425 protein-coding genes, 8 tRNA genes, 5 pseudogenes and 1 riboswitch (1 of these 439 running past the window's edge) are annotated in these 458202 nt (G+C 59.6%); of the genes and pseudogenes, 205 read left to right on the plus strand and 233 right to left on the minus strand.

The genetic code is table 11. The annotated features are described in order from the left end of the window. Both sbmA and EL18_RS09075 read right to left on the minus strand, forming a co-directional pair. Nucleotides 1-192, minus strand: partial view of a peptide antibiotic transporter SbmA gene (gene sbmA / locus EL18_RS09070; protein ID WP_051913938.1) — the start only. It extends 1080 nt beyond the left edge of the window; the window shows 192 of its 1272 coding nt (coding positions 1-192); it begins with the start codon at nt 190-192; the stop codon falls past the left edge of the window. 171 nt (nt 193-363) lie between these two features. Next, nucleotides 364-1944, minus strand: a complete 1581-nt coding sequence (locus EL18_RS09075; protein WP_036482081.1) for a BCCT family transporter — start codon at nt 1942-1944, stop codon at nt 364-366. A gap of 420 nt (nt 1945-2364) precedes the next feature. Here EL18_RS09075 and EL18_RS09080 point away from each other — a divergent pair, with 420 nt between their 5' ends. Next, the gene (locus tag EL18_RS09080) at nt 2365-2631 is read left to right on the plus strand and encodes a YMGG-like glycine zipper-containing protein (RefSeq protein WP_036482084.1); all 267 of its coding nucleotides are present in this window, start codon (nt 2365-2367) and stop codon (nt 2629-2631) included. 86 nt (nt 2632-2717) lie between these two features. Here the strand turns inward: EL18_RS09080 and EL18_RS09085 are convergent, their stop codons facing one another. The 4 genes from EL18_RS09085 to EL18_RS09100 all read right to left on the minus strand — a co-directional run bounded on the left by EL18_RS09085 (nt 2718) and on the right by EL18_RS09100 (nt 7181). After that, nucleotides 2718-4250, minus strand: coding sequence for a UxaA family hydrolase (locus EL18_RS09085; RefSeq protein ID WP_036482086.1), 1533 nt, complete (start codon nt 4248-4250; stop codon nt 2718-2720). Nucleotides 4251-4295: 45 nt separating this feature from the next. Next, nucleotides 4296-5576 (minus strand): TRAP transporter large permease, encoded by a 1281-nt coding sequence (locus EL18_RS09090; RefSeq protein WP_036482089.1) that lies wholly within the window; start codon nt 5574-5576, stop codon nt 4296-4298. Between the two features lie 10 nt (nt 5577-5586). Continuing rightward, entirely contained in the window at nt 5587-6135 is a 549-nt protein-coding gene (locus tag EL18_RS09095) for a TRAP transporter small permease (RefSeq protein WP_244444539.1), read from the minus strand. A gap of 65 nt (nt 6136-6200) precedes the next feature. After that, nucleotides 6201-7181 (minus strand): sialic acid TRAP transporter substrate-binding protein SiaP, encoded by a 981-nt coding sequence (locus EL18_RS09100; RefSeq protein ID WP_036482091.1) that lies wholly within the window; start codon nt 7179-7181, stop codon nt 6201-6203. A gap of 253 nt (nt 7182-7434) precedes the next feature. On the opposite strand from EL18_RS09100, the gene EL18_RS09105 reads away from it, so the two are divergent. Both EL18_RS09105 and EL18_RS09110 read left to right on the plus strand, forming a co-directional pair. Beyond that, nucleotides 7435-8118 carry a GntR family transcriptional regulator gene (locus EL18_RS09105; RefSeq protein WP_051913942.1) on the plus strand — a complete coding sequence of 228 codons (684 nt, stop codon included), beginning with the start codon at nt 7435-7437 and terminating at the stop codon, nt 8116-8118. 74 nt (nt 8119-8192) lie between these two features. After that, complete coding sequence (locus EL18_RS09110; RefSeq protein ID WP_036482094.1) at nt 8193-8564, plus strand: hypothetical protein; 372 nt, start codon at nt 8193-8195, stop codon at nt 8562-8564. 9 nt (nt 8565-8573) lie between these two features. Here EL18_RS09110 and EL18_RS09115 read toward each other — a convergent pair whose 3' ends face one another. The 8 genes from EL18_RS09115 to katA form a co-directional block, all read right to left on the minus strand. After that, nucleotides 8574-9719: a PQQ-dependent sugar dehydrogenase gene (locus EL18_RS09115; RefSeq protein WP_036482096.1), complete on the minus strand. Its 1146-nt coding sequence runs from the start codon at nt 9717-9719 to the stop codon at nt 8574-8576. 156 nt (nt 9720-9875) lie between these two features. Then, entirely contained in the window at nt 9876-10655 is a 780-nt protein-coding gene (locus tag EL18_RS09120) for a crotonase/enoyl-CoA hydratase family protein (protein ID WP_036482099.1), read from the minus strand. 228 nt (nt 10656-10883) lie between these two features. Then, nucleotides 10884-12446, minus strand: coding sequence for a glutamine-hydrolyzing GMP synthase (gene guaA / locus EL18_RS09125; protein ID WP_036482101.1), 1563 nt, complete (start codon nt 12444-12446; stop codon nt 10884-10886). A gap of 40 nt (nt 12447-12486) precedes the next feature. After that, the gene (locus tag EL18_RS09130; RefSeq protein ID WP_036482102.1) at nt 12487-13143 is read right to left on the minus strand and encodes a 5'-methylthioadenosine/S-adenosylhomocysteine nucleosidase; all 657 of its coding nucleotides are present in this window, start codon (nt 13141-13143) and stop codon (nt 12487-12489) included. A 4-nt stretch (nt 13144-13147) separates the two neighbouring features. Then, entirely contained in the window at nt 13148-13606 is a 459-nt protein-coding gene (locus tag EL18_RS09135; RefSeq protein WP_036482105.1) for a PaaI family thioesterase, read from the minus strand. 68 nt (nt 13607-13674) lie between these two features. Beyond that, a complete protein-coding gene (locus EL18_RS09140) occupies nt 13675-14139 on the minus strand; it encodes a TspO/MBR family protein (RefSeq protein ID WP_036482106.1) in 465 nt (154 codons plus the stop codon). Between the two features lie 151 nt (nt 14140-14290). Beyond that, nucleotides 14291-15571, minus strand: coding sequence for an RsmB/NOP family class I SAM-dependent RNA methyltransferase (locus tag EL18_RS09145; protein ID WP_036482108.1), 1281 nt, complete (start codon nt 15569-15571; stop codon nt 14291-14293). Between the two features lie 146 nt (nt 15572-15717). Next, nucleotides 15718-17220, minus strand: coding sequence for a catalase KatA (gene katA, locus EL18_RS09150; protein WP_036482110.1), 1503 nt, complete (start codon nt 17218-17220; stop codon nt 15718-15720). A gap of 141 nt (nt 17221-17361) precedes the next feature. Here katA and EL18_RS09155 point away from each other — a divergent pair, with 141 nt between their 5' ends. Further along, nucleotides 17362-18330: a hydrogen peroxide-inducible genes activator gene (locus EL18_RS09155; RefSeq protein WP_081871130.1), complete on the plus strand. Its 969-nt coding sequence runs from the start codon at nt 17362-17364 to the stop codon at nt 18328-18330. Here the strand turns inward: EL18_RS09155 and EL18_RS09160 are convergent. After that, nucleotides 18262-18675 (minus strand): MAPEG family protein, encoded by a 414-nt coding sequence (locus EL18_RS09160; protein ID WP_036484371.1) that lies wholly within the window; start codon nt 18673-18675, stop codon nt 18262-18264. The two genes, EL18_RS09155 and EL18_RS09160, sit on opposite strands and share 69 nt — an antisense overlap. A gap of 76 nt (nt 18676-18751) precedes the next feature. Continuing rightward, nucleotides 18752-20254, minus strand: coding sequence for an IMP dehydrogenase (gene guaB, locus EL18_RS09165; protein WP_036482112.1), 1503 nt, complete (start codon nt 20252-20254; stop codon nt 18752-18754). A gap of 246 nt (nt 20255-20500) precedes the next feature. On the opposite strand from guaB, the gene EL18_RS09170 reads away from it, so the two are divergent. Beyond that, complete coding sequence (locus tag EL18_RS09170; protein ID WP_036484374.1) at nt 20501-21916, plus strand: DHA2 family efflux MFS transporter permease subunit; 1416 nt, start codon at nt 20501-20503, stop codon at nt 21914-21916. A 6-nt stretch (nt 21917-21922) separates the two neighbouring features. Here the strand turns inward: EL18_RS09170 and EL18_RS09175 are convergent, their stop codons facing one another. The 3 genes from EL18_RS09175 to EL18_RS09185 are packed head-to-tail and all read right to left on the minus strand — an operon-like array spanning nt 21923 to nt 24908. Next, a complete protein-coding gene (locus tag EL18_RS09175; RefSeq protein WP_051913946.1) occupies nt 21923-22906 on the minus strand; it encodes a glycosyl transferase family 90 in 984 nt (327 codons plus the stop codon). 23 nt (nt 22907-22929) lie between these two features. Beyond that, nucleotides 22930-23661 (minus strand): RlmE family RNA methyltransferase, encoded by a 732-nt coding sequence (locus tag EL18_RS09180; RefSeq protein WP_036484381.1) that lies wholly within the window; start codon nt 23659-23661, stop codon nt 22930-22932. After that, nucleotides 23658-24908, minus strand: a complete 1251-nt coding sequence (locus EL18_RS09185; RefSeq protein WP_081871220.1) for a Ppx/GppA phosphatase family protein — start codon at nt 24906-24908, stop codon at nt 23658-23660. Before EL18_RS09185 ends, EL18_RS09180 begins: the two co-directional genes overlap by 4 nt. Nucleotides 24909-25220: 312 nt before the next feature. Here EL18_RS09185 and EL18_RS09190 point away from each other — a divergent pair. Continuing rightward, nucleotides 25221-25294 (plus strand) — tRNA-Gln (locus EL18_RS09190). A gap of 159 nt (nt 25295-25453) precedes the next feature. Continuing rightward, a pseudogene (locus EL18_RS18330) lies at nt 25454-25561 on the plus strand (DUF6538 domain-containing protein); the annotation flags it as partial. 3 nt (nt 25562-25564) lie between these two features. Here EL18_RS18330 and EL18_RS17945 read toward each other — a convergent pair. Further along, on the minus strand, nt 25565-25999 hold the full coding sequence (locus EL18_RS17945; protein WP_161781981.1) for a hypothetical protein: 435 nt from the start codon (nt 25997-25999) through the stop codon (nt 25565-25567). 18 nt (nt 26000-26017) lie between these two features. Between EL18_RS17945 and EL18_RS17950 the strand changes: the two genes are divergently transcribed. The 9 genes from EL18_RS17950 to EL18_RS17550 all read left to right on the plus strand — a co-directional run bounded on the left by EL18_RS17950 (nt 26018) and on the right by EL18_RS17550 (nt 39495). Continuing rightward, nucleotides 26018-27667, plus strand: a complete 1650-nt coding sequence (locus EL18_RS17950; protein WP_161781982.1) for a site-specific integrase — start codon at nt 26018-26020, stop codon at nt 27665-27667. Nucleotides 27668-27830: 163 nt separating this feature from the next. Next, nucleotides 27831-29246 (plus strand): mannose-1-phosphate guanylyltransferase/mannose-6-phosphate isomerase, encoded by a 1416-nt coding sequence (locus EL18_RS09200; RefSeq protein ID WP_036482116.1) that lies wholly within the window; start codon nt 27831-27833, stop codon nt 29244-29246. Between the two features lie 19 nt (nt 29247-29265). Then, nucleotides 29266-30255: a GDP-mannose 4,6-dehydratase gene (gmd, locus tag EL18_RS09205; protein WP_036484386.1), complete on the plus strand. Its 990-nt coding sequence runs from the start codon at nt 29266-29268 to the stop codon at nt 30253-30255. Between the two features lie 17 nt (nt 30256-30272). Then, on the plus strand, nt 30273-31244 hold the full coding sequence (locus tag EL18_RS17540; RefSeq protein WP_244444540.1) for an NAD-dependent epimerase/dehydratase family protein: 972 nt from the start codon (nt 30273-30275) through the stop codon (nt 31242-31244). After that, on the plus strand, nt 31244-32029 hold the full coding sequence (locus EL18_RS09210; protein WP_036482118.1) for an ABC transporter permease: 786 nt from the start codon (nt 31244-31246) through the stop codon (nt 32027-32029). Before EL18_RS17540 ends, EL18_RS09210 begins: the two co-directional genes overlap by 1 nt. Before the next feature lie 119 nt (nt 32030-32148). Further along, nucleotides 32149-33267: an ABC transporter ATP-binding protein gene (locus tag EL18_RS09215; RefSeq protein WP_244444541.1), complete on the plus strand. Its 1119-nt coding sequence runs from the start codon at nt 32149-32151 to the stop codon at nt 33265-33267. Continuing rightward, on the plus strand, nt 33267-34526 hold the full coding sequence (locus tag EL18_RS17545; RefSeq protein ID WP_161781983.1) for an FkbM family methyltransferase: 1260 nt from the start codon (nt 33267-33269) through the stop codon (nt 34524-34526). Before EL18_RS09215 ends, EL18_RS17545 begins: the two co-directional genes overlap by 1 nt. 9 nt (nt 34527-34535) lie before the next feature. Next, the gene (locus tag EL18_RS09220; RefSeq protein ID WP_036482123.1) at nt 34536-38282 is read left to right on the plus strand and encodes a glycosyltransferase; all 3747 of its coding nucleotides are present in this window, start codon (nt 34536-34538) and stop codon (nt 38280-38282) included. 28 nt (nt 38283-38310) lie between these two features. Beyond that, the gene (locus EL18_RS17550) at nt 38311-39495 is read left to right on the plus strand and encodes a glycosyltransferase (RefSeq protein ID WP_244444587.1); all 1185 of its coding nucleotides are present in this window, start codon (nt 38311-38313) and stop codon (nt 39493-39495) included. Here EL18_RS17550 and EL18_RS17555 read toward each other — a convergent pair. Beyond that, nucleotides 39443-39734 (minus strand): annotated as a pseudogene (locus EL18_RS17555) (IS110 family transposase); the annotation flags it as partial. The gene EL18_RS17550 and the pseudogene EL18_RS17555 overlap by 53 nt on opposite strands. 67 nt (nt 39735-39801) lie before the next feature. Here EL18_RS17555 and EL18_RS18385 point away from each other — a divergent pair. From EL18_RS18385 to EL18_RS18395, 3 genes and pseudogenes are all read left to right on the plus strand, one after another. After that, the gene (locus EL18_RS18385) at nt 39802-40068 is read left to right on the plus strand and encodes a transposase (protein ID WP_036482126.1); all 267 of its coding nucleotides are present in this window, start codon (nt 39802-39804) and stop codon (nt 40066-40068) included. Between the two features lie 23 nt (nt 40069-40091). After that, nucleotides 40092-40556: an IS3 family transposase gene (locus tag EL18_RS18390; protein WP_425277137.1), complete on the plus strand. Its 465-nt coding sequence runs from the start codon at nt 40092-40094 to the stop codon at nt 40554-40556. Between the two features lie 138 nt (nt 40557-40694). Next, nucleotides 40695-40912, plus strand: a pseudogene (locus EL18_RS18395) (integrase core domain-containing protein). A gap of 219 nt (nt 40913-41131) precedes the next feature. Here the strand turns inward: EL18_RS18395 and EL18_RS17565 are convergent. The 5 genes from EL18_RS17565 to EL18_RS09255 form a co-directional block, all read right to left on the minus strand. Next, nucleotides 41132-42241, minus strand: coding sequence for a glycosyltransferase (locus tag EL18_RS17565; protein WP_036482129.1), 1110 nt, complete (start codon nt 42239-42241; stop codon nt 41132-41134). 311 nt (nt 42242-42552) lie between these two features. Then, nucleotides 42553-44979, minus strand: coding sequence for an AAA family ATPase (locus EL18_RS17305; protein ID WP_161781984.1), 2427 nt, complete (start codon nt 44977-44979; stop codon nt 42553-42555). Next, entirely contained in the window at nt 44976-45296 is a 321-nt protein-coding gene (locus tag EL18_RS17955; RefSeq protein WP_036482132.1) for a hypothetical protein, read from the minus strand. The genes EL18_RS17305 and EL18_RS17955 overlap by 4 nt, the downstream gene beginning before the upstream one ends. 81 nt (nt 45297-45377) lie before the next feature. Next, the gene (locus tag EL18_RS09250; RefSeq protein ID WP_051913952.1) at nt 45378-46301 is read right to left on the minus strand and encodes a hypothetical protein; all 924 of its coding nucleotides are present in this window, start codon (nt 46299-46301) and stop codon (nt 45378-45380) included. Nucleotides 46302-46823: 522 nt separating this feature from the next. Next, entirely contained in the window at nt 46824-48068 is a 1245-nt protein-coding gene (locus EL18_RS09255; protein WP_244444542.1) for an outer membrane protein, read from the minus strand. A 197-nt stretch (nt 48069-48265) separates the two neighbouring features. Between EL18_RS09255 and EL18_RS17960 the strand changes: the two genes are divergently transcribed. Genes EL18_RS17960 through EL18_RS09265 form a run of 3 tightly spaced genes read left to right on the plus strand, consistent with a single transcriptional unit; the run spans nt 48266 to nt 49500 of the window. Further along, nucleotides 48266-48439 carry a hypothetical protein gene (locus tag EL18_RS17960; protein WP_161781985.1) on the plus strand — a complete coding sequence of 58 codons (174 nt, stop codon included), beginning with the start codon at nt 48266-48268 and terminating at the stop codon, nt 48437-48439. 60 nt (nt 48440-48499) lie between these two features. Continuing rightward, nucleotides 48500-48760 carry a hypothetical protein gene (locus EL18_RS09260; RefSeq protein WP_036482135.1) on the plus strand — a complete coding sequence of 87 codons (261 nt, stop codon included), beginning with the start codon at nt 48500-48502 and terminating at the stop codon, nt 48758-48760. Nucleotides 48761-48768: 8 nt separating this feature from the next. Continuing rightward, a complete protein-coding gene (locus EL18_RS09265; RefSeq protein ID WP_036482137.1) occupies nt 48769-49500 on the plus strand; it encodes an SOS response-associated peptidase in 732 nt (243 codons plus the stop codon). Nucleotides 49501-49673: 173 nt separating this feature from the next. Here EL18_RS09265 and EL18_RS09270 read toward each other — a convergent pair whose 3' ends face one another. Then, the gene (locus tag EL18_RS09270; RefSeq protein ID WP_036482139.1) at nt 49674-50036 is read right to left on the minus strand and encodes a hypothetical protein; all 363 of its coding nucleotides are present in this window, start codon (nt 50034-50036) and stop codon (nt 49674-49676) included. Between the two features lie 774 nt (nt 50037-50810). Between EL18_RS09270 and EL18_RS09275 the strand changes: the two genes are divergently transcribed. Continuing rightward, on the plus strand, nt 50811-52232 hold the full coding sequence (locus tag EL18_RS09275) for an ATP-binding protein (protein WP_036482142.1): 1422 nt from the start codon (nt 50811-50813) through the stop codon (nt 52230-52232). A gap of 204 nt (nt 52233-52436) precedes the next feature. Here the strand turns inward: EL18_RS09275 and EL18_RS09280 are convergent, their stop codons facing one another. Next, a complete protein-coding gene (locus EL18_RS09280) occupies nt 52437-53075 on the minus strand; it encodes a cysteine hydrolase family protein (RefSeq protein ID WP_081871134.1) in 639 nt (212 codons plus the stop codon). 89 nt (nt 53076-53164) lie between these two features. Then, complete coding sequence (locus EL18_RS09285) at nt 53165-54307, minus strand: ABC transporter substrate-binding protein (protein WP_161781986.1); 1143 nt, start codon at nt 54305-54307, stop codon at nt 53165-53167. A 181-nt stretch (nt 54308-54488) separates the two neighbouring features. Here EL18_RS09285 and EL18_RS09290 point away from each other — a divergent pair, with 181 nt between their 5' ends. After that, nucleotides 54489-55367 carry a MurR/RpiR family transcriptional regulator gene (locus tag EL18_RS09290; RefSeq protein ID WP_036482145.1) on the plus strand — a complete coding sequence of 293 codons (879 nt, stop codon included), beginning with the start codon at nt 54489-54491 and terminating at the stop codon, nt 55365-55367. A 15-nt stretch (nt 55368-55382) separates the two neighbouring features. Next, the gene (locus EL18_RS09295; RefSeq protein WP_036482148.1) at nt 55383-56699 is read left to right on the plus strand and encodes a glutamine synthetase family protein; all 1317 of its coding nucleotides are present in this window, start codon (nt 55383-55385) and stop codon (nt 56697-56699) included. Nucleotides 56700-56775: 76 nt separating this feature from the next. Here the strand turns inward: EL18_RS09295 and EL18_RS09300 are convergent, their stop codons facing one another. Genes EL18_RS09300 through EL18_RS09320 form a run of 5 tightly spaced genes read right to left on the minus strand, consistent with a single transcriptional unit; the run spans nt 56776 to nt 60998 of the window. Further along, nucleotides 56776-57414, minus strand: a complete 639-nt coding sequence (locus EL18_RS09300; protein ID WP_051913959.1) for a cysteine hydrolase family protein — start codon at nt 57412-57414, stop codon at nt 56776-56778. Then, entirely contained in the window at nt 57411-58457 is a 1047-nt protein-coding gene (locus EL18_RS09305; protein ID WP_051913961.1) for a branched-chain amino acid ABC transporter permease, read from the minus strand. The genes EL18_RS09300 and EL18_RS09305 overlap by 4 nt, the downstream gene beginning before the upstream one ends. Then, nucleotides 58458-59348, minus strand: a complete 891-nt coding sequence (locus EL18_RS09310; protein WP_036482150.1) for a branched-chain amino acid ABC transporter permease — start codon at nt 59346-59348, stop codon at nt 58458-58460. Beyond that, complete coding sequence (locus EL18_RS09315; protein WP_036482152.1) at nt 59345-60067, minus strand: ABC transporter ATP-binding protein; 723 nt, start codon at nt 60065-60067, stop codon at nt 59345-59347. The genes EL18_RS09310 and EL18_RS09315 overlap by 4 nt, the downstream gene beginning before the upstream one ends. After that, a complete protein-coding gene (locus EL18_RS09320; RefSeq protein WP_244444544.1) occupies nt 60060-60998 on the minus strand; it encodes an ABC transporter ATP-binding protein in 939 nt (312 codons plus the stop codon). Before EL18_RS09320 ends, EL18_RS09315 begins: the two co-directional genes overlap by 8 nt. Between EL18_RS09320 and EL18_RS09325 the strand changes: the two genes are divergently transcribed. Continuing rightward, nucleotides 60977-61756 carry an N-formylglutamate amidohydrolase gene (locus EL18_RS09325; RefSeq protein WP_036482154.1) on the plus strand — a complete coding sequence of 260 codons (780 nt, stop codon included), beginning with the start codon at nt 60977-60979 and terminating at the stop codon, nt 61754-61756. The two genes, EL18_RS09320 and EL18_RS09325, sit on opposite strands and share 22 nt — an antisense overlap. Before the next feature lie 187 nt (nt 61757-61943). Then, on the plus strand, nt 61944-63020 hold the full coding sequence (locus tag EL18_RS09330; RefSeq protein WP_081871138.1) for a glycosyltransferase family 4 protein: 1077 nt from the start codon (nt 61944-61946) through the stop codon (nt 63018-63020). Here EL18_RS09330 and EL18_RS09335 read toward each other — a convergent pair. The 10 genes and pseudogenes from EL18_RS09335 to EL18_RS09380 all read right to left on the minus strand — a co-directional run bounded on the left by EL18_RS09335 (nt 62993) and on the right by EL18_RS09380 (nt 77911). Then, entirely contained in the window at nt 62993-64090 is a 1098-nt protein-coding gene (locus EL18_RS09335; protein WP_036482160.1) for a glycosyltransferase family 4 protein, read from the minus strand. The genes EL18_RS09330 and EL18_RS09335 overlap by 28 nt on opposite strands. Nucleotides 64091-64563: 473 nt before the next feature. After that, on the minus strand, nt 64564-66048 hold the full coding sequence (gene cysG, locus EL18_RS09340) for a siroheme synthase CysG (protein ID WP_051913963.1): 1485 nt from the start codon (nt 66046-66048) through the stop codon (nt 64564-64566). Next, a complete protein-coding gene (locus EL18_RS09345; RefSeq protein ID WP_036482170.1) occupies nt 66020-68695 on the minus strand; it encodes a nitrate reductase in 2676 nt (891 codons plus the stop codon). Before EL18_RS09345 ends, cysG begins: the two co-directional genes overlap by 29 nt. After that, complete coding sequence (nirD, locus tag EL18_RS09350) at nt 68692-69024, minus strand: nitrite reductase small subunit NirD (protein WP_036482180.1); 333 nt, start codon at nt 69022-69024, stop codon at nt 68692-68694. The genes EL18_RS09345 and nirD overlap by 4 nt, the downstream gene beginning before the upstream one ends. After that, nucleotides 69021-71474, minus strand: a pseudogene (gene nirB, locus EL18_RS09355) (nitrite reductase large subunit NirB). The gene nirD and the pseudogene nirB overlap by 4 nt, the downstream one beginning before the upstream one ends. A 4-nt stretch (nt 71475-71478) precedes the next feature. Next, nucleotides 71479-73239 (minus strand): ABC transporter ATP-binding protein, encoded by a 1761-nt coding sequence (locus tag EL18_RS09360; protein ID WP_036482183.1) that lies wholly within the window; start codon nt 73237-73239, stop codon nt 71479-71481. A gap of 10 nt (nt 73240-73249) precedes the next feature. Then, a complete protein-coding gene (locus tag EL18_RS09365; protein ID WP_036482186.1) occupies nt 73250-74317 on the minus strand; it encodes an ABC transporter permease in 1068 nt (355 codons plus the stop codon). Between the two features lie 74 nt (nt 74318-74391). Further along, nucleotides 74392-75765: a CmpA/NrtA family ABC transporter substrate-binding protein gene (locus tag EL18_RS09370; protein ID WP_036482189.1), complete on the minus strand. Its 1374-nt coding sequence runs from the start codon at nt 75763-75765 to the stop codon at nt 74392-74394. A 331-nt stretch (nt 75766-76096) separates the two neighbouring features. Continuing rightward, a complete protein-coding gene (locus EL18_RS09375) occupies nt 76097-77311 on the minus strand; it encodes a CmpA/NrtA family ABC transporter substrate-binding protein (RefSeq protein ID WP_036482192.1) in 1215 nt (404 codons plus the stop codon). Continuing rightward, a complete protein-coding gene (locus tag EL18_RS09380; protein WP_036482195.1) occupies nt 77312-77911 on the minus strand; it encodes an ANTAR domain-containing response regulator in 600 nt (199 codons plus the stop codon). It abuts the gene before it with no gap. 277 nt (nt 77912-78188) lie between these two features. Here EL18_RS09380 and EL18_RS09385 point away from each other — a divergent pair, with 277 nt between their 5' ends. Next, nucleotides 78189-78848, plus strand: coding sequence for a TetR/AcrR family transcriptional regulator (locus EL18_RS09385; protein WP_051914191.1), 660 nt, complete (start codon nt 78189-78191; stop codon nt 78846-78848). On the opposite strand, the gene EL18_RS09390 is transcribed toward EL18_RS09385, so the two are convergent. From EL18_RS09390 to EL18_RS09410, 5 genes are all read right to left on the minus strand, one after another. Next, the gene (locus EL18_RS09390) at nt 78838-79518 is read right to left on the minus strand and encodes a TetR/AcrR family transcriptional regulator (RefSeq protein WP_036482197.1); all 681 of its coding nucleotides are present in this window, start codon (nt 79516-79518) and stop codon (nt 78838-78840) included. The genes EL18_RS09385 and EL18_RS09390 overlap by 11 nt on opposite strands. Further along, a complete protein-coding gene (locus EL18_RS09395; RefSeq protein ID WP_036482200.1) occupies nt 79481-81001 on the minus strand; it encodes a tripartite tricarboxylate transporter permease in 1521 nt (506 codons plus the stop codon). Before EL18_RS09395 ends, EL18_RS09390 begins: the two co-directional genes overlap by 38 nt. Before the next feature lie 15 nt (nt 81002-81016). Next, nucleotides 81017-81550, minus strand: coding sequence for a tripartite tricarboxylate transporter TctB family protein (locus EL18_RS09400; RefSeq protein WP_036482202.1), 534 nt, complete (start codon nt 81548-81550; stop codon nt 81017-81019). A gap of 75 nt (nt 81551-81625) precedes the next feature. Further along, nucleotides 81626-82654, minus strand: coding sequence for a Bug family tripartite tricarboxylate transporter substrate binding protein (locus EL18_RS09405; protein ID WP_051913965.1), 1029 nt, complete (start codon nt 82652-82654; stop codon nt 81626-81628). A gap of 121 nt (nt 82655-82775) precedes the next feature. Further along, complete coding sequence (locus tag EL18_RS09410) at nt 82776-83615, minus strand: sugar phosphate isomerase/epimerase family protein (protein ID WP_036482205.1); 840 nt, start codon at nt 83613-83615, stop codon at nt 82776-82778. Between the two features lie 151 nt (nt 83616-83766). Between EL18_RS09410 and EL18_RS09415 the strand changes: the two genes are divergently transcribed. The 4 genes from EL18_RS09415 to EL18_RS09430 are packed head-to-tail and all read left to right on the plus strand — an operon-like array spanning nt 83767 to nt 88361. Beyond that, on the plus strand, nt 83767-84891 hold the full coding sequence (locus tag EL18_RS09415) for a Gfo/Idh/MocA family protein (protein WP_036482208.1): 1125 nt from the start codon (nt 83767-83769) through the stop codon (nt 84889-84891). A 13-nt stretch (nt 84892-84904) separates the two neighbouring features. After that, complete coding sequence (locus tag EL18_RS09420; RefSeq protein ID WP_036482211.1) at nt 84905-86071, plus strand: dihydrodipicolinate synthase family protein; 1167 nt, start codon at nt 84905-84907, stop codon at nt 86069-86071. 32 nt (nt 86072-86103) lie between these two features. Then, nucleotides 86104-87537: an enolase C-terminal domain-like protein gene (locus tag EL18_RS09425; RefSeq protein ID WP_036482214.1), complete on the plus strand. Its 1434-nt coding sequence runs from the start codon at nt 86104-86106 to the stop codon at nt 87535-87537. Further along, the gene (locus tag EL18_RS09430) at nt 87534-88361 is read left to right on the plus strand and encodes a sugar phosphate isomerase/epimerase family protein (protein ID WP_036482217.1); all 828 of its coding nucleotides are present in this window, start codon (nt 87534-87536) and stop codon (nt 88359-88361) included. Before EL18_RS09425 ends, EL18_RS09430 begins: the two co-directional genes overlap by 4 nt. Nucleotides 88362-88382: 21 nt before the next feature. Here EL18_RS09430 and EL18_RS09435 read toward each other — a convergent pair whose 3' ends face one another. Together EL18_RS09435 and EL18_RS09440 are read right to left on the minus strand one after the other, a co-directional pair. Continuing rightward, nucleotides 88383-90338, minus strand: a complete 1956-nt coding sequence (locus tag EL18_RS09435) for a putative bifunctional diguanylate cyclase/phosphodiesterase (protein WP_036482220.1) — start codon at nt 90336-90338, stop codon at nt 88383-88385. Nucleotides 90339-90388: 50 nt separating this feature from the next. Beyond that, nucleotides 90389-90910, minus strand: coding sequence for a putative pterin-binding protein (locus EL18_RS09440; RefSeq protein ID WP_081871139.1), 522 nt, complete (start codon nt 90908-90910; stop codon nt 90389-90391). Between the two features lie 224 nt (nt 90911-91134). Here EL18_RS09440 and EL18_RS09445 point away from each other — a divergent pair, with 224 nt between their 5' ends. Further along, nucleotides 91135-91833: an FkbM family methyltransferase gene (locus EL18_RS09445; RefSeq protein WP_425277138.1), complete on the plus strand. Its 699-nt coding sequence runs from the start codon at nt 91135-91137 to the stop codon at nt 91831-91833. 19 nt (nt 91834-91852) lie between these two features. Here the strand turns inward: EL18_RS09445 and EL18_RS09450 are convergent, their stop codons facing one another. The 3 genes from EL18_RS09450 to EL18_RS17315 all read right to left on the minus strand — a co-directional run bounded on the left by EL18_RS09450 (nt 91853) and on the right by EL18_RS17315 (nt 94491). After that, entirely contained in the window at nt 91853-92779 is a 927-nt protein-coding gene (locus EL18_RS09450; protein ID WP_036482226.1) for a sugar kinase, read from the minus strand. A gap of 153 nt (nt 92780-92932) precedes the next feature. After that, a complete protein-coding gene (locus EL18_RS17310; RefSeq protein WP_051913969.1) occupies nt 92933-93718 on the minus strand; it encodes a glutathione S-transferase family protein in 786 nt (261 codons plus the stop codon). Nucleotides 93719-93804: 86 nt separating this feature from the next. Next, the gene (locus EL18_RS17315; protein ID WP_051913971.1) at nt 93805-94491 is read right to left on the minus strand and encodes a TetR/AcrR family transcriptional regulator; all 687 of its coding nucleotides are present in this window, start codon (nt 94489-94491) and stop codon (nt 93805-93807) included. A 173-nt stretch (nt 94492-94664) separates the two neighbouring features. Here EL18_RS17315 and purU point away from each other — a divergent pair, with 173 nt between their 5' ends. Continuing rightward, nucleotides 94665-95519 carry a formyltetrahydrofolate deformylase gene (purU, locus tag EL18_RS09465; protein ID WP_051913975.1) on the plus strand — a complete coding sequence of 285 codons (855 nt, stop codon included), beginning with the start codon at nt 94665-94667 and terminating at the stop codon, nt 95517-95519. A gap of 9 nt (nt 95520-95528) precedes the next feature. Here the strand turns inward: purU and EL18_RS09470 are convergent, their stop codons facing one another. From EL18_RS09470 to EL18_RS09525, 12 genes are all read right to left on the minus strand, one after another. Continuing rightward, nucleotides 95529-96536: an aldose epimerase family protein gene (locus EL18_RS09470; RefSeq protein WP_244444545.1), complete on the minus strand. Its 1008-nt coding sequence runs from the start codon at nt 96534-96536 to the stop codon at nt 95529-95531. Between the two features lie 81 nt (nt 96537-96617). Beyond that, nucleotides 96618-97808: a Gfo/Idh/MocA family protein gene (locus tag EL18_RS09475; RefSeq protein ID WP_036482232.1), complete on the minus strand. Its 1191-nt coding sequence runs from the start codon at nt 97806-97808 to the stop codon at nt 96618-96620. A 1-nt stretch (nt 97809) separates the two neighbouring features. Then, a complete protein-coding gene (locus EL18_RS09480) occupies nt 97810-98874 on the minus strand; it encodes a sugar phosphate isomerase/epimerase family protein (RefSeq protein ID WP_036482235.1) in 1065 nt (354 codons plus the stop codon). A 19-nt stretch (nt 98875-98893) separates the two neighbouring features. Continuing rightward, entirely contained in the window at nt 98894-99721 is an 828-nt protein-coding gene (locus EL18_RS09485) for a TolB family protein (RefSeq protein WP_036482238.1), read from the minus strand. After that, complete coding sequence (locus EL18_RS09490; RefSeq protein WP_036482241.1) at nt 99718-101328, minus strand: glycoside hydrolase family 43 protein; 1611 nt, start codon at nt 101326-101328, stop codon at nt 99718-99720. Before EL18_RS09490 ends, EL18_RS09485 begins: the two co-directional genes overlap by 4 nt. Beyond that, nucleotides 101325-102371, minus strand: a complete 1047-nt coding sequence (gene mgrA / locus EL18_RS09495; protein WP_036482244.1) for an L-glyceraldehyde 3-phosphate reductase — start codon at nt 102369-102371, stop codon at nt 101325-101327. The genes EL18_RS09490 and mgrA overlap by 4 nt, the downstream gene beginning before the upstream one ends. Continuing rightward, the gene (locus EL18_RS09500) at nt 102368-103519 is read right to left on the minus strand and encodes a Gfo/Idh/MocA family protein (protein ID WP_036482247.1); all 1152 of its coding nucleotides are present in this window, start codon (nt 103517-103519) and stop codon (nt 102368-102370) included. Before EL18_RS09500 ends, mgrA begins: the two co-directional genes overlap by 4 nt. Nucleotides 103520-103529: 10 nt before the next feature. Then, on the minus strand, nt 103530-104279 hold the full coding sequence (locus EL18_RS09505) for a sugar phosphate isomerase/epimerase family protein (RefSeq protein ID WP_036484430.1): 750 nt from the start codon (nt 104277-104279) through the stop codon (nt 103530-103532). Between the two features lie 69 nt (nt 104280-104348). Next, nucleotides 104349-105437, minus strand: a complete 1089-nt coding sequence (locus EL18_RS09510; protein ID WP_036482250.1) for an ABC transporter ATP-binding protein — start codon at nt 105435-105437, stop codon at nt 104349-104351. A gap of 3 nt (nt 105438-105440) precedes the next feature. Next, nucleotides 105441-106382 carry a carbohydrate ABC transporter permease gene (locus tag EL18_RS09515; protein WP_036482253.1) on the minus strand — a complete coding sequence of 314 codons (942 nt, stop codon included), beginning with the start codon at nt 106380-106382 and terminating at the stop codon, nt 105441-105443. Then, nucleotides 106375-107271 (minus strand): carbohydrate ABC transporter permease, encoded by an 897-nt coding sequence (locus tag EL18_RS09520; RefSeq protein ID WP_036482256.1) that lies wholly within the window; start codon nt 107269-107271, stop codon nt 106375-106377. Before EL18_RS09520 ends, EL18_RS09515 begins: the two co-directional genes overlap by 8 nt. An 80-nt stretch (nt 107272-107351) precedes the next feature. Beyond that, nucleotides 107352-108587, minus strand: a complete 1236-nt coding sequence (locus tag EL18_RS09525; RefSeq protein WP_036482258.1) for an ABC transporter substrate-binding protein — start codon at nt 108585-108587, stop codon at nt 107352-107354. A 153-nt stretch (nt 108588-108740) separates the two neighbouring features. On the opposite strand from EL18_RS09525, the gene EL18_RS09530 reads away from it, so the two are divergent. Then, a complete protein-coding gene (locus tag EL18_RS09530) occupies nt 108741-109802 on the plus strand; it encodes a LacI family DNA-binding transcriptional regulator (RefSeq protein WP_200875512.1) in 1062 nt (353 codons plus the stop codon). Between the two features lie 35 nt (nt 109803-109837). On the opposite strand, the gene EL18_RS09535 is transcribed toward EL18_RS09530, so the two are convergent. From EL18_RS09535 to EL18_RS09550, 4 genes are all read right to left on the minus strand, one after another. Then, on the minus strand, nt 109838-110263 hold the full coding sequence (locus EL18_RS09535; protein ID WP_036482260.1) for a universal stress protein: 426 nt from the start codon (nt 110261-110263) through the stop codon (nt 109838-109840). 11 nt (nt 110264-110274) lie between these two features. Continuing rightward, complete coding sequence (locus EL18_RS09540) at nt 110275-112950, minus strand: TRAP transporter permease (protein WP_036482261.1); 2676 nt, start codon at nt 112948-112950, stop codon at nt 110275-110277. A gap of 101 nt (nt 112951-113051) precedes the next feature. Continuing rightward, nucleotides 113052-114029: a TAXI family TRAP transporter solute-binding subunit gene (locus tag EL18_RS09545; protein WP_036482262.1), complete on the minus strand. Its 978-nt coding sequence runs from the start codon at nt 114027-114029 to the stop codon at nt 113052-113054. 219 nt (nt 114030-114248) lie between these two features. Next, nucleotides 114249-115589, minus strand: a complete 1341-nt coding sequence (locus EL18_RS09550) for an aspartate aminotransferase family protein (protein WP_036482265.1) — start codon at nt 115587-115589, stop codon at nt 114249-114251. 117 nt (nt 115590-115706) lie between these two features. On the opposite strand from EL18_RS09550, the gene EL18_RS09555 reads away from it, so the two are divergent. Continuing rightward, entirely contained in the window at nt 115707-116576 is an 870-nt protein-coding gene (locus EL18_RS09555) for a beta-keto acid cleavage family enzyme (protein WP_051914195.1), read from the plus strand. Nucleotides 116577-116658: 82 nt separating this feature from the next. Here EL18_RS09555 and EL18_RS09560 read toward each other — a convergent pair whose 3' ends face one another. Beyond that, on the minus strand, nt 116659-124743 hold the full coding sequence (locus EL18_RS09560; RefSeq protein WP_036482268.1) for an Ig-like domain repeat protein: 8085 nt from the start codon (nt 124741-124743) through the stop codon (nt 116659-116661). A 236-nt stretch (nt 124744-124979) separates the two neighbouring features. Here EL18_RS09560 and EL18_RS09565 point away from each other — a divergent pair, with 236 nt between their 5' ends. Continuing rightward, nucleotides 124980-125315: a protein tyrosine phosphatase family protein gene (locus EL18_RS09565; RefSeq protein WP_036484446.1), complete on the plus strand. Its 336-nt coding sequence runs from the start codon at nt 124980-124982 to the stop codon at nt 125313-125315. 15 nt (nt 125316-125330) lie between these two features. Here the strand turns inward: EL18_RS09565 and EL18_RS09570 are convergent, their stop codons facing one another. Next, nucleotides 125331-125816 (minus strand): Lrp/AsnC family transcriptional regulator, encoded by a 486-nt coding sequence (locus tag EL18_RS09570; protein ID WP_200875513.1) that lies wholly within the window; start codon nt 125814-125816, stop codon nt 125331-125333. A gap of 108 nt (nt 125817-125924) precedes the next feature. Between EL18_RS09570 and hppD the strand changes: the two genes are divergently transcribed. Then, on the plus strand, nt 125925-127037 hold the full coding sequence (gene hppD, locus EL18_RS09575) for a 4-hydroxyphenylpyruvate dioxygenase (RefSeq protein ID WP_036482274.1): 1113 nt from the start codon (nt 125925-125927) through the stop codon (nt 127035-127037). On the opposite strand, the gene EL18_RS09580 is transcribed toward hppD, so the two are convergent. The 4 genes from EL18_RS09580 to hmgA all read right to left on the minus strand — a co-directional run bounded on the left by EL18_RS09580 (nt 127038) and on the right by hmgA (nt 130172). After that, the gene (locus tag EL18_RS09580; RefSeq protein ID WP_036482276.1) at nt 127038-127373 is read right to left on the minus strand and encodes a hypothetical protein; all 336 of its coding nucleotides are present in this window, start codon (nt 127371-127373) and stop codon (nt 127038-127040) included. A gap of 31 nt (nt 127374-127404) precedes the next feature. After that, a complete protein-coding gene (locus EL18_RS09585) occupies nt 127405-127722 on the minus strand; it encodes a hypothetical protein (protein ID WP_161781987.1) in 318 nt (105 codons plus the stop codon). Nucleotides 127723-127754: 32 nt separating this feature from the next. Beyond that, nucleotides 127755-128765 carry a fumarylacetoacetate hydrolase family protein gene (locus EL18_RS09590; RefSeq protein ID WP_036482280.1) on the minus strand — a complete coding sequence of 337 codons (1011 nt, stop codon included), beginning with the start codon at nt 128763-128765 and terminating at the stop codon, nt 127755-127757. A gap of 93 nt (nt 128766-128858) precedes the next feature. Further along, nucleotides 128859-130172: a homogentisate 1,2-dioxygenase gene (hmgA, locus tag EL18_RS09595; RefSeq protein ID WP_036482282.1), complete on the minus strand. Its 1314-nt coding sequence runs from the start codon at nt 130170-130172 to the stop codon at nt 128859-128861. Between the two features lie 74 nt (nt 130173-130246). Here hmgA and EL18_RS09600 point away from each other — a divergent pair, with 74 nt between their 5' ends. Continuing rightward, nucleotides 130247-130696, plus strand: coding sequence for a MarR family winged helix-turn-helix transcriptional regulator (locus EL18_RS09600; protein ID WP_036482284.1), 450 nt, complete (start codon nt 130247-130249; stop codon nt 130694-130696). Here EL18_RS09600 and EL18_RS09605 read toward each other — a convergent pair. From EL18_RS09605 to EL18_RS09620, 4 genes are all read right to left on the minus strand, one after another. Beyond that, the gene (locus EL18_RS09605; protein WP_036482286.1) at nt 130693-131205 is read right to left on the minus strand and encodes an HPP family protein; all 513 of its coding nucleotides are present in this window, start codon (nt 131203-131205) and stop codon (nt 130693-130695) included. The two genes, EL18_RS09600 and EL18_RS09605, sit on opposite strands and share 4 nt — an antisense overlap. A gap of 132 nt (nt 131206-131337) precedes the next feature. Beyond that, nucleotides 131338-132375 (minus strand): L-threonine 3-dehydrogenase, encoded by a 1038-nt coding sequence (gene tdh / locus EL18_RS09610; RefSeq protein ID WP_036482289.1) that lies wholly within the window; start codon nt 132373-132375, stop codon nt 131338-131340. 202 nt (nt 132376-132577) lie between these two features. Next, nucleotides 132578-133765: a glycine C-acetyltransferase gene (locus tag EL18_RS09615; RefSeq protein WP_036482291.1), complete on the minus strand. Its 1188-nt coding sequence runs from the start codon at nt 133763-133765 to the stop codon at nt 132578-132580. 546 nt (nt 133766-134311) lie between these two features. Continuing rightward, on the minus strand, nt 134312-135523 hold the full coding sequence (locus EL18_RS09620; protein WP_036484452.1) for an acyl-CoA dehydrogenase: 1212 nt from the start codon (nt 135521-135523) through the stop codon (nt 134312-134314). Between the two features lie 561 nt (nt 135524-136084). Here EL18_RS09620 and EL18_RS09625 point away from each other — a divergent pair. From EL18_RS09625 to EL18_RS09640, 4 genes are all read left to right on the plus strand, one after another. Next, nucleotides 136085-137746, plus strand: a complete 1662-nt coding sequence (locus EL18_RS09625) for a patatin-like phospholipase family protein (RefSeq protein WP_036482294.1) — start codon at nt 136085-136087, stop codon at nt 137744-137746. A gap of 41 nt (nt 137747-137787) precedes the next feature. After that, entirely contained in the window at nt 137788-137985 is a 198-nt protein-coding gene (locus tag EL18_RS09630) for a hypothetical protein (protein ID WP_036482297.1), read from the plus strand. Between the two features lie 1131 nt (nt 137986-139116). Then, nucleotides 139117-140979 (plus strand): DNA mismatch repair endonuclease MutL, encoded by a 1863-nt coding sequence (gene mutL, locus EL18_RS09635; RefSeq protein WP_036482299.1) that lies wholly within the window; start codon nt 139117-139119, stop codon nt 140977-140979. A gap of 61 nt (nt 140980-141040) precedes the next feature. Next, complete coding sequence (locus EL18_RS09640; RefSeq protein ID WP_036482302.1) at nt 141041-141271, plus strand: DUF2093 domain-containing protein; 231 nt, start codon at nt 141041-141043, stop codon at nt 141269-141271. A 9-nt stretch (nt 141272-141280) separates the two neighbouring features. On the opposite strand, the gene lpxK is transcribed toward EL18_RS09640, so the two are convergent. The 6 genes from lpxK to EL18_RS09670 form a co-directional block, all read right to left on the minus strand. Then, a complete protein-coding gene (lpxK, locus tag EL18_RS09645; protein ID WP_036482305.1) occupies nt 141281-142321 on the minus strand; it encodes a tetraacyldisaccharide 4'-kinase in 1041 nt (346 codons plus the stop codon). After that, nucleotides 142318-143643: a lipid IV(A) 3-deoxy-D-manno-octulosonic acid transferase gene (gene waaA / locus EL18_RS09650; RefSeq protein WP_036482307.1), complete on the minus strand. Its 1326-nt coding sequence runs from the start codon at nt 143641-143643 to the stop codon at nt 142318-142320. Before waaA ends, lpxK begins: the two co-directional genes overlap by 4 nt. Beyond that, nucleotides 143640-144392, minus strand: a complete 753-nt coding sequence (locus EL18_RS09655) for a lysophospholipid acyltransferase family protein (RefSeq protein ID WP_244444546.1) — start codon at nt 144390-144392, stop codon at nt 143640-143642. Before EL18_RS09655 ends, waaA begins: the two co-directional genes overlap by 4 nt. 39 nt (nt 144393-144431) lie before the next feature. Beyond that, nucleotides 144432-144683 (minus strand): DUF4170 domain-containing protein, encoded by a 252-nt coding sequence (locus tag EL18_RS09660; protein WP_036484456.1) that lies wholly within the window; start codon nt 144681-144683, stop codon nt 144432-144434. Nucleotides 144684-144802: 119 nt separating this feature from the next. After that, complete coding sequence (locus tag EL18_RS09665; protein ID WP_036482312.1) at nt 144803-145603, minus strand: 3'(2'),5'-bisphosphate nucleotidase CysQ; 801 nt, start codon at nt 145601-145603, stop codon at nt 144803-144805. Then, nucleotides 145590-146933, minus strand: a complete 1344-nt coding sequence (locus EL18_RS09670) for a TldD/PmbA family protein (protein ID WP_036482315.1) — start codon at nt 146931-146933, stop codon at nt 145590-145592. The genes EL18_RS09665 and EL18_RS09670 overlap by 14 nt, the downstream gene beginning before the upstream one ends. Nucleotides 146934-147129: 196 nt before the next feature. Between EL18_RS09670 and EL18_RS09680 the strand changes: the two genes are divergently transcribed. Next, nucleotides 147130-148947, plus strand: coding sequence for a monovalent cation:proton antiporter-2 (CPA2) family protein (locus EL18_RS09680; RefSeq protein WP_036482320.1), 1818 nt, complete (start codon nt 147130-147132; stop codon nt 148945-148947). On the opposite strand, the gene EL18_RS09685 is transcribed toward EL18_RS09680, so the two are convergent. The 3 genes from EL18_RS09685 to EL18_RS09695 all read right to left on the minus strand — a co-directional run bounded on the left by EL18_RS09685 (nt 148948) and on the right by EL18_RS09695 (nt 152009). Further along, the gene (locus EL18_RS09685) at nt 148948-149808 is read right to left on the minus strand and encodes a patatin-like phospholipase family protein (RefSeq protein WP_036482323.1); all 861 of its coding nucleotides are present in this window, start codon (nt 149806-149808) and stop codon (nt 148948-148950) included. A gap of 80 nt (nt 149809-149888) precedes the next feature. After that, entirely contained in the window at nt 149889-150443 is a 555-nt protein-coding gene (gene rsmD / locus EL18_RS09690) for a 16S rRNA (guanine(966)-N(2))-methyltransferase RsmD (RefSeq protein WP_036482326.1), read from the minus strand. A 24-nt stretch (nt 150444-150467) separates the two neighbouring features. Beyond that, nucleotides 150468-152009, minus strand: a complete 1542-nt coding sequence (locus tag EL18_RS09695) for a pseudouridine synthase (protein ID WP_081871141.1) — start codon at nt 152007-152009, stop codon at nt 150468-150470. Between the two features lie 98 nt (nt 152010-152107). Here EL18_RS09695 and EL18_RS09700 point away from each other — a divergent pair, with 98 nt between their 5' ends. Beyond that, a complete protein-coding gene (locus EL18_RS09700; RefSeq protein WP_036482328.1) occupies nt 152108-152539 on the plus strand; it encodes a nucleoside deaminase in 432 nt (143 codons plus the stop codon). A 19-nt stretch (nt 152540-152558) separates the two neighbouring features. On the opposite strand, the gene EL18_RS09705 is transcribed toward EL18_RS09700, so the two are convergent. The 4 genes from EL18_RS09705 to EL18_RS09720 all read right to left on the minus strand — a co-directional run bounded on the left by EL18_RS09705 (nt 152559) and on the right by EL18_RS09720 (nt 158356). Continuing rightward, nucleotides 152559-153248 (minus strand): hypothetical protein, encoded by a 690-nt coding sequence (locus EL18_RS09705; protein ID WP_341872059.1) that lies wholly within the window; start codon nt 153246-153248, stop codon nt 152559-152561. Between the two features lie 112 nt (nt 153249-153360). After that, nucleotides 153361-156273 carry an isoleucine--tRNA ligase gene (ileS, locus tag EL18_RS09710; RefSeq protein WP_152553044.1) on the minus strand — a complete coding sequence of 971 codons (2913 nt, stop codon included), beginning with the start codon at nt 156271-156273 and terminating at the stop codon, nt 153361-153363. 210 nt (nt 156274-156483) lie between these two features. Next, nucleotides 156484-157488 carry a bifunctional riboflavin kinase/FAD synthetase gene (locus EL18_RS09715; RefSeq protein ID WP_051913979.1) on the minus strand — a complete coding sequence of 335 codons (1005 nt, stop codon included), beginning with the start codon at nt 157486-157488 and terminating at the stop codon, nt 156484-156486. A gap of 7 nt (nt 157489-157495) precedes the next feature. Beyond that, a complete protein-coding gene (locus tag EL18_RS09720) occupies nt 157496-158356 on the minus strand; it encodes a TIGR01459 family HAD-type hydrolase (protein WP_200875514.1) in 861 nt (286 codons plus the stop codon). A gap of 217 nt (nt 158357-158573) precedes the next feature. Between EL18_RS09720 and EL18_RS09725 the strand changes: the two genes are divergently transcribed. From EL18_RS09725 to hisG, 4 genes are all read left to right on the plus strand, one after another. Continuing rightward, nucleotides 158574-160388 (plus strand): pilus assembly protein TadG-related protein, encoded by a 1815-nt coding sequence (locus EL18_RS09725; RefSeq protein WP_036482331.1) that lies wholly within the window; start codon nt 158574-158576, stop codon nt 160386-160388. Nucleotides 160389-160499: 111 nt separating this feature from the next. After that, nucleotides 160500-161975: a histidine--tRNA ligase gene (hisS, locus tag EL18_RS09730; protein ID WP_036482334.1), complete on the plus strand. Its 1476-nt coding sequence runs from the start codon at nt 160500-160502 to the stop codon at nt 161973-161975. Between the two features lie 189 nt (nt 161976-162164). Further along, nucleotides 162165-163286: an ATP phosphoribosyltransferase regulatory subunit gene (locus EL18_RS09735; RefSeq protein ID WP_036482337.1), complete on the plus strand. Its 1122-nt coding sequence runs from the start codon at nt 162165-162167 to the stop codon at nt 163284-163286. Next, on the plus strand, nt 163283-163981 hold the full coding sequence (hisG, locus tag EL18_RS09740) for an ATP phosphoribosyltransferase (RefSeq protein WP_036482340.1): 699 nt from the start codon (nt 163283-163285) through the stop codon (nt 163979-163981). The genes EL18_RS09735 and hisG overlap by 4 nt, the downstream gene beginning before the upstream one ends. Here the strand turns inward: hisG and EL18_RS09745 are convergent. From EL18_RS09745 to EL18_RS09755, 3 genes are all read right to left on the minus strand, one after another. Further along, nucleotides 163971-165740 carry a TRAP transporter permease gene (locus tag EL18_RS09745; RefSeq protein ID WP_036482343.1) on the minus strand — a complete coding sequence of 590 codons (1770 nt, stop codon included), beginning with the start codon at nt 165738-165740 and terminating at the stop codon, nt 163971-163973. The genes hisG and EL18_RS09745 overlap by 11 nt on opposite strands. An 82-nt stretch (nt 165741-165822) precedes the next feature. Further along, complete coding sequence (locus EL18_RS09750; RefSeq protein ID WP_036482346.1) at nt 165823-166785, minus strand: TAXI family TRAP transporter solute-binding subunit; 963 nt, start codon at nt 166783-166785, stop codon at nt 165823-165825. Between the two features lie 89 nt (nt 166786-166874). Continuing rightward, nucleotides 166875-168119 carry a DNA recombination protein RmuC gene (locus EL18_RS09755; protein ID WP_036482349.1) on the minus strand — a complete coding sequence of 415 codons (1245 nt, stop codon included), beginning with the start codon at nt 168117-168119 and terminating at the stop codon, nt 166875-166877. Nucleotides 168120-168219: 100 nt separating this feature from the next. On the opposite strand from EL18_RS09755, the gene def reads away from it, so the two are divergent. Genes def through truA form a run of 4 tightly spaced genes read left to right on the plus strand, consistent with a single transcriptional unit; the run spans nt 168220 to nt 170959 of the window. Beyond that, nucleotides 168220-168750, plus strand: coding sequence for a peptide deformylase (def, locus tag EL18_RS09760; protein ID WP_036484475.1), 531 nt, complete (start codon nt 168220-168222; stop codon nt 168748-168750). Nucleotides 168751-168777: 27 nt separating this feature from the next. Beyond that, nucleotides 168778-169713 carry a methionyl-tRNA formyltransferase gene (fmt, locus tag EL18_RS09765; RefSeq protein ID WP_036482351.1) on the plus strand — a complete coding sequence of 312 codons (936 nt, stop codon included), beginning with the start codon at nt 168778-168780 and terminating at the stop codon, nt 169711-169713. Next, complete coding sequence (locus EL18_RS09770; protein ID WP_036482354.1) at nt 169710-170213, plus strand: GNAT family N-acetyltransferase; 504 nt, start codon at nt 169710-169712, stop codon at nt 170211-170213. Before fmt ends, EL18_RS09770 begins: the two co-directional genes overlap by 4 nt. Before the next feature lie 2 nt (nt 170214-170215). Further along, entirely contained in the window at nt 170216-170959 is a 744-nt protein-coding gene (gene truA / locus EL18_RS09775; RefSeq protein ID WP_036482357.1) for a tRNA pseudouridine(38-40) synthase TruA, read from the plus strand. Between the two features lies 1 nt (nt 170960). Here truA and EL18_RS09780 read toward each other — a convergent pair whose 3' ends face one another. The 4 genes from EL18_RS09780 to dapD form a co-directional block, all read right to left on the minus strand. Further along, nucleotides 170961-171545, minus strand: coding sequence for a hypothetical protein (locus EL18_RS09780; protein ID WP_036482360.1), 585 nt, complete (start codon nt 171543-171545; stop codon nt 170961-170963). Between the two features lie 2 nt (nt 171546-171547). Then, nucleotides 171548-172735 (minus strand): succinyl-diaminopimelate desuccinylase, encoded by a 1188-nt coding sequence (dapE, locus tag EL18_RS09785; RefSeq protein WP_036482363.1) that lies wholly within the window; start codon nt 172733-172735, stop codon nt 171548-171550. 78 nt (nt 172736-172813) lie between these two features. Continuing rightward, entirely contained in the window at nt 172814-173182 is a 369-nt protein-coding gene (locus EL18_RS09790) for a DUF805 domain-containing protein (RefSeq protein ID WP_036482365.1), read from the minus strand. 29 nt (nt 173183-173211) lie between these two features. Then, nucleotides 173212-174066 carry a 2,3,4,5-tetrahydropyridine-2,6-dicarboxylate N-succinyltransferase gene (gene dapD / locus EL18_RS09795; RefSeq protein ID WP_036482367.1) on the minus strand — a complete coding sequence of 285 codons (855 nt, stop codon included), beginning with the start codon at nt 174064-174066 and terminating at the stop codon, nt 173212-173214. Nucleotides 174067-174198: 132 nt separating this feature from the next. Here dapD and EL18_RS09800 point away from each other — a divergent pair, with 132 nt between their 5' ends. From EL18_RS09800 to EL18_RS09815, 4 genes are all read left to right on the plus strand, one after another. Then, on the plus strand, nt 174199-175059 hold the full coding sequence (locus EL18_RS09800; RefSeq protein WP_051913981.1) for an LOG family protein: 861 nt from the start codon (nt 174199-174201) through the stop codon (nt 175057-175059). A 63-nt stretch (nt 175060-175122) separates the two neighbouring features. Then, nucleotides 175123-175509: a hypothetical protein gene (locus EL18_RS09805; RefSeq protein WP_051913982.1), complete on the plus strand. Its 387-nt coding sequence runs from the start codon at nt 175123-175125 to the stop codon at nt 175507-175509. A gap of 59 nt (nt 175510-175568) precedes the next feature. Further along, nucleotides 175569-176546, plus strand: a complete 978-nt coding sequence (locus EL18_RS09810) for a DUF1775 domain-containing protein (RefSeq protein WP_036484483.1) — start codon at nt 175569-175571, stop codon at nt 176544-176546. Nucleotides 176547-176636: 90 nt separating this feature from the next. After that, nucleotides 176637-176876, plus strand: coding sequence for a hypothetical protein (locus tag EL18_RS09815; protein ID WP_036482369.1), 240 nt, complete (start codon nt 176637-176639; stop codon nt 176874-176876). 35 nt (nt 176877-176911) lie between these two features. On the opposite strand, the gene EL18_RS09820 is transcribed toward EL18_RS09815, so the two are convergent. Continuing rightward, nucleotides 176912-177634, minus strand: a complete 723-nt coding sequence (locus tag EL18_RS09820; protein WP_036482372.1) for a pyrimidine 5'-nucleotidase — start codon at nt 177632-177634, stop codon at nt 176912-176914. 107 nt (nt 177635-177741) lie between these two features. On the opposite strand from EL18_RS09820, the gene EL18_RS09825 reads away from it, so the two are divergent. Together EL18_RS09825 and EL18_RS09830 are read left to right on the plus strand one after the other, a co-directional pair. Continuing rightward, nucleotides 177742-178500 carry a GGDEF domain-containing protein gene (locus EL18_RS09825; RefSeq protein ID WP_036482375.1) on the plus strand — a complete coding sequence of 253 codons (759 nt, stop codon included), beginning with the start codon at nt 177742-177744 and terminating at the stop codon, nt 178498-178500. 101 nt (nt 178501-178601) lie between these two features. Continuing rightward, nucleotides 178602-179504, plus strand: a complete 903-nt coding sequence (locus tag EL18_RS09830; RefSeq protein WP_036482378.1) for a DMT family transporter — start codon at nt 178602-178604, stop codon at nt 179502-179504. A gap of 2 nt (nt 179505-179506) precedes the next feature. Here EL18_RS09830 and argB read toward each other — a convergent pair whose 3' ends face one another. Further along, nucleotides 179507-180400: an acetylglutamate kinase gene (gene argB / locus EL18_RS09835; protein ID WP_036482381.1), complete on the minus strand. Its 894-nt coding sequence runs from the start codon at nt 180398-180400 to the stop codon at nt 179507-179509. Nucleotides 180401-180535: 135 nt separating this feature from the next. Here argB and EL18_RS09840 point away from each other — a divergent pair, with 135 nt between their 5' ends. From EL18_RS09840 to msrB, 4 genes are all read left to right on the plus strand, one after another. Then, the gene (locus EL18_RS09840) at nt 180536-181075 is read left to right on the plus strand and encodes a sigma-70 family RNA polymerase sigma factor (protein WP_036482384.1); all 540 of its coding nucleotides are present in this window, start codon (nt 180536-180538) and stop codon (nt 181073-181075) included. Next, nucleotides 181072-181803 carry an anti-sigma factor gene (locus EL18_RS09845; protein WP_051913984.1) on the plus strand — a complete coding sequence of 244 codons (732 nt, stop codon included), beginning with the start codon at nt 181072-181074 and terminating at the stop codon, nt 181801-181803. The genes EL18_RS09840 and EL18_RS09845 overlap by 4 nt, the downstream gene beginning before the upstream one ends. Before the next feature lie 140 nt (nt 181804-181943). Then, on the plus strand, nt 181944-182504 hold the full coding sequence (locus tag EL18_RS09850; RefSeq protein ID WP_036482390.1) for a fasciclin domain-containing protein: 561 nt from the start codon (nt 181944-181946) through the stop codon (nt 182502-182504). Between the two features lie 123 nt (nt 182505-182627). Continuing rightward, complete coding sequence (gene msrB, locus EL18_RS09855) at nt 182628-183134, plus strand: peptide-methionine (R)-S-oxide reductase MsrB (RefSeq protein ID WP_036482393.1); 507 nt, start codon at nt 182628-182630, stop codon at nt 183132-183134. A 73-nt stretch (nt 183135-183207) separates the two neighbouring features. On the opposite strand, the gene EL18_RS09860 is transcribed toward msrB, so the two are convergent. The 3 genes from EL18_RS09860 to EL18_RS09870 all read right to left on the minus strand — a co-directional run bounded on the left by EL18_RS09860 (nt 183208) and on the right by EL18_RS09870 (nt 185839). Next, nucleotides 183208-183846 (minus strand): CatB-related O-acetyltransferase, encoded by a 639-nt coding sequence (locus EL18_RS09860; RefSeq protein WP_036482396.1) that lies wholly within the window; start codon nt 183844-183846, stop codon nt 183208-183210. Nucleotides 183847-184034: 188 nt separating this feature from the next. Beyond that, on the minus strand, nt 184035-184655 hold the full coding sequence (gene yihA, locus EL18_RS09865) for a ribosome biogenesis GTP-binding protein YihA/YsxC (protein ID WP_036484486.1): 621 nt from the start codon (nt 184653-184655) through the stop codon (nt 184035-184037). 164 nt (nt 184656-184819) lie between these two features. Continuing rightward, the gene (locus tag EL18_RS09870) at nt 184820-185839 is read right to left on the minus strand and encodes an NAD-dependent epimerase/dehydratase family protein (RefSeq protein WP_036482399.1); all 1020 of its coding nucleotides are present in this window, start codon (nt 185837-185839) and stop codon (nt 184820-184822) included. 61 nt (nt 185840-185900) lie between these two features. On the opposite strand from EL18_RS09870, the gene EL18_RS17320 reads away from it, so the two are divergent. Both EL18_RS17320 and EL18_RS17325 read left to right on the plus strand, forming a co-directional pair. Next, complete coding sequence (locus EL18_RS17320; protein WP_051913986.1) at nt 185901-186494, plus strand: TetR/AcrR family transcriptional regulator; 594 nt, start codon at nt 185901-185903, stop codon at nt 186492-186494. A 98-nt stretch (nt 186495-186592) separates the two neighbouring features. Continuing rightward, the gene (locus EL18_RS17325; RefSeq protein ID WP_051913987.1) at nt 186593-187315 is read left to right on the plus strand and encodes a helix-turn-helix transcriptional regulator; all 723 of its coding nucleotides are present in this window, start codon (nt 186593-186595) and stop codon (nt 187313-187315) included. A gap of 69 nt (nt 187316-187384) precedes the next feature. Here EL18_RS17325 and yidC read toward each other — a convergent pair whose 3' ends face one another. From yidC to EL18_RS09920, 8 genes are all read right to left on the minus strand, one after another. Beyond that, nucleotides 187385-189217 (minus strand): membrane protein insertase YidC, encoded by a 1833-nt coding sequence (yidC, locus tag EL18_RS09885; RefSeq protein ID WP_036482402.1) that lies wholly within the window; start codon nt 189215-189217, stop codon nt 187385-187387. Continuing rightward, a complete protein-coding gene (rnpA, locus tag EL18_RS09890) occupies nt 189207-189581 on the minus strand; it encodes a ribonuclease P protein component (protein WP_036482404.1) in 375 nt (124 codons plus the stop codon). The genes yidC and rnpA overlap by 11 nt, the downstream gene beginning before the upstream one ends. Nucleotides 189582-189604: 23 nt before the next feature. Continuing rightward, nucleotides 189605-189739, minus strand: coding sequence for a 50S ribosomal protein L34 (gene rpmH / locus EL18_RS09895; RefSeq protein ID WP_036482406.1), 135 nt, complete (start codon nt 189737-189739; stop codon nt 189605-189607). Nucleotides 189740-189922: 183 nt separating this feature from the next. After that, entirely contained in the window at nt 189923-190555 is a 633-nt protein-coding gene (locus EL18_RS09900; RefSeq protein WP_036482408.1) for an FMN-binding negative transcriptional regulator, read from the minus strand. A gap of 110 nt (nt 190556-190665) precedes the next feature. Then, on the minus strand, nt 190666-191598 hold the full coding sequence (locus EL18_RS09905; protein ID WP_036482410.1) for a DUF937 domain-containing protein: 933 nt from the start codon (nt 191596-191598) through the stop codon (nt 190666-190668). Between the two features lie 128 nt (nt 191599-191726). After that, the gene (locus EL18_RS09910; RefSeq protein ID WP_036482412.1) at nt 191727-193100 is read right to left on the minus strand and encodes a glutamate--cysteine ligase; all 1374 of its coding nucleotides are present in this window, start codon (nt 193098-193100) and stop codon (nt 191727-191729) included. Nucleotides 193101-193184: 84 nt separating this feature from the next. After that, nucleotides 193185-193925, minus strand: a complete 741-nt coding sequence (locus EL18_RS09915; protein WP_036482414.1) for a 16S rRNA (uracil(1498)-N(3))-methyltransferase — start codon at nt 193923-193925, stop codon at nt 193185-193187. Nucleotides 193926-193955: 30 nt separating this feature from the next. Next, nucleotides 193956-194597 carry a hypothetical protein gene (locus EL18_RS09920; protein ID WP_036484495.1) on the minus strand — a complete coding sequence of 214 codons (642 nt, stop codon included), beginning with the start codon at nt 194595-194597 and terminating at the stop codon, nt 193956-193958. Between the two features lie 213 nt (nt 194598-194810). Between EL18_RS09920 and EL18_RS17965 the strand changes: the two genes are divergently transcribed. Next, a complete protein-coding gene (locus EL18_RS17965; protein ID WP_161781988.1) occupies nt 194811-194951 on the plus strand; it encodes a hypothetical protein in 141 nt (46 codons plus the stop codon). A gap of 55 nt (nt 194952-195006) precedes the next feature. Here the strand turns inward: EL18_RS17965 and EL18_RS09925 are convergent, their stop codons facing one another. Genes EL18_RS09925 through EL18_RS09945 form a run of 5 tightly spaced genes read right to left on the minus strand, consistent with a single transcriptional unit; the run spans nt 195007 to nt 199457 of the window. Continuing rightward, complete coding sequence (locus EL18_RS09925; RefSeq protein WP_036482417.1) at nt 195007-195756, minus strand: metallophosphoesterase; 750 nt, start codon at nt 195754-195756, stop codon at nt 195007-195009. After that, a complete protein-coding gene (locus EL18_RS09930; protein WP_036482420.1) occupies nt 195746-196420 on the minus strand; it encodes a LutC/YkgG family protein in 675 nt (224 codons plus the stop codon). Before EL18_RS09930 ends, EL18_RS09925 begins: the two co-directional genes overlap by 11 nt. After that, nucleotides 196417-197853, minus strand: a complete 1437-nt coding sequence (locus tag EL18_RS09935; RefSeq protein WP_036482422.1) for a LutB/LldF family L-lactate oxidation iron-sulfur protein — start codon at nt 197851-197853, stop codon at nt 196417-196419. Before EL18_RS09935 ends, EL18_RS09930 begins: the two co-directional genes overlap by 4 nt. Continuing rightward, nucleotides 197853-198617: a (Fe-S)-binding protein gene (locus EL18_RS09940; RefSeq protein ID WP_036482425.1), complete on the minus strand. Its 765-nt coding sequence runs from the start codon at nt 198615-198617 to the stop codon at nt 197853-197855. The genes EL18_RS09935 and EL18_RS09940 overlap by 1 nt, the downstream gene beginning before the upstream one ends. 24 nt (nt 198618-198641) lie before the next feature. Further along, on the minus strand, nt 198642-199457 hold the full coding sequence (locus EL18_RS09945; RefSeq protein ID WP_036482428.1) for a FadR/GntR family transcriptional regulator: 816 nt from the start codon (nt 199455-199457) through the stop codon (nt 198642-198644). A gap of 169 nt (nt 199458-199626) precedes the next feature. Here EL18_RS09945 and EL18_RS09950 point away from each other — a divergent pair, with 169 nt between their 5' ends. Genes EL18_RS09950 through glcF form a run of 6 tightly spaced genes read left to right on the plus strand, consistent with a single transcriptional unit; the run spans nt 199627 to nt 204788 of the window. Then, a complete protein-coding gene (locus EL18_RS09950; protein WP_036482430.1) occupies nt 199627-201123 on the plus strand; it encodes an FAD-linked oxidase C-terminal domain-containing protein in 1497 nt (498 codons plus the stop codon). Nucleotides 201124-201183: 60 nt separating this feature from the next. Further along, a complete protein-coding gene (locus EL18_RS09955) occupies nt 201184-201435 on the plus strand; it encodes an AbrB/MazE/SpoVT family DNA-binding domain-containing protein (RefSeq protein WP_036482433.1) in 252 nt (83 codons plus the stop codon). Beyond that, entirely contained in the window at nt 201432-201839 is a 408-nt protein-coding gene (locus EL18_RS09960; protein ID WP_036482436.1) for a type II toxin-antitoxin system VapC family toxin, read from the plus strand. The genes EL18_RS09955 and EL18_RS09960 overlap by 4 nt, the downstream gene beginning before the upstream one ends. Continuing rightward, entirely contained in the window at nt 201836-203089 is a 1254-nt protein-coding gene (locus tag EL18_RS09965) for an FAD-binding protein (RefSeq protein WP_036482439.1), read from the plus strand. Before EL18_RS09960 ends, EL18_RS09965 begins: the two co-directional genes overlap by 4 nt. Then, on the plus strand, nt 203086-203481 hold the full coding sequence (locus EL18_RS09970; RefSeq protein WP_036482442.1) for a DUF4870 family protein: 396 nt from the start codon (nt 203086-203088) through the stop codon (nt 203479-203481). Before EL18_RS09965 ends, EL18_RS09970 begins: the two co-directional genes overlap by 4 nt. Before the next feature lie 5 nt (nt 203482-203486). Next, a complete protein-coding gene (glcF, locus tag EL18_RS09975) occupies nt 203487-204788 on the plus strand; it encodes a glycolate oxidase subunit GlcF (protein WP_036482444.1) in 1302 nt (433 codons plus the stop codon). Nucleotides 204789-204882: 94 nt separating this feature from the next. On the opposite strand, the gene EL18_RS09980 is transcribed toward glcF, so the two are convergent. Continuing rightward, on the minus strand, nt 204883-205671 hold the full coding sequence (locus tag EL18_RS09980; protein ID WP_036484498.1) for a L,D-transpeptidase: 789 nt from the start codon (nt 205669-205671) through the stop codon (nt 204883-204885). Nucleotides 205672-205900: 229 nt separating this feature from the next. Here EL18_RS09980 and EL18_RS09985 point away from each other — a divergent pair, with 229 nt between their 5' ends. The 12 genes from EL18_RS09985 (at nt 205901) to EL18_RS10040 (ending at nt 216924) form a co-directional block, all read left to right on the plus strand. Beyond that, on the plus strand, nt 205901-206542 hold the full coding sequence (locus EL18_RS09985) for a DNA-3-methyladenine glycosylase I (protein ID WP_036482446.1): 642 nt from the start codon (nt 205901-205903) through the stop codon (nt 206540-206542). Nucleotides 206543-206918: 376 nt separating this feature from the next. Next, a complete protein-coding gene (gene groES, locus EL18_RS09990; protein WP_036482449.1) occupies nt 206919-207215 on the plus strand; it encodes a co-chaperone GroES in 297 nt (98 codons plus the stop codon). 61 nt (nt 207216-207276) lie between these two features. Continuing rightward, entirely contained in the window at nt 207277-208920 is a 1644-nt protein-coding gene (gene groL / locus EL18_RS09995) for a chaperonin GroEL (RefSeq protein WP_036482452.1), read from the plus strand. 542 nt (nt 208921-209462) lie between these two features. Beyond that, nucleotides 209463-209720 (plus strand): hypothetical protein, encoded by a 258-nt coding sequence (locus EL18_RS10000; protein ID WP_036482454.1) that lies wholly within the window; start codon nt 209463-209465, stop codon nt 209718-209720. 94 nt (nt 209721-209814) lie between these two features. Continuing rightward, nucleotides 209815-210060 carry a hypothetical protein gene (locus EL18_RS10005; RefSeq protein WP_036482456.1) on the plus strand — a complete coding sequence of 82 codons (246 nt, stop codon included), beginning with the start codon at nt 209815-209817 and terminating at the stop codon, nt 210058-210060. A 243-nt stretch (nt 210061-210303) separates the two neighbouring features. After that, nucleotides 210304-211695, plus strand: coding sequence for a class II fumarate hydratase (gene fumC / locus EL18_RS10010; RefSeq protein WP_036482459.1), 1392 nt, complete (start codon nt 210304-210306; stop codon nt 211693-211695). Between the two features lie 327 nt (nt 211696-212022). After that, the gene (locus EL18_RS10015) at nt 212023-212400 is read left to right on the plus strand and encodes a DoxX family protein (protein WP_051913989.1); all 378 of its coding nucleotides are present in this window, start codon (nt 212023-212025) and stop codon (nt 212398-212400) included. Between the two features lie 210 nt (nt 212401-212610). Then, complete coding sequence (locus tag EL18_RS10020; protein ID WP_341872060.1) at nt 212611-213363, plus strand: TVP38/TMEM64 family protein; 753 nt, start codon at nt 212611-212613, stop codon at nt 213361-213363. Then, nucleotides 213363-214793, plus strand: coding sequence for a dihydrolipoyl dehydrogenase family protein (locus EL18_RS10025; RefSeq protein ID WP_036482462.1), 1431 nt, complete (start codon nt 213363-213365; stop codon nt 214791-214793). Before EL18_RS10020 ends, EL18_RS10025 begins: the two co-directional genes overlap by 1 nt. Nucleotides 214794-214841: 48 nt before the next feature. Beyond that, nucleotides 214842-216326, plus strand: a complete 1485-nt coding sequence (locus EL18_RS10030; protein ID WP_051913991.1) for an ATP-binding protein — start codon at nt 214842-214844, stop codon at nt 216324-216326. Nucleotides 216327-216473: 147 nt separating this feature from the next. Continuing rightward, nucleotides 216474-216550 (plus strand) — tRNA-Arg (locus EL18_RS10035). Between the two features lie 116 nt (nt 216551-216666). After that, the gene (locus EL18_RS10040) at nt 216667-216924 is read left to right on the plus strand and encodes a hypothetical protein (RefSeq protein ID WP_152552986.1); all 258 of its coding nucleotides are present in this window, start codon (nt 216667-216669) and stop codon (nt 216922-216924) included. Nucleotides 216925-217012: 88 nt separating this feature from the next. Here the strand turns inward: EL18_RS10040 and EL18_RS10045 are convergent, their stop codons facing one another. The 5 genes from EL18_RS10045 to EL18_RS17800 all read right to left on the minus strand — a co-directional run bounded on the left by EL18_RS10045 (nt 217013) and on the right by EL18_RS17800 (nt 223602). After that, entirely contained in the window at nt 217013-218215 is a 1203-nt protein-coding gene (locus EL18_RS10045) for a beta-barrel domain-containing protein (RefSeq protein ID WP_036482467.1), read from the minus strand. Next, entirely contained in the window at nt 218208-220385 is a 2178-nt protein-coding gene (locus EL18_RS10050) for a type I secretion system permease/ATPase (protein ID WP_051913993.1), read from the minus strand. Before EL18_RS10050 ends, EL18_RS10045 begins: the two co-directional genes overlap by 8 nt. Beyond that, nucleotides 220382-221797, minus strand: a complete 1416-nt coding sequence (locus tag EL18_RS10055; protein ID WP_161781989.1) for a TolC family protein — start codon at nt 221795-221797, stop codon at nt 220382-220384. The genes EL18_RS10050 and EL18_RS10055 overlap by 4 nt, the downstream gene beginning before the upstream one ends. An 806-nt stretch (nt 221798-222603) precedes the next feature. After that, entirely contained in the window at nt 222604-223395 is a 792-nt protein-coding gene (locus EL18_RS10060) for a glycosyltransferase family 2 protein (RefSeq protein ID WP_036484512.1), read from the minus strand. A gap of 132 nt (nt 223396-223527) precedes the next feature. Continuing rightward, nucleotides 223528-223602, minus strand: a tRNA-OTHER gene (locus EL18_RS17800). A gap of 49 nt (nt 223603-223651) precedes the next feature. On the opposite strand from EL18_RS17800, the gene EL18_RS18400 reads away from it, so the two are divergent. The 5 genes from EL18_RS18400 (at nt 223652) to EL18_RS17810 (ending at nt 224794) form a co-directional block, all read left to right on the plus strand. After that, nucleotides 223652-223852, plus strand: coding sequence for a DUF551 domain-containing protein (locus EL18_RS18400; RefSeq protein WP_425277152.1), 201 nt, complete (start codon nt 223652-223654; stop codon nt 223850-223852). Nucleotides 223853-223937: 85 nt separating this feature from the next. Further along, entirely contained in the window at nt 223938-224147 is a 210-nt protein-coding gene (locus tag EL18_RS17805; protein WP_152552987.1) for a hypothetical protein, read from the plus strand. A gap of 111 nt (nt 224148-224258) precedes the next feature. Continuing rightward, entirely contained in the window at nt 224259-224384 is a 126-nt protein-coding gene (locus tag EL18_RS18405; protein WP_425277153.1) for a DUF551 domain-containing protein, read from the plus strand. Next, the gene (locus EL18_RS17970) at nt 224377-224550 is read left to right on the plus strand and encodes a hypothetical protein (RefSeq protein ID WP_161781990.1); all 174 of its coding nucleotides are present in this window, start codon (nt 224377-224379) and stop codon (nt 224548-224550) included. Before EL18_RS18405 ends, EL18_RS17970 begins: the two co-directional genes overlap by 8 nt. 37 nt (nt 224551-224587) lie before the next feature. After that, on the plus strand, nt 224588-224794 hold the full coding sequence (locus EL18_RS17810) for a hypothetical protein (protein WP_152552988.1): 207 nt from the start codon (nt 224588-224590) through the stop codon (nt 224792-224794). Between the two features lie 92 nt (nt 224795-224886). Here the strand turns inward: EL18_RS17810 and EL18_RS10070 are convergent, their stop codons facing one another. The 4 genes from EL18_RS10070 to EL18_RS10085 all read right to left on the minus strand — a co-directional run bounded on the left by EL18_RS10070 (nt 224887) and on the right by EL18_RS10085 (nt 226779). Next, on the minus strand, nt 224887-225171 hold the full coding sequence (locus EL18_RS10070; RefSeq protein WP_036482476.1) for a hypothetical protein: 285 nt from the start codon (nt 225169-225171) through the stop codon (nt 224887-224889). Further along, nucleotides 225155-225616, minus strand: coding sequence for a hypothetical protein (locus EL18_RS10075; RefSeq protein WP_036482479.1), 462 nt, complete (start codon nt 225614-225616; stop codon nt 225155-225157). Before EL18_RS10075 ends, EL18_RS10070 begins: the two co-directional genes overlap by 17 nt. A 129-nt stretch (nt 225617-225745) precedes the next feature. Continuing rightward, nucleotides 225746-225994 (minus strand): hypothetical protein, encoded by a 249-nt coding sequence (locus EL18_RS10080; RefSeq protein ID WP_051913997.1) that lies wholly within the window; start codon nt 225992-225994, stop codon nt 225746-225748. Further along, entirely contained in the window at nt 225994-226779 is a 786-nt protein-coding gene (locus tag EL18_RS10085) for a glycoside hydrolase family 108 protein (protein ID WP_036482482.1), read from the minus strand. The genes EL18_RS10080 and EL18_RS10085 overlap by 1 nt, the downstream gene beginning before the upstream one ends. A gap of 259 nt (nt 226780-227038) precedes the next feature. Between EL18_RS10085 and EL18_RS10090 the strand changes: the two genes are divergently transcribed. Further along, nucleotides 227039-227932 (plus strand): FkbM family methyltransferase, encoded by an 894-nt coding sequence (locus tag EL18_RS10090; RefSeq protein ID WP_051913999.1) that lies wholly within the window; start codon nt 227039-227041, stop codon nt 227930-227932. On the opposite strand, the gene EL18_RS10095 is transcribed toward EL18_RS10090, so the two are convergent. Next, nucleotides 227927-230251, minus strand: coding sequence for a hypothetical protein (locus tag EL18_RS10095; protein ID WP_152552989.1), 2325 nt, complete (start codon nt 230249-230251; stop codon nt 227927-227929). The two genes, EL18_RS10090 and EL18_RS10095, sit on opposite strands and share 6 nt — an antisense overlap. A gap of 92 nt (nt 230252-230343) precedes the next feature. Between EL18_RS10095 and EL18_RS10100 the strand changes: the two genes are divergently transcribed. Beyond that, the gene (locus tag EL18_RS10100) at nt 230344-230640 is read left to right on the plus strand and encodes a hypothetical protein (RefSeq protein WP_036482487.1); all 297 of its coding nucleotides are present in this window, start codon (nt 230344-230346) and stop codon (nt 230638-230640) included. Nucleotides 230641-230842: 202 nt separating this feature from the next. Here EL18_RS10100 and EL18_RS18195 read toward each other — a convergent pair whose 3' ends face one another. From EL18_RS18195 to EL18_RS18205, 32 genes are all read right to left on the minus strand, one after another. Next, the gene (locus EL18_RS18195) at nt 230843-235000 is read right to left on the minus strand and encodes a hypothetical protein (protein ID WP_244444547.1); all 4158 of its coding nucleotides are present in this window, start codon (nt 234998-235000) and stop codon (nt 230843-230845) included. Then, nucleotides 235000-237621 carry a hypothetical protein gene (locus EL18_RS18200; protein ID WP_244444548.1) on the minus strand — a complete coding sequence of 874 codons (2622 nt, stop codon included), beginning with the start codon at nt 237619-237621 and terminating at the stop codon, nt 235000-235002. The genes EL18_RS18195 and EL18_RS18200 overlap by 1 nt, the downstream gene beginning before the upstream one ends. Before the next feature lie 9 nt (nt 237622-237630). Continuing rightward, on the minus strand, nt 237631-238110 hold the full coding sequence (locus EL18_RS17330) for a hypothetical protein (RefSeq protein WP_051914001.1): 480 nt from the start codon (nt 238108-238110) through the stop codon (nt 237631-237633). Between the two features lie 2 nt (nt 238111-238112). Then, entirely contained in the window at nt 238113-240587 is a 2475-nt protein-coding gene (locus EL18_RS10125; protein ID WP_036482493.1) for a phage tail protein, read from the minus strand. Beyond that, nucleotides 240584-241159 carry a phage connector family protein gene (locus EL18_RS17335; RefSeq protein WP_051914003.1) on the minus strand — a complete coding sequence of 192 codons (576 nt, stop codon included), beginning with the start codon at nt 241157-241159 and terminating at the stop codon, nt 240584-240586. Before EL18_RS17335 ends, EL18_RS10125 begins: the two co-directional genes overlap by 4 nt. A gap of 1 nt (nt 241160) precedes the next feature. Further along, complete coding sequence (locus EL18_RS10135; RefSeq protein WP_036482495.1) at nt 241161-241496, minus strand: putative Ig domain-containing protein; 336 nt, start codon at nt 241494-241496, stop codon at nt 241161-241163. Next, nucleotides 241496-241780, minus strand: coding sequence for a hypothetical protein (locus EL18_RS10140; RefSeq protein WP_036482497.1), 285 nt, complete (start codon nt 241778-241780; stop codon nt 241496-241498). Before EL18_RS10140 ends, EL18_RS10135 begins: the two co-directional genes overlap by 1 nt. Before the next feature lie 51 nt (nt 241781-241831). Further along, on the minus strand, nt 241832-242842 hold the full coding sequence (locus tag EL18_RS10145; protein WP_036482501.1) for a major capsid protein: 1011 nt from the start codon (nt 242840-242842) through the stop codon (nt 241832-241834). A 34-nt stretch (nt 242843-242876) separates the two neighbouring features. Then, nucleotides 242877-243752 carry a hypothetical protein gene (locus tag EL18_RS10150; RefSeq protein ID WP_036482504.1) on the minus strand — a complete coding sequence of 292 codons (876 nt, stop codon included), beginning with the start codon at nt 243750-243752 and terminating at the stop codon, nt 242877-242879. Beyond that, on the minus strand, nt 243752-244075 hold the full coding sequence (locus tag EL18_RS10155; RefSeq protein WP_036482507.1) for a Bbp19 family protein: 324 nt from the start codon (nt 244073-244075) through the stop codon (nt 243752-243754). The genes EL18_RS10150 and EL18_RS10155 overlap by 1 nt, the downstream gene beginning before the upstream one ends. Then, the gene (locus EL18_RS10160; RefSeq protein ID WP_036482510.1) at nt 244072-245775 is read right to left on the minus strand and encodes a portal protein; all 1704 of its coding nucleotides are present in this window, start codon (nt 245773-245775) and stop codon (nt 244072-244074) included. The genes EL18_RS10155 and EL18_RS10160 overlap by 4 nt, the downstream gene beginning before the upstream one ends. Beyond that, nucleotides 245775-245978: a hypothetical protein gene (locus EL18_RS10165; RefSeq protein WP_036482513.1), complete on the minus strand. Its 204-nt coding sequence runs from the start codon at nt 245976-245978 to the stop codon at nt 245775-245777. The genes EL18_RS10160 and EL18_RS10165 overlap by 1 nt, the downstream gene beginning before the upstream one ends. Nucleotides 245979-245980: 2 nt before the next feature. Further along, nucleotides 245981-246250 (minus strand): hypothetical protein, encoded by a 270-nt coding sequence (locus EL18_RS10170; RefSeq protein ID WP_152552990.1) that lies wholly within the window; start codon nt 246248-246250, stop codon nt 245981-245983. After that, on the minus strand, nt 246231-246737 hold the full coding sequence (locus tag EL18_RS10175) for a hypothetical protein (protein WP_036482519.1): 507 nt from the start codon (nt 246735-246737) through the stop codon (nt 246231-246233). The genes EL18_RS10170 and EL18_RS10175 overlap by 20 nt, the downstream gene beginning before the upstream one ends. Further along, the gene (locus EL18_RS10180) at nt 246734-248212 is read right to left on the minus strand and encodes a terminase family protein (protein WP_152552991.1); all 1479 of its coding nucleotides are present in this window, start codon (nt 248210-248212) and stop codon (nt 246734-246736) included. The genes EL18_RS10175 and EL18_RS10180 overlap by 4 nt, the downstream gene beginning before the upstream one ends. Before the next feature lie 79 nt (nt 248213-248291). Further along, nucleotides 248292-248777 carry a terminase small subunit-like protein gene (locus EL18_RS17340; RefSeq protein WP_341872061.1) on the minus strand — a complete coding sequence of 162 codons (486 nt, stop codon included), beginning with the start codon at nt 248775-248777 and terminating at the stop codon, nt 248292-248294. A gap of 221 nt (nt 248778-248998) precedes the next feature. Continuing rightward, nucleotides 248999-249274 carry a hypothetical protein gene (locus EL18_RS10190; RefSeq protein WP_036482522.1) on the minus strand — a complete coding sequence of 92 codons (276 nt, stop codon included), beginning with the start codon at nt 249272-249274 and terminating at the stop codon, nt 248999-249001. Nucleotides 249275-249491: 217 nt separating this feature from the next. Next, entirely contained in the window at nt 249492-249686 is a 195-nt protein-coding gene (locus EL18_RS10200) for a hypothetical protein (RefSeq protein WP_036482527.1), read from the minus strand. A gap of 677 nt (nt 249687-250363) precedes the next feature. Then, on the minus strand, nt 250364-250594 hold the full coding sequence (locus EL18_RS18120) for a hypothetical protein (RefSeq protein ID WP_036482530.1): 231 nt from the start codon (nt 250592-250594) through the stop codon (nt 250364-250366). Beyond that, nucleotides 250591-251139: a hypothetical protein gene (locus EL18_RS10210; RefSeq protein WP_036482532.1), complete on the minus strand. Its 549-nt coding sequence runs from the start codon at nt 251137-251139 to the stop codon at nt 250591-250593. Before EL18_RS10210 ends, EL18_RS18120 begins: the two co-directional genes overlap by 4 nt. 140 nt (nt 251140-251279) lie before the next feature. Next, complete coding sequence (locus EL18_RS10215) at nt 251280-251819, minus strand: hypothetical protein (RefSeq protein WP_036482541.1); 540 nt, start codon at nt 251817-251819, stop codon at nt 251280-251282. Between the two features lie 445 nt (nt 251820-252264). Then, the gene (locus EL18_RS10225) at nt 252265-252645 is read right to left on the minus strand and encodes a hypothetical protein (RefSeq protein WP_161781991.1); all 381 of its coding nucleotides are present in this window, start codon (nt 252643-252645) and stop codon (nt 252265-252267) included. After that, nucleotides 252566-252925 (minus strand): hypothetical protein, encoded by a 360-nt coding sequence (locus EL18_RS10230; protein WP_036482550.1) that lies wholly within the window; start codon nt 252923-252925, stop codon nt 252566-252568. Before EL18_RS10230 ends, EL18_RS10225 begins: the two co-directional genes overlap by 80 nt. After that, the gene (locus EL18_RS10235) at nt 252922-253197 is read right to left on the minus strand and encodes a hypothetical protein (protein WP_036482554.1); all 276 of its coding nucleotides are present in this window, start codon (nt 253195-253197) and stop codon (nt 252922-252924) included. The genes EL18_RS10230 and EL18_RS10235 overlap by 4 nt, the downstream gene beginning before the upstream one ends. Beyond that, nucleotides 253194-253391 carry a hypothetical protein gene (locus tag EL18_RS10240; protein WP_036482558.1) on the minus strand — a complete coding sequence of 66 codons (198 nt, stop codon included), beginning with the start codon at nt 253389-253391 and terminating at the stop codon, nt 253194-253196. The genes EL18_RS10235 and EL18_RS10240 overlap by 4 nt, the downstream gene beginning before the upstream one ends. Then, nucleotides 253388-253756, minus strand: coding sequence for a RusA family crossover junction endodeoxyribonuclease (locus EL18_RS17345; RefSeq protein ID WP_152552995.1), 369 nt, complete (start codon nt 253754-253756; stop codon nt 253388-253390). Before EL18_RS17345 ends, EL18_RS10240 begins: the two co-directional genes overlap by 4 nt. A gap of 139 nt (nt 253757-253895) precedes the next feature. Continuing rightward, nucleotides 253896-254138: a hypothetical protein gene (locus EL18_RS10250; protein WP_036482561.1), complete on the minus strand. Its 243-nt coding sequence runs from the start codon at nt 254136-254138 to the stop codon at nt 253896-253898. Between the two features lie 18 nt (nt 254139-254156). After that, nucleotides 254157-254573: a hypothetical protein gene (locus EL18_RS10255; protein ID WP_036482564.1), complete on the minus strand. Its 417-nt coding sequence runs from the start codon at nt 254571-254573 to the stop codon at nt 254157-254159. A 484-nt stretch (nt 254574-255057) separates the two neighbouring features. Continuing rightward, nucleotides 255058-255354, minus strand: a complete 297-nt coding sequence (locus tag EL18_RS10265) for a hypothetical protein (RefSeq protein WP_036482570.1) — start codon at nt 255352-255354, stop codon at nt 255058-255060. 291 nt (nt 255355-255645) lie between these two features. After that, nucleotides 255646-255999 (minus strand): hypothetical protein, encoded by a 354-nt coding sequence (locus tag EL18_RS10270; protein WP_036482573.1) that lies wholly within the window; start codon nt 255997-255999, stop codon nt 255646-255648. Nucleotides 256000-256084: 85 nt separating this feature from the next. Further along, nucleotides 256085-256561, minus strand: a complete 477-nt coding sequence (locus EL18_RS10275) for a hypothetical protein (protein WP_036482577.1) — start codon at nt 256559-256561, stop codon at nt 256085-256087. Next, nucleotides 256558-256902: a helix-turn-helix domain-containing protein gene (locus EL18_RS18205; protein WP_244444549.1), complete on the minus strand. Its 345-nt coding sequence runs from the start codon at nt 256900-256902 to the stop codon at nt 256558-256560. The genes EL18_RS10275 and EL18_RS18205 overlap by 4 nt, the downstream gene beginning before the upstream one ends. Here EL18_RS18205 and EL18_RS18210 point away from each other — a divergent pair. Continuing rightward, nucleotides 256858-256962 (plus strand): annotated as a pseudogene (locus tag EL18_RS18210) (helix-turn-helix transcriptional regulator); the annotation flags it as partial. The gene EL18_RS18205 and the pseudogene EL18_RS18210 sit on opposite strands and share 45 nt — an antisense overlap. Nucleotides 256963-257109: 147 nt before the next feature. Beyond that, the gene (locus EL18_RS18215) at nt 257110-257469 is read left to right on the plus strand and encodes a S24/S26 family peptidase (protein WP_051914015.1); all 360 of its coding nucleotides are present in this window, start codon (nt 257110-257112) and stop codon (nt 257467-257469) included. An 18-nt stretch (nt 257470-257487) separates the two neighbouring features. Here the strand turns inward: EL18_RS18215 and EL18_RS10295 are convergent, their stop codons facing one another. After that, nucleotides 257488-257961: a helix-turn-helix domain-containing protein gene (locus EL18_RS10295; RefSeq protein WP_036482581.1), complete on the minus strand. Its 474-nt coding sequence runs from the start codon at nt 257959-257961 to the stop codon at nt 257488-257490. Between the two features lie 84 nt (nt 257962-258045). Between EL18_RS10295 and EL18_RS10300 the strand changes: the two genes are divergently transcribed. The 14 genes from EL18_RS10300 to EL18_RS10370 all read left to right on the plus strand — a co-directional run bounded on the left by EL18_RS10300 (nt 258046) and on the right by EL18_RS10370 (nt 265486). Beyond that, nucleotides 258046-258240, plus strand: coding sequence for a hypothetical protein (locus tag EL18_RS10300; protein ID WP_036482584.1), 195 nt, complete (start codon nt 258046-258048; stop codon nt 258238-258240). A 262-nt stretch (nt 258241-258502) separates the two neighbouring features. After that, a complete protein-coding gene (locus EL18_RS10305; RefSeq protein ID WP_036482587.1) occupies nt 258503-258907 on the plus strand; it encodes a hypothetical protein in 405 nt (134 codons plus the stop codon). Next, the gene (locus EL18_RS10310; protein WP_036482590.1) at nt 258907-259245 is read left to right on the plus strand and encodes a hypothetical protein; all 339 of its coding nucleotides are present in this window, start codon (nt 258907-258909) and stop codon (nt 259243-259245) included. The genes EL18_RS10305 and EL18_RS10310 overlap by 1 nt, the downstream gene beginning before the upstream one ends. Before the next feature lie 741 nt (nt 259246-259986). Next, the gene (locus EL18_RS17975) at nt 259987-260163 is read left to right on the plus strand and encodes a hypothetical protein (RefSeq protein WP_161781992.1); all 177 of its coding nucleotides are present in this window, start codon (nt 259987-259989) and stop codon (nt 260161-260163) included. Beyond that, the gene (locus tag EL18_RS10325; RefSeq protein ID WP_036482599.1) at nt 260160-260663 is read left to right on the plus strand and encodes a siphovirus Gp157 family protein; all 504 of its coding nucleotides are present in this window, start codon (nt 260160-260162) and stop codon (nt 260661-260663) included. The genes EL18_RS17975 and EL18_RS10325 overlap by 4 nt, the downstream gene beginning before the upstream one ends. Before the next feature lie 27 nt (nt 260664-260690). Further along, a complete protein-coding gene (locus EL18_RS10330; protein WP_036482602.1) occupies nt 260691-261362 on the plus strand; it encodes a phage replication initiation protein, NGO0469 family in 672 nt (223 codons plus the stop codon). A gap of 140 nt (nt 261363-261502) precedes the next feature. Next, nucleotides 261503-261784 (plus strand): hypothetical protein, encoded by a 282-nt coding sequence (locus EL18_RS17590; RefSeq protein ID WP_200875515.1) that lies wholly within the window; start codon nt 261503-261505, stop codon nt 261782-261784. After that, a complete protein-coding gene (locus EL18_RS10340; protein WP_036482605.1) occupies nt 261781-262380 on the plus strand; it encodes a hypothetical protein in 600 nt (199 codons plus the stop codon). Before EL18_RS17590 ends, EL18_RS10340 begins: the two co-directional genes overlap by 4 nt. After that, nucleotides 262377-262649: a hypothetical protein gene (locus EL18_RS10345; protein WP_036482608.1), complete on the plus strand. Its 273-nt coding sequence runs from the start codon at nt 262377-262379 to the stop codon at nt 262647-262649. The genes EL18_RS10340 and EL18_RS10345 overlap by 4 nt, the downstream gene beginning before the upstream one ends. Continuing rightward, nucleotides 262642-262995 (plus strand): HNH endonuclease, encoded by a 354-nt coding sequence (locus EL18_RS10350; protein ID WP_051914018.1) that lies wholly within the window; start codon nt 262642-262644, stop codon nt 262993-262995. Before EL18_RS10345 ends, EL18_RS10350 begins: the two co-directional genes overlap by 8 nt. Continuing rightward, entirely contained in the window at nt 262992-263624 is a 633-nt protein-coding gene (locus EL18_RS10355; protein ID WP_036482610.1) for a hypothetical protein, read from the plus strand. The genes EL18_RS10350 and EL18_RS10355 overlap by 4 nt, the downstream gene beginning before the upstream one ends. Next, nucleotides 263621-264010, plus strand: a complete 390-nt coding sequence (locus EL18_RS10360; RefSeq protein WP_036482613.1) for a hypothetical protein — start codon at nt 263621-263623, stop codon at nt 264008-264010. The genes EL18_RS10355 and EL18_RS10360 overlap by 4 nt, the downstream gene beginning before the upstream one ends. Continuing rightward, nucleotides 264010-264270 carry a hypothetical protein gene (locus EL18_RS10365; RefSeq protein WP_036482614.1) on the plus strand — a complete coding sequence of 87 codons (261 nt, stop codon included), beginning with the start codon at nt 264010-264012 and terminating at the stop codon, nt 264268-264270. The genes EL18_RS10360 and EL18_RS10365 overlap by 1 nt, the downstream gene beginning before the upstream one ends. Nucleotides 264271-264646: 376 nt before the next feature. Beyond that, nucleotides 264647-265486: a site-specific integrase gene (locus EL18_RS10370; RefSeq protein WP_244444550.1), complete on the plus strand. Its 840-nt coding sequence runs from the start codon at nt 264647-264649 to the stop codon at nt 265484-265486. Nucleotides 265487-265602: 116 nt separating this feature from the next. Here the strand turns inward: EL18_RS10370 and EL18_RS10375 are convergent. Beyond that, nucleotides 265603-265677, minus strand: a tRNA-Thr gene (locus tag EL18_RS10375). A gap of 137 nt (nt 265678-265814) precedes the next feature. Here EL18_RS10375 and EL18_RS10380 point away from each other — a divergent pair. The 10 genes from EL18_RS10380 (at nt 265815) to EL18_RS10425 (ending at nt 272565) form a co-directional block, all read left to right on the plus strand. Continuing rightward, nucleotides 265815-266009: a hypothetical protein gene (locus EL18_RS10380; protein WP_036482617.1), complete on the plus strand. Its 195-nt coding sequence runs from the start codon at nt 265815-265817 to the stop codon at nt 266007-266009. Between the two features lie 110 nt (nt 266010-266119). Next, the gene (gene murA, locus EL18_RS10385) at nt 266120-267409 is read left to right on the plus strand and encodes a UDP-N-acetylglucosamine 1-carboxyvinyltransferase (RefSeq protein WP_036482619.1); all 1290 of its coding nucleotides are present in this window, start codon (nt 266120-266122) and stop codon (nt 267407-267409) included. A gap of 73 nt (nt 267410-267482) precedes the next feature. Continuing rightward, entirely contained in the window at nt 267483-267923 is a 441-nt protein-coding gene (locus EL18_RS10390; protein ID WP_036482621.1) for a DUF2948 family protein, read from the plus strand. Nucleotides 267924-267927: 4 nt separating this feature from the next. Further along, nucleotides 267928-269226, plus strand: a complete 1299-nt coding sequence (hisD, locus tag EL18_RS10395; protein WP_036482624.1) for a histidinol dehydrogenase — start codon at nt 267928-267930, stop codon at nt 269224-269226. An 11-nt stretch (nt 269227-269237) separates the two neighbouring features. Next, nucleotides 269238-269723, plus strand: coding sequence for a UPF0262 family protein (locus tag EL18_RS10400; protein ID WP_036482627.1), 486 nt, complete (start codon nt 269238-269240; stop codon nt 269721-269723). 5 nt (nt 269724-269728) lie between these two features. Beyond that, entirely contained in the window at nt 269729-270247 is a 519-nt protein-coding gene (locus tag EL18_RS10405; RefSeq protein ID WP_081871151.1) for an arsenate-mycothiol transferase ArsC, read from the plus strand. A 134-nt stretch (nt 270248-270381) separates the two neighbouring features. Further along, nucleotides 270382-270600 carry a translation initiation factor IF-1 gene (gene infA / locus EL18_RS10410; RefSeq protein ID WP_036482630.1) on the plus strand — a complete coding sequence of 73 codons (219 nt, stop codon included), beginning with the start codon at nt 270382-270384 and terminating at the stop codon, nt 270598-270600. A 22-nt stretch (nt 270601-270622) separates the two neighbouring features. Then, the gene (locus EL18_RS10415; RefSeq protein ID WP_036482632.1) at nt 270623-271270 is read left to right on the plus strand and encodes a Maf-like protein; all 648 of its coding nucleotides are present in this window, start codon (nt 270623-270625) and stop codon (nt 271268-271270) included. A 64-nt stretch (nt 271271-271334) separates the two neighbouring features. Next, the gene (gene yacG, locus EL18_RS10420; RefSeq protein WP_036482634.1) at nt 271335-271523 is read left to right on the plus strand and encodes a DNA gyrase inhibitor YacG; all 189 of its coding nucleotides are present in this window, start codon (nt 271335-271337) and stop codon (nt 271521-271523) included. Nucleotides 271524-271749: 226 nt separating this feature from the next. Continuing rightward, entirely contained in the window at nt 271750-272565 is an 816-nt protein-coding gene (locus tag EL18_RS10425; RefSeq protein ID WP_036482637.1) for a hypothetical protein, read from the plus strand. 113 nt (nt 272566-272678) lie between these two features. Here the strand turns inward: EL18_RS10425 and EL18_RS10430 are convergent, their stop codons facing one another. Next, a complete protein-coding gene (locus EL18_RS10430) occupies nt 272679-272948 on the minus strand; it encodes a YjiS-like domain-containing protein (RefSeq protein WP_081871152.1) in 270 nt (89 codons plus the stop codon). 146 nt (nt 272949-273094) lie between these two features. Here EL18_RS10430 and EL18_RS10435 point away from each other — a divergent pair, with 146 nt between their 5' ends. Both EL18_RS10435 and xseA read left to right on the plus strand, forming a co-directional pair. After that, on the plus strand, nt 273095-274054 hold the full coding sequence (locus EL18_RS10435) for a LysR substrate-binding domain-containing protein (RefSeq protein WP_036484550.1): 960 nt from the start codon (nt 273095-273097) through the stop codon (nt 274052-274054). A gap of 46 nt (nt 274055-274100) precedes the next feature. Beyond that, nucleotides 274101-275792, plus strand: coding sequence for an exodeoxyribonuclease VII large subunit (gene xseA, locus EL18_RS10440; protein WP_036482642.1), 1692 nt, complete (start codon nt 274101-274103; stop codon nt 275790-275792). A 5-nt stretch (nt 275793-275797) separates the two neighbouring features. Here the strand turns inward: xseA and EL18_RS10445 are convergent, their stop codons facing one another. Continuing rightward, on the minus strand, nt 275798-276346 hold the full coding sequence (locus EL18_RS10445; RefSeq protein ID WP_244444551.1) for a DUF421 domain-containing protein: 549 nt from the start codon (nt 276344-276346) through the stop codon (nt 275798-275800). Between the two features lie 280 nt (nt 276347-276626). On the opposite strand from EL18_RS10445, the gene EL18_RS10450 reads away from it, so the two are divergent. After that, on the plus strand, nt 276627-277796 hold the full coding sequence (locus EL18_RS10450; protein ID WP_036482645.1) for an efflux RND transporter periplasmic adaptor subunit: 1170 nt from the start codon (nt 276627-276629) through the stop codon (nt 277794-277796). After that, nucleotides 277793-280951, plus strand: a complete 3159-nt coding sequence (locus EL18_RS10455) for an efflux RND transporter permease subunit (protein ID WP_036482647.1) — start codon at nt 277793-277795, stop codon at nt 280949-280951. The genes EL18_RS10450 and EL18_RS10455 overlap by 4 nt, the downstream gene beginning before the upstream one ends. A gap of 17 nt (nt 280952-280968) precedes the next feature. Here EL18_RS10455 and EL18_RS10460 read toward each other — a convergent pair. After that, nucleotides 280969-281045: transfer RNA gene (locus EL18_RS10460), tRNA-His, on the minus strand. 515 nt (nt 281046-281560) lie between these two features. Here EL18_RS10460 and EL18_RS10465 point away from each other — a divergent pair. The 3 genes from EL18_RS10465 to EL18_RS10475 all read left to right on the plus strand — a co-directional run bounded on the left by EL18_RS10465 (nt 281561) and on the right by EL18_RS10475 (nt 288780). Beyond that, a complete protein-coding gene (locus EL18_RS10465; RefSeq protein WP_036482650.1) occupies nt 281561-285790 on the plus strand; it encodes a PAS domain S-box protein in 4230 nt (1409 codons plus the stop codon). 170 nt (nt 285791-285960) lie between these two features. Beyond that, nucleotides 285961-287010: a Fe(3+) ABC transporter substrate-binding protein gene (locus tag EL18_RS10470; protein WP_425277139.1), complete on the plus strand. Its 1050-nt coding sequence runs from the start codon at nt 285961-285963 to the stop codon at nt 287008-287010. 75 nt (nt 287011-287085) lie between these two features. Further along, entirely contained in the window at nt 287086-288780 is a 1695-nt protein-coding gene (locus EL18_RS10475) for an ABC transporter permease (protein ID WP_036482653.1), read from the plus strand. Nucleotides 288781-289024: 244 nt separating this feature from the next. On the opposite strand, the gene EL18_RS10480 is transcribed toward EL18_RS10475, so the two are convergent. Next, nucleotides 289025-290983 carry an acetoacetate--CoA ligase gene (locus EL18_RS10480; protein ID WP_036482655.1) on the minus strand — a complete coding sequence of 653 codons (1959 nt, stop codon included), beginning with the start codon at nt 290981-290983 and terminating at the stop codon, nt 289025-289027. A 282-nt stretch (nt 290984-291265) separates the two neighbouring features. Here EL18_RS10480 and EL18_RS10485 point away from each other — a divergent pair, with 282 nt between their 5' ends. Further along, nucleotides 291266-293086: an AsmA family protein gene (locus EL18_RS10485; protein WP_036482657.1), complete on the plus strand. Its 1821-nt coding sequence runs from the start codon at nt 291266-291268 to the stop codon at nt 293084-293086. A gap of 41 nt (nt 293087-293127) precedes the next feature. Here the strand turns inward: EL18_RS10485 and EL18_RS10490 are convergent, their stop codons facing one another. The 5 genes from EL18_RS10490 to EL18_RS10510 form a co-directional block, all read right to left on the minus strand. Next, nucleotides 293128-293940 (minus strand): ABC transporter permease, encoded by an 813-nt coding sequence (locus EL18_RS10490; RefSeq protein WP_036482659.1) that lies wholly within the window; start codon nt 293938-293940, stop codon nt 293128-293130. A 2-nt stretch (nt 293941-293942) separates the two neighbouring features. After that, nucleotides 293943-294854 carry an ABC transporter permease subunit gene (locus tag EL18_RS10495; protein ID WP_036482660.1) on the minus strand — a complete coding sequence of 304 codons (912 nt, stop codon included), beginning with the start codon at nt 294852-294854 and terminating at the stop codon, nt 293943-293945. Nucleotides 294855-294857: 3 nt separating this feature from the next. Beyond that, nucleotides 294858-295994, minus strand: coding sequence for an ABC transporter ATP-binding protein (locus EL18_RS10500; RefSeq protein WP_036482661.1), 1137 nt, complete (start codon nt 295992-295994; stop codon nt 294858-294860). Between the two features lie 63 nt (nt 295995-296057). Beyond that, nucleotides 296058-297152: a polyamine ABC transporter substrate-binding protein gene (locus EL18_RS10505; protein WP_036482663.1), complete on the minus strand. Its 1095-nt coding sequence runs from the start codon at nt 297150-297152 to the stop codon at nt 296058-296060. Between the two features lie 123 nt (nt 297153-297275). Further along, nucleotides 297276-298736 carry a glutamine synthetase family protein gene (locus tag EL18_RS10510; protein ID WP_341872062.1) on the minus strand — a complete coding sequence of 487 codons (1461 nt, stop codon included), beginning with the start codon at nt 298734-298736 and terminating at the stop codon, nt 297276-297278. A 161-nt stretch (nt 298737-298897) separates the two neighbouring features. Between EL18_RS10510 and EL18_RS10515 the strand changes: the two genes are divergently transcribed. Beyond that, the gene (locus EL18_RS10515; RefSeq protein ID WP_036482665.1) at nt 298898-299875 is read left to right on the plus strand and encodes an NADPH:quinone reductase; all 978 of its coding nucleotides are present in this window, start codon (nt 298898-298900) and stop codon (nt 299873-299875) included. A 208-nt stretch (nt 299876-300083) separates the two neighbouring features. Continuing rightward, on the plus strand, nt 300084-300950 hold the full coding sequence (locus tag EL18_RS10520) for a LysR family transcriptional regulator (protein ID WP_036482668.1): 867 nt from the start codon (nt 300084-300086) through the stop codon (nt 300948-300950). Between the two features lie 2 nt (nt 300951-300952). Here EL18_RS10520 and EL18_RS10525 read toward each other — a convergent pair whose 3' ends face one another. Next, nucleotides 300953-302380: a helix-turn-helix domain-containing protein gene (locus EL18_RS10525; RefSeq protein WP_036482671.1), complete on the minus strand. Its 1428-nt coding sequence runs from the start codon at nt 302378-302380 to the stop codon at nt 300953-300955. 214 nt (nt 302381-302594) lie between these two features. Here EL18_RS10525 and aceA point away from each other — a divergent pair, with 214 nt between their 5' ends. From aceA to EL18_RS10555, 6 genes are all read left to right on the plus strand, one after another. After that, nucleotides 302595-303881: an isocitrate lyase gene (gene aceA / locus EL18_RS10530; RefSeq protein WP_036482673.1), complete on the plus strand. Its 1287-nt coding sequence runs from the start codon at nt 302595-302597 to the stop codon at nt 303879-303881. Between the two features lie 28 nt (nt 303882-303909). Next, nucleotides 303910-304158, plus strand: coding sequence for an SMc00767 family acetate metabolism repressor (locus tag EL18_RS10535; RefSeq protein ID WP_036482675.1), 249 nt, complete (start codon nt 303910-303912; stop codon nt 304156-304158). A gap of 239 nt (nt 304159-304397) precedes the next feature. After that, a complete protein-coding gene (locus EL18_RS10540) occupies nt 304398-304793 on the plus strand; it encodes a PleD family two-component system response regulator (RefSeq protein ID WP_051914021.1) in 396 nt (131 codons plus the stop codon). Nucleotides 304794-304862: 69 nt separating this feature from the next. Then, the gene (locus EL18_RS10545; RefSeq protein WP_036482678.1) at nt 304863-306296 is read left to right on the plus strand and encodes a glutamine synthetase family protein; all 1434 of its coding nucleotides are present in this window, start codon (nt 304863-304865) and stop codon (nt 306294-306296) included. Between the two features lie 158 nt (nt 306297-306454). After that, entirely contained in the window at nt 306455-307741 is a 1287-nt protein-coding gene (locus tag EL18_RS10550; RefSeq protein ID WP_036484565.1) for an NAD(P)/FAD-dependent oxidoreductase, read from the plus strand. A gap of 125 nt (nt 307742-307866) precedes the next feature. Further along, entirely contained in the window at nt 307867-309327 is a 1461-nt protein-coding gene (locus EL18_RS10555) for an NCS1 family nucleobase:cation symporter-1 (RefSeq protein ID WP_036482679.1), read from the plus strand. A gap of 82 nt (nt 309328-309409) precedes the next feature. Here the strand turns inward: EL18_RS10555 and EL18_RS17815 are convergent, their stop codons facing one another. The 4 genes from EL18_RS17815 to EL18_RS10570 all read right to left on the minus strand — a co-directional run bounded on the left by EL18_RS17815 (nt 309410) and on the right by EL18_RS10570 (nt 313922). After that, complete coding sequence (locus tag EL18_RS17815; RefSeq protein WP_152552997.1) at nt 309410-309760, minus strand: hypothetical protein; 351 nt, start codon at nt 309758-309760, stop codon at nt 309410-309412. Between the two features lie 90 nt (nt 309761-309850). Beyond that, nucleotides 309851-311623 (minus strand): SLC13 family permease, encoded by a 1773-nt coding sequence (locus EL18_RS10560; RefSeq protein WP_036482681.1) that lies wholly within the window; start codon nt 311621-311623, stop codon nt 309851-309853. Nucleotides 311624-311672: 49 nt separating this feature from the next. Further along, complete coding sequence (locus EL18_RS10565) at nt 311673-312422, minus strand: SDR family oxidoreductase (protein WP_036482683.1); 750 nt, start codon at nt 312420-312422, stop codon at nt 311673-311675. A gap of 24 nt (nt 312423-312446) precedes the next feature. After that, nucleotides 312447-313922, minus strand: coding sequence for an aldehyde dehydrogenase family protein (locus tag EL18_RS10570; protein WP_036482684.1), 1476 nt, complete (start codon nt 313920-313922; stop codon nt 312447-312449). 181 nt (nt 313923-314103) lie between these two features. Here EL18_RS10570 and zwf point away from each other — a divergent pair, with 181 nt between their 5' ends. From zwf to EL18_RS10590, 4 genes are all read left to right on the plus strand, one after another. Further along, the gene (gene zwf, locus EL18_RS10575; protein ID WP_036482685.1) at nt 314104-315576 is read left to right on the plus strand and encodes a glucose-6-phosphate dehydrogenase; all 1473 of its coding nucleotides are present in this window, start codon (nt 314104-314106) and stop codon (nt 315574-315576) included. 2 nt (nt 315577-315578) lie between these two features. Further along, entirely contained in the window at nt 315579-316295 is a 717-nt protein-coding gene (gene pgl, locus EL18_RS10580; protein ID WP_036482687.1) for a 6-phosphogluconolactonase, read from the plus strand. Further along, the gene (gene edd / locus EL18_RS10585) at nt 316292-318106 is read left to right on the plus strand and encodes a phosphogluconate dehydratase (protein ID WP_036482688.1); all 1815 of its coding nucleotides are present in this window, start codon (nt 316292-316294) and stop codon (nt 318104-318106) included. Before pgl ends, edd begins: the two co-directional genes overlap by 4 nt. A gap of 84 nt (nt 318107-318190) precedes the next feature. Continuing rightward, the gene (locus EL18_RS10590) at nt 318191-319486 is read left to right on the plus strand and encodes a DUF2254 domain-containing protein (RefSeq protein WP_081871155.1); all 1296 of its coding nucleotides are present in this window, start codon (nt 318191-318193) and stop codon (nt 319484-319486) included. Nucleotides 319487-319501: 15 nt separating this feature from the next. Here EL18_RS10590 and EL18_RS10595 read toward each other — a convergent pair whose 3' ends face one another. The 3 genes from EL18_RS10595 to EL18_RS10605 all read right to left on the minus strand — a co-directional run bounded on the left by EL18_RS10595 (nt 319502) and on the right by EL18_RS10605 (nt 323575). Further along, nucleotides 319502-320470 (minus strand): GlxA family transcriptional regulator, encoded by a 969-nt coding sequence (locus tag EL18_RS10595; protein WP_036482689.1) that lies wholly within the window; start codon nt 320468-320470, stop codon nt 319502-319504. A gap of 38 nt (nt 320471-320508) precedes the next feature. Beyond that, nucleotides 320509-321405, minus strand: a complete 897-nt coding sequence (folD, locus tag EL18_RS10600; RefSeq protein ID WP_036482692.1) for a bifunctional methylenetetrahydrofolate dehydrogenase/methenyltetrahydrofolate cyclohydrolase FolD — start codon at nt 321403-321405, stop codon at nt 320509-320511. A 139-nt stretch (nt 321406-321544) separates the two neighbouring features. After that, a complete protein-coding gene (locus EL18_RS10605) occupies nt 321545-323575 on the minus strand; it encodes a GumC family protein (RefSeq protein WP_051914023.1) in 2031 nt (676 codons plus the stop codon). A gap of 187 nt (nt 323576-323762) precedes the next feature. On the opposite strand from EL18_RS10605, the gene EL18_RS10610 reads away from it, so the two are divergent. Beyond that, nucleotides 323763-325001: a lipopolysaccharide biosynthesis protein gene (locus tag EL18_RS10610; RefSeq protein ID WP_425277154.1), complete on the plus strand. Its 1239-nt coding sequence runs from the start codon at nt 323763-323765 to the stop codon at nt 324999-325001. Between the two features lie 8 nt (nt 325002-325009). Here EL18_RS10610 and EL18_RS10615 read toward each other — a convergent pair whose 3' ends face one another. The 3 genes from EL18_RS10615 to EL18_RS10625 are packed head-to-tail and all read right to left on the minus strand — an operon-like array spanning nt 325010 to nt 327845. Further along, nucleotides 325010-325888, minus strand: coding sequence for a DUF6492 family protein (locus EL18_RS10615; protein WP_036482696.1), 879 nt, complete (start codon nt 325886-325888; stop codon nt 325010-325012). Then, nucleotides 325885-326673 (minus strand): WecB/TagA/CpsF family glycosyltransferase, encoded by a 789-nt coding sequence (locus tag EL18_RS10620; protein ID WP_036482699.1) that lies wholly within the window; start codon nt 326671-326673, stop codon nt 325885-325887. The genes EL18_RS10615 and EL18_RS10620 overlap by 4 nt, the downstream gene beginning before the upstream one ends. Continuing rightward, nucleotides 326670-327845, minus strand: coding sequence for a glycosyltransferase (locus EL18_RS10625; RefSeq protein WP_036482702.1), 1176 nt, complete (start codon nt 327843-327845; stop codon nt 326670-326672). Before EL18_RS10625 ends, EL18_RS10620 begins: the two co-directional genes overlap by 4 nt. 173 nt (nt 327846-328018) lie before the next feature. Between EL18_RS10625 and EL18_RS10630 the strand changes: the two genes are divergently transcribed. The 7 genes from EL18_RS10630 to EL18_RS10660 all read left to right on the plus strand — a co-directional run bounded on the left by EL18_RS10630 (nt 328019) and on the right by EL18_RS10660 (nt 334151). Continuing rightward, complete coding sequence (locus tag EL18_RS10630; RefSeq protein ID WP_036482706.1) at nt 328019-329011, plus strand: glycosyltransferase family 2 protein; 993 nt, start codon at nt 328019-328021, stop codon at nt 329009-329011. Beyond that, nucleotides 328980-330281 carry an O-antigen ligase family protein gene (locus EL18_RS10635; protein WP_036482709.1) on the plus strand — a complete coding sequence of 434 codons (1302 nt, stop codon included), beginning with the start codon at nt 328980-328982 and terminating at the stop codon, nt 330279-330281. Before EL18_RS10630 ends, EL18_RS10635 begins: the two co-directional genes overlap by 32 nt. Nucleotides 330282-330350: 69 nt before the next feature. Continuing rightward, the gene (proC, locus tag EL18_RS10640; protein WP_036482711.1) at nt 330351-331151 is read left to right on the plus strand and encodes a pyrroline-5-carboxylate reductase; all 801 of its coding nucleotides are present in this window, start codon (nt 330351-330353) and stop codon (nt 331149-331151) included. A 127-nt stretch (nt 331152-331278) separates the two neighbouring features. Next, the gene (locus tag EL18_RS10645) at nt 331279-332295 is read left to right on the plus strand and encodes an ABC transporter substrate-binding protein (RefSeq protein ID WP_036482714.1); all 1017 of its coding nucleotides are present in this window, start codon (nt 331279-331281) and stop codon (nt 332293-332295) included. Between the two features lie 52 nt (nt 332296-332347). Next, nucleotides 332348-333115, plus strand: coding sequence for an ABC transporter ATP-binding protein (locus EL18_RS10650; protein ID WP_036482723.1), 768 nt, complete (start codon nt 332348-332350; stop codon nt 333113-333115). Continuing rightward, nucleotides 333108-333941, plus strand: coding sequence for an ABC transporter permease (locus tag EL18_RS10655; protein ID WP_036482726.1), 834 nt, complete (start codon nt 333108-333110; stop codon nt 333939-333941). The genes EL18_RS10650 and EL18_RS10655 overlap by 8 nt, the downstream gene beginning before the upstream one ends. A 134-nt stretch (nt 333942-334075) precedes the next feature. Further along, nucleotides 334076-334151: transfer RNA gene (locus tag EL18_RS10660), tRNA-Phe, on the plus strand. A 44-nt stretch (nt 334152-334195) separates the two neighbouring features. Here EL18_RS10660 and EL18_RS10665 read toward each other — a convergent pair. From EL18_RS10665 to EL18_RS10690, 6 genes are read right to left on the minus strand one after another with little or no spacing between them, the layout of a single operon-like run. After that, complete coding sequence (locus tag EL18_RS10665) at nt 334196-334744, minus strand: GNAT family N-acetyltransferase (protein WP_036482728.1); 549 nt, start codon at nt 334742-334744, stop codon at nt 334196-334198. Continuing rightward, the gene (locus EL18_RS10670; protein ID WP_036482730.1) at nt 334741-335049 is read right to left on the minus strand and encodes a type II toxin-antitoxin system TacA family antitoxin; all 309 of its coding nucleotides are present in this window, start codon (nt 335047-335049) and stop codon (nt 334741-334743) included. Before EL18_RS10670 ends, EL18_RS10665 begins: the two co-directional genes overlap by 4 nt. 60 nt (nt 335050-335109) lie before the next feature. Beyond that, nucleotides 335110-336213 carry a Gfo/Idh/MocA family protein gene (locus EL18_RS10675; protein ID WP_036482732.1) on the minus strand — a complete coding sequence of 368 codons (1104 nt, stop codon included), beginning with the start codon at nt 336211-336213 and terminating at the stop codon, nt 335110-335112. Next, nucleotides 336210-337604, minus strand: a complete 1395-nt coding sequence (locus EL18_RS10680) for an L-fucose/L-arabinose isomerase family protein (RefSeq protein WP_036482748.1) — start codon at nt 337602-337604, stop codon at nt 336210-336212. Before EL18_RS10680 ends, EL18_RS10675 begins: the two co-directional genes overlap by 4 nt. Continuing rightward, entirely contained in the window at nt 337597-338631 is a 1035-nt protein-coding gene (locus EL18_RS10685) for a tagatose 1,6-diphosphate aldolase (RefSeq protein ID WP_036482750.1), read from the minus strand. The genes EL18_RS10680 and EL18_RS10685 overlap by 8 nt, the downstream gene beginning before the upstream one ends. 41 nt (nt 338632-338672) lie before the next feature. Beyond that, nucleotides 338673-339578: a PfkB family carbohydrate kinase gene (locus tag EL18_RS10690; protein WP_036482752.1), complete on the minus strand. Its 906-nt coding sequence runs from the start codon at nt 339576-339578 to the stop codon at nt 338673-338675. A 166-nt stretch (nt 339579-339744) separates the two neighbouring features. Between EL18_RS10690 and EL18_RS10695 the strand changes: the two genes are divergently transcribed. The 6 genes from EL18_RS10695 to dctP all read left to right on the plus strand — a co-directional run bounded on the left by EL18_RS10695 (nt 339745) and on the right by dctP (nt 345439). Further along, nucleotides 339745-340512, plus strand: a complete 768-nt coding sequence (locus EL18_RS10695; protein ID WP_051914031.1) for a GntR family transcriptional regulator — start codon at nt 339745-339747, stop codon at nt 340510-340512. Between the two features lie 89 nt (nt 340513-340601). After that, the gene (locus EL18_RS10700) at nt 340602-341453 is read left to right on the plus strand and encodes a sugar phosphate isomerase family (protein WP_051914032.1); all 852 of its coding nucleotides are present in this window, start codon (nt 340602-340604) and stop codon (nt 341451-341453) included. After that, complete coding sequence (locus EL18_RS17360; protein ID WP_051914034.1) at nt 341454-342311, plus strand: ChbG/HpnK family deacetylase; 858 nt, start codon at nt 341454-341456, stop codon at nt 342309-342311. Beyond that, nucleotides 342299-342943 (plus strand): TRAP transporter small permease, encoded by a 645-nt coding sequence (locus EL18_RS10710; RefSeq protein WP_036482754.1) that lies wholly within the window; start codon nt 342299-342301, stop codon nt 342941-342943. The genes EL18_RS17360 and EL18_RS10710 overlap by 13 nt, the downstream gene beginning before the upstream one ends. Before the next feature lie 4 nt (nt 342944-342947). After that, complete coding sequence (locus EL18_RS10715) at nt 342948-344309, plus strand: TRAP transporter large permease (protein ID WP_036482756.1); 1362 nt, start codon at nt 342948-342950, stop codon at nt 344307-344309. A gap of 68 nt (nt 344310-344377) precedes the next feature. Further along, the gene (gene dctP / locus EL18_RS10720) at nt 344378-345439 is read left to right on the plus strand and encodes a TRAP transporter substrate-binding protein DctP (protein WP_036482759.1); all 1062 of its coding nucleotides are present in this window, start codon (nt 344378-344380) and stop codon (nt 345437-345439) included. 80 nt (nt 345440-345519) lie between these two features. Here the strand turns inward: dctP and EL18_RS10725 are convergent, their stop codons facing one another. The 8 genes from EL18_RS10725 to EL18_RS10760 form a co-directional block, all read right to left on the minus strand. Beyond that, nucleotides 345520-346518, minus strand: a complete 999-nt coding sequence (locus tag EL18_RS10725; protein ID WP_200875516.1) for a YeiH family protein — start codon at nt 346516-346518, stop codon at nt 345520-345522. 11 nt (nt 346519-346529) lie between these two features. Beyond that, entirely contained in the window at nt 346530-347531 is a 1002-nt protein-coding gene (locus EL18_RS10730) for an Ldh family oxidoreductase (protein ID WP_081871156.1), read from the minus strand. A 5-nt stretch (nt 347532-347536) separates the two neighbouring features. Beyond that, complete coding sequence (locus EL18_RS10735) at nt 347537-348469, minus strand: hydroxyacid dehydrogenase (RefSeq protein ID WP_036482767.1); 933 nt, start codon at nt 348467-348469, stop codon at nt 347537-347539. A gap of 21 nt (nt 348470-348490) precedes the next feature. Further along, nucleotides 348491-348964, minus strand: a complete 474-nt coding sequence (locus EL18_RS18065; RefSeq protein WP_036482768.1) for a tripartite tricarboxylate transporter TctB family protein — start codon at nt 348962-348964, stop codon at nt 348491-348493. After that, entirely contained in the window at nt 348954-350480 is a 1527-nt protein-coding gene (locus EL18_RS10745) for a tripartite tricarboxylate transporter permease (protein ID WP_244444552.1), read from the minus strand. The genes EL18_RS18065 and EL18_RS10745 overlap by 11 nt, the downstream gene beginning before the upstream one ends. A gap of 63 nt (nt 350481-350543) precedes the next feature. Further along, the gene (locus tag EL18_RS10750; RefSeq protein ID WP_036482771.1) at nt 350544-351491 is read right to left on the minus strand and encodes a tripartite tricarboxylate transporter substrate binding protein; all 948 of its coding nucleotides are present in this window, start codon (nt 351489-351491) and stop codon (nt 350544-350546) included. Between the two features lie 100 nt (nt 351492-351591). After that, a complete protein-coding gene (locus tag EL18_RS10755) occupies nt 351592-352773 on the minus strand; it encodes a UxaA family hydrolase (protein ID WP_036482774.1) in 1182 nt (393 codons plus the stop codon). A gap of 18 nt (nt 352774-352791) precedes the next feature. Then, the gene (locus tag EL18_RS10760; RefSeq protein WP_036482776.1) at nt 352792-353079 is read right to left on the minus strand and encodes a UxaA family hydrolase; all 288 of its coding nucleotides are present in this window, start codon (nt 353077-353079) and stop codon (nt 352792-352794) included. A gap of 149 nt (nt 353080-353228) precedes the next feature. Between EL18_RS10760 and EL18_RS10765 the strand changes: the two genes are divergently transcribed. Then, the gene (locus EL18_RS10765) at nt 353229-353936 is read left to right on the plus strand and encodes a GntR family transcriptional regulator (RefSeq protein ID WP_036482779.1); all 708 of its coding nucleotides are present in this window, start codon (nt 353229-353231) and stop codon (nt 353934-353936) included. A gap of 3 nt (nt 353937-353939) precedes the next feature. On the opposite strand, the gene EL18_RS10770 is transcribed toward EL18_RS10765, so the two are convergent. After that, nucleotides 353940-354404, minus strand: coding sequence for an Lrp/AsnC family transcriptional regulator (locus tag EL18_RS10770; protein ID WP_036482782.1), 465 nt, complete (start codon nt 354402-354404; stop codon nt 353940-353942). Between the two features lie 109 nt (nt 354405-354513). On the opposite strand from EL18_RS10770, the gene EL18_RS10775 reads away from it, so the two are divergent. The 10 genes from EL18_RS10775 (at nt 354514) to EL18_RS10820 (ending at nt 365295) form a co-directional block, all read left to right on the plus strand. Next, nucleotides 354514-355977: an aminotransferase class V-fold PLP-dependent enzyme gene (locus EL18_RS10775; protein WP_036482784.1), complete on the plus strand. Its 1464-nt coding sequence runs from the start codon at nt 354514-354516 to the stop codon at nt 355975-355977. Nucleotides 355978-356005: 28 nt separating this feature from the next. Beyond that, nucleotides 356006-357361, plus strand: a complete 1356-nt coding sequence (locus EL18_RS10780) for an MFS transporter (RefSeq protein WP_036482787.1) — start codon at nt 356006-356008, stop codon at nt 357359-357361. Nucleotides 357362-357441: 80 nt separating this feature from the next. Next, entirely contained in the window at nt 357442-358941 is a 1500-nt protein-coding gene (locus tag EL18_RS10785; protein ID WP_051914036.1) for an NAD(P)-binding domain-containing protein, read from the plus strand. Nucleotide 358942: 1 nt separating this feature from the next. After that, nucleotides 358943-359449: a CMD domain-containing protein gene (locus EL18_RS10790; protein ID WP_051914038.1), complete on the plus strand. Its 507-nt coding sequence runs from the start codon at nt 358943-358945 to the stop codon at nt 359447-359449. Continuing rightward, complete coding sequence (locus tag EL18_RS10795) at nt 359446-360027, plus strand: peroxidase-related enzyme (protein ID WP_036482789.1); 582 nt, start codon at nt 359446-359448, stop codon at nt 360025-360027. The genes EL18_RS10790 and EL18_RS10795 overlap by 4 nt, the downstream gene beginning before the upstream one ends. 24 nt (nt 360028-360051) lie before the next feature. Then, nucleotides 360052-361158 carry an NAD/NADP octopine/nopaline dehydrogenase family protein gene (locus EL18_RS10800; RefSeq protein ID WP_036482792.1) on the plus strand — a complete coding sequence of 369 codons (1107 nt, stop codon included), beginning with the start codon at nt 360052-360054 and terminating at the stop codon, nt 361156-361158. Nucleotides 361159-361227: 69 nt separating this feature from the next. Then, a complete protein-coding gene (locus tag EL18_RS10805) occupies nt 361228-362337 on the plus strand; it encodes an ABC transporter substrate-binding protein (RefSeq protein WP_036482795.1) in 1110 nt (369 codons plus the stop codon). A 108-nt stretch (nt 362338-362445) separates the two neighbouring features. Next, a complete protein-coding gene (locus tag EL18_RS10810) occupies nt 362446-363432 on the plus strand; it encodes an ABC transporter permease (protein ID WP_051914040.1) in 987 nt (328 codons plus the stop codon). Further along, entirely contained in the window at nt 363429-364214 is a 786-nt protein-coding gene (locus EL18_RS10815; protein WP_036482797.1) for an ABC transporter permease, read from the plus strand. Before EL18_RS10810 ends, EL18_RS10815 begins: the two co-directional genes overlap by 4 nt. A gap of 1 nt (nt 364215) precedes the next feature. After that, the gene (locus EL18_RS10820; protein ID WP_036482800.1) at nt 364216-365295 is read left to right on the plus strand and encodes an ABC transporter ATP-binding protein; all 1080 of its coding nucleotides are present in this window, start codon (nt 364216-364218) and stop codon (nt 365293-365295) included. A gap of 46 nt (nt 365296-365341) precedes the next feature. On the opposite strand, the gene EL18_RS10825 is transcribed toward EL18_RS10820, so the two are convergent. From EL18_RS10825 to EL18_RS10835, 3 genes are read right to left on the minus strand one after another with little or no spacing between them, the layout of a single operon-like run. Next, the gene (locus tag EL18_RS10825; protein ID WP_036482802.1) at nt 365342-366514 is read right to left on the minus strand and encodes an osmoprotectant NAGGN system M42 family peptidase; all 1173 of its coding nucleotides are present in this window, start codon (nt 366512-366514) and stop codon (nt 365342-365344) included. A 3-nt stretch (nt 366515-366517) separates the two neighbouring features. After that, nucleotides 366518-368326 (minus strand): N-acetylglutaminylglutamine synthetase, encoded by a 1809-nt coding sequence (ngg, locus tag EL18_RS10830; RefSeq protein ID WP_036484585.1) that lies wholly within the window; start codon nt 368324-368326, stop codon nt 366518-366520. Beyond that, nucleotides 368326-370104, minus strand: a complete 1779-nt coding sequence (locus EL18_RS10835) for an N-acetylglutaminylglutamine amidotransferase (protein WP_036482805.1) — start codon at nt 370102-370104, stop codon at nt 368326-368328. The genes ngg and EL18_RS10835 overlap by 1 nt, the downstream gene beginning before the upstream one ends. 278 nt (nt 370105-370382) lie before the next feature. Between EL18_RS10835 and hemA the strand changes: the two genes are divergently transcribed. Further along, the gene (gene hemA, locus EL18_RS10840) at nt 370383-371660 is read left to right on the plus strand and encodes a 5-aminolevulinate synthase (RefSeq protein ID WP_036482808.1); all 1278 of its coding nucleotides are present in this window, start codon (nt 370383-370385) and stop codon (nt 371658-371660) included. Here the strand turns inward: hemA and EL18_RS10845 are convergent. After that, the gene (locus EL18_RS10845) at nt 371657-372823 is read right to left on the minus strand and encodes a pyridoxal phosphate-dependent aminotransferase (RefSeq protein ID WP_036482811.1); all 1167 of its coding nucleotides are present in this window, start codon (nt 372821-372823) and stop codon (nt 371657-371659) included. The two genes, hemA and EL18_RS10845, sit on opposite strands and share 4 nt — an antisense overlap. Before the next feature lie 16 nt (nt 372824-372839). Beyond that, nucleotides 372840-373268 (minus strand): large conductance mechanosensitive channel protein MscL, encoded by a 429-nt coding sequence (gene mscL, locus EL18_RS10850; protein ID WP_036482814.1) that lies wholly within the window; start codon nt 373266-373268, stop codon nt 372840-372842. Nucleotides 373269-373416: 148 nt separating this feature from the next. Here mscL and EL18_RS10855 point away from each other — a divergent pair, with 148 nt between their 5' ends. After that, nucleotides 373417-376899 (plus strand): hybrid sensor histidine kinase/response regulator, encoded by a 3483-nt coding sequence (locus EL18_RS10855; protein WP_036482816.1) that lies wholly within the window; start codon nt 373417-373419, stop codon nt 376897-376899. A 1-nt stretch (nt 376900) separates the two neighbouring features. Here the strand turns inward: EL18_RS10855 and EL18_RS10860 are convergent, their stop codons facing one another. After that, complete coding sequence (locus tag EL18_RS10860; protein ID WP_036482819.1) at nt 376901-377557, minus strand: response regulator transcription factor; 657 nt, start codon at nt 377555-377557, stop codon at nt 376901-376903. Nucleotides 377558-377763: 206 nt separating this feature from the next. On the opposite strand from EL18_RS10860, the gene EL18_RS10865 reads away from it, so the two are divergent. Further along, entirely contained in the window at nt 377764-378597 is an 834-nt protein-coding gene (locus EL18_RS10865) for a thioesterase family protein (RefSeq protein WP_036482823.1), read from the plus strand. 11 nt (nt 378598-378608) lie between these two features. On the opposite strand, the gene EL18_RS10870 is transcribed toward EL18_RS10865, so the two are convergent. Next, nucleotides 378609-379067, minus strand: a complete 459-nt coding sequence (locus EL18_RS10870) for a hypothetical protein (RefSeq protein ID WP_244444553.1) — start codon at nt 379065-379067, stop codon at nt 378609-378611. Nucleotides 379068-379182: 115 nt separating this feature from the next. Between EL18_RS10870 and EL18_RS10875 the strand changes: the two genes are divergently transcribed. Then, the gene (locus EL18_RS10875; protein ID WP_036484586.1) at nt 379183-379530 is read left to right on the plus strand and encodes a DUF952 domain-containing protein; all 348 of its coding nucleotides are present in this window, start codon (nt 379183-379185) and stop codon (nt 379528-379530) included. Continuing rightward, on the plus strand, nt 379527-380621 hold the full coding sequence (locus tag EL18_RS10880) for a quinone-dependent dihydroorotate dehydrogenase (RefSeq protein ID WP_036482828.1): 1095 nt from the start codon (nt 379527-379529) through the stop codon (nt 380619-380621). The genes EL18_RS10875 and EL18_RS10880 overlap by 4 nt, the downstream gene beginning before the upstream one ends. Before the next feature lie 3 nt (nt 380622-380624). Here EL18_RS10880 and EL18_RS10885 read toward each other — a convergent pair whose 3' ends face one another. Together EL18_RS10885 and EL18_RS10890 are read right to left on the minus strand one after the other, a co-directional pair. After that, nucleotides 380625-381926 (minus strand): MATE family efflux transporter, encoded by a 1302-nt coding sequence (locus EL18_RS10885; RefSeq protein ID WP_051914045.1) that lies wholly within the window; start codon nt 381924-381926, stop codon nt 380625-380627. Between the two features lie 125 nt (nt 381927-382051). Continuing rightward, nucleotides 382052-382315 carry a DUF6460 domain-containing protein gene (locus tag EL18_RS10890; RefSeq protein WP_036482839.1) on the minus strand — a complete coding sequence of 88 codons (264 nt, stop codon included), beginning with the start codon at nt 382313-382315 and terminating at the stop codon, nt 382052-382054. Nucleotides 382316-382519: 204 nt separating this feature from the next. Here EL18_RS10890 and EL18_RS10895 point away from each other — a divergent pair, with 204 nt between their 5' ends. The 3 genes from EL18_RS10895 to EL18_RS10905 all read left to right on the plus strand — a co-directional run bounded on the left by EL18_RS10895 (nt 382520) and on the right by EL18_RS10905 (nt 384470). Continuing rightward, nucleotides 382520-383137 (plus strand): 2-hydroxychromene-2-carboxylate isomerase, encoded by a 618-nt coding sequence (locus EL18_RS10895; protein WP_036482841.1) that lies wholly within the window; start codon nt 382520-382522, stop codon nt 383135-383137. Between the two features lie 101 nt (nt 383138-383238). After that, entirely contained in the window at nt 383239-383892 is a 654-nt protein-coding gene (locus EL18_RS10900) for a S24 family peptidase (protein ID WP_036482844.1), read from the plus strand. Then, entirely contained in the window at nt 383859-384470 is a 612-nt protein-coding gene (locus tag EL18_RS10905; RefSeq protein WP_051914047.1) for a thermonuclease family protein, read from the plus strand. Before EL18_RS10900 ends, EL18_RS10905 begins: the two co-directional genes overlap by 34 nt. A 31-nt stretch (nt 384471-384501) precedes the next feature. Here EL18_RS10905 and EL18_RS10910 read toward each other — a convergent pair whose 3' ends face one another. Then, nucleotides 384502-386154, minus strand: coding sequence for a lysine--tRNA ligase (locus EL18_RS10910; RefSeq protein WP_036482846.1), 1653 nt, complete (start codon nt 386152-386154; stop codon nt 384502-384504). A gap of 142 nt (nt 386155-386296) precedes the next feature. On the opposite strand from EL18_RS10910, the gene EL18_RS10915 reads away from it, so the two are divergent. Both EL18_RS10915 and EL18_RS10920 read left to right on the plus strand, forming a co-directional pair. Further along, on the plus strand, nt 386297-386713 hold the full coding sequence (locus EL18_RS10915) for a tellurite resistance TerB family protein (RefSeq protein ID WP_036482847.1): 417 nt from the start codon (nt 386297-386299) through the stop codon (nt 386711-386713). A 55-nt stretch (nt 386714-386768) separates the two neighbouring features. Continuing rightward, nucleotides 386769-387599, plus strand: a complete 831-nt coding sequence (locus EL18_RS10920) for a sterol desaturase family protein (protein ID WP_036482848.1) — start codon at nt 386769-386771, stop codon at nt 387597-387599. Nucleotides 387600-387604: 5 nt separating this feature from the next. On the opposite strand, the gene EL18_RS10925 is transcribed toward EL18_RS10920, so the two are convergent. Beyond that, nucleotides 387605-388432 (minus strand): transporter substrate-binding domain-containing protein, encoded by an 828-nt coding sequence (locus tag EL18_RS10925; protein ID WP_341872063.1) that lies wholly within the window; start codon nt 388430-388432, stop codon nt 387605-387607. 308 nt (nt 388433-388740) lie between these two features. Between EL18_RS10925 and EL18_RS10930 the strand changes: the two genes are divergently transcribed. Then, complete coding sequence (locus tag EL18_RS10930; protein ID WP_244444554.1) at nt 388741-390741, plus strand: glycosyltransferase; 2001 nt, start codon at nt 388741-388743, stop codon at nt 390739-390741. On the opposite strand, the gene ppk2 is transcribed toward EL18_RS10930, so the two are convergent. Further along, the gene (gene ppk2 / locus EL18_RS10935) at nt 390663-391553 is read right to left on the minus strand and encodes a polyphosphate kinase 2 (protein ID WP_036482851.1); all 891 of its coding nucleotides are present in this window, start codon (nt 391551-391553) and stop codon (nt 390663-390665) included. The two genes, EL18_RS10930 and ppk2, sit on opposite strands and share 79 nt — an antisense overlap. Nucleotides 391554-391661: 108 nt before the next feature. Here ppk2 and phoR point away from each other — a divergent pair, with 108 nt between their 5' ends. Together phoR and phoU are read left to right on the plus strand one after the other, a co-directional pair. After that, entirely contained in the window at nt 391662-392948 is a 1287-nt protein-coding gene (gene phoR, locus EL18_RS10940; RefSeq protein ID WP_036482860.1) for a phosphate regulon sensor histidine kinase PhoR, read from the plus strand. Nucleotides 392949-393045: 97 nt separating this feature from the next. Continuing rightward, complete coding sequence (gene phoU, locus EL18_RS10945; protein WP_036482863.1) at nt 393046-393774, plus strand: phosphate signaling complex protein PhoU; 729 nt, start codon at nt 393046-393048, stop codon at nt 393772-393774. 149 nt (nt 393775-393923) lie between these two features. Here the strand turns inward: phoU and EL18_RS10950 are convergent, their stop codons facing one another. After that, a complete protein-coding gene (locus EL18_RS10950) occupies nt 393924-394457 on the minus strand; it encodes a GcrA family cell cycle regulator (RefSeq protein ID WP_036482866.1) in 534 nt (177 codons plus the stop codon). Nucleotides 394458-394840: 383 nt separating this feature from the next. Here EL18_RS10950 and EL18_RS10955 point away from each other — a divergent pair, with 383 nt between their 5' ends. Genes EL18_RS10955 through EL18_RS10965 form a run of 3 tightly spaced genes read left to right on the plus strand, consistent with a single transcriptional unit; the run spans nt 394841 to nt 398003 of the window. Next, the gene (locus tag EL18_RS10955) at nt 394841-396034 is read left to right on the plus strand and encodes an aspartate aminotransferase family protein (RefSeq protein WP_036482869.1); all 1194 of its coding nucleotides are present in this window, start codon (nt 394841-394843) and stop codon (nt 396032-396034) included. Nucleotides 396035-396039: 5 nt separating this feature from the next. Next, the gene (gene argF / locus EL18_RS10960; protein WP_036482871.1) at nt 396040-396957 is read left to right on the plus strand and encodes an ornithine carbamoyltransferase; all 918 of its coding nucleotides are present in this window, start codon (nt 396040-396042) and stop codon (nt 396955-396957) included. Between the two features lie 59 nt (nt 396958-397016). Beyond that, a complete protein-coding gene (locus EL18_RS10965; RefSeq protein ID WP_036482873.1) occupies nt 397017-398003 on the plus strand; it encodes an Hsp33 family molecular chaperone in 987 nt (328 codons plus the stop codon). Nucleotides 398004-398045: 42 nt separating this feature from the next. On the opposite strand, the gene apaG is transcribed toward EL18_RS10965, so the two are convergent. Next, nucleotides 398046-398438 carry a Co2+/Mg2+ efflux protein ApaG gene (apaG, locus tag EL18_RS10970; RefSeq protein WP_036482876.1) on the minus strand — a complete coding sequence of 131 codons (393 nt, stop codon included), beginning with the start codon at nt 398436-398438 and terminating at the stop codon, nt 398046-398048. Nucleotides 398439-398568: 130 nt separating this feature from the next. Here apaG and EL18_RS10975 point away from each other — a divergent pair, with 130 nt between their 5' ends. Further along, a complete protein-coding gene (locus tag EL18_RS10975) occupies nt 398569-399174 on the plus strand; it encodes a CDP-alcohol phosphatidyltransferase family protein (protein WP_036482878.1) in 606 nt (201 codons plus the stop codon). A 2-nt stretch (nt 399175-399176) separates the two neighbouring features. On the opposite strand, the gene EL18_RS10980 is transcribed toward EL18_RS10975, so the two are convergent. Further along, entirely contained in the window at nt 399177-400367 is a 1191-nt protein-coding gene (locus EL18_RS10980; protein WP_036482880.1) for an O-succinylhomoserine sulfhydrylase, read from the minus strand. Between the two features lie 48 nt (nt 400368-400415). Next, a riboswitch (SAM riboswitch) is annotated at nt 400416-400493 on the minus strand. Between the two features lie 82 nt (nt 400494-400575). Here EL18_RS10980 and EL18_RS10985 point away from each other — a divergent pair. After that, nucleotides 400576-401667: a 2'-deoxycytidine 5'-triphosphate deaminase gene (locus tag EL18_RS10985; protein WP_036482882.1), complete on the plus strand. Its 1092-nt coding sequence runs from the start codon at nt 400576-400578 to the stop codon at nt 401665-401667. Here EL18_RS10985 and EL18_RS10990 read toward each other — a convergent pair. After that, nucleotides 401664-402452, minus strand: a complete 789-nt coding sequence (locus EL18_RS10990; protein ID WP_036482885.1) for an ion transporter — start codon at nt 402450-402452, stop codon at nt 401664-401666. The two genes, EL18_RS10985 and EL18_RS10990, sit on opposite strands and share 4 nt — an antisense overlap. 134 nt (nt 402453-402586) lie before the next feature. Here EL18_RS10990 and EL18_RS10995 point away from each other — a divergent pair. Together EL18_RS10995 and EL18_RS11000 are read left to right on the plus strand one after the other, a co-directional pair. Then, nucleotides 402587-402660: transfer RNA gene (locus tag EL18_RS10995), tRNA-Gly, on the plus strand. Between the two features lie 195 nt (nt 402661-402855). Further along, a complete protein-coding gene (locus EL18_RS11000) occupies nt 402856-404790 on the plus strand; it encodes a TonB-dependent receptor domain-containing protein (protein ID WP_051914050.1) in 1935 nt (644 codons plus the stop codon). A gap of 71 nt (nt 404791-404861) precedes the next feature. Here the strand turns inward: EL18_RS11000 and EL18_RS11005 are convergent, their stop codons facing one another. The 7 genes from EL18_RS11005 to EL18_RS11035 form a co-directional block, all read right to left on the minus strand. Next, nucleotides 404862-405650, minus strand: coding sequence for a MipA/OmpV family protein (locus tag EL18_RS11005; protein ID WP_036484594.1), 789 nt, complete (start codon nt 405648-405650; stop codon nt 404862-404864). 225 nt (nt 405651-405875) lie between these two features. After that, nucleotides 405876-406436, minus strand: coding sequence for a thioesterase family protein (locus EL18_RS11010; protein ID WP_036482888.1), 561 nt, complete (start codon nt 406434-406436; stop codon nt 405876-405878). Nucleotides 406437-406672: 236 nt separating this feature from the next. After that, nucleotides 406673-408895 carry a 3-hydroxyacyl-CoA dehydrogenase NAD-binding domain-containing protein gene (locus EL18_RS11015; RefSeq protein WP_036482891.1) on the minus strand — a complete coding sequence of 741 codons (2223 nt, stop codon included), beginning with the start codon at nt 408893-408895 and terminating at the stop codon, nt 406673-406675. 21 nt (nt 408896-408916) lie between these two features. Next, complete coding sequence (locus EL18_RS11020; RefSeq protein WP_036482894.1) at nt 408917-410125, minus strand: acetyl-CoA C-acetyltransferase; 1209 nt, start codon at nt 410123-410125, stop codon at nt 408917-408919. A 48-nt stretch (nt 410126-410173) separates the two neighbouring features. After that, nucleotides 410174-411346 carry an acyl-CoA dehydrogenase family protein gene (locus EL18_RS11025; protein WP_152552998.1) on the minus strand — a complete coding sequence of 391 codons (1173 nt, stop codon included), beginning with the start codon at nt 411344-411346 and terminating at the stop codon, nt 410174-410176. Nucleotides 411347-411410: 64 nt separating this feature from the next. Then, nucleotides 411411-413204 carry an acyl-CoA dehydrogenase C-terminal domain-containing protein gene (locus EL18_RS11030; protein ID WP_036482898.1) on the minus strand — a complete coding sequence of 598 codons (1794 nt, stop codon included), beginning with the start codon at nt 413202-413204 and terminating at the stop codon, nt 411411-411413. 175 nt (nt 413205-413379) lie between these two features. Next, entirely contained in the window at nt 413380-413853 is a 474-nt protein-coding gene (locus tag EL18_RS11035) for a MerR family transcriptional regulator (protein ID WP_036482901.1), read from the minus strand. Between the two features lie 420 nt (nt 413854-414273). Here EL18_RS11035 and EL18_RS11040 point away from each other — a divergent pair, with 420 nt between their 5' ends. The 3 genes from EL18_RS11040 to EL18_RS11050 all read left to right on the plus strand — a co-directional run bounded on the left by EL18_RS11040 (nt 414274) and on the right by EL18_RS11050 (nt 419905). Then, the gene (locus tag EL18_RS11040) at nt 414274-418041 is read left to right on the plus strand and encodes a peptidoglycan-binding protein (RefSeq protein ID WP_036482904.1); all 3768 of its coding nucleotides are present in this window, start codon (nt 414274-414276) and stop codon (nt 418039-418041) included. A gap of 159 nt (nt 418042-418200) precedes the next feature. Next, nucleotides 418201-419121 (plus strand): sulfite exporter TauE/SafE family protein, encoded by a 921-nt coding sequence (locus tag EL18_RS11045; RefSeq protein WP_036482906.1) that lies wholly within the window; start codon nt 418201-418203, stop codon nt 419119-419121. Nucleotide 419122: 1 nt separating this feature from the next. After that, nucleotides 419123-419905 carry a TIGR02186 family protein gene (locus EL18_RS11050; protein ID WP_036482915.1) on the plus strand — a complete coding sequence of 261 codons (783 nt, stop codon included), beginning with the start codon at nt 419123-419125 and terminating at the stop codon, nt 419903-419905. On the opposite strand, the gene pdeM is transcribed toward EL18_RS11050, so the two are convergent. Genes pdeM through EL18_RS11065 form a run of 3 tightly spaced genes read right to left on the minus strand, consistent with a single transcriptional unit; the run spans nt 419906 to nt 424156 of the window. Then, entirely contained in the window at nt 419906-420604 is a 699-nt protein-coding gene (pdeM, locus tag EL18_RS11055; protein WP_036482923.1) for a ligase-associated DNA damage response endonuclease PdeM, read from the minus strand. Then, on the minus strand, nt 420601-423120 hold the full coding sequence (locus EL18_RS11060) for a ligase-associated DNA damage response DEXH box helicase (RefSeq protein WP_081871157.1): 2520 nt from the start codon (nt 423118-423120) through the stop codon (nt 420601-420603). The genes pdeM and EL18_RS11060 overlap by 4 nt, the downstream gene beginning before the upstream one ends. Before the next feature lie 55 nt (nt 423121-423175). Beyond that, complete coding sequence (locus EL18_RS11065) at nt 423176-424156, minus strand: methyltransferase (RefSeq protein WP_051914209.1); 981 nt, start codon at nt 424154-424156, stop codon at nt 423176-423178. Nucleotides 424157-424258: 102 nt separating this feature from the next. Here EL18_RS11065 and EL18_RS11070 point away from each other — a divergent pair, with 102 nt between their 5' ends. Then, a complete protein-coding gene (locus EL18_RS11070) occupies nt 424259-425266 on the plus strand; it encodes a ligase-associated DNA damage response exonuclease (protein ID WP_036484601.1) in 1008 nt (335 codons plus the stop codon). Then, nucleotides 425266-426855, plus strand: coding sequence for a cisplatin damage response ATP-dependent DNA ligase (locus EL18_RS11075; RefSeq protein WP_036484604.1), 1590 nt, complete (start codon nt 425266-425268; stop codon nt 426853-426855). Before EL18_RS11070 ends, EL18_RS11075 begins: the two co-directional genes overlap by 1 nt. 3 nt (nt 426856-426858) lie before the next feature. Here EL18_RS11075 and EL18_RS11080 read toward each other — a convergent pair whose 3' ends face one another. Further along, complete coding sequence (locus tag EL18_RS11080; protein ID WP_036482926.1) at nt 426859-428043, minus strand: hypothetical protein; 1185 nt, start codon at nt 428041-428043, stop codon at nt 426859-426861. A gap of 226 nt (nt 428044-428269) precedes the next feature. Between EL18_RS11080 and dgcN the strand changes: the two genes are divergently transcribed. Together dgcN and EL18_RS11090 are read left to right on the plus strand one after the other, a co-directional pair. Further along, entirely contained in the window at nt 428270-429265 is a 996-nt protein-coding gene (gene dgcN, locus EL18_RS11085) for an N-acetyltransferase DgcN (protein ID WP_036482931.1), read from the plus strand. Between the two features lie 108 nt (nt 429266-429373). Continuing rightward, a complete protein-coding gene (locus EL18_RS11090; RefSeq protein ID WP_036482939.1) occupies nt 429374-429577 on the plus strand; it encodes a hypothetical protein in 204 nt (67 codons plus the stop codon). Between the two features lie 127 nt (nt 429578-429704). Here EL18_RS11090 and EL18_RS11095 read toward each other — a convergent pair whose 3' ends face one another. From EL18_RS11095 to EL18_RS11105, 3 genes are all read right to left on the minus strand, one after another. After that, nucleotides 429705-430502, minus strand: a complete 798-nt coding sequence (locus EL18_RS11095; RefSeq protein ID WP_036482942.1) for an FAD binding domain-containing protein — start codon at nt 430500-430502, stop codon at nt 429705-429707. An 86-nt stretch (nt 430503-430588) separates the two neighbouring features. After that, nucleotides 430589-432937 (minus strand): xanthine dehydrogenase family protein molybdopterin-binding subunit, encoded by a 2349-nt coding sequence (locus EL18_RS11100; protein ID WP_036482945.1) that lies wholly within the window; start codon nt 432935-432937, stop codon nt 430589-430591. A 123-nt stretch (nt 432938-433060) separates the two neighbouring features. Further along, nucleotides 433061-433546: a (2Fe-2S)-binding protein gene (locus EL18_RS11105; RefSeq protein WP_036482948.1), complete on the minus strand. Its 486-nt coding sequence runs from the start codon at nt 433544-433546 to the stop codon at nt 433061-433063. A gap of 201 nt (nt 433547-433747) precedes the next feature. Here EL18_RS11105 and EL18_RS11110 point away from each other — a divergent pair. Beyond that, nucleotides 433748-433823, plus strand: a tRNA-Thr gene (locus tag EL18_RS11110). 38 nt (nt 433824-433861) lie between these two features. Here the strand turns inward: EL18_RS11110 and EL18_RS11115 are convergent. Further along, nucleotides 433862-434455 (minus strand): TetR/AcrR family transcriptional regulator, encoded by a 594-nt coding sequence (locus tag EL18_RS11115; protein ID WP_036482951.1) that lies wholly within the window; start codon nt 434453-434455, stop codon nt 433862-433864. A 169-nt stretch (nt 434456-434624) separates the two neighbouring features. Here EL18_RS11115 and EL18_RS11120 point away from each other — a divergent pair, with 169 nt between their 5' ends. From EL18_RS11120 to EL18_RS11160, 9 genes are all read left to right on the plus strand, one after another. Further along, complete coding sequence (locus tag EL18_RS11120) at nt 434625-435188, plus strand: carboxymuconolactone decarboxylase family protein (RefSeq protein ID WP_036482954.1); 564 nt, start codon at nt 434625-434627, stop codon at nt 435186-435188. 482 nt (nt 435189-435670) lie between these two features. Continuing rightward, nucleotides 435671-437260, plus strand: coding sequence for a peptide ABC transporter substrate-binding protein (locus EL18_RS11125; RefSeq protein ID WP_081871158.1), 1590 nt, complete (start codon nt 435671-435673; stop codon nt 437258-437260). A 161-nt stretch (nt 437261-437421) separates the two neighbouring features. Beyond that, a complete protein-coding gene (gene oppB / locus EL18_RS11130) occupies nt 437422-438345 on the plus strand; it encodes an oligopeptide ABC transporter permease OppB (RefSeq protein WP_036484606.1) in 924 nt (307 codons plus the stop codon). Then, nucleotides 438338-439477 carry an ABC transporter permease gene (locus EL18_RS11135; protein WP_036482961.1) on the plus strand — a complete coding sequence of 380 codons (1140 nt, stop codon included), beginning with the start codon at nt 438338-438340 and terminating at the stop codon, nt 439475-439477. The genes oppB and EL18_RS11135 overlap by 8 nt, the downstream gene beginning before the upstream one ends. A 13-nt stretch (nt 439478-439490) precedes the next feature. Then, entirely contained in the window at nt 439491-441116 is a 1626-nt protein-coding gene (locus EL18_RS11140; RefSeq protein WP_036484608.1) for an ABC transporter ATP-binding protein, read from the plus strand. 484 nt (nt 441117-441600) lie between these two features. Then, complete coding sequence (locus tag EL18_RS11145) at nt 441601-442617, plus strand: TRAP transporter substrate-binding protein (RefSeq protein ID WP_036482963.1); 1017 nt, start codon at nt 441601-441603, stop codon at nt 442615-442617. A 68-nt stretch (nt 442618-442685) separates the two neighbouring features. Further along, a complete protein-coding gene (locus EL18_RS11150; protein ID WP_051914211.1) occupies nt 442686-443315 on the plus strand; it encodes a TRAP transporter small permease in 630 nt (209 codons plus the stop codon). A 9-nt stretch (nt 443316-443324) separates the two neighbouring features. Further along, a complete protein-coding gene (locus tag EL18_RS11155; protein ID WP_036482965.1) occupies nt 443325-444608 on the plus strand; it encodes a TRAP transporter large permease in 1284 nt (427 codons plus the stop codon). 11 nt (nt 444609-444619) lie between these two features. Beyond that, a complete protein-coding gene (locus tag EL18_RS11160; protein ID WP_036482968.1) occupies nt 444620-445057 on the plus strand; it encodes a universal stress protein in 438 nt (145 codons plus the stop codon). 76 nt (nt 445058-445133) lie between these two features. Here EL18_RS11160 and EL18_RS11165 read toward each other — a convergent pair whose 3' ends face one another. After that, nucleotides 445134-447179, minus strand: coding sequence for a long-chain-fatty-acid--CoA ligase (locus EL18_RS11165; protein WP_036482971.1), 2046 nt, complete (start codon nt 447177-447179; stop codon nt 445134-445136). 173 nt (nt 447180-447352) lie between these two features. Beyond that, the gene (locus EL18_RS11170; RefSeq protein ID WP_036482973.1) at nt 447353-447904 is read right to left on the minus strand and encodes a DUF924 family protein; all 552 of its coding nucleotides are present in this window, start codon (nt 447902-447904) and stop codon (nt 447353-447355) included. A gap of 196 nt (nt 447905-448100) precedes the next feature. Between EL18_RS11170 and EL18_RS11175 the strand changes: the two genes are divergently transcribed. The 5 genes from EL18_RS11175 to EL18_RS11195 all read left to right on the plus strand — a co-directional run bounded on the left by EL18_RS11175 (nt 448101) and on the right by EL18_RS11195 (nt 453388). Beyond that, a complete protein-coding gene (locus tag EL18_RS11175; protein WP_036482976.1) occupies nt 448101-449696 on the plus strand; it encodes an ABC transporter substrate-binding protein in 1596 nt (531 codons plus the stop codon). 62 nt (nt 449697-449758) lie between these two features. Next, complete coding sequence (locus EL18_RS11180) at nt 449759-450763, plus strand: ABC transporter permease subunit (RefSeq protein ID WP_036482980.1); 1005 nt, start codon at nt 449759-449761, stop codon at nt 450761-450763. A gap of 3 nt (nt 450764-450766) precedes the next feature. Continuing rightward, the gene (locus tag EL18_RS11185) at nt 450767-451696 is read left to right on the plus strand and encodes an ABC transporter permease subunit (protein ID WP_244444555.1); all 930 of its coding nucleotides are present in this window, start codon (nt 450767-450769) and stop codon (nt 451694-451696) included. A 1-nt stretch (nt 451697) separates the two neighbouring features. Continuing rightward, nucleotides 451698-452561, plus strand: coding sequence for an ABC transporter ATP-binding protein (locus EL18_RS11190; RefSeq protein ID WP_051914052.1), 864 nt, complete (start codon nt 451698-451700; stop codon nt 452559-452561). After that, nucleotides 452561-453388: a dipeptide ABC transporter ATP-binding protein gene (locus tag EL18_RS11195; RefSeq protein WP_036482983.1), complete on the plus strand. Its 828-nt coding sequence runs from the start codon at nt 452561-452563 to the stop codon at nt 453386-453388. Before EL18_RS11190 ends, EL18_RS11195 begins: the two co-directional genes overlap by 1 nt. Nucleotides 453389-453564: 176 nt before the next feature. On the opposite strand, the gene pgi is transcribed toward EL18_RS11195, so the two are convergent. Further along, complete coding sequence (gene pgi, locus EL18_RS11200; protein WP_036482986.1) at nt 453565-455202, minus strand: glucose-6-phosphate isomerase; 1638 nt, start codon at nt 455200-455202, stop codon at nt 453565-453567. 160 nt (nt 455203-455362) lie between these two features. Between pgi and pdxR the strand changes: the two genes are divergently transcribed. Then, nucleotides 455363-456856, plus strand: coding sequence for a MocR-like pyridoxine biosynthesis transcription factor PdxR (pdxR, locus tag EL18_RS11205; RefSeq protein WP_036482991.1), 1494 nt, complete (start codon nt 455363-455365; stop codon nt 456854-456856). Here the strand turns inward: pdxR and chrA are convergent. Then, entirely contained in the window at nt 456853-458061 is a 1209-nt protein-coding gene (chrA, locus tag EL18_RS11210; RefSeq protein WP_036484618.1) for a chromate efflux transporter, read from the minus strand. The genes pdxR and chrA overlap by 4 nt on opposite strands. Nucleotides 458062-458202 lie beyond the last annotated feature (141 nt).

The raw sequence follows: 458202 nt of genomic DNA on the forward strand, positions 1-458202 counted from the left end.
GAACCAGAGAAATGGCGGTGTCACGAAAACGCCAACGCCGATGACCGGCTCCGCACCCGGCGCTTCAACCGGCAGCCCCAGATAGCCACCATAGTCCATCCCTCCCGCATACCAGCCGAAAATCGCCAGCAGGCTCCAGATGACGGCGGAGGGGAAGAAGAAACGGGGCGAAGGAAAGAAGGATCTGAACATCGGGTTCTTGTCGCTCGTGACCTGTTGATGCAGCACTCCCCTTCGGGTCGCATATTCCAGCGTTCACAACAACTGAACATTTCGAAAGGTTAGGCACCTGCCCGCGCAAAAAGATTGGGCCCCGCCGTTGCCGGCAGGGCCCATCTTCATCAGCTCAGCTTTGCCTGGCTTCTAGCGTTCCTCGGTGATCAGCGCCTTCCAGGCCGCGTAGACCATGAGGACGAGCAGGATCGCGAAGGGGAAGCCGGTTGCGATTGCGCCGGCCTGCAGGGCTGCCAGCCCACCGCCGAGCAGCAGGACGATGGCAACGAGACCTTCAAAGATGGCCCAGAAGACACGCTGCGCGACCGGAGCGTCAATCTTGCCACCTGCGGTGATCGTGTCGATGACCAGCGAACCGGAATCCGACGAGGTCACGAAGAAGACGATCACGAGCACGATGCCGATCAGCGAGGTGATCGATGCAAGCGGCAACTCGGCCAGCATGGCGAAGAGCGAAAGCTCCGGCACATAATCGACGACCGTCTGCTGCACGCCTTCATAGCCCTGGCCCAGGAACTGCTCCATGGCAGTGCCGCCAAAGGTGGACATCCAGAGGATCGAGACCAGTGTCGGGATGATCAGCACGCAGGTGATGAATTCACGCACGGTGCGGCCCTTGGAAACGCGGGCAATGAACATGCCGACAAATGGCGACCAGGAAATCCACCAGGCCCAGTAGAAGGTGGTCCAGCCATGCATGAAGTCTTCGTCTTCACGGCCGATCCAGTTCGACAGTTCGGGGAGATGAAGGACGTATTCGACCGTGTTGTTGAAGAAGCCGGAGAGGATCGCGACCGTCGGGCCAAGCACGATGACGAAGAGGAGAAGCAGCACGGCGAGCACCATGTTGATCTCCGACAGGCGCTTCACGCCTGCATCCAGTCCCGCAACAACGGAAATGAGTGCCACGCCGGTGATGCCCAGAATGAGAAGCACCTTCATCGTGTCGGTGTTTGGAACACCATAGAGCTCATTGAGGCCTGCAAGCGCCTGTGAAGCGCCGAAGCCGAGCGATGTGGCCAGACCGAACAGCGTGGCGAAAACCGCCATGATGTCGATGACATGACCGATCCAGCCGCGAACGCGCTCGCCGAAGATCGGGTAGAATGCGGAGCGAACCGAAAGCGGAAGACCCTTGTTGTAGGCTGCCAGGGACAGGGATAGTGCGACCAGCGCATAGATCGCCCAGGGGTGCAGACCCCAATGGAAGATCGTCGCAGCCATGCCCATTTCCCGAGCCTCGGCAACCGCGCCTTCCACGACAGCGCCGTCCACCACAGGCGGCGCGACGCCGAGCGGCGGGTTGTTGAAGTGGTACATCGGCTCGAGTACGCCGAAGAACATGAGGCCAATGCCCATGCCCGCGGCGAAAAGCATCGCGAACCAGCCGGCATAGGAGAATTCCGCGACCGCATCCTTGCCGCCCAGGCGCACCTTGCCGAGCGGCGAAACCGCAACAACCAAGCAGAAGATGACGAACAGATTGGCCGAGGCCATGAAGACCCAGTCGAAGGTCGAGGTAAGCCAGACGCGCAGATCGCCAAGTGCCGGACCGGCAGCTTCGCGGAAGATCAGCGTCAGGATCACGAATGCGACGATCAGGATCGCCGAAATGGGAAAGACCGGATTATGAACGTCGAGACCCAGGATGCGGACATTGTCCTGCCCCGGCTCAAGTCCATGATCCTCCTGTACGGATTCACTAGACATCAAGTACTCCATCTATTTTTCATCCGGCAGGCAGTTGTCGCGGAATTGCGACATGCCGGTCGTAGGATGTTTGCCGTCAAGACGCGGCTGAAACCCCGCTGGGGGCGTCATCCTGCAAGTTGAGGGCCTTTCCTGTCGCAAAAGCGACAGCAGTTAAACCCCTGAATTAGCGCGTGATGACGCTTTTTGAACATTTTTAGGGAAAATTTCTGCCATTATTGCCGTTCAAGCATCTTCCGTGGCGGTGCGTCCGCCACTTTCCTTGGGAGGGGCATCTCTGCTGCAATACTGCGGAAATCGGTAGGTAGCGCCAGCACGGGTGGACGGATGTGAGCTCCGAAGGCTAGTCTGGAGCGGCATCTGGAACTTTTAGACCCGTGGCGAATTGTCCCGCTTGCAACGCCTTGTTTGGAGAGACACATGAAAAAGTTACTGCTTCTGGTACCCTTTGCCCTGGCTCTTGGAGCGTGCACGCCGACCCAGCAGGGTGCTGCCATCGGTGGCGCGAGCGGTGCCGCCATCGGTTCACTCGTTGCTGGCGACAAGGTTGAAGGCGCCATTGTCGGCGGTGCCGTCGGCACGATTGCCGGTGCCCTGATCGGCCGTAGCCAGGAAGGTTCCAACCAGTGTATCTATCGCGACGAATATGGTCGCCGTTACACGGCCGCTTGCCCGAGCGGATACTGAGGGTCAGCCAGTTCCAAGCTGGTTACAAGAAAAAGCCGGAGCGTCACCGCCCCGGCTTTTTTCATGTCTCGGTGCTGCGGAACTCGCTACATCGTCGCGCCAATCTGCCATGGCACGAATTCCGCGTCGCCGTAGCCGAGCTTTTCCGAGCAGGTGCGCTTGCCCGACGCGACCGCCAGAACTTCCTCGAAGATCTGCCGCCCCTTCTCCTCCAGACTGACGCCGTCGAGGATGTCGCCGCAATTGATGTCCATGTCACCGCTCATGCGTTCATACATGGCACTGTTGGTCGCAAGCTTGATGGAAGGTGACGGCTTGTTGCCGTAGGCAGAGCCGCGTCCTGTCGTGAAGCACACGACATTGCATCCGCCTGCCACCTGGCCGGTGATCGAAACCGGGTCATAGCCGGGCGTGTCCATGAAGACGAAACCTTTCTCCTTCACCTGTTCGGCATATTCATAGACGGCGTTGAGCGGCGTGGATCCGCCTTTGGCCGCCGCACCAAGAGACTTTTCAAGAATGGTGGTCAGACCACCCAGCTTGTTGCCCGGCGACGGGTTGTTGTTCATCTCGTTGCGGTTGCGCGCGGTGTAGTCCTCCCACCAGCGGATGCGCTCGATCAGCTTCTCGCCCACTTCTGGCGTGACGGCGCGGCGCGTCAGAAGATGCTCCGCACCATAGATTTCCGGCGTCTCGGCGAGAACCGCAGTGCCGCCATTGCGAACGAGCATATCGGCGGCGAGGCCCAGTGCGGGATTGGCGGTGATGCCCGAATACCCGTCAGAGCCGCCGCATTGCAGGGCCAGCGTGATATGGGATGCGGGCACTTCCTCGCGCTTGAGCGCGCCGACTGCAGGCAGCATCTGGCGTATATATTCCAGCCCCTGCTCGATGGTCTTGGCGGTACCGCCAGTGTCCTGGATAGTCATGGTGCGGAAAAGGTCGTTTTCCTCGATACCATAGGTCTCCTTCATGCGGCCGATCTGGAAGACCTCGCAGCCAAGACCGACGAGGAGCACGCCCCCGAGATTGGGATGGCCGGCATAGCCCCACTGCGTGCGCCGCAGCATGTCGAAACCCTCGCCCTGGTCTGCCAGGCCGCAGCCTGTTCCATGGGTGAAGGCCACGACGCCGTCGATACCCGGATAGTCGTCCAGCATGCCCGAATTGTTGGCCGCCTGCGCAATGAAGCGGGCGACGGAAGCCGAGCAATTCACGCTGGTGAGGATGCCGATATAGTTGCGCGTGCCGACCTTGCCGTTGGCACGGCGATACCCCATGAAGGTCGCCTGTTCTTCTTCGGGCAGGATATTGATCGGTCGCACATCCTCGCTGAAGCGGTAGTCGCGCTCGAACTCACCCATGGCCAGATTGTGTTCGTGTACCCATTCGCCAGGCGCTATGGGACCTTTCGCAAAGCCGATGATCTGACCGAACTTGCGCACCGCTTCGCCGTCGGCGATTGGCTGCACCGCGAATTTGTGGCCGAAGGGAATGCGTGCATTCGTGCTGACGCCCTCGGCGATCACCGTGCCCGCGTCGAGCTTGCGGCTGGCCACTGCAACATTGTCTTCCTGCGAGAGGCGCAGGAAGGGCGGGCGGTCTGTGTGGTTGGTCATTCTTAATTCTCCGGCGGGGGAGTTCTCCTCCCCCGCCATGGTTGGTCAACGATAGATAAGGGTGGGCAGCCACATGGTGACGGCCGGGATGAAGGTCACCGCCAGCAAGACGAGGAACAGCGGCACCAGGAATGGCAGGGTGGCCGACATGCAGCGCTCGAACGGTACTTTCGAGACGCGGGAGAGCACGTAGAGCACCATACCCACAGGCGGTGTGAGCAAGCCGATCATCAGATTGAGCACGAGGATCACACCGAAATGCACCGGATCGACCCCCATCTGCATCGCGATCGGCAAGAGCACCGGCACCAGAATGGTAATTGCCGCCACCGTTTCCATGAAGCAACCGACGACCAGAAGGATCAGGTTGATAAGCAGGAGCACGATGATCGGGTTTTCCGAAACCGTCAGGATCAGCGATGCGAAATGCTCCGGCACGCGGTTCGATGTCAGGATCCAGGCGAAGATCGAGGCAGCTGCCACGATGAAGAGCACCACTGCGGTCGTCTCGATCGTATCCATGGAAACCCGCAGGAAACGTTTCCAGGGCAGTGAACGGTAGACGAAAAGGCCCAGAAACATCGCCCATGCACAGGCGGCGATTGCAGCTTCGGTCGGTGTGAATGCACCTGTCAGAATACCGCCCACGATGATGATCGGCGTGAGAAGCGACAGGAAGGCGCGCTTGAAGGTGTAGTAGAGAATGCTGATGCGGAATGCCTGATCACGCGGATAATTACGCTTGCGGGCATACCACGCCACCATCACCATGAGCGAGACTGCCATCAGCAGGCCCGGCACGAGGCCGGCAGCGAATAGCTGACCGATGGAAGCACCTGCAACCACGCCATAGATCACCATTGGCAGCGAGGGCGGAATGATGGGCCCGATGGTCGAGGAAGCGGCCGTTATGCCCACGGCGAAGCCAGGTTCGTATTTGGCGTCGCGCATGGCCTTGATCTCGATGGCACCGAGACCGCCTGCATCGGCAACGGCAGCACCCGACATGCCCGCAAAGATCACCGACGCGCCGATATTCACATGGCCCAGACCGCCACGCATCCAGCCGACAAGGGCCTTGGCAAAGTCGAAGATGCGCTCGGTAATGCCGGCCGTGTTCATGAGATTGCCGGCGAGAATGAAGAAGGGAACCGCCAGAAGCGGGAAGGAATCGACGCCGTTGACCATGCGGTGGATCACCACGACGTCGGGAATGCGTCCATCCAGAAAGATGAAGACGGCGGAAGATGCCGCGAGCGAGATGCCGACGGGTACGCCAAGCACGATCATCGCGAACAGCAGGACAAAAAGCAGGGTAAGCAGCATGGGATTGTCTCTATAGGTTCGCGGTGGAAACGGCGTAGTTTTCAGGATCTATCAGCCTGCTCGTGCCGGTACGCATGTGCCGCCACATGACCCGCGTCTGATAGAGCGCCATCGCGAGAAAGCAGAAGGCGACAATCCAGTAGACAACGGATTTCGGCACGTCGATGGACACCATCTTCTGCTGGGTCTTGCCGGCCATTTCCGTGCAAAGCCAGGCCGTCACGGCGTAAAAGACAAGCGAGACAGCATCAACCGATAGCTGCAGCCCCTGCCGCACGCGTCTTGGAAAATAACGATAGGCAAGTTCGACCGCGATGTGGCTTTCTTTGCGCACGGCCATGACCGCACCGAAGAAGGTGACGCCGATAAGCAGGAAGCGCGCGATCTCCTCGGTCCAGCCGAGGGAATTGTTCAGCACATAGCGGGTAAAGAACTGGAGGAAGACCACCAAGGCCAGGCTCCAGAACAAGATGAAGACCACGCCGTCGTCATACTGGATGTCCGACAGGTCTTCCTCGGGCAGAACTTCCTCGCCCGGCGCAGCAGAATTGTTGTCCATTGAAGTCATTCCGTTGGGTTGCCGCGTGCCGGGAGACCGGCACGCGGCTGTTGTGGAGCTAAGGCCTATTCGATCGCCTGAAGGCGGTCATAGGTCTCCTGATCCCAGGTTGCGTCCTCACCCATGTGAAGCTTCATCGTGGCTTCGCGGAATGGCGTGCGATCGACTTCGTTCACCGTCACACCCTCGTCGCGGAACCACTGGACGAGTTCCTTTTCCGCCTTGATGATCTCGTTGGTGGCGCATTCGGCCGTGTTGTCCAGCACACCTTCCAGTGCCTGCTGGTCGGCCTCATCCATGGCACCCCAGGCCGGTCCGCCAACGATCGTCAGAAGCGCATCCGTGATGTGGCCGGTCAGGTTGATGTTCGACTGAACTTCGTAGAACTTCTTGGCCTGAATGGTCGGCAGCGGGTTCTCCTGTGCGTCCACGGTGCCCTGCTGGAGAGCCAGATAGACTTCTGCAAAGGCGATCGGGGTCGGGTTGGCGCCCACGGCCTTCGGGAACATCATGTAAAGCGGTGCATTGGGCACGCGGATCTTCAGGCCATTCATGTCTTCCGGACCGTTGAGCGGCTTGTTCGAAGTCGCATGACGCTCGCCGTAATAGGTCAGCGAGGTGATGTGATTGCCGGTTGCCTCTTCATAGCCCGCTGAAAGTTCGGCAAAGAGGTCCGAATTGCGGAACTTGTCCCAGTGATCGTAGTCGCGGAACATGTAGGGCGCGCCGCCGATGGCGATCGGGCCATAGGCGCGGCCGGCGAAGAGCTGGCCGGTATAGATGATGTCGACGGTGCCGAGACCGAGACCTTCATTGATGTCGACTTCCTTGCCGAGCGAAGATGCAGGGAAGACTTCGATGGAATAGCGACCGTCGGTGGCTTCCTTCAGCTTGTCGGACGCGGCAACAGCGCAGGTGTGATAGGGCTCGCTCGATTCATAGACATGCGCCCATTTCAGGACCGTTTCGGCCTGTGCAGGCACTGCCAGAAGCGAGGCGCTTGCAAGCGCAGCCGCACCGAATGCGTAAAGCAGGGATGATTTCACGTGTACTTCCTCCCGATGTGATCAAGGCATGCGCGGCTGCCAGCCACACCTTACCTTTCCCGATTAGCCGCGCCTGTCCGGTCCGCCTCTGGCAGGACATTCGCGGCAGTTCTTAGCAAGATTTCCACCCCCACCCTCAAATCACGACCTCCTCGTGATGTGAGGCAAGAAAGGGGGCTTCCCCTTGCGGAACAAACCGTACTAACATGTTAGCATGAGATCAAGCGGCAAATCACCGATTTCGGGCACTGCAATGACAACACCACTCAAGCGCGGAGGCGCTACCGAACGCGTTGCCGAGGAGTTGCGTCAGGCAATCGTCACCCTGGAACTGCGCCCCGGCCAGGTTCTGGACAAGGCGGAGCTGACAGCGCGGTTCGGTGTTTCCCGCTTTCCCGTGGCGGAAGCTCTCAACCGGCTGAAGCTGGAAGGCCTTGTGGATATACGACCGCAGTCCGGCTCCAGCGTGGCGCTGGTGCGGTTGAAGGATGTTCAGGAAAATCTCTTCATGCGCCGGGCACTCGAAGCCGAGATCGCGGAAGCGGTAGCAGAACGCGCGGACAATCAGCTGCTTGCAGAACTCAAGCGCAACATGCGGTACCAGAAAGCTGCAGTGGAAGCGGAGGATCGCGTCGGCTTTCATGAGTTGGATGTGGCTTTTCACGAGCTGATGGTCAGCATGCTTGACTATCCCCGGCTGCGCCAATCCATTGAAAGCCTGCGGCTGTCGCTCGACCGGGTGCGCCGGCTGCTCTCATCGCCGCGCCGCCATGCACTGACCTATAACGAACATGTCGAGATACTGCGCGCCCTCGAGGCCCATGACGGCGTTGCAGCACGCGCGGCCATGACGGCGCATATCGACGCGGTGCTTGAGGAACTGCAGCGGTTCCACCAGGAAAACCCGAATGTTTTTTCGGACCTTCAGGACCACTAGGTCACAGCGACGGGAAAGGGGAACTGAGGCATGACCCGCGCCGTTTCCTCCTGAAAGTTCAGGAGTGAAGCACCATGAGTGACATACTGTTCGATATTCACAAAGGCATGCGGGTGGAAGATGCGCATGGCCACGAGATCGGGACCGTCGAATGGGTCCATCTGTCGGACGAAACACCCAGCACCCCCACAGCAGACGCCGGGGGCACCGAACCGCTGTCAAATGAACGCAAGTCCAGTTTTGTCGATCTCATTCTCGACGCGTTCCGCACTGATGAAATCCCGCAGGTTCTGCATGACCGCATGTTGCGGGAGGGCTTCATCCGTCTTGATGCGGACGGCATGTTCGCGGCCGATCGCTATGTGCTGGCCGAGCAGGTTGCGTCCGTGTCAGGCGATTGCGTGAAGCTGAATGTGGAGCGGGACGCGCTCATCAAGGAACGCTGACCCGTACCGTCAACGGCCCTGGCTCGGCGTAAGGCGGATGACTGCACCGCCCTGCCCATCGGTGAGTGCGAAGAGCGTGCCACCGGCATCGAACAGGACGTCGCGAATGCGCGCCCCCATCTCGATGCGCTCCTCGCCCCTGATCATGCTGCCCTGCAGATCAAGGCGCGTGATGGCCTGCGACGACAATCCGGCGAGCAGCAGGTCTCCCTCCCATGCCTCCAGTGGACCGCCGGGTACGAACGCGATCCCGGAAGGGGAAATGACCGGGTTCCAGCTATATGCCGCCTGTTTCAGTTCGGGCTTGCTGGAGGGATCTGGGATGGACCGCCCGGAATAGTGCCTGCCTGTGCTGACCAGCGGCCAGCCATAATTGGCTCCAGCCTCAGGAATATTAACCTCATCACCTCCACGAGGGCCGAACTCGGAGATCCACAAGGCACCAGAGGCAGGATGGATTGCCGCTCCCTGTATGTTGCGGTGACCATAGGACCAGACTTCCGGAGCACCTTCGTTGCCGCCGGCAAAGGGGTTGTCTCCGGGCACGGAGCCGTCGTCATTCAGGCGCACCACCGTGCCCAGATGATTGGCGGGGTTTTGCGCCTCGTCCATGTGGTTGAAACGATCAGCAAGTGTAACGAACAGCTTCCCGTCAGGCGAAAAGGCGAGCCGCGAGCCGAAATGATTGCCACCCGATACCGCGGGCTCCTGCTGAAAGATGACCTCGAAATTCTCAAGCCTGTTGCCGTCATCGCTCAGTCGTCCACGCCCGGCGGCTGTTGCAGCACCTCCCTCGCGCGGCTGGGCAAATGTGAGATAGACGAGACGGTTGTCGGAGAATTGGGGATGCAGTTCCACATCAAGCAAACCGCCCTGCCCCCGCGCAAAGACTTCCGGCGTCCCCTCCACCAGCGTGGCATCACCGGTGGAAGGGTCGATGCGCTGCAGCGTACCGGTGCGCTCGGTCACCAGCATCGCGCCATCGGGCAGGAAGGTCGCACCCCATGGTGACGACAGACCCTCAGCCACTGTCTCCACGACCAGCGTGTAGTCTTCGGCCTCAACCTGTTGAGGAAGCGCCTGCGCCATGAGTGGCGAAACCAAAGCTGCAAGGGCAGAAGTCGTGAAAGTCCAGTGCAAGATGGTGGGACGCATAAGCGGCTCCTCTGGCCATGTGGAATATGGGCTGACACGGGCATCCGAGCCCCTGCCTCACCCAGCATAACCCATGCTGGGTGGCACATGTTCCCAATATGTCAGCCTTGGAAAGGCTTGCAGCCAGCCTTTGCACCGATCGGACTTGCCGAGGCGCTATTTGGGCTCCAGGCGCCTGGCCTTTCGCTTGAGGAAATTGTCGAGACCTTCAGCCACTTCAGGACCGCTTTGCACGATGCCTGCCATCAGGCTCTCCGCGAAAAGCCCGTCGGTGGTCGACATGTCGTTGATCCTGCCGATGGCTGTGACAATCGCGTAATTGGACAGCGGTGCATGCCTGGCGGCGCTCTGCGCAATCTCCATTGCGCGCTCGAAGCTCTTGCCCTCGTCCGAGATCTCGTGGCACAGGCCAAGCTCATATCCGCGCTTCGCGTCGAGGGTTCTGGCGGCCAGCATCATGTCGACCATCCGGTCGGGACCGATGATGCGGCCCACACGCACCGTTGCTCCGCCACCCGTGAAGATCGCTCTTTGTCCTTCCGGCAGTGCGAAGAAAGCGTTCGGTTCGGCCACGCGGGAATGGCAGGCAGCAGCCAGTTCGAGACCGCCACCGACAACCGCGCCCTGCATGGCTGCGATCACGGGCGTTCCACCATATTGGATCTGGTCGAATGCCCAATGCCACTTCTGGCACATGCGCATGAATTGCGCAGGCGTGCGGCGCAGGCGGGCATGTTCATCGAGATCGAGGCCCGCGCAAAAGTGATCGCCAGAGCCACGCAGAACGATGGTCTTTGCTTCTTCCGGCGGGTCGGCAAAGAAACGGCCGATCTCCACCACCATCTCCTCGCTGATGGCATTGCGCCGTTCGGGACGGGAGAGCGTGACCACCGCCACCGGGCCGTCCATCTCCACTTCCAGATATTTCAATTCCATGACGCTCTCCCCTCTCCACCGCCAGCCGGACGAAACTTCCGCTGGCGATGATTCTCATACTGGCGACACGTTAGCCGCTCGGCATGGGGAAGGAAGCCGGAACCGACCGAAATGGGGCAGACGACGGATGAAGCCCGTTTTGCATGGATGCGCGAGCGCTGCGGCCCCGGAACAGCAGATGCCACGATATGAGGTCTCAGACAGCCACAATGGCAGCTGCCTTGCCCCTTATTCCCACTCGATGGTGCCGGGAGGCTTGGACGTCACGTCATAGACGACGCGGTTGATGCCCTTTACCTCGTTGATAATGCGGGTCGCCGCACGGCCGAGAAACTCCATATCGTAGTGATAGAAATCCGCGGTCATGCCATCGACCGAAGTCACCGCGCGCAGGGCGCAGACGAATTCGTATGTTCTGCCATCACCCATGACGCCGACCGTCTGAACGGGCAGCAGCACCGCGAAGGCCTGCCAGATCGCGTCGTAGAGGCCGGCCTTGCGTATCTCGTCGAGATAGATCGCATCGGCGGCACGCAGAATGTCGAGCTTCTCGCGCGTCACGCCGCCCGGGCAGCGGATGGCAAGGCCCGGTCCAGGGAACGGATGGCGTCCGACAAAGCTGTCGGGAAGGCCGAGTTCCTTGCCGAGAATGCGAACCTCGTCCTTGAAGAGCTCACGCAGCGGCTCGACAAGCTTCATGTTCATGCGCTCGGGCAGACCGCCCACATTGTGGTGCGACTTGATCGTGACCGATGGTCCGCCAGTGAAGGAAACGCTTTCGATGACGTCGGGATATAGCGTGCCCTGAACAAGAAAATCCGCGCCGCCAAGTTTCCTGGCTTCTTCCTCGAAGACTTCGATGAACAGGCGACCAATCGTCTTGCGCTTCTTTTCGGGATCCGCCTCGCCTTCAAGCTGACCGATGAACTTGTCGGATGCGTCTACCAGGATGAGCGGCAGATTGTAGTGCTCGCGGAACATCTGGACGACTTCCGCAGCCTCGTTCTTCCGCATCAGTCCATGATCGACAAGGATGCAGGTGAGCTGATCGCCAACGGCCTCATGGGTCAGAAGTGCTGCAACGGAAGAATCAACGCCACCGGAAAGCGCACAGATGACCTTGCCGTCGCCAACCTGATCGCGGATTGCCTGTACGGCCTGTTCGCGATAGGCGGCCATGGTCCAGTCGCCCTTCAGGCCCGCAATCTTGTGCACGAAGTTGGCGAGCAGCTTGCCGCCGTCCGGCGTATGGACCACTTCCGGATGGAACTGGACAGCGTAATATTTACGCTCCTCGTCGGCGATGGCCGCAAATGGTGCGCCTGACGATGTTGCCACGACCTTGAAGCCCGGCGGGAGCGCTGCGACACGGTCGCCGTGGCTCATCCAGACCTGGTGGCGGGTACCAGCCGCCCAGACGCCGTCGAACAGCGCGCAATCTTCCTGCACATCGAGGAAGGCGCGGCCATATTCGCGGTGATCGCTGCTTTCAACCTTGCCGCCAAGCTGGGCGCACATGGTCTGTTCGCCATAGCAGATGCCAAGGACGGGAAGGCCGGAGTCGAAAATGGCCTGCGGGGCGCGGGGGCTGCCGATATCGACCGTGGAGGCCGGGCTGCCCGACAGGATGACCGCCTTCGGCTTGAGCCGATGGAAGGCATCTTCCGCGTTCTGGAAAGGTGCGATTTCGGAATAGACCCCGGCTTCGCGCACACGGCGCGCGATCAGCTGCGTGACCTGGCTGCCGAAGTCGATGATGAGAACTGTGTCTGGATGGCTGAGCGTCGTCATGGCGAGGCTTTAGAAACTTATGGCCGAAAGCGCAACGGGCTTAGGCTTCATAATCGCGTTCTTCACGAAGTTTGTGCGTTTCGAGATAGGATGACAGTGTATCCACGCATCCTGCAAGCTTGCCATCGATGATGTCGAGATACTCGGTCCAGTCACTTACGTGCTGCAATTCCGCCGCCCCATCGGAGATACCGCGCAGGGCAACAAGTGGAACATCGAACTGCTGGCAGGCACGCAGAACCGCGTAGGTCTCCATATCCACCATCTGCGCATCGATAGTGTCATATGCACTCCCGCTCACGATATTCGCACCGGTGGAAAGCGTGGCGGTGGGAATCGCGGGAAGCTGCAGAGGCAAGGCAAGCGCCGCCGGAAGGTCGAGGAAGGGCGTGATACCCTTCGGGAAGCCCAAGGGTGAAGCATCCATGTCACGATAGGAAACGGTGGAGGCCTGATAGATCCCGGTCTGTTCAAGTTCGCGGCTTCCTGCAGAGCCCAGCGACACGACAAGATGGGGCAAGCGCCCCGCGATCTTCGATGTCACCAAGGCGGCTCCAACGGAGACACCTGCTTCTACCGGTCCCACGCCGGTCATGAGCGGCGTGAAGCGAGATCGCAGTTGCGGGCCGTATTCGGCCTCCGCGGCCATGACGAAGAGCACATCATGACCGGCAAGCGATGTGAGCGGCACATGCATCGGCCTAGCCCTCGATCCCCTGACGTCCGACAATGGTCATCATGGTGCCGGTCATGGTGGCGATCAGGCGCGCATTGTCCTCGGCATCATAAGCGTATGCCTGCCCGTCGGCGACGATGATTGTTCGCCCCGGTTTCGTGACACTGCCGCGGAAAAGGAAACGCTCCCCACGCCCCGGCGCGAGGAGATTGACCTTGAACTCGATCGTCAGGACGCCCGCATCCGCAGGCATCAGCGAATAGGCCGCATAGCCGCAGGCGGAATCCAGGGCCATGGAGATGGCGCCCGCGTGCAGAAAGCCATGCTGCTGCGTGAAATCCGCATTGTGCGGCATCTCGATCTCGACGGTGCCGGGCGTGACCCTCGTGAGTTCCGCGCCCAGCGTTTTCATGGCTTTCTGACGCTCGAAGCTTGCTCGAACCCGTGCCTCGAAATCCGCATCTGCCATCGGTTGACCCGACATTCATTCCCCTCCGGTTTGGAAGGTTTTATTGCAGATGCCACTTCCGCTGGCAACGCGGCACCGGCTGCTCAGGCAAAGGGATTAAGCGCCCATATGCCCGTGTTCAGGGCCAGGGCATAGGCCACCCAAAGCGCGTAGGGAATGAACAGCAGCGAAGCCGGGCGCGCCGTCGTCCAGGTGCGGGAAGCAAAGGTCACGACCGAGGCGAGCAGCGCGAGGATCACGATCAGGGCCGCACCTACCAGGTGTCCGGCGAAAAAGAGGGGTGACCACAGGAAGTTCAAGAGCAGCTGGAACATCCACAAACGAAAGGCATAGGCGTCGGGCTGCTCTATCTTCACATACCACCCTGCCACGGCGATCATGACATAAAGGGTCGTCCAAACCGGTGCGAAGATCCAGTTCGGCGGTGTGAAGGGTGGCTTGTCCAGTGAGCTGTACCATTCACCTGGACGCGTTGCGTAGCCGATAGCCAAACCGGCGAGCAGAACTGCCAGTACAAATAGAATGAGTGCGGCCCAACGTCCCTTCATATGCGCCTACTCCAAAGTTTCACATTCATGCGCCAGATCGGCAGCCGACCCGCGCGCCCTGTTGCCGTGCCCTACATGATTGTCGGTTGTAGCCTTACACACGAATTACAGATCGCCTGCCTCGAACTCCGCGCCATCAAACCTGTTCCGTTCAATCACGTTTAAATGAGGTGAGGTGGAAGCCATCGGTACCGGTGGAGGCCGGCGTCAGCATCACCCCGCCAGCGTCGAGATATGCAGGCACAGGTGCAGAAAAACACTGGGCCCAGAGTGCGGTATGATCCTGCCGTGAAAATGCCTCGTTGCGCTTCAGAAAAGCGTCTGCCTGATCCTGATTTTCCTCTCGGAAAACCGAACAGGTGATGTAGACGAGCCGACCGCCCGGACGCACGAAGGACGCGGCATTGTCCAGTATTTCCGCCTGCTCTGCCATGCGCGCCTCAAGCTGCTGCCGGGTCAGACGCCATTTGGCATCCGGGCGGCGCCTCCAGGTGCCAGAACCGGTGCAAGGCGCATCGACGAGTACGAGATCCATCTGCCCGATTTGACGTTCCAGCCCGTCCAGGCGCGAGACGACCTGCACATTGCGGCTTCCTGCGCGCTTCAACCTGTCAAAGATGGGTGCAAGGCGCTGCTTGTCCGCGTCAAAGGCGAAAACCTGTCCCTTGTTCTCCATCCGTGCGGAAAGGGCCAATGTCTTGCCGCCAGCGCCCGCGCAGAAATCCAGGACTTGCTGACCGGCATCCGCCCCTGCCAGTTCCGCGACAATCTGCGAACCCTCATCCTGCACCTCGAACCATCCCTTGCGGTAGGCAGGTTCTGCCTGAACATTGGGATGGCGCCCATTGCCCGAAATGGGAGGAACGCGCACGCCGTGAGGAGCGATGGGGGAAGAGGCAGCGTGTGTGTGGGCAAGTGCCTTCAGCACCTTTTCTCTTGTCGCCTTGAGGGTGTTGACCCGCATGTCCAGTGGCGGACGGGCAGAAAGTGCCTCGCCCTCTTCGGCCCAGTTCTCGCCGAAACTCGCAATGAGGCTTTCCTCGCACCAAAGCGGGAAATTGGCGCGTTCGGCCTGCGGCATGGGCTGCGCAAGACGTTGGGTGACGGTCGCCGTCTCCCCGCTGTCCAGCGGAGCGGGAGCGAAGTTGTCGCCCTCCAGCTCAGCCGCCAGCGCGTCGGGTATTGTCGATGTTTCCAGGAAATAGGCGCCGAGCACCAGGGTGCGCGGTGTTTCCGTGTCGAACAGCCAGGCTGCCGAGCGACGGCGGCGCAAGGCATCATAGACGAGATTGCCGATTGCCGCACGGTCGCCTGAGCCGGCGAAACGATGCGACAAACCCCAGTCGCGCATCGCATCTGCTGCGGGGCGATGACGTGTTTCGATATCCTGGATGATTTCAATGGCTGCGGACAGCCTGCCGCCTAGGCGCATGATAAGCCCTTGTCTCGGTTAACCCGTCTTGGCGCTTTGCCTAGACTCCATGACCGGCCAACGCAAGGGGCAGGCCACCCAGGCCGCGAAAGACAAAAAGGGCGCGGATTGCTCCGCGCCCTTTGATCCCAGCGGCCTGAGCGCCTTTACTCGGCAGCTTCCTGCGGCGTCTTGCCCGTTACCGGAATTGCATTGGCCTCATAGCCATGCTGCTCCTTGAGAGCCTGACGCACGCCTGCGCCATAGTCCTCATGCACCTTGTCGAAATGAGCGAGCTGGCGCTCGATGATTTCGCCCGGCACACCGGCCATCGCGGCTGCGATATTGTTGAACAGGCGGTTCTTCTGACCGTCGTCGAACAGGTTGAAGAGTGCCCGCGGCTGCGAGTAATCGTCATTGCCCACACGGTGGTTGTAGCGGTCCGCATCGCCCGAGATCTTCAGCGGCGGCTCCTTGGCTGCCGGCTGCTCGACGGCACCGCCGAAGGAGTTCGGCTCGTAGTAGGCATCCACATTACCCGTCTTCTGGCCAAAGAAGTTCATCTGGCCGTCCTTGTGATAGTGGTGGTACGGGCAACGCGGCGCATTGACCGGCAGGGCCTCGTAATGCGTGCCAAGGCGGTAGCGATGTGCGTCCGCATAGGAGAACACGCGCGCCTGCAGCATCTTGTCCGGCGAGAAGCCGATGCCCGGAACCACGTTGGATGGCGAGAAGGCAGCCTGCTCGATCTCGGCGAAGTAGTTTTCCGGATTGCGGTTCAGCTCAAGCTCGCCAATATCGATCGGCGGATAGTCCGCATGTGGCCATACCTTGGTCAGGTCGAACGGATTGTAAGGTGTCTTTTCCGCGTCCAGCTCAGGCATGATCTGAACCTGCACCTTCCACTTCGGGAACTCGCCATTCTCGATCGTGTTGAAGAGCGCTTCCTGATAGCTCTCGCGGGTCTTGCCGACCACGCTTTCGGCCTCTTCATTGGTGAGGGTCTTGTGACCCTGCACGGTCTTGAAGTGGAACTTCACCCAGAAGCGCTCACCGGCATCATTCCAGAAGGAATAGGTGTGCGAACCGTAGCCATTCATGAACATCGGCGCGACCGGCAGTCCGCGGTCCGACATGAGGATCGTCACCTGATGCAGGCTTTCAGGCGAAAGCGACCAGAAGTCCCACATTGCGGTGGGCGAGCGGAGATTCGTCTTTGGATGACGCTTCTGCGTGTGGATGAAGTCAGGGAACTTGTAGGGATCACGCACGAAGAAGACCGGCGTGTTGTTGCCGACCAGATCCCAGTTGCCTTCCGGCGTGTAGAACTTGATCGCGAAACCGCGAACGTCGCGCTCGGCGTCGGCAGCACCCTGCTCACCGGCAACGGTGGAGAAGCGCAGGAGAAGCGGGGTTTCGGAACCCGGCTGCAGCGCCTTTGCCTTGGTGTATTTCGAGATGTCGCCCGTGATCTTCAGCGTGCCATAGGCGCCCCAGCCCTTGGCGTGCACGACGCGCTCTGGAATACGCTCGCGGTTCTGGTGCGCCAGCTTTTCGATAAGCTGATAGTCCTGCAGCAGGACAGGACCGCGCTCACCAGCCGTCATGGTGTTCTGATTGTCGGGAATAGGTGCACCCGCAGTGGTGGTTAAGGTGGGTCTATCAGCCATGATACCTTCCTCGTTAAACAGTGCCCGCGCCGAACCAACGCGAGGAAAATTGATGTCCTGAAAATTTGGAACAACTCTAAAATACCGATCCAAGCGATAATTTCTAATTGTCTTTCCTGCTTGTGACGATAATTATAAATTATGATCCGATTAACGCTTCGACAGATGCAATACTTTGCGGCACTCGCCGACACGCTCCATTTCGGGCGTGCGGCTGAGAATGCGGGTGTCACGCAACCCGCCCTCTCCTCCCAGATTGCGGAAATGGAACAGCAATTGGGAGTGCGACTTTTCGAGCGGGGGTCCGGACGCGTGATCCTCACGGATGATGCCCAGCGCATCAAACCGCGGATCGAGCGAATCCTGGCCGAAGTGAGGGAACTGGAACAGTCTGCCCGCAGGCGCGAAGCCGTGCTGGAGGGCCGCTTTCGGCTCGGCCTCATTCCAACGGTTGCTCCCTATCTATTGCCCATCCTGCTTCCGGCCTTGAAAACCCGCTTTCCCGATCTGCGCCTGGAAGTGCGCGAGGCGGTCACGCAAACACTGGTGGACGAACTCAACAGCGGCAGCCTCGACGGTATCGTCATCGCTGAACCCATGGCGTTGGCATCACTGGTTCAGGCGGATCTGTTCGAGGACACTTTCCTGCTAGCCGTGCCGCAAGGTGAAGCCGCGCGCCTGTCGCCACCGATCATGGAAGAGGAAATGGCGCTGGAACGGCTTATGCTGCTTGAGGAAGGGCATTGCCTGCGCAGCCAGGCGCTCGACATCTGTCGGCGCATGAAAACCACGGTAAGCACGGATTTCGGCGCAACCAGTCTGGCCACATTGCTGCAGTTGGTCAGCAACGGTCTGGGTGTCACGCTTATCCCGGAGATCGCCCGACCGGCCGCCGAAGCAATGGCCGGGATCGCGGTTCTGCCCTTTGCACCGCCCCGGCCTTACCGAATGCTCAATCTCGCCTGGCGCAAATCGAGCGGCCGGCAAGGCGATTTCGATGCGCTTGCCGAACTGCTCCGGTCCCTCAGGCCGGTCGGCGCGTCAACTGACGATCTGCACGGCAAGAACGATCCACATGATCGCCAGAACCAGAAAGCCCAGCCCGAATAGTTTCTGGCGATGCCCGATGCGACCGCCTCGAATATGGACAACGGCGTGTGCGTAACGGCTTGCGATAAATATCCAGGCCAGTGTGACCGCCAGCCCCGTTGCTCCACCCGTGACCGCCAGCGCCAGGCACACGGCGTGAAACAACACCGGCAGTTCGAACTGGTTGGCCAGATTGTTGCGTACGAAGATGCTCTCCGAAGGCTCGTTCTGGTTCTCACGGAATTGCGCGACTGTCGCGTTGCCCGCCTTGACCGCAGCTGTTCTGCGCAACAGCACCAGCACATAGACGATATAGACAAGCAGCACATGGGCAATCATGGGCCAGATGATGGCGGTCTGCGTCATGGACATTATCTCCCTCGATAAAGGACCTGGTCATGCAAAAAAGGGGCTTCGATAAGCCCCAATTTGCAATGCCATGTCAGGATGCGCCCGGATAGTTCGGGCTTTCGCGGGTAATTGTCACATCATGAGGATGACTTTCGCGCAGTCCCGCATTTGAAATGCGTACGAAGGTCGCCTTCTTCTGGAACTCTTCGAGTGTCGGCGCACCGACGTAACCCATTGCCGCCTTCAGACCGCCGGTAAGCTGGTGGAGCACATTTCCCGTTGGTCCCTTGTAAGGCACCTGTCCCTCGATACCTTCGGGCACGAGCTTCAGCGTGTCGCGAACCTCTGCCTGGAAATAGCGGTCTGCGGAGCCGCGCGCCATTGCGCCGACAGAGCCCATGCCGCGATAGGCCTTGAAGGAGCGGCCCTGGTAGAGATAGACCTCGCCCGGGCTTTCATCCGTACCGGCCAGAAGCGAACCGACCATCGCCGCTGCAGCACCTGCAGCCAGCGCCTTGGCGAGATCGCCGGAATATTTGATACCGCCATCGGCGATGATCGAAATGCCTTCCTTCTGTGCGACTTCGGCAGCCGTCATGATGGCGGAGAGCTGCGGCATGCCGACACCTGCCACGACGCGCGTGGTGCAGATGGAGCCGGGACCGATGCCGATCTTCACCGCATCGGCACCGGCATCGATAAGCGCCTTGGTGCCGTCGGCTGTCGCGACATTGCCAGCGAGGATGCGAACCGAATTCGAAAGCTTCTTGGCACGGGCGACCGCGTCGAGCACGCGCTGCGAATGGCCGTGGGCGGTGTCGATCACGAGTAGGTCGACGCCTGCATCGATCAAACGCTCGGCACGCTCGAAGCCATCCTCGCCCACGCTTGTGGCCGCTGCGGCACGAAGCCGGCCCTTGGCGTCCTTGCAGGCATTCGGATTGAGCTGCGACTTCTCGATATCCTTTACGGTTATGAGACCCACGCAGTTGTTCTGGTCATCCACCACAAGCAGCTTCTCGATGCGGTGCTGATGAAGAAGACGCTTGGCTTCCTCCTGGCTCACACCGTCACGCACCGTGATGAGGTTTTCCCGCGTCATCAGCTCCTTGACGGGCTGGTTTGGATCGGAAGCGAAACGCACATCGCGATTGGTGAGAATGCCTATCAGCCGTCCAGTCAGATGCCCGCCCTTGCCGCCATTATCCACAACCGGAATGCCGGAAATCTTGTGCGCATTCATCAGTGCGTGAGCGTCTGCCAGGGTGGCATCAGGCCCTATGGTGACCGGATTTACCACCATGCCGGATTCGAACTTCTTGACCTGGCGCACTTCCTCGGCCTGCTCGGCTGGAGAAAGATTGCGGTGGATCACACCGATGCCGCCAGCCTGCGCCATGGCAATCGCCAGCCGCGCCTCGGTGACAGTGTCCATGGCTGCGGAAAGGATCGGGATGTTGAGTTCGATATCGCCGGCAATGCGCGTGCGCACATCGGTCTGACCGGGCATGACTTCGGAATGTCCGGGCTGCAGCAGAACGTCGTCGAAAGTCAGCGCTTCCGCGCCCGTTGCAGTCTCGATTATTCTTGCCATTGCCGACCCCTTGCAGATGTACGCAGACGCACCTGTTCCACAAGAGGAACCGGCTGCCCGGTAGATGATTCCCTTTCAGGATTGGCGCTGGCTGGTACCACGTTGCAGGCGCGTTGAAAAGACACTGCCCGCTCTGCTGGCGCAACTCTCTTGGCGGAGTGCGCCCTTGCCCACAGATTGCAACAGGCGTAACTGCAGCACATCTTCATTCCGCCTGGCGCGGGAATGGAAGTCTGGAGCTTGAGTTTGAACCGCGCATTACCACTGGTGCTTGCCGTTGCGCTCTTCATGGAGCAGATGGATTCGACCGTCATCGCCACATCCCTGCCGGCCATTGCCGCAGATATCGGCACCAGCCCGGTCACTCTGAAACTTGCGCTGACCACCTATCTCGTCGCTCTTGCCATCTTCATACCCATCAGCGGCTGGATGGCAGATCGCTTTGGCGCGAAGAAGGTCTTCCGTCTTGCCATCGCCGTGTTTGTTCTGGGATCGATCGCCTGCGCCTTCGCCAATTCCCTGGTTGCCTTCGTTCTGGCGCGGTTTCTACAGGGTATGGGTGGCGCCATGATGACACCGGTGGGACGCCTTGTGCTCGTGCGCGCCACACCTCGCCACCAGTTGGTCAACGCCATGGCCTGGCTTGCGGTGCCCGCGCTCATCGGCCCAATCGCAGGCCCGCCGCTTGGCGGTTTCATCACAACCTATTTTTCCTGGCACTGGATCTTCCTGATCAATGTCCCGATCGGTCTTGCCGGCATAGCAATGGCGGGTCGGGTTCTGCCGGAAATTGAAGCGGAACAACTGAAGCGGCTCGATGCGAAGGGCTTTCTTTTATCGGGTATCGCCGCATCCGGCATTGTTTTCGGCCTTTCGGTGATCAGCCTCCCCGCGCTGCCACCGATGGTCGGGATCATCACCGTGTTGGCCGGCATCGCCGCTGTCCTGCTTTACCGCCAGCACGCCACGCGGGTGGAAAATCCGGTACTGGACCTGACGCTCTTTCGCGACCACGCCTTCCGCTCGGCCATCTTCGGTGGTTTCATCTTCCGCGTCGGCGTCGGAGCCACTCCATTTCTGTTGCCGTTGATGTTCCAGCTCGTCTTTGGCCTCAACCCGTTCCAATCGGGTATGCTGACCTTCGCCAGTGCCATCGGCGCATTGGCGATGAAGTTCGGCGCAAGCCGCATATTGCGCGTGGGCGGGTTCAGACAGGTACTGATAATTTCAGCTCTTCTCGGCAGCGTCTTCATAACCGTCAACGCAGCCTTTACGGCCCAGACGCCACACGCCGTCATCATCGCGGTTCTCATCGCCGGCGGCTTCCTGCGCTCACTCTTCTTCACCTCCACGAACGCGCTGGTCTTTGCAGAAATCGGCGATCGCGAAGCCGGTCAGGCAACGGCCATAGCCGCCGCATCCCAGCAGATCTCGATTGCACTGGGCGTGGCGGTCGGCGGCGGGGTGCTTGAGGCCACGGCATGGCTGGGCGACGGAACCATTGGCGCCAACGCCTTCACCAATGCCTTTATCGTGGTCGGGCTCGTGACGGCCTTCGCGGCGGTGCCGTTCCTGGCTCTACCGCCGGAAGCCGGCAGCAGTGTTTCAGGCCATCGGCGCGATGCGAGAACACCGGACGACGCAGCACAACCTGCCGAATAACGGGCCTCAGTCGAATATTTCGGTCGAGAATGGAGAGGGTTCGATCTGCCCGGTCCGCTCGAAATATTTCTGCAGAACCAGAAGCGAGATCAGCGCTTCGCGCCTGTCGTCGTAGAATTTCGCGACATGGGATTGCGCGTTGGCAACAATCTCCCTTGCGTCATCCCGATTTTCCTCGCACCAGGCAATACGCTCATCCAGGTCGGACAGATCATCGTTGAGCGGCACGTAGTGCACGAAGGGCTGGAGCCGCCCTTCCATGAACCATGTCTCAAAGCGCGGCTTGGGCATGAGACATATGCTGTTCGAAGCCATGATCCACTGCGTGTTCGTGGCCACATCGTTTCCTTCAACGGAAATGATGTAGCGGAACCGCATCTGCTCCTGCGGAAGCAATCGTTGCGTCGGCACGAGACCATCCCGCGGAACGCCAGCGTGCCCAATGTCATGATCGCGTCGCATGCCATGCCGCGCAATCAGTTCACGCCGGACCCGGCTGTGGGCACTGCCCCGCCAAACTGCATGCGGTGCCTTTTGCTCGAAGCTGAAGGGGTCGCGAAAAAGCTGAAAATGGCGCAGGCGATTCAGCTTCAGAAGCACTGATCGTGTATTTTCTGAACCAACGGGCCGACTTTTCACGATGCTCGGCACATCCGGGACATATGCTATGTCGCCGAAAAGCGGATGGAGCCTCAATGTCTGTTTGAATGCGCAAATATCGCGCCGCAGATCGAAATAGTAATAGCTTGCGCCGCGGGGGACGTCGTCCAAGCGCACGGCGTGCATGCCAAGCTCCGCACCTTGGGCGAGCTTGTTGTAGTAGTTTACCCGTAGGCGCAATTCTTCATCCACGCCAGTACGCGCAACTTCCGCAAACCAGCGCTCCTTGCGCATGGCCCAGATGAGATTGGGTATCAGTTCACGCGCGATTGCCGCGCCATAGAAGCCCACCCGTCGCGCGGGACTGCGCATTCTGTTGGCGATGCCCATTGACCCCCTGCCCCGTTGAAGGATCAGCTGCTGTCGTCAGCCTCATAAGCGTTTCCATCATCCGGCCTGCCCTTGAACCCCTTGGCCAGGAGATAAAGCTCCACCGATTCACTGCGTGAGGCCTGGGGCTTCACGTGGTGGACGCTCTTGAAGTTTTTCTTGAGCTGATCAAGCAGACTGTTTTCCGCACCACCCTGGAATGTCTTGGCCAGAAAATGTCCGCCTTCGCGAAGCACCGAGATCGCAAAGTCGGCAGCAGTCTCGCACAAATGCATTGTCCGGATGTGATCAGTGCGGCGATGGCCTGTCGTGGGTGCCGCCATGTCGGATATCACCAGATCAGGCTCCCCCCCCAGAGCTTCCATCAAACGTTGGGGCGCTTCGTCATCGAGAAAGTCCATCTGGAGGATGACGGCTCCCGGAACCGGGTCCATTTCGAGGTAGTCGATACCAACAACGGACGGCTTTTCAGGATCCGACCCGACGCGCTCGGCCGCCACCTGACACCAGCCACCCGGTGCCGCACCGAGATCGATGACGCGCAGCCCCGGCTTCAGGAGCTTGTGCTTGTCGTCGATCTCGGAGAGCTTGTAGGCGGCGCGTGAACGCATGCCCTCGGCCTGCGCCCGGTGCACATAGGGGTCGTTCAGGTGGCGCTCGAGCCAACGGCGGGAGGAGTTCTTCAGCCCCCGCTTCTTTTTCACCCGAGTCTTGAGCGCTCGCGCTCCCGTTACGGTTTTCCTGGTGCCGCTCATGCTGCCGACCTGTTTCGTTTCGTCCGACGCCACACGCCGTCGCGCGCCATCATTTCGTTGAGCATGCCTTCACGAAGGCCACGGTCAGCGACACGCAACCGCTCGCTTGGCCACTGCCGGCGGATCGCTTCCAAGATCGCGCAGCCGGCGAGAACAAGATCAGCGCGTTCCGCACCGATACACGGATTGGCCTTGCGCGTATCGAAGTCCCAGGACAGGAGCCGCTCGATCATCCGGTCCACGCTCTCACTGTCCATCCAGAGTCCATCCACACGGCGGCGGTCATAGCGCGGCAGATCAAGATGCACGCCCGCAAGGGTCGTGACCGTCCCGGACGTCCCAAGAAGATGGAAACGGGAAGGGTCACCCAGGTGGCTGAGGCGATCACGTCCATCGAAGCGCTCCAGCATCGCGGCAACATGAGCCACCATCTCTTCGAAACTCTCCGGCGTCACTTCGTGGCCGCCGAACTTCTCGGCCAGCGATACCACGCCCACGGGCAGCGAGGTCCAGGAGACGATATGTTCGGCCAGGCGCGGGCTGCGACGCTTCGAGGTATCGATGAGGGCAATCTCCGATGAGCCGCCGCCAATATCAAACAGCACCACGCCCTCGGTCTCACGCGAGACGAGCGAAGAGCAGCCGGAGACCGCAAGCCGCGCCTCGGTTTCCCTTGAGATCACTTCAAGCCTCAACCCCGTTTCGGATTGAACGCGCTTTATGAAAGTCTCACCATTTCCTGCCGAACGACATGCTTCCGTGGCGATGAGATGCAAACCGGCAAGCTGGCGTCCTTTCAGCTTCTGAGCGCAGATCGCCAGAGCCTCGATCGCCCGATCCATCGCGGCGTCCGACAATTCGCCGGCCAGGCTCAGGCCTTCTCCAAGCCGCACGATACGGGAGAATGCGTCCACCACGCGAAAGCGGCCGGGTTTGGTGGGGGTAGCCACTAGCAGCCGACAATTGTTGGTGCCAAGATCGAGCGCGGCATAAAGCCTGTTTTCCTCGCGCCCCTGCACGGCTCGAAGTGTCGGAGCAGGCATGGTCTTGGCTGCTCCATTGCCGGCATCGGGCTGTCCTGGGGCAATCTTGGCCTTCGTAGGCTGGCTGTCGTCGCGCACGAATACGCGCCGCCCGTTCTTGCGACGGCGCTTGCGTTTGCGTTTTCCCGGGGTTTTCGGTGCATCAGCACCCTGTGGCGTACTGGACGCACTCCCCGGAGCAGAAGCGCTGGCCGGCTTCCGCATCCTCGTATCGGCCACGCCGCCCCCGGCCAAGGCGTGATCGCGAATCAGATCCGCGACCGGTGGCGCATCGCTGTCTGCGTGCTCGTCCACCGATTGTCCTTCCGCGCCGCGCGTACCGCCTCATCGGCTCCGCTGCTGGCGCAATCTCTCTTCGTTGGGTACCAGATTAACAGCCACGACGATATTCACCAAGGGCAGCAGGTTCATTTCCCCTGCATGAACGAGCATTCTTCATTCAAAGCCGACCGGCGGGGTTGACTCAGCCACGAGGATGAATAAATAGGCGGACATATCCGGCGCCGCCGGCCCTGCTGGGGAATAGGTTAACGGTAGACCCGCGGACTCTGACTCCGTTAGTCCTGGTTCGAATCCAGGTTCCCCAGCCATTTCGCACGTCCGCAGTTTGGATTCATTGAAGAATTCGTTCTGTGCGAATCCTCCAGAGCAGTGTTTTTGCCGATTTTGCCCTCTGTGCCCAAAACTGTCGCACAGGACTGCTGCACATGGCTGTGCACGTCCTGCGCCAAGCGCACAAGGATTCGGTCATGGCAGCACGGCATCGCATCGCCAATCTCACCCGCCGCGGCAATGTCTTCTACTGGCGCGCAAGGATCCCTTCAGCCCTTGCGATCGACCAGCGTAGCCACCTCGCATTGTCACTGCGCCACGGGGATCATACAAAGGCCAAAAGCATGGTCCGGCGGCTCAACACGCTGCTGGCGGAACTGGCCGAGAATGACAGGGCGCGCATGACAAGCCGCGAACAGCTGGACGAGATTTTTCGCGCTGAGATCGAGCGCATGAATGAGAGCCTGGAGGATCTCGCCTTCGCCGCACGCCGCACGGGCTCGGCGGCGGAAGACAATCTGCGCGCCGACATCCTGGTCGGCTGGGCCTATCGCCTGATCGAGTTGTTTGGCACGGGCCGCCCGATGCGCTTCGACGCAAGCTGCCCAGCCCGTCGCGTTCTCGAACAGGCAGGTTTCGCAGAAAGCCAGATCAGCGAGATTGCCGCGACCTTCGAGCAGGAGCGGAAAGAGTGCCGCACGGCCTATTTCGAAGGCTTCCTCAAGTCTGAGATGGACGCGCATGGCCTTAAGGACACGCCATTGAACCGCGAACGGGCAACGCAGCAGATCATGCGCGCCAAGGCAGATGTGCTGCTGGGTGCGCCTGATCGCTATGGTCCTCTAAGCACGGGCAGTGATGTGGCGGCGCTGTTTGGCGAGCCGACGCAGCCGCAAACATCTTCCCTGGAAGCCGCGCCGTTGCCAGCGCCTGCTACAGCCAGCCCAACCCAGGACGAAGCGCCCGCAAGGGCCCTCCTCTCGCTGGAACAGACGCATGCGCCGCAGACGCAGGCAACAGAATCTGCGCCTTCCGTCAGCGCGCCTGCGTCACCCGCGCCGGACTTCGCCATTCCGCAGCAGCCTCAGCCCGCACAAGCACCAGCACCGGAAGTCATTGAACCCGCCACCCAAACACCGACCGCTCCTGTTATTGATGACGAAAAAGGCGTGGATCTGCCGCTGTCGCAGTTCATCACGGAATGCGATGCGCTGATGAAGAGCAACCAACATCATTGGGAGGATGCCACCGCCAAGGACGTGAAGGTCGCGGTCACCATGTTAGTGGGCGTGCTGGAGGAACAGGGCATTACCCATTCAAGCCAGATGCGACAGATCCATCTGGGCAAACTGAGGGAACATTTCGATCACATCCTGACGAATTACGGTCGCAGTCCGCGGTTGCGGTCTCTTGGCACGGCAGACCTGCGCGCTGCCTCAGCAGAAGCCGTGAAATCGCATGTGGATGCAGGCAAGGAACCGCCGAAACTGGGGCTAGGCCCGACGACAATCCGCAAGCACCTGGCCAATATCAACACTTTCCTCACCTATATCAAAGGCCGCGGCTATCACGTGCCGAACCTCACCATGGATGGGTTGCGGCCCAGGAAGCCGAAACTGAGCGATGCGCGCCGCATCACGGACAAGCCGGGGCCCGAACAGCTGCGACCGATGTTCGACATGCCGCTGTTTACGGGCTGCAAGAGTGCGACGGAGCAGGAGGTGGCGGGGCCGCATGTTTTTCACTCGGCCAACTATTTTCTGCCGATGCTCATGGTGTATCTCGGGCCTCGGCGCGCTGAGGTCGCAGGGTTAGCAGTCAAGGACATCGTCAAGACGGCTCAAGGCTGGGCGATCGACATCCGCCCGAACAAATTTCGCAGCCTCAAGAATGCGAGCTCGGCGCGGATGCTGCCAGTGCCTGATGAAGTTCTGCGGTTGAACTTCATCGACTATGTCGAAGCGATCAAGGCGCTGCGCTACGACGCGTTGTTCCCGGAGCTCTTTGCCAAAAGCCGCAGAACCGATCCGGGTGACCGCTTCTACAAGGATTTCGTCCCCAAGCTGCACCAACATCTCGGTGATGCCGAACGCTGGAACCGCGTGCTGCACGCTCTACGCCATGGATTTGCAGACACCCTGAAACAGGCGCTCGTCCACCCAAGCATCATCAGCGATATTGCGGGCCGCCTCGGAAACGACGAGACCAGCATGCGCTACACGAATCGCGCGGGGCTGAATGTGATCAAAGATGCGCTGCAGAAATATCCGAGCGTCACAAACCATTTGGAACCGCAACCGATCAGGTTGCTACCTTGGGTGGAGGCACAAGAACCGTCACCTTGGGAGGGGCGAAGCAGCGCACATCGTCTACAGGAGGCTAGAGCGAAACGGAAGCGCCCAAAACGATAGGATGTCTGCCCAGAGTGTGGAAATGCTATTCCCGACTTTTCGCAGCTTGAAATAGTAGTTGCAGTGCAGTACTGCCGCATTTGCTTGAACTTGTTTCGCGACGGTAGCCATCAAAGTCACACATCAATTTGCGTTAGCACAGTTAGCCTTTGGAGATTCTCCTATGCATATTGTTCCGGTAATCATAAGCGGCGGCGCTGGCTCGCGTTTGTGGCCTCTTTCCCGCGAGGCACATCCTAAGCCATTCATTGAACTTCCTGATGGTGGCACCTTAATTGGGCGCACTTACAAGCGCGCCGCACAGCTGAATGGTGTAAATACTGTTGTAACGGTAACCAATCGCGACCACCTGTTTCTGACCGCGGATGCATATGAAGCCAGTACAGCTCCAGAAAGAGCAAACACGTTCCTGCTCGAACCGTTCGGGCGGGATACAGCGGCTGCAGTTGCACTAGCGACAGTACATGTGGCTGAGTCTCACGGAGAGGACACACTACTCCTGATCCTTCCTGCCGATCATCTTATTGACGACGAAGGCGCGTTCGAAGAAGCCGTCCAAGAAGCCGAAAAATTTGCGTCACAGCAGCGAATTACAACCTTCGGCATCAAGCCTAAAGGGCCGGAAACAGGTTTCGGGTATATTGAATGCCACGAGCACGACGTCCAGCGGTTTGTGGAAAAGCCGGACCTCGAAACCGCGAAGCAGTATGTTGAAGGCGGAAACTTCTTCTGGAACTCGGGTATGTTTATGTTCCCCGCTGGGCTCATGCGTAATTCAATGCAGGAACTTTGCCCGGAGGTACTCTCAGCCGCTGAAGCTGCGTATCAGTCATCCAAGATAAGCACGTCGACGCTGCGAACGACACACGAGGTAGGCTCAGAAGCGTTTTCGGCTGTTCCGTCGATCTCGTTCGACTACGCAGTAATGGAGAAGGCAGCCAATGTCGCATGCGTCGCACTCGATTGCGGCTGGTCAGACATTGGATCGTGGGCAGCACTTTCGGAAGTTCATCCTTCAGATGAACGAGGCAACAGGGTCTCCGGAGAAACGATTTTCCACGAAGTAGAGAACTGCTTCGTACAAGCGGAAGATCGGCTAGTGGGCCTGGTGGGAGTGAGTGACCTTCTTGTAGTTGATACTCCAGACGCACTTCTGGTAGCTCATAAAGACAATGCCCAGGACGTTAAGCATCTCTTTCAACGGTTGAGATCAGAAGGTAGCGAAGCAGCGAAACTTCACCGAACAGCTCATCGCCCGTGGGGAACTTACACGGTTCTTGAAGAAGGGGACCGTTTCAAGATCAAGCGCATCGAAGTGAAACCAGGTGCTCGCCTGAGCCTACAGGCGCATCATCATCGTTCCGAACATTGGATCGTGGTCTCTGGAACTGCAAAGGTGGTAAACGGAGAAAACGAGATTCTTCTTTCGACAAACCAGTCCACATACATCCCTTGCGGCCACAAACATCGACTAGAAAATCCCGGCATTTTGCCATTGGTTCTGATCGAAGTGCAAAGTGGTGATTACCTAGGGGAGGATGACATCATCCGCTTCGATGATGTCTATGGACGCAACTGATCAAACTGGGTGTTTAAAAATGTCAGCCAAACGCGCGCTTATTACCGGGATCTCAGGACAGGACGGTGCCTACCTTGCCCAATTTCTGCTGAACAAAGGTTATGAAGTACACGGATTACTCCGCCGAAGCGCATCGGCAGATGTCATCGGTTCGCGGCTTAGATGGCTAGGCATTGCGGACGATGTAACGTATCACGATGGGAACCTGACCGATCTTTCGGGCCTCCTGCGAGTGATGGAGGCCGTGAAACCCGATGAGGTTTATAATTTAGCTGCACAATCCTTCGTGAAATCGTCTTGGCAGCAACCGCTCTTGACTGGTTCTGTGACTGGAATGGGCGCGGCTAACATGCTTGAGGCAGTGCGTATCGCGTGTCCAGATGCTCGCTTTTATCAAGCATCATCTTCAGAGATGTATGGACTAATCCAGGAACCAGTCCAGTCCGAGACAACACCATTTTACCCGCGTTCGCCTTATGCGGCTGCTAAACTGTACGCCCACTGGATGACAGTGAACTACAGAGAAAGCTTTGGACTACATGCCTCGAGCGGCATACTGTTCAACCATGAATCCCCTCTTCGCGGTATTGAGTTCGTGACGAGAAAAATTACTGATGGGGTTGCCCGCATCAAATTGGGACTTCAGGACAAAATTGCACTGGGCAACCTGGAAGCAAAGCGAGATTGGGGCCACGCCCGGGATTATGTACAAGCAATGTGGTTGATGCTACAGCAGGAACAGCCGGATGACTATGTGATCGCGACTGGGCGCACAGTGCCCGTGAGCGAATTCTGCAGGCTTGCGTTCGCCCACGCAGGCTTAAAAATGGAACATCACGTGGTACAAGATGAGCGGTTTATGCGCCCGGCTGAGGTTGATGTGTTGCTGGGCGATCCAAGCAAAGCAAAGCGAAAACTCGGCTGGACTCCTGAAACTACTCTAGAGATGCTCGTAGCAGAAATGGTTGATGCCGATCTTAAGCGCTTGAAGCGTCACGAGCACCTCTAGTGGTTATTGGCAGCCCCATGCGTGTCCTCATTACAGGAGCATTAGGTTTCGTGGGACACCACCTGGTTCGAACCCTTGAGGTCACCTACGGAAGCAATATTTATGTGATACCGACTGCCAAGGCACCAATATCTGATCCTTCCTTCAATTTGATCGAGACTTTAGATGTAACCTGCCGTCTGTCAGTCGACAATGCCATCAAGCGATATAATCCGACGCATATCATACATCTCGCTGGAATCGCTTCTCCGGTCGCCGCGGCAAAAAATCCAGATTTAGCATGGCAGGTGCACCTGCAAGGGACTCGCAACATTGCACACTCAATTCTCGCGAATGCACCAGAGTGTACGCTCATCAATGCTGGATCAGGACTAATATACGGTGAGAGCGCGAAGGTCGGGCACCCTCTTGACGAGACAACTGTGCCCGCCCCTCTTGACGAGTATGGCGCATCTAAGGCTGCCGCCGACCTCGCACTTGGAGCACTCGGCAATCTTGGATTACGTGTATTCCGAATGAGGCCCTTCAACCACATTGGCGCAGGACAGACTGAAGAATTTGTAGCGACAGCTTTTGCTATGCAAATTGCTCGCATTGAGGCAGGAATTCAACCGCCAATAATCGAAGTTGGCAACCTTAACGCAGAGCGAGACTTTCTTGATGTGCGAGACGTCGCTTCGGCCTATGCTAAAAGTTTGTCCCTTCCCTCAGTATCTTCACGGTCTTTAATTTATAACATCGGCTCTGGAAAAGCGTGTCGAATTGCAGACCTGTTACAGAAACTCGTTGCATTAAGTTCAGCAGACATCGATATACGCCTTGATCCGGCTCGCCAAAGACAAAGTGACGTTCCGATAATAGTTGCCAACGCCCAAAAAGCTAGAAATGAATTGAACTGGCGACCTCGATACAGCCTTGAAGAGACACTAGCTGAGGTACTCGCCGACTGCAGAAAGCGAGTAGCTACCCAGACACTAGGAAGCAAATAATGCTCTCTGCTCTATGGTCCTATCGTCATTTTGTTAGGTCTTCCATCGCTGCTGAACTCCGAGCGAGATATGCGCGGTCACGTATCGGTCTATTCTGGTCTATATTACACCCGCTCGCTCAAGCAGCTATATTTGCCTTAGTGCTCGCGCAAGTTCTCGGCGCGAAATTAAACGGGATAGACGATAAAGCAGCATATCCGATGTATTTGCTTTCGGGCATGGCCGCCTGGAGCCTTTTCAGTGAAATCCTCACACGATGCCTAAATGTCTTCATCGAGTACGCTGGCACCCTCAAGAAGATCTCTTTTCCACGTCTTTCTTTACCGCTGATAGTGTGGGGAAGCGCTCTATTGAACCATTTTTTTCTATTGCTTGCGATTTTCGTGGTATTCCTCTTTTTTGGAAAGTTCCCGTCATTTCCCTGGATAGCACTGCCCCTCGGCATCATCCTTATCTCGCTCTTCGCCTTTGGGCTTGGGATGTTGTTAGGTGTTTTAAACGTTTTTTCTAGAGATGTGGGGCAAGTCGTTACAGTTGTAATGCAATTGTGGTTCTGGATCACACCAATAGTATATCCTATAGATATCGTACCTGAACACCTTCTAATAATTTTAAAACTAAACCCTCTTGTTCCAATCGTAGAGATATACCAGGATGCAATGGTATATGGCGATTTTCCGAATTTATACTCCCTTATATATCCTGCAGCACTTTCGCTTTCCCTATTTTCACTCTCTTTTATAGTTTTTAGAAAGGCTAGCTCAGAATTGGTGGATGTGTTGTGAGCCCTAACATTCTCAGCGTCAGCAGCGTTAGCAAAAGATACACTACGTTTAGATCAAATTTTGCCCGTTTCCGATCCTGGTTCGACAAACGCGTACAGCCAGAGCAAGAGTTTTGGGCAGTGAGGGACGTTAGCTTCAACCTGCACCGAGGTGAAGGCATTGCTTTGATCGGGCAGAATGGTGCTGGAAAAAGCACATTGCTCAAGCTGATTACGGGCACAGTACGCCCGACTATGGGAACCGTCGCGACTACTGGCCACGTCAGCGCGATCCTTGAACTTGGACTTGGGTTCAACCCTGAACTGAACGGTCGAGACAACGTATATCAAGCTGGCGGCCTAATGGGCTACCCTAAAGACCAAATAACTCAACTCATACCTGAAATTGAAGACTTCGCCGAACTTGGGGATTTTTTTGACAAGCCGCTCCGCGTCTACTCATCGGGGATGCATGCTCGACTTGCCTTCTCACTAGCCACAGCAACCAGACCTGATGTGCTTATTGTGGACGAAGTCCTGTCGGTAGGCGACAGCTACTTTCAACATAAAAGCTTTGATCGTATCCGGCGCTTTAAAGACGAAGGTAGCGCCCTTCTATTTGTTTCTCATAGCATGAGCGATGTCCGCAGCTTGTGCGACAGGGTCTTGCTTCTCGATGATGGCCGCATTCTCCGTGATGGCCCAGCAGATGAAGTTGTAGATCATTATAACGCCCTGGTCGCTATGAAAGACAATGCGCGAACTAATCTAGAGCAAGCACGTAAACCCGATGGCTGGCATCAGACGAGATCTGGAACATTTGAGGCAAGTCTGAACTCCATTGAGTTATTAGACGCAGCAACGGGAAATGCTGTCTATACCGCGGCGGTGGGACAAGAACTAACCTTGAAACTAAAGGTGAAAACAAAAAAACCTATCCCACGACTAGTTTTGGGTATAATGCTGCGTGATCGCACAGGCAACCTCGTTTGGGGGACTAATACTTGGCATACCGACCAGGTTGCTTACGATATACCTAAAGATGAAGACGTTACTTTTTACGTCCATTTTCCGTGCAACCTTGGACCGGGTTCTTATTCAGTATCACCAGCGCTAACGAGCTCTGATACGCACCATGAAAACAACTATGAGTGGATAGATAATGCATTTGTCTTTGACGTGGTGAACACAAGTCGAGCGTTCTTCGGTGGAACATGTTGTCTCGATGCTAAGTTTGAAATTCAGTTAGGCGCCGTATAGTGACAGTAATCTCTCATGCGCAAAATTTTGAAGATGTAATTTTGTGGCGTGCTCTGAAGCATGTCCAAGGCGGTTTCTACATTGATATCGGCGCTCAACATCCGACAAAAGACTCAGTAAGCGCACTTTTTTACGTCAACGGCTGGCGAGGCGTTCATGTAGAACCTAATCCGGAATATGCCGACCAACTGCGGCAGGCTCGTCCGGACGAGACAATTTTGCAGATTGCCATCTCAGAAGGCGACAAAACTGCCCCTTTCTTCAGACTGGCTGGTACAGGGCTAAGTACCGCCGATCTCAGTCTCGCACAAGAATACGAACGAGCAGGCTATGATGTCCTGGTAGAAAATGTAAGATGGAGTCGGTTATCTGATATACTTGACCGCTATCATGATCGTCAGGTGCACTGGCTCAAAATCGATGTGGAAGGACTTGAAGCCAGCGTAATACGCAGTTGGCAGCCATCTCCGGTCCGTCCATGGGTGGTTGTGGTAGAAGCGATTGCACCCCGAACCCACGTGAGTACCACTCTAGACTGGGAACCTCACCTAATCGAAATGGGGTATCGCTTTGTTTATTTTGATGGTCTCAACAGGTTCTACCTGCACGAAGCTCATGAGTCTTTATCCCATCATTTTAATATCGGACCTAATATTTTTGACGACTTTTTTCTCGCCCAAGAAAATCTAGTTTGTGGTCTTCTGGCTGAACGCATAAATAGCTTAGAAGATGAAATAGAGTCTTTAAAAAGCCAAATCGATAGATACAACGAAAACGCTTGCACGCTGAATGAAAAGATCGGCACGCAAGAGACTGAAAATCTCCGCCTGAGTAACGAATGCTTGGAACTGCGTTCTCTTCTGGAGGATTCAAAAGTAGAGTTAAGCTGTATCAAAAACTCGACATCATGGCGAATAACTGCACCTGTCCGGGCATCGAAACGTGCAATTGGACCGTCCCTAGAACGTGTACGCGCCTTGCTGCCTCACAATCTAAATAACCGGCTAAGGCAAACATTGAAAGTGATGATCAGAAAGATTTACAGCCTGATCCTCACGCGGCCACGACTGGTAAGAGCTGCACTCAAGTTTATAAGATTGTTTCCACCAGCATTTGAGATGAAAGTCAGATCTATAATCTTCAGAAGCGACAGTTCCCCGGCGTTCAAAGGCGAAAGCCGTATTGACTCCCCTCCTCAACTTTCGGCTCGTGCTAAGGATTTCTATGCACAGCTAGCAAGGCAGACGAAGCGAAAGTGATATTCAGCGATGAGAATTGTAATAGATCTGCAGAGTGCTCAGTCTAGTGGGTCAAGAAACCGTGGTATAGGTAACTATTCACTCTCTCTGACGAAGGCGCTGATCGAGAACGGAGATGAGCACGATTTTCACATCGTCCTGAATGGTTCTTTCACGGAAGCTGCAATTTATCTGCGCAATTATTTCTCCGAGCTTCTTCCTAAAGAAAACGTCCACACATGGCACCCGGTCGCGCCTGCTGCTTACGTAGATAACAGCAACGACTTGAACCGTCACTTTTCTGAACTGACACGCGAAACATTTATCAACTCTTTAAAGCCAGACATCCTTCTCATAACGAGTTTCTTTGAAGGCTTCCATGACGATTCATGTATCACTATCGGAAAACTAGGAAAAACCTACCCAGTTGCAGTAGTCGTTTATGACTTTATACCGCTAATTTATAAGAATGATTATCTAGCGAATAGGAAATTTCGCGATTGGTACACTGAGAAACTGGGGTTGCTTCAAGAAGCCGATTTGTTCCTAGCTATTTCTAACTCGTCGCGGCAGGAGGCAGTTGAAATCGCGGCGCTCCCTCCGGAACGTTGCGTGACGGTATCCACGGACGCCTCAGACGTTTTTAGACCGGTCCCTACCAGTGCCAAGGCGGTACAGGAAACCTTGCGAAAGTATGGGATCAATAAAAAATTCGTATTATATACTGGCGGTATCGATTTCCGGAAAAACGTGAACGGGCTGATTGCCGCTTATTCTAAACTTACTAGTCCTGTACAGGATGAACACTGTCTTGTTCTTGTTTGTGCAGTGCGACCTGAAGACCGATCAGTGCTTGAGGCATACGCTACGCGCCACGGCGTACGTGAAGGTGACATCATTATTACGGGTTTTGTATCTGACGAGGAGCTAAATGCTCTTTACAGTTCTTGTAGCCTATTTGTCTTTCCTTCACTACATGAAGGCTTCGGTCTGCCCGCACTAGAGGCTATGCGGTGTGACGCTCCCGTAATCGGCTCGAACACTTCAAGCCTTCCGGAAGTTATTGGCATGAAGGAAGCATTGTTTGATCCACGGGATCTCAATTCGATGCGCTCCATAATTGAGAAGGCTCTCACCGATCACGATTTTCGTAAAGCTCTAATTGATAACTCTCGTGCCCAAGCGAAACTTTTCTCTTGGGATAGAACAGCGCAGGCGACTCTTGATGTTTTTAGTGGCTGCACCATCTCCCACGTCACCATAGACAGTTATGCGCGCTCTGAAGAGCACCCCAAGCCAAAGCTTGCCTACGTTTCACCCTTTCCTCCAGAGGCTTCGGGTATAGCTGATTATAGCGCAGATCTAGTCGCATCTCTTTCTGCGTTCTATGAGATTGACATAATCACCCCACAGAAAGATATATCTGACCTACCTAGCCTTCGGAATATCGCTATAAAAACTCCCGATTATCTGCTTTCGCACCCCGATCATTACGACCGTATTCTGTACCATTTCGGCAACTCCGTATTTCATCAACATATGTTTGATATGTTAAATAGAATTCCTGGCGTCGTTGTACTTCATGATTTCTTTCTTTCCGGAATTATTGCTCATATGGATAGTACCGGCTTCCGACCTAGCCTATTTGCAGAGACGCTATATTACTCACACGGGTACACAGCGGCCAAAGAGCTGTGCGAACATCAGGATCGATCGGAAGTGATATACCGGTATCCCTGCAACCTGCCCGTTCTTCAAAAAAGCACTGGCATCATCGTGCACTCGAATAGTACGAGCCTGATGCTCGATAAATGGTACCCGCTAAAGACAAAGAGATGGGCTGAAGTCCCACTGCTTCGTACACCTCCGCTAGAGCGCTGCGGTAAGACTTCAGCCAAGAGGGCTTTGGGCTTTGGGGCTTCGGACTTTTTAGTTTGTTCTTTTGGTATGATTGGTATAACTAAACAGAATCTTCGTTTATTAGATAGTTGGTTAGCCTCGAACCTTTCCATCGACCGCTCGTGTTATTTGATCTTCGTTGGTGAAAACGATCCCGGTGGGTACGGCGCCCAAATGCTTCGGAGAATCGAGGACAGTAACGTTGCAGATCGCATCATTGTTACCGGCCGTGTTAGCAAAGATGTATATCAGGGGTACTTGAATGCCTGCGATTTAGCCGTTCAACTACGAACAATGTCACGTGGAGAAACATCTGCCGCCGTACTCGATTGTCTCAACCATTCCATCCCAACGATTGTGAATGCGAATGGGAGCATGGCAGATTTGCCGACGGAAACCGTATTTAGGTTAAGTGACGAGTTTGAGAACCGTGCGCTCGTTGCTGGGCTCGAAGAACTTTATAGCAACGAGGCAGCCAGGGGGCTGTTGGGGACAAAGGGTAAAGAGTTAGTAGCGTCAGAACACGAACCTGAATACTGCGCTAAACTTTATCACACCCATATCGAAAGATTTTATGCCGAGAGTGCTCGCGATTGGCCGGGATTAATTGACCATATTGAGCACGAAGAAAGATCTTTAAGTGTTGACGAGATGATGCATATCTCGCGTGCTTGGGGGAAAACTTTTCCTGCAGATACTCGGCAAAGGCAGCTGCTAATTGATGTCTCAGAGATTGTTCAGAGGGACGTCGGTACGGGTATACAACGGGTGGTTCGCAACATACTATTTCAATTTCTAGAGCTCGCGACGCCTGAGTTCAGAATTGAACCGATATACGGCAGCCCGGAGCATGGCTACCGTTATGCGAGGGAGTTTAGTTCGAGGCTCTTTGGCATTGATAATGTTTCCCTCCGGGACGAGCCCGTAGATTACTACAATGGAGATATCTTTTTCGGATTAGACTATCAACCTCACGTACAAATATTCCACGAATCTTGGTATAAAAAACTTCAAGCGCAAGGTGTAGAAGTTTATTTCACAGTATATGACCTTCTATGCATTAACTGCCCTGAGTATTTCGTTGAGGGAGCCGATGCACTCTTCGAACGCTGGCTTAACGTTGTCGCGATGGGACACGGTGCGATCTGCATATCGGAAGCTGTGGCAAATGAACTCCGAAATTGGCTGGGGCAGAATTTTCCTCACCGCCTAGAGAATTTCCGCGTGGAGGTTGCGCATCTAGGAGCCGAACTTGATCGGGTCCAAGAAGCCTCTGAGGCATCTTCGCTGCAAGAAATAGCTCCTATTACCAACAGGTGCAAGGGCTCTACCATGTTCTTGATGGTGGGAACATTGGAACCCAGGAAGGCTCACTCTGAGGTTTTAGCCGCTTTTGATAAACTGTGGGACGAAGGTGAGGATGCTCATCTTGTCATTGTTGGTAAAGTCGGGTGGAAAACTGAGCAGCTGACCCAGATCATAAAAGCCCATCCAGAGCTCAATAAGCGGCTGCATTGGTATGATGGAATTAGTGATACTTTGCTACAAACGCTTTACCGTGAGGCAGATTGCCTCATCGCCGCGTCGAAGGGCGAGGGTTTCGGACTGCCATTGATTGAAGCAGCACGAAATGACGTCCCCATCCTTGCTAGAAATATCCCGGTATTTCGCGAGGTAGCCGGAAATAAAGCGACGTATTTTAATGCTGATAAACCTGAAGAGCTTTTTGAAGCTTTTCAGCGGTGGCTTAGGCAGTTTCGCTGTAACGAACATATCAAACCGAACGGAATGAGCTGGTTAAATTGGAGGCAGAGCGCGGAGCAATTTCTGTCAGCACTCATGAGAAACCGAAACGGCGAAAGAACCAACAGTGTTTGAACGCGTATTCAATGCGAAAGATAACGTAATGTACCCCCGTCGAGGATCAAGCTCTGAGGAAGAGACTTCTATTGATCGTAATCGTGCCGCAATATTTCACGATTATTTCTCCATAAAAGGTGGCGGCGAGAGAGTAGCTTTGTCTATTGCAAATGACTTAGGATATCACCTTTACTATGGGTATTTAACATCTTCTACGTACAGCCTGCAGGCTTTCCCAGATAATTCTCATTCTTTGAACCTGCACCCGCTAGTCCAAAGGAGAGGTTTGAGGCCGCTTACCCTCAGTTACCTTTTTCGCAGAGCGCGGCGCATTGCATCTCAGTATGAGTTACGCATATACTCGGGCGTTGCGGCTCCTTTTGCGGCACCTCCGCTTGGCTCGTCGGGGCTGAATGTCTTTTACTGTCATACACCGCCGCGGTTTCTGTATGATCAAAAAGCGCATTTCCTCAACCTTCTTCCAAACCCACTTCGCTGGATAGCGCCATGGATTCTTCGCAGGTTCGAGAAAGGTTATATTGATGCCATTAATAACATGGACATTATTATTGCGAATTCCGAAAATACTAAAATCAGACTCAGAGAATACATAGGCGTAGATAGCAGGGTTGTATACCCGCCCGTAGATACTGAACGTTTTAAATGGCAGGGACAGGGGGATTATTACGTATCAACTGCTAGATTATCGCCCCTGAAGCGCGTAGATAGAATTATAGACGCCTTCTCTGCTATGCCGGAAAAGAAATTGATTGTTGTGTCGGGCGGCGAAGAATTGGATAGGCTACGTAGTCGTGCGAAGAATTTTTCAAATATTGATGTTCTGGGATGGGTCACCGAAAGCGCTCTGGAGGACATAGTAGGAAACGCTATTGCTACTATCTATATACCTAAGGATGAAGATTTCGGCATATCGCCTCTGGAATCGATGGCAGCAGGCAAGCCAGTGATTGGAGTAGCTGAGGGAGGACTCCGTGAAACGATAATTGATGGTGAAACGGGGATCCTCTTGCCTTCATCTCCTACTAGCCGAGCTATCGTTGAAGCAGTTCGCTCGCTGAACTCTACAAGAGCTTTGCAAATGAGGCGCGCATGTGAGCAACAGGCGCAGAGATTCCAAAGAGAAAAATTTGTAGAGGCGATGTCAGGTATTATTCAAGGCCTGCAGCCAAAGTTGCGCCGCGCTCCATCAGGAATCCACGTGCCTGATTGATCAGACGGGTACGGCTGTGCACCAGGCGCTCTCTGACGCGGTGCAAAGATTGCAGATCGAGCTGTTCTTCGGACTTCACCGCGACGAATGACATGGTTGGACGTGTGGCCGCTTCTGCGATCGCCTCGGCATCTCGGTTGTCGTTCTTGTGGACCTTGAAAATAGGGATGCACGTAAAGCGGCGACATCAGTCGCGGCTCGTGGCCTTGCGCGATGCAGAAGCGTCCGATGTGATGGGCACTGACCTGCTCCCCTGAGATGTTCCCGATTTTGGGTTAGCCTGTTCCTCAACGAAAGAGACAGGCGATGGAACGGACGCGGTTCTCGGAAGAACAGATCATCCGCATTCTGAAGGAACATCAGGCGGGCATGACCCCGGCTGAACTGTGTCGCAAGCACGGCATCTCTGATGCGACGTTCTACACCTGGCGCAAGAAGTACGGCGGCATGGACGTATCGGACGCCAAGCGGTTAAAGGCGCTCGAAGAAGAGAATGCGAAGCTGAAGAAGCTTCTGGCGGAGCAGATGATGGATGTATCGACGCTCCGAGAGATGCTGACAAAAAACTTCTGACGCTCGGCTCCAGGAGGAAAGCTGTGAGTTGGGCGATCGAGATGAAGAACTATCCGCAGCGCCGTGCCTGTGCCCTAGTTGGCATTGCGCCGCGCGTCTACCGATACATGTCCAGTCGGCCGGACGATGCTGCTCTGCGAGAACGTTTGCGGGAGCTGTCATCGGAACGACGGCGATTCGGCTATCGCCGTCTACATCTGCTTTTGAAGCGGGAGGGCGTCGTGGTGAATTGGAAGAAGCTCTACCGGATTTGCAAGGAAGAGCGGTTGACGGTCCGAAAACGCGGTGGTCGCAAGCGGGCTGTGGGTACGAGAGCACCGATGGCGGTCCCGCAGGATCCGAACCAGAGATGGAGCCTCGACTTCGTGTCGGACACGTTGCTCGATGGACGCCGTTTCCGCATCCTGTGTGTCATCGACGACTTCAGCCGGGAGTGCCTGGCAACGGTGGTCGATAACTCACTCTCGGGCGAACGCGTGGCTCGTTAGCTGGATGCCATTGCAGAACGGCGCGGCTACCCCTGCATGGTTGTCAGCGACAACGGAACGGAGCTGACGTCAAAGGCCATGCTCGCCTGGCAACAGGACCGCAATGTCGAGTGGCACTACATCGCACCAGGCAAGCCGATGCAAAACGGCTTCGTTGAAAGCTTCAACGGAAGGCTTCGGGACGAATGCCTCAACGAGCACCTGTTCCGCAGCTACCGGCATGCCAGAGAATCATCGAGGAATGGAGGATCGACTACAATTTGAACCGACCACACACGAGCCTCAAAGGGCTCACCCCGCACGAGTTTGCAACCCGGTGCAAAATGGACCACAACGTGAACAGCGCTAGCCTATGAATGGGTACATTCCGGGGAGCAGGTCACTCCGTTCGTCCAGACCCACAACGCTGTAGATCGTCTTTCTAAGATCGATACCAAGAACCGCAATAACCATCAGGATGCTCCTTCTTTCCACCATCTCACCGCGACGATAGCCGCGTTTGGGGTGGGAAGGCAGTTCATCCCATTAAGTCAGTTGCACCACAGTTCAATGCAATCCAAATCTACTAATAACTCTTATGCGCGCTGCGCGGCTCGTTCACAAACCTGATGATAAACTTCAGTATAATTTTGAGCCATTACTCCAGCGTGAAAGCGCTGCAGAAACCGCCTCCGAGCGGATGTGCCCATCTTCTGGCGAAGGATGCGATCCGACAACAAGCGTCTCATTGCATCCGCCAAAGCTTTGGAGTCAGCTGGCGGAACCACGATTCCTGTCTCTCCATGCGCATTCACAAAACTAGTTCCTGTTCCTATCTCGCAGGAAATCATTGGCTTTCCTGCCCGTGCCGCTTCTACCAATGCAATGCCGAAGGCTTCTGACCGCACATGTGACGGCAGAACAAATCCAGAACATAACGTAAGAAGCGCCTCTTTCTCCATCTCTGTCACCTCACCCAAGTACACTATGTTCTCAGGCAGCGACCTTAGATCTAGTCTGAGATCTTGATTTTTACCTGCGATCACCAAAGGCAGCTTGGTTGCGCGAGCCGCTTGTAGAAGATAGTTAATCCCTTTGTAGTATCGGAGTGCACCTACGAACAGTATAAAGCCTTCGCCGACTTTTGCGCGCATAGCAGACAGTATTCCCGCAGGTACATCTTGACGCTCTGGTAATCCAATTGGAATTACTTGTGTCTGCAGTAACCGTTTTTGCAGAACGCAACTCGTCTGCCTATAAGCGGGCGAAGTCGCGACTATTGCGTCCATTCTGTCCAGAAAGGCATTCATTAGAGGATTGTACAGCCACATGTGCCGGCGCTGCCGAACGATATCCGAATGATAGGTAAGAACAGACGGCTTGCTGATTCCAGAAACCAAATGCATTATGTCGGCAATCGGCCACGGAAAATGATAATGCACAACGTCAGCGTCACTAGAGAGCGATTTGAATTTAGATAAAATAGATAAAGATATACTTGTTGAGGAAATTCTAAAGTTTTGCTTAACCTGAAATACTTTGTGATTACTAATTTTTATTGCATTTTTACTTGGATGCGCAGAAGGCGCTAGTACCTCATGATGAAAACCCCTCTTGTAAGTTGATTCTGCTAGCGTGTGAATGAAACGAGGTACTCCCGTCACGTCGTCGGGATAATAAGTTTTATACACATGCAAAATTTTCATAGCGAACGACCCTTTTCCGCCAAGTACCCGCAAGCGGCGTGCACTAGCACTGTCACAGATCTCGTTTAACGACAGCAGGAACAACTCCGCTACTACAAGGCGTTCATCTGCATCACCCTGTCGCGTCGTGGTGCGCCACAGTCACTCGCCCTGCTAGAAGACGCAAGGTCGCGCACAGTTCCACCTGCGATCGCTGCTCAGATACCGAATAGACTATTGTAGTGCGCCCTTCCTGAGGTAACTAGCATGCGAGTATCTACTGTTCCAGCACTCCATCCCAATGAAACTTGCGTTGGCTATACGTCACTTCGCTACCTCGCAGGTTCCCGCATATCATCGAGCGTTTGTGTGAGCAGATCGCCTTCAAGCGTTCCTTGTGCGATCAGCGCTTTAGCAACACGTTCAATCGCTTTAGCGTTTAGCCTCACTAGTGCAAGTGCTTCGTCATAAGCATCATCTAGACGTGCGCTGACCCGCGCTTTCAGGTCTGCGTCGTTTGCAAGAGCGTCTTCCCACCCATCCGCCGAGTGGTAGACTAACGGCTGAACCTTCCCGGCTCCGACTGACGCTTCCAGTATAAAGGAAAGCACTGTCGCTTGAGCGAGGTCGGAGTGCGGACCACCGCCTGCACCGAGTGTTGGCGCGCCGAACGTGACCTCTTCGGCCGCACGACCTGCCAAATTGCACAGGATCCGGTTCTTTAGCCCTTCCTCGTGGTGCAAAACGTCGGGATTGACTGATGAGAGGGTATAAGGCCTTCCACCCGATCCTTCAATTGTTACCAGTTTGACCTCGGCTACACCCGTCAGCGTGCGTGCCACAACATGGCCAGCCTCGTGCACTGCAAAACGGTAGCGAAGCTCATCATCCAGGACGGGCAGATGATCCCGGAGTCGCGCCTCAACGTCATCGAGCGACAGGTCACGACGCTCACGGCGTGACCTCTGACGCGCTTCTCGCACCAGCCGTTCAATGTCTGCTCCGCTCATACCACTGGCTCTCCGTGCGAGACGCAGAAGCCGCTGTTCCATGTCTACTCCCTCAATCGCGAGATGGCGCTTGAGGTGGTGCCGCAGGATGCCTAGTAGTGCCTTCGTGTCAGGCAGCGGGATCTCGATGTGTGTCTCCAAGCGGCCGGAGCGTACTAAAGCTCGATCCAGCAGCTCAGGCTGGTTGGTTGCGCCGACGATGATCACCCCTTCACGTGCGACGGCACCATCAAGAAGCTCCAGTGCCTTATTGATGAACGAATTCCAGTAGGAGCTGTCACGGTCTTTGTGCCCTCCTCTGGTGCCAAGGCCATCGATTTCGTCGATGAAGAGGACGATTGGGCTGTTCCGCTCCGCCTCCTCGAAGGTTGTGCGTACGCGCTGCAGCACCTCTCCGAGTGCGCTGGGCTCAAGCCAGGTTGAGACGGATGTTGCAAGCAGAGGCAGCTGAAGCGAATTTGCCAATGCTTTGGCAAAGGTCGTTTTGCCCGTTCCGGGTGGCCCATGGAGCAGGAGGCGCGTGATCATATCCGACCATTGGAGCTGGCCTTCGCGCCACAGAGTGAGATCCTCTTTTAGCGCCAGAGCCCACCCCGCAGCTTCGCCATAGCCAGAGAGAGCTTCTACCCGCAGCGCGTTCTCATCATCCGGAGCAGCTGGTTGAATGAGTTCACCACCTGTATCTGCAGTTCTGCCGTGCGATGAGGGAGAGTTGCGAGCACTCTTCTTGCTCTGAGAGGAGTGTTTTTCAGGTGGTTGGGCAATCTTTGCCTGAAGCCGCTTGAGGACCTCCGAGCCGCTCATGCCAGGGCGGATGCACCAGAGCAGATCGTCCAGAGACAGCATTTTGCTCTTTTCTGGACTCACTGCATCCAGCACATCCAGATCACCTGCCGCGCCGATCACATGCCGCGCAACGTCTCTCAGGAGTTCAGGCGACAGAGGCTGGCAGCTGAGCGTGAGATCAGCCGACTGCACCAGTCGCTGTGGCAGGAGATCAGGCTGATCGGCGATCGCCAGCAGAGGCAGCCCGGTAGTAGGTGCATGCTGAAGTCCCCGTGCCACGTCCCTCCTGGACATGTCATACGTCGCTTCAAGGAGGATCGTCAGTCGCGGTGAGTATGGCCGCATAACCGAAGGCGCTGACCAATCCAGACTGATACGATCGACTGGGATCATTGTGAGCGGACGCGGCAGCAGGACGGCTCGACGCAGAAGATGCGAGCAGCATCGCTCGAACCCAGGAACGGCTCCTTTCAGAACGACAACAGGTCGGGGCCGTGACAGCATGGCGTAAAGGTCCGACAGTGAATGGCCGCTGCGTACTGTGGCATCGCCAAGCATTAGGATGATCGCGATCTCTGCAGCCAGAGCAGGCTCCACTGCCTCGCGCACGGCGGCCAACAGCTGCTTCACTTGCGCTGCGTCAGCCCCCTCTTCATCGTCATCAGGCCCGATTCCCTTGTCCGTCTTTTTGCCGAAGACATGATCTTCTTCCTCCCCGTCGAAAGCACGGTTTGCGATCACCTCCAGGCGCAGCTTCCGGCGCAGGCCGCCCTTCAGGAAAGTCTCGCTCTTGCGTCCCGGCGCATAGTGCACGGGCGCGCCCTCGCCCGCGGAGACGCGCTGAAGAACTTTCAGGTTAACCGCAGCTTGCAGCGCGTGCCTGTATGTCTGATGCCGCAGACGTCGGAGCCAAAAGCGCACGAGGCGCTCGCGTGTCGGGGTGTGGGGAGAAGCCATACTCATGCCCCCTCTCCTGCGACAAGTTTCAGCTTCGGCCGATGCTGCTGGTCCGCGGTAAGCTGACCTCGCGAGGCAAGCCAATGCCATACGAGAATGGCAGTCGGATCGCCTTCGTCGACCATCTCCACGAGGCGGCACATGACCCATTGCGCCATTTGTAAATTATGATGCCGCCCAAGCCGCGCCATCCGGATCGCAGCTCCTACGGCACCCGCTGACCTGTCGCGTCTATATGCACGTTCAAAGTGCGTCCCCTCGCGCAAATCTTCCACGCTCAAGCAGATGTCTCTGGAGATTTGGGGCAACTGATGTTCGTCCATGGCAAACGCCCTCCTGCCGCAGGCGATTTCGCCCGCGCTGATGAGTTGAAGTTGGAAGTCGAAGAGCGTGCTGGTGGCGCTTCAGGCGCGACCAGCGGGATCTATCGCGCCAATGCCACGCGCGTATCCGACGCGGATCGGCGGCATCGGCTCAACGACCACCTCTGCAGCCTCTTCGCCCTCGCTTTCCGGATCTTCACCGTCAGGGACGAGATAGTCGTCCGAGCTGCTCGTATCCGGCTCCGCAGGAGCAGTGACCAGCCGCTGGCAAAGCTGTTGCATCTCGTCCTGCACACGCTCGGCAAACATGGCTCGAAGCTTAAGCATAGCCCTGCCTGCGTATGGCAGGCGCAACAGCTCACCGACTTCTCTCAGGGCGAAGACACCACGCTCCTGCGCACTTTGCTCGTCGGACCCGTCGATGATCGCGATATCGATCTCGGCGATCCCCTGCCTTCCCTGCTGGTGCAGCACATCGCCTGCGGTCAGAGCAGCCGCCATCATCTTCCGGCGCAACGTCTTTAGCTTGCTCTCCTGGTAGGAGGAGAGCGATCGCTTTACGTCGATGATGATTGCGCGGCGTGCGACCCGATCGAGGATCAGCAGGTCCGGCATGTAGCTCATCTTGTAGTGAACATCTGAGCGAAGATGGATCGCCTCAAGCGCGTCCCAATCATTACGCTCAAGCAGCTCAAGTGCTGCAGGGACGATGGGCAGTGGCTCTGAGAGCTTGACCACACGCAGATCCGGACTGAGCGAAGCAAGGCGCTCCAGCCCCTGCTCAAGCAGAATGCCTTCGTGAAAGGTCACAGCTCGAACGAAACTGTTCAGTTCAGCATAGCTGCCGAACACGTCGTCAGAGCGAGCGCTGCCAGCGCGGATGGCCTCCAGCGCCTGATCAATTAGGCCCGCAAGGATCGGCTCCAGCTCCGGAGCAACGGAAGGACTGCCAAGCGCAGCATGAGAGGTGGCGCTGCATGCGGCAGCACGATGAAAATGTGACATGGGAGGAACTCCAACAAGATCGGTCGTGCATGAACTGCAGACGATCGCCAGCGCTTCCGCACCTAAAGAGGAGCGGAATGACACGGCTTAAAGTCTGCGGTGATGATGATGAGGTGGCGTTCACCCCGAGCGGCAGCTTTCAGCTATTCGCGCGCGCTCATGCACATGATCTGGAGGGAGCAGCGCTTCCACCAGGGAAGCGAATAAGGTAGTTCTGGTCATAGCCCAATGCCTTCTACGGAAAGGTTGCGGGTCAGGCCTTCGTGGAGTGTTCGCGCACTCGCGGAGGCCGCTTTGTCTGCTCATCAATTAGAGCAAGACAGAATGTGGATCGGATTTCCCTGGATCACAAGTTGCAAGTTTGCGTTCTCGCGACTTTCGCGATCGCATGGTTAACGCCGGGCTCAGGCCATGGCGTCAGCGGCTTCAAGTATAGGCGCTGGACAACTTTCGATGTGCTGACAAAAAAAGAGCCCAGGCATCGCCCGGGCTCAATCCTCCCAGAGTTGGAGGTCGTGGTGACTACATGAGCTTGAACTTCAGACCCGCACGCACGGTGTGCGCTGACGGATCAACCTCAAAGCCAATGCCATCAAAATCTTCCGTTCCGTAGTCGGAGTAACGGTATTCCAGGTTGAAGGTGGTGCGATCGGCGACTGCCGTCTCAATGCCACCACCAACGGAGAAGCCGTTGCTATCCCAGTCGTAGAAAGTGCCAACACCGCTGACATCGACTTCAAAATGCTGGTGGCTGTAGCCGCCAAGAGCGTAGACCAGCGTTCCCGGAGACACTTTGTAGCCAAGGCGTGCAAGCACATCGAAGCCGTAGTCCGCGTCGATCGACGCGCTGAGACCCGGGGCGGAAAGATCCGTGGAGACGGAGGAGATGCGGGCGTCGGCCATGACGCCAGCAACCCAGCCGCCTGCGAACTCCATGTCATAGCCAATGGACGCTTCAGCAAAGATGCCTTCTGCGCCGATACCGTTGAAGCCAAGAGGTCCAGCGGGAACTGACAGATCATGGACGAGGCCGCCTGCACCAAGCGCTGCGCCAATGGTCAACCCATTCCAATCATAGGCGGGGGCATCGAAGCTCGTGCCGCCTGCAGCCATGCCAAATCGGTAGTTCAGCCCCGCATGAAAGGTGTGAGCGGAAGGGGTTACTTCAACAAAACCTGCCGTGTCGAAATCTTCCGATGCGTAGTGCGAGTAGCGGTACTCGGACTTCAGCGTCCAGTTCGATGCGATGACCGTCTCAACACCTGCGCCCACGACGAAGCCGCTGCTGTCCCAGTCATAGTCGATGCCTGCTACGGTGGAGGAGACATCGAAATGCTGCCAGCTATAGCCACCAAGCACGTAGGCCAGGGTTGACGGCGTCAGCAGGTAACCTGCGCGAAGACCAACATCAAAACCGTAGTCAGCGTCAACATCGATGGAGTCGGCGCCAAAGGTGAGCTCAGAACCAACATTGCCGAAGCGTCCATCGGCAAAAGCACCAATGAGGAAGCGCGGCGAGACCATGTAGTCATAGCCAAGCGTCAGCTCGCCAAAGACGCCCTCACCGCCAATGCCATTGAAGCTGGCAGGCAGTCCGGGGATCTCGGCTTCACCGACAAAGGCACCTGCGCCACCGCCGATACCAATATAGATCCCCGACCAGTTATAGCCTGCTGCAGCAGGCTCCGAAAAATCAGCTGCCATTGCAGACTGGGAAGCCAGTGCCACGCCGCCAGCGGCGAGCATCGCGATCAAGCTCGTTTTCATGCTACACCCCCAGAATTAGTAAACGAACTGTTACTAATAAGGACTTACTAATGAGTCCATAGGTAGAATATGGGTAGATGATCATGCTTCATGGTTGTAACTTTTATGCAACATATGCGCGTACTAAGACTACCGCTGCGACCATATCACAGCGGATGCTGGCCAACTAACACCCCAACAGCAAAAGAGACCTCGTCATGAGCGATGTCATTGAAGAACAAGCCACTCGCTATGCCGCTGGTGAGATGTTCCCCGGACGAACCTGGAACGACCTGAGTGAGGCAGAGCAGGCAGAGGCGCGCGAGCAGGCTCAGGAACTGCTCAGGATCCTCGGCGACCCTCCAGCACGAAAAGCAGCCAACGACAATTGACAGCAGCACATAGAGGAATAAATACCTCCATCGGTGCGGCGGCAATCACATGGAGCCGCTATGTCGAAACCAGTTCAGATCCCATTGTCCGAGGTAACGGGCCAGCCCTACTACAGCCTGCGCATGGAGGATGTCCCGGAGTGGTGGGTGATCGGTGCATCCTGCATGGCTTGCGGACGTGTGGAGGCGATCAGCCGCCGCGCGGTGCAGCGGCGTTGGCGCGGACTTCTGCTGCCGCATGTGGCACAGAAGCTGAGATGCTCTGGCTGCGGGAATAGAGATCACAACACTTTCGTCGCGCTTCGCAAGGAAGCGCGGTAGGGTGAGGCATGTGCAATCTTTACAACCTCACGACAAGCCAGCAAGCGATCCGGGAATGGTCGCGGGCAATGCGGGATGTGATAGGCAACCTGGAGCCATCACTCAACATCTATCCTGTTTATCTGGCTCCCATTGTACGCGTGGGTGCTGATAGGGAACGGGAGCTGGTGCGGATGCGGTGGGGACTACCTTCCTCATCCCAGGCTCTCTACAAAGCGGCATCGCGCCGCGCGGACAAGCTGCGCGCGAAGGGGAAGACCGTGGACTTCGATGAGCTTCTGAAGATGGAACCCGACAGCGGCACCACCAATGTCCGCAACACGAATAGCCGCCACTGGAAACGTTGGCTCACCCCGGAGCACCGCTGTCTCGTCCCTTTTACAAGCTTCGCTGAACCCGCCCCTTCGCGGAAGATTGAGGGCCAGCGCACGCCAAATGCGTGGTTTGCTCTGTCCGAGGAGCGTCCGCTCGCTTTTTTCGCTGGCATCTGCGTCCCGCAATGGACAAGCGTGCACAAGATTCGGGAGGGTCTGGTGACGGTCGACCTCTTCGGCTTCCTCACTACCGAACCCAACTCAGTGGTAGCGCAGGTGCATGAGAAAGCCATGCCCGTGATACTGACGAATACGGAGCAGACAGAGATGTGGATGCGTGCGCCATGGGACGAGGCCAAGGCCCTGCAGCGCCCGCTTCCGGATGCCGAACTTGTAGAGATCGCTGCTCCGGAAGCTACAGGCTGAGGGACGCAGAATCGCAAACGGCGTTTGCGCTTAAAACCTCTGTAGAATCGTTACCACTGCAAACGACGTTTAAGGGAGTAACGGGGGGAGAAGGATCTGAAGTGCGTCACGCCGTTTGCGATTGCACCGGGTTCGACCGCCAGCAGACGTCCGCGGTTTCAGAAGAGACAAGGCTAAACCTCATCATCACCATCTTCCACTGGAGCAGCATCTTCTTCTGCCCTCCACTTCTCTCGCAGGATATGCGTGCGATGACGAGGCTGCCAGCCCTGCTCATGCCGCTCGATGATCTCTTCGATCACCTGCTCCGTCTTCCGCTTGTCGAAGCCCTGAGCAACCAGTTCGCGCGTCACTAGATCCATGGCACGATCCAGCTTCTCGTAAGAGCCAGCCTTCACCGATTGCCTGACGATCACGTGCAGCAGCATACGGGCGATGTCATCCCTATGGGGAGAGCGCTCACGCAGCTTGCGCTCGCGCAATGCCTTCTGCCGCAGCCGCTGCTCCTCCAACCGCTGCTCGTAACTCTTAGCCATCAACCTCTCCCCTGCTGGACCGCCCGGTCGCCCAGTTCACAAACGTCGTTTGCAAGAGTAACGCCTTCTAAGGATTAAGAATCGGTTCCGCAGCGTCCTGAATCGTGTTCTCCCGATCCAGAATCCGAACATCTCAAATTTTTTCAAATTGCAGGGGACCTGACTCAATTTGCTCGCATCGTATGGAAGACGCCGGCACACCGCCACCGCTCCGGAGGACAAGTCGCGAGGGAACTGGGCCCTCTTTCACTACGATGAAGAGTTCATATCAACAGCGATAGCGATGGGTCTCGGGCTGCTCACCAGTGGTCGAGATTGAGCTGATGCCCGAGCATATGGCCATTTCCTACCATTAGCGCTGGTGAGACCGTCCACTGAAGCAGGGTCTTCTGTGCAAATGCAGAGATAAGCGCCACTGGCTCCAGCTCTTTCCGTAAGCGACATGTTCGTCCGCATATTCGGATGTGCCGCCCGCCGACGCGTCCAGCTGAAGGACCACCTTCATAGTCGGTTCAGAGCGGCGGCTCTCTCGTCAACAATAACCCAAGCAAAGATTCTTTTTCGCGGCCTCGAATCGGCTATCTTTCAAGATTTGATAGTATTATTTTAAGTATTATACCGTCTTATCATGACCTTTCCTTCGTAGGCTCTTTTGCAAACATTTGTCATCTATGATATCATTGGTTTTGTTCTTCATTGATCGCAACCCTGTCTTCGGATGAACAAATTACACTTGGACGCGCGAGAACCGCGCTTACGCGAAAGGCAAAGTGAATGAAAGCAGACGCACAGATTGTTCCGGACTCCACACTCGCAACCACAGCGGACGGCCAGAAAATTGAAGTGGATTTCCGACAGCTCATCGGCCAGCACAGCGCGTGCATCGCTCAAAGCGGCGGCGGAAAGAGCGTGCTCATGCGCAAGGCGCTCGAACTGGCTCTCGCCTCTGCATTGCCCGTCGTTGTGTTCGACGTGGCAAGCGAGTTCCTGGATCTATCGAAGGCCAGCCCCAATGGAATGTTGATCGTTGGCGGCGAACATGGCCACCCGGAGGTGACCTATAAGACTGCGATTCGGCAAATCGAGTCGATTGCCAATGGCCGCGCATCTGTCATCTTTGATATCAGCACGCTCTCCAACAGTGAGGGCTCAACCGTGGTGCGTGAGGTACTCAATGGACTTATGCGATTGCCAGGCGCACACCCGATGTTGGTCGTGCTGGATGAAGTGCATCGTTTCGCTCCAGAGCGTGGCACATCGCCGTCCAAAGATTCTGTAGCCTGGGTGGCAAAGGAAGGACGGAAAAAGGGCTACAGTCTGCTGATGGCAACACAGCGACTGCCGGATGTAGCGAAAGCCGTGGTGTCCCAGACTCGCAATAAGTTCTTCGGCCGATCCACGGATAGCAAGGATATTGATCGCGCTGCCAAAGAGCTCGGCAGGTCGGCGCGTGAACTCGCGTGCCTCGCCTCTCTGGAAGCGGGAGAGTTCGTGATCCAGGGCGCAGCCTTTGGCGGCTATCACCCGAAGGCCCGGATCCTCGCACCTATGACAGGCAGATTGGACAATACCCATGTGACGGAAAAGCTCTCCGTCCCTCCTGTACCGATCGACAGGGTGGTTGATGACATTCTCGCAAATGGAAGCAACAACAAACTTCCTCCTGCGCCTGATGAACCGCAACCGAGGGCCTGCATTACCGCACCCGATCTCTATGCGGAAGCCTCTACCTCCGACGCTGCCGGATATGAGGATCTCGTTCTTCAACTTCTTCAGGCCTCACCCGGCGGCCTTAGCAGCAAGCTGCTGGCGCTGCTCTGCGGTGCAACACCAAGAGACCGCGCACACGATACTGCGATCTTGCAGCTGATCGAACGCGGGATTATCGCGAAGGACCGGACTGACAGATTGAGGCTTGCAGACGCAGATGCATCCTCGTCGTCGGGGGCTCGAAACACCGTGTTCCTGCAGCATCAGCTTGATCGGCTGATCCGACAGCTGCCAACCGTGGAGCGGAGAGTTATACGCGCATTTCAAGCCACGGGTGGCGGCAGCCTGCAGCTGAATGAACTGCGAGACTTGACAAGGATGTCGCGTTTTCGGTCAGCGACGCTTCAGCTTCATCGTCGCGGATGGCTTGTAAAGCGGAAGGATGTGTATCGTTTCCGCCCGGACCTGGCCAAACTGCTGGGCTAGTTCCACACAGTCCCAACACCAACAGGCCCAAGCCTGGGCCTGTTGTGCTTTCGTCGCCTGAACGGTCTATCGCCTTCTCGACCCCGACGAGAAGAAAAGCCCCACCCTCCCGTGCAGCCAGATCATTGAGTGGCCGGATAGCGCGAACTGATATGAGCGGTTTGGGCTACGCGGGCCCGGCAGGAACCGCGAGACCAATGTTCCTTATTCATTGCTGAAGGATGCGATGACGTCTTCGACATCCTGCACACGGCAGTAGCCGCCAAATGCGCGCAGACCTGTCGCATGGCGCTCTTCGGTGTAGGCAGCGCAAGCGTCCTGTGCGCAGACCATGTAGTAGCCGCGATCAGCACCGTCGCGTATTGCCATATCCACGCACTGGTCGGTCACAAAGCCGACCACGATAACGTTTTCAATGCCCAGATTACGCAGGACGTAATCAATATTGGTGGAGTTGAAAACGCCTGACGAGGTCTTTGGCAGGACGATCTCGTCACCAACCGGGGCGACATCGTCGATGACCGCTGCGAGCTTCGACCCCTTTGGCACGTGGATGTTGGAAAGCTTGTGGTCCAGCGAGCGGTCGCGACCGTCCTTGGTGAGCGACTCGATCACCGTGTAGAGGACCTCAACACCCTTCGATCTGCCCGCCTCGATGAGCTTTTTCATCGCAGGCAGAGCACGGGTTTTCAGGGCACTGGCAAACTCGGGGTGAGCCTCCAGGATGGCTGGATCCAGTTCCGCATTCTGTGCATCCACGACGAGAATTGCCGTCTTCTCAGGCACCAGGTTGCGATCGCGCCCCTCATATCGGGCCAATGTGCCGCCGCTGCTGTCATTCATGTCTTGCTTGCTCCAAATCGACCATCAAGGCTTGTTCCAAAAAGAAGCAGGGCCGAAGCCCTGCTTGTACGTGTCGTTGAGCCTTTGGCTCAGTTCATTTCCGGCTTCCAGATCTCTTCGACCTCGAACTTCCCGCCCTGAACGCTGATGATGGATACAGGCTTCGGCGGCACCATGGTCTCACGCGTATAGCTGATCTCACCCGTGACCCCCTTGAACCCGCGGGTTTCGGCCAGCGCATCCTTGATTGCAGCAGGTTCCGCGGAGTCCGCGCGGCGGATGGCGTCGGCGACGAGCATGATCGCGTCATAGCCGAGAGGCGCGAAGGCGTTTTCCGGCTCGATGCCATACTCGCCCTTGTAGTCCTCGATGAACTTCGTCACTTCCGGCCGATCATCAGCACGATAGGTGTGCGTGGAGAAATAGACATCGTTGGCCAGTTCCGGCCCCGGTACGGTCGACACCAGCTCGGTATCAAAACCATCGCCGGAAACGATCGGCATGGTGATGCCCTGCTCGCGGATCTGCTTCACGGAGAGACCAGCTTCAGAGGGAATCGCGGAAATGAACACCGCATCTGGCTGAGGGTCCATCGAAGCGAGGCGAGCAATCTGCGCGGAAAAGTCGGTATCGCCCATCATGAAGGAATCGGTACCGATGATCTCGCCACCCTTCTCCTCGAAACGCTCGACGAAGAACTTGCTCAGCGCCTTGGTGAAGTCCATGGAGTTGTCGGTCCAGACGGCGACCTTGCGCGCGCCGAGATCATCGTAAGCGTAGTCTGCGATCGCGTAGGACTGGTCGTCATCCCCGAACGGGGTCATGAACATATAGTCGCCAACCCACTGCGGAAGCTCCGGGTGCGTCGCGCCTGAGGTGACGAATGGCACGCCTTCTTCCTGGAAGAGCGGTGCGCCTGCCATGACAAAGGTCGTGTCAGACTGGCCGATACCAGCGACCACACCTTCAGACAGAACGCGCTGGGCCGCCTTTGCGGTTTCCTGCTGATCCGTCTTGCCATCCGGCGCGATCAGCTCGATCTGCTTGCCGAGGAGGCCACCATCCGCGTTGAGCTGCTTTACAGCCAGCTGCGCACCTTTCAGTGACGGACCATCAAGCGAGGACATGCCGCCCGTCACGTTATAGAGCGCACCAATCTTGATATTCTCCTGCGCTTGCGCAGCGCCGAGTGTCGTGGCGACAGCCACCGATGCGGCGATCAATCGTAACATCACAGTCTCCGTTTTCTTCTTGTGTTCACCCTCTGGCGCACGAGGCATGCCCCAGTGCTACAAACAGCATGACTCTGGAAAGGGGAGGCGTCAATCGAATGATACATTTTTTCTTTATCTCGGGCATTTTGTCTGATTTCATACACGCCATGAGGGACGAAAGCCTGAGGGGCATCAGTCAATGAGTGTGCTGGAACAGCTGCGCAGGGTACTGCCCGAGCTGAGCACGCGTGAAGCGCGTGCGGCACGCCATTTGATGTCGAACTATCCGATGGCCGGGCTGACGACGGTTGCCGAGTTCGCCAAGCAGAGCGAAGTCAGCACCGCCACTGTCCTGCGCCTCGTCAAGCGCCTCGGCTTCCCCGTCTATTCCGAGTTTCAGAACGCGCTGCGCTCTCATATCGAGGAAACATTGCAATCGCCTCTGATGCGCCTTGGTGAGCGGCAGACACGCGATAGCCAGACAAGCGATACATTCTTCGCGCGCACCTGTGCCAGAATGGCGGGGCATTTCCAGACGCTCCCCGAGGTACTGCCCGAGGAGGAGTTTAATCGCGCAGCGAAGTTACTGTCGGACCGCAAGCGCGATGTGCATCTTCTCGGCGGGCGGTACTCGTCCAACATCGCGCACTATATGGGCGACCTGCTGACCGCCGTGCGCGGTCGCGTTCAGGTTATCTCTGGCCAGACGCAAAGCTGGCCGCAGCATATTCTCGATATGGGGCGCAGCAGCATCCTCGTCGTCTTCGACGTGCGCCGCTACCAGGAAGACGTCGTCGCCTTCACCCATGCCGCGGCGAAACGTGGCGCGACCGTCATCCTCCTCACCGATATCTGGCAATCGCCTGCTGCTCGATCAGCAAGCGTGGTGCTGCCTTTCCAGGTCGATGCGCCTTCCATCTTCGACGTACTCACGGTCGGGCTCGGAGTTGCTGAGGGTCTGGTGGGTGCTGTTGCCAGCATGGCCGACGAGCAAGGCCGAAAGCGCATCGAAGCCTTGGAAACGGCTCGAGCGCAGCTCACCGAAGGCTACGGGACAGGCCGTGGCGAAGAACAATGACCAATAGGGGAACTTATGGATTCTGAAGAAATCATCATGATCTGCACATCGGATCTGGCAGGTCAGGTTCGAGGGAAAGGCTTTCCAGCGAGCGATCTGGAGAGCCGCCTTGTCAAAGGGATCGGCTGGACCCCGACCAACAGCATGATCACCGCCCATGGTCCGATCGCGCCGTCCCCTTGGGGGCCATTCGGTGACACGGTTCTGAAGCCAGATCCGGACACGCGCGTGCGGGTGGATTTCGGACCCGACGCTGCGGCGATGCACTATATGATGGCGGATATCGAGAATCTGGACGGCACGGCCTGGAATGTCTGCCCGCGCAGCTTCCTGAAGCGCATGCTCGATCAGCTTGAGGAGCGCCATGGGCTGAAAATCAAGGCGGCGTTCGAACATGAGTTCATGCTGGAATCCGTCGAAGAGCGCCCCAATGGCAGCTATGCCCTGGACGCGTTTCGCAGGCAGGGAAAGTTCGCTGAAACCTATCTGGCTGCACTTAAAGAGGCCGGGCTCGAACTCGATACCTTCATGCCCGAATTCGGACCAAAGCAGTATGAGGTCACGGTTGGACCCGCGACAGGCGTGACAGCTGCCGACCAGGCCATCGCCGTGCGCGAGATCGCACGCGCTGTCGCTCAACACTTCGGCTCCCGCGCCTGCTTTACACCGATCTCGCGCCCGGATGCGGTGGGCAATGGCGTGCATATGCATTTCAGCCTGATGGATGCCAAAGACGGCTCACCCGTCAATTACGATGCGGACAATAAGGATGGCCTTTCGAGCACCGCCGCATCCTTCCTGGCAGGCGTGTTGTCACTGATGCCCGCCTTCACCGCGCTCACCGCAGCGGGAACCGTGTCCTATCTGCGCCTCACGCCAAACCGCTGGAGTGCGGCCTACAACAATCTGGGCGCACGGGATCGCGAAGCGGGCTTGCGCATCTGCCCGATATTCCCGGGCGCTGGCGCGGCAGTGGAAAAGCAATTCCACTTCGAGTACCGGGCAGCTGATGCGACCGCGAGCCCCTATCTGGTTCTTGGCGCGCTGGTGGCTGCGGGACTGCATGGCCTGGACAGCAAGCTGCCCGCCCCTGCCGTCTGCCCCGGACCGCCGCAGGATCTACCCGAGGAGGAACTCGCGAAACTGAAGGTGCGGAAGCTCCCGGGATCCCTCAAGGAGGCTCTGGACCTGCTTGAGGAAAGCGAGGTCATGCGGGACAGCATGGGCGCTGAAATGCTCAACGCCTATGTCGCGCACAAGCGCTTCGAGAACCAGATGATGAACGAGCTCTCACCTGAGGAACAATGCGAACGGTACAGACAGGCCTATTAAGCGTCGATCAGCAGCCAGGGCAAGAAAGGCTCTGGCTGCTCGCTTGATGGCAGAGAAGTGATGGAAGCACGCTGCCCTATTTGCAGCCTGATATAGCTTCAACAAGCGCTGCAGTTGTCTCGCTGCGGCAATAACCCTTGAAGGCTTTCAGCGCCGCTTCGTGGCGCGCTTTCGTATCCGTTGCGCATGCGTCCGTCGCGCAGATCATGTGGAAGCCCCGATCAGCGCCGTCCCGGATCGTGTGGTCCACGCATTGATCGGTCAGAAAGCCCGTCACGATGATCGTATCAAGGCCGATATTTCGGACGAGATACTCGAAATTCGTGGAATTGAAGAGGCTCGAAGAGGTCTTGGGGATGACCATTTCGTCCCTTTGCGGAGCGAGCTCATCGATGACCTTCGCATCCCACGACCCTTTGGGGATGAAGAAGTTGGAAAGCTTGTAGTCCAGGCTCCTGTCACGTCCGTCTTCGGTGAAGTTTTCCATCACCGTGTAGATGACTTCAACGCCAGCCTTGCGCGACGCATCTGCCAGACGCGCCATGTTCGGTATGGCCGCTGTTCGCGCTGCCTCATAGAACTCGGGGCGCGGCTGGCGGTTTTTCTCATCCATCACCCAGTTCTGCGCATCGATGATCAGCAGCCCTGTGCGCCCGGCCACCAGTGGCTGGGCGCGTGTCTCGAAGATGTCCTGCGGCCGTGGCTTCATGGTCATACCCGCTGTCCAAAGAGTTTGCGCAGTGATCTGGGTTCATTGCTGCCAAAGAGGCCCGAAGGCTTGAGATATAGAACGATGATCAGGCAGAGCGCGACGATGACTTGGCTCATACCGTATAGACCGATGCTTTCCTCAACAGGTCGCAGCGACTCCGACAGGATCGTGATGGCAGTAGCCGCCACGATTGCCCCGAAGATGCTGCCCGAGCCACCAATCACGACCATGACCACGATGTTGAAGGCCAGCAGCACGGAGTAGGTCTTCGGCGTTACCACGCTGATCAGATGAGACAGCAGCGCGCCTGCCATGGCGGCCATGATCGCGCCGATGACGAATGCAAGGATCTTCAGCCGGGAGGCGTTGATGCCGCTGCATTCCGCAGCCAGCTCATTCTCACGCACTGCCATCATCGCTCGGCCCAGGGATGAGAACTTGATCCTCCAAGTGACGAACACCACTACCACGAGGAAGGCAAAAGCCCACCAGATGTCCACGTGGCGCGGCAGGCCACTGATGCCCGAGCCACCGCGTGTGATCCCGTCCCAGTTTGTCGCAAGGCCTTGCACAACGATGATGAGTCCTAGCGTGGCTACCGCCAGATAATGGCCCTTGAGGCGGAGCACGGCACCACCAACGGCCAGCGCCACCAGGCCGCCAGCAATGCCTGCTATGAGCAGCGCGGGAAGCATGGAGAGTTCGGTCGTGGCGAGCCACTCCGGCAATGCGGGCAGCATGGAGCCCTTACGTCTGGCGGAGAAGGTCAGGATCGCCGCCACATAGGCACCAATGGTCATGAAAGCCGGATGGCCCAGAGAAAACAGACCCGTCAGTCCGTTTGTCAGGGTCAGCGACACAGCCAGCGCGGCATTAATAAACAGCAGCGCCAGCAGCGTGATTACGTAGCTGCTGAGCCCCTGCCCCGCGAGAAAAACCATCGAAGCGCCAAGCGCGATCACGCCGACAACCGCGATCGGCCCCTGCATATTCATCTTGCCGTCAGTTGAATGAGGCTGCATCTGCTCTGTCTTCACATCACTCATTCAAGCACGCTCCCCTGACTGGCGGACAAACAGACCTGAGGGGCGAACCAGCAGGATGACGATGAGAAGCAGGAACACGAAAGTATCCCGGTAGCCGGAATATTCCTGGGGCAACAGTCCGACGAAAAGTACTTCGGCGAGGCCAAGAATATAGCCCCCCATCATGGCTCCACCGATCGAACCCACACCACCGATGACGCAGGCAACGAAGGCCTTGAGGCCCGGCACAAAGCCGAGCAGCGGATCGATCTGCCCGAACTTCCCGCCCCAGAAGAGGCCCGAAACTGCGGCAAGTGCACTGCCAATGGCGAAGGCTGCAAGGATCGTGCGGTTGACCGCGACACCCATGAGCCGGGCCGCAGTCAGGTTCTCAGCAGTGGCACGCATCGCTGTGCCGAGGCGCGTGCGATAGACGATGAGGAACAGGCCTGCGATCAGCAGAAGTGTGAGAACGATGATGATGATGTCCGTCAGCGAGGCGCTAACGCCGCCGAGCTCAAGCCGCTGGCGCATATAGGCGGGAAACAGAAAGTTGCGTGGCTGTCCTGTCAGCACCATCAGAGCACTGTTCTGGATGGCGATGGAGACTGCCAGTGTCGCGATGAAGCCCGTCACCTGGCTGGAACCGCGCATCGGGCGGAAGACGACTGTCTCGATCATCATGCCAGCCATGGCACCCACCGCGAGCACGAACAGCAGGATCAATGGCCAGGGTATCCCTGCCGCAACGAGTGCGAGGGTGGAAAAGGAGCCGATCATCACCAGATCGCCATGAGCGAAATTGATCAGGCGGACAATGCCGTAGATCATCGAAAAGCCAATGGCGACCAGCGCATAAAGGCTGCCCAGCGCAAGGCCGTTGATGATCTGCTGGAAGAGATACTGGGTCATGCTGCGCCTCCGAGATAGGATTGACGCACCCGGTCATTGGCGGCCAGTTCCGCGCCACTGCCCGACAGCACGATCCGGCCGTTTTCCAGCACATGAGCGTGGTCCGCGATATCGAGTGCCATGGCCGCATTCTGTTCGATGAGCAAAATCGTCACGCCCGTTTCTTTAAGCTGTTCAATCACATCGAAGATCGTTTCCACGATTTGCGGGGCCAGGCCCAAAGACGGTTCATCCAGCAAGAGCATCTTTGGCTTGGCGAGCAGCGCGCGGCCGATTGCAAGCATCATCTGCTCTCCGCCCGACATCGAGCCTGCCGGGATGTCCGAACGTTCCGCCAGAATGGGGAAGAGGGTCAGGATACGCTCCATGTCCTTCTTCACCTGCCCCGGATCCTTTCGGGTATAGGCCCCCATCTCGAGATTTTCAGCGACAGTTAGCGATTGAAAAATCTGGCGACCTTCGGGGCAGTGAATGAGGCCGTGGCGTACGATCTTCTCGGATGAGGCGCGAGCGAGGTCGAGTTCACTGCCATCCGCCGTAAAGCGTATTTCGCCCGATTTTGGGCGCAGCAGACCAGACAGGGTGAGCAGCGTTGTCGACTTCCCCGCGCCATTTGCGCCGATCAGAGCCGTCAGCTCACCCTCACGCACCGTAAGGGAGACGTCCTTCAGCACATGCGTTGCACCGCGGACGACATTGAGGTTCCTGACCTCAAGCATGGGCTTTCCCCTTCCGCCGCGTGCCTAGATAGGCTTCGATCACAGCATCATTCTTCTGGATTTCTTTCGGTGTTCCCTCGGCAATGAGCTGACCACGGTTGAGCACCTGAACGCGCTCGCAAAGCCCCATCACCAGATGCATGTCATGTTCGACGACCAGGACGGCGATGCCAAACTCCTTGTTGATCTCGCGGATGAAGCTCACGAGTTCGGTTGTCTCGGACGGGTTCAGTCCAGCGGCTGGCTCGTCCAGCAGAAGAGCCTTCGGGCCGCCTGCGAGAGCACGGCCGATTTCCACCCGCCGCTGATCACCATAAGAGAGGTCACCTGCTCGCGATGCTGCGAATTTTCCCAAACCGATCCGCTCGAGAATATCTTCACTGACCTGCCTGAGCTGGTCTTCAGCGCGCCAGAATGAAGGCAGTTGCAGAAGGGTCGAGAATGTGGACGCGCTATAGCGCTCGTGACCGCCGCACATCACGTTCTCAAGCACGCTCAAGTCATCAAACAGACGGATGTTCTGGAAGGTTCTGGCGATCCCCTTGCGGGCCATCTCATGAGGAGCGGCACCCGTCATGTCACGGCCATTGATGGCGATGGTGCCGGAGCTGCAAGGCAAGACACCTGTCAGCAAATTGAACGCGGTTGTTTTCCCCGCACCATTGGGTCCAATCAGCCCGACAAGATCACCGCTGTTCAGCGTCAGGCTGTAGCCATCCACCGCCAGCAGCCCCCCGAATCTCTTCGAAAGCGACCGCGCTTCTATAACTGCTTTTTCATTCACGTTTTTGCGGCTCCCCTTTGCTGCCAAAGCTAACTGCGGGCGAATGTCCACGTCAACAAAAAGATACATATTGCATGAAGCGTACGATTTTGTATCATTTGGTACAAACGTTGGGAGGGATCGCCTTGACTGATTGGAACCAGACATCTCGGGAGACGAAACGCGTGCTGGCACCCCACGAGCCGCCGCCTCTTGAGGTCGTCAATGCTCAGGGCAAATCCGAATTCTTCCTCATCTGCGAGCATGCTGGAAACAGGATCCCCGAAGCGCTTGGCGACATGGGTCTGTCGGAAGAAGACCGCCAACGCCACATCGCCTGGGATATCGGCGCGCGCGCCGTAGCGCTCGAATTGTCAAAGATGCTGGACGCGCCGCTCTACATGCAGCGCTATTCGCGTCTGGTTTGCGACTGCAACCGCCGTCCGGATGTGCCGAGTTTCGCGCCGGAAAAAAGCGAAGCGACGATCGTCCCGGCCAATCAGAATTTGAGCGCGGCCGATCGCGAGGCGCGCGCCAATGAAATCTTCTGGCCCTTCCACAATGCCGTGACCGAAGCACTTGATGCCCGCAACGCAGCAGGTCGAACCACCAAACTGGTTACTGTTCACTCTTTCACGCCTGTCTTCCACGGCGAGAAGCGCCCCTGGGAAATCGGTGTGCTCTTCAATCGTGACCGCGACTTCGCTCCGCGCATCTATGAATGGCTCACCACCAACACCGACCGCGTTATCGGCTCGAATGAGCCCTACGCGGTTGGAGATGATTCCGACTATGCGATCCCGGTCCACGGCGAAAAGCGCGGAATCCCCTGCGTGGAGTTCGAAATCCGCAACGACCTGATCGCCGATCCTGCCAACGCTCCACGATGGGCTGGGTATCTGAGGGATGCAGTGACGGGGGTTTGAAAGCCGCTTCTCCCGCAGGTTTTCGGAGGCCGCATACTGTGAGGAGCTGCTGAGTAGTTGCTCCCGTCGATACCAGTGCTAAATACTTACAGAAAGATCACGGCGCAGGAGTGATGCGGGAGAAGATGCAATTAGCGCAGCGACCAGCACAGCAGCTAGCTCCGCGCATGCGTAGAGCCGCGAACAGATGAGAGTATTGCTGCTTTGCAGGGGTGGTGAAATTGCTGGCTCACAACGGCAGGTGCTTTACCTTCTCAAGGCTGCCTCCAAACTTGACATCAAGTACCTCGTTGTCGTCGACGAACCAGGTGAGATGCTGCGAGAGGTTCGCAAGACTGATACCCCAGTGATCCTTTGCAACCAGCCCCCTTGGCGTAAAGGCAGGAACATCCTTTCACGATACGTAAAGCTCAAGCAGATCCAGAAGATCGCAGGAGACTTTGCTCCGTCGATAGTTCACGCGAATGATGTCTGGCGAAACGAATATGCGATGCGTTCGGCTCGAAAACAGGGTGTACCTTGGGTGGCACATCTTCGCGGGCCACTTCAGCTTCGGGACTACGAAAAGCATAAGGTTCAGTATGCAGATGCTGTGATCTCGATCGCCGAGAGGTACAGCATCGACGCAATGAATGCGGGCATTTCTTCCGAAAAGATATTCACAGTCGGCGATGCGGTAGACACAGAAACGTTCATATCTGGTCCTGCCCCCGCTCCTCACAAGCGACCGAAGTTTATGCTTGTAGGTCGAATTGAGCCGGAGAAGCGCGTCCTAGATGCGGTGAAGGTATTTGCACAACTCCCTCCAGAAGTCGGTTCTCTGCATATTTTTGGTAGCCCAACGGATCGCTCCTACGCAGACGAGGTCGAGGAATACATTCGAGCTAACCATCTGGGTAATCGCGTCGCTCTCGAGGGACGTATTTCTCCTGACGGCATGCCTGCCGCATTGGCGGAACACGATGTTCTGCTCTCTCTCTCAGGTGGCTCTGTGATGTTCGAAGCAATGGCTAGCGAGACGGCGGTGATCTCCGTGCGAGACGATGGACTTCACTCACATCATACAATCGATGGGATGACCGCGATCTGCATTACTTGCTCAACGCCAGGGGAGATCGCCCACGAGATCCTTGCACGACAGCCTGAATGGATGAGCAAGGAGCTCAGGCTCAAAGCACGGTCCTATGTGGAGGAACAGCTTTCAGTGGATGCTATCGCAACGAAAACTCTTGCAGTCTATAGGGCTGCTTTGCGACGGTCGTAGACAGATAGGCTTTCCACTACCTCGTTTAGCCAAGCGCCCTTTATTTCCGCGAGCTCACCACCTTTCTTCAAGCTGCATTGGCGCATGTGGAGTAGGTGCTTAGCCTCGCGACCCTTCTCAAGCGCCTCGACTATTTGATCGATAGTTGGCTGCTGCGGCAGAACGATTCCAGCGCCATCACGCAGGAACTTTGCATAACCACAGTTTTCCGTGGCTATAACGGGCACGCCTGCGAGAAGAGCTTCGGCAATGACAGTCCCCGTGTTTTCTAGGCGCGCCGGATGCAACAGTAAGTCGGCGTGCTGTAATTGCGCGAGGACATCACCGTAGTCCACGATGTCAACTCTTGGATCGCAGTTCAGCGACTGAGCTAGCGACCGCATGCGCTTCGCATCCTTTGACTTCAATCCGATTACGGTGAGCTGAGCATCCGGGCACCTCGCGATAGCCCGGATCGACAAGTCCACTCCCTTGTTCTCGGCAGCAGTGGCTATGCTCAGAAGCCTGACCCGTTCGCCATTCTCCGGCTTGGATTCCTGCGCAATTCTCCGAAGTTCGTCTGCACGATCCGCGTGAATGACGGGCGACAGAATACGGAACCTCTCTTCCCGCAGATGATAAACTCTGGAGTATTCCAGTGCCTGTTGCTCTCCGAGGAAGAAAGAAAACTGGCGGGGGGACTCGAAAAGTCTCTGTGCAAGCCTCGACAATGTTGCATAGCGCGGCAGCAAGCGTTTTTGCCAGGACCACTCCTGATGAAGGTCAGCTGCGTAGTAAAAATCTGCTGGGCCGATCCTCTCAAACGTCAACACAATATCGGCCTTCCCGCTACGCTTCATGCCCTCCGCAGTTTTGGCAAGCGCGGCAAGCGCTGCATGGTTTGTGTGAGGCACTCTCTCGAGACAGATGATTGGGAGTTTTGCTGCAAGCTCCGGTGCCGCCGCACGGGTCAATATCTGGAATGGATGCCCCTCCTCCCCGAGCTTTCGAGCCACTGCCAGCGCGTCTCGCTCCTTGCCTCCAAGCTTTAGCAATTGCCCAACGACAATCAGTATCTGCAGCTTCGCCACGCGGTGCCCTCCCGAATTTCCCTATCGGATGGATATAGCTGCAATCGCCCCTAGTCGAGAAGCTCCGGTACCGACTCACGGCGGAAAGGCAACAAGCAGATGACAGCCGCACGTTCGACGAGTCACAGCGCTTTCGCTGCAGACGCGAGCATAGGAGCCTGCGTTCCATTCTCTTACGGCTTCAGAGTCTTGTCCGGGCCCCTTGACTGCAGCACAAATGTGATCCACAAAACTGCTACACAGAGTGCCGTTCGGCGCTGCCAACCCCTTGGTCTTCCAAGCGGGCGGTGGATCACGTGCGTACACTGGCTTAGAATCCAGGTGTTCCAGCCGTCATCCTCCATCTCGGTCACGCGGATTGTTTGATTGCCCGGACCGTCCGGAAGTTGAGCACGGTCGCGTGCGCAAATCCCCAGAGACAAAGCGGGCAGTCATTATCCGACCCGGCCATCGCGGCAGAGGCCATCAGGCGATCATTGACCTGCGGCGGAAACTGCCCTTGGTGTTTGGTCAAACTGTCTTGCGGCGACCGCCGCGAATACCGGGCCGATGCCGATGAGTACAGGCTCATCGTAGCCAGTGATGGCAATACCTTCGGGAAGGGAGCGAAGCGGCCCGGACCATAGTTCGAAGCCCTCGCGTGACACGGCCTTCGAGATGACCACGGGCGTGCCCGGGTCCATGCCAGCGGCAGCAAGCCTGACCGAGATTTCTGTGGCAGTGCGTCCAGCCATATAGAATATCGTGGTGGTTCGGGGATCAGCAATCCCGGCCCAGTCCATCTCTGCCGGCATTTCGCCATGACGGCTGTGACCGGTCGCGAATCGCACTGACTGCGCGTGATCCCTGTGTGTCAGGGACACACCGAGTTCGGCAGCCATCGCGAGTGCGGAGGTTATCCCCGGAACCACGCAGACCGGTATGCCTTCCGCCTCCAGCCGGGCGATTTCCTCGCCCGCACGGCCGAAAATCATCGGATCACCGCCCTTCAGCCGCACCACGTGCTTGCCGGCCCTGGCAAGCTTCACCATCATATCGTTGATGTCTTCCTGTCGGCAGCTGTCGCGGCCTCCGCGTTTCCCCACCAACATGCGCCGTGCCTCACGGCGGGCGAGTTCCAGAACGTCGCCCGAGACGAGATCGTCGAACAGGATGACGTCGGCGGCCTGAAGCGCGCGGACCGCCTTCAGTGTCAGCAGTTCCGCGTCACCCGGGCCCGCGCCGACCAGTGTTACCCTGCCGGTGCCCAAGGCCCTTTTCCGCTTCAGCGCCGCTGTGCCGGCGAACAGTTCCCTGACGGTTGTGGCGGTCGGCTGAGCGGCGAAGGCGTGATCGACGAAGGCTTCCCAGAAGACCCGGCGCTCACCGCCTGGAGCGAAGCGTTCATTGACCGCTGCGCGGATTGTCTGCGCGAGCTTTGCCCATGCTGCGACCGAGGGCGGAACCATGGTTTCTATACGGCGGCGGATCGCCTGTCCGAGGATCGGTGCTGCGCCATCGGTAGAAATCGCGATCACCGAGGGAGAACGATTGACGATCGAGCCGAACTGGAACTCACAGAAGGCAGGCTTGTCGATCACGTTGACGGCGACGCCGGCAGCGCGAGCGGTGCAGTGGAAGGCCCTTGCCTCGCCATCGGTGGCAGCATCGCAGATGGCGACCTGCATGCCTTTGAAGCTGTCACAGGCCCAGGGTTGCCGGTGCCAGACATAGGCGCCGGCGCCGTCCGCAATCAGGTCGCTGAAGCCCGGGTCGAGTTCTTCGGCAAAAACATGCACCTCGGCACCTGCGGCGGCGAGCAGTTCAGCCTTCCAGGCGGCGGCTTCCGTTCCGCCCGCAATCAGCGCCTTGCGGCCATGAAGCTTGTAGAAAACCGGCAAGGTCGCGAGCGGCCCCACGCGCTCGCGTTTCTCGTTCACGCGCCGTGCATCATTCGGCTGCAATGATCTGATGCTCATCGAGGAGACCCTTGATTTCCGATTTGCAGGAGCCGCAATTGGTACCGGCGGTGGTGGCTTTCGAGATTGCGTCGACGCTCATGCAGCCGCCGCGGATCGCCCCGAGGATTTCATTGGCACCAACATTCATGCAGGCGCAGACAATCGCGCCCTTGTCAGGCATGTCATTTGCCGGCCGTCCGGCGATCACGCGCCAGCGCGATGACAGGTTCTCGAAATCCTGCCCCAACTGGTCAGCGGCCCAACTGCGCGAGACCTCCACCGGACGCTCCGAGAGGTAGACCGCTCCGGCCAGATGCACGCCGTCGAAGGCGGCATGGCGGGTCAGTCCACTCTGCGGATCAGTAAACGACAGAAGTGCGGTACCGCTATCCAGCCCCAGAAGGTCGCAGGCGAGCACATGGCTGTCAGCCGGTGCGCCGACATGCGCGAACTCCGCACGCCAACCCTTCTGCGCTCGCGCCACCGCCCAGTAATCGAAGGTCTCGAGGGCAGGTTTCATCCGGCTGATGACGAACCCGTAAATGCTCGTCTCGAACTTTGTAAGCGTCACGGCTGTCTTCTTGAGCGCCGGCTGACCAGATACAGGATCCACCACCGGCGCGACCAGCCGATCGACGCGGGCGGAAGAGGCCCACTGGTCGGTCCAGTGCATCGGCACGAATATATTGCCCGGCTGCTGCCGCGGGGTGATCAGCGCACGCACGACAATCTCGCCGCGGTCATTGGCGACACGCACAAGACTGGCATCATCAATGCCAAGCTGCCTGGCGTCGCGGGGATTGATTTCGGCAAAGGCTTCAGCGATATGCGCGGAAAGCCTGGCGCTTTTGCCGGTTCGCGTCATCGTGTGCCAGTGATCGCGGACGCGACCGGTGTTGAGCGTAAAGCTCGCACCCGCCGCGGCAGTGTCCTTTATTGGCGGCGAAACAGACACGAAACAGGCGCGACGGTCGGCGGTGTAGTAGCCGCCCTCGGCAAAGAAGCGTGCCCTGCTGCGCGCATCGCCCTCCCCGACCGGCAACGGCCACTGGAATGGCGACAGCGCATCATAGCTTTCCCGGTTAATTTCAGCACAAGCACCAATGTCCAGGTCGCGGCTGCCATCGTTCTCGAATGCGGTCTGGGCGGCGTATTCCCGGAAAATCGCTGCCGCGTCGGTATAGTTGAAGGCCGCTTCATAGCCCATGCGCCGACCGACCTCTGCCATCTGCCACCAGTCGGCCCGCGCTTCGCCCGGAGCCGGAAGGAAGGGACGCTGGCGCGAGATGCGGCGCTCGGAATTTGTCACCGTGCCGTCCTTCTCGCCCCAACCCAGCGAGGGCAGCTTCACATGCGCATGCCGGATCGTGTCGGTCTCGGCCACAATGTCGGAAACGACAACAAAGGGGCAGGCCTCAAGCGCGGCCTCGACCGCGTCGGCGTCCGGGAGCGAGTCCACCGGGTTGGTGGCCATGATCCAGAGTGCCTTGATGCGACCTTCGCTCACAGCCTTGAACAGATCGACAGCCTTCAGTCCCGGCCGATCGGCGATCACCGGCGATTTCCAGAAGCGTTGGACCAGCGCGCGGTGCTCCGGATTTTCTATGTCCATGTGGGCTGCGAGCATGTTGGCCAGCCCGCCGACTTCACGACCGCCCATTGCGTTGGGCTGGCCGGTCACCGAAAACGGACCCGTTCCCGGTCGGCCAATGCGGCCGGTCGCAATATGGCAATTGATGATCGCGTTGACCTTGTCGGTGCCGGAGGCGGACTGGTTGACGCCCTGACTGTAGACCGTGACGACCTTTTCCGCCGCTCCCCACATTCGGTAGAACGTGTCCAGTTCTGTCGCCGTCAGCCCGGTCTGCGCCGTCAGTTCGGAAAGCCCGACCGCGCGGGCCGCGGCAAGGGCGGTCTCAAAACCGCTGGTATGTGCCTCGACATAGGCCGCATCAACGAGACCTTGATCGTGGATATGGGCGAGGAGGCCGAGGAACAGGGCGACATCGCCATCCGGAGCGATCGGCAGATGCAGGTCGGCAATGTCGGCGGTCATGGTGCGGCGCGGGTCGATGAGCACCACCTTCATGCCGGGTCGCGCTGCCTTGGCGGCGGCAATCCGCTGGTAGAGCACAGGATGGCACCAGGCGAGGTTCGATCCCGTCAGCACCACCAGATCGGCCAGTTCGAGGTCCTCGTAGGTCCCGGGAACCGTGTCACTGCCGAAGGCACGGCGGTGACCGGCAACCGAGGAAGCCATGCAAAGCCGTGAATTGGTGTCGATATTGGCCGAGCCGATGAAGCCTTTCATCAGCTTGTTGGCGACGTAATAGTCCTCCGTCAGGAGTTGACCGGAGACGTAGAATGCGACGCTGTCAGGCCCATGCTCGGCGATTGCGGAAGAGAAGCGCTTCGCGACCGTGTCGAGTGCCGCGTCCCAGGTGGCACGCTCACCCCGGATTTCCGGATAAAGCAGCCTTCCGTCCAGATCGAGTGTCTCGGCGAGTGCCGACCCCTTCGAACAAAGTCGCCCGAAATTGGCGGGGTGCTCGGGATCGCCCCTGACCGCGACAACGCCTTGTCGGTTGCTGCTTGCAACTACACCGCAGCCGACCCCGCAATAGGGGCAGGTTGTGCGCACCTCCAGGCCCGGCTCGTCCCTCATTTTTGCGTACCGAACGAGAGCAGGATGTCGTCGCCCTCGCGCTTGACGGGAAATGTTCTCGTCTGTCCTTCATCAGCGCCCTGGGCCAGCCCTGTTTCGAGACTGATCACCCAGTTGTGCAAGGGACAGGTCACGCAGCCGTCATGGATGATGCCCTGACTGAGCGGTCCGTTCCTGTGCGGGCACTTGTCCTCGAGCGCAAAGACGCGGTCATCGACGGTGCGGAACACGGCGATGCTCATTTTGGCGTTGCGGATGCATCGCGAGCCGCGCCGGGGAATGTCGTCCAGCTTGCCGATCCTGATCCAGGTCTGTGAGATCGCGTTCATTCCGCCGCCTCCAGGCCCAGTGTCGCCATCGGCTTGAATTCATGCTTGTCCTTGCCAGACACGCGCTCGGACCAAGGGTCGACCTGGGCAAATTTCTGCGAAAAGACGAAGCGGTCGTAATAGGCCTTGCGCTTGTCGGGCTGCTGCATGATCTGGCTGCGTATCTCATCAAGCCCCACGCGCTTTGCCCATTTGTAGATGCGTTCGAGATAGCGGCCCTGCTCGCGATACATCTGCGCCAGTGCCACGACATGCTCCATCACCTCCTCTTCGGTCCTCACGTGCCCGAGGATTTCGGTGCCCTTGATGTCGAGACCGGCAGCGCCGGCGAAATGGATCTCATAGCCACTGTCGACACAAATGATGCCGATGTCCTTGCAGGTGGCTTCGGCGCAGTTTCGCGGGCAGCCCGACACTGCCATCTTCAGTTTTGCCGGCGTCCATGAGCCCCACATGAACCGTTCCAGCTTGATACCAAGCCCGGTCGAATCCTGGGTGCCGAAACGACACCAGTCGGTGCCAACGCAGGTTTTCACGGTTCTCAGGCCCTTTGCGTAGGCCTGTCCGGAAACAAAGCCGGCCTTTCCAAGGTCAGCCCAAACAGCCGGCAGGTCCTCCTTGCGGATGCCGAGCAAGTCGATGCGCTGGCCGCCGGTGACCTTGACGGTCGGGATGGAAAACTTGTCGACCACATCGGCGATGGCGCGCAGTTCCAGCGAAGAGGTAACACCGCCCCACATTCGCGGGACCACCGAATAGGTGCCGTCCTTCTGGATGTTGGCGTGCACGCGCTCATTGATGAAGCGCGACTGGTAGTCATCGGCGTATTCGTCGGGCCAATCGCAAACGAGATAGTAATTGAGTGCAGGACGGCATTTGGCGCAGCCGCAGGATGTCTTCCACTCGAGTTCCTGCATGATGGCGGGTATCGACTTCAGATGCTTGGCCTTGATCAGCCTGCGCACGTCGTCATGACCGAGGTCGGTGCAGCCGCATATCGGCGTGACGGCCGCCGGATTGTAGGCTTCGCCAAGCGTGAGCACGAGCAATTGTTCGACCAGACCCGTACAGGTGCCGCAGGAGGCGGACGCCTTGGTGTGGGCGCGCACGTCGTCCAGCCCCGTCAGGCCCTAGGACATAATTGTCGAAGTGATCTTCGACTTGCAGACGCCGTTGCAACCGCAGATTTCCGCATCATCGGGCAAGGCTGCAACGGCTGCCAAAGGGTCCATCTGGGACCCTCCCTGATAGGCTTGGCCGAAAATAAGAGATTCCCGCATATCCGAGATGTCGGTCTGTTTCTTGAGATGATCAAAGAACCAGGCGCCATCGGCGGTTTCACCGTAAAGCACTGCCCCGATGATGCGGTTGTCCTTGAGCACCAGCCGCTTGTAGACGCCAGCGGCGGCGTCGCGCAGCACGATTTCCTCGCGGTCCTCTGCCTCGGCGAAATCGCCGACCGAGTAGAGATTGATGCCCGTGACCTTGAGCTTGGTCGCTGTCGAGGTCTCGACGAACCGCCTGCTCATGTCACCCGCAAGATGGGCGGCAGCCACCTCGGCCATCTGGTAGAGCGGCGCCACCAGCCCGTAGACATTGCCGTTGACTTCCACGCATTCGCCTACCGAATAGATGTCGGGATCGCTGGTCTGCATGTGGTCGGAAACGACGATGCCGCGATTGACCGACAATCCGGCCTCCTTTGCCAGCGCGACATTGGGTCGGATACCGACTGCCATCACCACCAGCGTCGCAGGGATGATGGTCCCATCCTCAAGCTCGATGCTCTCGACATGGGTTTCACCATGTATCTGCTTGGTGCTGGCCTTGGTGATGACCCTGATGCCGCGGCTTTCGAGTTCCTGCTCGAGAAGATAACCCGCAGCCGGGTCCAGCTGGCGCTCCATCAGCGTCGGCATCAAATGGATCACGGTGACATCCATGCCGCGCTCCTTGAGGCCTGCCGCAGCTTCAAGTCCGAGCAATCCGCCACCTATGACAACCGCCTTTCCGCGCGACTGCGCCGCAAGCAGCATCGCGTCGACATCGTCGAGATCGCGATAGGTCAGGACGCCGGGCAGCGTGTGACCCGGCACCGGGATGATGAAGGGAGCCGAGCCGGTGGCAATGACCAGCTTGTCGTAGGCAGCGACCTCGCCATGCTCCGAGGCAACGGTCTTGGCCTCACGATCGATCTCGACGACCTTGTGCCCCTTGTAGAGCATGACGCCGTGCTCGACGTACCAGCCGTCACCATGGATGATGATATCTTCGAAACTCTTCTCGCCAGAGAGAACCGGTGAAAGCATGATCCGGTCGTAATTCACACGCGGCTCGGCGTTGAAGATCGTAACCTGATAAGCATCCGGCGCCGCATCGAAGAGATGTTCGAGCATCCGTCCCGGTGCCATTCCATTGCCGATGACGACAAGCTTTTGTTTCTCTGTCATGAGCTTACTCCGCTGCGGTTAGGTTGGTCGCCGCGTTCTTCTGGCGGGCGATGCGTTCCGACCGTTTTCGAGAAATGGATTGCAGCTGCGCCTTTGTCGGATTGGCACCGCCTTCATAGGCTTCGAGGAATTCGAGCAGTTCTTCGCGATAGGCATAGTAGTCGGGGTGGCCAAGCAGCGCCTTGCGCGAGCGCGGACGCTCCAGGTCAACGTCCATGATGTTGCCGATCCGGGCATTGGGTCCGTTCGACATCATCACCACCCGGTCGGCCAGCAGAATGGCCTCGTCGACATCGTGGGTAACGCAAATGGCGGTGACCTGAGTACGCTTCCAGACATCCATCAGCACGTCCTGCAGCTCCCAGCGGGTCAGGCTGTCGAGCATGCCGAACGGCTCATCGAGCAGCAGCAGCTTGGGCGACAAGGCGAAAGCACGGGCGATACCCACTCGCTGCTTCATGCCGTTCGACAGATCAGAAGCCACGCGGTGCATGGAATCGAGCAGGCCGACGCGCTGCAGATAGTATTCCGCCACGTCGTTGCGTTCCGCCTGGGTCGCGTTCGGGTACACCCGGTCGACACCGAGTGCGACATTCTCATAGGCCGTCAGCCATGGCATCAGCGATGGTGCCTGAAACACCACCGCCCGGTCGGGTCCTGCCTGGGTGATGTGCTTGCCGTCGAGGATGATCGCGCCTTCGGTGATCGGGTTGAGACCCGCCACCATCGACAACACCGTCGACTTGCCGCAGCCCGAATGACCGATGAGTGTGGCGAATTCGCCCTTCTTCATCTTCATCTCGAAACCGTCGACGACGGTCAGTGGCCCCTTCGGGGTCGGGTACACCTTCTTCAGCTGGCTGAATTCAAGATATCTGTCGTCCTTCAGTGCTGTGGACGCCTCGACATAAGCCTTCGGCAGCTTTTCCTTGCCGAGTGAGATCGGCACGATGTCGGGCAGGCGGATGTCACGTTCCGCCTCGGCTCCGCGCTCGGCTCCAACTTCCATCAGATAGGTGGTGATCTCGCCGCGCAGTCGAATGAAGTCCGGGTCCGAGTTCATGTCGGCCCGATTGCGGGGCCGGGCTATGGTGACCGGAAAGTCGGGGCCAAGCGTCGCGTTCGGACCCGGCTTGAGCGGTATGATCCTGTCGGCGAGAAGAATGGCTTCATCGACATCATTGGTGATGAGGATGATGGTCTTCTTCTCTTTCTGACAGATATCGGCGAACTCGTCCTGCAACTTGGCGCGGGTGAGCGCATCGAGGGCGGAGAGCGGCTCGTCGAGCAACAGCACTTCAGGCTGCATGGCGAGCGCACGCGCAACTGCGACCCGCTGGCGCATCCCGCCCGAGAGTTCCGAAGGCTTGCGATCCCGGGCATGGCTCAGCCCCACCATGTCGATATAGGTATCGGCAATGGCGGTCCGCTCGGTGCGGGACTTCTTCTTGAAGACGCTGTCGACGGCAAGGCTGACATTGCCGGCCACCGTCAGCCACGGCATCAGTGAGTATGACTGGAACACGACACCGCGCTCAGGCCCGGGCCCGTCGATTTCCGTTCCCTTGTAGATCACTCCGCCCTCATCGGGCTCGATCAGCCCGGCGAGCAGGGAGATCAGGGTTGTCTTGCCCGAGCCGGAGAAGCCGACAATGGCGATGAACTCGCCCGCTTCCACCTTCAGGTTGATGTTGCTCAACACATCCGTGCGCTTGGCACCTTCGCCATAGGACTTGGACAGCCCGGATATTTCCAGAATGGTCATTGCGTCCCTCCTACCGGTTTGCCGAGAAGGTGAAGGCGCGCTGCAGGGCGAACATCAGCCGGTCGAGCATGAAGCCGATAATGCCAATGGTCAGAACCGCGACCATGATCTTGGCGAGTGACTGGGACGAGCCGTTTTGAAATTCATCCCAGACGAATTTGCCCAGACCGGGGTTCTGCGCCAGCATTTCAGCCGCGATCAGCACCATCCAGCCTACCCCCAGCGATAGGCGCAGTCCGGTGAAGATCAGTGGCAAGGCCGACGGCAGCACCACCCGGGTTATGGTGCGCGAGGTTGGCAATTGCAGCACGCGCCCGACATTCATCAGGTCCTTGTCGACCGAAGCCACGCCGAGTGCCGTGTTGATCAGCGTCGGCCACATCGAGCAAAGCGTGACGGTTACCGCCGAGATCAGCAGCGACTTTGGCATCCAGTCATAGGGCGTGGCATATGTGGCCGAGATGATCATGGTCACGATTGGCAGCCAGGCCAGCGGCGACACCGGCTTGAAGATCTGGATCAGCGGATTTATCGCGCCATTGAAGGTTTTCGACAGGCCCGAGCCGATTCCCAGCGGAACCGCGATCAGGGTGGCGATGCCAAAACCGAGACCAACAGTCAGCAGCGATGTGACGATCTGGTCGAGATAGGTTGGCTTGCCGGTGTAAGTGCGGAATTTCGGCTCCTTTCCGGCGGCAACCAGCTTCTCGTTGCGCTGGTCCTGGCGCTCGTAGAAAGCCGCAGCTTTCTCGCGTTCACGGGTGTGGTCGTCCCAGAGATTGCCGGCCTGTTCCCAGACTTCCACCGGACCGGGGACAGCACCAAGGGAGGTCTCCACCTTCGGGGCGAGAACGCCCCATGCAAGGAGGAAGGCCAGGATGCCCAGAAGCGGGACAAGCAACACCCGCTTGAGTTCAGCCAACTGTGCCCGCGGGCTGTCACCAGCGATCATGCGCAGGATCGGAACCAGCCATGAAAAGCCGAGTGCATCGAGCCAGCCGCTTGCTTTGCTGATGACGGAGAAGACCTTTTCGCGGCCGCTGAGGGCAATTGGTGCGGTATCGGTGGCATTTGCCATCGTTTCAGATCCTTCTGAAAAGACATTCCGGGGTGGAGTGCCCCGCAGGGCGCTCCGCATGGTTGCTGCAGGCCTCAGCCGCCTACGACTTCCTCGCCCTTGAGACCGATGGTCAGGCTGTCGAGATAGTCGTTTGGCGCCTTGCCGTCATAGGCGATGCCATCAATGATGTCGGCGGCAGGTGTAGGCGCGCGGTAGCCGTCCGTGTCCCAGGGGAAGTCGGCTTCGGCCACATGGCCTTCGTCGACCAGCATGCGGGCAGCTTTCAGATAGATGTCCGGCAGGTAGACCGACTTGGCAGTCTCGTGGAACCACTCATCCGACTTGGCCTCCGGGATCTGGCCCCAGCGGCGCATCTGGGTCAGATACCAGACCGCGTCGGAATAATAGGGATAGGTGGCGTAGTAGCGGTAGAAGACGTTGAAGTCCGGCACCGCGCGCTTGTCGCCCTTCTCGTATTCGAACGTGCCGGTCATCGAGTTGGCGATCACTTCGGCATCGGCACCTACATATTCCGAACGCGCCAGGATCTCGACGGCTTCTGCCCGGTTGGCATTGTCGTTCTCGTCAAGCCATTTTGCCGCGCGGATCAGCGCCTTCGTGAGCGCGAGCGTGGTGTTGGGATTCTCCTCGGTAAACTCCTTGGTCAGACCGAAGACCTTTTCCGGGTTGTTCTTCCAGATTTCGTAGTCGGTGATCACCGGCACGCCGATGCCCTTGAACACGGCGGCCTGGTTCCACGGTTCGCCGACGCAATAGCCGTCGATCGTGCCTGCCTCCAGCGTGGCCGGCATTTGCGGCGGAGGCGTCACCGACAGAAGCGCATCGGCGCCGATCTGGCCGGAAACATCCGATGGCGAATAGTAGCCGGGATGGATGCCGCCCGATGCAAGCCAGTAGCGCAGTTCATAATTGTGGGTGGAGACCGGGAACACCATGCCCATGTTGAACGGGCGGCCCTGCGCCTTGAACCCGTCGACAACCTTTTTCAGCGCATCGGCCTTGATCGGATGCACCGGCTTGCCGTCGGGCCCTTTTTCAAGGTGCGGCTTCATCAGCTCCCATACCTCGTTCGACACGGTGATGCCGTTGCCGTTGAGATCCATGGAAAACGGGGTGACGATGTGCGCCTTGGTGCCGAAGCCGATGGTCGCAGCAAGCGGCTGGCCCGCCAGCATATGAGCACCATCAAGCTCTCCCGTGATGACACGATCGAGCAGCACCTTCCAGTTGGCTTGCGGCTCAAGCGTGACGAACAGGCCCTCGTCCTCGAAGTAGCCCTTCTCATAGGCGATGGCCAAGGGCGCCATGTCCGTGAGCTTGATGAAACCGAATTTCAACTCGTCCTTCTCGACGTCGAGCATCTCGGCCTGGCCGGGTGTCAGCATGCTCGCGGACGCCAGGGCGAGCGTGCTTAGTGCAAGGGCGGTACGCCGTGTGAAATTCATGATCACTCCCTGTCTCCTCTGGCGGCCGTGTGTGTGACCGCGATAAAAAAAAGCCGCCAAATCGAGAGTCCCCGCGGAAGGATGCGGAAAACTTCGATTTGGCGGCGTTGCCTAGATAGATCCCTCGTTGGACCCTATGTCAGCCTTGTAAAGCTACTCCAAGCCATGCAACGGGCATGCCACTTTCAGAAAAAATTCTTTTTTCGTTTGATATCATGCACTTGCTTTTCTGCTCAATTTACGAGCAGATTTATTTTCTGCGCACATATTATGCAAATCAGATAGGGCAAAGACTAAAAAACAGCCAACCTGCCCTGTTTCACCGGACAGTTCAGTCTGCCTGACGTGCGATATAGGCATCCAGCCCGTCGGGATCGAAGATCGTTCCGTCGAAGAACCCGTCCGGGCCGAGATACAGGAATTGGGAGGAGGCACCGACAGCAGTCGTCTCCCTCAACGCCCCTTCCACCTTGGAGTTTGCAGACGGCACGGGAACGTCAATCCCGGTCAATGCAGCGCGGTAGATGTCCGGTCGGTAGCTCTTGCGCACCATTTCCGCATGTTCTGCAGAATGGCCGACATAGCCACAGCGCACCATCTGGGAATAGAACCACAAGGCATGGCTCTGCCAGGGGAAGGTTGCAGCACGGGCATGCGGCTGAAAGAAATCCCGCCCCTCATTGGGTGCAGACATTCCTAAAATGGAGCCGTCAAGCGCCGGCAGGATGAACTCGACAGGTTGGTCGAGATAGGAAGAAGAGCCAAGAAGCGACGCCAGTTCGAAGTGGTTTGCGGACTGGCCGCACCACTCGGCCGCGCGATAGAGCGCGCGCAGGAGGGCGTGAAGTGTTTCGGTATTCTCACCCGCCCAGTCTTCCCGTACCGCCAGCACCTTTTCAGGACTTGAAGCCCAGATCGAGGATTTGGTGGTGATGATCTGCCCGGCGCCCCGGGCCACACCCACCGAATTCCAGGGTTCGCCGACGCAATAGCCGTCGATCTGACCCGATGCCAGCGCATCGGCCATAAGCGACGGCGGCAGGATGACGATCTCGATATCGCGGTCGGGGTTGATCCCGGAGGCGCTGAGCCAGTAGCGCAATTCGAAGTTATGTCCGGAGAAAGGATGGACGACACCGAATTGCAGCGGTTTTTCGCCGCTTGATCTGCCTTCCGCAACGACATCGGCAAGGGCCCGTCCCGCCACTGCGGCATCCAGCCCACTAAACCCGCTGCCCTCCTGCATCCGAGCCAGCAGCGCATTGCTGACAGTGATCGCATTGCCGCCCAAACCAAGCGCCATCGGCGCGATGAGCCGCGTGTCGAAGGGCGTCAGCCCCAAATTGGCGGCGATGGGCATCGGTGCCAGAGCATGGGAAATCTCGAACTGGCCCACCGCAAGCTTGTCACGAATATTGGCCCAGGAAGTTTCGCGCACCAGATTGAGCGCGATGCCCTCGGCTTCGGCAAAGCCACGTTCCTTCGCGGCAATCAGGATGGCACTGTCGGTCAGGGGCAGAAACCCGGCACTGAGTTCCGTGATCATCTAGCTGCCCTCGTCCCCAAGCAACCGCGCCGACATGACGAGGCTTTCCGCCACATCCACGATCTTGCGGTTTCCGTTCATTGCTGCCTTGCGCAGCAGTTTGTAGGCGGTGTCTTCATCGACCCCGCGCGACTTCATGATCAGCCCTTTTGCCTGGTCGATCACCTTGCGTTGCTCGAGTGCTCCGCGGGCTTCCTCGAGTTCCCGCTCCAAACGGGAGAACGCGTTGAAGCGGCTGATCGCCATGTCGAGAATGCTCTTGACGCGCTCCTGCCGCAAACCGTCCACGACATAGGCTGAGACGCCCGCGTCAATCGCCGATTGCATGGCTTCCTTGTCGGAGCGGTCGACAAACATCGCAATCGGTCGCTTCACAGCGCGTGACAGCTGGAAGATGCTTTCGAGCATGTCCCGGTTCGGGTTCTCCAGATCAATGACGATCACATCCGGCTCATGCAGCGCAATCTTGGCCGCTATGCCGCGCATCTCGTTTATCACTGTCACCTGGTTGTGCCCGGCAGCCGCCAGCCCCGCCTCGATGATCGAAGCGCGGGTTGCGTTCTCATCAATGATCAGCACTGACGGCAGCCCTTCACCCATATGGCCACTTTGCGCAGTTCTCGAGCGCGTGCAATGCACAATTTTTCAAAATGACCGGCTTGCGAAGTTCGAAGCCGAAGGCATGCAGAGTGTCCGAACTCCCATTGGCGATGCGCTCCAGACGATCGAGGCCGCATCGGTGCGGCTTGGCTGTGCCGCAATCATGCGATCGCTTTTCCCGGCGACGCAGGTGCCCTTTTACACTTCAAAAGCGCCCGTGCATCCAATTGCCTTCTCCCTTATAACGCTCCGACGACAGTCAGCGGGAGGGCCTCGCGTGGGGCGTGAGAGGGTTTTGGAAAGCGAAAAGGGCCGGCGCAGGGCGACGCGGGATCCGGAGCGGACGCAGGCGCTGATCCTGGAGGCGGCGACGGCGGAGTTTGCCGAGAAGGGCATTGCTGGCGCGCGGGTCGACACGATTGCCGAGCGTGCGGGCACAAACAAGCGCATGCTCTACCACTATTTCGGCGACAAGACCGGGTTATATGTTGCGGTACTTGAAGCGGCCTATGCCTCCATCCGCTTGGCCGAGCGGGAGCTGGATATTGCTCACAAGCCGCCCGTTGCCGCCCTGTCGGAGCTGACACGCTTCACCTGGCATTATTTTCTCGAACATCCTGAGTTCATCAGCCTCCTGAACACGGAAAATCTGTGCAAGGCCGAGCATCTCAAGGGCTCGCAGCGCATTACGGACATGCATTCGCATTTCGTGAGCGAGTTGGAGGACGTCCTGAAGCGGGGGCGCGAGGAAGGCATCTTTCGGCCCGGCATAGACCCGGTGCATGTCTATCTGACCATTGCAGGCCTTGGATATTTCTACCTGTCGAACCGGCATACCTTGTCGGCGATATTCGGTCGTGAACTGTCCCGGGAAGAAGAACTGTCCCAATGGGAAACGCGCATGGTCGAAACGGTGCTGGCCAGCGTCAGGCTTTGATGCGCAGGTGATCGAGGACCATTTCGACGGCATGGTCTTCACGCTGCCTCACCTCGGTTTCCTGCGCCAGGTCCTTCTCGAAAATCACCGACAGGGTGGCGTTGTTCGAGAAGTAGAAATAGCCGAGTGCGGCGATGGAAATGTAAAGCTGCACCGGGTCGACATCATCGCGAAACACACCCGACCTGCGGCCACGCGTGATCAGCTTGCGCAACTGATCGACCAGGGGCGAATGAAGGCCGTGCATTTCCGGCAGGGTGCGCAGATAGCGCGCCTGCAGCAGGTTCTCGTTGGTCAGGATGGCGATGAACCAGGGGCATTGGCGGAAATGGCGAAGGGTGAAGCGGACCAAACGTTCCACCGCCTCCACCGGCTCATATTGGTCGAGTTCCAACGCCTGTTCGCCCTCACGGATCTCGCGATAGGCTTCCGACAGAACCGCGCAGTACAGCGCGTCCTTGTTGCCGAAATAATGATAGAGCATGCGCTTGTTGGTCTCGGCGCGATCGGCGATCGCATCAATGCGCGCGCCTTCCAGCCCCTTCTCGGCAAATTCTGCCCGCGCAGCGGCCAGAATGCTGCTTTGGGTGCGCGCGGCATCGCGCACCCTCGCCCGAGGCTTTCGCCGCCGTTCAGCTGGCGCCGTTCGGGCTGAAACGCTTGAAGACATTTGCCACTCCCCGATTTACCGCCGGCATGCTCATGAGAACCGTGATCATGATCACCGCGAACAGAACCGCACTGATCGGGCGGGTGAAGAAAGGCGTGACATCGCCATCTGAAATCAGCAGTCCCCTGCGCAGATTGACGTCCAGCAGATCACCCAGGATGATACCAAGAACGAGCGGTGCCATGGGATAGCGCATCTGGCGCAACACGAAGCCGATCAGGCCGAATGCCACCATCACATAGACGTCGAACATGCGCTGCGTGATGGCGAAGGAGCCGACGACGCAAAGAACATAGACGACAGGCATCAGCTTCTCGCGCGGCACCAGAAGCACGCGCACGAGCAGCTTGGTGAGCGACAGGCCATAAATGGTGATCGCAATCGTGGACAGAAGCAGTATGCCGACGATCTGATAGAGGAATTGCGGGTTTTCCTGCATCAGCATGGGGCCCGGCCTGATGCCGTGGATGAACATGGCTGCGATCAGGACGGCGGCGGATGCCGAACCGGGCAGTGCCAGTGTCAGGGTCGGGATCATGGCACCGGGGATCACGGCCGAATTGCCTGTCTCGGCTGCGACCAGACCTTCCACGGACCCCTTGCCGAACTGGTCTGCTTCCTTGCTCTTGCGCCGGGCTGCGGCGTAGGAGGCCCAGGAGCCGATGTCTTCGCCGACGCCGGGAATGATACCGGCGATGGTTCCGATAATGCCGGATCGGATGGTGGTGCGCCAATAGCGGGTAAGGTCGCTCAGGCGTGGAAGAACCCGATCGTCACTGGTGACGAGTTTCGGCGTGATCCGGTCCTTCATCACGCCCAGGATTTCGGCGAAGCCGAAAGCGCCAACCATGGCGGGGATCAGGTCGACACCACCGCCGAGGCTGGGAATGCCGAAGGTGAAACGCTGGAAAGCGTGCAGGCCTTCCATGCCGATCATGGCCACCAAGAGGCCCAGAATACCCGCGACATATCCCTTGAGCGGGTCGTCAATGGCGGTAAGGCGGCCGGAAATCAGCACACCGAACAGCGCAAGCCAGAAGAACTCATAGGAACCGAAGCGCAGGGCGAACTCCGCCAGAAGCGGGGCGATGAGCGAGAGGAATGCTATGCCCACCAATGTTCCAAGCGCGGAGGAGGTGGTGGCAATCCCCATGGCCATGCCGGCCTTGCCCGCGCGGGCCAGCGGATAGCCGTCGAGAGTGGTCGCGGCACTCGCAGGTGTGCCAGGGATGGCCAGCAGGATAGCAGAGCGGCTGCCGCCATAGATTGCGCCCACATAGAGCGCCATGAGACACAGGATCGCCTGGTCCGGCGGCATCTTGTAGGTAAGCGTGACGAGAAGAGCGACACCCATTGTTGCCGTCAGTCCCGGCAGCGCGCCGATCACGACGCCCAGCAGGCTTGCCCAGGCGAGGTTGAACAGTCCCTCGGGCGTCATGAAATGCGCGATACCGGCGCCGAGCAGTGTGAAACCTTCAAACATTTGCAATTGCTCCGGCTATGGCAGGCGAACGAGGAAGCCGTCTTCGAAAACGACCGTCACAAGACCGGCCACGATCACGGCCTGCACCAGCGCCCACAATGCGGCACGCGGGAGCGGCTTCGGATTTGTTGAGGCCCATGTCTCGAAAACGAATATGAAGCTGAAGACGAAGAGCGCGGTCGCAAGCCAGAACGGGATAAGCCCCACCAGAACCAGCGCATAAATCAGTGCGAGCGCGACGACGATCAGGAAGCGCCCGGCTTCAGGCTCCTTGAAGACGGAGAAGAAATCGGCGAATCGTGCGCCCTGGCTGTTTGCCACGGCACGCCATGCCAAAACCGCGCCGCACAGAGCCAAAGCCAATCCGAGCAGTCCAGGAACCAGACCCGGAACGGTAGCAGGGTGAATGCCGCGCACTTCCAGTCGCGGCATGATCCACGACCAATAGGCGATAGCCGATCCAAGCAGAGTGAACACAATGCCCGTCAGCAGGTCGGCACGGTTCATCCGACGTTCGACCAGTGGTTCTTCCGGTGCCATATCGCTCATCGTCGTCCCTCCCCGGACGCAGAAGCCGACATCTGCGTAGAGATGTCGGCTCCAGTTCTCAGCAGGCCCTAAGCCTTACATTTCGCTCTTGGTGTCGCAATCGATGCCAATGGTTGAGGGGTCATTGACCATGGTGCCGCGCTCTTCTGCCGAGCAGGCTTCCTCGATCACAACCGGCATGGCGCGCTTGCGTGCCTCCTCACCATAGGACGGAGCGAAGACCGCGCCGTTCTTCTCCGCATATTCGCGAAGAGCGTCGGAATTCATGACCTTCTCTTCCCAGATGCGGTTCATGGTCGTGACCACTTCCTCCGGAACGCCGTTGGGAATGAAGATGCCGAAATAATCGGCTGCGATCGGGAAGTCCGGCAGGAAATCGGTGATGGGCGGGATCGGATCGGCACCCTCGATCTGCAGCGGCTGGTCGGACAGAACAGCAAGAGCACGCAGACGGCCACCACGGATCAGTTCGGCCTGCTCGACGGCAAGCTGTGTGGTGACCATTGCCTCGCCGGATGCAGTGGCGATTGCAGCAGGTCCGCCGCCATCATAGGCAACCATGCGATATTCGAAGTCGCCCTCGTGACCCAGGCCGGCAATCGCCATGCCGCCGGACGACGTCACGCCAGCGGTGCCGACTGTAATCTCCGTACCGCGCTCCTTGAAAGCTGCCAGAAGTTCGTTGAAGTCCTTGAACTCGCTGTCTGCGGGAACGGATACGACGGGAACATTGGCGACCGACAGATAGATGTGCCAGTCGTCGATTTTCGTGTCGGGGATGAGGCCCGTCACCGTGTAAGTCGCGTTGTTGGCGATGGCATTCGCCGTCCAGGTGTAGCCATCCTTCGGTGCATTGAGCACTTCCTGCGTGCCGACAGCACCGGATGCGCCGGGCTGGTTGACGACAACGATCGGCTGGCCGAGCGCCTCGGAGATGATCGGTGCGGTGACGCGGGTCACCTGGTCGGTCGAACCGCCAGCGCCCCATGGCACGATAATGTTGATCGGACGGTCCGGCTGCCACTCCTGGGCAAGCGCCGGTGCAGCAGAAATCGCATAAGCAGATACAGCCGCAGCAAGCGCGGCTTTGGTCATGAGACCCATGTCTTCCTCCCTGAAGATATCTCTCCCCGGAACCCCTCCTTCAGGCCCCGACGATGCCTCAACTGTGCGACCAGTCGGCGCGACTGTCAAGTAAGTAACTGGTTAGTTCTTTTATTGCAGATCATGCCAGAGCGTCGAGGACACCTAGGACATAGCCGATTGCCCGGGCGGCTGACGCGCGTCCATCGGGGCGATATTCGAACGGCTCCATGGCCAATGCGCCCGTATAGCCACCCGCCTTCAAAACCCGGAGAAACGGAGGGATCGCGTCCCGTTTTGCCGGATCATCAGATTGACCGGGCCCTTGCCGGTTTATGGCGTTGAGCTGCACATGAGCGAGCCTGTTCTGGCTCAACAGATGCTGCGCGACCCTACAAAGCCCTTCGGGCTCTTCCTGGGAGGCATGGCTCACATCGAGCATCAGCTGCAGCCCTTCGCTGTCGGCCTCCTCCACGATGGACCGGGCATCTTCGATGCGGTTGATGAAGTTGCATTCCCTGCTGTTGATCGCCTCGATACAATAGGCAATCCCCGCCTTTCGTGCGTGCTCACCGGCAGCCTTGAAGTGCTGAATGGCCTGTGCGCGCTGTGCTGGGGGGTTAACATCGATACGGCGCTGTTGCGGCGATCCGTGGACCATCACTTTGGCACCAAGTGCCTCAGCCAGATCGACCAGACGCAGCAGCGAATCGCGGGTGAATGACACTGTCTCTTCATCAAGCGCGGTAATGTTGATGCCGGGCGGCGCCAAGGTGATGTAGTGGAGGCTTGTGACTTCCAGCCCTTCCCCTTCAACTGTCCTGCGAATCTCGTGCAACTCAGCCGAAGTGAGCGCCAACGGATTCTGTGCCAGCGTCATGGGGGCGATCTCGAGCCCGTCATAGCCAAGCGATTTGGCGAAAGCACATTGCTCCGCCAAAGGCATGGGCTGCAGCACCTCGTTGCAAATTGCCAGTTTCATGAAATCCCTCCCGTCACACACATCTCCTGCCCGTATCCACGCAATCAGTCAGATCATCGCTTGACAGGCAGCACAAGCATCAAATAAGTAACTGGTTAGTTACATATTGCCAAGGGAGGAAACATTGGCCACACGTCGTATAGGCATCATCATGCACGGCATTACCGGGCGCATGGGCTATAACCAGCATCTGGTGCGTTCAGTGCTTGCGATCCGCGATCAGGGCGGTGTTCAGCTCTCCAATGGCGATACGCTGCAGGTCGACCCGATCCTTGTCGGGCGCAATCTGGAAAAGGTGAAGGCGGTCGCGGAGAAACACGGCGTTGCCCGCTATTCCGACGATCTGGACGGCGCACTGGCCAATCCGGAAGACGAGATTTTCTTCGATGCAGGCGCCACGAAAATCCGCGCCGGTCTGCTTGAGAAGGCGCTGGCTGCGGGCAAGCATGTCTATTGCGAAAAGCCGACTTCGGATGATCTGGAAATCGCCATTGATATTGCCAAGAAGGCGCGCGCTTCCGGTCTCAAGCACGGCGTCGTGCAGGACAAGCTCTATCTGCCGGGCCTCATGAAGCTGAAGATGCTGCGCGACAGCGGCTTTTTCGGCGAAATCCTCTCGGTGCGCGGCGAGTTCGGCTACTGGGTCTTCGAAGGCGACTGGCAGAAGGCACAGCGTCCGTCCTGGAACTACCGCAAGGAGGATGGCGGCGGCATCATCATCGATATGCTGTGCCACTGGCGCTATGTGCTCGACCACACTTTCGCACCGGTCAAATCCGTCTCCTGCCTTGGCGCAACGCATATCCCGACGCGCGTTGACGAAAACGGGAAGACCTACAAGGCCGATGCCGACGATGCGGCCTATGCAACCTTCGAGCTGGAAGGCGGCATCATTGCGCAGGTCAATTCAAGCTGGGCAGTGCGGGTGCGCCGTGACGATCTCGTCACCTTCCAGGTGGATGGCACGCATGGCTCCGCCGTTGCCGGTCTGCACAAATGCTGGACCCAGCACCGCGTGAACACGCCAAAGCCGGTCTGGAACCCCGACCAGCCGCAGACCATGGACTTTTTCGACGACTGGGAGGAAGTGCCGGACAACTGGCCTGCCGACAACGGCTTCAAGGTTCAGTGGGAAGAGTTCCTGCGCCATGTCGCCGAAGACGCGCCCTGGGAATTCGGTCTGGAAGCGGGCGCGCGCGGTGTCCAGCTTGCCGAGCTCGGCCTCAAATCCTGGGAAGAGCGCCGCTGGCTCGATGTTCCTGAACTGAAATTCTAAGGGAGCGGCAACAATGCTGAACCTTCCCAATCCCGACGGCAGTGTTTCGGCCTACAGGCTGAAAAACACGCCGGTTCAACTGGAAAAGCGTGATGCGGCTGGTTTCAGCCGCATCGCCTATGCCGCCGCCCATGTGGTGGCCGACCCGCTTGCCAACAATGATCCTTGGGTGAACCCGGCGATCGACTGGGAGCGGACGCTGGCCTTCCGCCATCACCTCTGGGACCTTGGCCTTGGCGTGGCCGAGGCCATGGACACCGCACAGCGCGGCATGGGCCTTGGCTGGCCGGAAGCACGCGAGCTTATTGAGCGAGCGCTCAAGGAAGCCAGGTCACGTCCCGGCGCTGTGATCGCCTGCGGTGCGGGAACCGACCATCTCGCACCCGGCCCCGATGTGACGATCGACCAGATCATCGCGGCCTATGAGGAACAGATCGAGGCGGTGGAAGCCCATGGCGGACGCATCATCCTCATGGCCAGCCGCGCGCTGGCGGCAGCGGCAAAAAGTCCGGACGACTATGCCCGCGTCTATGACCGCATTCTTTCCCAGGTGAAGGAGCCGGTCATCATCCATTGGCTGGGCGAGATGTTCGATCCGGCCTTGGAAGGCTATTGGGGCGAAAACGACCATATGGCCGCCATGGATGTGGCGCTTGGCGTGATTGCGGCCAATGAAGACAAGGTCGACGGCATCAAGATTTCGCTTCTCTCCAAGGAAAAGGAAATCACGATGCGCCGCAAGCTGCCCCAGTCGGTGCGCATGTATACCGGCGATGACTTCAACTATGCGGAACTGATCTCGGGCGACGCGGAAGGCCATTCCGATGCGCTTCTGGGCATTTTCGATGCCATCGCGCCTGTCGCGTCCTCCGCGTTGGAAGCACTTGGAAAGGGTGAGGAGAAAAAGTTCTTCGACCTGCTCGACCCGACGGTGCCCCTCTCGCGTCACATCTTCAAGGCCCCTACCCGCTTCTACAAGACGGGCGTGGTGTTCCTTGCATGGCTGAACGGCCTGCAGGACCATTTCACCATGATCGGCGGCCAGGAATCGACGCGGACCACCCAGCATCTGGCGGAGTTGTTCCGCCTTGCCGATGATGCGCGTGTCCTGCTTCAACCCGACCTTGCGGTTGAGCGCATGCGTGCCCTGATGGCCGTGCGCGGTGTGGAGCAAGGCTAGGCTGCGCCAGCCGCTGAACAGGGGAGAGCAAAATGACGTCCTGCCCACGCATCCGCGTTGTTGAAGCAGAACTCTTCGAGCGGGACGTCCCTTTCCGCTTTGCCTTTCGGTTTGGTGCGGCCGAAGTGAAATCGGCGCGCCAGGCCTTTGTTCGGGTGCGGCTTGTCGACGAGGCGGGTGGCGTCGCGCGGGGTTGGTCCGCGGAGATGATGATGCCGAAATGGTTCGACAAGAACCCGGCACTGTCTCCGCAGGACAATGCCGAACAGCTTCGCCGCTCACTGCACCTTGCCATGCAGGCTTGTCTGAATGCGGGCAGCGGCACGGCGTTCGACCTGCACACAGCCGTCGAAGCAGAACTCCATGCAGCCTGCGAAAGCGAAGGCCTTGGTGGCCTGATCGCCTCTTTCGGACTGGCGCTGGTAGACAGGGCCATCATTGACGGCATCTGCCGCCATGTCGGATTGCCTGTCGAACGGGTTGTGCAGAAGAACCTGCTTGGAATTGATGCGCGCACCGCTCCTGATCTGGCCGGCTTCCCCCTGGACACTTTTCTCTCACGACGTCGGATCCACGCAGACATCGCGGTGCGGCACACGGTAGGTCTAGGTGATGCGCTGGACGCATCAGACCTTGAGCAACAACTCGATGATGGTCTGCCGCAGACATTGGCGCAGGTAATCGCCGCCTATGGTCACCGCTGGTTCAAGCTGAAAATCGGCGGAGATGTCGAAGCAGACCTGGCGCGGCTGGAACGCGTTGCCGCAATACTCGAACGCGAGCAGCCGGATTACCGCGCCACGCTTGACGGCAATGAGCAGTATCGCGACGAAGATCATGTGCTGGAGCTGTTGGACGGACTGGAGCGCAATGCACGGCTCGCAAAGCTGCGCGAACACATCGTCTTCCTCGAACAGCCGATCGCACGTGCAAGGGCGCTTGAGGCTCCCATCGGAAAACTGGCCACGCGCATATCCGTGGAAGTCGACGAGTCGGACGCTTCCATGGATGCCTTTGTGCGGGGCAAGGCGCTTGGCTATTCCGGAGTTTCCTCGAAATCCTGCAAGGGTTTCTACCGCGCATTGTTGAATCGCGCGCGGGTCGAACTCTGGAACAATGCAGCCGGGCGCAAACTGTTCTTCATGTCGGCGGAAGATTTGACCACACAGGCAGGCCTTGGCCTGCAGCAGGATCTTGCCCTGGCCGGTCTTATCGGAACCGAGCATGTGGAGCGCAACGGTCATCACTTCGTGCGCGGCATGCCAGGTGTTCCCGAAACGGAACTGCGGCAATGGGCGCAGGCGCATGGCGATCTTTATCGGCCGCTTGGCCAGAGCCTGCAGCTTGATATTCGCGACGGACGCATCTCGCTGAAAAGCGTTGGCGCGGCCACCGGGCTGGGCGCGTCCGTGGAGCCCTATTGGGCCGCAATGGAATCGATGAAACGGGAGGAAACAGCAATATGAGCCTGAAGGGCCGACTATCCATAAACCTCGCCACAACGCGCGGAAGCTGGGGCTTCAAGGACGCCGTCGAAGGCTGTCTGCGCCACGGTATCACAGCCATTGCGCCCTGGCGCGATCAGATCGCGGAGATCGGTCTTGCCGAGGCCGCACGCATCGTGAAGGAGAACGACCTTCAGGTGACAGGTCTATGTCGCGGCGGCATGTTTCCCGCGGTGGACAAGGCGGGACTGCAGGCCAATATCGACGACAACAAGCGTGCAATCGACGAAGCGGTCGCGCTCAACGCAGACTGCCTCGTTCTCGTCGTTGGCGGTCTGCCCGGCTCCTCGAAAGACATTGTCGAGGCGCGCAAGATGGTGACGGACGGGATCGCTGCCATTCTGCCTTATGCGCGCGAGAACAACATGCCGCTCGCCATCGAACCGCTGCACCCGATGTATGCCGCCGACCGCGCCTGCGTGAACACGCTGGGCCAGGCGCTGGACATCTGTGTGGAACTCGGCTCAGGCATTGGCGTCGCGATCGATGTCTATCATGTCTGGTGGGATCCGCAGCTTGAGGAGCAGATCGCGCGTGCAGGACAGATGGACGCGATCCTCGCACATCATATCTGCGACTGGCTGGTACCGACCCAGGACTTGCTTCTGGATCGCGGCATGATGGGTGACGGCGTCATCGATCTGCCGGCCATTCGCCGCATGATCGAACAGGCAGGCTTTCACGGCCCGCAGGAAGTGGAAATCTTCTCCCGGGACAACTGGTGGAAGAAGTCCGGGGACGAAGTGCTTCGGACTTGCGTGGAGCGGTTCGAAAGCGTCTGCTGATCGCGCCTGCGCGTCGCCTCATCAGGCGACGCGTTGCGTCCAGGTGCGGTTTCCGAAAAGCCGCAGCATCTCGCTTTCGGGGACCGGCTTGCTGAAGAGATAGCCTTGCGCCTCGTCACAGCCGCTATCACCCACGAGCTGCAGCTGATCCCATGTCTCGACACCTTCGGCGACTGACACGACGCCCAGCGCATCGGTCAAGCCGATGATCGCGTCGATGATGGCGCGATGGGCCGGGTTCGATTCCATGTCCGTCAGGAAGGAGCGGTCGATCTTGATCTTGTCGAAGGTGAACTTGCGCAAATAGGCAAGCGAGGAGTAGCCGGTACCAAAGTCGTCCAGCGAGACCCGGATGCCGAGTGCGCGCAGCTTGCGCAGAGCGCGATGTACGTCGGAATTCTCTTCCAGCAACAGCGTCTCGGTAACTTCCAGCTCAAGACGATGCGGCTCCAGCCCGGTTTCCCTGAGCACCTTGGTCACGGTGTCCACGATATCGGACCGCTGGAACTGCACGGCCGAAACGTTGACGGCGATATTCACCGATGACGGCAGGCGGCTGGCGGTCTTGCAGGCCTTCTTCAAGAGCCAGGCACCGAGCGAAACGATCACGCCGGTCTGCTCGGCAAGGGGGATGAATTCATCGGGCGGGACATTGCCCAAGGGCGTATGCGGCCAACGCAGCAGCACTTCCATCGTCGTGATCTTCTTCGAGTTGAGGTTCACGATCGGCTGGTAGTGCAGCGCGAAATCCTTTTCGTAATCAGCGGTACGCAGCGCAAGCTCGAGCAGACGTTTTCTTTGCAGACGCACGTCCATTTCCGGTTCGAAGAAGCGGTAGCTTCCACGCCCTGCCGCCTTTGCGCTGTACAGCGCGGAATCGGCACTGCTGAGCAGCGTGTCCCAGTCGGCCTCGTTACTTTTGGTCTGTGCAAGCCCGACGCTGACACCAATCGCCACGTCATGGCCATCGATCATGTAGGGCCAGCTGATCGATTCGATGAGTTCTTCAGCGAGGACCGAAGACGCTTCGACATCCAGGTCTTTCAGGACGACGATGAATTCGTCGCCGCCCAGACGCGCGATGATGCCCTTGTCATCGACGGATTTCTTGATGCGGCTCGCGACTTCCTGGAGCAGTGCGTCGCCCACGGGATGTCCCAGCGTGTCATTGACATGCTTGAAGTCATCGAGGTCGAGGCACATCACCGTCGTGTCCTGCGCCACGCGGTCGCCCTCGATCACGCCGTCCTCGAGAAATTCGCGCAGAAGACGACGGTTGGGCAGTCCGGTCAGAAGATCATGACGCGCCATATGGGCAAGATCGGTCGCAGCACGCTTCAGATCCTTGTTGGCGTCAGTCAAACGCGACTGCGTTTTGGCCAGGGTGCGGTTCTGAAATGCAAGCACGGCCGCCAGGGCGAGGCCGAACAGAATGAAGCCCAGCGCCGTGGCCATGAAGGTGCGGTGCACCTGGAGCAGGTCCTGCTCATATTCCGAGATTTTCACGCTGGTGAAATAGGCTGCTTCCGAAGACAGTCTGATCAGATCAGGCTCGAGCGGGGCCATGAGCGCCATGATGGCAGAGGCATGGCCCGGCTCGTCCAGATCAGCGACAAGCCCTTCCATCTCTTCAACGGCTTTGGCAACGCGCACGATCACGTCTTCGCGGAAACTCTCACCAGCCGTGAAGTCCGCGAAAAAGCCGCTTTCAAAGACATTTACCCGCCCCTTCAGGATCTCATAGCGCAGCTGAATGTCTTCGATACGCTCCTGCGTGCGCATGTTCTGGAATGCGGTGATACGCTGATAGAGGCGGATGAACTCGTTGACGCCCTGGCTGGCGCTCCAGGCCACATCGTAACGCGAGACGTGGCTGAGCGGCTTTTGCTGCTGGAATATCAGGAGCGACAGGTAACCAGCAGCGACAGCAAAGGCCAGGGTGGTCGCGATGAGACCACCCTTGAGGTACCGAAACACCGCCGAAACTCGGCTTCTGGAAGGGCCTGAGCTCTTCATCGAGTCAGCCTTCAGCGAACGACCAGGCGTGCGACTTGCCAGGCTGAGCGGGCATAATATTGCTGGCTGTGAAGGTTCTCACCATCATAGGGATAGACGATGAAGAGCGGCCCCTTGTCGCTGATCTCCATGTACTCGCCATCTCGCTTGAGCGCGAGAATGACGTCATGGTCGTAGAAGTCGCTGATCGGGATCACGGTGCTGTAGTCATTGAGTGCGCGAGCGACAAGCTCCTCGCCTTCTGAACCGACGCGTTCCAGCAAGACGCGCATCGGCACACCTTCGAAAGTGACGTCACCATCATACCAGGGCGTAGTCGTCTTTACCGTCTTTACGCCCAGCTCTTCCAGCATGGCGCGGTCAAAAACCGCTTCGCTGCCGGAATTTGTGACGGAGATCTCACCCTCGATGGTGAGAATGGTCTTGCCTTCTGGCTTGGACAGGGTCGCGTCCTGTGAATAGGCCTGACTGGCGGCAACAGCAAATAGAGCCATCGCCAGTGCTTGAACACGGCGCCCTGTTGGCAGAAACATTCCCATTTCACCGCTCCCGCTGAACGTGTTGCCGGTCAGGCCGACGACAGTATTTCCAACATCGTTGCATGGGAACGTTCACATGATGTTACCATTGCGCAGTTTGTCCCATCATCGCCCCGCAATCAGGTTCAGCTTGTCGCTTGCCGGCTCACCCAACAGGTCAAATATGCTGTAGCATGGTGGAATCAGCAGCCTGAAATTGCATGAGGGGGATGCAAGCGGTGACGCTTACTGTTCATGGCGTATTGGTTCCGATCGAACCTTCTGAAGTATCGCCGGTCATCTGGGAGGCGCTTGTCTCCGGAAGCTATGAGGCAAAGGAAGCGCGCTGGATCGCCAAATGCGTCCAGCCTGACGACCGCGTGCTGGAGCTTGGAAGTGGTGTCGGCATCGTGACGGCGCTGATCGCGCGGGTGGACAATGTGCATGTCTGGGCGTTCGAAGCCAATCCGCTGACAGCAGCGCTTGCACGCAGGGTGTTAAACGCAAATCAGATCGAGAATGTATCGCTGTCCCAGGGCGTCCTTACCGCCGGGGCGGCGCAGGAGCTGAAGTTCTATATTCGCAGCGACCTCTGGATGTCCTCGATGGACGAACAGCAGGGACCGTATTTGCGCGTCATCGAGCTTGCGTCTCAGGATATCGATGCCTTCATCGCGCGCCACGACATCAATGTCCTTGTCATGGATATCGAAGGTGCTGAGCGCGATCTGCTTTCCAAGGCCGAGTTGCCGGGCGTGGAGCGGATCTTCCTCGAGCTTCACGACCATCTCTACGGGCTGGACGGCATCCGCGATATCACGCGAGCTCTGGTTTCCAAGGGCTTTGGCTATGACCCCCGAGGCTCGAGCGGGCCATGTGTGCTGTTTTCCCGCGATGACAAGCCGCGGGTCTATCAGGAAGAGGCCGAATGGGCCTGATTGCGGGAAAGAGGCCTGCTCAGGCCGCTTCCTCTCCCAGCGCCTTCAAAACATCATCGCGCATGGGCATGGGTGCCACAGCACCAAAGCCCTGTGTTGAAAGCGCTGCGGCGGCATTGGCGTAGCGTGCAGCCTTGAACGGATCCTGAACGCGAAGATATTCCGCCAGGAAGTTGCCGTCGAAGGTGTCACCGGCACCGGTCGCATCGACTGCATTCACGCGGATGCCGGGCACCTTGCGTCGCTCATCGGGGGTGGCGATCAGGCAGCCTTCGGCACCAAGCGTCAGCGCAACCACCTTCGCGCCGTCCTTGAGATAGTGATCCGCGATCGCATCCGGATCGCTCAGACCGGTCAGTTGCTCGGCATCCTCCAGTCCCGGCAAGGCAATGTCCGTCATCGCCATCGCCGCACCCGTCATCGCGCGGGCGCGTTCAAGCGGCCAGAGCTTGAGCCGCAGATTCGTGTCGAAGGAGACAAGCGTTCCGTTTTCGCGCGCGATCGAGATGGCTTCAAGAACGGCGTCCGCTGCACTTGTGCTGATGGCCATGGAAATGCCCGACATATGCAGGATCTCCGCACCGGCGATATAATCGCGCGGCAGGTCTGCCGGCGTGACGCGGCTGGAGGCAGAACCTGCGCGCAGATATGAGAAGACATGACCGTTCTTGCCGTGGCTGACGAAATAGACGCCTGTATGGGCGTCCGACTTGCGCAACACCCGTGAGGCGTCGACATTGTTGTCCGCCCAGAGCCTGGTGATGCTGTCGCCGAATTCGTCGTCGCCCAGCGCGGTGAAGTAACCGACATCAGCGCCTGCCCGTGCGGCTGCTATCGCGCAGTTGGACGTGTCACCGCCGTGGCCGAAAAGGTAGCGTCCCGAATCGTCGACCTGGTTGAACTCGATGAGCGGCTCGCCCATGCATACGATACGCGGACTGGTCATTGACTTCTCCCTTCTGGCAAGGCGGCGGCTCCACCTTCAATTCCGCCTCTTTCAAGTCGATTTGAAGCGGAACGGCAAGCGCCAGCGGGCGATAACCGTACGATTTCGCTTGAAAAGCTGTCGCAACTAGAGATGCATCCTCACAAATGCGCGTCAGATATACATGCTTCCGGGTGCAGCACCGGGATTTCCCGGGGTCGGCGCGGGACCTATGAGCTCCGAGAGCCTGCTGCCGGGGTAGAATGCCGCGTGGTATGAGGGGCGCCTGCGCATCCTCTGGAACCATTCACGCGCATATTGGTGGGACGGATCGTCAAGGAGGTCGAGCCCTAGATCTTCAGCGCGATCAAGCGAGGGCGCCATGAACAGATCGGCCAGGGTCACGCGACCACCCATGATCCACTCACGGCCATCGGACAAAGCAAGATCAAGCTGCTGCACCGCGCAGCGCAATTCAGCCAGGGCGAATTCGATTTCCTCCGCGCGGATGGAGCGCCCACGCATCCGCGCCATGAAGGCACCGCGCGATGGCTGCAATTCTCCACGCAGAACCGTCGACGCCCGTGCAGCCTCTGCAGGTGCATTGAAGACGCGCTGCGCAGAGGGATATTGCACAGCAGGCATGACCAGATTTTCAACGAAGCGCAGCCAGCTGCGCATCCTGGCGCGTTCATCCGGACGCCATGGAACCAATGGCGGCTCCGGGAAAACCTCGTCCAGATATTCGGCAATGGAGGATGAACCTGCGATCCGGTTTGACCCGTGGACCAGGGTCGGCACCATGCTTGTTACCGGGGCCGAATAATCGAGGCTGGTGGGAAGATCATCGGACCCGGACGAAATCTGGATGTCCTGATAGTGAAGCCCCTTTTCCTCCAGAACGAGACGCACTTTCTGACTGCAGGTAGAGTGGGCACTGTTGTAAAGAACGAGTTCCATGTCTCTGCTCCGGGCATACCTGTTCCAAGTGTTGCCGCTCTTCCTCTCGCCACGCGGAACAAAGCTTGCTGGAAGCTGTTTCGCGCCTAGGTTTTCCTCGTGCCGGCAGCCTCTCGAAACCCTCCCAGAAGGAAGGCCTTCAGCTGCTGCATCAGCTTGTCCATGTTGTCGGGCGACACCTGCTCGCGCGTGACATACTGAATCCGCCCGACGCCACCAGCATCAGACACACCCAGAAGCACCGCCCCGATCATGAAGAAGTAGCGCCACGCCAGATCGGCTTCATCGAGATTCGGCACCACCTGTTTCAGCGTCCGGATGATGCGCTCGGCAAACGGGTTGAAATGCTTGGACAGAAGCTGGTTGGTGACCTCGTTGGGGGTCGTGCGGCTGTTCAGGATCAGCTTCAGCAGCAAATGACCGTATTCGCGCGTGCCGGGGCTGGCATAGGGCTCGATGAAGATATCAATCACCTCTTCGAGCGTGATCGCTTTCCCGCCCGCCTGCATGCGAGCTTCCGCCTCATCGAGAAGCATGTGGCGGCGGCTGTTGATCCTCTCCGCCATTCGGTCGAGTACGGCGAAAACCAGTTGTTCCTTCGAGCCGTAATAGTAGTTCACCGCAGCGATATTCACATCCGCTGCAGTGGTGATCTGGCGCAGCGACGCCTGCTCTATGCCGTGCTCGGCAAAAGTACGCTCTGCCGCGTCAAGAATACGGTCGCGCGGTGAAGGCTGGCTGGTGCCCGAGGGGCTGTCGCTATCAAAACCCATGATTGAAACAGTTGTTTGAATTTCCCGTTCTGTCAAGAGACGAGATGTAATGCCTTGTATTATTTTTGTATATTCATGGCTGAGTACCGGATCGAGAAGAGCCGGTTTGCGCAAATCACATTCATCTGCAAAAAGCGCGTGGGTTTCCACCATCTGCAGAAGCTGAAGCGCTCATGAAGTATTTCGATATCACCCTGTCCTGCGAAGATCGCCCCGGTATCGTTGCTGCTGTTACAGCACGACTGGCGGGTCTTGGGGCGAATATCGCGGAATCAAACCAGTTCTGGGATCGCCAGACCAATCGGTTCTTCATGCGCATCTCATTCACAGCGCCTGCTGAGGCTGCCGCTTCCGGAATCGAGGAAGAACTGGCCCCGGTCGTCTCCGAGTTCAATATGGAAACGGCGCTGATCGATCGCAGCCGCAAGCCGAAGATCGTGGCAATGGTTTCCCGCTTCGACCACGCGCTCTTGCACCTGCTCTACCAGATCCGGGTCGGTTGGCTTGATGCGGAGGTCGTCGCTATCGTTTCAAACCATGAAGATTCCCGTCGCACTGCAGAGATAGAGGGCATTCCCTATCACTACTGGCCGGTCACGAAGGCAAACAAGGCGGAGCAGGAAGCCAAGCTTCTCGATCTGGTCGAAGAGACTGGTGCCGACCTCGTCGTGCTCGCCCGCTACATGCAGGTGCTATCCGATAATCTCTCAAACAGGCTGTTCGGGCGCGTCATCAACATCCACCACTCCTTCCTGCCAAGCTTCAAGGGCGCGCGTCCCTATCAGCAGGCATTCGAGCGAGGCGTGAAGGTTATTGGCGCAACCGCGCATTACGTGACTGCCGATCTCGACGAAGGCCCGATCATCGAGCAGGAGACGGAACGGGTAACCCATGCGATGAGCGTGGAAGACCTCGTTCACACCGGCCGCGACATCGAATCACGCGTACTGGCCCGTGCGGTGAAACTGCATCTGGAAAGCCGCGTCATGCTCAATGGACGCAAGACGGTGGTCTTCGCCAAGGGCTGAGCGGATTCCTCACGCGATCTCGATCTCGCACCAGTGGCGATAAGGCGCATCGGGCGTCACGATCGTGTTCGGAAAATGCGGATTGTTCACTGCATCGGGGAATTTCTGATCCTCGAGGCAAAGCCCGGCGTGACGTCCGTAGCGCACGCCATTCAGGCCCGGCACCGGCACGTCGAGTTTTGACCCGTTATAGAGTTGCAGACCCGGCTGATCCGTGAAGAGTTTCAGGGTGAGACTGTCGTCGGGTGCGACGAGAATGACGGCGGGATCCTCTGCCGTGCGGCCGGTATCAAGCACGAGATTGTGGTCGAACTCCTGCGCGATTCCGGCTGCATCGCGCATCACGCGTGGATTGCGGAAGTCGAATTTCCTGTTTGAGACAGGCGTGATTTCGCCGGTCGGAATCAAGGTCTCGTCAACCGGCGTATAGGCATTGGCGCGCAGGAAGAGGCGATGGTCGAGAACATCGCCCCCTCCCATCAGGTTGAAATAGTTGTGCTGCACGAGATTGACGGGGGTCGCCTCGCTCGCCATCGCCTCGAACTCGATGCGCAGGCGGTTCCCGTCGAGCCGATATTCGACAACGATATCAAGGCTTCCGGGATAGCCCATCTCGCCATCCGCGCTCGTATAGGTCAGGCGAACACCGTTTTCGGCCAGCGGCTCCATGAGCCAGATCTGCTTGCCGATACCGGCACTTCCGCCATGCAGATGATTATCGCCCTGGTTCTGATCGAGCTGGTATTCGCGTCCATTGAGCGTGAACCGGCCACCGGCGACGCGGTTGGCGACACGCCCGGCGATGGCACCGAAATAGCGGCTATGGGCGGGATAGTGTTCGAATTCCTCGAAGCCCAGCACGACGGAGCGCATTCCACCTGCAACGGGCACCTGCCAGTCGCGAATGAGCGCGCCGTAGCTCAGCACTGAAATGCGCGTGCCGCTTTCGCTCTCGATGACGGCCTGAAGCACGTCCTTGCCTTCATGTTCCGCGAAGCGTGAAATTTCGACTGCCACTGCCATCCCCTCCAAATCCGGAAAGGAGATGTGCGGCAGAGCGGCGGCGGCGTCAAGCGCCGCCGCCCGTCATGCCAGACCTTAAAGACTGTCCAGTCGTGTCCAGGCGGCGTCGGCCTGCGAAGACTTCACGCATGCCTCGACGAAGCGCAGCCCGTCCACGCCATCGGAAACATCCGGCAGATGCAAACGTTCGGGCCTGCTGCCGCCACCACGCATTGCGCGAATAGCGCCTGCGGCTTCCGTATAGAGCGTGGCGAAGGCTTCGAGATAGCCTTCTGGATGGCCCGGCGGGATGCGGGTCACGCTTGCTGCCGCCTCTCCCGTTCCCGGTCCGCCGCGCGTGAGGATACGCGTTGGCTCACCGAATGGCGTGTAATGGAGATAGTTCGGGTTCTCCTGCTCCCATTCGAGCCCGCCCTTCGTGCCATAGATGCGCAGCTTCAGCCCGTTTTCGTTGCCGGGGGCGACCTGACTGACCCAGATCATACCCTTGGCGCGACGGCCATTCCTTTCGCCGTAACGCAGCATGACATGGGCGTTGTCGTCGAGCTTTCGGCCGTCCACGAAATGATCGAGGTCGGCGGCCACGCTCTCGGCTTTCAGTCCGGAGACAAAAGAGCCGAGCTGATAGGCATGGGTGCCGATATCGCCAATGGCGCCGCCTGCGCCCGACTGCTTGGGGTCGGTGCGCCAGGAAGCCTGCTTCTGTCCTTCCGCCTCTATCGGCTCGGTCAGCCAGTCCTGCGGATATTCCGCCTGTATCAGCGTGATCTCGCCGAGCACACCATCCACCACCATCTGGCGGGCCTGCCGGATCATCGGATAGCCGGAATAGTTGTGCGTGAGCACGAACAGGCACCCGCTCTTTTCCGCGATCTCGGCCAGCGTATTGGCGTCGTCCAGATTGGAAGTCATCGGCTTGTCGCAGATGACATGGATGCCCGCTTCAAGAAAGGCCTTGGCTGCGGGAAAATGCATATGGTTCGGCGTGACGATGGAGACGGCCTCGATACCATCTTCCCGCGCGCTTTCGGCCTTGGCCATTTCCTCGAAACTGCCATAGGAGCGGTCGGGCGAAAGGCCGAGTTCCGCCGCGGAAGCCTTGGCCCTCTCCCGATTGGATGAGAGCGCGCCGGCGACGAGTTGGTAATGACCGTCCAGCCGCGAGGCCATGCGGTGCACGCCGCCGATGAAGGCACCCTGCCCGCCGCCGACCATTCCAAGCCGGATGGGCGTGGTCATGTCGTCCTGTTTGCCTGCAGAGACCATGTCAGCCCTCCCCGATGCCAAGCATGGCACGCAGCTTCGCGCGGTCGGTGGAACCACCGGCGAAATCGTCGAATGCTTTTTCGGTCACGCGGATGATGTGATTTTCGATGAAGGGCGCGCCTTCTGCCGCACCGTCTTCGGGGTGCTTCAGGCAACACTCCCATTCGAGCACGGCCCAGCCGTCATAGTCATACTGCGCGAGCTTGGAGAAGATGCCGGTGAAATCGACCTGACCGTCGCCAAGAGAGCGGAAGCGGCCGGCCCGGTTCATCCAGCCCTGATAGCCGGAATAGACACCCTGTCGCCCATCCGGATTGAACTCCGCATCCTTCACATGGAAGGCCTTGATGCGCTCGTGATAGATGTCGATGAAGGCCAGATAATCGAGCTGCTGCAGCAGGAAATGCGAGGGGTCGTAATTGATCGTGCAGCGCTTGTGACCATCGAGCTTTTCGAGAAACATCTCGAATGTCGCGCCGTCAAACACGTCTTCACCCGGATGCAACTCATAGGCGACATCAACGCCTTCACTCTCGTAAGCGTCGAGAATGGGCTTCCAGCGTTTTGCAAGTTCGGTGAAGGCTTCGTCGATCAGGCCTTCGGGGCGCTGTGGCCATGGGTAGAGATAGGGGAAAGCAAGCGCGCCGGTGAAAGATACCGATACGTCCAGCCCCATATTTCGTGAAGCCTTGGCGGCGTGCAGCATCTGCTGAACCGCCCATTCCTGCCGGGCCTTCGGATTGTTGTGCACCTTCTCCGGTGCAAAACCATCAAATGGCACATCATAGGCCGGGTGAACGGCAACAAGCTGGCCAAGCAGATGTGTCGAAAGCTCGGTCACTTCCACACCGGCTTCAGCGCAGATGCCCTTCACCTCGTCGCAATAATCCTTGGAACTGGCCGCCTTTTCCAGATCAAACAACCGCCCGTCCCAGGCCGGGATCTGGATGCCGCCATAGCCGTGGCCTGCGGCCCATTTGGCAATGGATGGCAATGTGTTGAACGGCGCTTCATCGCCCGCAAACTGGGCCAGGAAGATGCCTGCCCCCTTCATGGTGCTAGCCATGATCTCCTCCTTGTTTTAATCATGTCCGCGCGTAGCGGACATAGGCGATACTTCCCGAATCCGGTGACCAGCACGGCACATTGATCGTGCCCTGCCCGCCAAAAAGAGAGATGAGTGTGCGCGGCGCGCCTCCTTCAGCCGGCATCAACCGCAGCTCGACCTCACGGTCGGCGGGATGGCCTTCTGTGCCTTCCTCGTAGGCAAGGTAAAGGACCTGTTTCCCGTCCGGAGAGGGATGGGGGAACCAGTTCACGCGCTCATCATCGGTCATTTTCTGCAGGTCCGAGCCATCGGGGCGCACGCGCCAAAGCTGCATGCCGCCCTCGCGGTCGGAGTTGAACCATATCCATTGGCCGTCGGGTGTATAATCCGGCCCATCATAGTGCCCGCCGCCTCCGACAACCTGTATTTCGTTCCCGCCATCGACCGCACATGTGCAGATCATGAATGTGCCGTCACGGACCGCCGTGTAGGCATGGCGACTGCCATCCGGCGACCAGCCATGCCACCAGGATGGCACTTCTTCGGTTACCCGCTGCGGCGTTCCGCCATCGATTGGCAGGGTGTAGATGCAGGACTTTCCAGTCTCCGTCTTGTCGGAGATGACAAGAAGCAATCCGTCGGGCGAAATGCCGTGATCATTGTTGCAGCCCGTGGCAAAGCCGGTGTCGATACGCACCGGCTGCGCATCCTCGGACAGATCGAGCCGGTAGATCAGGCCTGAGCCATTGAACACCAGAAAGCTGCCATCAGGCGACCAGTTGGGCGCTTCCACGTGATCGGGAGTCTGCCAGACCGTGCGGCTTGTCTGCGTCCCGAAGTCGTAGATTTCGAGGAAACTCTTCATGCCCCCTCTCCGGGTGCATAGGAGAATTTAGTGAAATCGGCGGGGATGGCGCTGCCGCTCGTATCAAAGGCGGCCATGCCGATGAAGGCACCGGTGAAGGAGGCATGCTCGCCCCGCCCGCCTTCGTCGGAGATAACGCTGGCATCCAGGACAGGGCCGATTGCCTGCCAATCCTCATCGCCGTTGCGGAAGTAAAACTGCAGCTCGGCCTCATTGACCTCGGCGGCCAGTTCAACCGGGCCATCCGGCAGCTTCACCGGCTTTGCCAGCGGAAATGACAGGCGCCCGTCCGGCCATTCGCCGGGGCAGCTCAGGATCGTCAGAACGCGGCCCTGATCTGCATTCCAGGTGACGCCAAGAAAGTGGAATTTGTGGCGGTTATAGTAGTGCGTGATGCCAGCCATCTGCTGGTAATTGGCTGGCGCGAATTCCAGCCGCGTTTCAGCGCGGAAGGTGAAATGCTCCTGCCTGCGCGCCACCAGCGCCTGCTCGAACCAGCTGCCAATGGATTCGCGTGCATGGAGGCGAAGCGCGCTGCCGGTCAGCGTGAAGATGCGGTCGGGTTCGGGTGTACGCAGCCACTGGAAATCGCGCGGAAGCGTGGTGTCGGTGAAGTCGTATCGAATGGGCTCGGGCCGTTGAGGCTCCGCCGCACCTTCCGGTGCAGGCACTTCGACCGAGGGCACGACACCGCCCTGTTCCAGATAAAGCCAGCCATCATCTTTCCAGACGCATTTCTGGATCGCCGTCTCCCGCCCCAGAGGCGAGCGGCGGGTGCCCGGCAGCGGGCGCGAGCACAGATGCGTGTGATAGACCTCGCCCGAAGGCGTCTCGACCATCTGGCCGTGGCCGGCACGCTGCAATGGTGCTTCGGGATCATCCTTCGCGGTGATCAGATGCGCATCGGGATGAAGCTCATATGGCCCATCGATCTGGCGCGAGCGCGCCATGGTAACCGCATGGTCGTAACCGGTGCCGCCCTCCGCAACGGTCAGATAATACCAGCCATCGCGCTTGAAGAGATGCGGGCCTTCGGTCAGACCGTGCGGACTGCCGGCGAAGATATTCTTCACCTCGCCCACCAGCTTGCCGGCTTTCGCATCATATTCTTGCAGCAGGATACCACCGAAGGCCGGATGCTTGGGATTGCCGCCAACGGATTCCGTCAGGTGGTTCCAGACCAGGTTGAGGAACCATTTGCGCCCGTCTTCATCATGAAAAAGCGAGGGGTCAAAGCCGGAAGAATTCACATAGACCGGATCGGACCAGGGGCCTTCTATTGTTGGCGACGTGACGATGTAATTGTGCGCGTCCTTGAAGTTGCCGTCGATGCGTTTCACATCGGTGTAGACCAGCCAGAACAGCCCGTCGGCGTAAGACAGGCACGGCGCCCAGATACCACCGGAATCGGGATTGCCGCGCATGTCGAGCTGGGACTTGCGCGCCAGCGGGCGTTTGGCGAGCCGCCAGTTCACCAGATCCTTCGAGTGGTGGATCTGGACACCCGGATACCACTCGAAGGTTGATGTCGCGATATAGTAGTCGTCCCCCACCCTGCAGATGGACGGATCAGGATTGAAGCCGGGCAGGATGGGGTTGACGATCATTTGCGTTTTGGACCCTTTCGTTCGGCCGACGCGGCCCACAGATTGATGTCGGCATCGCGGGCGAAGGTGTCGATCTCGGCCAGCTCAGCATCGGTGAAATCGAGATTGCCGAGTGCACCGACGCAGTCTTCCACCTGTGAGGGCTTGGATGCACCGATAAGCGCCGTGGTTACGCGGCCACCGCGCAGTGCCCAGGCCAGCGCCATCTGCGCCAGCGTCTGACCGCGCTTCTTTGCGATCTCGTTCAGGCCGCGGATATTGTTGATGTTGCGCTCGTTCAGGAACTCGTTGCGAAGCGACTTGCCCTGTGCCGCACGGCTCTCCTCCGGGATGCCGTTCAGATATTTGTCGGTCAGCATGCCCTGCGCCAGCGGCGAGAAGACGATGGAGCCGATGCCAAGATCGTCCAGCGCATCCAGAAGCCCGTCATCCTCGACCCAGCGATTGATCATGGAATAGCTCGGCTGATGGATCAGGCACGGCGTGCCAAGCTCCTTCAGAATGGCGGCTGCCTCGCGGGTGCGCTGTGCGTTGTAGGACGAGATGCCGACATAGAGCGCGCGGCCGGAACGCACGATATGGTCGAGCGCCATCATCGTCTCTTCAAGCGGCGTTTCGGGGTCGAAGCGGTGGGAGTAGAAGATGTCGACATAGTCGAGGCCCATGCGCTTCAGGCTCTGGTCGCAGCTCGCGATCAGATATTTGCGGCTGCCCCACTCGCCGTAAGGTCCAGGCCACATGTCGTAGCCGGCCTTTGACGAGATGATGAGCTGGTCGCGATAACCTGCAAAATCGGTCCGCAGGATCTCGCCGAAAGCCACCTCCGCGGAACCGGGAGGCGGGCCGTAATTGTTGGCCAGATCGAAATGGGTGATGCCCAGGTCGAATGCCTTGCGGCAGATGGCGCGCTTGTTAGCGTGGGTCGCGTCTTCTCCGAAATTGTGCCACAGGCCAAGCGAAATCGCCGGCAGCTTGAGGCCCGAACGGCCACAGCGGCGATAGACCATGTTGTCGTAGCGGTTTTCGGCGGGTTGCCAGGTCATGCGAGTTCCTTTTCTGCGAGCAGGTTCCCTGCCGCATCCACGCCGAGCGCCGCTGGGCGTTCGCATGTGGTCTGCAGCGTGACGAAGCTGCCCGTTTCACCTGATTTGAGGATGGACGTCATCACGTCGATGGCGTGAAGCGACATTTCCAGTGAACAGCGATGTGGCCGGCCCTCCAGTATGGCTTGCGCCATGTCGGCCAAACCGGCTGCGCGATAATTGGCCAGCGGACGGCCTTCTTCAAGCCCCTGATTGGGCACAGCGAAGGGGTGCGGCCAATCTGGCAGTTCATCCAGAAGATTTCCTTCCTCGGTCACCGCGAGATCGCCACCGAAGAAATTCGGGTCGGGCACATGCAAGGAGCCCTTCTCGCCATAGAGCTCCATGTTGGAATGCTTGTGGTGCCAGACATCCCAGCTTGCGCCGAGCGTGATGATCGCACCACTCTCGAATTCCAACACCGCATGAATGGTCGTCGGCGTCTCGACAGGAATTTTCTCGCCCTTGCGCGGCTCGGAAAGAATGGTGCGCTCCTTCGCCGGGATCGAAGACAGCGCACCTACCCGCCTCACCGGCCCGATGAGCTGGATAAGGTTGGTGACGTAATAGGGTCCGACATCAAGCACGGGACCGGCTCCGGGCAGGAAGAAGAAGTCCGGATTTGGATGCCAGTGCTCCATGCCGTGGCTCATCACATGGCAGGTGCCGCTGACGATCTTGCCGATCTGGCCGCTGTCGACGATGTGGCGGGCCAGCTGATGCGCGCCACCAAGGAAGGTGTCGGGTGCCGAACCAACGCGAACGCCCTTCTCCTCGGCAGCCTTTGCAAGCGCCTGCCCCTCCTCCACCGAAAGCACGAAGGGCTTTTCGGAGTAGACATGCTTGCCCGCCTCGATGGCGCGCCGCGAGATTTCGTAATGTGCGGAGGGGATGGTGAGATTGACGATGATATCGATATCATCGGATGCCAAAAGCCCGTCCACCGTCTCCTGACGCAGCTTGAACTCCTCTGCGCGCGCCTTGGCCGCTTCCGGGTTCACGTCTGCGCAGGCGCGAACCTCGATGCCGCGGAAAAGCGGCGAGAGTTTCATATAGGCCGCCGAAATATTGCCGCATCCGATGATGCCGACGCCGAGTGTCTTCGTCATGATGGGCTCCTCAATATTGCTTGGCGTTTTCGATCGAGCGGCGCGCAAAGCGCTCGTGATCATTCGGCTTGTCATGCTCCATGACGAAGAAGCGGGTGTTGGTGCGCGTGCGCACGGCATCCATGATGGCTTTCCAGTCCATGGTGCCGGTGCCGACATCGGCCCAGCCGTCTTCATCCTCGCACTCACCTTCAGGCGCTATATCCTTCACGTGAATGGCGATGATGCGATCACCGTGCTTCTCGATCCACTCGAGCGGATCGCCACCGCCGCGCACGATCCAGGCAATATCGGCTTCCCAGGGCAGATCCGGCCCGCCGCGGAACATCTCTTCCTGTGGGATGGAGCCATCGGGCAGCGCGCGAAACTCGAAATCGTGATTGTGCCAGCCAAAGGAGAGACCGCCTTCCTTCAACCTCTCGCCAGCCTTTTGCAGCCGCTCACCGAAGCGGGCGTAGCCTGCGGCATCTTGCGGGCGCTGATCGGGCGTCAGGAACGGGCAAAAGACGGCTTTCATGCCGACGGTGTTGGCGATATCCAGCACCTTTTCCGGCTCCCCCTCGATCATGTCGAGGCCGAAATGGCCGGTGGTCATTTTCAGACCCGTCGCGTCAAGCGCGGCCTTGAGAGCCGGGAGATCGGAATAGACGCCGCCATAGCCTTCAACCTGGCCATAGCCCAGCGATTTCAACAGCTTCAGCGTGTCTGCAAGCGGCGGAAACTCACGGGAAGAGTAAAGCTGGTAGGAAAAATCGATCATCATTCAACTCCGCACAGAGGCGGCCGAAAAGGGCACGCCAGTTGGTTCAATTGGATTGTCCGGAAGGCGCTAGAGCCGCGCCTCCGTGTTTGCGTCAAAGATCGAGGCGCGTGCAGGATCGAAACCGATCGGCACCACCTCGCCTTTCAAAAGCGAGGTCTGGCCGTCCACCCGGAAGCGCAATTCGTGGCCGTGAAGCCGTGACCAGACGAGCGTATCCGCGCCCATGGGCTCGATCACCTCAACGGTCGTCTCTGCCTGGTAGGGAAGTCCTTCGGCAGCACGTCCCATGAAGACATGTTCGGGGCGAATACCGAAGCTTGCCTTGCCGCCCTCGGGGCCATTTCCGGCAAATTCGTAGCGTTCCAGCGGCACTTCGAAGCCACCGGCCTTGAAATAGGGTACGCCGTTGGGATGCACTTCCCCCTCGACGAAATTGATGCTGGGCGAGCCGATGAAGCCCGCGACATATTTGTTGACCGGCTTGTTGTAGATGGTCGCCGGATCGGCCAGCTGCTGGATGGCACCGCCGCGCATGATGGCGATGCGATCGGCCAGCGTCATGGCTTCGATCTGGTCGTGGGTGACATAGATCATGGTCGTGTTCTCAAGCTGCTGATGGAGCCGCTTGATTTCCACGCGCAGTTCCGCACGCAACTTGGCATCAAGGTTCGACAGCGGTTCGTCGAAAAGGAAGACATCCACATCGCGCACCAGCGCCCGCCCGATGGCCACGCGCTGGCGCTGGCCGCCGGAAAGCTGGGCGGGCTTGCGCTTCAACAGCGGCTCGATATGCAGGATTTCGGCTGCGCGTGCGATGCGCTTGGCAATCTCGTCCTTGGGCAGACCCGCATTCTTCAGGCCGAAGGCGAGGTTTCCCTCCACCGTCATCTGCGGATAGAGCGCATAGGACTGGAACACCATGCCTATGCCGCGATCCTTGGGCTGCTCCCAGGTGACATTGCGGCCATTGATGAAGATCTGCCCGTCGGTGATGTCGAGCAGTCCGGCGATGCAGTTGAGCAAGGTGGACTTGCCGCAGCCGGACGATCCCAGAAGCACCAGAAACTCGCCCTTGCCGATCTCCAGATCGAGGTTCTGAAGAACGCTGACCTCGCCGAAGGAGAGAGACAGATCATTGATGAGTACGCTGGACATGCCCTACCCTTTCACCGCGCCTGCGGCGATGCCGCGGACGAAGAGTTTTCCGGATGCGAAATAGACGATCAGCGGCACGAGCCCCGTGATGATGGTGGCCGCCATATTGACGTTGTATTCCTTCACGCCCTGGACCGAATTGACGATATTGTTGAGCTGAACCGTCATCGGATAGAGGTCGGGCTTGGTGTAGACGACACCGAAAAGGAAGTCGTTCCAGATGCCGGTGATCTGGATGATCATGGCGACCACGAAGATCGGCAGGCTCATGGGCAGCATGATCTTGAAATAGATGCCCCAGAAACCGGCACCATCGACGCGGGCGGCCTTGAAAAGCTCCTCCGGCACGGAGGTGAAATAGTTGCGGAAGAGCAGCGTCAGGATCGGCATGCCGAAGACCGAATGCACGAGAACAAGGCCGGTAAGGCTGCCGTAAAGGCCCATTTCACGCAGGATGATGACCAGCGGATAGAGCATCACCTGATAGGGGATGAAGGCGCCGACGATCAGGATCGTGAAGAACAGGTTCGCGCCCTTGAAGCGCCAATTGGCGAGTGCGTAGCCGTTGATCGACGCAATGGCTATGGAAAGGAACACCGAGGGAACGGTGATGCGCACCGAGTTCCAGAAGCCGCGGGACAAACCTTCGCAGTTCAGCCCCGTGCAGGCTGTTGCCCAGGCCTTCACCCAAGGTTCGAAGGTGATCTCCATGGGCGGGGCAAAGATGTTGCCCATACGGATTTCCGGCATGCCCTTAAGCGACGTCACCATCATCACGTAAAGCGGCAGCAGGTAGTAGAGCGAGACGACCGCCAGCGTGCCATAGATCATGATGTTGCGACCGGAGAGCGCGCGCTTCGGGCGTGCCCCGCGGGGACCGGCCAGGTCGTGCGCGGCAGCATCAGCGCCGGCGGCCGCGATGTTCAATGCGCCGGTATTAGACATGACGCTTCCTCCCGCCGAATTCGAGATAGGCCCAGGGCACGATCACGATGATCACGGCCAGAAGCATCATGGTGGAGCCGGCAAAGCCCTGCCCGAGATTCTGCGACAGGAACATCGCGTCATAGACATATTTCGCGGGAACTTCTGACGAGATGCCGGGTCCGCCTGAGGTTTGCGCCACCACCAGGTCGTAGACCCGCACGATGCCCGAAGCGATGATGACAAGCGTGGTGATGAAGACAGGCCTCATCATCGGGATGACGATGAACAGATAGGTCTTCCACATCGGGATCCCGTCGATGCGAGCGGCTTTCCAGATGTCCTCGTCGATACCGCGAAGGCCAGCCAGCATCAGGCACATGATGAGACCCGTGGACTGCCAGAGGCCAGCGATGAGGATGCCGTAAATCACGATGTCGGGGTTATAGAGCGGATCGAATGAAAAGCTTTCAAAGCCCAGCGAACGCACTACGGCCTGGATGCCGAATTGCGGGTTGAGGATCCACTGCCACACCAGTCCCGTCACGATGAAGGACAGCGCGAAGGGATAGAGCAGGATCGTGCGGAACGTGTTTTCGAAGCGGATTTTCTGGTCGAGAAGGGCTGCCAGAACGAAGCCGATGATAAGCGAGAGAACCAGCGAGCAAATGCCGTAGATGAACAGGTTCTCGATGGAGATCAGCCATTTGTTGCTCGACCAGAGCCGCTCATACTGATCCAGACCGACAAATTTCTCGCGCGGCAGCAGGCGCGAATTGGTGAAGGAATAGACGACAGTCCAGGCTGTTCCGCCCACAAAGACGACTAGAGCAGTCAGGATCATCGGTATTGCCGCGATCTTGGCGTTCAGGTTCCTGAACAAAGTCGGCGGCCTGCGCGTCGCAGCCATGCCCGCACCTCAATGCTTGGAATTCTTGAAGACAGGAGAAGCTGGCCGGCGCGCAAGTCACGCCGGCCAAGTTCAGACGATCAGTCGGCGTTGGCGATCAGATCGGCGAAACGCTTCTGTGCATCTTCAGCGCTCATGTCCGGCGAATTGAAGAACTCGACGAACAGGTCGTTGACCTGGGTGAGCGAGTCCGCGGACATGAGCTGGTCGGGCGCCTGGATGATGTTGCCCTTGGCAAGGATGTCGAGGCCCTTGCGCATGCAGTCATTGGCAGCTTCAAGATCGACATCGCCACGCACCGGCAGCGAACCCTTCTTGAGGTTGAAGGCGACCTGGGTGTCGGGTGACATCATGACCGATGCCAGCTCAAGCTGGGCTGCAGCAACCTCTTCATCATCCACCACGGGGAAATAGAAGGCATCGCCACCGGTCTGGATGACCTCGTTCACGCCGAGGCCCGGCAGGCAGGTATAGTCCTCACCGGCTGTCTGGCCGGCCACCTGGAACTCACCCTGCGCCCAGTCGCCCATGATCTGGCCGCCGGCCTCGCCATTGATGACCATGCTGGTTGCCTGGTTCCACTCCTGGATATTCGACTTGGCCGACATTTCACGCGCCTTTGCGGCGGCCTCGAAGACCTTGGCGAGTTCTTCGCCGCCGGCGAATTCGGCGTCCTTGTCGCCAAAGATGCGGGTATAGGCATCCGGCCCGGCCAGCGCCGTCAGGAGAACCTGAAAGGCGAGCGTGGTCTGCCAGGGCTGCTGGCCCATGGCGAGCGGGATCTTGCCTGCTTCCTCAAGTGCCGGCGCGGCTGCAACGAATTCTTCCCAATTGGTCGGCACATCAACACCGGCATCCGCGAACGCCTTGTGCGAGAGCCAGAGCCACTGCTGGGAGTGGATGTTCACCGGTACGCAGTAGATCTTTCCATCAAGCGTACAGCTGTCGAGCAGGCTCGACGGCTTGACGACATCCTTCCAACCTTCCTTTTCCGCGATCTCGGTGAGGTCGCGCATCAGGCCAGCCTCAACCAGCTCCTCGGCCTGGCGGCCGTGGTTGAACTGCGTGGCACCCATGGGATCGCCGCCGGTGATGCGGCTGATCATGATCGGGCGAGCCGTACCACCGGAACCGGCGATGGCACCATCCACCCATTTGTGATCAGTCTTTTCCTCGAACGCCTTGGCGAACTCGGCCACGGCAGCAGCTTCACCGCCGGACGTCCACCAATGGGTGACCTCCACATCGGCGGCATTGACGGCGGTTGCGGCTGCAAGCATCGTGGATGCAGCCAGAAGCGACTTTACAGATTTCATTCCATCCTCCCAGAAGGGTGTGAAAACCCGAAAACACCGGCCTCCTACCGATGTAATCGATTGAAACGCCCGTTTACGCGTCTTGCAATCGATTACATGGCAGCTTGATTTGTCGTCAGGAAAGTGTCAAGCACTTTTCAGAAACAGGCGCGAATGCCGGTGTGGCCGCGCTGCAGACCAGGCAAAATCTTGGACAGAAAAACCGTAACCATTCAGGATGTTGCGCTTGCCGCGGGTGTATCCACAGCCACTGTCAGTCGCGCGATAAGCAGCCCCGAGAAAGTGTCTGACGCAACGCGCAACACGGTTTTGGAAGCCATCCGGTCCACCGGCTATCAGGTAAACGTGACTGCCAGCAATCTGCGCCGGCAGCGTACCGGTGCCATCATGGTGCTGGTTCCCGACCTTGGAAATCCGTTCTTCTCGCGCATACTTGCAGGCATCGAGAACGCCACGGCCGCGCGCGGCTATTCCGTGCTCTTCGTCGACACGAAGCAGCCCGGGATGGAGCCAGAGCGCATCGTGATGCATCTGAATGGCACGCGGGCGGACGGTTTCATCTCGCTCGACGGGGCGCTTGCAGGTGACTTTCTGTCGCGCCACCGCCCGGGCGGCGGACAACCACCCCTTGTCTTTGCCTGCGAGTGGGCCGATGGATCCGACCTGCCTCATGTCGCGATCAACAACCAGTCAGGCGCTTGTCTGGCCGTGCAGCATCTGGTTGCGCTGGGCCACCGCAGAATCGGGCATGTCGCTGGGCCGGATGGAAATGTGCTTACCACCACGCGGCTTGAAGGCACACGCAAGAGCCTGAATGCGCTTGAGCTGCCCATTCGCGATGACTGGTTCTTCCAGGGCGACTTCTCGCTCCAGTCAGGCGCTGAAGCCGCGGAGAAATGGCTGAAGCTCAAGGAACGGCCAAGTGCCGTTTTCTGCGCCAGCGACCAGATGGCATTCGGCTTCATCTCGCAGCTCAGCCTGCACGGTCTGAGCGTGCCGCAGGATGTATCCGTCGTCGGCTTCGACGACATCGACATTGCCCGTTACTACATCCCGCCGCTCACGACCATTCATCAGCCACGCCACAAGCTTGGCACGAAGGCTGCCGAATTGCTGCTTTCACAGATCGAGAAGCAAAGTCCGGCGGTTGGGGACGAAATTCTCGAGGTTGAACTCATCGTCAGAAAAAGCACGGCCGCGCCAGCAGGAAACTGACGCGGCCGGATGATCCGTAATAGAGCGCTTATCCCCTATCGGACGACCAAAACCGATATCTGTGCGTGGCGCACGACGCGGGCGGCATTGGGGCCCAGAAGATAATCTTCCGGCCCCGGCCTCTTGGCCGACAGCACGATCAGGTCGGCCTTGATCTTCTCGCTGTATTTCAGGATCTCGCGATAGATCGAGCCGTGGCCGACGATGTGGCGATGCTTCACCTCGGCCGGCACGTGCTTCTTCGTGAACTCGTGAAGAGCCGCATTCGTGGAGTCGATCGCCTTCTGCTCATGCTCCTTGGGAAAGAAGCCGCCCACGATCGACATGCCGTAATCGGGCACCACCGTCATGATGTGCAGGCGACTTCCGAAACTGCGCGCATATTCGACCGCGGTCTCCAATGCGCGCATTTCGGTTTCGGCATTTCCAAGATCTAGCGATACCAGGATGTCCTTGTACATCAGGGCTCTCCTCAAGCAGTGGCCGGACGGGGATTGCCGGCAAGGGTGCCCCCACGACGGCGTTGCAGGAAGACCACCAGGCCAAGCAGCAGAAGTGCCGGGATGTAGAAAACTTCACGCGGCATGCGCTCCGCGCTCACTTCCACGGCAGTAATCTGCACGGGCTCATCCATGTAGAAGTCCATGTTCGACAGGGTCTTGCCTGCAAGACTGTTCATGTCCATGGGCTCATCCAGAATGACAATACCGTTCTCGATGCGCACCGGCAGACCAATCGCCTGTTCGAAGCGGGCCTGCCCGTCTGTACCTGCCTCACCAAGGCCAAATGCCATGGTGCGATCTATCATCTGGTCGGGATTTTCGAAACTTGGCCCCTGGATGACGAGCCGGATCTCGCCATTGTCCGGCTCGGCTTCGACCGCCTCGAAGATCTGCTGCGGCTCGACCTGATTGTACGGGTCCTGCACCAGGTCGAGGAAGAAGCCCGGACGCAGAAGCATGAAGGTGACGAGCAGCAGAGCTGCCGATTCCCACAGACGGTTCTTCACCATGAAGAAGCCCTGGGTTGCGGCTGCGAATATGAGCATGGCCACGGTTGCCAGGCAGAATATCCAGATTGCGCCCAGCCAGCTCACATCGATCAACAACAGGTCCGTGTTGAAGACGAAGATGAAGGGCAGCAGCACCGTGCGCAACGAGTAGAAGAAGGCGGTAAAGCCCGTCTTCAGCGGATCACCGCCCGACACGGCGGCTGCCGCAAAGGAGGCGAGCCCCACCGGTGGCGTCACGTCGGCCATGATGCCGAAATAGAAGACGAACATGTGAGCCGCGATGAGCGGGATCAGCACACCGTTGGCTGCACCGAGTTGCACGATGACCGGCGCCATGAGCGAGGAGACCACGATGTAGTTTGCCGTGGTCGGCAGGCCCATGCCCAGTACCAGCGAGATAAGTGCGGTGAAGACCAGGATCAGGAAGATGTTGCCGCCGGAGAGGAACTCCACGAACTCGGCCATGACCTGCCCGATGCCCGTCAGCGTGACGGTGCCGACAATGATGCCGGCAGCAGCCGTTGCACAGGCGATGCCGATCATGTTGCGCGCACCGGTGATGAGACCTGCGACAAGGTCCTCGAAGCCTTCGCGGAAGGCAGCGACCTGTTGCGATGACTGCAGGCCGCGGAAAAGCGCCTTGAGCGGCTTCTGGGTCAGGATGATGACGATCAGGAGCAGGACTGCGTAGAAGGCGGAAAGCCCGGGCGAAGAACGCTCGATCATGAGGAACCAGACCAGCACGACGAGCGGCAGCAGGTAGTGCAGGCCGGTACGCAGCACTTCCGTGGCGATGGGCAGTTCCACCACTGGTGCGTTGGGATCATCCAGTTCGAGATCGGGCGTTTGCGCCGCGTACCACACCAGCGCCACGTAGATACCGAGCAGCGCGAGAATGAGGACCGGCGCTGAGATGCCCGGCATTACGTAACGCACGGCGGCAATCGCGTAGTAGATTGCGCCGGCGAGGATGACGATGGAGGCGATGGTGATGCCCGCACGCAGCAGTGCAACGGTTGCCGGATGCGTCTGGCGCTTCTCCAGCATCGGCATGTCGTTTTTCACGGCTTCCAGATGCACGAGATAAAGCAGGGCAATATATGAGATCACTGCAGGCAGGAAGGCATGCTTGATGACCTGCAGGTAGGAAATACCCACATATTCAACCATCAGGAATGCGGCTGCACCCATGACCGGCGGCATGATCTGGCCGTTCACCGAACTTGCCACCTCGACCGAACCCGCACGCTCCGGCTTGAAGCCGACGCGTTTCATGAGCGGGATGGTGAAGGTGCCAGTGGTCACCACATTGGCGATGGAGGAACCGGAGATCAGGCCGGTCATCATCGAGGCCAGAACCGCGGCCTTGGCGGGTCCACCGCGCAGGTGACCGAGCAGAGCGAAAGCCAGCTTGATGAAGAAATTGCCAGCCCCTGCCCGATCGAGCATCGAGCCGAACAGGACGAACAGGAAAACGAAGGCCGACGATACACCCAGCGCGACACCAAAGACACCATTGGGCGACAGCCACATCTGGTCCATGGCGCGGCTGAAGGAAGCGCCGCCCCAGCGGATGATATCGGGCACAATGGGTGACGAGCCGAAGAAGACGTATAGCAGGAAAATCACTGCAACGATGACGAGCGGCGGGCCAAGCGCGCGGCGGGTGGCCTCAAGCAGGAGAAGCATCCCCATCCCTGCCACGATCAGGTCCTGCGTGATGGGCAGGCCGGGCCGCTGGGCCAGGTCACGGTAGAAGACGAAAATGTAGAGCGCGGAACAGGCCGCCAGAATCGCCAGCACCCAATCCTGTACGGGGATGCGGTCACGCGGGCTGGACGAGAGCGCGGGGAAAGCCATGTAGGCCAGGAACAGGCCGAATGCGAGGTGAATTGCGCGCGTCTGCGCGTCGTTCAGGACAAGAGACAGACCCGTCAGGCTCGACAGCATGAAAGGCAGTGGAGAGGCGATATAGAGCTGAAAAAGCGACCAGCAAAGTGCGACGCCAGCAATGACATATCCTGCAGATCCCACCGGGCTGCGTGCGCCCGTATCGCTGGAGGCGACAAGATCCTGCAGATCGTCATTGGAGAGTGGTCCGCCGGTGCCTTCCGTGTTTTTCTGATTGTCGGCCATCTGATGTCCCCGTCAGAACTGTATCTGGTGTTTGCTCCGCCTCACCCCCTGAGGCCAGAGCGAAAAAGGGCGCCCCGAAAGGGCGCCCCAAGGTCAGGCTATCAGAGCCAGCCCTTTTCCTTGTAGTACTTCTCGGCACCCGGATGCACCGGAGCGGAGTTACCCTGGCCGACCATCTGCTCAGGCGTCAGATTTGCCAGTGCGGGATGCAGGCTCTTGAAGGAGTCGAAGTTCTCGAAAACGGACTGCACGAAGGTGTAGACAACGTCTTCCGGAACATCTGCAGAGGTGACGAGGGTCGCACCCACACCAAAGGTGTTCACGTCTTCATCCGTACCCTTGTACATGCCGCCCGGAATGGTGGCCTTGAAATAGTAAGGGTTGTTCTCGACGAGCTTGTCGACGTCTGCACCTTCAACCGAGACGATAACGCTGTCGCAGGTCGTGGTTGCTTCCTCGATGGCACCTGCCGGATGGCCAACCGTATAGGCGAATGCGTCGATATTGTTGTCGCAAAGCGCGGAAGCCTGCTCGGCGGGAGCAAGTTCAGCCGCCAGCGAGAAATCGCCATTCGTCCAGCCCTTCTCGGCGATGAGAAGGTCCATGAGTGCACGCTGGCCGGAGCCCGGATTGCCGATATTGACGCGCTTGCCCTTCAGATCGTCGAAGGCAGAGACATCAGCGTCAGCGCGTGCAACAACGGTCAGCGGCTCAGCGTGAAGCGAGAAGACCGAACGGAGGTTTTCGTGCGCGCCACCGTCGGCAAAAGCAGCTTCACCATTATAGGCGTTGTACTGCACGTCGGACTGCACGACACCAAACTCAAGGTCGCCGCCCTTGATGGCATTGACGTTGAAGACCGATCCACCCGTGGATTCGACCGAGCAGCGGATGCCGTGCTCGCGGCGGGTCTGGTTCATGAGGCGGCAGATTGCACCACCGACCGGGTAGTAGACGCCGGTCACACCACCGGTGCCAACTGACACGAAGCGCTGGTCCTGTGCCGAGGCCACGCCTGCAGAGAGCGTGCCGAACAGTGCCGCGGCGACGCCGAGACCAAGAAACCGGTTAGCTTTCATGTTTATCTCCCTATCTGACTTGCACGTCGAAGTTGGGGTTGTCCTTGAACGGACAGATTGCCGACCCTGTCAGAAACCCGCGTGCAGGGATATCTGGCCGGCGGCGGCACCCTGAAAGAAGAAAGGTGTCCCGCGGAGCGACTTTAGTCAACGCTGATCCCTTCCACGTCTCAATTTGCCGCGCTTTCTGATACGGAATAAGGTCGGCTCAAAACCGAACTAACCCGTTGAGGAAGCTGCACTTACAGCAGCCGAGAGGGCACCGTCCAGTCGACTGACGATCTCATCGGCGATTTCCCTGTTGATGATGAATGGCGGTGCCAGAAGGATATGGTCGCCACGCCTGCCGTCGATCGTTCCGCCGCCCGGATAAACCATCAGGCCGCGCGCCATCGCCTCGCGTTTGACGGCAGCATGAAGCTTGAGGGCGGGTGCGAACGGTTCCTTGGTCTCGCGATCCGAAACCAGCTCGATGCCGATGAACAGCCCACGTCCGCGAATATCGCCGATCACTGGATTCTGGCCGAAGCGCTCATGGAGCTTCTGGCGCAGATATTCACCCATATCGCGCACATTCTGCAGGAGATTATCGCGCTCCATGACCTTCTGCACGGCCAGCGCGGCTGCGCATGCCGTCGGATGACCGATATAGGTATGGCCATGCTGGAAGAAGCCCGAACCATGTGCGAAGGCGTCATGGATCTTCTGTGAGAGAAGCGCAGCGCCTATCGGCTGATAGCCGCCACCGAGCCCTTTCGCGATGGTCACGATGTCCGGCGCCACATCATCCTCTTCGCAAGCGAAAAGCGTTCCTGTGCGCCCCATTCCGCACATGACTTCGTCCAGGATCAGAAGAACTCCGTACTGATCGCAAATCTCGCGGACGCGCTTCAGATATCCTTTTACTGCCGGAACCGCACCGGCCGTTGCACCCACCACCGGTTCTGCCAGGAAAGCCATGACACTGTCTGCGCCCAGCTCGAGGATCTTTGTCTCCAGCTCATTGGCCGCGCGCAGACCGTATTCTTCCTCGCCTTCGCCCGGCTTCTGGTAGCGATAGGCATAGCAGGGGCCGATGTGGTGCGTTTCGACAAGAAGCGGCGCAAACTGCGCGCGGCGCCACTCATTGCCGCCTGCTGCCAGTGCACCAAGCGTGTTGCCGTGGTAGCTCTGACGCCGTGCAATGATCTTGCTGCGCTGCGGCTCGCCCTTCTCCACGAAATATTGCCGCGCCATCTTCAAGGCCGCCTCATTGGCTTCGGACCCGCCGGAGACGAAATAGGCATGGCTGATGCCGGAGGGTGCCTTCTCAACCAGCAGGGCCGCAAGTTCCTCCGCCGGTTCATTGGTGAAGAATCCGGTATGGGCATAGGCCATCTTCGCGGCCTGGCTGCTGATGGCTGCGATGATGTCGGGATGGCCGTGCCCCAGGCACGAAACCGCCGCGCCGCCGCAGGCATCGATGTAACGCCGTCCGTCCTGGTCGATGATCTCCACGCCCTGGCCGCCTACAGCAATGGGCAGTTTTCCACCAATCTGGCGATGAAGTATGCGCGTCATGAGCGACTCCCCAAGGCTCGGCAGAGCCCCTGATTTTCTCCCGCGTTCGACGCATTGCGCCAGCGGGCAAGCGCGAATAGACGAGTGTATCAGATGATGCAACGTGGCAACCGCCCGATGACTGATGCAGAAGGGGACAAGTCTTTGCGCCTGAACGAGAAGAAGCAGGCAGCCATCGCCGTTGCACCCAATGGCGGACGGCTGGCCAAGACCCGACACCCGGGCGTTCCGATCACACCGGAGGAACTCGCAGCCTGTGCATCGGCATGTCTGGATGCAGGTGCCGCCATGTTCCACATCCATGTGCGCGACCGGGACCAAAGGCACCTGCTTGATGCGGACGCCTATCGCGAAGCCCTCCGCGCAATTCGAGCTTCCGTCGGCGACAGATTGGTCCTTCAGATCACCACCGAGGCGCTGGGCATTTACGAGCCTGAGTTTCAAGCCGAGATCGTGCGGCAGGTTCGGCCTGAAGCAGCGTCTCTCGCGCTGCGTGAATTCGTGCCGGATGCCGGCCACGAGAAGAGCTTTGCAGATCTGCTCGCATTCATGGCGCGGGAGAAAATCACGCCCCAGATCATTCTCTACAGCCCAGAGGAGGCTGTTCACCTGCAAGCCCTGATTCAACGCGGCGTCGTGCCGTTCAATGACCTGCCGGTTCTATACGTGCTCGGTCGCTATACGCAGGGGCAACGCTCGGCGCCAATTGACCTTCTGCCATTTCTTGGCGAACGGCAGCCAGACTTTTCGAACTTCATGGTTTGCGCCTTCGGACCGCAGGAAGCAGCTTGCGTTACATCGGCGGCCTTGCTGGGCGGGCACGTGCGCGTCGGCTTCGAAAACAACACGCTGTTGCCGGATGGCAGCGTCGCCGAGAGCAATGCACAGACAACGATGGTGGTAGCCGACACGCTTGAAAGCCTCGCCATCGCAACCTGCTCCGCAGACGCGCTTCGCAGTGATTGGCAAAAACTGCTGCAGCCTTGATGAGCGTGCGGGTACCGGAACAGGGCACGCGACCTCTGTCGAGGCCGCATGCCCTGCCATTTCTGCTTCGGGAGAAAGTGGATCAGCTTATCAGGGTCTGCTGCTCCACCCAGAGCGTGGCCGATCCCGAAGTGTAGACATCATAGGTGCTGTCTCCAACCACCTGATCCGATCCCGTATCGGTGAAGCCTGCGGCATGAACCTGATCTCCGGTATTGCCGTCGATCCGCAACAGCCCGTTGTCGGACATGTCCAGCACATCCTGCTCGGTAATAGTCAGCTCATTGTTGCCCGACCCCGTTAGGTCCACGACATCGATACCCAATATGCTGAACTCGTCCAGCGCAGTCATGTCGATGTGGATACCGCCGCCTGAGAGGATCAGAGTGTCCTCGCCTTCACCACCATCAATGCGCTTGAAAGCGGTGTCTGCGACGATGAAGTGATCATCTCCACCATAGCCAAGCAATGTATCCGCTCCTCCGCCACCGGTGATCTTGTCGGAGGACGCGCCGCCGGTAATCCAGTCATCGGCATTGGTGCCCTCCAACACCATCCACTGGGAGGTGCGACTTGTGCCGTAGATGAGGTGCGCTGTTCCAGGAGTACCGCTTGGTCTGGGTGCACCTAACAGCAGATCGTCGAACCCGTCGCCATTAACATCACCCGCAGCGGTGACCGATTTGCCGGCATGTCCGGTTTTGCTTCCCGAAGCACGCCCCACGACCTTGAACCCATCCTGAGTGGACAAGTCAGTTACATCAACTGTACCCAAACCTCCGCTCTTGCCGTAGATGATGTATGCGGAACCGGTCCCTGAACCCTTCTCGTCGGAATCCGGGACACTGACAATAATGTCATCCAACCCGTCCCCGTCCACATCGCCCGCTGACGAGACTACTGCACCCAATTCGCCTTCGGCGAGCACGCCTCTGATTTCGGTGCCCTGTGCGGGTGTGAGTGTGCTCAAATCGATGCTGCTCAGACCTGCACCGCCGAAGATCACGTAGGCGCTCCCGGTATCGGTGCCATTGTGGTCGGTCCCGGGCGCACCAATGAGGAAGTCCTCAATGCCATCACCGTTAAAATCGCCGGCGCTGGATACGGATGCGCCCAGACGGTCACCCGCAGCCAGACCACTTACCTTGAAGCCGTCACTCGCAGAAAAACTTGAAAGATCAATGTCGGCCCAACCCGTGGATTTGCCATAGACGATGTAGGCAGCACCGCTTGCTGTGCCGTTGGGGTCCTGTCCGACAGCACCTATGAGGAAGTCGTTGAACCCGTCGCCGTTGACGTCACCGAGAATGGAAACAGACTCTCCCAGAGTGTCACCAGCCAGATCACCGGTAATGCGAATGCCATCTGCCGGTGAGAGCGTATTGAGAGCGATATTGGAAGACGTTCCTGCCTTGCCGAATACGAGGTAGGCTGCACCTGCATTGGCGCCTCCTCCAGCGTTTTTCGTAGCGCCAAGGAGCATGTCATCGATACCATCACCATTCACGTCGCCTGCCGATGACACCGAAGACCCGGTCTGGTTGAACCCGGAATTGGTCAAAGTGTATCCGTCGGTGGCTGGCATGCTGGATATATTGAAGTTAGTATGTCCAGCCTTTCCATAGATCACATAGGCTCGGCCAGCCTCGGAATTCGCCGTACCGTAGCGATGTGCCCCAACAAGGAGGTCGGCTAGGCCATCACCGTTCAGGTCACCGCTACCGGAGATGGAAAAGCCGAGATAGTCATACTCGCTTTCGGCGCGCACGCGGAACCCTTGATCCACAGTCAGTGCGCCAAGGTTCAGTCCATCCAGGCGTTCGCCTTCCTTCCCGTAGATCACGTAGATCGCACCCGCGTTTTGACCCACGGCATCATTGCCGTAGCCGCTCAGAACAAAATCGTCGATCCCGTCCCCATTGAAGTCGCCAATATTGCTCAAGTACCGCCCCACTAGATCATCGGCGTTCTGGCCTACAAACTGCGCGTCGTGTATCAATCCGAGGTCATCCACGCGATCGACAATCGAGATCGTGCGCGCCTCTTCAGAGTACAGGCCATTGATGCCGGTTATTCTCGCGGTGATGTCTGCGGTCATACCTCCTGTCAGGGAGGAAATATCGATCACATCGCTTTCCCAGAACCCGCTAGCGTCAGCAGCAACTGACGAAAGAGGTGCACCATCAAGAAAAAATTCTACGATGGCACCCGGGTCGGCTTGCCCGGACAACTGGAAGTCTTGCGCATGAGTGACGTAGTCGTCTGCCACTTCATAGTCGTTCGACATCGCTTCGAGCGTGAGGAATGGCGTGGTGGTATCGACAGTTACCTCGAAGGGTGTAGAATTGGCTGAGGTATTTCCCGCAATGTCTGTCTGCGCTGCAACCACCTCCCATCGTCCGTCCGCCATGGCGGTGAAATTCTCGAACTCCCACGACGTCCCGGTTGTGATGGCGACGTCGCTGAAGTTCTCGACCGCGTTGCCCAGTTCGTCATAACGGGTCAGCGTCAGGACCACCGTCGCTCCGTCTTCACAGGTACCTGCGAAGCTCGGCGTATCATCACTGGTGATAAAGTCGCCCTGCACACCTGTATCATCGGAAAAGCTGTCGATGGTCGGGGGAGCCACGACAGTGTCCACCGTCACCGGGAGGCTGTTGGAGACCGTCGAGACATTGCCTGCAATGTCGGTCTGGATCGCCGTCGCCGTCCATGTTCCGTCAGCCAGATCAGCCGGCGGGGTGAAGGACCACGAGCCGCCGGCCACCGTTGCCGTGCCCGTAATGGTGCCACCAGCACCATCATCAAGCGTGATTTCGACCAGTGCGCCGTCTTCGCCCGTACCGGTGAAGGTCGGTGTGGCGTCATTGGTGATGCCATCGGCCGGGTCAGCGCCCGTGTCATCGGTGAAGCTGTCGATAGTGGGCGGGGCCACGACAGTATCAACAGTGACGGGGAAGCTGTTCGACGGAACCGACACATTGCCGGCAATGTCAGTCTGGATCGCGGTCGCCGTCCAGGTGCCATCGGCCAGATCGGCAGGCGGGGTGAAGGTCCAGGAACCGCCGGTTACCGTTGCGGTGCCCGTGATGGTGCCGCCAGCGCCATCATCAAGCGTGATCTCGACCAGCGCGCCGTCTTCGCCCGTACCGGTGAAGGTCGGTGTCGCATCATTGGTGATGCCATCGGCCGGGTCAGCGCCCGTGTCATCGTTGAAGCTGTCGATAGTGGGTGGAATGATGGTCGTGTCCACCGTCACCGGGAGACTGTTCGACGGACCGGATACATTGCCCGCAATGTCGGTCTGGATGGCGGTCGCCGTCCAGGTGCCGTCAGCCAGATCAGCCGGCGGGGTGAAGGACCACGAACCGCCTGTCACCGTCGCGGTGCCTGTGACCGTACCACCTGCACCATCATCAAGCGTGATTTCGACCACCGCCCCCTCTTCACCCGTGCCGGTGAATGTGGGTGTGGCATCATTGGTGATGCCGTCAGCGGGATCAACGCCGGCATCATCACTGAAGCTGTCGATAGTCGGCGGGATGATGGTCGTGTCGACTGTCACCGGGAACGGAGGTGTAGACGGACCCGACACATTGCCCGCAATGTCCGTCTGAATGGCCGTCGCCGTCCAGGTGCCATCGGCCAGATCGGCAGGCGGCGTGAAGGTCCAGGTGCCGCCTGTGACCGTTGCTGTGCCCGTGACCGTGCCACCTGCATCATCGTTCAGCGTGATCTCTACCACCGCGCCTTCCTCACCGGTGCCGGTGAAGGTGGGTGTGGCATCATTTGTGATGCCGTCGGCCGGGTCCACGCCCGTATCATCGCTGAAGCTGTCGATGGTTGGCGGGATGATGGTCGTATCCACCGTTACAGGGAATGGAGGTGTCGAGGGAGCCGAGACATTGCCTGCAATGTCGGTCTGGATCGCCGTCGCCGTCCATGTGCCATCGGCCAGATCAGCCGGCGGAGTGAAACTCCACGATCCGCCTGTCACCGTTGCGGTGCCGGTTACGGTTCCGCCTGCACCATCATCAAGCGTGATCTCGACCAGAGCACCTTCCTCGCCCGTACCGGTAAAGGTCGGTGTAGCATCATTGGTGGTGCCATCGGCCGGGTCGGCGCCGGTGTCATCGGTGAAGCTGTCGATAGTGGGTGGAACGATGGTCGTGTCCACGGTCACTGGCAAACTGTTCGACGGACCCGACACATTGCCTGCAATGTCCGTCTGGACGGCCGTCGCTGTCCATGTGCCGTCAGCCAGATCCGCAGGCGGGGTGAAGGTCCACGAGCCGCCCGTCACCGTTGCCGTGCCGGTTACGGTTCCGCCTGCACCATCATCAAGGGTGATCTCGACGGTTGCGCCCTCTTCGCCGGTTCCGGAGATGGTTGGAGATGCGTCATTGGTGATGCCGTCATTCGCATCCGCGCCCGTGTCATCGGCAAAGCTGTCGATGGTCGGTGGATCGATCATGCTGTCGACCGTTACCGTCAGCGGAAGGGATGGCGGTGAAACGGGATTTCCCGCGACGTCCTGCTGCGTGGCTGTGACGACATAGGTTCCGTCCGGCAGCACTGTTGCGGAGTGATCGAGCGTCCAGTTGCCATTGGCATCCGCTGTGCAGGTGCCGATGATATCCACGCCGGTATAGACCGTAACTGTCGCGCCGGGTTCGGCCGTGCCGGAGAATATCAGCGTGTTGTCGCTGGTCACGCCATCTCCCACCACGCCCGTATCATCGGCGAAACTGTCGACGGTGGGAGGCTGGGATGGCAAGGGCGTCAGTCCGCCGCCATTCGTATCCACCGTCACGTCCAAAGGCAGCGAGGGGGCAGATGGCGGATTGCCCGCGACGTCCTGCTGCGTGGCCGTGACCTGATGCTCGCCGTCACCGAGGATCGTGCCTGTGTGATCGAAGGTCCAGGTGCCATTGACATCGGCGACAACACTTCCTGCCTCGACCCCGTCGATGGAAACGGTCACGATCGCCCCGGCCTCTGCGGTCCCCGAGAACATCAGGGTCGCATCATTGGTGATGCCGTCGCCTTCGACACCGCTGTCATCGGCGAAGGTGTCCACCGTCGGCGGTGCCGAAGGAGCAGGTGTTGCCCCGCCGCCATTGGTGTCGACGGTCACACTCATCGGGTTGGACGCAGCCGATGGCGGATTGCCGGCCATGTCCTGCTGTGTCGCGGTGACAACGTAATCCCCGTCAGGCAGGACCTGGGCGCTGTTGTCGAAGCTCCAGCTGCCATCTGTCCCCACCGTCGTCGTGCCGATCGGTTGGCCGTCGATATGGACCGTCACAACCGAACCTGCCTTGCCTGTGCCCGAGAAAACGAGTGTCGCGTCGTTGGTGATGCCGTCGCCCACCACGCCCGTATCGTCCGCGAAGCTGTCAACGGTCGGGGGCGCGGATGGCTGAGGCGTGGCTCCGCCGCCATTGGTGTCTATCGTGAGATCAAGGGGCGCAGAGGGCGCCGAAGCCGGATTGCCGGCTGCATCACCCTGTATCGCGGTAATGCTGTGATCCCCATCGGGCAGCACGGTGGCCGTATGGTCGAACGACCAGTCGCCATCAGCATCAGCCATGGTGGTGCCGACTTCGACGCCATCCACGAAAACAGTGACAGTCGCACCGGGTTCGGCTGTGCCGCCAAAGATCAGGGTCGCGTCATTGGTAAGACCGTCTCCCACAATGCCGCTATCATCTGCAAAGCTGTCGACCGTGGGTGGCGCTGACGGCTGGGGCGTGTCACCACCTCCATTCGTGTCGACTGTCACATCCAATGGCGCGGATGCTTCAGAAGGCGGATTGCCGGCGACATCCTGTTGCGTTGCCGTCACCGAATGAAGACCGTCGGGCAGGATGACAGCTGTGTGATCGAGGGTCCAGTCCCCATTGGCGTCGGCAAGAGCCGTGCCGATTTCCACATCGTCGATGAACAATGTCACCGTCGCGCCCGGTTTGGCCGATCCAGCGAATACCAGCGTTGCATCATTGGTGATGCCGTCGCCGATGACCCCGCTATCCATGGCAAAACTGTCCACGGTCGGCGGTGCAGATGGCGCAGGCGTTGCGCCTCCGCCATTCGTATCGATGGCAAGCTTGAGAGGGGCAGATGGTGCGGAGGGCGGATTTCCGGCAGCATCCTCCTGCGTGGCGGTAATCACATGCGCACCGTCGGGAAGCACTGTCTGCGAGTGATCCAGGCTCCAGGTCCCGTCAGCACCGACAGTCGCCGTACCGATTGGTTCGCCATCGACATGGACCGTAACCGTGGACCCGGCCTCGCCAGTGCCGGTGAAAACCAGTGTTGCATCATTGGTGATCCCGTCTCCGACAATTCCACTGTCATCCGCGAAGGAATCAACCGTGGGCGGAGCGGAAGGCAGGGGTGTTTCACCGCCACCATTCGTGTCCACCGTCACCTGAAGCGGCGCTGATGCTTGCGAGGGCGGATTGCCCGCAACGTCCTGCTGCGTGGCGGTGATGGAATAGGTGCCATCCGGAAGCACGGTTTGCGAGTGGTCAAGCGTCCAGTTTCCCTGAGCATCGGCGAGAGCGGTGCCGATCTCCAATGCGTCGAGGAAAACCGTTACCGTCGAGCCGGGTTTTGCGGTTCCTGCAAAGACGAGTGTTGCATCGTTGGTGATGCCATCACCGATGATGCCGCTGTCGGTTTCGAAACTTTCCACGGTGGGAGGAGCGACAGGCAGTGGCGTTTCTCCGCCGCCATTGGTGTCCACCGTCACTTCAAGTGGAGCAGATGGTTCCGATGCGGGATTGCCTGCGGGGTCCGTTTGGGTCGCGGTGATCGTATAGGTACCATCGGGCAATACGACAGCGGAATGATCGAAGCTCCAGCTTCCATCCTCCTGGACCGTTTGGGTTCCCACCGGTTCACCGTCAATGAACAGTTCTATAGTGTTCCCGGGTTCGCCGGTGCCGCTGAAAATCAGTGTCGGATCATTCGTGATCCCGTCTCCCGGCACACCGTTGTCATCAGCAAAACCGTCGACGGTTGGGGGAGCAGAGGGCCTGGGGTCGGTGCCTCCACCATTTGTGTCGACCGTCACCTCCAGGGGTGCAGAATGATCGGAGGCCGGATTGCCTGCGATATCCTTCTGGGTTGCTGTAATCAGATAGGTATCATCTGCCAGCACCGTGTCGGTATGGTCCAGGCGCCAGCTACCGTCCGCAGCCACCGCGATCTCGCCAATGGCTGTGCCGTCGATATAGACAGTGACGATGGAGCCGGGTTCGCCCGTGCCCGAGAAGAACAATGTCGCATCACTCGTGATGCCGTCCCCAACCGTGCCCGTATCATCCGCAAAAGCGTCCACCGTGGGCGGAGTTGAAGGAAGCGGATTTGCGCCACCTCCATTGGTATCGATTACCACGTCAAAAGGTTCTGACGGCGTCGAAACTTCGCCGGAAGAGGTTTCCTGCGTGGCGGTAAAGCTGTGCGTACCGTCGGCAAGAAGCTCCCTGAGTTCCACACTCCACCGACCGTCAACAACGGTCCCATATCCGACGACCTCCCCGTCGAGATAGAGGGTGATGACCGTGCCGTCCGGCTCGCTGGAGGTACCCATGATGGTGGGCATGTTGTCATTCGTGACGCCATCCCCGGGGAGGCCACTGTCTGGTGCAACTTCGACCAGCTTCGGTGCTTCCGGGATCCGTGCGGGCGGCGCAGCGCCGCCGTCATCATCGTCGCTCAACAAGATGGCCGCGCCAGCGGCACCGGCAGCGCCAAGGCCAAGCAGGAGGGGCGCCGTCAATCCGCCAAGACCGCCGAAGCCGGCAAAACCGGCGTTGGAACAGGCTTCATCCAGAACGATCTCGTTCAGGACGCCCGGCAGATCGTCCGCAAAGCCAAGATGCACGAAACAGTCGCTGTCGTCGTCGAGCAGATGCAATTCAGGACGGGCGGCCTCTTCGTCTTCCTCGAAGAAATCGACAAGCACGACAGTCCCGCCGCTGTCCAGATAAAGCACCAGATCATCGCCGCTGCGCTGAAAGTCCTGTATTTCACCGCGTCGCACATGCAGACGCGTGATCGCCAAACCGCTCACATCGAAACTGGGCTGCGCACCGGTAAGCGTCGCCTGCTTTGCCTGATTGTCGGAGGGCGTGGTGAATTCGAGGAGGATATCCATAGAAACGTTCCCTGCAGACCCTGCATGGTCTTCTTGAACGCCCCCACTTCGAAACCTGAGATATGGCGATAGCCACTTCACCCGGCACCCTGACTCACAAAGGTTGCATTTTCGTTTATAAACTGATCGCAGGTTGAAATCGCATCTGCCGACTTGCACCGAGGGGGCCGATGGGCCAAATCATGGATAACGGTTACACCGGCTGCCTCATCGGCAGCCTTGTCGGGAGTGGTTCGATGCAGGCTCGGTTCCTTGATGAAGATTTCGCGGTAGCGCCACAGATCGCGGCGGCCCATGTCGAGGCGATCGCCGAAGCGGGCTTCAAATCCATAGTCTGCAACCGTCCCGATTCCGAAGATGGCGCGGTCCCTCATGACGAGGTTCAGGCGGCCGCCGAAGCTGCCGGACTTGAATTCCGGTTCCTGCCGGTCGTGCCGGGCGAGATCACCGAGGATGACGCCAGGAACATGGCAGCCTTGTTGAACGAGCTTCCAAAACCCGTGCTTGCCTATTGCCGCAGCGGCGGACGCTGCACCAATCTCTATGCGATGGTTCAGCAGACAAGCGCCTGAGGGCAACAGGCATCTTCACAGCGGCAGCGCCGCGGTTTCCTTCAATGTCTGAAGCACGATTGCCGTCTTCACATGCTGCACGGACTGGTGTGGCAGAAGCACGTCATTGACGAAATCGGACAATGATTTGAGATCCGGGGTCACGACCTTGAGGAGATAGTCCATCTCCCCTGTCAGCGCATGTGCCTCAAGCACTTCCGGCAGGCCGGACAACAGTTCGGCGAAACGGCGTGCATTGTCGGGATTGTGGGTGGCCAGCGTCACCGTGATGATGTTCACCAGTGACAGGCCAAGCAGATCCCGGTCGAGCACGGCACGATAGGAGCGGATCAGCCCCGCCTCCTCCAGCCGCTGGCGCCTGCGCGAGCATTGCGAAGCGGAAAGATTGATACGCTCCGACAGATCATTGTTCGTCAGACGCGCGTCCCGCTGAAGATGCGCCAATATCTTGCGGTCAAACTGATCAAGATGCGCTCTATCCACTATACTCCTCCGAAACATGCACGTTCCATGCACCATGGAAGCATCTTGGAGCGCAAAATGCAAAGCACTTGCATCGGCTGGGCAGTAAAATGCGCGATATCGCAAAGTCCTTGAGGAGGAGAAGCCATGGGTCCGTTCCCGCATGATGCACCGCCAGCAGAAATCACGAAGGAGAATCCTGCCGGCACCGACGGTTTCGAGTTCGTGGAATTCGCTCATCCCGAGCCGGAAAAGCTCGCGGAGCTTTTCACTAAGATGGGTTATAGCGAGGTCGCGCGGCACAAGACGAAGAAGATTTCGGTCTGGCGGCAGGGTGACATCAATTACATCGTGAACGCCGAGCCTGGCAGCCACGCCATGCGCTTTGTCGACGAACATGGCCCCTGTGCCCCGTCCATGGCCTGGCGCGTGGTTGATGCCAAACATGCCTATGAGCATGCAGTCGCAAAGGGTGCCGAACCCTATGAGGGCGACGACAAGACGCTGAATGTGCCGGCGATCGTGGGCATAGGTGGTTCACTGCTCTACTTCGTGGAGACCTATGGCGACAAGGGCTCGGCTTATGACGGCGAATTCGACTGGATCGGCGAGCGTGACCCGAAGCCGGAAGGTGTGGGCTTCTACTATCTCGATCACCTCACCCACAATGTCTATCGCGGCAACATGGACAAGTGGTGGGCCTTCTATCGTGAGCTTTTCGGCTTCACTCAGATCCACTATTTCGACATTGACGGGCGCATTACGGGGCTCGTCTCACGCGCGATCACCTCGCCTTGCGGCAAGATCCGCATTCCGCTGAACGAGTCCAAGGACGAGACCAGCCAGATCGTCGAATATCTGAAAAAGTACAAGGGCGAAGGCATCCAGCACATCGCCGTTGGCACCGAAGAAATCTATGACGCGACAGACAGGCTTGCCGATAATGACCTGAAATTCATGCCCGGACCGCCGGAAGTCTATTACGAGAAGAGCTTCGAGCGCGTCAAAGGCCATGACGAGCCGATCGAGCGCATGAAGAAACACGGCATCCTGATCGATGGCGAAGGCGTGGTGAATGGCGGCATGACCAAGATCCTGCTGCAGATCTTTTCGAAGACCGTCATCGGGCCGATCTTCTTCGAGTTCATCCAGCGCAAGGGTGATGAAGGCTTCGGTGAAGGCAATTTCCGCGCGCTCTTCGAGAGCATCGAGGAAGACCAGATCCGCCGCGGCGTCATCAAGGTTGATGCGGCGGAATAGCTACCACAGCTGCAACAGGGTCTGGCCGAACCAGGCCAGGCCCGCAATCACCACCAGCGCATAGCCCAGGCGCAGCGACCAGCGCGCGAGACGGTAGCGCCCGCCCTCCTCCATGCCGTGAGCAAAGGCGCGCAGATCGTCATTGATATAGCTGCGCATATGTCTTTCGGCCCGCTTGTCCGCTGCTCTGCGCAGCGAAACGAAGCGCACCAGCGCCTCGTCCTCTGACCAGCCGAAACGCTTCTTTTCCAGTCTAAAGGACAGGTTCAGCAGAAGTGCCCAGCCCAGCGCGACGAGGGCAAGCCCGATGCCGAGCAGGGTCAAGATGAAGGTCATCGGATTCAGCTGCCTCCCGTGGATTCAGCTCTCAGCTTATCCTCATCATGCTCAGCAGCACCAGTGTCTGCACTATTCCCCATGGCGTTATCGCACCAAGCCCCAGTGCAGCAACCGACGAAATGCCGGCCCATGCGCCGATGACCCTTCCGACCCATCGGACCGGCTCTGTCTTCCAGGCCCAGATTGCAGGGCCGATATTCGTCCCAAGCAGCGACAGGAAATAGACGATACCCAGTGCGATTCTGGCTGCTCCCGGTTCTCCCGATGAATACAACACCACGAAGATTGGCCGCATCAACAGACCCAGGATTGGTATCCCTGCCAGGTTGAAGATCAGAAACAACAACCCAGCACTACCAATCCTGAATTTCTGCAAATCTAGTCCCTCGGTTCAACCACCTGCTCGATCGCGCCGAAAATGGAATGACCTTCATTGTCGCGCATCTCGATGCGGACAATATCACCGAAATGCAGGAAGGGTGTCTGCGGCTTATCGCCCTTGATCGTCTCGATCATGCGGATTTCCGCGATGCAGGAATATCCCGCTCCCCCTTCATCCACCGGCTTGCCCGGACCGCCATCAAGCTTGTTTGAAACCGTCCCCGAACCGATGATCGAACCTGCGGCAAGCGGGCGTGTCTTGGCTGCATGCGCGATAAGTGTCGGGAAGTCGAAGGTCATGTCGATGCCGGCATTGGCCCGACCGATTGGCTTGCCGTTCAAATCGACGCAGAGCGGAAGGTGCAGCCGACCTCCGTCCCATGCTTCTCCCAATTCGTCAGGCGTCACGGCGACGGGGGAGAAGGCCGAAGACGGTTTGGACTGGAAGAAGCCGAAGCCCTTGGCCAGTTCACCGGGGATGAGACCGCGCAGGGAGACATCATTGACGAGCATGACGAGACGGATGGCATCGCGCGCCTCGTCTGGCGTGGCCCCCATCGGTACGTCATCGGTAATGACCGCAACCTCGCCTTCCATGTCGATACCCCATGCTTCGTCAGCCATGCGGATTGGATCACGGGGCGAGAGGAAGCTGTCGGAGCCCCCCTGATACATCAACGGGTCTTCCCAGAAGCTTTGGGGCATCTCCGCGCCGCGTGCCTTTCGCACCAGTTCCACATGGTTCACATAGGCCGAACCGTCCGCCCACTGATAGGCGCGCGGCAGCGGCGACATGGCGTCATGCTCATGGAAGCGTTCGGCGGGAACCGCACCATGATCGAGGCTTTCGGCCAGCGCCTCCAGATGCGGCGAGACCCGCGCCCAGTCATCAAGTGCGGCCTGCATGGTGCGCGCAAGAAAGGAGGCGTCGGTGTAGCGGGTCAAATCGCGTGAAACGACGACCAGGCGCCCGTCGCGGGTGCCGTCCTTCAAACTGGCTAGCTTCAAGATGTTCCTCCTCGTAGTGATTTGTTCGGCCATGCAGCCTCTACCGCATGGCTCTCCCCCTGTCGGACATGGGTCAGCAGCAAAGACTGCCTGTCAACTCCAATCACCTTCCGGTGTGCCGTTGAACCGCTTTTTCAGGTCGCTCCAGCAGTCGATATAATCATCCTGGAGCGTGCTGCTCATGGCCGCGAAGCGAGTCACGTGCTGGGCGAAGCGTGTTTCAAACATGAAGGCCATCGTGTCCTCCAGCTTGACCGGCTTCAACTCCGCGTGGGTCGCCTTTTCATATCCGAAGGCGTCCGGCCCATGCGGCAGCATCATGTTGTGCAGCGATATGCCGCCGGGCACGAAGCCCTTTTCCTTGGCATCATACTGCCCTTTGATGAGGCCCATGAACTCGCTCATGATGTTGCGGTGGTACCAGGGCGGGCGGAATGTGTGCTCGGCCACCATCCAGCGCGGCGGGAAGATGACGAAATCGACATTCGCCGTACCCTCCTCTCCGCTCGGTGCCGTCAGGACCGTGAAGATTGACGGGTCCGGATGATCGAACAGGATCGCGCCCACGGGCGAGAAGGTGGACAGGTCATATTTGTAGGGCGCGTAGTTGCCATGCCAGGCAACCACATCCAGCGGTGAGTGGTCGATTTCCGTCTGGTAGAAGCGGCCGCACCACTTCACCTTCAGATGCGTGGGCTCGTCGTGCTCCTCGAACCATGCAACCGGCGTCTTGAAATCGCGCGGATTGGCCAGGCAGTTTGCACCGATGGGACCGCGGTCTGGCAGGGTGAACTTCGCGCCGTAATTCTCGCAGATATAGCCGCGCACGGGGCCATCCAGCAGCTCGACGCGGAAGATCATGCCGCGCGGCACGAGCGCGATCTCACCTGGATTGACATCCATGATACCCATTTCGGTCCGGATGCGAATGCCGCCCTGCTGCGGCACGATCAGCATCTCCCCATCGGCATTGAAGAAGTGCTCGTTCACCATGTCCATGCTGGCGACATAGACATGCGCGGCCATACCCGATTGCCCCTGCGCATCACCGGCAGTGGTAATGGTGCGGATGCCGGAGATGAAGGTCGTGCCCTCAGAGGGAAGAGGAAGCGGATCCCAGCGCAGCTGGCCGAGCGGAAGCTCATGCTCCTCATGGTCCGGCCCGGTTTTCCAGTAGTTGTGCGTTACCGGCTTGAAGCGGGCGGTATGCTTCACCGAGGGGCGAATTCTGTAGAGCCACGAGCGTTCATTCGTGCCGCGTGGTGCGGTGAAGGGCGAACCTGACAGCTGCTCGGCATACAGCCCATAGGCGGGGCGCTGCGGCGAGTTCTGTCCCTGTGGCAGGGCGCCGGGCAGGCTTTCGGTCTCAAAGTCGTTTCCGAAGCCTGGCATATATTCAAGGGTCATGACTTCCTCCCTCAGACAATCTTCGTTACATTCGTAACCGTTGAAAATGTAACTATCAACGGGAGGCGCCCGCCATGGCTGATGATATTCTGGTTCTTGAGGATTTCCTGCCCTACCGTCTCAACAGGCTGGCCGAGGCTGTCAGTCGCGACTTCTCCCGCATCTATCGCGAGCGTTACGGGCTTACCCGGCCCGAATGGCGCACACTCGCCGCACTTGGCCAATACGGCACGATGACCGCCACGCAGATCGGCGCGAATTCGGCCATGCACAAGACGAAGGTCAGTCGGGCGGTTGCGGAGCTTGAAAGGCGCGGGTGGCTATTGCGCGAAACAGACCCTTCGGACCGGCGCGTGGAACATCTGCAACTATCCAGATCGGGCACTGCCGCCTATCGCGCCCTGGTGCCGCTGGCGAAAGACTATGAGAGGAAATTGCTTGCAGCACTTGAAGCTGCCGAGCAAGCGGAACTGACCACAGGCCTTGCTGCAATGGAACGCATTGTGACCAGACAGAAAGGCTAGCCTTCCCGATCGATCCGCGTGGGATACTGCACACGCGGCGGCAGCCAGTGGTGCACAAGTGCGAGCGAGACAAGGCTGATGCAGCCGATCAACACAAATACGAACAGTTCCTGACCCTGGAACGGTATGGCCGTCGCCACCAGTGGCAGCGCACCTGCCGGTGGATGGGTTACCCGCAGCATCAACATCAGAGCGATCGCGATACCCACCGCACATGCCGCTGCCCACCAGGCTGCAGGAAACAGCGCCATCGCGCCAACACCGACTATAGCTGCAATGAGATAGCCACCGAAGATATTCATCGGCTGCGCCAGCGGGCTTGAGGGTTGACCAAAGAGCAGCACCGCGGTCGCACCAAGGGGTGCAATGAGCAGGGGCAGGCCGGTAAGAGTAGACAGGGTACCGACCAGCGCCATGCCAAGCATGGCACCAAATCCCGACTTCAGATGAGAGATGGCATGCCCGCGCGGTTCGTGCCTGGCGGTAAATGGCCGGATGTGCTGACGCAAGGTGCGAGAAGTCCCCTTCAGAAGAAGACTTCAGTTACCAAGCTGCAACATCAGCGCACAGTAACAGATATTCGAAGTATCAACTCACGAGGGAAATTGTTTTCTTTCACTCGGCACCGTCGGCAATGCCGGTTACTCCCAATCCATAACCACCTTGCTGGCCGTGCCGGAGCGCATGGCTTCGAAGCCGCCCTTGTAGTCGTCGATGCCGATGCGGTGGGTGATGATACCGGAGACGTCGAGCGGGCCCTGCACCAGCGCGATCATCTTGTACCAGGTCTCGAACATCTCGCGCCCATAGATGCCCTTCAGCGTCAGCATCTTGAAAATGACCTTGTTCCAATCGATCTCGAATCCGGTCGGCGCGATGCCCAGAATGGCGATCTTGCCGCCATTGTTCATGGCGTCGATCATGTCGCGGAAGGCCGGTGCGGCGCCGGACATTTCAAGCCCCACATCGAACCCTTCCGTCATGCCGATACGTGTCATCACGTCGGGCAGCTTTTCCTCCGCCGCGTTCACCGTGTGCTGAACACCAACTTTCCTCGCAAGCTCCAGCCGGCCCGGATTGATGTCGGTGATGACGACCTTGCGCGCACCGACACTCTGCGCCACCAGCGCACCCATGATGCCGATGGGCCCGGCGCCCGTCACCAGCACGTCCTCGCCCACGAGGTCGAAGGAAAGTGCGGTGTGAACGGCATTGCCCAGCGGATCGAAGATGGCTGCAATCTCGTCAGGCACATCATCGGGGATGGGCACCACATTGTGCTGCGGCAGCGAGACATATTCGGCGAAGGTGCCCGCCCGCTGAACGCCGACGCCCAGCGTATTACGGCACAGATGCCCGCGCCCCGCGCGACAGTTGCGGCAGTGGCCGCAGACGATGTGCCCCTCGCCCGAAACCCGCTGACCGGGCTTGTATTCGCTGACGGCCGAGCCGACCTCGACCACCTCGCCCATGAATTCATGACCCGTCACCAGCGGCACCGGCACGGTCTTCTGCGCCCACTGGTCCCAGTTCCAGATATGAACATCGGTGCCGCAGATGGCGGATTTCTTCACCTTGATGAGCACGTCATTCGGGCCGATCTCCGGCACCGGCACACGTTCCATCCAAAGGCCTTCCTCCGCCTTCGACTTCACCAGGGCTTTCATCATGTTGGACATGGGTTGGTCCTTGTTCTTCAAGTTGTCGGAGGCGGTGCTCAAGGCTACCCCCCTCTGCCCTGCCGGGCATCTCCCCCACAAGGGTGGAGATTGTTCGTTGATGTGCCGTGCCTCTTCTTTGATGCTCGGCGTCAATGACAGCTGATCTCCCCCCTCGTGGGGGAGATGGGCGGCAGCCCAGAGGGGGGCGTGCCGCGTGCCGTCATCCAATCACCCCAAGCTCCCGCCCCACGGCACCGAAAGCTTCCACTGCACGATCGATATCGGCTGAGGAATGCGCGGCCGACATTTGCGTGCGGATGCGCGCCTGGCCCTTGGGGACGACGGGGAAGGAAAAGCCGATCACATAGATGCCGTGATCCAGCAGCCGATCGGCCATTTTCGAGGCCAGTGCGGCGTCGCCCACCATCACCGGAATGATCGGATGATCGGCCCCCGCCAGCGTGAAGCCCAGCTTTTCCATGCCCGTGCGGAAGCGCGTCGCGTTGTCATAGAGATGCCGGCGCAGGCTCGCGCCGTTCTGCACGATGTCGAAGACCTTCAGCGATGCCGCCGCAATCACCGGTGCAAGCGTGTTGGAGAAAAGATAGGGCCGCGAGCGCTGGCGCAGCCATTCCACGACCTCCTTGCGCGCGCAGGTGTAGCCGCCGGATGCGCCACCAAGCGCCTTGCCGAGCGTGCCGGTGATGATGTCCACGCGTCCTTCCACACCGCAATATTCCGGCGTGCCGCGGCCATGCTCGCCCACGAAACCGACCGCGTGGCTGTCATCAACCATCACCATGGCGTCGTATTTCTCCGCCAGGTCGCAGATCGCCGGCAGATTGGCGATGATGCCATCCATGGAGAAGACGCCGTCGGTCGCGATCAGGCGGAAACGCGCGTCGGAGGCTTCCTTCAGGCGTTCTTCCAGTTCGGCCATGTCGTTGTTGGCGTAGCGATAGCGCCGTGCCTTGCACAGCCGCACGCCGTCGATGATCGAGGCATGGTTGAGCGCATCCGAGATGATCGCATCATCGGGCCCAAGCAGCGTCTCGAACAGGCCCGCATTGGCGTCGAAGCATGAGGAATAGAGGATCGTGTCTTCCATGCCGAGGAAGCTCGAAATCTTCGCCTCCAGCTCCTTGTGCTCCTCCTGCGTGCCGCAGATGAAACGCACCGAAGCCATGCCGTAGCCATAGCGATCCAGCGCCTTCTTCGCGCTCTCGCGAAGCTCGCCATTGTCGGCGAGACCCAGATAGTTGTTGGCGCAGAAATTGAGCACATCCCTGCCGCCACTTTGAATACGGGCGGATTGCGTGGATGTGATGACGCGCTCGGACTTGTAAAGCCCCGCCTCCTTCAGCCCTTCTATTTCACTCTTGATATGGGTCAGAAAGGCATCACTCATCAGGCACTCCGGAGGCAACGGAAATCACGGCGCACACATTTTCACGCGCGCAATAATCTTTCAAGCGCAGATGTGGGGTGGGGTGTTTGGACGGCGGCGCGAGACACCCCCCCTCTGCCCTGCCGGGCATCTCCCCCACAAGGAGGGAGATTAGTCGTTACGATGCCCCGCCTTCCTGCCAGTGGAGGTGCGACGGAAAAGCAAGCCAATCTCCCCCCTTGTGGGGGGTGAGTAGCGGTTGGCCGCAGGCCAAGGCGGAGCCAAAGATTTGGCTCCGTCAGCGCCCGAACGCGCGGAGCGCAAGCGCAGCGCAGGCTGGCAAGGCAGAGGGGGGTCTGCCAGAGCGCCAACACCTCTACTCCCGTCATCCCGGAAGCCGCAAGGCTATCCGGGACCTATTGGCAGAACATCACGGGCACGGCCCCGCCCTCACCGACCACCCGACAGCACGGCCCGGTCCTTTTGCGGAAACCGGCCGTGCCGCTCAATGGGTCCCGGCTCTCCCGCAGGTCGGCCGGGATGACGGTCAAAGATATTCACCCCGCCTCAGTAAAACGCCTGCAGCCCCGTCTGCGCGCGGCCGAGGATCAGCGCGTGCACGTCATGCGTGCCCTCATAGGTGTTGACGGTTTCCAGGTTCTGCGCGTGGCGCATGACGTGGTATTCGATCTGGATGCCGTTGCCACCGTGCATGTCGCGGGCCTGGCGTGCGATATCGAGCGCCTTGCCGCAATTGTTGCGCTTGACGATGGAGATCATCTCCGGCGCCATCTTGCCCTCGTCGAAAAGACGACCCACGCGCAGCGAGCCCTGCAGGCCGAGCGCGATTTCCGTCTGCATGTCGGCAAGCTTCTTCTGGAAGAGCTGCGTCTGCGCCAGCGGCTTGTCGAACTGCTTGCGGTCGAGGCCATATTGGCGCGCGCGGTGCCAGCAGTCTTCCGCAGCCCCCATCGCACCCCAGGAAATTCCGTAGCGGGCGCGGTTGAGGCAGCCGAACGGACCCTTGAGGCCCGATACATTCGGCAGAAGCGCGTCTTCGCCCACTTCCACGCCATCCATGACGATCTCGCCGGTGATGGAGGCGCGCAGCGAAAGCTTGCCGCCGATCTTCGGTGCGGAAAGGCCCTTCATGCCCTTTTCGAGCACAAAGCCGCGGATCTGGTTGTCATGCGCTTCCGACTTGGCCCAGACGACGAAAACATCGGCGATGGGCGAGTTGGAAATCCACATCTTAGAACCGGTCAGGCGATAGCCGCCGTCGATCTTCTTTGCGCGCGTCTTCATGCCGCCGGGGTCGGAACCTGCATCCGGCTCGGTCAGGCCGAAGCAGCCGATCCACTCGCCCGACGCCAGTTTCGGCAGATATTTCTTGCGCTGCTCTTCAGAGCCATAGGCATGGATCGGATACATGACCAGCGAGGACTGCACGCTCATCATGGAGCGGTAGCCCGAATCCACGCGCTCGACTTCGCGCGCGACCAGCCCATAGGCAACGTAGGACGCGCCCACGCCGCCATATTCTTCCGGTATCGTCACGCCGAGCAGACCCGCCTCGCCCATCTCGCGGAAGATGGAGGGATCGGTCTCCTCGTCGAGATAGGCCTTCTCCACACGCGGCGCCAGCTTGTCAGCGGCGAAGGCGCGCGCGGCATCGCGGATCATGCGCTCCTCGTCGGTCAGCTGTTCCTCAAGCAGGAACGGATCGTCCCAGACGAAATTCGAGCCGGATGATTTCGCCGCGGATTTGTTTACTTCCATATTCATTCAAGCCTTCCTGATGCGGTTGCGCTCGCCCGAGCCGTCAGCAACCAGATGGTCTTAACCTGACCTCCGCCAATGCGGAAAAACCATACGCCAGAATGTGCCTTGCGCGGTACCAGCGCTTGCACTCCCGACGCCTGAGCGGTGCATACAGCTAACTAGGGCAATCTGGCGCGGGCTTGAAATGATTTTTTGGGTGGGGCATTGCGCCCTTCATTTCGAACAATCGCAGGCTTTAGACTTTGTTCTAAAAGCGGCTGCTCCTTGCACGCCGTGCGAAGGTAATACGGGGCGGATTGCGGGATTTTCTCGGTGGGGCGAGATCGAAGCATGTCGCTCAAGAAACAGTCGTTGGGTCACATTGCAGCGCGGGGCGGGCGGCCTTCAGCTTGTCAGCCGGGTAGCGGACCTTAGCCGCACTGTAGAAAACGATCTCGCCCCACACTCAAAGCCGACATAGCTCAAACTTCCGGACGCAGAAAAAGTCGAAGATTGCGGAGCTTTGACACCGTTACGAACGAGTTGTACTGCTCTACCGCTTTTCACGGATGAGTACAGATGCACACCAAAGTATTCTGCGTTTTTGAAGGTGGGGGGGCAAAAGGTGTTGCTCACGTCGGAGCGCTTCGAGCCATCGAGAACGTCGATGATTATGAAGTTAAAGGCTTCGCAGGAACTTCGGCTGGTGCAATTGTCGCAGCGCTCGCTGCTGTCGGCTGGTCCTCCTATGAATTGGTAAAGCAGCATGATGACGGAAGAGTTGAGAGCCAAGCGCTTCAGGCGATCGGCAATGCTGGCGCGACGTCACTGGCCCAACTTTTTGGAGATGAGTGGAAGAAACTCGAACGGCTCGGCGGAACTGATAGCTCTGAGGGTCTAGGAACAGGTTGGCTTAGAAAAACACGGGCAAAGTGGCTTAGTATACTGATCTTTCTGGCTATGTGGCCGATGCTCTACCATGTTGGACGCTGGCTTGCTGGGGATTGGTCAGGATGGGCCAAAGTGTTGGTTGAGCTAGTCGCCTCGGGAGCGTGGATTAGCTATCTCATCGTCTGGGTGTGGGTACTTCGTACTCTTTATAAAACATGGTTCCATTTCCGGGGCGTAGCGAACATTGCACCTGTCATTCAGGTTCTCGATAAGCTTTTCGAGGCGAAAATTAACCCGAGGGGTGACAGGGTCACCTTCCGTGATGTGCGGGAGCAAAGCGGGTCCGACTTGAAGATCGTTGCCGCGAATATTCACTCGGGTGCTATGAAACTGTTCGACGCTGCTGGGACGCCTGACATTGCGGTAGCAGATGCGGTGGCCGCATCCGCCTGTATCCCGGTGGCGTTCTCTCCTGTTGAAATTGAAGGGCAACAATTTTGTGATGGCGGGATCGTTTCAAACCTTCCGGCTTGGACCTTCGATGATGAGCGGCTGCTAGATAACGAGAGCCTGATAGTTACTTGCGAACTCCTAGACGGGAACACCCGTAATATGGAAGGCAACGAAGTTGGAGCGCTGGAAGGAACTCAGTTGCTGCTCAGGATGGCTCGTACCGCTGTTTTTGGCGGCGCCGCTTTGAACACACGCGGGCTCCAGCACCACATCCGGATACCCTTGGAACCGGATGTGGGCATCTTGGAGTTCGACAAGACTGAGAAGCACTTGAAAGCGGTGGATGACGCAGAGAAGGTTGCTGAGCTCAGGATCGACAGTTACCGCTTTGAGCAGGAGAGCTTGACCGAAATCCATGACGGAGTTGTTGTCTATCTTCACAGCCTTGGCATCACCTGCTGCAGGTTGCGAGCTGCGCTGGTGCGTGAGGTCAAGCTCGTGGACAGCCCTCCCGCCGCATATACGCTCTGGTGCAATAAGGGTTTCGAAGGGTACAGGGACACTCGCCTGCTGCTACCCTTGGGGGAGTCGCTGGTAGGACGTAGCGTAAAAGAATGCCGTCCGTGCAGTTTAGACCTTACTGTTCCTCACGAGCGCAGCATTTATCACCGGCTGGATCAGCGACCGCTTGGCGCACAGATGTTACCGAATGATCGAAAATGGGTGGTCGTTGTCCCGTTCAACCGTTGGCCAGAAGGCCAGAACGACGTCCCTCCGGAGCACATTTCTGTTGCGGTGACGTTAGATGGTGATGTCTCACTGCCGGGCGATATGAGCGATCACCGCACGAAGCTTCGGAACATTGTGGACAAGCACGGGGTTTTTACCCCATATTAGCCCTCGAGATGCGAGGCGAGTGCCTCGCGAGGAGAACAACGATGCCTACAAGAAAAAAGAAGTTGTACTCGGTGAAGCGCCGGGCAGACGGTCTCAGCTTAAAGGAACGCTACCAACAGTTCCGGGAAGCAAAGGCTCAAGCTGTTCGAGAGATCGAGCAGCATGATCGAAAGATGGCAGCCTCTGCGCGCCGTCTTCTTTCGGTTCGTCGCGAGAATGAATTAGCGGCGCATGACTGAAGCTGCAGCGCGGCACCAGATCGTTGAACCAAGTTCCGCAATGAGCGGAAATCGTCAACACAACTAGGGCCGATGTACGTCAGCTGTTCGTGATCGGATCCTGTAAGCCGACAGTCGTTTCACGGCCCTACCAGCCGCACCATATGCTCCCGCAAACTTTCGGCCAACAACACAACACCACCACATTAAATCACCCCAATTTTATCCCCGCCCCCATCACCTCACCTATCATCCCCCCCATCGCCCTTGTCGGGAACCGGGTCCGGAGCCGGGGATCAGGAAGGGCGGCGGCAGCCTCCCCCTTGGGCATCGGTGGCTCAAGGCTTGTGAGGGCCCGCGACAGGCCGGCGGCCGGTGTCAAGATCGGTTGCGGAGAACCCGCCAGGGCGAGACCCGCCCGAGTGATCGGCCAATAGTCGGGACAGCGGCCGGACGGGCGGCCTGAGGGTCGCATTACTACTTCAGACGCGCGACGCTTTGGCCGCCCGTCTTCCCGAACCTGTTCACACCCCGGCGGCCAAACCGTGCGGGAGCGGAGGCATGCCCCATGGAAAGCCGATCGAGCCCGCATCTCCACTCCCGTCATCCCGGAAGCCGCAGGCTATCCGGGACCCATTGGAAGAACATGCAGGGCGCGGCCCGGGTCTCGCTCCCGCGCCCGCGGTTGCGCCTTCTGCGGCACCCGGCCCCGCTTCTCAATGGGTCCCGGGTCAAGCCCGGGATGACGGGTGTGGGGTGGGTGAAGGCATCGGGAGGTCGGCGCAGCACCCCCCTCTGTCCTGCCGGACATCTCCCCCTCAAGGGGGGAGATCACGCGGAGATATGGATGCGCCAATCGCCAAAGGTGCAGGAAGCGCACAGCTATCGCCACCGCCAATCTCCCCCTTGTGGGGGGTGAAGAGCGTTTGGCCAGCGGCCAAGGAAAAGCCAACCACTTGGCTTTTCCAGCGATGAACGCGCGAAGCCATAGCGCAGCGCATCCTGGCAAGGCAGAGGGGGGTGCTGCGCCGTCGCCGAAGGAAGAGCCCGCCCCTCGCCCGCCCGCACCTTCCACTCACAGGTGGGGAGAAGGCTGCCTTCGTCATTGCCCCACCCTTCTCCCCATCCCCGAATCCGCCTAAAATCGCTGCCATGACCACAGCCCCCCGCACCATTCGCCAGTTGACCGAGACCGTGATCAACCAGATCGCCGCTGGCGAGGTGATCGAGCGGCCGGCGAGCGTCGTCAAGGAGCTGGTGGAAAACGCGCTGGATGCCGGCGCGACGCGCGTGGAGATAGCCACCGCCGGCGGAGGCCTGTCGCTGTTGCGGGTCATTGATGATGGTCACGGCATCCCGCCCGACGAAATACCGCTGGCCGTTTCGCGGCACTGCACCTCCAAGCTGTCGGACGATATTCACGCGATCCACTCGCTGGGTTTTCGTGGTGAGGCGCTGCCGTCCATCGGGTCGGTGTCGCGGCTGACGCTGCGCTCGCGCACGGCTGAGGCGGATTCGGCCAATGAGATCACGGTGGATGGCGGCAAGGTCGGTCCCGTGCGCCCGGTCGCGGCCAATCGCGGCACGACGGTGGAGGTGCGCGACCTCTTTTACGCCACGCCTGCGCGGCTGAAATTCATGAAGAGCGAGCGGGCGGAATCGAGCGCGATCACGGATGTGATCAAGCGTATTGCGCTTGCCTATCCCGATGTGCGTTTTTCGCTCACCGGCACGGATCGTTCCTCGACCGAGTTTGCAGCCGTTGCACCTGATGGTGAAGGCCTCCTGCAGCGCATCGCGCAGGTTCTGGGAAAGGAATTTCCCGAAAACGCGATACCAATCGATGCGGAGCGCGAGGGCATCGCGCTGTCGGGCTATGCGTCGATCCCGTCCTTCTCGCGCGGCAATGCGCTCAACCAGTTCGCCTATGTGAATGGTCGCCCCGTGCGCGACAAGCTGATCGCGGGAGCCATACGCGGGGCCTATATGGATGCGCTGCCGCGCGACCGGCACGCGGTCACCGCCCTCTTCCTGACGCTTGATCCGGAACTGGTTGACGTGAATGTGCATCCCGCCAAGGCCGATGTGCGCTTTCGCGATCCCGGACTGGTGCGCGGGCTGATCGTGGGTGCGATCCGCCATGCGCTTGAAATGAGCGGCATGCGTGCGGCGACCACGGGTGCCTCGGCCATGATGGACAAGTTCCTGCGCGCGGAAGCACCTGCTTCCCATTCGCCGGCTGCCTACCGTCACGACTACACCGCTCGCCCGGGCGAGCCATGGCGCGCGGAAACTTCGCCGAGCCGTCCGCTTGAAGCCGTAACACCCGTTGCTGCCGGTTTTGCGGAACCACGGCAGGCGACATTCGAAAGCGCGGTGACGCCAAGTGCCGATGCGCGCGCAGCGACAATCGAACCCGAACCGGAAGCGCTCAAGCACCCGCTGGGTGCGGCACGCGCGCAGGTGCATGAGAACTACATCATCGCACAGAGCGAGGACGCGCTTGTCATTGTCGACCAGCATGCCGCCCATGAGCGGCTCGTCTATGAGGCGCTGAAGCAGGCCATCCATTCGCGCCCCCTGCCCTCGCAGATGCTGCTTCTGCCGGAGATCGTCGATCTGCCGGAAGAAGATGCCGAACGGCTTGATGCGCATTCGGCATTTCTTGCGAAGCTTGGCCTGGGGCTCGAGCGCTTTGGCCCCGGTGCCGTGGCGGTGCGTGAGACGCCTGCCATGCTGGGCGAGGTGGATGTGCACAAACTCGTGCGTGATCTTGCCGACGAGATCGCCGAAAGCGACACCGCCGAGACGCTGAAAGAGCGCATCGACCACATCGCGGCCACCATGGCCTGTCATGGCTCGGTGCGTTCCGGACGGCGGTTGCGGGCGGAGGAAATGAACGCCCTTCTGCGCCAGATGGAAGCCACACCCGGCTCCGGCACGTGCAATCACGGGCGGCCGACCTATATCGAGTTGAAGCTTGCGGATATCGAGCGACTTTTCGCGCGCCGCTGAGCCGGGTTGATTTCCAGCCGATTTTGTGGCGCAAGAAGAGCGAATAACGAGGCGTATCGACATGAACAGGTTTGAAGGTCCCGGCGCGCGCGAAGCACGCATCCGCTACCTGGACGGCGATTTCCAGGTCCTGAGCCCGGGCGGCTTCGTACGTTGCGCGGTGACCGGCGATCCGATTTCGATCGAGGAGCTGAAATATTGGAGCGTCGAGCGCCAGGAAGCCTATATCAACGCACAGACATCGCTTGCCCGTGAAATCGAGATGAATCCGGAGCTGCGCAAGCGCGGCTGATCCGCGCTTCTAGCCGCGCTGCTTCAGCCTCCTTTGACGCGCGGCATTCACGGTCTCGCGTATGATCGCAGCCGGCGTTTCGGGCGTTTCGAAACGCGCTTCAATCGGCAGCACTTGCACCTTTTCGGCAAATGCGCGCGCATCGGCAGTACCGCTGGTCAGGCGCACCATGTCCTTTTCGGTGGTCACAAGCTCTGCCCCGTGTTCCCCGGCCAGCTCTTCCAGATCCGCAAAATCGTCATGAGAGAAGGCGTGGTGATCGGGAAAATCGCGTGTCGCGACCACTTCAGCTCCGAGCTCTTCCAGCGTGCGATAGAATTTCTGCGGGTTGCCTATACCCGCAAAGGCTACAACGCGCCGGCCTTCAAGCCGATGACCCTCCAGAGGACGGATATGCGCGGCTGCGACCGGACGGCCAGCGCGAGAGGCGCGGCGCACGACACGGGCGGCACCATCACCCTCGCCGATTGTGAGGATAGCTGTCGCAAAGCGCAGTTGTTCGATCAGCGGGGCCCGCATCGGCCCGCCGGGGATGACGTGACCATTCCCGAGACCGCGTCGGGCATCGACCACAATCAAAGCGTAATCCATGTGAATGCGCGCGCTCTGGAAGCCGTCATCCATGATGATGAAGTCGCAGCCTTCCTGCAGAAGACGCATTGCACCGGCAAGCCGGTCAGGCGTTACCACGACCGGCGCATGACGCGCCAGAAGCAAGGGTTCGTCACCCACATGGCGTGCGCTATCGTGCTCGAGATCAACGAGATGGGGCGCTGAAAAACTGCCACCGAAGCCCCGGGACAGAAAGCCCGGCTTCAGGTTCTGTTGCAGCGCCTCGTGCGCCAGCGCGATACAGACCGGCGTCTTCCCCTCACCACCAACCGTCAGGTTACCGACGCACAGGACCGGCGCCATGACCTCATGACGCGGCGCCTTGCGCATGCGCCAGGAAGCGACGGCTCCGTAGGCTAGCGAAAAGGGCCAAAGCGCCCAGGCGCGCCAGTCCGGCTTCTGCCACCAGAAGGGCGGTGCCTCGCTCCCCGAGCTCAAAGCTCGCCATCCCTGTGATTGCCCTCGAGCCTGCTTTGCAGGATGAGGGGGTGGATGAAGGGTTCCAGCGCGGAAACCGTGCGTGTGAGCGCGCCGGACATTTCCGCAACCGTCGCATGACCTGCCGCCATCATGCCCTTGCGCTTTTCCTCGTTGTTCAGGAGGAAATTGACGGCGCCGGCAAGCATCTGTCCATCGCGCACCAGGCGCGCGCCGCCTCCGCTTATCAGCTTTCGGTAGCTGTCGCGGAAATTCTGCACATTGGCACCGGAAAGCACGGCGGTGTCGAGCATGGCCGGTTCAAGCGGATTCTGGCCGCCCTCCCCTGTGAGGGAACGTCCCACAAAGGCAATTTCCGTCAGGCGCAGATATAGGCCCATCTCGCCGATAGTGTCGCCCAGTAGTACGTCCACATCGGCTCCCACGGGATCCTTGCTCGTGCGCGTGGCAACCTTCAGGCCCAACTCCTCAAGCGCTGCCTTGACGACTTCACAGCGCTCGGGATGACGCGGCACGATGATGCTCAGGAGGCCTGGATGACGGCGCTTTAGTTTCTGGTGCACTTCACCGGCGATCGTTTCCTCCCCCTCATGGGTGGAAACGGCAGCCCAGGTCGGGCGATCACCTATGGCCTCGCGCAGCGAGGCCAGCGCGTCCTCTTCTACGGGCGGCAAGGCGGTGTCGACCTTGAGATTTCCCGATACCGTGACCGGTCTCGATCCAAGCTTGCGAAAGCGCTCGCCGTCGACTTCGGACTGCGCGACCACATGCGAGAGGTTCTCGAACAGCGCTTCAGCCAGATAAGGCCGCTTGCGCCAGTTCTCGAAGGAGCGATCGGACATGCGGCCATTGACCAGAACCTGCGGGATGCGGCGCGCGCCCAGTTCAAGGATGGTCATCGGCCAGATCTCCGATTCCGCCATAATGGCAAGATCGGGCCGCCAATGGTTGAGAAAACGGTTAACGGCCGGCTTCAGGTCCAACGGCACATACTGGTGGATGACACGCTCGCCCAGACGCTCCGATGCCACGGAAGCCGAAGTAACCGTGCCCGTCGTCAAGACGATATTGATGCCGCCGGAAAGCAGATGTTCGATGAGGCCAAGAACCGCCACCGTTTCACCGACACTTGCGGCATGAACCCAGACAAGTGGACCCGCCGGGCGGGGACGGCTGGGTCGGCCATATCGTTCATGTCTGCGCGCGCGGTCTTCCTTGCCCTTGTTGACACGCCACCCGATATAGCCGCCGATCAGCGGATAGGCGGCTGCTCCCGCCCACCGGTAGGTGGCTAGTATCGCACGTGCCCAGATTTCGCTCATCCGGCATCAACAAGCTGATAGGCCCTGGCTGTCGCCGCGTTCAGCGAAGCCGTGACCTCCTGCCGCTTGGCCTCCATGGCCTGTTCATCAGCATCGGAAGGCACGTGAATGGGGTCACCCAATATCACGGCACGACGTCCGAATGGCAGATTGATGGTCGTCTTGTCCCAGGTCTTCTCCAGCACCTTGCGGCGGCTGGTGGCGATGGCCACGGGGACGATCGGGCGACCGGAAAGGCGGGCCAGTGTTACAATGCCAAGGCCCGCCTCACGCGGTGTGCCATGCGGGATATCCGCGATCATGGCGACGTTGCAGCCCTGGTCGATGGTGCGCTTGAGCTGGATCAGGGCACGAGCCCCGCCCTTCTTTGCGCTGTGCACGCCGGCACGACCACCGGATCCGCGGACCGTTTCGAAGCCGAGCTTCTCGGCCACGAGCGCGTTCAGTTCGGCATCGGCACTCTTGGAAAAGAGCGCCACCAGCCGGTGTCTGCGCGGATTGATTGTCGGTCCGAGAATATGCTGCCCGTGCCAGAGTGCGGCAATGGCCGGAGAGAATTCGGCAATCGCAGGTTCGACATCGGCAGAGCCTTTGACGGGCGGATTGGTCCAGGCGACGAAACGGATGGCCTGCGCCATGATGGAGGCAATGATCTGCTTGACCACCCGCGATCGCGCGAGCGGCTTGCGAATGCGCCGCCACAGTGCCTTCATCGGGCGCACACGCGGCGTATCCTGCCCAACCTTCATGACCGGCACTCCCGCCGGAACCTCGTCTTGCATACGTAATCAGCCCTTGTCGATCGTTCCGCCGTCCGGATCGAGCAGGCGATGCAGATGCACGATGAAATATCGCATATGTGCGTTGTCTACCGTTTCCTGAGCCTTGGCGCGCCAAGCCTTCTCGGCCGACTTGTAGTCGCCGTAGATACCGACGACATCCAGCCCATCGAGGTCGCGGAACGTCGCGCCCTTCAGAGATTCAAGTTCGCCACCGAAAACCAGGTGGAGCAACTGTTTGTTTTCTTTTTCCTCAGCCATGGCACCCATCATACCTTTTTCTGGATAAGATTATGGCAGTCCACGAATAATCGTGCCGCTCATGTAGATGAATTCACTGATTTTTGAAAGCAGGCGTGACGATTTCGCGCCTCGGCGGACTACTTCTGCGCAACCCGAGCGAGTGCCTCGACCATGTCGTCAAGAAATTCGCCGCTGCCTGCAGCCAGGGCCGAGAGCTTGTGGGAAGGGCCGGCATAGCGCGGCCTTGCGCCTTTTGCGTCACGCACCTCGCCGCCAGCTTCCGACAGCATCAGGTCGGCTGCTGCAAGATCCCAGTCATGCGCGTTCGGCTTCACGAAGGTTGCATCCATGGTCCCGCAAGCCACGAGCGCAATGCGATAGGCAAGTGAGGGTACATAGGGATGGGCATCGATCAGGTCCCTCGCCTCGTCCGGCAGCGCCTTGATCATCGGGTTCGGACCGCCCACCACCAGCCTGTCGGTGCGCTGCCTCACGGCCATGGGCTTGCCGTTCACGTATGCGCCGTGACCCAGGGCTGCAGTATAATGTTCCTTCTTTGCCGGGCATTCCAGGACGCCGGCAATGGTGCGACCGTCTTCGACAAGGCCAATGCTGACGCACCAGACATCGCGCCCGTCGATATAGGCGCGCGTGCCGTCGATCGGATCCACCACGAATGTGCGCGGTGCCTTCAACCGGTCGAGATCATCTGCCGTTTCTTCCGACAGCCAGCCATAACCGGGTCGCGCACGGGTCAGCACTTCCTGCAGATATTTGTCAACGGCGAAGTCCGCTTCGCTGACGGGCGATGTGCCGCCTTTCATCCAGACTTCCGGGTTCTGCCCGAAATAGCGCATGGCTATTTCACCGGCCTCACGAGCGGCCTGCGAGAGCAGTTCAAGTTCCTCGGCTGCTGGAATGCTGTCACTCACCGGCAAGGGTCATGCTTTCGATCATGATGGTGGGAGCGGCCACGCCGAAGTTGCGGTCAAGGTCGCTGGCGGGCTGCATGGAGAGGAACATGTCCTTCAGGTTGGACGCAATCGTCACCTCGGAGACGGGATAGGCGAGTTCGCCATTTTCGATCCAGAAACCTGCAGCGCCGCGACTGTATTCACCGGTGACCAGGTTCACGCCCTGCCCGAAAACCTCTGTCACGTAGAAGCCGTTCCTGATGTCGGCGATCATGTCTGCGGGGGACGTGTCGCCGGGTTCGAGGGCGAAATTGGTCGCGGTGGGATTGACCGATGTGCCGCCGCGCGCACCACGTCCATTCGTCTGCAAGCCGAGTTCACGTGCGACCGAGGACGAGAGCAGCCAGTGCGCGAGCACCCCGTTTTCCACCATTACAAGCTTCTCCCCCGAAACGCCTTCGCCATCGAAGGGACGGGAAGACTGCCCGCGCTTGCGCAACGGATCGTCCGTGATCGTGATTGCGTCGGAGGCGATCTTCTTGCCCATCATGTCACGCAGGAAGCTGGTCTTGCGGGCTACCGACGCACCATTGATCGCGCCGGCAAGGTGACCTGCCAGGCCCCGCGCCACGCGCGGATCGTACACCACGGGATAACGGCCGGTCGGCACCTTGCGCGCACCTATGCGGCGGGCGGCCCGTTCACCGGCGCGACGGCCGATTTCTTCTGCAGGGTCGAGATCGGAAAAATGCAGGCGCGAGGAAAAGTCATAGTCGCGCTCCATGCCCGTTCCCTCGCCTGCAATAACGCTGACGGAACGGGAAAAGCGGCTTGCCGTATACTGGCCGACGAAGCCCTCTGAAGTGGCAAGGACGAGACCACCGGAGCCGGCACTCGCGCCTGCTCCGGCGGAATTGGTGACACCTTCAACAGCAAGGGCGGCCTCTTCCGCCTCCAACGCGTCCTGCAACAGACGGTCGGGCGAAACTTCCGTCTCGTCATACAGGTCGAGATCAGGGAAGTCGGTCGCTAGACGGTCCTTCTCGACAAGTCCCTGATAGGGGTCATCGGGGGAAACGCGCGCCATGGAGACGGCGCGTTCTGCCAGCATTGCGGGGTCGGAATGAACCGTTGCGCCGACGCTCGCCACCTTCTTGCCAACGAAAACGCGAAGCGACATGTCATCGCTCTCCGCCGATTCGGTTCCCTCGACCTTGCCGAGCCGTACAGATACGCCATGGGAACGGGAGCGGACCACGACCGCATCGGCAGCATCGGCACCAGCTCTCTTCGCCGCTTCCACCAGTGCCTGTACACGGTCGAGAAGCTGTTTCCGGTTCGCGTTATCAGCCATGTGCAACCAATTTCCTTCGCAGCCAGGGAATGAATCATATCTGCGGTGCAGATCTGAAATGCGCGAGAAGCGCGGGACAGATTGAAACCATCCATTTATGGTTCAATGCTGGCAAGCGCAATGCTCGCCTGATGAAGGAACCGGGACGGCGCGTTGCGGTTCCGCTGCCGACAATGAAGATGATGCGAAGGGTCTCATGGAAGAAGCAAGCCACAGCCTGACCTATTGGGAACCCCTGCTGCTGCTGTTCGGCGCCGTCCTTGGGGCCACGCTTTTCAAGCGCCTGGGGCTCGGGACCATCCTCGGCTATCTCATGGCCGGTGTTGCGATCGGCCCCGTTGCACGGCTCATATCGGATGGCGAGGAGCTTCTTCACGTTGCCGAGCTTGGTGTGGTTCTCCTGCTTTTCATCATCGGCCTGGAACTCAATCCCTCGCGACTCTGGGCCATGCGCCGTGACATCTTCGGGCTCGGTTTCGCGCAGGTTCTGCTCAGCGGTGCCGTGATCGCGCTCATTGCCTCGTTCGGGCTTGGCCTGTCGTTCCAGGCGTCGATGATCATCGGCTTCGGCCTTGCCCTCTCCTCCACAGCGGTGGCCGTACAGTCCATGGAGGAACAGGGCGTGCTCAACCGGCACTACGGGCAGACGGCATTTTCGATCCTGCTCTTCCAGGACATTTCGATCGCTCCACTGCTGGCACTCGTGCCGCTGCTGTCACCCGGCGGTGAAGGTGTCGAGGCAATGAGCCTGGCAAGCTTCGGCATAGCCATTCTGGCGGTTGCGGCTCTCATCCTTTGCGGGCGCTACATCCTCAACCCGATGTTCCGCCTCATTGCCAGTTCGGGCGCACGGGAAGTGATGATCGCAGCCGCCCTGCTGGTGGTGCTGGGTTCTGCTTCCCTGCTTCAGGTGGCCGGACTTTCGATGGCGCTTGGCGCCTTCATTGCCGGTGTGCTTCTGGCCGATTCCACATTCCGCCACGAATTGAGCGCCGATATCGAGCCGTTCAGAGGCGTGCTGCTCGGCCTGTTCTTCATGGCTGTTGGTCTTTCGCTCGACCTGAACGTCGTTCTCGCGAACTGGCTCATCATTCTCATCGGCGTGCCAACGCTGATCATGACCAAGGCAGCCCTGCTTTACGGCCTCTGCCGGATATTCGGCAGCAGCCACGATGATGCAGTGCGCGTGGCAGGCCAACTGCCTCAGGGCGGTGAATTCGGCTTCGTCCTGTTCACGGCAGCCTCTTCCGCGCTCATATTCTCGAACGAAACAGCATCGCTCCTCATCGCGATAGTCACGATTTCCATGGCACTCACGCCCTTGAGCGTTGCACTGGGCGAACGCCTTGTGAGTGAGGACGATCCCGACGAGATGGAGGAGGATTGGGATGGTGCGGGCGCTGACGTGATGATGATCGGCTTTTCGCGCTTCGGCCAGATTGTCTCCCAAACCCTGCTTGCCGGCGGCAGCGATGTGACCATCATCGACCATTCCGCCGCACGCGTACGACTGGCCGAACGCTTTGGATTCCGGATCTATTTCGGCGACGGGCGCCGCCGCGAGGTGCTGGAGGCGGCGGGCATTCGCGATGCGAAGCTGGTTGCCGTCTGCACGAACGGACGCGCATCAACGGACGCTATCGTCGAGCTCATCAAGACGGAATATCCGCATGTGAAGCTCTATGTGCGCTCCTACGACCGTGCCCATACGCTGTGGCTTCGCCAGCGCGATGTGGATTACGAGATCCGCGAGACGCTGGAGTCGGCCCTGCGGTTCGGACAGGAATCACTCGAGGCGCTTGGCACGGACACCATGACCGCCGAGGCCATTACCGAAGATGTGCGCAGGCGTGACGAAGACCGTCTTTCGATCCAGGCTGCGGAAGGGCTTACGGCCGGCAATGAAAAGATGCATACGCGCCCGGTTCTGCCGGAGCCGCTCATCAAGCCATCGCGGGAAAGCCGGCTCCTCAATCCAAAGGATGAGAAAGAGGCCGAAAAGCAGGCGAATTGATCAGGCGGAGTGCTTTGCGGCTGTCGTGAAGGCAGCATCAATCGCACGTTTGAGTTCGTCCTTCAGCCCGGCCGTCTCCTCCATGATCGCGTTGATCTTGAGGAAGTCCAGCACGCGGAAACGGGACACCGGCGGCCGTAGCAGGATGTCGGGACGGCGGCTTTCCAGCTTCATTGCGATGATCGATTGCATCATGAGCTGTGTCGCGCCGAACATCATCTCCACCGTCGTCGGCACCTTGGCGCTGGTCTTGCTTGGTGCGCCGACCACGTCGATTGCAATGACCAGGTCGGCCTTGCCTTCGAGAATGTCGAAAGGCACGGGATTGTAGATGCCGCCATCGATCAGCAGGCGACCATCACGCTCGACCGGGCAGAAAATGGCGGGAAGTGCCGCGGAGGCTGCAAGGCTTGAGACGAGATCGCCTTCAGACAGAACCGCAAGGCAGTGGCCGTAGTAATCGGTGGCGGTTACGTGAAGCGGTATCTTCAGCTCCTGAAACGTCTCTGGGATCGCTTCTGGAAGAAAGGCGCCCACCACGCGCGGCGCGTTGAACTGGCCAAGGCGTAGGCCGCTTTCCATCATCTCCGAGAAGGTGGCCGGGCGCGATCGCCAGACGCGGGCAAGCACCTCTGCGCGGCGTGACAGGATGGAGCGGGCATGTTCTTCGATATCCTTGCCGGACAGGCCGGACGCCATGCCCGCGCCCATGATGGCGCCGATGGAGGAGCCGGAAATGGCGGTCGGCCGCAGGCCCAGCTCGTCCAGTGCCTTGATCGCATGAATATGCGCCAGACCACGTGCGCCACCGCCACCAAGAGCCAATGCGATGCTGGGAGTGCTTCCGCCTCTATTGCTCACGCGCGCGTCCTTGCTTTTCGATCTGCCTGCAGGATCTAGCGCAGGAAGATTAACACGTCTTGTCGTCACCCGCAGACTTGTCAGGCAAGTCCGCAGAAGGCGAGCGTCGTGCCTGAATAGTCGCGCCGCTCGTGCAACACGAAACCTTCAGGCGGCTGGAAGGGAGTGTCCGCCCCTTCTTCCACCACGACAAGGCAGTCTTGCGTCAGCCAACCGCCCTCGCGCGCCGTCGCCAGCGCCTGTTCGCCGTAGCCCTTGCCATAGGGCGGGTCGGCGAAGACGAGATCGAATGGCTGGATCGTGCCTGCAGCACCAAGCCGCGTTGCATCGCGGCGAAAGATCTTGGCCACGCCCTGAAGGCCAAGCGCCTCGATGTTCTCGCGGATGATCGCGCGGGACGACACCGCTTCCTCTATGAACAGCGCGTAAGAGGCGCCGCGCGAGATGGCTTCGATGCCGAGCGCACCCGTGCCTGCGAAGAGATCGAGCACGCGGGTGCCGTCAAGACATTCGGGATAACCGTGATGGAGGATGTTGAACAAAGCCTCCCGCGCCCGGTCCGTGGTTGGCCTGACGGCGTTGTCGCCTGGCGAAACCAGCCGCCTGCCTTTGAGCTTTCCACCTACGATGCGCATGCCGCCCTGCCCCTCACGCCCAGATCAATCGCGGTCGCGCTTGCGTCCACCACCGGATGGCTTGCCGCGAAATGACGGCTTGCCGCCAGGTCCCTTGCCGAATCCCGGCTTGCTGTCCGGCCTGCCACGCTGGGAGCGTTCGGTCTGGCGCTTCGGACGTGCTTCCGCAGCTTCCATCTCTTCCTTTTTCTTCTTGCCTACGGGACGGGCACCGGGTGCCATCCAGACATTGGAAGAGCGGCTGCGCGGCGTATAGGCTTCCGCCTTCTTGCCACCGCCACGCTTGTCGCCTCGGCTGTCTCCATCACGCGGAGGACGGCCGGGCTTGGTCTGCAGGCGGTCACGCAGTTCCTCGCGACGCTCCTCGCGCGCCTTCTTGCGGTTGAATGGCTTGCGCCCCTCCTCGCGCTCATCGCCGGAAGGCTGCTCCACCCGTGGCTTGCGCTCCGCCTTGACCGGCTTGTTGGAGAAGGGCGTGGCGATGGGAGCGTCGAGATTGGCGCCGGCTTCTTCCAGAAGCCGCTCGCCAAGCTGGTCGCGCAGCATCTTGCCCTTGATTTCCTGGACCGCACCTTCGGGAAGCGCGCCCAGCTGGAAAGGACCATAGGAAACGCGGATGAGGCGCGTTACCTCGAGGCCGATTGCGCCGAGCACGTTCTTCACTTCGCGGTTCTTGCCTTCGCGCAGGCCGACCGTGAGCCAGGCATTGGTGCCCTGCTCGCGGTCCAGCGTCGCCTCGATCGCGCCGTAGAAGACACCATCAACGGCAATGCCATCGGCAAGACCGGCAAGTGCGGTCGTGTCCACCTTGCCGTGCACGCGCACGCGATAACGGCGCAACCAGCCGGTGGCGGGCAGCTCCAATATGCGCTTCAAGCCGCCATCATTGGTCAGAAGGATCAGACCTTCCGTATTGATGTCGAGCCGACCGACCGTCATCAGACGCGGCAGACCGTCAGGCAGTATGTCGAAAAGTGTGCGCCGACCCTCGGGATCGTGACTGGTCGTCACCACGCCGGAAGGCTTGTGGAACAGGAAGAGGCGCGTGCGCTCGATTGCGGGGAGCGGGTTGCCATCCACCTCGATCCGGTCCCGGTCGGTCACGTTGAAGGCGGGACTGTCGAGGAGCTTGCCATTCACGGTCACACGACCGGCGGTGATCATCTCCTCGGCCTCGCGGCGCGAAGCCACACCTGCACGTGCCAGACGCTTGGCGATGCGCTCGGCCTCGCCCGTCGACTTTGCGTCAGCACCCGCATCCTTCGTCGCAAGTTCCGCGCGCTCGCGCTTGCCGGGTCGTGGCGGGTTCTTCTTCCAGTCCCGCTTCGGCTTGTCAGGATTGGGGCGGCTGCCATGGGGGCGCTCGCCCTTGGGATGTTCGCTGCGCGCACGCTCGCCGCGCGGCGCATCAGACCGTTCACCCTTTGCTGCCGACTTGAAGCGGGGCTTTTCGCCATCACGCTTCTTGAAGTCGCCGCCCTTGAAGCCTTCACGCTTGCCACCCGGCCTGCCTTCAGGCTTGCCGTTTTTGCGCGGGCGTTCTTTGTCGTTTCTGTCGTTCTTCATTGTGGCATTTGCCTTTCGAGGCGGCTAGGTATCAAGTCGTTCAGCGGCTTGCGAGTGAAAAATTGAGCTTTTTGCGCCCCGGTCAAAGTCAAAGCCCCATGGAAATCGCTCTTGCGGAAGCACGCGCTGCGGCTTCTCGCGGCGAGGTTCCGGTTGGTGCTGTCATCCTGCGCGCCGGGGAAATAATCGCGCGCGCCGGCAACCGCACCCGTGAACTCAACGACCCGACCGCTCATGCGGAGATACTCGCCATCCGCGCCGCGTGCAATGCGCTTGATGCGGAACGGCTGAACGATGCGGATCTCTATGTCACACTGGAACCGTGTGCGATGTGTGCGGGCGCGATCTCCTTTGCCCGCATCAGGCGGCTTTATTTCGCTGCCAGCGACCCAAAGGGCGGCGGTGTGCGCCATGGCGGCCGCTTCTTTTCGCAGCCGACCTGTCATCACGCACCGGAAATCTATGACGGCATCAATGAGAGCGAGGCGGCTCAGTTGCTGACCTCGTTCTTCCGTGAGAGGCGGGACTAGGCCGCCTCTACCCACATCCTTACATCCAAGGGATGAGACGGCGCAGACCGCCCGTATTTTCTGCCGTGGCCTTGCGGCGCTTGCGCTCTTTCTTCGACTCATCCTCGCCCAGTTCGCCCACGGGCGCGGTTGCGGCTGGCTGACGATAGTCGACTGGCGGCTCGCTCAGATAGCGACGCGTGTTGGGACTTCCCTGCCGGGCCAGTGCCTTGCGGCGCTCGATTTCCGCCTGCTGCTCGGCACGCGACAGCGGAGAGACGGCAGGGCCGACCTTGTCATCGCTATAGTTCACATCGCGCACGATGTTCGGGCGATAGAACTGGTTGTTCTGGTTCTCCGTCGCTTCGGCGCGTATGCGTGCCAAGCGCTCCTCGGGCGATTCCGGCCATGCGGGATTGGCTTCGGCGACATCCTCCTGCGGGGGCGGAAGCACTTCCGTGGATGGCGGCTTCACGATGCCGGGGCGCGGCGCGTAGGAAATGTTCTGCTTGTTCTTCGGCGCAAGCGACAGCGCGCCGGTAACATCTTCCAAAAGCTGCTGTTCCGCCGGCGTGCCCGTGCCATAGGTGGTGCCGGCGCAGCCGGCAAGCGCCAGCAGGGAAACGAGGCCAAGACCGGCGCCGATACGGCCGATCTGCATTTCGCCGCGAAGTTTCATCAGGTCGAACTCCTGTCTGGGCGGATAGCGCGATGCTGAACCTTCGCCCATTACTCAAGCGCCACGTGTATAGAGCATAGCTTATGGCAAAAAAACGTCCCGCCGCTCTTTTTACAGAAGCGGCGGGAGCGAAGCAACGGGCGCGTTGAGGCGATTGGCTCGCCTAAACCCGGCCCAGCGCCTTCAATTCGCGCAGCGCTTCGGCGTCGCGAGCGGAGACATCGGGGAATTCGGGATCCACACCCACATCATCCGTGTAGCGCCAGGAACGGGCGCATTTTTCCCCACTGGCGCGACGGAAGACGACGGCAACATCCTTCACATCTTCCGAGACGAACGCATCGGCAGGCGCAGCATCATCGCGGATCTCGATACCGGAGGTGATGCAGATTTCGGCCATGTCGCGGTCGGCGATGGCTTCGCGCAGGCTGGCATCCGTCACATGAACGACAGGCGAAGCTTCGAGAGACGAGCCGATAACCTTGTCCTTGCGCTGGATCTCCAGGGCGCCGGTCACGGCACGGCGGACCTGGCGGATCTTGCGCCATTTGCCGGCCAGCGCCTCGTCCTTCCATTCCGACGGCACGGTCGGGAACTGCTCCAGATGCACCGACTGACGATCGGGATAGCGTTCAAGCCATGCCTCTTCCGTCGTGAAGGGGATGACCGGTGCCAGCCATGTCACCACGCAATCGAACAGCTTGCGCACCACCTGGAGCGAAGCCTTGCGGCGGATGCTGGAGGGGGCGTCGCAGTAGAGTGCGTCCTTGCGGATGTCGAAATAGAAGGCCGACAGTTCGATGACCATGAAGTCGAGCAACTGACGCACGACGCGCTTGAAATCGAAATTGTCGTAGCCTGCACGCACCACTTCATCGAGCTCGGCAAGGCGATGGAGCATCAGGCGCTCAAGCTCCGGCATCTCGGCCACCGGCACATCCTCACCTTCGTCATGGGCCAGCGTGCCGAGCATCCAGCGCACGGTGTTGCGAAGCTTGCGGTAGGCATCGACATTGGTCTGGATCACGTTCTTGCCGAGACGCTGATCTTCCCAGTAATCGGTGGTGGCCACCCACAGGCGCAGGATATCAGCACCCGACTGGTTGATGATCTCCTGCGGGACCACCGTATTGCCGAGCGACTTCGACATCTTGCGGCCGTCCTCGGCCATGGTGAAGCCGTGGGTGATGACCGTGTCGTAAGGCGCGCGGCCACGCGTGCCGCAGCTTTCCAGAAGCGAAGAGTGGAACCAGCCGCGGTGCTGGTCGGAGCCTTCAAGATAGACGTCGGCCGGCCATTTCAGGTCCGGGCGATCCTCCAGCGTGAAGGTGTGGGTGGAGCCGGAATCGAACCAGACATCGAGGATGTCCATAACCTGGGTCCATTTGTCCTTGTCGTCGCGGCCTTCAAGGAAGCGATCCTTGGCACCATCGGCGAACCAGGCATCAGCGCCTTCGGCCTCGAATGCTTCCAGAATGCGCCTGTTGACGGTCTCGTCCTGCAGGATGTTGCCGTCTTCATCGGCAAAGACACAGATCGGCACGCCCCATGCACGCTGGCGCGACAGCACCCAGTCCGGGCGGTCCTCGATCATGGCGCGCAGACGCGACTGGCCGGCAGACGGTACGAAGCGTGTCGTATCGATCGCCTTCAGCGCGCGCGATCGCAAGGTCGTGCCGTCCCCCAGTTCCTTGTCCATATAGACAAACCACTGCGGCGTGTTGCGGAAGATGACCGGCTTCTTGGACCGCCAGGAATGCGGGTAGGAGTGCTTCAGCCGCCCGCGCGCAAAGAGCATGTTGCGCTCGATCAGCGCCTCGATCACGGCCTTGTTGGCGTCGCCCTTCTTGCCCTTGTCGTCGATGACGCGTGCCGGACCACCCTCACGGTCCGGACCGAAGCCCGGCGCGTCCTTGGTGTAGTAGCCTGCATCATCCACGGGGAAGGGAATGGACGGGTCGATGCCGCGCGCTTCGAGTTCAGCACGGCCGTCCATCCAGGCGTCAAAGTCTTCACGACCATGGCTGGGTGCGGTGTGCACGAAACCCGTACCGGCGTCGTCGGTCACGTGATCGCCTGCCAGAAGCGGAACGGGGAATTCGTAGCCGCCGCCAAGGCCCTTGAGGGGGTGGTCGCAGACCATGCCTTCAAGCAGGTCGGCGGGCACATCGCGCAGACGCTTATACTCAAGCTTGGCCTTGGCAAAGCTCTCTTCTGCCAGCGCATCCGCGAAAATGAGCTTCTCACCCGCCTGCGGGCCGAAGTCGTTTTCCGCTGCCGTTACCTCGAAGAGCCCATAGGCAATACGCGGGGAATAGGACACCGCGCGGTTGCCGGGGATCGTCCAAGGTGTGGTCGTCCAGATGACGACATGGGCGTCGCGCAAATCTTCATTGCCGACCACCGGGAACTTCACCCAGATGGTGTCGCTCTCATGGTCGTGATATTCCACCTCGGCCTCAGCCAAGGCCGTGCGCTCGACGACCGACCACATGACGGGCTTGGAGCCGCGATAGAGCTGGCCGGACATGGCGAATTTCAGAAGCTCGCCGGCGATGCGGGCTTCCGCGTGGTAGTCCATGGTCAGATAGGGCTTTTCGAAGTCGCCGACGACGCCGAGGCGCTGGAACTCCTCCGACTGGATCTTGATCCAGTGGCTGGCAAATTCACGGCATTCCTTGCGGAACTCGTTGACCGGCACCTCGTCCTTGTTCTTGCCCTTGGCGCGGTACTGTTCCTCGATCTTCCACTCGATCGGCAGGCCGTGGCAGTCCCAGCCGGGCACATAATTGGCATCATAACCGCGCATCTGGAAGGAGCGGGTGATGATGTCCTTCAGCGTCTTGTTGAGCGCATGGCCGATATGGATGTTGCCATTCGCGTAGGGCGGACCGTCATGCAGCACGAATTTCTCGCGGCCCTTCGCGTCTTCGCGCAGGCGCTTGTAGAGATCCATCTCGCCCCAGCGCGCGACGATTTCCGGCTCCTTCTTGGGCAGGCCCGCGCGCATCGGGAAATCGGTCTGTGGCAGATTGAGGGTCTTTGAGTAATCGAGCTTTTCGGACGTGTCGGTCATGGTCTCGCCGTGAGAATGCGAAGGCATCTGAGCCTCGCCTGTGCCGTTCTCGCAGGCCGCCATCAGCCTGCGCGCGCTAATCCCGGACCTTCCGCAGCCCTCAGGCCGCCGGGAAGGCCGGGCCAATAATTCGTATGAAATTCGTCTTGTGGCCGGCGCGGATAGTCATGGCCCGCGCTTTTAGCCGAGGCTTGACCAAGAATAAAGCCTTCATTGCCACGCTTCAGCCCGGTTGAACGCAATCTCCAGATCAAGTGGAGACAGAGGTTCGACATTCTGCAGAAAAGCCCGCGCCTCTTCTTCATCACGCTTCATCTGCTCGGTAAGCGCATCGAGCCCGTCGAATTTCGCTTCGCCACGCTGAAACGCGAATAACGACACTGCGCAAGTCTCGCCGTACAGATCCCCTTCGAAGTCGAAGAGATAGGTCTCCAGAAGCGGCGCGCCGTCTTTGTCCACCGTGGGGCGGCGGCCGAAACTGGCGACACCATCGTAAAGGCTGCCATCGGCCCGGCGGAAGCGCACGGTATAGATGCCGTGAGCCAGACTGACGGCAGGCGAGAGCGCCATGTTGGCGGTCGGAAAGCCCAGAGTGCGGCCAAGCTGCTTGCCGCCAATGATCTCCGCCTCGACCGTATAGCGATAGCCCAGGAGCCCGTTGGCCTCAGGCAATTCTCCCTGTCCCAGCAATTCGCGGATACGACTTGAAGAGATGACACTGCCGCCCTCATCGCCGAATGCTTCGACGACAGTGACGCCGAAGCCACCCGCCTCTCCGGCCCAGCCTAGCGTTTCAGGCGTGCCGCCGCGCGCCTTGCCATAGTGAAAATCAAAGCCGGTAACCACATGCCCCGCACCGAGACCTTCAACCAGGACCTTCTCGACGAACTGTTCTGCGGACAGTCCGGAAAAAGCGCTGTCAAAGGCCTGCTCGACCACTCCATCGAAACCAAGTGCCTGCAGGAGATGCGCCTTGGCGGGTGCCGGTGTCAGCCGGAACAGCGGGCGATCAGGCTGGAAGAAGGCCCGGGGATGTGGTTCGAAGGTGAGCGCGATTGCGGGGCGGTTCTCGCGACCGGCAATTTCAAGTGCAGCCTCCAGAACCGCCTGATGCCCGCGATGCACACCGTCGAAATTGCCAATGGCCACGACGCCGCCGCGCAAATTTTCAGGCAGTGCATCAAAGCCGCTGATGCGTTCGATCCGTGCGCCCACGCAGCACCTATCTCAGCCGGTGGATGCTGGCAACGGGATGCAGGGCGTGCTTTTCAAAGAAAGCGCCAAGCTTAGCAGTGTCCGGCTTGCCATCCACATTGTAGTCAGCGCCATGGATGCCGGCAGTGACAAAGAGCACGTCGAGCCCTGCATTCACGCCGCCCTTCACGTCAGTCAGAACGCCATCGCCGATGGCGAGCGCTTCGGACCGGTCGAACGTCGTGCCGGCGATTTCACCCGCAGCCTGCATCGCCGCCTCATAGATCGGCGCGAACGGCTTTCCGGCAATCAGGGTACGCCCGCCCAGAAGACCGTATTCGCGCGCCAGGGCACCGGCGCAGTAGATGAGCCTGTCACCACGCTCCACCACGATGTCCGGGTTGGCACAGATGAAAGGCAGGTCGCGCGCGCGCAGGCGCTGCAAGATTTCGGCGTAATCCTCCGGACCTTCGTTCTCGTCATCCTCAAGGCCCGTACATACCACGCCTGATGCTTCGAACTCCTCGACGAGTTCAACATCCAGCCCGTCATAGAGCATGGTGTCGCGCTCCGGACCCAGGTGGAATATGCGGCGCGGACCCTCCTCGATCAGCTTGCGGGTCACGTCACCGGAGGTGATGACGCGGTCCCATGCATCCTCGCGCACGCCGAGTCTTCCAAGCTGCTCGATGACCAGCGGATGCGGACGCGGGGCGTTGGTGATGAGGATGACCACCTTGCCGGCTTCGCGCATGCGCGCCAGCGCTTCCACAGCGTCGGGAAAGGCCGACACGCCGTTGTGAACCACGCCCCAGACATCGGAAAGAATGACCTTGTAGGGGTCGGCAATCTCTTCCAGACGGTCGATCATCTTCACGTTTTCGGCCATCGGTTCTCCATCGGGTAGGCGGCTTTCAGGATGCGGCTCAGCCATTAGCCCATGGGCGCGGCCATGTCACCCGTCTTCACTCCCGTGCGGCATCGAGACAATCGCAGCTTGCGCATTAACCTTTCATCCACCAGCAGGCGAAGTTCTCCGGCGCGATTAACCAGTTCCTATAAGAGAAGGTCGATCTTTTGGGGCAACGATATTGGGGGTTAATGCCATGTTGCTCAAATTCCTGCGGGACGAGCGCGGAAACTACGCGATGCTGACAGCAATCGCCATGGTTCCCATCATGGGATGTCTGGCGGTTGCCATCGACTATACCGAAGCCAGCCGTCAGCGGCAGGCAACGCTGAACGCGCTTGACGCAGCCGGCATTGCCACGGCTGTCGAGATTTCCAAAGGCGCCAGCGACGCGGAAGCGGAACAGTTCGCCCATGACTTTTTCCTCGCCAATCTCGGCCCGGTAAAACCTGAAAACACCGAGCTTGACGTCGACCTGCCGGACATGTCCACCGGCGGCGGAACGCTGGTGCTGACGGCTGATCTCAAGTTCAAGCCCTATTTCTATCCTGCCTTTCAGGCCCTGCGCAAAGTTTCCGGTTCCGGCGAGACCGACATGGCCTTCAGCGCGCGCAGCGAAATTCAGCTGAAGAACACGATCGAGGTGGCACTCGTTCTCGATAATTCCGGTTCCATGGACTACAAGGGTTCCGGCTCCGGCAAGAAGCGCATCGACCTGTTGAAGGAAGCGGCGAAGGAACTGGTCAGCACGCTGTCCAAGCAGGCCGGCTCCATGAAACAGATCAACGCACCTGTGCAATTCGGCGTGGTTCCCTTCGCCGCATCCGTGAATGTGGGAGCGAAGTACAAGAACGCGTCCTGGATGGATACCGAAGGCCGGTCTTCCAGCCATCACGAGAACTTCGACTGGTCGGACATGTCCAGCGGCAACAAGCGGGTGGAGAAGGAAAGCGGCGTCTGGAAGAAGAAGGGCAATGGCTGGCCGGTAACCGAGCGCGACAAGCCCGTTTCCCGATTCAGCGTTTTTGATGCCACCATGTACCACTCCTGGGCCGGCTGCGTTGAGATCCGCCCCGGCAAATATGGTCTGAGTGATGCGGTGCCTACCACTTCCAACCCGGATACGCTCTTCGTACCGATGTTCGCGCCCGACGAGACCGATGAAACCTGGTACTCACGCCCCGCGAACAACAACTGGTGGAAGGATTACGACTACAGCAAGGACATCGACGACCAGGCGCGGATGAAGAAGTATTTCGATCCGACCAAGGCACGCCTTGACCCCCGCACGCTCGGTCCTGGAAGAGGTCCCAACCTCTCCTGCACGACAAAGCCGATTACGCCGCTGACCGATGTGGCGACGAAGGACGGCCTGACTACGATCGAGAAAGCGATTGACGAAATGGAGGCAGGTGGCGCCACCAATGTTCCCGATGGGCTTGCCTGGGGCTGGCGTGTGGTTTCCGGGCCGGAGCCTTTCAAGGCACGTCCAGAATCGGAGCGTGGCAATGACAAGGTTGTCATCGTTCTGACGGATGGTGCGAACACCTATTATCGTCCCGATTCCATCACTGCACAGGAGTATTCGGGTTCTTATTATCGCTATGGCGGCAATGATCTGGCGAATAATGAATCCATCTATTCAAGCTTCGGCTACGCCAGGAACAAGGACGGCAAGAGCCGCATCTTTGAGGATACGAGCGTCAACAAGTACGATTTTTCCAACGACAACTACTCCAAGGCCATGAACGACAAGATGGCCGAGGTGTGCAGGAACGCCAAGACCGACGGCAACGTCATCATCATGGCCGTTGCGCTCGATCTCGATGAAAGGGACAAGACGGACAAGGCGCAGATCGACGGCCTGAGAGACTGCGTTTCCACGTCTCGCTTCCGCACCGATGGCAATGGCAATGCCGCCAAGCTGTTCTGGAACGCGACGGGTGCGAACCTATCGGAGAAATTCAAGGAAATCGCCGACGAGCTCTCCAATCTGCGCATCGTCAGCTAGGAACCCATGCGCGGCAGGCAGAAGGCTTGCCGCCCTCACCCTTATCGGTTAGACCAGCCGCGCCCTTTCCCGGGCGCGGTTTTTCACATTTTCAGGCGGAATTTCGAGATCATGGCGAACAAGGCAAGCAAGGTTAAGGCACGGCTCCCGCGCGGCTTTGTCGACCGCCATCCCGCCGATATCCGCGCCGTCAACGAGATGGTCGAGAAGATCCGCGCCGTCTATGAGCGCTACGGCTTCGATCCCATCGAAACACCGCTGATGGAATATACAGACACGCTCGGCAAGTTCCTGCCCGATCAGGACCGTCCGAATGAAGGCGTCTTCTCCATTCAGGACGATGACGAGCAGTGGATGAGCCTGCGCTACGACCTGACCGCGCCGCTGGCGCGCCATGTCGCGGAGAATTTCAACGATATCCAGCTTCCCTACCGCACCTATCGCGCGGGCTGGGTGTTCCGCAACGAGAAGCCAGGCCCGGGCCGCTTCCGCCAGTTCATGCAGTTCGACGCCGACACGGTCGGCGCACCGTCGGTCGCGGCGGATGCCGAGATGTGCATGATGATGTCCGATGTCATGGAAGCACTGGGCATTGCGCGCGGTGACTATGTCATCCGCGTCAACAACCGCAAGGTGCTCGACGGCGTGATGGAAGCCATCGGCGTCAGTGACGAAACGCAGAAGCTGACTGTGCTGCGTGCGATCGACAAGCTGGACAAGTTTCCAGTCGAGGAGATCGTGTTGCTGCTCGGGCCCGGCCGATGGGACGGCGGCAAGGAAGGTGAAGGCGACTTCACGCCGGGTGCGGGACTTGATGCCGACAAGGCGCAGATCGTTCTCGACTATGTTGCGGGCAGGAACAGCTCCATCGAAAGTGATTTGTTCAAGTCCGGCCTAGCCGAACTGGGCGAGATCGAGAACCTTATCCGCGCTGCCGGTTATGAAAAAGACCGCATCCTCATCGATGCCTCCGTCGTGCGCGGGCTCGAATACTACACCGGCCCGGTCTTCGAAGCCGAACTCACCGCAGAAATCCCCAATGAGAAGGGCGAGATCGTTCGCTTCGGCTCGGTGGGCGGTGGTGGCCGTTATGACGGGCTTGTCTCGCGCTTCCGCGGGCAGCCTGTTCCCGCAACCGGTTTTTCCATCGGCGTTTCGCGCCTGATGACGGCGCTGAAGAATCTCGGCAAACTTGGGCAGGACGAGGTTCTGGCACCTGTTCTCGTCACCGTCATGGATGGCGACATGGAGGCCATGGCGAAATATCAGGCCTTCACGCAGAAGCTGCGCAATGCGGGCATCCGCGCCGAGATGTATCAGGGCAACTGGAAGAAGTTCGGCAACCAGCTCAAATATGCCGACCGCCGCGGCAGCCCGCTGGCCATCATCCAGGGCGCGGATGAGCGCGCGGAAGGCGTGGTGCAGATCAAGGATCTGATCGAGGGCAAGAAGCTCTCCGCCGAGATCGAAAGCAACGAGGAATGGCGCGCGAGCCGTCCGGCGCAATTCTCCGTCAAGGAAGACGAGCTGGTGGAAGCGGTTGTTCGTGTGCTTGAGGAGCAGCTGCAGGAACGGGATGGGGTTTGAGGTGAGCGGCTTGCAATACCCCCCTCTGCCCTGCCGGGCATCTCCCCCACAAGGGGGGAGATCGGCTGCATCTGAGTGGGGCACCAATCCTGAGACCGGTCGCGCGGCAGCAAAGCTGCGTAATCTCCCCCCTTGTGGGGGAGATGTCCGGCAGGACAGAGGGGGGTGCCTGGGCACCAGCGCTGCCACATGACCCACCGCTACCCCACCTTCGCCAATGACATTCTGGCATTGTTTGCCGAGCGCGAGGCGCAGCTTGCGGATATTGGCATTATCCAGCCAGCCGACCCCTTTCTCGACATGGCGGGCGAGGATTTGCGCCGGCGCATATTCCTGACGGAGAGCGAGACGGGCGAGACGCTTTGCCTGCGGCCCGAATTCACCATTCCGGTTTGCCGTGACCACATTGCTGCGCGGGCGAAGACGCCACAGCGCTATGCCTATCTGGGCGAAGTGTTCCGTCAGCGCCGACAGGGTGGCGCCGAATTTTTCCAGGCGGGTATCGAGGATCTGGGCTCGGACAACCGTCCGCAAGCCGATGCGCGCTCTCTGGCCGATGCGCATGCGCTCCTCGAGCGGCTTTTGCCGGGCCGTGCCCCTGCCGTCACAATGGGTGACCAGGCGCTTTTCGAGGCGGTGCTTTCCGCGCTCGGACTTCCATCGGGCTGGCAGAAGCGGCTGGCGCGTGCCTTCGGTGCGCCGGGGCTCTTGAAGGCAACACTCGATGAACTTACCAATCCGCCCAATGGCGGCAGCCTGCCTGCCGAGCTTGCGGAGCTGGTAGCCTCGGGTGATCACGACGCACTTGTGGCCCATATCGCCGATCAGATGGAAGGTGCCGGGCTTTCGCCATCTGCCGGTCGCACGCCGCAGGAAATCGCCGAGCGCCTGATCGAGAAGGCGGCACTTGAGCGGGTACGGCTTTCCGACGATGCGCTCGCTGCATTGCGCAAATTCCTAGCGCTAAAAGTGCCGCTCTCAGAAGCCATCGCAAGGTTGGAAGCGTTCGCGGGTGAAGCCGGTCTTGTGCTTGATGAAGCGCTTGCCGGATTTTCCGCCCGTCAAAAGGAGATCGAGGCGGCCGGTCTCGGCTCTGCCAGCATCACCTATGATGCCTCCTTCGGTCGTCCACTTGACTATTATACCGGCTTCATCTTCGAGATCACGGTCGAGGGCGAGAGCCAGCCGCTGGTCGGTGGCGGGCGCTATGACCGGCTTCTGACGCTGCTTGGCGCGCCCTTCCCCATTCCCGGCATTGGCTTCTCGGCATGGCTGGACCGCATCGAGACCCTGCGGGAGCGCGCATCATGAGCATCACCCTTGCCCTGCCCTCCAAGGGCCGCCTGAAGGACAAGACGATCGAGCAGCTTGCCGCTGCGGGTTTTCATGTGAAGCTGCCGGAAAATGACCGGCGCTATCAGGCTTCGATGGAAGGGCGTCCGGAGATCGAGGTCGCGTTTCTGTCAGCTTCCGAAATTGCACGCGAGCTCGACAAGGGCAGCATTGATCTGGGCGTAACCGGCGAAGACCTCGTTCGCGAAACCATTCCCGACTGGGAAGCCAAGGCAGAGATTGCCGCCCGGCTCGGCTTCGGCCATGCCGATGTGGTGGTCGCCGTGCCCGATGTGTGGTTTGACGTCGAGACCATGGCCGATCTTGACGATGTGGCCGCCGATTTCCGCCATCGTCACGGTCGTCGTCTGCGCATTGCCACGAAATATTGGCGCCTGACGCAGCAGTTCTTTTCCCAGAAGCATGGCATCCAGGTCTATCGCATCGTGGAAAGCCTCGGTGCCACCGAAGGCGCGCCGGCGGCGGGGTCTGCCGATATCATCGTCGATATCACCTCGACCGGCTCGACGCTAACGGCCAACCATCTGAAAGTGCTGGAAGACGGCGTGATCCTGCGTTCGGAAGCCTGCCTGGTGAAGGCGAAGAAAGCGCGCGACGAAGATGACGCGGCGCTGGTCGCCTCCATCTGCGAGGCGCTCAACGCTAAAGGCTGAGTGGTACGAAAAGCAGGATCAATCCGCCTGCGATCAGCCCGGCACGCACTGCACCGCCGAAGCGTGCAATGAGGCCATAGGAAATAGCACCCAGCGCCAGCGCCACCTTTGCGCCTGCAAACAGGGCGGCCAACGGTGCCGTGGCCGATGCCAGCAGCATCGGATTTGCGATCATGGCCGGCGGGATCAGGTAGAGCCCGACGCCCAGTGCCATTGCCGTGAAAGCGACCTTCAGCCAATCCTCGCCAACCATGCCCGCCGCAATGAAGACAGCACCACAGACGGGCGGCGTGATGGTGGACAGAAGCGCGAACCAGAAGACGAAGAGATGAGCCTCCAGCGGCTCCAGACCAAGCTGTGTCAGCGCCGGGCCTGCCACGGACACGCAGATGACATAGGCGGCGGTTGTCGGCACTTCCATGCCAAGGATCAGGCAAGCAATCGCCGTCAAAAGCAGGGACGGCCACAACATGCCCCCCGCGCCCGACAGGATGAGCGAGGTGATCTTGACGCCAAGGCCCGTGATCGAAAGCACGCCGATGACGATGGACGCGCATAGAATGATGGAAGCAATGAGCGCGACCTGACGCGCGGCGGTGATCAATGCGGTTTCGAAACGGAGCAGAGCCTCACGCGCGGAAAAACGCAGCGCACCGTTGAAGAAGAGCAGCACTGCTCCTGCCAGGATGGCAAGGCTTGCGGCATATTGCGGCGTGACGCCCGCCACGAACATGCCCCAGAGCAGGACCGTGAACGGCACGAGGAAGAAGGCCGAAGTGATGATCACATCGCGCAGTGCGGGAGCCTGATCCGCTGGCAGGCCCTCAAGCTTGTAGCGGGTGTTGAAGGCGTTCACGCCGATCCACACGGCGAAGAAATAGAGGATTGCCGGCAGGATGGCTGCGGCCATGACGGCGGTGTATGGCGTGCTTGTCAGCTCCACCATGACAAAGGCGCCCGCGCCCATGAGCGGCGGCATGATCTGTCCGCCCGACGATGCGACGGCCTCGACGGCACCCGCCAGTCGCTTCGGATAGCCAAGCTTCACCATGGCGGGAATGGTGATGGCGCCGGTCGAGGCGACATTGGCGGAAGCGGAACCGGAGATCGATCCGAACAGCGCTGATGAAATGACGGAAACCTTGGCAGCCCCACCCTTCAGCCGACCTGCCGCGGCTGCGGCGACATTCATGAAGCCCTGCCCCGCCTCCCCCGCATTGAGCACGGCTCCGAAGATGACGAAAATGGAAACGGTCGAGACGGAAATGCCGGTCAGGCTGCCCCAGATGCCGCCTTCCGCAATGGTAAGCGTGCCGAGAAAGGATGTGAGTGGGGTTCCCGAATGGCCGAATTCGCCGGGAATATGCTGCCCGAAAAGGCCATAGAGCAACATGATGGCGGCAACGATGGGCAAGGCCCAGCCGATAGCGCGACGCGCGGTTTCCAGAACCACGAGCAACAGGATTGCCGCAATGGCAATCTGAAATGGGCCTTCAAGAAAGCCATATTGGTCGCCGAGGCTGTTCTGGTTCAGCGCGACCCACAGACTTGCAGTGATGCCAGCAAGAGCAAGCGCAATGCCCGAAATGAGTTTCAGCCAACCCATTTCCTGCGGCACGAACACAAGCACCCAGGGCAGGATCAGCGCCATATGCAGCGGCCGGCTTACAAGGTTCGGCACGAGCCCGGAAAAGACCAGCGCGAGATGATAGGCGACGAGCAGGCCCGCAAGGGCGGCCAGGGCGATGCGCTTGGTCATGGCAATGCTTTTGTCTGAAAGGCGGGAAAACAGGAGTTCAGCCGCCGCACCCTGAAATCAGGTGCGGCGGCAGGTGGCGGTGTTACTTCTGAGCTTCGCCCAGTTCCACGCCTGCTTCTTCATAGTAGCGTACGGCACCGGGATGCAGCTTGCCGGTGATGTTGGCCATCAGCGCCGTGTCCACACCGTTCCACCAGGGTGCATTGCCGCCCATGGCTTCCTTCTGCTCCCAGAAGGTCGTGGTGAGCTGATAGGCCGTGTCGTCATCCATGGCTGTTGTGGTGTAAGCCACGACTGGCAGGGAAGTGGTGACGATGTCTTCATCCTGACCGGTATAGGTACCGGCGGGGATCGTGATCTTCGTGCGCTTGGTCTCTGCGATCTGCTCTTCAGTCAGTGAGAGCACATCAACGCCAACGCTGGCTGCAGCCTCGATCACATTCGGCGCGGGCCAGGAGCCGGCGGTGACGAAAGCATCGATCTGCCCGTTCTTGAGGGCGGCCACCGCATTGGAAAGCTCCGCATCGGCGATCTCGACCTGATCCTTGATGCCAAAGAGTTCGAGATATTTCTCGCCTTCGCTCGCACCGAAGGAGCCCTTGCCGAGCAGAACCGTCTTGCCGGCCAAATCCTCGATCTTGCTGGCCCCGGCACTCTCGGCGACCACGAAATGCATCGTCAGTGACGGGATCGGGAAGAGCGCGCGGATTTCTGCAAACTTGTCGCTGCCCTTGCCCTCGAAGGGACCGGACGCATTCTGTGCGGCACCCACCAATGCCGGTGGGGTCGTGAAGACATAGTCTGCGCCACGCGCGCGCACTTCCATGACGTTCTGGACCGAGCCCTGGCTTTCCTCGACGGTCACACTGAACTCGCCATCGGTGCCCTTCTTCAGGGCTTCCGCGATCTCGACAGCCATCTGGTAATAGGAGGAACCGGCCTTGGCCGACTTGTAGGTGATGCGGGTTTCGGCGCTTGCGCCGGTGAGCGTCACTGCAGCGAAAGCTGCGGCGGCACATGCCGTTTTCGAGATACGCTTGAACATATTCTTTCCTCCCGATGAACTTCCACGAAATGAAGTGTCTCATTGGCAGGAAAAGCGATTGTGTTTCAACTCACTTTGCCGCGAAGCGGCTATTCATCCACCACCCGAAGGCGCAGTGAACCCTGCCCTGGCGGGGAGAGACGATTTTCGGTGGGCGCGCTCTGCGTCTTCGCGGCTTCCGCCGGCCCGAGCTCCAGGGCCTCGATCTTCTCGCCGCGCTTGGTGATCTTGTCGGTGGAAGTGAGGATCTGGTCGATGTCGCGGCTGGCCTGTCCGAAATGGTTCTGCAGCTTGCGCACCCGGTCATCAAGCCGCGTCACATCCTGCATCAGCTTGACCACCTCGGCCTGGATCAGATGTGCCTGCTCGCGCATGCGCGCGTCTTTCAGCACGGCCTGGATCACCTGTATCGACAGCATCAGGAGAGACGGCGAGACAATGACAACACGGGCGCGGTGGGCCTTCTGCACCAGCGACTCGAAATTCTCATGGATCTCGGCGAAGATCGATTCTGAGGGCACGAACATGAAGGCCGTGTCCTGCGTCTCTCCCGGCAGCAGATATTTCTCCGAGATCGCCTTGATGTGCACTTCCAGATCGCGGCGGAAACTCTGCTCGGCGACGCGTTTCGCATCGGGTCCGCTCTCTCCCTCGGAAGCCGCGCGGATGGCGTTCCAGCTTTCCAGCGGGAACTTCGCGTCGATGACCAGTGACGGGGCATCGTTCGGCATCTTCACCAGACAGTCGGGCCGCGTATTGTTCGAGAGCGTCGCCTGAAACTCATAGGCGCCATGGGGCAGACCATCGGCGATGATGGCTTCCATGCGCGACTGGCCAAAGGCACCGCGTGTCTGCTTGTTGGACAGGATGTTTTGAAGCTGCACCACCTGACCGGCAAGCGACTGGATGTTGTTCTGGGCCGTGTCGATGACGGCCAGACGCTCCTGCAACTTTGCCAGGTTCTCGTGCGTGGATTTGGTCTGCTCGGTGATCGAGTGACCCAACCGTGTCGTCATGCCGTCCATACGTTCCGAAAGCGCCTTGGTCAGCTCGGCCTGTCTGGAGCCGAAAACTTCCGCGATGGTGCCAATGCGCCCCTGCAGCTCGGTCTGCGCGCGGGTGAGTTCGGCCATGCGCTGTTCGGCCTCGCGCGCCCGCTGCGCGGCTTCGGCGGCCGCCACCGCACGCGCGCGTGCTGAACGCCACAAAAGCACCATCAGGAAGACGAAGAGCGCAAGCAGCATGAGCCCCGCGCCCGCCACCAGCTGGCCGAGCGTGAAGGTGGAGGAACCGAACTGCGCTACGGGCGCATTGATGATCTGAGCAATGTCCATTCAGGCAGCTTATGCGATTCGTGACAACCACATAAGACCAAAAGGTGAACAAGCCCGCATCCTTGTTGACGGGCAAGCGCCGAGCCATTACCTGACGCGCATGACAATTCGACCGCTCGTAATTCTGCCCGACCCCATCCTGCGCGAGGTTTCCAAACCTGTTGAACGCGTGGATGACGAGGTGCGCAAATTCGCCGACGACATGCTGGCCACCATGTATGATGCGCCGGGCATCGGCCTTGCCGCCATCCAGGTGGGCGAGCCGCGCCGCATGCTTGTTCTTGATGTGGCCGAGAAGGACGAGGAGCCCGCGCCGCGCATCATCATCAATCCGGAGATCCTCGAGCGCTCGGACGCGATGAATGTGCATGAGGAAGGCTGCCTGTCCATTCCCGATTACTATGCGGAAGTGGAGCGCCCCGCCGAAGTGACCGTGCGCTATGTCGACGAGCAGGGTCGCGAGCAGACACTGAAAGCCGATGGTCTTCTTGCCACCTGCCTGCAGCACGAGATCGACCATCTCAATGGCGTGCTCTTCATCGACTATCTGTCGAAGCTGAAGCGCGACATGGTGGTGCGCAAATTCAAGAAACTCGCCAAGGACCGTCCGCCAAGCCGCATGGTGGGCTGACCAACCGTCTGACGGGAGCAGCCGCCAATGGGCCTTCGCCTCATATTCATGGGTACGCCGGAGTTTTCCGTCGCCACGCTGGATGCGCTGGTGGAGGCCGGGCACAATATCGTCGCGGTCTACACACAGCCGCCGCGCCCTGCGGGCCGCCGAGGGCTGGAGCTTACCCCCTCGCCCGTGCACAAGCGTGCCGAAGCGCTTGGCATCGAAGTGCGCACGCCGAAGAGCCTGAAAAGCGAGGAAGAACAGCACGCCTTTCGTGATCTGAAGGCCGACGCCGCGGTTGTTGTTGCCTATGGGCTTCTTCTGCCGAAAGCCATTCTCGAAGGCACGCGCCTTGGTGCCTATAACGGTCATGCCTCACTCCTGCCCCGCTGGCGCGGTGCCGCTCCGATCCAGCGCGCCATCATGGCCGGAGACGGCGAGACCGGGATGATGATCATGCGCATGGATGAAGGGCTTGATACCGGCCCTGTCGCCATGACCGAGAGGGTCGAGATCAAGCCGAACATGACGGCCGGTGAACTTCATGACCGCCTTCGCGATGTGGGCGCAGCACTCATGGTGCGTGCGATGGCAGCACTTGAGGACGGAGTGCTTGAACTCAGCCCTCAGTCCGACGAGGGCGTGACCTATGCGAAGAAGATCGACAAGCAGGAGACGCGCATCGACTGGTCGAGGCCTGCACAGGAAGTGCACGACCATATCCGCGGGCTTTCGCCCTTTCCCGGCGCCTGGTGCGAGATGCCGCTTGGCGGCAAGCTGGAGCGCGTCAAGGTACTGGAAAGCCGTGTGACTAATGCTTCGGCACCGGCTGGCACCTGGCTTGGCGGTGGCCTCGTGATCGCCTGCGGGACAGGTGCCGTGGAACTGACGGAAGTCCAGCGGGCGGGCGCAAAGCGCGCTTCGGCGGAGGATTTCCTGCGCGGCGCAAAGCTTGAAGACGGAGCCATCCTGCCATGAGTGCCGTCATTCTTCGTGCAGTCGAGGCTACCGACCATGAGGCCGTGGACGCGCTTCTGCGTCGTGCCTTCGAAGGCGGTGCGGAAGCAGAGCTGACGAACAGGCTGCGTCAGGACAGTGACGTCGTTCTTGAGCTCGTCGCCGAACGCGACGGCACGGTGCGCGGGCACATCCTCTTCTCCCGCCTGAAGGTGGAGGCGACCGACGGGACGCATTTCGCGGTGGCACTGGCGCCAGTCGCGGTAGACCCGGATCATCAGCGCGAGGGCATCGGTGCCGCGCTCATCGAGGAAGCTCATCTGCGGCTTGAACGGGATCGCGAGTGCCTCAGCGTGGTTCTGGGCGATCCAGCCTATTACGGGCGTTTCGGTTATTCGCACGAGCGAGCAGCCGGTTTCGATAGCGATTATCAGTGCGAGGCTCTTCAGGCGCGAGCTTCGGGTGAAGCGCCGCTTGCCGGACGCCTGATCTATCCGCGCGCATTCCGGGGTCTTGGCTGAGCATGGCGCGCTATCGCATTGACGTGGAGTATGACGGGACGCCCTATTCCGGCTGGCAGCGGCAGGCGAACCAGCACACGGTGCAGGCAGCCATCGAGCAGGCCATCCGGAAATTCTGCGGCGAGGAAATAACGCTCAAGGCTGCCGGGCGGACCGATGCTGGCGTGCATGCGACAGGCCAGGTCTCGCATTTCGATCTTTCAAAGGATTGGGCGGCGAACACGGTCGGCAATGCCATCAATGCGCATCTGGCACTGGCTGACGAGCGTGTCGCGATTCTCAATTGTACTCAGGTTGGTGAGGAATTCGACTCGCGCTTTTCGGCCAAGGCGCGGCACTATCTCTACCGCATCATAAACAGGCGCGCGCCCATAGCCATCGAGCGCGGACGGGCCTGGCACATATCGCGTGCGCTTGATGTGGATGCCATGCATGAGGCCTCGCAGCGGCTTCTCGGCACCCATGATTTCACCACCTTCCGGGCGGCCCAATGCCAGGCGAAAAGCCCCGTCAAGACGCTCGACCGGCTGGATGTCTCGCGGGATGGAGTCGTCATTGAAGTTCGCGCTTCCGCGCGCTCCTTCCTGCACAATCAGGTGCGCTCGCTCGTGGGTTCGCTTGTAAAAGTGGGGGACGGAAGCTGGAACGCGGATGATCTGGTGGCCGCGCTCGAAGCGAAGAAGCGTTCGGCCTGCGGTCCCGTGGCACCGGCCGACGGGCTCTATCTCATCCAGGTCGACTACTAGGTCAGTAGTCGGGCACGAGCCCCAACATCTCCTGCAGCCAGATCAACAGCGTGATGGCGCCCATCAGCATGGCGAAAAAGAACGCGGTGCCAATTGCGGCACCCCGGTCGATGACCACGACTGTCATGCGCCAGGAGAAGAACAGGCTCAGGAAGAAAACGAAGATGGAAACCATCTCGGCAAGCCCGGCCTCGGGCATCATCAGCCGCATGAGGACGGCTGGCAGCATCGCCCAGGCAAAGATTACCGAGGCCCAGTTGGATGCGACGACATAGGGCACGAAACGCTGCGCCAACCCGATATGGCGAGCCAGAAGCGCCAGAATCACCAGCGGCAGGAGCCAGGCCCCCATTTCTGCGAGAAACAGGCGAAAGACCAGCGCAGGGCGTTCGCCGTAACCGGTGGCGGCCAGTTCGCCGGCATAGGACACCCAGCCAAGTGCGAGCGGCGGGAGTGCCAGCAGGATCGCGCGGAAGGAGTTCCAGAAGCCGTCTGCGGTGATATCCAGCAGCTTCAGCCCGTCTGCGCGGCCCGTCATCAATCGCCAGACACCGGCAAGCGAGTGCTGAACATCACCAGCCGGCATCGTCAGCCGAACCAGTCCTGAATGAAACGCTCATAGATCTGCGTGAGCGTCTCCAGGTCCGATACCGGCACGCGCTCATCCACCATATGCATGGTCTGGCCTACAAGACCGAACTCGACCACCGGGCAGTAATCCTTGATGAAGCGTGCATCGGATGTGCCACCTGAAGTGGAAAGCTTCGGGCGTTCGCCCGTGACCGCCTCGACGGAAGCCGAAAGCGTTTCGATCAGCTTTTCGTCGCGGGTGAGGAAAACCGGGCTGACCCGGCCTATCCATTCGATGTCATACTCAACCGGCGCTTCCAACCCGCGCGCGGCACAATCGTGTTCGGCGGCCTCGTCGAGGCGGTTGTGGATCTCTTCCTGCAAGCTTTCCGCCGTCCATGTATCGTTGAAGCGGATATTGAAGGCGAGGCTTGCCTTGCCCGGTATGACATTCACCGCCGGATTGCCGACATCCACCGTCGTGATCTCAAGATTGGAGGGCTGAAATTCGTCGGTGCCCTGATCGAAGATATTAGCAATAAGCCCCTGCCCCAGTGCCATGATGCCGGGGACGGGATTGTCTGCCAGATGCGGATAGGCAACATGGCCCTGACGACCGGTCACCGTGACCCGTCCAGACATGGAGCCACGGCGACCGATCTTGATCATGTCGCCGAGCTTTTCTGGATTGGTGGGTTCACCCACAATGGCCGCGTCCCAGCTTTCGCCGCGTTCGCGTGCCCATTCCAGAAGCTTCACGGTACCGTTGATCGCCGGGCCTTCCTCGTCGCCGGTAATCAGCAGCGACGCGCGGCCCTTGAGCGGACCATTCTTCTCGACATGTCGGGCAAGGGCTGCCACGAAGCAGGCGATGCCGCCCTTCATGTCGACCGCGCCGCGGCCATACATCACGCCATCTGCTATTTCTGCGGCAAAGGGCGGGTATTTCCACTGGTCCGGATCGCCGACCGGCACAACGTCCGTATGCCCGGCAAACATGAGGTGCGGGCCGTCCTCTCCGATTGTAGCGTAGAGATTGGCGATATCCGGCGTGTTGTCGTCGCTGAAGACGGGCTTTTCGCTTTTGGCGCCAAGGGGCTCCAGCATCCGGGCGAGCGTGTCCAGCGCACCGGCATCTTCGGGCGTGACCGAAGGGCAACGGATGAGGTCTGCGAGGTTCTTTGCGGGATCGGTTGGAAGTGTCATGGAACAAGCCATATTCCAAAGCCCGCGCGCTGTCACCACGCGCAAGCCACCTGCAGCAATGCGTGACTAACGACTGGCTCAGGCAGGCGCGTTTGTGCGTGTGCCATAGCGGTTCGCACCTTCATCGCCCGGCCAGAAGCACAAGGCGATGAAGGCGATGATCGACACCATCGGAATGAACAGCGCGACTGTGAAGATGCCCGGCTTTCCGAAGTCGTGCAGGCGCTTCACGCCCAGTGCCACGGACGACCAGACCGACAGGAAGAACAGGGCCCAGAAGAGCATCGCCCAGATATTGGTTGCCCCGCCCGCCTGCTCGGCCACCGTGAAACGGTAGAGCGCGAAGGCCTGGAAGACCGCCCAGAGCAGACCGGCGAGGAAAAACGCCATGCGGCTGATCCGGCCGGAAAAGCCGAAGAAAAGCCAAGTCAGGTCATTTCTGCCCATGGGTTCTTCCTCTTGTGGTCGGTTGAAGATCAGTCGCGCAGGAGCTCGTTGATCGAAGTCTTGGAACGGGTCTTCTCGTCGACGCGCTTGACGATAACGGCGCAGTAGAGGCTCGGGCCAGGCTCACCATTGCCCATCGGCTTGCCGGGCATGGTACCGGCAACGACGACCGAGTAGGGTGGCACCTCACCATAGAAGATTTCGCCGGTAGTGCGATCGACGATCTTGGTAGACTTGCCGATATAGACGCCCATACCAAGGACTGCACCTTCGCGGATGATGCAGCCTTCAACCACTTCCGAGCGTGCACCGATGAAGCAGTGGTCCTCGATGATGGTCGGACCGGCCTGCATCGGCTCCAGAACACCGCCAATACCGACACCACCGGACAGATGCACATTCTCACCGATCTGCGCACAGGAGCCGACGGTAGCCCAGGTATCGACCATGGTGCCCTTGCCGACATAGGCGCCGAGATTGACGAAGGAGGGCATCAGAACAACGCCGGGTGCAATATAGGCCGAGCGGCGAACCACGCAGTTGGGAACGGCGCGGAAACCTGCATCCTGAAACGCATTGGCATCCCAGCCATCGAACTTGGAGGGCACCTTGTCCCACCAGGTGCTGTCGCCGGGGCCGCCCTTGATGACTTCCATCGGATTGAGGCGGAAGGACAGGAGCACGGCTTTCTTCAGCCACTGATTGACCTTCCAGTCACCATTGTCCTGACGTTCGGCAACGCGTGCCTTGCCAGAGTCGAGCAGCAGAAGCGACTCTTCAACGGCGTCGCGGATCTCGCCGCGGGTATCCGTGCTGATACCGTCGCGCGCCTCGAAGGCGTCTTCGATGATCTTTTCGAGTGCGGCGACATCTGTGCTCGGCATACTTGCGGCTCCATTTAACAAGCTGATAAGGGCTCGGGCCATAGTCTTTTAAACGACACCCGAAGGCCGCGCGGAAACTATGCGAAGCATTGATGGGGGTCAATCACAGGATGCGCGACGGGGCCGCGCCAAATGCCGGAGATCGACGATTTGACCGACCGCGAAGACAATAATGGCTGGACGCCGCTTCCTCATTCCGATGAAGACCTGAAGCGCGCGCGAAGCGTGCCCGACACCCCGCAGACGCGCTCCGACACCTATCGCCTTGCCTGGGATGACGAAGACTTCATGACCCAGCGCGAGCTGCGCCCCGTGCGCCTGCAGCTCGAATTGCTCAAGCCGGAGATGGTTCTGGCCGAGCGTGGTATCCGCTCAACCGTCATCCTGTTCGGCGGCGCGCGCCTGCCCGAACCGGGCGGCGATGCATGGGCTGCGAAGAACGAGGTCCAGAAGGAAAACCTCACAAAGCTCAGCCGCTATTATGATGAGGCACGCAATTTTGCCCGCCTCTGCTCGGAACAGTCGGCGAAGTCCTATTACCGTGAATATGTGGTGGTCACCGGTGGTGGCCCCGGCGTTATGGAAGCCGGCAATCGCGGTGCGTCTGATTGCGGCGCGCCCTCCATCGGCCTCAACATCGTGCTGCCGCATGAGCAGGCGCCAAACCTTTATGTCACGCCGGAGCTCTGCTTCAACTTCCACTATTTCGCAATCCGCAAGATGCATTTCATGATGCGGGCGAAAGCCGTGGCGGTTTTTCCCGGCGGCTTCGGCACGATGGACGAGCTTTTCGAGACGCTCACCCTCATCCAGACCGGTCGCATGGAACGTGTTCCCGTGCTGCTCTTCGGAAAGGCCTTCTGGGAAGGTGCCATCGATATCGGCTTCCTGGCCGAACAAGGCACCATCTCGCCTGAAGACGACAAGCTGATAACCTTTGTCGACACGGCCGAAGAGGCCTGGAACGCGATTGCGACGTTCTATGAGCTTTGAATTGAGCGGGTGCGTCATTCTAAACCGTCGCGCCCCAAAACGGTTCAGGCTAGAAGCAGTCCCATGAAGACCCGGGCAGAAGCGCAAAGCTGGTTCGCACAGCTTCGAAGCGACCGCGCTTTGTTCGCGGTGGTGGGGCTTTTTGCGCTTTTTCTCTCGGCGCTGCAGCCAGCGGTCGCGGCGGCCAACGAGCCCTATCGCGACCTCATGGTCATCTGCCACCCGCTGGGTGATGTCGGTCCGCTTTCCCAGGAACAGGAACCAGACTGTCCGCTTTGCCCCACGGGTCATTTGTGCGGCAACTCGCTGGTCGCCATTGATCGGCAGGAACTGCCGGGTGCTACTATCAGACAGTCGGCGACGAAATCTCTCTTCGCCGAGGCAACAGCGCCGCAATCGCGATATCAGGCAACACCTCCGCCGATCAGAGGGCCCCCTTTCCTTTCGTGATGCTCATGCAGCCTGAGGGCTGTCGATATCCTCTGACATCATCACGAAAGGGCATTTTGATGCACCGTAAACTTATCGCCGCAGCCGCGGCCTGCACCACCGCGTTCATCGCTACCACCTCTGCCTTCGCTCACGTTTCGCTCGTCGAGCGGGAAGCTGCTCCCGGCAGTTTCAAAGCCGTTCTTGCCATTCCGCACGGTTGCGAGGGCGAAGCGACCAACAGCGTCGAAGTCCGTATCCCGGAAGGTTTCGTGAGCGTGAAGCCGATGCCGAATGCCGGCTGGACGATCAGCATACAGACGGGCGATTACGACCAGACCTACACGGTCCATGGGCGCGAGGTGTCGTCAGGCGTAAAGGTCGTCAAATGGGAAGGTGGTGCACTTGAAAATGCGCATTACGACGAGTTTGTCCTGAGAGGTATCGTTGCCGGTGAACCCGGCACGGTCCTGTATTTCGACACGATCCAGCATTGCGCTTCCGGCACGGAAGAATGGGTGGAGCATCCGGCAGAGGGTCAGGACCCGCATGAGCTGGAAGGTCCAGCACCATCACTGACCATCGTCGCGGGCAATGACAGCCATGCTCATCACGGGCACGGTGCGCCTGGTGCTGAAGCCGGGCTTTTGGCGGGCTCCATCAGCATCGAGGAGCCGTGGGCGCGCGCAATGTTGCCGGGCCAGCCTGCCGGTGGTGCATGGATCAACCTGACAAATATCGGCGAGGAGGATGATCGCCTGATCTCCCTGTCTTCGCCTGTAGCCGAGAAGGTCGAGGTGCATATGATGGAAGTCGTCGAGGATGTGATGACCATGCGCCCGCTAGAAGAAGCGCTTGTGGTGCCTGCGGGCGAAACCATCACCATGCATCCCGGCGGTTTGCATCTGATGTTCATGCAGGTCACCGAGCCCTTCAAGGAAGGCGAGAGTGTTCCGCTCACGCTCGAATTCGAAAAGGCGGGCAAGGTTGAGCTGGAACTGCCGGTGAAGCCTGCAAATCACGGTCGCGGATCCGGTGGCCACGACCACAAGCACTGACAAACAAATCCGGTCGGGTGCCCTGCCCCGGCCGGAACGCTTGTGCCGTGGGCGCGTTCTTGCTCCATCCCCCGACAATGGAGTTGCACCATGGCCAACAGCACACCAGACGACGACATGATGGAAAGCCAGCAGTCCAAGGATCTCGGCCACGCCACCAAGTCCCAGCCCGATAAGGCAAAGGACGCCGAGAAGGAGACTGATCTGAACCAGATAGAGGACGACGCACGCGCAAATCGCGGCATCGGCTCCGAGACGATCGGAGAACGCGACAGCGAGACGCGGAAAAACCTGGAAGAAGCGGCTGCGAAGAACGACCGCAACCATTGAGGTCTCTTCGCAAACAAGAGCTACTACAGAATGTGTCAGGACGCGGTTTTTGCCGCGTCCTTTTTCATGATGGACTGCAGGAAGTCGGTCAGGTTGTCGGTGACGAAGTCGACATCATCCTTCTCGTCGGGATCGGATTCCCATATCTCGGAAAAGTCGGGCTCGAAATTGCGCGGTACAATCAGCACCGTGGTCATTCCAAGCTTCTTGGGCACACGCAGGTTGCGCGCGAGATCCTCGAACATGACGGCGTTGGGTCCGGCGACCTCGTGCAATTCGACAAAGCGGTCATAGGTCTTCTGCGCCGGTTTGGGGGTCAGATCCGCTGCAACGATGTCGAAGATGTCCTCGAAATGGTCGAGAATGCCAAGTTGTGCTGCCGTTCTTTCCGCATGTCCCCGGTCACCATTGGTGAAAATGAACTTGCGGCCGGGCAGCGCCTTGATCGCCTCACTTAAATCCGGATCGGGCTTCAGCCATGAGTAGTCGATGTCGTGGACGACGCGCAGGAAATCGTCAGGATCGACATTGAAGCGTTCGATCAGGCCGTTCAGCGTGGTGCCGTGGTCCCGGTACAGATCCTTCTGAAGCTTGCGCGCCTCGTCGGGCGGCATGTTCAGAAGCTCTGCCACATAGGCCGTCATCTTCTTGTCGATCTGCGAGAAGAGATTGCTGTGGTGTGGATAAAGTGTGTTGTCGAGGTCAAATACCCAGTCTGTGACATGGGCAAAGCGGGCTGGATCGGGGCGATTTGTCATGGTCGAACATATGGCAGTTTGCCGCTGATGTTTCAATTTTTACCGAAGCCGTAAAGGATACTGCAAAAACAGTATGCGAGGCTGCCTGTTCATTACGGGGAGCGGCAATGAAGCAGGTTTGGCTACAGTCGATAGCTGTGACGCTGATGGCGGTCATAGGATCGCTGCTGGTGTGCTGGGGCGTATTGGTGTTCGAGGGCAAGCCCCTCGACGGCGAAGTCGTACTTCTGAGCATGTTGAGCCCGGTGCTTCTCGGCTTTCCGATTGTCTTTTTCCTCCTGTACCAGAAGCGCAAGGTGCGCCTTGCGCATCTGGAGTTGAGCGCTGCACATGACGAGCTGGCTGCTGTTCATCGCCGGCTGGCAGAAAAGGCGCGGCGTGATGACCTGACGGGCCTGCTGAACCGCGGCGCCTTTGTCTCGGCGATCGATGCCACGCGCGGTCACAAGTCACGCGGTTGCCTGCTTGTCGTCGACGCCGACAATTTCAAGCAGATCAACGACAGCTTCGGTCACCTGGCGGGAGACGAAGCGCTGCGCCGCATATCGGCTGCAATACGTGAGAATGTGCGTCGCTCGGATTTCCAGGGTCGGCTGGGCGGAGAGGAATTCGGCATTTTCCTGTGCGGGGCCGATCTGGCGAATGCCTATATCATCGCCGAGCGCCTGCGTCAGGCAGTTGAAGCCATTGCCTTCGCTCCGCAGGGCAGGGAAATATTGCGGATGACGGTCAGCATCGGCATTGCCGATGCTCCCGCACCGGCAACATTCCCGGAGATCATGGCGAAGGCTGACAAGCGGCTCTATGAAGCCAAGGAGCGCGGACGCAACCGCGTTGTCATGTCTGCCGAACGTGACGCCGCCTGACAAATGAGAAAGAGCTGTACCGGTTTTCCCGCGTGCGGCTTGCATCATCTGGTGTCGGCATGATCTAGCCTTGGCTGATTTCATCAACCGGCCGGCATTTCATGGAACTCTGGATTCCCATCACCATAGGCGCCGCCTTCCTGCAGAATCTGCGCTCCGTTGGCCAGAAGCATCTCAAGGGCGTGATGGGATCGACAGGGGCCACCTTTGTGCGCTTTGGCTTCGGCCTGCCCTTTGCCGCCTTGTTCGTGGCGGTATTGCACCAGCTTTTCGCATTGCCGCTGCCGCGACTGAACAGCGGTTTCGCACTCTGGGTGGTCGTGGGTGGTCTCTCGCAGATCGGGGCCCAGTTCCTGCTTGTCTACCTGTTCTCGTTCCGCAATTTTGCGGTGGGCACCGCCTATTCACGTACCGAGCCGGCACAGGCGGCCTTGTTCGGGCTGATCTTTCTGGGCGAGCTTGCAAGCCTTGGCGCTTTCGCCGCCATCGCGATCACGGTGATCGGCGTGATGCTCATCTCCGTTGCGCATGTTCCCATGAACTGGCGAAATCTCGGGGCCTCGGTCGTCAGCCGCACCGCCCTTATCGGCCTGGCTTCGGGTACGCTTTTCGGCATTGCAGCCGTCGCCTATCGCGCAGCCTCGCTTTCCCTTGGCGGCCCGACTTTCATGATGCAGGCGGCAACCACGCTGCTCTCAACCATCACCTTTCAGACCATCGTCATGCTCGCCTGGATGCTGTGGAAGGATCGCGGGGAACTTACCCGTATCAGGCAGGCCTGGAAGCCATCACTGTTCGTCGGCTTCGTGGGAGCCACCGCCTCGCTTGGCTGGTTTGCCGCAATGACGCTTCAGCAGGCTGCGGTAGTCAAGGCGCTGGCGCAGGTGGAGATGATCTTCACCTTTGCGGCTACCGTGTTCTTTTTTCGCGAACGGATAAACAGGACGGAAATCGCCGGCTGCGCGCTGATCGTCGCCGGCATTCTCCTGCTTGTCCTGATTTAAGCTTACGGCACGATAAGCGTGCCGGCACCATGCTCGGTGAACAGCTCAAGCAACACGGCATGAGCCGTCTTGCCGTTGAGGATGACAACACCTTCCACACCGCGTTCGATGGCCTCGATGCAGGTCTCGACCTTGGGGATCATGCCGCCGGAGATCGTGCCGTCCTTGATGAGGGCACGGGCCTCGGCCACCGTCAATTCGTCGATCAGGTTCTTGTCCTTGTCGAGAACGCCTGGAACGTCGGTCAGGAACAGAAGGCGCGATGCCTGGACCGCGCCGGCGATTGCTCCGGCAAATGTGTCGGCATTGATGTTGTAGGTATGGCCATCACGCCCGGGTGCGACAGGTGCGATCACCGGGATCATTTCCGAGCGCGCCAGAAGATCAAGCAGTGTGCGGTCGACCTCCACCGGCTCGCCGACGAAACCGAGGTCAAGCACGCGTTCAATATTGGAATCGGGATCGGTGACTGTCTTGCGCGCTTTTTCGGCGAAGACCATGTTGCCGTCCTTGCCGCAAAGGCCAATGGCCCACTCGCCCTCGGAGTTGATGAGCGCGACGATCTCCTTGTTGATCGAACCGGCCAGCACCATCTCCACGATTTCGACGGTGGAGCGGTCGGTCACGCGCAGACCGTTCTCGAATTTGGACTCGATGCCCATTTTCTGGAGCATCTTGCCGATCTGCGGGCCACCGCCATGGACAACGATCGGATTGACGCCGGACTGCTTCAAAAGCGCGATGTCGCGGGCAAAGGCACGGCCAAGTTCGGCGTCACCCATGGCATGGCCGCCATATTTCAGCACCACGGTCTTGTTCTCGTAGCGCTGCATGAAAGGAAGGGCTGCTGAAAGAATTCGGGCCTGTGCCTCTGCTGTGCCCGTGGTTTCCGACATGCTGCGCTCCCTCTTGGCCTCTGGCGAAATCGCCACGTCTCATATCCTATTCCCGCGCGGTGGCAAATGGCGCATTCGCATTCATCTTGCGTGCCAGCATTGCCAAAAGCAGGAAAGCTTCTATCTTTGCCGCTCATGGGGCCAGAAGAGATCACGAAACTGCTTGCCAGAACCGCGCTGCGAGACCGCAATGCGTTTGATCGGCTCTATCGCCTGACCAGTGCGAAACTTTTCGGCGTCTGCCTGCGTGTCTTGAAAGACAGGGCAGAGGCGGAAGAGGCATTGCAGGAAATCTATATCAAGATTTGGCACAAGGCAGACCGGTTCACGGCCAATGATCTGAGCCCGATCACCTGGCTTGTCGCGGTGGCACGCAACCACTGCATCGACCGCCTGCGCGCCAGGAAGAAGGGCAATCGCCCGCTTGATGAAGCTGCCGAGATTGCCGATGCCGCTCCGGGTCCCGAAGCCCAGGTAGCTGCGAGCGGCGAACGCCGCCGCATCGATGGTTGCCTGAATGAGCTTGAGGCGGAACGTGCATTGGCTGTACGTGGTGCTTATCTTGACGGCGAGACCTACGCGGAACTTGCGGAGCGCTTCTCCGTGCCGCTCAACACGATGAGAACCTGGCTGCGGCGCAGCCTGTTGAAACTGAAGGACTGTCTGGAAGCATGAGCGAGCAGGACAACATGCCGGAGCACGAAGGTGGTGACGATCTCGTCGCCGCCGAATTCGTGCTTGGCGCGTTGGACAATGACGAGCGTGCATCCATCTCGCGACGGATCGAACAGGATCCGGAATTTGCGCGCCTCGTCGATGACTGGGAAGAAAGGCTTGAAGGCCTTGGCAGCGAGTTCAAGCCGGTGGAACCACCGGCACAGATCGCAGCCTCGATCAGGCGCCGGCTGTTCGACGAGAATGCATCCTACGAAGGGAACGCACCCGGTAAGGGCTGGTTTTCCCGCCTATGGAACAATGCTTCCGCATGGCGTGCCCTGGCAGCTGCCGCTGTGCTGGCATTTGCCGGTCTGTCTTTCTACAATCTGGCACCACGCCCGGCGGCCGAGGAGGCGCGCTATGTGTCGTCGCTGGCGCCCACCGAAAGCGATGTCCATTACTTTGTTGTCTATGACGCGCGCGACGGCAATGTGCGGCTTTCCCATGTCACCGGTGCGCGTCCCGAGGGACGTGACTTCGAACTTTGGGTCATTGAAGACGGCACGCCGCGTTCGCTCGGTGTCATTCCTGAAGGCCAGCGCGTGCGCATGGCCGTTGCCGATCGGTCGGCGAGCGAGCTCAAGGGTGACGCGATCTTTGCGATCACCACGGAGCCGCAGGGCGGTTCGCCCAGTGGCGCACCAACGGGCCCGGTTGTCGCGCAGGGCGACATCAACGCCATCTGATTTTTTTTCCAAGCAAAATCAGATGCTTGTAAATTAATTTCGCGTATCGACCATTATTTCTGAAACTCTTTGTTGCAGGCTCTCGTGGCTACCCCTGCCTTCCAGAGAGGAAGGAACAGATCAATCAGGGAGTACACGACATGAACAAGTTCACTTCTTCCATGCTCGCCGGCGCTGTTGCCATTGCCGCACTTACCGGTGCAAGCGTTGCTGCAGACAATCCGATGGTTGGTGGTGCAGAGATGTATGCCGACAAGAATATCGTTGAAAATGCCGTCAACTCGCAGGATCACACGACGCTCGTTGCTGCAGTAAAAGCTGCCGGTCTCGTCGAGACGCTTTCCGGCGAAGGCCCGTTCACCGTCTTTGCTCCGACCAATGCCGCTTTCGAAGCTCTGCCAGAGGGCACGGTCGAGACGCTCCTGAAGCCCGAGAACAAGGATCAGCTTACCAAGATCCTGACCTGCCACGTTGTCGGTACCGAAGCCATGTCCGACGCGATCGGCAAGATGATCGCGGATGACAATGGCGACCACCCGGTCACCACGCTGGGCGGCTGCGAGCTGTCTGCGAAGATGGACGGCGACAACATCACGCTGACCGATGAGAACGGCAATGTTGCAACCGTGACCATCGCCGATGTCGACCAGTCCAATGGCGTAATCCACGTGATCGACGCCGTGCTTCTGCCGAAGCAGTAAGTCATCAAGCGCGCCGTGATGGGCTGTTCCCCAGTTCCCTCACAAGGTCCATCACGGCGCCTTGATTTGCTCTTGTAAATCCACCGCCTTTAGTCTGCAGCCAAAGCAGTAAGGAGCCGCTTCATGACACGCCGGAAATTTCTTCTCGGATCAGCCGGAACCCTGGCAGCACTTGCAGCCGGTGGAACGGTCCTGCGCGACATGCTTGCTGCACCTGCGCGGGCAGCAGAAGGCGAGTTCGAGATTAGCAAGACACCGGAAGAATGGCGTTCGATCCTGACCAAGGAACAGTTTGCCGTCCTGCGCGAGGAAGCAACCGAGCGAGCCTTTACCAGCCCGCTCAATGACGAGAAGCGTGCCGGGCTCTATCATTGTGCAGGCTGTGACCTGCCGCTTTATTCTTCGGAAACGAAGTTCGATTCCGGCACCGGCTGGCCAAGCTTCTATGAAGCGCTGCCGAATGCCATCGGGACGAAGGAGGACAAGTCCTTCTTCATGACCCGCACCGAATGCCATTGCCGCCGCTGCGGCGGGCACCAGGGCCATATCTTCGACGATGGCCCGCCTCCCACGGGCAAGCGTCATTGCATCAATGGCGTGGCTTTGAAATTCGTACCCGAAGCCGCCTGACTTTCTCTCCAGTGCAATTGACCCGGACAGTATACCGTCCGGGTCTTTTTTTTGCCTGAAGCTGCATTCACCTTCAGACAGCCTGCTTCAGCTTGTCGATATCTCTCCCGCGGATGGCGTCCAGATTCCGCGTGATTTTCTCCTGCGGCCAGTTCCACCAGGCGATTTCTTGCAGACGCGCAACAGTCTCGTCGTCGAAACGCTGCCGGGTGATACGTGCGGGATTGCCGACCGCGATGCAGAAGGGTGGAATATCGCTCGCCACCACCGCATGCGCACCAATTATGGCACCATTGCCAATCGTCACGCCGGGCATGATGCGGGCCTGGGTTCCAATCCACACATCGTGCCCCACCACCGTATCGCCTCGCGAAGCGGCATTGTAGGCGGCAGGATCGAAGCCTGATTCCCATCCGTTGCCGAAAATATTGAAGGGATAGGTCGAGAACCCGTCCATCAGGTGGTTTGCGCTGCTCATGATGAATTGCACGCCATGGGCTATCGCAACGAAGCGGCCTATCACGAGCCGGTCGCCCAGAAACTCATAGTGATAGAGTATGTTGCGCTCCTCGAAGCGCTCCGCACCTTGCGGGTCGTCATAATAGGAGAAGTCGCCCACTTCGATATTCGGGCGCGTGATGAAGTTTTTCAGGAATACGGCGCGGGGGAAACCGGCCATGGGATAAAGGCAGGAAGGTTCGGGTCCGTGCATCGGAAACCTCCATGATCTTGTCGAAGGGATGAATATCGAGCGACTGCATCCGCCCTGCCTTTCTGGGGCATGGCCGCCGGACCTTGTGCGTGCCCCGGATGCATCTTGTCGGTCCCTTCTAGTGGATCATGTGCCTTCTCTCCTCTGCTTGCGGTATTTTAGCAAGGTTCTGCTTCCAGAACCACTGTTCAGCTCTGGATGGCCTGGATGATGTGGCCGCGCAGTTCGTCCAGCCCCTCGCCTTTCTCGGAAGACGTGGCGGTGAGCGCCGGGAAGGACGCCGGGCGCTTGGCGAGCTTTCTGGCAGTTTCCTCCTGCAGTTTTGCAACCGCAGGCGGCTTGATCTTGTCGGCCTTGGTCAGTACCACCTGATAAGACACGGCTGCCTTGTCGAGCAGGTCCATGACCTCCTCGTCGTTCTTCTTGATGCCGTGGCGGGAGTCGATCAGCAGATAGACGCGCTTGAGCGTCACGCGGCCGCGCAGATAATCGAAGACGAGCTTCGTCCAAGCATCAACCTGGCTCTTCGGCGCCTTGGCAAAGCCGTAGCCGGGCATGTCTACGATGGCCATCGGAGGTAGATCGCCAGGCTCACCGCTATAGCCATCGGGCACGAAGTAGTTCAGTTCCTGTGTGCGCCCCGGCGTGTTTGAGGTGCGTGCGAGCCCCTTCTTCGACACGAGCGCATTGATAAGCGACGACTTGCCAACATTGGAGCGGCCAGCAAATGCAATCTCCGGCGGGCCTTCCGGCGGCAGGAACTTCATGGATGGCACGCCTCGAATGAATATCCACGGGCGCGTGAACAGGCGCGCGTGAGGTCCGTCGGGCGTGCCTGCCTGAGAACTGCCTTCTGCCTTATCGCTTGCCACTGTCATCTCCGCTTCAACACTTCACAGACAGGCCATCGGGTCTGACGGCCTGATTGTCAACTCCGTGGGTGAAGAATGCCCAGGCGGCGCGCCGACATCGGTCAGACGAGCCTGTGCTCTATCAGGCTTTGGCCAAGCGCGCGCGTGGCTTCTTCGGCAGACAGGAATTCCCGCCCCAGAAGAGCCTGGGCGCGGCTGGCGTCTATCCTGCGCTCGATGCCAAGTTCGCCGAGATTGTCGCGGGTCTGCTTGTCGAAGCGCGAATACAGGCGAACCATCCAATCGGGCAATTCCCGTTTTGGCAGCTTGTCCGCATAGTCGGGAAAGGCGCTGCGCAAGGTATCGGACATGCGCAGGATGCTGAGATTTGCGCTGGAAACCGGATGTCGCTTTCCCCCTGCATCCGCCGCCCTCATCGCTTCGACATGTATCGCTGCCACGTCGCGGACATCGACACAGGGAATGTTCATCCGTGGTGCGCCCGGCAGCTTGCCCTTCATCAGACGCTGCACCAACAGGCCCGAGGTGCCCGGATCGTCGTCCAGAAGCGGGCCAAAGATGAGCGAGGGGTTCACGACAGCGAGATCACGTTCGCGCCCGGCTTCACGCATGATCTCCCAGGCGCGCTGTTCGGCGATGGTCTTCGATTGCACATATGCCGTTACGCCCGGACCATCCTCAGCGCTCCAGTCATCCGGCCCAAACAGCTTTTGACGATCCCCGGAGCCATACATGATGGCGGCCATGGACGATGTCAGCACCACGCGCTCCACCTTGGCCGCCAGGGCAGCACGCAAGGCGCGCTCCACGCCTTCGACAGCGGGTCGGATCAGTTCTTGAGGGTCCTTCGGCATATCCAGCACGAAAGGAGAGGCTACATGCTGTAGATAGCGGATGTCAGCCATTGCCTCTGACCATCCCTCGTCGCGCATCAAGTCCAGTTCGACAAATTCGAGCCTGGATATGTCTGCCCCGGCCCTGGCCAATACATCACGAACATGATCAGCCTTTTTCAGTGAGCGCATGCTGCCGCGCACGCGGTATCCGGCCTTCAGAAGCTGAAGTGCAACCTGGCCGCCAAGAAAACCGGTAACCCCGGTCACGAGTACTAGATCGGTCATGTCCAAGATCCTTGATTGAACGAATTATACGATTATCGTATGTCTCGTTCAGGAGATAGAGATGGAGCAATCAAGATCAAGTGACCGCAGCCTGCAAAAGCAGGCGCGCATTGTCGAGGCGGCACGCCACGTCTTTCTTCAGGACGGGTTTCGCGGTGCGCGAATGGAGAGGATTGCGCGCGAGGCAGGTGTCGCGAAGGCCACACTCTACAGCTACTATCCGGACAAGGACGCGGTATTTGCCACCGTCACGAAACATGTCGCAGGCGAGTTGGAGACGCAGTTCCACAAGGCTCTAGGCATAGGAGGAAAAGCCTGGGAGCGGATAGCCGCGGCAGTAGCGGCCAAACACAAGACGGCTCGCCGCCTGCTGCAGGTTTCGCCTCATGCGGACGAACTCTACAACAGCCGACCGGCGGGAGCAGCCGAGCATCTCCAGCGGCTGGAGGCGCTTGTCGAGCGCGAGGTCGTGCGCCTGCTTCGCGAAGAGGGACACCAGCAGCCTGTTCGCTTCGCCGCGATCTTTCTGGCTGCAGCCGAAGGCATAGCAGCGAAAGCCACGCAGCCGGAAGAAATAGGTCCGGCCCTGCGCCTGCTGGCCTCGCACCTGCTTGCCAGCCCGCAAATTCAGCCACCGCCATCGACGGAACGGTAAACTTCATGGATTATTCGTAGATGCTGGCTAAAATATCGGCACGGAAACAGGAGATCACCAGCACCGGCTCTTGCGCCGGATACGCGTGAAAGGGGCAAATGCTTCAGCAGAACTGTGAAGAATTTGCGTGGGAAATTTCCCAACTGAGAACACCGGATGACGTCTGGGACGCCAGCTGTGCCTACTTCGCCGAGCAGGGTTTCGACGGCGTGTTCTATGCGGACATCAACGGATGCTCGCAGAAGATCCGGACCAATATCGATGCATCATGGATGTCAGCCGACGATGATCCGAACTATGCGGCCCGCGATCCCTTCTTCCGACATGCGTGCAATGACGCCAGCGTAAAACCCACGGGCGCGTTGTTTCTGAGCGAGCATCCCTATCTCGATGATGAAGAGCGGCGGTTCATTTCGAATGCCGGCGACACGGGCCTTCGGGCTGGTCTTGCGCTACCGGTACGCGTGCGCGACCAGGCAGGCCTTTGCGGATGGAACATTCTTTCCAGCCACGGCCGCGCGCTTGTTGACCAGCATCGGCGGCATAGCCTCGCACAGCTTCGCTTCGCCGCCCTCTTCAGCCACACGCAGATGCAGCAGACAGCGGCAGCACCTGTCAGCGCAAGCCCGCTGACGGGCCGGGAGATGGAGTGTCTCCAGTGGCTGGCATGTGGCATGCGCACGAAGGAAATCGCTCGCAAGACCGAGCTCAGCCCCGCAACGGTGGAGTTTCACCTGCGCAATGCACGTTTCAAGCTGGGTGCCAGTACGCGCGAGCATGCCTTGGCACTCGCTCTGCGTGACGGCCACATCACCATCTGATCACCCCTGAACAAGAAAAAAGCCCCAGGCACGGCCCGAGGCTTTTTCTTGTTCAGCTTCAAACGAGCGTCACTCCGCCGGTTTCGGCTTTTTCTTGAACATGCCTGTCAGATTGTCCCAGAGCTCGATCTTGGCGCCCTGGCGCTTCATGATCACGCCCTGCTGGATGATCGAAAGCAGGTTGTTCCATGCCCAGTAGATGACCAGACCTGCCGGGAAGGTTGCCAGCATGAAGGTGAAGATCACCGGCATCCAGTTGAAGATCATGGCCTGCGTCGGATCCGGCGGCGTCGGGTTCATCCGCATCTGCAGGAACATGGTGATGCCCATGATAATCGGCCACACACCGATCAGCAGGAATGCCGGAACGTCATAGGGCAGCAGGCCGAACAGGTTGAACACAGAGGTCGGGTCCGGTGCGGAGAGGTCCTGGATCCAGCCGAAGAACGGCGCATGGCGCATTTCGATGGTGACATAGAGCACCTTGTAGAGCGCGAAGAAGACCGGGATCTGGATCAGGATCGGCCAGCAGCCGGCGACCGGATTGATCTTCTCCTTCTTGTAAAGCTCCATCATGGCCTGCTGCTGCTTCATCTTGTCATCCGCGTATTTCTCGCGGATTTCCATCATGGCAGGCTGGACCTTCTTCATGTTTGCCATGGATTTGTAGGACTTGTTGGCAAGCGGGAAGAAGATGAGCTTGACGACAACCGTCGTGGCGAGAATGGCCACACCGAAATTGCCCAGCAGCTTGAAGAGGAAGTCGATGAGATAGAACATCGGCTTGGTAATGAAGTAGAACCAGCCCCAGTCGATCATCAGCTCGAACTGGCGGATGTTCTTGTTGGCCTCGTACTGCTCGATGACATTCACTTCCTTCGCGCCAGCGAAGACCATTGTCTCGACAGTCGAGCTTGAACCGGGTGCGACCGAGATCGGATCGGACAGGAAGTCGGCTTGGTAGCGTGCGCGACCATCACCGAAATAGGAGTAACGCGGCTGGAAGCTGCGGCCGGCCTCGGGCACCATGGCCACCGCCCAGTATTTGTCGGTGATGCCGAGCCAACCGTCCTCGGACTTGCCAGGCGTGATCTGGCGCTCTTCCTCGGCTTCGGAATAATCGATCTCGCGCAGGCCGTCCTCGCCGGTCACGCCGACAAGGCCCTCATGCAGGATGTAGATACCGGAGGTCTCGGGCTCGCCGAAGCGCGTGGTTCGGCCATAAGACCGCAGCTCGACAGGTTCGCTGCCTGCATTTTGAATGCTGTCTGAGATCGTGAAGAGATAGTCGTCATCAACGGCGATCGTGCGACGGAAAGTGACATTGCTGTCATTCGTGTAGCTGAGAACCACCGGATTTCCGGGGGAGAGAACCGCGCCTTCCTCGACCTGCCACTGCGTGTCGGGACCCGGACCTGCGCTCGTGGACGAACCGACATAGCCCGTCTCGACATAGTAGCCGTTGTTCAGACGGCCCGGATTGAGCAGCGTCACGATGGGCGAGTCCTTCTTCGCCGTCACGCGGTAGTCCTTCAGGCGCAGATCGTCGATGCGGGCGCCGGTCAGGTTGATCGAACCAACCAGGCGTGGGGTATCGATCCTGACGCGCTGACCCTGCGCCAGGGCGTCATCACGAGAGGCAGGCGCGGCTGCCGCGCTGTCTGCACCCGGGATGGAAGCGGCATCGCTGCCGGTCTGTGCGTTCGGAATGTCGCTGCCGGTTGCAGCTCCCTCACCCGCCTGTCCGGCACTCTGGTCCGTGGTACCGGCAGATTGCTGCGCTTCGATCTGTGCAGCTTCGCGCTGCGCCTCGATGCGCGGGTTCATGTAGAACACCTGCCAGACCACGAGAATGAGGATCGACAGGGCGATCGTGATGAGGAAATTGCGATTATTGTCCATGAGGGGTCCTTGAGGGCTGCCGCTTCGCCCGCATGCGGCGGGACAGCTCATCTTTCAGCACGTCGAAAGCTACGCTCAAAATCTCGGGTCGCCCGACAACCACGTAATCGGTACCTGGTGCCATGTCCCGAACGGCGTGAAGCCGGGCGGCTTCGCGGATACGCCTGCGGATGCGATTGCGCTCAACCGCGTTGCCGCTCTTCTTCGTCACCGTAATGCCCAAACGTGGCGGGTCTTGGTCGCCCCGATCCAGCACTTCAAGAAGAAAAAGGCGGCCACGCCGCTTTTCGCCACGGCGTACCGCCAGAAACTCTGCGCGCTTTTTCAAGCGCGCGGGATGACCTGCGGGCGCCTGGCCAGTCAATGTCCCGGCCCCCGCGCGTCAGATTAGGCGGAAAGACGCTTGCGACCGCGTGCGCGGCGAGCGGCAATCACGCGGCGGCCGCCGGAAGTGGCCATGCGTGCACGGAAACCGTGACGGCGCTTGCGAACAAGCTTGGAGGGCTGATAAGTGCGCTTCATTTGTTTAAATACCGCGGAGTGCGGCCCTTCTTCATTCTGTCATTTATTGAACAGGAGCGTTTCAGCCACCGGCACGACGTTGCGCGCCAGCTCACAAGGCCGAACGTGCGGCGCTTATAGGGTCAGACGGGGCTTGAGTCAATCAAACTGCGCATGTGGCAAACTGGCTTGGACCGGCGGCGATCAAGCCCCATCAGCCATGATTGCATTGGCCAGCGCGCGCTCCCCCGGCAAATCGCTCTGGGATAGACCTTTGGCCACGCCCGCTCGATCCTCGACACTGCGATTCTGGCTCATCTTGTGCTTACCCTCGATGATCCGGATCGGCATGCGCAGCCCGATGATCCCGCGAAGCTGCCCCTTGATGAACTTCTCCGGCGCGTCGGAGACGCCCCATTCTTCAGCACGACCGGCTTCATGGTGGCGCGTCAGTCGGTCAACGACATTGTGCAGCCGCGCCTCATCCTCGAAGAACTCCACCGGCCCGCGGGCCTGAACGGTGGTGTAGTTCCAGGTGGGAACGACCTTTCCATGCGCCTGCTTGGAGGCATACCAGGAGGGCGTCACATAGGCATCGGGCCCCATGAATATCGCAAGCCCCTCGCATGTGGGCGCGTCCTGCCATTGCGGATTGGCCCGCGCGAGGTGGCCATAAAGCGTGCCGTAGGGCCCCTCCTGCGCATCAAGAAACAACGGAAGCGGGCTTGCGTGAATCCCCGCTTCGCCCATCGTGACGAGATTGGCCAAGCGCGCTGCGAGCATCCAGCCATGCAAAGTGCTCAGCTCTTCCTCGCGGAAGGCCGGAGGGCAATACATCATGGCGCAGTTCCTTCAAGTGCGGACACGCAACGGTTTAGCCGTTGCAGGCAAAGATGCCATGCACCAGAGGCCGGAAGCATCTGCACCAATGCCTTGCGCCAGTGACGTCAGCGCCTGTTCATGCCCTCCTTGAACTGCTCGAAGATGTTCTCCATACCGCGCTCATAGTCGCCGGAAGTGTCGCCTTTGGGCTTGCGGCCCGGCTCGAACATCTCGCCGAACAGATCGCCCCATGGATTTCCCGATGACTGTGGCTGAGATGGCTGCGGCGCTGCTGGTTCGGCGGTGGCGGGGCCGCTTTGCCCCTGGCGCACGAAATCATTGAAGATGTCGCCCAACGGGTTGTTGCCGCGCGGCGCCTGTTGCCTGGTCGCACTTTGATCGCTCTTTTGGCCACCACCCAAAAAATCCTCGAACATCTGGCCAAGCGGGTTGTCGCCGCCGCCGGAGGGTGCTGCGCGCCCTGCGGCACCACCGATCAGATCCTCCAGCATCTTCCCGAAGGGGTTGGACGAAGCGCTGCCGGATGGCGCGCTACCCGACTGCTGGTGGCGCATCACTTCCTTCATGATTTCGCCCAGCATTCCGCCGCTGCCCGAGGCGCGTGCCTGTGGCACCTGTCCCGCAGACTGCTTGAAGAGCCCGCCCATGATCATGGAGGCAAGGGCTGGCAGCATCTGCTTGAGAGTTGTCTGGTCAATTCCCGTGAATTGTGAAGCCTGCGCGGCAACAGCGCGGCTGACATCCTTGGAGCCAAAGAGGTGGCCGAGAATGCCGTTGCCCTCGCTGCGCCCCTCGGGCGAAGCCGCATAGCCTGCATCCTCGAAATATTGAGCGTGCTTGCCACTGGAGAGCGCCGCCAGAAACCCGCCCATGCCGCCCGGGTCTGATGCATTGCGCTTCAGCCCCTGGCTGAAAGCGGGAAGAAGCGCTTCCATCGCTTCCTCGGTCTTGTCGCGCGGCAGGTTGAACTGACGGGACAATTCATCAAGCGCGTGACCGTTCTGCGCGTTTTTCAGCAAGTCAAACAGTGGCAACATTACGTAATTCTCCTTCACGCGCCCCTAGACGGACGAACCTAAAGAGAAATTGTGACGGTTCCCAGAAGTTGTAGATTCTTCCACAAGGCAAGCCTTAACGGGAGGTTAACCGCTGCGGCTCTCGACCATCAATAGGCCTGCTCGAGGAAGATCGGCTCGATCGAGCCACCCCAGCGCGTGTGAAAGGCCTTGACCATCTCTTCCGCGCTGGTGGTTCCGCGGGCGACGACCTCGTCCAAGGGATCGAGAAAACCGGCCTCGTCATAGCCTTCCGAGTTGAGGTATGCGCGGGCATTAAGCCCGTCTCGCGCGATCTTCAGCACCTCACGCGCCACATCTCGCATCTCGTGATTGCCGACCGGGGTTTTCAAGGCCTGCTCGGGCACTGCGTCCCGCATGGCCTGAACATCCTCGAAACTCCATCCCGAAGTCAGGTCATCGGCGGCAGCTAGCGCGTTCTCGTCGTAGAGCAATCCGACCCAGAAAGCCGGCAGCGCACAGATGCGCCGCCAGGGACCGCCGTCGGCACCTCGCATCTCGATAAAGCGCTTCAGCCGCACATCGGGGAAAAGCGTGGACAGGTGATTGGCCCAATCGCCCATGGTGGGCACGCCATTGGTTACCTCGTTGCGAAGAGCGCCGTCCATGAACTGGCGGAAGGTGACATGCGTGCAGTCGTGGTAGCGTCCATCGCGGATGATGAAATACATCGGCACGTCGAGCGCCCACTCGACATAGTCGGCAAAGCCGAAATCCTCCGAGAATACAAAGGGCAGCAGGCCGGAGCGCTGGTTGTCCGTATCGCGCCAGATATCGCCACGCCAGGATTTCATGCCATTGACCTTGCCATCGGTGAATGGCGAATTGGCGAATAGCGCTGTCGACAGCGGTTGCAGCCTTTGCGCCACACGCATCTTGCGGCGCATGTCGGCCTCGGACGAGAAGTCGAGATTCACCTGGATGGTGCAGGTGCGATACATCATGTCGAGGCCCTTCGTGCCGACCTTCGGCATATAGGCGGTCATGATGTCGTAGCGCGATTTGGGCATCTTCGGCGTTTCGGCCAGCGTCCATTTGGGGCTGCCGCCAAGACCCAGGAAGCGGATGCCAAGCGGCTCGGCGATCTCGCGCAGCTGCGAGAGATGCACATTGCCTTCGCGACAGGTCTGGTGGATCGTTTCCAGTGGCGCGCCGGAAAGTTCGAACTGCCCGCCTGGCTCAAGCGAAATCGCGCCCTGGCCCGTGGGCTCGACAAGCCCGATGATGCGGCCGTCATCCATGATCGGATTCCAGCCGAGCGTCTTCTGCATGCCTTCCAGAAGGGCACGGATCCCGCGGGACCCCTCATAGGGGACCGGACGACTGCCATCGATATAGAAGGGAAACTTCTCGTGTTCGGTGCCGATACGCCACTTGTCGCGAGGTTTCGAGCCCTCTGCGAGATAAGCGACCAGCTGGTCAACATTTTCGATCTGCCGGTCGTCGGTCGTGTCGCGCGCCATTAATAACTACCTCCAGCCCGCTGGCTTCGCGCCTGCATGTCGAATGCCCGGGCCGCAATCAAGCAAAAAGTTTTGAGCCTTGGTTCAAGAATTCCAGTCGCCGATGACGGCCTGCACCAGCGCAAGTGCTGCCACTGCAGCCGTATCTGCCCGCAGGATGCGCGGCCCCAAGGGGATCGCCGTGACGTGATCGGCCGCATGCAGCATCTTGCGTTCGCTCTCGGAGAAACCGCCCTCCGGCCCCACAAGAAGCGCGGTTTTCCTGCCTTTGAGGCGTTCAAGCGCCGTGATGGGGTTGTTGTCGGGCGCGGCCTCGTCGCAAAAAATGAGCTGGCGGTTCTCGTCCCAGTTCTCCAGCATCTTCTCCAGCTTCACGGGTTCTTCAACATGCGGAACAGAGAGAATGCCGCACTGCTCTGCAGCCTCGATCACATTTGCCTGAAGACGGTCGATGCCAAGCTTCGGGACCTGCGTGTGCTGGGTGATGACCGGCAGCAACGTGCCCGCCCCCATCTCCACCGCCTTCTGCACGAGATAGTCCAAACGCCCTTTCTTGATGGGCGCAAAGCAATAGAGAAGGTCGCTCGGCGGCGTCTGCGGGCGGGTCTGTTCGACCAGCGCAATCTCGACCTTCTTCTTCGCAACCGCCTCGATGCGGCCACGCCATTCGCCGTCACGGCCGTTGAACAGCAGGATCTCGCCGCCTTCGCGCATGCGCAGGACATTGGCGACATAATGCGCCTGGTCGGTCGCAAGCAGCATCCGAGTGCCCTCGCCCAGATCCGATTCCACAAAAAGACGCTGCATCTTGTAATTCGCTCGCATGCTGCCTGCTTATACCGCCATGGCAGGGCGTCAAGTATGAGCTGTCGGATGCCAGACAGGTGCGAAACCTGCGCGCAGCGCCAGCAGAGTTGCCGGCGGGGTTATGAGAGGCAATGGGTCTGCGACATCCGAAAGCATGACATGATCGCCATAGCCTTGGAAGCTCCAGCCTAGGAGCAGGCTTCCGCGCTTGGCGTGAGGCCTGCCTGACCACTCGACCAAGGCTCCGTCCGGAAGATCTTCGGCCAAAACAGCGGCGCGCTCTGCATTCGGGGCAGAAATGCAGCGGCTGACGTGGAGGATGCCGTCCATCTTCGGTGCCGACATATGCTCTTCGCCCTGCCCGGCAGCGAATGCCCTGGCAAAGGATGAAGCTGCATCCCGCCTGCAATAGAAGCAGGGTCGATGGCCGGCAGCCAGCGCGCTCACCTCATCGAGGAAGAAAATCTCGGTCCACCCGGCCCTGCCGCTGCGCCCATTGAAGCCCATCACGTCGCGCCTGCGGTTCCTGAAGCTGCAGCTGCAGATGATCCAGGCCTGCGTGGTCCAGCGTCGCTTCAACAGCCGCCGCGTGTACGGATCATGAATGACACCGCGATTGCCGGTGAAGATGCCACGCGCTTCAACAGCATGGAGGACGCCATAGGGATCTGCACGATTTTGCAGCGGCACTGTTTCGTTCCCCGAAGTAATGCGTTGCGGCGAAGCCACAGGCGAAAAATTCATTGTTAATGAAGTCTAAAGGCTCTTGCACATTTGAAGAAACTCGCCTTATTGGCGCTTCACCGCAAGATTCACTAAACCATAACGTGAATTGAGCCTGCTGACGGAACAATTTCGTAACAAACGAATATTAGCTTCTGAAATCAAACAGTGAAAACCGAGATGAGCTTCATGCGTGCCACGATCATTTCCGCCATGTTCCTGACCGCCATGTTCGCAAGCGGTGCTGGCATCTATGCAGCCACTGCTTCGGATGTTTACGAGACCACCGACGGCTACGGAATTTCAAGCTTCCGCCGCTAGGAGCGAAGGCGGCCTCCCTCGCCCGCCGCTCGGTTGCCGCAGCACTCAAGGCTGCTCAGGACAGCGCCACCTCCAGGAGGCGCTTTCTTTTTCCCTCCAACATCATGGCGGTCAAAAGCCCGCTTCTCCATGCGCCCGTGTCGAGATTGACGCGATTGGGGCAGACATCCGCGCGTCTCACCGGGGTATGCCCGTGGATGATGACCTTCCCGAACAAGCCTTGGTGACGCAGGAATTCCTGCCTGATCCATAACAGGTCGTGGCGGTCTTGCGCTTCGAGCGGGACGCCCGGTCTTACGCCGGCATGGCAGAAAAAGTAGTCACCATAGGTGAAGCTTAAAGGGAGGGCGCGCATGAAGGCGATGTGCGATTGGGGCATCGCTTCAAGCAAGGCCTGGCGCGTGCGCTGCATCTCCTCGCGCGGCGCATCCGCTGACAGAGCCACACCATAAGAGGCGGCCGTGGTCTCGCCGCCATTGTTGACGAAGAGATTGTCGAGAGAGTTTCCCGACAGAAATTCCAGCAGACCCTGGTCGTGATTGCCGGCCAGCGCCTGCACGCGCGGCTCTTCACTGGTGATCTGCGCCAGGAAGTCGAGAACCTGTGCTTCCTGTCCGCCGCGGTCGATATAATCGCCGAGATAGATGATACGCCAGTCTTCCGAGCGATCCCGCCGGATCTCATCCATGATACGTGCGTGCATTTCGGCCATCAGGTCAAAGCGGCCGTGAATGTCGCCAATGGCGTAGAGGCGCAGCCCCTCAGGCGCTGCAGCCTCCTCGAATGATATGCCTTCAGATGTCATCCACCACGATGATGTGCAGCGCACGTGGGCCATGGGCACCCAGCAGCAGCTTCTGCTCGATATCGCCCGAGCGCGAAGGGCCGGTGATCATGTTCACGGTACGCGGCATCACCCCTGCTCCAAATCTCTCACGCAGGCTGGCGAAAGTGCTCTCCAGATCGGGAGCGATCTCGCTCGCCTTCACGATGACGATATGGTGCTCGGGCAGGAAATTGACAGTGGTCGGGTTGTCGGAGCCGGAATGCAGTATCAGCGTGCCGGTTTCCGCTATGCCCGCGAAGGCATGGCTGACACCCACTTCGTCTTCGGGATCGGCAGGCCCGCGCTTCACTTCCAGGGCGCGGACCTTGTCCCATGGCAGCCTGTCCAACCGGTTGTCAGCGCCCATGCGGATGCTGGGTGCGAGGTTCTTGGAACGCAGATAGTCGGCCACTGCCCGCGGAATGCTTTCCTGTCGGCGCACACGCTGCACGGAGGCGGAGACCTTTTCCGCCATCTGGCAGAAGAGCTCGGTGCGCTTGCGCCCCTGAAGGTGGCCCCGTGCGGGGATGACGCCATCGGGATGCTGGCTCAGTCTTGCAGCTACCGCCGCACGCCGCGCGCCACTGTCGCCGCCGCCAATCTGCGTGCGAAGCTTGTTCAGAATTGCGTTGCGCCCGCTCATGCTGCACCTCCCTGCTTAGCCGCTTCGCGGTCGCGCCATTGCTGCATGAATGTGCGGCTCTCGGGTGCCGGCATCTCACGATGGCGCGTCCAGCCGCCGGCGAAAGGAAGCCAGGAGAAGCGCCGCTTCGTGCCTCCCATCAGTGAAAGCACCGGAATGGCAAGGGATGCTCCTAGCCGGTAGAGCTTGGGATGGCGGGCGAAAAAGGCCCAGCCTTTAAGGCCGTAGCGCTGGGTCGCCGGGTTGAGCCGCCGCGAGAACTCACGCTCGCGCCAATGGCGCATCATGCGTGGCAGCGGAATGCGCATGGGGCAGACTTCCTCGCAGCGCCCGCAGAAGGTCGAGGCATTTGGCAGATGCCCGCTCTTGTCGACACCGACCAGCGATGGTGTCAGCACAGCACCCATGGGGCCGGGATAGACCCAGCCATAGGCATGGCCGCCAACCGAGTGATAGACAGGGCAATGGTTCATGCAGGCGCCGCAGCGGATGCAGCGCAACATGTCCTGAAACTCGGTGCCCAGCATGGAAGAGCGGCCATTGTCGAGCAGGATGACGTGATATTCCTCCGGCCCGTCCGGATCGCTCTCGCGGCGCGGGCCGGTGGAAAGGGTCGTGTAGACGCTCATGTCCTGACCCGTGGCGGAACGTGCAAGCACGCGCAGGATCTGGCTCACATCATCAAGCGTCGGCACGACCTTCTCGATCGATGCCACCACGATATGCACCTTGGGCAAGGTCTGGGTCAGATCGCCATTGCCCTCATTGGTGACGATGATCGAAGTGCCGGTCTCGGCAACGAGGAAATTCGCGCCGGTGATGCCCACATCGGCAGCGAAATATTCCGAGCGCAGAACCCGGCGTGCTTCTGCCAATAGCGATTCAGGCTCCGAAAGATCACGTGCCACCGGCAGGTGATCGTGCACACGGCGGAAGTCACCTTCCACCTGCTCCTTGTTCAGATGCACCGCAGGCGCAATGATGTGGCTTGGCCGCTCACCGCGAAGCTGGATGATGTATTCGCCGAGGTCGGTCTCGACAGGTCTGATGCCCTGCTCCTCGAAAAAATCGTTCAGGCCGATTTCCTCGGTGATCATCGACTTGCCCTTGGTGACCGTGCGGGCATTCACGCTGCGGCAGATATTCAGGATCGCCTGGCGCGCGTCCTCAGCGGTTTCGGCCCAATGGACCTTGCCGCCGACTTCCTCCACCTTCTTCTCATAGGCTTCGAGATAGAGATCGAGATGGGCCAGCGTGTGGTCCTTGATCTCGCGCGCGGAATCGCGAAGCGCGTCAAATTCCGGCAAGGCATCGATAGCCTTCAGGCGCTTGTCGATGAAGCCCGCGCGCACATTGCCAAGCGCCTTTTGCAACTGCGCATCGGCCAGCGCGCCCCTGGCATTTTCCTTGAATTCCGGTGACTTGATTTCCATCAGTTGTTGCCCCCGCCAATGGCCGGCTTGTCGTCCATACCGGCCAGCACCTCGGCCACGTGCCTCACCTTTATGTCGCTGCCTTCACGTTGCAGTTTTCCGGCCATGTTCATCAGGCAACCCAGATCACCGGCCAGCAAGGTCTCGGCTCCGGAAGCCTTGATGTTGGCGCTCTTCTCCGAGACGATCTTGTTGGAGATGTCGGGATATTTGACGCAGAAAGTGCCGCCGAAACCGCAGCACACATCGCTGTCGCGCATTTCCTTGAGCTTCAACCCCTTCACCGAATCCAGAAGCTTGCGCGGCTGTTCGCGGATTTTCAGCTCGCGCAGGCCCGAGCAGGAATCGTGATAGGTCACGCTGCCTGCATGGGAAGCATCCACCGTCTCGACGCCCAGAACATCGACGAGGAAGCTCATCAGCTCGTGCACCTTGGCCGAAAAGGCCTCGGCGCGTTCGGCCATGGGCGTATCCTTCAAGAGCTCCGGGTAATGCTTCTTGAGCATGCCCGCGCAGGAGCCCGAAGGCGCGACGACATAGTCGTAATCCTCGAACGCCTTGATCGTGTTTTCGGCAATCGCCGCTGCATCCGCGCGATCTCCGGAATTGAATGCAGGCTGGCCGCAGCAGGTCTGCGCCATGGGCACATCCACATCACATCCGGCATCTTCCAGAAGCTTTACCGCTGCAAAGCCGACTGTCGGGCGAAACAGGTCGACAAGGCAGGTGACGAAAAGGCCTATGCGGGGGTTATCTACGGTCATATCTGTCCAAAATCATCCTGCTTGCTATTCGGCCGCGCCGGGCCGCTTTGGCTTGTTATTGCGTGTACTGTTTTCCGTGCGCTGGCGCAGCCGCAAGGCCGCAACCCGTTCCCATTCATCCGTTCGCTCGGCTTCGGCGCTCGCGCGCTCGACGAAAGCTATATGGTCTATTGCCGCCTTGCGCGCCTCTTCCGGCTTGCCATCCCGGATGGCCTCGAAGATCGCGACATGCTGGGCAAGGAGCCGGTCGCGCGCGCCAGGCAGGTCGAAGACCTTTGAGCGGTTGTAGAAGACGCCTTCCGCAAGAAGCCGGTAGCAGGAGCGCATCGTGTGCAGCAGCACGAAATTGTGCGCGGCTTCCACCACCGCATTGTGGAATTCGGCATCGATTTCCACCTGCTCGGCGAACCCGCCCTGCGCATGGGCGTGGTGCATGCGATGGATGACGTCTTCCAGAAGCGCCTTGTCGGCCTGTGTTGCCCTGCGCGCGGCAAGCTCTGCCGCCACTGCCTCAACCTCGCGGCGATATTCCAGATAGTCGGCGGTGGCCTTCGGGTGCGTCGCGATGAGCTGGCGCATCGGGTCGGCAAAGACCTCACCGACGATATTCGCCACGAATGTGCCGCCTCCCGGGCGCGTGGCGAGGAGTCCGCGCGCTTCCAGAGCCTTCAGCGCATCGCGCAGAATGGGCCGTGACACCTCCATATCCGCCGCCAGTTCACGCTCGCCCGGCAACCGATCCCCGTCGCGCAGAACCCCTTCCAGGATGAGCGCCTCGATCTGGCGCGCAACCTCGTCGGCTGTCCGGGAATGCTCTATGGCTGTGAATATGGTGGTCACGGCTGCTTCGTCTGATTGTTTGTGCACGAACTTAGGTCCGCGAGCACCATCCGGTCAAGATTACTTGCCGCGATTACGCCAACGTCAGGCATAATCCGGCTAAGATGAGAGGCGTATTGAAAGTCACTCGCTTATCCGGTAACTTTATTTTACCAATTGGAGCCCCGCAATGACCAGCCTGACCATGCCGGCAGCAGATGCCGCCACGTTGAAGCGCCGCGAGGAGATCGTGCACGACATGCGCGTGATCTGCCCGGGCGAAGGCGTTGCCGACACGGTTAACGAGATGCGTGCCTTCGAAAGCGACGGGCTGACGGCCTATCGCCAGCTGCCGCTCGTGGTGGTGCTGCCGGAAAACACGCGGCAGGTCTCCCGCATTCTGAAATATTGTCACGAGCGCAATATCCGCGTAGTGCCGCGCGGTTCGGGCACGTCGCTTTCGGGCGGCGCACTCCCGCTGGAAGACGCTGTGCTTCTGGTCATGAGCCGCTTCAACCGCATTCTCGATATCGACCTTGCCAACCGCGCTGTGGTCGCACAGCCAGGCGTGACCAATCTGGGCATCACCCATGCGGTGGAGGAGGACGGCTTCTATTACGCGCCCGACCCGTCATCGCAGATCGCCTGCTCCATCGGCGGCAATGTGGCGGAGAATTCCGGTGGCGTTCACTGCCTCAAATACGGGCTGACGGCCAACAATGTGCTGGGCGTCGAGATGGTCCTGATGAATGGCGACATCATCCGGCTTGGCGGCAAGCATCTGGACGCCGAAGGCTATGACATGCTGGGGCTGATGACAGGTTCCGAAGGCCTGCTCGGCGTCGTCACGGCGGTCACCGTGCGCGTCCTGAAAAAGCCGGAGACGGCACGTGCGATGCTGATAGGTTTTCCATCGAGCGAAGAAGCCGGGCAATGCGTGGCCGACATCATCGGTGCGGGCATCATTCCTGGCGGAATGGAGATGATGGATCGCCCCGCCATTCACGCGGCGGAAGACTTCGTGCAGGCCGGTTATCCGCTGGATGTCGAGGCGCTTCTGATCGTCGAGCTGGATGGGCCGATGGCCGAGGTCGATCATCTCATCGAGCGGGTCAAGGCAATTGCCCGTAACAATGGTGCCACCACCAGCCGCGTTTCACACTCTGAAGAGGAACGCGCGAATTTCTGGGCGGGACGCAAGGCCGCTTTCCCGGCCGTCGGACGCATCTCGCCGGACTATTACTGCATGGACGGCACAATTCCCCGCAAGGAGCTGCCACGTGTCCTGGCAGGCATGCGCGAACTTTCCGAAAAATACGGGTTGCGGGTCGCCAATGTCTTCCATGCGGGCGACGGCAATCTTCACCCGCTCATTCTCTATGACGCCAACAAGCCGGGCGAACTGGAGCGCGCCGAGGATTTCGGCGCGGATATCCTGCGCCTTTGCGTCAAGGTGGGCGGCGTGCTTACCGGCGAGCATGGCGTGGGCGTGGAGAAGCGCGATCTCATGCCCGAAATGTTCAACGAGATCGACCTCAAGCAGCAGATCCGCGTGAAATGTGCCTTTGACCCGAACCACCTTCTGAACCCCGGCAAGGTCTTCCCGCAACTTCACCGCTGCGCCGAACTCGGCCGCATGCATATCCATCGCGGCCAGGTGCCGTTTCCGGAACTTGAGAGGTTTTGATTTGGCGGTAAGGCATAACTGCCTTACATTGATATCAGAACTTCGGAAAGGCGCAGAGCGATGACGACATTGACGGTGACAGCCAAGGGCCAGGTGACGCTGAAGAAAGACCTTCTGCAGCATCTGGGCGTGAAACCCGGCCAGAAGATCGAAGTCAGCGCCCTGCCCGATGGGCGGCTGACGATACAGGCAGCTGCGAGGAAAGGAAGCTGGGAAGACGCTTTCGGCTGCCTCGCGGGCAAGACGGACAAGGTCGCCACGATCGAGGAAATGAATGAAGCCATCGCCAAGGGCTGGGCGGGGCTTCTGTGAGGGTTACCGCTGATACAAACCTGCTGGTTCGCCTTGTGACCCGGGATGATGAAGCTCAGGCGCAAACGGCCTATCGCCTTCTTTCCACCGCAGAGCGGGTGGTTATCACATTGCCAAGTCTGTGCGAGATGGTCTGGGTGCTGCGCAGCATCTACCGCTTCAGCAACCAGGAATGCGCCACAGCGGTCCGCACCGTCACTGACCCGCCAAATGTGGTGCACGATGTCTCTGCCGTCGAAGCCGGAATACACTTGCTCGACGCCGGTGGTGACTTCGCGGATGCCGCCATTGCACGAAGCGGCATTGATCAGGGCGGCGATATCTTCATCAGCTTCGACCGCAAAGCGGTCGCACAGCTCAACAGCTTCGGCCTTCCCGCCCGCGACGCAAGCGAGATTGCATGACCCGATTTACACCAACCACTGCTGACGACGTACTCTCCACCGTTCAGTGGGCGCTTGCCGAAGAGGCGCGGCTTGAGGTCGTGGGTCATGGGTCGAAACGTGCCATTGGCCATGCGGTTGATGCCGCGCATCAGCTTGATCTGTCCAGCCTTGCCGGCGTCGCGCTTTACGAGCCGGAAGAGCTGGTTCTGTCCGCGCGCGCCGGCACGCCCGTGGCGGAAATCGAGGCGCTTTTGGCCGAGCATAATCAGCGGCTGGATTTCGAGCCTATGGATTACGGTCCGCTTCTGGGCGGTGAGGCTGGGAGCGGGACGATTGGCGGCCTGCTGGCAACGAACCTCGCTGGTCCGCGCCGCCTGAAAGCCGGGGCCGCGCGTGACCATGTGCTCGGCATTCACGCCGTGTCCGGACGTGGCGAGGCGTTCAAGTCGGGCGGGCGCGTGGTGAAGAATGTTACCGGCTATGATCTGTCGAAGGGGCTTGCCGGCTCCTGGGGCACACTGGCCGTCGTGACTGATGTCACCTTCAAGGTTCTGCCGGCAACGGAAACAGAAAAGACACTGCTGCTGACCGGTCTCGACGATGCCGCGGCCACGACAGCCATGGCAGAGGCCATGGGTTCAAGCGGCGAGGTCTCCGGCGCCGCACATTTGCCGGAAGGGGTGAAGGGCAGCTTCATCGGCGGCGCGCTGTCGGGTGCCGCCACGGTCCTGCGGGTGGAAGGGTTCGGGCCATCGGTCGATTACCGCATAGATCTGCTTGCGCGCCTGTTGAAGCCATTGGGCGCAGCCGAGGTTCTCGACGCGGAACAAAGCCGGACGCTGTGGCGCGAGATCCGCGACGTGAAACCGTTTTGCGACGGCTCTGAAGCCCCCGTCTGGCGTGTATCAGTCGCGCCCACCATCGGGCATCAGCTGGTGGATGCTTTCCGCCGGGCTGCGGGAGCCAATGCCTATTACGATTGGCAGGGCGGGCTCGTCTGGATGCGCATGGAAGCCGATCCGGAGGAGGAGATATTGCGCAAGCTGATCGATCATTTGGGCGGCGGCCATGCGACACTGATACGCGCGTCGGAAAGGTTGCGCACTACCACGCCGGTTTTCCACCCACAGTCTCCCGCCCTCGCCGCTCTCTCTGCCCGCCTGAAAGAGCAATTCGACCCGAAGAACATCCTCAATTTCGGCAGGATGGTCTCAACCGCCGAGGGTGTTAAAGTCGCCGATGCATCACTCACCGGAGGACCATCATGAGCGACATCAACAACCCCAATCCGTCACCTGAACGCGCACCGGAACGCAAGACCGACCGCTGGCTGGAGCCCGGCCCGACCAATATCCAGGTCATCTATATTCTCTATCTCGCCAGCTTCGTCATCGGCATCACCGCCCTGGTGGGCATCGTCCTGGCCTACATGAACCGCGGCAAGGCGGAAGGCTGGGTGGAAAGTCACTATACCTGGGCGATCCGCACCTTCTGGATCGGCCTCCTCTTCGGCTTCATTTCTATGATTCTCATGGTGGTCGGCATCGGCTTCCTGTTGATGTTCGCGGTCGCCGTCTGGGCCGTCATCCGCATCGTCATCGGCCTTAAAGCCGTCTCCAACAACGAGCCCATCGCCAATCCGCAAAGCTGGATGTTGTAAACTTCATGCAAACCACCTTCACGGCCGAACAGCTGGCCGATCCCGCCACAGCCGAGTCCGAGCAGATCCTGCGTAAATGCGTGCATTGCGGGTTCTGCACCGCCACCTGCCCCACCTATGTGGAGCTTGGCAACGAGCTGGATAGCCCGCGCGGGCGTATCTATCTCATCAAGGACATGCTGGAGAACGGGCGGCCAGCCGACCCTGAGGTGGTCACGCATATCGACCGGTGCCTGTCATGCCTTTCCTGCATGACCACCTGCCCTTCAGGCGTGAATTACATGCACCTGGTCGATCATGCGCGGGTGCATATCGAGAAGACCTATCGCCGCCCGCTGCATGAACGGGTGATCCGCACCGTTCTGGCTAAGACTTTGCCCTATCCAGACCGTTTCCGTGCCTCTTTGAAGCTTGCAAAACTGGGCAAGCCCCTTGCCCCGGTCTTTCGTGCCATACCGGGCCTCAAGCCGCTCGCGGCCATGCTGGCACTTGCACCTGATAGCGTTCCCCCGGCATCAAGTGTGCCAGCACAAGGCGCTCATGAACCTCAAAGGGAAAAGCGCGGGCGCGTGGCACTTCTCTCCGGCTGTGCGCAGTCCGTGCTTGATCCAGAGATCAACGCCTCCACAATCCGGCTTCTGACGCGGTTCGGCTATGAGACGGTTGTGCCGCGCGGGGAAGGCTGCTGCGGCGCGTTGGTGCATCATATGGGACGTGAGGAAGAAGCCCTCGCCTTCGCACGCAACAATGTCGATGCCTGGATGCGTGAGATCGAGAAAGGCGGGCTCGACGCCATCATCATCACGACGTCGGGTTGCGGCACGACCATCAAGGATTACGGTCACATGCTGCGGCTTGATCCCGATTATGCGGCGAAGGCTGCGCGTGTCTCGGCTCTCGCAAAGGATGTAAGCGAGTTTCTCGACACGATCGAACTTCCCGAGCCGGAGCATGTGAGCGATCTGAAGGTGACATATCACTCGGCCTGCTCCATGCAGCACGGCCAGCGCATCCGCCGCCAGCCCAAGGCGCTTCTGACCAAGGCAGGCTTTACCGTATCCGAGCCGCGCGAGGGGCATCTGTGCTGCGGGTCGGCGGGCACCTACAATATCATGCAGCCGGAGATTTCCGCGCGCCTGCGCCGGCGCAAGGTGAAGAATATCGAGGCGACGAAGCCCGATGTCATCGCCACCGGCAATATCGGCTGTATCACGCAGATCGCCGGCGGCACGGACACGCCGATCCTTCATACGGTGCAACTGCTCGACTGGGCCTATGGAGGGCCGAAGCCGCAAGCGCTTGGCTGAGACAGCAAAAAGGCAGCGTCTCCCTCAAGACGCTGCCTTTCAACAAGCCTGCTGCGCCTTTACAGCGCGCAAGGCCTGCCCCCGCCTGCGGTTGCTACAGTACCACGACCTTGGTGCCGACCGATACACGATTGTACAGGTCCATCACATCTTCGTTGCGCATGCGGATGCAGCCTGAAGAAACAGCCTGTCCGATCGACCAGGGCGCGTTGGTGCCATGGATGCGGTAGAGAGTGGAACCAAGATAAAGCGCGCGTGCGCCAAGGGGGTTCGCAGGACCGCCCTTCATGTGAGCGGGAAGAATACGCCCCTTCTTCTTTTCACGTGCGATCATTTCTGCCGGCGGACGCCAGTCCGGCCATTCACGCTTGCGCGTGATCTTCTCGGTGCCGCGCCACTCGAAGCCTTCCTTGCCCACACCGACGCCGTAGCGACGCGCCTTGCCCCCGGCTTCAACAAGGTAAAGGAAGCGGTTGGACGTATCCACCACCACCGTTCCGGCTCCGTGCGGACCGTCGTAGTCCACCACCTGTGGCAGATAGATCGGGTTCATCTGCGGCTTTGGCTTGGCCGGCGCACGCGCGGCGAGTGCCGCCTGCTGCTGCGGACGCAGCTGGCGTGGCTGCGCCACCTGAGGCTGCTGGCGGTAAACCGGCTGTGCCTGGCGATATTGCGGTCGCGGTTGTGCCTGGCGCACAACGCGCTGGCGCTGATAATGGCGCGTCTGGACGCCCTGTGGCTGGCGAAGCTGCAGCACCCAGGGCGCGGAAAGATCGGGGCTTACCATCACCGGTGGCGGCTCGACATAGCGCGTCTGGGCCAGTGCTCCACCTGCACCCAGCAACGCGGCAGCTGTCACTGCAGCGGCAAGAAACAGTTTCATGCTCGTGTCATCCCTGTTTGCTCCAGCCTTCGCCAGAGACATTGCGGATCCGGCCCGCCACCCGTGAAAGGTGCCAGCCTTGTCAGGATGCTGCATCAGCGACAGCGAGCGAATGGTGAATCCATTTTCATAAAATGCCACCATGACGCGACTCGCTGCAGATGTGGTTACTGCCGCGTTTTTGCAGAAGGTGAATCCGCGGTTAATCCGCTGCCGCAAGAGGTTAAGGGTGACGAAAGACGAAAAAACCGGGCTAATTGAAGGTCCCGACGGAAAGCTCCGCTGCTTCTGGCACGGCAATCTCCCCGACTATCTGGAATATCATGACCATGAATGGGGCCGCCCGGTCACCGATGATCACCGCCTGTTCGAAAAGATCTGCCTGGAAGGTTTCCAGTCCGGTCTGTCCTGGCTCACCATCTTGCGCAAGCGCGAGAATTTCCGCGAGGCGTTCGAGGGTTTCGACTTCGAGCGGGTGGCGCGTTTCACCGAAAATGATGTGGAGCGCCTTCTCACCAATGCAGGCATTGTGCGCCATGGCGGCAAGATCCGCTCCACCATCAACAATGCGCAGCGCGCGGTCGAGATGGCGCAACAGGCAGGCTCGCTTGCGGCCTATTTCTGGCGGCACGAACCGTCAGCCGATGAACGTCCTTCGGTCATGGATTACGGGACGCTGCGCGCGAACCCAACGACCAGGCACTCGACCGCGCTTTCCAAGGACCTGAAGAAGCGCGGCTGGAGCTTTGTCGGCCCAACCACCGTCTACGCCTTCATGCAGGCCATGGGGCTGGTCAACGACCACCTCGCCGGCTGCTGCATGCGCGAGGAAGTGGAGCGCGAGCGAGAGGCGCTGGTGAGGCCGGGGTGAAGAGAGTGAGCGGTGAATAGGGAATGGTGAATGGTGGCCTTCCCTGCACCTCCGTCGTCCCGACCGAGCGAAGCGAGAGGCGGGACCTATTGTGAGGCTGGGCCGGTAGCCGCAGGAGGGGCTGGCGGTGCTGGCAGTAGCTGGCGAGGACCGGGCCATGCTCTTCGATCCTCGCTCAATGGATCCCGGATAGCCTGACGCCCCCCGGAAAAGACGAGATCGAACAAAAAAATCGCGCTCACGAATTCTTGACTCGTGGCAGCAGCGCCATTATCTCCATCGCCATTAGCACTCTCTACAGGTGAGTGCTAACACACCTCGGGCGACCGGGTGGAGTTCAAACCTGTTTCATCATCGAAATCAAGGGTTCAGGATAATGGCCAAGACGAATTTTCGCCCGCTTCATGACCGTGTAGTCGTCCGCCGGGTCGAATCCGAAGAGAAGACGGCTGGTGGCATCATCATCCCCGACACCGCGAAGGAAAAGCCGCAGGAAGGCGAAGTCATCGCTGTGGGCAATGGTGCACGCGACGAGACCGGCAAGGTTGTTCCGCTGGACGTCAAGGAAGGCGACCGCGTTCTCTTCGGCAAGTGGTCCGGCACTGAAGTCAAGCTCAACGGTGAGGACCTCCTCATCATGAAAGAGTCCGACATCATGGGCGTCGTCGGCTGATCAGCCGCCCCATCGAACCAAACGGAAACGGCTTCACGAAGCCCTTAGGAGCTAGAGAAACATGGCTGCAAAAGAAGTAAAATTCTCCCGCGACGCGCGTGAGCGCATGCTGCGCGGCGTCAACATCCTCGCAGACGCAGTGAAGGTTACGCTCGGCCCGAAAGGCCGCAACGTTGTCCTGGACAAGTCCTTCGGCGCACCGCGCATCACCAAGGACGGTGTCTCCGTCGCCAAGGAAATCGAGCTTGAGGACAAGTTCGAGAACATGGGCGCACAGATGGTGCGCGAAGTTGCCTCCAAGACCAACGACATCGCTGGTGATGGCACGACCACGGCAACCGTTCTCGCCCAGGCGATCGTTCAGGAAGGTGCCAAGGCTGTTGCTGCCGGCATGAACCCGATGGACCTGAAGCGCGGCATCGACAAGGCTGTCGACGACGTCGTCGCCTACCTGTCGCAGGCTGCCAAGGACATCAACACCTCTGACGAAGTTGCCCAGGTCGGCACGATTTCCGCCAATGGCGAGAAGTCCATCGGCCAGATGATTGCCGATGCCATGCAGAAGGTCGGCAATGAAGGCGTCATCACTGTCGAGGAAGCCAAGACCGCCGAGACCGAGCTCGAGGTTGTCGAAGGCATGCAGTTCGACCGTGGCTACCTGTCGCCCTACTTCGTGACGAACCCGGAGAAGATGGTTGCCGAACTCGAGGATGCATACATCCTGCTCCACGAGAAGAAGCTGTCCAACCTGCAGGCCATGCTGCCGGTTCTCGAGTCGGTTGTTCAGTCCTCCAAGCCGCTCGTCATCATTGCTGAAGACGTGGAAGGCGAGGCTCTTGCAACGCTCGTGGTCAACAAGCTGCGCGGCGGCCTGAAGATTGCCGCTGTCAAGGCTCCGGGCTTCGGCGACCGCCGCAAGGCCATGCTGGAAGACATCGCGATCCTCACCGGTGGCCAGGTCATCTCCGAAGACCTCGGCATCAAGCTCGAGAATGTCACGCTCGACATGCTCGGCCGCGCCAAGAAGGTCTCCATCACCAAGGAGAACACCACCATCGTTGATGGTGCTGGCCATAAGGCAGAGATCGAAGGTCGCGTTGCGCAGATCAAGCAGCAGATCGAAGAGACCTCTTCCGACTACGACCGCGAGAAGCTGCAGGAGCGCCTTGCAAAGCTCGCCGGCGGTGTTGCCGTGATCCGCGTCGGTGGTTCGACCGAAGTGGAAGTGAAGGAGCGCAAGGACCGCGTCGACGACGCCCTGAACGCAACCCGCGCTGCTGTCGAGGAAGGCATCGTTCCTGGCGGTGGTACGGCTCTGCTGCGCGCTTCCGTCCAGATCAGCGCAACGGGCGAAAACCCGGATCAGGAAGCCGGCATCAACATCGTTCGCCGCGCCGTTCAGGCTCCGGCACGCCAGATCGTCACCAATGCCGGTGAAGAGGCGTCCATCGTTGTCGGCAAGATTCTCGAGAACGCCGAGGTCACCTTCGGCTACAACGCCCAGACCGGCGAATATGGCGACATGATCAAGATGGGCATTGTCGACCCGATGAAGGTCGTACGCACCGCCCTGCAGGACGCAGCTTCCGTTGCAGGCCTGCTGATCACCACCGAAGCCATGGTTGCTGAACTTCCGAAGAAGGACGGCGGCGCACCTGCTCCCGACATGGGCGGCATGGGTGGCATGGGCGGCATGGGCTTCTAAGCCAGCCTCCATCACAAACCATCAGGAAGGGCGTCCCTCGGGGCGCCCTTTTCTTTTATGCCTATGGTTGCCTAAGGATCGCGCCTGCCCTGCGCGACGTCCAAGCGTGCAGCGATCGACAGATTCGACCACCGTTCTTCAGAAAGTTGCAGCTGCGACAGACGGTGACTCCGGCACAAAGCCGGCAGTGGGAAGCGCAATAACCCCGCAAAATTGCATCATTAAAAATTCTTCATGCTTTCGCAGGCCCTCGCAACTTTACGTGAGTGCATGAAAAATGACCCATTTCATTAATTTTCCGAAAGAATTGGGCTTGTCACGCAGTGGTCACAGGGATGTTATAGTCAATAAACACAAGGGTTTAGCATTCCCATAGGTCAAGCTGCTGACAACGATGTGTCAGGGGGTGATTTAAAGGGCTTCTTTAGGCGACAAAGCGTTCACCATTCACGGCATTTAAGGTGCCAGCACGACTTCGTACATCCCGGTTGTTCAACGAGCGACGCCTCCCAAGACGCCGCCACAACAATCGGAGTATGAAAATGCGTAATATCCTTATCCTCACCGCAGTTGCTTCCACGCTCGCCGTTTCCGGCGCTTCCGCAGCTTCCCTGAACTTCTACGACAGCGACCAGAACCAGGCTCCTGTCTACAACACCGAAGCAAACACCGGTGTTTCCTACGAGACGACCGCCAGCGTTGGCGCCGGCAATGTCACCGCAGGCTTCTCCGCAGCCCAGGGCTTTGCAGCCAGCGACTCCAACGACCGTCCGGTCCCTTCTTTCGTGATCGCACGCTAATCGCGTCATCTCACAGGTACTACTCCGAAGAGGGCGGCATGTGATGCCGCCCTTCTTCCCCCAACCAGCCACATTCAGGAAGAGAGAGAGCACCATGCGCAAGCTGATCATCGCGACCGCCATCGCCTCAACCTTCGCCGTGGGCAGCGCTTCTGCCTTCGACATTCGCATGACCGTTCAGGACAATTTCCCCGGCACGGCCTACAACGAAACCGGTGTCTCCCAGGAGACCACCAGCTCCGTCACGGCACAGGGCAAGCCGCGCTTTTCCGCAGCACAAGGTTTTGCCGCCAGCGACACAAATGACCGGCAGGTGCCGAGCTTCATCCAGACCCGCTAGAGTAACCGACAGTCAAAAGTTCTTCGAGAAAAGGGTGGTCCCTACGGGCCGCCCTTTCTTGTTTGTGCGAAACACATAATGGGTATGTTTCAATCGGTTGGAAGCGGCTGGAGCCATTGCAAATGGCAGGCGTACAGGTCATTAAACCCGCGCGGAATATCTGACCCGCGCAGCCGCTTCGCCTCGGAGAAACAAGTCCCGGCAGTGCAACGCGGCGCGCTTAACGCAGTGGAGCTTGTTCGCATGGCGAAGACACGTACCGAGACCGATACCTTTGGCCCGCTCGAGGTGGATGCAACCCGCTATTGGGGTGCGCAGACGCAACGTTCGCTCGGCAATTTCAAGATCGGCACCGAAAAGATGCCCGTTCCGCTGGTACGCGCACTGGGTATCGTCAAGCAGGCCGCCGCCGAGGTGAACATCGCCCTGGGCAAACTGGATCCAAAGATCGGCGAAGCCATGGTTGCGGCTGCAAGGGAAGTGGTCGAAGGCAAGCATGACGACCATTTCCCGCTTTCGGTCTGGCAGACCGGTTCGGGCACGCAGTCCAACATGAACACCAATGAGGTGATCTCCAACCGCGCCATCGAGATGCTTGGCGGCGAGATGGGCTCCAAGAAGCCGGTCCACCCCAACGACCACGTGAATATGGGCCAGTCGTCAAACGACACGTTCCCGACAGCCATGCATATCGCCGCAGCGCGTGAAGCCTCCGCCGAGCTTCTGCCCGCCCTTGAATATCTGACGGATGCGCTGGACGAGAAGGCCAAGGCCTTCGACAAGATCGTGAAGATCGGACGCACGCATACGCAGGATGCAACCCCGCTGACGCTGGGCCAGGAATTTTCCGGCTATGTGGCTGCACTCAAGCTTTCGGCCAAGCGCATCGAGCATGCGATGGGCGATGTCTATGCACTGGCGCAGGGCGGCACGGCTGTGGGCACCGGCCTGAACGCGCCGGTGGGCTTCGACCAGAAGTTTGCCGACAAGGTAGCAGAGATCACTGGCCTGCCTTTCCGCACGGCGGAGAACAAATTCGAGGCGCTCGCCAGCCACGGAGCGCTGAACGCCTTCCACGGCGCACTCAACGCGCTGGCCGCCGATCTCTTCAAGATTGCCAACGATATCCGCTTCCTGGGCTCGGGCCCTCGCTCGGGCCTCGGCGAACTGAAGCTGCCGGAAAACGAACCGGGCTCCTCCATCATGCCGGGCAAGGTCAATCCCACCCAGGCCGAGGCTCTGACCATGGTTGCGACGCAAGTGATGGGCAACCAGACGACGGTTTCGGTCGCCTCCAGCCAGGGGCATTTCGAGCTGAACGTGTTCAAGCCGGTCGTGGCCAATGCCGTTCTGCAGTCGATCCGCATCCTGACCGACGCGATGCGCTCCTTTACGGACAATTGCGTGAAGGGCATCGAGGCAGATGAGGAACGCATTGCCGATCTGATGAAGCGCTCGCTTATGCTGGTCACCGCCCTTGCGCCGGCCATCGGCTATGACAATGCCGCGGCAATTGCCAAGTCGGCGCACAAGAACGGAACGACGCTGCGCGAGGAGGCCCTGAAAAGCGGTCATGTGTCGGAAGAGGACTATGATCGCCTGGTTCGTCCCGAACTGATGATCGCGCCCAAGTAGAAACGGAAGCGCCCACTCCGAAACTCGAGGAGTGGGCGCGCACCGGGGGAGGAAGGGAACACGCGCCGGACGGGACAAGGGTGGGAGCCATTCCCCTGGCCAGGCGGGAAACCGGAAAAACCTAACCTGTGCCCTGTACCGCCACGTCCGGTTGACACGGCGCGTGCTCTTGCCTTTCAAATGCCCAGCCCCGTTTGATGGTTCCCGGACTTTTTGGTCCATCACCCGTTTTTCAGCGACAGATCGTTCACCGTTACAGATATTTCCAACTCCTGCGCGAATCTGTATTTCACCGCGCCGACAGCTTCTTTCAAAGGATCACGCACCATGCAGACCAATCTTCTCGTACTTATCGGCCGCATTCTTCTGGCCATCATCTTCGTCATGTCGGGTTTCACCAAGCTCACCAATATCGGTGGCACCGCCGGCTATTTCGGCAGCATCGGACTTCCCATGCCGATGATCACGGCATGGCTGGTTGCGCTGCTTGAACTATTGGGCGGCCTTGCCATTGTCTTTGGCTTCAAGACCCGCATCGCAGCACTCGCACTTGCGGCCTTCACCATCGCTTCGGGATTTGTTGCCCATTTCGATTTTGCCGATCAGACGCAATCGATCATGTTCATGAAGAATGTCGCGATCGCAGGCGGCTTCCTGGTACTGGCAGCATTCGGCCCTGGTGCATGGTCGATCGACCGCCGCTGAACCGGAAAGCATCACCGATCACTGGAAAGGCCCGCCTCGCGCGGGCCTTTTTTCGTTGCTGACATGCCGCTCACGGCCAATTGAAGCATGATGCGCCGGCGCTCAAATGCCAGTGAGACCCTCCATGGGCTCATTGCCCCGCTCCTGAAACAGGTCCATGTAGATGTGATGCAGCCACGGCTGTCTGGACCCGAGGGGCAAGGCAAAGGCATGACGATGACAGATGCGAAATCAAGCAAGGGGCAAGGCAGCAGCCTGACGCGCTTTCTGCCGCTCGGCCTCGTGGCAGCGCTTCTCGTCACCTCTTATGCCTTCGGGCTCCATGAATATCTGAGCCTTTCCGCGCTCGGTGAAAGCCGGGACAGCCTGAAGGCATTCGTGGCCAGTCAGCCACTTTTCTCCGCACTTGGTTTCTTCATTATCTATGCCACAGCCGTAGCCCTCTCCTTTCCTGCAGCCTCAGCGATGACTGTCGCCGCGGGCTTTCTGTTCGGGTGGGTCTATGGCGGCTTCATCGTGGTTCTTGCGGCAACCCTTGGCGCGACAGCCATCTTCATCGCGGCGCGCACGGCATTTCGTGATACGCTTCGCCAAAAGCTCGGCGGCGTTGCAAACAAGCTTGCCGCGGGCTTCGAGGACGGAGCCTTCGAATATCTTCTCATATTGCGGCTGGCCCCGGTCGTGCCCTTCTGGGTTGCCAATATCGCGCCGGCCTTCTTCGACGTGCGCCTGAAGACATATGTTCTGGCGACCGCGCTTGGCATCCTGCCCGGCACCTTCGCCTTTGCCTATCTTGGCCGCGGTCTCGACAGCGTCATCCTTTCTGCATCTGCCAGCGGTGAAACCCTGTCGGTGGGAGACCTCGTCACCCCGCAGATCACCATCGCCTTCGCCGCACTTGCCTGTGTCGCCGCACTTTCCGTGGCAATCAAGAAACTGCGCAGCCAAAGGAAAGGCGACTGATGTCCGATACCGTGCTGAAACCCGACATATGCGTGATCGGCGCAGGCTCCGGGGGACTGACCGTTGCTGCCGCGGCTGCGCAATTTGGTGTGTCGGTCGTGTTGATCGAGCGTCACAAGATGGGTGGCGACTGCCTCAATTACGGTTGCGTGCCTTCCAAGGCGTTGCTTGCGGCGGGCAAGCATGCGCAGGCGATGCGCAACGGCGCGTCCTTCGGCATCGCCAATGCCGATCCTGACGTGGATTTTGCTGCCGTGATGGCGCATGTGCATGATGTCATTGCTGCGATAGCTCCCAATGACTCGGTCGAGCGCTTTACCTCGCTTGGCGTGCAGGTGATCGAGGAGGAAGCGCGTTTTGTCGACGAGCGCATGGTGCAGGCGGGTCCTCACAAGATCCGCGCGCGCCGCTTTGTCATCGCCACGGGTTCTTCCCCCATGGTGCCGCCCATCGAAGGGCTGGATGAGGTCGAGTATTTCACCAACGAGACCATCTTCTCACGCAGCACCCTGCCCGAACATCTGATCATTGCCGGAGGCGGGCCAATCGGGCTTGAAATGGCGCAGGCGCATCGCAGGCTGGGCGCACGCGTGACCGTGGTGGAAGCCGACAAGGCGCTCGGCAAGGACGATCCGGAAATGGCGCGTCTTCTGATCGACCGGCTGAAGGCGGAAGGGATCGATATCCGCGAGCACACCAAGGTTGCAAGGCTGGAGAAGCGGGATGAAGGCCAGATCCGCGTGCATGTTTCAGGCGCGGAAGGCGATGCGGCGATCGACGGCAGCACGCTGCTTGTCGCGACCGGCCGACGCCCCAATCTGCAAGCGCTCGATCTCGAAAAAGCCGGCGTGGAGCATGATCGCTCGGGCGTGAAGGTCAATGACAAACTGCGCTCCACCAATTCGCGCGTCTATGCCATTGGCGATGCCGCCGGCGGGCTGCAGTTTACCCATGTGGCCAACTATCACGCGGGCCTTGTCATCCGCGCAATCCTCTTCCGGCTCCCCGCGCGGGAAAAACGGCACATTCTGCCCTGGGTCACCTATACCGACCCGGAACTGGCCCATATCGGCCTGACTGAGGATCAGGCGCGGGATGAGGGCAAGCTGAACAAGGTGCTGCGCTGGCCATATGCGGAAAATGACCGGGCGCAGGCCGAACGCAAGACGACCGGCCTCATCAAGATCGTGACCGGCAAGGGCGGGCGCATCATCGGCGTGACCATTCTGGGTGCGGGTGCCGGCGAGATGATGAATATGTGGGCGCTTGCAATTGCCAAGGGACTGAAGGTTTCCGACATCACCGGCTATGTCGCGCCATATCCCACCATGTCGGAAATCGGCAAACGCGCCGCAATATCCTATTATAGCGACAAGACAGGCAGCCCGGTGGTGCGTGGACTGATCAGGTTTCTACGGCTATTTGGGTGAAGGAACGGCAGTGAAAGCACGCTGCCGGACTTTGGCAGAGTGAGGCTCATGGTTCTTCAACCCGCCCGGGAAACCGAAACCGAAAGTGACACCGACACGCCTGCCGTGCCGCTGACCCGCGGACTTTCGCTGAAGCTCCTTGTCCTGACCATTCTTTTCGTAATGGTCGCGGAAGTGCTGATCTTCATTCCTTCGGTTGCCAATTTCGGCCAGCAATGGATGGGGCAGCGCCTGCGCACTGTCGCCGCCGTGGGTGTGGTGCTTCTGCGCGGCGAAGCCGACAGCCTGACACGGGAAGCCAGTAACGACATCTTGATGGCGACGGGCGCCAAGGCCATTGCAGTACGCGAGGAAGGTGTCGCCCGCCTGCTCGTCGTCAGCCAGATGCCGCCGGAAGTCGACATGCATGTGGATCTCGATGCCGTTGGCCCGGTGGATGCAATCGGCCAGGCTTTCTCCACGCTGCTTTTCGGCGGCAACCGCATGTTGCGCGTTTTTGGCGAAGTGGGTGAAGGCGGGCGGGAATTTGAGGTCATCATGCCGGACGCCCCCTTGCGCGGCGCGATGCTGACCTATGCACGCAATGTCGGGCTCTTGTCGCTGCTCATTTCGATATTCACCGCAACGCTTGTCTTTGCCGCCATCAACCGCGTGATGATAAGGCCGATCCGTGCCATGACACGCTCGATGCTTGCCTTCGGGCAGGCGCCCGACGATCCTTCACGCGTAATCCGCCCGGAGGATCGCGACGACGAGATCGGCATTGCCGAGCGGGAGCTTGCGCAGATGCAGCGCACGCTTCTCAACACGCTTGGCGAACGCAAGCGGCTGGCTGATCTCGGCCTTGCCGTCTCCAAGATCAATCATGACATGCGCAACATGCTGGCTTCGGCCCATCTGATCTCTGACAGGCTTGCGACCATCGAGGACCCGACCGTGCAGTCGCTGACGCCGCGGCTACTGCGCACGCTCGACCGCGCGGTTTCCTATTCGGAAGGCGTGTTGGCCTATGGGCGCACCCAGGAAGAGCCGCCGCGCCTGCGGCGGGTGCGGCTGCGCACGCTGGTAGACGATGTTCTGGCCACCCTGCCGGTGGAAGCCGATGGCGAGATCGCGCTCGAGAATCAGGTCGAGCCGGACCTGGAAATACGCGCCGACCCCGATCAGCTGTTCCGCGTGCTTGCCAATCTCAGCCGCAATGCCGTGCAGGCCATGGGTGCGGACAGCGACAGCGCCACCGTGCGTGCTCTTTCAATCGCCAGCCAGTACCGGCCGGGAATGGTAACGATCCTTGTCAGCGACACGGGTCCTGGCCTCCCGACCCGCGCACGCAAGAACCTCTTCGCAGCCTTCAAGGGTGCTGCGAAAAGCGGTGGGACGGGGCTGGGCTTGGCCATCGCCCACGAACTCGTGCGCGCCCATGGCGGCACGCTGGAGCTTGTGGAAAGCATTCCCGGCAGCACCATCTTCGCCATCGAATTGCCCACCGGCGAGGCGGAAATCCAGCCGACGGGCGCAGTTGCGGCCAAGTAGGCAAGCGCAGAATTCCGCACTGCAAAATTCCATGTGAGCGAATTCAGAAAATTGTCACATCAGTGCTTGCTTTTGCCGTTTTCCCTCGTTAGGAAAGCGCCATCGATCGCTGGCGAGACCAGCCGATCCGCTGCTAAGGCAGCAAGCGCGCCCGTAGCTCAGCTGGATAGAGCACCAGACTACGAATCTGGGGGTCAGAGGTTCGAATCCTTTCGGGCGCGCCATATTCACGACTTCCCCGTGTTTCGCTGGCTTTATTCGTCTCAGAGGGGAGCTTCGGGACGTCCCCCCATAATTTCCCCATAACACCTCCACCAAGCCAATCTCGGTGCTTCAGTTCTTGCGTGTTTCAACCGCGTTGGATCTTCTTGCGCGAGATATTGCTTTGCCTATCAGACCTTTGACCGACAAAACGATCATGCTGAGAATCCTCGATGATTTTGCGGGGCTCGGCATTTGTGAAGAACAACTAGACGAGGCTCTTGTGCGCCATGGACCGGTGGATCTTGATCTGCTGGCGGAGTGCAAGCGTGAGCATCCCTATTTTTCGGCGCGGCGGGAACAGCCGGGGTGGTTCTTTCTCGAAGCGGCGGAATAGCTTTTTTCGACTGCAGCCTCATCAGGATGAAAAACCGCCGGGCGACCGGCGGTTTTTTTGCGGCTTGGCCAGGCCGTGGGCGGCGGCCTTACCGTTCGCTCAAGGCGAGCTGACCCTGCATCAGCGGCTTGACCAGATATTCGAGCACCGTCTTTCCGCCGGTCTGGATGTTCACTTCCGCGATCATGCCGGGCTTGATCGGCAGCGGGCCGTCAGGACCTTCCAGGGCGGCTTTCTCGGTCAGCACCCGCACGCGGTAATAGGGTTCGGCGTCGCGGCGCGTCTCGTCGATGATCGTATCCGCGCTTATGAAGACGAGTTCGCCCTTGAGCGCGCCGTATTTGGTGTAGTCATAGGCGGTTATGTGCACCGATGCCGGGAGGCCGGGATAGAGGAAGGCGACGTCCGAGGGGCGGATTTCGGCCTCGACATAGAGCTGGTCGTCAAGCGGCACGATTTCCATGATGGTCTCGCCCGCCTTCACCACGCCGCCTTTCGTGGTGACAGCCAAATCCTTCACGATGCCGCGTACGGGCGAACGCAAAACGGTGCGGGTGAGCGCGTCTTCCTTTTGTGCAAGTTGCTGGTTGAGCGAGGCGAGTTCGGCGGATTTGCGGGCGATCTCGTCATTGATCTCCTGGAAATAAACATTCTCGACATCGTCGAGCTGGCCGCGCAGATCAGCCACTTCACGTTCCAGCCTGATGGCTTCGACCCGGCTTGCAGCGCCGCGGGCCACCAGGGGCTTTACCAATGCCAACTGGCTTTCCGACAGCGCCAGACGTTCCGTCAGTGATTGTATGGCCTCGTTGAACTTGCGGCGGCGCGAGATGAAGAGGTCGCGCTCGATGCCAACCAGCACCTCCTGCTCCATCACGTCCTCGTCGAAGGTGACGGTGTTTGCCTGAGAAAGTTCGGCCTGCAGGCGCGACAGGCTGGCGCGCAGGGCAAGCGTCTGGCCCTGCAGGTCCTGAAAGGCGGAGCGGAAGCTGGTGTCTTCCAGCACGGCCAGCACCTGACCTGCATTCACCTCCTCACCCTCCATCACCTCGATGGAACGCAATATGCCGCCTTCAAGTGACTGGATGATCTGCCCGCGGCTCAAGGGCGCGACCTTGCCGGGGCCGCGCGTTACCTCTTCGAGTGGCGCGAAGGCCGCCCAGGCGAAGAAGATCGCAAGCGACACGGCAATGAAGCGCAGGACGGTGCGGTGCGTGCCAGCCTCTTCAAGGAAGCTCGCTTCGGCCTTCATCCAGACCGGGGCCGTTTCCACGGCGGTTGTGTCAGTCATCGCTCTTGCCCTTGTTGCCGGAAAGTGCGGCCAGCACGCCTTCGAGCGGCCCTGCGGCTGCGGGTTTGCCGTGGTTCATCACCACCGCGCGTTCCACCAGCGCCAGAACCGGCTGGCGGTGCGTGGCAACGACCAGGGTGCGACCCACGAGCCATTCGCGCATGCGGTTGATGACGCGTGTCTCCAGCGCGTGGTCCATGGCAGCCGTGGGCTCATCCAGAAGCACGATGCGCGGGTCGCGCAGCCACAGGCGGGCAAGACCGACGGATTGACGCTGGCCGCCGGAGACGCCCGAACCGCCCTCGCCTATCGGCCGGTCAAGCCCCAGGGGATGGTCGCGCACGAGACTTTCAGCGCCGACAAATTCGAGCGCCTCGATGAGTTCCTCGTCCTCGCGATCTTCAAGGCCGAGATTGAGGTTTTCGCGCAGCGTGCCGAAGAAGAGGCGCACATCCTGCTGCAGATAGGCGATGGCGCGGCGCAGATCGACCGGATCGATCTGGCGGATATCGGTACCATCCACCAGCATCCGCCCACTTGCAGGATGGTAGAGGCCTGCCAGCATCTTCAACAATGTCGACTTGCCGGAGCCATTGGTGCCCAGAATGGCCGTGGCCGAACCCGGCTCGAAGGAGAGTGCGGGCACCTGCAGGGCCGCCTCGCTGTGCTCGTCATAGCGGAAGGCGACATCTTCAAGCTGGAAGCCGCCCTTCAGCCGTGGGCGATGCACGAATTTCCGATCCTGCGGGCGATCCACCGGTGCTGCCATGATCGCGCCGATGCCCGACAGCGCGACTCGCATCTGCTGCCAGCGGCCCAGAATGCCCGAAAGCTGGGTCAGCGGTGCAATGGCGCGCGAGGACAGGATCGTGCAGGCCAGAAGCCCCCCGACGCTCATCTCCCCGGAATGTATCTGATAGACCGCAACGACCGTGACCATGACATAGGCAGCCTGCTGCACGCCAACGGCGCTGAATTGCAAGGTGTTGGTGAGGCGGCGCATCCTGGCCGAATTGACCGCAAGCAGCGCGGTATACTCCTCCCACAAGCGCTGGAAGCGGCTTTCGGCATTGATCGATTTGACTGTTTCGGCCCCCGTCATGGCCTCGACGAGCAACCCGTTGCGGATGGAGCCTTCCTTCATGTTGAGGCGGGAATATTTCTCCAGCGGCCACTGGGCGATGACGCCCGGCAGCACGATCAGGGGAATGGCGGCGATCAGCACATAGGCGACCGGCCCCCCGATCAACCAGATGATGCCGACAAACAGGATGACGAAGGGAATGTCGCTGATCGCGCCGATCGTGGTGGAGGTGAAGAACTCCCGTACGGAATCGAATTCGCGCACCTGATTGACGAAGGAGCCCGTGGATTTGGGCCTGACTTCCAGCCGCATACCGAGTGCGCGCTCGAAGATGTGGGAGGACAGGCGCACATCCAGCCGCTTGCCTGCCACATCCATCAGCTGTGCGCGGGCGATGCGGGCAATGGCCTCCAGCACGATTGCAATGCCAACCCCGATGGTCAGCACCCACAGGGTCGCGAAGGCCTGATTGGGGATGACCCGGTCGAAAACCTGGCGCGAGAAGAGTGCCGCACCAAGTGCGAGGAAATTGGCAAGCGCTGCGGCGGCAGCAACTTCAAAGAAACTCATCTTCAGGCGGGCGACCTGGCTCCAGAACCAGTGCCTGCCTGCCGAAATGTTGAAATCGTCGGCGCGGCTGTCGCTGCGCGTGACCGGTGCTGCGAAGATGACCGGACCGGCCATGATCTTCTGCAGTTCGGCGAGCTTCACCTCATGCTGGCGCACCTCCATTTCGGGCATGATGATCCTGCCCTTCTCGCCCTCAATGGAGGTGAGAAGACAGGTGGTGCCATCCACGCGCACGATAAGAACCGGCAACAGGGCCTTGTCGATGGTGGAAAGTGTCACGCCGCTGCGCACACGCACGGAAAGGTCGGCACGCGCGGCTGCACGCGGAAGAACGCCCAGCGTCAGCTTGCCGTCGGTCAGCGGCAGGCCGGCAGTCAGCTCGCCGGACGTCGCCGGGCGATTGTAGAGACGGCACAGGACAAGCAGCCCATCAAGCAATGTGTCGCGTGTTTTCGGTGCTCCGTCCTTGCGTGTGGCAGCAGACAAAAGGGTCGTGATTTCCGGTGCAAAACTCATCGCGTCTGCTCCCCTGGGTTAAGTCCAAGTGTCGGAAGAAGCTGACCGAGTGCGCCGGCAGCGGTATATTCGAGGTCTAGAATGTCGTAGCGGGCATTCACGCGGCTGCGCTCAAGGCGCACGATGTCGGCCTGTACCGTCACCAGATCCACCAGCGTGCGCTCGCCGATCTTAAACTGCTCCTCGTAAAGCGCGCGAAGCTCCTGCGCCTCTTCAAGCTGGATGCCGTAAATGCGCTGCTGATGCGCAAGCGTGGGGGCACGGTCACGAAGGGCACGCAGCTGCGCGGTCGCCTCACGCTTCTCCGCCTCTGCGGTCCAGCGGGCGGTTTCGGCGGCCATGCCTGCTGCATCCACGCGTTTGAGATTGCTCAAACCCGTAATGCTTGGCCCGGTTATGCGCAGACCCACGCCTGCCTTGTCCGAACTTGACCCTTCGGTGGCGCCGTAGACGGCTTCGGCGCTCAGCCGTGGAAGCAGCTCCGCCTTGGCAAGCTTCACGCTTTGCCGGGCTTCCGCCTCGCGCTCCAGCGCGGCCTGCACTGCCGGAGCATGTGCGACGAGAGCCTCGATATCGGTGTCGCTGGTGACCTTAAGGCCAAGGCGAGGAACGCGAACCGTAGAGCGGCTCTCCATCCCGATTTGCGTGCGATAGATGCTGCGTGCATCGCGCAATGCGCCATGCGCCTCCTCCAACTCGGAGCGGGCTCCACCAAGACGAACCGCCGCCAGACGCGCCTCGGTTTCGTCCACGACACCTCCTTCTGATCGCACGGTCGCCAGATCCAGGAAGCGGTCATGCACGGCGACGTTTCTTTGCGCCACCTCCACAAGCTCCGCGTGGCGCTCCACATTGATCTGCGCGCGTGCGGCATCGAGCGCCGCCTGCTCTTCTGCGGCACGCAGCGCGGCAATCGCGGCCCTTTTTGCGGCATCCGCACCGGTGATTCCGGCGTGGGTGTGCCCCCAGTCGAACAATGGCTGGGACAGGGTCACCTCATAATCGTAGTCGCTGCGCGTGCCCATGCCGGCGGAACTGTTGAGGGTGGGGAAATAGGCCTGCCGTGCGATCTCGGCATTGATGCCGGCGCCTGCGAGCTCGGAGATGCGTGCGCGCACCTGCGGGTTTATCGAAAGCGCCTGCTTAATGGCCCGCGTGAACCCTTGAGATGTGGCGGAGAAAGTTGGGCGGCGGGTCGTGCCAACTGTGAACGGATCTGTCGCTGGCCCGGCGTCGGCACCCTGTTTCTCCTTCTCCAGCGGCTCCGGCACGTACAGATCCGGGGAAAGCGTCTCGACCTTCGGCTTGCCCACAGGCGGGCTTTCATCGAGCTCGTCAAGAATCCCGGGCTTGTCTCCAAGCGCGGGGAACGATGCCCCGCAGGATGTCAGCAACAGCGCCGAAGCACTCAAGAGCAAGGTGCGCAAAGGAACTGAAAGGTCAATCCGCGCTGAGGTCTGCACTCTCGAAATCAGATGTGACACAGATCGCTCTCCGGTTCAGGATGCCCCCCGGATGCGCAGTTGAACGCCTGATGGTCCCCGCTCAGGCGGAAACCGGGCCAGGTCGTGCGGGATGAGTGCGCTTGCGGATGAAACGAGCCGGTCGACAGGTCATTTGAGCGGGCAAGGGCGAAATATTACCGTTCAGCACGGCAGCTCTCCAAATTCATTTATCAAAATGAGACTGTTACTCGCCGTCGTAAAATTCGGCGCGGTACATGTACGACTACTGCCCGAAATGGGCCTACAAGTTCCAGCCACCCGATGGCGATGTGGCTAGAGGAAATCACCTGCGCTTCAAGAACTAGAATACACGTTTAAGTTTATCAACCATCTCTTTACGAAAACTTTCGCCCGTTCCGCAGCAGAGCATGATCTTCCGAATTTTTTCGAGAAAAAAGTCCAATATCACCGTATTGCTATTCGCTCATAAAGCATGTGCCTGCGTAGAACAGCCTTACAACGAACGCAGAGAATACAACTCAGCGTTACAAGTATCACCGGCTCCAGCTGCCACCACACAAGCTGAAGTCGATCCACCAGGGGCGTTCACCAGCATGCCTCAACAAGTTTCGCAGACGGCAGTACAAACCCTGCCCGACGCGTCCGCCAAGTCGACCCTCCCGCCCCCCGGGTCGGCTTAGCCCAAAGCCTCGTTTGTCACGTGTTTCGACGCTGGCAGGCGAGGCTTTGGGACCCTTTTCCGGAAGGTCGTTTCAGATCGCCACCTCGCGTTCGGCCAGCCAATGTTTCCACTCGGTCTGGAACGCATAGCTGCCGTCGAGCAGCGACGCGGCAAGGCCGCCCCAGCCACACAGGAAGTATCGGCGCAGCACATAGGAGCGGAAGAAATATTCCAGTGGCGAGAATGCCATCTTGATCGGCAACGCCTTCTTGCCGCGCTCCAGGCGCTGCTGCACTTTCAGCGATGAATAGGCTATCTGCTTTTGCGCATGTTGCTCGGGCGTCATCCACGCATTGTGGAGAATGAAGCCTTGCTTCAGAACCCCCGTGGGGCCACTCACCGAAACACTTTCATGGACGCTCTGCGAGAGGTCGAAACCGCCTGCGCGCCGATCAAAAAATCGCAACATGCGCGTATGGGCAACCCAGCGATGGGCGTGGCCGTAGCCGGCGATCCATTCACGGCGCAACAGATCATAGCCCTTTTGCGCGGGGCCACTTGCCATGAGATCGGCGATGGCCTTGCGCATAGGCTCATCAATCTCTTCATCAGCGTCCAGGCTGAGGCACCAGTCGTGGCGGCATTGCTCGAGCGCGAACTGTTTCTGCGCTGCGTAGCCCGGCCAGTCACGATGGAAAAGGCGTATGGGCAGCCCTCCCGATTCCAGCTCTTTCAAAACCTCCAGTGTCCGGTCCGTCGAGCCGGAATCAACCACCACAATGTCATCGAAATCAGCGACTGAGCGCAGACAAAGAGCAATCGTCTCCTCTGCATCACGGCAAATGACAAAAACAGAGGCAGGAATAGGAGAAGTCGCGGACATCAGGAACAAACTCATGACAATGATGCGCGCAAACTAGTGAATTCGGCGCATGATGTCAGGCCTGCGTCACATATCAAGCGCGTGCGCGAGCAAGAATGAAGGCAATGTGCAAAGAAATTCGGGGAGATTTGCTGGTGCTGCCGGAGAGATTTGAACTCTCGACCTCTCCCTTACCAAGGGATTACAGGGTTGAGGAATATCAACAGCTTGCAGGGCGGGAATGCCCTACTCCACGGATTTTTCACGAGGTGATGAAATGAGTGAATGGCGACCGATTAAGACTGTCCCGAAGGATGGGACGCACTTTCTCGCGTACAGCCCAGGCAAATACTACCAGTGCTTTGAATGCTGGTGGGAGGAAGGTCTTCAACATTGGCAGTTTTGGATAGACGACTGGGACGCCGCTCCCGAACCTACTCACTGGATGCCTCTCCCTCAGCCGCCGGGAACCACCTAATGCGCTTCGCCGGACTGACTGAAAACGCCTATGGCTATGTTATAATAGCGGTCATCTTGGCTGCTATCGGATTGGGGATATGGGAATGGCTGATGAAGTAAAGCATCTAGAGTTGCACCAACCGATTTACGTAGGGAAAACCCCTACCGGCAATCTGCGCTGGTACAAGGGGGAATTGCAGCAAGAGTTTCGGGTGACGTACATCCAACCGAATAGCCACCACCCGAACAGCTATTCAGGGCGTTCCGAGTGGGAAGCGGTACCAACGGTCGAAGATGATGATGCGGCAGACTGACCCATTCAACGAAAGAGAAGAACGATGGATTGGAAGCCTATAGACACAGCGCCAAGGGATGAATGGATATTGATGTGGTGGAAGCCTCGGACACCTAACCGCTACGCCGAGATGTGCGTCATAGGCCAAGTGAGTTCTTACGAGTCAGGAAGGTGGTGGAACGGGCAACGAGGGCAGTACGAAGACCTGAGCCACATCACCCACTGGCAACCTCTTCCAGAGCCGCCGAATGACTGACCCATTCAACGAAGAAGCAGCCCGCCTTGCAGCCCTAGACCTATTCCCTGGCAGAGAGTGGGAAGACCTCACCGATGGTGAGCGGGACGAGGCGCGGAAGGAAGTGGAAGAGTTTCGCCGGCTGATGGGCGATCACAGCGCCAAGAGCCCTACCGACCTGCACTAGCTGAATACATCTGCGAAATGGTGATCGAGCCGCCTTTGTGACCGCACCGATTGCACCGCAGGGCATTCCTCAGCCGGTCATCACCGATATAGCTGTAGTCAGCTCCATACCGCTCAATGAGCTTGTGAATGTCGAGACGCACGCTGTTCCCGCAGTTCGGGCGCGTGCAGTGCCCCCAGATACCGACATCCAGATCAAGACAGTCCTGCAGGGTTCTCACCGACATGCTCATGGGCTGGGCTGATATCGGATCGGAGCAGGCCCGTAAACGCAGAAAAGCCGCCCCACCAGCTAAAAGGCCAGCGGGGCGGATCGATCGTCAATGGATCTGATGTGTCATGGCGGGCGCTTGGTCAACGTCTGCACCAGCTTATCAAGCGTCTCCTGCAATTCGTTCTGCTTCCGGTCGGCAAGGATGCTCATGGAGGCGTTGATGCCCTCGGCAGCCTCGACCAATCGGCGGGCCATGTCCTTCTCTATGAAGCCAAGTGAGGCAGCGGTGACATAGGCGTCATCGCGCGGCGGTGGCTGTTTCCTCTGATTGAGATAGCGCCCTGCAGCAGCGAGCAGGACGATGAGGCCATAGGCCCCGGCGATCCAGACCTCAGTGCTTATTTCCATTGCGCGCCCGCTCCTGATGACGTTGATCGCTTGCGGCGGCATCGGTGACAGCGCGCATTACATTGTAGCTGTCGAGCAGGAGCAGAACCGGATAGACCGCAAGGCCAGTGCTCCATGTGCCGGCCTGCGCGAAGCCCACCGTGATCTGAAACCAGAACAGGCAGGCTATGAATGCCCCCAGCGCCCTCAGATGCGGGGATCGCCGCCACGCCCCGTTGATGGCAAGAAAGATCAGACGCCCTGCCCCGGCCACCAGACAAAGCAGCGCCCAGGTATCCTGCTTCATCATCGCAGCAAGAGGCCGATAGCTGGCACCATCTGCAAAGAGATCGGGATTGAGGACAAGGATCAGCGACCAGTTCAGAAGCATCAGGGCAAGCGCCCATTCCGATGCCCGGACTGGAAAGGTCTCTCGAAGAGACTGCTTGATGTGCGCGAGGATCATGGGCGGCACCCATATTTCTGATACCGGCCACGATGCTGCGCTATGGCCACGGCTGCCGGTCGATCGTTCTGCACCAGATAAGCATTGGTTGCCGGCTGGGGATGGATCGGCACGAGAACGTCGCATGGCTCAGCGAGGCTCGTGCTCTGGCAGCTCGCACCCGCCAAGAAGGGCACACAAGCCAGCGTCATCAGCATTGAGAGCTTCATAGTCGATGGCCTTTCCATCTTTGAGGATTGAAATGCGGTCGGATTGAAGGCGCTGCAGAACCGCCATGCGGCCCCGCTGGTAAGCGTTCCAGTGGGTGAAGGTCAGAAGTCCCACCACAGCCAGAACGGCACCGACACGAAGCCATGCGCCAATGGAGAGGCCAAACATCAAGCCTCTCCGAACTCTGCTTTCAGATCGCGATAGACCTTCGCCAGATCATGCCTGCGCTTGATGGCGTAGATCGCGAAGCCGACGATGACCGCGACAATGACGAGCTGCACCCGCCAATCCAGATCAGCCAGGGCAGCGAGCGGCGCACCGATGGCCGTTGTGAGCCACATCCAGACCGTCTTGCTTTTCGCCATGGGCTTGTCGAGATTTTCAGGGTCTTTCACCACCGGCTTCTCGACAGGCACAGGAATGCGCTTCACGTCAGCAGGACGCCCGACCATGTTCAGCGCATCCTGACGCACCTCGGAGACACGGCGGGTCCAGCCATTGCCGAAAGTTGGCCAGTGCTTCAGCTTGCGCAAGAAGGCCATGCGAGCGTTGCAGAGCTTGATGATGATCTCGCTCGGATCCATCGCCTCGACAGCTTGCAGCGTCTTGGGTCCGACCCGGCCATCAACTGTGGTGCTGACAATCCTCTGCAGGTATTTCGCCGCACGGCTGGGACCGGAGTTCACAGCGAAGTCGAAGACGGCATAGTCGACGCCAGAGGGCAGAGCTTGGGCATTCACCGCGGCCCAATAGTGCCGGTAATAGACCGTGGCGATCTGCTCATTCGTGATGGCGCGCAAATCATCCTTGGTCGCATCGGCCTTCACGTAGCGGCGGAAGGTGTGAAGCGTGACGCCCTTCATGGTGGCGCCACCGGGATCGGCAGGATGGTCTGCCCAGCCGCCCTCATGCTTCATGACGAGCGGAAGCGCCCGCGCGAAGTTGCGGTCCATTGGATTTCTCCGTTTCAGATGTGGGTTAGAGCGTCAGCGGATTAGAGCCGGGAGAGATGGCCGAGAGTGCGTTTCATGAAAGCGCCTCAATACGAATACCCGCTACGTCAGATGCCGTGCGGCCTATTAGATTTCTCCGCTTCAGAAGCGGCGGAGCAAAGGTCAGACAAAATCGCCCAACACCACCAATGGACGACTTGCGTCAGGTCGAATCAATCTTTAAGGGTGAAGAAGTTCCGATCTTCCCGAGGTTGCACTTATGTGGGCTCCTGACTACGGTGCGTTGTTCGCCAATTGCTCTGCTACTTTCGATCCGAAGAAGGTTGTCCAGCGGCATGCGGCCAACGATATCAAGCCGGATCAGCGTTACGTGACCAATTTTCTCGGCGTGCGCATCGACCCTAAATTCTTTCCAGGCATACTGGACGGCCAAGAGGGCCAGGTCCACCCGATACCCATCCCCGCTAATTGGCACGCGGATCTGGCCGAATGGGCGGCTGTACTTCGAGCGGTTGATACCGCACGCGAGAGCTTCAGAGCCGTCGAGCTAGGCTGCGGATGGGGCTGCTGGTTAAATTGCACTGGTGTAGCCGCCAAACGCTCGGGTTTATCGGTGGAACTTATCGGCGTCGAAGGTGACTCCGGTCATGTCCAGTTCGCCAAAGAAGCACTTGAGGCCAACGGCTTCGCGCCATCAGAGTATCGTATTGTCCACGGTATTGCGGCTTCAAAGCATGGAAAGGCGCTATTCCCCAATGCCGGTAGGTCTGGATACGATTGGGGAGCCAGCCCGATTTTCAGCGCGGGCTGGCGACGGGCGATGAATGCCGCCAGCGGGAAGAGCCACCACACCCTAGAAACAATCACTGTTGCAGACCTTACTGCTGGCTCACCAATCGATTTGCTCCACATTGACATCCAAGGTGGCGAATTGGACTTAGTGCGTGGTAGCCTCAGCGATATCAACCGGCACGTTCGCCGCATGGTTATCGGTACACACTCCCGCGAAATCGAAGGGGTGCTGATTGACCTGCTCTCGCCAGCCGAATGGACACTCGAAATCGAGCGACCAGCGATATATCGGCTTTCCGACGAAGGCGCGCCAGAGCTTATGGTTGATGGGGTTCAGGGTTGGGCTAATCGTCGGCTATGAACGGCTATAGCGAATGCTCCCAATGATCCGGCTTCCATTTACAGCCGGGAAGGCATCTACTGGTGTGGTAATACGGACTAAATTATCTCCGGTGGTCGCTTTCGCGTTCAGCAGGGAACCGCTCGTCAGAATCTCCGTAGCCGTACCAACGGCTACGCCGTCTTGCGCCAATGGCAGCGAAAACCTGACGCTGCCCCCACCTGACCCCACGTTAGTCACCGTAATATCAAACGTAACATCAACCCACTCGCCCTGCACACGATAGGCGAACGCAGTGGTCCCGAAGACAAAGCCAGTTCCCCCCCCCGTGTCGAGGGTGGACGGGACATATGTCTTGTAATAGTCAGGGCTATCGACTACGCCATCGTGTGCCGAGAATAGGGTGCGCCCCGCCAAAGGAGAATCCTGCACTCGGCCATCCAGAATGAGCGTATTGCCTGCCTCGACCACGACCCCCGGCGTGCTGGCGTTGGCAAAACCGTAATCCGTAAAAGATGGTCGCCCGATGCGAACTGTGTTCCCGGTACCAGCGATGTACAGCGCCTGCTGTCGGTGCGTACTGAAATAGCCGCGCCCAACATCCATATCGAAGTTGGAACTCAGGACAAGGATACCTGTGGAGTTTTCTGTCGATAGTCCGTAGCAGTTAAGGTAATCAATTGCAATCGACCCGGTGGTAACGCTGCTATCGATCAGGATAGCGCGCCCGCAGAGGTCTAGATATGCGTAGTTGACACTACCACTGGTGATCGAACCAAAACCGTTATCAACGATGTGCCAAGCAATCTCGGCATAAATCGAGAAGTAACGCGGGATTACTAGCCCATCTACCCGGCCTGTGATCAGAGGACGCAAATTAGCTTTCGTGTAGGCAGTGACCGTATCCGCGAGAGACCAGAACGCCCAGAAGTGTGCCGTCACCTCCGAGACATCATATATTTGATCGATATCGATACCTCGCAGAAGGGGTTGTCCTCGCGCGTCCACCCGAATACGACCCGCCCTAGAGAGCCGCGCATGCAAGAATCGCGTGGAGTTTAGGCAAAACCACTCCAACGTCACATCGCAATCAGTAAAACGAAGATCCCAGTCGAAGTCACCGGGGGTAAAGGCTGCTTCTGTGGGCGTCGGCTGGCTTCTGAAGGAACCGCACCCCTTGGCGATGAAGGCGACGGAGTCTGTAACGGCGTTCGTGCCATCAACATCAAAGCCAACCCCTGCATGATCAAAGTGGAACCAGGAGCCGGGTCCGCGTGTGTGCGCTCCGCCGCTCGGGGACGCGTCAACAAGGTCGATGATCGGGATCACACCAAGCCCGTAGAACACGCATGGGCGGGCTGGTATGATCGGTGCAGTCGTTCGCGTTACGCCAATCGGCACCTTGTAAGTTCCACCGCGCTCGGCGCATGCCTGGAGTGCGACCGTATCATCGGATACGCCATCGCAAACAGCACCGAACCACCGGATATCCGATCCTTCTACGGCCCACCCCCCCGCACGAACCCATACGCCGCTTGCTGCCGAGATAGCATCAGCTTTTACGTAGATACCTTCCTGCGTATCGGAGGCCACCTCTACTGAGTAGTCACCTGCACGCCAGACGAACTGACCTTCGCGCCCTTCTTCCGTAAGATAGGCAACAGTGTCTTTCGTCGTATCGAGCGCCTTCAACGCCGTGCGTGTGGTAACGTGCGTTCCAACGGCTAGGGTATCTCGCGCATCGTCAGCCGTCTCCGCAGCCAGCACATCAAGACCGGTAGCGCCTGCTGGAGCATTCGGAAGTGTCACAACGTCACGGTTAGTAAGTGCGCCGTTATGCCAGCCCAACAGTCGCCCCTCTTCAGGAGCAGGTCCGTTTGCAAGGTTTACACCATCCCACACCAGAGGGCTTCCGTCCTGCGAATCCGGCAGCGCTGGACCGGCTTTCCCTGGAGGCGCTTTCGCTGTGCGGCCAAGTTCTGCGCTATGATCCTGGATCATTCGCACCATGCGGTCCAACTGGAGTTCAACCGCACCAGCGTCGTTGCGGCTGGCATTCTCCAGATCCACGACCTGCGTTTCTTCCGTGGAACGGTAGATGACCACAGTCACGCTGGAGGCCGGTGCAGTGGTGAAGGTCACGGTCCCACCCGCGTCGTTACCTTCGCCCGAAACGGTATAGTCAGAGCCAAGCGCCTTTACCGTGTCGTTGCCGTCGCTATCGCGCAGAATGACGATCAACTCGTCATCTTCATCAAAGCGCACGGGATAGGAAAAGGCCGTGGTGCTTCCATCGCCTGCATAGGTGCGAATGAGATCACCGGGAACGGATACCGTCATGGGGCTTTGCTCCAATAGAAAAAGCCCCGCTTGTGGCGAGGCTTGCATTCGGTCAGTTTTTGAAGTTGAGTTCTGCTTCTCGGAGGAACCGTATGAAGCTATTAGCGTTGTTTGCGGCAGTTGCCGTATCAGGCTGCGCGGCTGGCAATTATGCAGCCATGCAAAACTATATTGGCGTTCCTATTGGTGAGGCCATTGTGCAGAACGGCCAGCCGGAATCCCGCGTTCGCCTGGATAGCGAGCGCGTGGCCTACACCTTCTTCTTTGATCGCATGTATAACGGCACCAGTATGCAATGCCGGTTTACCTTCATCGCGAAGGAGAGAGGCGCTGCGTCACCACAGTCACCTATTGTTGAGGTGCGCGACCCAGGACCAGCCTGCCGTTAACAGGAGTTAGCAAACCGAGAATATCGGTCGCATTCTTGCAGCAGGAAGTCAGGTGTTTTCGTTACAGACATGACAGCGACGGCGAAGCACGCCACCGCACCAAACAGAAAGGCCGCGAAACGAGCGCCCTTTCCATCTTCAAAAGACGTGGCACAACCAATAAGCAAGAGAGCGCCGGTTATGCCGATCACGCCAGAGAGCATCAGTTTCTCCGTGTATCGGGTAAGTTCAATGCCTCGCCTGCGCCCTCTTCAACGGCATTCAGCATCTCCCTAATGTAGAACAAATTCTGCGCTGGAAGCAACTGACGCGCCTTGCGCAAGTCTGATTTAGTCGTATCACCTGCGAAGATAGAACCCGACACCTGGAAGATATCGGCCACAGCGTCCGCAGACGGGCCGAGGAACGCGCCATAGACGTTTCTGGAGGCGTAACGCGTTACCTGCTCACCAGTGAGTGCTGAGAAGCCTACACGCCCTCGTGTGGCCTTTTCCGAGATGGCATTCACTTCCATGAGCCAGCCCGTCAGGCCGGAGCGGTCGAGTGCGTTCACAGCCCACACTTGCGGTTCATCCGGCAATTCGCGCCCTGCCGTGATTTCCTTCAATGCGTGCGCCATAGCACCAAGGCCGAGCATGGCAATCGTGCCGTTCAGGACTGCCGCGTCACGCTGCTGCAAACCCGCAAGGAGCGTGCGCTGCGTCGATGACACAAGGAAGCTCTTGAACTGCCCAACCGTCTTGCCGAGTTCGGTACTCATCCACAGCGGCTTGTCCTGCCCCGGTGTGACAATGATGCGATCCACGTCACGGACGATAGCGGCACGGAAAGCCTCAGCGGCTTCGCGATCCGTCCAATCGCCGGTCTGTGCCAGCCACACATTGCCTTGCCTGTCGCCATGCTTCTTGAACTCGAAGGCAATGCGACCGGCCATGTCTGCGTCAATGCCGGATGCAGCCAGCTTGCGCACCACGTCTTGAGGTGCAGAACCCTTTGCCAGTTGCTCGGAAGCGCGCAGCACATTGGTCATTGTGACCATGCCCGCGAATTGCTTCATGGCCGCGTTCCACGGTGCCATGAGAGACACAAGGCCGAACTTCGAAGACAGGGCAGACAGACCGCGTTCAAATTTCGAGTGCCGCCCGAACTCGTCCATGATATCGGCAATCGCCATGGTGCGGGTATCAAGCACCATATCAAGCGCCGTGCCTGCGGTCTTCACTTCATCCGCTGCAAGACGGACAGCCTTGAAATTGCGGATCAGTGGCAAAAACCCATCCTTGAACGTGCTGGTCAGACCATGCGTAAACACCACCTTTGCCATATCCGGCAGGGCTGAAATCGTCATACCACCGAGCAGGCGCACATAGTTCAGATTGCGTGCTACACGGTTCGCGCGCACCACCAGCGAAGATGGATCGGACGGCATGGCATAGGTGCCGCGAATACGGTCACGGATGCCCTCGATATCGCGGATAGCTGCCTTTCGCTCCTTCTCAAGAGCCTTGCGCTCCTTCTCCGTCTTGGCGTTCCTGATCTTCGCATTGGCCTCGTCATTGACCTTGCGAATTTCTTCTTTCAGATCCACCGATCCGAATTTCTTGGCAAGCTCGATATCTGGAGCCATTGTACGCATCTGCATACGCAGGACGGTTTCAATATCGTTTTCCAGGAACTCGTGAATCTTCGCACTCTCGATCTTGAGAACGCGATCCTTGAGCGCGCCACGCGGACCAGCAACGATATCGTAAGGAATGCGACCTTCTGCATTGCCAAGGATGGTATCAACCACCTCGTCAACCATCGACATGATTTCGTCTTCTGAGAGGTCCGCGAACTCTTCGGCCTTTTCCAAGTCAGCGGCTTTTGGCGCGGTCTTTTCGAGCGTGTCAGCTTTGCTGCTTAGCTTGCCGATATTCTCAGCCAAACGCTCCAGGTCCACGCGCTTTGCGGCCATTTCGGCAAGCATCTCGTCCGTAGCCTTGCCGTCTGTCGCTAGTCGCTCAATGGCCTCGACACGATTGCGAAGCTTGCGCTGCTCCAGCTTGGCTTTGAAAAGGTCGCGCTTTGTGCGAGCAAGGTCCACCATTTGCGAAATGCGCGGCGAGGCATTCGCCAGATCGCCAACTTCTGCAAGGCTTTCCTCAAGCTCATTCAGTTCATCCGCGATAACCTTAGCTTCCGAGGCACTGATATCGCGCTCATTGCGCAGCGCATCGGTTGCCTTGTCAAAATCTTCCAGTTCGCTTTCGAGGCGTGAGATACGCGCATCAAGCCCATCCAGATCCTTTTCAGCACCAAGAATACGGCGGATATAATCGCGGACTTCCTTGACAGTAGCGTTCGACCCAAGCCCTACACTCTCAAGCCACTGCTCGGCTACCTCTGAAAGGTTCTCGTTGATTTCTTCCGCTGCTACCTGCTCAGCAGTCTTGAGCGGGTTGCCTGCCAGTTCCTCACGGATGGCGTTATGCAGAGCATTGCTATCGACATAGCCCGCACCATCATCCGGCAGATTGTCAAAGATCGGGTCTTCGCTTTTGACGAAGTTGTCAATATCGCCGAGACCGCCATTCTTCTTGAACAGTCCGGGATGCGTCTTAGGCGTAACGCCCATAGAGCGCAGTTCGCTGTCAAGCTTAGAGCCGACACGCACACCGCCCTTGCTACGGATCGTACCAAGCACCGGATAGCGTTCGGCGTAAGATTGTTTGCGGTTGGCAGAGCGCTCAGCCTTGCGCGCATCCTTGACCACATCAATCATGGTCGCGGTTTCATCTGCGCCGCGCAGTGCCTTCACGACTGGATCAGGCGCACGCTCGCGCATCACATCAAAGCGCGTCTGCCTATTGGCTTCTATATCGGCCTGCTTGCGCTGTCGTACCGCAGAACGGCCTTCCAGACGCTGCTCCAGGCTATCCAGGCGGGAGAATGCCTGCTCGAAGCGTGAGCGCACCTTATCAGCCTGGATAATCTTGCTGCCGACACGCAACTCTTCCGCACGGAAACCCGCTGCTTCCTGCTTGGATTTGAAGTAGTCAACGAGACGCTGCGTGAAGTCACCGCGCCTTGCAATGATCATCTCGCGATTGTAGACGCGGAACCTGTGAGAGATATCGCCAGCAACCGCAATGTCTACCGGGAAAAGACGCGCCTCGATAGCAGCCTTCTTCAACTGCTCGTCAATCTCGCGATAAACCTTAGCAGCCTGCGCGACTTCCGGTATCTCGTGCGCCTCGCCTGAATATGCAGCGCGGCCAACCTCTTCCTTGAACTCCTTATAAGTGAGTTTCTGCCCGCCTCGCCTACGGTCCAGTTCGGACAATGCAGGAGACAGGCGACGCTGCCAAGAGGACGGCTCAGGCGTGCCGTGGAAGTACCTTGCATAGAAGGTATCAATCTCGCGCACGGCCTTTGCCATCGGCGCGTTCCACATCTTCACACGGGTTTCAACCGAGCCACCCTTTTCTGTCGCAACGCCACGCGCGTTCTCGGCATATTCAAGCGGCGTTTCTGCCAGCCCGCGCACCGTCTGCCGCCCGCTTTCGAGAGGGGAAAGCTGGAGGCGGATCAATGGGTCTTGGCGATTGATGCCGGGGAGGCGCTTGATAAGGCTCTCATCCTTGAGCGTCACGGCTCCCTTGTCACGAGCCGCCGCACCAGCCGATGCCGCACCCGTATTGATGAAAGCCTGATCGAACTCTTCAAAGCCTTGCTCCTGCGCTTCCACCTTGCGCGACAGAGCAACCTGCTCGGCTGGCAGAAGATAGCGACCGGCAAGCGCACCAAGCGCCCCACCAAGCACGACAGAGCCGCCAATGTTCAACGCAGTCTCGCCTGCCGTACGCGTGGCCTGCGTGGCCTGTAGAGCAGCCTCGGACACGCCCGCATCTAGTGCAGCCGCACCGGCAACGCCAAGGGCCAGCGAACCAGTCGTGCGCGCACCCACTGTCACGACTGAGCCGGGAATGAGTAGTGTCGGCAAGTCAAACACGCCAGCCGCCATTTCGGCAATGATGCCGCTTGCCCCTGCTGCATCGAGTGTGCGCCGGTCCTGCTGCTCCTGCTTGATTTGCAGTTTCTTTGCCTCTGCTGCTCGCTTGTTGAAGATGCCCGCGAACTCTTCCACGTAAGGCGCGAAGTCGGGATCATCCTTCACATAGTCGATGGCGTTGAACCCTTCTTCTATCTCATAAGGATCAGCCATGCCACGAGAGGCCATGAAGGAGCCAATCGTGTTTTGCGTGCGGAAGGCTGCGCCGAGCGTATCGCCAAGCGACGGGTCCGCCTGCTCCACACGTTCTGGTGCAGCAATATTGGCGAGGTTCTGCGGCGTTACCCGCTCTTCAAGAAAAGGCATTAGCCACCAAACCTTGCTGGATTAGGCGCGGGGAAGCGGTCAGTCTTGCCGTTCATCAGGTCTTGCCTCTGCTCCTGCAATTGCTCTTGCTGTGTCGGAGGCGTGACGCGGGAAGGCTTGGGAGGCTCCACCGGTCCACCCAAGTAGCTATCCAGTGTGGTTTCACGATTGCGTCCTGCCTCGCGATCCTGCGCGTTGATGCGCTGCTGACCTTGGCTAAAGATGGCGCGATCCATGCGGCGCTGAGATTCGCGCTCTTCCGCGCTCTGCTCGATCTGCGCACGCTCCTTCTCTGCCGAAGGATCAGGACGCCACAGCTTGCCGGGGATGGTCTGCCATACCCCATCCGCATCCTGATACAGAACGCCATAGGCGGGCATTTCACCGCGCTTGACCATTGCGTCGGTCTGCGGCGTGGTAACTAGCTGCACCTTGTCCATATCAATGTCTGGCGCAAACTCAGACAGGTCACGCTTGAGCTGCTGCTTGGTCCAATGGAGCGACTTGCTGCGGTTGATGTTGCTCTTTACCATTGCAGGCCAGTAGCGTTCAGGCGGGTGTTTCATCACCACCTTGCGGCCCGTAACCTCGGTTGTGCCATAAAGCCGCTTCATGCGCTCAACGGCGCGGTTCTGCGCAACCTCTGCATCACCACCGGAGCGATAGAACTCATCTTCCGCAATGGCGATATATTCGGCCTTGATGCCCGCTTCCTGCGCAGGCGTGAAACCAATCTCAGGATTGGAACGCCACCCTGCAAAGCTTTCGTCAAAGATAGAGGCAAGATCATCATCCTGCCGTTCCTTGATGAAATCCTTTACCAGAGGCTCAAGCGCCTTGCGGTCACGCTGTTTCTGAGGGTCACGCTGATCAAGCAAGCGCTGCGCTGCCTGCTCCGGTGAAAGGTTCAGGCGATTGACGAAATAGCTGAAATCATCCGCTGCGTCCTGCACAGCCTTCCCGCCATCACGACGAGACAAGGCAGCAGGATCGACCGAAGCAAGGCGCTGTGCGGACTGTGCCGCTGCTGCCACTTCCGCGATGTTCTGGCTTTCCAGACCGCCACGAATGGCATTAAGCGCAGCTTGCGGCACAACGCCCGTCTGACGGACAATCTCTTCCGCCGTGCTTTGCAGGTCTTCAACGGGAACGGTCTTAGCCATCTCCTTGAAGACATTATCGACCGTATTCTTGCCCTTGCTGTCATACGGATCGACACGCAGCGCACCGGCTTCGAACTTGGCAAGCGCATCAGCCGTGGCAATGCGTTCCTCGTTCTTCGAGCGATAGGACTTGAGAAGATCGGCCTTGTGCGCGTCGGAGAGGATTTCGTCTTGCAGGATGGTCAGTTCGCTTGCCACGTCGCCGGTTTCAATGCCGAGTTCGAGCGAGCCTTTGTGCTGGTCATACTGTGCCTTGAGGGTAGCGCTGATTGCCGCCTTCCCCCGCTCCGCCGCATTTTGTGTGCGGTCGAATAATTCCAGGCGCTTTTCAAGTGGAAGGCTGGAATAACGTGGGTCTGGCTCAGACTCTTCGGCTACCTTGCCAAGAGCCTTGACAAACCTGCGGCCATAAGAACCAACATCAGTCCCCAGCACATCTTTGCGGCTGGTTTTGCCAACACCGCCGGGACCGGCGAACCAAGCTTGCGCGGCACCTTCCGGGCCGAAGCGCTTAACGTAACCGCCGAATTTGTGGTCAAATATAGCGTCCTGAATTTGCGGGTTCGCCATAAACTCTTCTGGCGTGACCTCACGGCCAAGAGCCTCACGTGACCACGGGCCGATATTGGCTTCCATGATCTGATAGCGTCCAAGGGCACGACCCATTTTTTTGTGGCGCGGGCCAATAGCTGCGTAATCGCCGCTCCCCTTGCTCTCGATGGAGGCTATCGCATCCCGATAAGCACCCATATCACCGTCCACAGCGCCACGCACACCAAGGCGGGCCGCTGCGTTCACGGCGGCTTCTGGGTTCTGTTCGGCATCACGCACTTCGCGCTCTCCGAGCGTAAGTGCAAGAGTGCTTTTCCATGCTTCAAGAAGTGCCTGCTTCTCGGTAGTAGGCAGGCCGGATAGCTCTATAGCCCGTGCGCCATCTTCCAACGCAGCCTCGAACAATGAGGGATCGTTGAATACCTGTGTCTGTAGCTTCTCTTGGCTCTCAGTAATCCCTTGACGGAACCAGCTATGACGCTGGTCAACCTCTTGTGCCGCAGCCTTGTTGATGAAGCTTTCACGCTGCGTTGCCACCAGTTCGGAAACCTTGGGACGCAGGCTTTCCGGCACCGTGCGCAGGAACTCGTCAGCCTTGGCGTTGAACTGCTTGGAGACGGCTTCCGTAAAGCCTTCACCGGACGGGTCTATGTCCTGCTGCGTCTTGGCATAATCCAGCGCGAAGTGATCGCCGAAGCGGCGAAACTCCTGATCGGCGCGGAACTCTGCCGTCTGCATACGCATACGCTCACGGCGCAATTCCAGGTCTTGCTGCGCATTGGTTGCCTGCCCGATGGCAGAACCCAACTGCTGTAGCCCCTGCCCCACCGAACCGTCAACGCGGGTATTGGGAACCCCGCCTACGTCAATGGTGCGCTGAGACTGAATAGGTCGAATGACTGCCATTTAAAGCGCCTATCCCTGATAGGGGTTGCGGATCATGGTGCGCTGCTGGTTGAAGCTGCTCTGTTGCGTAAAGCCATTCACGACAGAACCAAGCGCACCGATAGCGCCACCAGCCATTGCATTACTTGCATTGGTGCGAGCCAAGCGGCTTTCGAAGGCATAGTTATCAGACCGAATTTGAGCGCCAAATTTGATTGCCTGTTCGTCCATCGAGGCTTCCGTTGCGCTCTCTTCGATCACGTCAGCCGCAGACCCGGCCAGGTCAATACCGGATGACAGATAGGCCGAGCGCATACCCGACAAGCGGCGATCATTTGCCCTTGCCTGCTGGTTTGCCTCAAGTGCGCCTTTCTGCTGCTCAAGGATGCTCTGTCGCTGCGCATATTGAGCCTGCGCCTTGTAGCTGGCAGACTGTGCCGCAGCACTCGCCATTGTGCCTACAGCCGACACAACGCCACTGATAATCCCGCCAACGGCCATCAAGCACATGGTTACGGCTCCGATTCATTTTGCAGCATCAGCGAACGGATAATCAGAGGAAGCGGCTTGTCGGTTTCCATGACGATTTGACCGTCACCTTCCGTCCAGCTTCCTTCAATGTCAGCCCGCTTGAAGCCGGTTTGCAGTTCGACCTTGTTGCCAAACAACTCGTCCCCCGTGGCAAGCAGCACGTCCGTCAGTGCAGGCGTCCACCTGTCACCGGCATAAGCGCCCATCTGGAGCGCTCCGCTTCCATACACATCGACATATGCCGAGAGATTCGTCTTGCGGCGTCCAAAGAGCGTGCCGTCCTGCTGAGGCCCGGATATCGGCACAGTGACCGCCCGCGACTTCATCGCCAGACCGACATGAACCTTGGAGGCTGCATAGGGCAGCGTGATCTGGCCCGATGCGACAGTCAGCCCCTCGACAACGTTCCCGTCTGCCAAGGCAACGACGCTCTCACCTTCCAAGTGCGAAAGGCCGGTAATCGTCATGGTTGCTGCCCCGCTATAGGACAGGCCGCAATCAACAAAGAAAGCATCCTCGACCGCATCAGACTGCGGATCGAATGCGTTCTCCATGACCTCAACATAGCGCTTGGTTGCACCATTAATGGTGCGCTTTATCACGAGATACACGTCATCATGTCCCGGTTCCGTACCGGGGATGACGGCGACGCTTTCGACAAAGCCACCGAAGTCATGACGCGAGAAACCGAGAACGCGCTGCTCTCGGTCATAGGTAATGGCAACGAGCAGCCCGTCGCCGGTCACGGCATAGATGATCGGATCAGGCTTTTCCGAAAAGGCCCAATCGACAATCCCGTCCTTGAAGTAGTGCTCACCAATCAGGGACAGTTCTGGCGCGACGTAACGATTCTGCTCACCAAGCACCAGCTCACGGATTTTCGTGCCGCCTGCACCGACATACAGCACCACACCGCCAATGGAGATAGGCTGGACATGCGAGGCACCGGAGTTTGGCCCCTTGCGCTGCGTGATGTTGGTTGCGGAAAACGACTGCGTGATATCCGAAGGCCCGACCGTGCGAACCTGCTTGGCAGAGCCGGTAATCAGATCCTCGTCATCAACGATCCAGAGGATTTCATTCATGTTGGAAGACAGAAGCGTGATGTTGATGCCGTCCGTTTCCCGAAGCGGATCACTCACACCATAGTCTTCAAAGTTGCCCTGCTTGGAGCCGTAGACTGTAACCGGCTTCTCAGACGTGCGCGCCCACATCAAACGTTCGTTGTAAAGCGTCACAGCGGCAGGCCAGCCCGTGCTGCTTGCAAATGCGCCAAGCGACCAATTGAGGCTTGGCGTCACATCTGGCAGGGCTTGATCGTGCAGTATCACCTTCACCGTGGTCGATGACACGAACGAGGTGATCTTCATCCAATTCCAGCGGCCATCGGCACCGAGGAAGCGGATGCTGCGCCCTACGTCTGATGCGCTGAAACCTGCACCGTTATTGATCCCCGCCGTGGAGGACGCGGTAAGGTTAAAGGGCGTCTGGTTCGCAGCCCGTTCATGCAGTGCTATTTCATACATCGCCAGCAGCGTGCCGCTCGACAGGCCGTTATTGCCCTTGAATTGGAAGCGGTATGCCTGATAAGCGGTTTCGTTCTGGAAGTTGAAATAACGGTATTCGCCGCCCGTCCAACCGGTTTCCCCGGAAACGCTATCGAGCGTGATCCAGTCCGTTCCGTTGTACCCCTGAAACACCCAGGACGTAGGCGCGGCACCTACCGAAGATTTCGGGCCAAGAATCCAATAGCCATCAACGACCTTTGACGAGCCGCCAAAGTTATACTGAACATCAACCGGCAAGCTGTTCCAGTTGACGACTTGACCGTCATCGCGATCAAACAACTGCCATAGCGCACCGGTAGTGGGTGCTGTGCCGCTGACAGTGCCAGACGGCGTGGTTGCGCCCGTCATCTTGGGGACGGCACCACCTGTCGCGGATGGCTCTAACGTGGTGGCAGTCGTGTTCCTGTCGAGATACGGACCATCCTCAAAGACTGCTGCCGATATGCTCCAATTCGTTTCAGCCGAGCGCAGAAGCTTTTGAGGCGTATAGTTCTTGTGCGCGAAATATGCCACATCATTGAACTGCGCATAGCTCAGGCGGAACAGGTCAGAACCCGCATAGGAATGGCTGATGCGGTAAGGCGAGCCACCGCTTTGCACAACGCCACGATTGGCGAGAAAACGCAGATAGCCCGAACCACTCAATTCCAGGACATAGCTTTGCGTCTCGGAGAAGGAAAATGGGAACAGGCGCGTGATCTGTGCGCTGCTATCCACTTCCGTTACGAAGCGGGAGCCGGAGCGACGGCGCAAGCCGCCATGCGTGAGGATCTGGAAATTGCGGCAATAGAAGAGCGACTGACGCCAGAAATCAACATCAGCACGGCTCCCAAGCAGGGGGGAGATTTCACCGCGATTGAAGGTTGATTGAATGAGATAGAAGCTCATCGAGCATTCACCCATTCATTGTCAGCCGCACGCGGCCATGTGCCTTGTACAGCGTCAGACTGCCAAGCCTCTTCCATCGTCTCGCGATAAAGCTGCTGTGCAACCTGCACATAAGAGTTTTTGCCGGTCATCCAGTGCGCCATTTTGCGCGCCAGACGAGCCGCAAGGGCAAGCGTGAAGGTGGCTGGATATGTCCCGTACTTGTCGCACCGATAGACGTAACGGATCAGAAGCGGGCCGGTCTGGTTGGTAAGAATGCGACCGCCTTCAATCTCGTGATCAACGGGAATGCCCTCGGTGGTGCCGTCTGCCGTTAGCGGCATGAGGCGCAGGCAGTCTGCTGGTAACGTATAGGCGTGATCCCAACCGAAGGCCGGTGCCTCTGCGTCCGCCGGAAGGGCAGAGCGCTTCATGGCAAAGTTCCAATCCGCATATTCGAGCAGAGCATCACGCTCCACGTCGAAATTGCGCTTGATCAGTCGAGCGGTCGGGCGATCCTCATCAATCGAGTTGATGGGCGCTTCCTTCAAGATATCGAGCGCAAGATTGGCAATATCGGTGGCTGAGGCCATTCTAGGACACCGTTAATGTAAAAGGGGCAAGGTCTGCCGTGTTGCCGACTGCATCCGTCACGCGGATTACGATATCTGCGAAGGTGCCGGTGACAGTCGGTGTGCCGGAAACTTCTCCGGTCGAGGCATTCAGGTTTATGCCCGTAGGCAGAGCGCCGGAAGCGATTGAATAGGAATGCTCGCCCTCGCCGCCCGAACTTGTCACGGTAAAGCCTGCATAGGGCATTCCCTGCGTGGCAGTCGTGACCGGCGTTCCGCTGATTTCCAGCGTCTCAGCCACACGGCGGCGACGGTTGCGGGCCACAAGCCAAGCAACCTGGGGCGGCGAATAGGTCATTACTCAGCGGCCTTGCTTGGCCCGACAATCGGACGCAGGGGCTTGGGCTTCTGACCGGCAAGCGGTGCGCCCTTCATGATCGTGTAGATCGTGCCACCGAGACGGCGTGCGACTTCCTCACCGCCAACCATCGTATCCTTGGCGACAGCATCGAGAAACGGCTTGGCCAGTTCCTCGCGGCGCTTCTGTAGCGCCATCTCTGTCGCGCGGGATTCCGCATTGATATCAACCAGCGTCGTGCCACGCTTTTTCTGTGGCGCTTCCGCTTTTGTGTTCTTGGTCATGCCTAACTCCGAAAAGAGGAACGGGCGACCGAAGCCGCCCGCCTAGAGAGGTCAGAGGTTGTGGCGAAGAAGTGCCAGACCGATCTGCTTGCGCTCAGGATAGACGCGATCCCAGTTGCCAGCCGTGGCCAGTTCCGCGAATGTCGGGAATTCATCAGTGACCGTGGTATCGGTCCACTTGATGCCGTAAGGATGCATGACGAACTGACGGCGAACCCACAGCTCATCAACGCCCATACCATTGCCCTGTGCAGGCTTGTGGTCGGTTTCAACCGGCGTAGCGACAGGAACCTCAGCCCAACCCAGAGCGCCATTCGCAACAAGATACGTCCAGTACATGCTGCGGTTGGTGCCAGCGACCACGGTCACGTTGTCATCAACGATGACGCGATAGCCCAGATAGGTCGGGAAACGAACCTTGCCCTCACTGTCCGGGATATAGTCGATCAGGTTTAGCTTCTGGAGGCGGGTGAAGGCCGCAGAGTGCATGATGAGGGAGTCAAGCTCATCAGCCGCATCGCCCATGGTCTGCTTGGTGTCGAGGATGGCCTCGGCAGAGATGATCTCCGCAGCCGTTGCAGAGCCAGCCGCATCGGTGCCGATGGTGTGAACCATGTCAGCCGAGTCGTTGGCAATGTTGTCCTCGAACACACCCTTGAGCGTGTTGGTCAGAATGCGCTGGAACTGACGGATCCAGTAAGCGGACACGCGTTCAGCAATGCGGCGCTGCGGATCATCACCGGCCAGTTCCGCCGTGAGCTTGGCCGAAGACCAGCCGTAAGTGCGAATCTGGCGAAGAGCAACGTCCTTGTCCGCCGTGATCTTGCCAGGAGTTGCCGTGGAGGCCGGATTGTCGTTGGCGACGTTGGACTCGGTGTTGTCCAGATCCTTCCAGAACGGCACATTGACGGTACGACCGCCACCACCAAGGAAGCTTGCAAGGCTACCGTCCTGGCGAAGAATGCCAGACTGGAAGATTGCAGACTTCTCCATGGTCTCCTTGACCATGTAGGGGTAAAATACCTCTGGGACGATAACGTCCGTGAGACGAGTTACAGCCATTGTTCATTCCTTTTCAAAATGGCTCGCCTCGGCTTTAAAGACCGTAATCTTCCGGCCTCTTGCCCGCTGCGCGGATCAATGCCTTGGCTTTTCCCGGATCACTGCGAAGGAGATGGCCCTGCTTGGTCAGGTTGAAGTTCGAACCGTCGCTAAAGGGATTGGAGAGCATGCCGGTCGCCGCATTGGCGAACACGTCCTCGGAGTAAAGTTCCTTGCCGACCTTCGCCATTGCTGAGGCGAACTTGGCATTGCGGAGCGCGCCGTCCTGCGAAAGCACACCGCTTTCGACAAGCGCGTCTTTCAAGCCAAGCTGGCTGATGGCACGCGTGGCAAATTCGAGGTTCTGCTTGTAGCCCTGCGATTCAGGATCACCCCACTGCTGGATGATTTCCCGATGCGCACCGGCTTCCTTCTGGACAGCCTGCTCCTTGACGGAACCGAACTGGCCAGCCTGATATTCCACGAACTTGTCATGCAGCTTTTGGGCTTGGTGAGGGGTAAGGCCCGCCTCGTGCGCCCAATTGCGGAACTCTACCGCGCTCGCCTCGTCATATGGAAAGTCTTCCGGGACCGTCTCGCTGTTGAGCTTAAGCTCGTAGCCTTCTGGCTTCTCCGGTCTTCCCAATTTCGAATAGAACGCGTTCCAATCCTCCGGCGTGGCGTCTTCACCTGGAACACGGAGGGATTTACTCGCGTGGGTTTCGAGATTGCGATAGCCCTCAGCGATCTTGTTCAGATCGATTGCGCCATCTTCACTTGCCCACTTCTTCGCTTCGATCAGAGCGCGGTTATCCTCGTTCAGAGGGCCAGCCACCTTGATCCCGATATCGCCGCTTGATCCTTCATCAGTGATAACGGTCGTGTCGTGAGCGGTTGTTTCCGTTGCCGGAAGCCCATTCTCGTCTGACATCAAATGATTCCTTCTTCCTCGTTTGCGAGGGCTTCTCGCCTCGCGGCTTCTTCCAGATCCTTCAGCCGCTCAGGCGGGAGGCTCAGGAAATGAAAAAGCCGCCCGAAGGCGGCTCTCAAACCTTGCTCATAGAGCAGTGTCTCGGCAGGCGTTCCCGGAGGCGCGACCTTGTAAAAGCCGCAGAACTCCGCGAGATCGGCCAACACCAGTTGCGTTGCCTCATCCTCGCGACCGAATACGTCCAGGTAAGCCTTGGAAAGCTTCTCGACCGCCTCATGACCGCGTGGCCGCGCGGCTTGTGTTGCCACCGAGCGCCACGTCATTGACGGCCCATTGCTGCCTGAATGGCAGGCGTTGCGTTCTTGGCCGTGTTGCTCATCTGCTCCATCGCAGTGAGTGCGGCCTGCTGCTCCATCTGCTGCGCACGGTCAGCGCGGATTTGCGCGACCTCTTCATCGGTGCGGAACATCTTGCGCGGTGCGCCGCGGATCTCTCGCACAAGCTCAAGCGTCTCGTCCGTATCTATGCGATCCAGAACACTCTGGTCGTACTGGCCTAGACCACTGGCAATGCCGATGACGCTTTCAACGCCCTGCAATTCCTGCATACGACGCAGGCGCGCAAGCGGGCCGGTAAAGCGAACGCCAATGGCCTTGTTTTGCAGTGATGCAGGAGGTTCCAGAGGCGAACCGGCCTCAAAGGCACCTTTGCGCTGGACGATATCAACTTCGCGGTCTACGGCCCTTGCAAGGCCCGCCTCGATCTTCGCACCGGCAGGGCCGAGCAGTTCGCCCTTTTCATTGGCCTTGATCAGCGCTTCCGTTGCCGTCTGCTGCGGGTTCTGAATGAGTACCTGGAACAGATTGACATACATGCTTTCGCGAATGCCTGCCCGCTTCACTTCAAGCAGGTTTTCAAGCAAGGAAGGGTTCTGGTTGGTGACGATTGGTGCGGCCTTCATGCGTCCGCTATCGTCCAGAAAGCCGCCATTGACCGCGCCGGGATTAAGGTTCAGGCGCTTGTTATACATGCCAGACATGGTTGCCAGAGGCGGCTTCACCATCATCTGGGATGCCTGCACAGCCGATTTCGACATGGCTTGCAGCATCTTGATATCGGATATGATCGCCATCGGTGCAGACTGACCGTAAGGCGAATTGTCCACTTGATCCCACCACATCACATGGTAGGGGAAGCTGAAAAAGCCAGAATGCGAGACAAGGTGCTTTGTGTCTACTTCCACCCAGAAGGATGCAAAGAGGCGGTCCTTTGTCTTGCTGCTGAACTCGCCTGCTTCCTCGCGTGGCAGCACAGCATGCATGAAGGTGAATTTCGTCTCGCTGTCCTTGATGTTCTCGGCAGCGTCCCGAACCTTCTGAGAAACCTTGTCGGACCCGAAATAAGCAACGGCAGAGCGTGCCGTGAACTCGCAGACACGAATGCAGCGGTCCACATCGTCAAACGCGTCAATGCCGAGATAGCACTCGATTACCGGGACATGGCGATAGAAGAACGGCACCTTGACCGGATCAATGCCTTTCCGGCCAACATTCTCTTCCTGATACAGAATGCCCGTACCAAGAATGACACTGGAGCGAATAGCCTTCTGATTGGCTAGCGCGAAGTTGGATCGTGTGTCATAGCGTGCAGCGAAGTGGTAATCGCGCAGCTTATCGAGCCATTCCTCTTCAACGTCATTCGGCTCAGCCCCGAACGGATCATCCAGATTGAAGCCGTGCCATTTCTGCGCTCTCGGAGCAATCAGGCTTTCCATGCCTGCGGTCAGGCGCTCACCAGCCCATACTGCCGTTGCGTCGTATATCTCACGAGAGCGACGGGCGGCCTGCGGTGCATTCTGCTGCAACCCTGACAGGGACGCGGACGTGCTACCCCCGCTAAAGTCATAGCGATGCGAGGCAAAGGGCAGGCACAGTTCGACGCAATCACGCCATGCCGATTCCCAATGCGTGCGCTCTGCGGCCAGTTCAGACTGCAACCGCATCAGGTCATCGACAATACCCATTAAAGGCCACCAAGCTGCGTGCGGCGGACATTCTGGCCATAACTCGGATCACCGAGCGGCGAAGTGATGATGGTAGCAGAGCGGCCCTTGGCTGCTTCATTGGCAGCAACCTCGTTTGCCCTGCGGCGCTTTGCTTCCTCGCTGGAGGCAGAAGGCACCGGAGGAGCTTTCGGTACATCAGGGGTTTTGAAGTTGAAGCACATGGTTACACTCCCATTGCTAGAGCGATTGCGGAGGCAGCGCCAAAGGCGAAGCCGCCATACAGAAAAAAGGCAATGAAAGCAGGCTTCACTGCACGCCCGGAAAGGGCGAAGGTCGAAAGGGTTGAACCGATGTAGCCGCAAGCCACTGTGGCAATCGAGAAGGCCACAGCCATAGGCGCACCATAAACCAGCCCTGCCGTGAAGATGCCTGCGCTGTAGAGCGCACCGCATACGACCACACTAACGAGAGCGCTAATGCGTTCCAGTTCCATCTTGCCAATCCTTCGCTAACCACGCCCACAGTTCGAAAGTCTCGCCGTGAACGCCGTAATTCTCCATCACCGCTTCTCGCTTGGCTCTCAGGCCAGCAAGCCAACGGTGCGCAATGTCATGATCTTGCAGGGAGCGGACCTCGACACGGGTCACGCCTTCACCAATCAGCCTTGACGGCCATTCCTTCACGCAGAAGCGCGATATTGCAGGCACACAGCGCTTGAACCTGTCTGTCCCCCAAGCCCATGCCGAGCGGATATGCGGTTGAAGCGCAGAACCGTACCCAACGCCAAAGGCTGCTTGCGGCTGACCATTAAGCCAGACCGTCCAGCAAAAGCCTTGTGAACCGTACCAGGACAGCATGGCCGCTTCCGTCATGCTCGAAAGCACGGCAGAAGCTTCAATCTCTCGCTTGTCTTGCTCTCGGATATTCGCAGCCACGAAACAGATATCACGTGGCGTTGCAGGGCGGATTTCAGGTTTCACCAGTTGTCCAGCAAATTGTCATCAGGCTCGACATGATCCCATCCGCCAGGAGGTGCTTTCGTGACTGCCTTATGCGCCGCATATTCGCGACGATGCCAAAGCTGCACAGCAACGTCAGCCTCGTCGGTAGACCCGCCAATGCGCTTCTTGATGTCTTCCTTGCTCTCGATCAGGATATCGCTACCGCGCAATTCCCATCGCGGCGTTGTCAATTCGGCCTTGAGTCGCGTGGATGGCGGGAGCATGATCTTTTCATTGGCACCGCCTTCCGGGTCCAATGCCTCCCTGAACTGCCACCACATTTCAGCACGGCGATTCTTGAAGCCAAAGCGGCCATCTCTTGTGCGAGCGCCAGAGGCTTCCGAATAAACGATGCCCGCACAGTCTATATTGTGATGGTTGATGAGGTAGCTGCGCGGGCCGGAACCCCAACCACCCGTCAGATCCACTGAAACGTCTGCATCATCGCGACGCAAGCGCAGCATCTTTGCTGCAATGTCTATCGGGTCTTTTACGTCCACGCCCTTATGACGCTCGAACTCGGAAAACCAGTTCCCCTCATGCATGCTGCCAATGACAAGGTTATCCTTCCCCCCCATCGCGATATCAGCAGACAACGCGAGCATTCTGCGACGCACATCAGGAGCATTGCGCCAGCGCTCTTGTGCGGCTTCCACCCAGGCAGACGGGATAACCTGCCATTCGTGGTCCTCACGTCCTGCAAGAAAGTCGCCGTATAGAAGCTGCGAACGAAGCGGCTCAGGAAGCCCCTGCAAGACCGCGCGATAATTCGTATCTTTCAGATAAGGGTTATCATCCAGACGCGCCGGAATGAATGTGCGCGACATGGCGGTGTACTCTTCACCACCGCGTTCGTACTTGCCCGGACCTTCCACCCACTCCGTTACGCCAGACACAACAATCGCCCACCGTAGCTCACCAGGAGCTGCAGGGTCTGGATGCAGCGGATCAAGCCAAGGCGCGAATTCCTCGATCATCCATTCGCCATCACCACCACGAGGCGGGTTGGAACCGAGGATGACACGACACCGCTGACCTTGCCTTGTGGAGCGAAGCCAGCCGATCAGTGAAAAGACCTGCTCCCTTAGAAATTCGCCTGCCTCATCGAACGCCATGAAGTCGCGAGCATTACCAGCGTGCTTGCGCCAATCATCCGGCTGGTTCAAACCGGCAAACTTGAGCCTGCCTCCATCGTGGCGCTTGAAGACGTTCTCGCTACCACCAACAAACTTGCCGTGGTGCGGCTCGCCTACCTGCTTGCAGAACTCTATCAGACCATCAAGCTGCGTGGCTTCCCGGCGCAGAACCAAGCCTGAATGGTGGTCACGGAACCATGCGCCAATCTCTAGCGCTGACTTACCACCACCAGCCGCACCACCATAAAGCAGAATGTCCGCCTCACTATTGAGCGCTTCTGTCTGCGGGCCGGGATTTGGGACGAATGGCTTGCTCAACTCTTGAGCGGCAAGCTTCTCCAGTTCTTTCCTATCGTCATCAGAGAGGCGTTGAATCAGTGCCTCAATCTGAGTGAGGTCAATCGCCTCCACTCTTCAAGCCCTTTGCCATGAGAGCAGCGACGGCCTTGGCTAGATCGCGGTCGGAGATGTCTTTCGTCTCGATTGCGCCGCCATCCTTGCCGGTCATCTCGATACGCTGCTTCGGAGCCTGTAGGCGCGCCGCCTTGTCGATTGCATTGACTGCCGCATTACAGCGCTGAGGGTCGAAGCCATCTTCATTGATGACCCGATCACCGAGCGCGATCATTCGAGCCGCGTAGGATTCCAGTCGCTCTTCGCGTGCCTGTGCCAGTTTGTCCCGAAATTCTGCGTTTTCCTGCCGCCAACGATAGATTGTCGTGCTGGCAGGCATATCCTCATCTTCGCATACAGACTGCACCGAACGCCCGCCAATGACGCGGTTGCAAAACTCGTCTGCAACCTCTTGGCTAAAGATTGTCGGCCTACCTGCTGGCATTTGGCAACCCACTCCATTCTCTGCCACGCTCGTATACCGTGACATTAAAAAGCATTAGCCTGCGCCATTCTTTCGACTTGTCCGAATAGAGACGCGTTCTTGTCCAATCCACAACGGCGAACCGGAAATGAGGCTTGAACACTCCGTAGATACGCCAGCACCATAGATTTGGGCCTGACGCGCTGCTCACAGTGATGCGATGCGTCTGCATCTTTGCGATAGCATTCCTCACCTTGCAGGCGAGCGACGGGTTCATTGTCTCTTGCCTATGGTTTGAAGCCTGGGTCTGTTTCGGGAAGCGCGTAGTGCATATTCATATCCAAGTGCAGCTCGCCAGAGGCCAAGGCTGATTGAAGCGCCCTAAATGCCTGCGCTCTGGCGTAGCGCTTCCCTACCGTCGAGACGATCAACGTTGCCGGGTCTATTGATCCGCCATTGACCTGGACAATCGCGAGCATGTCGCTCTTAGCGTCTGCGAAGTCCACACCGACTTCCATCTTCGTGAAATCGGGGTGCGTGTAACGCCAGTCAGCCATCATCATTTCCCGTAATGCATTTGCATTGTCACTGAGCGGCTACGCCCTTGTGCGGGACTGAAAGGAGACGGCGTGCAGCGGCCGCCATCTTTGGGTCGTGCTGCTCAATCTCTCGAACAGCTTGTGCCTTTGCTTCTCGGAACTGTTGGTAGCGTTCCTTTATGCTGAGGCCGCCCCCCTGAGACTTCACCGAATAAGGCTTCGCGGTCATGTATGCACCTTGTCATTGAGCGGCTTGGAGCGCGAGAAGCGCAGCCATCAGAACAATCACCGCAAACGCAAACCCGCAGGGCACGAGAAATGGCCTCATGTGGTCGGAGCGCTCAATATTGTCACGCTCGCGCTTGGCAGTGCTTAGGATGCGAACAAGCTTTGGGCTGATCGGCCCCATCTCTTCACTTACCTTGTCGAAATCCATGTATGCACCTTGTTGGCAGCGTTCGTGTCAGGACGGAAGGTCGGTCGGCTATAGGGGCCGATGCATCCAGGTTCGCCGCGTTGCTAGCGCGCGGCTTACTCCCAAGCCTTCATCTCGATGACAGTAGCTTTTGCCGTCCTGATTAGGTAGCCCGCTCTCGCCTGCTTCTTCGCTACGAGGCTTCTGTGATGTTCAGACGGAGGGGCTGTCTGTGAATTGGAAAGGACGGGTCTTTCCCCGTAGTCACCAACCCGTTTTAATCTCCGTGCGACCCTTAAGGTCGTCACCGGTAGGCTTCGGACGGGAACGTGGACGGCATCGCCGCTTCGGTACAAACCCGCTCTGCTTGCGAGGGCGGGACGCTACTCCCGCCTTGCGGATCGAAGGCTAACGCAGGCCCCGCAGATGCACATTCACGAGAAGGGGCTATGCCCGAAACTCCCCGCCTGCTTATGCCCTTAACTTTACCCTCAAGCCTTCAATCCGGCTTCTAATGCGCTGTGCGTTTTCTTGCGCAGCCTCGCAACTGTTTGCGGTGCAGCCTTCAAGCGAAGACCTCCTAGGCAAAGCCCAATGTGACACCGCAACTCACACTGCCGTTGGCAGAAACTCTCTAGCCTAAGCGCAAATCACCTAGACTGCATTAATTGCGCTTATACCTGTTCTGGTATAACATGTCAAGAGGTGGAGGTAATCTTGCTCCTCCTTAAAAGACGCTCTTCAACACCACGACAATCGACAAGAAGGCAGTCCTCGAATACGTCGCTTGCGTCAGGGTGCGCTTTAATAACAACCCCCTCCAGCCTGCAATTGACGTAACACTCTCCTTCGTCGGATACATACAGCGTCCCGCCCTGAATATTCAGGCCGTAGGCACGTATAGTCTTTGGAGTGTATGGGTCAATCATGCCGCTCTCCTTCTTTCCCACAACCGCGCAACTGCGTTTAATGCCAGCCGCAAATCACCGATAAGACTAGGCACTTCCTTGTTATCCAGAACGACAGTTTGAACAGCCATCATGCCGAATGGACCGCTCTTGAGGATTTCATGCCGAATGGCCTTCCAATTCTCGATTGCCCGCAAATCACGCTCCTCACGCTCTGGAGCAAATGGGTCTGCTCCATCCACTCCACCGCGTGGGCTGTCATCTGTAACCGAGCGTCCTTGCTTTATCGCCATAGCGCCTTTGTACGCCTGATAGCACTGCTGGATTTGCTCCGCCGTGTTCAGGTGCTGTTGAGTGAACTTGCCAGCGTCCGGCCATTCTGAGCGATGGTTGCGGCTTGCATAGTGCCATGCATGGATAACCGAGCCGTATTCCTGGAGCCGTGCCTTGTCCCATGGAAGCTTTGGATCGGTCTTCCAGTATCCCGGCACCTTCACCTTGCCGTCATCATCCAATTCAGGCTCAACCCATATCTGCCTGCGCTTCCATGTGGCTGCTTCCATCATGAGCTTATATTCGGTGTCATGCTCTTTCGCCCGTGAGGGCTGGCCCGATGGAGTGCGTACACATTCCTTGCGTGGACGCCCTGCCCTTCGCTTTGCCGCTCGCGTTCTTGCCTTGGTCATTGCCCTCGTATCCCCGCCGCTTAGGAAAATTTCACGCATCCCGAATCTGACGCGAGTTCAAACGCCCTTCTCCACTCGGCGTATTTTTCGCGGAAATACGCATCAGGGTGCGCGTCTGCCATGGTCTGGTATTCTTTGAAATCAGACGCCAACTTCTGCGATACAGATGCGCCGATCACGCCTTCGCAGTCCGAGAAGTTGATTAGCTCGGAGAAAGGGCCATTTGCTCCATTCCAGCACTCGATGCAATGACTAGCCCGCCGTTCTCCGTATTGCTCATACTCACCCAACGGCCACCCTGCGATCTTTGCCAGATCATCCCGCCAATTGTTATACCCACCATATGATCCCGCGCGGAAACCGACGCTGTCGCGGAAAGAATAGACGCCCTTATTTTCAATCTCGTCCGCGCGACCAGGGAAGGAATTATTCACGTAAAGTTGGATATAACAGTCGCAATCCAAAGGCTCCCTAGTCTCCGAGTCAATTGGCTCGCCGTCCTCGTTAAACACACAATCAATCTTCTCGATTGCGCTGTAAGCTAAAATATCCAATCCCATCTTCTCGTATCCCCGCCGCTTGGATCTGGTTAGCTGCCGTGTAGAAACGCCACGTAAGGCATGGAGGGGCTTACCCCGTCCGATAGCTTCATGATGCCTAGTTCGCGCCCTACGGCTGATTTAAGAGGCTCTGGAACGGGCTTGTGTGGTCGTAGGTCGATCACATTGGCTACCGCCCGCGCTGCCTTGTCCCGCTCCCGCTCAATCTTCGCCTGAATCCGTCGCTGCCTCAGCGCGTCCTCATGCCACTTTACCTGTGCGAGAACGTAAGGGACGCTCGTCCCGTACTCTGCTGCTACTTCGCTTACCGGTGCGCCCACCTTTACCGCTTGCGCCATCCTCTTGCGCTCTGCGTAGCTGTAGTTCGCGCTCTTCCCAGTCGCCCCAATCACCTGTTGCGATTGCACGTAGTTCCTTTGTCCATCGTAATTGGTACGCCACATGTTCATGCTCCCTGCCCTTTTTGTTCTTTCTGAAATTCGCCGTTTTCCCATCTCGTCAGGAAATGACGTGCTGGACGCCTTCCCTGCGCTGGTTGCGGCAACTTCTCTGCTGCCTTGATCTTGCGAAAGTCGATGTAGCTTTGCCGCTCCTTCACCTGCTGGGTGAATTGGGCTGTTGAAGGTGCAAAGCGTGCGTCATGCCCGACAACCTCGCCCTTGCGGTATCGCAGGCAAGCTTCATGGACTGCCTCAAAGCTGTATTCATCCACGCATTCCAGAAAGCTCGTAAGCTGCATCTCTGGATCAATGCCATTCTGTGGAGGGAAGGAATGAAGCATCACCGCTATCGCTTTGAGAGATTGTTTTCTGTCGTTCGTGTTCACTTTCACGCTCCAGGCGCTGTAGGATTGAATTGCTGGCGGAAAGGAGGTTGTTCGGGCGCTGTGGCTCCCACTCGTCTTCCCACCCTTCTGAGTTGAGCCATGTCGCGGGATGTTTGAAGTCCATCCATGCAGGCTTGTGCGCCTGATATTCCGCAATGGCTTTCAACATCTGGCACAGCGTTGTTTTCTTGATAGCCTTTTCGAATGCCTTGCGAGCATTGCCCTTCGCCACGCGGCGCGGGTAGTTGGCCCAAAAGATTTCGAATGCGTCTTCGCTCATTGCTCGCCCTCACGCGTAACCGTCACATTGATATCGCGCTCGTCCATGAACAGGTTCATCAGTTGCCCACAGATGCGAGCCTCAACCTTCGCTCTCGCACGAACTGCGGAGGTTTCAACGCCGTGCGTGATGCACAGGCCACCAAGGAAAATCCAAAAGATGCTAGGAACCGCACCCTCAACCTCGAAGCCAATTGCCATCAGGATACCGCCAAAAATGGCGACGAGGGCCGGAACCGAACTTTCGTAAAATTCATAGAGCCACTTCTTCATGCTGCCTTGTCCTTGTCCCGTTTTGCCGCATGCTCATAGTCAGCAGAGGCTTGCTTGAGTGCGGCTAGGTTTGCCTCTTGATCTTCAACTTCATGTCGAGGGCGCTTTGTCCCGTGGTCGCGGAGCCATGTTTCCTTGCTCCAGATCATGCGCTGTAAGCGGAAGGCCATTTGCTCGTGAGGGATGCGGTTCATGCTGCCATCGCCTCTGTTCTACGGATGCGGATGACACAAGGCGGGCCTTCATCCACCCATCGGGCGGTCAACTCGACCACTTGGCTATCGTCGCAAATCGTTCCCGTCGTAGTCAGAAGATCCAGGCTCGCTTTCAGCAGGTTATCAATGTCTGCCTTCTTGCCGGCAGGCCGGTAAGCCTCGAACTCCACGGCAATGTCGCCCTTGATCTGCTTGTGCTTCCCGCCTGCATTGCGTTGCTGAATGAGGAACCAGCCAGCTTCATCTATCCACTGCTTGTATAGCTTTGACTTGCGGCGCTTGTTTCCAAAGCCGTTGTATAGCTTCCAGATTGACGGAGGCATGGGGAGTTCGACCGTCAGCATCTCACACCCACCCCGCGAGCCAGCAGAGGCCGTAAAGCACCGCGAACAGAACAGGTGGCGCACAAAGGCAAACACCTATCTCTCTTGATGTGGGATGATGCTTGTTGAAGTAGCTCATGTTCCCCAACCCCTTTTGAGATTATCGGGCGAGTTCGTCCAAGCGGGCGCGGGCTTGCTCGATTGTCATGGTGTGGCGTTTTGCATGGCCGGTTGCGCGAACCGCGATGACGAAGAAGCCGATGATAACGCCGGCCCACTGCATGGCACTGCTCTCCAAGAGAACACCCACGCCAATGAGAGTGAGAAACGTTGCAAACGTCCCTACATCGCGTACAAGGCTTTGAACCACGCCTTCCTTGATGATGATGACTTCCTGCTTCATTCGTCTTTCTCCGCCATCTTAATCAGCGCCATACCCCAGCCCTGTAGCCTGCCCCCGTAGGCCAGCAATTTCCGCCCGATAAAAATCAGAATTGATTGCCTCCAGTTGAGCGGCGAAGAATTCCGCCCGCCTCTGGTGGATGAGTGCTTCGTGTCTCGCACGGGCCAACCCCTTTTCGTTGTGCTTCTCAACCGCTTCGCGAACCGTGTCCGCTATGTCAGCCGGTATTCGCTTGATCTTCTTCCAGCGCAGCCGCTCGATTACCGTCTGTGATAGGCCGGTAATGCGGGAAGCCCGCCAATTCTGCTCTTTGGCCGTGCCGTCTCCACCTAACAGGCGGACGGCTGAGGCCATCTCGTCGGCAATCAACTCAGCACGCATGATTTCCGGCTCGCGCCGTGAAATTTCTCGGTCGCGCCTCTGGTTTTCCGTCATCGTGAAATTCCAATCCGCTACGTTTCCAGTCATCGGAAACAGCAGCAAGGAAAGGACGACAGCAGTGATTGACTACTCTGCGGACGCGAAACGGCTCCTGGAAAAGCTTGACATGCGCTCGCGTAGTAGGGGTGGGGTTTCGGGCGTCCCAAAACAAAGGCCCGAAGAGATTCAGAATACGCGCTATGCCCTCGGCGCGTTTGTGCAGGGAGGCGGATATCCCCGTCCTCGTCTTAGCCGCCTCCCTGCGCTCAGGCTTGCCGCCGCAAATTGCAATGAGAGAGTTCATGTCATGCCCTCCAATCTTGGAGGATGTCGATAACCGCTAGGATCGCGGCCAAGGGCAGAAGGAGCGGGCCAACAATCAGAATCGCCAGCCGCTCCCACACAGGCAAAGGTTCATCCCGCCTGACGCTGTTCACCATAGCGGCTACAGCCAGCGCGGACCCACACGCGAGGTAGAGGTATGCGACAAGCCAAGCCATTATCCTGCCTCCGAAGCCCAATGCTGAAACCACTTGGTGAAGCGCGGGCCGCTGCTCTGACCTTCCGTAACCGTCTGCGTGGCGAGAACGGCGATAAGCCCTTGCATGTCGATCTGGTCGGAACCCTTGCGGCGCATTTGAACGCGACCGGTTACACCCTTGGCGACCAAGGCACGCGCTCCATCGCAAAGAGGCTCGCGGCACGACTTCACGAGGATTTCGCCTTCGTGCCAGACGCGGAAGCGCTCACCGGAAGCGGTCGCATGGGTCCGTTCAATTTCAATGATGGCGCTCATCACCAGTACCTCGCTTTGCTGACGGTCCACGGCGAATACAATTCCGAGCAGGCCGGTCGGTCATCACGGATTGGGGTCGCCCCCGCATCTGCATTGGAAACCCGCTGCAATGCGGTTTCTCCACCTGCTCGGATACTGCCGATAACAAGGCGGAGTGACCTTGCTTTCCCGCTTGAAACACGTTCGGCAGTGGAAGAAGTGGCACCGGAGGCCGGGAGGAAAGCCCCCGGTGCGCGGTCAACCGTGGGGAGGTGGCCACGGTTATTCGTGTTGGCTGGTGAGAGGGTCATGTTAGCGGCCCTCTGCTTTGTCGATTGCGCGGGTGACGCTTTGGAGCAGAGTCATTTCCACGTTCGGATTTGGCCCGTCCTGCGTGAACTCCGCGTCAGCGAAGCGGTCGAAGTATTCGGCGCATTCGTGAAGCGCTTCCAGCAGATAGCCGTACTGCTCCGCGACCTCGCGGCAGTTCTTCGCGTTGTAGACATTCGCCCAATGTGCGCTGTCCTCGCCTTTGGTCGGGCGCTGCTCGAAGTACAAAGCCGCCTTCATAAGGAAATGCTGCGCTTTCGTCGTGCCGCGTTCCTCAGCAAGCGCCTCCTGATAGGCAGCTTCATTGATGAACATGCTCTTGGAGAGGTTGCTCATGCCGCGTTCCTCCGCGCTATGAATGCAACGATGGTGATGAAGGCGAAGGCCAATAGGTCGGTGAAGGTGATAGCGTCAGCGTATGTCATGCTGCCCTCCACTCGGCAGGGAGACGCGACAGGTCAGCCGTGCGGCGTTCCTTCTTCGTCATGCTCTTGAGCACCTGATGGAGCGGGCGCAAATCACCTTTGAGGCCCGCGCGAAAATGAGACGGCCACATGCAATGTGCCGCGTGCCAGAAATCTTCGCCGCTCTTGAGCCTCAATGCCTTCACACCACGCGAGCCGAAGAATGCTTTCAGGCTCTCACACTCGGCATGGCTCAGCCCGTGGTCCTGCTTCTGACGCTTCACCTTACGGCTGGTCAGCGCCGCCTCGATGCGTCCGAGAATGCCGGTGTCTTCGCGATTGCTGAAATCCACTCCGGCTCGCTTCAATGCACCCTCGGGAAGCCGGTCGCCAAGAATGACGGCGAACCAGTAATCAGTCATGGAACGATCATCGATCTTTACGCCCATTGCCGTGAGGTAGGAGGCGCAGCGCGGATACGCATGGACACTCATGCGGCTTCCCCTTCTTCCTCGAACCAGTCACGAGGCTTGACCTTCCCCTTGGTGGCCCGCTGGATCTTCAAGATCATGTTGCGGTCAGGGAAACGCTCGCCACGGACATACCGGCTAATGGCTGCTTGGCTGATCCTGAGAGCGTCAGCCAGAGTTGCCTGCGATGTTCCTGTCGTTTCGAGATACTGTTTTAGCTTCATGATGAAGCGACAATACCAGACTGGTATGAGATTGCAACCCCAAAAAATACCAACTTGGTTTTTGCGCTTTCCCGCAGGTGGGGCTAACGGGATGCCATGAACACGCTCAGGGAATTGCGCGAGGCTTTGGGCCTCAGCCAAGGAGACCTTGCTAAGCTTGCCGGAACCTCTCAGCCGCAAATCCAACGGCTTGAGACGGACGAAAGGAAGCTGTCTGTAGAATGGGCGAAGCGACTGGCCCCACACCTCAAGACAACTGCCGTACAGATACTTTTCCCGGATTCACCGGCCAATAACGTTCGCCTTCCGATAGTTGGCTCCGTTGGAGCTTCAACCGGAGGAGAAGTTATGCACGATACTGATCATGGACCCTTTGGCGAAATCCTGGCACCGGTCGGATCGACTGGCAGGGAAGTCGCTGTCGAAGTTTCGGGGCACTCCATGGGTATGTATGCACCCAATGGCAGCCTGATCCTATACGAGCGCCGATTTGACCCACCGCAGGATCACATGCTTGGCCATGTTTGCGTGGTGGGTCTGCCGGATGGCCGCGTTTTGGTGAAGCGGCTTTTGAGAGGCAGCAAACCGGGCCTTTTTGACCTCGAATCCATCATTGGTGAGGTTCTTAGGGATGAACCTGTTGAGTGGGCTGCTGAGGTAGCCATGGTGGTTCACCCCAGTTATGCGAAAAAGCTTCGAGAGCCCTAGTTATATAAAACTCCCCTCTCAGTGCTCTATATACCCATCAGAGTATAACCTTTGGGTATTGTGCCCTTTGGGAATTAGTCTGACATTTTTGTCACCTTGGGGAGATGACAATTCTGTCACCATGTCCCAAGGGGCAATGATCTCGTATTTGTTGACGGCAGTGTTTTTGCCTCTCTGGCTGTCTCGCTTCACCAATAGAAGCTGCTCGCCAGTTTGCGTCACCTCGCCGGTCTTTTTGTCGGCGCGGTAGCCTTCGAGTTCCTTCACGGCCCGAATGATCGTGCGCGGCGTGACCTCGAACTTCTTGGCCATGGTCTCGATCTTGTACCACATATGGCCCTTCCGGTAGTTGATGCGCCGGGCAATCCAGACACCCACCACACGGGCCATAGGGCTTAGGTCATTAACAGTCAGAACATGGTCAATCCATGCGTCTCTGCGCCGGTAGAAGTTAGCTTTTAGCGGATCGTCGGGAGATTTTTTTTCAGTCATACGTCTATCTATACCAGATTGGTATTGACATGCAATGCCAGAGTGGTATGGTTCCTCTCAACAACGACACGAGAGGACGACGCAATGAAACAGGTCACGCGAGACGAGTTCTTCAAGCAGATCAACGAGCAGAAGCTGGATGTTCTGCCGCGCATCGTAACGGACAAGTACCCCTACACGTCGAACTGGGAGTTCAGAGGGAGCCGCGCCCTGTACGGGAAGACGGTGGGCCGCACAGAGGCTGGTTGCACAGTCACCGACTATTTCCTCGCGTCCTAACCCTCAACAGCAAACGAGAGGACAGAGCAATGAGCATGTGGTGGCTAGAACCAGGATGGACTGAAGCGTGCTGCTCAAGCTGCGGGGCAAAAATCTGGCCCGAGGGAGACCCTGATTGGGGTTTGTGCTGGCCCTGCATGCAGCACCAGAGCGAAGCGCAGCAGCAGGAGCAAGAGGCAGAATCTCGCTACCAGCACGAAATGGAAGAGATGGAACGGCAGTACAGGCTCGAATCTCTCTCCAAAGCCACAGGAGAACAGTCATGAGCCAGTTCAAGCCGATAAGCGAGTGGATCGCGGAGGGTGTGAACCCTGTGGGGTATGTCGATGACTGCGGTCGTGCCGTCACCCGCGTGGTGCTGGCGGATGGCGGCAATTATGCGTCGGTCGGAGCAACCACCATGTCGTCCCTCTCCCACCCCGTCGCCCCACCAGCACAGAAGCGGTTGAGCGATGAGGCGTTGCTGGTGAAGTACCGGACCGCCTGTTCGCTTCATGAAAGCCGAGAAGTCCGCACCCAAATTCTTGCGCGCATGAAGGGACCGACGCGGGGAGAGGTGGAAACTGCGCTAGAGGAATTATTCGGTAAGTGCGGTATCTCGTACAAGTTCTACCAAGGAAACCGGCACGTTGCCGCATTCCTCTCCATGTTTCCGGAGGGCGAGTGATGCGCGTCACCTACGAAGCAGACCTGCGCACAGCAGCCGGAAGCGTATGGCTCCCTGACTATGCGTGCGACCTGGAACTTTCACTTGATTGGGACAATGGCGAACCATGCCTGTCTGTCGATGATGTTCTTGTAGACGTGTCCGGTTATCGCGAGCCGTCCAATTACATCTCGATGCTAGGCGGGGAAGCTGACCCGCTCATGGCGCAAGTTGGTCAAGCCATTCAGAAGCAGGCGGAAGAAGATGACGCGCTTCTGGCACGGGTTCTCGCAGAAGAAGGCATCTACTGGATAGGCGGGGGTAACAACCCTGATGGCCGGTGGAGGGTCGCGTCATGAGTGAACCCCTCAGCAAAGAAGATCGTCGTCTTATCGAGGCTCTGAGGTCTTACGCGAAAGACGGACAGCGGCAGCCGTTCCCATTCGACACTCTCAACTACACCCTTTGGACGGCGGCGGATCGGATCGAGCAATTGGCGCGACAAGACGATGCTCCGAGCGGGGAGAAGCCATGACCTCCCAAGCCCTAGACCGCCTCGTTCGTCACATCATCGCGGCAACCGTCGCAGGACAGACACAGCTAGCTCAAGAGCTACGCAAGGAAATGGAGAAGTCCAATGCTTGACTGTCTCGCAAGCCAGAGAATCCCCACCGCCCTCTTGGTGTCCTTCCTCATTGCCCTTGTCGTTGTGACAGGCGCGATTGAGTCCACCGTTCCTATCGCAGCGAGGTGAGCCATGAGCAACATAAATGCACGAGCAAGGGGTATACCGCGTCTGATCGATAATGCAGCAACAGCATCTCAGAACGCCAGCCTCATTGACGACGAGGTAACGCGCGAGGCGATCACAATCAACGTAGCGGCTCCTTTCCTACGCGCTCTTGCCGCCTCAGAAGCCCGTGAAGCTGGTCTAATAGCGAAGCTGGAGAAGGCTAAGGGCTATCTCGCTGAGGCAAATTGTCCGCGCCCCTGCAACGATAGGCCGTATGGCTTCTCAATTGGCGAGTGTGTCGGGGCTGGTGAATGCGGCTGTTCTGACGGTCGCCATTTACAGGAGATTTCAGACAGCGAGGTCGGCCATGAGTAAGATCGAACGCTTCATGGCAGAGGACGCAAAGCAGGCCGCCCTGGAATGCCGCCGCTTTGCCCGTGTCCTCCTCCGCTGGGGAAAGCCTAACGCGCACCGCGAATGGATGCGCCGCGCTATCCGCTACTGGAAGAACTTCAAGCACTACAGCAGGAGGGCCGCAGCATGAGCGCCCTATACGTGGATGCGGCATATCTCAAGCACGAGATTACCCGCATCATTAGCGACTATCCAGAACTGGCAGGCGATGAAGACCTTCGCGCCGACATGCTGGAAGGCGAAACGGATCTGAACCGCGTGGTCGGCAAGGCGCTGAACGCACGGCAGGAAGCCGCTTCCATGGCTGAGGCTATCAAGAGCCGTGAAGAAGACTTGAAGGTGCGTCGCGCTCGTTTCGAGAAGAAAGCCGACGCCATGAAGGCTCTTATCCAGAGCGTCATGGAGTCCGCAAACCTCGACAAGCTTACGTTGCCAGAGGCGACCTTATCCATTCGCAAGCCGCTTCCAAAGGTGGAAGTGACCGACACCGAACAACTCCCGCAGGGCTTCTACAAGCTTGAGCGGAAGGCCGACAAGACCGCGCTGAAACAAGCGCTCATGTCTGGCGAACAAATCCCAGGCGCTGAACTGGCTCTTGGTGATGACACCCTGTCGATCAGGGTGAAGTGAACAGGACATCAAAAAGGAACTGAAAAGATGTACGTACCGAAAGACGAAGCACCGAAATTTGACCCCTGCCCGCAGGGAACGCATACCGCACGTTGCTTCCGCTTCGTGGACCTTGGAAGTCACGAGCAGAAGTATCAGGGCGAGAGCAAGGGCTTAAAGCGCCTCGTGATGCTCTCGTTTGAGATACCCGGCGAACGCATGGATGATGGTCGCCCCTTCACTATCTCCAAGCGCTATACGTGGTCAATGCACGAGAAGTCCACGCTGCGCAAACATTTGGAAGCATGGCGCGGCAAGAAATTTCAGGAATCCGACCTTGGGCCGGGCGGCTTTGATATCCGCAACGTCCTTGGCAAGACCTGCACCATTACGGTTGTCCATCGCGAAAACCATGAGGGTGATGTCTTCGCTGCAATCGACAGCATCGGCGCGCCCATGAAGGGGATCACTCTCCCCGAACAGGAGAACGAGACTGTTTATGTCGCTCTAGAACCCAAGTTCTTTGAGCAGGCAGAATACAACAAGCTCAGCGACAAGATGAAAGACTTCATTGCGCAGTCGCCTGAGTGGTCTCGCATCCTTGACGGCAATGTCAACGGGTACGCGGAGAAATCACAGCCTTCGAGTGCGGGCTATGACGAGAGCAATCCGCCACCAATCGAAGACGACAACGTAACCGACTATCTCATGGCGGGGTAAAGACAATGCAGGGCGCACCGAGGGCAATACGAGCACGCTACGCAGACTGGAAGCCGGTGAAAGGCAGGAAGGTTTTGCAAGTCGTTCTGGAAGTACCGTTGGAGCAGCAGGGCGAAGTATTGAACCTGTTAGGTGCGCCCATGCCTGACCGTGACTTATGGGTTGCAGTCGCTCTTCTCGAAGACGGGAAGAATGAGAACTTCAAGGGCGGCAAGAACGCTCAGAAGGCAGGCATTCTATGCGGGGAAGGCGCGTTCCAACGCTTCATAGGTGCGAACAATCCTGAACAAGCCGCCATCCGACTTCGCCAGCGGTGCGGTGTGGAAAGCCGCATCCATCTGGACCATGACGAGGATGCAGCCCGTGAGTTCCGCAATCTCGTAACCGAGTACGAGAATTGGACACGAGGGATAGCAGCATGACAAAGACACTCAGCGTCACAGGCTACATTCGCCGCGCACCATCAGATCCATATGCAGAAGCACGGGAGCGCAAGACACAGCAGCTACAGGCGGAAGTGCGAGAGATGAAGCGCAAGGACAACATGAGCGAAGACCTGAAGGAAGGGAACATTTATTTCTGGCGCTGGGCAGATGCAGAACGCGATGCGCAGTGCGGCCCCTACCAGTCCTATCACTGCTGTTCGCAGTTGGCTGTCGTGACCAACGGCAAGCTGATGGACACCTATTGGCATGGGTCCGACAATAAGGTTCTGGACCCCGCTTCCGTTTCCCTGACCTTGCTCGGGAACAAGGATGATCTTGTCGAAATCAGGGAGTGGAACATTCACTATTACCGCCCCGAAGACATTATCGACATGCGGCACCCAAACAATTCGTCCGGACCGATCTACTTACGCAAAGGCGCGGATCGTGATGCCGAGACCATGCTCAAATTGATTGAGAGTCGACTTGAACAGATCAGGCGCGACATTGAGTTCGGCAAGCGCCGCCTTGAACTGCTTACCACACAAGCCGAACAGGTGCGGGCCGGGAATCTGAGTGAGGTGTATCTATGATCGAAGACCTGATTGAACGGCTTCGAGCACAGGACAAGCCGGTGTGCAAAGAAGCCGCATGCGAGATCGAACGCCTGCACACGAAATTGAAAAAGGCTGAGATGCTAATCGATGCAGCGGAAGATGAAATTGAATTCATGCGCAATGCCGCAAACGAGAACGCCAAGCGAGCCGAAGCAGCAGAGAAGTGGCTAACGGAGAAGGGCGAACGGATCGCCGCTATGAGCGCCGCCCTCGAAGCCAATGAGAAGGGAGCGAGTAGTGGGTAAGCGCCTGGAGTTCTCCCGCAAGGTCAAGCGCCAGATCATCGAGCGTGCAGGCGGATGCTGTGAGCGATGCAGCGCCAAGCTTAAAGCAGGTGAAGGCGAGGTTGACCATATCCTTCCCTCCGAGCTTGGAGGCGAGGCTACGCCCGCGAATGGACAATGGCTCTGCAAAAACTGTCATCGCGAGAAGACCACCCGCGACGTTCGCATGATCCGCAAGTCAGACCGGATGCGCGACAAGCACACCGGAGCAATGAAACGCAAATCCAGCTTTGGCCCTCCGCATTTGAAGAAGAAGATTTCCGGCGAAGTGGTCGATACGAGAACAGGCGAGGTAGTGGGACGATGAACGTGAAGGTGAAGCCGCTTGAGTGGGAAGTAGAAGGAGGTTGGCGTCATATCGGACGCCCGACAGCGAGATTCGCAGACTTCTGCTATTGGGTTATGCATCAAAATAGAGGGTACGTAGTCCCAACTCTAAAGGAGGTCCGCCCAACACTAGAGGAAGCCAAAGCTCTAGCGCAGGCTGATTACGAAAAGCGCATCCTCTCCGCCCTAGAGCCTGCCCCCAAGGTGACAGAATGCGATGCGCTGCTCATTCTCAACGAAGACACGATAACCGTTTCTTACGAGACAGCAGAGCAGGCCCGCGCTGCATATGACGTTATTGAAGCCGTGGTGTGTGGTTCTCCTACCCCCAAGGTAACAGAGCCTGTAGCGGTGCTTTCTGTGTTTGAAAGCGCCATGTGCAATGGAAGGCGGTCAGGGTCTATTCGAGGGTGGGACGAGCTTATCAAGAAACTCCCCTTGGGCGAATATCCGCTATACACCTCCCCTGCCCCCAAGGTGACAGAGGAAGCGGTGGAGCGGTTGGTTGCCGCCATAGAAGGTGAACTCGACGGCCTTTCGATCACCAAGGCTCAGGCACGCACTCTGCTCGAATACGCCCTCGAAGCCGCTCAGGGAGGGGAAGGATGAAGGCTGAATATCTAATCAGAAAAGGCGGTTATTACTACCGACCCAACTCGTTAGGTTACACCACTAAAAAGTCTGAGGCTGGCCGCTATACCAAGGAGGAAGCGGAGCGCGAAGCAAGCGTTGAACCTTGGCGCATGCAAGCCATTCATCAAGACGTTGTGCCGGATGATCCATTGCCTCACGGCTACCGCATCCTAGCGCCCGGAGAACTGGACGCGGAGACATTGGAGAAGGCTGCGCAGGTGGCTGACCAGTACAGCACGAACCCACTTGTGGCCGCTAAGGGCTGGGATGACGAGCAGAGAGATTACCATGAGACAGGGCAGCTTGATGCGTCCTTGGCAATCGCCACCGCCATCCGTTCATTAAAGGGAGGGAGCGAGTGATGGGCGGCACATCAGATTGGAATGACTTTCGCATGTTTGACATTCCGACCACCGGCAAACCCCGTAAGCGAGGTTTTCAGTCCAGGAGCGGCAATTTCAAATGGCGACAGTCAGGAGGTTACGTGATCGACATGCGAGATATGTCTTATCTACATCTGCTGAATGCGATCAAAATATGCCAAGCCACAGGGAATAACGGAAAAGCCGAACAGCTTCGTATCGTATTGAACGAACGGGCAACAGAGGGGAAGGCCGAATGAGCGCAATCCCGAAACCCCTAACAATGGAAGAGGCGGCAGAGGCATTAGGCGTGTCCCGCCGCGCCTTTCAAGATATCATCAAGCGCCATCCCTACTACTACCCGAACGGACGCCGGAAGCTGTTCACGCCAGACGATATCGCAGCAATCCGGCAGGGCTTGAGAATGGAAGAACAATGCCGCTTAAACTCATTGACCCAAAGCCAGGGAAAACGCCGAACTACTACATCAGGGGCACCTACCTCGGGTGCTATGTGGACGAAAGCACAGGCACTTCTAACAAAGCCGTCGCGCGGCAGATCATCAAGGCCAAGCGAGAGGCAATCGAACGTGGTGAACTTCAATCCCGCAGACAGCTAAAGCAGGAACCTACCTTCTTGAGCGCGGCAATCTCATACATGAGCGCAGGAGGCGAACGTCGCTTCATTGGCGAGTATGACGAGGAACGCAGGCAATGGAAGGGGCTTATCGCCGTGCTTGGTGAAACGCTCCTGAAAGACCTCGACCAGCAGACGATAGACAGCGCAGCGGCCTTGCTGTACCCGAACGCAAGTGCTGCCACGCGCAACCGACAGGTTTACACGCCTGTCTCTGCCATCCTTCGCCATGCAGGCGTTGAGATGCGTCTGAGGCGACCGAAAGGTGCGCAGGGCAAGCAGCGCCTTGACTGGCTACAGCCAGAGCAGGCCGAACGTATATTCGCGGCAGCGGAGAAGATAGACGAGGAATTTGCCGCGTTCCTGATCTTCCTTTGCTACACTGGTTGCCGATTGAGCGATGCGCTCAAGCTGACATGCGACCGGCTGGCACTGGCTGAATCCTTCGCCTTCTTCGAGGAAACCAAGAATGACGAGCCGAGAGCGGTTCACCTTCCGCCGATAGTGGTCACGGCATTGGCGAACCTGCCACGAGGCATGGAACGCGGGAAGCAGACGGTTTTCCGGTTCAGGAAGAACGGCCATCTCTACAACCTGCTCAAGCGCGTGAAGGCGAAGGCGGGTGAGGACGTGGCATTCGTCACCTTCCACACATTCTCGCACACATGGGCGACGTGGATGCGGCGCTATGCCGGTCTGGATACACGGGGATTGGTTGGCACGGGACGCTGGAAGGATCTGAAATCAGCGGCGCGTTATGAGCATGTCGTGGTTTCGGAGGAAAGCATGAAAGCGAATCTTCTGCCGACACCGAAACGAAAGAGGAACAAGGCAGGGTGAGAGTCCACGGATTTTCCACGGATAAAACCGCTGTGTACTACCAATGTTCTCCACTGCATGCCAGTTGGCTATAATGGCCGGAACATGCTAAGATGCTGAAATGACTTGAGAAATGATGGTGCTGCCGGAGAGATTTGAACTCTCGACCTCTCCCTTACCAAGGGAGTGCTCTACCCCTGAGCTACGGCAGCGCCTCGAAGTCGGCGGGGTTCTGCCATATCGCTTGGCGAAGCGCAAGCGGTTCATTGCAATGAATTGCGAAGTTGGGAAATCTTCTTTTTAAAGCTTCGAAAGGATGATCCTGCACAAGGGAGAATTGAGGACCATCATGAGTGGAAAAGACAATCCGGATCAGGGTGCGCAGGACCCGCGCAAGAGGCGGTTGGCGGAGGAGTTGCGTGCCAATCTCGCACGGCGCAAGGCACAGGCGCGTTCCCGGCGTGCTGGTGCAGCCGATGACCGGGACGAGGGAATCAGCGCTGCACGCGCGAAACCATCTCCAACAGCTAATGAAAAGGGCTGATGGGGAGAAGTGACGCATTTTCTTGAACGCGGGCCGCGCTTGCTCTAGACCGGTCTGCCACACCAGAACCCCAGAAGCCGGGACATGATAGACCCGGGAAAGAGAACTCAATGGATCGCATTCGCATAAGGGGGGGCAACACCCTTAATGGCACCATTCCGGTGTCCGGCGCGAAGAACGCGGCACTGCCGCTGATGATCGCATCGCTTTTGACCGACGACACGCTGACGCTTGAGAATGTGCCGCATCTGGCCGATGTCGAGCAGCTTATCCGCATTCTCGGCAATCACGGTACGGACTATATGGTCAATGGCCGCCGCGAGAACCAGGACAAGGGCTATTCGCGCACGATCCACTTCACCGCGCGCAGCATTGTCGACACGACCGCCCCTTATGAACTCGTCTCCAAGATGCGTGCGAGCTTCTGGGTGATCGGGCCGCTTCTGGCGCGTATGGGTGAAGCGAAGGTTTCGCTGCCGGGCGGTTGCGCCATCGGCACGCGTCCGGTTGATCTCTTCATCGAAGGGCTGAGGGCGCTCGGCGCGAATATCGAGATCGAGGGCGGCTATGCGCATGCCACCGCGCCGAAGGGGCTGATCGGCGCGCGTTACGAGTTCCCGAAGGTGTCGGTCGGCGCCACCCATGTGCTGATGATGGCCGCAGCTCTTGCCAAGGGCGACACCATTCTTGAGAACGCGGCACGCGAACCGGAAGTGGTGAACCTGGCCGAATGCCTGAATGCCATGGGTGCCAAGATTTCGGGTGCCGGTACATCCACCATCACGATTGAAGGTGTGACCTCGCTTTCGGGCGCGCGTCACCGCATCATTCCCGACCGCATCGAGACGGGCACCTATGCCATGGCTGTTGCCATGACGGGTGGTGACGTTCTTCTGGAAGGTGCACGTCCGGATCTGCTGGAATCCGCGCTTGAGACGCTGGAGCGCACGGGCACGGAGATCACCCGCACCAATACCGGCATTCGCGTGCGTCGCAATGGTGCGGGCATTCAGGCCGTTGATGTGGAGACGGACCCCTTCCCCGGTTTCCCGACCGATCTTCAGGCCCAGTTCATGGCGCTCATGACCAAGGCCAAGGGCCAGTCGCGCATTACCGAGACGATCTTCGAGAACCGCTTCATGCATGTGCAGGAGCTGGCGCGTCTTGGTGCGCGCATCTCGCTTTCGGGCCAGACGGCCATTGTCGAAGGTGTCGAGCGACTGAAGGGTGCACCCGTTATGGCAACGGATCTTCGCGCTTCGGTCTCTCTGGTGATTGCCGGCCTCGTTGCCGAGGGAGAAACCGAGGTCAATCGCGTCTATCACCTTGACCGAGGATTTGAACGCCTGGAAGAGAAGCTTTCAGGCTGTGGCGCCGAGATCGAGCGCATCAGCGGCTAGACCGACCGAAATTTTGCCTTATCTTCCGGGCGGAACACTGCCCGGAACCTGCCGAACATGAAAGTTGAGGGTCATGGAATCATTGAAACTGATCGCGCTTGATGAAGAGGATCTTTCGGTGATTTCAGCCCATGTGCAGGATGCGGTCCTGAAGGTCAGCGATATCCGCTTCCTGAAAAAGGAAAAACGGTTCGCGCTGCAGATGAACCGCTTTGTCTGGGAAAAGGAAAAGCCCGGTCTCTTCCGCCGCACACCGCATGAAAGACGCCTCTCCTTCCTGCATTTCGACCGGGTTCTGGCCGTGCGTGCCTTTGGCATCTCGCAGGCGAAATCCGAGGACGTTCTGTCGCTACTGACGATCGGCTTTGCCGAAGACGAAGCGCCAGCCGGCACAATAGAGCTGATCTTCTCCGGCGATGCGGCCATCCAGCTTGATGTGGAATGTGTCGAGGCACGGCTTGCCGACAGTGCAGCGGCATGGTCCACCCAATCGCGCCCGAACCACGGAGCGTGAGCCAATGCCGATCAAACTGAAGACATCAGACGCGGGTTTCGAAGAGCGTTTCGCTGCGTTTTTGACCACCAAGCGCGAGGTCTCGCAGGAGGTGGATGACACGGTGCGCGAGATCATCGCCGATGTGCGCCGCCGCGGCGACGAGGCAGTTATCGAGCTGACGCGCAAGTTCGATCGTTTCGACCTTGATTCGTCGGAGTTGCGGGTCACCTCGGAAGAGATCGCGCAGGCTTATGAAAAGGCGGATCCCGCAACCGTCGAGGCCTTGAGGCTTGCGCGCGAGCGCATCGAGGCGCATCACCGCCGCCAGGTACCCGAAGACAAGCGCTATAGCGACAAGATCGGGGCCGAGCTCGGCTGGCGTTGGACCGCAATTTCCGCAGTCGGGCTTTACGTGCCGGGCGGCATGGCAAGCTATCCTTCTTCCGTACTGATGAATGCGGTGCCTGCGCGCGTTGCGGGTGTCGAGCGCATTGCGATGGTTGTTCCCACGCCCGATGGCGCGCTCAATCCGCTGGTGCTGGTTGCAGCCGACATTGCAGGCGTGGATGAAATCTACCGCATTGGCGGGGCGCAGGCCGTGGCCGCACTTGCCTATGGCACGGATACGATCGCGCCGGTGGACAAGATCGTGGGCCCGGGCAACGCCTATGTGGCTGCCGCAAAGCGACAGGTTTTCGGCAAGGTCGGCATCGACATGATTGCGGGGCCGTCGGAAGTTCTCGTCGTGGCTGATGCGAACAACAATCCGGACTGGATTGCTGCCGATCTTCTGGCGCAGGCCGAGCATGACCAGGCCGCGCAGTCGATCCTCATCACCGATGACGAAGACTTCGGGGCAAGCGTGGAAGAGGCGGTGGACCGCCAGCTCAGCCAACTGTCTCGTGAAGAGATCGCACGGCCAAGCTGGAAGGATTTTGGTGCCACGATCCTCGTGAACACGATCGAAGAAGCGCTTCCGCTCATTGATCGCATTGCGCCAGAGCATCTGGAACTGGCGCTTGATGACGATGCAGGTGAAGCGCTGCTTCAGCGCATCCAGCATGCGGGCGCGGTCTTCCTTGGTCGGCACACGCCGGAGGTCATCGGCGACTATGTGGGCGGCTCCAACCACGTGCTGCCCACCGCGCGCTCGGCGCGTTTCTCATCCGGGCTTTCGGTTCATGACTTCGTCAAGCGCATGTCGATCCTGAAGCTTGGGCCTGATCAGCTGCGCGAGCTTGGACCGGCTGCTATCGCCATCGCCGAATCCGAAGGGCTGGACGGCCATGCCCGTTCGGTGTCGATCCGCCTCAATCTGTAGAAGGACGCATCATGGGCGAGAATGCATCCGATACCGCGCGTCTGGTCGATGTCGAACTAGATGAGACGGTCGGACGCGCTGCCCCTGACATCGAGCACGAACGCGCGGTCGCGATTTTCGACCTGGTGGAGGAGAACTCGTTCCAGCCGGTGGGCGATGAGGGATCCGGACCATACAAGCTGCGGATTTCTCTCGTGGATGCGCGGCTGGTCTTCGCCATCAGCCGCGAAAGCGGTGAGGATGTCGTCACTCATATTCTCTCGCTGACGCCATTCAAGAAGATCGTGAAGGACTATTTCATGATCTGCGAGAGCTATTACGAAGCAATCCGCTCCGCGACGCCGCGACAGATCGAGGCCATCGATATGGGACGACGGGGATTGCACAATGAAGGCTCCCAGCTTCTGAAAGACCGCCTCGACGGAAAGATCGAGGTGGATTTCGACACCGCCCGCCGTCTCTTCACGCTTGTCTGCGTTCTACACTGGCGAGGCTAGCAGCGATGACCGTGGAGGAGGACGCGGGCGACAAGAAGGATTCCGGGGGGACTACCGCGCGAGAACCGGCACCCTCATCGCCGCCACGCCTGCCCGGCTCCATCCTGTTTCTGTGCAGCATGAACAGTATCCGCTCGCCCATGGCGGAAGTGATCGCGCGCAAGCTGCTTCCGCCAAGTGTCTATATCGCCTCTGCCGGAGTGCGGCCCGGCGCGCGTGATCCCTTCGTGGATGCGGTACTGGACGAAGTGGGCCTGACGCTTGGCAGCCACCAGCCGCACTCGATGGACGAACTTGAAGACGATTATTTCGACCTCATCGTCACCCTGGCACCGGAAGCCCATCATCAGGCGCTTGAATTGACGCGCTCCCATTCGGTGGAGGTGGAGTATTGGCCGACCCTTGATCCCTCGGTGGTGGATGGCCGGCGTGAACAGATACTTGCGGCCTATCGGGATGTGCGCGAAAGCCTTGCCGAACGTATATCACGACGCTTCGGAACGGCTCTGCCGCCGGCTTCCTAACAAGCGTGTTCACAAATGGGGGGAGATGGAGTAGGTTCCGCGCGACTTTGCGGGGTCACGGGGCTGATCGGCTGGTCAAACAGCCAGTTTCTCCTGTCTCGTGACCGCAACTCATCCATCAAAGAAGGTATCGGATGCCGAAAGAAGACATTCTCGAATTTCCCGGTGTTGTCACCGAATTGCTGCCGAACGCCATGTTTCGCGTGAAGCTGGAAAACGAGCACGAGATCATTGCACATACTGCCGGGCGCATGCGCAAGAACCGCATTCGCGTACTGACCGGTGACAAGGTGCTTGTGGAAATGACGCCATACGACCTCACCAAGGGTCGCATCACCTATCGTTTCAAGTAGTTCCGGCTCGAGTGCCGCTGCAATGAGTGCCAAGAAGAAACTTGTTCTTGCTTCGGCTTCGCCGCGGCGCGTGGAACTGCTTCAGCAGGCCGGTATCGAACCCGACCGGCTGTTGCCTGCCAATATCGACGAGACACCGATCAAGGCCGAGCATCCACGCTCGCTTGCCAAAAGGCTGTCGCGTGCCAAGGCCGAGAAAGCCATGGAGCGGCTGCGCAAGGACGGCGAGGCAGCGGATTCGTTCCTGCTGGCAGCCGACACGGTCGTTTCGGTCGGGCGGCGCATCCTGCCGAAGGCGGAAACGCTGGACGATGCATCGAACTGCCTGCGGCTCTTGTCGGGCCGTTCTCATCGGGTGTTCACCGGCATCAGCGTCTTCACGCCCGAAGGCAAGCTGCGCCAGCGTCTGGTGGAAAGCCGTGTGCGCTTCAAGCGTCTCTCGCGGCAGGAGCTTGAGCATTATCTTGCAAGTGGCGAATGGCGCGGCAAGGCAGGCGGATATGCGATACAGGGCATTGCGGGAAGCTTCATCGTGAAGCTGGTCGGCTCCTATACGAATGTCGTCGGACTGCCGCTTTACGAGACGACCGCCCTGCTGGGCGGTGAAGGGTTCGACGTTTCGCCGCGCTGGGTGCAGCAGGCGGATGAAGACGCGCTACCGGAGAGCTGAGCTGGCCGGTCTGTTCCGCCCCCTCAGATAGATCAATTGCCGGTTCCGAATATGAGGCACCTCAATGGCTGATACTCAAAAAGTAACGCCACTGCGTCCGCGCCGCGCTTGCCCCGAATGCGGGCAGCCTTCGGCGCGTGAGACATATCCCTTCTGTTCAAAGCGCTGCAAGGATGTGGATCTCAATCGCTGGCTGAACGGCGCTTACACGATTCCGGGTCCCACCACCGACGATGCGGATGAGCAGGAGTGAGTTACACAGCGTCTGATCTGTTGATTAGAATGCAATCCAAGCTCCTCATTATATTCTAATTTCTCTCTCATAGATTGTAGTCAGCCCACGATATTCGGGCAGACAGTAAGTAGACGGGCGGGCAGGCTTACGCGAGCAAGGCTTGTGGCTGCACCTGTTACCGCTCCTCACCTCGCCCGCATGACCCGCCCCGCTCATATCGCTTGTGATTTGAGAGGATTGCGTCATGCGTAAAATTTTCGTTCTAACGGCCTCCGTTGCAGCCATTCTATTGATCAGCGGCTGTGAGAAATCCGAAGTCACCGGGCAGAACATCGCCTCGGGCAAGCAGGACCGGCTGGTTGCCAAGGTCAATGAGATTGCACCCGATCTGGCCGAACTGCTCGGCGATGCCAAGCTTCTGGCAGGCGATTACGCCGAGAAGGCCGGGGCGACGGCAACGCGGATCTACGACACCTTGAAGAACAAGACCGCAGAGGCCATGGTGCCGCTGGACGACATTCTCGACAATGCTGCCGTGACCTGGACGGAAGCGAAAGAAGCGTTCACGCGTAGCTGGAGCAATCTTTCCGAGGCCACGCAAACCTCCGGCTATGGCATCACCGGTGCCGGGCTGGGCGAAACCTCGCAGAAACTGCAGAAATACACCGACCGGCTTACAAATCCGAAGCCGCTGGTCTCCGACTCCGCCATGAAGCAGCTTTACGAGGCGGGCGACTATTCGCCCGGCCGCTTTCACGGGAATGCTACAGAGGCAGCAAGCAAGGCCGTTCAGGAAGCGCTACGGCCAGGTCTTGATGCAGCAGGAAACGGCACCGATCTCGCAAAAAAGGCGATGGAAGCGGTACATGATCCTGAAGCGGCTGTGGGGGAAGCCCTGGAAGCCATGAAGGAAAAAGGCGCGGATATGGCTGTTGATGCCGCGGAGACGGTCGCCAAGGAAGCCGCACGCAAAGTCATTCCGCTGCCGAGCGCCATGACCGACAGGGCTGTGGAGGCTGGCGCTGGTGCCCTGCGCAACATGATCGGCTCCGGCCGGTGAAGTCGGCTCCCCCACAAAAAAGCCCGGCTCGGGGAAGAGCCGGGCAAGAGCAGGCAAACCGGGGGGAGACCGGTGTGATGGGAGTGATGCCTGCGGGAAAAGGTCGGCGCTGATCAGTCGTGGCGACGGGTGATGTTTGCGGCAACAACACGCCGCTCGTGAAGTTCCACCGTCGGATCGCGCAGCGGGGTGAACCCGCGCAACCTGTCGATGTCACAGCGCTGCAGGCCGATATCGGCAAGCTGCCAGTCTTCGAGTTCATCGAGACTTGCCATGGCGCGACGGCCCAGCCAGGCGCGATATGCAGAAGCAAGCGCTTTTGCGACGCGCTGGAGGCTCAAAGGCCCGGGCTGTCTGACGCGTATTGCTCCTGACGTGTTCATTTTTCCGCTCCAAAACACGAAAGCGCCGGCGCATCCTCATGCGCGCTTCGGCCTTCTCTTCGATGTGTTGAAGATGTCATTGGCCAATTGATTAGTCGAACGAATGTTTCTAATGTTTCATATCAACATTCTTGATGGACCGATCCATGGCTGCGCCGCTCGACCTTGACCAACTCTCGACCTTTCTTGCGATTGCGGACACGGGCAGTTTCACGCGGGCCGCGGAGCAGGTGCATCGCACGCAATCGGCCGTTTCCATGCAGATGCGCCGACTTGAGGAGCGGGTAGGAAAGACGCTCTTCGAAAAAAGTGGTCGCACAAACCGCCTGACCGAGGACGGCGAACGGCTTCTGCTCTACGCGCGGCGCATGATGCGGCTGAACCGCGAAACGCTTGCGGCTTTTGACGAAGAGGGACTTGAAGGCAGCGTGCGGATCGGCATGCCTGATGATTATGCCGAGCCGTTTCTGCCGGAGATCATGGCGCGTTTCGCGCGATCCAATCCGCGGGTGGAGCTTTCCGTCCTTTGCGAACCCACTTCCAATCTGATGCAGCATGTGCGGCAGGGAAATGTGGATCTGGCGCTGCTGACTGATGATGTCTCTGCCGAGATCGTACGGCGCGAGCCGCTGTTGTGGGTCACATCGGCCAATCATGCCACGCATGAGCGTGATCCGATCCCCATGGCAGTGGGCAGGCCCACCTGCACCTGGCGCCGCCACGCCTATGAAGCGCTGGATGCGATGGGGCGGGAATACCGGACCCTGTTCACGAGCTATTCCGTTACGGTCATCACCGCTGCCGTTCTCTCCGGCACGGCGGTTGCCGTCCTGCCGGAATGCGCGCTGCGGCCGGGTATGCGCGTGCTTGGTGAACGTGACGGTTTTCAACCTCTCCCGGACTGTTGCATCGGCCTGGTGCGCGGACACAATGGCGACACGGAAATCGTGGAGGCGCTGGTGCGGCATGTCGTGGAGTGCCTGGACAACATTTCCGCCCCGGCTGCACTTGCAAGCGACGGCACGCCTTTCGATTTCGAAAGCCTTGGTCACAGGCACCGTAACGGTAAGCGGCTGCGCCCGGCGCATCTGCTGCCGGGTTGGTGACATTTGCGCACTTGACCTCGAGGGTCGGGATCGCCCAAATCAGCGCATGAGCAGCCTTACCCCCTCGGATACCCGCAGCAATGTCGCCGAATATTCGGTCAGCGAAGTTTCCATCGCGCTCAAGCGCACGGTAGAAGAACAATTCGGTCATGTGCGTGTGCGCGGCGAAGTTTCGGGCTATCGGGGACCGCATGCTTCCGGCCACTGCTATTTCGCACTCAAGGACGAGCGCTCGCGCCTTGAGGCCGTGGTCTGGAAAGGCGTCTTCGGCAAACTGAAATTCAAGCCACAGGAAGGGCTGGAGATCGTCGCAACGGGCAAGCTGACGACCTATCCAGGCTCATCGAAATACCAGATCGTGATCGAGAGCATCGAACCTGCGGGTGCCGGTGCATTGATGGCGCTTCTGGAGGAACGCAAGCGCAAGCTCGCGGCCGAAGGCCTGTTTGCCGATGAGCGCAAGCAACTCCTGCCGTTCATGCCCAAGGTGATCGGGGTGGTCACCTCGCCCACCGGCGCTGTCATTCGCGACATCATCCACCGGATCGCGGATCGTTTCCCTGTCCATGTGGTGGTCTGGCCGGTGCGGGTGCAGGGCGAGACAACAGGAGCAGAGGTTTCCGCAGCGGTTGAAGGGTTCAACCGGGCCGATATCGCGTCTGGTTTTCCGCGACCTGATGTCATCATCGTTGCGCGCGGCGGCGGCAGTCTCGAAGACCTCTGGGGTTTCAATGACGAGGAGGTCGTACGCGCGGTCGCGGCTTCAGATATTCCCGTTATCTCTGCGGTAGGCCACGAAACCGACTGGACACTGATCGATCTTGCTGCAGACCGGCGCGCACCCACGCCCACCGGTGCTGCCGAAATGGCCGTGCCGGTGAAGGCCGAACTCGAAGCAGGGCTCGCGCGACTTTCCGCACGCCTGAAAGCTGCAATCACGCGCGATCTCGACCGGCGAAAGCAGGCAAGCCGCGCGCTTGCACGCGCCCTGCCCTCGCCCGACCAGCTTTTTGCACTGTCACGCCGCCGCTTCGACGAGGCTGCTGGTCGTCTTGAACGCGGCCTGAGCGCTTCCACACGTGCAAAGCGCCTGCGCCATAACAGTCTGCGCCTGTCGCTTTCGATGCTCGACAGGAGGCTGACGGAGGCGCGCAGGCGCAATGGCGAGTTTGCAAATCGTCTGGCAAGCGCCTTCCAGAACAGTCTGCGTGCCAAGCGAACACGCAGATCCGCCGTGCGCCTTTCGCTGGCACCGCTCAATCAACGTATCAGCGATGCAAGGCGGCGGCATGTAGACTGTTCGAACCGCCTCCCCGCGCTCTTCCTCAAGGATCTGAATACCAAGCGAACCCGCCTTGAACGTGATGCGGCACGGGTGACGCCGCGCCAGCCTCTTTTGCGCTTGCAGAATGCCGGCGAGCGGCTCGAGCGGGCGACCGAGCGGCTGGACCGCGCGATGGGGCAGCGCCTTGAGCTCGCACGCAACCGCTCACAACAGGTCATGCGCCTTGCCGACACGCTTTCCTACAAGAGCGTGCTCGAGCGCGGTTTCGCGCTGGTGCGGGATGGGGAAGGCGTACCGGTCAAGCGGGCTGCGCAATTGAAGCCGGGCCAGGAAATCGCCATCGAGTTTGCTGACGGACGTGCCGGCGCGGTCGCAACCGGAGGGTCAGCGCCGGCGCCACAGAAGAAAGCCGCGCCCAAACCACCTGCGGGGCGCCAGGGCAGCCTGTTCTAGATTGCTCAAGCCGAAGGCGCATCTCGGCTTGTTCCACGCGTGGATCCGTCTTTCCCGGGCAGATTTCGTGGAGCAGCAGAGGTCAGTATGCTGAGCGTGCCGTCGCTTTCCAGCACGACGCCCTCGACCTCCTTGATGCTTGCCGCTCCGCCGGCACGAATGGCGCTGTCCACCTCTTCCTGGGTTATGCGCTGCCGCTTCATCGTTGCTGCACAATATTCACCCTTGTGCGCGAGCAGGGCAGGTTCGGAACGGATCAGGCGTGCAAAGCCCTGCGAGCGCACGGAGAGGAAGGTCACCAGATATTGCATCAGGATCAGAAGGGCGAGCGCGACCGCACCTTCCGCCAAGGCGATGCTTTCCTGAAGCAGAACGGCTGACAGGGTGGAGCCGAGGGCAACCGTGACCACAAGGTCGAAAGCATTGAGCTTTGCGAGCGTACGCTTTCCGGAAATGCGCAGGAACATGACCAGCGAAGCATAAGCCAGCACGCCAACGATCATTGTCCTGACAATACCCTGCCAATCCTGGAAGATCATGTTTTCCAGATTCATGGCTTTCTCCGCTTGTGTACGATCACTTGAAACGCAACCAATGCGGAGCGAAGCGGTTCCCTTTCGAACCGCCCCTGAAGCGGATGTCTGACGCCGCTTACCTGCCACTTAATCCAGCCGCCTTGGAGAAAGCCGCAATTGCAGGCATTGTCTTCACCGACATTTAGTCTCTTCATGAAAGAGTGCAGCATCCCACAGCCGTCCGGCGGGAACGGTTTTCGAAATGCTGCCGTATTGACCGGTAGAACCACAGGTCGAAAATTCGCGCACCGGAGCAATCATGGCTGATCCCGTCACAGACACCCAAACGCAGCGCCTGGAATTCGATGCAGATCGCGGCTCGTCACGCTCGCGATGGATCGCGCTGGGTCTGATTGCGGCCCTCGTGCTCTGGATGGGGAGCGGCTTTGTCTTTCCTGCACCGGAAGCACCGCCTGAAACGCGCGCCGAACCGAAACCGGTATCGGTCGCCACACGGCAGTCGGTGGCGGAACCTGTGCCGCAGATATTTGTGGCTGAGGGGCAGGCACTTCCCGATCGCGACACCACGATCCGTGCGGAGACAGGCGGCGAGATCGCAGAGGTTCTGGTCGAGAAAGGCGCATTCCTGGAAGCCGGAGCGGTGATCGGACGTTTTGTGCTGGCAGAGCGTGAGGCGCAGCTCGAAACGGCGCGCGAAGAACTGAGCCGCGCGCAGCGGGAATATGACAATGCCAACACGCTTCTGGAAAAGGGTGTGGCAACAGTCGACCGCGTGCGCCAGGCACAGGCTGCTCTTGCAGCAGCAAAGGCTCAGGTGGCAAGTGCAGAAGAGGCCGTCGAAAACACCGTCATTCGCGCGCCCTTCGCCGGTCGGCTGGAAGAACTGCAGATCGACATCGGCGAGTATGTCGCAGCGGGAAGCGATGTTGCGCGCATCGTGGACAACACGCCGCTGACAGTTGCCATACAGGTGCCGCAGCAGGCCGTGCGCAGCATCAAGCCGGGGCAGAAGGCCGAAGTCAGCTTCATCACCGGCGAAACCGCCGAGGGCGAAGTGGTGTTTGTTGGCAGCAGCGCAAATGCAGAAACCCGCACCTTCCGCACCGAGATCACCGTTCCCAATGCGGACGGCAATATCGCAGCGGGAATAAGTGCCGAGATCCGCATCCCGACCGGCGAGGTGGTTGCGCATTTCATATCGCCGGCGATCCTCTCGCTTGGAACCGATGGCACGCTCGGGGTGAAAACGGTGACAGAAGACGATCTTGTCGAGTTTCACGAGGTCGAGATCGTGCGGGCGGAGGTCGACGGGCTCTGGGTGCGCGGGCTGCCTGATACCGTCCGTCTGATCACGGTCGGTCAGGGCTTCGTCAATCAGGGCGAAAAGGTCGCACCGCGTACTGCCGGGGAACTGGATATCGAGGCAGTTGAAGCTGCTACACCGCAGAGCGCGGAGCCGGCAGAATGAATGCGCTGATCGACGCCGCCTTCTCGCGTGCCCGGGTGGTGGCGCTGACGCTCCTGCTCATCCTTGCGGCAGGCGCATTTGCCTATGTAGCCATTCCGAAGGAAAGTTCGCCCGAGGTTCCCATTCCCACCATCTATGTGGTGACGACACTGTCCGGCATTTCGCCGGAAGACAGCGAACGCCTGCTGGTCGAGCCCCTTGAAACGGAGCTTGCCTCGATTTCCGGACTGAAGGAAATGCAGGGAAGTGCGGGAGAAGGCTACGCCTCCGTCACGTTGGAATTCGAGCCGGGCTTCGATTCGGAGGAAGCGCTCGACAAGGTGCGTGAGGCGGTGGACCGTGCGCGCACCGAACTGCCGGAGGACGCGACCGAGCCGAGCGTGAACGAGGTCAACACGGCGCTGTTTCCGATCCTGACTGCCATTCTTTCGGGGCCCGTCCCCGAACGCACGCTCAACGCGCTTGCCGATGATCTGGAACAACGCATCGAAGGCGTGGACGGCGTTCTGGAAGTGGATGTGGGTGGTGCGCGCACCGAGCTTCTGGAAGTGCTTATCGATCCGACCGTATTCCAGACCTACAACATCTCCTTTGACGAGCTCATCAACCAGATCAACCGCAACAACCGTCTGATTGCAGCGGGTGCCATCGAGACCGGTGCCGGACGGCTTGTGCTCAAGGTGCCGGGGCTGATCGAGGATCTGCAGGACGTGATGGAGCTTCCGGTCAAGGTGCGCGGTGACACGGTTGTCACCTTCGCGGATGTCGCGACTGTGCGGCGCAGCTTCGAGGACCCGTCGAGTTTTGCCCGCATCAACGGACAGCCCGCACTCGCGCTTGAGGTGAAGAAGCGCTCGGGTGCCAACATCATCGATACCGTTGCGCGGGTTCGTGCGGCCATCGAGGAAGAAGCCTCCAACTGGCCCGACACGGTGCGCATCGACTACATGCAGGATGAGAGCGAGCAGGTGAAAACCATGCTCGGCGATCTGGAATCCAACGTGATTGCCGCGATCGTCCTGGTAATGATCGTCATTGTCTGGGCGCTTGGGCTTCGCTCCTCCATTCTGGTCGGGCTGGCCATTCCCGGCTCGTTTCTGAGCGGTGTAGCGGCTTTATGGGCGATGGGTTACACGATGAATATCGTTGTGCTTTTTTCGCTCATTCTGGTTGTCGGCATGCTGGTGGACGGTGCCATCGTGACGACCGAGCTTGCCGACCGAAAGCTGCAGGAAGGGCAAGGTCCGAAAGCAGCCTATGCCTTCGCGGCAAAGCGCATGGCATGGCCGATCATCGCCTCCACAGCCACGACGCTCAGCGTATTCTTCCCGCTTCTGTTCTGGTCGGGTGTTGTGGGCGAATTCATGAAGTTCCTGCCGATCACGGTCATCCTGACGCTTGGTGCGTCGCTGGCAATGGCGCTCGTCTTCATCCCGGTCATGGGCGGCATCATCGGCAGACGCCAGCCGCAATCGGCGGCACAGAAGGCGCAGCTTCATCACGCTGAGATCGGCGATCCGCGGCACATGAAGGGTGCAGCCGGGCTTTACGTGCGCGTTCTGGAATGGGCCATCCTGCGGCCCGGCACCACACTGCTTCTGGCGATCGCAATGCTGTTGGGTGCTTTCAGTGCCTATTCCAGCCTTGGCCGCGGTCTCACCTTCTTTCCTGAAGTCGAGCCGGATTTCGCGCAGGTGCAGATCAGGGCACGCGACAATTTCTCCATCTATGAACGGGACGCGCTCGTGGCCAAGGTGGAGGAACGGCTGATGAAATATGACGAAGTGCGCAGCGTCTATGCACGTTCAATGTCGTCAAACCGTTCGGACGAGGAAGTGATCGGCACGATCCAGCTTGAACTCATCGACTGGGACGAGCGTCGCACGGCGGCAGAGATTTCCGAGCAGATCCGCGAGGAAATGACAGCCATCCCGGGCATAGACGTTCAGGTGCAGACACAGTCGGGCGGGCCGACGGCGGGCAAACCGGTCAAGCTTGAACTGCGCTCGCGTGACCGCAATGTTCAGGAGCAGGCGGTTGAAGCGGTGCGTAAGGCCATGGCTCGGATCGGTGGTTTCACCGACATCACCGACAGCCGTCCCCTGCCCGGCGTTGAATGGCGGCTCAATGTGGACCGGTCCGAAGCCGCGCGTTTCGGCGCCGATGTCAGCCTGCTTGGGCAGGCAGTGCAACTTCTGACGCAAGGCATCACCGTCGCCGACTATCGGCCCGATGACGCCGAGGGTGCGGTGGATATCCGCGTACGCTTCCCGCCCGGCGAGCGTACCCTTGAAGAACTGTCCAATCTGCGCGTTCCCACGCAGGTGGGCCTGATACCGGTCGGCAATTTCGTCCAGTCGGAACCCGCACCACGCACCGGCACGATCAAGCGCATCGATCAGCAGCGCGTGATCACCATCGAGTCGGACGTGGCACCGGGCGTACTGGTGAACGATCAGGTTCTGAAACTGCGTGCTGCCCTGCAGCAGATGGATCTTCCCGACAGTGTCACATGGTCTTTCGCAGGTGAAGCCGAGGACCAGCAGGACGCGATGGTGTTCCTGATCGGCGCATTCATCACGGCGATCGGGCTGATGTTCGCGATCCTGGTGACGCAGTTCAACAGCTTCTATCAGGCGCTCGTGGTAATGTCGGCGATCATATTCTCCGTTGCCGGGGTGCTGCTTGGCCTTCTCGTTACCGGTCGTCCCTTCGGCGTGGTCATGGGCGGTATCGGCGTGATCGCGCTGGCCGGCATCGTCGTGAACAACAATATCGTTCTCATCGATACCTTCAATGATCTGAAGAAGACCGGCATGTCGCCCCTTGAGGCCGCCTTGCGCACGGGTGCGCAGCGTCTGCGGCCCGTTGTCCTGACCTCGCTCACAACCGCGCTTGGCCTCATGCCGATGGTGATCGGGCTCAATATCGACTTCATCAATCGGAGCATTGTCCATGGCGCGCCCAGCACACAGTGGTGGACGGAGCTTTCCAGCGCGATCGCCGGCGGCCTTGCAGTGGCAACCGTGCTGACGCTGGTGGTTACGCCTGCCATGCTGATGTTGCGGGAAAGCAGGTCACGCCGCAAAGGCCAAGAACGGCCTGCGCAAGCGCCCGCGAAGCAGGAGGTCGCCACGACTACGGGAAGGACATGAGGGAGAATGGTGCGGAATGGTACGGTTGGGTGGATTCGAACCACCGACCTCAGGAGCCACAATCCTGCGCTCTAACCAACTGAGCTACAACCGCATGCGTCTCGTGTGACTGCGCTGGGGTCAATACGAGCAATCGGCGTCTTTTTCAAGAGCCATAGGCGACTAATTCTCATCTGCCGCACGATAGTCCTGAAAAAAGAAAAGACCGGGGGGAGGAGCCCGGTCTTTTCACGTTTTGGACCGGCGGGAGGAGGAGGAGGGCCGGCCCGAAACTCTGGCGCGTATATAGTTATGACGATTCCGCTTGTCGCCGCGACGGAGTGTCTCAGGGGAAAATTCCTGCGCAATCGCAGTTGCACGATCAGCGCATGTGATCTTCAACATTTGCAGCGTGATCATCATTCGCGTGAGCAGGAGAGTGTGAGGTGGATGAAGTCGCCACGACAGTGACAGCAGTTCCTTTCCCAGATGATTAAAGTTTTACAGATTAACCACGCCCCGGGATTACGCTGTGTGCAAGCTTGAGCCTTGTGGACGCTTGCAGGCCATGGCCTTATTAACGACCGGTTAATTCTGTTATACTCAGGCGGATGTAACGGTTCGGTATTGATGGCTTCGGCGACTTATTCCTTTCTGGATATTGCAGTTCTCGACGAGGTGCGGCAGCGGCTCGTGGACGGGCAATCGCTCGCAATCCTGCTGCCGGATCTCTCGGAAATTCTCTGGGCCAATGCCTCCGGAGCGAAGCTGTTCGGGCATGACGACATCGAAGCAGCTATCGGTGGACAGCCAAGGCTTGGCGAGACGGCACTGCGCCAGATGCGCGCTGCAGCCGGTTTCCCGGGTATCGGCAACAGCCGACCGGTTGCCATGCGCCTTACCCGCGGCCTGAAAAGCACGATCATCCAACTTGAAGCCACGGGCATCGCCCTGCCCGATGGGGAGCCCGCAGTTCTGATCTCACAGAACGTGGAAGAGGTTGACCGGGAAACGGTCACTCAGGGACTCGTTTCAGGTTTCAGTGAACCCGGCCACTTTGCTGCCGTGCTGGATGAAGGCGGCACTGTTCTTGCAGCCTCTGCCGGTTTCGATGCGCTGGGCCTTCCACAGACACTGCTTTCAAGCCTGATGGATGAGGTGCGCGCTGAGGATGACCGCCTCGTCAAACGGCGTCTGGCAGGAAGCGGCGGGCTTTATCCGGCGGGTCTCGCCTGCATTGCGGACGAGCCGCTTCTGGGCCTTCTTCTGGTTATCGATGACGGGACACCCCTGCCCGCGCCCAGACCGGCACCCATCGCCGAAGCCGAGCCCGCTCCGGTCATTCGTGAAGCACAGCAGGAATCCGCAGAGCCTTCGGCGGAAGACGACGATGTCGTCCAAGATGAAGCGGTATCTTTGTCAGAGGCTGGAAACGTTTTCGAAGCGAAGGACGAAACTCCTGAAACTTTCACTTCGACCGAAGATCAGGACGAGGCTGTTCAATCAGCTGAGGCAGATCCGGCTGAACCTTCCGGATCATCGCTTGCAAGTCAGCAACCATCAGAAGAACAGCGGGTTCGCCGCTCCGTCCGCTTTGCGTGGCGCACGGATGCGGAAGGTCGTTTCTCGGCGATATCCGACGAGTTTCGCCAAGCGGTGGGTGACACAGCCAGTGATGTGATCGGCCGCCGTTTCCGTGATGTCTCCAACGCGTTTGGTCTGGACAGCGACGGTTCGATCGCCCGTCTCCTTGAGCGGCGCGACACATGGTCGGGACGCACCGTGCTGTGGCCCGTGGCTGGAACTTCGCGGAAGATACCCGTCGATCTGGCAGCCTTGCCGGTCTATGGCCGGGGTCGCGTGTTCGAGGGTTTCCGCGGCTTCGGCATCGCCCGCCTTGCAGAAGCGGTCGACGATCCGGAAGGGATCGGTCTTGTGCTGGTGCCGGGGCTCCAGTCCGAAACCGGGACTGAAGCAGCCCAGGACGAGCCTGGGTGGCCAGAGGACAAGCCTTCACCTGCGCCCACTGGTGAAGAAAAAGAGCACGAGCGGGAAGATCAGCACCTGTCGGAAGGCTCCGAGGAAGACGAAGACCCGTTTTCCGGTGAGACGCCGGCATTGGAGAGCGCCCTACGTCCCCGCGACAGCAACAGTGACACGGTGGTGCGGATAGCTGATGCGAGCGTTGCGCCACGCGACGGCGGGCTCTCGCCCAGCGAGCGGACGGCATTTCGGGAAATCGGCGAACGCCTGCGGAAGGCCAATGCAGCGCTAATCGAGCGTGAAAAGCTTCGCGCGCAAGAGGCTGGTGATACGGAAGCCGTTTCTCCGCAAGAAGTTGCAGAGCGCATCTCTCAGGAACAGGTTGATTTGCTCCCGGATGCAGAGCCTGCAGCTGAAGCGCAAAACCATAAGGATGATATCGCTGGGCTGGATGGCGACGAGCACGCGTCAGAGGCAGCCAGTCACGATGCGCCGCCAGATCCCCAGGCCTTGCTGGAACAGCCAACCCGTCAGGCGACAGAAGAAGAGCCTGCAGCGCCCACGCGTCGGCGTGTGGTGTTCCTCAATCCGATTGAGGAAGACGCGGAAGATGCCGCCGATACAGCATCTGGCGCAGAGGGTGAGGCGAGTGACCTGACCGCAGAGGAAGAGACTGCGCGTCCCGGCGAAGAGATCGACGATTGGTATTTTGAAGCCGACACGCCAGATGCGGAAGAATCCGGCGGGACGGGAGAAGAACCTGCTGCAAGCGCGACGGAAGATGAGGCAGCGGCCAGTGAAGAGACGCGGGCGGACAATGTCCTGCCTTTCGTCAACGAACAGCATGAAGATGTTGCCGGTGAAACACCGGTGGAGACGGAGGCCAGACCGGAATCCGCGACTGCTTCCGAGCCTTCCAGCGAAGCCTTCGAGCCAGAGCAGGACAGCGCTGGTGATGACGCCATTGTCGCAGACAGTGCAGATGCGAGCGGGCAGGCGCAGGATGACGACGAAACGCTCCCGGGTTCCTCTGAAGAGGATGCCGGAGCGGAGGAGAACGTCTCTGCGGAATTAGCGCACGGTGCGCCCCATGAAGACACCGAAGATGAGGCCCCGGCGCCTGAAGCGCCTGAGGGCGCGGCCCACCTATCCGAAATCGAAACCGACGATATCGAGGGCGTTGACGATGGCGCTCATCAACACGACGCGGAGGCCGAGCCTCGAGAATTCGCTTCATCCTCGAGCGAGGGGATAGATGAAGGTGATGCCGCCCCTGCTGCCGAAATGGGAGCGGACGACCAGGAGCAAGAGCGCTCGGTTGTGCCGCAGCCGCCGGCTGCCGAACCTTCACGCACCGTTACGTATCTGCCTTCAGCCTATGCCCATGCCGCCCGCGCGGTGGAGCCTGCGCGCGGAAGCGATATAGCGCTGCTTCAGGGACTGCCGCTTGCAGTTCTGGTACATTCGGGCGAACGGCTTCACTTCGCCAACCGCGAATTCCTGAAGCTCACCGGCTATGAAGACATTGCCGAACTGGAAGCCAAGGGCGGTCTGGAAGCGCTGTTCGGCGAATCCCATGCAAGTGCAGAGCCGGGTGAAGACCATCATGCCATGGCGCTCCGCCACGCGGATGGGACGGAAGAGCCGGTCGAAGCACATCTGCAGTCGATCACCTGGCAGGGCCGCAAGGCACTCGCATTGGCAATCTGGCCGATCCGGCCTGTGCGGAGCGAGCATTCACCGGAACGCGTTTGGGAACTCGAGGCGCGGCTGGAAGAAATGCGTGCCATTGTCGATACGGCGACCGACGGCATCTGTGTGATTGCCAATGACGGCACGATCCGCTCCATCAACCGACCGGCCGAGGCGCTGTTCGGTTTCGACGCGGAAAATGTCACGGGCAAACCCTTCACCTCGCTTTTCGCGATCGAAAGCCAGCGGCAGGTGAAGGACTATCTGACCGCAATTTCGGGCAATGGCGTTGCAAGCGTGCTCAATGACGGGCGCCAGGTGATTGGTCGCGAGGCGCAGGGCCGCTTCATTCCGCTCTTCGTCAATATCGGGCGCCTGCCCAACCAGAGCGGCTATTGCGCAGTCCTTCGTGACATCACGCACTGGAAGCGCACCGAGGACGAGCTGAACCGCGCGAAGGCGCAGGCGGAACAGGCTTCTTCGCAGAAGAGCGAGTTCCTGGCACGGGTGAGCCACGAGATCCGCACGCCGCTCAATGCGATCATCGGATTCTCCGAACTGATGATCGACGAGAAATTCGGCACGATCGGCAATGATCGCTACCGGGACTATCTGCGCGACATCAATCGCTCCGGCAATCACGTGCTGGATCTGGTCAACGACCTGCTCGACATATCGAAGATCGAGGCCGGTCAGCAGGACATGCATTATGAGCCGGTTTCACTGAATGAGACGCTTGGGCAGATAGTGGCGATGATGCAGCCGCAAGCCAATAGCGACCGGGTGATCATCCGCTCGAGCTTCTCCTCACGCCTGCCCGATGTGATCGCTGACCCGCGCAGCGTGCGTCAGATCGCGATCAATCTCCTGTCGAATGCGGTGCGCTACACGCCGGCGGGCGGACAGGTGATCGTCTCCACGGCCTATAGCCACGATGGCTCCGTGGCGCTGCGGGTACGCGACACGGGCGTCGGCATGACGGGGGCGGAGATCGAGGAGGCACTGAAGCCCTTCAAGCAGATCAATTCGCTGAAGCGCAAGCGCGGGGAAGGAACCGGGCTCGGCCTGCCATTGACCCGTGCAATGACAGAAGCCAATCGCGCAAAGTTCTCCATCACCTCGACCCCCGGCGAGGGAACCCTCGTGGAGATCATCTTCCCTCCTGCCCGCGTGCTGGCGGACTGATGCGTCCTCTTCATCGGCGCGCGGTTTTTTGAACAATTCTAATCTTGCGCCAATGAAAACTTAAATCTTGACCAATTAACTCATATAAGCGATAGCAGGCTCGCAACCGCGCCAAATGGCGGGAGAGTTTAAACCACGGGTGTTTGGACCCGTTGGAGAGGAGTCAATTCATGCGCATGCTTTCCAAGACGCTTGCTGCCGGACTGGTCGCTTTGGGCACTGTCAGCAGCTTCAGCATCAACGCTGCTCAGGCAGAAGGTACGGTCAATGTCTATTCCTACCGTCAGCCTTTCCTGATCCAGCCGCTGCTGGACGCCTTCACCGAGAAGACCGGCATCGCCACAGAAGTTCTCTTCCTCGACAAGGGTCTTGAAGATCGCATCGCCGCTGAAGGCGAGAATTCCCCGGCAGACGTTATCCTGACTGTTGATATCGGCCGTCTGATCAATGTCGAGGAGAAGGGCATCACCCAGACCGTCGACAGCGAGACCATCAACGAGAACATTCCGGCGGAATTCCGCGATCCGGAAGGTCAGTGGTTCGGCCTGACGACGCGTGGCCGCGTGGTCTATGCCTCCAAGGATCGTGTCGAGCAGGACACGATCACCTATGAAGAGCTTGCCGACCCGAAGTGGAAGGGCAAGATCTGCCTGCGCAGCGGTCAGCACATGTACAATATCGCGCTTTTCGCCTCCATGATCGCCCATCACGGCGAGGAAGAGGCCGAGAAGTGGATGAAAGGCCTCAAGGCCAATCTCGCCCGCAAGCCGAACGGCAATGACCGCGCACAGGCACAGGGCATCTTCTCCGGTGAGTGCGATCTGGGCATCGGCAACACCTACTATGTCGGCAAGATGCTGACCAATGAGGAAGAGCCGGAGCAGAAAGACTGGGCGAACGCCATCAAGGTTCTGTTCCCGAACTCCGAAGAACGCGGCACGCATGTGAACATCTCCGGCATGGCCATGGCGAAGCATGCGCCAAACCGCGAAAATGCGCTCAAGCTGATGGAATTCCTGGCAAGCGCCGAGGCACAGTCCATCTACGCGGAAGAGAATTTCGAATATCCGGTTCTGCCGGGAGCGGAAGTTTCCGAGATGGTGCAGTCATTCGGCGAGATCAAGCCGGACAGCCTGCCATTGGAAGAGATCGCCGCTCATCGCAAGGCAGCCTCCGAAATGGTTGACCGCGTTGGCCTTGATGAAGGTCCGGAAAGCTGATCGACTGACACATAGTTCTTACCGTGCGCCGGGCCCTTTGGGCCCGGTTTGCATGTCAGCAGGTGCTTCGATGCGATGAACAGCCTGATCGTCAACAATCCGCGCCTGCCGCGGCTCTCTTCCCTGCCCCGACGACGCCAAGGCCGTGCGGGGCTTGTTGCTGCGGGAATGGTGGCCGCCGTGGTCCTGTTGCCGATCCTGACGATCATTGCAGTCGCGCTGACCTCAAGCGGCGAGGACTGGCCGCATCTCCTGCGATATGTTCTTCCAAACGCGCTTTCGACCACCTTCGTCCTGCTCCTGATGGTCGGGGTCGGAACGAGCGTGATCGGTGTCGCCACGGCGTGGCTGGTTGTTGCCTATGACTTTCCGTTGCGCCGGTTCATGGCCTGGGCTCTGGTGCTTCCGCTTGCGGTACCGCCCTATCTTGCGGCTTACGCCCATGCGGAGTTCTTTCACTTCGTGGGCCCTGTCCAGAGCATGATCCGTGCGTGGTTCGGCTTCACGCGGCCTGCCGATTACTGGTTTCCGGACATCCGCTCCACCTGGGGCGCGGCTCTTGTGCTGGCCTCGGTCACCTATCCCTATGTCTATCTGACCACGCGCGTCGTATTTCTCATGCAGGGGCGCAATATCGCCGACGTTGCGCGCACATTGGGTGCGGGACCATCGCGCGTGTTCTGGCGCGTGCTTCTGCCTGTCGCCCGCCCGGCCATCGCTGCCGGTGTTGCGCTGGTCCTGATGGAGACGCTCAATGATTTCGGTGCCGTCCAACATCTCGGTGTGAACACGCTTACCTTCGCGGTCTATTCGACCTGGCTCAACCGCGGGAGCCTGGAAGGTGCTGCACAGATTGCACTGGTGATGCTGGTCTTCGTGATCTTCATGATCGTGATGGAGCAAGGCGCACGTCACCGGCAGCGCTTTCACAGTGCCCGCGCCACACAGATGAAGGCGCGCCCACCGCGCATCAAGCTTGGCAGATGGGCTAGCATGGGCGCCATCGTCGCGACCGGCGCACCGCTCGCATTCGGTTTTGGCATTCCGCTCTACATCTTCACCGACTACGCGGCGAACAGGCTTCATCAATTTGCCGATCCAAGATTGGTGGAAGCGTTCGTCACGACCGTCGTGGCCTCTTCGGCAACCGCAATCGTGGCCGTGGGCGCGGCCATCGCGCTCATCTTCTCGCTGCGAATGCGCCGTTCGCGCTGGACACTTGCCCTCACCCGCATTGCCACTGCAGGCTATGCGATGCCTGGCACGATACTGGCGCTCGGGCTTCTTCTGTCACTGGCGCGCTTCGACAACACGCTTGACAGCTTCCTGCGGGCCCAGTTCGGCATCTCAAGCGGCCTCATTCTTTCGGGCACCGCGGCTGCGGTGGTGCTGGGTTGCGCCATCCGCTTCCTGGCGCTTGCGGAAGGAGCAGTGCAGTCAGGCCTGATGAAATTGCCGCCAAACATCGATGAAGCCGCACGCAGTCTCGGCAAGACGGCAGCAGGCAGTGCGCGCGCCGTTCTTCTGCCGCTTGTGCGCCCGGCCATCGCAACTGCGGCAATCCTCGTTTTCGTCGATACGGCGAAGGAGCTTTCCGCCACGATCCTGTTGCGGCCATTCGGCTTCAACACGCTTGCCACCCATGTCTACGAGAATGCCTCGCGTGGTGCCGTGGAAGAAGGTGCTGTTGCAGCACTGATGATCGTGGTGACAGCCATGGTGCCGGTCATATTGCTGTCCGGCCGCCTGATGCAGGACCGCGACGCCTGAGCTATCCTTCGCTTGAAAAAAGAAAACGCCCCTGACTTGCAGAGGCGCTGAATAAACGGGGTAATGCTGTCAAAACTCAAACCTGTGGCCGACCGGATCGGTGGGGTCGGGGGTTCCATCAAGTTGTCCACGATCATTGACTTGATACCCTAATACGACCTTGCCGGAACAGTGAGAATTTTACCATTTGGTCAAATGTCTGAACTCTCGGTAAATTTTTGGCGCAAGACTTCGTTTACCATGATCATTGCGCAAGCTGCGGCAGATCGCGGTAAAGCTCCAGCGCTTCCGGGTTGGCCAGCGCCTCCTTGTTCTTCACTGCGCGCCCATGGACAACATCGCGTACCGCAAGCTCGGTGATCTTGCCGGACTTGGTGCGCGGGATGTCCTCAACCGCGATAATGCGCGCAGGCACGTGGCGCGGGCTCGCTCCCGTGCGGATACGGGTGCGAATTGCCTTCTCCAGCGCTTCATCAAGAACCGCACCTTCGACAATACGCACGAACAGGACAACCCGCACGTCATCCTCCCAATCCTGGCCGATGCAAATGGCTTCCAGCACTTCCGGCATCTGCTCGACCTGATTGTAGATCTCCGCGGTACCGATGCGCACCCCGCCCGGATTGAGTGTCGCATCGGAGCGGCCGTGGATAACCAGACCGCCATGCTCCGTCCACTCGGCGAAGTCGCCATGGCACCAGACATTCGGAAAGCGCTCGAAATAGGCAGCGCGATACTTGCTGCCATCCGGATCATTCCAGAACCCAATCGGCATGGAGGGGAATGGATTGGTGCAAACAAGTTCACCCTTTCCGGATGGCAGGGGCTTGCCGTCATCGTCCCAGACATCGACCGCCATGCCGAGGCCGGCAGCCTGTATCTCACCCGTCCAGACGGGCAGTGTCGGCACTCCGAGCACAAAGCAGGAGACGATATCCGTGCCGCCGGAGATGGAGGCAAGGTGGATATCGTCCTTGATGCCTTCATAGACGAAGCGGAAATTTTCAGGTGCCAGGGGCGAACCTGTGGACGACATGGTGCGCAACTTGCCGAGATCGTGACTATCCTTCGGCTTCAGCTCCGCCTTGCGCACGGCGTCGATGAATTTTGCAGAGGTGCCGAAATAGGTCATGCCCTCGTCTTCGGCAAAATTGAAGAGCACATTGCCATCGGGCGCAAATGGCGACCCATCGTAAAGCAGAAGGGTTGCGCCAGAAGCCAATCCCGTGACGAGCCAGTTCCACATCATCCAGCCGCAGGTGGTGAAGTAGAAGAAGCGGTCGCCTTCGCGAATATCCGCGTGAAGGCGATGCTCCTTCACATGCTGCAGCAATGTACCGCCGGCGGAATGGACAATGCATTTGGGAATGCCGGTCGTACCCGATGAAAAGAGAATATAGAGCGGATGATCGAAAGGCAGCGGCTCGAAGCGGACAGGCTTCTCTTCATATGGGGCAAGGGCCGCGTCCAAGGAGCTGGCGCGCCCGATGGTGCTTGCGCTCTCCTCCGCACGGCCCAGATAATCAACGATGAGTGCGCGGCGCACCGACGGCAGTTGATCGAGGATCTCGCGCGTCTTGTCGGCAACGTCGAAAGCCTTGCCATTGTACCAGTAGCCATCTGGCGCGATGAAGATCACCGGCTCGATCTGCCCAAAGCGGTCGAGGACGCCGCGCACGCCGAAATCGGGCGAGCAGGACGACCAGATGGCGCCGATCGAAGCTGCTGCCAGCATGGCCGCAACGGTTTCAGGCATGTTGGGCATCATGGCTGCAATGCGGTCACCCTTCTGCACACCCTCCGCCGTGAAAAATTGCTGCAAACGCGAAACCAGCGCATGCAGTTCGTCCCAGTTCATGCGCCGCTCCGCCTTGTCCTCTCCACGAAAGACCAGAGCATCATCGGCACCGGTTTTCTTGAGAAGGTTTTCCGCAAAGTTCAGCTCTGCCTCAGGGAAAAATCGCGCACCCGGCATTTGTCCGCCATCCTGAAGGACAGTCTTTCCCTTTTCGCCCCGAACACCACAATAGTCCCAGACGAGCGACCAGAAGCAGTCCGGCTCTGCCACCGACCAGGCATGAAGCGCTTCATAGGTGGAGATGTCTCGGCCGCTCGCGGACGCTGCCTTGTGCATGAAATCTGCCATTGCAGATGCGGCAACACGGTCCTGGGATGGCGCCCAAAGCGGCTTTGACGACTGCATTCTCAACTCCTCCGATGATCTGTCTGAGAGGGTTATGCCGCGCTGCCCTTAAGGATGCAATCGCATGCGGCATGGGCGCAAAGCACGTTCAATGTGCCGCTAAGCGGTGCAAAAGCGCCTGTGGAACAGAGGGGTTCCTTCACAAGTGTCACATGTTGCAATAAACCGTTTACCGAACCGCAAGATGCACGGCGGCAAGATCGCGCATCCGCGGCCATATCGGGCGATGGGCCATGTGCCGGAAATTCGTCAGGCAGCAGGCTTACGAACAAGGAAACGCGCGTGTCACTGGCAAGAAAAGCTGCGTGGTCAACCGGCATAGTTGTCGTGATCGCGCTTCTTCTGATGGTCGGACTGCCGCTGATCGCCTCCACCCAGATCGTGCGCGACGGCATTGCCAACCAGATGAGTTCCTGGAGCGGCTATCGTGTGCGGCTGGACGATACCCCGGAAATCGAAGTGTGGCCGACCTTTCGTGCCGTGCTCAACGATGTAACGCTGCTCGACTGGAACACCCGCGATCCACAGCCCGTCGTCGAGGCGGTGCGTGTGGAGGTGGAGCTTTCAGCCCTGGCTGCCTTGCGGGGCGACGTGGTCTTCACCCGGATGCGGTTCATCCGTCCCCTGGTGCGGCTTCATGGTGACCGCCGCGGCTATCACCTGCCTTCACCGCGAGACTGGGGACGACTTGCACGCTCGGTCGAGCAGGCCGAGCAGATGGTCGCGCAAAATGGCGAGGCGCCTGCAGCACGTGCCCTGCCCGATGACCCGCTTGGTGCCATCGAATTCGTGGATGGCCGCGTGATCGGCGCCCAGAGCGGCACCACGCAGGAACTGATCACTTCGCTTTCGGGAACGCTCGACTGGCCGGCTCTCAATCGGCAGGCCTCGCTCAATGCGAAAGGGATCTGGCGGGGCGAGGCCGTCGATGTTCAGGTTTCATCCGCACAACCGCTACTGCTGCTGGCCGGCAGCAGCGCGGCTGTGGATCTTTCGGTGCGATCTTCGCCACTCAACCTTTCCTTCAAAGGCACCGCCAACCTCTCGGGTGTCGACTTTTTCGACGGCGACCTGTCAGCCTCCACGCCTTCCCTCGGGCGCGTCATGGAATGGATGCAGGGCGTTCCTGCGGGTGCAAACCGGGTGGGGCCCGTATCCATCGCCGCACGCATGACCGGCCAGAATGACCGGCTGAAATTCGAGAATGCAGCACTGACCGTGGATGAAAGCTCCGCAAAGGGCCTGCTGGAGATCGCGTTCGAACAGGGCGAGCCAAGCATCAGCGGCACACTCGCCTTCGATCAACTCAATCTGCGCAGCACGCTGAACACGTTCGCTGCAAGTCATGTCGCGGTCGCAGCCAGGGACGGGGAAGGAAGCGTTGATCAGAGGATCAACGTGGATATGCGTTTTTCAGTGGTCAACGCGACTTACGGCTCGATCGCGCTTGCCAATGTCGCCGCGGCTGCGAAGTCACGAGACGGGTTGGCAACATTTGACATCTCCGATGCAACTGCCTTCGGTGGATCGCTGCAGATGGGACTTCGCGTGGACCGGACAGGCTCGTTCGACACCCTGGAAGTCAGCTTCAGCGGAGAGCAGGTGGACACGGCCATGCTGGCGCAGAAACTGCAGGTGAGTGCGCTTCTGCCCCGCGCGCGCGGGTCCTTCTCGTTGTCGCTCAAGGGCACCGGCAGGACGCTGGACGAAATTCTGTCGTCGGCCGACGGCAACATTACTGCCGAATTCGGGAAGGGTGAGATACCAGGCATTCACCTGCCCAGTTTCATGCAGCTTTCCGAGCGCGGCGACTTCTTTGCGCTCTCCGAAATTTCAGAAGGTGCCCTGCCCGTGGACACGGCACGGCTGAAAGCCACCGTGAGGCGCGGGGTGGCGGATATCGAAACGGCAGAAGCACGTTCTCCATCGCATGTGCTGGAACTGGACGGCCTGGTGCCTTTCGCCGGCCGTGGCCTTGCACTTTATGGCACGCTAACGGATGAGCGCACACCGGAGGCAGCACCGCTCATGTTCTTTGTCGGCGGATCGTGGGCCTCTCCCTTCATAGCGGCTTTCAATCCGGATGCGCCACGCGAGCAGTAAACGCGGCTCGCGCAGTCTCGCGTCAAAGACCGCAGTCTGTCTCAGGCATATGCCGCCTCGTCACGACGGCGGATCACCTCGCGGCGCTTGTTGACGAGTGAAGCTGCGATCACGCCTACCGTCACAATGCCGATCAGGATGGTGCAGATTGCATTGATTTCCGGCGTCACGCCGAGCCGGACCTGGCTGTAGATCTTCATCGGCAGCGTCGTTGCGCCGGGACCTGAGGTGAAGCTCGCGATCACCAGATCATCTAGGGAAAGCGTGAAGGCAAGCATCCAGCCAGAAATGACAGCGGGCATGATGACTGGCAGCGTGACCTGGAAAAAGGCCCGCGTCGGCGTGGCGCCGAGATCGAGTGCGGCCTCTTCAAGCGAGCGATCAAAGGAAATCAGACGCGACTGCACCACCACGGCAACGAAACACATCGAGAAGGTGATGTGGGCGATGGTCACCGTTGCGAAACCGCGATCGAAGTTGATCGCGACGAAGAGCAACAGCAGCGACAGGCCGGTTATGACTTCAGGCATGACAAGCGGGGCGAAGACCATGCCGGAGAACAGCAGGCGTCCACGAAAACGCGTGTAACGCGTGAGCGCAAGTGCGGCCATCGTGCCGAGCACGGTCGCAATACTTGCGGACAAAAAGGCCACACGCGCGGTCACCCAGGCGGCATCCATCAGGCCCTGATTGGAGAAGAGCTGCACGTACCACTTCGTAGAGAAGCCGGCCCATACAGTGACCAGGCGGGACTCGTTGAACGAGAAAATGACCAGCAGCAGGATGGGCAGGTAGAGAAAGGCAAAGCCCAGGACCAGTGCTGCGATGTTGAAACGCCCCCAGGTGCCGGCCATGATCAGGCTCCCTTTTCCTGCGAGCGCGCCTGAGCACGCTGGAAGAAGACAATCGGCACGACGAGGATCAGCAGGAGCACGATGGCTACGGCCGACGACACGGGCCAGTCACGATTGGCGAAGAACTCGTTCCACAATGTCTTGCCGATCATGAGCGTGCGCGAGCCCCCAAGCAGATCCGGGATCACGAATTCGCCAACGGCTGGAATAAAGACGAGCATGCAGCCCGCGACCACGCCCGGCAGCGACAGTGGGAAGGTGATCTTCCAGAATGAGCTCAATGGCGGACAACCGAGATCCTGTGCGGCCTCGATCAGCGATTGGTCCATCTTCTCCAGGGTCGCATAGAGCGGCAGCACCATGAAGGGCAGATAGGAATAGACGATACCGATATAGATCGCGGTCGAGGTGTTCAGGATCACCAGCGGCTGATCGATGATGCCGATGAAGAGAAGGAACTGGTTGAGCAGGCCTTCCGTCTTCAGGATTCCGATCCAGGCATAGACGCGGATAAGGAAGCTGGTCCAGAAAGGCAGGATGACAAGCATCAGCAGGATCGGACGCAGATTTTCAGGTGCGCGCGCCATCGCATAGGCCATGGGATAACCCACCAGAAGCGTCAGAACGGTGGAGACGCCCGCAATCCAGAGACTCGAGAGATAGGAATTGATGTAGAGCGCGTCTTCGGTGAGCCAGAGATAGTTGGAAAACGACATCTCGCTCAAGCCCGCCCAAAGCCCGCTCAGCCCCTCCGACAGGTCGAAGGTCGGGGTGTAGGGCGGCATGGCGATCGCGGGCTGCGACAGCGAAATCTTGAAGACGATAAAGAAGGGAACAAGAAAGAAGATCAGCAGCCACAGATAAGGGACTGCGATCACGACCCGGTTGAGGAGTGCACTGGTCAGGCTCTTCATGAGCTAGCGCACCAGCACGACGCCGGCATCGGCGGGGAAGGAAACGAATGCGCGATCATGCCAGGTCAGCGGGTCTTCCAGCCGGCGCAGGCTGTTGACGCTTGAAGCCTTCACTATCCGCCCGTCATCGAGCTTGACATTGTAGATGGTCATGTCGCCGAGATAGGCGATGTCCCACACCTCGCCTTCCAGAACATTGTCGGCTTCGGGCCGCTTGCTGGAGATGCGAATCTTCTCGGGACGTATTGCGAGCCAGGCCCTGTGGCCATCGATATCTTCGGGCGCATGGCTGGAGACGAGGCGCGTGCCGGCTTCATCCGTCAGCGTGACCCCCTCGCTTCCGTTGCGCGCAACATCGCCCTCGAACATGTTGATGGAACCCACGAAGTCGGCGACAAATCGAGAGGCAGGTGCCTCATAGATCTCAGGTGGGGTGGCGACCTGGAGTACCTGGCCCTTGTCCATGATTGCGATGCGGTCAGCCATAGTCATGGCCTCTTCCTGATCATGGGTCACCACGATGAAGGTGAGGCCGAGATCCTGCTGCAGATCGACAAGCTCGAACTGTGTTTCCTCGCGCAGCTTCTTGTCGAGCGCGCCCAGCGGCTCGTCGAGCAACAGCACCTTGGGGCGTTTGGCGAGCGAACGGGCCAGTGCCACGCGCTGACGCTGCCCGCCTGAAAGCTGATGCGGCTTGCGTTTGGCGAATTGCTCCAGCTTCACCAGCTTGAGCATCTGCGCCACGCGCTCGGCGATCTGCGGCTTCGGCATGCCGTCCTGTTTCAGCCCGAAGGCTATATTGGCTTCAACACTCATATGCGGGAAGAGTGCATAGGACTGGAACATCATGTTCACGGGCCGCTTGTATGGCGGGATACCCGCAAGGTCCTGACCGTCCAGCAGGATGCGCCCCTCGCTTGGCTGCTCGAAACCGCCCAGCATGCGCAGCAAGGTGGACTTGCCGCAGCCCGACGCGCCAAGAAGCGCGAAGAACTCCCGCTCGTAAATATCGAGTGAAAGATTGTCGACGGCAGTGAAGTCGCCGAAGCGCTTGGTCACATTCTCGAAGCGGATGTAGGGTTTAGCATTTTCATCCGCCCATGGCGCAAAAGTTCTGCGCGTGCTGCCAAGCGATGTCATTCACTGCTCCGATAGAAACCAAGAAGAGAGGGCGGAGCCAGAAGCCCCGCCCATTGCACCTGATTACTGGCCTGTCGTCACCTTGGTCCAGCTGCGTGTGATGGTACGCTGCTCGCGCGGATTTGGCGGCGTGGTGGTGAAAAGCTTGGCCATCACGTCTTCCGGCGGATAGACGGCCGGATCACCGATCACCTCTTCGTCCAGAAGTTCCTGGGAGGCCTTGTTGCCATTGGCGTAGTAGACGTAGTTGGTCGCTTTCGCGATCACGTCGGGGCGCATGATGTAGTTGATGAATTCGTGGGCCTCTTCCACATGCGGGGCGTCGGCAGGGATGGCCATCTGGTCAAACCACATCTGCGCACCCTGTTGCGGGATCGAGTATTTTACCACGACGCCCTGATCCGCCTCCGCGGCACGGTCACGCGCCTGGAAGACGTCACCGGACCAGCCGACAGCGAGGCAGATGTCGCCATTGGCCAGAGCGTTGATATATTCGGAGGAGTGGAATTTGCGGATATGCGGACGAATTGCCAGCAGGGCTTCTTCCGCCTTCGCAATCGCTTCGGGATCACGTGCATCGGGATCCTCGCCGAGATAGTTGAGCGCGGCGGGGATCATCTCCGCGGGCGCATTGAGCATATGCACGCCGCAGTCCGCCAGCTTTTCAAGCTTCTCGGGATCAAACACGACATCCCAGTCGTCGATCGTGTCGGTGCCAAGGCGCTCCTCCACCATCTTGGCATTGTAGCCGATGCCGGTTGTGCCCCACATGTAGTTGATCGAGTACTCGTTGCCGGGATCATACTTCTCCGTACGCTCGGCGATCATCTCCCACATCTTGTCGAGATTGGTCAGCTTGGACTTGTCCAGCTTCTGGAACACGCCGGCCTGGATCTGGCGGGCGAGAAATGTGCCCGTTGGCACGACCACATCATAGCCCGTACCGCCGGCAAGCAGCTTGGTCTCGAGGATTTCGTTGGAATCGAAGACATCGTACTGAACCTTGATACCCGTCTCTTCGGTGAAGGCTTCAAGGATCGACTCGTCGATATAGTCGGACCAGTTGTAGACATTGACCACGCGGTCCTGCGCCTGTGCAGACAGTGCCATTGATGCCGCGAGTGCGGAGATGGCAGACAGAAGGGCAGCTTTTCTCATCGTCGGTATTACTCCCAGTGGCGGTGTTCCAGATGATGACGCCGTTTCAAATAGCGCGCTTTTTTCAAAAGCCTATTGTCGTTTTTGCAGTGCGACAAGCGGGAAATTACCGCCTGTCCAACCCTAGAGATAGGTTGTCCGCTCCAGCGGCGTGATCTCGCCCCAAAAGGCGATGATTTCCGCCCGCTTCAGGTCGCGATAGACCTTTGCAAGCAGCGGCCCCAATGCGCGATCGACGAATTTGGAACGCATGGTCAGTTGCAGGGCATCATCCATGTCGTCGGGAAGTTCCGGACCGGCCTCCGGATCATCATAGGCATTGCCCTCCACCATCGGCGGCGGGCGCAATCCGCCCTCTATGCCTTCGATCATGCCCTGAATGATGGCGCACATGACGAGATAGGGATTGGCATCGGCACCGGCGATGCGGTGCTCAACGCGCCGGTTTTCTTCGGTGGAGACGGGGATGCGCAATGCGACCGAGCGGTTGTTCTCCGCCCATACCGCCCGCGTCGGGGCGTAGGAACCCGGGGTGATGCGCCGGAAGCCGTTCCATGTGTTGATGAAAAGCAGGAGCGACTCCGGCATTGTCGTCAGAAGACCGGCAACGGCGGCTTCCAGCTTTGAGCGGCCCTCGTCGCCCGCGAAGATGTTGTTGCCATCCGCGTCACACATGGATGCATGCACATGCATGCCATTGCCCGCATATTCCAGGAAAGGCTTGGCCATGAAGGTTGCCATCAGACCCTTGGCGCGTGCGCATCCAGTCACGATACGGCGCAGGATGATGACGTCATCGCAGGCCCGCAGCGCATCGCCACGATGCTTCAGATTGACCTCGAACTGGCCTGGTGCCGCTTCCTTGATGATGGTGTCGATCGGCAGATTGTGCGCATCCGCGGCATCGCGGATCATGTCGAACAGTTCCTGATGCTCGGCAAGATCGTCCAGTCCGTACATGCGCAGCCGATCCGGCCCCGCCATCGCACCAACCGGTGCAGGCATGCCGTCGTCCCAATCTGTGCCCGGCTCAAGCAGATAGAACTCCAGCTCGAAGGCAACTGTCGGATAGAAGCCCTTTTCGTTGACCTCGGCGACCTTCTGCTTGAGCACCTGGCGTGCATCGGCCATATAGGGCTCGCCTTCAGGCGTGAATGTCTGAAGAAGCACCTGCGCCGTCTTGCGCTTGGCCCATGGCACGATGGCAAGCGAGCCACGTGTGGCGCGGCAATAGCCGTCCTGATCGCCTGTTTCGATGTGGAGGCCTGTTTCCTGCACTTCCCTGCCCCACACATCGAGCCCGTGCAGCGACATCGGGAAGTTGATGCCTTCCATATAGGCTTTCTTCAGGCTGTCGGCGGGAGACCACTTGCCGCGTATGATGCCATTGGGATCCACCAGCAGAAATTCGACAGCCTCGAGATCGGGATGTTCGGCCACGAAGGCCCGGTATTCCGCCTCATGCTCGGGTGTCATGAAATCATATTCCGGCTCGGCTGGAGGAGTGGCCGGGGCGGAGCTTCCGCTTCCCGATCCACCGTTTGCTGCACCCGTCATGGGCCGCTCGGTCTCGCTGTGGCGCAATTTGTTCCTGCTGGTTTGTTGATCTTCTGACGAAACCTGCTCCGCTTCGCATTGCCCTGTCAATGGCGAAGGCATGCCTTAAATACGAAGTTTATACGTAACGCTGTTGCAAGCCTCTCTGCCGCATGATCGCATGGGGACAGGACCGATGGGGGAGTAAGATGAAAGCAGCCTGGTACGAGCATAACGGCCCTGCAGCCCGCGTGCTGGAAGTCGGCGACATGCCTGCACCGAAGCCCGGAGCGGGTGAAGTTCGCGTGCGGCTGCACACCTCCGGCGTCAATCCGTCGGATGTGAAGGGTCGCAAGGGTCGTGAGCCGGTTGCGCCACGCATCATTCCCCATAGCGACGGCGCAGGCGAGGTCGATCTTGTCGGCGATGGGGTCAATCACGCGCGCATTGGCGAGCGGGTCTGGATATGGAACGGACAATGGCGCAGGCCCTTCGGCACTGCCGCCGAATATATCGTCGTGCCCGAGGAGCAGGCTGTTGCCCTTCCAAAGCAGGCCGATTACGCCGCAGGAGCATGTTTCGGCATCCCCGCATTGACCGCCAGTCACGCCGTCAATCTGCATGGAGAGATAGGCGGCAAGACGCTCCTCATAACCGGTGCAGGCTCTTCCGTCGGGTACTACGCCGTGCAATTCGCGAAGGCGAAGGGCGCGCGTGTGATCGGCACGGCATCGGGGGCACGGGCGGACCTCGCGCGGCAGGCGGGCGCCGATTTCGTAATCGACTACAAGGTCAAGGACGTGACCAAGGTCGTGAAGGACCTGACCAGTGGCAAGGGCGCGCATGGCATCATCGACATGGATTTTTCATCGACCGCCTCGCTCATCGCGAATGGGGTGCTCGCGCCACATGGAAAGACTGTCTGCTACGGGTCCAATGCCCATGGCGACGTGCAGGTATCCTTTCCCACCATGTTGTGGAACAGCCTGACACTCCAGATTTTCCTCGTCTACGAATTGCTGCCGCAGGAACGCAAGGCGGCAATCGAGCAACTCAACCGCGAGATCTCAGCCGGTCATCTGAAGCATGCTATCGGCAAGCGGTTTCGGCTGGACGACATCGTTGCCGCGCATGAAGCAGTGGAGAACGGTGAAGTTGCTGGGAATGTGGTGATCGACATCAGCTGATGCGGAGCCAGCGAAGCAGGCGGAGAACACCGCGCCGTTTTCTCTGCTTGGGGCCGGCGGTGCCGCTTTCGTGGCTGTTTTTCAGAAAATGCTGAACGAGTACCAACCCTGCCACATATTCCATGATGCGCTCCATTTGTCGAAAATGAAACACTGAACGCATGCACGGTGACTTGCAGCGTCGAATTGCGCATGCAATTTTTCATTTATGAAAAAGCTCGACTGGGATGATCTGCGCCTGTTTCTCCATGTCGCCCGTTCCGGCGGCCTTTCGGCTGCGTGCAAGGCAGCGGGCACAAGCCCTGCAACAGCAGGGCGGCGCATGCTTGCGCTTGAAGAGGCGCTGGGTTGCCGGTTGTTCACGCGCAGCGCGCGGGGCTACGGCCTGACTGACGAGGGGCGCAAGCTGCTTGACCATGTACAAGCGATGGAGACTGCAATGCAGCCTCTCAACGCTTGGCAAGAGGGTATCCGCAAACGCTCCCAGGTGCGCATTTCCGCAGGCAGCTGGACCGCTCAGTTCTGCGCGCAGAACCTCTCCCGGCTCTGGCGGAGTTCCGACACGTTCATGCTGGCGTTCAAGTCAACCGAAGCGCGGCTCGATCTGGCACATCGGGAAGCCGAAATCGGCCTGCGCAATGCCGCGCCAACCAGCGCAAATCTCGCAGCACGCCAGCTCGGCGAGGTTGCGTTCGCGCCCTACCGTGCACGAGGAAGCGGGGTGGAAAACCAATGGATTGCCATTGACCCGGCAGCGGCATCGACACCTTCAGCACACTGGCTAAACAGGAGGACGGAGGCGGAGGTGGTTGTTTATGCCAATGCACCGCGCATGCTTCATGATCTTGTGCGCACTGGTCTGGGCATCGCGATACTTCCCTGCTTTGTCGGCGACCGTGATGCCGATCTGGAGCGCTGCGGCTCCCTGATTGAGGAGCTTACCAGCAAGCAGTGGATCACCATGCACAATGATGATCGTCATCGTTCGGAAATCCGCACGGTGATCGACAGGCTTTCCCGCCTGTTATCCGATCACGCTCCCCTCTTTCGCGGGGAACGCCCCATCGGCGGCTAAACTCACTGGAAATCATAGGCGGAGAAACCGGTGACGGCTTCATCAAGCCCGATCGGCCTTGTCAGCGGCGGCTCGGCGCGGGAGAGGCAACCGGTGCGTTCGCACAGGCGACAGGCCGGACCGATTGGAAGCGCGGCCACATCCTTTGACACCAGCAGGGATGGGCGATAGGCGAGCTTATCGGTATGTTCCAGATCGCATCCAAGCAGGATTGCGGTGCGGCGCGGACGCTCGTGATAGGCTGTTGCCGGACCATCCACAGTTCGCGCAATCGTGGCAAACAGTCCGCCATCGGGCATCTCCGCCGCTTCGACGAGCACACGCCCTGGTTCCGCGAAGCAGGCATGATGGCTGAGCTTGGGACAGGCGCCGCCGAAGCGGTCATGCGGGAAACCTTCCGCACCGATGCGGCGAAGGCGGTTGCCTGCGTGATCGATTTCGACCAGGAAAAAAGGGATTGCCGAAGCACCGGGTCTTGCCAAGGTCACCAGCCTTGTCGCCGCCTGCTCGAAAGACACCGAGAAACGCGAAGCCAGCACCGCCACGTCATGTTTTGCGCGTCCGGCCTGCGTGAGAAACGCCTGATATGGCATCATCAGCGCGAGCGCCGCATAGCGGGCCATCTCGAAGCGGGCGAGCCTGCGTGCCTCATCGGTGCTCAACTTCAGATCTGCCACACCCCGATCGATGGCGACCTGCATGCGGATGAGAGCGGTCTCCATCGCGATCTCGCGCAACTGGTCTGCCGGCGAAAGCCGCTCCGATATGAAAAGACGCTGGGAGTGGCGATCATAACGCCGGCGCCAGTTGGGCATGGTTGCAGCCGGCAGCACACGCACGGAAATCCCCTGCTCACGCAACAGCCAGTCCTTGAGCGCCGGAAGCAAGCCTTCCTTCACATCCAGAAGCTTCAAGAACGATTCGGCCTCGTCTTCGATCGCGGGGAAGTGGTAGGGCCGACGCTCGAGCGCTCCGCGGACTTCATCCACGGGCAGTCGCTTGGCGGTGACGGCGGTGGCGCGCCCTTCGCTGGCAAGCATCTGTGACAGATCGCTGAGGCGCTCGGCCTGCTCGCGATAGGCGCGGTAGAGCTTCACCAGCGCCAGGGCAGCATTGGGAGAAGCCTCTACGGTCTCGGCCAGTTCGTGCATGCCCGGCATCTCGCCGGCAAGAAGGGGGTCGGCAAAAACCTCTTTCAGTTCAGCCAGAGAGGTGGCGTTCTCGCCCTGCAATTCCTCCGGATTGATCCGATAGACCGAAGCCAGCTTGAGCAGAAGCTGCACGGTGAGTGGCCGCTGATTGCGCTCGATCAGATTGAGATAGGACGGGGATATGCCAAGGCCCTCCGCCATCGCGGTCTGGCTGAGGCCCTTTTCGTTGCGAATGCGCCTGATCCGGGCGCCAGCAAATATCTTCTGACTCGCAGCCATTTTACATCCCTTTACAGATGCTCTCCAATGGAAGCATTCTTTTACATTTTTTACAAATTTACTGAAGCGACTTGTCGAAAGCAATACAATTCAACGCGTTTCTGCAGCTGTAAAATCATGTTTTCCTCTACATCCGCCGATACACCTGCGTATCTTCCAGAAAAGCCATGCTGATTGGGCATCAGGTTTTACGGACTTTACAAAGGAGACTGCAATGAGCGAATTCGACAACTTGATCCAGAACGCACCCGCTGGCCGCTATGAGGGCATTTCGCGGCCCTATACGGCAGAAGACGTAAAGCGGCTGCGGGGTTCGGTGGAGATTCGCTACACCCTGGCAGAAAAGGGTGCCGAGCGCCTCTGGAAGCTCATTCACGAGGAAGATTTCGTCAATGCGCTCGGCGCGCTTTCCGGCAACCAGGCGATGCAGATGGTTCGCGCCGGCCTGAAGGCCATCTATCTGTCGGGCTGGCAGGTTGCCGCCGACGCCAATACCGCATCTGCCATGTATCCGGACCAGTCGCTCTACCCCGCAAATGCCGGACCGGAGCTTGCCAAGCGCATCAACAAGACCCTGCAGCGAGCAGACCAAATCGAGACGGCAGAAGGCAATCGCTCGGTCGACACATGGTTCGCACCGATTGTTGCAGATGCGGAAGCCGGTTTCGGCGGACCGCTCAACGCCTTCGAGATCATGAAGGCCTATATCGAGGCCGGTGCGGCAGGCGTTCACTTCGAGGATCAGCTCGCTTCTGAAAAGAAGTGCGGCCATCTGGGCGGCAAGGTCCTGATCCCGACCTCGGCGCATATCCGCAACCTGACCGCAGCACGACTGGCTGCCGATGTCATGGGCACGTCGACGCTCGTCATTGCACGCACGGATGCGGAAGCGGCAAAGCTTCTCACCTCCGACATCGATGAGCGCGACCGCCCCTTCGTCGACTATGACCGGGAGCGTACGGCGGAAGGCTTCTATCATGTCCGCAACGGGCTGGAGGCCTGTATTGCCCGCGCGAACGCCTATGCACCCTATTGCGACCTCATCTGGTGCGAGACATCCAAGCCGGATCTCGACCAGGCGCGGCGTTTCGCAGAAGGCGTGCACAAGGAGCATCCGGGCAAGCTACTCGCCTACAACTGCTCGCCGTCCTTCAACTGGAAGAAGAACCTGGACGATGCGACCATTGCCAAGTTCCAGCGCGAGCTGGGCGCCATGGGCTACAAGTTCCAGTTCATCACGCTCGCAGGTTTCCACCAGCTCAATTACGGCATGTTCGAGCTGGCCCGCGGCTACAAGGACCGGCAGATGGCAGCCTATTCGGAACTGCAGGAAGCGGAGTTTGCCTCCGAGGCCAATGGCTACACCGCCACAAAGCATCAGCGCGAAGTCGGTACCGGATATTTCGATGCCGTATCCATGGCCATAACGGGTGGCCAGTCATCAACCACCGCCATGAGCGAATCTACCGAAACAGCACAATTCCGCCCTGCTGCGGAATAACGGCAAAGTCTGACGAAAGGAGCCAGTCATGAAGCCGAATACCCGAGTCAAGGAACGCACTGAAGAACAGGCCACGGCAATGAACGCCGATCAGCAGGCGCTCGTACGCATGGTTGCCAATGACCTGCATCGCCTGAACCAGTCGGTCATGAAAGCGGTCGAGGCGGGTGTGTCGGTCGAACTGGTCCGCTCGGCCCGCCATCACGGGCAAGGCAATTGGGGCGACCTGCTGGTGCCGGTCATCGTCACCAACGGCCTTGCTGCCGCGGCCCAATAGCACACAGACAAACTTCCCTGCCCCAGGAGCCTCGCATCGCCAGATGCGGGGCTTTCTTTCCGTATTCGCGTGGTTCCGCACTACAACTGTTTACCCGCATAGTTATGCGGGTTGACAACCTTCAATACTGGTACAGTATGCAATACTTGATTCAACCGGGCATTGCGCAACCGGCCGTATTGGTTTCAGACATGCAGAAACGATCTTGGGAAGCAGCAGCTCCACTTGAAGCTGCTGACATGGGTGGGAGAACAAACAATGAAGCCGGCAAAAATGTACTGATCGTATCGCAGTCGCCCGTAAACCGTATTGTGGTTGCACGCTCGCTGGAGCGTTCGCTTCTGAAATCCGAAGCCGTTGCACCGGATGTTGCTCTCGCCGCGCTGGAACGCGTGAAGCCATGGCTCGTCATCATCGATGAGCAGGGAAGCGAGCCGGTTCTGGACAAACTCCTGGCAAGGCTCGCGCAGCAGCGAAAGGCGAGCGAAACCCGCGCACTTCCCCTGGCGCTTCTCATCGCGCGTGACAGCAATGCCAAGGAAGCCGCTTCGCAAATCTTCAATTCCGTGCTGGTCAGGCCGGTGACACCCGATGTCCTCTTGCCTGTAGTGGAGCGACTGGCGCGGACGGTGTGAGTGCCCCCCCCTTCCCTCGAAGAAGGCCGGTGATATACTCGGCCAATTCGAAGCACTCATTGGTGATTGATGCTGGACAAGAAAAAAGACGGCCGCTCCGCCGGCAAAGGCGGGCGGGTTCGCACGCCGGCATTCGTGAAAAATCTGCGTGGGGTTCGCGACTGGAAAGAGGCCAGCGGCTGGCTGGACTGGCGCGGTATCGAAGATATCGAGTGCATAACCCCGGATCAGGCGGGCGTGGCACGCGGCAAGATGATGCCGTCGAAGAAGTTCACCTCGAATACGTCCCTGGCCCTGCCTTCGGCTGTTTTCATGACAACGATCTCCGGTGCGTATCCGGAAGATGGCGGCGGTTTCGTCTATCCGCAGGATGACGGCGACCTGAAGCTGGTGCCCGACCTCTCGACGCTCTGCGTCGTGCCATGGGAGAGCGACCCGACTGCGCAGGTGATCTGCGATCTCGTGCGCCAGGATGGCCAACTGGTCGAGTTCACGCCGCGCAACGTGCTGCGCCGCGTGCTTGATGTCTATGCCGAGCATGGCCTGAAGCCCATCGTGGCGCCGGAGATCGAATTCTACCTCGTTCACAAGAACCCCGATCCCGACTATCCGCTGACACCGCCGGTGGGGCGCACCGGTCGTCCCATTGGCGGTGGACAGGGCTATTCCATTGCGGGCGTCAACGAGTTCGACGAACTGATCGACGACATCTACCACTTCTCCGAAAGCCAGGGGTTGGAGATCGATACGCTGATCCACGAAGAGGGCGCTGGCCAGCTTGAGATCAATCTGCGCCACGGCGACCCGATCGTGCTGGCCGACCAGGTGTTCATGTTCAAGCGCACGATCCGCGAGGCAGCGCTGAAACATGACATCTACGCGACCTTCATGGCAAAGCCGATCGCCGACCAACCCGGTTCGGCCATGCATATCCACCAGTCCATCGTGGATGCGAAGACCGGCAGGAACGTCTTTTCCGACGAGAATGGCGAAGAAACCGACACGTTCCGCCACTTCATCGGCGGACTACAGCGCCACATACCGAACGCGCTCATCATGCTTGCGCCTTATGTGAATTCCTATCGCCGGCTGACACAGGGCACCTCGGTTCCGGTCAACACGCGCTGGGGTTACGACAACCGCACCACTGCATTCCGTGTGCCCCGCTCTGATCCGGCCGCAAGGCGCGTGGAGAACCGCATCCCATCCTCGGATGCCAATCCCTATCTGGCGCTCGCCTGCTCGCTTGCCTGCGGTCTTGTCGGCATTCTCGACAAGACGGAGCCCGATGCACCGGCCGGTACCGCGGTAAACCAGGACGAGATCGAGCTGCCACGCGGTCTTCTGGAAGCGGTGGCGCTCTTCGAGGCCGATGACGCGCTGCGCCGCATCCTTGGCGACAGCTTCGTCACCACCTATGCCGCCATCAAGAAGGCCGAATTCGAGACCTTCATGCGTGTGATCAGCCCGTGGGAGCGGGAGTATCTGTTGTTGAATGTTTGAATGGTGAATGGTGAATGGTGAATGGTGAATGGTGAATGGTGAGGCAGCGATGACCTAGCTTGCCTGTCAAGCAAAGCTGGAAGATTTGCGGCATCCGTCGCGCCTTCTTCCTATTCACTATTCCCTATTCTCCATTCACCACCCATCCCGAGCCTTCCATGCCCTATCAATCTCCAATCTCCCCCGGCATATCCTGGTACGAAGCAACGGTCGGCGAGCGGCCGGAATATGCGCCGCTGGATGGTGACGCGCGTTGCGACGTGGTGGTTGTTGGCGGCGGGTTTACCGGGGTCTCTGCCGCGGTGCATCTGGCGAAGGCCGGGGTCAATGTCATCCTTGTCGAGGCGCATCGCATCGGCGATGGCGCATCCGGGCGCAATGGCGGGCAGATGGGCACCGGTCAACGCGCCTGGCCGGAAGAGCTCGAGGAAGAGCTCGGCTTCACCCGTGCCAAGGCACTTTTCGATCTTGCGGAAGAAGCCAAGCATCATCTCATGGACTTTGCCGAAACCAACGGCATCGAGATCGACTACATGCCGGGGCAGATTTCGGTCGCGCACAAGAAGCGCTACCTGAAAGACTATCGCGCCCATGCAGAGATCATGGCGACGCGTTTCGGCTATCCGCATGTCAGCTATATCGACGGCGATGAGGCTGCATCGCTCTTGGGCTCCCACCGCTACCATGGCGGAGTGCGCGACTCTGGTACCGGGCATATCCATCCGATGAAGCTTGTCGTGGGCAGCGCGCGCGTTGCGGCTGAAGCCGGTGCACGGCTTTGCGAAAAGACGCCTGCTACGAAGATCGCCTCGGACGGTGGGAAGGTGTGCGTCAGCACCCCATACGGAACCATAACTGCCGACAAATGCCTGATGGCCACCAATGCCTATGGCAAGGATCTGGAGCCGAAGACGGCCTCACATCTGATGCCGATCGGGTCCTTCATTGCAGCCACCGAGCCTCTTGGCGATGACAGCGATGTTCTTCCCGGTCGCGAAGCCGTGGACGACTCCCGCTTCGTGGTCCGCTATTTCCGCCGCACCAAGGACGGGCGCCTGCTCTTTGGTGGGCGCGAGGCCTATTCGCAGTCAACGCCAGCCGCCATCGAAGAATTGCTGCGTCGGCAGATCACAGAGGTCTATCCGCAGCTCGACGGGGTGAAGATCACCCATGCCTGGGGCGGGTATGTGGGCATCACCATGCCGCGCAAGCCCTTCGTGCGCGAGGTCATGCCCAATGTCATATCCGCCGGTGGCTATTCCGGCCATGGCGTGATGCTCTCCAACTTCACCGGCAAGCTCTATGCCGAAGCCGTCAGCGGCAATCGCGACCGGTTGAAGTTGCTTGAAGAATTGAAGATCCCGTCGTTCCCGGGCGGCTCCATGTTCCGCCCGGCCCTGCTCTTTCTCGCGCTCAACTGGTACGCGCTGCGCGACCGTATCTGATATCCGTCTGGAACACCGCCATGCACAGAGCGCATGACAGAAGCGCGTATTGCTAAGGTCTACGAACTAGCGCTGCGTGAAACTATGGGTTTACCATGTTCTCCTCACCTCGGAGGGAGAACAAAATGAACAATAACGACTTCAACATCACGGGCGGCGATCCGTCTCTTTACAACGAAGATCTGGCACCATTGCCCCTGTCGGAACGCAAATGGGGCTCGTTCGAGATCTTCAATGTGTGGTCCAACGATATCCAGTCGCTCTTTGGCTACACGCTTGCAGCGACACTTTTCGTGACATCGGGACTGAATGGCTGGTGGGTCTTTGCTGCCATCATTCTGGCAGGACTGATCGTGATGGGGCTCGTGAACCTGACCGGCAAGCCCTCGGTTGAATATGGCATTCCCTATCCGGTGATCGCGCGTGCCGCGATGGGTGTGCGTGGGGCGAATTTCCCCGCCATGGTTCGCGGCATCGTCGCCATTTTCTGGTACGGCGTGCAGACCTATTTTGCCTCCACTGCGGTGGCCATGCTGATTTACGCGCTGTTTGGCGGCAAGGAAGGAGGCACCTTTTTAGGCCTGACTGGTGTTGACTGGATTGCCTATCTATTCGTTTCCGCGTTCCAGGTCGCGCTGTTCATGCGCGGGATGGACTGGGTGACGAAGTTCCTGAACTTTGCCGGCCCCGCCGTCTATGCGGTCATGATCCTGATGGCGCTTTATATCTGGTACGCGGCGGGTAACGAGCTGTTTTCAGCACTGGGTGCGATCTTCGAGCCAGCGGAGGGAAGCACCAGCGGTCTTCTGGCCTTTTTGGGCGTTGTCGGCACGATGATCGCGTATTTCGCGGCAGTGGTGATCAACTATGGAGACTTCTCACGCTTCGTGAAAAGCCCGGCCAAAATGCGCATGGGCAATTTTCTGGGCCTGCCGGTCAGCCTGGCGCTGTTCAGCTTCCTGACCATGTGGACGACAGCCGGCGCTACGGTGCTGTTTGGCGAGACGCTGACCAGCCCCGCGGAGATGGTCGCCAAGGTGGACAGCGTGTTTTTGACCCTGATCGCGGCCCTGACCTTCTTCGGCGCCACGGTGGGTATCAATCTCGTCGCGAACTTCATCCCGCCAGCCTATGACCTCGCCAATTTGGCACCGTCCAAGATTTCGGCGCGGACCGGGGGGCTGATTACCGCAGCCATCGCCTTCTTCATCGGCGCTCTCTGGGTGACCGCGATCTCGAATATGGGCATCCCGGTCTTCGTCGACACGCTCGGAGCCGTACTCGCACCGCTCTACGGCATTCTGGTCGCCGACTACTATCTGGTGCATAAGGGCAAGCTGGACCTGGCCGACCTTTACTCGACAGATCCGGATGCACGCTACGCCTACAGCAATGGCTGGAACAAGCGCGCTTTCATCGCCTTTGGCATTGCCGCCTTCTTCTCGGTTCTGACCGTGCATGTGCCGATGCTGCAGGCACTTTCCGGCTTTGCCTGGATCATGGGCGCGATCCTTGGCGGCGGCATCCATGTCTTCCTGTCGAGACAAGCTGCCATCGAAACGCCGGGCATGGCCCCGGCGGAATGAGCGGATAGCTATCGACCATAGCGACACCCCGTCCCAATCCGACGGGGTGTATTCGCTTTTCGGGCAGAAGCATCCGGAATGGCTACCAGCTTATGCTACCGCCAATGCCGTGGGAATCGGATTGCGATCCGGTAGCCCATTCCGGCAACTCACCCGTCGTGTTGTCCCTGTATATCTGCGCACCGTTGGCCGTAGGACGATCGGCTATGAGTTTGTCGTAGTGGGGCACATTGGCGGCATCGGACGCACGCGAAATGGGAAACGAGTTCTTCGTCGCCGCCGACCTGGAAGGATGTGCAGCGCCAACCGCAGCATCTGATCCACGAGCATGCGGTACCGAACTTTTCTGCGCGATTGGCGTGAATTCCACATCAGGATCAGCACAACCGGCGAGCGAGAGCGTCGACAGGATTCCCAGTACTTGCAATCTCATTTTCAAAACTCCGAAAAACTCGATTGCAGCCCGCCCAAAGTGACAATTTCACGGCTGGGCGCGTGACCGATTGTCACGCGCCAATATCATCTAAAGCGGCCAGAAAATCAGGATCGCGGGCACCGCCACGGCGATTATGAGGATTTCCAGCGGCAGGCCCATGCGCCAGTAATCGCCGAAGCGGTAGCCGCCCGGGCCCATGATGATGGTGTTGTTCTTGTGGCCGATGGGCGTGAGGAAGGCGCAGGATGCGGCAACCGCGACACCCATAAGGAACGGGTCGGGCGAAACGTTCAGCGATTGCGCAATGGACAGGCCGACCGGCGCGGCCACGAGAGCGGTGGCGACATTGTTCAGGAAGTCCGACAGGGTCATGGTCACGATCATCAGAAGCGTGAGGATTGCCCAGGCCGGCAGCGCGCCTGTGAGCGACAGGATGGCTTCAGCGATAAGCTGCGTTCCGCCGGATGTTTCGAGCGCGAGGCCCAGCGGGATGAGCGAGGCGAGCAGCACGATTACCGGCCATTCCACGGCCTCATAGACTTCGCGGGCGCTGACAATGTTGAAGAGCGCGTAGATACCCACAACTGCCGCAAGTGCAACGGCCAGGGGCACGAAGCCTGCAACCGCAGTTGCTACTGCTGCAGCAAATATGCCGATCGCGAAGAGTGCCTTTGAACGCTGGATAACAGTGTGGCTCTTTTCCGCCAGCGGCAGGACGCCGAGCCACTCCGCAGCATCGTTGACGCGGCTTTGCGGTCCCAAAAGCAGAACGACGTCGCCCGGTTTGATTGTGAGCTTGCGCACGCGCTCACGGAAGCGGCGGCCCTGGCGGGAGACGCCGAGCAGCGTCACGCCGCGACGGTAGAGCAGGCGCAAATCCATGGCGGTGCGGCCCACCATGCGCGCATTGTCGGGAACGATCGCCTCGACCAGCGTCAGCGACTTTCCACGCAACCCGCCGTGATCCTCGGTACCTGGCGTGTCGAGATCGGCAGCACCGATGAAGGCTTCGATCGACTTGGGATCACCTTCGAGCACGATATGATCGCTCTTGCGGATCTCCTCGCCTGCCGCGAAGCCGCGCAGGCGCTTGCCGTTGCGCACGAGGCCCAGAATGGTGATGTCGTGCTCGTCTGCGAGCGGGAAGAGGTCGCTTGGCGTCTTGCCGATGCTTTTCGATTTCTCGCTCACACCGGCTTCGGCAACGAAAAGGCCCGTGTCTCCGCCCTCGCCTACGGTGGCACGGGTGGCGCTTTCGGGGATCAGACGCCAGCCGATGGTCGTGACAAAAGCGATGCCAACAAACGCGCAGACAAGACCTACCGGTGAGAAGTCGAACATGGAGAAGGGTTCGCCAAGCGCGCGGTCGCGAAACTGGGCGATGACGATGTTCGGCGGCGTGCCGATCAGAGTGATCATGCCGCCGAGGATCGTTGCGAAAGACAGAGGCATCAGCGAGCGGGAGACCGGCCGCTTGGCCTTCTCCGCCGCCTCGATGTCGAGCGACATCAGCATGACGAGTGCCGCGACATTGTTGATGATCGCGGACATGGCAGCACCAACGACGGACATGATGCCGATATGGGTGGAAAGCGAGCGTCCGGCTGAAATCACGAAGCGGGCTACGAGCTCAACCGCGCCTGCATTCATCATGGCACGCGAGACAATCAGCACCAGCGCAATAATGATGACGGCCTCGTGGCCGAAACCTTCAAACGCATGTTCGGCGGGGATGACCCCGCCGATAACTGCAATGACCAGAGCGGCAAATGCCACCAGATCGTATCTGATGCGCCCCCAGACGAGAAAGGCAAAAACGAAGCCCAGAAGCGTGAAAAGGAATATCTGCTCGTAAGTCATGAGGGGCAAAGTCCGTCGAACTGAAAAGGTTCAAAGCCCCTCGCAACTATCAGATGCAGCGGCCTCCATCTACCTCGAGCGCAACACCGGTGATGAATTCGGCTTCATCGGAGGCAAGCCACAGGGCGGCGTTGGCGATGTCGAGCGGCGTCGACAGGCGGCCAAGCGGTACGGAAGCGCGGAACTGCGCGCGTTTTTCAGGTGTGTCCTCGCCCATGAACTGCGCCAGCATGCCGGTTTCGCCAGCCACCGGGCAGAGGCAGTTCACACGCACATTCTTCGGGGCAAGCTCCACGGCCATGGACTTGGTGGCGGTGATGGCCCAGCCTTTAGAGGCGTTGTACCAGGTCAGCCCCGGACGCGGACGAAGGCCTGCCGTCGAAGCGGTGGTGATGATGGAGCCGCCGCCCTGCTTCTCCATGATCGGCACCACCACGAGTGCCGCATGGTAGATCGCCTTCATGTTGACGGCAGTGATCAGGTCGAACGTGTTCTCGTCCACATCCAGCATGCTGCCATTGGTATGGGTGTAGCCGGCATTGTTGACCATGATGTCGATGCGGCCGAATTTTTCCATTGCCGTGTCGGCCATGTGCTGAACGTCTTCCTTGCGGGAGACGTCCGCCTTTACGGGAACAGCCGCGTCACCGATCTCACCGGCGACACGTTCTGCACCTTTGATGTTGAGATCGGCGACGATCACCTTTGCGCCTTCCTCGGCAAAGCGCTTGGCCATGCCCTCACCGAAACCGGAAGCCGCTCCGGTGATGATGGCGGTCTTGCCTTCCAGACGAGCCATGAATGGATCCTTCTTTTTCTGTTCTTATCCGTGATTGAAGACGACGGTCTTGGTGGCCGACATGTCGAAGAGGGCCTCGAAGCCCTTCTCGCGCCCGTGACCGGACTTGCCGAAGCCGCCAAAGGGCAGCTCGATGCCGCCGCCTGCGCCATAGCCGTTGACGAATACCTGACCGGCGCGCACGCGTTTGGCGACGCGATGCTGGCGCGCGCCATTGGCGGTCCAGATGCCCGCAACAAGGCCATAGTCTGTGCTGTTGGCGAGGCGGATGGCATCTGCCTCATCCTCGAAGCTGAAGAGTGACAGGACGGGGCCGAATACCTCTTCGCGGGCGATATCCATTTCAGGATCGACCGCGCCGAAGAGTACCGGTGCATGGTAGTAGCCGGCTTCGGGGGCATCGGCAGCGATCGAGCCGCGGGCCAGAACCTTGGCACCGGCCTTTTCCGCCGCTTCCACCATGGCTGCGACCTTTGTCTGCTGGTTGCGATTGACCAGCGGACCAAGATCGAGATCGGCATCATGTGGACCGGCCACCAGCTTTGCGAAACGCTCGGCCAGCGCATCGGCCACGCGGTCATAGACCGGCTTCTCGATCAGGATGCGGCTGCCGGCAGAGCAGGTCTGCCCGCCATTCTGGATGATGGCGTTGACGAGGACGGGAAGTGCCGCCTCGATATCTGCATCGGCGAAGACGATCTGGGGCGACTTCCCGCCAAGTTCCATCGTGACGCCGCGATTGTTGGTCGCCGCTGCCTGCTGGATGGCCGTACCCGTGCCTGGTGAACCGGTGAAGGTGACATAGTCGACCAGCGGATGGGCGGACAGTGCCGCACCGGCATCGCGGCCATAGCCGGTCACGACGTTGAAGACGCCTTCGGGAAAGCCTGCTTCCAGAGCCAGTTCGGCGATGCGGATGGTGGTCAGCGAAGCATCCTCCGCAGGCTTCACCACCAGGGTGTTACCCATGGCAAGTGCTGCACCGGCAACACGAGCCAGGATCTGCAGCGGGTAGTTCCACGGGATGATGCCAGCCACCACGCCATGCGGCTCGCGCGTGGTGAGTGCGGTGTAACCATCAAGGAAGGGGATCGTGTCGCCATGAACCTTGTCCGCCGCACCGCCATAAAACTCGTAATAGCGCATGGTGGCGGTGACATCGGCGCGCCCCTGGCGGACCGGCTTGCCGGTGTCGCGCGACTCAAGTGCTGCCAGTTCCTCGAAATTCTCTTCGACCAGTGTTCCAAGCCGCGTGATAAGACGACCGCGCTCGACTGCCGGCATGCGGCTCCAGGGGCCCTCGTGGAAGGCCTTGTGTGCCGAGCGCACCGCGCGGTCGACATCCGCCTCTCCCGAAGCCGGAATGGATGCGAAGACCTCGCCATCCGATGGCGAAGCGACATCAATGCGCTCGCCTGAAAGCGCATCAACCGACTTTCCGTCGATGAGCTGCATGAAGGCGCGCCCTTGCGCCACCGTGGTGGAAAAATGACTACCCATATTCTTGTCCTCCGGCTTGCCTTGTAACGAGGCCGGCCTATCCTGCCTTGGGCCAAGTGAGAAACCTTCGCCACACCAGGTGTCAAGCCACACCAAGGCCTGCAATGGTAGGGGGTGGCTTTTCTAAATCGATTAGATTAAACAGCAGACATTCGAGCCGAGATCATTTTGCGGAGCGCACATGACCAGCCAGACCATTCCCGTCGAACCCTTTGATCTCGTCGTGTTCGGCGCCACAGGCGACCTTGCCGAACGCAAGCTTCTGCCCGCGCTCTATCAGCGCCAGCGCGCCGGACAGTTTTCCGAGCCAACCCGTATCATCGGCTCATCTCGCAGCGCCCATACCAGCGAGGAATATCGCGAGATCGCACGTCAGGCACTGACCGAGCATGTGGCTTCTGAGGATATCGACCAGGATGAGCTTGAGCGGTTCATCGCGCGGCTAAGCTATATTCCGGCCAATGCCCGTAGCGGGGAAGGATTCGAGGACCTGAAGGCGGCCATAGGCGACAGCGATGCCATCCGCGCATTCTACCTCGCCGTGGCGCCGGGTCTGTTCGGCGACATCGTGCAGCAGATCGATCAGCATGATCTTGCAACGCCAACTTCGCGCATCATCGTGGAAAAGCCGATCGGGCGCAGCTTGGAGACCGCGCGCGAGGTGAATGCCACGATCGGCAAGGTGTTCGACGAGCAGCGCATCTTCCGCATCGACCATTATCTCGGCAAGGAGACGGTGCAGAACCTGATGGCGCTGCGCTTTGCCAATGCGCTTTACGAGCCGCTCTGGAACTCCGCGCATATCGACCATGTCCAGATCACCGTGGCGGAGTCGGTTGGCCTTGAAGGTCGTGCGGACTATTACGACAAGGCCGGCGCGCTGCGTGACATGGTGCAGAACCACATCCTCCAGCTTCTTTGTCTTGTGGCCATGGAAGCACCGGCCTCAATGGATGCCGATGCGGTGCGCGACGAGAAGCTGAAGGTGCTGCGTGCGCTGCGTCCGATCACAGCGCACAATTCGCAGAAATTCACGGTACGCGGACAATATCGTGCAGGCGCTTCGGCCGGTGGCGCCGTCAAGGGCTATGCGGAAGAACTCACCGAAGGGCAGAGCAACACGGAAACCTTCGTTGCGCTCAAGGCAGAGATCGAAAACTGGCGCTGGGCGGGCGTGCCCTTCTATCTTCGCACGGGCAAGCGTCTGGCAGCGCGCGTCTCCGAAATCGTCATCCAGTTCAAGCCGGTACCTCACTCCATCTTCGACGAAGGTGCGGGCAAGGCTGTTGCCAACCAGCTGGTCATCCGCCTTCAGCCAGACGAGGGCGTGAAGCAGTGGATCATGATCAAGGACCCGGGCCCCGGTGGCATGCGGCTGCGGCATGTACCGCTCGACATGAGCTTTGCCGAGTCCTTCGACGTGCGCAATCCGGATGCCTATGAGCGGCTGATCATGGACGTGATCCGCGGCAACCAGACCCTGTTCATGCGTCGCGACGAGGTTGAGGCCGCATGGCGGTGGATCGATCCGATCGTTGCGGCATGGGAAGACGGCGCACAGGCCGTGCAGGCCTATACCGCGGGCACATGGGGCCCGTCGGCGTCCATCGCCCTGATCGAGCGCGACGGCCGCACCTGGCATGAGAGCATCTGACGATGACTGAAGTGAAGTGGCACGAATTCGCCTCGGCGCAACCTCTGGCCGAGGCATTGGCGGAAACGGTGGCGAACCGTCTGCGCGAGGCGATCGAGGCACGTGGCTTGGCTGTCATTGCGGTATCCGGTGGTTCAACGCCACCGCCCTTCTTCAACGCGCTTTCACGCAAGGAGCTGGACTGGGCGAAGGTGACCGTGACACTGGTGGACGAGCGCTTCGTGCCGCCCTCCTCAGAGCGCTCCAATGCGCGACTGGTCGCCCATCACCTCCTGCAGAACGAGGCAGCGAAGGCCGATTTCGTTCCGCTCTATCGCGAATGCGACGAAGCCAGGGATGCAGCAGCGCAGGCAAGTGCCGCCATGGAATCGATTTCCGCAATCGATGTGGTTGTTCTGGGAATGGGAACGGACAAGCATACCGCTTCGTTCTTCCCTGACGCAGGCAATATTCGCGAGATCCTCGAGCAGGACGACGGCGACAGCGTGCTGTGCGTTGAAGCGCCCTCGGCCGGTGAGCCGCGCCTGACACTTTCGGTACCACGCGTCATCGGCGCACCTTTCGTGGCGCTGCATATCGAGGGCATCGACAAGAAGGATGCCTTCAATGACGCAATCGCTCAGCAGGAGGGCACGCTCTCTCCCATCCGCGCGGTGACCGAACGTCTCGGAAAAGCACTGCATGTCTATTGGGCACCCAAACAGGACAAGACGCCATGACTGCGACGAAAGGCATTGAAGCCGTTACCGAACGCATTCGCGAACGCTCCCGGGCCCTTCGCGAAGCCTATCTGGAACGCGTGGATGAGGCCGCTTCGAAAGGCCCGCACCGCTCGGTTCTGTCCTGCGGGAATCTCGCTCACGGATTTGCCGCCTGCGCACCCGGCGACAAGGCGGCTCTTGCGGGCGATGAGGTGCCCAATCTGGGCATCATCACCTCCTACAACGACATGCTCTCGGCGCATCAGCCGTTCGAGGACTACCCCAAGCTCATCAAGCAGGCGGCCCACGAGGCTGGCGGTGTTGCGCAGGTGGCAGGTGGCGTACCGGCCATGTGTGATGGCGTGACGCAAGGGCAGCCCGGCATGGAACTCTCGCTGTTCTCGCGCGATGTGATCGCCATGGCGACGGCGGTCGGCCTGTCGCACAACATGTTCGATGCAGCGGTCTATCTTGGCATCTGCGACAAGATCGTGCCGGGACTTACCATTGCCGCTTTCACCTTCGGACATATTCCGGCGATCTTCATTCCCGCCGGCCCGATGACGACGGGCCTGCCCAATGATGAAAAGGCGCGGGTGCGCCAGCTTTATGCAGAGGGCAAGGTGGGGCGCGAGGAGCTTCTTGAGGCGGAATCAAAGTCCTATCACGGTCCGGGCACCTGCACCTTCTACGGCACGGCCAATTCCAACCAGATGCTCATGGAGATCATGGGCCTGCATATCCCCGGAGCATCCTTCGTCAACCCGAACACGCCGCTGCGTGACGCGCTGACGCGCGAGGCGGTGAAGCGTGCGCTTTCCATCACCGGGCTTGGCAACGAATTCACGCCTGTCGGGCGCATGATCGACGAGAAATCCATCGTGAATGCCGTGGTCGGCCTCAATGCCACCGGCGGCTCCACGAACCACACTATGCACCTGGTGGCCATGGCGCGCGCCGCCGGGATCCACATCACCTGGGAAGACATTTCGGACATTTCCGACCAGGTGCCGCTGCTCGCACGGGTTTATCCCAACGGTCTGGCGGATGTGAACCATTTCCACGCCGCTGGCGGGCTCGGTTTCCTGATCCGCGAGCTTCTCGACGCAGGGCTACTGCATGAGGATGTGCGTACGGTCTGGGGCGATGGATTGCGCTCCTATGCGATCGAACCCAAGCTTGGAGAGGACGGATCCGTCATTCGCGAGCCTGCGCCCGCCAAGAGCGGCAACGAGAAGGTGCTCGCGCGCTACCCGAAGGCTTTCCAGCCCACTGGCGGTCTGCGCGTGTTGCGCGGCAATATGGGCAAGGCGATCATCAAGACTTCGGCCGTCAAACCGGAAAAGCGGGTCGTCGAGGCGCCTGCCATCGTCTTCCATGCGCAGGAAGAACTGCAGGCCGCCTTCAAGGCGGGTGAGCTTGATCGCGATTTCGTCGCCATCATCCGCTTCCAGGGCCCCAAGGCGAATGGGATGCCGGAACTTCACAAGCTGACACCGGTGCTCGGCCTTCTCCAGGACCGCGGCTATCATGTCGCCCTTGTCACCGACGGGCGCATGTCGGGCGCATCGGGGAAGGTGCCGGCGGCAATTCACGTGACACCAGAAGCCCTGGATGGCGGCCCCATCGGACGTGTCCAGACCGGGGACATGGTGCGGCTCGACGCGGAAAAGGGTACGCTTGAAATCCTTGTCGACCAGGCGGAATTCGAGACGCGCCCGCTTGCACAAGCGGATCTAAGCGGCAACAGTTTCGGCATGGGGCGTGAACTGTTTGAAGGCTTCCGTAAACTGGCGTCGCGCGCAGATGAGGGTGCCGCGGTTTTCTGAAACAGCACACAAGCGTAGTTCTCCGGCAGCTTCATCTTCCGGAACCAGCTGAGCCTCTGAGTGTTTCTCCTGAAGGGAGCGGTCATGGGCACATTCTGGGTACTCTTCAATCGCGTCGTGCGGGCATTGTGGTTCTTGCCCGCCATCTTTTCGGTGGCGGCACTTGTTGTCGTCTCGGCAGCGATACTGGTCTCCAGCTGGTTCCCCTTCGACGTCGATACGGAAAAACTACCCTTCACCATTTCTGCGGATGCGGTGGAGAGCATTCTGACCATCGTCGCCTCCAGCATGCTGGCGGTTGCGGTTTTCGCGCTGTCGACGCTCGTCGCGCTGCTGAACAACGTCTCGCAAAACGCCACCCCGCGTGCGGTTCCCCTGATCGTCGCAGACCGTGCGGCGCAGACGGCCATCTCGATCTTCATCGGCGCTTTCCTTTTCTCCGTGGTGGGCATTATCGGCCTGTCGGCCGGGATTTACTCGGAGCTGGGCAGGATCATCCTCTTTTCCTCCAGTATCTTCGTCGTACTGGTCGTGGTGTGGGCGCTTTTGAGATGGATCAGCGAAATCTCGCGTATCGGACGTATCGAGGAGACAGTGGAGCGTGCCGAAAATGCCACCTGGTCCGCGCTGAAGCGCATGGGGCGCGCCGGCCAGTTCGGTTGCAAGGCGCGGCGCTCGATCCCCGCGCAGGCAACGCCGCTGAACTGCAGCGAGATCGGATATCTTCAGCATTTCGATCCGGTGGCGCTGCAAAAAGTGGCAGAGATGAAGGATCTGCACATCCATCTGCCGATCCGTCCCGGCTCCTATGTCGACCATCAGACGCCTCTTGCCTGGGTGGAAGGTGATGCGGATGAGGAGTGCATGGACGAATTGCGCAGTGCCTTTCTCGTGGGCAGTCGACGCACCTTTGAATATGACCCCGGCTTCGGACTTATCGTGTTGAGCGAGATCGCACAGCGCGCGCTTTCTCCCTCACTGAATGATCCGAAAACCGCCATCCACGTCGCGACCGTCCAGACGCGACTTCTTGCCGATTGGGAAAGCCGGTGGGAGGCGCTGGCGGAAGCCGATCAGCATGACCGCGTCAGCCTTGTCCCTGTTGACGATGCAGAAATGCTGCGCGCCGCGTTCGACGGTCTGGTAACCGACGGCGTTGAATCGCGCGAGGTCGTCAATGTCATCCTGCGCAGCTTGCACACGATCCAGAAGATTGCCCCCCAACGTCTGGCAGGCCCCGCGAGACAGCTTGCCGGCGAAGTGCTGGAACGCTGCTATGATACGCTCGCACATGAGCTGGACATAGAAGCCGTTCGCGAAACCGCGATCGCCTATGGCTTCGAACAGGCACAGGATGCAGGCAGCAACGCCACGCACTAATGTCCGGGATGCATCTCAGCTCACCATGCTGCGTCGTTCCTCGCTGGGCGGGCGACCGAATTGCAGGCGGTAGCTTTGCGCAAAATAGGAATGCGAGGAGAAGCCGGTTGCAAGCGCGACGCTCAAGATCGGCATATTAGTCTGGCGCAAGAGCTCGCGCGCGCGCTCGAGCCTCATGCGCATGTAGTAACGGCTCGGCGTCACGTTCAGGTGCCGCAGGAACAGGCGCTCCACCTGCCTGACCGACAGATTGGCGGCCTTCGCAAGCTGGGCTGCAGAGAAGGGTTCGTCGAGATTGTCTGCCATTAGCTCAACTATCTTCTTCAACTTCTCGGATTTGCCGGCAAGTTCGCTTTCCGGTCCCGTACGCTGCCTGTCCCCCTGGGAGCGGATGCGCTCGTGCTGCACCTGGTTGGCGACCGCGGTTGCCAGCGTGGAGCCGAAATCGGCGCGGACTATCTCAAGCATCAGGTCAATGGAGGTGCTGGCACCGGCGCAAGTATAGCGGTTGCGGTCGATCTCATAGACATTGTTGGTGCACTCGATATCGGGGTACCGCTCCTGGAAGCTTGCCCTGTTCTCCCAATGTATCGTGCAACGATAGCCGTCCAACTGGCCCGCTTCGGCAAGCAGGAACGTGCCTGCTGCGAGCGCACCGAGCCCCCTGCCCTGACGCCCCCAGTTTCGAAGCGCTGAAAGCACCTTGCTTTTGGCCGGGAACTCGGTCGTCAGACCGACACAGGTGAAAAGAATATCCTGCGGCGGAAGGTCGGCCACCGCATAGTCGACCTTCAGCGCGAGGCCATTGGAGGCCATGACCGTTTCACCGTCCGCCGAAGCCGTGGTCCAGCTGTAGTAGTCCCTTTCAAGCAGGCGGTTCGAGGTGCGCACCACATCGATGGCGGCTGCCAGTGACAGCATCGAAAACTTGTCGACCAGCAGAAAGGCAAATTGCCGCCCTGCGGGCGTAAGATCCTTCAACATGTGACCACCATGGCAGCGTCAGCAGGATTCGCCAAGCCTTACAGGCGCGGCGCGGGCATGCCGGCGGCCCGGCAGGCGGAAGCAAGCGTGTTGGCCATGAGCATGGCGATCGTCATCGGGCCGACGCCTCCGGGCACGGGCGTTATGGCTCCTGCCACCCGTTCAGCTTCTGCATAGGCGACGTCACCCACAAGCCGCGTCTTTCCCTCTCCACGCTCGGGCGCATCTATGCGATTGATGCCGACATCGATGACGGTAGCGCCTGGCTTTATCCAGTCACCACGCACCATCTCCGGACGACCGACCGCAGCGACGAGAATATCGGCGCTGCGTGCAAGGGTGGGCAGATCGCCGGTTCGGCTATGCGCGATGGTGACGGTGGCATTTGCCGCCAGAAGCAGGCTCGCCATGGGTTTTCCGACAATGTTGGAGCGGCCAATGACGACTGCGTTTTTGCCGGAAAGGTCGCTGCCCAGTTCGCGCTCGATCATCAGCATCGCACCGGCAGGGGTGCAAGGCACGAAAGCCCTGCCGGCACTGCCCGTCGCAACCATCCCCACATTCATGTAGTGGAAACCGTCGACATCCTTCTTAGGCGCAATGGCCTGGATCACGCGGTCGGGATCGATCTGTTCAGGCAAGGGAAGCTGGACCAGGATGCCGTGGATGGCCGGGTCCGCATTCAGGCGCGCGATCAATTCGAGGAGTTCATTTTCCGGCGTGTCGGCGGCCAGGTCATGCTGCACGGAATGAAAGCCACACTCCTTGGCGCGTTTGGATTTCGCGCCGACATAAACCTGGCTTGCAGGATCTTCACCGACCAACACGACTGCCAGACCGGGGACGATGCCCTTCTCGCTCAAATCGCGAGCGTGATGCGCAACCTTCCCCGTGGTTTCTGCCGCAAGAGCCTTACCGTCGATGATGCGCGCCATGGTCTTCCCCTTCGCTCCACCGGAGCGTGTGCCAGCTCAAGACGCGCTCCATGAATTGCGTTTAGGCAGCTATGACCGGCAAGGCAATGACTAGTTGCCCCTGCATGCGCTTTCCCCAACCTTTGTGCCGCAGCTGGTTCTAGCGATAGGCAGCGCGTTTGGCGGCGAGCATATCCATTTCCATGCGCAAGGCGCGCAGCTCCTCGCGCAGTTGATGGACCTGTTCATCTACCTGTTCACCAGCATCATGGTAGGCGGTGCGCTCGTCCCGGTCATATTGATATTGTCCATGGGTGCCGTAATCTGCGCGCGGCGCAGCTGCGTAGGTCTCCTGACCATAGGGATAGCCTGAGACCTCCCTGTCCCGTGCACGATCTTCGGCATAGCGTTCCCTGCCGCGCGGCGGAGGGTTGTCATGGTCAGAGGAATAGACCGGGGCTCCGGCTGGTTGGCCACGCATATTGTCCCGCAGGCTCGTCCATGCTCCCCAGAGCGCGCCCAGAGCCACACCGGCAAGAAAGCCGAGCAATGCGCCGGCAATCGCTATCGTCTTTCGCGTCGGCGGTTCGGAAAGCAGCGGCGCATAGGCCGGGGAGATGACACTCACATTCGAGGTGTTCAAATCGCGCTGCTCCCCTGTTTCGCGGGCGCGCAACAGAAATGCCTCATAGACGGAGCGACGGGCACCGGCCTCGCGCTCCAGTTCGCGCAGCTTGACCTGATCGGTTTCAAGATCGCCTTTCTGCACTTTCAACCGGGCAAGACGAGCAGCCAGATCCTGCTCAAGCTCCACTGCACGTTTCAGTTCAACCTGCATGGACGCCGCGACACGGCGCAGTTCCCGCGCGATGGCATCACGAACGCCTGCCAGTTCCGCTTGAATGGCCTGATTGTCGGGATGACGCGGTCCAAGCCTGATGCTTGCGCGATCCGCCTGCTGTTTGAGCGCCGTGTATTGGCTTAGCAGCTCGGTCATGACGGGTGAGGCCACCTGCTCAGGCAAAGCGCCTCCCAGAACATCCTCGACTCCCAGTTCACGGGCGGTGCTCACACGGGCGTTCAGTTCGGCGGTGCGCGCGCGGGCGGTGCTAAGCTGATCGTTCAGCTTGAGGATTTCGTCTTCGGAGATCAGGCGCCCCTGGACGTCGATGATGTCGTTCTGCGCCTTGAAGTCGGCGACCGCCTGCTCTGCGGCGGCCAGTTCGGTCTGCAATTCGCCGAGCCGGTCCGTGATCTCGTTGGTTGCGCGGTCTGCCGTCTGCGCCTGCATGTTGCCGGCGGTTTCCATGTAGACTTCCGCGACCGTGGTGGCCACATCGACGGATTTGTCGGGGTCCTGCGTCGTCGCACCGATATAGATGATGAATGTGCGAGCGGACCGGCCGACGGACAGTTTTTCGGCCAGATTGCTCACAGCAAGCGCTTTACGCTCGGCTTCACTTGACGCGGTGCTGCCTGCTGCACGGCCGAGAATGGTTGTCAGCAATCCACCGCTGCCTTGCCCGTTGAATTCGGGATCTTCGTCCAAAGCCAGACGGTCGACGACCTGATTCAAGACCGTCCCGGACCGGATGATGCTGACCTGGTTCTCGATGAGCGCCAGCGTCGCATCCGATGGTAGACCGTCACGGGTCAGCTCCCGCTCCACGAGTTGGAGATTGCGGGGATCGAACAGAAGTTCGGTGGAGGCGTAATATTCCTTCGGCGTGGACAGCGCCACGAGTACACCCAGCACGCCGCCAATGATCGTGGTCAGCACGATGACCCATCGCGCGGCGGCAATTCCGGAGATCACCCTCATGGGATCAATGATGGGGCGCCAGTACTGGTCCTGTCGTTCATTCGATCCATCCCGCACCTGATTGTCGGACCTGGAACGCGGAGGCGGACTGGTATCAGGCTGCGGTTCATGCCTTGCATCCCGGCCCTTCAGGCGCTCCCACCAGCTTGTTTTTGCGCGGTCATCGCGCGGTGGCATCTTTTCCGCAGCTTGATGGTCACGAAAGCGGGCTTCATTGCCTCGTTGATATTCGTCCTCATGGAGCGGCTCTGGCCTGCGCTGGCCCTGATGGGAAGCAGAAAGCAGCGAATTGGAGCGGCGCGCCCTTTTCGCATCAGCAGCAGAAGAAGCTGCCCTGCGCCCTTTCGCACCAGACGATGTGTCAAACATGGAATTCCGCCCATACCCAAGCAGGCCCGGAAGCAGCCTGCGTTTATGTCAAGCAAAGCTAAACTCACACGGGTAACAAAGGGTTAATTGCACCGAAGCGCGGTTACAACCAACCGGACATTAAGCTTTGCATGATAGGCGGTCCTCCTGAACAAGCAGGGGCACTACCATCAGACCGCTTCAAATCATTGCACAGAAGGCACATCTGCTGCGCGACTACTTCAAGGCGATCAGCGGCTCGGCGGGACGACTCGTCTTCTCGCTCGCCTATTTCGTGCTTTTGGCGAACGCGCTCTCCATCGCGGAGTTTGGCCTGTTTGCCACGGCGTCAGCGGCGGGCGTGGTGCTTTCGCGCATTTTGGGCTTCGGCTTCATCGCGCCGCTCTACCGGATCGCCACGGTCAAACCGCGACTGCTGGGGGCCTATACGGCCGGTTTCATGGGACTGAGCGCCCTTTCGCTGCCCGTGCTCGCTGGTGCCGCGTGGTTGATGTATCTGTTGTTTTTCGCGAGCGACATGCCGCTTGGCATTTTCGCGGCCATTGTTGCGTCCGAAGCGTTGCTTTGGCGACCGACCGAAGCAGTCATCATCGTCAATAACGGGCTCAATCGCTTTGGGCGCGGCGCGTTTCTGACAATCATGGGCACGGCAATCCGATGCGCGGCGGCCTTTGTTTTCGTCTTCGCATCCGAACGTAACCTGGCGAACTGGGCGGTCTATTATCTGGCCGCAAATGGACTGTCTCTGCTCATCGCCGCCGGCTTCTTCTATCCGTGGAGGCGTTTGAAGTTCACGCCGGAACTTTACGGTCGGCGGCTGCCGGACGCGCTTTATGTCTCGGCCGCAGAGATCCTGTTCTATCTGCAGATGGAACTCGACAAGCTTCTGGTTCTGGCACTCGGAAATCCGCAGTTGGCCGGGATCTATGCCATCATAATGCGCCTTGTCGACCTGACCGCCATACCGATCCGCACCTTCTCGATGCTGCTGGTCCAAAAGATGATGCGGATGCCCGACCTCCTGAAGCGGCTGACCGTCCGCTTCGGCATTGAAGGCGCGATATTCGCCGTCTCCACAATGGGACTGTTGGGGCTGGCGATCATCCTGCATTTCCATCCACGGCTTCTTGGCGACAATGTCGCCGAAGCCGCACCACTCGTGATGCTGGCGCTTGCCATCCCCGGATTGCGCAATCTGGTTGAATATCAGGCCGAGCTGCTCTTTGCCCGCGGTCAGACGGCTTGGCGGGCAATCAACCTTGTCCTGATCGGTGCTCTCAAGGCAGGTGCACTTGCGCTGATCCTGTCGCTGCACGAAGCGCCACGGGAAATCGTATTGTCGCTGAACTGGGCGTTTCTAGCGCTGTATCTTCTCTCGCTGGCACTCACCAGCATAGCTCTCACGCACCCGGCCAAGCGGGTCTAGGATGCATGTCAGAGTAAGAGGCGGCGCAAGGTGTCAAGATTGGTACCAGTGAAGGACTGAATACCGACTGCGACCTGCTCAGGCGTCATGGAAGCGGCAAAATGCTCCAGTCCCGCCACGTCGAGGCCTGGGCCATCCCAGTAGACCTTGCACAGCGAACGATCCGCGTGGAAGTGGCCGGCACCGTGCAGCACCTCGTCCACATACCGGCCATAGAGAATGCATTCGGAGAATTTGCGGACCCGCGCGACCGCCTGAACCCAAGAGGTTCCATGGCGGGATTCCACGTGACGCATCATGGAAAGAACTGTGTCGCGCCGCCACGCGATGACGGTGGATATGTAGTCGTGCGGGGGCACAGGCTCCGCCGGCAGGCCGAGTGTTCTGCCTGCATTGGCCGACCAGGTCAGGTGATCGCCGTCAGCGGGCAATGCATCATCGCGCCGGTAGAGGCGGAGTGCGCTGCCGTGCCAGAATTGCGCGAGGTGGAAATCCTTCAGGAACAAGACGTCCGAATCGCAATAGGCGATGGTCTTCTGCGGGATATGTGCGGCAATGGCTATGCGGCGAAGCTGCTGCACATGCCAGCCCCGCAATGGCGGCAGTTTCGTGCTGACCCAGATGCGGCGGCGCAGAAGGCTCGTCGGATCAGGCAAGTCGTGCAGCCATGAGGGGAGAATGTCACGTTCGTCCACGACTTCACGGCGTCTGCTTTCCAGTTGCCTGAAGCGGGATACGTCGCGACCGGAGACGAGCAGATAGTGCTTGTCCATGCCGGAGACATGGCGATCTATGGATTCACACAGGAGCCTGCATCGCTCCAGATCCGGCCCATAGCTCGGCGTCGCGATCGCCGCACCATTGTGACCATCGTTTGTCATGCTCATGCGCCACCTGCGCTACCAGCAATCTTCTGGCGCAAGACGCGCGTCAGGAAAAGCGGATTGCCGAGGATATAGCGGCGCCAGAGGCGCTTGGGCTCAAGAGCAAGGCGATAGAGCCACTCCATCCGCAAGCTGCGTACCCATTGCGGTGCGCGCGGAATGTCCTCGCTCAGAAAGTCGAGAAGTGCACCGATGCCGAAGGCGAGCGTGCAATGTCGGTGATCAAGCTTGTCCGCGATCCAGAATTCCTGTCGCGGAACACCCATTCCTACAAGGAGGATATCCGGCCGTGCCTCAGCCAGCCCCGCCAAAAGCGCTGCCTCCTCGGCCGGGGAAAAAAATCCGTGGTGACGGAATACAATCTGGTGCTGCTTGTATCGGTCTTGCAGAAGAACCGCAGCAGCGCTGTTTCGCTCCTCGGTCGTGCCTATGAGGCCGATGCGCAAGGGCGTTGCCGTTGCGGCTAGAAGCGCCGGCACGAAATCGGTGCCATTCAGATTGGCCGGGAAAGGCTGGCCGTAAAGCAGTCGCGCGGCGATGTCGACGCCCAAACCGTCGGGCAGCACCGTGAATCGTTCGAGGACCTGTTTGAAATTCCGAGCCGTGCTGGCCAGATTCGCGTTATGTGCGTTCAGGAATGAAATTCGCGTGAAGCTTCGCCTGGAGATCGCAGCCTGCAATTCGAAGATGGCCTCCTCCCATCCCAATACGCGGACCTGATTGCCCAGAATGTCGTGGGAACAGGGTCGAGATCGCGATGCTGCTTCGAGCTTTGCGGCCTGGCTCATGCGGCGGCCCCGATCCGGACACCACCCAAAGCGGCAAGGCCCCTGGCCAGTTCGGTGTCGAGCCGTCCGATCTGGTCTTGATAGAACTTGCTGCCATCAACAACGGGTGGCGGATTTTCCACGAGCTGCAACAACGCCTCGGCAAAAGCCTTGGGTGCGTCCGCCCGAATGCAGTTGTCGGGGATGCTGGCGATGCCGCGCAGGGAGTGTGTCGTGGCAACAGCGGGCAGGCCCAGTTCGAAAGTCTCGATGGTCTTGAGCTGCACGCCCGTGCCAGCGCGGCTGACAAGCGGCACGACCTTCGCTGCCGAGACAAATTCCTGTGCATCGGGAACCCGCCCCGCGAAAGTGACTGCGCGATATCGGTCTGCCATCCCTTCCGGAGCGCGTCCGCCGATGCGAATATCGAGCTTGCCCTCGAGCAGCGGGACCACCTCATCGAGGAACCAGCGAAGTCCGATCATGTTCGGCGCCCAGGTCCAGGTGCCGATCAGTGCTGCGTCGAAAACTGCCTCGCCCCTGCGCGTGGAAGCAGGCAGCGTGGTGCGTGTGACGAGCGGCAGCGCAGCCGAGCGATCCGGCGTTGCAACGCCCAGCTTCTCCCGGTCGTCTTCGGCAAAGGTGTAGACAAAACGCGCTCCCTCGCAGAGCCTCCTTTCGAGGTCACGCAGGAGGCGTGCCTCGCGGCGAAAGAGACAGCGCGTGAGGAAGCTGTCGGCGGCTGCAGCATTCTCGACAGCCGAAACATGCTCCACATTATGCGCGATATAGAGATAGGGCCAGCGCGTCAGCACCTTCTCGAATGCGCCCGCGAACTGCACGGAGTTGAGTATCAAACCGTCGATTGGCCCGAGTTTTTTCAACTCGTCCTCGACATTCTCCGGCGAAACCGTGCGCAATTTGGCGCTCGCGAATGTCAGGCCGTTCTGCACCGCGGTTGCCAGCCACGAAAGCTTCTGCCTGGTGGAGGCACCATCGGTGGTCACATCGACGGCATCCAGCACCACCGTGCGGTCGGGCTCCAGCGCGTCTTTTCCGGGCCACACGAAACCAAGGATAGAAACCTTCACACCCGCGCGGCGCAAGGCATCCAGTACCGCGGCGTTGGCGATCTCGTAACCGGTTTCCGGTGTCCCGCATGGCACGAGCGATGTGGCAAAGACTAGATGCATCTGGCTCCTCTTGTGCTCGCACTGCTCTAGCAGAAACGCGTGAAGTGAAGATTAAGCGCGGCGGTATAACCGGAACCGGCGACACAATGCGCGTAAAGGTGGTGAAGGTATTTAACGCGCCCTTAATGGCGTGTGCATAAAAGAAGCTCGAGGCCAAGGGCGGGGATGACTGAATGACCACTGCACAGACAGGTGCAAATGTTGAGATTTTCGCGCGCTCACCGGGCGTGCTGGAACCGGAGATCGTCGTCACGGTCCCGACATTTCGCCGTCCCCGGCAGATTCTGGAAACCTTGCAATCACTGATCCAGCAGCGCACCACCCGCCCATTTGCGGTGATCGTGATGGAGAACGAAACGAACGGTGGTGAAGGTGCCCATGCGGCCGCCCCGCTTTTCCAGGACGGAAGCATTGATGGCCTGGTTCTTCTTGCTCACGATCGCGGCAATTGTTGCGCGTACAATGCCGGCTTTGAAACTGCCCTGGCCGAATTTCCGGGCGCCCGCGCGATAGCCATAATCGATGACGACGAGTTGGCCGATCCGGATTGGCTTGAGGAAATGGCGGCCTGTGCCGATCGTCTGGCGGCAGACATCGTTGGCGGGCCGCAGATACCGATCTTTGCCGACCCCGAACATGAAGCATGGCGCACACATCCGGTCTTTTCGCCACCCTATGAGCGCACGCAGAAAGTGGAGGCGCTCTATTCCTCCGGAAATCTTTATATTCGCCGGGGCGTGCTTGAAGCCATGCCGAAGCCCTATCTGGACCTGAAGTTCAATTTCCTGGGCGGTGGGGATTCCGATTTCCTCAGCCGGGCGCGCCAGAAAGGCTTCCAGCTTGCCTGGTGCGCGGAAGCGCCGGTTCGCGAGACCGTCCCGTCCAGGCGCCTTGAGGCCGACTGGATACGCGCACGCTCGCTGCGCAACGGCGTCATCTCCACCCTGGTAGAGAAGAAGAAGCGTGCCGGCGAAAGGGCTGGAAACCTCAAGGTCATTGCCAAGAGCCTCGCACTACTTTGTCTTTCGCCCCTGCGGGGGTTGCGCCGCTACATCGCGACCCGCTCCTGCTCCATCGGCATGTATCCGATCTATGTTGGTCTCGGACGCGTCTTGGCAGAATTCGGCTATATGAATGAGCAGTATCGCGAACCCGAGAAAAACTGACATCGCCCCGGCGAGCGTCGAGCGCATCAGCGCACAAGTCGCGACGGTCATCGCCAGCGTGATTCTCACGCTTGGACTGGTGTCCTTCCGCCCGTTCCAGCCTTCCGGACCGGAAGGCGAAACAGGCGGCGACATCCTGAACCAGCTTGGTTATGGCAGCCTTGGCGTACTGGCACTGGCGGCCATGGTGATGCTTGTCAATCGCCGCACGCTCTCGGCGTTGCTGAGCCCGTGGTGGCTCATTCTCCTGGGTTTCGTCGCGCTGGCCGTGACCAACGCGCTCTACCCTTCAAGCTCGATGCGTTCTGCAGCCTTCACCATTATCGGCGTCATCTGCATGTGCGGCGTGCTTGTCATACCGCGCAACGTCGATGCTTTCTCACGCGTGCTTGCGGTCGCCTCGCTGGCTGCACTGGCAATCAGCTATTACGGCATCCTGTTCAAGGCCGGCATTGCCATACACGGCGGCGACGGCTTCGAACCGCAGCATGCCGGGCTGTGGCGTGGCAGCTTTTCGCACAAGAACATCGCGGCTCCGGTCATGGCCTGCATCAGCCTTTGCGGACTTTACCTCCTTCGGCGCGGCTGGCGCCTCGTCGGTGCGATCATTCTTGTGAGCGCATTGTTCTTCATGACGCAAACGGGCTCCAAGACCACGCTCGCCACGGTGCCACTGGCAATCGCGATGGTGATGCTACCCGGCATGATCGGCATGCGCGCCATGGCACCGATCTGTGTGGCCACGGCATTGATCGTGCTTGCGCTGGGCACGCTGGGAACCGTGTTCATTGAGCCGCTGAAAGAGCTGCGCGAGGCGATCAGCCCAGACCTTACATTCACAGGCCGCACGGCCCTGTGGGACTTCATGGGCGAGCATATCGCCGAGCGCCCGCTGACCGGTTATGGTTTTGCCAGTTTCTGGGGCACCGAACATGTGCTGCTTGCGGATCTGCCTTTCGATCGTGAATGGGACATTCGCGGGATCGTGCATGGCCATAACGGCTATCTCGACCTGGCCATCATCATGGGGCTGCCGGCACTCGCAGTTGCGATAATCGCATTCGTTATCGCACCCATCCGCGATTATGTGCGTACGCCGCTGCTGCGCGAAAATGTCCTGATGTCGGAATTCTTCATGATGGTGCTCACCTTCACGCTGATGAACGCATTCCTGGAAAGCTTCTTCTTCCGGCGCGCCGATCCGGTCTGGCTGTTCTTCGTTCTCGCTGTTTTCGGTCTGCGCGTGGTGGCACGTTTCCCTATCCGCTAGGCCTGCGGTTTCCCAGCGCCAGCGCATCGTGTAGATGCGGTACTCCAGTAAAGCGAATGGGAGCGCGTCATGGGCAAATCAGTCATCCTCGTTGGTTGCGGCAATATGGGCTACGCCATGCTGAAGGGCTGGATTGCCTCGGGAAAGCTGGTCCCGGCAGATGTGAACGTGGTCGAGCCCAACGAGGCGCTTCGCGCTCGCGCGCAGGAACTCGGTGTCACGACGGTTGAGGACGCGTCTGATCTTGCCTCCGGAGACCTCATCGTGTTTGCGGTCAAGCCGCAGGTGATGGGCAAGATCGTTCCTGCCTATCAGCGTTTCGAAGATGCAACATTCGTGAGTGTCGCCGCGGGTACCGGCGTCGCGACATTTACCGAAATTCTCGGCCCTTCAAGCGCGGTTATCCGCTGCATGCCCAATACTCCGGCTGCAATCGGCAAGGGGATGATGGTTGTCTTCGCAAACGGGAATGTAAAACCGGCCATGCTGGACTTCGTGAAGGCTCTGCTGGCCACCAGCGGCGAAGTCACGATGATCGACAGCGAAGAGCTCATGGATGCCGTAACGGCAGTCTCGGGCTCGGGACCTGCCTACATATTCCACTTCATCGAATGCCTCACCTCAGCAGGGGAGAAAGCGGGGCTTCCCGCCGAAACCGCGAAACTTCTTGCCATGCAGACGGTATGGGGTGCAGCCTGTCTGGCAAAGGAAAGCGGCGAAGAGCCGGGCCTGTTGCGCGAACAGGTGACAAGCCCCAATGGCACCACGGCTGCAGCGTTGTCGGTTTTCATGGATCAGCACGAGCTCGAAGAGCTTGTCGGAAAAGCGGTTGCAGCCGCCAAGAAGCGGTCGATGGAGCTTGGGCAGTAGCCAGCTTGGACCTGGGAGGCGTTTCTGTGGTGCGGTTGACGGACTTGTGCGGGCCCATTGCCCCTTGCCCGTCCAACCACCCTGTGCAAAGTGCCTTTCGAACTCGGCAATACAGGGAGGATGACCTATGCCACGCATCACACGCAGACTTTTCAGTGCGCTTGCACTTTCAACTGCCGCGGCCTTCGCTTTCCCCGCGAATGCTGCCGACAAGATCAATGTGGGCATTCTGTCGCTGACGTCGCATTCGCCCAGCATCATTGCCGAGGCAAAGGGTTATTTCGACGAGCAGGAGCTTGAGGTCGAATTCGTTTCCTTCCAGGCAGCACAGCCCATGGCTGTCGCGATCGCATCGGGGGATGTCGATTTCGGCATGACGGCCATCTCCGGCGGTCTGCTCAGCCTTGCCGACAAGGGTGTGGTGAAGATCATCGGCGGCGCGCTGCAGGAAACACCGGACGTCGAAGGACAGAAGATACTGGCCTCCAAGGCGGCTCACGACGACGGTGTGAAGACACCGGCTGATCTGAAGGGACGCAGCTTCGGCATCACCACCACCGGATCGTCCTTCCACTACATGGCGCACAAGATCGCCGACAAGGAAGGTTTCGACCGCTCCGAGATCAAGGTAAAGCCGCTGCAGAAGGTGCCGGCCGTGATTGCCTCGCTCAAGAGCGGGCAGATCGACGCCTGGTCGATCGTGCCGAATATCGCCGGCGCGCTGACCAAGGGTCCGGAAGTGGTCGAGATCGGCAAGGTTTCCGACTATATCGACAACTATCAGGTGACGACGGTCTTCACCTCCACCTCCAATGTCGAAGAGAAGCCGGAACTGGTGAAGCGCTTTCTTGCCGCCCTCTCCAAGGGCATCTCCGACTATAATGCGGCCCTCGTCGACAAGAGCATGAGTGAGGAAGAGACCGCGGAGATCGTCAAGGCGATCCACCAGTATGTCTATTCCGACCAGCCCATCGACAAGGCGGACCCGCGCATTCGCGCCGGCGCAATGCGCATCAATGAAAATGCTGCCCTTTCGATGGCCAGTGTCGAGGACCAGCTTGAATGGTTCAAGTCGGAAGGTCTCGCGCCCGAAGGCGTGACGATCGAAAAGCTGGTCGATACCAGCTTCGTCGAGGCCCGCTAACATCATCGGGCGCAGCCTTGGCCGCTGCGCCCGCCTACACCCCGGACAAGCCATGCAGCTCATCGCACGCAACATAACGCACCGCTATGGCGGACGGCTGGTGCTGGACGATATCTCCTTTTCAATAGGTGAAGGCGAGATCGTTTGCGTCGTCGGGCCTTCGGGCTGCGGTAAATCCACGCTGCTGCGCATATTGGGGGGACTTGAAAAAGCCGATGAGGGCGAGGCACTTGTTGCCGGCGAAGCGCCCGAAGGTTCACTGAACCCGCTGACATACATCTTCCAGGATTTCGCGCTTCTGCCCTGGCGCAGCGTGCGCGGCAATGTGAGCCTTGTTCTGGAAGATCATGGCATTCGCGGCGCGCGCGCAAACGCGATCATCGACGATGTTCTTGCGCGCACAAACCTCTCCGATTTCAGGGATGCCCTGCCCCGCCAGCTTTCCGGCGGCATGAAGCAGCGCGTGGCGATTGCCCGGGCGCTTGCCGTCAAACCCGCCATCATGCTCATGGACGAGCCGCTCTCCGCGCTGGACAGCCAGACGCGCGAACTCCTGATGGATGACCTTGTCAGCCTATGGAGCCGCGAGCCGTTTTCCGCCTGCTACGTCACGCACAATCTCAACGAGGCCGTGAGGCTTGGCACGCGCATTGTAGTATTGTCGCGCCGACCCGGACGCATCCGCGAAATCGTCGAGATCGACATGCCTATCGATGAGCGCGCCGAGCGGCTGGTCGAACTGGAAAAGCTTCAGCGCCATGTCTGGGAGATTATGCGCGAGGAAGCACGTGAAGCGGATCGGGAGATCGCCAATGTCTGACCAGACCGCAAACGCGCCAATCAAGAGGGAACCGCATGAGGGCTTGCGACCGGTGCCTTTCCGCGGCGGGGGCTTTCGCCATCGCAAGCTTGGGCCTGTTGCACCCGTGGTGTTTCTCGCCATCCTGCTCGTTTGGGAACTTGGTTCGCGCTCCGGCTTCATCAGCCAGATCGCATTGCCTGCACCATCGGCTGCACTGGCGGCCCTTGGTGATCTCATCTCCACGGGCATGCTGTGGAAGCATCTTGGCGCGAGCCTTTACCGCCTTCTGGTGGGCTGGGCTTTCGGCAGCCTGCTGGGCATTGCCGTGGGCCTTCTGATCGGGCTTTTCTCGCTTGCGCGCGCAGGCCTGCTGCCGCTCGTTTCGGCTCTCTTCCCGATCCCGAAGATCGCGCTTCTGCCGCTCTTCATCATCTGGTTCGGCATCGGCGAAGGCTCCAAGGTCGCGACCATCCTGTTCGGCACCTTCTTCCCGACCGTCATCGCCACCTATGGCGGGGTGGACAATGTGGACCGCAATCTGATCCGCATGGGCCAGTCCTTCGGCATGAGCTGGCTTTCCATAGTGCGCAAGATCATCATTCCCGGCGCCATGCCCGCCATCCTGTCAGGCGCGCGCATTTCCGCCTCCATCGCCATTGTCCTGCTGGTCGCGGCCGAGATGATCGGCGCGGAATTCGGTATCGGCGCCTATATCCTGATGGCAGGCGCGCTCTTTGCCCTCGACCAGTTGATCGCGGGCGTGGCGATCCTCTCCATCCTGGGTCTGAGCATTGCGTGGCTGATCGGAAAAGCCGAGCAACGGCTGCTAGCCTGGCGCAACTGAGCCGGCACAGAAAAATAAAATCGGAAGAGTGCAAAATTTCCCCGATCGGGGCGCTGGACAGACAAAATTCTCGTGCTATAACCCACGCGCCTCAGGCGGAAACCAACACCGCCCCGCGACACTCGCGCAGGCAAGCCCGGATAGCTCAGTTGGTAGAGCAGCGGATTGAAAATCCGCGTGTCGGTGGTTCGAATCCGCCTCCGGGCACCATTTTCCAGGATGCCTTCGCTCCGCATCCCTATCAAAGTGCAGAGTTAATTTTCGCCCCATAATTGGTGAATTGTAACGACTGGCAAGAACATCCGCATGGGATCTGAGGGAAGCGGCTGGAAGCCATAATTCGCATAGAGCCTGCTGCGCCTTTCGACCAGTTCCGGTTGACCATTATCCAGAACGTCCAGAACAACGATCGCGATACCCACATGCTCAGCCGCTCTGGCCACACGAATGAGGGCGTCGACCAGCAGTTCACCACCCAAGCCTTGCCCCGAGTAGCGCTGATCAACACCTATCATGGAGAGGAATGCCGCTGGTATGCTGCCATGCGAGGGACGGTTTCGCGCGAATCGAGCAGGCAGACGCGTATAGTCGACAGCATGTGCATTGAGCGCATAGTAGCCGATGACCCTGTCCTCATCATCTAGCATCACATAAATGCGGGAGTTATTAACTTTCGAAAGTTTTCGTGCTGTTCGCTTCAGAAAATTATCGACTGCCGCGACGCCACAAGAGAAACCGCTGCGGTCATGTCTCTCCGTGTCGAGCAACTCGATCCGGTAGCTGCGCAGATCGTGGTTCGTCACTGAGACTTGGCTCTTCGAGAATGCCTTTTGTAGGCGGCGCGCAACTTCTCGGTCGGCGCGGGCGGTGTGTCCAGCGCCTCAAAGAAGGCTGCATGATCAACGACCTGTAGTGTCGTCCGCTCATGTGCCGCGATCGTCTGCAAGGCGGACTGATAAGCCGCATTCATCGTGAAGACGCTGTCATCCACTCCACTTAGCGCCGCTGCCTGCTGAATGGCATGCTTGATGCGCGGCTTTGTACGGAAATTCATCCGCTCACTGGCCCGCTCATCAATCTCAGCAGTGGCGTCTGCAAACATGCGCATGGTGGAACTCCTTCCATGCGGCGAAATGTACGCCGTTGTGACGTACTTTTCAAGAGTAAGTCACCCCAGCCAGTTCCCGCAACCCAGTTCCACCGGCCTTTTCTCCGCAATCGATTGCTGCGCTGCCAGCCCCATGGCGACTGCTTTCAGCCCGTCTTCCAGGCTGACTTCCGGTGCGCCGCCTTCGCGGACCAGGCGGTTGAAGCCTAGATGCTGGAAATAGGTGGAGCCGTGGTGGTCGCCCTGGGCGAGGATCTTGGGATCTACCTTCATGACCTCGATCTGCTCCTTGCGGGCAGCGCGGTCGGCCACGACATATTCGGCGTGTTTGACCTGGCCATCAGGCTCGAAGCGGCCGGGGCCCGGCACGCGTGCCTCCAGCAGCGCGGTGGAGCCGATGGCGCTGACGCGTTCCTGAAAGTGGGAGCCTTCGGCAAACATGCAAAGCTCCAGCATGGCACTGACTCCATTGGCGAATTCTATGGTCGTGAAACTGTGGTCGAGGATATCGGGCACGCGCCCGTCATAGGCTTCGTCCAGGTGGTTGATCGCCTGCCCGCCGATGGCATGGATGCGCACGGGCTCCGACTTGATCATCAGGCGCATCAGGTCGAAGAAGTGGCAGCATTTTTCCACCAAAGTGCCGCCGGAGGAGATGTTGAAGCGGTTCCAGTTTCCGACCTTCTGCAGGAAGGGAAAGCGACGCTCGGTAATGGAGACCATGGCGAGCTTGCCGGCTCTGCCCGCTTCCAGATCCTCCAGCAGGCGGGTAACGCCCGGCATATAGCGATATTCCATTGCCACCCAAATCGGGGTCTGGAAGCGCGCCGCTTTTTCTGCGATGCGCCGCGCCTCTTCCCAGTCCTTCACCACCGGCTTCTCGATGAGGATCGGGCGTTTCTGTTCGATAAGGGCGTCGAGGATGATGGCGTGGGTGTGGTTGGGGGAAGCTACAAGAAAAGCGTCGGCATCGCTGTGTCTGAGCAGCTCCCGGAAGTCGCCGAAAAGCGCCACCTCGTTTGGCACCAGCGAGGCTGCCGCCGCGCGCATGGCCGCATCGGGTTCGGCGATGGCGGTGATCTGCGCGCCCTCCACGAGGTTCAGATTGCGTATATGCTCCTGGCCCATCATGCCGGAGCCGATAATGGCGTATTTGACGGTCATTGCGTGAGGTCCAATACGGGGAGACCGAGCTCGTGCGCCACATGTTCAAGCGCTGCACGGTGGTCGCCATAAACGAGTGCGATATGGTGCTCGAGACCAGCTGCAAGCAGGTCGTCACGCACTTCAGCGGTGCGCCGATCCAGTTTCAGAACGCCGGATGTGCCGGAGAAGGAAGGTGGTGCTTCCTGCATCTCGCCACCGGCAATGACCATGAACTGATGCCCGCCCGCCTGGCTGATGCGCGCCAGTGTGACGCGGCCCGCTTTCAGCGCGAACTGGAAGAGAAGCGGCATCCGACGGTTTGAATGTATGGTCGCAGAGACAGGCTCAGCCTCACTTGCCATGGAGGCGGGTGCCTGTCCGCAATGCCAGAGAACCGTCGTGTCGGTTGTGGCATCCATATCAACGATATCAGCCAAAAAGGCTGGCGCATCTGCGATGGTCTGCAGAAGATAGGAACTGAGAGCGCCATAGACATCCGCCTCGCAGGCGCATGGCGTACGCTTCTCGCCCATCATCGAAACAGGCCCGCAAACCGCGCCGCCATATTCGGTGAAGGTTTCGGGCCAGCAGCGGATTGCGAAAGCATCGAAGCGCCCTTGCCGCTTCAGCTGGTCCAAGGCATTGCGCAGACGCAGTGAACGGTCGAGTTGTGCCTGATCGACTTCGGCGAGACCGGCGACGTCGCGCAGGCCCTCACGCGTCTGCAGAACGTCACCGTCATCCACCGCACGGGCCTGGTCGAAGAGATGTGAAAGCGCGATCTGCTCCACGCTGACATCAGCAAGAGCGCTCAAACGCGCCGTGTCATAGGCGCAGGTGTCGAAACCTGCCGGATGCTCTCCGATGCGCCCGATGCGCATGCCGCGCAAAGCTTCAAGGCCGCGTTCGCCCTCCCGCGACAAGGCGGGTTCAGCCGGGCGCATGGCAGGTGCAGGTTGCGGTTGCGTTTTCAGCCAATCTTCCACTGCATAGGCGATGCCGGCGCCATCAGCCGCGAGGTAGAGCGGAACAATGGGCTTGGATCTGAGGCCCAAGGCATGGGCTGCGAGATTGAGACCGCAAAAGGCGTTGAGGCGCAGGCGCCCGCCGGTGCGTGGTTCGGGCAGCGCCCAAATGTGGAGCGGCGTGTCGAAGTGTTCCGCGATCATGCAGATTGCCTCGGCGTCGGTGAAGGTGGACTGGATGACCACCACGCCATCGGCTCGGGCCTCGCCCTGCGCCTCGATTTCCGCTGCGAGCGAAGCGTTGTCGAAGAGAATTTCTCCGTCACCGACAAGGCCAATGCCGCTTTCCCGCAGTGCTGCGATCGCCGCTGCCGAGCAGGCACGGGCATATTCGACATCGAATGTCGGGCGTCCGAGAACAAAGAGCCGATAGGTCCTAGCCATTCCCGAACCCCGCATAGGCTGAGCGGAAACCGGCGTCACCGGGTTCCACCGTTTTCTGATCCCGATGAAGGGGATGCTCGTGCCACGGCGTGGCCGCCTCGTCGGTCAGGCGGTTGATCTCCTGCATGTATGAAACGGCCTCACCGCGCAGGCCGCTCTCGATTTCCGACCAATCGGGAAAGGCCTTGAAGGCCTCAAGCCATATAGCGCGACCGGCGAGATAGCCGGATGCACCGGCGGCATAGGCGTGCTTCAGGATCGTCTTGAATTCCGGCTTTCCGGCACCGGCAGACAGCATGACCCAAGGGCGACCAGTGAGGCGTCCCATTTCGTCGAAAAGCGACTGGGTCTGTTTCTCGTCACCGCCCAGATCACCGGCAGCAACAGGGCTTTCCAGCTTGAAGACATCGACGCCGTAGTCCGCCTTTGCAAACTCCTCCACGCTTTGAAGCACGTGGTCGGCGCGTTTGGTGCGCATCTCGACATAGTCGCGGGTCTGCTCGGCATCACTGGCCAAAGGATAGACCAGAAGCTCGAAGAGGAAGGGAATGTCGTAGCGGGCGCAGGCCTCGCCGATGCGTTTGGTAAAATCCTGCTGCGCGCGGCATATATCGGCATCGGCATCCGGGCGATACCAGGCCAGCACCTTGACGGCATCGCCACCGGCCCGCTTGATCTTCTCGACCGACCAGTCGTCGATTTCCGATGAAAGGCGACCACCTGGCTCTTCCCCGAAGACGGAATCCTCAAGGGTGAGGATCAGGCCCTTGCGGGGGTCCATGATGTCCACGGCACCAGGATAGGCGTAATGAGGGTCGAGAAGCATCGCCGTAGATTCACCCTGCAACGTCTCGACGAGCAGGCGCTTGAAGCGGGCGACATCGTCATAGGGCGCTTCGGATGTGCCGCGTGCCTTTGCGATCGGGTTCTTGATGGGCGGGCGCTGATCGACCGCCGTCATCTTGAAGCGCCCGCTGCCATCGGCCATGCGCCGCATGCCCCACAATTTGCCAGCCGTAAGGCTCATGAATCCCTCCCTTTGAGCGGCTTGGCCGCTCGACAATTCGTTCAGTTTGGTGCGCCACCGCCGGTCATCATTGCCAGCGTCTCCTCACGACCCGGCAATGCGTCCGGCCCGGTGCCGTTGCGGCATTTGAGAGCGGCTGCGGCATTGGCGAAGCGGACGGCCTGGAAAACAGAGCGGCCCTCAGCAAGTCCCAACGTGAATGCGCCGTGCCAGACATCGCCAGCACCAAGTGTGTCCACCGCCCGCACAGCGAAAGCGGCCACATGGGAAACGGCCCCCTCGTCGAGATAGATGACGCCTTTTTCCCCATGGGTAACGCCGGCCCAAGCCGCGTAGCGGCTGGCGCAGTAGCGCAGACCCGCAACCACATCCTCCTCACCGGAGAAGCTCTTGAGCCCCTGCGTGGAAAACGCGATATGGGTGGCTCCAGCCATGGCGCCATCCAGCGCCTCGAGATCACTTTCGGCATCCACCACGGCAGGAATGCCGCGCTTGCGTGCCAATGACACGAGCCTTTCCGCGCCTTCAGGCCAGCGCGGGTCGACAAGCACTGCGTCTACGCCGTCCAACTGATGATCGCCCAACATTGCAGCCGTAACGGCCAATCCCTCGCCCCGAAAATTGACGATCTGGCGTTCTCCGTCCTCGTCGACATAGACGGAGGACACCGGAGCCACGGCGCCGGGCATGATGACCGAAGGCGACCAATCGACACCCGCCTTCTCCAGCTCAGCCATTATGGCGTGCGAATTGGCATCGTCGCCAAGACGCGCGCAAAGGCTGGCACCGCCGCCAAGTCGGCGAACGGCCAGTGCGGCCATGGTGGCAGGTCCGCCAATCTGGGTTCGATAGGCATCGGCGCGGTATTTTTCGCCTTCGCGCGGAAACGCGCCGAGGTGAAAGACATGATCCAGAACCGCCATACCGAGTGTCAGGACACGAGCCACATCATCTACTCTTATATATGTTCGTGCAGATATCTTCTCTGCCTACAAAATTCCTATATAAGAATTGCAAGTCTTTTACAAGACCTGTCTCAAACTCCACTCCTAGCGTGTGGCAGCAAGACGCGGTATAGACATGCAACTGATGTAAAAGACCGGCAGCTGCCTGATGTCCGACAAGACCGATGCCAAAGCATCTTCATCCAAGGCGGGAACAGGCACGGGCGTGGAACTGGGGTTTACGCCGCTTTATCTGCAGGTCCGCCAGAAGATGCTGGACAAGATCATCGCAGGCACCTGGCAGCCCGGCACGGCACTGCCTTCCGAACAGCAACTCGCCCTGCAAATGGGTGTATCGCAGGGGACACTGCGCAAGGCACTAGACGCGCTAGCCTCGGATCGCGTGATCGTCAGGCACCAGGGGCGCGGCACCTTTGTTGCCGAGCATGACCAGCGGCGCACGCTTTTCCAGTTCTTCAAGATTGCCAGTGACAGCGACGGGCGGATGCCGCCGGAAACACTGTTTTGCCAGGTGGCAGAACGTGCGGCCGAATCGGAAGAGAGCCAGGCCCTGCAACTTGCGGGTGACAAGGTTTGGCACATCCACCGGCACCGAGCGCTTAGGGGGCGGGTACTGCTTCTCGAAGATATCATGGTCGACCGGGATCGGTTTCCCGCCCTGGATGACAGGGTGCCGCTGCCTAACAATATCTACGAGCTCTACGAGCGGCACTTCGCCATCACCGTGGCCCACGCACGCGAACGCCTGAAAGCAATCAGCGCAAATGAGAAACAGGCCGAGCTCTTGGGCTGCGATGTGGGGCATGCACTGCTCCAGATCGAACGAACCGCCACGGCGCTGAACGGTTCCCCCATCGAATTCCGCCGCACCCTATGCCTCACGGATCACTATCACTATTCGAGCGATCTCAGATAAGTGTATGAATTTCATCCAGAGCCTCTTGTTGACGAAATTCATATATAAGAGTTATAAGAATTTTAGCCACGCGAGAGGAGGAGAACGCGTTGCGGGAATATGAGGGTGTCGATGCTGCCACGCTTGCAGCTCTACGCGCCAGTGAGGAGGAGCTTGTTTCCCGGGCCGGAACACGGCTGACGGTGCACGAGGACGCGCGTTCGCTGCGGGCGGCGATGGCTGACACGCTTTTCGCGGATATCCATGACTGCCTTTCCGGCAAGGGCCGCTGCAGCCTCATCGTGCCGGTTGGACCGGTCGGACAATACGCGCTTCTGGCGGAACGCTGCCTGCACGAGAAGGTCTCCCTCTCCAAGACAACCATAATTGTCATGGACGAATATCTGACGCTGGACAACCAGTGGATTGACGAGGGCGATCCCTTGAGTTTCCGCGCTCACTTGAAGCGAAATCTCATCGACCTCCTGCCTGAGGACATGCGCCCTTCCCTGCTCGTACCGGACCCGCATCGTCTGGCCGCAATCCCCGACCATATTGCCGAACATGGGCTGGACTTCACCTATGCAGGGGTTGGGATAACCGGTCATCTGGCGTTCAACGATCCGATCTCCGACTGCAGGAATCCGGAAGAATTTGCATCCCTGCCGACCCGCATAGTGCAGCTTTCGGAACAGACGCGCCTGATCAATTCGGTCACGGCTGCACGCGGCAACATCCAGCGCATTCCGCATATGGCCGTGACCGTCGGCATGAATGAAATTCTCTCTGCAAGAAAGCTGCGGGTCTGGATGAACCGCGACTGGCAGAGTGCCGCCATCCGGCGCATGCTGCTTGGCCCGCAATCGGCGGACTTTCCAGCCTCACTTGTGCAACGTCACGACAATCTGACGGTGGATGTGACGCGGGAGGTTCTGTCCCTGCCAGAACCGGGCCTGCGATAGATGAGCGGCGAGAAGACATTCCTGCCGCATCTCGATGATGTCGGCGCAACTGCCGGCTCCGTGATTGCATGGAAGGCGCTGCGCGAGGCAGGAACCGTCACCAGCGCGTCCGTGATGGTGCCATGCCCCTACTACCCCATGGCGGTTGAGGACTTCCAGGCGGACCCCGCACAGGATCTGGGCATCCATATCACCCTGACATCCGAATGGAGCCGTTATCGCTGGCGCCCGCTGATCGGGAATGTCGGAGGCCTGTGCGATGCGGATGGTTATTTCCACCGCCGTCCGCAGGATGTGCTGACGCATGCCGATCCGATTGCCGTGGAAGAGGAGATGCAGGCGCAGATAGAGCGTGCATTTCAGGACGGGATCAAGCCGACCCATATCGATGCGCATATGGGCACCGCGTTTCTTACGCCCTTCATGGACGGGTTGTGGAAGCTCGCCGAGCGATATCAGCTTGCCGTCCCTTTCTGCCGTGACAGTTCCGCCCTGTTCAAGGCGGTACGCGCGGAAGATGCCGATCTCGGACTATATCGGGAACTGACTGCCCAGGCCGATGCTGCAGGCGAGATCGTCTTTGACAGCTTCCAGATCGGTTTCACGCCGCAGAATCATCCCGCTGATGTGTTCTTTGCCGAGATGCTGGGCCAGGCACCGGGTGGCCTACACTGGTTGGCACTTCACGCCAATGCGCCGGATGATACGGCGCATTTCGCGCCGCATATGGTGTGGCCACGCACGCAGGAACACGCCTTGTTCTCCGCTCCCGAAAGCCGCAAAGTCTTTGCCGGCAGCCGTCTCGTCAACTGGCATGCCCTTGGCCCCAAGCGTGGAGCGCGTGCATGCGCCTGTTGATCAGCCTCATCTCCCGCATCAACCGGATCATGTCGGAGACAGGTGTCGCGCTTGCCTGCCTGTTTCTCGTGATGATGACGGCCGCCGTCATCCTGCAGGTCGTCAGCCGCGAAATGCGCGCTCCCATCGGTTGGACCGAGGAGGTCGCACTGGCATCGATGGTCTGGGTATCCTTTCTGGTTGGCCCCTGGGCCTACAGGCACCACCAGTTCACGCGCATTGACGTGGCGGTGGAGATGATGTCGACGCGCAGCCGCGCGATCCTCAACATCATGATACATCTCTTCGAAGCCGCCCTGCTTGTCGGTGCGATCTATTACAGCTGGCGCTTTTTCACCGGCGGCAACAGCCTGCTGCCGCAAACGACGCGCCTTGTGCGCGGGCTTGCTGAACCCATTATCGGCGCCGATGCCGCAGGCGCGATCGTGGTGAAGAACAAGTATGTCTATTTCATACTTCCAGCCGGATTTACCGGCCTTCTGATGGTTGCTCTTGAACATCTGCTGCGTACGCTGCGGGCCCTGCTAACCGGCCAGGAAGAGCATCGGAATTTCGACCTGGACGGAACAGCGCGCACGCCTGAAGGTGATGCTGGCGGCAGCCGGTCGGACCAGACCGGCAGGGAGGGCTGAGCTCATGGGTGGTTTCGCCTTCGCGATCAAAGGACTGGCGGTCTTCTGGGGCTTCCTCATCCTTCTGGGGATCGGCGTTCCGGTATTCTATGCCATGATCGGTGCCGGGGTTTTCCAGCTCTGGCAGATCGACCGCATGGCGTTCCTCGGCATGCAGGTGAACCGGGTCTATTCCGGCATTTCCTCATTCCCGATCATGGCGGTGCCCTTCTTCATCCTTGCTGGCGAGATCATGAATTCGGGCATGGTCACGCGCGCCCTCGTTGATTTCTCGCGCGCCATGCTTGGCCATATCCGTGGCGGACTGGCTCACGTGAATATCGCCGCCAGCGTTCTGTTCGCCGGACTCTCAGGCTCGGCCGTGGCCGACACGTCGGCGCTTGGCTCCATGCTGATCCCGGCCATGGAAAAGAACGGCTATTCGCGCAAGTTTGCAGCGGCAATCACTGCGGCAAGCTCGGTCATCGGGCCGGTCATCCCGCCATCGGGCCTGATGGTGCTCTATGCGTTTGTCATGAATGTCGATGTCGCGCGCATGTTTCTGGGCGGTATCATCCCCGGCCTGATGCTGGCGGGGTCGCTGATGGTCGTGACCGCCTTCATGGCCAAGCGATACGATTTCCCTGTCGCCAATGAGCGCATGGCGTGGAGCCAGCGCGGTCGGGCAGGACTGCGGGCCTTCTTTCCGCTGCTCACACCGGTAATTCTTCTGGGGGGCATTCTTTCAGGCTATTTCACGCCCACAGAAGCGGCGGCTGTGGCCGTTGCATATGCGCTGTTTCTGAACATCGCGGTCAAGATCGCCCATCGCATGGGCCTGCTTGACGAAGACGGTTTCGGGCTGAGAGCATTTATCGGCATTCTGCGGCGCACGGCCATCCAGTCGGGTGTGGTGCTGCTTCTGGTCGGCGTGGCCACCGGGTTCAGCCAGATCGTCGCCATTGCTGGTGTTCCTGCCACGCTGACGAACATGATGCTGACCGTCTCGGACAACATCATCGTCTTCCTGCTCATGGTGAACATCTTCCTGTTCATCGTCGGCATGGTGCTTGATGCGGGGCCGGCGATCCTGATCCTCGGGCCAATCCTTGCACCGGCTGCTGCTGCCTATGGCATGGATCCGGTGCACTTCGCCGTCATGATGTGCCTCAATGTCACGGTGGGTCTGGCGACACCGCCCATGGGGCTGGTGCTGTTCGTCGCCACTTCGATTTCCGGAGCGCGCTTTGCCGATATCGTGCGCGCCATCATCCCGTTCCTAATCGCCGAGGTCCTGGTCATCCTGTTGGTCGCCTATGTGCCGATCTTCACGCTTGGTCTGCCCTGGCTCTGGGACAATTGGGGGAACCTGTTTTCCGGCGGCTGATCGCTTCCGGCAATGATTTCACAAGAGCGCTGCCAAGGCGCCTTTTCAAACAACCGAAGGAGGAAGAGATGAAGTTTCTCAAACATGCACTCGCCGCATCCGCACTGGCGCTCGGGCTTGCCAGCGGAGCATCCGCGCAGGAGGAGCCGGAATTCAAGCTGGTCACGCCGCTTGCGACCGGCGAAGACAACTACAACTACCAGGCCATGCAGGCCTTCCGGAACCATGTGTTCAACAAGTCGAACGGTCGCGTGGACATCGAGATCTATACCGGCGGCACGCTTTGTGCTTCCGGCCGCGAATGCTTCGAGGGCATGCAGGCCGGGCTCGTGGACATCTACCAGTCGAATTTCGGTGAGCCGGGCAATCTGTGGCCTGCCTTTGCCGGTCTCGACCTGCCCTATATGCTGCGCGACGATCAGGTTGCCGAATGCGTCTTCGACGATGAAGAATTCATGGCCACCCTGCGTCAGGGCATGATGGAGCAGACAGGCAATATCCGCCTGATGGTCATCTCCAACTCCGGCGGCTGGCGCAATTTTGCCACCACGAACAAGCCGATCCTCAAGCCGGAAGACGTGAAGGGCATGAAGCTGCGCACGATCCCTGCGGAAATCCAGCAGGAGCTGGTACGCCAGCTTGGCGGCGCGCCGACCGGCATTTCATGGCCGGAGGTTTACACTTCGCTTGCGACCGGTGTCGTGGAAGGCACGAAGAACGGCATCACCGATATCGTGACCATGAATTTCCACGAGCATCTCAAGCACATCACGTTGGACGGGCACGCCTATATGGGCGGAACCTGGTTCATCAACAATGACAAGTTCATGGCCATGGACGAGGATCTGCGCAAGATCGTTTTCGAGGGCTTCGAGGTCATCGAGCAGTATCTGCGTTCCTACCCGAAATATCACGATGTGAAGTCCTTCAAAGCCTTCACCGATGCCGGCGGCACGATTCACAGCCTGACCAACGAGGAAAAGGCAGCCTTCCGCGAGGCGGCAAGCGGCATGGAAGAGTGGTTCACCAGCCAGGATCCTGCCAATCAGGAATTCCTCGACAGCTACAAAGCAGCCATTTCGCAGTGTGAGGCCGCTGTCGATGAAAAGCTTCAGGCGGTGGTTCAGTAACCACGGCTTTCAGTGCACAAGAAAAACCCCCGGCAATCATCATTGCCGGGGGTTTTTCGTTTCAGTCCCGTCGATGTCTGTCAGACATAGCCGACGGTGAGTATCGCAAAGACCATCAGGAAGAGCGTGATGGCGACGACCACGCTGACATGGCCCGCACCGAGTGCGAACATGTCCTTGAGTGCCGTGCGGGCGCCAAGTGCTGCGATGGCTGTAATCAGCATCCAGCGCGATGCTTCCGAGAGAAAGTCGGCCACCATTGAAGGCAGGAGGCCGAAGCTGTTGGCTGCTGCGAGGGCTGCGAAAAGCAGGACGAAGCCTGGCAGGGTCACGCGCCCGCGCCCTCCCTCTCCGCGCATGGAAAAGAGCATGATGGCGATGATGACGACCGGCAACAGGGCGACACGCAGTAGCTTGACCAGCGTGGCAATGTCGCCCGCGGTATCGGACACCGCATAACCGGCACCGACAACCTGCGCCACGTCGTGAATGGTGGCACCTATCATGATGCCGATGGCGCGTTCGTCGAAGCCGAGAGCCGTGAAGAGTATGGGATAGGCGATCATGGCCACGGTCGACAGGCCGGTCACGGCAATGACCGTGAAGAGCGTGTTCTGTTCGCGATCCGATCGCTCCGGAAGGACAGCCGAGATGGCGAGTGCTGCAGAGGCACCGCAGATCGCAACAGCACCACCGGTCAGAAGGCCGAAGGTCCAGTGGCGCCGAAAGAGTTTGGCCATCAGGAGCCCGCAACCGATCGTGAGCACCACACTCATCAGCACCAGGAGCACGGGCTTGGGACCGAGCGTCATCATCTGCTCGAAGGTGATGCGTGCGCCAAGCAGGCCCACGCCCAGGCGCAGGAGCGACTTCGAGGCGAACTCAATGCCTTCAACTGCGCGACCTTCCTCCGACATGAAGTGAAATGCCATGCCTAGAAGAAGCGCGAACAGCATGACGGGCGCGCCGTAATGCTCCGACAGAAAATTCGCCGCCAGTGCCAGCACGAGGGCGAACATGAGTCCCGGCATGTACCGCTTCAAGGTATCGAAACGGTCCGGGCTCTTGAGCGTTGTCATGAGTGTCATCTTCAGCTTGTGGCTTCAGCGCGTCCCAGCGCTTCGATCTGTTGTAGAAGCGCGTCATCGACTTCGATACCATTCGCTTCCAGTTCGGCTGACAGCGCCTGCCGTCTGCGGCCGGGCAACCTTGTCCCATCCATGCCTTCTATCGCTTCGGCGAGCACGGAGAAGCGCGCCAGCGCATGATCGCCGAAGGCGGAGGGGTCGATGGCGATGATGATCTGCCCGGTGCCGGGCGCCTGACCATCGGCATCAAAGAACGAGGTGGCTTCGTAGCCATAGTTGGCGCCGGTGAGGCCAGCGCACAGGAGCTCCACCATGATCGCGAGAGCCGTTCCCTTGGCGTCGCCCATCGGCACCATGGTGCCTTTCATGGCCGCACTCGGGTCGGTGGTCGGATTGCCGTCGGCGTCAAGCGCCCAGCCCTCTGGAATGGGTTTGCCCTGCTGTTCGGCAGCCATGATCTTGCCGCGTGCCACCTTCGAAAGGGAAATGTCGACGACGACCGGTTCGCCATCGGCAAGTGGCGCGGCGAAGGCTATCGGGTCGGTGCCGAAGAGCGGTTTCTTTCCACCCCAGGGCGCGATCGCCGCAGGGGCATTGGCGAATAGCAGACCGATCAGCCCCTTCTGCGCCAGTGCTTCGACGGTGATGCCTGCCACGCCGCAATGGTGGGAGCGGTGGATACCGGCCATGGCAATGCCATTGGTCCTGGCTGCTTTCGGAAGCCATTCCAACGCCTTCTCGATCGCCGGATATGCAAAACCGTTTGCAGCATCGATCCTGAGTGCACCCGGGCGCATCTCCTGCGCCACGGGCTCTGCCATGCCGTCGACCTTGCCCGACAGTGCCTGCGCGCAATAGGAGGGCATGCGCCTCAGCCCATGACCGGCCTGACCGGCAAGCTCGGCGCCCAGCAGCGCGCGCGCCACTGCCTGCGCGTTTTCGCGCGATGTGTGGCAGCGCTCCAGCGTGGATATGACGAGGTCGGTGACCTGCTGTGGGGTCATGGTGCTCACTGCGAGCCTCCCAGATGTTCCAAGACTTTTTTCGCAGTAAGCGCACTTACACGCACATTGGATTCGGCGGTAACGCCAGCGATGTGGGGTGTTAGAACCAGATTCTCCAAACCAGCGAATTTTTGGCCGGAAGTTGCGGAAAGTGGCTCTTCCTCGAAAACATCGAGTGCTGCGCCTGCCAATTGGCCGTTGCGCAACGCGTCGGCCAAAGCCTGTTCATCAACCACACCGCCGCGGGCGGCATTGATAAGGACGGCGTCGTTCTTCATGCCAGCCAGAGCCTTGGCATCGATCATGTGGCGCGTCTTGGGGGTAAGTGGCGTGTGAAGGCTGATGACGTCCGCCTCGCCGAGCAATTGCGGCAGATCGCGCTTCTGCGCGAGCTTCCATGCTGCATCACCTTCATCGAGGAACGGGTCGAAGGCGATGACCTTCATGCCGAGCGCATCGGCCCTGCGCGCGACTTCGCGCGCGATGGCGCCGAAGCCGACCAGCCCGATCACCTTGCCGGAAATCTCGCGACCGATCAGCCGCGAACGCGGCCATTTGCCGTCGATGACGTGCGAAGTCGACAGATAAGCCTCGCGCATCAAGATGAAGGCGGTGGTGATGACATATTCGGCAACCGCCAGATCGTTGGCACCGGTGGCCGGGTAGACCGCGACATCGCGGCCTTCGCACGCTTCGAGGTCGATATTGTCGAGACCGACGCCAAGTCGCCCCACGCATTCCAGCTTCTGTGCCGCGCCCAGCAGATCGCCGCGCACCTGCGTGCGGTTGCGCACGATCAGCGCGCGCGCATCCTGCAGCTTCTCCGCCAGCTCCTGCGGACGGTCGACAAGGTCGGGGTCATAGAGGGTTTCATATCGAGCACGCAGTGTCTCGACGGCGTCTTCGTCCATGAATTCGGAAATGACGATCTCAGGCATGCAATATCCGTGACTGTTCGATCAAAAGAAAATGCCGCGCGGCATGGGGATATGAAGAAGCTTGCTCATCAGCAGGTAGAACGAAACCACCATGCCAAGGACAGCGCCGAGATAGAGGGCGAGGCGCTGCGGCGGGATGCGCTCGAAAAGGCCGGTAAACATCAGGATCACGCAGGCAGTCAGGCTGGTGACAAACATGCCGACCAGCGGAAAGAGCAGAGCCCAACCGATCATCACCGCAAGAAGTGTCAGGCGGCGGCCCAGGCCCTCCGCCTGCTCGCTCGCGCTGGAGGTGGTCTCCACCGCCTCCCCGCGATAGCCGCGCAACGCGGCAACCACATAGATGGCAGAGAGTATCGCGAGGGCTGCGCCCACGGTGCGCGGGAACATGGCAGCCATTCGCGACATCTCGAAGCTCATGGCAAAGACACCGGCGCCGATAAAGAAGAAGAACAGTGAACCTATCACTCCACCGATGTCACGATCAGATGTCATTCGTAGCCTCCTTCCCCTTGGCCTTTCGCTGACGCAATTGCCTCCAAAGGGGCAGGCCCAGCGTGATGATGATGAGAGCGAAGATTGCCCAGCTGATGGGGCGGTCGAACAGAAGCTGACCACCGAAATTGCCGCGTGCACCGCCGATCATGTAGGCGCGCATGAAGCCCTGTTCGGCAATCTGACCCAGAACCAGCCCGAGCACGATAGGCGAGGGTCCGAAACCGGCGAGACTCAGGAGCCAGCCAAGGGCACCCATCGACACCATGACGAGCACATCGTGTGGGTTGGAGTGGATGGCGAAGCTGCCGACAACCGTCATGAAGGCGATAAGCGGGACGAGCAGCGCCTTGGGCGTGTTCACGATGAACCGGTAAGCATAGCGTCCGATGAGCAGGCCCACCGGCAGCATCATGACTGTCGCAATCAGCAGGCCCAGCATGAAGATATAGACGATGCCGCTTTGCTGGGTGAAAAGCTCCGGTCCCGTGCGGATGCCCTGCACCAAAAGCGCGCCGAGGATGACCGCATCAGGTGGAGTGCCCGGGATACCCAGCACCAGTGTCGGGATGAAGCCGCCGCCAACAGTGGCATTGTTTGCACTTTCAGTCGCCAGCAGGCCACCCGGTTCGCCCGTGCCGAAGCGTTCCGGATGTCGGCTGGCGCGGCGGGCTTCCGAATAGGATACAAGCGAGGCGATCGAGCCGCCGGCACCCGGCAGGATGCCGACCACCGTGCCGATGACCGAGGAGCGGAAGAGGTTGAAGGCGTTGGTCGCGCAGTGGCCGAGCGCTTCGAAGAAGCGGAAGCCCCGGCCCAAGGGTGCTGGCTCAAGATGGCGATCGGGGCGGGCAACCATGTCGATCAGGACGGGAATGCAATAGAGCCCGATCAGCGCGGAGACGATGTCGATGCCGCCCAAAAGCCCGGATATGCCGAAGGTCATGCGCACATCGCCGCCGACCACAGCCACGCCGATCATGGACAGGATGAGGCCGAATGCACCACCGATCAGGCCTTTGAGAACATTGCCGGTGGAGAGGCTTGCAATGAGGGTGAGCCCCAGAATGGCGAGCCAGAAATATTCGCTGGACTGGAAGGCGAGCGCGATATTGGCCAGTAGCGGCGACAATGTCATCAGCGCGATCGCGCCAATCACGCCGCCAATCACGCTGGCCAGGGTGGCAAGCGTCATGGCGAGGTCACCATCGCCGCGCTTGGCCATCGGAAAACCGTCGAAGGTTGTTGCGATCGCGGACGGTGTGCCGGGTGTATTCACCAGAATGGCCGCATAGGCACCACCGTAGATGGCGCCGGTATAGATCGCTCCGAGCATGATGAGGCCGGATGCCGGGTCCATTGCGAAGGTGAATGGCACCAGCACGGCAATGGCCATGGTGGCGGACAGGCCCGGCAGTGCGCCGATAACCGTTCCAAGCACCACGCCCAGAAGCGCGAGCAACAGGTTGAAAGGGCTGATCGCCTGGGCAAGAACCGATCCGATATCGAATGCCAATGGAAGCTCCCTCGAGATGAGTGGAAGCTGGCGGCGAAAACGGGTTCCGCCGCCAGGAGTGTTTTACTGCAGCGAACCCAGTTTGCGGGCCGTGTCTTCATAGACCTTCTGGCGCTCGGCCATGAAGGCATCCATCTCGTTGTAAGGCACGTTCAGCATCGCAAATCCTGCATCTTCCATCTCCTTGATGAATTCAGGATCCGCATTGATCTTGCCGATGATGTCGGACAGCTGCTGGCGGACTTCCTCGGGTGTGGACTTCGGCACCGCGATGCCGCGATAGGCACCGCCGACCATATCGATCCCCAGCTCCTTGAAGGTCGGCACGTCGGGGAAGAGCGGGTGACGCTCGTCCTGGGCAACGGCCAGCATGCGCACCTTGTCGCCCTGCCCTGCTGCCACAGTCGTGTAGCCCCACAGCAGTTCTACCTCGCCGCCGAGCAGGCCGGGGATGGTCGCGCCCGTGCCGGTATAGGGGATGTAGGTCATTTCAGCACCGGTGAGATCGGCAAAGCGCTGATGCGCGATATGGTTTGCCGTGTTGGTCGCCACGCCACCGACGGTGAGTGCGCCTGGATTTTCCTTGGACGCGTCGATGACATCCTGAACCGTCTTGAATTCGCTGTCTGCGCGCACGAGCAGGGCGTCAGGCGTGAAATGGAACATGTAGATATTCGTCAGATCCTCGGTCTTGTAACCGGGGTTCTGGAGAAGCGGCTGCAGGATGATATGCGGCAGGTTGGTACCCATGATCGTGTAGCCGTCGCCCGGCTGGTCATTGAGCACCGACCAGGCCTGCGCACCACCGGCACCCGCCTGATACTGGATGATGAGATCTTCGCCCGTGATCTTCTTGAAGTAGGGCTGCTGCAGACGGGCGGAGATATCGCTTTCACCACCTGCATTGAACGGAATGATGTAGTTCACCGGCTTGTCCGGAAATGCCTGAGCGGCCCCGGCTGTCATGGCGAAAGCAGCTGCGGCTGCCAGCAAAGTCAGTTTCTTCAGCATTGTTATCCTCCCAGATTGGCTGAAAAAGTTTGGTCTGCCTCCCGCCCCTCCCGCGGTGACAGACCGGAAGAAGCCCCGCACGAGGCGGGGCTTGCAAGCATCAGGCGCTGCGGTAGAGCTTGGTCATCGAGAATTCGCGATGCCCGAGAGCTTCCGCCGCCGTGTTGCGGCCATTGGCCGTGCGCAGGATCATCTCGATCAGCGCGTCACCGGCTTCGTCGATGGTCTGGTCGCGGCGCAGGATGCCCGACACGTCGACGTCGATATGTTCGCTCATGGTGCGGACGGTGCGCGGATTGGCAGTGATCTTGATGACCGGCACGATGGGGTTGCCGACCACATTGCCCTGACCTGTCGGGAAGGTGTGGATCACGGCACCACCGGCAGCCATCAGCGTCACACATTCGGCGGCAGCCGAAGAGCTGTCCATGAAGTAGAGGCCATTGCCGGATTTCGGCATCTCAGCCGGTTCGAGAATGTCGATATATTTCGATGTGCGGCCGATCTTCTCCAGATTGCCGAGCGCCTTTTCCTCGATCGTGGTCAGACCGCCGAGAATGTTGCCCTTGGTGGGCTGGCTGTCGGAAAGGTCGTCGGTCTGGTGGGCGAAGATGACGTCGTCCTGATAGGCCTTCCACATCTTGTACCAGCGCTCGCCAACCTCCTCGTTGATCGCGCGCTCCTTGCAGATGTGTTCGGCACCGGTGATCTCCGATGTCTCGCCGAAGAAGCCGGTGATGCCTTCGGGCAGGAGCTTGTCATACATGTTGCCGACGGTCGGGCAGGAACCAAGGCCCGTGGTGGTGTCGCTCTCGCCGCATTTGGTGGAGACCCAGAGTTCGGAGATGTTGCACTCCTCACGCTGCATTTCAGTCGCCTTGTGGACGAAGTCCTTGGCGGCCCAGCTTGCCGCGCGGATCGTCTCGAAATCGCCCTTCTGCTCAATGGAGAATTCGGCAACTTCCTTGCCCGTTTCGCGGATGCCATCGGCAATGCGCTTGGTCCAGCCGGGCTCGATGCCGATCACCACGACCGAGTGAACATTCGGGTTGGCGCCGGTGCCGATGATCGTGCGGAAGTGAAGCTCAAGGTCCTCGCCAAACTGCAGGCGACCATAGGCATGGGGGATCGCCAGCGTGCCCTTCACGTTGTTTGCGACCGCCTCGCAGGCTGCGTTGGAAATGTCATCGACGGGCAGGATCACGACGTGATTGCGCACGCCCACGCGGCCGTTCTCGCGCCGATAGCCCTTGAAGGTGAGGTTGGAGTATTTCGAAGCCATTTTTGTTGTCCTCCCGCCTTACCAGCGCTTTGTCTTGAGATTGTGCGTGTGGACATGGCCGCCCTTTTTCACGCCGGCGACGAATTTGCCGATATCCTCGCCATACTTGATCGCCGTGTCGCCCTCGCTCAGGTCAGTCAGCGCGACCTTGTGGCCGATCGGCACATCGTCATGCACTTCCATCTCGAAGCTGGAATTGTCGTGGGTGACCACGCACAGCATCTTGGTGCCGGCCTTCAGGCCTTCGACGACGACAACGCCGACATTGTCCTTCTTTTCGTGAATTAACAGGTGGGGAACCGTCACAAATGATCTCCTCTCGCGATATGCCCGTTTTTTAGACTTATGTCTTATATAAGATATAAGCTAGAAGACACTGGCCTTGTCAAGCCACTTGCGCTAATGAATGTGTCTGGGGCAATCACTGGACAATTCTGGCCCCTCACGAGAGACGAATGGAATACAAGCCGCTCTATACGCAGATCCGCGACCAACTGGTGCGACGCCTGGTCGAGGGGGAATGGTCACCGGGGATGCTTATTCCCAGCGAGATGGAGCTTGCCCGGCAGATGGGGGTAAGCCAGGGAACGGTGCGCAAGGCGCTGGATGTAATGACGGCGGAAAACCTGCTGATCCGCCGGCAGGGCAAGGGCACATTCGTCGCCCAGCCCGAAGATTCGCGGATCCTGTTCCAGTTCTTCCGCCTCGTGCCGGATAATGGCCAGCCCGATTTCCCGCGGAGTGAAGTGCTTTCGCGCACGTCCTCCAGCGCTACCCCGGCGGAAGCTGATGACCTGGAAATTGGTGCGGGCGATTCCGTCTGGCGCATCGAGCGGCTACGCCATCTGGCCGAAGAACGGATCCTTGTGGAAACCATCGTTCTGCCAACCGAGCGGTTTCCGGATTTTCCGGAAGCCGAAGACATGCCGAACAATATCTACCAGCTCTTCTCCGCGCGCTGGCGCATCACCATCGCGCAGGCGGAAGAGCGGATCAAAGCGGTGGCGGCAACCAGCGCAGATGCGGCTTTGCTAGGATGCGCCAAGAATTGGCCACTGCTGCGCATCCACCGCGTGGCGAAGGATCTTGAAAACAAGCCGGTGGAACTTCGCGTCTCGCGCTGCCTGACCGACAACATCCACTACGCGGTCAATCTGCGTTGACCTTCAAATCGGGAGCGGTCTGCGCTCCTCGATCGCTTCCATGGCAAAATAGGATGTGACCGATTCCAGCTCCACCTTCTGGATGAGGCGCTGATAGACGGAGTCGTAGCTCGCCATGTCTTCCGTGACGATTCTCAGCATATAGTCGTAGTCACCGCCGATGCGGTAGAAATCGACCACTTCGGGGATGCTGGAGACGTGCTTGCGGAATGTCTGCAGCCAGCTCGCCGAGTGGTGACGGGTTTTCACCATCACGAAGACGACGAGGCCAAGCCCCAATCGCGCGCGATCAAGCCGCAGCGTGCGGCCCAGGATGACACCCTTTTCCTCAAGTATCCGAAGGCGGCGCCAGCAGGCATTCTGCGACAGCCCTACCCTGTCGGCCAGATCGCGCTGTGACAGCGAAGAGTCCCGCTGCAGGGTACGTATGATCTTAATATCAAATTGATCGAGTTCTTGGCGCTTCATTCGTTCATATGACAACCAAAATTGCAATCATGCAATCGATTTTGTGATTTTGAACGTCTTCAGCTGTGTGACCGTACCATGACAGTATTTCGGAAATGGAAGCTATTTCATGCAGCACGGAGCGCTGAAAAGATTTGCCCAATCGCTTGAAGGCGGAGATCTTCCCGCTCGACTAGCCGCAGGCCTGATCGGCGAAGGCATCCTGATCGATGGTCCCGTGGGCCCGCGCCCATTGATTTATGCGGACTTCGTGGCTTCCGGCCGCGCGCTTTCACAGGTGGAGGATTTCGTCCGCGCCGAGGTGCTGCCCTTCTACGCAAACAGCCATACCGAAGCCTCCTGGTGTGGCCAGTATTCGACGCGCCTCAGGGAAGAAGCACGACAGGTCGTCAGAGACTCCGTGAATGCATGCGACAGTTCCAGCGTCATATTCTGCGGTTCGGGTGCGACGACAGGCGTGAACAAGCTGGTGAAGCTTCTTCAGGTGGAAGAGCGCCTGCGCGCTGGTCAGAAAGTCGTGATTTTCACCGGCCCTTATGAGCACCACTCCAATATTCTGCCCTGGCGGGAAACGGGTGCGGAAATCATCTGCATCGGGGAAGCAAGCACGGGTGGGCCGGACATGAACGCCCTGGCCCGCGCCCTCTCCTCCCATTCGGATGCAGACCTTAAGGTCGGCGCATTCTCCGCGGCATCCAACGTCACCGGTATCATCGTGGACACCGACGCCGTCACGCGCCTCCTCAAGTCGCACGGCGCCTGCGCCGTCTGGGATTATGCGGGCGGTGCGCCTTACCTGCCGATGGACATGAAACCCGGCACGGATCATGCCAAGGACGCAATCGTGTTCTCTCCGCACAAATTTCCCGGCGGTCCGGGTGCTACGGGCGTGCTGGTCCTGCGCGACGCGATCGCACAGACGGACAAGCCCACCGCGCCGGGCGGAGGCTCTGTCACCTTTGTATCCCCATGGGACCACGACTATGCCGCTTGTCTTGCGACACGCGAGGAAGCCGGGACGCCCAATGTGATCGGCGATGTTCGCGCGGCGATGAGCCTGATCGTGAAGCAGGCGCTGGGTCAGGACTATATCGACCAGCGCGACGCCGAATTGCGGGCACGTGCTCTGGCAGCCTTCCGCAAGAATCCGATGATCGAGTTGCTGGGCAATCTTGATGCTCCGGCGCTTCCAATCTTCTCATTCCGCGTCAGGTCGAAGGACGGGAGTTTCGTCCATCACCAGCTTTTCACCCGCATGCTGAGCGACTATTACGGGATACAGGTCCGCGGTGGCTGCGCTTGCGCAGGGCCCTATGCCCACCAGCTTCTGAACATCGACGAGCAGCAATCGCGACAGCTCCATGCGGATATTCGCGCTGGCCGAGAGATGGAGAAGCCCGGCTGGGTAAGGCTGAATTTCAGCTATCTCCTGAGCGACGCGCGTGCCGACGAGATCATTGAAGCGGTGAACGAACTTTCTTTGGAAGCCGAACGCTTTGCCCGGTTTTACGACTTTGACCCGCTGACCGCCCGCTTTACACACAAGGCCCGACCGGAGCGGCTGGCCGGATAAACCAATCAGCGGCCAGAAAGGAGTCTTGATGCTGGCCATATTGCGCAATCGACAGTTCAGACGGCTTTTTTCCGCTCAGCTTCTTTCGCTTGGCGGCATCGGGCTGATGACCGTCGGTCTGGCGCTTCTGGCCTATGACATGAGTGGCGGCGATGCTGGCATCGTCCTGGGTACGCTGCTCGCCATCAAGATGATTGCCTATGTCGGGTTTGCACCGCTGGCGAGCGCGCTTTTCGACCGGATGCCCACGCGTCGACTGCTGGTTGCGCTGGACGCACTGCGCTTCGGGCTTGTACTCTTCCTGCCCTTCGTCACAGCCGTCTGGCAGCTTTACGTCATCATCTTTCTCTTCCAGCTGTGCTCGGCTGCATTCACGCCAGCCTTCCAGAGTGTCATTCCGGACATCCTGCCCGAGGAGAAGGATTACACCTCCGCCCTCTCCCTCTCCCGGCTGGCATACGACATGGAATCGCTTCTGAGCCCGCTGGTGGCCGGACTGCTTCTCGGCTTCGTCGACAACCGGATGCTCTTCATCGGCACAGCCGTCGGCCTGCTCGGCTCCGCCGGTTTCGTGCTTGTCAGCGGCTATCGCGGCAGCCGGGACACCGGTGCCGCCACACCCTTCTTTCAGCGACTGACCCGCGGCTTCAACATCTATGTTCACACGCCGCGCCTCGTCGCCCTTTTTGCGCTTGGACTGGCCGTTTCCTTCGTTGGCGCCTGGGTCATCGTCAATACCGTGTTGGTAGCCCGCGAGATGCTTGGCGGGACGCAGCAAACCTACACGCTGCTTCTTGCGGCCTACGGGTTGGGATCGATGGCAACTGCGATCACAATGCGCAGCCTCATCGACCGTGTAGGCGCGCGCAATGCGATGATCGGCGGGGCCGCGCTCCTGAGCATCGTACCCCACACTCTACTCCTTCAGCCGGGTCTGGCGGGAGCGATTGTCATCTGGTTTGCGCTTGGCTGTGCAACGGCGCTCGTGCTCACGCCCGGCGGACTGCTTTTGAAGCGGTCCTCGCATGACAAGGACCGCCCCGCCCTGTTTGCCGCCCAGTTCTCGATCTCCCATGCGGGCTGGCTGCTTACCTATCCAGTGGCGGGATATCTGGGCGCGTCTCTCGGACTGGAAAATTCCTTCGCGGTGATGGCAGGCGGCGCATTTGCGGCAACGCTTGCCGCCTGGTTCATCTGGCCCCGACCAGACGAGCTTGAGCGCTGGCACACACATGAGTCCTTCGAACATGATCATGCCAATCCGCATGATGCTGAGCATGATCAAACCGAGGAGGGCAGCTTGCCCCGGCGTCATCGTCACAAGCCGGTTCGGCACAAGCACGCCTTCGTCATCGACGAACATCACCCGAACTGGAACATGTGAGGTAAAATATTCCAACTGCCTTGGGGATTGCACTGTTTAGTAACTTTTCTAATCATACCAGCGGATGAAAATAGGCTGAAATGACCAGAACCGATAATACTCACAGTCCGGAAGGCTTGGCGGCGCTGGAAGCGCGGCTGAAGCAGGATCTCGAATATCTATGTCTTCCCGCCACCAACTGGGTGCCGGCGCACCAGCACGAAGGTGAGAAGGTGCATGACGTGGTCGTGGTCGGCGGCGGCATGTGCGGTCTGGTCGCGTGGTTCGCGCTGTGGAGCGGCGGCATCCGAAATCTGCGGATTCTGGACAAGAACCCGGCCGGTCTCGAAGGTCCGTGGCTCAATTATGCGCGCATGGAGACGCTGCGCTCGCCAAAGCAGCTGACCGGCCCTGCCTATGGCCAGGCATCCCTGACTTTCCGCGCCTGGTTCACCGCCCAGTTCGGTCAAGCGGAGTGGGAGAAGCTGGACAAGATCCCGCGCCCGATGTGGATGGAATATCTCGTCTGGTACCGGAAGGCACTGGATGTCCCGATCGAAAACGAGGTTGAAGTCACCTCCATTACGCAGGAAGGGCCCTATCTGCGCCTTCAGCTTGCAGGCAGCGGCGCGCGTGAGCGCTCCATCCTGACGCGCCGCTACGTCATGGCGACGGGCCGCGATGGCACCGGCCATCCCAACATTCCCGGTTTCGTTGACGGCCTGCCGCAGCATCTTTGGGCGCATTCCTCAGACGAAATCGACTTCGCCGGCTTGAAGGACAAGCGCGTCGTCGTGATCGGCGTGGGTGCCTCGGCGGTCGACAATTCCGCGGAGGCACTCGAGGCAGGTGCGAAAGAGGTTCGTCATCTCATTCGACGAAAGGAGATGCCGACCATCAACAAGATGATGGGCATCGGTTCATTCGGTTTCACCTGCGGCTATGCGCAGCTTCCCGATGAATGGCGCTGGCGCTTCATGCAATATTCCTTCGCCACGCAGACACCTTCACCGCGCGGCTCGACGCTTCGCGTCAGCCGCCACGACAACGCCTATTTTCACTTTGGCCAAGGCATTGAGCGCGTCTGGAACGAGGGTGACGAGGTGGTCATCCGCACGACAGCGGGCAAGACCGTCCGTACCGATTTCCTGATCCTTGGAACGGGCTTCACCGTGGACCCGATGGCGCGCGCGGAACTTGGTGAGGCATCAGGAAACGTGCTCTTGTGGCGCGACCGGTACACGCCCCCAGCCAACGAAGAGAACCGCGACCTGGCGAACTTCCCCTATCTTGCAGCGGATTTCACCTTTCAGGAGCGCGAAGCGGGTAAAACCCCGTTCCTCACCCAGATCCACTGCTTCAACTTCGGCGCGGCTGCGAGCCTGGGCAAGGTTTCGGGCGACATACCCGGCATCAGTGAAGGTGCCTCGTGGCTGGCTCGTGCAATCGCCGCCACGCTCTATCGCCAGGACGTGGAGACGCACTGGCAGGGGATGCTCGACTATTCCAAGCCGGAGCTTCAGGGCGACGAATGGAGGGCAAGCGAACTGGAAGATCAAGAACAGGCAGCGCCGATGGTTGCTGCAAGCGGCGGGAATTGAGATGAGCGGAATTTCACTGAACGATGTGGTCATTGCGCAGGCGGGCATCGAGCCCGGCACGCCTGTCCATCACGCGCTGGAAGGGCGTGCGGATGTGATGGAGATGACGCAGGCCACCCATGATGCGGCACTCAAGCCCAATGATCCGGGCGGCCTGTCCCATGCTCTCCGTGCGGCTCTGGCCGCCCGCATCGCGCGCCTGAATGATGATGAAGCGCTGGCCGAGCATTATGACGGGCTGGTCGGGGAAGCCGGTGCCACGGAAGAGATCACCGATATTGCCGATCCGCGTGCGCCTGCACCATCCGACGGATGGCTGGCAGCAGTGGTTGCCTATACCGATCTGGTCGCTGCACGCCCGCGCGACACTCAGGCAGGCGATATCAAGGCCCTGAAGGCGGCTGGCGTAAGCGATGCGGACATCGTGCGCCTTTCAGAGCTGAACGCATTTCTGGCCTATCAGATACGCGTGATTGCCGGACTGAAGCTTATGCGGGGGGCGAAATGAGCGATACCATCCACGAATTCACCACCACGATTCCGCATTGGCAGCCGCGCGTGAAGCCGATCAAGCTTGACGAGGCAACGCCCGAACAGCTGGACGCGCTGAAGGTCACGCCATCCAACACCAAGGTGTCGGACTATGTTCTCGTGCTTGCCAATGATGTCGAGACGCTGAAAGTCCGCACCCCACTCTTCAACGCGATCATGTATAATCGCGGCGGCATGAGCCGGGCAGAGCGCGAAATCGGCGCGACGGCGGCATCGGTGGTCAATCGCTGCGTCTATTGCGCGGCCGTGCATGCCAGCCGCTACAACCAGCTTGCCAAGGATGAAGAGGTGATGAAACGCATTTTCGCCAAGGGCGAAGATGCCGATCTCGACCCACGACAAAGCGCCATACTGCGCTTCGCGACACGTCTGTCCAAGGCACCCAGCGAAGCATCCGAGAGCGACATGCAGGCGCTTCGCGAAGCGGGATTGAACGACGAGGAAATCCTCGACCTGATCCTCTCGGCTTCACTTTTCGGCTGGGCGAACAGGTTGATGCACACACTGGGCGACCCGGTCGCCAAACAGGACTGAAACGAATTCGGGGGCGAACAGAGCGTGACGCAGGAAAGCAAGACAGTAGGTATCGCAGGCGCCGGAGCCATCGCATTCGGTGCGGCATGCCTTCTGGAAACGAATGGCCACAAGCCGGTATTGTGGTCGCCATCCGGTGAGCGCACCAAGGCTCTGGCCGAAGGGCAGCCACTCGTCGCCAGCGGCGCATTGGAAGGCGAATTCCGCCCGGCCGTCGCGCAGTCCGCAGAAGACCTGGCAGCGCGCAGCGATGTGATCATGGTTGCTCTTCCCGCCTACGGACACCGCATGGTGTTTGATGCGCTTGCCCCTCATCTTCGCGAGGGTCAGACGGTCATCATCTCCTCGCATGCCTCCTTCGGGGCGCTCTATCTTTCGAAACTTCTGGCGCAGCGCGGCGTGTCTCTTCCCATCATTGCCTGGGGCACCACGGTCACTACGGGTCGTCAGCCCTCGCCGACGCAGGCCAGCGTCAACACGGTGCGCAAGAAGGTCGATATGAGCGCCGTTCCGCTGAGCGCCGTTGAGGAAGGCCACGCCCTTTGCACCCGGCTTTTCGGCGATCGCTTCGTCATCCGCGACGGGCTGCTTGCAATTGCGCTCTCCAACCTCAACCCACAGAACCATCTGGGCATTGCGCTTGGCAACATGACCCGCATGGAGCATGGCGAAACCTGGAACCAGGGCCTGAACACCACGCCCAATGTGGGACGCCTGCTTGAAGCGCTGGATCGCGAGCGGATCGAGATCGCCGACAGCCTCGGCCTCGCCGTTCGCAACATCCACCAGCATTTCAGCCTTTCCTTCCATGTGCCGGAAGGCCCGGTCTCCGACCAGAACATGCAGATGTACAAGGACGGGCGCATCGGCAACGGACCAACCACGGCCGACTCCCGCTATGTCACTGAAGACGCGCCCTACGGGCTTTGGGCGACAGTCAAACTTGGCGAACTGACGGGGAAGGAAGCGCGGCTTCACCGTGCCGGCGTGGACATTCTGTCAGCCATGTATGGTCGTGATTTCGCCGGCGAGAACGATCTCCTCAAGGAACTTGATTTCAATGATCTCAGCCTTGAGGACCTGCAGATGCTTTGTGAACGCGGCTTTGTTCGCGCAGCTGCAGCAGTCTGAACAAAGGTGCCCGCAAGAGCGCTGAGTAGAAAAACAAACCGAACCTGAACCAGAGAGAAGGAACGAGAAATGAAAAAGCTCATCACGAACCGCAGAACATTCATCAAGTCGAGTGCGGCTGGTGCTGCCATCCTGGCGGCCCCGGCCTATCTGCGCTCCACCGCCGCCCGCGCTTCCGGCACGGTCAATGTCTGGACCTATGCGAATTTCATCCCGGATGACTTCAAGGCCGAGTTCGAAAAGGAAACCGGCATCCAGGTAAATGTCCGTCTCGTCGACGACCAGGGCAAGCAGTTCAACCTTCTGGCCGCAGAAGCGCCGAATCCGACCGCGGATATCGTGACCGTTGCCGGGCACCGCTTCTTGCAGTTCATCGAATCCGACCTGCTGTCACCGCTCGACACGGATCGTCTCTCCAACTGGGGCAACATCAACCCGATCTATTCGGAAAGCGACTGGTCCACGATCAATGGCAACAAGTGGGGCGCGCCGATCCTGTCGGGTGCCGAAGTTCTGGCCTACAACACCGAAGTCGTCTCCGAAGACGAGGTGAAGAGCTGGGACGTCATGTTCGCAGACAAGTACAAGGGCCAGACCGCCTACATCATCCAGGACATGATGTCGGTGATGATGCTCTATCTCGGCTATGACGGTAACATGGTCGAATACAAGGACGACCCGGAGAAGGCCGCCCAGATCGTCAAGGAGACGCGCGATCTCCTGATCGAGAACAAGGACATGGTCCGCAAGTTCTACGATTCCGGTGCCGAGGTTCAGCAGATGTTCGTCAATCAGGACATCGTGCTCGCTCACGCATGGAACGGCCCGATCGCCTCGCTCATCGCCGACGGTTTCCCCGTCGCCATGACCATTCCGAAGGAAGGCTCCTACGGCTTCGTCTACACGCTGAACGTGACGAACAACGGCCCGAACACGGACAATGCTTACAAGCTGCTTGATGCGCTTCTGGCCAAGCCCGAGATCGGCGCGCAGATGACCAAGGCCTCCGGCTTCATCTCCACCTACAAGGGTGCGGACCAGCATCTGACCGAGCTGGAGCGCAAGGCTTCCTCCTTCACCGAAGAGGAACTTGCCGGTCTTCAGTTCTTCCGCGCCGAAGCCAATGACATGAAGTACAAGCTTCTTGATCCGGCTGTTGAAGAGATCAAGGCCGCCTGAGGCTGAGTTGATCCGGCAGGCGGCCTCAGCGCCGCCTGCCACCTTCGCCTTTTGGTTTTCATCTACCCGACCGACCTACGCGCGGGCGGGCAGGCTGCAAGTGATAAGATGGCCCACGCCGATACCGATCGGGCGGACACGCCCTTGCCTTCCACGGCACGCGAAAAGCGCAGCATGTGGGGCGCCCTGATGAATAACGGCCTGTACAAGGGCGTAACGGATGTCCTGTTCAAGACGCCGAGGCGGCAGTTTCTACTGTTGGCCAGCTTCCCGCTCTTCTGGGTCTTCTTCGCCCATCTCGGTCCGATCATCGAGATGTTCTATATCAGCTTTCTCGACTCCTACCCGCCGGCTGCAGGTTATGAACCACAGCTGACGCTGGCCAACTGGAGCCGCTTCTTCGAAGAACGCATCTTCATGATCCCGTTCTTCCGCACGCTGGGCTTCGCCTTCACGCTGACATTCGTCACGCTACTGATCACCTATCCGGTCGCCTATTTCCTGGCCAAGCATGTGAAGCGGAAGAACCAGCTCCTGTTCCTGCTCCTGCTGCTCATCCCGTTCTGGGTTGGCGAGATCGTGCGCACCTATGCGATCATGATCCTGCTTGGCAACAATGGTGCGGTGAACCTGCTCCTGAAGTCGATCGGGCTGATCGATCGCCCGATCCCCTTCATGTATACGAGCTTTTCGCTCGGCGTGGGCATCATCTATCTGACAGCGCTCTACATGCTGCTGCCACTCTATTCGGCGCTTGAAAAGATCCCGGACAACTATCTGGAAGCAGCAGCCGATCTCGGTGCGGGCTCCTGGACACGCTTCCGCCGTGTCACGCTGCCCCTGTCGAGAGAAGGCATCGCGTCGGGCTGCACGCTCGTCTTCCTGATCTCCACGGGCTACTACGCGACGCCGGTGCTGCTTGGCGGACCGAGCACCACCGTCTTTGCGGAAAGCATTGCGGGCTTCTTCCATGTTGCGGGGGATGAGTGGCCAACGGGTGCGGCATTCTCCGCGATCATGCTGATCACCACACTTTCGCTCACCGGCATCTTCCTGAAACTGATGGGCCGCGACGGGAAAGGACTACTGAAATGACCCGCCATACACGCATATTGATGTCGGTCATTTATTGGGCCTTCGTCGTATATCTCTTCGTGCCGCTTGTCCTGATGGTCGTCATGGGCTTCAAGGATTCCAAGTTCATCGGCTTCCCGATCCGCGCCTGGACCATGGAGTGGTATACGGGCGTCTTCCAGGACGGGCAGGTGCTGGGCGTCTTCGCCTTCTCCATGGCGATTGCGCTTGCCTCAACCTTCCTGTCGCTCGTCATTGGCACCTGGGTTGCGGCTTTCCTGGGTCCCAACAATTTCCGCGGCAAGCTGATCGTCTTTGCGGTGACCTGCCTCCCGGCGGTCATTCCCGGCATCATCTCGGCCATCTCTCTTCGTATCTTCGCCCGGTTTCTTTCCATCGAACCGGGAATGATGGCGATCATCCTTGGTCACACGGTGCACAATGTGCCGTTTGTGGCGCTGGTGGTGATGGCACGGCTGGCAACACTACCGAGAAGCCAGATCGAAGCTGCGCAGGACCTTGGCGCCGACAGTGTGGTTGCCTTTTTCCGCATCACCATGCCCTATCTGAAGCCGGCGCTGATCGGTGCGGGCATCTTCTGCATGCTCCTGTCCTTCGACGACTTCGTGCGTGCCTTCTTCCTTGGCGGCTACGAGCCGACGCTTCCCGTACTCATCTTCGCAAAGCTGCGTTCGGGCATGTCGCCGGAGATCAACGCCATCTCGACAATCGTACTGATCCTCACCGCGGTGCTGGGCCTGTGGGCTGAGCGTTCCATGCGGCGCATGAACAAGGGAGCCTGAAATGGCTGACACAATCGTTCACATCGACAATGTGACCAAGCGCTTCGGCAATGTGGTGGCGGTCGACCATCTGGACATGAAGATCATGGCCGGCGAGTTCGTCACCTTCCTGGGGCCGTCCGGCTGCGGCAAGTCCACGACGCTGCGCATGCTTGGCGGGTTCGAGACACCGACCGAGGGGCGCATCATTCTGGGTGGTGAAGACGTGACGCGTCAGCCGCCGAACCGCCGTGACGTGAACATGGTGTTCCAGGACTACGCGCTCTTCCCGCATATGACGGTTGCGCAGAATGTCGCCTTCGGTCCGGAGCTGAAAGGCAAATCGCGCCCGCAAATCGAAAAGCGCACGGCGGAGCTTCTGGACTTCCTCCAGCTTTCGGCGCTTGGCGATCGCACGCCCGACCAGCTTTCCGGCGGGCAACGCCAGCGCGTGGCCTTAGCCCGCGCACTTGCACCAGATCCGAAGCTGCTGCTGCTCGATGAGCCGCTTGGCGCTCTGGACGCGAAGCTCAGGGCGCAGGTACAGGTGGAGCTGAAGGACATCCAGAAGCGCACCGGCAAGACCTTCTTCTTCGTCACCCATGATCAGGACGAGGCGCTGACCATGTCGGACCGCATCGTGGTCATGAATGCAGGTCGCGTCGAGCAATCGGGCACGCCGGAAGACCTCTATTTTCGCCCGCAAAGCCGCTTCGTGGCAGAGTTCATCGGCGAGACCAATCTCGTGGAAGGCACTGTTCGCGGCACCGAGGGTGAGACCGTGGCCATGGACTGGAACGGCATCACGGTGGCAGGCTCGGCCCATGGCGCAAAGCCCGCTTCGGGCGCGCAGGTCAGTGCCTCGCTTCGCCTGGAAAGCGTGCGCTGCCACGCGGTCAAGCCAGCCGAACCCAATGCGATCGAGGGCAAGGTGGTCAGCCGCCTTTTCAAGGGCAGCCGTACCGCTCTGGATATCCGCGTGGGCGACAAGCCGGATGCGGTGCTGAAAGCCTATCTGGATTCCGGCGAGGCTGAACGTCTGGGCGGCGAGAATGTCTGGATCAGCTTCCCGCCGGAGCGACTTTCAGTGCTCAGCGGATGACCTGATCGAGCCGGCCAAGTGCCGGCTCTTTCATTTCCACGGTCACTCAGTCCTTCAGGGCCGAGAGCGGCTCGGGCAGCTTGCGCCGCTTCTTTGGCTGTTCTGCCGGATCGGTCGGCTGCTCGGTGAAGCCTTCAAGGTCGGAGACTTCGGAGACGTCGCGCTCGATCTCCAATGGGCTGACGACATAGGCCGTGGTCAGTTCCGCCACGGATCGAAGTGCATGGGTGTGGATACGCTCATAGCCATGCGAGGCGTCGATGCCGAAGGCGATAAGTGCCGTGCGCACATCGTGCCCGGCTTCGATAGCGGAAGCGGAATCGGAACGGTAATAGCGGAAGATGTCCTTCTGGTAGCGAATATCTTCCTCGCGGCAGATCTCCACCAGCTTCTTGGTCAGGTGATAATCGAAGGGACCGGCCATATCGGCCATGCCGATCGTTGCACCAAATTCCGAGGAATTTTGACCCGGTGCCGTGGTGCCGTTGTCGATGGTGACCATGGAGGCGATCTCGGGCGTGATGATCGAGGCTGCGCCCACGCCTACCTCTTCAGCAATGGTGAACAGCCAGTGCGTGTCAACCGGCAGCGTGACGTCGCTGTCCATGATGCTTTTCAGTGAAGCCAGAGCGATGGCCACACCGGCCTTGTCGTCCAGGTGGCGCGAGACGATGAAGCCGTTGTCGAGGAATTCCGGCTGCGGATCGATTGCAACAAAGTCGCCGACATCGATGCCGAGGCTGAGCGTATCGGCACGGGTCCAGCACATGGCATCGATGCGCAGTTCTACATGCTGCCAGCCAACGGGCGCGGTATCCACCTCGTCATTATAGGTGTGGCCGGAAGCCTTGAGCGGCAGGACCGTACCGCGATAGCTTCCCTTCTCGGTATAAATCGTTGCGCGTGCACCTTCGGCGAAACGGGCGGACCAGTGGCCGATGGCGACCAGTTCCAGCCGACCATTGTCCTTCACCATCTTCACCTGGGCACCCAGCGTATCGAGATGGGTGATAATTGCGCGCGCACCTTCGCGACGACCACCGCGCACCACTGCACGAATGGCACCGCGGCGCGTCAGTTCAGGCTCAAGCCCGAGACTTTCCAGTTCCTCGGTGACATGGCGCACAATCGTGTCCGTATAGCCCGTCGGGCTATCGATGGACAAAAGCGCCTTCAACTGGCCCAGCAGGTAATCGACATCGATCTTCAGTCGCGACAAGTGCTACTCCCTTGAGCCCAGCGCCTGTTTCGCAAATCTCGCTCCAGAGCGTGGGAAGAGAAGGTCGACAAAGCGCTCGGCGGTTGGTTGTGGTTCGTGATTGGCCAAACCCGGCCGCTCATTGCCTTCGATGAAAACATATTCAGGCTCGCTTGGCGACCGCACCATCAGATCGATTCCCACCACGGGGATATCTATGGCACGGGCAGCCCGGCAGGCGGCGTCAACCAGCTCCGGATGAACCATCGCCGTCACATCATGGATCGAACCGCCCGTGTGGAGGTTCGCTGCCTTACGCACCGTTATCTCCCGCCCCTTTTGAGGCACGTCTTCGAGTTTCAGGTCAGCGGCAGCAAGACAGCGTCGGGTCTCATCATCGATGGGGATGCGGCTCTCGCCACCGGTAGCGGCCTCGCGGCGGCGGGATTGGCGCTTGATCAGTTCCTCGATGGTGCTGCGTCCGTCACCCACCACGCAGGGCGCGCGGCGAACGGCCGCTGCAACGAGCTTGTAGTCGATGACGACAAGGCGCAGATCCTCGCCTTGGAAGCATTCTTCCAGAAGGACGCGGTCGCAGATCTCGCGCGCCTCGCGGATGGCGCTGTCCACTTCTTCCATCGTCTGGAGGCCGACCGAAACACCTCGCCCCTGTTCGCCCCGCGCCGGTTTGACGACGAGCTTGTCATGCTTCTCCAGGAATTCCTGAAGCTCCTCGCGGCTGCAGTCCGCATCCCGCTGTTCAGGAACCTTGATACCGGCCTTCTGCACAACGCGCCGCGTGACAGCCTTGTCATCGCAGATGGACATTGCGATGGCCGAAGTCAGCTCCGAAAGACTTTCGCGGCAATGAATGGAACGGCCGCCGAATGAAAGACGGAAGAAGCCGCCATCGGCATCGGTGATATCCACGGCCACGCCGCGCCTGTGTGCCTCATCCACGATGAGGCGCGCATAGGGGTTCAGCCGGTCGAAATCGGCCGGCGGATGCGTGAACAGCTTCTCGTTGATCGGGTTCTTGCGCTTGACCGCGAAGACAGGAACGCGCTGGAAACCGAGCTTCTCGTAGAGCGCGATGGCCTGCTCGTTGTCATGCATGACCGACAGGTCCATGAAGGCGGCTCCGCGAGCGGCAAAATGTTCTGCCAGGCGACGCACCAGCATTTCGCCAACGCCGGGATGCGGTGTCTGCGGATCGACGGCCAGGCACCAGAGCGACGAGCCGTTCTGCGGATCGTTGAAGACGCGGCGGTGATCGATGCCGGTGACGGTGCCCACGATTTCGCCGGTCTGCTCATCCTCGGCCACGAAATAGGTGATGGCCCGGCTGTCCCTCTTCGACCAGAAGAAATCCGGCCTTACCGTCACCATGCCGCGGCTCTGGTAGATATTGTTGACGCCCTGGGCATCCACTTCCGAGGTCAGGCGACGAATGAAATAGCCCTGTGTCTGCCTGCGCCCCGGCCGGTAGGTGGAGAGATCCAGCCGGTAGGTGTGCGACGGATCCAGAAACAGCTCCTGCGGCGCAAGCGCCAGAAGCACATGCGGGTCGCGAATATAGAAGGCGATGTCGCGCCGGTCGGGACCTTCCGCGCTGAGGCTTTGCGCAATGTCCTCATTGGTCTTGAAGGTCTGCGCAAAGATGAGCCTGCCCCAGCCGAGGTCGAGCGCGACATTCTCGCCGGGCGCAGGCTGGTGATCATCGGTGCGGCCGATGGCCGGCTTCATGGAATCGGTGCGCATGCGCTGCAGGCGATAACCGGCGGCCTTGTCCTTGCGCCGGTTCTGGTGAGGCTGCCCGTCCTTGCGCGACATCATCCCACTCCATGTGTCTGCAGCCACAGCTCAAGCAGGCCGACCTGCCAAAGCTCCGAACCGCGCAAAGGCGTGATGTGCTCGGACGGTGCGGCATAGAGCCGGTCCAGATAGTCCTGTCTGAACAGACCACGCTCGCGCGCTGCCTGCGAACTCAACGCATCTCGGACCATGTCGAGATAGGGCCCATCGACATATTTCAGCTGCGGGACCGGGAAATAACCCTTCTTGCGATCGATAACCTCTGACGGAATGATCTGGCGGGCGACATCCTTCAGGACACCCTTGCCGCCGTGCTTCAGCTTTTCTTCCGGCGGCACGCGGGCGGCGAGTTCCACAAGCTCATGGTCGAGGAAAGGCACGCGCGCCTCAAGTCCCCATGCCATTGTCATGTTGTCGACGCGCTTGACGGGGTCATCGACCAGCATGACTTCCGAGTCGAGACGAAGCGCGGCGTCGACAGGGGTGTCTGCACCTGCGCGCGTCAGTTGATGTTCGACAAGCGCACGGCTGACATCCGCCTCTTCCATCCATACGGGCGAAAGCTGGGTGGCAAGCGTGGCGTGGTCACGATCGAAGAAGACCTTCGCATAGTCGCCGACCACGTCATTGGAGTCCATGAGCGGCGGATACCAATGATAACCGCCGAAGATCTCGTCGGCACCCTGCCCCGACTGGACGACCTTGATATGTTTCGAGACTTCCTTGGACAGAAGATAGAAGCCGACATTGTCATAAGAGACCATCGGCTCCGACATGGCAGCGAAGGTACCCGGCAGCGCATCCATCAGGTCGCTTGATGGCACGAATATCTGATGATGCTTGGTGCCGTAGCGCTCGGCGATGAGGTCGGAGTAGAGGAATTCGTCGCCCTTCTCGCCATTGGCTTCCTCGAAGCCGACGGAAAAGGTCATGAGGCCAGTCTGGCCTGCTTCCGCCAGAAGCCCGACAATGAGGCTGGAATCAACGCCGCCCGACAGCAGCACGCCCACGGGCACGTCGGCGACCATGCGCCGCTTTACCGCAAGGCGAAGTGCGTCAAGCACGCGGTCGCGCCATTCATCGGCAGAGAGGCTTGCGAGCGAGCTGTCGCGCGCGAAGGGCGGGTCCCAATAGACGCGCTGGCGGCTTTGGCCATCGGGCTCGATGACCCGGATCGTCGCCGGCGGCAGCTTGCGCACACCATTGAGGATCGTGTGCGGCGGCGGGACGACTGCATGAAAGGTCATGTAGTGATGCAGCGCCAAGCGGTCGATGGAGGTGTCGACATCGCCACGCGCCACGAGCGCGGGGAGCGTGGAGGCGAAGGCGATCTTGCCGGGTGTCTCCGCGAGATAAAGCGGCTTGATGCCGAAGCGGTCACGCGCCATCACGATGCGACCACTGTCGCGCTCATGAAGCACGAAGGCAAACATGCCATGGAAGCGCTCGACGCATTCCTCACCCCAGGCATGCCAGGCCTTCAGGATCACCTCGGTGTCGCCTGTCGAGAAGAAACGATAACCCTTGCCTTCGAGTTCGGCGCGGAGCTCGGGGTAATTGTAGATGCAGCCATTGAAGGCGATGGTCAGACCGAGTTCCGGGTCCTCCATCGGCTGACGCGCCTTCTCGGAGAGATCGATGATCTTCAGGCGGCGATGACCGAAGGCCGTGTTGCCTCTCAGAACCACGCCTGCCCCATCGGGGCCACGCGGTGCCAGGCAGTCCATCATCTTGTTCAGGGTTACGGGCGATGGCTGGGTGCCATCAAATCTCAACTCTCCGCAGATTCCGCACATGAGAAGCGGCCAATGCCTCCGTAATAGTAATCACCATGTAACCTGAACGCCCTCAAGGGCTACGGGTTCATCACAGAAGTGTCAAATTGCTCCGGGGTAGTAAAACTCTTGCAAGTGACGCCTATATGGCGTTCAAGGTGGCCCCTCCTCATGGCCATATGGCACTGGCCGCGATTCACGGCTAAACTGTTTTGACCGTGGCATTTTGACCGGTTTCGGCACATGGACGCAGGCAGCGCTGCGCAGTATGTTCGCGCGTGCAACCCAGGAAAGGCATTATGGATTATCAGCGGTTCTTTTCCCAGGCGATCGACCAGCTTCATGCCGAGCAGCGTTATCGTGTATTTGCCAATCTCGAACGCATAGCGGGCGCGTTTCCGCGTGCGATCTGGCGTGCCAATGGACAGGCGCGGGAAATTACCGTGTGGTGCTCCAACGACTATCTTGGCATGGGTCAGCATGAGACGGTCGTGCGTGCGATGCAGGAGGCTGCCGGGCGCATGGGTGCGGGTGCAGGCGGTACACGAAACATTTCGGGCACGAACCATCCGCTGGTGGAGCTTGAGCAGGAGCTTGCCGATCTGCATGGCAAGGAAGCCGCTTTGGTCTTCACATCCGGTTTCGTCTCAAATGAAGCATCCATATCGACCATTGCACAGCTTCTGCCGGACTGCCTGATCCTGTCCGATGAACTCAACCACGCCTCCATGATCGAAGGCGTGCGCCGTTCCAAGGCAGACAAGAAGGTGTTCCGCCACAACGATCTCGACCATCTGGAGAGCCTGCTGAAAGCCGCGGATCCGGATCGTGCCAAGCTGATCGTGTTCGAATCCGTCTACTCGATGGATGGCGACATAGCGCCGATCGCGGAGATCGCCGATCTGGCCGAAAAGTACAATGCCATGACCTATATCGATGAGGTTCATGCGGTTGGCATGTATGGCGAGCATGGTGGCGGCATCACCGAGCGTGAAGGGCTTGCGCATCGCATCGACGTCATCGAAGGCACGCTTGCAAAGGCCTTCGGCGTGATCGGCGGCTATATCACGGGCTCTGCCGCTGTGATCGACGCGGTTCGCTCCTACGCTCCCGGCTTCATCTTCACGACGGCACTTCCGCCGGCAATCGCCAATGCGGCGGCCGCCTCGATCCGTCACCTGAAGAATTCCGCTAGCGAGCGTGAAGCACAGCAGCGCCAGGCACAGCGCACCAAGGATGTGCTGAGTGCCGCGGGTCTGCCTGTCATGCCGTCGCAGACACATATCGTGCCTGTGCATGTGGGTGACCCGGATCTGTGCAAGAAGGCCAGCGACCATCTGCTCGAGCAGCATGGCATCTACATTCAGCCGATCAACTATCCAACGGTGCCGCGCGGTACCGAGCGCCTGCGCATCACGCCGACGCCACTGCATTCCGATCAGCTTATCGACGGGTTAAAGGACGCGCTTCTGGAGACGTGGGAGGCGGTCGGCATTCCCTTCACCGAGCGACGCACGGAGACTGTCGCCTCCAGCGAGCGGATTGTCCCGCTGGTTGTTTCCAAGTCGGGCGGTTAGCGGGCCCTGATCCATTCCGCTATTTTTTCAGCCGCCACCTCGATCTGGTCGAGGCGGCGGTTGAAGCAGAGGCGGAAGTATCCCTCCCCTTCCGCACCGAATGCTGTTCCAGGCGCCAGGCCAATGCCCGTGCTGTCGACGAGATCGATGGCACCCGCATGGGCGTTTGAAACGCCATCCACCGCAAAGAACAGATAGAAGGCACCCGGCGGTGGTGCCAGACGCACCCGCCCGGTTTCCAGTAGCGTGGAGCATAGCAGATCACGAGCTTTCCTTGCCCGCTCGACCTGCTGGCCGATGAAGGTGTCACCTTCATCGAGAGCCGCAACCGCACCGCGCTGCATGAATTCCGCCACGCCAGAAGTCGAATACTGCACCAGGTGGTCGAATATGGGCTTCAGGGATCGATGCGCCCTGATCCAGCCGACACGCCATCCAGTCATCGCCCAGTTCTTCGAGAAGGAATTGACGAAGATGATGCGGTCTTCATCCTCCGCTATGTCGAAGAAGGATGGGGCTCGCCCTTCGTCATAGTGGAAGCGGGTGTAGATCTCGTCCGCGATGATCCAGAGACCATGGCGGCGGGCAAGCGCGAGCAAGGCCCGGAGCGTCTCTTCATCAGCCGTCCAGCCTGTCGGGTTGGCTGGCGTGTTCACGAAGATTGCTTTCGTCTTGCCTGTGATCGCGCTTTCGACCTGATCCAGGTCAAGGCTCCAGCCATTGTCGGTGAAGGTAAGGCTGACGGGCACGGGTGTGCCGCCAGTGATGCCGAACGCAGCTGGAAAATTGGGCCAGGCGGGTGAGAAATAGATGATCTCGTCACCAGCACCACCAACCGCTTGCATGGCCAGTTGGATGGCCTGCATGCCGCCGCCGGTGACGATGAACTCGTCCGGCGCGCAGCTTCTGCCGAAGGTGCGCAGGTGATAGCGCGAAAGCGCCTCGAGCAATGGCGGGATACCGCCCTGCCATGTATAGAAGGTGTGCCCTTCCGCCAGGCTTCCAGAGGCGGCACTGCGTATAAAATCAGGCGTGGGACTGTCGCCTTCACCAACCCAAAGCGGAATGAGGCCGGGCCTGCCCCGTGCATGATCGGCAACGGCAATGATGCCGCTTGCCGGTACGGAACGCGCCTCGCGGCGCAGCGCATCAACAAGCGGCATGCTTTTCAAGCTCCTGTCAGGGCTTCATCTTCTGGGTCGCGAGGAGATCGCGAATCTCGGTCAGAAGCTGCACATCCTGTGGTGGCGCTTTCGGCTCGGCCGGGGTTTCGGCTTCCTTGCGGCGCAGATTGTTCACGCCCTTGACCATGAGGAAAATGATCCAGGCCAGGATCAGGAAGTTCACGACAACGGTAATGAAGTTGCCATATGCGAATACGGCACCCTGTTCGCGCGCGGCCTCAAGGGTCGTTGCGGTAACGCCGTCGGAAAGCGGCACGAAATAGTCGGAAAAATCGAACCCGCCGAAGATCGCACCGACCAGCGGCATGATGACGTCGTCGGTCAACGACTTCACGATCAGACCGAACGCTCCACCAATGATGACACCAACCGCAAGGTCCATCACGTTGCCGCGGGCAATGAATTCCTTGAATTCCTTGAGCATGAAGCCCCCCTGTTTTGAGAAGATCGCTCGGCGCAATCGTCACGCGAGACTGAGAATCAGACTACAGCTAAAGACGTCTTAGCTTAAGGAATTATTGCGCGAGGTCGGTCCGCGTGCTTCCCTCCAAAGAAAAAGGGGAGGTTTGCGCTTGCAGGGCTGGGTCGTAGCAATTGTTGCTGTCGCCTATGTGACGCTTCTGTTCGTCATCGCCAGCCTTGGCGATCGGCGCGCTTCGCGCGCAGCACCGGCTTCGCGGCCTTATATCTATGCGCTTAGCCTTGCCATCTACTGCACCTCCTGGACCTTTTTCGGCTCGGTCGGCCTGGCCTCCGAGCGCGCCTTTGAATTTCTGGCGATCTATATCGGGCCGGTGATCGTGTTCCTTTTCGGCGGGGCATTGCTGAAACGCATCATCAGGCTGGCGAAAAGCGAGAAGATTACCTCCATCGCGGACTTTCTGGCGGCTCGCTATGGCAAAAGCTTCGTCGTCGCCTCGGTTGCGACGTTGATCGCGACCTTCGGCACGATCCCCTATATCGCGCTGCAGCTCAAAGCGATCTCCGATTCCGTCAGCCTCATGGTCATGCATTACAACGGCACGGATGCGACGACCGATCTTGTGATCGGGGACCTGTCCCTGATCGTTGCGCTGCTATTGGCATTGTTCGCGGTGCTGTTCGGCACGCGCCACGCCGATGCGACCGAGCACCAGAACGGGCTTGTGCTTGCTGTCGCGGTGGAATCCATCGTCAAGCTGGCAGCCTTTCTTGCGGTTGGCATCGCCATCACCTTTTTCTTCTTCGGCGGTCCGCTGGATCTGGCAGATACGGTAGCGCGCACGCCGCAGGTCGCCCAAGCCTTCGCCACTCCCACCTCGTTGGCGACCTGGCTTGTCATGACTGCGCTGAGCGCTTCGGCGATCATCATGCTGCCACGCCAGTTTTATGTCACCATCGTTGAAAACAAGGGCCCGGAAGAGCTGAAGACGGCAAGCTGGCTGTTTCCGCTCTATCTCGTCACGATCAACATCTTCGTCATTCCCATCGCGTTTGCGGGTCTGACGCTGGTGGGCAGCCGCACCAATTCAGACCTGTATGTGCTCGCCATCCCCCTGCTTCAGGGGCACGACCTTCTGGCTATGATTGCCTTTGTCGGCGGCTTGTCGGCTGCGACCGCGATGGTGATCGTCGCAAGTGTCGCGCTATCGATCATGATCTCGAACGACCTCGTGATCCCGATCTTCCTGCGACGGCTTCTTCATTCGGATGGGCGGGACAACGAGGATTGGTCGGCGATCATCCTGAACATTCGCCGCGCGGCGATCTTCATCATCCTGTTCGTGGCTTTTCTCTACTACCGCGAGACAACGAACAATACACGGCTTGCCGCCATCGGCCTCATTTCCTTTGCGGCCATCGCGCAATTTGCGCCTTCCTTCTTCGGCGGCCTTTTCTGGCGCGGAGCCAATGCGCGCGGAGCGATACTGGGGATGAGCGCGGGCTTCCTGGTGTGGGCTTATACGCTCCTTTTCCCCTCCCTCGCGCCTGCGGGAACGGACCTGATCGTCAGCGGGCCCTGGGGCATCGAGGCATTGAGGCCGCAGGCACTGTTCGGAACCGTTGCGGAACCGCTTAATCACGGTGTGATGTGGAGCCTCGCCTTCAACACGCTGCTTTTCGTGTTGGGCTCGCTCTCGCGTGCCGCCTCGCCGCTGGAGCGCATTCAGGCCTCGCTTTTCGTGCCGCGAGATGCTGCGCCAATGCCCAGCCTTCGCCGTTTTCGCACCGCCGTCACCGTGAACGATCTGAAGGACACGATCTCGCGCTATCTGGGGGTTGAACGCACCGAACGCTCCTTCCTTACATTCGAAGAGGAGCAGGGAGCGGCTCTCAACGGCAACAGCCCGGCAGACATTTCTCTGGTGCGCTTTTCCGAACAGCTTCTGGCGAGTGCCGTCGGCTCCTCTTCAGCCCGGCTTATCCTCTCGCTCCTGCTCCAGCGTAATGACGGCACGACCCGTGATGCAATGCGGCTCCTCGACGACGCTTCGATGGCACTGCAGCACAATCGGGATCTTTTGCAGACCGCCCTCGACCAGATGGAAGAAGGTATCACCGTCTTTGACCGGGATTTCCGGCTGACCTGCTGGAACAGACAGTTCCGGACGCTTTTCGGCCTGCCGGACAGCATGGGTCAGGTCGGCGTGTCGCTCGGACAGATTGTCGGGCATCTCATCGGGCGGGGCGAGCTGGCGCGCGATGCGGAGAGCTTCACCCTGGAGCAGTTGGCCGATCACCGCGCACCCTGGCAACTCAAGCTGAAGAACAGCGGGCGCATTCTTGAAATTCGCTCCAATGCGATGCCGGATGGCGGCATTGTTGCCACCTATACAGACATTACCGCGCGTGTTGAGGCAGATGCAGCGCTCAAGCGGGCCAATGAGACGCTGGAACAGCGTGTGGCCACCCGGACAGCGGAGTTGATGCAGGTAAACGAGGAGCTTGCACAGGCGCAGATGCTGGCCGAGGAAGCCAATCTGGGCAAGACCCGCTTCCTGGCCGGTGCCGGGCACGACATCCTTCAGCCGCTCAATGCCGCGCGGCTCTACTGCGCGCCGCTACGCGAGAAGGTGGCTGACATCGACACAAGGGGGCTGATCGACCGCATCGAGTCCTCGCTGGATTCGGTGGAGACGATCCTGGGTGCGGTACTCGATATCTCGCGACTGGACACGGGCGCGATGCAGCCAAACGAGACGGTGTTCCAACTGGACAAGCTGCTCAGGCAGATCGAGACGGATTTCCAGCCACTGGCCGAGGAGAAGGGCCTTGAACTTACCATAGTCGAAAGCAGCCTGACCGTTGCCACCGACCGCAATCTTCTGCGTCGCCTGTTGCAGAACCTCGTATCCAACGCGGTGAAATATACACGAAGCGGGCGCATTCTTGTTGGTGCAAGACGGCGCGGGGCGCTGGTGGAAATACAGATATGGGACACGGGCATCGGCATCGCGGAAGGAGAACTGCAGACGGTATTCCGGGAGTTCACGCGCCTTGATGACGGCATGCGGGAGGCGCAAGGGCTGGGGCTTGGCCTATCAATTGTCGATCGCATTGCGCGCGTGTTGCGGCTAGAGCTGCAATTGCTTTCACAGCCTGGCAAAGGCACGCGCTTTTCCGTCATCATGCCGATCAGTACGCGCGCCGTTACACCAGGTCGTGAGCGCCCCCCGCTCATTCCGGTGCGCCACGCCATGCTGGAAGGGCTGAACATCCTGTGCATCGACAACGACACGCGCATCCTCGAGGGCATGCGCATGATGCTGGAGGGCTGGGGATGCCGTGTACAGACCATGAAAGGCCTGGAAGGCCACGAGAGCGAATATCCCGAGGCACCCGACTTTCTGTTCGCGGACTACCACCTCGACCGTGGCAATGGTCTTGATGCCATCACGAAACTGCGCAAGGCCTGGAACGAGGATGTGCCCGCAGTCCTGATTACCGCCGATCGCAGCCGTGAGGTGCGGCAGGCCGCCACCGCGATGGATGTCGCGATCGTGCAGAAGCCGGTCAAACCGGCCGCCTTGCGCGCACTCCTGATGCGCTATCGGCCCTCGCAGGCTGCCGAATAGCTCAGGTCTCCTGCGACAGCGGCTCGCTGCCGATACGCGATAGCAGGATGACCGCCTGCGTACGGCTGTCGACATTCAGCTTCTGCAGTACCGCCGAAACATGCGCCTTGACGGTCGCTTCGGAGACGTTGAGCTCATAGGCAATCTGCTTGTTGAGCAGGCCTTCCGCCAGCATGGCAAGGACACGTGTCTGCTGTGGTGTGAGTGTCTGAATGCGCTGGATGAGATCCGAAACTTCGGGATCGGCCTCTTCGCCAAGTTCCAGATCGTCAGGTGCGTGCAGACCTCCGTCCAGAACAGTCTTCACCGCCACCTTGATTTCGTCCATGCGCGAGGACTTCGAGATGAAGCCGGAAGCGCCCAGATCAAGCGCGCGACGTATCGTCTGCGTATCATCATAGGCCGATACGACCACGATCGGGATCGCCGGATTGAGGCCGCGCAATGCGACGAGACCGGAAAGCCCGCTTGCACCGGGCATCGCCAGATCGAGCAGTACGAGATCGATATTCTCTGCCTCGCCCACAAGCAGCTTCACGCCATCAAAATCCTCGGCTTCGAGAATTTCGCACTGCGCATCATAGCTCGTGAGCGCCTGCTGAAGAGCGCCACGGAAAAGTGGATGGTCGTCGGCGACGACAAAGCGGTAACCCGTCAAATCTTTCCTCCCCGGTGGTCCTTCCTGGCTGTTCGTCGCCGTGCTTGGGACCGGGAAGTGATTATGCGGGCTGGCGGCGGCTTTTCAAGCCGATAGCTTCCCCAGAACGCCGCTTGAAGAAGAACGTGATTGCCGCAACATCACAAACAGGCTGGATTTCGTGACAGCTTGATGTCAGCCTGTTCATGGTCAGAGGAGGAAGAGGCGTGCAGAACAGCATCGAAACGCATCGCTCTTTCGTCAACACATGGGAGTGTGACGAGAACGCGCACATGAATGTGCAGTTCTATCTCAAACGCTTTGACGAAGCTGCGGTCTTTTTCCGCCTCGCCCTGGGGGGCAAACCTGTCGCGGGCCCACCGATGGACCGCCATGTGCGCTACCACGCGGAACTGCATGCGGGTGCGACGACCCTCGTTCATTCGGCCGTGATCTCGAACGGGTCGCTGAAGGGCAGGCTGGTGCACTACCTCGTGGATGCCGAGACTGCGAAACTCTGCGCATCGGCCATCGACATGGCACCCTATCCGCCCACCGACCACCTGGTGGAAGAGCAACAGATACCTGCAGCCCTTCCCCGCAGCGCGCCCGCCGAGAAGCTCGAACCGCGCAAGCCGGATGCCATATTGAAGGCCGCTGGTGGGCGCACCAACAGTTCAATCGTCCGCGCAAACGAATGTGAAAGCGACGGCCGCCTTTGCGAACAGGGATATGTCGCGCGCATTTCGGACGCCGCCCCCCATGGCTGGGCGCTGGCCGGTGTTACCTCAAACTGGCTGAGTGAGCGCAATCTGGGGCGCGTGGCAGTGGAGATGAAGATCTCCCGCCACAGCCATGCGCGTGCGGGCGATGCGCTTCAGATCTTCACCACCGTATCAGGCTCCGGCAGCAAGACGCTCACGCTGCACCATGACATAGTCGATGTCATGAGTGGTCGGGCCGTTGCCTCCGCACAGGTTGTGGCCCTCATCGTGGACCTGGCCACCCGCAAGGCCATCGCCCTGCCCGAGCAGGCGCGCATGCATCTCACGCGCGCCTGAACGGCGGGTCGCTAGGTTCGGGAAGCGTCTTCGCCGGGTTCCGGTTCTGCCGGCTTGTTCGGGGGCGTGTCGGTCTCGGCATCAAGGTCCTTTACGATGCCTATGAACCGCTGAAAGAAGCGCTCCATCATACCAAGCGTCTGATCGAACTCCTCTTCGCTGGGCAGACCGGTGTTCGGCTTGGCTTCAGCCTCAAGCTTCTCCACCCGCTTCTCCAGATCGGCAAGCCGGCTTTGCAGCGACATCTGCGAAGAGTCATCAGTCTCGCTGGAAGGTGCACAGGTGAGGCGGCCATCCTGTTCACGACACAGGCTCATTTCACCGGTTTGTGTATTCATGCGCACATAGCCATCTTCGGTACGCTCCAGGCGAAAGCGCTCGTCCTGTGCATTGGCCGTGCCCTGGAGCATCGCTCCGGCACCGCCAATCAGCGCTGCGGCGAGAACAACCGACTTTGTTTTACCCATCATGGTTCAACTCCTTGAAAGCGCGGCGTCGTTTTTTCCTGCGCGTCCACGCTTTGCAGAAACTGTCAGTGCCGCGCAAAACCTTTCCACGCAGCCATTATCGGATTATAGCGCGCGCATGGCACATTTCATTTACAAGATCTGCCCGCGCGCGATGTGGGTTGAAGCACAGAAAACAGGCGTCTTTGAGGGCGCTCCCGTCGATCTGCAGGATGGCTATATCCACTTTTCGACTGCGGAGCAGCTTCGCGAGACGGCAGCCAAGCATTTTGCCGGTCAGGACGACCTGCTTCTGGTCAGCGTCGATGGCGACCGTTTGGGCGAGGCTCTCAAATACGAGATTTCCAGAGGCGGCAAAGAGTTTCCGCATCTTTACGCGCCACTCGAACTGTCTGCCGTAGTCGAGACCATGCCGCTGCCGCTCGGGGATGACGGCCAGCATAGATTTCCGGAGGGGATGAAATGAGACGGCTTATCGACCGCCTCGCCCGTCCCTTCCTCTTCTCGCTCGATCCCGAACAGGCCCACGGGCTGGCGATCAAGGCGCTTGAAACCGGTGTGACACCTTTTCCACCTCGTCGGGATACGCCGCGCCTGCGTACCGAGATCGCCGGGCTTGCATTCCCGAACCCGCTCGGAATGGCGGCCGGGTTCGACAAGAATGCGCAGGTGCCGGATGCCTTGCTGCGTCTTGGCTTCGGTTTCGTGGAATGCGGCACGGTTACGCCGCGCCCGCAATCGGGCAATGAGAAGCCACGCATCTTTCGCCTTGTCGAAGATCGCGCCGTGATCAATCGTCTCGGCTTCAACAATGAGGGGCTTGAAGCGGCAAAGGCGCGGCTGGAGCGGCGCACCGGCAGAGGCGGCATCGTCGGCATCAATATCGGCACCAACAAGGATGCGGCCGACCGCATTGCAGCCTATGAGCAGGGCGTGCATGCCTTCGCCCGCCTTGCCTCCTATCTGACCATCAATATCTCTTCGCCCAACACCGCAGGCCTGCGCGATCTGCAGGGGAAGGAAAGCCTCGGCCTTCTGCTCTCACGGGTCTGTGCCGCGCGTGATGCAGCGGCTCGAAATGGCGCCGGTCACACGCCGCTCTTCCTCAAGATCGCCCCTGATCTGGATGAACAGGCGATGGAAGACATTGCCACCGAACTGGCCGGTAGCGCGATCGACGGCCTGATTGTGTCGAACACCACCCTGTCGCGCTCAGATCTTGCCAGTGCGAATAGCAGCGAGACTGGCGGCATGTCGGGCGCGCCGCTGTTCGAACGATCAACAATCGTGCTTGCGCGCATGCGCCGCCTCGTTGGGCCCAAACTCCCGATCATCGGCGTGGGCGGCGTCCATTCCGCCGAAACGGCGCTTGAGAAAATCAAGGCGGGCGCTGACCTGGTGCAGATCTACACCGGCATGATCTATGAGGGCGCCAGTCTGCCGGCACGGATCGTCAAGGGTCTGGACGAGGCCGTGGCAAGGGCGGGCGTGGCCAATGTGGCCAAACTCAGGGACAGCCATCTCGACAAATGGGCCGACCGTCCCCTGCCCGATTGAGCATCACGCGAAGTTCTGCCGCATGCGATGCGGCAGGATTGCCGCCAGGCTCAAGCCACGAACGATGAGCCATATATGCATGGCAGCCCATAGGCCCGCATTGCCGAAGGCTTCGCCCAGCACGAACAGGGCGACCACGTAGAAGCCGAGCGACAGCAGCATCATGTTGCGCATGTCGCGCGACCATGTGGCGCCGATGAAAACGCCGTCCATCTGGAATGCCAGCACACCGCTTATTGCGACAAACGCGGCGAATGGAAGATATGTCAGAGCCAGGGCACGCACATCGGGCGATGTCGTGAGCAGATGCACGAGGTCCTGTCCAAAGGCGATCGTAAGAGCCGTTGCAGCGATCGCAAGCGCGAAGCCCCAGATACCGGTGAGCAGGAGTACACGGCTGAATGCCGTCCTGTTTCGCCCGCCGACAGCCCTACCCGCAAGCTGCTCAGCAGCCGTGGCAAAGCCATCCAGAAAATAGCCCGCGAAGAGAATGAAATTCAGGAGCACGGCATTCGCAGCCAGGGTCACTGTTCCGTATTGCGCACCCTGCCGGGTGAAAAGCGCATAGGCTGCCAGCAGCGTGAAGGAGCGCACCATGATGTCGCCATTGAGCGACAGGAGGCGCAGGATAGAGGCGAGGTCGAATACGTCCCGGCGCGCCGGGCGCCGATCGCCCCTCATGCGTCGCGACACGATGGCCAGTCCCACGATTGCAGCAATGCTTTCTCCGCCCACCGTGCCCCAGGCAACCCCTTCGATCCCCCAGCCCAGATGGAGGCCAAGCCATAGCGACAGCGATATGTTCGCGCCATTGAGAAGGAACTGGAGGCCCAGTCCGAGCGTGCCTTCACCACGTCCCAGCACATAGCCGAGCAAAGTGAAATTGATCAGCGTCATCGGAGCGGCGAGCATGCGGATGGCAATATAGGCGTGCATTGCATCTATCACTGCCTGCTCGGGCGAGATGAACCAGGCCCCTGCGGCGGCAATGGCCGGTGACGCCAGGATCAGCAGCAAACCTGCGGTGACGGCCAGGATTAACGCACGCAGAAGCGTGGCCTGCTCCTCCCGCGTGTCACCGCGTCCGAAAGCCTGTGCGACCAGACCGGTGGTCCCAGAACGCAGCGAGTTGAGTGTGTTGAACACCACGTCGAACACGATGGCACCGGCCGCAAGTCCGCCCAATAGTGCAGCATCGCCGAACTGACCGACAATGGCAGTGTCTACAAGGCCAAGAAGAGGGGTGGTCAGATAGGCCAGCGTCATCGGCACGGCGATTGCCAGCACCTGCCGGTTCGTCACCATGAACTGCTTCTGCTCTGGCTGACCTGTCGCGTCCAATCCTGCCCCCACACTGCTTCAGGCAAAGCCAATGCCAGCCGCAACGTATGGCCGCAAGGGCACAGCGACGCTTCTTGGTGCGGCCAGCCCTATCGGCGGAAGCTCAGGATTCTGAGAATGATAAATGCCGGTACAACGATAACTGCACCAAGCACGATGTATCCGGCAAAATTGCCGAGCGCGTCAAATCCCATGTTCCAGACGTGGAGAACCATGTCGCGCAGGCTGTACCAGACATCCCAGGGCGACCAGTGGAACACACTCATGATGAAGCCGACTATGAAGGAGACGACAAGCAGCTTCACCAATATCCGCAAGGGGCTGTCGCCCAGAAAGCGTGTCAGTGCCGACATTGTCTCATCCTTCTGATCCCAGGCTTGTGCAGATAGTCGTTCCGGAAGCCGGCCGCAAGAAGCCCTTCGCTCGGCCGCCTGCAACAGGCTCCACCATTGTGGCGTTATAGCGAAATCCAAATCCTTGTTCCTTGGCGGGAACAAGGCTTGCGGAAAGCCACACTCCAGATAGTGTGTATTGCGAACTAAATGCGGATTATCCCGATGTCAGCGATAGATTATTATTTCACCTCGGCCTCGCCCTTCTCCTATCTCGGGCACCAGCCCCTGCGCGCGGTGGCGCGCAAGCACGGCTTGGAGATCAATGTGAAGCCAGTCAGCCTGCCTGGCATATGGCAGGTGTCCGGCGCGCTTCCACCGGCGCAGCGCCCGCCTGTGCGCCAGCGCCTGCGACTGGTCGAGCTGCAGCGCATCGCGGACTACCGGGGCATGCCCATCAATGTGAAGCCGAAGCATTGGCCGGTCGACCCGACGCTTGCCGACCGATCCGTCATCGCACTGCAACAGCTGGGTGGTGATCCGCTCAGCTATATGGAGCGCGTGTTTGCTGCACTCTGGGCGAACGAAGAAGACATCGCCGACGAGCAGGTGCTCGCAAAATATCTTGCGCGTGAGGGTTTTGACGCTGAAGCCGTCCTGGCGGCAGCCCGCCAGCCGGAAGCGGCCGAGATTCGTCAGCGAAATACCGAGGAGGCCATCACGGCCGATGCTGTGGGTGTGCCGACCTATGTGCTCAATGGCGAAGCGTTTTTCGGACAGGACCGTGTGGAATATCTTGATCACGCACTGGCCAAGGGAAGAGCAGCGTTCAAGGCGGATTAACCACGTCCGGCTAGGGCATTGCGCAGGCTGGACAGGTAGCCATCCACGGGTCTAGAACAGACCGGCAGGCATTTTTTCCTGTCAACAAGGGGGAGGACAACGTGCTTTCGCACGAGCAAGTCTGGGCGGCCATCGACGCGCTGGCAGCGCGGCATGCACTTTCGCCATCCGGCCTCGCGCGCAAAGCAGGTCTGGATTCCACCGCGTTCAACCGCTCCAAGCGCTGCTCCGCGGATGGCAGACCACGCTGGCCTTCGACGGAATCGCTCGCCAAGGTCATGCTGGCCACCGGTGCATCGCTGGACGATTTCATCGCTCTGGTTAAGGGCGTGCCTTGTGCAGAGCCCGGCCAATATCCGATGCCAGCGGCTTCGGTGCCTCTGATCGGCTTCGCGCAAGCCGGCGCCGGCGGCTTTTTCGACGATGCAGGCTTTCCCGCCGGTGAAGGCTGGGAGCATGTCGAGCTTCCCGTCCAGAATTTGCGCCAGGGCGCCTATGCACTGCAGGTCCAGGGCGACTCCATGCTGCCACTCTATCGCGACGGCGACACGCTGATCGTTGAGCCGGAAACGACCATCCACAAGGGCGACCGTGTCGTGGTGAAGACCATGGACGGAGAGGTCATGGCCAAGGTGCTGATGCGTCAGACGAGCCGCGAGATCGAGCTGCATTCAATCAATGCCGAACATCCCAACCGGGTGTTCAAGCGCTCGGAGGTGGAATGGATCGCGCGGATCGTGTGGGCCAGCCAGTAAGACTGGCTTTTCTGGCAGCCCTCCTTGCGGCAATTGTCGCGCCGCCTTGCGCCCATGCGCAGGAAAAGCGCGTGCGGATCATCGATCCAACCGTGGCAGCTCCACCGCCAGTCGCACCTCACGAGTTGATGCGCGTCGAGCCCCGCCCGCCACTAAGCCCCTTGGCGCATGAACCCGTGTCAAAGCCCATCGATCGCCAGCAGCGCTTTTTCAAACCGGTAGCCGTCGCGGCCGGCAAGATTCGCGCCCAGGACCTGGAATTTTCCCTGTCCGGCATCCAGGTTCTTTCGCCAGATGAAATTTGCGATGGCCCCGAAGGCGCGTGGCCCTGCGGGCGTCATGCCCGCACGGCGTTTCGCTTGTGGTTGCGCGGGCGCGCGCTGGATTGCGAGATGGACGAGGAAGAGGCCGAGAGCGCAGCGCAACGCTCTGCACGCTGCGTTGTGGGAGACGTCGACCCGGCCGAGTGGCTGGTTACCCATGGCTGGGCGCGCGCCGCGTCCGAAAGTTCCTATAAGGCCATGGAAACCGATGCACGCTCGCTGCGCCGCGGCATCCATGGCAACGGGCCGCGCTAATGCCGGAGCGGCTACCCCGGCCTGTTCCCAGTCATTCCGCGACCAGTTCGCCATTGAGAGCCGAGGCAATCAATTCGCGCGTCTTGTCGATGCCGTAGAGCGCGGCAAAGGAGCCGAAGCGTGGCCCGCGCTCCTGCCCCAGAAGCACCTGATAGATCATCTGGAAGAAGGCCACCGACACACCCGGACCGCCGGTCGGGCTCTTCTTCTTGTGGTCCTGGTAACGTTCGATGTCGCGCGCGACATCGAGCGCCGCATTCTGGATCGCCTCGCCATCGGCATCTGCGGGCAGACTGCCTAAAGCTTCCGACAGCTTCTCAAGTGCATCGCGTTCCTCATCATCTGGCGCGCGGTAGTCCTTCTTCACGAAGTCGCGGAAATACTGGATCGCGTAGCCGACAAGCTGGTCGAGATGCGGATGCGTCTGTGGCGTGACGCCGGGAGCATAATTGGAAATGAAGCCCCACATGACGTCCCGGTTTTCCGGATTGGAGGCGGTTGCCAGGTTGAGCAGCAGCGAGAACGGGACAGGCAGATCCTTCTCCGGCGGATTGCCGCTATGGATGTGCCAGACCGGATTGTTGAGCCGCTGCGTCCAGTCCTGACGCGGATAGGCGGCAAGATGGGCGTAATATTCGTCGACCGCGCGCGGGATCACGTCGAAATAAAGCTTCTTCGCCGTACGCGGCTTCTGGAACATGTAGAGCGCAAGACTTTCGGTCGGCGCATAGGTCAGCCATTCATCTATGGTCAGGCCGTTGCCCTTCGACTTGGATATCTTCTGACCCTTGTCGTCCAGGAACAGTTCGTAGATGAAGTGCTCCGGCGCCTTGCCACCGAGGATGACGCAGATGCGATCATAGAGCGCGGCATTGGGGCCGTGATCCTTGCCGAACATCTCGAAATCGACATCCAGGGCAGCCCAGCGCATGCCGAAATCCGGCTTCCACTGCATCTTCACATTACCGCCGGTGATGGGCAGCGTGATCTCCTTGCCGTCCTCGTCGTCGAATGTGATGGTGCCGGCCTTGGCATCCACATTCTTCATCGGGACATAGAGCACGCGGCCCGTTTCGGGATGGATGGGAAGGAACGGGCTGTAGGTGGCCTGGCGCTCTTCACCCAGCGTTGGCAGCATCGCCGCCATGATCCGCTCGTAGTTTTCCGCCGCGTTCAACAGCGCGTTGTCGAACTTGCCGGATTTGTAATAGTCGGTGGCGCTGGCAAAATCGTATTCGAAGCCGAAAGTATCGAGGAAGCGGCGCAGCATGGCGTTGTTGTGCTCGCCAAAGCTCTTGTACTCGCTGCCAAAGGGGTTGGGCACGGCCGTCAGCGGCTTGTGCAGATGGGGCTTGAGCGCTTCGGGGTCCGGAACATTGTCCGGGATCTTGCGCATGCCATCCATGTCGTCGGAGAAGCACAGGAGCCGGGTCTTCACCTTGCCTTCGGTGAGAATGTGAAAGGCATGGCGCACCATGGTCGTGCGGGCAACTTCGCCGAAGGTGCCGATATGCGGGAGGCCCGAGGGGCCGTATCCGGTCTCGAAAAGGACGACCTCGGGGAAGTCACGGCCCTCATAACGTTTGACGATTTTGCGCGCTTCCTCGAATGGCCAGGCTTTGCCTTTCTCAGCCGCGTCCAGGAGTTCGGGCGCGAGGTCTAGCGTCGATGCGTCAATCGTCATTTCTCATGTCCATTCAGGGTAGGAAAAATCCAACGGCTGTGGGCTTAAGCTTGCCGCGGGTAGAGGTCAATCTTCCGCATGTTTTTTCATTGCGGTCAGTCGTGCCCGTTCCTACCTTGGTGCTGCACAAAGAGGATATGTGATGCTTCAACCCCCCACCCTTCATGAGGCCCTGATCCACCTCATGGTCGTCGTGTCCGCCAGCGACCGAAACATGACCGATGCGGAACTCTCACGCATTGGCCAGATGATACAGACACTGCCGGTCTTTGCCGATTTCGATCAGGACCGCATAATCGAGGTTGCCGGGGAATGTCAGCAGATCCTCCAGAATGATGACGGCCTCGACAGCATTCTCAACGAGGTGCGTGACGTGGTGCCCGATACGCTACATGACACCGCCTATGCGATGGCGGTAGAAGTCGCGGCGGCCGATCTGCACTTGGAGCGCGAGGAAAAGCGCATGCTGCAGCTTATCCGCAACCGTCTGCGCCTTGACCCACTCATTGCCGCAGCCATCGAGCGGGCTGCGCAGGCGCGTCACCGCCGCCCGGCCTGACCGGCCTCACCAGCAATTGACTGGCTTGAGAGGACCGGGTCGGAGATGAAGGCGAATGATTGATTTCCTCACATCGGAAGCCGGTATCCGGCTTGGCGCCTTCATCGCGATCTTCTCGGCCATGGCCGCTTTCGAGCTATGGTCGCCGCGTCTCGAGCGCGACGAGATGATCGGGACCTTCAAGACGCGACGCTGGTTCACGAACCTGTCCGTTCTGATCATTTCGTCGATCATCCTGCGGGTGGTCTTCCCGGCTGCCGCCGTGGGTGCTGCATTGGCGGCGGAGACGCGTGGCATCGGGTTGTTCAACCTGTTGCCCGTGCCATCTCTGGCCGCCGGAATCATCGCCTTTGTGGTGCTGGATTTCGCGATCTGGCTGGAACACCTGGCCAGCCACAAGATCCCGCTGTTCTGGCGTTTTCACCGCATGCATCATGCCGATACGGGCTTCGATGTCACGACAGGACTGCGCTTCCATCCCGTCGAGATCCTGGTCTCGATGCTCTGGAAGGCGTTGATCGTCATGGCGCTGGGTGCGCCTGTTCTCTCGGTGCTGATCTTCGAGATCGTGCTGAACGGCACCTCGATGTTCAACCACTCCAATATAGACCTGCCGCGTCCGCTTGACCGCGTATTGCGCCGCTTCATTGTCACGCCGGACATGCACCGGGTGCATCACTCCTCGGCGCCGGAAGAGACCGACACCAATTACGGCTTCAACTTCTCTTTCTGGGATCGCATCTTCCGCACCTATCTGGCGCAGCCGGCTGCAGGACATAGCCGCATGGAGATCGGGCTCAGGGAATATCGTGGTGCGATCGCTAGCGGCCTGATGTGGTGTCTGTACCTGCCCTTCCGCAAGCTTTACCGCCGCCGCATGCGATAGCAGATTCAGTAGAAGCCCACGGGAAAGTAGCGCAGATAAAGCTCTTCGAAGCGCCCATTGGCTTCCACGCTTTGCAAGGCGTAGTCGAGTGCAGCCTTCACATCATGCGCATCAGCCGGCAGGGCGATGGCCAGCCCATGCCCCAGATATTCCGGCGCAAAATAGGGCTCACCCGTGAACGCACAGCACAATTCATCGTCCTGATCGGCGAGCCAGAAGGATAGCCGCAGCCCGTCGCCGAGGACCGCATCCAATCTACCCGCCTGCAAATCCGCCATCATCCAGTTGTCACGGCTGTATGTGACCGGCTGGAGTTGCGGGAACCAGTTCCTCAACATCCGCTCGTGAGCAGAGCCGGCGATAACCCCAATGCGTCCATCAGCAAGCTTCCCGACCTCAAGGCCACTGTCGGTCTTGGCAAGGAAGCGCGCAGGGAACTGGAGATAGGGCTGTGAGAACAACAACTCCATGCGGTTTTCGGCAGTCACCGCCACGCCGGCCATGATGGCATCGCCCTCGCCTTGTGCAAGTGCGGGTCGTAGCTCTTCCCATGGCAGTGCCTGGATCTGGCATCTCTCCTCGATGTCGAGCACCTCGCAAAGAGCGCGCGCAAGATCGACATGGAAGCCGGTCAGGCGACCATCCTCATCGAGAAAGTTGAAGGGAAAGAAGTCCGTTGTCGTGAGAAACCGGAGGCGGCGGATATTGCTTACATCGGGTTTCGTCAGGCGCTGTCGCTGGTCCCAGACATGCGGAATGCGCACATCCTCTGCACTCGCAGCCTGTGGCAGCATGAGCGTGATGAGAACGAGCAATGTGAGCAGGGCGCGCAAGCAGGACCTCTTCGCGATGTTTTCCCGCTCATAGCGCAACGCGTCATCGAGAGGAACAGCAACAAGGCGAAATACACGCAGACATTGACATTGATTAAATTGCTGCACAGTATAGTTGTCGTCTGGAGATTTCTTGCCGACAGGTTGTATCGTGTTTAGGGGTGGACATGTGTACTGAACTGAAAGCAGCAGCTGATCCGGGTGGTTGCCTCGAGCCACCGCAAAGACAACCTGCACGCATATCCATTTAGAAGCAGACCCTTCTTCACTGCGAGACTTCCCTCGCTCTAGCAGATTGGACTGGCATCATGTTCACCGAACGGTTCACGCCGGGCGCAGGTGCACCTTTGCGCCTGCCAAAAACCGTCATGTCTTCATATCTGAAGCGGCATCGGGTCTATAGGCCAAGCCCTGCGGAGGAATGGCAGCCGGTCCTGGACATGCTGGGCGTTGGAAGCGGTGAAGCTCTGGCGATCGAGGCAAGAGCCACACTTTCCGGCCTTACCTTTCAGGCGGAGCTGCTGTCTTCGGGTCGGGTTTGCGAAATGGACTTCTTCCGCGCACTTGCGCGCTGGCTTGGGCTTGGTTTCGAAACAACCATCAGACCGCACAACCTGATCATGCAGGAGGATGGCTGTCTGGAAGCCCTGCAGCAGAGTTGCGGTGTCAGAGCGGCTGCCGCCTATGATGCGCGCGGCAACACGGTTCTCCTGATTGCGCCGCACGGGCTCGACATCTCCGGAATGCTCGATTTTCTCAAGCGCTACGATCGTTTGCGCCTTACACTGCGCATCATCGCGCCTACCGCATTGCGCGAGGCAATCAAAGCACGAGCGGCCAAGGCAACCGCGCGTATGGCGGTAAGCGCTCTTTTCGAGCACATGCCATCATTTTCTGCGAGGACGGTCGTGAATGCATGGCAGGGTGCCCTGTTCGGCGCACTAGCATTTGCCTTTCCTGCCAGCTTGCTCCTGTGGCCCGTCCAAACGCTGCTCGTCACCCATATCGTGCTTTCAGTGTTCTTCTTCTCCTGTATTCTGCTGCGCTTCTTTGCCGGACTTGAAGCACGCAAGACGAAACGTGAGCCGGAGCTTTGCTCCCACAGGCCTGCGGACATGCCCGTCTATACGGTTCTTGTGGCGCTCTATCGCGAGGCAGACGTCGTCCCGCAGCTCCTGATGTCACTGAACCGCCTCGTCTGGCCGCGCGGGAAGCTTGAGATCAAGCTCGTTTGCGAGGCAGATGACCACGAGACGCTGAATGCCATCCGCGCGCACCAGCTCAGGCCCTATGTGGAGGTGATAGAAGTTCCCGACATCGGTCCACGCACCAAGCCGAAGGCCCTATCCTATGCCCTGCCCCTGTGCCGAGGCGATTTCGTGGTGCTATACGATGCCGAAGACCGCCCTCACCCGTTCCAGCTGATGGAAGCATGGCAAAGCTTCGAAAAGAGCACGGATGATCTTGCCTGCCTTCAGGCTCCGCTTGCGATCACGAATGGCGGCGAAAGCTGGATATCATCGATGTTCGCCTTCGAGTATTCGGCACTCTTCTCCGGATTGCTGCCATGGCTTGCCCGCCGCCACTATGTGATGCCGTTGGGAGGCACATCCAACCACTTCCGCCGTGAGGCGCTCGAAGCCGTGGGGGGCTGGGATCCATATAATGTAACGGAAGATGCCGATCTGGGCATGCGCCTGCGCCGCTTCGGCTATCGCAGCGGCGTCCTGACCTATCCAACGCTTGAAGATGCGCCCAGCGACTTCAAGACGTGGCTGCCACAGCGCACACGCTGGTTCAAGGGGTGGGCTCAGACATGGCTCGTTCACATGCGCAATCCGAGCAAGCTTCTTCACGAGCTTGGTTGGGGCAGTTTCATAATGATGCAGATCATGGTGTCGGGCATGCTGGTTTCAGCTCTTGCCTACGCCGTTTTCACGCTGACGGCGCTGTTTCTGGCCGGGTTCCACTTCAGCGGCGGTGAGTTGACACGGCATCAATATGTGCTGCTGTGCGTGGATCTGGCGAATGTCATTCTCGGACATGTCGCTTTCATCGCACTTGGCTGGTGGACACTGCCCCGGCAGAAACGGTTGAACCTTGCGCAGCATGCGCTGAACACACCGCGCTACTGGTTCATCATGTCAATTGCAGCCTGGCGCGCCATCTGGCAGCTGTGCCGGCGCCCTCATCTGTGGGAAAAGACGCCGCACAAGCCGCATCGAAACGATCACTTCAGGAAGTCCAGCCCCTTACCGACGATCTTGCCGTCTTCCTTGCCGATGGCATCCTTGTCGCGACCGTCATAATCGACGGACAGCAGGATGTGGCGAATGACGGCGATGCGCGCGCGCCGCTTGTCATTGGCCTTCACGACCGTCCAGGGCGCATGCTCGGTATGCGTCCGCTCCAGCATGATGTCGCGGTAATGGGTGTAGTCATCCCACTTGAACATGCCCTCGATATCTATGGGCGAGAACTTCCAGTATTTCAGGCGGCTGTGCCTGCGGTCGTGGAAGCGTTCAAGCTGGGTCACTTGCCCGATATTGAGCCAGAACTTGAACAGGCTGATGCCGTCATTGACGAGCGCCTGCTCGAAATTGGGAACCTCTTGCAGGAACCGCTCATGCTGCTCGGGCGTGCAGAAGCCCATGACCGGCTCCACAACGCCGCGATTGTACCAGGAACGGTCGAAGGTGACGAATTCGCCGGAAGTCGGGAAATGAGCCACGTAGCGCTGAAAATACCACTGCCCCATTTCTGCTTCCGTCGGCTTGGGCAGCGCGACATTGCGCGCGGTACGCGGGTTCATATAGGCGCGGATGCGTGAGATCGTGCCGCCCTTGCCGGCTGCGTCACGCCCTTCGAAAAGGGCCATGATGCGATGACCGGACTTCTTCTGCCACGCCTGAAGCTTCACAAGCTCAAGCTGCAGATCTTCCAGCTGCTTTTCGTATTTCTTCCTGTCCATCCGGTCGTCGTAAGGATAGCCGTCCGCCGTCAGCGCGTTGTCTTCGATCCAACCCGGCAGCTTCGGATCGTCGATGTCGAACACCCTCTTCTTGCCGTCCACCTTGAGCTCTACCGGTTCGGCGAGATCCTTATCCAAAGGAATGTTCATAAAAGCGTTTCCTCTTGCAGCTAACAGCAGGCACCCGAATTACCACCGGACGACCGGCGCATGCTATTGAGTGGGTGCGAAAACGTCCAGAGCGCGAAAAACGGATCGATGAAGAACGTGGAAGTCAAGAAAACGGCCTTGGGTGACGCCGCCCCCGGTGTGCGCCTGCCCGTTGCGGCCGCGCTGGCGCTCATGACGCTTTTGGGCGTGGATCTCTTCCACGGAGGTAATGGCCTCGTGGCTGTCGGTGCAGCTGGCGCCTTCCTGGTGGGACTATGGCTTGCCAATGTGGAGGCCAAGCGCGAGGTGAAGGCGGAGCTTGAGGAAAAGCCGAAGCGGGCCATTGATCGCCTGACCGCTGCACAGCTTGGCGCCGCTGTGAATGAGCCGCTATACATCATCAACGGCAAGCGTGAAGTCGCCTTCGTCAACGCCGTTGCCGAAGAAGCATTCGGCACCGTGGCGATCGGAGCCTCGCTGCAGTTGAAATTCCGTGCGCCGGAGATCCAGGAACTGCTCGATCAACTGGTCTCCACCAACCAGCCGCAGATGCTGGACTATGTAGAGCGGGTTCCCGTGGAGCGGGCTTACCGGGTCCATGCCGCACCGATTGGCGAGGGAACCGGTCTTTACATCCTGCTTTTCCGCGACCAGAGCGAAACGCGCCGCATCGAGAAGATGCGTTCCGACTTCATCGCCAATGCCAGCCATGAATTGCGCACGCCTCTTGCCTCCGTCTCGGGATTCATCGAAACGCTGAGAGGTCCGGCCCGCGAAGATGACAGGGCGCGCGACCATTTCCTCTCGATCATGCATGAACAGACGAGCCGCATGGCGCGTCTGATCGACGATCTGCTTTCGCTTTCGCGCCTCGAAATGAAGCCCTTTTCAAAGCCCTCCGAGCAGGTCGAACTCAACCGGCTTGTATCGGGCGTGGCGGATTCCCTTGGGCATATCGCGGCCGACAACGGCATAGAGATCAAGCTCGACATGCCGGAAGACCCGCTTCGCATCAGCGGAAACCGGGACGAGCTGGTGCAGGTTTTCCAGAATCTGATCGAAAATGCCTGCAAATATGGCTCAGGTGGCGGCAAGGTTGTTGTCAGAGGCTTACCGGCCAGCGACGGCAACGGATGCAGCATCAGTGTTCGCGATTTCGGACCCGGCATTCCGCAAGAGCATATTCCACGGCTGACAGAGCGTTTCTACCGCGTCGATGTGGAGACGAGCCGCGCACAGAAAGGTACGGGTTTGGGTCTTGCCATTGTAAAGCATATCCTGTCGCGCCATGGTGCGAGGCTGACGATCCGATCCAAGCTCGGGGAAGGCTCCACCTTTGCGGTGCATTTCCCCGGCCCCAGCGTCGTTGCAACGCAGGTGGAACAGTTTCATTGAATAGCGAATGGCGTTTTCTTTTAACCGTCATTTACATCGCATATGCATCTTCTTTCGCGAATAGATGCATCCCGCGCTGCCAGGAGTGAACCGAACCATGCCGAGCCAGCACATCATGCGCTCCTTTGACGAGGAATTGCGCTATCTGACCAATCAGATCGGCAGCATGGGCGGCTATGCGGAACGCATGGTGGAGCAGGCGGTATCGGCATTGGTGGGCGGCGACATCGATCTGGCGCGCAAGGTGGTGGCCGATGACGAGTTTCTGGATCTGCGCGAGCGCGAAATCGGTGAGAAAGCCGTCATCGTCATCGCCAAGCGGCAGCCCATGGCGGGCGACCTGCGCGAGATTGTCGGTGCCATCCGCATCGCCTCCGACCTGGAGCGCATCGGAGATCTTGGCAAGAACATCGCCAAGCGGGTGACTGCGGTGACGGAAAGCCGACAGCCGATGCGTCTTTTCCGCGGCCTGTCTTCCCTTTCCGATCTGGCGCTGACGCAGCTCAAGGACGTTCTCGACGCCTATGCATCACGCTCGGCAGAGAAGATTGGTGCGGTTCGTGATCGCGATGAAGAGATCGACGCCATGTATACGTCACTCTTCCGCGAGCTTCTCGTCTACATGATGGAAGATCCGCGCAACATCACGGCCTGTACGCATCTGCTTTTCTGCGCGAAGAATATCGAACGCATCGGTGATCATGCGACCAATATCGCCGAGACGGTGCACCACATCATCACCGGCACCCAGCTTGCACCGGAGCGGCCGAAGGTTGATCTCAGCCACAAGGTGACCGCACCGACTGATGACGACCAGTCGGCCTGAAGCCTCGGCTGCAAATCTATCACGAAGACCGTCATGTTCGGCTGGGACCTGAGCCTGGTCATCTCAGCCGTTGAAGCCCCTGGCTCCGGCGGGGCCGCTTCGGGCCCCGGATGAGGCAGGCACGACATGCCTGCCTGTTCTTTCTGGTGTCAGCGCGCCCGGCGACGCTCGGAAGCTGGCTGATAGGCCAGTTTGGAGTGGTAGCAGCAATAAGGACCGTTATCGCCGGTATCATTGCCGCAGAAGTTGAACTCTTCCGACAGCGGGTCGCCATTGGGCCATTTGCAGGTGCGTTCGCTGAGCTGAACCAGTTTCAGCTTGCGCGACATCGGGATGACCACATCCTCCACCGGACGCGTGTCCTGATAGGCGATGGCGTCTTCCTGGAACTCGACCTGCAGGGCGGTTGCACCGACGGAGGTGGTGACCGTGCGGCTCTGCGTGCGGGTGGTGGAACGGCTGCTGCGGCTCGCCGTCGAGGACGCAGCCGCGGCTGCCGGCGCCTTCTTCTGGCGGGTATTGCTGCTCGTGGCGCGTCCGCGGCTGGAAAGCTTGAGGCGGTGCACCTTGCCGATCACGGCATTTCGGCTCACTCCACCGAGCTGCGCGGCGATCTGGCTGGCACTCAGCCCCTCAGCCCAAAGCTTCTTCAGCATTTCGACGCGTTCGTCTGTCCAGTTCATCGGGACACGCTCCTTTTCAGGCGCACGGAATCCCTTCAGGCTCCCACTCGGCGATCAGCCAAGAGGACACCAGATCTATACAGGAAAGGTGGTCCGCCGCACGATATGTAGTCGTTACTCCTGCAAACTACCGTACCGGTTGACTCCGTGACAAGAGTCGGCAGAGGCCTTGCGAATCTTTTCCCCAACTTGCCGAATCAGTGAGTCATTTTTGTCACGGTTAATTTTCCGTTGCTGTCTCAATGACCCTCTGGCCACTCGCGTTGACTTCGCCTGCCAAAAAACGGATATAAAGCCATGCGCCGCCCTTGAGGGCGGCTTTTTGGTTTCATCAGGCCGGGCGGTGCAGGCCAACCGGTCAGGGGCAATTCCGGAGCACATGCATGAGCGAGTCCGCGCTCTACAATACCTATGCCAGAATCCCGCTCTCGTTCGAGCGCGGTGATGGCTCATGGCTGATCCAGGAAGACGGCACGCGCTATCTCGATTTCGCTGCCGGCATTGCGGTAAACTCGCTGGGCCATGCGCATCCACATATGGTGGCCGCGCTCGTCGGCCAGGCCGGCCGTCTGTGGCATATTTCCAATCTCTACGAGATCCCCGGCCAGGATCGCCTGGGCAGACGCCTTTGCGATGCCAGCTTTGCGGACAAGGCCTTTTTCACCAATTCCGGTGCCGAGGCACTGGAATGTGCCATCAAGACCGCGAGGCGCTATCACTACGCCAAGGGTGACGAGAACCGCTTCCGCATCATCACCTTTGAAGGCGCGTTCCACGGCCGCACACTCGCGACCATCGCTGCCGGCGGCCAGAAGAAGTATTTCGAGGGCTTCGGGCCCAAGGTGGAAGGCTTCGACCAGGTTGCCTTCGGTGATCTGAAGGCAACCGAAGCGGCCATCACGCCGGAGACTGCCGCGATCCTGGTGGAACCCGTTCAGGGCGAAGGCGGCATCCGTGTCATGCCCAACGAGACGCTGCGCGCGCTGCGCGAACTGTGCGACAAGCACGGCATCCTGCTGCTGCTCGATGAAGTGCAGTCCGGCATAGGCCGCACGGGCCGCTTCTTCGCCCATGAATGGTCGGGTATCACCCCTGACGTGGTTGCAGTCGCCAAGGGCATCGGCGGGGGCTTCCCCATGGGTGTCTGTCTTGCCACGGAAGAAGCCGCGAGCGGCATGATACCTGGCGTCCACGGCACGACATTCGGCGGCAATCCGTTGGCCATGGCAGTCGGAAATGCGGTGCTCGACATCGTTCTGGAAGACGGCTTCATGGACAAGGTTGCGCGCAAAGGCCTGCTTCTGAAGCAGAAGCTTGCGGCACTTGCCGACACCTATCCGCAGGTCGTCGAGGAGGTGCGCGGCAACGGGCTGATGCTTGGCTTCAAGTGCAAGCCGGTCAATCTGCAGGTCATGGGCGCTCTGCGTGACGAAAAGCTGCTCGCGGTTCCCGCTGGCGACAATGTCGTACGCCTTCTGCCGCCGCTGACGGTTTCCGAAGAGGAAATCGACGAGGCAATCGCGCGCATGGACAATGCCTTCAAGACAATCTCCGAAAATTCCAGCCAGGGAGACTAACGGCCATGACAAATCCGCGGCACTTCCTCGATCTGTCCGCCGTTTCCGCTGATGATCTGCGGGGCATTATCGACGATGCCCGCACGCGCAAGGATGCGCTGAAGGCGGGCAATGCCGACAAACCGCTTAGCGGCAAGGTTCTGGCGATGATTTTCGACAAGCCATCCACGCGCACCCGCGTCTCGTTCGATGTGGGCATGCGCCAACTGGGTGGCGAAACGCTGATGCTGACGGGCACCGAGATGCAGCTTGGACGCTCCGAAACCATCGCGGATACGGCCAAGGTTCTCTCGCGCTATGTCGATGCCATCATGATCCGCACCACGGAACATGATCGTCTTCTTGAACTTGCCGAGAACGCAACCGTGCCGGTCATCAACGGTCTCACCGACGACACCCATCCCTGCCAGATCATGGCGGATGTGCTGACCTATGAAGAGCATCGCGGGGATGTGAAGGACCGCCTTTTTGCGTGGACCGGCGACGGCAACAATGTGCTTCACTCGCTTGTGGAGGCTTCGGCCCGCTTTGGCTTCCGGCTCAATATCGCAACCCCATCTGGAAGCGAGCCTGACAATCGCTATATAGATTGGGCGCGTGCAAGTGGCGGTCGTGTCGAACTGATGCAATCTGCCGAGGATGCGGTCAGCGGAGCGGATTGCGTGGTGACGGATACATGGGTGTCCATGAACCAGGAACATCGTGCCCGCGGACATAATGTCTTCATGCCCTATCAGGTGAACGAGGCGCTCATGGCCAAGGCGGCCGATGATGCGCTCTTCATGCACTGCCTGCCCGCACATCGCGGCGAGGAAGTGACTGATGCGGTCATTGACGGCCCGCATTCGGTGGTGTTCGACGAGGCGGAGAACCGTCTGCATGCGCAGAAGGCGGTTTTGGCGTGGTGCCTGCAGGCTGGATGAGCCGCAAGCACAAGCCACATCGTCTCGTGCATTGAGTTGAAGACAAAAGGCTTGCGACCGTGAACCAGAACGACCTCAAGCTCGGGCAATTCGGATTTGCCGGAGACGACCATGTGGTGCCATTCGACGTGGAGACGCTGGATGTGCGCGGCCGCGCCGTGCAGGTCGGGCCGATGCTCGACCAGATATTGTCGCGCCACGAATATCCCGAACCTGTCGGAAGGCTTCTTGCCGAAGTCATCGTGCTGACGGTTCTGCTTGGCAGCTCGCTCAAATTCTCAGGCAAGTTCATCGTTCAGACCCGCACCGACGGTCCGGTGGACATGCTTGTCGCCGACTTTACCACACCGGGCTCCGTACGCGCCTATGCCCGTTACGACGAAGAGCGACTGAGGGAAGCCGAAGCGAAAGGCGAGACCACGCCAGAGCAGCTTCTGGGCGTGGGCATATTGGCGCTTACCGTCGATCAGGGCGCGCATATGCAGCGCTATCAGGGCATCGTGCAGCTTGATGGCTCCGACCTTGAATCGGTGGCACGCACCTATTTCCGCCAGTCGGAGCAGATCCCGACCGAGGTGAAGATGGGTGTTGCCCGTATTGTCATGCCGGGTGAAGGCGGGCAGCAGCACTGGCGCGCGGGCGGCCTTCTCCTTCAGTTCACGCCCACGTCACCGGAGCGTAGCCGCATGAGCGACATCTCCGGCGGTGACGGAGACGAGGAAAATACCGGCGACGGACAGCCCGAAGACAATGCATGGCAGGAAGCGCTGGCTCTTGCCGGCACGATCGAACCGGGCGAACTTGTCGATCCCAGCGTCGGTGTCGAGCGTCTGCTTTTCCGCCTGTTCCACGAACAGGGCGTACGGGCCTATGAAGGCACTGACGTGATCGATGACTGCTCCTGCTCACGCGACAAGATACGCGGCATCCTCGACGGCTTCACGGCCGAGGAGATCGAGCAGAGCACTGAGAATGGCGAGATCCACGTGAATTGCGAGTTCTGCTCCAAATCCTACAGCTTCAACCCGGAAGAGTTCGAGGGATAAGGCGGGCACAATCTCGCTTCGGTCCGGGAGACGGGTGGCTTCCTAGTTCAGCTGCGCTTCCCTGCCCGGGATATCAAGCGAGAAGGCGGGTATGTCGACATCGAAAAAGTCGCCGCCTTCCTCGCGCATCGTATAACGCCCGAGCATGATACCTGAATCCACGCTCAAGGGGCATCCGGAGGTGTATTCGTAGGAGTCACCGGCCTTGAGGACAGGCTTCTCCCCCACCACGCCCTCGCCTTCGACTTCCTGCACGCGGCCAAGCCCGTCCGTGATGTGCCAGTAGCGAGCAAGAAGCTGTACCGTTGTCTCACCGTGATTGATGATACAGATATGGTAGGCCCATACGAACCGGCTATCCTCCGGATCGGACTGGTCGGGCAGAAAAAAGGGGCGCACCCGCACCTCTATCCCCCGCGTGATCGCTTTGTACATCCAACGCACTCTTCTGACCGGCTCAAGGCGGGCATGTCCACCACATCACATATGCTGACGCCTTTGTGACCCTCACAGCTGAGCCAATCGGTTATAGATCGACAATGTTCCATATGTTCAGGCGCTACAGATGATCGATGGCATCGCCAGACGCGGGCTGGACCCATTGCTGCAGGCTACGGCTTCCCTGCTGGCGCGCGCTCGTGTCTCTGCCAATGTCATTACATGGATTGCCTTTGGCACAGGTCTGGCAGCGGCCGCGGCAATCATCTCCGGCTATTTTATCACAGCTTTTCTTCTCATTCTCCTCAGCCGATTGGGTGATGGGCTGGATGGAGCGGTGGCGCGCATCAACGGGAAGACGGATCTCGGCGGCTATCTGGATATCGTGCTGGATTTTGTCTTCTACGGTGCCATACCGCTCGCCTTCATCCTGCACGACCCGGCAGCCAATGCCGTGCCGGGTGCGGTGCTGCTCTTTGCCTTCTATGCCAATGGCGCGAGCTTCCTTGCCTTTTCCATCATGGCGGAAAAGCGCAAGATGAGTGGTGAGGCGCGTGGCGAGAAAAGCTTCTTCTTCACCACAGGGCTGGCAGAAGCAGGCGAAACGCTGATCGCCTTCAGCCTCGCCTGCTTCATGCCGCAATGGTTTGCGGTGATTGCCTATATCTTCGCGGCGATGACCATCTACACGACCATATCGCGCATCGCCCTCGCCATGCGCGACCTGCGCTGAAGTCAGGCGGCGTCGAGCGCCTGGGCGATGTCGCGGACCAAGTCGTCGCTGTCTTCCAGCCCCATGGACAGGCGTAGCGTGCCGGCACCGATACCGGCTTCTGCCTGAGCTTCGGGCGACAGGTTCTTGTGCGTCGTGGTCGCGGGATGCGTCACGAGGCTTTTGGCATCGCCCAGATTGTTCGAAATGGCGATGATGGACAGCGCGTTCTCGAAGGCGAATGCAGCGTCCTTGCCGCCCTTCAGATCGAAGCAGACAAGTGTAGAACCACCCTTCATCTGCCGCGCAATGATATCGGCCTGCGGGTGGTCCTTGCGGCCTGGATAGACGACGCGCGAAACCTTCTCATGCTCGGCGAGGAAATCGGCAACCTTGCCTGCGGTTTCCGTCTGCTGGCGCACGCGCAGCGGCAGTGTCTCCAGCCCCTTCAGCAGCGTCCAGGCGTTGAAGGGCGAGAGGCTCGGGCCGGTATGACGGAAATAGTCGTGCAGGTTCTCATCGATCCATTGCTTGTCGGACAGCACGATGCCGCCCAGACAGCGCCCCTGCCCGTCAATATGCTTGGTCGCGGAATAGACAACCACATGCGCGCCCAGTTCCAGCGGCTTCTGCTGCAGGGGCGTGGCGAAGACATTGTCGACGACAAGCCGGGCACCGATACTGTCGGCAAGCGTGGCGATGGCCGCGATGTCGCAGACCTCGAGCGTCGGATTTGTGGGGCTCTCGAGAAAGAAGAGCTTGGTGTTGGGACGAACGGCATCTTCCCAGGCCTCCATGTCCTTGCCATCCACCAATGTGATCTCAATGCCGTAGCGCGGCATCAGCGTTTCCACCACCCACCGGCAGGAACCGAAGAGGGCTCGCGCCGAGACGACATGATCGCCGGCCTTGAGCGAGCACAGCAATGCAGCCGAGACCGCTGCCATGCCGGAAGCCATGGAGCGCGCATCTTCCGCGCCTTCCAGCGCACACATGCGCTTCTCGAACATGTCGACGGTCGGGTTGGCATAGCGCGAATAGATGAAGCCGGGCTCCTCGCCCTTGAACCGCGCTTCGGCAGCTTCCGCGCTTTCATAGATGAAGCCTTGCGTCAGATAGAGGGCTTCCGACGTCTCGCCGAATTGCGAGCGCTGTGTGCCGCCATGAACCAGTGCGGTCTGCGGCTTCCATTCATTGGAGAAATCGTTTGTCATCTTTTCTGCCCATACAAAAACCGGCTGCGAAGGCGCACGCCGGTTTGAAAGTCATCGGGCGCGGCCTTTTAGCGACTTCTTTTACGTGGCTGCAAGCCGACCGGCCAAATCACCACGGGATAAGGTGTCTTTAGAGGCCTCAGCGTCTTGCGTCAATTGTCCGTCTCGGTAAACGTCTCCGGTCAGTATTGACCCGAGGGGACCTGGCTTGAGCGTTACCGGCATCCTGCCCGACCGAGAGATTTCCGGCCTGTTCGATGCCGGCCGACTGGCTTCCGCCCGTCCGCTCGACCCCGACCAGATCCAGCCGGCAAGCCTCGATCTGCGCCTTGGCGAAACCGCTTACCGGGTGCGCGCAAGCTTTCTGCCCGGTCCCGGCTCCCTCGTTTCCGAAAAGCTCGACCGGCTGACACTCCACGAATTCTCTCTGGCAGAAGGTGCGGTTCTGGAAACGGGCTGCGTCTATATCGTGCCGCTGATGGAGAGCCTGGCGCTTCCGGCGGATGTTTCGGCTTCAGCCAATCCGAAAAGCTCCACGGGGCGCCTCGACATCTTCACGCGCGTTCTCACGGACAATGGCGTCGAGTTCGACAAGATCGCGGCGGGCTATGAAGGTCCGCTTTACCTGGAGGTCAGCCCGCGCACCTTCCCGATCCTGGCGCGCGCAGGCTCCCGTCTTTCACAGATCCGCTTCCGCCGCGGCCATTCGCTGCTGGACGAGACCGCGCTTTCGGTTCTTCACGAAGCGCAGACGCTTGTGGCCTCCGATGAGCCGAACATTTCCAATGGCGGCATTGCGCTTTCGATTGATCTCGCCGGTGGCGAAAACGGCCTCGTCGGCTACCGCGCCAAGCACCATACGGGCTTGGTCGATGTCGACCGCAAAGGCGCGTTCAAGGTCTCGGATTTCTGGGAGCCGCTTTACAATCACGGTGCGGCGGAACTGGTGCTCGACCCGGACGAGTTCTACATCCTCGTCTCACGCGAGGCGGTGCATGTACCGCCGGCCTATGCGGCCGAGATGACGCCCTTCGACCCGCTGGTGGGCGAATTCCGTGTGCACTATGCCGGTTTCTTCGATCCCGGCTTCGGACATACCGCTGCCGGTGGAACGGGCAGCCGTGCGGTCCTGGAAGTGCGCAGCCACGAGGTGCCCTTCATCCTCGATCACGGGCAGATTGTCGGGCGTCTCGTATATGAAAAGATGGCGGCCAAGCCTGACGCGCTTTACGGCGCGGACCTGAAGTCGAACTATCAGGGTCAGGCGCTGAAGCTCTCCAAGCACTTCACCGCAAGCTAGTTCCGCTCGTCCACGCGCAGCGCCTTCACCTCTTCGCGAAGCGCCCTGATTTCGGTCAGGATCAGCTCCTGCTCATGCTGCAGAGCCGAGCGCTCCGCCGTGGCCGCCGCATCATGCTCCTCCTGCATCGCCGACACGATGATACCGATGAAGAGATTGAGCACCGTGAAGGTGGTGCAGACAATGAAGGGAATGAAGAACAGCCACGCCCAGGGGAAGACCTCCATCACCGGGCGCACGATGCCCATGGACCAGCTTTCCAGCGTCATGATCTGGAACAGCGAATAGCCGGAGCGTCCGATAGTACCGAACCAATCGGGGAAGGATGGCCCGAACATCTTTGTCGCCATTACCGCAAAGACATAATAGACCAGCGACAGAAGCAGCATGATTGAACCCATGCCGGGCAGAGCCGCCACGAGGCCGCCGACCACGCGCTTGAGCGAGGGCACCATGCTGACAAGCCGCAGCACGCGCAGAATGCGCAGCGCGCGCAGCACCGAGAAATTCGCCGTGGCAGGCACAAGCGCGATCCCCACGACCAACAAATCGAAAATGCGCCAGGGATCGTTGAAGAAACGGCCGCGATAGACAAAAATCTTCGCGGCAAGTTCGGCGACGAAGATGGCGAGAATGACCTTGTCGATCACCATCAGGAGCGGCCCGAACGCTTCCATCGCCCGCTGCGATGTCTCAAGCCCCAACGTGATCGCATTCACGATGATCAGCGCGGTGATCGCGGTTTCGAACTTGCGGGATTCCAGAAGCGTCTTCAGCGATTGCACGAGAACAAGGCCCTTCGTCTTGATGTCGAGCGCACAGTTGATGTCTCATGCGCGCTTCGTCAAGAAGCAGCCGCGGCCAAATGATTTGCCGCTTGACAGAAAGCCCACCTCTACGACAAATCATGAGCCTCGAGGCGGGTGTAGCTCAATGGTAGAGCAGCAGCTTCCCAAGCTGACGACGAGGGTTCGATTCCCTTCACCCGCTCCAGATTCCACCTCCCCCACCCGACATTTCCGAACGTCAAACCCGAGGTAACAAGCCGCATCGTATCGCGGCTGTGTATATGATCGGGCACGTTCAAGCTGGCCGAGCCATAAAACTTGATTCTTTTTGTCAGGTATGATTTTTCTCCCCTCGCCAGCACGCTCCTGCTGGTTCTTCAGGGCATGAGGGGACATTATCTTGCGTAAGATTTTCTGGCTGCTTGCAGCCCAAACGAGTTTCATTTCCATCAGCGCCTATGCACAGGATGCCGGCACCACGCAGCTCAACCGCATCGTGATCGAAGCGCCAACTGAGGCCAGTGTTGCAGTTGGCGAGGAAGACCTGCAGCGGATCAACCCGGAAGATGTACAGGATCTGTTTGCCTCAGAACCTTCCATTTCCGTCGGCAGCTCCCTGCCGATCTCCCAGAAGATCTACGTTCAAGGTGTGGAAGAGAACAATCTTGCCGTCTCCATCGACGGATCGCGCCAGAACAACAAGATCTTCCATCACAATGCCACGACGCTCATCGACCCCGCACTGCTGAAAGCTGTCAGCATCGAGCCGGGCGTTGCGCCTGCCGATGCCGGTCCCGGTGCGTTGGCTGGTTCAATGGCCTTCGAGACCATGGATGCGCGTGATCTGCTCGCAGAGGGCCGCGTTATCGGCGGGTTCCTGAAGAGCGAGTTCGACAGCAATGGCAGTGTCTTCACCAATAGTGGTGCAGCCTATGGCGTCTCGCAGGGCTTCGAGTGGCTCGGCTTCCTGAAATATGCCGATGGCGATCTGCGTGAAGATGGCGACGGCGTTGATATTCTTGGCTCCGAGACCGGCCTTCTGAGCGGTCTGGGCAAGGTAGCCTATGAAGCCCCCTCCGGCGACCGCTTCGAGCTTTCCTATGAGCATGTCGTGGACGACAATGTGCGCCCCTACCGCGCCAATATCGGCCAGATCACCGCGGGGCGGCCCGTTCCGCTGACGCGCAACTACGATCTGGCACGCAGCAATGTCGTGTTCACCTACACGGATGAGACGCCGGAAGGCTGGTGGGACCCGAAATTCCAAATCGGTTACAGCATGACCGACCTTGTCGTTGCCGAAGACGACAGTTTCAGCGATGCATCGACTGGCAGCTTCAACGGTCGCCTGGAGAACCGCTTTGCAGTCGACAACGGCTCGATCACGGCCGGTTTTGATTTCTATCATGACATAGCGGACTACAGCTATTCGGGCACGGCAACCTGGCCGGGCTATGACGTCACCGAGAACGCAACGAATATCGGCGCCTATACGCAGGCGAGCCTTTCGCTGACCGACCGCCTCGATGTTTCTCTCGGCGGTCGCACGGATTTTCAGGCTTTCGAAGGCGTCGATGGCGCGACGCATGACAATGCCGGTGTATCTGGAAACATCTCTGCAGACTATGCACTGACCGACTTCCTGACGGCCAGTGCGGGCGCGTCGCATGTCTGGGCCGGCATTCCGCTGGCCGAGAATTTCATCACCAATCCCGACTGGGTTTATGATGATGCGCTGCAGCCGGTAACAGCCGACAATGTCTTCGCCGGTCTCAGACTGGAGCATTCCGGCTTTTGGGCCGAGGGCAAGATCTTCCGCACCGAGATCGACAATGCGCGCATCGCCAGCTGGAGCTCCGCGACTGCGAGCCACGACCTCGTGTCGCAGGGCTATGAGCTGACCGCCGGTTATGGCTGGGACAGCGGCTTTGTCAGCCTTGGCTTTGCCGACATCCACACCGAGATCGATGGCAGTCCGGCGGAATCCTATACCGGCAACTACCTGACCATGCCGCTTGGCCGGAAGATCACGCTCGAAGCCGCACATACCTTCGTTGACTGGGGCCTCACGCTCGGTGCGGATGCGCAATTCGTGCTCGAATATGACGATACTGCCGGAGACCCTGCCCCGGTACTGCCCTCCTATGAGGTCGTGAATGTCTTCGCGGAATATGTGCCGGAATTCGCGCCCAATCTTTCGGTGCGCGGCGAGGTGAACAACCTCTTCAACGAAACCTATGCCAGCCGCGCGACCTATGGACAGGAATATGAAACGGTGAAGCCGCTTCTGGAGCCGGGCCGCTCCTTCAAGCTGGCGATAACCGGTCGCTTCTGATCCGGCACCCGGATGCAAAAAGGCCCGCGCTCATCACGCGGGCCTTTTTTTCATCTGCGATCCGTCTCAGATCAAAGCGAGAAGTCGAAGCGGTAAGTGGCCGATACGCCGACAGTGAACTGGTTCTTCGAGCCGCGTTCGTTCACGAGGCTGGAATCAGCTGCAGGGCCGACGAGCCGGGCATATTCGCCAAACAGGCTCGTCTTGACCTTCTCGGTCACGTCCCAGTTGATAGCGCCGCCGAGGCCCACGGAATGGAAGCCGCCGTCGGGATGATACTCGGAAAGGCCGGATGCGACGGATTCGCTGGCGTTCACACCATACCAGGCCTCATGATAATCCTGTGAGGCATAGGTAACGCGCGGACCGGCGGAGACCTGAATATTCGGCGTGATGTTCGTGAAGAAGTCGGCGCTGACATCGGCCACCACGCCATCATGGGAGCGGATGCCGTGGCGCACTTCGGCGCGCAGGCGCATCCAATCGGTCGGGTAGAACTCGGCAAAACCGCCAAGCTCGCCCCCGAAGCGCACCGGGTTCAGGCCCTCGATATCGGCTGCATCATCGCCGTCACGGCCGAACACGACCTTGCCTGCCACACCGGCACGGAAAGTGCCGGTATCGACGAGGCCAATGGAAATATTGTCGTTGCGCGAGGAGAAGCGCTTCGCCGTGCCCTGGCGGCCCAGAGAAACGATGGGCTGAACGCGCAGCATATATTCGTCATCGCCCTGATACTCGGGCAAAGTGAGCACGGCCGCCCCAAGCGTCAGGCTCCAATCGCCCGACCAGAACGGTTCGGCCATGGATGGGGTGGCAAACAGGGCTGCAGCCAAGGCTCCAGCGGAAATATACGTCATCTTCGACACGGTCGAACTCCTGAACTCATTCATGCTGAAATTCCCCCTGCAGGTCGAAGACGTGGTGCCTGCACTGCCCCAGGCGCAGAATAGACATCATCTTCTTTCCAAGGCGTTTACCACGGCATGAAGGAGTTATAGGGCGGAAAGCGAACAGTTATGAAGCGAAGAAGATGAAGCTGGTGGCAAACCTCGCCGCCTGCGGCGTTTCTGCCACGGCAGAGATCAGCTCCGCCTCTCCTCCACCATCTCCTTGCCCTGCTGGCGCATGGCCATATGCGAGGCCATGAAGGCCTGCTCCTGCTCGGTGGGTGCGCGCGGCGCTTCCGTGCGGCCAAGTGCGCGCATGACCTCTTCCACTTCCACGAAGCGCTTGTTGCGGAAATCGTAGATACCGCCGGTTGTCATCATCACGGCAGCCGTGCGCCCGTCATCGAGCACGAAGCGGTGTTTGCCCAGGATCTGCGTGCCCGACCAGGTTTCAATGGTGGAGACAACCTCGAAACGCTTCCACAGCCTGATCTCGCGCACATAGGAAATCTGCAAACCGCCCAGCAGCGGACCCCAGCCATTCCTGCGCGCAGCAGAAATCAGGCCGGAGCGCAGGAATATGTCGATGCGGCCCATATCGGCCAGCATCATGTAGCGCGCATTGTTGAGATGCATGTTCATGTCGATATCGGTCGGCAGGCACCGAAACGACAACCGCCCCTCGTCACCCATATCGAAGCGACCACGGCGCTTGTAGGTGGCACCGACACGGAGAAGGCGAAGCCAGACATACATGGGATGTGGTCCTTGGGTGGGTGGTCGGTTTGTTGAGGTTGGTGCGGGGTTACCCCCCTCTGCCCTGCCGGGCATCTCCCCCACAAGGGGGGAGAACAAATCGTTGAGATGACGGCACCTCATCCAATTAGAGATGCGCGACATGGACAGAAGCCAATCTCCCCCCTTGTGGGGGAGATGTCCGGCAGGACAGAGGGGGGTCTGCCACGCCGGACGCTTTTTCATTGAGCGACTGCTCAAGCTGCCTTCTGCATCTCCGCGCCACCTTCCGGTGCGAAGCGCTCGTAGAAGGTTTCGCCCTTTTCGGCCATGTCGAGCAGGAGCTTCGGCGCCTTGAACTGCTTGCCGTATTTCTTCTGCAAACGCTTGGAGAGCGCGACGAAGTTCTCCACGCCCATGCCGTCGATGTAAGACAGCGCACCACCTGTATAGGGCGCGAAGCCGAAGGCGAGGATGGAGCCGACATCGGCCTCACGCGGATCGGTGACAATGCCCTCTTCCATCACGCGTGCGGCTTCCAGGGCGATGGTGACGAGCAGACGCTGCTTGACCTCCTCGATATCCACCTCTTCTGCAGCCTTCTGCGGGAAAAGGTCCTTCAGACCCGCCCACAGATGCTTCTTGGCCGGCTTGGCTGGATAGTCGTAGAAGCCCTTGGCGTTCTTGCGGCCATGACGACCATGCTTGTCGACCATCGTGTCGATCAGCTCCATATGGCGCGGGTCGACAGCTTTCTCGCCGAGATCGCGAATGGTCTGCTTCATGATCTTCTGAGCCAGATCGATGGCCGTTTCGTCGGTCAGGGCGAGGGGTCCGACCGGCATTCCGGCCATTTTCGCCCCATTCTCGATCATGGGTGCAGGCACGCCCTCGATCAGCATGGAATAGGCTTCCTGCATGTAACGCAGCACGCAGCGATTGACGTAGAAGCCGCGCGTGTCGTTGACGACGATCGGCGTCTTCTTGATCGCGCGGACATAGTCCATGGCCACTGCCAGCGCCTTGTCGCCGGTGCGCTTGCCCATGATGATCTCGACCAGCATCATCTTGTCGACAGGCGAGAAGAAGTGGATGCCGATGAAGTTCTTCGGACGCTTGGAGTTATTGGCCAGAGCCGAGATGGGAATAGTCGAAGTGTTGGACGCGAATACCGCCGTGGACTTCAAAACCGCCTCGGCCTTCTCGGTCACTTCCTTCTTGATGTTGGAATCCTCGAACACCGCCTCGATCACGAGGCCCGCACCGTCCAGCTCGTTATAGTCGGGCGTTGCGGTGATGAGCGAGAGAAGCTTTTCCTTGTCGTCCTCGGTTGCGCGGCCCTTCTTGATAAGGCCGTCCATCAACTTGGCGGAATGCTCCTTGCCCTTGTCGGCAGCTTCCTGATCGCGGTCGATCAAGACCACCGGGATGCCGGCCTTGGCCGTGACGAAGGCAATGCCTGCGCCCATGAAGCCTGCACCAAGAACGCCAACCTTCTTCAGCTTGCGTGCGGGCGCATCCTTGGGACGGCGCGCGCCCTTGTTGAGCTCCTGCAGCGAGATGAAGAGCGAGCGGATCATCATCTTCGCTTCGGTCGTCTGCATGATCTCGGTGAAGTAGCGCTGCTCGATCTTCAACGCGGTATCGAAGGGTACGAGCAGGCCTTCATAGACGCATTTGAGGATCGCGGAGGCTGCGGGATAATTGTTCTGCGTCTCGCGGCGCAGAATGGCGATTGCCGGTGGCCAGAGATTTGCACCCGCTGCCGAATAGACAGGGCCGCCCGGCAGCTTGAAGCCCTTCTCGTCCCATGGCTTCACCGGCGACAGGCCATCCTTGATCATCTTCTTGGCGCTCTCGACGAGCTTGCGCGGTGCGACGACCTGGTCGACGAGGCCCATGCCGAGTGCCTTTTTCGGCGACAGGTTCTGGCCCGTCGTCAGCATCTGCAGGGCTTCCTGGGTCTTGGCCATGCGCGGCACGCGCTGGGTGCCACCGGCACCAGGGAAGATGCCAACCTTCACCTCGGGAAGCGCCATCTTCACCTTGTCGCTGTCAGCGGCAACGCGACCATGGCAGGCCAGCGAAATTTCGAATGCGCCGCCCATGCAGGTTCCGTTGATGGCGGAGACCCAGGGCTTGCCGCAGGTCTCCAGCTTGCGCCACAGCCAGCTCATCCGGCCGGCGCTGTCGAACAGCAGCTTGATCGCCTTGTCGTGATCCTTCTGCCTTTCCGTCTCGAACAGGCCAAGCATCTTCTGCAGCATGGTGAGATCGGCACCACCGGAGAAGGTTTCCTTGCCGGAGGTGAGCACAGCACCCTTTATCGCGTCGGTCGCGACCACGTGGTCGATGATCTTGTCGAGCTCGTTCATCACCTCTTCGGTGAAGACATTCATCGAGCGGTCGGGCATGTCCCATGTGACGAGCGCAATGCCGTCTGCATCGGTCTCGACGGTGAAGTTCTTGTAGTCAGCCATGAATATTCTCCTCCGCCGGTGTTACACGCGCTCGATGATCGTCGCGGTGCCCATGCCCGCGCCGATGCACAGCGTGACGAGTGCGGTGTTCAGGTTGCGGCGTTCCAGTTCGTCGAGAACCGTGCCGAAGATCATTGCGCCGGTCGCACCAAGCGGGTGACCCATGGCAATTGCGCCGCCATTGACGTTGATCTTGTCGTGGTCGATGTCGAAGGCCTGCATGTAACGCAGAACGACCGAGGCAAAAGCCTCGTTCAGCTCGAACAGGTCGATGTCCGACAGCTTCATCTTCGCCTTTTTCAGAAGCTTCTCGGTCACGTCCACCGGACCGGTCAACATCATGGCAGGCTCGGAGCCGATATTGGTGAAGGCGCGGATCTTCGCACGTGGCTTCAGGTCGAGCGTCTTGCCGGCCTTCTTGGAGCCAAGCAGAACCGCTGCCGCACCATCGACGATGCCGGAAGAATTGCCTGCATGGTGAACATGGTTCACGCCTTCAAGCTCCGGGTATCGCTGCACGGCAACCGCATCGAACCCGCCCATTTCGCCGGGCATGACGAATGACGCGTTGAGCGATGCCAGCGACTGCATGTCGGTGCCGGGGCGCATATGCTCGTCACGGTCCAGAATGGTCAGGCCGTTCTGGTCCTTGATCGGAATCACAGAATTCTTGAAGTAGCCCTTTTCCCAGGAATTGGCCGCACGCTTCTGGCTTTCGACCGCATAGGCGTCCACATCGTCGCGGGAGAAGCCATATTTGGTGGCGATCAGGTCGGCGGAAACGCCCTGCGGCATGAAATAAGCCGGAATGCCGACGGAGGGGTCCATGAACCAGGCGCCGCCGGACATACCCATGCCGACGCGCGACATGCTTTCAACGCCACCGGCAATCACGATTTCGTCGGAGCCGCCGGCAATCTTCGCCGCGCCGAAATTGATGGCGTCGAGACCGGAGGCACAGAAACGGGAGATCTGCATCCCGGGTGCTGCATTGTCGTAACCTGCCTCGAAAGCCGAGGAGCGCGGGATGACCGAACCGGCCTCGCCCACAGGATCGACACAGCCGAAGATGATGTCGTCGACCTTTTTGGTGTCCAGCCCGTTGCGATCGCGCAGGGCTTCCAGAACCTTCGCGCCAAGGCGCACCGCCGGCACTTCGTGCAGCGAGCCATCCTTCTTGCCGCGTCCGCGTGGTGTGCGAACGGCATCATAGACATATGCGTCAGCCATTTTGCTCTCCCTGATTGTCGGGCGGTCAAGGCGCCCGGGGTTCGATGGTCACAGGCTTCTGGAGATCAGAAGCTTCATGATTTCATTGGTCCCGCCATAGATGCGCTGGACACGCGCATCGCGATACATGCGGGCGATGGGGTATTCGTTCATGTAGCCATAGCCGCCGAAAAGCTGCAGGCACTCGTCGGTTACCTTGCACTGCAGGTCCGACAGCCAATATTTGGCCATTGACGCAGTTTCGGTGTCGAGATTGCCCTCAAGATGGCGGGCCACACAATCATTGTAGAAGCTGCGGCCGATCGTGGCCTCGGTCTTCAGCTCCGCCAGCTTGAACTGGGTGTTCTGGAAATCGATGATACGCTGGCCAAAAGCCTTGCGCTCCTTCACGTATTCGATGGTCAGGGCCAGAGCGCGCTCGATCATGGAGATCGCCTGCGCGCCGATCAGAAGCCGCTCCTGGGGGAGCTGCTGCATCAGTTGCACGAAGCCCTGCCCTTCATCGGTACCGAGGAGATTAGCAGTCGGCACGCGCACATCGTTGAATAAAAGCTCCGACGTATCGTTGGACTTCAGCCCGATCTTGTCGAGATTACGCCCGCGCTCGAAGCCTTCCACCTCGTCGGTCTCCACGACCAGAAGGGACGTGCCCTTGGCACCCTTGGACGGGTCGGTCTTGGTGACGACTATGACCAGATTGGCAAGCTGACCGTTGGTAATGAAGGTCTTGGAGCCGTTGATGCGGTATTGGTTGCCGTCGCGTTCGGCGCGCGTCTTCACGCCTTGCAGGTCGGAGCCCGCACCCGGTTCGGTCATGGCGATAGCGCCGATAAGTTCACCCGTTGCCATGCGGGGCAGCCAGCGCTTCTTCTGCTCCTCGCTGCCATAATGCAGGATGTAGGGCGCGACGATGGCGTTGTGGAGCGCGATGCCAAAGCCATCGACGCCGACATGGCCGATGGCTTCCGCAATCACGCTTTCATGGGCGTAGGTGCCGCCCGAACCGCCATATTCTTCCGGAATGGAGGCGCAGAGGAGCCCGTTGGCGCCAGCCTTCTCCCAGCTTTGCCGGTCGAAGCATTCGGCCTTTTCGAACTCCTCGTATCGAGGTGCGATCTCTTCGGAGAGGAACCGGTTGGCCATGTCGTAGAGCATGGCCACATCCTCACCTGCCCAGGCAGGTTTCGGCATTCCCAGAACCGATTGCGGATCGTTACCCATCAGCGCCTCCTCCAGCGTTCCGAGTGCAGTTTCCGTTCACGTCAATGCGCGACGCATGCTGCAATCAGAATGCCTCCGCGGCAAGACCCATCATGGTGTCTGATCCGGAAGAAATACGGGCCAGATGCGCTGCGGATTCGGGCATGATGCGTTCCATATAGAAGCGGCCCACAACGAGCTTCTGCTCCAGCATGTCCTTGTCGCCCTCGCCTGCAGCCAGTTGCGCCTGCGCGGTCTTGACCATGCGGCCCCACATATAGCCGAGCGCGACCAGACCGAAGAGATGCATGTAGTCGTAGGATGCGGCACCGGCATTGTCGGGCTTCTGCATGGCGTTCTGCATCAGCCACATGGTGGCGGCCTGCAGATCGTTCAGCCCCTTCTTCAGCCCCTTGGTGTAGGGTGCCATATTCTCGTCCGAGCGGTTCTCCTCGCAGAAATCACCGACTTTTTTGAAGAAGGCCTGCACTGCGCGGCCACCATTGAGTGCCAGCTTGCGCCCGACGAGGTCGAGTGCCTGGATACCGTTGGCACCCTCGTAGATCATGGCAATGCGGGCATCGCGCACGAACTGGCTCATGCCATGCTCTTCGATATAGCCGTGGCCGCCAAAGACCTGCTGCGCCATGACGGCGATGTCAAAGCCCTTGTCGGTGAGAACGCCCTTTACCACCGGCGTCATCAGCGCCAGCAGATCATCCGCGATCTGGCGCGCATTCTCGTCGTCCGAGCGATGGGCGATATCGGACTGGAGTGCCGTCCACAGAAGCAGAGCGCGGCCGGATTCGTTGATCGCGCGCATGGTCATCAGCTTGCGGCGAATATCCGGATGCACGATGATCGGATCGGCCTTCTTTTCCGGCTCTTTGGCGCCGGTGAGCGAACGACCCTGAAGGCGCTCGCGGGCGTAGGCGACCGCGTTCTGGTAAGCCGCCTCGCCGATGGAGAGGCCCTGCAGACCAACGCCCAAACGCGCCTCGTTCATCATGGTGAACATGGCCTTCAGGCCGCCATTCTCGGCACCGATCAGGAAGCCTTCCGCCTCGTCGTAATTCATGACGCAGGTGGAATTGCCGTGGATGCCCATCTTCTCTTCGAGCGAGCCGCAGGACACACCGTTAGCCTCGCCGACCGTGCCAGCGTCGTCGACCTTGTATTTCGGCACGATGAAGAGGGAGATCCCCTTCACCCCTTCCGGTGCGCCTTCGATGCGTGCCAGCACCAGATGGACGATATTCTCCGACATGTCGTGTTCGCCGGCGGAGATGAAGATCTTCTGGCCGGAAATCTTGTAGGAGCCGTTGCCTGTCGGCACGGCCTTGGAGCGCAGCAGGCCCAGATCCGTGCCGCAATGGGGCTCGGTCAGGTTCATGGTGCCGGTCCAGGTGCCCTCGATCATCCTGGGCAGCCATTTCTGCTTCTGCTCGTCGGTGCCGTGGGTCAGGATCGCGGCGATCGCGCCCTGGGTGAGGCCCGGATACATCATCAGAGCCATATTGGCGGAGGAGAAATATTCACCGACTGCGGAATGCAGGAGATAGGGCAAGTTCTGACCGCCGAACTCTTCCGGGGAAGAAAGGCCCATCCAGCCGCCTCCGCAATATTGCTTGTAGGCTTCGTGGAAACCCTTGGGCACGGTGACGCTGCCATCGTCGTGACGCTTGCAACCCTCTTCATCGCCCACGCGGTTGAGCGGATGCAGCACGTTTTCTGCCAGCTTGGCACCCTCGCCCAGAATGGCCTCGAGGATATCCGGAGAGGCGTCGGCGAAACCGGCCAGATTGTCGTAGCGCTGATAGTTCAAGACATCGCGAATGACGAAAAGCGTATCACGCACGGGCGCCTGATAGATGGGCATCTGTTTCCTCCGAAGACACGTCACCACCGGCAGGACCCGCCTGCCGGACTGATCGAAAACCCTATTATCAATCTTTGACGTGCGCGTAAACGTCAATCAATAGTCCGGCATTGAAAAACCCGACCGCGCGAGCGATCGGGTTGTGCAAATCGGTAAAAGCGGGGGTACTTCGAGGCTACCCGGCCTTGCGCTGTGCTTCTTCGGGCTTGAGCCCCTGCTCGGGCAACCTGTCGCGAATGTCGCTGATGAGGTTTGTCAGCTCGACCACTGCTTCCTCGATCTCGATATATTGCTTTTCCAACCGGTCCATCTGGCGCTCGGATTTTTTCAGCACCATGCGCAGCTGCTGCACATTGGTTCCCTTGGGATCGTAGAGATCGAGGATCTGCTTGATATCGCGCAGCGGGAAGCCGATCTTGCGACCCAGAAGGATCAGCTTGAGGCGTGCCCGGTCGCGGCTGGAATAAAGGCGCATGGTGCCGCGGCGTTTCGGCTGCAGCAGGCCCTTGTCTTCATAGAAGCGCAGCGCGCGCAGCGTCACGTTGAACTCGCGGGAAAGTTCACCGATGCGATAGTAGGTTTCAGCCCCGTAAGAGGTCCTGCCCCCCGCCGTGTCGCCACTGACGGACCAGGCATTTTCTTCTGACATTCTTCAACGTCCCCAGCGGGTATCGATCCGCACAAGACACAAGGCAACGCTCCCGTGAAAAACGGCGTGCAGTGTCGGACCGTGGATGATTATGATTCGATCAGGGCCTCACGCCCCGCGTCGCGGGCATATGTGCCGCTAGAGGCAAGATTGCAAGGGGCTGGCACCCATTTTTCATGGGACCATCCGTCACATCCATCGACGATTTGGAAAGAAAGGTTAACTGCTTGTTTACCACGATTGGTGATTGTGGTGGGCGAGAAGCCGCCGTGCACGCTTTGTTATGAATCCGGCGCGGCGACACGGATGAAGGTGCCGAGAACTTGTCCATTCTGCGCAGCGCAGCCAATTGGAAACGAGGCTCTCTCATCCCGGTAATTGCGGCACCCGAATGTGGTCGGGGAAGAGGCGGGCGTTTCGATGAACAGCAAACGGTCATATCTGGACAATCTCAATCAGGGGCGGACGCGGCGCTCGGGCCATTCGCTCGACGAGATCAACCGTACGCTTGATCATCTGGAAGATCGTCTGGAGCGCGCGCTTGAACCTCGCGAACGCCCCCGCCGAGCTGAAGAAGACATTGCCGAGCGCATGCGCGCGCTATCCAACGAAGCTGCAGCACGCTTCAGCGATCATGCGCACCATGCGCCACAGCGCTACCATCACGAGCCGATGGCACCGCAACGCGGCTGGTCAGCACCGGAAGCCGCTCCCCGCCAGCGTCTCGAGCGCGTCGCGCAGGATTTCTCCGAAGCGCGCAAGCAGGAGCAGGCGCTTACATCCATCAGCGAGCTCGCGCGCGAATTGCAGCGTCTGCGCGAAGACATGGGCGCGATGGTCAATACCGGCTTCAACCGGGAATTTGAGGGCCTGCGCCAGGAGATCTCGAGGGTCACCGAGGCCCTGCATCATACGCCCCGCGACCCGCGCCTGCATGATGAACTGGAACGCATCTCCCATACGCTCGAGCACCTGTCCTCACGCAGTGATGACAAGAGCCTCAAGATGCTGCGCCTGGAACTGGAGCAGGTGAAGGGCTCGATCGCCAGCCTCGCCCGCGAAGACAGCATTCGCCATCTCGACCAGCGCTGGGATGCGTTCGAAGAGCGTATGGCCAACGGCATGCGAGAGGCTTCCGATCCAGCACTCGCATCGCTCTCCCATCGGGTGGAAGAGATTGCGCAGGCTGTCTCCAGCCTGCCGCATTCCATGAATCTGCGGTCCCTGGAGGAACGTGTACAGACGCTTGCCACCGCCCTTGAGCATTTCGCGGGCTCGCAGAGCCAGCCGGATCTCTACGCCATGGTGGAAGAGCGTCTGGACGAGATTTCACGCGCCATCAGTGCTTCGGTGGCTTCCACCAGCACGCCGGGTGTCGATTCCCGCCAGCTCGAGCGCATCGAAGCGCGCATAAGCTCGCTTGCCGCCCAGCTGGATGAAGTTGCGAATGACCGACCTTCAGAGGCCCTTGCCGAGCGACTGAACGCACTGACACAGCGCATCGACACCATAGCCACGCGCATTGACGTGCCGGAACAGGCGGTTGAACGGCTTTCCGCCCATATCACCCAGATCGCGCAGCGCATGGACAGCATGGGCAGTCATGGCAATGCAGACCAGCTTTTCCAAGGCCTGGAAGAGCGATTCGCACATCTGTCCGACCTGATCGAAAAGCGCCAGGAAGATGCCATTCATCAGGGCTTTTCGCTCTTTCAGGATCTAGAGCGACGCCTGCTGGCGCTGGACGACAAGCTGAATTCACAACCGAAAGCCGATGACAGTGCGGTCATGGCGGCAATCGACCGTCGGCTTGCTGAATTTGCCGAGCGCATGGAGCAGAGGCAGGCGGCCGGTTCCGATCCTCAGCTCGTGCACTCGCTCGAGGCGCGTCTTGAAGACATCTCATCACGCCTGCAGCAGTCCGCAGCGGTCGCTTCGCATGCCTCGTTCGATCAGGATGTGATCCGCAATCTGGAATCACAGGTCGCACTACTCTCCCAGCAGCTTTCGCAGCCCGGTCATGGCGCGACAGCGGAAACGGATGACGTTGCTCCACGGCTTGAAAGCCTGGAGCGCGCCATATCCGAGAGCAGGGAAACCCTGATGGAAGCTGCACGCCAGGCTGCCAGCCAGGCGGTTGCAGCACTCGGTTCCGGCAATGCTCAGGGTGATGAGCGGCTGCGCGACGAATTGCAGGCTCTCGAGGCGCTTACGCGCAAATCCGATGAGCGCAACACGAAAACCTTCGAGGCGATCCACGATACGCTTCTGAAGATCGTCAACCGCCTGGGTTCCCTGGAAGCAGGTTCAGTCGAGGCACAGGCTGCCGCGCTCAAGATGCATGTCGAGGACGCTCCGCGTCTCAATCCTGCCGACGGCGACGACGATTATGCCGATTTCGATGAGCCTCAGCTGCCGCGCACGCCCGCGGAGGCCGCCGCGGCTGCTGCCGAAGCAGCCTTGCGCGATGATCGCGGCGAGGAAGCCGAGACAAAGCCGAACGCCAGATCATCCATGCTCGGTGGACTGCGCGCCCTGCGGCAGCGCAAGAGCCGTGCGACCCAACAGTCGGACGAGGTGCGCGCCGAGCCCGACATGCTCGAGATCGAGCCCGAGGGCCAGGCGCCGGAAATCGAGGCGGAACACCTGGACATGCCGCTTGAGCCGGGCAGTGGCACACCCGACCTCAATTCCATCATGCGCCGGGTGCGCGATGAGAAAGCCGCGAAGGAAACCGGTAGTGCGGCTGCAACCGCCACGGCGGGCTCAGATGCCGCGAAGGCCGACTTCATTGCCGCCGCCCGTCGTGCCGCGCAGGCTGCAGCAGCAGAGGCAGAAGTATCGCGCAAGAAAACCAGCGCCGACGGTTCCGGCGAAGGCGGCTTCAGCATCGGCAACATCATCGGTCGCCGCAAGAAGCAGTTGCTTCTGACCCTTGGTGCGGCTGCGGTGATCGCAGGTGGCGCCATGACCGCCCAGAAATTCCTGCAGAGCGACGAGAACCAGTTCATGGCACAGGCCGTGTCCGGAAGTGCCGACGCAGAAAGCCTTGCTGAAGCCAAGCCGCTTCCGCCCGAGCGCGAAGCAGAAAATGTTCGCGTCGTTGAACCGGAAGAAGAGGTCCAGGCCGCGTCAGCCATGCCGGCTGCCGAACCTGCGGTCGCGGATGATTCTGCCGGCGCACAGACGGTGGCTGCCGAAGCAGAGATCGGGGATGCGACTGATCCTGAAATGGAAATGGCCGCAGCCGATCCCGAAGCTGCAGAAGCAGTTGCGGAAGAAGAACTCCTCGATGCGCCCGTCATCGACATGTCTGCAATTCCCGCCGGCATTCAGCCGCAGGCGCTGCGTGTCGCTGCATCGCAAGGTGATGCCGAGGCGATTTACGAGATCGCAAGCCGCCTGGCCGAAGGCCGGGGTATCGCAGCCGATCTGACCGAAGCTGCAAAATGGTACGAGATGGCTGCCGAGCAGGGTCTTGCCCCTGCGCAATACCGGCTCGGCAATCTCTATGAGAAAGGCACCGGCGTCGAACGCGACTTCGAGAAGGCCAAGACCTGGTACCAGCTTGCCGCACAGCAGGGCAATGCAAGCGCCATGCACAATCTCGGAGTACTTTTCGCGATGGGTGCTGACGGCGCGGCTGACAATGATTCCGCAGCACGCTGGTTCATCGAAGCAGCGGATCGCGGCGTTACCGACAGCCAGTTCAATCTCGGCGTTCTCTATGCCAAGGGCGTGGGCGTGCAGCGTGACCTCAGCGAAGCCTACAAATGGTTCGACATAGCCTCACGCGCGGGGGATCCGGACGCAGCCTCCAAGCGTGACGAGATTGCTGCTGCAATGGCCCCGGCGGATCTGGCCAAGGCACAGGGCAAGGCCAAGCTGTGGCAGGTTCGCGAACCTGATGCCGAAGCCAATATTGTCGATGTGCGCGATGAATGGCGCGTCGGCGAGGACGTGGACACGACCGCCGGTGTCGACATGAAGAAGGCCATCCAGAACATTCAGGCCATTCTCAATCAGGTTGGCTTCGACGCCGGTGCTCCCGATGGCATCATGGGCAACAAGACGCGCATGGCGCTGAAGGCCTTCCAGAAGGCCAACGGACTCGATGCCACTGGCGAAGTCAACGACCAGGTCGTGCGGGCGCTGCTGCAGAAACATGAAGCGTTGAAGCAGCAATAGGATTTTCAACCGCCTGGCAGGATTTTGTTGCACGATTTCAGAGATTTCGCCCCGTGCGGTTTGACTTCCGCCAGCCAAGGGCGCAAGAACGACTAAACGCAACCTGAAAGCAGAGCGCCACGCGTTTCGCTTTCGCTTCTAACTGCTCGGGTGTCGCGGGTGGGTATCTACCTCCCTATCGCGGAAATGTCCGTCAACATGGTGGTTCTGCTCGCCATGGGGGGTGCGGTCGGCTTTCTCTCGGGCATGTTCGGCGTTGGCGGCGGATTTCTCATCACCCCGCTTCTGATCTTCTACAATGTGCCGCCTGCGATCGCGGTGGCGACCGGTGCCAATCAGGTCATCGCTTCGTCGTTCTCCGGCGCGCTGGTCCATTTCAAGCGCGGCACGCTGGACTTCAAGCTTGGCGGCGTGCTGCTGGCGGGCGGCGTCGTCGGCTCTTCCATCGGCATCTATGTATTCGCCTATCTGAGAAGCCTCGGGCAGCTCGACCTCATTGTCTCGCTGCTCTACGTCGCTTTTCTTGGCTCCGTAGGATCGCTGATGATGATCGAGAGCGTGCGGGCGATACGGCGCACGCGCGGCGGCCAGGTCGCTTCGCTGCGCAAGCCCGGCCAGCACAACTGGGTGCACAAGCTGCCGCTCAAGATGCGCTTTCGCGCTTCAAAGCTCTTCGTGAGCATCATTCCGGTTCTGGCGCTGGGCGCGATCATCGGTTTCCTCGCCTCGATCATGGGCGTGGGCGGCGGCTTCATTATGGTGCCGGCGCTGATCTATCTGCTCAAGGTTCCAACCAATGTCGTGATCGGCACCTCGCTGTTCCAGATCATCTTCGTTGCGGCCTTCACGACCGTGGTTCACGCGCAAGCAAACCAGACGGTCGATGTCGTTCTAGCCTTCCTCCTGATGGTGGGCGGTGTTGCAGGAGCGCAATATGGCGCGCGTGTGGGCCAGAAACTGCGCGGCGAACAGCTTCGCGCGCTTCTGGCGCTTCTGGTGCTGACCGTCGCGCTGCGTCTGGCCTTTGACCTGTTCGTGCGTCCGGCAAGCCTTTACACGCTCGGCGGCGGGGGGGTTTGACATGCCGGCTCCTATCGCAATGGCTGCAGCGTTCATCGGACTGACCGCCTTTGCGGCTGCAGCGCAACCGCGCGATCCCGAAAGCATCCAGATCGGCCTCTCCACCGACAGCGTGGCGATCACCTCGAATTTCGCAGGTGCCAATCTCACCATCTTCGGAGCGGTGGACAATGCCGACCCGCTGATCGCGCGGCAGGGCCGCTATGATGTCATAGTCGTGCTTGAAGGGCCGGCCCGGCCCGTGGTGGTTCGCAAGAAATCGCGCGTTCTGGGCATGTGGATCAACACGCAATCGGTCGTCTTCAAGGATGTGCCTGCGTCCTATTCGGTGGCGATGACGCGCCAGCCGCAGGATATCACCACCCCTGCCGCCTATTCCCGCCTCGCGCTGAGGGCGGACAACATCCACCTGCAGCCGCTTGATCCCGACGGCAACCAGAACACGATCGAGGCTTTCACCGAGGCCTTGCGCGACCGCAAGAACGCGGTGGGTCTATATGTGGAGCAGCCGGGTGGTGTGCGCTTCCTGTCCCAGAACCTTTTCCGCGCGACACTGAAGCTTGCACCGAACGTGCCCGTCGGCACGCATCGCGCTCGTGCGTTCCTCTTTCGCAACGGGGACTTCATCCGCGAGACTTCAGCTGCACTCACCATCAAGAAGGCCGGCCTTGAGCAGCGCATCTTCGAGTTCGCGCATCAAAACGGCCTTGCCTACGGCCTTGCCGCAGTACTTCTGGCAATCGTCACCGGCTGGCTTGGCCGGGTGATCTTCCGCAAGGATTGATCAGGAAGGCTTCAGGGAAGAAGCGTTGATCGGATAGATCTGAGCGCCAAGCACATAAGCAATGAGCCGCTCGACGGTGAAGATTCCGGCAAATGCGCGATCCAGAACGTTCAGGTTTCCGGTCAGGCTTCCGAATGCAGGCATGATCAGGCGCTCGCCATCACTGGCAAAACATGCGCGTCGGACCGAGCGCCCCCGCCGCACGATGCGCGCGCCGGGATGCAGATGGCCGGCCACTTCACCAGAGGCCTTGCCGCTTGTGGGCTCGTGACGGAAAACAAGCGCGCCAAGCGCCAGCGCCTCGGAACAGAATCCACCCAGTTCTTCAGGCGGTTCGGGGTCGTGGTTGCCGGAGATCCAGCACCAATCGCGTCCCCTGATCTGCGCGTTGAGGCGATCACGGAATATCTGCGGCAGATGGCCCGAGCCGAGCCTGTCATGAAAGCTGTCGCCAAGGCTGATGACGAGCCGAGGCTGATAGCGCGCGAGCACGCCATCCAGCCGATCAAGCGTCGCGGCCGTATCGTAGGGCGGCAGGAAACGGCCGCGCCTGGCATAGGCAGCACCCTTTTCCAGATGGAGATCGGAGATCACCAACACGCGGTCGTCCGGCAAGTAGAGTGCACCACTTGCGTCACAAAGAACGGTCTCGCCATTGAGAGTGATTTCGGTCGCGGGAGGGCGGGCTATCGGATTCATTCGTGCATCGCCTCCTCGATCAGATCATCAGCAGCTTCGCGCAGGAGCGCATCGTCGCTCTCACCCGGCACGGCTTCCTTGCCGATATCCAGAAGGATCGGCACGGCCAGCGGGGAGACGCGTGACAATGATTTGTGCATGATTCGGCCACGGGTGCGCGACAGCATTTCGCCGAGGCGCGCTATGTCGAGCAGACCCGTGGCCGCATCCCGCCATGTTGCCTGAAGCAGGATGTGATCCGGCTCATGCGCGCGCAAAACGTCATAAATAAGATCGGCAGACACGGTCACCTGCCGTCTGCTTTTCTCTTTTCCCGGATGACGTTTCTCCACCAGGCCGGAAATCACCGCACAGTTGCGAAAAGTGCGCTTCAAAAGCCAACTGTCAGCCAGCCATGCCTCCAGATCGTCGCCCAGCATGTCTTCATCAAAAAGTGCATCAAGCGAAAGCAATCCGTTAGAAATCATCGCGCTCATGTCGTTTATCGACCAGATTGCGAGAGCATAGTCGCTGGCCACGAAACCAAGCGGCCTTGCGCCCGCGCGCTCCAGCCGACGGGTGAGCAGCATTCCCAGCGTCTGATGCGCCAGACGCCCCTCGAAAGGATATGCAACCAGATAGTGTTTTCGCCCGCGCGGAAATGTCTCAATCAGAAGATCGCTTTTTTTCGGCAGTACCGAACGCAGTTCCTGGATCCTGAGCCATTCGGCCACCTGTTCGGGCAGCGCGTTCCAGCGGTCGTGATCGGCCAGCATGGCGCGCACTTGTGATGCCAGATAGGTGGAGAGCGGGAACTTGCCGCCCGCATAGGACGGCACCATTGCATCCTGCCCGGAGGCGTTGGTGACGTAGCACTCGTTTTCGCGAATGCCTTCAAAGCGCAGGACCCGACCGGAGAACATGAAAGTGTCGCCGGGTGCCAGCGTTTCGAGGAAATATTCCTCCACCTTGCCCAGCACCATGCCGCCGCGCGGGCTTCCTGCCTTCGCGCCCCGGCGCGTCAGGCGAACATTGAGCATGGGCGCCTCGATGATGGTTCCGACATTCAGGCGGTATTGCTGGGCGAAACGGGGATGGCTGATGCGCCAGCGGCCATCCTTCATCTTTCGGATCCGGGCATAGCGCTCATAGGTCTGCAGCGCATAGCCGCCATTGGCGACGAACTCGATCACGCGCGAAAACGTGTCGGCGTCGAGCTGCGCATAAGGTGCTGCAGAGATCACTTCCCGGTAGAACTCATCCTCGTGAAACGGCCCTGCCGCCGCCCTGCCCCAGACATGTTGAGCGAGCACGTCCAGCGAGCCGTCCACCAGTGGTGGCGTATCTTGCGCACCGAGATAATTCGCTTCAAGGGCGGCACGGCATTCCATCACCTCGAAGCGGTTTGCGGGCACAAGGATCGCGCGGCTCGGCTCGTCCATGCGGTGGTTGGAACGCCCGATGCGCTGCGCGAGGCGGCTTGCACCCTTCGGCGCGCCAACATGGATGACGAGATCGACGTCCCCCCAGTCGATGCCCAGATCAAGCGTGGAAGTGGCAACGATGGCGCGCAGCGCATTGTCCTCCATCGCCTTCTCCACACGCCTGCGCTGAGCGACGTCAAGCGAGCCATGGTGCAGCGCGATGGGCAGCGTATCCTCGTTGATGTGCCACAGCTCGCGGAAAAGATATTCCGCCTGACTGCGCGTATTGACGAAGAGCAGCGTCGTCTTGTGCTTGCGGATCTCCTCATAGATCGCAGGAATGGCGTAGCGTGCGGAGTGACCAGCCCAAGGCACACGCTCTTCCGTCTCGAGGATCGTGATGTGCGGCTTGGCACCACCGGCAACCGTGACCAGTTCCGCCATGGCTCCAGGCGGGTTCTGAGGCACCAGCCAGCGGCGCAGTTCGTCGGGTTCTGCCACTGTGGCCGAGAGGCCGAGGCTCTGGAAATCGGGCGCGAGCGAGCGCAGGCGAGCCAGCCCAAGCGCCAGCATATGGCCCCGCTTGGAAGTCACCAGCGAGTGAAGTTCGTCCAGAAGGACAAAGCGCAGATCCTTGAAGAAGCGATCCGCATCGGGCGAGGCAATCAGAAGTGCAAGCTGCTCAGGCGTCGTCAGCAGGATATCCGGCGGCTTGATCTTCTGGCGCTGGCGTTTCGAAGACGGCGTGTCGCCCGTGCGCGTTTCGATCGTGACCGGCAGGCCCATCTCCTCCACCGGCTTGGTAAGGTTGCGATGAATGTCGACAGCGAGCGCCTTGAGCGGCGAGATGTAGAGCGTGTGGATACCGCGGGCAGCCTCACCCGGTTTCGTCGGAGTGCGTGTGGCAAGATCGGTCAACGCGGGCAGAAACCCGGCCAGCGTCTTGCCTGCGCCGGTTGGTGCGATCAGGAGTGCAGACTTGCCCTGCCGCGTTGCATCCAGAAGCGCCAGCTGGTGTGGTCTGGGCTTCCAGCCGCGTGCGGCAAACCACCGCCCGAATTGTTCCGGCAGCAGGTTCTCAGGAATATCGGTCGGCGCTATGGGCTTGGTCACGCTCCAGAACTAAAGCAGAACATGCCGTCCGCCAAGACCAGCAGCTTCGCTTTTTCTACAGAGCCGGCGCGCTTTCGGTATCGGGCAGAGGTATGGCAAGTGCTGCCGCATCGCCCATCACATCACGTCTGGCGGTGCAGATGAGACCCGTTACCGGCTCTGCGCGATCCGTGCGGATGACTTCACGGCGACAGTCGACCAGCACCAGGCCGTTTCGCGCAAGCAAGCGTTCCAGATAGGGGCGGGAATGGGCAAAGCGACGCGAGGGGCGCAGGAAGAAATCTTCCTCGCCTGTATGTTCCTCGACCGAAAACGCGAAAACGCCATCGGCCGAAAGCGCATCCGCCACAAGCGGCATCACGCGGTCGAGTGCGCCCAGATACATGAAGACATCGGCCGCGACCACGAGATCGACAGAGGCACCCAGCCGCTCCACCAAGTTCAGATCCGACTGGGCGAGCCGGTCATAGAAGCCTTTTTCCTCGGCCTTTTTCAGCATCTCGCCAGAGATGTCCATGCCTTCCAGAAAGCTGACATGGTGCCGGAGCCGTTCGCCCATCAGCCCTGTGCCGCAGCCGATATCAAGAGCATGCGCGAAACCTGCACCTGCCTCGCGAGGCAGGCTTGCTATGGCTTCGGCCAGAAGCTCGGGGACGCGATAGTCGAGCCGTTCCACCAGCGACTTGTCGAAATCTTCCGCATATTGGTCGAAAAGCGCTTCGACGAAGGCGCTGGGCGGGGCCTCGATGCCGATGGATATGCCAAGAAGCTCCAGCCTCAATGTGGCCCCCAGCCGATCCTTCGGGTCGAGCCTCAGGCAATGGCGAAATGCGTCTGCTGCGGCCTCGCGATTGCCAGCCGCTTCATGCATTTCGCCCAGGCGATACTGGCCACCAAGCCATTCCGGCGCGCACTCCACCGCCTGCGCCATGAGATCGGCTGCAGCAGCATGATCGCCTGAAGCGGAAAGCATCTCGGCATAATCGGCACGGCGATCGGCAATCGGATCGCCCGAGGGTAGGAAGAGTGGCTTCATCTGAAGATGTTCGCAGAGAGTGATCGGCGCGCGCTTATGATGCAGCTTTTGCGTGCTTGCAAGCATCTTTCTTTCGCCGCTTCAGCGCCTATCTTGTTTCGCATGCAAGCACAGGATCTCCTTCGCCCGCGGCCGGAAGGCCTTTATTGCCCGCCGGGCGACTTCTACATCGATCCGGTGCGCCCGGTTGACCGCGCGCTCATCACCCACGGCCATGCCGACCATGCCCGCTCCGGCCATGCCCATGTTCTCGCGACACGCGAAACTTTGGACATAATGGCTATCCGCTATGGCAAGGATTTCGCAGGCCAGCGGCAGACCGCAAGGCTTGGCGAGACGCTCGACGTCAATGGCGTGAAAGTCACCTATCACCCGGCAGGCCATGTGCTCGGCTCCGCTCAGATCAGCGTCGAGCATAACGGACTGAAGATCGTGGCCTCCGGCGACTACAAGCGCCGCCGCGATCCGACCTGTCTGCCATTCGAGCCGGTCGCTTGCGACATCTTCATAACCGAGGCGACCTTTGCGCTGCCCGTCTTCGTCCATCCTCCGGTTGAAGAAGAGGTCGAGCGGCTTTTGCACTCGCTGAAGCAGTTTCCCGAACGCACCCACATCATCGGCGCCTATGCGCTGGGCAAGGCACAGCGGGTCATCGCCCATATACGGGCGGCGGGCTACACCGCGCCGATCTATCTGCATGGCGCACTGCAGAAGCTTTGCGATTACTATCAGCGGGAAGGCGTGGATCTGGGCGAACTGCGCGCCGCCACGATGGAGAATGCGAAGGACAAGCTGCCGGGGCAGATTGTCGTCGCGCCACCCTCGGCGCTGGCCGACCGCTGGTCACGGCGATTTGCCGATCCGCTCGACTGCTTCGCATCGGGATGGATGCGCATTCGCCAGCGTGCCAAGCAGCGCGGGGTCGAGCTGCCGCTGATCGTATCGGACCATGCGGACTGGAACGAGCTTTGCGAAACCATCCACGCCACCGGTGCGCGCGAGGTGTGGGTGACGCATGGACGCGAGGAAGCGCTGGTGCGCTGGTGCGAGCTGCAGGGTATAGCCGCCCGCCCACTTCATCTTGTCGGCTATGAAGACGAGGCGGAATGATGGAGCGCTTTGCCGAACTCCTCGACCGCCTGGTCCTGACGCCATCGCGCAATGGCAAGCTGCGCCTGATGGTCGACTATTTCCGCGACACGCCGGACCCCGACCGCGGCTACGCTCTTGCGGGATTGACAGGCGGGCTTGATTTTCCAGCGGTGAAGCCTGCTCTCATTCGAAGCCTCGCCACCGAGCGCATGGATGATGTGCTCTTTGCCTATTCCTATGACTATGTGGGCGATCTGGCGGAGACCGTGTCGCTGATCTGGCCGGGCAGCGGTGAAGAGGTGCAGGCGCCGACGCTGACGCAGGTGGTTGATCGTCTCTCCTCCACCAGCCGCTCGGACGCGCCAGCCGTGATGAGCGATCTTCTCGACCGGCTGACACCGTCAGGCCGTTTCGCCGCCATCAAGCTTGCCACCGGCGGGCTGCGTATCGGCGTTTCCGCGCGTCTTGCAAAACAGGCCCTGGCGCAGTTCGGGGACAAGGATGTGGCCGAGCTGGAAGAGCTTTGGCATGGGCTTGAAGCTCCATACGAAGACCTTTTCGCCTGGCTTGAAGGCTGGGCGGAGAAGCCTGAAAATGCAGCCAAGGCGCCTTTTCGCCCTGTCATGCTGGCCCATGCTTTCCAGGAACCCGACCGCGCGCTTGAGCCGTCGGATTATCGCGCGGAATGGAAATGGGACGGCATCCGCATCCAGGCGGTTTGTGAAGATGGCGTGCAAAGGCTTTATTCGCGCACTGGCGACGACATATCCGGAGCATTCCCCGATCTTCTGGAAGCGATGAACTTCAACGCGGCCCTGGATGGAGAACTTCTCGTTGGCGATCCGCGCGATCACACGGGTAGCTTTTCCGACCTCCAGCAGCGTCTGAACCGCAAGACCGTTTCAAAGAAGATGATGAAGGAGTATCCGGTCTTCCTGCGCTGCTATGATCTTCTCGTCGAGGGAAGTGAGGACTTGCGCTCGATGCCCTTTGACCAGCGGCGCAAGCGGCTGGAAGCCTTCATGGCGAAGCTTCCCGCGGAGCGCTTCGATCTCTCGCCGGTGGTTACCTTTTCCGATTGGGACGAGTTGGACCGGCTGCGCCACGAGCCGCCGCATCCGGTCATCGAGGGCGTCATGCTCAAACGCCATGATGCGCCATACCTTGCCGGGCGACCCAAGGGACCGTGGTTCAAGTGGAAGCGTGATCCATTCACCGTGGATGCGGTGCTTATGTATGCCCAGCGCGGTCATGGAAAACGGTCGAGCTTCTACTCCGATTACACATTCGGCGTCTGGTCAGGGCCACAGGATGACCCGGTGCTCGTGCCGGTGGGGAAAGCCTATTTCGGCTTTACCGACGATGAGCTGAAGCAGATCGACAAGTTTGTCCGCGACAACACGATAGAGCGTTTCGGGCCGGTGCGTTCGGTCCGAGCAAACCGCGATCACGGTTTGGTTCTGGAAATCGCCTTCGAGGGTCTCAACCGCTCCACACGCCACAAGTCAGGCGTTGCGATGCGTTTCCCGCGCATCTCGCGCCTGCGCTGGGACAAGCCGCCTCACGAGGCTGACCGGCTAGAGACGCTGGAAGACATGCTGACCTGAGGACTATTCGGCATCGTAGACCGTGACCTTGATCGAGTAGATGCCAAGTTCGCGCCCCTGACCTTCCACATCGGGAACGATGGCGATCGTGCCTCCGCTTTCGGGATCGACGTCGGGGAAGGTCCGCTCGAACAGATGATCGTTCTGCTGCGGTCCCACCACATAGCGAATGCGCCCGCAATCACCCAGATTGCCGAAATTGCATGATAGCGAAAGCTGCGTCTCCTCGCCTTCGCCGGCAGCGGCCGTGACATTGAAGATTGCGGTCTTGCCTGCAAGCTGTTCGAGAATGCCCTGGCCGACATCGAAGATGACCGCAGTATCCGTCTGGCCGGAGGAAAGGCGCATCAGCTGGCCTTCGCCGCTATCTGCAATCTGAGCCTGAGCGCCTGCCGGTGCCGCCACCGTCGTCGGGTCATCTGGTGAGAAAATGGTGATCCATGTCCGGTCATCGGGTGAGCCGCCGATGGGCGCACGCGCTTCGCTGCCGCTCCCGGGATCGTATGATTCCTCTTCGGTTCCGCGCGGCGGATTGGGAACGGAACCATCGCGTTCCGCCGCCGACTTCAGCAGGCCCGTATCCATGACCCACCATGCACCGATGCCCAGCATCGCCAGAATGGTCGTCGTGACGAACAGCTTTGCGAAGGGTCGGCGCGGGCGTTCATCGCGCGAAGCATGTTTCTTCTGCCGCCGCGATCTTGGCGCAACTGCCGCGCGTTCTTCGGGAGCCAGGCGGTCATCGGCGGCAAGTCCGCGCATTCCGGCGGTCTGCGGAGCCGCTGGCGCTGGTGCATCAAGAGCAGGCTCGCTGCGCTGAGGCCGTTCGGTACCGGTTTGGACCGTTGGTGCGGCAGGGTTCAACCGATCATGCGCGGTGACGGTTGGGGCTGCGGGAGATGGTGCTGTGGGTGCCTGCGCTTCCGACGCTGGCTGACGACGCCTTGGAATCGATGCGGCCACCGTCGCCGGAGGACCGGCGGGCACGAATTCCTTTTCGATCTGCGAAATGACCTGCAGCAGACGGGAGCGACGATCAGCCTTCTCCGCCGAGCTGAGATCCTGCTTTTCCGCAAGCGAGCGCTCGAAGGCGGAGAAGACCTGCCGGTACACTTTCTCGCGATGCGTCTTGTCCAGCGGATCACCGCGTTCCAGCGCATTTCGTATTGAGTTCTTGACCGACTCCAAACCACTTCCCCTTCACCCGGTAAATCAATCGTTAAACGCAGTTGGACCGGCGATCAACGCAGTTACGCGCGTCAAAGGTCCTGCGGGCAAGAGAAATCTGTGGCTAGAATGTATACTTTCGCCAAGGCAGGTGCAGTTCTGGACCAATCGGGTGCGCTTGACAGGCTGGCGGCATAACCGGCAGCTATCACGGAGAAGACTTCCACTTTTGAAAGGCGGGGCAGCCATGCTGAAGACACCGTATTTGCTCTTTCTCGGCGACGCGCCGGACCAGCTTGCGGCCAAGGTCGCACAGGGCATCAAGGACTGGCGTCCGGAGCATTGCGTCGGTCAGTTGCGGCTTGAAGGCTGCAAGGCGGATCTGGGCCTGCCGGAGCTGACCGTTGCGCAAGCGCGCGAAAAGGGTGCCGAAACGCTGATCGTTGGCGCTGCCAATCGCGGCGGTGTCATCTCTCAGAGCTGGCTTGCCACGCTGGTCGAGGCTGCAGAAGCCGGGATGGACATCGCATCCGGCCTTCACAACCGGCTGACTTCGCTGCCCGACCTCGTTCACGCTTCGAACATTAACAGCACGTCTCTTTATGATGTGCGCGTGCCGCAGCATGACTATCCGATAGCCGATGGCAAGAAGCGCAGCGGCAAAAGGTGCCTGGCTGTCGGCACGGATTGCTCGGTTGGCAAGATGTACACGGCTCTCGCCATGGAGAAGGCCATGCGCGAAAGGGGCATGAAAGCCACCTTCCGTGCCACCGGCCAGACAGGCATCCTGATCACCGGTTCGGGCGTTCCGCTCGATGCCGTGATTGCCGACTTCATGGCCGGCAGTGTGGAATGGCTTACTCCTGACAATGACGAGGACCATTGGGATCTCATCGAAGGTCAGGGAAGCCTTTTCCATCCGTCCTTCTCGGGCGTCACCATGGCGCTGGTCCATGGCGGACAGCCGGACGCGCTGGTGCTGTGCCATGAACCTACGCGCACGCATATGCGCGGCCTGCCGCATTACGGGTTGCCGAGCCTGGAAGCACTGCGTGATCTGTCCCTGACGCTGGCGCAGGTGGTCAATCCTGACGTGAAGGTGGTGGGTGTTTCGGTCAATACCGCCGCGCTTGATGAAGATGCGGCCGCCAGGTGCCTGGAAGAAATCGAGAGCCGCATGGGGCTGCCGACCGTCGACCCGTTCCGCAATGGAGCCGACAGGCTGGCTGAAGCCTTGGGCTGATCCGCCGCCAAAGCATCATCATCAACCGGGAACTAAATCCACTCCTGCTGAATTTTCCACTCACAAATCAAGACGGTGCGACCGTCGTGAGCAGAGAAAGGAAACAGCATGACACGTGAGCCGGAAGAGAGAACAACGGTTGTAACGACGGATAGCGGCGGCGGCGCCGGATGGTTCATCGTTGGTGCGCTTGTTGTTGCTGCGCTGGTGGCCGTATGGCTCTTTGGCGGCGGCGTGCTTGGTACGGGCGGCGGAGAGGCCGAGCTGAACGTGGACATCGACGCACCGAAGGTTGCGCAGCCTGCCGAATAGGCTGTCCTTGAGTTTCCCGCTCAAGGCTCCAGCATATGCTGTCCCTCGGGCCTTGCAAGCGGGAGCAAACAACCGGCCATCGGCTTCCTGCCATGGCCGGTTTTTTCTTGGCCCGGGCCGTCTCGGGCTAGCGTGCCGCTGCCACCGCGCGTTTGGCCATTACCTTGATCAGATTTGCACGGTATTCCGCCGATGCGTGAATGTCCGACATCAGGCCATCTGATGAAACGGACACGTTCTGAAGCGCGTCCTCGCTGAAGGAGCTGCCGAGGGCCTCCTCGATTGCGCCGACCCTGAAGACGCCATCCTCGCCTGCCCCTGTCGCCGTGACACGCAAACCACCATTGCCTTTCGCGACGAAGACACCGGTCAAGGCATAACGCGAGGCAGGGTTGGGAAACTTGGCATATCCCGCTTTTTCCGGCAGCTCGAACGAGATCGCGGTTATGACCTCATCTTCCTCCAAGGCCGTTTCGAAGAGGCCTACAAAGAACTCGTCGGCAGAAATCTCGCGGCTGTTCGTGTGGATGGTAGCGTTCAGTGCCAGAAGTGCTGCAGGATAGTCGGCAGCCGGATCATTGTTGGCAACCGAACCGCCAATCGTGCCCATATGGCGTACATGCGGGTCACCGATATGCGAGGCCAGATGGCAGATTGCCGGGCAGGCCTTCGCCAAAGCCGCATTCGCGGCCACTTCGGCATGGGTTGTCCCCGCACCGATCTTCACGCGGTTTCCGCTGACTTCGATACCCATCAACTCCGCGATACGGCGCAGGTCGATCAGGTCGCTGGGCGCAGCCAGCCGCGCCTTCATGGTAGGAATGAGTGTCTGACCGCCGGCAACGAACTTGCCATCGTCAGCCCCGCCCAAAAGCTTCACTGCCTCATCGACGGAGGAGGCGCGGTGATAGATCGTCTCATACATATCGTTTCTCCTCTGGAGAGCGAGTAGCGAATAGGGGTTAGCGAGTAGCCGAAGACTTCATCTTCCTATTCGCTATTCACTACTCACTATTCGCTCTTCTGCAATGCAGCCCACACCTTCTGCGGGGTTGCCGGCATGGTCAGATTGTTGTGGCCGATGGCATCGGTCATGGCGTTGATGAGTGCCGGGGGTGAACCGATGGCGCCTGCCTCACCGCAACCCTTGATGCCGAGCGGATTGCCCGGACATGGCGTGTTGGTGGTCGAGACCTTGAAGCTTGGCAGGTCATCGGCGCGCGGCATGGTGTAGTCCATGTAGGACGCGGTGATGAGCTGGCCCGTGTCCGGGTCATACTGGCACCCTTCCAGGAGCGCCTGACCGATCCCCTGCGCCAGCCCGCCATGCACCTGCCCCTCGACGATCAGCGGATTGATGATATTGCCGAAATCATCGGCTGCCACGAACTGCACGATGTCGGTCTTGCCCGTTTCGGGATCGACCTCCACCTCGCAAATGTAACAGCCTGCCGGGAAGGTGAAATTGGTGGGATCGTAGAACGCCCCCTCCTTCAGACCCGGCTCCATGCCTTCGGGCAGGTTGTGGGCGGTATAGGCGGAAAGAGCCACCTGGAACCACGGCACCGTCTTGTCGGTGCCGGCCACCTTCGCCTCGCCATTCTCGATGACGATGTCGCTCTCGTCGGCCTCCAGCATATGCGCGGCGATCTTCTTTGCCTTCGCCTCGACCTTGTCGAGCGCCTTGACGATGGCCGACATGCCGACGGCGCCAGAGCGCGAGCCATAGGTGCCCATGCCCATCTGCACCTTGTCGGTATCGCCATGAACAATGGACACCTGATCGATGGGCACGCCGAAACGGTCCGCCACGAGCTGGGCGAAGGTGGTCTCGTGCCCCTGGCCGTGGCTGTGCGAACCTGTCAGCACCTCGATCGTGCCGGCAGCATTCACACGCACTTCCGCCGATTCCCAAAGACCCACGCCAGCACCGAGAGAGCCGACAGCCGCCGAAGGCGCGATACCGCAGGCCTCGATATAGCAGCTCATGCCGATACCGCGCAGCTTGCCGCGCTTTTTCGCTTCCTCGCGACGGGCGGGGAAGCCTTCGTAATCGGCCTCGCGCATCGCCGCCTCAAGCGAGGCGTCGTAGTCGCCTGCATCGTAATTCATGATGACGGGCGTCTGGTGCGGAAACTCGCGGATGAAGTTCTTGCGCCGGAGTTCTGCCGGGGAAACACCGAGTTCACGCGCGGCCGTTTCCATGGTGCGTTCCACGACATAGGTCGCTTCCGGCCGCCCTGCCCCGCGATAGGCATCAACCGGTGCGGTATTGGTATAGACGCCGCGCACATTGCAGTGGATCGCCGGGATATCATACTGCCCTGACAGAAGCGTCGCGTAGAGATAGGTCGGCACCGAGGAAGAGAAGAGAGACATATAGGCGCCGAAATTGGCGATGGTGTCGACCTTCAGACCAATCACCTTATTGTCCGCATCGAAGGCCATCTGCACTTCCGACACGTGATCGCGGCCATGGGCATCGGTAAGAAAACTCTCGGTGCGATCGGCCACCCATTTCACCGGCACGCCGGTGCGCTTGGAAGCCCAAAGACAGGTGACCTCCTCGGGATAGATGAAGATCTTGGAGCCAAAGCCGCCGCCCACATCGGGCGCGATGACGCGCAGCTTGTTTTCCGGCGCCACGTTGTAGAAGGCGCTCATGACGAGGCGGGCCACATGCGGGTTCTGGCTGGTGGTCCAGCAGGTATAGTGGTCTTCCGCCTTGTTGTAGTGGCCAAGGGCCGCGCGCGGCTCCATCGCATTGGGCACCAGACGATTGTTGACGATCCTGATCCGCGTCACATGGGCGGCCCTGGAGAGCGCCTCGTCGGTCGCCTTCTCGTCGCCGATCTCCCAGTCATAGATGAGATTGCCGTCGGCTTCCGGGTGGAGCTTCGGCGCGCCCTGCTCCAGCGCCTTCACCGCATCGGTAACAGCCGGCAGCTCCTCGTAATCCACTTCCACCGCCTCGGCCGCGTCTCGCGCCTGACCCTTTGTGTCTGCGATGACGATGGCGACCGCGTCACCCACATAGCGCACATATTCCGTTGCGAGTGCCGACCAGGCACCCATCTTCATGGGGCTCTTGTCCTTGGAATGAACCATCCAGCCGCAAATGAGATTGCCGATGCCATCGGCCTGAAGCTGCTTGCCGGTGAGCACATCCACGACGCCCGGCATTTCGCGTGCCGCATCGACACTGATGGATGTGATGCGCGCATGTGCATGCGGGCTTCGCACGAACACCGCATGTTTCATGCCCGGCACTGCCATGTCGTCCACATAGCGGCCAAGACCGGTTATGAATCTCTTGTCTTCCTTGCGCGCCACCCGCGCGCCGATGCCTTCGATACCCATGGGTTCTCCTCCCGGATATGGGTGAATTGTGAATGGCAAAATGGTGAATGGGGGCGTTGAACCTCATGCCTGACCTCCTCCGTCAGACCGAGCCTCACTATTCACTATTCACTACTCACTCACTCAAGCTGCCTTCGCCTTGCCGCTCATCTCTTCGGATGCGGCGAGAATGGCTTTCACGATATTGTGGTAGCCGGTGCAGCGACAGATATTGCCTTCCAGCTCCGCGCGGACCGTCTTCTCGTCGAGCCCTTCGGGGTGACGGGCGATCATGTCCGTGGCGGCCATGATCATGCCCGGCGTGCAGAAGCCGCATTGCAGACCGTGATGTTCCTTGAAGGCGCGCTGGACGGGGGTGAGTTCATCGCCCTCGGCCAGCCCCTCGATCGTCAGGACCTCGGAGCCGGAGGCCTGGGCGGCCAGCATGGTGCAGGATTTGACGGCCTTGCCGTCCACGTGAACAACACAGGCCCCGCATTGCGATGTGTCGCAGCCGACATGGGTTCCGGTCAGTCCCTGCGTCTCGCGCAGGAAGTGAACGAGCAACGTTCGATCTTCCACATTGGCCGAAACCTTGCGGCCATTCACCACCATCGACACATCTGCCATGGGTCCTCCTCCAAACGGATTGCCTAAGCTTCATGGCGACGGCTCCTCCCGCCGCGACAGGCAGCTTACCGCAGGTGGAAGAAGAGTCCATGCTGTTTTGCAACCGGGGACAAGGCGGCGCGAAATCCGAAATTCGCGACTTGATCTTCGCAGCGGTTGGAGCTATCAGGCGCACATCACGCGCGGACACTCCCGCGCCGGGCCGCTTTAGCTCAGTTGGTAGAGCACATCATTCGTAATGATGGGGTCGCGTGTTCGAGTCACGCAAGCGGCACCAGTTTTGCTCCCGAAGAACCACATTGCTCAAGCCGCGTGCTAGGTGCGCATGCCTTCCACCTCGCGCGCCATGTCTTCTGCCAGCGCCTTGAGTGCCGGGGTGGCGGGGGCGCGGTGGGTTTCTATGCGCAATGCGGTCATGTCGGCCTGGTAGTGTTGAGCGAGGCGCATGGGATCGGCGCTTTCGGGGATCTCGCCCAACGTTTTGGCCTTTTCAAATATAGCGCGGATTTCTTCGGACATGGCGTCCAGATATTGGCGCGCCTGAGTGGCGATGGCGTCGTCTTCTTCCGTTGCGTTCAGCAGGGCCTTGATGAGCATGCAGGCGCGGCAGGCGGGCTTTGCGCCGTCCTCACCCGCAAAGCTGCGCAGATGATCGGCAAGCGCCTTCAAGGGTGAAGGTGAGGCTTCGGCCATCTGGCGGAGGGCATCACGGTTGCGTTCGAAATAGCGCTCCAGCGTCGCCAGATAGAGAGCCTCCTTGCTGTTGAAGGCGGCATAGATGCTGCCGGGCTTCATGTTCAGCGCGTTTTCGAGATCCTTCAGCGAAGTGGCGTGAAAGCCCTTGCGCCAGAACAGGGTCAGGGCTGCATCAAGGGCTTCTTCACGATCATAAGGGCGTGCGCGTGTCATGGCTCCTTATATAGCGTCTGCGACCCGGCTTGTCGCCACGAGAGCGGCCTGCCGAGAACTCGCACTTGAGTGATCGCTCAAATACACTATTGAGTGATCACTCAAATTGCCTATCTTCGTCCCTGTCCCGGCCGCCGACGCCGCCGGAGGAACAGACAGGAGATTTTTAATGGTCGATTTCACCTTCCACGACGAGACCACAGCCCCGGAAGAGAGCAAGCCGCTTATCGAGAAGTCCAAGGCCGCATTTGGCCGTTTGCCGGGCCTGCACAAGGTCATGGCAGAGGCGCCGGGCCTTCTGGAAGGCTATCAGCGCCTGCACGAGCTATTCGTCAATTCCAGCTTCGACAAGGATGAGCTGACCGTCGTCTGGCAGACCATCAATGTGGAGAACGAGTGCCACTATTGCGTTCCGGCGCATACGGGGATCGCCAGGAATATGGGCGTGGATGACGCCATCACCGAAGCGCTGCGCAACGAGACGCCGCTTCCAAATGATCGACTGGAAGAGCTGCGCAGCTTCACCCTGAAGCTGGTGCGCGAGCGCGGCTTCGTGGCGGATGAGGACGTGGAGGCCTTTCTCGATGCCGGCTTCACCAGGCGCAACGTGCTGGAAGTGATCCTCGGCTACTCGCAGAAGATCATGTCCAACTACACCAATCATCTGGCCAAGACGCCGGTCGACCCGGTGTTTGAAGAGTTCGCCTGGTCGAAAGCCGGCAAGTCGTCCTAGCCATGCAACGCATTTCCCCTGCGCTCATCCACAGGCGCAGGGGCAACTTTCGGAACAACCTCGGCGCGAAGTGAGCAAGTTTATTTCGCATAAAGCGCTTAAGCAGGACAAAGTGTTGCACCTTTGTCCTCGCTGGAGGAAAGCGTTTGACGTATTCGTAATTTGGAGTCCTAATCCCCGCTTCAACCCGGCTCGAACCGAGATTGCCGCTGAGGTTTTCTGCTGAATGGACGACAACCATTCCTTGATCCTGCAGTTTGATGCGGCATTTGCCGCATTATCTTGCGCAAAGCGTGATGGCTTGCGCATGCGACAGCTGCGCCAGAGCGCATTCTCGGCCTTCCAGAAGAACAGCTTGATTGTGGAGGACTGGCCCGAATTTCGGGACTGATAAAACACATGACTGTTCGATGGAGCGGCAATGCACCATTCGAGCCAGCCAATCATGATCGCGCGAAGCGACAAGTGGGAGTAAGAAAAAAATGTTCGTTAAGGCATCCATCAGGGGGCTGATGACAGGCGCGGCGATCCTTGCCAGCGTTTCGATGGCATCAGCCGTGACCTATGTGCGCGGCAATGACGGCGACCCGGAGACGCTCGACCAGCACAAGACATCGACTGTCTCGGAAGCGCATCTTCTGCGCGACCTTTATGAAGGTCTGGTCATCTATGACGCCAAGGCCAAGGTTGTGCCGGGCGTGGCCGAAAGCTGGGAAATGTCGGAAGACGGCACCGTCTATACCTTCAAGCTGCGCGAGGATGCCAAGTGGTCCAATGGTGATCCGGTGACGGCTGAAGACTTCGTCTTCTCCTTCCAGCGCATCCAGGACCCGGAAACCGGGGCGAAATACGCCACGATCCAGTATCCGATCAAGAATGCCGAAGCGATCAACAAGGGCGAGATGGAGCCCTCCGAACTCGGTGTGAAGGCGGTCGACGAGCACACCTTTGAGATCACGCTCGAGCGCCCGACGCCCTACTTCCTCGAACTTCTGACGCACCAGACCGGTCTTCCGGTGCACAAGGCTTCCGTCGAAGAGCATGGCTCGGACTTCGTGAAGCCGGAAAACATCGTCACCAACGGTGCCTACACGCTGAAATCCTTCGAAGTGAACGACAAGATCGTCATGGAGAAGAACGAGAATTTCCGTGAGGCCGACAGCGTGCAGATCGACATGATCGAATGGATCCCCTTCGAGGATCGTTCGGCCTGCGTGCGCCGCTTCGAGGCTGGTGAGGTGCATTCCTGCTCCGATCTTCCGACCGAGCAGCTTGCCTCCATCAAGGAGCGCCTGGGTGACCAGGTCCGCACCCCGCCCTATCTCGGCACCTATTATTATGCGCTGAACACGCAGAACGAGGCGCTTGCCGACAACCGCGTGCGCCAGGCGCTTGCCATGACCATCGATCGGGAGTTCATTGCGGACGAAATCTGGTCCGGCTCGATGCTTCCCGCATACACGCTGGTGCCGCCCGGCATCTCCAACTATGTCGACAACCCGCCGAAGCCCGATTGGGCCGAGATGTCTCCGCTCGACCGAGAAGACAAGGCCATCGAGTTGATGAAGGAAGCCGGCTTCGGCCCGGACAAGCCGCTGGAGCTCGAGCTGTCCTACAACACGTCGGAAAACCACAAGAACACGGCGACAGCCATTGCCGACATGTGGAAGCCCCTTGGCGTGAACATCACCTACAATGTGCGCGATGCTTCGGCTCACTATGCGCATCTGCGCGACAGCGACGACTACCAGATCGCCCGTGCCGGCTGGATTGGCGACTATTCCGACCCGCAGAACTTCCTGTTCCTGGTCGAAAGCGACAATACCGGCTTCAACTACGCCAAATATGACAACAAGGACTATGACGCGGTCATGGACAAGGCGGCTGCAGAAACCGACCTTGAGAAGCGCGCGGATATCCTTGCCGAGGCGGAAGAGATGTTCATGACGGACATGCCGTTCATCCCGATCCTCTTCTACTCCTCGCATTCGCTCGTATCGGAGAAGCTGAAGGGTTGGGAGGACAATATCCAGAACGTCCACGCCACCCGCTTCCTGAGCATCGAAGAGTAAGCCAGCGAGCCTTGTGAAACGCGCCGGCGCCATTTTGATCCGAGGATCAGGTGGCGCCGGTGCCTTATCGGGCAAGTGCTCGACAATCCGCAGGGGCTAGCGAGCCGTCCTGCCCGATGCGCAAACGGCGCTTCACCAGGCCCATATTTGAGAGCAAGCCGATGTTTGGCTACGTCATTCGCCGCCTTCTGGGCGCGATTCCGACGCTGTTTTTCGTCATAACAGCATCATTCTTTCTCATGCGCATTGCGCCGGGCGGACCTTTCGACCGCGAGCGCGCGCTTGAAGCCAAGGTTCTGGAAAACCTCAACAAGGTCTTCCACCTCGACAAGCCGCTTTGGGAACAATATCTGCGCTATCTGGGCAACCTGTTCCGCGGCGATCTTGGCCCCAGCTTCATCTATCGCGACTTTTCTGTTCAGCAGCTTCTGGGCAACGGTCTTCCCGTATCGATCCAGCTTGGCGGAACTGCCCTTCTGGTTGCACTCTTCTTCGGTGCATTGCTTGGCTCCATCGCTGCACTCCGGCAGAATTCCTGGGTCGACTACGGCGTCATTTCGGTTGCCACCTTCGGCATTACCGTTCCGAATTTCGTTGTCGCGCCCGTTCTTTCCCTCATCTTCGGCGTCTGGCTTTCCATGCTGCCCGCCGGTGGCTGGAATGACGGAGCAATCGCCAATCGGGTCCTGCCGGTCATAACGCTGGCCCTGCCACAGATCGCCATCATCGCACGTCTGACCCGCGGCTCAATGATCGAGGCCTTGCGCTCCGACCATGTGCGCACCGCACGCGCCTATGGCCTGCCGTCGCGGATGATTGTCGTGGTGCATGCGTTGCGCGCGGCGATCCTGCCAGTGGTCTCCTATCTCGGCCCCGCAGCCGCCGCACTTCTGACCGGCTCCGTAGTCGTCGAAACCATCTTCGGCCTGCCCGGCATTGGCCGCTACTTCGTGCAGGGCGCGCTCAACCGCGACTACACGCTGGTCATGGGCACCGTCATCATCATCGCGGTCTTCGTGGTGGTCTTCAACCTGATCGTCGACCTCCTCTATGCCGCCCTGGACCCGAGGGTTCGCTATGACTGATATCGCAACAAACACGCCCGAGGCGGCAGCGGGAGAAACACCGCGCGGCCGCTCGCTCTGGGCAACCGCCTGGCTGCGCCTGAAGCGCAACAAGGCGGCCATGGCGAGCCTCATCATGCTCGTCCTGTTCATCTTCGCCGGCATTTTCGGCCCGATGCTCTCGCCGCACCATTATGCGACGGTCTATCCGGAATATGTGAAGGTGCCTGCGAGCCTTGAGGCCTATCCGCGCGAAGACGAAATCGTGCCCGAGGCCGAAAGCCTCGTGTCCCGTGCACGGCTTGAAGCACAATCCGTCGAGGTTGAAGGCAACACGCTTCGTGTGGTCGCCACTTCGCGACGCGAGATCGACCCGCGCGTGACGCGCTATTTCGACCGCTCGAACCTCTTCTCCAATGCGCAGGTCGTGGAGACCAGTGCGGACGGGATGACTGCGACCATCGAAGCGGAAGTCAGCCGCGTGCGCTTCATTTTCGGCACTGATGCCAATGGCCGCGACCTGTTCTCGCGCATCCTGATTTCCATCCGCATCTCGCTGATGATCGGTGCACTGGCGACTGGCGTGGCACTCATTATCGGCGTCATCTATGGCGCTACAGCGGGCTTCCTTGGCGGGCGCGTCGATAACCTCATGATGCGCGTGGTGGACATTCTCTACTCGCTGCCCTTCACCTTCTTCGCCATCCTTCTGGTCGTGTTCTTCGGGCGCAATGTCGTCTTGATGTTCGTGGCCGTCGGTGCGGTGGAATGGCTCGACATGGCACGTATCGTGCGCGGGCAGACCATCTCGCTGCGCCGGCGCGAATTCGTGCAGGCGGCAGAGGCACTGGGCGTGCGCTCGGGCGGCATTCTGCGCCGTCATGTCATTCCGAACACGCTGGGGCCGGTCATCATCTATATGACGCTTCTGATCCCCAAGGTGATCCTGCTTGAAAGCTTCCTGTCCTTCCTCGGGCTGGGTGTGCAGGAGCCGCTGACCTCGCTTGGTGTTCTGATCGCCGAAGGCGCGAAGAACATGCGCGGCTCGCCCTATATGCTGCTCTACCCCTCACTTGCACTCACGCTGCTGCTCTTTGCCCTCAACTTCCTGGGCGACGGCCTGCGTGACGCACTTGATCCGAAGGACCGCTGACATGAGCGAACAGATGAAAGAAACCATCTTCGACATTCGCGACATCCGCGTTTCCTTCGACACACCCGATGGCACGGTGGAAGCCGTGCGCGGGGTGGACATGCAGGTGCGCGCGGGTGAGACGGTCGCTGTCGTGGGTGAATCCGGCTCGGGCAAAAGCCAGATCATGATGGCCTCGATGGGGCTGCTTGCCAGCAACGGCAAGGCTTCGGGCTCGGTGAAATATCGCGGGCAGGAGCTGATCGGCATGTCACGCCGCCAGCTCAACCGCATCCGTGGCGCGAAGGTCACCATGATCTTTCAGGAGCCGATGACCTCGCTTGATCCGCTCTACACGATCGAGCGCCAGATATCGGAGCCTCTGCGGGTTCATGGAGGACTGTCGGCAGGGGCTGCGCGCAAGCGGGCACTGGAGCTGTTGAAGCTCGTTCACATTCCCGATCCGGAACGGCGGCTGAAATCCTATCCGCACGAGCTTTCCGGCGGGCAACGCCAGCGCGTGATGATCGCCATGGCGCTTGCAAATGACCCCGACCTGCTGATTGCCGACGAGCCGACCACTGCGCTCGACGTGACCATTCAGGCGGAGATCCTGGGCCTTCTTGCAGAGCTTCAAAAGAAGCTTGGCATGGCGATCCTCTTCATCACCCATGACCTGACCATCGTCGAGGCCTTTGCCGACCGCGTCTATGTGATGAAGAAGGGCAAGGTGGTCGAGGAAGGGCCGACCGAAGCCATCTTCCAGCGTCCGCAGCAGGACTACACGAAGATGCTTCTGGGGGCGGAACCGGAAGGCTCCAAGCCGCCGGTCGATTCCACTGCTCCCATTCTGCTGGACGCCAAGGATGTCTGTGTCACCTTCGGACAGAAAGGGGGGCTCTTCTCCAAGGGCTTCGAGCTGAAGGCGGTCAACAATGTGAGCCTGGCACTTCGCGCCGGTCAGACGATCGGTGTCGTGGGTGAATCCGGCTCGGGCAAGTCCACGCTTGGACGTGCCATCCTGCAGCTTCTGCCGTCCGAAGGGCGCGTGGTCTATCAGGGCACGCCGATCAGCGGCTTCGACCGCAGCGCCATGCGGCCCTATCGGCGAAACCTGCAGATGGTGTTCCAGGATCCATATGGGAGCCTCAGCCCACGCATGACGGTCGGTGACATCATCACCGAGGGGCTTCTGGTGCATGAGCCTCAGATGTCGGCGCGCGAGCGCAACGAGGTGGCGGTGAAGGTCCTCGAAGAGGTCGGCCTTGACGGTTCGGTGCGCAACCGCTTCCCCCACGAATTTTCCGGCGGGCAGCGCCAGCGCATTGCCATTGCGCGTGCGGTGGTGCTGAAACCCACCGTGATCGTGCTCGACGAGCCGACCTCGGCGCTCGACCGTTCCGTGCAAAAGCAGATCATCACGCTTCTGCGCGACATCCAGGAAAGCCACAACCTCTCCTATATCTTCATCAGCCACGATCTGGCCGTCGTGAAGGCCTTGGCCGACTACACGATCGTGATGAAGCAGGGGCAGGTCGTGGAGGAAGGCATCACGGCCGATGTCTTCGACAATCCGCAAAGCGATTACACGCGCGACCTCATGAAGGCAGCTTTCCAGCTGCGAGAGGTGCTCCAGCGACAGGCCGAAATCCGCGCCTGATTGCCGCAACTGCAAGCCGTTCCCGGGGCTTTCGCGGCGCCGGGACGGCTGGCCCCACAGTTTCTTCGCCTCCCGATTTGACACAGCCCCTGCGGTGTTTCAGGTTTAGGGGGAAGGTCTCTGCAGAACAGACCGACAAGGAGGGGCGCTTGCTCGCTGACGAAACCATGGATGCGACCAGTCGTCCGGTGTGCTTGCACCGGAACGCATGCAAGGTTGCGTCGGCTGCAGGTTTCGCGCGCCCCCTTCCCCACCAATCGCGCAGTGTCAGCAGCACGCGCCGGCTGAATGCCGGTCGCGAGCGCACGAGACTGGCTGTGCGTACACCGGGCTTTGCCACAGTCCCGGGCTGGCTTCCCGCCAGCTAAAAGCGTGGTTCGGCAGGAAACCTGCCGGAAGATGATGCGTTTAAGTCTGGAGGCTCCAGCTTCGAGCGCTATCTCACAACTAAGAACATTTCCGATTACCAACAGAGGAGAGCAGAATGACTTCACTCAAATCCTATTTGATGGCGGGTATTGCCGGTGTCGCAGTACTGGCCACAAGCGCGAGTGCTTCTGCCGAAACATGGCGCTATGCTTTCGAAGAAGCACTGAACGAGGTTCAGGGCGTTTTCGCACAGAAGTTCAAGGAAGAGGTGGAAGCCAATTCCGACCATGAGATCCAGCTCTTCCCCTATGGCACACTGGGCGAATCCGCAGACATCATGGAACAGGCCCAGTCGGGCATCCTGCAGTTCGTCGATCAGTCGCCCGGCTTCACCGGTTCGCTGATCCCGGAAGCTCAGGTCTTCTTCGTGCCTTACCTGCTGCCGCAGGACCAGGAACAGCTCAACGAGTTCTTCCGCACCTCCAAGGCCATCAACGAGATGTTCCCCGAGCTCTACGCCGAGCAGGGTCTGGAACTCCTGACCATGTTCCCCGAGGGCGAAGTCTGCATGACGACCAAGGAGCCCGTGGAATCGCCGGAAGACCTCAACGAGGTGAAGTTCCGCGTCATGACGAACCCGCTTCTGGTTGAAAGCTATCAGGCATTCGGCGCAACGCCGACCCCGCTGCCGTGGGGCGAGGTCTATGGCGGTCTGCAGACCAACATCATCCAGGGCCAGGAAAACCCGATGTTCTTCATCGAGTCGACCAAGATGTACGAAGTCACCGACTACATCACCTGTGCCGGCCACAACAACTTCACCACTGCGGTGATGGCCAACAAGGACTTCTTCGACGGTCTGTCCGAGGAAGACCAGACGATGGTCAATAATGCCATCGAGGCGGCATTCGATCACATCCTCGAATATCAGCAGGGCCTCCACGAGACCTCGATGGAGAAGATCAAGGAAGCCAAGCCGGACATGACCTTCACGGTGCTGGACGAAGAACAGCGCAAGCCGTTCCAGGAAACGGCGTCCTCGGTTGAGGAAGCTTTCGTCGAGATGACCGGCGACAGCGGCAAGGAAATCCTCGACCAGATGAAGGCTGACCTTGAAAACGTAACCAAGTAAGGTTGCAATGGAGCGGGCGCGCCAGCCGCGCCCGCTTTTTCTGTCCGAGTTCCAGCGGGATCACGCCATTGTCGAAACAGCATCACGAGTCCCAGCTTCAATCCCAGACCGACACCACTTCGACCGATGACACCGACACCGGTGACTACAAGTCCGAGCTTCCCGGTTTTCTGGGCACGGTTGACAACGCAATCAGCAGGATCGAATCCGTTTTGCTTGCCGCAGGCGTTCTGCTGATGGCACTCAACACAATTGCCAATGTGGTGGGCCGTTTTGTTTTCCAGAGCAGTCTTTTCTTCTCTGAAGAGCTAAACCGGCTCCTGATCGTTCTGATCACCTTTGCTGGCATCAGCTATGCCGCGCGGCATGGGCGCCATATCCGCATGTCTGCCATGTATGACGCTCTGCCCTCCTCGCTGCGCAAGCCGCTGATGATCGCGATCACGCTGGTGACTGCCGTCTTCATGCTGGGTCTGGCCTGGTATTCCGCGCAATATATGCTGACGCTGTATGATCGCGGGCGCGTGCTGCCTTCGCTGCAGATTCCGGTCTGGATCATCTATGTCTGGGCACCCATCGGCTTCTTCATGACGGGGCTGCAGTACATTCTGACGGCCATCAAGAACATGATCGAAAAAGACATCTATCTCTCGACCAATGTGCTCGAGGGCTATGATGACGACGAAGTTGAGATCTGAGGGCGCGTCATGGCTGTAACAATCTTCTCCATCATGGTCGTGCTGCTTCTTCTCGGCTTCCCCATGATGATCCCGCTTATCATCGGCTCCTTTGTCGGATTCTACACGCTGTTCGGCGGCTTTGGTCAGCTGGAGACCATGGTCCAGCAGATGATGGCCGGTATCCGTCCCGCATCGCTGATCGCGGTGCCCATGTTCATCTTTGCTGCCGACATCATGACGCGCGGCCAGTCTGCGGGGCGCCTCATCGACATGGTCATGTCCTTCGTCGGGCATATCCGTGGCGGCCTTGCCGTATCCACGGCTGCGGCCTGTACCATGTTCGGCGCCGTTTCCGGTTCGACCCAGGCGACCGTCGTGGCAATCGGTTCACCCTTACGTCCGCGCATGCTGAAGGCCGGCTACAATGACAGCTTCATTCTGGCGCTGATCGTCAATTCCTCCGACATCGCCTTCCTGATCCCGCCATCCATCGGCATGATCATCTATGGCGTCGTGTCGAACACCTCGATTTCCGAGCTCTTCATTGCCGGTGTCGGCCCTGGTCTTCTGATCCTGCTGCTCTTCTCGATCTATTCCTACATCTACGCCGTGCGGCACAATGTGCCCACGGAGGAGAAGGCGACATGGGGCGAGCGCCTGCGCACCACGCAGAAGGCTCTGTGGCCACTGGGTTTCCCGGCAATCATCATTGGCGGCATCTATGGCGGCATTTTCAGCCCGACCGAGGCTGCAGCCGTTTGTGTTCTCTATGCCATCTTCCTTGAAATGGTGGTCTTCCGCGAGCTTGACCTGCACGGCCTGTACAAGACGGCCAAGTCCACCGGTCTTATCACTGCCGTTGTCTTCATCCTCGTGGCGGCGGGTGCGGCGTTCTCCTGGGTCATCTCCTTTGCGCAGATCCCCCAGCAGATCCTGGCCGGCATCGGCATCGACCAGATGGGCCAGATTGGCGTTCTGGTGGTCATCTCCATCGCCTTCTTCATCGGCTGCATGTTTGTCGACCCGATCGTCGTGATCCTGGTTCTGGTCCCGATCTTTGCTCCGGTGGTGGACAATGTCGGCCTGGACCCGGTTCTGGTCGGCACGATCATCACGCTGCAGGTGGCGATCGGCTCGGCGACCCCGCCCTTCGGCTGCGACATCTTCACGGCCATCGCCGTCTTCAAGCGGCCCTATATGGATGTCGTGCGTGGTACGCCGCCCTTCATCCTGATCCTGCTTTGCGTCTCGGCGGCGCTGATCTTCTTCCCGCAGATCGCGCTCTTCCTGCGTGACCTGGCATTCCGCTAGAAGGACTGGAAATGTTCGAACGGATACTGGTACCGGTCGACGGCTCGCAAGGCGCACTCAAGGCGTTGAAACTCGCGGTCGAGATGCAGAAGACAACGGATGCGGAACTGTTGATCCTGACTGTCTACCGGCATCACAGTCTGCGTGAGAAGTCGATGTCCATGGTCAGGGCCAGTGATCCAAGCAACATGGATGACGTGCTGCGCGAACATTCCAGGGAGATCGCGGAACACGCCAAGCAATATGCGCTGGAGCATGAGAGCCCCCGCGCCCGCGCCTTTGTGAAGGCGGGCCAGCCAGCGCGCACCATCGTGAAATTCGCCAAGGACAAGGAAGCGGACCTGATCGTGCTCGGCAGCCGTGGACTGGGTGATCTGGAGGGCTATCTCCTTGGCAGCGTTTCGCACAAGGTGACGAGCCTTGCGGATTGCCCTGTCATGGTGGTCTGAACCGGCCCCAACTGGACGCAACAAAAAAGCCCCGGCAGCGATGCCGGGGCTTTTTTTGAATGTGGTGCGTCGGCGGCTAGCGCAACTCGCGGCGCAGGATCTTGCCGACATTGGATTTCGGCAGTTCGTCGCGGAACTCGACATGGCGCGGGCGCTTGTAGCCCGTCAGCTTGTCGCGGCAGAACTCGATGATCTCTTCTTCGGTGAGGCTGTCGTCCTTGCGCACAACAAAGAGCTTGGGCACCTCGCCCGACTTCTCGTCCGGAACGCCAACGGCTGCAACTTCAAGCACCTTGGGATGGGCTGCAACAACGTCTTCCAGCTCGTTCGGATAGACGTTGAACCCGGAGACGAGGATCATGTCCTTCTTGCGGTCCACGATCTTCACGAAGCCGCGCTCGTCCATGACGCCCATATCGCCGGAGCGGAAATAGCCGTCGGACGTCATCACCTTGGCTGTCTCTTCCGGGCGGTTCCAGTAGCCGGCCATGACCTGCGGACCCTTGATGCAGATCTCGCCCACATCGCCCTGCTTGACCTCCTTGCCGTCCTCGTCGCGGATGGAAACATCCGTGGAGGGAAGCGGCAGGCCGATGGTGGCCGTAAACTCCTTCGCGTTGAACAGATTGGCAGTCGCGACCGGTGAGGTTTCCGACAGGCCATAGCCTTCCGCGATCATGCAGCCGGTGAGCTTCATCCAGCGCTCGGCCACGGCCTTCTGCACCGCCATTCCGCCGCCGAAGGTGAGCTTCAGCGACGAGAAGTCCAGCTTCTGGAAATCCTCGTTGTTGAGCAGTGCGTTGAAGAGCGTGTTGAGGCCGGGGAAGACGTTGAACTTGTAATTCTTCAACTCCTTCACGAAGCCGGGAATATCGCGCGGGTTGGGGATCAGCACGTTTTCCGCGCCCAGCTTCACGCCCATCAGCGCGTTCACCGTCAGCGCGTATATGTGGTAGAGCGGCAAGGCACAGATATAGATGGAACGCTCCGGCCGGGCCTGATCGATATAGGCGGTCTCAAGCCACGCCTCGTTCTGCATCACATTGGCCATGACATTGCTGTGGGTGAGCATCGCGCCCTTGGCCACGCCGGTCGTGCCGCCGGTATATTGCAGGAATGCCACGTCTTCGAGCGTGCATTCGGGTTTGGTGTAGCTGGCGTCAGCACCCTTCTTCATTGCCGTCTTGAAGGACACATGATCGGCCAGCTTCCAATCCGGCACCATTTTCTTGACCTTGCGGACGACGAAGTTGACGATATGACCCTTGAGGCCAAGCATGTCGCCCATGGTGGTGACAACAACATGCTTCACATCGGTCTTGCCAATGGCCGTCTGCAGCGTCTTGGCGAAATTCTCGAGAATGACAATTGCCTCGGCACCGGAATCCTTGAGCTGGTGCTCAAGCTCGCGCGGGGTGTAGAGCGGATTGACATTCACCACCGTGTAGCCGGCGCGCAGAATGGCCATCATCGCCACGGGATACTGCAAAACGTTGGGCATCATCACCGCAACGCGTGCGCCCTTCTTGAGACCCAGCGACTGGAGATAGGCCGCAAAGTCCCGCGAAGCGGATTCCAGTTCCGCGAAGGTGATCGATTTCCCCATGCAGGTGAAAGCCGGTCGGTCGGAATGCTTGCGGCAAGCCTCCACCAACATCTCACCTATGGAATTATGCGCGAAAGGAGGAATCTCCGCCGGCAAAACGTCCGGATAGGTCGCCAGCCATGGCCGCGGTCCGGTCTTGGCCGTCCCCTTTGCTGCCGAAGCGGATTTCGCAGCGGGCTTTTTCGGTGCCGCCTTTGCCGCGGCGGCAGGTTTTGCGGCACCCTTGGCTGCTGCGCCTGCTTTCGTTGCGCTGGAACGCGTGGTGGATCTGGAGGATGTTGCAGCGGCGGCCTTGCCTGCGGGCTTCGCTGGTGCCTTGCGGGCAGCTGTTTTTGGCGCGGAAGTCGCCTTTGCGTCTGTCGATGCGGTTTTGGCCGGAGCAGCCGCTTTCGTGGTCTTCTTGCGCGCGGGCTTGGGGGCGTCTGCGACTTCTCCCTCGGCTGCAGACTTCGCTGGTGCCTTGCGCGCCCGCGTCTTCGGGGCGCTGGTGGTCTTCGTATCGCTCGACTTCGCCAAAATTTCCCTCCCTGGAAAAAGATGTTCTGACTTTAACGTACACGTCAACGGGAAAATGCAAGCCCAAATTTTATGGTGAACCTGCCCCTGAAGGTTTCAAAGCGCTTGCACTCATAACACCACCTTATGGTGTGAACCCGTTGTGTAGCAAGGGGTTCGTGCGATTCATCCCACTATTGACCGTAGCCTTCATGCCCTTCCAGAAATGCCTCTTCTTCCTGAGTGCTATCCCTGTCCAGAACACGGTTACGGTGTGGAAAACGCCCGAAGCGCGCGATGATGTCGCGATGCTCGACCGCATATTTGCGTGCATTTTCATTCCCGAGCGCCGTGAACAGTTCCACCGCCCGATCCTGATCGCCCATGGCCTCGGAATGCATCAGCGGCATGTAGAGAAACTGCTTCTGCTTCGTCTCCATCTCCTTGTCGAAGCCACGCGAGAGCGCATGATGGCACAGATCCAAGGCTAACCGGTCGAAAGCAAAGGCACGGCTGGTGCGGCGGTAGATATTGCGCGGAAACTGGTCGCACAGGATCACCCCTGCAAGAGCACCGTCCACTGTCGTCCTTGCTTCATCCGGCACCTCTTCCGCAAACTCCTGCAGGATGGGCTCGAACCGGTTGCGGATGGTCGTGTCGATTTCCTCGTTGGCGGTGAACCATTGCTCCGGCGTCAGTTCCGTGAACCAGAAGTCCAGCACGCCCTTCTTCCAATCCGCTTCCATGTCCATTCTCCACGACCTTGTCTCGGTTCTTCACAGGCTGAAGGTAAAGGCAGCGCCGCGCAACAATATTCATGATATGTGAAATTTTATTGCGGCGATCTGCCAAAGGGGAGTTCCCAGTTCCAATGATCTTTGCTTATATGCCCGCTCCAAGAGCCGGGATGGGACGGCTCACATAACGACAGGGAGAAACCTGATGAAAACCCGTTTGACGTTTGCGGCTGCACTCATGGCTGCCACGATGCTCAGTGGCGCTGCAGCAGCCAAGACACTCGTCTATTGCTCCGAAGGCAGCCCGGAGGGATTTGACCCGGCGCTTTACACCGCCGGCACCACCTTCGACGCCTCGTCGAAGCCGGTTTACAACCGTCTCGTGCAGTTCAAGCCTGGCACCACGGAAGTTGTTCCAGGTCTGGCCGAAAGCTGGGAAATCTCCGAGGACGGCACGGAAGTCACTTTCAAGCTTCGCGAAGGCGTCAAGTTCCATTCGACGGACTACTTCACGCCGTCTCGCGACTTCAATGCCGATGACGTGATCTTCTCCTTCGAGCGTCAGCTCAAGGAAGACAACGCCTACAACTCCTATGTTGAAGGCGCGTCCTGGGAATATTTCAACGCCATGTCCATGCCGGACCTGCTCGAGTCCATCGAGAAGGTTGACGACTATACGGTGAAGTTCAACCTGACCCGTCCGGAAGCACCGTTCATTGCGAATCTCGCCATGGACTTCGCATCGATCTTCTCGAAGGAATATGCCGACAAGCTGGCAGAAGCCGGCAGTGAATCCGATCTGAACCAGAAGCCGATCGGCACCGGTCCCTTCCAGTTCGTTGCCTACCAGCCCGACGCGGTCATCCGCTACAAGGCCAACCCGGACTACTGGGCAGGCAAGCAGCCGATCGACGATCTCGTCTTCGCCATCACCACGGAAGCTTCCGTGCGTCAGCAGAAGCTGCTCGCGGGCGAATGCCATGTCATGCCATACCCGAACCCGGCAGACGTGCAGAGCCTGAAGGACGACGAGAATATCGAGGTGATGGAGCAGGAAGGCCTCAATGTCGGCTACCTCGCCTACAACACCAAGCAGGAACCGTTCGACAAGCCGGAAGTGCGCAAGGCGCTGAACATGGCCATCAACAAGGAAGCCATCCTTGATGCCGTGTTCCAGGGTGCAGGCGAAGCTGCCAAGAACCCGATCCCGCCGACGATGTGGTCTTACAACGAGAATGTTGAAGACGACGCGTATGATCCGGAAGCAGCCAAGAAGATGCTGGAAGAAGCTGGCGTCTCCGACCTTTCCATGAAGGTCTGGGCAATGCCGGTGCAGCGTCCCTACAACCCGAATGCCCGCCGCATGGCCGAGCTGATACAGGAAGACTTCTCCAAGATCGGCGTCGATGTGGAAATCGTCTCCTATGAGTGGGGCGAGTATCTGGAGCGTTCGAAGGCTGAAGACCGCGACGGTGCGGTTCTGCTCGGTTGGACGGGTGACAATGGTGATCCGGACAACTTCCTCGCCGTTCTTCTCGGCTGCGACGCCGTAGGCGGTTCCAACCGCGCACAGTGGTGCAACGAGGAGTTCGACAACCTGGTGCAGAAGGCCAAGACGCTTTCGACGCAGGAAGAACGCGCCGAGCTCTACATGGAGGCCCAGGAGGTCTTCAAGCGTGAAGCTCCATGGGCAACCATCGCTCACTCCGTCGTTCACATGCCAATGCGCAAGGAAGTCACCGGCTACAAGATGGACCCGCTCGGCGGCCACTCCTTCGAAGGCGTGGACATTTCCGAGTAAGCCACTTCACTCTAAGACAGGAACCGGCGGCAGCTTAGAAGCTGTCGCCGGCTTTGCCGTTCATGTTTCGGTTTTTTCTTTCCCGGCTGGCGCTGTTGATCCCGACCTTTATCGGTGTGTCCATCGTCGCCTTCTCCTTCATTCGACTGCTGCCCGGCGACCCAATCATGCTATTGGCCGGCGAGCGCGGCATGTCGCAGGAACGCTATGACGAGCTGCGCGCGGCCTATGGCTTCGACCAGCCGATCTTCATGCAGTATTTCAACTACATGGCGGATCTTCTCCAGGGTGATTTCGGCACGTCCATCGTGACCAAGCGCCCTGTTCTCGAGGAGTTCATGACCCTGTTCCCGGCGACAATCGAGCTGTCGCTTTGCGCCATCATCGTTGCCATCGCCATCGGTGTTCCGGTCGGCGTGATTGCGGCCGTACGGCGCGGCTCGTGGCTCGACCAGTCGGTGATGGGTGCTGCCCTTGTCGGCTATTCCATGCCGATCTTCTGGTGGGGCCTGCTGCTGATCATCCTGTTCTCCGGCATCCTTCAGTGGACGCCCGTTTCAGGCCGGATCTCGCTTCTCTACTTCTTCCCCCAGGTGACCGGCTTCATGCTGATCGACAGCCTGCTTTCGGGACAGAAGGGAGCCTTTGCCTCTGCCGTATCACATCTCATCCTGCCGACCATCGTGCTGGCAACGATCCCGCTTGCGGTGATTGCCCGCCAGACGCGCTCGGCCATGCTGGAGGTGCTGGGCGAGGACTATGTGCGCACGGCCCGCTCCAAGGGCCTGCCGCCGCGTCGGGTCATTGGCCTTCACGCTCTGCGCAACGCACTCATCCCCGTCATCACCACGATCGGCCTGCAGGTCGGCGTGCTGCTTGCCGGCGCCATCCTGACGGAAACGATCTTTTCGTGGCCTGGCATCGGCAAATGGATGGTGGATAGCGTCTTCAAGCGCGACTACGCCGTGGTGCAGGGTGGCCTTCTCCTGATCGCCGCCATCATCATGATCGTGAACCTGATCGTCGACGTGCTCTACGGTCTGATCAACCCCAGAATCAGGCACTGAACAATGTCACAAGCAAAAGACGCCAATGCGGCTATCGGCCTTGAAGGCGGCAAGCAGATTGCCGTCACCCGCCGCGCACGCCTTGCCGAGTTCTGGTACTATTTCAGCCAGAACAAGGGCGCGGTCATCGGCCTTTACGTTTTCCTCGCCATCGTGGTCATCGCGCTTCTGGCGCCGGTAATCGCACCGCACAGCCCAAGCGTTCAGAACCGTGGCGCGTTCCTCCTGCCGCCCGTCTGGCAGGAAGGCGGCAACTGGTCCTTCATCCTTGGCACGGATGCGGTGGGCCGCGACCTTCTTTCGCGCCTCATCTATGGTGCGCGCTTCTCACTCTTTATCGGCGTGGTCGTCGTGTCGGTGGCGGTGTCCGTCGGCATCTTCATCGGGCTGATTGCCGGCTATTTCCGTGGTGCGGTCGATACCGTCATCATGCGCGCCATGGATATCATCCTGGCCTTCCCGTCCCTGCTTCTGGCGCTCGTTCTCGTTGCCATTCTGGGACCGGGCCTCGTCAATGCGATGATCGCGATCGCGCTTGTGCAGCAGCCGCACTATGTGCGCCTGACGCGTGCTGCGGTCATGAGCGAGAAGGGCCGCGACTATGTGACCGCCGCGCGCGTGGCAGGTGCGTCGAACATCCGGCTGATGTTCAAGACCATCCTGCCCAACTGCACCGCACCGCTTATCGTGCAGGCAGCGCTCTCCTTCTCCACGGCAATTCTGGATGCAGCAGCACTCGGCTTCCTTGGCATGGGTGCGCAGCCGCCGACGCCGGAATGGGGAACCATGCTTGCCGAGGCCCGCGAATTCATTTTGCGCGCCTGGTGGGTCGTCACCTTCCCCGGCATCGCGATCCTGGTCACGGTGCTTGCCATCAACCTCATGGGCGACGGTCTTCGCGACGCGCTCGATCCCAAGCTGAAGAGGTCCTGACATGGCTGACAACGGACATCTTCTCGAAATCGAGAACCTCACCGTCGAATTCGATACCGCAGGCGGCGTGCTTCGCGCCGTCAATGGTGTGTCGCTCCATGTCGACCAGCGCGAGGTGCTTGCAATCGTGGGTGAATCGGGCTCCGGCAAGTCGGTCTCGATGCTGGCCGTCATGGGCCTTCTGCCCTGGACGGCTCGCGTGACCGCCGATGCCATGCGTTTCCAGGGCCGCGACATCCTCAATCTGTCGCCGTCGGAGCGCCGCAGGATCGTTGGCAAGGACATCGCCATGATCTTCCAGGAGCCGATTGCAAGCCTGAACCCCTGCTTCACCGTCGGCTACCAGATCGACGAGACGCTGAAAATGCACACCAATCTCAACAGCCGCCAGCGGCGTGAACGCACGGTGGAGCTGTTCGAGGCAGTGGGCCTGCCCAATGCGGGGGATCGGCTCAACGCCTATCCGCACCAGATGTCGGGCGGGCAGTGCCAGCGCGTGATGATCGCCATGGCAATTGCGTGCAATCCGAAGCTGCTCATCGCTGACGAGCCAACCACGGCACTCGACGTGACGATCCAGAAGCAGATCCTCGACCTTCTCGTTTCCATCCAGGAGGAGAAGGGAATGGGCATGATCATGATTACCCATGACATGGGCGTCGTCGCCGAGACCGCCGACCGCGTTATCGTGCAGTACAAGGGCCGCAAGATGGAGGAAGCCGACGTGCTTTCGCTCTTCGAGAACCCGAAGAGCAATTACACGCGCGCGCTTCTGTCGGCCCTGCCCGAGAATGCCACCGGCGACCGTCTGCCGACCGTCTCCGACTTCAACTTCGAAGAGGCACCCGCCGAGGGAGCACAGTGATGAGCGAAATCGTTCTCGAAACCCGCGGCATTACCCGCGACTACCATGTGGGCGGTGGTCTGTTTTCCAAGCAGAAGACCATCCATGCGCTGAAGGGCATCGACCTCAAGCTGGAAAAGGGCAAGACGCTCGCCATTGTGGGCGAATCCGGCTGCGGCAAGTCCACGCTTGCCCGCATCATCACCATGATCGATGCGCCGACCAGCGGCGAGCTTCTGATAGATGGCCAGCCGGTCGACATCACCAAGGCGGGGCTTACCTCGGAAATGCGCCGCAAGGTGCAGATCGTTTTCCAGAACCCCTATGGTTCACTCAATCCGCGGCAGAAGATCGGCGACGTGCTCATGGAGCCGCTGATCATCAATGACAATGTGCCGGCGGCCGAACGTCGCGAACGCGCCATGCAGATGCTGTTGAAGGTCGGGCTCCAGCCCGAACACTTCAACCGCTATCCGCACATGTTCTCCGGCGGTCAGCGCCAGCGCATCGCGATTGCCCGCGCGCTCATGCTCAATCCGCGTCTGCTTGTCCTCGACGAGCCGGTTTCGGCGCTCGATCTTTCGGTTCAGGCACAGGTGCTCAACCTGCTCGCCGACCTGCAGGACGAGTTCGGCCTCACCTTCGTCTTCATCAGCCACGATCTTTCGGTCGTGAAATATATCGCCGACGAGGTGATGGTGATGTATTTCGGCGAAGCAGTGGAATATGGCACGCGCGAAGCGGTGTTCTCCAACCCGCAGCACGACTACACGAAGACGCTTTTCGCCGCGACGCCACGGGCGGATGTGGAAAGCATCAGGAAGCGGATTGCGGCAAAGGCTGCTTGATCATTTCCTTGGTCGGCAGTGCCAAGCACACCCCCTCTACCTTGCCAGGCATCTCCCCCACAAGGGGGGAGATTGGCTGTGGCGATGGCAGCGCCTTCTCCTGATAGGAGGGAGTGGTGCGCGCTCCACTACCCACACCTATTCCCGATTCACTATTCGCTATTCGCTACTCCCCCTCACCGCTCCCGCAGCGCCTTTACCTGCGCGACGAGGCCGGCGGTGGAGGCATCGCGGTCATCGGCTGACTTCTTCCCCTCGACGACCGGCTGGAGTTCGGTGGCGAGTTCCTTGCCGAGCTCGACGCCCCACTGGTCGAAGGAATTGATGCCGAAAAGAACGCCTTCGACGAAGACCCGGTGCTCGTAGAGGGCGATGAGGCGGCCGAAGGAATAAGGGTCGAGCGTCTCGTAGAGGATGGTGAGCGAGGGACGGTTGCCGGGGAAGACGCGATGCGGCGCGATCTTCTCGATCTTTTCGGCGTCCATGCCCTTGGCCTGCAACTGTGCGCGGGCCTCTTCCAGCGTGCGACCCTTCATCAGCGCCTCGGACTGGGCCAGGCAGTTGGCGATGAGAAGGTCGTGGTGGTGCTTCAGCTCCGGCTCGTGGCCCTTGGCGGCGAGGATGAATTCCACCGGAATGACGTCAGTGCCCTGATGCAGAAGCTGGAAGAAAGCGTGCTGGCCGTTCGTGCCGGGCTCACCCCATACCAGCGGGCCGGTGGGTGTCAGCGCATCCGTACCGTCGAGGCGCACGCGCTTGCCGTTCGATTCCATGTCGAGCTGCTGGAGATAGGCCGGAAGACGTGCCAGGCGCTGGTCATAGGGGATGACCGCACGGGCCGGGTAGCCGCGGGCGACACGGTGCCAAAAGCCGATCAAACCAAGCAGCACGGGCAGGTTCTCACGAAGCGGTGCCTGCCGGAAATGCCTGTCGAGATCGCGTGCGCCTTCCAGCATCTTCCGGAAACTGTCGGCGCCGACGGCGATCATGATCGGGAGACCGATAGCTGACCAGAGCGAATAGCGCCCGCCGACCCAGTCCCAGAAGCCAAAGATGCGGTCCTGATCAATACCGAAATCAGCCACCTTGTCGAGCGCGGTGGAAACGGCTGCGAAATGGGCGCTGACAGCGTCCTCACCCAGCGCCTTGGCAATCCAGTCCCGCGCGGTGCGGGCATTGGTCATGGTCTCGATGGTGGTGAAGGTCTTGGAAGCAACGATGAAGAGCGTGGTTGCCGGATCAAGGCCGTCCAACGTGTCAGCGATATGTGCCCCGTCGACATTGGACACGTAGTGCAGGCGTGGACCGTTGTGGAACGGCGCGAGTGCCAGCGTTGCCATCGCGGGCCCGAGATCGGAGCCGCCAATGCCGATATTCACCACATCGGTGAAGGGCTTGCCGCTGGTACCCTTGATGCTGCCGGACCGAACGGCTTCGGCGAATTTCGACATGTCCCGAAGCACGGATTCGACGTCGCTGGCGATGTCCTGCCCGTCCACATTGATTGCGCTGTTCGCGCCGGCGCGCAGGGCCGTGTGCAGGACGGCGCGGTCTTCGGTAATATTGATGTGCTTGCCGGAAAACATTTCCTCGCGGCGCTCGGCAAGACCCGCAACCTGCGCGAGCTTCACGAGGCGATCGAGCGTTTCCTCGGTCACGGCGCATTTCGAGTAGTCGAGAAGCAGGTCGTCGTGGCTGGCCGAAAAGCGTGCGAACCGATCCCGATCCTTCGCGAAAGTGTCACGCAGATCGAAGTCGGCGATTCCCCTTGCATGATCTTTCAGGGCTTCCAGTGCAGCTTCATACGCGCTCATCAACAACCTCTCCTGACGGTTCGGCGGCAATCTAGGGCGCAGTGCAGCAAATGTGAAGCGCAGGCAAAGCTATAAGATACAAGGGTTTTGGTGCAATTGTTTGGTCCAGGCTTGCGAATTTAGTAAGGCGTATATAGCATCCGCCCGCGAGAGGTTTGCTATGCCAACGAGAAATGACACAGCCCTGTGGGCAGGGCTCTTCAAAATATCCCCCGATTCCGGACAGACACTGCAGGCGCAGATCCGTCAGGCCATCGTTTCCGCCATTCTGGACCGCCAGATCGCGCCGTCCATGCCACTGCCGTCCTGCCGTATTCTGGCGGACAAACTGGGCGTGGCGCGTGGCACTGTGGTGCTGGCTTTCCAGCAACTCGTGGACCAGGGGTTCCTGATCGCGCGCGAGCGCCGCGGTCACTTCGTCAATCCGGAAGTGTTGGCCTCACCGCCCCGTGCCGCCCGCAAAGGACCGAAGAAAACCGGCCAGATCGACTGGAAGGCGCGGCGTCAGGTCTTTGCATCCGACATGCCGGAAGGCATGAAGCACGGCGACTGGATGCAGTATTCCTATCCATTTGTGTATGGGCAGTTCGACCCGGCACTATTCCCGACGGCGGAATGGCGCGAGTGCAACCGCATGGCGCTGGCGGTTCTGGAAATCCGCAACTGGGCGGCCGACATGGTCGACAAGGATGATCCGCTTCTGATCGAGCAGATCCAGGCCCGGCTCTTGCCGCGACGCGGCATCTTCGCCAATCCCGACGAGATCATCGTGACGCTGGGTGCGCAGCATGCGCTCTACATGCTCTCCACGCTTCTGATGATGCGCGGCGCGCGGGTCGCGATGGAAAATCCGGGATATCCTGATGCACGCTCCATCTTCCGCCTGGCGGGTGCCGAAACGCTACCCGTGCCGGTCGATCAGGAAGGCATCAATGTGGAGGCCATCCCGCAGGATGCCGACTTTGTCTTCACGACGCCAAGCCATCATTGCCCGACCATGGTGCCGCTCAGCCGGGCACGGCGCGAGGCGCTCCTGGCGCGCGCGGAAGAAAACGACTGGGTGGTCATCGAGGACGACTATGACAGCCAGCTTGCGGACGAAACGCCGCAGGAAGCGCTCAAGGGTCTCGATCACACCGGCCGCGTCATCTATGTCGGCTCAATGTCCAAGACGCTCGCACCAGGCCTGCGCCTCGGTTACATCGTGGCACCGGCTGATCTGGTGGCCGAGTTGCGTGCGCTGCGCCGCTTCATGCTGCGCCATCCGCCCGCAAACAACCAGCGCGCGGTCGCACTGTTCCTGTCGCTGGGCCACCACGATGCGCTTGTCCGCCGGCTCTCCTCCGCCTTCGAGGAGCGGCGGGAGAAGGTGCTGGATGCGATACATACCTATATGCCAGAATGGAGCGCCTGCGATGTGCGCGGCGGCACTTCGCTTTGGCTGCAGGGGCCACCCGGCACGGACACCGAAGCAATCGCGAAAGCGGCGGCCCAGCGCAGCGTGCTGGTGGAACCGGGACCGCGCTTCTTCGACGGGCCGGAGCGCTCCTCACCTTTCATGCGTCTTGGCATTTCCTCGATTGCCCTTCAGCAAATCGAGCCTGGAATTCGTGAACTGGCAGCAGTGGCGAACCGGCGTTCGGTGGCGGCCTAAACAGCCGCCATCAACACGCCGGAAAGCGCGCAGAAGACGACCACCATCCATGGCGGGAGCTTCCACAAAACGAGCAGCATGAAGGCAGTCGCCGCAACGGCAAAGTCCAGCGGCGACAGCACACCGGTGGTGAAGACCGGGTGATAGAGTGCTGCAGCCAATATGCCGACCACCGCCGCATTGGCACCCTTGATGGCTGACGCCGCCAGCGGGAATTTCCTGATGGCTGCCCAGAATGGCAGCACACCGACAAGAAGCAGGATACCCGGCAGGAAGATGAAGACGAGCGCCAGTGCCGCACCCGCCACACCCGAAGGCGCCCCCTGCATCACGGCACCAAGATAGGCGGCGAAGGTAAAGAGCGGACCGGGTACGGCTTGTGCAGCACCATATCCGGCGAGGAAGACGTCGCTGCTGACAAGCCCCTGTTCGACGGTTCCAGCTTGCAGGAGCGGCAGGACCACATGGCCACCACCGAAGACCAGCGCGCCTGCACGATAGAAGATATCGGCGTGTTCCATCGCGCCTGTTCCTGCAATGCCGTTCAGCAGTGGCAGACCGAATAGCAAAAGGGCGAAAAGCACCAGCGCAGCAAATCCCACCCTTCGGCTGACGGGGAAGGCCAGTGCAGGCGCTGTCGTGTCGTCTGTGCGGGCCATCAATGTCATGCCTGCAGCCGCACCCGCCAAAATCGCAAGAACCTGACCAAAGGCGCTGGTGAGAAGAGTGACAAGCGCAAGCGCTGCGAGGGCGATGGCGGCGCGCTTGCGATCGGGACAAAGCGCATGCGCCATACCGAGCAGTGCCTGGGCCACGATGACAACCGCCACGAGCTTCAACCCGTGAACCAGCCCCTGTCCAACTTCACCCTGCAGGCTGTCGGCAAGATACGCAAACAGGACAAGCAGAAAGGCCGAGGGCAAGGTGAAAGCGGTCCATGCGGCCAAACCACCGAGTGCACCGGCGCGCTGCAGCCCCAGAGCGAAACCGACCTGGCTTGAGGCCGGGCCCGGCAGGAACTGGCAGAGTGCCACGAGCTCCGCATAAGCGTCGTCGGAAAGCCAGCCTCGGCGCTTGACCAGCTCATCGCGAAAATAGCCCAGATGCGCGATCGGACCGCCGAAGGAGGTCAGGCCAAGCTTCAGGAAGGCGGCGAAAACTTCACTGACCCAGCCTTTCCGTCTAACTTCACCGGCATCAGCCATGCGTGACAAATTCACCCCCAGATCCAGTACCGGCAGGGAAGCCGGCTCAATTGCCCCTGCGTAGCCGCGAGGCATGACAGGATTATTTCACGCGCGGATTGGCAGCAAGGCCGATGGACAAGCCACCGGAGCTGAGCTAGC

The organism is Nitratireductor basaltis, from assembly GCF_000733725.1.
In the GTDB taxonomy this organism is placed as follows: Bacteria; Pseudomonadota; Alphaproteobacteria; order Rhizobiales; family Rhizobiaceae; genus Chelativorans; species Chelativorans basaltis.

What these genes read in the sequence shown, in the direction of transcription:
- EL18_RS10020 (WP_341872060.1), top strand. Translation starts at nt 212,611, where the DNA reads ATGACGATGACAGATGCGAAATCAAGCAAGGGGCAAGGCAGCAGCCTG.
- EL18_RS10815 (WP_036482797.1), top strand. Translation starts at nt 363,429, where the DNA reads ATGACCCGCCATACACGCATATTGATGTCGGTCATTTATTGGGCCTTC.
- EL18_RS11115 (WP_036482951.1), bottom strand. Translation starts at nt 434,455, where the DNA reads ATGACACGCGCACGCCCTTATGATCGTGAAGAAGCCCTTGATGCAGCC.
- EL18_RS09485 (WP_036482238.1), bottom strand. Translation starts at nt 99,721, where the DNA reads ATGAAGAGTTTCCTCGAAATCTACGACTTCGGGACGCAGACAAGCCGC.
- EL18_RS09815 (WP_036482369.1), top strand. Translation starts at nt 176,637, where the DNA reads ATGGCCAACAGCACACCAGACGACGACATGATGGAAAGCCAGCAGTCC.
- EL18_RS09970 (WP_036482442.1), top strand. Translation starts at nt 203,086, where the DNA reads ATGAGCGACATCAACAACCCCAATCCGTCACCTGAACGCGCACCGGAA.
- fmt (WP_036482351.1), top strand. Translation starts at nt 168,778, where the DNA reads ATGGGCCTTCGCCTCATATTCATGGGTACGCCGGAGTTTTCCGTCGCC.
- EL18_RS09390 (WP_036482197.1), bottom strand. Translation starts at nt 79,518, where the DNA reads ATGTCTTCAAGCGTTTCAGCCCGAACGGCGCCAGCTGAACGGCGGCGA.
- EL18_RS10085 (WP_036482482.1), bottom strand. Translation starts at nt 226,779, where the DNA reads ATGGACCGCAACTTCGCGCGGGCGCTTCCGCTCGTCATGAAGCATGAG.
- EL18_RS10015 (WP_051913989.1), top strand. Translation starts at nt 212,023, where the DNA reads ATGCAGACCAATCTTCTCGTACTTATCGGCCGCATTCTTCTGGCCATC.
- EL18_RS10735 (WP_036482767.1), bottom strand. Translation starts at nt 348,469, where the DNA reads ATGCCTGAGATCGTCATTTCCGAATTCATGGACGAAGACGCCGTCGAG.
- EL18_RS09440 (WP_081871139.1), bottom strand. Translation starts at nt 90,910, where the DNA reads ATGTTTCTGCCAACAGGGCGCCGTGTTCAAGCACTGGCGATGGCTCTA.
- katA (WP_036482110.1), bottom strand. Translation starts at nt 17,220, where the DNA reads ATGGCTGATAGACCCACCTTAACCACCACTGCGGGTGCACCTATTCCC.
- EL18_RS09315 (WP_036482152.1), bottom strand. Translation starts at nt 60,067, where the DNA reads ATGCTTGAGGTCAGGAACCTCAATGTCGTCCGCGGTGCAACGCATGTG.
- EL18_RS09250 (WP_051913952.1), bottom strand. Translation starts at nt 46,301, where the DNA reads ATGTCACATTTTCATCGTGCTGCCGCATGCAGCGCCACCTCTCATGCT.
- EL18_RS09185 (WP_081871220.1), bottom strand. Translation starts at nt 24,908, where the DNA reads ATGCGGAAGCCGGCCAGCGCTTCTGCTCCGGGGAGTGCGTCCAGTACG.
- EL18_RS10980 (WP_036482880.1), bottom strand. Translation starts at nt 400,367, where the DNA reads ATGACAAACGATTTCTCCAATGAATGGAAGCCGCAGACCGCACTGGTT.
- ileS (WP_152553044.1), bottom strand. Translation starts at nt 156,273, where the DNA reads ATGACCGACACGTCCGAAAAGCTCGATTACTCAAAGACCCTCAATCTG.
- phoU (WP_036482863.1), top strand. Translation starts at nt 393,046, where the DNA reads ATGCCGAGCCAGCACATCATGCGCTCCTTTGACGAGGAATTGCGCTAT.
- EL18_RS10605 (WP_051914023.1), bottom strand. Translation starts at nt 323,575, where the DNA reads ATGTTTGACACATCGTCTGGTGCGAAAGGGCGCAGGGCAGCTTCTTCT.
- EL18_RS17945 (WP_161781981.1), bottom strand. Translation starts at nt 25,999, where the DNA reads ATGCGCGTCCATCTCAGACTTGAGGAAGCCTTCGAAATAGGCCGTGCG.
- EL18_RS09965 (WP_036482439.1), top strand. Translation starts at nt 201,836, where the DNA reads ATGACCCGATTTACACCAACCACTGCTGACGACGTACTCTCCACCGTT.
- EL18_RS09500 (WP_036482247.1), bottom strand. Translation starts at nt 103,519, where the DNA reads ATGACGAAGACACTCGGCGTCGGCATCATCGGATGCGGCAATATTTCG.
- EL18_RS09655 (WP_244444546.1), bottom strand. Translation starts at nt 144,392, where the DNA reads ATGAAGGTTGGGCAGGATACGCCGCGTGTGCGCCCGATGAAGGCACTG.
- EL18_RS11135 (WP_036482961.1), top strand. Translation starts at nt 438,338, where the DNA reads ATGACTGATATCGCAACAAACACGCCCGAGGCGGCAGCGGGAGAAACA.
- EL18_RS17975 (WP_161781992.1), top strand. Translation starts at nt 259,987, where the DNA reads ATGAGTAAGATCGAACGCTTCATGGCAGAGGACGCAAAGCAGGCCGCC.
- EL18_RS18195 (WP_244444547.1), bottom strand. Translation starts at nt 235,000, where the DNA reads ATGCCTTTTCTTGAAGAGCGGGTAACGCCGCAGAACCTCGCCAATATT.
- EL18_RS09405 (WP_051913965.1), bottom strand. Translation starts at nt 82,654, where the DNA reads ATGGGTCTCATGACCAAAGCCGCGCTTGCTGCGGCTGTATCTGCTTAT.
- EL18_RS11190 (WP_051914052.1), top strand. Translation starts at nt 451,698, where the DNA reads ATGGCTGACAACGGACATCTTCTCGAAATCGAGAACCTCACCGTCGAA.
- EL18_RS10340 (WP_036482605.1), top strand. Translation starts at nt 261,781, where the DNA reads ATGACAAAGACACTCAGCGTCACAGGCTACATTCGCCGCGCACCATCA.
- EL18_RS10345 (WP_036482608.1), top strand. Translation starts at nt 262,377, where the DNA reads ATGATCGAAGACCTGATTGAACGGCTTCGAGCACAGGACAAGCCGGTG.
- EL18_RS10045 (WP_036482467.1), bottom strand. Translation starts at nt 218,215, where the DNA reads ATGACTGACACAACCGCCGTGGAAACGGCCCCGGTCTGGATGAAGGCC.
- EL18_RS09480 (WP_036482235.1), bottom strand. Translation starts at nt 98,874, where the DNA reads ATGGCTAGCACCATGAAGGGGGCAGGCATCTTCCTGGCCCAGTTTGCG.
- EL18_RS09700 (WP_036482328.1), top strand. Translation starts at nt 152,108, where the DNA reads ATGGAAATCGCTCTTGCGGAAGCACGCGCTGCGGCTTCTCGCGGCGAG.
- EL18_RS10005 (WP_036482456.1), top strand. Translation starts at nt 209,815, where the DNA reads ATGCGCAAGCTGATCATCGCGACCGCCATCGCCTCAACCTTCGCCGTG.
- EL18_RS10450 (WP_036482645.1), top strand. Translation starts at nt 276,627, where the DNA reads ATGGCTGATCCCGTCACAGACACCCAAACGCAGCGCCTGGAATTCGAT.
- tdh (WP_036482289.1), bottom strand. Translation starts at nt 132,375, where the DNA reads ATGTCCAACATGATGAAAGCCCTGGTGAAGTCGAAGGCGGAGGAAGGC.
- EL18_RS17305 (WP_161781984.1), bottom strand. Translation starts at nt 44,979, where the DNA reads ATGAGTATGGCTTCTCCCCACACCCCGACACGCGAGCGCCTCGTGCGC.
- EL18_RS10095 (WP_152552989.1), bottom strand. Translation starts at nt 230,251, where the DNA reads ATGACGGTATCCGTTCCCGGTGATCTCATTCGCACCTATGCAGGCGAT.
- EL18_RS10405 (WP_081871151.1), top strand. Translation starts at nt 269,729, where the DNA reads ATGACCGTGGAGGAGGACGCGGGCGACAAGAAGGATTCCGGGGGGACT.
- EL18_RS10550 (WP_036484565.1), top strand. Translation starts at nt 306,455, where the DNA reads ATGCCCTATCAATCTCCAATCTCCCCCGGCATATCCTGGTACGAAGCA.
- EL18_RS09600 (WP_036482284.1), top strand. Translation starts at nt 130,247, where the DNA reads ATGGCTGATGATATTCTGGTTCTTGAGGATTTCCTGCCCTACCGTCTC.
- EL18_RS17550 (WP_244444587.1), top strand. Translation starts at nt 38,311, where the DNA reads ATGTACCCCCGTCGAGGATCAAGCTCTGAGGAAGAGACTTCTATTGAT.
- EL18_RS18200 (WP_244444548.1), bottom strand. Translation starts at nt 237,621, where the DNA reads ATGGCAGTCATTCGACCTATTCAGTCTCAGCGCACCATTGACGTAGGC.
- EL18_RS10135 (WP_036482495.1), bottom strand. Translation starts at nt 241,496, where the DNA reads ATGACCTATTCGCCGCCCCAGGTTGCTTGGCTTGTGGCCCGCAACCGT.
- EL18_RS10060 (WP_036484512.1), bottom strand. Translation starts at nt 223,395, where the DNA reads ATGTCCGCGACTTCTCCTATTCCTGCCTCTGTTTTTGTCATTTGCCGT.
- EL18_RS10545 (WP_036482678.1), top strand. Translation starts at nt 304,863, where the DNA reads ATGCTGGACAAGAAAAAAGACGGCCGCTCCGCCGGCAAAGGCGGGCGG.
- EL18_RS10430 (WP_081871152.1), bottom strand. Translation starts at nt 272,948, where the DNA reads ATGAACACGTCAGGAGCAATACGCGTCAGACAGCCCGGGCCTTTGAGC.
- def (WP_036484475.1), top strand. Translation starts at nt 168,220, where the DNA reads ATGACAATTCGACCGCTCGTAATTCTGCCCGACCCCATCCTGCGCGAG.
- EL18_RS11050 (WP_036482915.1), top strand. Translation starts at nt 419,123, where the DNA reads ATGCCGGCTCCTATCGCAATGGCTGCAGCGTTCATCGGACTGACCGCC.
- EL18_RS10695 (WP_051914031.1), top strand. Translation starts at nt 339,745, where the DNA reads ATGTCCGACAAGACCGATGCCAAAGCATCTTCATCCAAGGCGGGAACA.
- EL18_RS09375 (WP_036482192.1), bottom strand. Translation starts at nt 77,311, where the DNA reads ATGATCACGGAACTCAGTGCCGGGTTTCTGCCCCTGACCGACAGTGCC.
- EL18_RS10805 (WP_036482795.1), top strand. Translation starts at nt 361,228, where the DNA reads ATGAAAAAGCTCATCACGAACCGCAGAACATTCATCAAGTCGAGTGCG.
- EL18_RS09790 (WP_036482365.1), bottom strand. Translation starts at nt 173,182, where the DNA reads ATGGGCAGAAATGACCTGACTTGGCTTTTCTTCGGCTTTTCCGGCCGG.
- EL18_RS09550 (WP_036482265.1), bottom strand. Translation starts at nt 115,589, where the DNA reads ATGACGCGCATACTTCATCGCCAGATTGGTGGAAAACTGCCCATTGCT.
- hemA (WP_036482808.1), top strand. Translation starts at nt 370,383, where the DNA reads ATGGATTATCAGCGGTTCTTTTCCCAGGCGATCGACCAGCTTCATGCC.
- EL18_RS10770 (WP_036482782.1), bottom strand. Translation starts at nt 354,404, where the DNA reads ATGAAGCGCCAAGAACTCGATCAATTTGATATTAAGATCATACGTACC.
- EL18_RS10680 (WP_036482748.1), bottom strand. Translation starts at nt 337,604, where the DNA reads ATGGCTAGGACCTATCGGCTCTTTGTTCTCGGACGCCCGACATTCGAT.
- EL18_RS10565 (WP_036482683.1), bottom strand. Translation starts at nt 312,422, where the DNA reads ATGGCTCGTCTGGAAGGCAAGACCGCCATCATCACCGGAGCGGCTTCC.
- EL18_RS09490 (WP_036482241.1), bottom strand. Translation starts at nt 101,328, where the DNA reads ATGATCGTCAACCCCATCCTGCCCGGCTTCAATCCTGATCCGTCCATC.
- EL18_RS11185 (WP_244444555.1), top strand. Translation starts at nt 450,767, where the DNA reads ATGTCACAAGCAAAAGACGCCAATGCGGCTATCGGCCTTGAAGGCGGC.
- EL18_RS11070 (WP_036484601.1), top strand. Translation starts at nt 424,259, where the DNA reads ATGCAAGCACAGGATCTCCTTCGCCCGCGGCCGGAAGGCCTTTATTGC.
- EL18_RS11140 (WP_036484608.1), top strand. Translation starts at nt 439,491, where the DNA reads ATGAAAGAAACCATCTTCGACATTCGCGACATCCGCGTTTCCTTCGAC.
- phoR (WP_036482860.1), top strand. Translation starts at nt 391,662, where the DNA reads ATGAAGAACGTGGAAGTCAAGAAAACGGCCTTGGGTGACGCCGCCCCC.
- EL18_RS10295 (WP_036482581.1), bottom strand. Translation starts at nt 257,961, where the DNA reads ATGACTGAAAAAAAATCTCCCGACGATCCGCTAAAAGCTAACTTCTAC.
- EL18_RS10790 (WP_051914038.1), top strand. Translation starts at nt 358,943, where the DNA reads ATGAGCGGAATTTCACTGAACGATGTGGTCATTGCGCAGGCGGGCATC.
- EL18_RS10625 (WP_036482702.1), bottom strand. Translation starts at nt 327,845, where the DNA reads ATGCATCTAGTCTTTGCCACATCGCTCGTGCCATGCGGGACACCGGAA.
- EL18_RS09280 (WP_081871134.1), bottom strand. Translation starts at nt 53,075, where the DNA reads ATGAATGACAGCAGCGGCGGCACATTGGCCCGATATGAGGGGCGCGAT.
- EL18_RS10505 (WP_036482663.1), bottom strand. Translation starts at nt 297,152, where the DNA reads ATGAGAAAAGCTGCCCTTCTGTCTGCCATCTCCGCACTCGCGGCATCA.
- EL18_RS18120 (WP_036482530.1), bottom strand. Translation starts at nt 250,594, where the DNA reads ATGATTGACCCATACACTCCAAAGACTATACGTGCCTACGGCCTGAAT.
- EL18_RS10635 (WP_036482709.1), top strand. Translation starts at nt 328,980, where the DNA reads ATGAGCAGTATCGCGAACCCGAGAAAAACTGACATCGCCCCGGCGAGC.
- EL18_RS17325 (WP_051913987.1), top strand. Translation starts at nt 186,593, where the DNA reads ATGCTTCAGCAGAACTGTGAAGAATTTGCGTGGGAAATTTCCCAACTG.
- EL18_RS09300 (WP_051913959.1), bottom strand. Translation starts at nt 57,414, where the DNA reads ATGACCATGAAGCCACGGCCGCAGGACATCTTCGAGACACGCGCCCAG.
- EL18_RS10275 (WP_036482577.1), bottom strand. Translation starts at nt 256,561, where the DNA reads ATGAGTGTCCATGCGTATCCGCGCTGCGCCTCCTACCTCACGGCAATG.
- pdeM (WP_036482923.1), bottom strand. Translation starts at nt 420,604, where the DNA reads ATGAATCCGATAGCCCGCCCTCCCGCGACCGAAATCACTCTCAATGGC.
- EL18_RS10255 (WP_036482564.1), bottom strand. Translation starts at nt 254,573, where the DNA reads ATGACGGAAAACCAGAGGCGCGACCGAGAAATTTCACGGCGCGAGCCG.
- EL18_RS10500 (WP_036482661.1), bottom strand. Translation starts at nt 295,994, where the DNA reads ATGACATCGCTTGGCAGCACGCGCAGAACTTTTGCGCCATGGGCGGAT.
- EL18_RS10905 (WP_051914047.1), top strand. Translation starts at nt 383,859, where the DNA reads ATGGATCGCGCGGATCGTGTGGGCCAGCCAGTAAGACTGGCTTTTCTG.
- purU (WP_051913975.1), top strand. Translation starts at nt 94,665, where the DNA reads ATGAAGTATTTCGATATCACCCTGTCCTGCGAAGATCGCCCCGGTATC.
- EL18_RS17330 (WP_051914001.1), bottom strand. Translation starts at nt 238,110, where the DNA reads ATGTGCTTGATGGCCGTTGGCGGGATTATCAGTGGCGTTGTGTCGGCT.
- EL18_RS10675 (WP_036482732.1), bottom strand. Translation starts at nt 336,213, where the DNA reads ATGACCGTCAAATACGCCATTATCGGCTCCGGCATGATGGGCCAGGAG.
- EL18_RS18385 (WP_036482126.1), top strand. Translation starts at nt 39,802, where the DNA reads ATGGAACGGACGCGGTTCTCGGAAGAACAGATCATCCGCATTCTGAAG.
- EL18_RS18405 (WP_425277153.1), top strand. Translation starts at nt 224,259, where the DNA reads ATGTGCGTCATAGGCCAAGTGAGTTCTTACGAGTCAGGAAGGTGGTGG.
- EL18_RS18400 (WP_425277152.1), top strand. Translation starts at nt 223,652, where the DNA reads ATGAGTGAATGGCGACCGATTAAGACTGTCCCGAAGGATGGGACGCAC.
- EL18_RS09345 (WP_036482170.1), bottom strand. Translation starts at nt 68,695, where the DNA reads ATGAGGGACGAGCCGGGCCTGGAGGTGCGCACAACCTGCCCCTATTGC.
- EL18_RS10235 (WP_036482554.1), bottom strand. Translation starts at nt 253,197, where the DNA reads ATGAAGAAGTGGCTCTATGAATTTTACGAAAGTTCGGTTCCGGCCCTC.
- EL18_RS10390 (WP_036482621.1), top strand. Translation starts at nt 267,483, where the DNA reads ATGGAATCATTGAAACTGATCGCGCTTGATGAAGAGGATCTTTCGGTG.
- EL18_RS10400 (WP_036482627.1), top strand. Translation starts at nt 269,238, where the DNA reads ATGGGCGAGAATGCATCCGATACCGCGCGTCTGGTCGATGTCGAACTA.
- EL18_RS10165 (WP_036482513.1), bottom strand. Translation starts at nt 245,978, where the DNA reads ATGTGCTTCAACTTCAAAACCCCTGATGTACCGAAAGCTCCTCCGGTG.
- EL18_RS11120 (WP_036482954.1), top strand. Translation starts at nt 434,625, where the DNA reads ATGGTCGATTTCACCTTCCACGACGAGACCACAGCCCCGGAAGAGAGC.
- EL18_RS09395 (WP_036482200.1), bottom strand. Translation starts at nt 81,001, where the DNA reads ATGTTTGAAGGTTTCACACTGCTCGGCGCCGGTATCGCGCATTTCATG.
- fumC (WP_036482459.1), top strand. Translation starts at nt 210,304, where the DNA reads ATGGCGAAGACACGTACCGAGACCGATACCTTTGGCCCGCTCGAGGTG.
- EL18_RS09265 (WP_036482137.1), top strand. Translation starts at nt 48,769, where the DNA reads ATGTGCAATCTTTACAACCTCACGACAAGCCAGCAAGCGATCCGGGAA.
- EL18_RS11125 (WP_081871158.1), top strand. Translation starts at nt 435,671, where the DNA reads ATGTTCGTTAAGGCATCCATCAGGGGGCTGATGACAGGCGCGGCGATC.
- EL18_RS11100 (WP_036482945.1), bottom strand. Translation starts at nt 432,937, where the DNA reads ATGGGTATCGAAGGCATCGGCGCGCGGGTGGCGCGCAAGGAAGACAAG.
- truA (WP_036482357.1), top strand. Translation starts at nt 170,216, where the DNA reads ATGGCGCGCTATCGCATTGACGTGGAGTATGACGGGACGCCCTATTCC.
- EL18_RS10330 (WP_036482602.1), top strand. Translation starts at nt 260,691, where the DNA reads ATGTACGTACCGAAAGACGAAGCACCGAAATTTGACCCCTGCCCGCAG.
- mutL (WP_036482299.1), top strand. Translation starts at nt 139,117, where the DNA reads ATGACCACAGCCCCCCGCACCATTCGCCAGTTGACCGAGACCGTGATC.
- infA (WP_036482630.1), top strand. Translation starts at nt 270,382, where the DNA reads ATGCCGAAAGAAGACATTCTCGAATTTCCCGGTGTTGTCACCGAATTG.
- EL18_RS09525 (WP_036482258.1), bottom strand. Translation starts at nt 108,587, where the DNA reads ATGAAATCTGTAAAGTCGCTTCTGGCTGCATCCACGATGCTTGCAGCC.
- hisG (WP_036482340.1), top strand. Translation starts at nt 163,283, where the DNA reads ATGAGCATCACCCTTGCCCTGCCCTCCAAGGGCCGCCTGAAGGACAAG.
- rsmD (WP_036482326.1), bottom strand. Translation starts at nt 150,443, where the DNA reads ATGCGCATCGTAGGTGGAAAGCTCAAAGGCAGGCGGCTGGTTTCGCCA.
- EL18_RS17805 (WP_152552987.1), top strand. Translation starts at nt 223,938, where the DNA reads ATGGCTGATGAAGTAAAGCATCTAGAGTTGCACCAACCGATTTACGTA.
- EL18_RS10710 (WP_036482754.1), top strand. Translation starts at nt 342,299, where the DNA reads ATGCGCCTGTTGATCAGCCTCATCTCCCGCATCAACCGGATCATGTCG.
- EL18_RS10455 (WP_036482647.1), top strand. Translation starts at nt 277,793, where the DNA reads ATGAATGCGCTGATCGACGCCGCCTTCTCGCGTGCCCGGGTGGTGGCG.
- EL18_RS17970 (WP_161781990.1), top strand. Translation starts at nt 224,377, where the DNA reads ATGACTGACCCATTCAACGAAGAAGCAGCCCGCCTTGCAGCCCTAGAC.
- EL18_RS09360 (WP_036482183.1), bottom strand. Translation starts at nt 73,239, where the DNA reads ATGACCATTCTGGAAATATCCGGGCTGTCCAAGTCCTATGGCGAAGGT.
- EL18_RS11065 (WP_051914209.1), bottom strand. Translation starts at nt 424,156, where the DNA reads ATGAAGCCACTCTTCCTACCCTCGGGCGATCCGATTGCCGATCGCCGT.
- EL18_RS10685 (WP_036482750.1), bottom strand. Translation starts at nt 338,631, where the DNA reads ATGAGCCTTACGGCTGGCAAATTGTGGGGCATGCGGCGCATGGCCGAT.
- EL18_RS11035 (WP_036482901.1), bottom strand. Translation starts at nt 413,853, where the DNA reads ATGTCAGAAGAAAATGCCTGGTCCGTCAGTGGCGACACGGCGGGGGGC.
- EL18_RS10475 (WP_036482653.1), top strand. Translation starts at nt 287,086, where the DNA reads ATGAACAGCCTGATCGTCAACAATCCGCGCCTGCCGCGGCTCTCTTCC.
- EL18_RS10365 (WP_036482614.1), top strand. Translation starts at nt 264,010, where the DNA reads ATGGGCGGCACATCAGATTGGAATGACTTTCGCATGTTTGACATTCCG.
- EL18_RS09950 (WP_036482430.1), top strand. Translation starts at nt 199,627, where the DNA reads ATGACCAGCCTGACCATGCCGGCAGCAGATGCCGCCACGTTGAAGCGC.
- EL18_RS10780 (WP_036482787.1), top strand. Translation starts at nt 356,006, where the DNA reads ATGCTGGCCATATTGCGCAATCGACAGTTCAGACGGCTTTTTTCCGCT.
- EL18_RS10265 (WP_036482570.1), bottom strand. Translation starts at nt 255,354, where the DNA reads ATGAGCGCCATCATTGAAATTGAACGGACCCATGCGACCGCTTCCGGT.
- EL18_RS11175 (WP_036482976.1), top strand. Translation starts at nt 448,101, where the DNA reads ATGAAAACCCGTTTGACGTTTGCGGCTGCACTCATGGCTGCCACGATG.
- oppB (WP_036484606.1), top strand. Translation starts at nt 437,422, where the DNA reads ATGTTTGGCTACGTCATTCGCCGCCTTCTGGGCGCGATTCCGACGCTG.
- EL18_RS09695 (WP_081871141.1), bottom strand. Translation starts at nt 152,009, where the DNA reads ATGAAGAACGACAGAAACGACAAAGAACGCCCGCGCAAAAACGGCAAG.
- EL18_RS10305 (WP_036482587.1), top strand. Translation starts at nt 258,503, where the DNA reads ATGAGCCAGTTCAAGCCGATAAGCGAGTGGATCGCGGAGGGTGTGAAC.
- EL18_RS17315 (WP_051913971.1), bottom strand. Translation starts at nt 94,491, where the DNA reads ATGGGTTTTGATAGCGACAGCCCCTCGGGCACCAGCCAGCCTTCACCG.
- EL18_RS17340 (WP_341872061.1), bottom strand. Translation starts at nt 248,777, where the DNA reads ATGTCACGGTATACGAGCGTGGCAGAGAATGGAGTGGGTTGCCAAATG.
- EL18_RS10920 (WP_036482848.1), top strand. Translation starts at nt 386,769, where the DNA reads ATGATTGATTTCCTCACATCGGAAGCCGGTATCCGGCTTGGCGCCTTC.
- EL18_RS10540 (WP_051914021.1), top strand. Translation starts at nt 304,398, where the DNA reads ATGGGTGGGAGAACAAACAATGAAGCCGGCAAAAATGTACTGATCGTA.
- EL18_RS11105 (WP_036482948.1), bottom strand. Translation starts at nt 433,546, where the DNA reads ATGGCAGATGTGTCGATGGTGGTGAATGGCCGCAAGGTTTCGGCCAAT.
- EL18_RS10325 (WP_036482599.1), top strand. Translation starts at nt 260,160, where the DNA reads ATGAGCGCCCTATACGTGGATGCGGCATATCTCAAGCACGAGATTACC.
- EL18_RS09830 (WP_036482378.1), top strand. Translation starts at nt 178,602, where the DNA reads ATGGAACTCTGGATTCCCATCACCATAGGCGCCGCCTTCCTGCAGAAT.
- EL18_RS09955 (WP_036482433.1), top strand. Translation starts at nt 201,184, where the DNA reads ATGACGACATTGACGGTGACAGCCAAGGGCCAGGTGACGCTGAAGAAA.
- EL18_RS10030 (WP_051913991.1), top strand. Translation starts at nt 214,842, where the DNA reads ATGGTTCTTCAACCCGCCCGGGAAACCGAAACCGAAAGTGACACCGAC.
- EL18_RS17965 (WP_161781988.1), top strand. Translation starts at nt 194,811, where the DNA reads ATGAGCTTCATGCGTGCCACGATCATTTCCGCCATGTTCCTGACCGCC.
- EL18_RS11025 (WP_152552998.1), bottom strand. Translation starts at nt 411,346, where the DNA reads ATGGGTAACGATCCGCAATCGGTTCTGGGAATGCCGAAACCTGCCTGG.
- argF (WP_036482871.1), top strand. Translation starts at nt 396,040, where the DNA reads ATGACAAATCCGCGGCACTTCCTCGATCTGTCCGCCGTTTCCGCTGAT.
- pgi (WP_036482986.1), bottom strand. Translation starts at nt 455,202, where the DNA reads ATGAGCGCGTATGAAGCTGCACTGGAAGCCCTGAAAGATCATGCAAGG.
- EL18_RS17360 (WP_051914034.1), top strand. Translation starts at nt 341,454, where the DNA reads ATGAGCGGCGAGAAGACATTCCTGCCGCATCTCGATGATGTCGGCGCA.
- yidC (WP_036482402.1), bottom strand. Translation starts at nt 189,217, where the DNA reads ATGGACAATAATCGCAATTTCCTCATCACGATCGCCCTGTCGATCCTC.
- EL18_RS10810 (WP_051914040.1), top strand. Translation starts at nt 362,446, where the DNA reads ATGGCCCACGCCGATACCGATCGGGCGGACACGCCCTTGCCTTCCACG.
- EL18_RS10250 (WP_036482561.1), bottom strand. Translation starts at nt 254,138, where the DNA reads ATGAAGCAGGAAGTCATCATCATCAAGGAAGGCGTGGTTCAAAGCCTT.
- EL18_RS09820 (WP_036482372.1), bottom strand. Translation starts at nt 177,634, where the DNA reads ATGACAAATCGCCCCGATCCAGCCCGCTTTGCCCATGTCACAGACTGG.
- EL18_RS10835 (WP_036482805.1), bottom strand. Translation starts at nt 370,104, where the DNA reads ATGTGCGGAATCTGCGGAGAGTTGAGATTTGATGGCACCCAGCCATCG.
- EL18_RS10210 (WP_036482532.1), bottom strand. Translation starts at nt 251,139, where the DNA reads ATGATGGAAGCAGCCACATGGAAGCGCAGGCAGATATGGGTTGAGCCT.
- mscL (WP_036482814.1), bottom strand. Translation starts at nt 373,268, where the DNA reads ATGCTCAAGGAATTCAAGGAATTCATTGCCCGCGGCAACGTGATGGAC.
- EL18_RS09140 (WP_036482106.1), bottom strand. Translation starts at nt 14,139, where the DNA reads ATGAAGGGACGTTGGGCCGCACTCATTCTATTTGTACTGGCAGTTCTG.
- EL18_RS09175 (WP_051913946.1), bottom strand. Translation starts at nt 22,906, where the DNA reads ATGGGCATCGCCAACAGAATGCGCAGTCCCGCGCGACGGGTGGGCTTC.
- EL18_RS09530 (WP_200875512.1), top strand. Translation starts at nt 108,741, where the DNA reads ATGCCGGTGTGGCCGCGCTGCAGACCAGGCAAAATCTTGGACAGAAAA.
- ppk2 (WP_036482851.1), bottom strand. Translation starts at nt 391,553, where the DNA reads ATGAACATTCCTTTGGATAAGGATCTCGCCGAACCGGTAGAGCTCAAG.
- EL18_RS09535 (WP_036482260.1), bottom strand. Translation starts at nt 110,263, where the DNA reads ATGTACAAGGACATCCTGGTATCGCTAGATCTTGGAAATGCCGAAACC.
- EL18_RS10795 (WP_036482789.1), top strand. Translation starts at nt 359,446, where the DNA reads ATGAGCGATACCATCCACGAATTCACCACCACGATTCCGCATTGGCAG.
- EL18_RS10270 (WP_036482573.1), bottom strand. Translation starts at nt 255,999, where the DNA reads ATGAGCAACCTCTCCAAGAGCATGTTCATCAATGAAGCTGCCTATCAG.
- mgrA (WP_036482244.1), bottom strand. Translation starts at nt 102,371, where the DNA reads ATGACCTGGCAACCCGCCGAAAACCGCTACGACAACATGGTCTATCGC.
- EL18_RS17540 (WP_244444540.1), top strand. Translation starts at nt 30,273, where the DNA reads ATGCGTGTCCTCATTACAGGAGCATTAGGTTTCGTGGGACACCACCTG.
- folD (WP_036482692.1), bottom strand. Translation starts at nt 321,405, where the DNA reads ATGGCGCGCATCATCGACGGTAAGGCTCTTGCGGCAGAAACCACGGGG.
- EL18_RS09935 (WP_036482422.1), bottom strand. Translation starts at nt 197,853, where the DNA reads ATGGAAATCAAGTCACCGGAATTCAAGGAAAATGCCAGGGGCGCGCTG.
- nirD (WP_036482180.1), bottom strand. Translation starts at nt 69,024, where the DNA reads ATGAACGCGATCTCACAGACCTGGATCAGGATCGGCAAGCTGGACGAC.
- EL18_RS10150 (WP_036482504.1), bottom strand. Translation starts at nt 243,752, where the DNA reads ATGTCAGACGAGAATGGGCTTCCGGCAACGGAAACAACCGCTCACGAC.
- EL18_RS09940 (WP_036482425.1), bottom strand. Translation starts at nt 198,617, where the DNA reads ATGACCGTAGATAACCCCCGCATAGGCCTTTTCGTCACCTGCCTTGTC.
- EL18_RS10240 (WP_036482558.1), bottom strand. Translation starts at nt 253,391, where the DNA reads ATGAACCGCATCCCTCACGAGCAAATGGCCTTCCGCTTACAGCGCATG.
- EL18_RS10560 (WP_036482681.1), bottom strand. Translation starts at nt 311,623, where the DNA reads ATGACTTACGAGCAGATATTCCTTTTCACGCTTCTGGGCTTCGTTTTT.
- EL18_RS10490 (WP_036482659.1), bottom strand. Translation starts at nt 293,940, where the DNA reads ATGGCCGGCACCTGGGGGCGTTTCAACATCGCAGCACTGGTCCTGGGC.
- EL18_RS10750 (WP_036482771.1), bottom strand. Translation starts at nt 351,491, where the DNA reads ATGCTGAAGAAACTGACTTTGCTGGCAGCCGCAGCTGCTTTCGCCATG.
- EL18_RS18065 (WP_036482768.1), bottom strand. Translation starts at nt 348,964, where the DNA reads ATGACATCTGATCGTGACATCGGTGGAGTGATAGGTTCACTGTTCTTC.
- EL18_RS10845 (WP_036482811.1), bottom strand. Translation starts at nt 372,823, where the DNA reads ATGCCGCTTGTTGATGCGCTGCGCCGCGAGGCGCGTTCCGTACCGGCA.
- hisS (WP_036482334.1), top strand. Translation starts at nt 160,500, where the DNA reads ATGGCGAACAAGGCAAGCAAGGTTAAGGCACGGCTCCCGCGCGGCTTT.
- EL18_RS10125 (WP_036482493.1), bottom strand. Translation starts at nt 240,587, where the DNA reads ATGAGCTTCTATCTCATTCAATCAACCTTCAATCGCGGTGAAATCTCC.
- EL18_RS09425 (WP_036482214.1), top strand. Translation starts at nt 86,104, where the DNA reads ATGACGTCCTGCCCACGCATCCGCGTTGTTGAAGCAGAACTCTTCGAG.
- EL18_RS11095 (WP_036482942.1), bottom strand. Translation starts at nt 430,502, where the DNA reads ATGTATGAGACGATCTATCACCGCGCCTCCTCCGTCGATGAGGCAGTG.
- EL18_RS09410 (WP_036482205.1), bottom strand. Translation starts at nt 83,615, where the DNA reads ATGAAACTGGCAATTTGCAACGAGGTGCTGCAGCCCATGCCTTTGGCG.
- EL18_RS10435 (WP_036484550.1), top strand. Translation starts at nt 273,095, where the DNA reads ATGGCTGCGCCGCTCGACCTTGACCAACTCTCGACCTTTCTTGCGATT.
- dapD (WP_036482367.1), bottom strand. Translation starts at nt 174,066, where the DNA reads ATGCCGAGCACAGATGTCGCCGCACTCGAAAAGATCATCGAAGACGCC.
- EL18_RS10955 (WP_036482869.1), top strand. Translation starts at nt 394,841, where the DNA reads ATGAGCGAGTCCGCGCTCTACAATACCTATGCCAGAATCCCGCTCTCG.
- EL18_RS09910 (WP_036482412.1), bottom strand. Translation starts at nt 193,100, where the DNA reads ATGGCGCGCGACACGACCGACGACCGGCAGATCGAAAATGTTGACCAG.
- EL18_RS09305 (WP_051913961.1), bottom strand. Translation starts at nt 58,457, where the DNA reads ATGAGTGATGTGAAGACAGAGCAGATGCAGCCTCATTCAACTGACGGC.
- EL18_RS11155 (WP_036482965.1), top strand. Translation starts at nt 443,325, where the DNA reads ATGGCTGTAACAATCTTCTCCATCATGGTCGTGCTGCTTCTTCTCGGC.
- EL18_RS10570 (WP_036482684.1), bottom strand. Translation starts at nt 313,922, where the DNA reads ATGGGTAGTCATTTTTCCACCACGGTGGCGCAAGGGCGCGCCTTCATG.
- EL18_RS09620 (WP_036484452.1), bottom strand. Translation starts at nt 135,523, where the DNA reads ATGGAAGTAAACAAATCCGCGGCGAAATCATCCGGCTCGAATTTCGTC.
- EL18_RS10310 (WP_036482590.1), top strand. Translation starts at nt 258,907, where the DNA reads ATGCGCGTCACCTACGAAGCAGACCTGCGCACAGCAGCCGGAAGCGTA.
- EL18_RS09110 (WP_036482094.1), top strand. Translation starts at nt 8,193, where the DNA reads ATGAGTGACATACTGTTCGATATTCACAAAGGCATGCGGGTGGAAGAT.
- EL18_RS10630 (WP_036482706.1), top strand. Translation starts at nt 328,019, where the DNA reads ATGACCACTGCACAGACAGGTGCAAATGTTGAGATTTTCGCGCGCTCA.
- EL18_RS11145 (WP_036482963.1), top strand. Translation starts at nt 441,601, where the DNA reads ATGACTTCACTCAAATCCTATTTGATGGCGGGTATTGCCGGTGTCGCA.
- EL18_RS10090 (WP_051913999.1), top strand. Translation starts at nt 227,039, where the DNA reads ATGTGGGCTCCTGACTACGGTGCGTTGTTCGCCAATTGCTCTGCTACT.
- EL18_RS10885 (WP_051914045.1), bottom strand. Translation starts at nt 381,926, where the DNA reads ATGGTGACGAACCGGCAGGTGCTGGCAATCGCCGTGCCGATGACGCTG.
- EL18_RS09155 (WP_081871130.1), top strand. Translation starts at nt 17,362, where the DNA reads ATGATCCGATTAACGCTTCGACAGATGCAATACTTTGCGGCACTCGCC.
- EL18_RS09310 (WP_036482150.1), bottom strand. Translation starts at nt 59,348, where the DNA reads ATGACCCAGTATCTCTTCCAGCAGATCATCAACGGCCTTGCGCTGGGC.
- EL18_RS09510 (WP_036482250.1), bottom strand. Translation starts at nt 105,437, where the DNA reads ATGTCCAGCGTACTCATCAATGATCTGTCTCTCTCCTTCGGCGAGGTC.
- EL18_RS10465 (WP_036482650.1), top strand. Translation starts at nt 281,561, where the DNA reads ATGGCTTCGGCGACTTATTCCTTTCTGGATATTGCAGTTCTCGACGAG.
- hppD (WP_036482274.1), top strand. Translation starts at nt 125,925, where the DNA reads ATGGGTCCGTTCCCGCATGATGCACCGCCAGCAGAAATCACGAAGGAG.
- EL18_RS10300 (WP_036482584.1), top strand. Translation starts at nt 258,046, where the DNA reads ATGAAACAGGTCACGCGAGACGAGTTCTTCAAGCAGATCAACGAGCAG.
- EL18_RS09210 (WP_036482118.1), top strand. Translation starts at nt 31,244, where the DNA reads ATGCTCTCTGCTCTATGGTCCTATCGTCATTTTGTTAGGTCTTCCATC.
- EL18_RS09980 (WP_036484498.1), bottom strand. Translation starts at nt 205,671, where the DNA reads ATGAAACTGTTTCTTGCCGCTGCAGTGACAGCTGCCGCGTTGCTGGGT.
- EL18_RS17955 (WP_036482132.1), bottom strand. Translation starts at nt 45,296, where the DNA reads ATGGACGAACATCAGTTGCCCCAAATCTCCAGAGACATCTGCTTGAGC.
- EL18_RS10445 (WP_244444551.1), bottom strand. Translation starts at nt 276,346, where the DNA reads ATGAATCTGGAAAACATGATCTTCCAGGATTGGCAGGGTATTGTCAGG.
- EL18_RS09615 (WP_036482291.1), bottom strand. Translation starts at nt 133,765, where the DNA reads ATGAGTGATGCCTTTCTGACCCATATCAAGAGTGAAATAGAAGGGCTG.
- EL18_RS09580 (WP_036482276.1), bottom strand. Translation starts at nt 127,373, where the DNA reads ATGACCTTCATCTTGACCCTGCTCGGCATCGGGCTTGCCCTCGTCGCG.
- msrB (WP_036482393.1), top strand. Translation starts at nt 182,628, where the DNA reads ATGACACGCCGGAAATTTCTTCTCGGATCAGCCGGAACCCTGGCAGCA.
- ngg (WP_036484585.1), bottom strand. Translation starts at nt 368,326, where the DNA reads ATGTCGCGCAAGGACGGGCAGCCTCACCAGAACCGGCGCAAGGACAAG.
- waaA (WP_036482307.1), bottom strand. Translation starts at nt 143,643, where the DNA reads ATGAGCGAAATCTGGGCACGTGCGATACTAGCCACCTACCGGTGGGCG.
- EL18_RS09105 (WP_051913942.1), top strand. Translation starts at nt 7,435, where the DNA reads ATGACAACACCACTCAAGCGCGGAGGCGCTACCGAACGCGTTGCCGAG.
- EL18_RS10620 (WP_036482699.1), bottom strand. Translation starts at nt 326,673, where the DNA reads ATGAGCCAGGCCGCAAAGCTCGAAGCAGCATCGCGATCTCGACCCTGT.
- EL18_RS09705 (WP_341872059.1), bottom strand. Translation starts at nt 153,248, where the DNA reads ATGGGCGAAGGTTCAGCATCGCGCTATCCGCCCAGACAGGAGTTCGAC.
- EL18_RS10730 (WP_081871156.1), bottom strand. Translation starts at nt 347,531, where the DNA reads ATGACCCCACAGCAGGTCACCGACCTCGTCATATCCACGCTGGAGCGC.
- EL18_RS10775 (WP_036482784.1), top strand. Translation starts at nt 354,514, where the DNA reads ATGCAGCACGGAGCGCTGAAAAGATTTGCCCAATCGCTTGAAGGCGGA.
- EL18_RS10715 (WP_036482756.1), top strand. Translation starts at nt 342,948, where the DNA reads ATGGGTGGTTTCGCCTTCGCGATCAAAGGACTGGCGGTCTTCTGGGGC.
- argB (WP_036482381.1), bottom strand. Translation starts at nt 180,400, where the DNA reads ATGTCGGAAACCACGGGCACAGCAGAGGCACAGGCCCGAATTCTTTCA.
- EL18_RS17815 (WP_152552997.1), bottom strand. Translation starts at nt 309,760, where the DNA reads ATGAGATTGCAAGTACTGGGAATCCTGTCGACGCTCTCGCTCGCCGGT.
- EL18_RS10875 (WP_036484586.1), top strand. Translation starts at nt 379,183, where the DNA reads ATGGCACATTTCATTTACAAGATCTGCCCGCGCGCGATGTGGGTTGAA.
- EL18_RS11075 (WP_036484604.1), top strand. Translation starts at nt 425,266, where the DNA reads ATGGAGCGCTTTGCCGAACTCCTCGACCGCCTGGTCCTGACGCCATCG.
- EL18_RS10725 (WP_200875516.1), bottom strand. Translation starts at nt 346,518, where the DNA reads ATGACAACGCTCAAGAGCCCGGACCGTTTCGATACCTTGAAGCGGTAC.
- EL18_RS10415 (WP_036482632.1), top strand. Translation starts at nt 270,623, where the DNA reads ATGAGTGCCAAGAAGAAACTTGTTCTTGCTTCGGCTTCGCCGCGGCGC.
- EL18_RS09430 (WP_036482217.1), top strand. Translation starts at nt 87,534, where the DNA reads ATGAGCCTGAAGGGCCGACTATCCATAAACCTCGCCACAACGCGCGGA.
- EL18_RS09660 (WP_036484456.1), bottom strand. Translation starts at nt 144,683, where the DNA reads ATGGCTGAGGAAAAAGAAAACAAACAGTTGCTCCACCTGGTTTTCGGT.
- EL18_RS10525 (WP_036482671.1), bottom strand. Translation starts at nt 302,380, where the DNA reads ATGGCTGCGAGTCAGAAGATATTTGCTGGCGCCCGGATCAGGCGCATT.
- EL18_RS10930 (WP_244444554.1), top strand. Translation starts at nt 388,741, where the DNA reads ATGTTCACCGAACGGTTCACGCCGGGCGCAGGTGCACCTTTGCGCCTG.
- EL18_RS09560 (WP_036482268.1), bottom strand. Translation starts at nt 124,743, where the DNA reads ATGGATATCCTCCTCGAATTCACCACGCCCTCCGACAATCAGGCAAAG.
- EL18_RS17960 (WP_161781985.1), top strand. Translation starts at nt 48,266, where the DNA reads ATGAGCGATGTCATTGAAGAACAAGCCACTCGCTATGCCGCTGGTGAG.
- xseA (WP_036482642.1), top strand. Translation starts at nt 274,101, where the DNA reads ATGAGCAGCCTTACCCCCTCGGATACCCGCAGCAATGTCGCCGAATAT.
- EL18_RS10160 (WP_036482510.1), bottom strand. Translation starts at nt 245,775, where the DNA reads ATGGGTATTGTCGATGACCTGATGCGGTTGCAGTCTGAACTGGCCGCA.
- EL18_RS09750 (WP_036482346.1), bottom strand. Translation starts at nt 166,785, where the DNA reads ATGTTCAAGCGTATCTCGAAAACGGCATGTGCCGCCGCAGCTTTCGCT.
- EL18_RS10595 (WP_036482689.1), bottom strand. Translation starts at nt 320,470, where the DNA reads ATGTTGAAGGATCTTACGCCCGCAGGGCGGCAATTTGCCTTTCTGCTG.
- EL18_RS09365 (WP_036482186.1), bottom strand. Translation starts at nt 74,317, where the DNA reads ATGGCAAATGCCACCGATACCGCACCAATTGCCCTCAGCGGCCGCGAA.
- EL18_RS09085 (WP_036482086.1), bottom strand. Translation starts at nt 4,250, where the DNA reads ATGACCAACCACACAGACCGCCCGCCCTTCCTGCGCCTCTCGCAGGAA.
- EL18_RS11090 (WP_036482939.1), top strand. Translation starts at nt 429,374, where the DNA reads ATGACACGTGAGCCGGAAGAGAGAACAACGGTTGTAACGACGGATAGC.
- EL18_RS10495 (WP_036482660.1), bottom strand. Translation starts at nt 294,854, where the DNA reads ATGAAGAGCCTGACCAGTGCACTCCTCAACCGGGTCGTGATCGCAGTC.
- EL18_RS11170 (WP_036482973.1), bottom strand. Translation starts at nt 447,904, where the DNA reads ATGGAAGCGGATTGGAAGAAGGGCGTGCTGGACTTCTGGTTCACGGAA.
- EL18_RS09570 (WP_200875513.1), bottom strand. Translation starts at nt 125,816, where the DNA reads ATGTTTCGGAGGAGTATAGTGGATAGAGCGCATCTTGATCAGTTTGAC.
- dapE (WP_036482363.1), bottom strand. Translation starts at nt 172,735, where the DNA reads ATGACACTTCCAACCGATCCCGCAAAGAACCTCGCAGACCTCATCCGT.
- EL18_RS10480 (WP_036482655.1), bottom strand. Translation starts at nt 290,983, where the DNA reads ATGCAGTCGTCAAAGCCGCTTTGGGCGCCATCCCAGGACCGTGTTGCC.
- EL18_RS09565 (WP_036484446.1), top strand. Translation starts at nt 124,980, where the DNA reads ATGCAGGCTCGGTTCCTTGATGAAGATTTCGCGGTAGCGCCACAGATC.
- cysG (WP_051913963.1), bottom strand. Translation starts at nt 66,048, where the DNA reads ATGAGCATCAGATCATTGCAGCCGAATGATGCACGGCGCGTGAACGAG.
- edd (WP_036482688.1), top strand. Translation starts at nt 316,292, where the DNA reads ATGACTGCGACGAAAGGCATTGAAGCCGTTACCGAACGCATTCGCGAA.
- EL18_RS10975 (WP_036482878.1), top strand. Translation starts at nt 398,569, where the DNA reads ATGATCGATGGCATCGCCAGACGCGGGCTGGACCCATTGCTGCAGGCT.
- EL18_RS09745 (WP_036482343.1), bottom strand. Translation starts at nt 165,740, where the DNA reads ATGACCAAGCGCATCGCCCTGGCCGCCCTTGCGGGCCTGCTCGTCGCC.
- EL18_RS09330 (WP_081871138.1), top strand. Translation starts at nt 61,944, where the DNA reads ATGAGAGTATTGCTGCTTTGCAGGGGTGGTGAAATTGCTGGCTCACAA.
- EL18_RS09860 (WP_036482396.1), bottom strand. Translation starts at nt 183,846, where the DNA reads ATGCACGGACCCGAACCTTCCTGCCTTTATCCCATGGCCGGTTTCCCC.
- EL18_RS10000 (WP_036482454.1), top strand. Translation starts at nt 209,463, where the DNA reads ATGCGTAATATCCTTATCCTCACCGCAGTTGCTTCCACGCTCGCCGTT.
- EL18_RS09900 (WP_036482408.1), bottom strand. Translation starts at nt 190,555, where the DNA reads ATGTATTGCCCTCCGGCCTTCCGCGAGGAAGAGCTGAGCACTTTGCAT.
- EL18_RS09825 (WP_036482375.1), top strand. Translation starts at nt 177,742, where the DNA reads ATGAAGCAGGTTTGGCTACAGTCGATAGCTGTGACGCTGATGGCGGTC.
- EL18_RS09545 (WP_036482262.1), bottom strand. Translation starts at nt 114,029, where the DNA reads ATGAAAGCTAACCGGTTTCTTGGTCTCGGCGTCGCCGCGGCACTGTTC.
- EL18_RS09905 (WP_036482410.1), bottom strand. Translation starts at nt 191,598, where the DNA reads ATGTTGCCACTGTTTGACTTGCTGAAAAACGCGCAGAACGGTCACGCG.
- EL18_RS09735 (WP_036482337.1), top strand. Translation starts at nt 162,165, where the DNA reads ATGACCCACCGCTACCCCACCTTCGCCAATGACATTCTGGCATTGTTT.
- EL18_RS10650 (WP_036482723.1), top strand. Translation starts at nt 332,348, where the DNA reads ATGCAGCTCATCGCACGCAACATAACGCACCGCTATGGCGGACGGCTG.
- chrA (WP_036484618.1), bottom strand. Translation starts at nt 458,061, where the DNA reads ATGGCTGATGCCGGTGAAGTTAGACGGAAAGGCTGGGTCAGTGAAGTT.
- EL18_RS11180 (WP_036482980.1), top strand. Translation starts at nt 449,759, where the DNA reads ATGTTTCGGTTTTTTCTTTCCCGGCTGGCGCTGTTGATCCCGACCTTT.
- EL18_RS09475 (WP_036482232.1), bottom strand. Translation starts at nt 97,808, where the DNA reads ATGGTCTCTGCAGGCAAACAGGACGACATGACCACGCCCATCCGGCTT.
- EL18_RS09160 (WP_036484371.1), bottom strand. Translation starts at nt 18,675, where the DNA reads ATGACGCAGACCGCCATCATCTGGCCCATGATTGCCCATGTGCTGCTT.
- glcF (WP_036482444.1), top strand. Translation starts at nt 203,487, where the DNA reads ATGCAAACCACCTTCACGGCCGAACAGCTGGCCGATCCCGCCACAGCC.
- EL18_RS09725 (WP_036482331.1), top strand. Translation starts at nt 158,574, where the DNA reads ATGTTGCTCAAATTCCTGCGGGACGAGCGCGGAAACTACGCGATGCTG.
- EL18_RS10520 (WP_036482668.1), top strand. Translation starts at nt 300,084, where the DNA reads ATGAAAAAGCTCGACTGGGATGATCTGCGCCTGTTTCTCCATGTCGCC.
- EL18_RS10360 (WP_036482613.1), top strand. Translation starts at nt 263,621, where the DNA reads ATGAAGGCTGAATATCTAATCAGAAAAGGCGGTTATTACTACCGACCC.
- EL18_RS09805 (WP_051913982.1), top strand. Translation starts at nt 175,123, where the DNA reads ATGAAGACCCGGGCAGAAGCGCAAAGCTGGTTCGCACAGCTTCGAAGC.
- EL18_RS09220 (WP_036482123.1), top strand. Translation starts at nt 34,536, where the DNA reads ATGAGAATTGTAATAGATCTGCAGAGTGCTCAGTCTAGTGGGTCAAGA.
- EL18_RS10655 (WP_036482726.1), top strand. Translation starts at nt 333,108, where the DNA reads ATGTCTGACCAGACCGCAAACGCGCCAATCAAGAGGGAACCGCATGAG.
- EL18_RS09420 (WP_036482211.1), top strand. Translation starts at nt 84,905, where the DNA reads ATGCTGAACCTTCCCAATCCCGACGGCAGTGTTTCGGCCTACAGGCTG.
- EL18_RS09090 (WP_036482089.1), bottom strand. Translation starts at nt 5,576, where the DNA reads ATGCTGCTTACCCTGCTTTTTGTCCTGCTGTTCGCGATGATCGTGCTT.
- EL18_RS09275 (WP_036482142.1), top strand. Translation starts at nt 50,811, where the DNA reads ATGAAAGCAGACGCACAGATTGTTCCGGACTCCACACTCGCAACCACA.
- yacG (WP_036482634.1), top strand. Translation starts at nt 271,335, where the DNA reads ATGGCTGATACTCAAAAAGTAACGCCACTGCGTCCGCGCCGCGCTTGC.
- EL18_RS09130 (WP_036482102.1), bottom strand. Translation starts at nt 13,143, where the DNA reads ATGCATGTGCCGCTCACATCGCTTGCCGGTCATGATGTGCTCTTCGTC.
- EL18_RS09845 (WP_051913984.1), top strand. Translation starts at nt 181,072, where the DNA reads ATGAGCGAGCAGGACAACATGCCGGAGCACGAAGGTGGTGACGATCTC.
- EL18_RS09810 (WP_036484483.1), top strand. Translation starts at nt 175,569, where the DNA reads ATGCACCGTAAACTTATCGCCGCAGCCGCGGCCTGCACCACCGCGTTC.
- EL18_RS09415 (WP_036482208.1), top strand. Translation starts at nt 83,767, where the DNA reads ATGCACGGCATTACCGGGCGCATGGGCTATAACCAGCATCTGGTGCGT.
- EL18_RS09640 (WP_036482302.1), top strand. Translation starts at nt 141,041, where the DNA reads ATGAACAGGTTTGAAGGTCCCGGCGCGCGCGAAGCACGCATCCGCTAC.
- EL18_RS10200 (WP_036482527.1), bottom strand. Translation starts at nt 249,686, where the DNA reads ATGGATTTCGACAAGGTAAGTGAAGAGATGGGGCCGATCAGCCCAAAG.
- EL18_RS09075 (WP_036482081.1), bottom strand. Translation starts at nt 1,944, where the DNA reads ATGTCTAGTGAATCCGTACAGGAGGATCATGGACTTGAGCCGGGGCAG.
- rpmH (WP_036482406.1), bottom strand. Translation starts at nt 189,739, where the DNA reads ATGAAGCGCACTTATCAGCCCTCCAAGCTTGTTCGCAAGCGCCGTCAC.
- EL18_RS09095 (WP_244444539.1), bottom strand. Translation starts at nt 6,135, where the DNA reads ATGGACAACAATTCTGCTGCGCCGGGCGAGGAAGTTCTGCCCGAGGAA.
- EL18_RS09840 (WP_036482384.1), top strand. Translation starts at nt 180,536, where the DNA reads ATGGGGCCAGAAGAGATCACGAAACTGCTTGCCAGAACCGCGCTGCGA.
- EL18_RS17590 (WP_200875515.1), top strand. Translation starts at nt 261,503, where the DNA reads ATGCCTGACCGTGACTTATGGGTTGCAGTCGCTCTTCTCGAAGACGGG.
- EL18_RS10590 (WP_081871155.1), top strand. Translation starts at nt 318,191, where the DNA reads ATGGGCACATTCTGGGTACTCTTCAATCGCGTCGTGCGGGCATTGTGG.
- EL18_RS09285 (WP_161781986.1), bottom strand. Translation starts at nt 54,307, where the DNA reads ATGTTACGATTGATCGCCGCATCGGTGGCTGTCGCCACGACACTCGGC.
- EL18_RS10230 (WP_036482550.1), bottom strand. Translation starts at nt 252,925, where the DNA reads ATGAGCGAAGACGCATTCGAAATCTTTTGGGCCAACTACCCGCGCCGC.
- EL18_RS09680 (WP_036482320.1), top strand. Translation starts at nt 147,130, where the DNA reads ATGGAAGAAGCAAGCCACAGCCTGACCTATTGGGAACCCCTGCTGCTG.
- EL18_RS09930 (WP_036482420.1), bottom strand. Translation starts at nt 196,420, where the DNA reads ATGAGCGGGCGCAACGCAATTCTGAACAAGCTTCGCACGCAGATTGGC.
- EL18_RS09540 (WP_036482261.1), bottom strand. Translation starts at nt 112,950, where the DNA reads ATGGCCGACAATCAGAAAAACACGGAAGGCACCGGCGGACCACTCTCC.
- EL18_RS09520 (WP_036482256.1), bottom strand. Translation starts at nt 107,271, where the DNA reads ATGGCTGCGACGCGCAGGCCGCCGACTTTGTTCAGGAACCTGAACGCC.
- EL18_RS10155 (WP_036482507.1), bottom strand. Translation starts at nt 244,075, where the DNA reads ATGACGTGGCGCTCGGTGGCAACACAAGCCGCGCGGCCACGCGGTCAT.
- EL18_RS09515 (WP_036482253.1), bottom strand. Translation starts at nt 106,382, where the DNA reads ATGTCTAATACCGGCGCATTGAACATCGCGGCCGCCGGCGCTGATGCT.
- zwf (WP_036482685.1), top strand. Translation starts at nt 314,104, where the DNA reads ATGACCAGCCAGACCATTCCCGTCGAACCCTTTGATCTCGTCGTGTTC.
- EL18_RS10145 (WP_036482501.1), bottom strand. Translation starts at nt 242,842, where the DNA reads ATGGCTGTAACTCGTCTCACGGACGTTATCGTCCCAGAGGTATTTTAC.
- EL18_RS11040 (WP_036482904.1), top strand. Translation starts at nt 414,274, where the DNA reads ATGAACAGCAAACGGTCATATCTGGACAATCTCAATCAGGGGCGGACG.
- EL18_RS10535 (WP_036482675.1), top strand. Translation starts at nt 303,910, where the DNA reads ATGAAGCCGAATACCCGAGTCAAGGAACGCACTGAAGAACAGGCCACG.
- EL18_RS09630 (WP_036482297.1), top strand. Translation starts at nt 137,788, where the DNA reads ATGCCTACAAGAAAAAAGAAGTTGTACTCGGTGAAGCGCCGGGCAGAC.
- EL18_RS09850 (WP_036482390.1), top strand. Translation starts at nt 181,944, where the DNA reads ATGAACAAGTTCACTTCTTCCATGCTCGCCGGCGCTGTTGCCATTGCC.
- EL18_RS09080 (WP_036482084.1), top strand. Translation starts at nt 2,365, where the DNA reads ATGAAAAAGTTACTGCTTCTGGTACCCTTTGCCCTGGCTCTTGGAGCG.
- EL18_RS10190 (WP_036482522.1), bottom strand. Translation starts at nt 249,274, where the DNA reads ATGATGATGGCTGACTGGCGTTACACGCACCCCGATTTCACGAAGATG.
- EL18_RS11020 (WP_036482894.1), bottom strand. Translation starts at nt 410,125, where the DNA reads ATGGCTGACGCATATGTCTATGATGCCGTTCGCACACCACGCGGACGC.
- aceA (WP_036482673.1), top strand. Translation starts at nt 302,595, where the DNA reads ATGAGCGAATTCGACAACTTGATCCAGAACGCACCCGCTGGCCGCTAT.
- EL18_RS09555 (WP_051914195.1), top strand. Translation starts at nt 115,707, where the DNA reads ATGACTGATGCAGAAGGGGACAAGTCTTTGCGCCTGAACGAGAAGAAG.
- EL18_RS09115 (WP_036482096.1), bottom strand. Translation starts at nt 9,719, where the DNA reads ATGCGTCCCACCATCTTGCACTGGACTTTCACGACTTCTGCCCTTGCA.
- EL18_RS09180 (WP_036484381.1), bottom strand. Translation starts at nt 23,661, where the DNA reads ATGAGCGGCACCAGGAAAACCGTAACGGGAGCGCGAGCGCTCAAGACT.
- EL18_RS10515 (WP_036482665.1), top strand. Translation starts at nt 298,898, where the DNA reads ATGAAAGCAGCCTGGTACGAGCATAACGGCCCTGCAGCCCGCGTGCTG.
- apaG (WP_036482876.1), bottom strand. Translation starts at nt 398,438, where the DNA reads ATGTACAAAGCGATCACGCGGGGGATAGAGGTGCGGGTGCGCCCCTTT.
- EL18_RS09915 (WP_036482414.1), bottom strand. Translation starts at nt 193,925, where the DNA reads ATGCGAGCGAATTACAAGATGCAGCGTCTTTTTGTGGAATCGGATCTG.
- EL18_RS10380 (WP_036482617.1), top strand. Translation starts at nt 265,815, where the DNA reads ATGAGTGGAAAAGACAATCCGGATCAGGGTGCGCAGGACCCGCGCAAG.
- EL18_RS10670 (WP_036482730.1), bottom strand. Translation starts at nt 335,049, where the DNA reads ATGCGCATGTTTGCAGACGCCACTGCTGAGATTGATGAGCGGGCCAGT.
- dctP (WP_036482759.1), top strand. Translation starts at nt 344,378, where the DNA reads ATGAAGTTTCTCAAACATGCACTCGCCGCATCCGCACTGGCGCTCGGG.
- EL18_RS10080 (WP_051913997.1), bottom strand. Translation starts at nt 225,994, where the DNA reads ATGTTTGGCCTCTCCATTGGCGCATGGCTTCGTGTCGGTGCCGTTCTG.
- EL18_RS10870 (WP_244444553.1), bottom strand. Translation starts at nt 379,067, where the DNA reads ATGATGGGTAAAACAAAGTCGGTTGTTCTCGCCGCAGCGCTGATTGGC.
- EL18_RS10910 (WP_036482846.1), bottom strand. Translation starts at nt 386,154, where the DNA reads ATGACGATTGACGCATCGACGCTAGACCTCGCGCCCGAACTCCTGGAC.
- EL18_RS09145 (WP_036482108.1), bottom strand. Translation starts at nt 15,571, where the DNA reads ATGCGCCTAGGCGGCAGGCTGTCCGCAGCCATTGAAATCATCCAGGAT.
- EL18_RS09870 (WP_036482399.1), bottom strand. Translation starts at nt 185,839, where the DNA reads ATGACCGATCTAGTACTCGTGACCGGGGTTACCGGTTTTCTTGGCGGC.
- EL18_RS10100 (WP_036482487.1), top strand. Translation starts at nt 230,344, where the DNA reads ATGAAGCTATTAGCGTTGTTTGCGGCAGTTGCCGTATCAGGCTGCGCG.
- EL18_RS11030 (WP_036482898.1), bottom strand. Translation starts at nt 413,204, where the DNA reads ATGCCCATCTATCAGGCGCCCGTGCGTGATACGCTTTTCGTCATTCGC.
- EL18_RS09505 (WP_036484430.1), bottom strand. Translation starts at nt 104,279, where the DNA reads ATGATCGATTTTTCCTACCAGCTTTACTCTTCCCGTGAGTTTCCGCCG.
- EL18_RS10170 (WP_152552990.1), bottom strand. Translation starts at nt 246,250, where the DNA reads ATGGAACTGGAACGCATTAGCGCTCTCGTTAGTGTGGTCGTATGCGGT.
- EL18_RS09400 (WP_036482202.1), bottom strand. Translation starts at nt 81,550, where the DNA reads ATGAGCGATATGGCACCGGAAGAACCACTGGTCGAACGTCGGATGAAC.
- EL18_RS10645 (WP_036482714.1), top strand. Translation starts at nt 331,279, where the DNA reads ATGCCACGCATCACACGCAGACTTTTCAGTGCGCTTGCACTTTCAACT.
- EL18_RS09670 (WP_036482315.1), bottom strand. Translation starts at nt 146,933, where the DNA reads ATGGCTGATAACGCGAACCGGAAACAGCTTCTCGACCGTGTACAGGCA.
- EL18_RS09720 (WP_200875514.1), bottom strand. Translation starts at nt 158,356, where the DNA reads ATGGCCGAAAACGTGAAGATGATCGACCGTCTGGAAGAGATTGCCGAC.
- EL18_RS10785 (WP_051914036.1), top strand. Translation starts at nt 357,442, where the DNA reads ATGACCAGAACCGATAATACTCACAGTCCGGAAGGCTTGGCGGCGCTG.
- dgcN (WP_036482931.1), top strand. Translation starts at nt 428,270, where the DNA reads ATGCTGAAGACACCGTATTTGCTCTTTCTCGGCGACGCGCCGGACCAG.
- EL18_RS11010 (WP_036482888.1), bottom strand. Translation starts at nt 406,436, where the DNA reads ATGTATGTCTGGCTTCGCCTTCTCCGTGTCGGTGCCACCTACAAGCGC.
- EL18_RS11015 (WP_036482891.1), bottom strand. Translation starts at nt 408,895, where the DNA reads ATGGCTGACTACAAGAACTTCACCGTCGAGACCGATGCAGACGGCATT.
- EL18_RS09120 (WP_036482099.1), bottom strand. Translation starts at nt 10,655, where the DNA reads ATGGAATTGAAATATCTGGAAGTGGAGATGGACGGCCCGGTGGCGGTG.
- EL18_RS10820 (WP_036482800.1), top strand. Translation starts at nt 364,216, where the DNA reads ATGGCTGACACAATCGTTCACATCGACAATGTGACCAAGCGCTTCGGC.
- EL18_RS09260 (WP_036482135.1), top strand. Translation starts at nt 48,500, where the DNA reads ATGTCGAAACCAGTTCAGATCCCATTGTCCGAGGTAACGGGCCAGCCC.
- EL18_RS10950 (WP_036482866.1), bottom strand. Translation starts at nt 394,457, where the DNA reads ATGAACTGGACAGACGAACGCGTCGAAATGCTGAAGAAGCTTTGGGCT.
- gmd (WP_036484386.1), top strand. Translation starts at nt 29,266, where the DNA reads ATGTCAGCCAAACGCGCGCTTATTACCGGGATCTCAGGACAGGACGGT.
- EL18_RS10050 (WP_051913993.1), bottom strand. Translation starts at nt 220,385, where the DNA reads ATGAGTTTTGCACCGGAAATCACGACCCTTTTGTCTGCTGCCACACGC.
- guaB (WP_036482112.1), bottom strand. Translation starts at nt 20,254, where the DNA reads ATGGCAAGAATAATCGAGACTGCAACGGGCGCGGAAGCGCTGACTTTC.
- EL18_RS10470 (WP_425277139.1), top strand. Translation starts at nt 285,961, where the DNA reads ATGCGCATGCTTTCCAAGACGCTTGCTGCCGGACTGGTCGCTTTGGGC.
- guaA (WP_036482101.1), bottom strand. Translation starts at nt 12,446, where the DNA reads ATGACGACGCTCAGCCATCCAGACACAGTTCTCATCATCGACTTCGGC.
- hisD (WP_036482624.1), top strand. Translation starts at nt 267,928, where the DNA reads ATGCCGATCAAACTGAAGACATCAGACGCGGGTTTCGAAGAGCGTTTC.
- groES (WP_036482449.1), top strand. Translation starts at nt 206,919, where the DNA reads ATGGCCAAGACGAATTTTCGCCCGCTTCATGACCGTGTAGTCGTCCGC.
- EL18_RS09625 (WP_036482294.1), top strand. Translation starts at nt 136,085, where the DNA reads ATGCACACCAAAGTATTCTGCGTTTTTGAAGGTGGGGGGGCAAAAGGT.
- EL18_RS09770 (WP_036482354.1), top strand. Translation starts at nt 169,710, where the DNA reads ATGAGTGCCGTCATTCTTCGTGCAGTCGAGGCTACCGACCATGAGGCC.
- EL18_RS09780 (WP_036482360.1), bottom strand. Translation starts at nt 171,545, where the DNA reads ATGCCGGCTGGTGATGTTCAGCACTCGCTTGCCGGTGTCTGGCGATTG.
- EL18_RS09925 (WP_036482417.1), bottom strand. Translation starts at nt 195,756, where the DNA reads ATGACATCTGAAGGCATATCATTCGAGGAGGCTGCAGCGCCTGAGGGG.
- EL18_RS18215 (WP_051914015.1), top strand. Translation starts at nt 257,110, where the DNA reads ATGCACGATACTGATCATGGACCCTTTGGCGAAATCCTGGCACCGGTC.
- groL (WP_036482452.1), top strand. Translation starts at nt 207,277, where the DNA reads ATGGCTGCAAAAGAAGTAAAATTCTCCCGCGACGCGCGTGAGCGCATG.
- pdxR (WP_036482991.1), top strand. Translation starts at nt 455,363, where the DNA reads ATGCCAACGAGAAATGACACAGCCCTGTGGGCAGGGCTCTTCAAAATA.
- EL18_RS10915 (WP_036482847.1), top strand. Translation starts at nt 386,297, where the DNA reads ATGCTTCAACCCCCCACCCTTCATGAGGCCCTGATCCACCTCATGGTC.
- EL18_RS17320 (WP_051913986.1), top strand. Translation starts at nt 185,901, where the DNA reads ATGGAGCAATCAAGATCAAGTGACCGCAGCCTGCAAAAGCAGGCGCGC.
- EL18_RS10140 (WP_036482497.1), bottom strand. Translation starts at nt 241,780, where the DNA reads ATGACCAAGAACACAAAAGCGGAAGCGCCACAGAAAAAGCGTGGCACG.
- EL18_RS09800 (WP_051913981.1), top strand. Translation starts at nt 174,199, where the DNA reads ATGCCGGAGATCGACGATTTGACCGACCGCGAAGACAATAATGGCTGG.
- EL18_RS17335 (WP_051914003.1), bottom strand. Translation starts at nt 241,159, where the DNA reads ATGGCCTCAGCCACCGATATTGCCAATCTTGCGCTCGATATCTTGAAG.
- EL18_RS17565 (WP_036482129.1), bottom strand. Translation starts at nt 42,241, where the DNA reads ATGAAAATTTTGCATGTGTATAAAACTTATTATCCCGACGACGTGACG.
- EL18_RS09755 (WP_036482349.1), bottom strand. Translation starts at nt 168,119, where the DNA reads ATGGACATTGCTCAGATCATCAATGCGCCCGTAGCGCAGTTCGGTTCC.
- EL18_RS09320 (WP_244444544.1), bottom strand. Translation starts at nt 60,998, where the DNA reads ATGTCTGGTTCCAATCAGTCAAGGCGATCCCTCCCAACGTTTGTACCA.
- EL18_RS17345 (WP_152552995.1), bottom strand. Translation starts at nt 253,756, where the DNA reads ATGCTGACGGTCGAACTCCCCATGCCTCCGTCAATCTGGAAGCTATAC.
- EL18_RS10880 (WP_036482828.1), top strand. Translation starts at nt 379,527, where the DNA reads ATGAGACGGCTTATCGACCGCCTCGCCCGTCCCTTCCTCTTCTCGCTC.
- EL18_RS09290 (WP_036482145.1), top strand. Translation starts at nt 54,489, where the DNA reads ATGAGTGTGCTGGAACAGCTGCGCAGGGTACTGCCCGAGCTGAGCACG.
- EL18_RS09255 (WP_244444542.1), bottom strand. Translation starts at nt 48,068, where the DNA reads ATGAAAACGAGCTTGATCGCGATGCTCGCCGCTGGCGGCGTGGCACTG.
- EL18_RS10555 (WP_036482679.1), top strand. Translation starts at nt 307,867, where the DNA reads ATGAACAATAACGACTTCAACATCACGGGCGGCGATCCGTCTCTTTAC.
- EL18_RS09135 (WP_036482105.1), bottom strand. Translation starts at nt 13,606, where the DNA reads ATGTCGGGTCAACCGATGGCAGATGCGGATTTCGAGGCACGGGTTCGA.
- EL18_RS10425 (WP_036482637.1), top strand. Translation starts at nt 271,750, where the DNA reads ATGCGTAAAATTTTCGTTCTAACGGCCTCCGTTGCAGCCATTCTATTG.
- EL18_RS10355 (WP_036482610.1), top strand. Translation starts at nt 262,992, where the DNA reads ATGAACGTGAAGGTGAAGCCGCTTGAGTGGGAAGTAGAAGGAGGTTGG.
- EL18_RS10615 (WP_036482696.1), bottom strand. Translation starts at nt 325,888, where the DNA reads ATGAGCATGACAAACGATGGTCACAATGGTGCGGCGATCGCGACGCCG.
- murA (WP_036482619.1), top strand. Translation starts at nt 266,120, where the DNA reads ATGGATCGCATTCGCATAAGGGGGGGCAACACCCTTAATGGCACCATT.
- EL18_RS10070 (WP_036482476.1), bottom strand. Translation starts at nt 225,171, where the DNA reads ATGGAAATAAGCACTGAGGTCTGGATCGCCGGGGCCTATGGCCTCATC.
- EL18_RS17310 (WP_051913969.1), bottom strand. Translation starts at nt 93,718, where the DNA reads ATGGAACTCGTTCTTTACAACAGTGCCCACTCTACCTGCAGTCAGAAA.
- EL18_RS10765 (WP_036482779.1), top strand. Translation starts at nt 353,229, where the DNA reads ATGGAATACAAGCCGCTCTATACGCAGATCCGCGACCAACTGGTGCGA.
- hmgA (WP_036482282.1), bottom strand. Translation starts at nt 130,172, where the DNA reads ATGACCCTTGAATATATGCCAGGCTTCGGAAACGACTTTGAGACCGAA.
- EL18_RS10895 (WP_036482841.1), top strand. Translation starts at nt 382,520, where the DNA reads ATGTCAGCGATAGATTATTATTTCACCTCGGCCTCGCCCTTCTCCTAT.
- EL18_RS09370 (WP_036482189.1), bottom strand. Translation starts at nt 75,765, where the DNA reads ATGAATTTCACACGGCGTACCGCCCTTGCACTAAGCACGCTCGCCCTG.
- EL18_RS09200 (WP_036482116.1), top strand. Translation starts at nt 27,831, where the DNA reads ATGCATATTGTTCCGGTAATCATAAGCGGCGGCGCTGGCTCGCGTTTG.
- EL18_RS09380 (WP_036482195.1), bottom strand. Translation starts at nt 77,911, where the DNA reads ATGGGTGAAGGGCTGCCGTCAGTGCTGATCATTGATGAGAACGCAACC.
- EL18_RS09270 (WP_036482139.1), bottom strand. Translation starts at nt 50,036, where the DNA reads ATGGCTAAGAGTTACGAGCAGCGGTTGGAGGAGCAGCGGCTGCGGCAG.
- EL18_RS11160 (WP_036482968.1), top strand. Translation starts at nt 444,620, where the DNA reads ATGTTCGAACGGATACTGGTACCGGTCGACGGCTCGCAAGGCGCACTC.
- EL18_RS09295 (WP_036482148.1), top strand. Translation starts at nt 55,383, where the DNA reads ATGGATTCTGAAGAAATCATCATGATCTGCACATCGGATCTGGCAGGT.
- EL18_RS09450 (WP_036482226.1), bottom strand. Translation starts at nt 92,779, where the DNA reads ATGACCAGTCCGCGTATCGTATGCATGGGCGAGCCGCTCATCGAGTTC.
- EL18_RS10890 (WP_036482839.1), bottom strand. Translation starts at nt 382,315, where the DNA reads ATGTCGGCACTGACACGCTTTCTGGGCGACAGCCCCTTGCGGATATTG.
- EL18_RS10025 (WP_036482462.1), top strand. Translation starts at nt 213,363, where the DNA reads ATGTCCGATACCGTGCTGAAACCCGACATATGCGTGATCGGCGCAGGC.
- EL18_RS10755 (WP_036482774.1), bottom strand. Translation starts at nt 352,773, where the DNA reads ATGGCTTCGAAATACTCCAACCTCACCTTCAAGGGCTATCGGCGCGAG.
- pgl (WP_036482687.1), top strand. Translation starts at nt 315,579, where the DNA reads ATGACTGAAGTGAAGTGGCACGAATTCGCCTCGGCGCAACCTCTGGCC.
- EL18_RS11195 (WP_036482983.1), top strand. Translation starts at nt 452,561, where the DNA reads ATGAGCGAAATCGTTCTCGAAACCCGCGGCATTACCCGCGACTACCAT.
- EL18_RS10215 (WP_036482541.1), bottom strand. Translation starts at nt 251,819, where the DNA reads ATGGGATTGGATATTTTAGCTTACAGCGCAATCGAGAAGATTGATTGT.
- proC (WP_036482711.1), top strand. Translation starts at nt 330,351, where the DNA reads ATGGGCAAATCAGTCATCCTCGTTGGTTGCGGCAATATGGGCTACGCC.
- EL18_RS10075 (WP_036482479.1), bottom strand. Translation starts at nt 225,616, where the DNA reads ATGATCCTCGCGCACATCAAGCAGTCTCTTCGAGAGACCTTTCCAGTC.
- EL18_RS11005 (WP_036484594.1), bottom strand. Translation starts at nt 405,650, where the DNA reads ATGACGTATATTTCCGCTGGAGCCTTGGCTGCAGCCCTGTTTGCCACC.